General features: G+C 68.9%; 434 protein-coding genes, 4 tRNA genes, 1 other RNA gene, 3 pseudogenes and 1 riboswitch (2 of these 443 only partly in view). Of the genes and pseudogenes, 250 read left to right on the forward strand and 192 right to left on the reverse strand.

The genetic code is table 11. The features are described from left to right. On the forward strand, nt 1-78 hold the 3' end of the coding sequence (locus IE302_RS21900) for a TetR/AcrR family transcriptional regulator (RefSeq protein WP_005168568.1). The gene continues 483 nt to the left of window position 1, outside the view; only the last 78 of its 561 coding nucleotides appear in the window; its start codon lies beyond the left edge, outside the window; its stop codon occupies nt 76-78. A gap of 21 nt (nt 79-99) precedes the next feature. Next, on the forward strand, nt 100-534 hold the full coding sequence (locus IE302_RS21905; protein ID WP_191256376.1) for a GNAT family N-acetyltransferase: 435 nt from the start codon (nt 100-102) through the stop codon (nt 532-534). Between the two features lie 227 nt (nt 535-761). On the opposite strand, the gene IE302_RS21910 is transcribed toward IE302_RS21905, so the two are convergent. Continuing rightward, nucleotides 762-1,301: a YbhB/YbcL family Raf kinase inhibitor-like protein gene (locus tag IE302_RS21910; RefSeq protein ID WP_191256377.1), complete on the reverse strand. Its 540-nt coding sequence runs from the start codon at nt 1,299-1,301 to the stop codon at nt 762-764. A gap of 161 nt (nt 1,302-1,462) precedes the next feature. Between IE302_RS21910 and IE302_RS21915 the strand changes: the two genes are divergently transcribed. From IE302_RS21915 to IE302_RS21950, 8 genes are all read left to right on the forward strand, one after another. After that, on the forward strand, nt 1,463-2,230 hold the full coding sequence (locus IE302_RS21915) for a DUF4097 family beta strand repeat-containing protein (RefSeq protein ID WP_191256378.1): 768 nt from the start codon (nt 1,463-1,465) through the stop codon (nt 2,228-2,230). Nucleotides 2,231-2,257: 27 nt separating this feature from the next. Beyond that, entirely contained in the window at nt 2,258-2,929 is a 672-nt protein-coding gene (locus IE302_RS21920) for a DUF4097 family beta strand repeat-containing protein (RefSeq protein WP_191256379.1), read from the forward strand. After that, nucleotides 2,926-4,332 carry an alpha/beta hydrolase gene (locus tag IE302_RS21925; protein ID WP_191256380.1) on the forward strand — a complete coding sequence of 469 codons (1,407 nt, stop codon included), beginning with the start codon at nt 2,926-2,928 and terminating at the stop codon, nt 4,330-4,332. The genes IE302_RS21920 and IE302_RS21925 overlap by 4 nt, the downstream gene beginning before the upstream one ends. Before the next feature lie 166 nt (nt 4,333-4,498). Next, a complete protein-coding gene (gene dnaK / locus IE302_RS21930; protein WP_191256381.1) occupies nt 4,499-6,376 on the forward strand; it encodes a molecular chaperone DnaK in 1,878 nt (625 codons plus the stop codon). After that, nucleotides 6,373-7,155 carry a nucleotide exchange factor GrpE gene (grpE, locus tag IE302_RS21935; protein WP_191256382.1) on the forward strand — a complete coding sequence of 261 codons (783 nt, stop codon included), beginning with the start codon at nt 6,373-6,375 and terminating at the stop codon, nt 7,153-7,155. The genes dnaK and grpE overlap by 4 nt, the downstream gene beginning before the upstream one ends. A 33-nt stretch (nt 7,156-7,188) precedes the next feature. Next, nucleotides 7,189-8,361, forward strand: a complete 1,173-nt coding sequence (gene dnaJ, locus IE302_RS21940) for a molecular chaperone DnaJ (protein WP_191256383.1) — start codon at nt 7,189-7,191, stop codon at nt 8,359-8,361. 5 nt (nt 8,362-8,366) lie between these two features. Next, nucleotides 8,367-8,795: a heat shock protein transcriptional repressor HspR gene (locus IE302_RS21945; protein ID WP_038524831.1), complete on the forward strand. Its 429-nt coding sequence runs from the start codon at nt 8,367-8,369 to the stop codon at nt 8,793-8,795. Between the two features lie 194 nt (nt 8,796-8,989). Continuing rightward, nucleotides 8,990-11,986: an AfsR/SARP family transcriptional regulator gene (locus tag IE302_RS21950; RefSeq protein WP_229907897.1), complete on the forward strand. Its 2,997-nt coding sequence runs from the start codon at nt 8,990-8,992 to the stop codon at nt 11,984-11,986. A gap of 4 nt (nt 11,987-11,990) precedes the next feature. Here the strand turns inward: IE302_RS21950 and IE302_RS21955 are convergent, their stop codons facing one another. After that, nucleotides 11,991-12,173, reverse strand: a complete 183-nt coding sequence (locus IE302_RS21955) for a hypothetical protein (protein ID WP_191256384.1) — start codon at nt 12,171-12,173, stop codon at nt 11,991-11,993. 173 nt (nt 12,174-12,346) lie between these two features. Between IE302_RS21955 and IE302_RS21960 the strand changes: the two genes are divergently transcribed. From IE302_RS21960 to IE302_RS21990, 7 genes are read left to right on the forward strand one after another with little or no spacing between them, the layout of a single operon-like run. Then, nucleotides 12,347-12,490, forward strand: coding sequence for a hypothetical protein (locus tag IE302_RS21960; protein WP_191256385.1), 144 nt, complete (start codon nt 12,347-12,349; stop codon nt 12,488-12,490). A gap of 59 nt (nt 12,491-12,549) precedes the next feature. After that, nucleotides 12,550-13,302, forward strand: coding sequence for a hypothetical protein (locus tag IE302_RS21965; protein ID WP_191256386.1), 753 nt, complete (start codon nt 12,550-12,552; stop codon nt 13,300-13,302). Beyond that, on the forward strand, nt 13,299-13,994 hold the full coding sequence (locus IE302_RS21970; RefSeq protein WP_191256387.1) for a CYTH domain-containing protein: 696 nt from the start codon (nt 13,299-13,301) through the stop codon (nt 13,992-13,994). Before IE302_RS21965 ends, IE302_RS21970 begins: the two co-directional genes overlap by 4 nt. Then, nucleotides 13,991-15,205 carry an MFS transporter gene (locus tag IE302_RS21975; RefSeq protein WP_191256388.1) on the forward strand — a complete coding sequence of 405 codons (1,215 nt, stop codon included), beginning with the start codon at nt 13,991-13,993 and terminating at the stop codon, nt 15,203-15,205. Before IE302_RS21970 ends, IE302_RS21975 begins: the two co-directional genes overlap by 4 nt. Then, nucleotides 15,202-16,281: an insulinase family protein gene (locus tag IE302_RS21980; RefSeq protein WP_191256389.1), complete on the forward strand. Its 1,080-nt coding sequence runs from the start codon at nt 15,202-15,204 to the stop codon at nt 16,279-16,281. Before IE302_RS21975 ends, IE302_RS21980 begins: the two co-directional genes overlap by 4 nt. Continuing rightward, on the forward strand, nt 16,278-17,417 hold the full coding sequence (locus IE302_RS21985) for an insulinase family protein (protein WP_191256390.1): 1,140 nt from the start codon (nt 16,278-16,280) through the stop codon (nt 17,415-17,417). Before IE302_RS21980 ends, IE302_RS21985 begins: the two co-directional genes overlap by 4 nt. Beyond that, complete coding sequence (locus tag IE302_RS21990; RefSeq protein WP_229907898.1) at nt 17,414-18,610, forward strand: cytochrome P450 family protein; 1,197 nt, start codon at nt 17,414-17,416, stop codon at nt 18,608-18,610. Before IE302_RS21985 ends, IE302_RS21990 begins: the two co-directional genes overlap by 4 nt. A 79-nt stretch (nt 18,611-18,689) precedes the next feature. On the opposite strand, the gene IE302_RS21995 is transcribed toward IE302_RS21990, so the two are convergent. The 4 genes from IE302_RS21995 to IE302_RS22010 all read right to left on the reverse strand — a co-directional run bounded on the left by IE302_RS21995 (nt 18,690) and on the right by IE302_RS22010 (nt 22,981). Further along, nucleotides 18,690-19,289 (reverse strand): DUF305 domain-containing protein, encoded by a 600-nt coding sequence (locus IE302_RS21995; protein ID WP_191256391.1) that lies wholly within the window; start codon nt 19,287-19,289, stop codon nt 18,690-18,692. Nucleotides 19,290-19,302: 13 nt separating this feature from the next. Then, nucleotides 19,303-20,052 (reverse strand): lytic polysaccharide monooxygenase, encoded by a 750-nt coding sequence (locus IE302_RS22000; RefSeq protein ID WP_191256392.1) that lies wholly within the window; start codon nt 20,050-20,052, stop codon nt 19,303-19,305. A gap of 160 nt (nt 20,053-20,212) precedes the next feature. Beyond that, nucleotides 20,213-21,313, reverse strand: a complete 1,101-nt coding sequence (locus IE302_RS22005; RefSeq protein WP_191256904.1) for a globin domain-containing protein — start codon at nt 21,311-21,313, stop codon at nt 20,213-20,215. 462 nt (nt 21,314-21,775) lie between these two features. Next, the gene (locus tag IE302_RS22010) at nt 21,776-22,981 is read right to left on the reverse strand and encodes a globin domain-containing protein (RefSeq protein ID WP_191256393.1); all 1,206 of its coding nucleotides are present in this window, start codon (nt 22,979-22,981) and stop codon (nt 21,776-21,778) included. A gap of 269 nt (nt 22,982-23,250) precedes the next feature. Between IE302_RS22010 and IE302_RS22015 the strand changes: the two genes are divergently transcribed. The 4 genes from IE302_RS22015 (at nt 23,251) to IE302_RS22030 (ending at nt 28,579) form a co-directional block, all read left to right on the forward strand. Further along, entirely contained in the window at nt 23,251-23,715 is a 465-nt protein-coding gene (locus tag IE302_RS22015) for a MarR family winged helix-turn-helix transcriptional regulator (RefSeq protein ID WP_191256394.1), read from the forward strand. A 75-nt stretch (nt 23,716-23,790) separates the two neighbouring features. Next, complete coding sequence (locus IE302_RS22020) at nt 23,791-24,975, forward strand: MFS transporter (protein ID WP_191256395.1); 1,185 nt, start codon at nt 23,791-23,793, stop codon at nt 24,973-24,975. A gap of 89 nt (nt 24,976-25,064) precedes the next feature. Beyond that, entirely contained in the window at nt 25,065-27,662 is a 2,598-nt protein-coding gene (clpB, locus tag IE302_RS22025; RefSeq protein ID WP_191256396.1) for an ATP-dependent chaperone ClpB, read from the forward strand. A 206-nt stretch (nt 27,663-27,868) separates the two neighbouring features. Continuing rightward, nucleotides 27,869-28,579 carry a TtfA family protein gene (locus IE302_RS22030; protein ID WP_191256397.1) on the forward strand — a complete coding sequence of 237 codons (711 nt, stop codon included), beginning with the start codon at nt 27,869-27,871 and terminating at the stop codon, nt 28,577-28,579. Between the two features lie 51 nt (nt 28,580-28,630). Here IE302_RS22030 and IE302_RS22035 read toward each other — a convergent pair whose 3' ends face one another. After that, nucleotides 28,631-29,764, reverse strand: a complete 1,134-nt coding sequence (locus IE302_RS22035; RefSeq protein WP_191256398.1) for a hypothetical protein — start codon at nt 29,762-29,764, stop codon at nt 28,631-28,633. A 119-nt stretch (nt 29,765-29,883) separates the two neighbouring features. Here IE302_RS22035 and IE302_RS22040 point away from each other — a divergent pair, with 119 nt between their 5' ends. Continuing rightward, nucleotides 29,884-30,651: an SDR family NAD(P)-dependent oxidoreductase gene (locus tag IE302_RS22040; RefSeq protein WP_191256399.1), complete on the forward strand. Its 768-nt coding sequence runs from the start codon at nt 29,884-29,886 to the stop codon at nt 30,649-30,651. 64 nt (nt 30,652-30,715) lie between these two features. On the opposite strand, the gene IE302_RS22045 is transcribed toward IE302_RS22040, so the two are convergent. Next, a complete protein-coding gene (locus IE302_RS22045; protein ID WP_191256400.1) occupies nt 30,716-31,393 on the reverse strand; it encodes an MgtC/SapB family protein in 678 nt (225 codons plus the stop codon). A 63-nt stretch (nt 31,394-31,456) separates the two neighbouring features. Here IE302_RS22045 and IE302_RS22050 point away from each other — a divergent pair, with 63 nt between their 5' ends. From IE302_RS22050 to IE302_RS22075, 6 genes are all read left to right on the forward strand, one after another. Beyond that, on the forward strand, nt 31,457-31,951 hold the full coding sequence (locus tag IE302_RS22050; protein ID WP_191256401.1) for a PepSY domain-containing protein: 495 nt from the start codon (nt 31,457-31,459) through the stop codon (nt 31,949-31,951). 71 nt (nt 31,952-32,022) lie between these two features. After that, nucleotides 32,023-32,820: an ABC transporter ATP-binding protein gene (locus tag IE302_RS22055; RefSeq protein ID WP_191256402.1), complete on the forward strand. Its 798-nt coding sequence runs from the start codon at nt 32,023-32,025 to the stop codon at nt 32,818-32,820. Further along, nucleotides 32,820-35,354: an ABC transporter permease gene (locus IE302_RS22060; RefSeq protein WP_191256403.1), complete on the forward strand. Its 2,535-nt coding sequence runs from the start codon at nt 32,820-32,822 to the stop codon at nt 35,352-35,354. The genes IE302_RS22055 and IE302_RS22060 overlap by 1 nt, the downstream gene beginning before the upstream one ends. A gap of 70 nt (nt 35,355-35,424) precedes the next feature. Then, nucleotides 35,425-35,988 (forward strand): orotate phosphoribosyltransferase, encoded by a 564-nt coding sequence (gene pyrE, locus IE302_RS22065; protein ID WP_093932493.1) that lies wholly within the window; start codon nt 35,425-35,427, stop codon nt 35,986-35,988. Between the two features lie 294 nt (nt 35,989-36,282). Continuing rightward, on the forward strand, nt 36,283-36,675 hold the full coding sequence (locus IE302_RS22070; RefSeq protein ID WP_191256404.1) for a DUF2784 domain-containing protein: 393 nt from the start codon (nt 36,283-36,285) through the stop codon (nt 36,673-36,675). A gap of 14 nt (nt 36,676-36,689) precedes the next feature. Beyond that, nucleotides 36,690-37,343, forward strand: coding sequence for a TrmH family RNA methyltransferase (locus IE302_RS22075; protein ID WP_191256405.1), 654 nt, complete (start codon nt 36,690-36,692; stop codon nt 37,341-37,343). Nucleotides 37,344-37,413: 70 nt separating this feature from the next. On the opposite strand, the gene IE302_RS22080 is transcribed toward IE302_RS22075, so the two are convergent. Continuing rightward, nucleotides 37,414-39,549 (reverse strand): molybdopterin-dependent oxidoreductase, encoded by a 2,136-nt coding sequence (locus IE302_RS22080; RefSeq protein ID WP_191256406.1) that lies wholly within the window; start codon nt 39,547-39,549, stop codon nt 37,414-37,416. Nucleotides 39,550-39,622: 73 nt separating this feature from the next. Between IE302_RS22080 and IE302_RS22085 the strand changes: the two genes are divergently transcribed. Both IE302_RS22085 and IE302_RS22090 read left to right on the forward strand, forming a co-directional pair. Then, the gene (locus IE302_RS22085; RefSeq protein ID WP_191256407.1) at nt 39,623-40,639 is read left to right on the forward strand and encodes a glycoside hydrolase family 76 protein; all 1,017 of its coding nucleotides are present in this window, start codon (nt 39,623-39,625) and stop codon (nt 40,637-40,639) included. Between the two features lie 238 nt (nt 40,640-40,877). Continuing rightward, on the forward strand, nt 40,878-41,771 hold the full coding sequence (locus IE302_RS22090) for an endonuclease domain-containing protein (protein ID WP_191256408.1): 894 nt from the start codon (nt 40,878-40,880) through the stop codon (nt 41,769-41,771). Between the two features lie 66 nt (nt 41,772-41,837). Here the strand turns inward: IE302_RS22090 and IE302_RS22095 are convergent, their stop codons facing one another. From IE302_RS22095 to IE302_RS22105, 3 genes are all read right to left on the reverse strand, one after another. Then, entirely contained in the window at nt 41,838-42,371 is a 534-nt protein-coding gene (locus IE302_RS22095; RefSeq protein ID WP_191256409.1) for a GNAT family N-acetyltransferase, read from the reverse strand. Nucleotides 42,372-42,418: 47 nt separating this feature from the next. After that, complete coding sequence (locus IE302_RS22100; RefSeq protein WP_191256410.1) at nt 42,419-43,288, reverse strand: LacI family DNA-binding transcriptional regulator; 870 nt, start codon at nt 43,286-43,288, stop codon at nt 42,419-42,421. An 88-nt stretch (nt 43,289-43,376) separates the two neighbouring features. Continuing rightward, on the reverse strand, nt 43,377-44,411 hold the full coding sequence (locus IE302_RS22105) for a LacI family DNA-binding transcriptional regulator (protein WP_191256411.1): 1,035 nt from the start codon (nt 44,409-44,411) through the stop codon (nt 43,377-43,379). Nucleotides 44,412-44,570: 159 nt separating this feature from the next. On the opposite strand from IE302_RS22105, the gene IE302_RS22110 reads away from it, so the two are divergent. The 7 genes from IE302_RS22110 (at nt 44,571) to IE302_RS22140 (ending at nt 50,207) form a co-directional block, all read left to right on the forward strand. Further along, the gene (locus IE302_RS22110) at nt 44,571-45,554 is read left to right on the forward strand and encodes a substrate-binding domain-containing protein (RefSeq protein ID WP_191256412.1); all 984 of its coding nucleotides are present in this window, start codon (nt 44,571-44,573) and stop codon (nt 45,552-45,554) included. Continuing rightward, nucleotides 45,551-46,540, forward strand: coding sequence for an ABC transporter permease (locus IE302_RS22115; RefSeq protein WP_191256413.1), 990 nt, complete (start codon nt 45,551-45,553; stop codon nt 46,538-46,540). Before IE302_RS22110 ends, IE302_RS22115 begins: the two co-directional genes overlap by 4 nt. After that, the gene (locus tag IE302_RS22120) at nt 46,537-47,343 is read left to right on the forward strand and encodes an ATP-binding cassette domain-containing protein (RefSeq protein WP_191256414.1); all 807 of its coding nucleotides are present in this window, start codon (nt 46,537-46,539) and stop codon (nt 47,341-47,343) included. Before IE302_RS22115 ends, IE302_RS22120 begins: the two co-directional genes overlap by 4 nt. 2 nt (nt 47,344-47,345) lie before the next feature. Continuing rightward, nucleotides 47,346-48,221, forward strand: coding sequence for a PfkB family carbohydrate kinase (locus IE302_RS22125; RefSeq protein WP_191256415.1), 876 nt, complete (start codon nt 47,346-47,348; stop codon nt 48,219-48,221). Then, entirely contained in the window at nt 48,218-48,865 is a 648-nt protein-coding gene (locus IE302_RS22130) for a nucleoside/nucleotide kinase family protein (protein ID WP_093932481.1), read from the forward strand. Before IE302_RS22125 ends, IE302_RS22130 begins: the two co-directional genes overlap by 4 nt. Continuing rightward, the gene (locus IE302_RS22135) at nt 48,862-49,608 is read left to right on the forward strand and encodes an SDR family oxidoreductase (RefSeq protein ID WP_191256416.1); all 747 of its coding nucleotides are present in this window, start codon (nt 48,862-48,864) and stop codon (nt 49,606-49,608) included. The genes IE302_RS22130 and IE302_RS22135 overlap by 4 nt, the downstream gene beginning before the upstream one ends. 185 nt (nt 49,609-49,793) lie before the next feature. Further along, a complete protein-coding gene (locus IE302_RS22140; RefSeq protein WP_005160702.1) occupies nt 49,794-50,207 on the forward strand; it encodes a VOC family protein in 414 nt (137 codons plus the stop codon). On the opposite strand, the gene IE302_RS22145 is transcribed toward IE302_RS22140, so the two are convergent. From IE302_RS22145 to IE302_RS22155, 3 genes are all read right to left on the reverse strand, one after another. Then, a complete protein-coding gene (locus IE302_RS22145) occupies nt 50,204-50,872 on the reverse strand; it encodes a DedA family protein (RefSeq protein WP_191256417.1) in 669 nt (222 codons plus the stop codon). The genes IE302_RS22140 and IE302_RS22145 overlap by 4 nt on opposite strands. Nucleotides 50,873-51,025: 153 nt before the next feature. Further along, nucleotides 51,026-53,305 (reverse strand): MFS transporter, encoded by a 2,280-nt coding sequence (locus tag IE302_RS22150; protein ID WP_191256418.1) that lies wholly within the window; start codon nt 53,303-53,305, stop codon nt 51,026-51,028. A 3-nt stretch (nt 53,306-53,308) separates the two neighbouring features. After that, a complete protein-coding gene (locus tag IE302_RS22155; protein ID WP_026467141.1) occupies nt 53,309-53,827 on the reverse strand; it encodes a MarR family winged helix-turn-helix transcriptional regulator in 519 nt (172 codons plus the stop codon). Between the two features lie 234 nt (nt 53,828-54,061). Between IE302_RS22155 and IE302_RS22160 the strand changes: the two genes are divergently transcribed. After that, nucleotides 54,062-54,484, forward strand: a complete 423-nt coding sequence (locus tag IE302_RS22160) for a PPOX class F420-dependent oxidoreductase (RefSeq protein ID WP_191256419.1) — start codon at nt 54,062-54,064, stop codon at nt 54,482-54,484. Nucleotides 54,485-54,563: 79 nt separating this feature from the next. Here the strand turns inward: IE302_RS22160 and IE302_RS22165 are convergent, their stop codons facing one another. Continuing rightward, nucleotides 54,564-55,091, reverse strand: a complete 528-nt coding sequence (locus IE302_RS22165) for a TetR/AcrR family transcriptional regulator (protein WP_191256420.1) — start codon at nt 55,089-55,091, stop codon at nt 54,564-54,566. An 88-nt stretch (nt 55,092-55,179) separates the two neighbouring features. Between IE302_RS22165 and IE302_RS22170 the strand changes: the two genes are divergently transcribed. After that, nucleotides 55,180-56,664, forward strand: a complete 1,485-nt coding sequence (locus IE302_RS22170) for an MFS transporter (RefSeq protein ID WP_191256421.1) — start codon at nt 55,180-55,182, stop codon at nt 56,662-56,664. Nucleotides 56,665-56,683: 19 nt separating this feature from the next. Next, the gene (locus IE302_RS22175; RefSeq protein ID WP_191256422.1) at nt 56,684-58,069 is read left to right on the forward strand and encodes an FAD-binding oxidoreductase; all 1,386 of its coding nucleotides are present in this window, start codon (nt 56,684-56,686) and stop codon (nt 58,067-58,069) included. 76 nt (nt 58,070-58,145) lie between these two features. Here the strand turns inward: IE302_RS22175 and IE302_RS22180 are convergent, their stop codons facing one another. The 4 genes from IE302_RS22180 to IE302_RS22195 form a co-directional block, all read right to left on the reverse strand. After that, the gene (locus tag IE302_RS22180) at nt 58,146-58,868 is read right to left on the reverse strand and encodes a DedA family protein (protein ID WP_191256423.1); all 723 of its coding nucleotides are present in this window, start codon (nt 58,866-58,868) and stop codon (nt 58,146-58,148) included. 53 nt (nt 58,869-58,921) lie between these two features. Next, nucleotides 58,922-59,350, reverse strand: a complete 429-nt coding sequence (locus tag IE302_RS22185) for a hypothetical protein (RefSeq protein WP_191256424.1) — start codon at nt 59,348-59,350, stop codon at nt 58,922-58,924. Between the two features lie 18 nt (nt 59,351-59,368). Beyond that, nucleotides 59,369-60,571 (reverse strand): N-acetylglucosamine-6-phosphate deacetylase, encoded by a 1,203-nt coding sequence (gene nagA / locus IE302_RS22190; protein ID WP_191256905.1) that lies wholly within the window; start codon nt 60,569-60,571, stop codon nt 59,369-59,371. Nucleotides 60,572-60,662: 91 nt separating this feature from the next. Beyond that, nucleotides 60,663-61,238, reverse strand: coding sequence for a SigE family RNA polymerase sigma factor (locus IE302_RS22195; RefSeq protein ID WP_005152416.1), 576 nt, complete (start codon nt 61,236-61,238; stop codon nt 60,663-60,665). Nucleotides 61,239-61,402: 164 nt separating this feature from the next. Here IE302_RS22195 and IE302_RS22200 point away from each other — a divergent pair, with 164 nt between their 5' ends. Then, a complete protein-coding gene (locus IE302_RS22200) occupies nt 61,403-61,687 on the forward strand; it encodes a YciI family protein (protein WP_191256425.1) in 285 nt (94 codons plus the stop codon). 4 nt (nt 61,688-61,691) lie between these two features. Here the strand turns inward: IE302_RS22200 and IE302_RS22205 are convergent, their stop codons facing one another. From IE302_RS22205 to IE302_RS22230, 6 genes are all read right to left on the reverse strand, one after another. Then, nucleotides 61,692-62,696: a PDR/VanB family oxidoreductase gene (locus IE302_RS22205; RefSeq protein WP_191256426.1), complete on the reverse strand. Its 1,005-nt coding sequence runs from the start codon at nt 62,694-62,696 to the stop codon at nt 61,692-61,694. Then, complete coding sequence (locus IE302_RS22210; RefSeq protein ID WP_191256427.1) at nt 62,693-63,571, reverse strand: metal-dependent hydrolase; 879 nt, start codon at nt 63,569-63,571, stop codon at nt 62,693-62,695. Before IE302_RS22210 ends, IE302_RS22205 begins: the two co-directional genes overlap by 4 nt. Beyond that, entirely contained in the window at nt 63,568-65,037 is a 1,470-nt protein-coding gene (locus IE302_RS22215) for a flavin-containing monooxygenase (RefSeq protein ID WP_191256428.1), read from the reverse strand. The genes IE302_RS22210 and IE302_RS22215 overlap by 4 nt, the downstream gene beginning before the upstream one ends. Before the next feature lie 79 nt (nt 65,038-65,116). Beyond that, a complete protein-coding gene (locus IE302_RS22220) occupies nt 65,117-65,590 on the reverse strand; it encodes a pyridoxamine 5'-phosphate oxidase family protein (RefSeq protein WP_191256429.1) in 474 nt (157 codons plus the stop codon). Between the two features lie 4 nt (nt 65,591-65,594). Then, entirely contained in the window at nt 65,595-66,494 is a 900-nt protein-coding gene (locus IE302_RS22225; protein WP_191256430.1) for an SDR family oxidoreductase, read from the reverse strand. Between the two features lie 149 nt (nt 66,495-66,643). Beyond that, nucleotides 66,644-67,558: an aldo/keto reductase gene (locus IE302_RS22230; protein ID WP_191256431.1), complete on the reverse strand. Its 915-nt coding sequence runs from the start codon at nt 67,556-67,558 to the stop codon at nt 66,644-66,646. A gap of 50 nt (nt 67,559-67,608) precedes the next feature. Between IE302_RS22230 and IE302_RS22235 the strand changes: the two genes are divergently transcribed. Beyond that, nucleotides 67,609-68,430, forward strand: a complete 822-nt coding sequence (locus IE302_RS22235; protein ID WP_191256432.1) for an LLM class F420-dependent oxidoreductase — start codon at nt 67,609-67,611, stop codon at nt 68,428-68,430. Between the two features lie 83 nt (nt 68,431-68,513). After that, the gene (gene fbaA / locus IE302_RS22240; RefSeq protein ID WP_191256433.1) at nt 68,514-69,545 is read left to right on the forward strand and encodes a class II fructose-bisphosphate aldolase; all 1,032 of its coding nucleotides are present in this window, start codon (nt 68,514-68,516) and stop codon (nt 69,543-69,545) included. Nucleotides 69,546-69,648: 103 nt separating this feature from the next. Here fbaA and IE302_RS22245 read toward each other — a convergent pair whose 3' ends face one another. Next, nucleotides 69,649-70,866, reverse strand: a complete 1,218-nt coding sequence (locus IE302_RS22245; RefSeq protein WP_191256434.1) for a hypothetical protein — start codon at nt 70,864-70,866, stop codon at nt 69,649-69,651. Between the two features lie 232 nt (nt 70,867-71,098). Between IE302_RS22245 and IE302_RS22250 the strand changes: the two genes are divergently transcribed. Beyond that, complete coding sequence (locus IE302_RS22250; RefSeq protein ID WP_191256435.1) at nt 71,099-71,506, forward strand: DUF3151 domain-containing protein; 408 nt, start codon at nt 71,099-71,101, stop codon at nt 71,504-71,506. Nucleotides 71,507-71,574: 68 nt separating this feature from the next. Here the strand turns inward: IE302_RS22250 and IE302_RS22255 are convergent. Further along, nucleotides 71,575-72,802 (reverse strand): annotated as a pseudogene (locus IE302_RS22255) (lipase family protein). Between the two features lie 132 nt (nt 72,803-72,934). Here IE302_RS22255 and IE302_RS22260 point away from each other — a divergent pair. Beyond that, complete coding sequence (locus tag IE302_RS22260) at nt 72,935-73,516, forward strand: TetR/AcrR family transcriptional regulator (RefSeq protein ID WP_191256906.1); 582 nt, start codon at nt 72,935-72,937, stop codon at nt 73,514-73,516. Here the strand turns inward: IE302_RS22260 and IE302_RS22265 are convergent. The 3 genes from IE302_RS22265 to IE302_RS22275 all read right to left on the reverse strand — a co-directional run bounded on the left by IE302_RS22265 (nt 73,513) and on the right by IE302_RS22275 (nt 77,856). Further along, nucleotides 73,513-74,832, reverse strand: a complete 1,320-nt coding sequence (locus tag IE302_RS22265; RefSeq protein ID WP_191256436.1) for a sensor domain-containing diguanylate cyclase — start codon at nt 74,830-74,832, stop codon at nt 73,513-73,515. The genes IE302_RS22260 and IE302_RS22265 overlap by 4 nt on opposite strands. Before the next feature lie 202 nt (nt 74,833-75,034). Then, nucleotides 75,035-76,288 (reverse strand): MFS transporter, encoded by a 1,254-nt coding sequence (locus tag IE302_RS22270; RefSeq protein ID WP_191256437.1) that lies wholly within the window; start codon nt 76,286-76,288, stop codon nt 75,035-75,037. Nucleotides 76,289-76,725: 437 nt separating this feature from the next. Then, on the reverse strand, nt 76,726-77,856 hold the full coding sequence (locus IE302_RS22275) for an LLM class flavin-dependent oxidoreductase (protein WP_191256438.1): 1,131 nt from the start codon (nt 77,854-77,856) through the stop codon (nt 76,726-76,728). Nucleotides 77,857-77,979: 123 nt separating this feature from the next. On the opposite strand from IE302_RS22275, the gene IE302_RS22280 reads away from it, so the two are divergent. Next, nucleotides 77,980-79,869 (forward strand): FAD/NAD(P)-binding protein, encoded by a 1,890-nt coding sequence (locus tag IE302_RS22280; RefSeq protein ID WP_229907899.1) that lies wholly within the window; start codon nt 77,980-77,982, stop codon nt 79,867-79,869. Here IE302_RS22280 and IE302_RS22285 read toward each other — a convergent pair. The 8 genes from IE302_RS22285 to IE302_RS22320 form a co-directional block, all read right to left on the reverse strand. After that, complete coding sequence (locus IE302_RS22285) at nt 79,866-80,972, reverse strand: glycosyltransferase (RefSeq protein WP_191256439.1); 1,107 nt, start codon at nt 80,970-80,972, stop codon at nt 79,866-79,868. The two genes, IE302_RS22280 and IE302_RS22285, sit on opposite strands and share 4 nt — an antisense overlap. A gap of 13 nt (nt 80,973-80,985) precedes the next feature. Then, the gene (locus IE302_RS22290; protein WP_191256440.1) at nt 80,986-82,023 is read right to left on the reverse strand and encodes an LLM class flavin-dependent oxidoreductase; all 1,038 of its coding nucleotides are present in this window, start codon (nt 82,021-82,023) and stop codon (nt 80,986-80,988) included. After that, nucleotides 82,020-83,597 (reverse strand): dipeptide ABC transporter ATP-binding protein, encoded by a 1,578-nt coding sequence (locus tag IE302_RS22295; protein ID WP_191256441.1) that lies wholly within the window; start codon nt 83,595-83,597, stop codon nt 82,020-82,022. The genes IE302_RS22290 and IE302_RS22295 overlap by 4 nt, the downstream gene beginning before the upstream one ends. Beyond that, nucleotides 83,594-84,409, reverse strand: coding sequence for an ABC transporter permease (locus IE302_RS22300; RefSeq protein ID WP_191256442.1), 816 nt, complete (start codon nt 84,407-84,409; stop codon nt 83,594-83,596). Before IE302_RS22300 ends, IE302_RS22295 begins: the two co-directional genes overlap by 4 nt. Then, nucleotides 84,402-85,352, reverse strand: coding sequence for an ABC transporter permease (locus IE302_RS22305; RefSeq protein WP_191256443.1), 951 nt, complete (start codon nt 85,350-85,352; stop codon nt 84,402-84,404). The genes IE302_RS22300 and IE302_RS22305 overlap by 8 nt, the downstream gene beginning before the upstream one ends. Next, nucleotides 85,349-86,956, reverse strand: coding sequence for an ABC transporter substrate-binding protein (locus IE302_RS22310; RefSeq protein WP_191256444.1), 1,608 nt, complete (start codon nt 86,954-86,956; stop codon nt 85,349-85,351). The genes IE302_RS22305 and IE302_RS22310 overlap by 4 nt, the downstream gene beginning before the upstream one ends. A 221-nt stretch (nt 86,957-87,177) precedes the next feature. Further along, the gene (locus tag IE302_RS22315; RefSeq protein WP_191256445.1) at nt 87,178-87,816 is read right to left on the reverse strand and encodes an HNH endonuclease family protein; all 639 of its coding nucleotides are present in this window, start codon (nt 87,814-87,816) and stop codon (nt 87,178-87,180) included. 185 nt (nt 87,817-88,001) lie between these two features. After that, nucleotides 88,002-88,682, reverse strand: coding sequence for a hypothetical protein (locus IE302_RS22320; RefSeq protein WP_373308013.1), 681 nt, complete (start codon nt 88,680-88,682; stop codon nt 88,002-88,004). A gap of 55 nt (nt 88,683-88,737) precedes the next feature. Between IE302_RS22320 and IE302_RS22325 the strand changes: the two genes are divergently transcribed. The 3 genes from IE302_RS22325 (at nt 88,738) to IE302_RS22335 (ending at nt 92,491) form a co-directional block, all read left to right on the forward strand. Continuing rightward, a complete protein-coding gene (locus IE302_RS22325) occupies nt 88,738-90,024 on the forward strand; it encodes an adenylosuccinate synthase (protein WP_005152479.1) in 1,287 nt (428 codons plus the stop codon). A 159-nt stretch (nt 90,025-90,183) separates the two neighbouring features. Then, on the forward strand, nt 90,184-91,119 hold the full coding sequence (locus IE302_RS22330; RefSeq protein ID WP_191256446.1) for a TIGR03564 family F420-dependent LLM class oxidoreductase: 936 nt from the start codon (nt 90,184-90,186) through the stop codon (nt 91,117-91,119). A 151-nt stretch (nt 91,120-91,270) separates the two neighbouring features. Then, nucleotides 91,271-92,491, forward strand: a complete 1,221-nt coding sequence (locus IE302_RS22335; protein ID WP_191256447.1) for an MFS transporter — start codon at nt 91,271-91,273, stop codon at nt 92,489-92,491. On the opposite strand, the gene IE302_RS22340 is transcribed toward IE302_RS22335, so the two are convergent. Both IE302_RS22340 and IE302_RS22345 read right to left on the reverse strand, forming a co-directional pair. Then, the gene (locus IE302_RS22340; RefSeq protein ID WP_191256448.1) at nt 92,475-94,010 is read right to left on the reverse strand and encodes an amino acid permease; all 1,536 of its coding nucleotides are present in this window, start codon (nt 94,008-94,010) and stop codon (nt 92,475-92,477) included. The genes IE302_RS22335 and IE302_RS22340 overlap by 17 nt on opposite strands. Before the next feature lie 171 nt (nt 94,011-94,181). Next, nucleotides 94,182-95,300, reverse strand: coding sequence for a glycerophosphodiester phosphodiesterase (locus tag IE302_RS22345; RefSeq protein WP_191256449.1), 1,119 nt, complete (start codon nt 95,298-95,300; stop codon nt 94,182-94,184). A 176-nt stretch (nt 95,301-95,476) separates the two neighbouring features. On the opposite strand from IE302_RS22345, the gene purD reads away from it, so the two are divergent. The 5 genes from purD to IE302_RS22370 all read left to right on the forward strand — a co-directional run bounded on the left by purD (nt 95,477) and on the right by IE302_RS22370 (nt 100,305). After that, nucleotides 95,477-96,739 carry a phosphoribosylamine--glycine ligase gene (gene purD, locus IE302_RS22350; RefSeq protein ID WP_191256450.1) on the forward strand — a complete coding sequence of 421 codons (1,263 nt, stop codon included), beginning with the start codon at nt 95,477-95,479 and terminating at the stop codon, nt 96,737-96,739. A 125-nt stretch (nt 96,740-96,864) separates the two neighbouring features. Beyond that, the gene (locus IE302_RS22355) at nt 96,865-97,251 is read left to right on the forward strand and encodes a type VII secretion target (RefSeq protein ID WP_191256451.1); all 387 of its coding nucleotides are present in this window, start codon (nt 96,865-96,867) and stop codon (nt 97,249-97,251) included. Beyond that, nucleotides 97,202-97,843 (forward strand): DUF3558 domain-containing protein, encoded by a 642-nt coding sequence (locus IE302_RS22360; RefSeq protein ID WP_229907900.1) that lies wholly within the window; start codon nt 97,202-97,204, stop codon nt 97,841-97,843. Before IE302_RS22355 ends, IE302_RS22360 begins: the two co-directional genes overlap by 50 nt. Before the next feature lie 10 nt (nt 97,844-97,853). After that, entirely contained in the window at nt 97,854-99,530 is a 1,677-nt protein-coding gene (locus IE302_RS22365) for a hypothetical protein (protein ID WP_191256452.1), read from the forward strand. A gap of 4 nt (nt 99,531-99,534) precedes the next feature. Then, complete coding sequence (locus IE302_RS22370; RefSeq protein WP_191256453.1) at nt 99,535-100,305, forward strand: ESX secretion-associated protein EspG; 771 nt, start codon at nt 99,535-99,537, stop codon at nt 100,303-100,305. 1 nt (nt 100,306) lies between these two features. Here the strand turns inward: IE302_RS22370 and IE302_RS22375 are convergent, their stop codons facing one another. After that, nucleotides 100,307-102,196: a serine/threonine-protein kinase gene (locus IE302_RS22375; protein WP_191256454.1), complete on the reverse strand. Its 1,890-nt coding sequence runs from the start codon at nt 102,194-102,196 to the stop codon at nt 100,307-100,309. Nucleotides 102,197-102,396: 200 nt separating this feature from the next. Here IE302_RS22375 and IE302_RS22380 point away from each other — a divergent pair, with 200 nt between their 5' ends. Together IE302_RS22380 and IE302_RS22385 are read left to right on the forward strand one after the other, a co-directional pair. Then, complete coding sequence (locus IE302_RS22380; protein ID WP_076156274.1) at nt 102,397-102,714, forward strand: hypothetical protein; 318 nt, start codon at nt 102,397-102,399, stop codon at nt 102,712-102,714. A gap of 45 nt (nt 102,715-102,759) precedes the next feature. Next, complete coding sequence (locus IE302_RS22385) at nt 102,760-103,881, forward strand: transglycosylase SLT domain-containing protein (RefSeq protein WP_191256455.1); 1,122 nt, start codon at nt 102,760-102,762, stop codon at nt 103,879-103,881. 152 nt (nt 103,882-104,033) lie between these two features. On the opposite strand, the gene IE302_RS22390 is transcribed toward IE302_RS22385, so the two are convergent. Next, complete coding sequence (locus tag IE302_RS22390) at nt 104,034-105,218, reverse strand: FAD-dependent monooxygenase (RefSeq protein WP_191256456.1); 1,185 nt, start codon at nt 105,216-105,218, stop codon at nt 104,034-104,036. A gap of 160 nt (nt 105,219-105,378) precedes the next feature. Between IE302_RS22390 and IE302_RS22395 the strand changes: the two genes are divergently transcribed. The 3 genes from IE302_RS22395 (at nt 105,379) to IE302_RS22405 (ending at nt 107,752) form a co-directional block, all read left to right on the forward strand. After that, entirely contained in the window at nt 105,379-106,281 is a 903-nt protein-coding gene (locus tag IE302_RS22395) for a TetR/AcrR family transcriptional regulator C-terminal domain-containing protein (protein ID WP_191256457.1), read from the forward strand. A 10-nt stretch (nt 106,282-106,291) separates the two neighbouring features. Further along, nucleotides 106,292-107,473 (forward strand): pyridoxal phosphate-dependent aminotransferase, encoded by a 1,182-nt coding sequence (locus IE302_RS22400; RefSeq protein ID WP_191256458.1) that lies wholly within the window; start codon nt 106,292-106,294, stop codon nt 107,471-107,473. Nucleotides 107,474-107,566: 93 nt separating this feature from the next. Next, on the forward strand, nt 107,567-107,752 hold the full coding sequence (locus tag IE302_RS22405; protein WP_037320551.1) for a hypothetical protein: 186 nt from the start codon (nt 107,567-107,569) through the stop codon (nt 107,750-107,752). A 38-nt stretch (nt 107,753-107,790) separates the two neighbouring features. Here IE302_RS22405 and IE302_RS22410 read toward each other — a convergent pair whose 3' ends face one another. The 3 genes from IE302_RS22410 to IE302_RS22420 all read right to left on the reverse strand — a co-directional run bounded on the left by IE302_RS22410 (nt 107,791) and on the right by IE302_RS22420 (nt 110,308). Then, the gene (locus tag IE302_RS22410) at nt 107,791-108,612 is read right to left on the reverse strand and encodes an SAM-dependent methyltransferase (protein WP_191256910.1); all 822 of its coding nucleotides are present in this window, start codon (nt 108,610-108,612) and stop codon (nt 107,791-107,793) included. A gap of 86 nt (nt 108,613-108,698) precedes the next feature. Then, entirely contained in the window at nt 108,699-109,289 is a 591-nt protein-coding gene (locus tag IE302_RS22415) for an HAD family hydrolase (RefSeq protein WP_191256459.1), read from the reverse strand. Between the two features lie 2 nt (nt 109,290-109,291). After that, complete coding sequence (locus IE302_RS22420) at nt 109,292-110,308, reverse strand: threonine aldolase family protein (RefSeq protein ID WP_191256460.1); 1,017 nt, start codon at nt 110,306-110,308, stop codon at nt 109,292-109,294. A 135-nt stretch (nt 110,309-110,443) separates the two neighbouring features. Here IE302_RS22420 and IE302_RS22425 point away from each other — a divergent pair, with 135 nt between their 5' ends. The 10 genes from IE302_RS22425 to IE302_RS22470 all read left to right on the forward strand — a co-directional run bounded on the left by IE302_RS22425 (nt 110,444) and on the right by IE302_RS22470 (nt 119,431). After that, nucleotides 110,444-110,962, forward strand: coding sequence for a SigE family RNA polymerase sigma factor (locus tag IE302_RS22425; RefSeq protein WP_020632335.1), 519 nt, complete (start codon nt 110,444-110,446; stop codon nt 110,960-110,962). Beyond that, nucleotides 110,949-111,653: a hypothetical protein gene (locus IE302_RS22430; RefSeq protein ID WP_191256461.1), complete on the forward strand. Its 705-nt coding sequence runs from the start codon at nt 110,949-110,951 to the stop codon at nt 111,651-111,653. Before IE302_RS22425 ends, IE302_RS22430 begins: the two co-directional genes overlap by 14 nt. 24 nt (nt 111,654-111,677) lie before the next feature. Then, complete coding sequence (locus IE302_RS22435) at nt 111,678-112,271, forward strand: TetR/AcrR family transcriptional regulator (protein WP_093932430.1); 594 nt, start codon at nt 111,678-111,680, stop codon at nt 112,269-112,271. Between the two features lie 66 nt (nt 112,272-112,337). Beyond that, complete coding sequence (purB, locus tag IE302_RS22440; protein ID WP_191256462.1) at nt 112,338-113,768, forward strand: adenylosuccinate lyase; 1,431 nt, start codon at nt 112,338-112,340, stop codon at nt 113,766-113,768. A gap of 292 nt (nt 113,769-114,060) precedes the next feature. Next, a complete protein-coding gene (locus tag IE302_RS22445) occupies nt 114,061-114,888 on the forward strand; it encodes a substrate-binding periplasmic protein (RefSeq protein WP_191256463.1) in 828 nt (275 codons plus the stop codon). A gap of 5 nt (nt 114,889-114,893) precedes the next feature. Continuing rightward, on the forward strand, nt 114,894-115,667 hold the full coding sequence (locus IE302_RS22450) for an ABC transporter substrate-binding protein (protein ID WP_191256464.1): 774 nt from the start codon (nt 114,894-114,896) through the stop codon (nt 115,665-115,667). Between the two features lie 8 nt (nt 115,668-115,675). Continuing rightward, the gene (locus tag IE302_RS22455; protein ID WP_191256465.1) at nt 115,676-116,458 is read left to right on the forward strand and encodes an ABC transporter substrate-binding protein; all 783 of its coding nucleotides are present in this window, start codon (nt 115,676-115,678) and stop codon (nt 116,456-116,458) included. Beyond that, on the forward strand, nt 116,459-117,217 hold the full coding sequence (locus IE302_RS22460; RefSeq protein WP_191256466.1) for an amino acid ABC transporter permease: 759 nt from the start codon (nt 116,459-116,461) through the stop codon (nt 117,215-117,217). It abuts the gene before it with no gap. Further along, nucleotides 117,214-117,954, forward strand: coding sequence for an amino acid ABC transporter ATP-binding protein (locus IE302_RS22465; protein WP_191256467.1), 741 nt, complete (start codon nt 117,214-117,216; stop codon nt 117,952-117,954). The genes IE302_RS22460 and IE302_RS22465 overlap by 4 nt, the downstream gene beginning before the upstream one ends. A gap of 589 nt (nt 117,955-118,543) precedes the next feature. Next, nucleotides 118,544-119,431, forward strand: a complete 888-nt coding sequence (locus tag IE302_RS22470; RefSeq protein ID WP_191256468.1) for an MOSC domain-containing protein — start codon at nt 118,544-118,546, stop codon at nt 119,429-119,431. Here IE302_RS22470 and IE302_RS22475 read toward each other — a convergent pair. After that, entirely contained in the window at nt 119,314-120,120 is an 807-nt protein-coding gene (locus IE302_RS22475) for an SAM hydrolase/SAM-dependent halogenase family protein (protein ID WP_191256469.1), read from the reverse strand. The genes IE302_RS22470 and IE302_RS22475 overlap by 118 nt on opposite strands. A gap of 35 nt (nt 120,121-120,155) precedes the next feature. Between IE302_RS22475 and IE302_RS22480 the strand changes: the two genes are divergently transcribed. The 4 genes from IE302_RS22480 (at nt 120,156) to IE302_RS22495 (ending at nt 123,799) form a co-directional block, all read left to right on the forward strand. Beyond that, entirely contained in the window at nt 120,156-121,037 is an 882-nt protein-coding gene (locus IE302_RS22480) for a phosphoribosylaminoimidazolesuccinocarboxamide synthase (protein ID WP_191256470.1), read from the forward strand. A 63-nt stretch (nt 121,038-121,100) separates the two neighbouring features. After that, nucleotides 121,101-121,817, forward strand: coding sequence for a DUF2334 domain-containing protein (locus IE302_RS22485; protein ID WP_191256471.1), 717 nt, complete (start codon nt 121,101-121,103; stop codon nt 121,815-121,817). Nucleotides 121,818-121,821: 4 nt separating this feature from the next. Next, nucleotides 121,822-122,568, forward strand: a complete 747-nt coding sequence (locus IE302_RS22490) for a TetR/AcrR family transcriptional regulator C-terminal domain-containing protein (RefSeq protein ID WP_191256472.1) — start codon at nt 121,822-121,824, stop codon at nt 122,566-122,568. Between the two features lie 79 nt (nt 122,569-122,647). Further along, nucleotides 122,648-123,799 carry a DUF418 domain-containing protein gene (locus IE302_RS22495; protein ID WP_191256473.1) on the forward strand — a complete coding sequence of 384 codons (1,152 nt, stop codon included), beginning with the start codon at nt 122,648-122,650 and terminating at the stop codon, nt 123,797-123,799. Here IE302_RS22495 and IE302_RS22500 read toward each other — a convergent pair. Together IE302_RS22500 and IE302_RS22505 are read right to left on the reverse strand one after the other, a co-directional pair. Then, a complete protein-coding gene (locus IE302_RS22500) occupies nt 123,796-124,431 on the reverse strand; it encodes an MBL fold metallo-hydrolase (RefSeq protein ID WP_191256474.1) in 636 nt (211 codons plus the stop codon). The two genes, IE302_RS22495 and IE302_RS22500, sit on opposite strands and share 4 nt — an antisense overlap. 33 nt (nt 124,432-124,464) lie before the next feature. Beyond that, nucleotides 124,465-125,409 (reverse strand): ArsR/SmtB family transcription factor, encoded by a 945-nt coding sequence (locus IE302_RS22505; protein WP_191256475.1) that lies wholly within the window; start codon nt 125,407-125,409, stop codon nt 124,465-124,467. A 61-nt stretch (nt 125,410-125,470) separates the two neighbouring features. Between IE302_RS22505 and IE302_RS22510 the strand changes: the two genes are divergently transcribed. From IE302_RS22510 to IE302_RS22525, 4 genes are all read left to right on the forward strand, one after another. Beyond that, the gene (locus tag IE302_RS22510) at nt 125,471-126,625 is read left to right on the forward strand and encodes an MFS transporter (protein ID WP_191256476.1); all 1,155 of its coding nucleotides are present in this window, start codon (nt 125,471-125,473) and stop codon (nt 126,623-126,625) included. 27 nt (nt 126,626-126,652) lie between these two features. After that, nucleotides 126,653-127,093, forward strand: coding sequence for a hypothetical protein (locus IE302_RS22515; RefSeq protein WP_191256477.1), 441 nt, complete (start codon nt 126,653-126,655; stop codon nt 127,091-127,093). Nucleotides 127,094-127,154: 61 nt separating this feature from the next. Next, the gene (locus IE302_RS22520) at nt 127,155-127,556 is read left to right on the forward strand and encodes an Imm1 family immunity protein (protein ID WP_191256478.1); all 402 of its coding nucleotides are present in this window, start codon (nt 127,155-127,157) and stop codon (nt 127,554-127,556) included. A gap of 125 nt (nt 127,557-127,681) precedes the next feature. Further along, nucleotides 127,682-129,184: an aldehyde dehydrogenase family protein gene (locus IE302_RS22525; protein ID WP_191256479.1), complete on the forward strand. Its 1,503-nt coding sequence runs from the start codon at nt 127,682-127,684 to the stop codon at nt 129,182-129,184. A gap of 115 nt (nt 129,185-129,299) precedes the next feature. Here the strand turns inward: IE302_RS22525 and IE302_RS22530 are convergent, their stop codons facing one another. Continuing rightward, a complete protein-coding gene (locus tag IE302_RS22530; RefSeq protein WP_191256480.1) occupies nt 129,300-130,883 on the reverse strand; it encodes a GMC family oxidoreductase in 1,584 nt (527 codons plus the stop codon). A 102-nt stretch (nt 130,884-130,985) separates the two neighbouring features. Next, nucleotides 130,986-131,774: a hypothetical protein gene (locus IE302_RS22535; protein ID WP_191256481.1), complete on the reverse strand. Its 789-nt coding sequence runs from the start codon at nt 131,772-131,774 to the stop codon at nt 130,986-130,988. 66 nt (nt 131,775-131,840) lie between these two features. Here IE302_RS22535 and purS point away from each other — a divergent pair, with 66 nt between their 5' ends. Further along, nucleotides 131,841-132,083, forward strand: coding sequence for a phosphoribosylformylglycinamidine synthase subunit PurS (purS, locus tag IE302_RS22540; RefSeq protein WP_191256482.1), 243 nt, complete (start codon nt 131,841-131,843; stop codon nt 132,081-132,083). Continuing rightward, on the forward strand, nt 132,080-132,775 hold the full coding sequence (gene purQ, locus IE302_RS22545) for a phosphoribosylformylglycinamidine synthase subunit PurQ (RefSeq protein ID WP_191256483.1): 696 nt from the start codon (nt 132,080-132,082) through the stop codon (nt 132,773-132,775). Before purS ends, purQ begins: the two co-directional genes overlap by 4 nt. 373 nt (nt 132,776-133,148) lie before the next feature. On the opposite strand, the gene IE302_RS22550 is transcribed toward purQ, so the two are convergent. The 8 genes and pseudogenes from IE302_RS22550 to IE302_RS22585 form a co-directional block, all read right to left on the reverse strand. Then, complete coding sequence (locus IE302_RS22550) at nt 133,149-136,310, reverse strand: type I restriction endonuclease subunit R (protein WP_229907901.1); 3,162 nt, start codon at nt 136,308-136,310, stop codon at nt 133,149-133,151. 11 nt (nt 136,311-136,321) lie between these two features. Further along, complete coding sequence (locus tag IE302_RS22555; protein WP_191256484.1) at nt 136,322-137,503, reverse strand: restriction endonuclease subunit S; 1,182 nt, start codon at nt 137,501-137,503, stop codon at nt 136,322-136,324. Then, nucleotides 137,496-139,163, reverse strand: coding sequence for a class I SAM-dependent DNA methyltransferase (locus IE302_RS22560; RefSeq protein ID WP_229907902.1), 1,668 nt, complete (start codon nt 139,161-139,163; stop codon nt 137,496-137,498). The genes IE302_RS22555 and IE302_RS22560 overlap by 8 nt, the downstream gene beginning before the upstream one ends. A 7-nt stretch (nt 139,164-139,170) precedes the next feature. Beyond that, nucleotides 139,171-141,210, reverse strand: coding sequence for an N-6 DNA methylase (locus IE302_RS22565; protein ID WP_191256485.1), 2,040 nt, complete (start codon nt 141,208-141,210; stop codon nt 139,171-139,173). Next, nucleotides 141,207-141,857 (reverse strand): hypothetical protein, encoded by a 651-nt coding sequence (locus IE302_RS22570; RefSeq protein WP_191256486.1) that lies wholly within the window; start codon nt 141,855-141,857, stop codon nt 141,207-141,209. Before IE302_RS22570 ends, IE302_RS22565 begins: the two co-directional genes overlap by 4 nt. A gap of 296 nt (nt 141,858-142,153) precedes the next feature. Next, nucleotides 142,154-142,373: pseudogene (locus IE302_RS22575) on the reverse strand (hypothetical protein); the annotation flags it as partial. 81 nt (nt 142,374-142,454) lie between these two features. Further along, nucleotides 142,455-144,182, reverse strand: coding sequence for an ABC transporter ATP-binding protein (locus IE302_RS22580; RefSeq protein ID WP_191256487.1), 1,728 nt, complete (start codon nt 144,180-144,182; stop codon nt 142,455-142,457). Then, the gene (locus IE302_RS22585) at nt 144,179-145,804 is read right to left on the reverse strand and encodes an ABC transporter ATP-binding protein (RefSeq protein ID WP_191256488.1); all 1,626 of its coding nucleotides are present in this window, start codon (nt 145,802-145,804) and stop codon (nt 144,179-144,181) included. Before IE302_RS22585 ends, IE302_RS22580 begins: the two co-directional genes overlap by 4 nt. 119 nt (nt 145,805-145,923) lie before the next feature. Between IE302_RS22585 and purL the strand changes: the two genes are divergently transcribed. Beyond that, the gene (purL, locus tag IE302_RS22590; protein ID WP_191256489.1) at nt 145,924-148,206 is read left to right on the forward strand and encodes a phosphoribosylformylglycinamidine synthase subunit PurL; all 2,283 of its coding nucleotides are present in this window, start codon (nt 145,924-145,926) and stop codon (nt 148,204-148,206) included. 77 nt (nt 148,207-148,283) lie between these two features. On the opposite strand, the gene IE302_RS22595 is transcribed toward purL, so the two are convergent. The 6 genes from IE302_RS22595 to IE302_RS22620 all read right to left on the reverse strand — a co-directional run bounded on the left by IE302_RS22595 (nt 148,284) and on the right by IE302_RS22620 (nt 153,818). After that, a complete protein-coding gene (locus tag IE302_RS22595) occupies nt 148,284-149,141 on the reverse strand; it encodes a pentapeptide repeat-containing protein (RefSeq protein ID WP_191256490.1) in 858 nt (285 codons plus the stop codon). Beyond that, the gene (locus tag IE302_RS22600; RefSeq protein ID WP_191256491.1) at nt 149,138-150,247 is read right to left on the reverse strand and encodes a pentapeptide repeat-containing protein; all 1,110 of its coding nucleotides are present in this window, start codon (nt 150,245-150,247) and stop codon (nt 149,138-149,140) included. Before IE302_RS22600 ends, IE302_RS22595 begins: the two co-directional genes overlap by 4 nt. Then, a complete protein-coding gene (locus IE302_RS22605) occupies nt 150,244-151,047 on the reverse strand; it encodes a Twin-arginine translocation protein TatA (protein WP_191256492.1) in 804 nt (267 codons plus the stop codon). The genes IE302_RS22600 and IE302_RS22605 overlap by 4 nt, the downstream gene beginning before the upstream one ends. A gap of 187 nt (nt 151,048-151,234) precedes the next feature. Further along, on the reverse strand, nt 151,235-152,080 hold the full coding sequence (locus IE302_RS22610) for a lysozyme (RefSeq protein WP_191256493.1): 846 nt from the start codon (nt 152,078-152,080) through the stop codon (nt 151,235-151,237). A 191-nt stretch (nt 152,081-152,271) separates the two neighbouring features. After that, nucleotides 152,272-153,087, reverse strand: coding sequence for a lysozyme (locus IE302_RS22615; RefSeq protein ID WP_191256913.1), 816 nt, complete (start codon nt 153,085-153,087; stop codon nt 152,272-152,274). Between the two features lie 104 nt (nt 153,088-153,191). After that, on the reverse strand, nt 153,192-153,818 hold the full coding sequence (locus IE302_RS22620) for a type VII secretion system-associated protein (RefSeq protein ID WP_191256914.1): 627 nt from the start codon (nt 153,816-153,818) through the stop codon (nt 153,192-153,194). Between the two features lie 53 nt (nt 153,819-153,871). On the opposite strand from IE302_RS22620, the gene IE302_RS22625 reads away from it, so the two are divergent. Then, entirely contained in the window at nt 153,872-154,252 is a 381-nt protein-coding gene (locus tag IE302_RS22625; protein ID WP_191256494.1) for a sterol carrier family protein, read from the forward strand. Between the two features lie 93 nt (nt 154,253-154,345). Here IE302_RS22625 and IE302_RS22630 read toward each other — a convergent pair whose 3' ends face one another. Then, a complete protein-coding gene (locus IE302_RS22630) occupies nt 154,346-155,143 on the reverse strand; it encodes an SAM-dependent methyltransferase (RefSeq protein WP_191256495.1) in 798 nt (265 codons plus the stop codon). 203 nt (nt 155,144-155,346) lie between these two features. On the opposite strand from IE302_RS22630, the gene IE302_RS22635 reads away from it, so the two are divergent. The 6 genes from IE302_RS22635 (at nt 155,347) to arfB (ending at nt 160,448) form a co-directional block, all read left to right on the forward strand. Continuing rightward, nucleotides 155,347-156,225 (forward strand): Sco1979 family transcriptional regulator, encoded by an 879-nt coding sequence (locus IE302_RS22635; protein WP_191256496.1) that lies wholly within the window; start codon nt 155,347-155,349, stop codon nt 156,223-156,225. 285 nt (nt 156,226-156,510) lie between these two features. Beyond that, nucleotides 156,511-156,750 carry a DUF397 domain-containing protein gene (locus tag IE302_RS22640; protein ID WP_005152616.1) on the forward strand — a complete coding sequence of 80 codons (240 nt, stop codon included), beginning with the start codon at nt 156,511-156,513 and terminating at the stop codon, nt 156,748-156,750. Further along, on the forward strand, nt 156,734-157,135 hold the full coding sequence (locus IE302_RS22645) for a hypothetical protein (protein WP_191256497.1): 402 nt from the start codon (nt 156,734-156,736) through the stop codon (nt 157,133-157,135). Before IE302_RS22640 ends, IE302_RS22645 begins: the two co-directional genes overlap by 17 nt. A 206-nt stretch (nt 157,136-157,341) precedes the next feature. Next, a complete protein-coding gene (purF, locus tag IE302_RS22650) occupies nt 157,342-158,880 on the forward strand; it encodes an amidophosphoribosyltransferase (RefSeq protein WP_191256498.1) in 1,539 nt (512 codons plus the stop codon). A gap of 30 nt (nt 158,881-158,910) precedes the next feature. Then, the gene (gene purM, locus IE302_RS22655) at nt 158,911-159,981 is read left to right on the forward strand and encodes a phosphoribosylformylglycinamidine cyclo-ligase (protein WP_191256499.1); all 1,071 of its coding nucleotides are present in this window, start codon (nt 158,911-158,913) and stop codon (nt 159,979-159,981) included. 35 nt (nt 159,982-160,016) lie between these two features. Beyond that, a complete protein-coding gene (arfB, locus tag IE302_RS22660; protein WP_229907903.1) occupies nt 160,017-160,448 on the forward strand; it encodes an alternative ribosome rescue aminoacyl-tRNA hydrolase ArfB in 432 nt (143 codons plus the stop codon). Here arfB and IE302_RS22665 read toward each other — a convergent pair. From IE302_RS22665 to IE302_RS22685, 5 genes are all read right to left on the reverse strand, one after another. Next, on the reverse strand, nt 160,437-161,195 hold the full coding sequence (locus IE302_RS22665; RefSeq protein ID WP_191256500.1) for a GNAT family N-acetyltransferase: 759 nt from the start codon (nt 161,193-161,195) through the stop codon (nt 160,437-160,439). The genes arfB and IE302_RS22665 overlap by 12 nt on opposite strands. A gap of 180 nt (nt 161,196-161,375) precedes the next feature. Further along, nucleotides 161,376-162,026, reverse strand: a complete 651-nt coding sequence (locus IE302_RS22670) for a VanZ family protein (protein ID WP_191256501.1) — start codon at nt 162,024-162,026, stop codon at nt 161,376-161,378. A gap of 222 nt (nt 162,027-162,248) precedes the next feature. Then, the gene (locus tag IE302_RS22675) at nt 162,249-163,148 is read right to left on the reverse strand and encodes a Gfo/Idh/MocA family protein (protein ID WP_191256502.1); all 900 of its coding nucleotides are present in this window, start codon (nt 163,146-163,148) and stop codon (nt 162,249-162,251) included. 118 nt (nt 163,149-163,266) lie between these two features. Further along, nucleotides 163,267-164,127 (reverse strand): 3-hydroxybutyryl-CoA dehydrogenase, encoded by an 861-nt coding sequence (locus IE302_RS22680; protein ID WP_191256503.1) that lies wholly within the window; start codon nt 164,125-164,127, stop codon nt 163,267-163,269. A gap of 90 nt (nt 164,128-164,217) precedes the next feature. Continuing rightward, nucleotides 164,218-164,403 (reverse strand): DUF3073 domain-containing protein, encoded by a 186-nt coding sequence (locus IE302_RS22685; RefSeq protein ID WP_007032561.1) that lies wholly within the window; start codon nt 164,401-164,403, stop codon nt 164,218-164,220. A gap of 207 nt (nt 164,404-164,610) precedes the next feature. Here IE302_RS22685 and IE302_RS22690 point away from each other — a divergent pair, with 207 nt between their 5' ends. Next, a complete protein-coding gene (locus tag IE302_RS22690) occupies nt 164,611-165,510 on the forward strand; it encodes a DUF8083 family protein (protein WP_191256504.1) in 900 nt (299 codons plus the stop codon). Here IE302_RS22690 and IE302_RS22695 read toward each other — a convergent pair. The 3 genes from IE302_RS22695 to ygfZ form a co-directional block, all read right to left on the reverse strand. Next, on the reverse strand, nt 165,507-166,454 hold the full coding sequence (locus IE302_RS22695) for an asparaginase (protein WP_191256505.1): 948 nt from the start codon (nt 166,452-166,454) through the stop codon (nt 165,507-165,509). The two genes, IE302_RS22690 and IE302_RS22695, sit on opposite strands and share 4 nt — an antisense overlap. Then, nucleotides 166,451-167,014 carry an RsiG family protein gene (locus IE302_RS22700; RefSeq protein WP_005152640.1) on the reverse strand — a complete coding sequence of 188 codons (564 nt, stop codon included), beginning with the start codon at nt 167,012-167,014 and terminating at the stop codon, nt 166,451-166,453. The genes IE302_RS22695 and IE302_RS22700 overlap by 4 nt, the downstream gene beginning before the upstream one ends. Before the next feature lie 519 nt (nt 167,015-167,533). Continuing rightward, entirely contained in the window at nt 167,534-168,661 is a 1,128-nt protein-coding gene (gene ygfZ, locus IE302_RS22705; RefSeq protein ID WP_191256506.1) for a CAF17-like 4Fe-4S cluster assembly/insertion protein YgfZ, read from the reverse strand. Between the two features lie 30 nt (nt 168,662-168,691). On the opposite strand from ygfZ, the gene IE302_RS22710 reads away from it, so the two are divergent. Next, nucleotides 168,692-169,546, forward strand: coding sequence for an aminodeoxychorismate lyase (locus tag IE302_RS22710; protein WP_191256507.1), 855 nt, complete (start codon nt 168,692-168,694; stop codon nt 169,544-169,546). On the opposite strand, the gene IE302_RS22715 is transcribed toward IE302_RS22710, so the two are convergent. The 9 genes from IE302_RS22715 to IE302_RS22755 all read right to left on the reverse strand — a co-directional run bounded on the left by IE302_RS22715 (nt 169,539) and on the right by IE302_RS22755 (nt 175,463). Continuing rightward, nucleotides 169,539-169,952, reverse strand: a complete 414-nt coding sequence (locus tag IE302_RS22715) for a hypothetical protein (protein WP_191256508.1) — start codon at nt 169,950-169,952, stop codon at nt 169,539-169,541. The genes IE302_RS22710 and IE302_RS22715 overlap by 8 nt on opposite strands. After that, nucleotides 169,940-170,812, reverse strand: coding sequence for a 5-oxoprolinase subunit C family protein (locus IE302_RS22720; protein WP_191256509.1), 873 nt, complete (start codon nt 170,810-170,812; stop codon nt 169,940-169,942). Before IE302_RS22720 ends, IE302_RS22715 begins: the two co-directional genes overlap by 13 nt. Next, nucleotides 170,809-171,420, reverse strand: coding sequence for a 5-oxoprolinase subunit PxpB (pxpB, locus tag IE302_RS22725; protein ID WP_191256510.1), 612 nt, complete (start codon nt 171,418-171,420; stop codon nt 170,809-170,811). Before pxpB ends, IE302_RS22720 begins: the two co-directional genes overlap by 4 nt. A gap of 9 nt (nt 171,421-171,429) precedes the next feature. Beyond that, nucleotides 171,430-172,053: a heme-binding beta-barrel domain-containing protein gene (locus IE302_RS22730; protein WP_191256511.1), complete on the reverse strand. Its 624-nt coding sequence runs from the start codon at nt 172,051-172,053 to the stop codon at nt 171,430-171,432. A gap of 237 nt (nt 172,054-172,290) precedes the next feature. Next, nucleotides 172,291-172,599: a DUF1416 domain-containing protein gene (locus IE302_RS22735; protein ID WP_167406447.1), complete on the reverse strand. Its 309-nt coding sequence runs from the start codon at nt 172,597-172,599 to the stop codon at nt 172,291-172,293. Then, complete coding sequence (locus tag IE302_RS22740) at nt 172,599-173,435, reverse strand: sulfurtransferase (protein ID WP_191256512.1); 837 nt, start codon at nt 173,433-173,435, stop codon at nt 172,599-172,601. The genes IE302_RS22735 and IE302_RS22740 overlap by 1 nt, the downstream gene beginning before the upstream one ends. Before the next feature lie 21 nt (nt 173,436-173,456). Beyond that, nucleotides 173,457-173,891: a DUF4395 domain-containing protein gene (locus tag IE302_RS22745; RefSeq protein ID WP_191256513.1), complete on the reverse strand. Its 435-nt coding sequence runs from the start codon at nt 173,889-173,891 to the stop codon at nt 173,457-173,459. 232 nt (nt 173,892-174,123) lie between these two features. Next, a complete protein-coding gene (locus IE302_RS22750; protein ID WP_191256514.1) occupies nt 174,124-174,546 on the reverse strand; it encodes a TlpA family protein disulfide reductase in 423 nt (140 codons plus the stop codon). Nucleotides 174,547-174,566: 20 nt separating this feature from the next. Continuing rightward, nucleotides 174,567-175,463 carry an LmeA family phospholipid-binding protein gene (locus IE302_RS22755; protein ID WP_191256515.1) on the reverse strand — a complete coding sequence of 299 codons (897 nt, stop codon included), beginning with the start codon at nt 175,461-175,463 and terminating at the stop codon, nt 174,567-174,569. Between the two features lie 143 nt (nt 175,464-175,606). On the opposite strand from IE302_RS22755, the gene IE302_RS22760 reads away from it, so the two are divergent. The 6 genes from IE302_RS22760 (at nt 175,607) to pstB (ending at nt 181,492) form a co-directional block, all read left to right on the forward strand. Next, nucleotides 175,607-176,359 carry a winged helix-turn-helix transcriptional regulator gene (locus tag IE302_RS22760; RefSeq protein ID WP_191256516.1) on the forward strand — a complete coding sequence of 251 codons (753 nt, stop codon included), beginning with the start codon at nt 175,607-175,609 and terminating at the stop codon, nt 176,357-176,359. Between the two features lie 66 nt (nt 176,360-176,425). Then, nucleotides 176,426-177,301, forward strand: a complete 876-nt coding sequence (gene mshD, locus IE302_RS22765) for a mycothiol synthase (protein WP_191256517.1) — start codon at nt 176,426-176,428, stop codon at nt 177,299-177,301. Between the two features lie 229 nt (nt 177,302-177,530). Beyond that, nucleotides 177,531-178,658: a phosphate ABC transporter substrate-binding protein PstS gene (pstS, locus tag IE302_RS22770; protein ID WP_191256518.1), complete on the forward strand. Its 1,128-nt coding sequence runs from the start codon at nt 177,531-177,533 to the stop codon at nt 178,656-178,658. 209 nt (nt 178,659-178,867) lie between these two features. Further along, nucleotides 178,868-179,785: a phosphate ABC transporter permease subunit PstC gene (pstC, locus tag IE302_RS22775; RefSeq protein WP_093939131.1), complete on the forward strand. Its 918-nt coding sequence runs from the start codon at nt 178,868-178,870 to the stop codon at nt 179,783-179,785. Nucleotides 179,786-179,787: 2 nt separating this feature from the next. Next, a complete protein-coding gene (gene pstA / locus IE302_RS22780; protein ID WP_005152680.1) occupies nt 179,788-180,705 on the forward strand; it encodes a phosphate ABC transporter permease PstA in 918 nt (305 codons plus the stop codon). 10 nt (nt 180,706-180,715) lie between these two features. Beyond that, entirely contained in the window at nt 180,716-181,492 is a 777-nt protein-coding gene (gene pstB / locus IE302_RS22785; RefSeq protein WP_005152681.1) for a phosphate ABC transporter ATP-binding protein PstB, read from the forward strand. Between the two features lie 277 nt (nt 181,493-181,769). Here pstB and phoU read toward each other — a convergent pair whose 3' ends face one another. From phoU to IE302_RS22810, 5 genes are all read right to left on the reverse strand, one after another. Continuing rightward, the gene (gene phoU / locus IE302_RS22790) at nt 181,770-182,432 is read right to left on the reverse strand and encodes a phosphate signaling complex protein PhoU (RefSeq protein WP_191256519.1); all 663 of its coding nucleotides are present in this window, start codon (nt 182,430-182,432) and stop codon (nt 181,770-181,772) included. Between the two features lie 92 nt (nt 182,433-182,524). Beyond that, nucleotides 182,525-183,940: an LCP family protein gene (locus IE302_RS22795; RefSeq protein WP_191256916.1), complete on the reverse strand. Its 1,416-nt coding sequence runs from the start codon at nt 183,938-183,940 to the stop codon at nt 182,525-182,527. 804 nt (nt 183,941-184,744) lie between these two features. Then, on the reverse strand, nt 184,745-185,473 hold the full coding sequence (locus IE302_RS22800; protein WP_191256520.1) for a GGDEF domain-containing protein: 729 nt from the start codon (nt 185,471-185,473) through the stop codon (nt 184,745-184,747). Nucleotides 185,474-185,538: 65 nt separating this feature from the next. Next, complete coding sequence (gene idi / locus IE302_RS22805; RefSeq protein WP_191256521.1) at nt 185,539-186,150, reverse strand: isopentenyl-diphosphate Delta-isomerase; 612 nt, start codon at nt 186,148-186,150, stop codon at nt 185,539-185,541. Nucleotides 186,151-186,208: 58 nt separating this feature from the next. Then, nucleotides 186,209-187,042, reverse strand: a complete 834-nt coding sequence (locus tag IE302_RS22810) for an alpha/beta fold hydrolase (RefSeq protein WP_191256522.1) — start codon at nt 187,040-187,042, stop codon at nt 186,209-186,211. A gap of 123 nt (nt 187,043-187,165) precedes the next feature. Here IE302_RS22810 and IE302_RS22815 point away from each other — a divergent pair, with 123 nt between their 5' ends. Beyond that, a complete protein-coding gene (locus IE302_RS22815; protein WP_191256523.1) occupies nt 187,166-187,450 on the forward strand; it encodes a hypothetical protein in 285 nt (94 codons plus the stop codon). Between the two features lie 54 nt (nt 187,451-187,504). Here the strand turns inward: IE302_RS22815 and dusB are convergent, their stop codons facing one another. Beyond that, nucleotides 187,505-188,650: a tRNA dihydrouridine synthase DusB gene (gene dusB, locus IE302_RS22820; RefSeq protein ID WP_191256524.1), complete on the reverse strand. Its 1,146-nt coding sequence runs from the start codon at nt 188,648-188,650 to the stop codon at nt 187,505-187,507. Nucleotides 188,651-188,965: 315 nt separating this feature from the next. On the opposite strand from dusB, the gene IE302_RS22825 reads away from it, so the two are divergent. The 4 genes from IE302_RS22825 (at nt 188,966) to IE302_RS22840 (ending at nt 192,626) form a co-directional block, all read left to right on the forward strand. Beyond that, nucleotides 188,966-189,211 (forward strand): hypothetical protein, encoded by a 246-nt coding sequence (locus tag IE302_RS22825; RefSeq protein ID WP_191256525.1) that lies wholly within the window; start codon nt 188,966-188,968, stop codon nt 189,209-189,211. Between the two features lie 183 nt (nt 189,212-189,394). Further along, the gene (gene uppS, locus IE302_RS22830; protein ID WP_191256526.1) at nt 189,395-190,153 is read left to right on the forward strand and encodes a polyprenyl diphosphate synthase; all 759 of its coding nucleotides are present in this window, start codon (nt 189,395-189,397) and stop codon (nt 190,151-190,153) included. 72 nt (nt 190,154-190,225) lie between these two features. Further along, nucleotides 190,226-192,181, forward strand: coding sequence for a DUF2339 domain-containing protein (locus IE302_RS22835; RefSeq protein WP_191256527.1), 1,956 nt, complete (start codon nt 190,226-190,228; stop codon nt 192,179-192,181). A gap of 43 nt (nt 192,182-192,224) precedes the next feature. Next, a complete protein-coding gene (locus IE302_RS22840; protein WP_191256528.1) occupies nt 192,225-192,626 on the forward strand; it encodes a TIGR03667 family PPOX class F420-dependent oxidoreductase in 402 nt (133 codons plus the stop codon). Nucleotides 192,627-192,633: 7 nt separating this feature from the next. Here the strand turns inward: IE302_RS22840 and IE302_RS22845 are convergent, their stop codons facing one another. Beyond that, a complete protein-coding gene (locus tag IE302_RS22845; RefSeq protein WP_191256529.1) occupies nt 192,634-193,185 on the reverse strand; it encodes a superoxide dismutase family protein in 552 nt (183 codons plus the stop codon). A gap of 124 nt (nt 193,186-193,309) precedes the next feature. Here IE302_RS22845 and IE302_RS22850 point away from each other — a divergent pair, with 124 nt between their 5' ends. Both IE302_RS22850 and IE302_RS22855 read left to right on the forward strand, forming a co-directional pair. Further along, nucleotides 193,310-194,284 (forward strand): DMT family transporter, encoded by a 975-nt coding sequence (locus tag IE302_RS22850; RefSeq protein WP_191256530.1) that lies wholly within the window; start codon nt 193,310-193,312, stop codon nt 194,282-194,284. Beyond that, nucleotides 194,229-194,693 (forward strand): DUF6328 family protein, encoded by a 465-nt coding sequence (locus IE302_RS22855; RefSeq protein WP_191256531.1) that lies wholly within the window; start codon nt 194,229-194,231, stop codon nt 194,691-194,693. The genes IE302_RS22850 and IE302_RS22855 overlap by 56 nt, the downstream gene beginning before the upstream one ends. On the opposite strand, the gene IE302_RS22860 is transcribed toward IE302_RS22855, so the two are convergent. After that, a complete protein-coding gene (locus IE302_RS22860) occupies nt 194,694-195,221 on the reverse strand; it encodes a hypothetical protein (RefSeq protein WP_191256532.1) in 528 nt (175 codons plus the stop codon). Between the two features lie 77 nt (nt 195,222-195,298). Here IE302_RS22860 and IE302_RS22865 point away from each other — a divergent pair, with 77 nt between their 5' ends. Continuing rightward, entirely contained in the window at nt 195,299-197,113 is a 1,815-nt protein-coding gene (locus tag IE302_RS22865) for a LamG-like jellyroll fold domain-containing protein (RefSeq protein WP_191256533.1), read from the forward strand. A gap of 189 nt (nt 197,114-197,302) precedes the next feature. Further along, complete coding sequence (helR, locus tag IE302_RS22870; protein ID WP_268246772.1) at nt 197,303-199,504, forward strand: RNA polymerase recycling motor ATPase HelR; 2,202 nt, start codon at nt 197,303-197,305, stop codon at nt 199,502-199,504. 79 nt (nt 199,505-199,583) lie between these two features. Here helR and IE302_RS22875 read toward each other — a convergent pair whose 3' ends face one another. From IE302_RS22875 to IE302_RS22885, 3 genes are all read right to left on the reverse strand, one after another. Beyond that, nucleotides 199,584-200,078: an Lrp/AsnC family transcriptional regulator gene (locus IE302_RS22875; protein WP_191256534.1), complete on the reverse strand. Its 495-nt coding sequence runs from the start codon at nt 200,076-200,078 to the stop codon at nt 199,584-199,586. 168 nt (nt 200,079-200,246) lie between these two features. Further along, nucleotides 200,247-201,590 carry a diaminopimelate decarboxylase gene (gene lysA / locus IE302_RS22880; protein WP_191256535.1) on the reverse strand — a complete coding sequence of 448 codons (1,344 nt, stop codon included), beginning with the start codon at nt 201,588-201,590 and terminating at the stop codon, nt 200,247-200,249. Nucleotides 201,591-201,702: 112 nt separating this feature from the next. Further along, nucleotides 201,703-202,623 (reverse strand): dihydrodipicolinate synthase family protein, encoded by a 921-nt coding sequence (locus IE302_RS22885; RefSeq protein WP_229907904.1) that lies wholly within the window; start codon nt 202,621-202,623, stop codon nt 201,703-201,705. A gap of 130 nt (nt 202,624-202,753) precedes the next feature. On the opposite strand from IE302_RS22885, the gene IE302_RS22890 reads away from it, so the two are divergent. Then, nucleotides 202,754-203,146 carry a hypothetical protein gene (locus IE302_RS22890; RefSeq protein WP_191256537.1) on the forward strand — a complete coding sequence of 131 codons (393 nt, stop codon included), beginning with the start codon at nt 202,754-202,756 and terminating at the stop codon, nt 203,144-203,146. On the opposite strand, the gene IE302_RS22895 is transcribed toward IE302_RS22890, so the two are convergent. The 3 genes from IE302_RS22895 to IE302_RS22905 form a co-directional block, all read right to left on the reverse strand. Next, the gene (locus IE302_RS22895; protein ID WP_191256538.1) at nt 203,127-204,215 is read right to left on the reverse strand and encodes a chitinase; all 1,089 of its coding nucleotides are present in this window, start codon (nt 204,213-204,215) and stop codon (nt 203,127-203,129) included. The two genes, IE302_RS22890 and IE302_RS22895, sit on opposite strands and share 20 nt — an antisense overlap. 156 nt (nt 204,216-204,371) lie before the next feature. Further along, nucleotides 204,372-204,842, reverse strand: a complete 471-nt coding sequence (locus IE302_RS22900; RefSeq protein WP_191256539.1) for a heme-degrading domain-containing protein — start codon at nt 204,840-204,842, stop codon at nt 204,372-204,374. Between the two features lie 32 nt (nt 204,843-204,874). After that, complete coding sequence (locus IE302_RS22905; protein WP_191256540.1) at nt 204,875-206,104, reverse strand: M20 metallopeptidase family protein; 1,230 nt, start codon at nt 206,102-206,104, stop codon at nt 204,875-204,877. A gap of 76 nt (nt 206,105-206,180) precedes the next feature. On the opposite strand from IE302_RS22905, the gene IE302_RS22910 reads away from it, so the two are divergent. The 3 genes from IE302_RS22910 to IE302_RS22920 all read left to right on the forward strand — a co-directional run bounded on the left by IE302_RS22910 (nt 206,181) and on the right by IE302_RS22920 (nt 207,431). Continuing rightward, entirely contained in the window at nt 206,181-206,663 is a 483-nt protein-coding gene (locus IE302_RS22910; protein WP_229907905.1) for a tRNA adenosine deaminase-associated protein, read from the forward strand. Between the two features lie 74 nt (nt 206,664-206,737). Next, nucleotides 206,738-207,139 (forward strand): nucleoside deaminase, encoded by a 402-nt coding sequence (locus IE302_RS22915; protein WP_229907906.1) that lies wholly within the window; start codon nt 206,738-206,740, stop codon nt 207,137-207,139. An 85-nt stretch (nt 207,140-207,224) separates the two neighbouring features. Then, nucleotides 207,225-207,431: a CsbD family protein gene (locus tag IE302_RS22920; protein WP_007035155.1), complete on the forward strand. Its 207-nt coding sequence runs from the start codon at nt 207,225-207,227 to the stop codon at nt 207,429-207,431. Nucleotides 207,432-207,479: 48 nt separating this feature from the next. On the opposite strand, the gene IE302_RS22925 is transcribed toward IE302_RS22920, so the two are convergent. Both IE302_RS22925 and IE302_RS22930 read right to left on the reverse strand, forming a co-directional pair. Then, nucleotides 207,480-207,567: transfer RNA gene (locus IE302_RS22925), tRNA-Ser, on the reverse strand. A 44-nt stretch (nt 207,568-207,611) separates the two neighbouring features. Further along, nucleotides 207,612-208,163 (reverse strand): DUF305 domain-containing protein, encoded by a 552-nt coding sequence (locus tag IE302_RS22930; protein WP_191256542.1) that lies wholly within the window; start codon nt 208,161-208,163, stop codon nt 207,612-207,614. A 93-nt stretch (nt 208,164-208,256) separates the two neighbouring features. Here IE302_RS22930 and IE302_RS22935 point away from each other — a divergent pair, with 93 nt between their 5' ends. Continuing rightward, nucleotides 208,257-208,703 (forward strand): limonene-1,2-epoxide hydrolase family protein, encoded by a 447-nt coding sequence (locus tag IE302_RS22935; RefSeq protein ID WP_191256543.1) that lies wholly within the window; start codon nt 208,257-208,259, stop codon nt 208,701-208,703. A gap of 249 nt (nt 208,704-208,952) precedes the next feature. On the opposite strand, the gene IE302_RS22940 is transcribed toward IE302_RS22935, so the two are convergent. Both IE302_RS22940 and IE302_RS22945 read right to left on the reverse strand, forming a co-directional pair. Beyond that, nucleotides 208,953-209,135 carry a hypothetical protein gene (locus IE302_RS22940; RefSeq protein WP_191256544.1) on the reverse strand — a complete coding sequence of 61 codons (183 nt, stop codon included), beginning with the start codon at nt 209,133-209,135 and terminating at the stop codon, nt 208,953-208,955. A 125-nt stretch (nt 209,136-209,260) separates the two neighbouring features. Continuing rightward, nucleotides 209,261-210,589: a BNR-4 repeat-containing protein gene (locus tag IE302_RS22945; protein ID WP_191256545.1), complete on the reverse strand. Its 1,329-nt coding sequence runs from the start codon at nt 210,587-210,589 to the stop codon at nt 209,261-209,263. Between the two features lie 237 nt (nt 210,590-210,826). On the opposite strand from IE302_RS22945, the gene IE302_RS22950 reads away from it, so the two are divergent. Continuing rightward, entirely contained in the window at nt 210,827-213,271 is a 2,445-nt protein-coding gene (locus tag IE302_RS22950) for a DUF8508 domain-containing protein (RefSeq protein ID WP_191256546.1), read from the forward strand. Between the two features lie 74 nt (nt 213,272-213,345). On the opposite strand, the gene IE302_RS22955 is transcribed toward IE302_RS22950, so the two are convergent. From IE302_RS22955 to IE302_RS22980, 6 genes are all read right to left on the reverse strand, one after another. Beyond that, complete coding sequence (locus tag IE302_RS22955; RefSeq protein ID WP_191256547.1) at nt 213,346-213,717, reverse strand: hypothetical protein; 372 nt, start codon at nt 213,715-213,717, stop codon at nt 213,346-213,348. Next, on the reverse strand, nt 213,710-216,451 hold the full coding sequence (locus IE302_RS22960) for an FtsK/SpoIIIE domain-containing protein (RefSeq protein WP_191256548.1): 2,742 nt from the start codon (nt 216,449-216,451) through the stop codon (nt 213,710-213,712). The genes IE302_RS22955 and IE302_RS22960 overlap by 8 nt, the downstream gene beginning before the upstream one ends. A gap of 15 nt (nt 216,452-216,466) precedes the next feature. Next, nucleotides 216,467-216,712 carry a hypothetical protein gene (locus tag IE302_RS22965; protein WP_191256549.1) on the reverse strand — a complete coding sequence of 82 codons (246 nt, stop codon included), beginning with the start codon at nt 216,710-216,712 and terminating at the stop codon, nt 216,467-216,469. A 2-nt stretch (nt 216,713-216,714) separates the two neighbouring features. After that, nucleotides 216,715-216,975 carry a hypothetical protein gene (locus IE302_RS22970; protein ID WP_005167132.1) on the reverse strand — a complete coding sequence of 87 codons (261 nt, stop codon included), beginning with the start codon at nt 216,973-216,975 and terminating at the stop codon, nt 216,715-216,717. A gap of 140 nt (nt 216,976-217,115) precedes the next feature. Continuing rightward, nucleotides 217,116-217,200: transfer RNA gene (locus tag IE302_RS22975), tRNA-Ser, on the reverse strand. A gap of 72 nt (nt 217,201-217,272) precedes the next feature. Beyond that, nucleotides 217,273-218,019 (reverse strand): PP2C family protein-serine/threonine phosphatase, encoded by a 747-nt coding sequence (locus tag IE302_RS22980; protein WP_191256550.1) that lies wholly within the window; start codon nt 218,017-218,019, stop codon nt 217,273-217,275. Nucleotides 218,020-218,096: 77 nt separating this feature from the next. Between IE302_RS22980 and IE302_RS22985 the strand changes: the two genes are divergently transcribed. The 5 genes from IE302_RS22985 (at nt 218,097) to IE302_RS23005 (ending at nt 227,348) form a co-directional block, all read left to right on the forward strand. Further along, nucleotides 218,097-219,755 carry an N-6 DNA methylase gene (locus IE302_RS22985; protein WP_191256551.1) on the forward strand — a complete coding sequence of 553 codons (1,659 nt, stop codon included), beginning with the start codon at nt 218,097-218,099 and terminating at the stop codon, nt 219,753-219,755. Further along, nucleotides 219,755-220,639, forward strand: coding sequence for a serine/threonine-protein kinase (locus IE302_RS22990; RefSeq protein WP_191256552.1), 885 nt, complete (start codon nt 219,755-219,757; stop codon nt 220,637-220,639). The genes IE302_RS22985 and IE302_RS22990 overlap by 1 nt, the downstream gene beginning before the upstream one ends. A 95-nt stretch (nt 220,640-220,734) precedes the next feature. Beyond that, entirely contained in the window at nt 220,735-221,388 is a 654-nt protein-coding gene (locus tag IE302_RS22995) for a L,D-transpeptidase (protein ID WP_191256553.1), read from the forward strand. 392 nt (nt 221,389-221,780) lie between these two features. Beyond that, nucleotides 221,781-224,438, forward strand: a complete 2,658-nt coding sequence (locus IE302_RS23000) for a PQQ-dependent sugar dehydrogenase (protein WP_191256554.1) — start codon at nt 221,781-221,783, stop codon at nt 224,436-224,438. A gap of 87 nt (nt 224,439-224,525) precedes the next feature. After that, entirely contained in the window at nt 224,526-227,348 is a 2,823-nt protein-coding gene (locus tag IE302_RS23005; RefSeq protein WP_191256555.1) for a PQQ-dependent sugar dehydrogenase, read from the forward strand. Nucleotides 227,349-227,573: 225 nt separating this feature from the next. Here IE302_RS23005 and IE302_RS23010 read toward each other — a convergent pair whose 3' ends face one another. Further along, on the reverse strand, nt 227,574-229,097 hold the full coding sequence (locus IE302_RS23010; protein WP_191256919.1) for a 3-hydroxyacyl-CoA dehydrogenase: 1,524 nt from the start codon (nt 229,095-229,097) through the stop codon (nt 227,574-227,576). Nucleotides 229,098-229,267: 170 nt separating this feature from the next. Between IE302_RS23010 and IE302_RS23015 the strand changes: the two genes are divergently transcribed. Then, a complete protein-coding gene (locus IE302_RS23015; RefSeq protein WP_191256556.1) occupies nt 229,268-229,462 on the forward strand; it encodes a hypothetical protein in 195 nt (64 codons plus the stop codon). A gap of 9 nt (nt 229,463-229,471) precedes the next feature. Beyond that, nucleotides 229,472-230,095: a TetR/AcrR family transcriptional regulator gene (locus IE302_RS23020; RefSeq protein ID WP_191256557.1), complete on the forward strand. Its 624-nt coding sequence runs from the start codon at nt 229,472-229,474 to the stop codon at nt 230,093-230,095. Here IE302_RS23020 and IE302_RS23025 read toward each other — a convergent pair. Beyond that, nucleotides 230,079-230,768: a TetR/AcrR family transcriptional regulator gene (locus tag IE302_RS23025; protein WP_191256558.1), complete on the reverse strand. Its 690-nt coding sequence runs from the start codon at nt 230,766-230,768 to the stop codon at nt 230,079-230,081. The genes IE302_RS23020 and IE302_RS23025 overlap by 17 nt on opposite strands. Nucleotides 230,769-230,900: 132 nt before the next feature. Here IE302_RS23025 and IE302_RS23030 point away from each other — a divergent pair, with 132 nt between their 5' ends. Then, the gene (locus IE302_RS23030) at nt 230,901-231,362 is read left to right on the forward strand and encodes a nitroreductase/quinone reductase family protein (protein WP_191256559.1); all 462 of its coding nucleotides are present in this window, start codon (nt 230,901-230,903) and stop codon (nt 231,360-231,362) included. Nucleotides 231,363-231,487: 125 nt separating this feature from the next. Here IE302_RS23030 and IE302_RS23035 read toward each other — a convergent pair whose 3' ends face one another. The 3 genes from IE302_RS23035 to IE302_RS23045 form a co-directional block, all read right to left on the reverse strand. Beyond that, entirely contained in the window at nt 231,488-231,712 is a 225-nt protein-coding gene (locus IE302_RS23035) for a hypothetical protein (protein WP_191256560.1), read from the reverse strand. Nucleotides 231,713-231,779: 67 nt separating this feature from the next. Continuing rightward, a complete protein-coding gene (locus IE302_RS23040; protein ID WP_191256561.1) occupies nt 231,780-232,436 on the reverse strand; it encodes a response regulator in 657 nt (218 codons plus the stop codon). After that, nucleotides 232,433-233,599: a sensor histidine kinase gene (locus IE302_RS23045; RefSeq protein WP_229907929.1), complete on the reverse strand. Its 1,167-nt coding sequence runs from the start codon at nt 233,597-233,599 to the stop codon at nt 232,433-232,435. The genes IE302_RS23040 and IE302_RS23045 overlap by 4 nt, the downstream gene beginning before the upstream one ends. Before the next feature lie 61 nt (nt 233,600-233,660). Here IE302_RS23045 and IE302_RS23050 point away from each other — a divergent pair, with 61 nt between their 5' ends. Continuing rightward, nucleotides 233,661-234,734, forward strand: coding sequence for an ATP-binding protein (locus IE302_RS23050; RefSeq protein WP_191256563.1), 1,074 nt, complete (start codon nt 233,661-233,663; stop codon nt 234,732-234,734). 7 nt (nt 234,735-234,741) lie between these two features. Here the strand turns inward: IE302_RS23050 and IE302_RS23055 are convergent, their stop codons facing one another. Beyond that, a complete protein-coding gene (locus IE302_RS23055; RefSeq protein ID WP_191256564.1) occupies nt 234,742-235,350 on the reverse strand; it encodes a hypothetical protein in 609 nt (202 codons plus the stop codon). Nucleotides 235,351-235,519: 169 nt separating this feature from the next. Between IE302_RS23055 and IE302_RS23060 the strand changes: the two genes are divergently transcribed. Together IE302_RS23060 and IE302_RS23065 are read left to right on the forward strand one after the other, a co-directional pair. Beyond that, nucleotides 235,520-236,269: a response regulator transcription factor gene (locus tag IE302_RS23060; RefSeq protein ID WP_308436918.1), complete on the forward strand. Its 750-nt coding sequence runs from the start codon at nt 235,520-235,522 to the stop codon at nt 236,267-236,269. Continuing rightward, nucleotides 236,247-237,719 (forward strand): sensor histidine kinase, encoded by a 1,473-nt coding sequence (locus tag IE302_RS23065; RefSeq protein WP_229907907.1) that lies wholly within the window; start codon nt 236,247-236,249, stop codon nt 237,717-237,719. The genes IE302_RS23060 and IE302_RS23065 overlap by 23 nt, the downstream gene beginning before the upstream one ends. A 1-nt stretch (nt 237,720) precedes the next feature. On the opposite strand, the gene IE302_RS23070 is transcribed toward IE302_RS23065, so the two are convergent. Continuing rightward, nucleotides 237,721-238,611, reverse strand: a complete 891-nt coding sequence (locus IE302_RS23070) for a serine/threonine dehydratase (RefSeq protein ID WP_191256565.1) — start codon at nt 238,609-238,611, stop codon at nt 237,721-237,723. 45 nt (nt 238,612-238,656) lie between these two features. Between IE302_RS23070 and ffs the strand changes: the two genes are divergently transcribed. Beyond that, an RNA gene (gene ffs / locus IE302_RS23075) (signal recognition particle sRNA small type) lies at nt 238,657-238,753 on the forward strand. Between the two features lie 86 nt (nt 238,754-238,839). Here the strand turns inward: ffs and IE302_RS23080 are convergent. Continuing rightward, entirely contained in the window at nt 238,840-239,673 is an 834-nt protein-coding gene (locus IE302_RS23080) for a spermidine synthase (RefSeq protein WP_191256566.1), read from the reverse strand. A 28-nt stretch (nt 239,674-239,701) separates the two neighbouring features. Here IE302_RS23080 and IE302_RS23085 point away from each other — a divergent pair, with 28 nt between their 5' ends. Further along, nucleotides 239,702-241,780: a DNA polymerase III subunit gamma and tau gene (locus tag IE302_RS23085; protein ID WP_191256567.1), complete on the forward strand. Its 2,079-nt coding sequence runs from the start codon at nt 239,702-239,704 to the stop codon at nt 241,778-241,780. 35 nt (nt 241,781-241,815) lie between these two features. Here the strand turns inward: IE302_RS23085 and IE302_RS23090 are convergent, their stop codons facing one another. Next, nucleotides 241,816-242,658, reverse strand: coding sequence for an N-acetylmuramoyl-L-alanine amidase (locus IE302_RS23090; RefSeq protein ID WP_191256922.1), 843 nt, complete (start codon nt 242,656-242,658; stop codon nt 241,816-241,818). 89 nt (nt 242,659-242,747) lie between these two features. Between IE302_RS23090 and IE302_RS23095 the strand changes: the two genes are divergently transcribed. Continuing rightward, on the forward strand, nt 242,748-243,104 hold the full coding sequence (locus tag IE302_RS23095; RefSeq protein WP_005166259.1) for a YbaB/EbfC family nucleoid-associated protein: 357 nt from the start codon (nt 242,748-242,750) through the stop codon (nt 243,102-243,104). A gap of 1 nt (nt 243,105) precedes the next feature. After that, nucleotides 243,106-243,702 (forward strand): recombination mediator RecR, encoded by a 597-nt coding sequence (gene recR / locus IE302_RS23100; protein ID WP_005166260.1) that lies wholly within the window; start codon nt 243,106-243,108, stop codon nt 243,700-243,702. Between the two features lie 200 nt (nt 243,703-243,902). Here recR and IE302_RS23105 read toward each other — a convergent pair whose 3' ends face one another. After that, the gene (locus tag IE302_RS23105; RefSeq protein ID WP_020632204.1) at nt 243,903-245,015 is read right to left on the reverse strand and encodes a UDP-N-acetylglucosamine 2-epimerase; all 1,113 of its coding nucleotides are present in this window, start codon (nt 245,013-245,015) and stop codon (nt 243,903-243,905) included. A 61-nt stretch (nt 245,016-245,076) separates the two neighbouring features. On the opposite strand from IE302_RS23105, the gene IE302_RS23110 reads away from it, so the two are divergent. From IE302_RS23110 to IE302_RS23165, 12 genes are all read left to right on the forward strand, one after another. Next, a complete protein-coding gene (locus IE302_RS23110; protein WP_191256568.1) occupies nt 245,077-246,093 on the forward strand; it encodes a glycosyltransferase family 2 protein in 1,017 nt (338 codons plus the stop codon). Beyond that, nucleotides 246,090-247,388 carry a polysaccharide biosynthesis protein gene (locus IE302_RS23115; protein ID WP_191256569.1) on the forward strand — a complete coding sequence of 433 codons (1,299 nt, stop codon included), beginning with the start codon at nt 246,090-246,092 and terminating at the stop codon, nt 247,386-247,388. The genes IE302_RS23110 and IE302_RS23115 overlap by 4 nt, the downstream gene beginning before the upstream one ends. Before the next feature lie 72 nt (nt 247,389-247,460). Continuing rightward, on the forward strand, nt 247,461-249,440 hold the full coding sequence (locus IE302_RS23120) for a DUF6541 family protein (RefSeq protein WP_191256570.1): 1,980 nt from the start codon (nt 247,461-247,463) through the stop codon (nt 249,438-249,440). Between the two features lie 59 nt (nt 249,441-249,499). Then, on the forward strand, nt 249,500-250,201 hold the full coding sequence (locus tag IE302_RS23125; RefSeq protein WP_093932361.1) for a glycosyltransferase family 2 protein: 702 nt from the start codon (nt 249,500-249,502) through the stop codon (nt 250,199-250,201). A gap of 12 nt (nt 250,202-250,213) precedes the next feature. After that, nucleotides 250,214-250,651 (forward strand): DUF2304 domain-containing protein, encoded by a 438-nt coding sequence (locus tag IE302_RS23130; RefSeq protein WP_020632199.1) that lies wholly within the window; start codon nt 250,214-250,216, stop codon nt 250,649-250,651. Between the two features lie 101 nt (nt 250,652-250,752). Next, a complete protein-coding gene (locus IE302_RS23135; protein ID WP_229907908.1) occupies nt 250,753-251,238 on the forward strand; it encodes a uridine kinase in 486 nt (161 codons plus the stop codon). A gap of 229 nt (nt 251,239-251,467) precedes the next feature. Beyond that, nucleotides 251,468-253,141 (forward strand): ABC transporter substrate-binding protein, encoded by a 1,674-nt coding sequence (locus tag IE302_RS23140; RefSeq protein ID WP_444541945.1) that lies wholly within the window; start codon nt 251,468-251,470, stop codon nt 253,139-253,141. 86 nt (nt 253,142-253,227) lie between these two features. After that, entirely contained in the window at nt 253,228-254,229 is a 1,002-nt protein-coding gene (locus IE302_RS23145; RefSeq protein WP_191256572.1) for an ABC transporter permease, read from the forward strand. Beyond that, the gene (locus tag IE302_RS23150; protein WP_191256573.1) at nt 254,226-255,161 is read left to right on the forward strand and encodes an ABC transporter permease; all 936 of its coding nucleotides are present in this window, start codon (nt 254,226-254,228) and stop codon (nt 255,159-255,161) included. The genes IE302_RS23145 and IE302_RS23150 overlap by 4 nt, the downstream gene beginning before the upstream one ends. A 6-nt stretch (nt 255,162-255,167) precedes the next feature. Continuing rightward, nucleotides 255,168-256,163, forward strand: a complete 996-nt coding sequence (locus tag IE302_RS23155; protein WP_191256574.1) for an ABC transporter ATP-binding protein — start codon at nt 255,168-255,170, stop codon at nt 256,161-256,163. Beyond that, a complete protein-coding gene (locus tag IE302_RS23160; RefSeq protein WP_191256575.1) occupies nt 256,160-257,278 on the forward strand; it encodes an ABC transporter ATP-binding protein in 1,119 nt (372 codons plus the stop codon). Before IE302_RS23155 ends, IE302_RS23160 begins: the two co-directional genes overlap by 4 nt. Before the next feature lie 150 nt (nt 257,279-257,428). Further along, complete coding sequence (locus IE302_RS23165; RefSeq protein WP_191256576.1) at nt 257,429-258,070, forward strand: SDR family oxidoreductase; 642 nt, start codon at nt 257,429-257,431, stop codon at nt 258,068-258,070. On the opposite strand, the gene IE302_RS23170 is transcribed toward IE302_RS23165, so the two are convergent. Further along, a complete protein-coding gene (locus IE302_RS23170) occupies nt 258,063-258,626 on the reverse strand; it encodes a CGNR zinc finger domain-containing protein (protein ID WP_191256577.1) in 564 nt (187 codons plus the stop codon). The genes IE302_RS23165 and IE302_RS23170 overlap by 8 nt on opposite strands. An 87-nt stretch (nt 258,627-258,713) precedes the next feature. Here IE302_RS23170 and IE302_RS23175 point away from each other — a divergent pair, with 87 nt between their 5' ends. Continuing rightward, entirely contained in the window at nt 258,714-259,412 is a 699-nt protein-coding gene (locus IE302_RS23175) for an SDR family oxidoreductase (RefSeq protein ID WP_191256578.1), read from the forward strand. Between the two features lie 183 nt (nt 259,413-259,595). Further along, entirely contained in the window at nt 259,596-260,330 is a 735-nt protein-coding gene (gene erm / locus IE302_RS23180) for a 23S ribosomal RNA methyltransferase Erm (protein WP_191256579.1), read from the forward strand. Here the strand turns inward: erm and IE302_RS23185 are convergent. Continuing rightward, the gene (locus IE302_RS23185) at nt 260,233-261,156 is read right to left on the reverse strand and encodes an EamA family transporter (protein ID WP_191256580.1); all 924 of its coding nucleotides are present in this window, start codon (nt 261,154-261,156) and stop codon (nt 260,233-260,235) included. The genes erm and IE302_RS23185 overlap by 98 nt on opposite strands. A gap of 86 nt (nt 261,157-261,242) precedes the next feature. Here IE302_RS23185 and IE302_RS23190 point away from each other — a divergent pair, with 86 nt between their 5' ends. Then, nucleotides 261,243-262,181 carry a LysR family transcriptional regulator gene (locus IE302_RS23190; RefSeq protein ID WP_191256581.1) on the forward strand — a complete coding sequence of 313 codons (939 nt, stop codon included), beginning with the start codon at nt 261,243-261,245 and terminating at the stop codon, nt 262,179-262,181. On the opposite strand, the gene IE302_RS23195 is transcribed toward IE302_RS23190, so the two are convergent. Further along, nucleotides 262,138-262,743 (reverse strand): TetR/AcrR family transcriptional regulator, encoded by a 606-nt coding sequence (locus IE302_RS23195; RefSeq protein WP_373308014.1) that lies wholly within the window; start codon nt 262,741-262,743, stop codon nt 262,138-262,140. The two genes, IE302_RS23190 and IE302_RS23195, sit on opposite strands and share 44 nt — an antisense overlap. 58 nt (nt 262,744-262,801) lie before the next feature. On the opposite strand from IE302_RS23195, the gene IE302_RS23200 reads away from it, so the two are divergent. Then, nucleotides 262,802-263,428 carry a peroxiredoxin-like family protein gene (locus tag IE302_RS23200; RefSeq protein ID WP_191256582.1) on the forward strand — a complete coding sequence of 209 codons (627 nt, stop codon included), beginning with the start codon at nt 262,802-262,804 and terminating at the stop codon, nt 263,426-263,428. A gap of 67 nt (nt 263,429-263,495) precedes the next feature. On the opposite strand, the gene leuA is transcribed toward IE302_RS23200, so the two are convergent. Then, a complete protein-coding gene (gene leuA / locus IE302_RS23205; RefSeq protein ID WP_191256583.1) occupies nt 263,496-265,253 on the reverse strand; it encodes a 2-isopropylmalate synthase in 1,758 nt (585 codons plus the stop codon). 244 nt (nt 265,254-265,497) lie between these two features. Here leuA and IE302_RS23210 point away from each other — a divergent pair, with 244 nt between their 5' ends. From IE302_RS23210 to IE302_RS23220, 3 genes are read left to right on the forward strand one after another with little or no spacing between them, the layout of a single operon-like run. After that, a complete protein-coding gene (locus IE302_RS23210; RefSeq protein WP_191256584.1) occupies nt 265,498-265,863 on the forward strand; it encodes a hypothetical protein in 366 nt (121 codons plus the stop codon). Between the two features lie 23 nt (nt 265,864-265,886). Next, nucleotides 265,887-266,486 carry a chemotaxis protein CheB gene (locus IE302_RS23215; RefSeq protein ID WP_191256585.1) on the forward strand — a complete coding sequence of 200 codons (600 nt, stop codon included), beginning with the start codon at nt 265,887-265,889 and terminating at the stop codon, nt 266,484-266,486. Beyond that, nucleotides 266,483-268,342, forward strand: a complete 1,860-nt coding sequence (locus IE302_RS23220) for a CheR family methyltransferase (RefSeq protein WP_191256586.1) — start codon at nt 266,483-266,485, stop codon at nt 268,340-268,342. Before IE302_RS23215 ends, IE302_RS23220 begins: the two co-directional genes overlap by 4 nt. A gap of 18 nt (nt 268,343-268,360) precedes the next feature. Here IE302_RS23220 and IE302_RS23225 read toward each other — a convergent pair whose 3' ends face one another. Further along, nucleotides 268,361-269,116, reverse strand: coding sequence for an ANTAR domain-containing protein (locus IE302_RS23225; protein WP_191256587.1), 756 nt, complete (start codon nt 269,114-269,116; stop codon nt 268,361-268,363). Nucleotides 269,117-269,263: 147 nt separating this feature from the next. Between IE302_RS23225 and IE302_RS23230 the strand changes: the two genes are divergently transcribed. Continuing rightward, nucleotides 269,264-270,154, forward strand: a complete 891-nt coding sequence (locus IE302_RS23230; RefSeq protein WP_191256588.1) for an ANTAR domain-containing protein — start codon at nt 269,264-269,266, stop codon at nt 270,152-270,154. Here IE302_RS23230 and IE302_RS23235 read toward each other — a convergent pair. After that, nucleotides 270,147-270,740 carry a hypothetical protein gene (locus IE302_RS23235; RefSeq protein ID WP_229907909.1) on the reverse strand — a complete coding sequence of 198 codons (594 nt, stop codon included), beginning with the start codon at nt 270,738-270,740 and terminating at the stop codon, nt 270,147-270,149. The genes IE302_RS23230 and IE302_RS23235 overlap by 8 nt on opposite strands. A 9-nt stretch (nt 270,741-270,749) precedes the next feature. Then, on the reverse strand, nt 270,750-271,589 hold the full coding sequence (locus IE302_RS23240) for a helix-turn-helix transcriptional regulator (protein WP_191256589.1): 840 nt from the start codon (nt 271,587-271,589) through the stop codon (nt 270,750-270,752). A 103-nt stretch (nt 271,590-271,692) separates the two neighbouring features. On the opposite strand from IE302_RS23240, the gene IE302_RS23245 reads away from it, so the two are divergent. After that, nucleotides 271,693-273,162: an MFS transporter gene (locus tag IE302_RS23245; protein WP_191256590.1), complete on the forward strand. Its 1,470-nt coding sequence runs from the start codon at nt 271,693-271,695 to the stop codon at nt 273,160-273,162. On the opposite strand, the gene IE302_RS23250 is transcribed toward IE302_RS23245, so the two are convergent. Further along, a complete protein-coding gene (locus IE302_RS23250; RefSeq protein WP_191256591.1) occupies nt 273,123-273,719 on the reverse strand; it encodes a nitroreductase family protein in 597 nt (198 codons plus the stop codon). The two genes, IE302_RS23245 and IE302_RS23250, sit on opposite strands and share 40 nt — an antisense overlap. Nucleotides 273,720-273,946: 227 nt before the next feature. Here IE302_RS23250 and IE302_RS23255 point away from each other — a divergent pair, with 227 nt between their 5' ends. Beyond that, nucleotides 273,947-275,212, forward strand: a complete 1,266-nt coding sequence (locus IE302_RS23255; RefSeq protein ID WP_191256592.1) for an aspartate kinase — start codon at nt 273,947-273,949, stop codon at nt 275,210-275,212. Then, nucleotides 275,212-276,252 (forward strand): aspartate-semialdehyde dehydrogenase, encoded by a 1,041-nt coding sequence (locus tag IE302_RS23260; RefSeq protein WP_191256593.1) that lies wholly within the window; start codon nt 275,212-275,214, stop codon nt 276,250-276,252. Before IE302_RS23255 ends, IE302_RS23260 begins: the two co-directional genes overlap by 1 nt. Before the next feature lie 135 nt (nt 276,253-276,387). Here IE302_RS23260 and IE302_RS23265 read toward each other — a convergent pair whose 3' ends face one another. Continuing rightward, nucleotides 276,388-277,494 (reverse strand): DUF4034 domain-containing protein, encoded by a 1,107-nt coding sequence (locus IE302_RS23265; RefSeq protein ID WP_191256594.1) that lies wholly within the window; start codon nt 277,492-277,494, stop codon nt 276,388-276,390. Nucleotides 277,495-277,503: 9 nt separating this feature from the next. Then, a complete protein-coding gene (locus IE302_RS23270) occupies nt 277,504-279,003 on the reverse strand; it encodes a M48 family metallopeptidase (RefSeq protein WP_191256595.1) in 1,500 nt (499 codons plus the stop codon). Between the two features lie 239 nt (nt 279,004-279,242). Here IE302_RS23270 and IE302_RS23275 point away from each other — a divergent pair, with 239 nt between their 5' ends. Beyond that, on the forward strand, nt 279,243-280,433 hold the full coding sequence (locus IE302_RS23275) for an RtcB family protein (RefSeq protein WP_191256596.1): 1,191 nt from the start codon (nt 279,243-279,245) through the stop codon (nt 280,431-280,433). Between the two features lie 73 nt (nt 280,434-280,506). Further along, nucleotides 280,507-280,878: a DUF8711 family protein gene (locus IE302_RS23280; RefSeq protein ID WP_191256597.1), complete on the forward strand. Its 372-nt coding sequence runs from the start codon at nt 280,507-280,509 to the stop codon at nt 280,876-280,878. Nucleotides 280,879-280,949: 71 nt separating this feature from the next. Here the strand turns inward: IE302_RS23280 and IE302_RS23285 are convergent, their stop codons facing one another. Next, nucleotides 280,950-282,095 (reverse strand): MFS transporter, encoded by a 1,146-nt coding sequence (locus IE302_RS23285; protein WP_191256926.1) that lies wholly within the window; start codon nt 282,093-282,095, stop codon nt 280,950-280,952. A gap of 269 nt (nt 282,096-282,364) precedes the next feature. Between IE302_RS23285 and IE302_RS23290 the strand changes: the two genes are divergently transcribed. Further along, on the forward strand, nt 282,365-283,807 hold the full coding sequence (locus tag IE302_RS23290) for a catalase (RefSeq protein ID WP_191256598.1): 1,443 nt from the start codon (nt 282,365-282,367) through the stop codon (nt 283,805-283,807). 447 nt (nt 283,808-284,254) lie between these two features. Continuing rightward, nucleotides 284,255-284,785, forward strand: coding sequence for a hypothetical protein (locus IE302_RS23295; RefSeq protein WP_026467092.1), 531 nt, complete (start codon nt 284,255-284,257; stop codon nt 284,783-284,785). A gap of 102 nt (nt 284,786-284,887) precedes the next feature. Here IE302_RS23295 and IE302_RS23300 read toward each other — a convergent pair whose 3' ends face one another. Then, nucleotides 284,888-285,934, reverse strand: coding sequence for an alpha/beta hydrolase (locus IE302_RS23300; protein ID WP_191256599.1), 1,047 nt, complete (start codon nt 285,932-285,934; stop codon nt 284,888-284,890). A gap of 148 nt (nt 285,935-286,082) precedes the next feature. Between IE302_RS23300 and IE302_RS23305 the strand changes: the two genes are divergently transcribed. The 6 genes from IE302_RS23305 (at nt 286,083) to thmT (ending at nt 290,144) form a co-directional block, all read left to right on the forward strand. Then, nucleotides 286,083-286,661, forward strand: coding sequence for an NADPH-dependent FMN reductase (locus IE302_RS23305; RefSeq protein WP_191256600.1), 579 nt, complete (start codon nt 286,083-286,085; stop codon nt 286,659-286,661). Between the two features lie 135 nt (nt 286,662-286,796). Next, the gene (locus tag IE302_RS23310; protein WP_005166417.1) at nt 286,797-287,219 is read left to right on the forward strand and encodes an organic hydroperoxide resistance protein; all 423 of its coding nucleotides are present in this window, start codon (nt 286,797-286,799) and stop codon (nt 287,217-287,219) included. A 55-nt stretch (nt 287,220-287,274) separates the two neighbouring features. Beyond that, nucleotides 287,275-287,751: a Dps family protein gene (locus IE302_RS23315; RefSeq protein WP_191256601.1), complete on the forward strand. Its 477-nt coding sequence runs from the start codon at nt 287,275-287,277 to the stop codon at nt 287,749-287,751. Nucleotides 287,752-287,885: 134 nt separating this feature from the next. After that, entirely contained in the window at nt 287,886-289,259 is a 1,374-nt protein-coding gene (gad, locus tag IE302_RS23320; protein ID WP_191256602.1) for a glutamate decarboxylase, read from the forward strand. Nucleotides 289,260-289,322: 63 nt separating this feature from the next. Further along, entirely contained in the window at nt 289,323-289,949 is a 627-nt protein-coding gene (locus IE302_RS23325) for a TIGR03085 family metal-binding protein (protein ID WP_191256603.1), read from the forward strand. Nucleotides 289,950-289,958: 9 nt separating this feature from the next. Next, nucleotides 289,959-290,144: a 2-hydroxymuconate tautomerase gene (thmT, locus tag IE302_RS23330; protein ID WP_093932328.1), complete on the forward strand. Its 186-nt coding sequence runs from the start codon at nt 289,959-289,961 to the stop codon at nt 290,142-290,144. 147 nt (nt 290,145-290,291) lie between these two features. Here the strand turns inward: thmT and IE302_RS23335 are convergent, their stop codons facing one another. After that, the gene (locus IE302_RS23335; RefSeq protein ID WP_191256604.1) at nt 290,292-292,136 is read right to left on the reverse strand and encodes a prolyl oligopeptidase family serine peptidase; all 1,845 of its coding nucleotides are present in this window, start codon (nt 292,134-292,136) and stop codon (nt 290,292-290,294) included. A 39-nt stretch (nt 292,137-292,175) separates the two neighbouring features. On the opposite strand from IE302_RS23335, the gene IE302_RS23340 reads away from it, so the two are divergent. Further along, complete coding sequence (locus IE302_RS23340; protein ID WP_191256605.1) at nt 292,176-292,868, forward strand: class I SAM-dependent methyltransferase; 693 nt, start codon at nt 292,176-292,178, stop codon at nt 292,866-292,868. Nucleotides 292,869-293,247: 379 nt separating this feature from the next. Here the strand turns inward: IE302_RS23340 and IE302_RS23345 are convergent. The 3 genes from IE302_RS23345 to IE302_RS23355 form a co-directional block, all read right to left on the reverse strand. After that, a tRNA-Pro gene (locus IE302_RS23345) sits at nt 293,248-293,321 on the reverse strand. A 28-nt stretch (nt 293,322-293,349) separates the two neighbouring features. After that, a complete protein-coding gene (locus IE302_RS23350) occupies nt 293,350-294,294 on the reverse strand; it encodes a metallophosphoesterase (protein WP_191256927.1) in 945 nt (314 codons plus the stop codon). A gap of 424 nt (nt 294,295-294,718) precedes the next feature. Further along, nucleotides 294,719-296,887: a transglycosylase domain-containing protein gene (locus tag IE302_RS23355; protein WP_191256606.1), complete on the reverse strand. Its 2,169-nt coding sequence runs from the start codon at nt 296,885-296,887 to the stop codon at nt 294,719-294,721. Between the two features lie 350 nt (nt 296,888-297,237). On the opposite strand from IE302_RS23355, the gene IE302_RS23360 reads away from it, so the two are divergent. Beyond that, nucleotides 297,238-297,555, forward strand: a complete 318-nt coding sequence (locus IE302_RS23360) for a WhiB family transcriptional regulator (RefSeq protein ID WP_005166974.1) — start codon at nt 297,238-297,240, stop codon at nt 297,553-297,555. Between the two features lie 63 nt (nt 297,556-297,618). Here the strand turns inward: IE302_RS23360 and bagB are convergent, their stop codons facing one another. From bagB to IE302_RS23380, 4 genes are read right to left on the reverse strand one after another with little or no spacing between them, the layout of a single operon-like run. Next, the gene (gene bagB, locus IE302_RS23365) at nt 297,619-298,752 is read right to left on the reverse strand and encodes an ATPase BagB (RefSeq protein WP_191256607.1); all 1,134 of its coding nucleotides are present in this window, start codon (nt 298,750-298,752) and stop codon (nt 297,619-297,621) included. Then, nucleotides 298,752-299,756: an ATPase BagA gene (gene bagA / locus IE302_RS23370; RefSeq protein ID WP_016337892.1), complete on the reverse strand. Its 1,005-nt coding sequence runs from the start codon at nt 299,754-299,756 to the stop codon at nt 298,752-298,754. Before bagA ends, bagB begins: the two co-directional genes overlap by 1 nt. A 22-nt stretch (nt 299,757-299,778) precedes the next feature. Beyond that, on the reverse strand, nt 299,779-300,027 hold the full coding sequence (locus IE302_RS23375) for a hypothetical protein (protein WP_191256608.1): 249 nt from the start codon (nt 300,025-300,027) through the stop codon (nt 299,779-299,781). A gap of 23 nt (nt 300,028-300,050) precedes the next feature. Then, nucleotides 300,051-300,995, reverse strand: a complete 945-nt coding sequence (locus IE302_RS23380; RefSeq protein ID WP_191256609.1) for an esterase/lipase family protein — start codon at nt 300,993-300,995, stop codon at nt 300,051-300,053. A gap of 129 nt (nt 300,996-301,124) precedes the next feature. Between IE302_RS23380 and sp36 the strand changes: the two genes are divergently transcribed. From sp36 to IE302_RS23415, 7 genes are all read left to right on the forward strand, one after another. Next, complete coding sequence (gene sp36 / locus IE302_RS23385) at nt 301,125-301,286, forward strand: Sp36 family protein (protein ID WP_005166970.1); 162 nt, start codon at nt 301,125-301,127, stop codon at nt 301,284-301,286. A 12-nt stretch (nt 301,287-301,298) separates the two neighbouring features. Then, complete coding sequence (locus IE302_RS23390; RefSeq protein ID WP_191256610.1) at nt 301,299-301,754, forward strand: RidA family protein; 456 nt, start codon at nt 301,299-301,301, stop codon at nt 301,752-301,754. Continuing rightward, nucleotides 301,755-302,384, forward strand: a complete 630-nt coding sequence (locus IE302_RS23395; protein WP_191256611.1) for a hypothetical protein — start codon at nt 301,755-301,757, stop codon at nt 302,382-302,384. It begins immediately after the preceding gene. A 38-nt stretch (nt 302,385-302,422) separates the two neighbouring features. Further along, the gene (locus IE302_RS23400; protein WP_191256612.1) at nt 302,423-303,577 is read left to right on the forward strand and encodes a hypothetical protein; all 1,155 of its coding nucleotides are present in this window, start codon (nt 302,423-302,425) and stop codon (nt 303,575-303,577) included. A gap of 255 nt (nt 303,578-303,832) precedes the next feature. Next, on the forward strand, nt 303,833-304,645 hold the full coding sequence (locus IE302_RS23405; RefSeq protein ID WP_191256613.1) for an NUDIX hydrolase: 813 nt from the start codon (nt 303,833-303,835) through the stop codon (nt 304,643-304,645). Continuing rightward, a complete protein-coding gene (locus tag IE302_RS23410; RefSeq protein WP_191256614.1) occupies nt 304,642-305,412 on the forward strand; it encodes an MBL fold metallo-hydrolase in 771 nt (256 codons plus the stop codon). The genes IE302_RS23405 and IE302_RS23410 overlap by 4 nt, the downstream gene beginning before the upstream one ends. Next, nucleotides 305,409-305,660, forward strand: a complete 252-nt coding sequence (locus IE302_RS23415; protein ID WP_191256615.1) for a glutaredoxin family protein — start codon at nt 305,409-305,411, stop codon at nt 305,658-305,660. The genes IE302_RS23410 and IE302_RS23415 overlap by 4 nt, the downstream gene beginning before the upstream one ends. An 88-nt stretch (nt 305,661-305,748) precedes the next feature. Here IE302_RS23415 and dnaN read toward each other — a convergent pair whose 3' ends face one another. The 4 genes from dnaN to IE302_RS23435 form a co-directional block, all read right to left on the reverse strand. Next, nucleotides 305,749-306,813 (reverse strand): DNA polymerase III subunit beta, encoded by a 1,065-nt coding sequence (dnaN, locus tag IE302_RS23420; RefSeq protein ID WP_191256616.1) that lies wholly within the window; start codon nt 306,811-306,813, stop codon nt 305,749-305,751. A 9-nt stretch (nt 306,814-306,822) separates the two neighbouring features. Then, nucleotides 306,823-308,085 carry an MFS transporter gene (locus tag IE302_RS23425; protein WP_191256928.1) on the reverse strand — a complete coding sequence of 421 codons (1,263 nt, stop codon included), beginning with the start codon at nt 308,083-308,085 and terminating at the stop codon, nt 306,823-306,825. Between the two features lie 694 nt (nt 308,086-308,779). Beyond that, a complete protein-coding gene (locus IE302_RS23430; protein WP_003081747.1) occupies nt 308,780-309,454 on the reverse strand; it encodes a Crp/Fnr family transcriptional regulator in 675 nt (224 codons plus the stop codon). A gap of 159 nt (nt 309,455-309,613) precedes the next feature. Continuing rightward, entirely contained in the window at nt 309,614-309,865 is a 252-nt protein-coding gene (locus tag IE302_RS23435; protein WP_005166943.1) for a hypothetical protein, read from the reverse strand. 237 nt (nt 309,866-310,102) lie between these two features. On the opposite strand from IE302_RS23435, the gene nth reads away from it, so the two are divergent. From nth to IE302_RS23455, 4 genes are read left to right on the forward strand one after another with little or no spacing between them, the layout of a single operon-like run. After that, a complete protein-coding gene (gene nth, locus IE302_RS23440; protein ID WP_191256929.1) occupies nt 310,103-310,786 on the forward strand; it encodes an endonuclease III in 684 nt (227 codons plus the stop codon). After that, nucleotides 310,783-311,379, forward strand: coding sequence for a TlpA family protein disulfide reductase (locus tag IE302_RS23445; RefSeq protein WP_191256617.1), 597 nt, complete (start codon nt 310,783-310,785; stop codon nt 311,377-311,379). Before nth ends, IE302_RS23445 begins: the two co-directional genes overlap by 4 nt. After that, nucleotides 311,376-312,083: an NUDIX hydrolase gene (locus IE302_RS23450; RefSeq protein ID WP_191256618.1), complete on the forward strand. Its 708-nt coding sequence runs from the start codon at nt 311,376-311,378 to the stop codon at nt 312,081-312,083. Before IE302_RS23445 ends, IE302_RS23450 begins: the two co-directional genes overlap by 4 nt. 6 nt (nt 312,084-312,089) lie before the next feature. After that, nucleotides 312,090-313,274, forward strand: a complete 1,185-nt coding sequence (locus tag IE302_RS23455) for a MarP family serine protease (RefSeq protein WP_191256619.1) — start codon at nt 312,090-312,092, stop codon at nt 313,272-313,274. Between the two features lie 88 nt (nt 313,275-313,362). Here IE302_RS23455 and IE302_RS23460 read toward each other — a convergent pair whose 3' ends face one another. From IE302_RS23460 to nhaA, 4 genes are read right to left on the reverse strand one after another with little or no spacing between them, the layout of a single operon-like run. Continuing rightward, nucleotides 313,363-313,779, reverse strand: a complete 417-nt coding sequence (locus IE302_RS23460; protein ID WP_191256620.1) for a DnaJ family domain-containing protein — start codon at nt 313,777-313,779, stop codon at nt 313,363-313,365. Further along, a complete protein-coding gene (locus tag IE302_RS23465; RefSeq protein WP_191256621.1) occupies nt 313,776-314,699 on the reverse strand; it encodes an alpha/beta fold hydrolase in 924 nt (307 codons plus the stop codon). The genes IE302_RS23460 and IE302_RS23465 overlap by 4 nt, the downstream gene beginning before the upstream one ends. Before the next feature lie 14 nt (nt 314,700-314,713). Continuing rightward, on the reverse strand, nt 314,714-315,208 hold the full coding sequence (locus tag IE302_RS23470) for a phage holin family protein (RefSeq protein ID WP_191256622.1): 495 nt from the start codon (nt 315,206-315,208) through the stop codon (nt 314,714-314,716). Nucleotides 315,209-315,256: 48 nt separating this feature from the next. After that, nucleotides 315,257-316,459, reverse strand: a complete 1,203-nt coding sequence (nhaA, locus tag IE302_RS23475) for a Na+/H+ antiporter NhaA (protein ID WP_191256623.1) — start codon at nt 316,457-316,459, stop codon at nt 315,257-315,259. A gap of 206 nt (nt 316,460-316,665) precedes the next feature. Between nhaA and IE302_RS23480 the strand changes: the two genes are divergently transcribed. Then, entirely contained in the window at nt 316,666-318,126 is a 1,461-nt protein-coding gene (locus tag IE302_RS23480) for a peptide MFS transporter (protein WP_191256624.1), read from the forward strand. Nucleotides 318,127-318,397: 271 nt separating this feature from the next. Here the strand turns inward: IE302_RS23480 and IE302_RS23485 are convergent, their stop codons facing one another. Next, complete coding sequence (locus tag IE302_RS23485) at nt 318,398-319,117, reverse strand: VIT1/CCC1 transporter family protein (RefSeq protein ID WP_191256625.1); 720 nt, start codon at nt 319,115-319,117, stop codon at nt 318,398-318,400. Between the two features lie 112 nt (nt 319,118-319,229). On the opposite strand from IE302_RS23485, the gene IE302_RS23490 reads away from it, so the two are divergent. After that, nucleotides 319,230-319,697, forward strand: coding sequence for an ATP-binding protein (locus IE302_RS23490; RefSeq protein ID WP_191256626.1), 468 nt, complete (start codon nt 319,230-319,232; stop codon nt 319,695-319,697). After that, nucleotides 319,684-320,439, forward strand: a complete 756-nt coding sequence (locus IE302_RS23495; RefSeq protein ID WP_191256930.1) for a tRNA(His) guanylyltransferase Thg1 family protein — start codon at nt 319,684-319,686, stop codon at nt 320,437-320,439. The genes IE302_RS23490 and IE302_RS23495 overlap by 14 nt, the downstream gene beginning before the upstream one ends. A gap of 3 nt (nt 320,440-320,442) precedes the next feature. On the opposite strand, the gene IE302_RS23500 is transcribed toward IE302_RS23495, so the two are convergent. Continuing rightward, entirely contained in the window at nt 320,443-321,123 is a 681-nt protein-coding gene (locus IE302_RS23500) for a DUF2848 domain-containing protein (RefSeq protein WP_191256627.1), read from the reverse strand. A 107-nt stretch (nt 321,124-321,230) separates the two neighbouring features. Here IE302_RS23500 and IE302_RS23505 point away from each other — a divergent pair, with 107 nt between their 5' ends. Both IE302_RS23505 and IE302_RS23510 read left to right on the forward strand, forming a co-directional pair. Further along, the gene (locus IE302_RS23505) at nt 321,231-322,538 is read left to right on the forward strand and encodes an MFS transporter (RefSeq protein WP_191256628.1); all 1,308 of its coding nucleotides are present in this window, start codon (nt 321,231-321,233) and stop codon (nt 322,536-322,538) included. Further along, entirely contained in the window at nt 322,535-322,870 is a 336-nt protein-coding gene (locus tag IE302_RS23510; protein ID WP_191256629.1) for a cupin domain-containing protein, read from the forward strand. Before IE302_RS23505 ends, IE302_RS23510 begins: the two co-directional genes overlap by 4 nt. 57 nt (nt 322,871-322,927) lie before the next feature. Here IE302_RS23510 and IE302_RS23515 read toward each other — a convergent pair whose 3' ends face one another. Further along, entirely contained in the window at nt 322,928-323,422 is a 495-nt protein-coding gene (locus IE302_RS23515; RefSeq protein WP_191256630.1) for a DUF6319 family protein, read from the reverse strand. Between the two features lie 173 nt (nt 323,423-323,595). Here IE302_RS23515 and IE302_RS23520 point away from each other — a divergent pair, with 173 nt between their 5' ends. Further along, a complete protein-coding gene (locus tag IE302_RS23520) occupies nt 323,596-324,450 on the forward strand; it encodes an AraC family transcriptional regulator (RefSeq protein ID WP_191256631.1) in 855 nt (284 codons plus the stop codon). A 72-nt stretch (nt 324,451-324,522) separates the two neighbouring features. Here the strand turns inward: IE302_RS23520 and acs are convergent, their stop codons facing one another. Both acs and IE302_RS23530 read right to left on the reverse strand, forming a co-directional pair. After that, nucleotides 324,523-326,493 (reverse strand): acetate--CoA ligase, encoded by a 1,971-nt coding sequence (acs, locus tag IE302_RS23525; RefSeq protein WP_191256632.1) that lies wholly within the window; start codon nt 326,491-326,493, stop codon nt 324,523-324,525. Nucleotides 326,494-326,593: 100 nt separating this feature from the next. After that, a complete protein-coding gene (locus IE302_RS23530; RefSeq protein ID WP_191256633.1) occupies nt 326,594-327,172 on the reverse strand; it encodes a GNAT family N-acetyltransferase in 579 nt (192 codons plus the stop codon). A gap of 115 nt (nt 327,173-327,287) precedes the next feature. Between IE302_RS23530 and IE302_RS23535 the strand changes: the two genes are divergently transcribed. The 5 genes from IE302_RS23535 (at nt 327,288) to IE302_RS23555 (ending at nt 332,604) form a co-directional block, all read left to right on the forward strand. Further along, the gene (locus tag IE302_RS23535) at nt 327,288-327,785 is read left to right on the forward strand and encodes a phosphoribosyltransferase (protein ID WP_007028464.1); all 498 of its coding nucleotides are present in this window, start codon (nt 327,288-327,290) and stop codon (nt 327,783-327,785) included. Further along, entirely contained in the window at nt 327,782-328,513 is a 732-nt protein-coding gene (locus tag IE302_RS23540) for a Fic family protein (protein ID WP_191256634.1), read from the forward strand. The genes IE302_RS23535 and IE302_RS23540 overlap by 4 nt, the downstream gene beginning before the upstream one ends. 157 nt (nt 328,514-328,670) lie before the next feature. Continuing rightward, nucleotides 328,671-329,429 carry a 3-hydroxybutyrate dehydrogenase gene (locus IE302_RS23545; RefSeq protein ID WP_191256635.1) on the forward strand — a complete coding sequence of 253 codons (759 nt, stop codon included), beginning with the start codon at nt 328,671-328,673 and terminating at the stop codon, nt 329,427-329,429. A gap of 23 nt (nt 329,430-329,452) precedes the next feature. After that, on the forward strand, nt 329,453-330,772 hold the full coding sequence (locus tag IE302_RS23550; protein WP_191256636.1) for an MFS transporter: 1,320 nt from the start codon (nt 329,453-329,455) through the stop codon (nt 330,770-330,772). Next, nucleotides 330,769-332,604 (forward strand): helix-turn-helix domain-containing protein, encoded by a 1,836-nt coding sequence (locus IE302_RS23555; RefSeq protein WP_191256637.1) that lies wholly within the window; start codon nt 330,769-330,771, stop codon nt 332,602-332,604. The genes IE302_RS23550 and IE302_RS23555 overlap by 4 nt, the downstream gene beginning before the upstream one ends. On the opposite strand, the gene IE302_RS23560 is transcribed toward IE302_RS23555, so the two are convergent. Further along, complete coding sequence (locus tag IE302_RS23560; protein ID WP_191256638.1) at nt 332,582-333,166, reverse strand: nitroreductase family protein; 585 nt, start codon at nt 333,164-333,166, stop codon at nt 332,582-332,584. The two genes, IE302_RS23555 and IE302_RS23560, sit on opposite strands and share 23 nt — an antisense overlap. Before the next feature lie 4 nt (nt 333,167-333,170). Then, nucleotides 333,171-334,442: pseudogene (locus IE302_RS23565) on the reverse strand (tannase/feruloyl esterase family alpha/beta hydrolase). Between the two features lie 119 nt (nt 334,443-334,561). Here IE302_RS23565 and IE302_RS23570 point away from each other — a divergent pair. Then, entirely contained in the window at nt 334,562-335,416 is an 855-nt protein-coding gene (locus IE302_RS23570; protein ID WP_191256639.1) for an extracellular catalytic domain type 1 short-chain-length polyhydroxyalkanoate depolymerase, read from the forward strand. Here the strand turns inward: IE302_RS23570 and IE302_RS23575 are convergent. After that, complete coding sequence (locus tag IE302_RS23575) at nt 335,393-335,698, reverse strand: ArsR/SmtB family transcription factor (protein ID WP_191256640.1); 306 nt, start codon at nt 335,696-335,698, stop codon at nt 335,393-335,395. The genes IE302_RS23570 and IE302_RS23575 overlap by 24 nt on opposite strands. A gap of 52 nt (nt 335,699-335,750) precedes the next feature. On the opposite strand from IE302_RS23575, the gene IE302_RS23580 reads away from it, so the two are divergent. After that, nucleotides 335,751-336,920 (forward strand): MFS transporter, encoded by a 1,170-nt coding sequence (locus IE302_RS23580; protein WP_191256641.1) that lies wholly within the window; start codon nt 335,751-335,753, stop codon nt 336,918-336,920. A gap of 95 nt (nt 336,921-337,015) precedes the next feature. Here the strand turns inward: IE302_RS23580 and nicT are convergent, their stop codons facing one another. The 7 genes from nicT to IE302_RS23615 all read right to left on the reverse strand — a co-directional run bounded on the left by nicT (nt 337,016) and on the right by IE302_RS23615 (nt 346,620). After that, entirely contained in the window at nt 337,016-338,119 is a 1,104-nt protein-coding gene (gene nicT / locus IE302_RS23585; RefSeq protein ID WP_191256642.1) for a Nickel transporter NicT, read from the reverse strand. A gap of 74 nt (nt 338,120-338,193) precedes the next feature. Next, nucleotides 338,194-339,123, reverse strand: coding sequence for an N-acetylmuramic acid 6-phosphate etherase (locus tag IE302_RS23590; RefSeq protein ID WP_191256643.1), 930 nt, complete (start codon nt 339,121-339,123; stop codon nt 338,194-338,196). Nucleotides 339,124-339,140: 17 nt separating this feature from the next. Beyond that, a complete protein-coding gene (locus IE302_RS23595; protein ID WP_026467087.1) occupies nt 339,141-340,139 on the reverse strand; it encodes a MurR/RpiR family transcriptional regulator in 999 nt (332 codons plus the stop codon). A gap of 210 nt (nt 340,140-340,349) precedes the next feature. Further along, complete coding sequence (locus IE302_RS23600) at nt 340,350-342,125, reverse strand: serine hydrolase domain-containing protein (protein WP_191256644.1); 1,776 nt, start codon at nt 342,123-342,125, stop codon at nt 340,350-340,352. Nucleotides 342,126-342,136: 11 nt separating this feature from the next. Further along, nucleotides 342,137-343,405, reverse strand: a complete 1,269-nt coding sequence (locus IE302_RS23605) for an exo-beta-N-acetylmuramidase NamZ family protein (RefSeq protein WP_191256645.1) — start codon at nt 343,403-343,405, stop codon at nt 342,137-342,139. Then, the gene (locus IE302_RS23610) at nt 343,402-345,246 is read right to left on the reverse strand and encodes a glycoside hydrolase family 3 protein (RefSeq protein ID WP_191256646.1); all 1,845 of its coding nucleotides are present in this window, start codon (nt 345,244-345,246) and stop codon (nt 343,402-343,404) included. Before IE302_RS23610 ends, IE302_RS23605 begins: the two co-directional genes overlap by 4 nt. Nucleotides 345,247-345,822: 576 nt before the next feature. After that, on the reverse strand, nt 345,823-346,620 hold the full coding sequence (locus IE302_RS23615) for an HAD family hydrolase (protein WP_191256647.1): 798 nt from the start codon (nt 346,618-346,620) through the stop codon (nt 345,823-345,825). A gap of 597 nt (nt 346,621-347,217) precedes the next feature. Between IE302_RS23615 and ssd the strand changes: the two genes are divergently transcribed. The 8 genes from ssd (at nt 347,218) to IE302_RS23655 (ending at nt 352,655) form a co-directional block, all read left to right on the forward strand. Then, complete coding sequence (gene ssd / locus IE302_RS23620) at nt 347,218-348,291, forward strand: septum site-determining protein Ssd (RefSeq protein ID WP_191256648.1); 1,074 nt, start codon at nt 347,218-347,220, stop codon at nt 348,289-348,291. Continuing rightward, a complete protein-coding gene (locus IE302_RS23625) occupies nt 348,288-349,430 on the forward strand; it encodes a TadA family conjugal transfer-associated ATPase (RefSeq protein WP_191256649.1) in 1,143 nt (380 codons plus the stop codon). The genes ssd and IE302_RS23625 overlap by 4 nt, the downstream gene beginning before the upstream one ends. Next, nucleotides 349,427-350,167, forward strand: coding sequence for a type II secretion system F family protein (locus tag IE302_RS23630; protein WP_191256650.1), 741 nt, complete (start codon nt 349,427-349,429; stop codon nt 350,165-350,167). Before IE302_RS23625 ends, IE302_RS23630 begins: the two co-directional genes overlap by 4 nt. Nucleotides 350,168-350,172: 5 nt before the next feature. Beyond that, nucleotides 350,173-350,736, forward strand: coding sequence for a type II secretion system F family protein (locus IE302_RS23635; protein WP_373308015.1), 564 nt, complete (start codon nt 350,173-350,175; stop codon nt 350,734-350,736). A 16-nt stretch (nt 350,737-350,752) separates the two neighbouring features. Continuing rightward, nucleotides 350,753-350,926, forward strand: coding sequence for a DUF4244 domain-containing protein (locus IE302_RS23640; RefSeq protein WP_191256652.1), 174 nt, complete (start codon nt 350,753-350,755; stop codon nt 350,924-350,926). Next, nucleotides 350,926-351,258 (forward strand): TadE family type IV pilus minor pilin, encoded by a 333-nt coding sequence (locus IE302_RS23645; protein ID WP_191256653.1) that lies wholly within the window; start codon nt 350,926-350,928, stop codon nt 351,256-351,258. Before IE302_RS23640 ends, IE302_RS23645 begins: the two co-directional genes overlap by 1 nt. Beyond that, entirely contained in the window at nt 351,255-351,611 is a 357-nt protein-coding gene (locus IE302_RS23650) for an Rv3654c family TadE-like protein (RefSeq protein ID WP_191256654.1), read from the forward strand. The genes IE302_RS23645 and IE302_RS23650 overlap by 4 nt, the downstream gene beginning before the upstream one ends. Nucleotides 351,612-352,028: 417 nt before the next feature. Beyond that, nucleotides 352,029-352,655, forward strand: coding sequence for a bifunctional DNA primase/polymerase (locus IE302_RS23655; RefSeq protein WP_191256655.1), 627 nt, complete (start codon nt 352,029-352,031; stop codon nt 352,653-352,655). Between the two features lie 43 nt (nt 352,656-352,698). Here IE302_RS23655 and sftH read toward each other — a convergent pair whose 3' ends face one another. Next, a complete protein-coding gene (gene sftH / locus IE302_RS23660; RefSeq protein WP_191256656.1) occupies nt 352,699-355,170 on the reverse strand; it encodes a DEAD/DEAH box helicase in 2,472 nt (823 codons plus the stop codon). Between the two features lie 321 nt (nt 355,171-355,491). Here sftH and IE302_RS23665 point away from each other — a divergent pair, with 321 nt between their 5' ends. The 4 genes from IE302_RS23665 to IE302_RS23680 all read left to right on the forward strand — a co-directional run bounded on the left by IE302_RS23665 (nt 355,492) and on the right by IE302_RS23680 (nt 359,785). Continuing rightward, nucleotides 355,492-357,786, forward strand: coding sequence for a sodium-translocating pyrophosphatase (locus IE302_RS23665; RefSeq protein WP_191256657.1), 2,295 nt, complete (start codon nt 355,492-355,494; stop codon nt 357,784-357,786). Between the two features lie 112 nt (nt 357,787-357,898). Then, nucleotides 357,899-358,450, forward strand: a complete 552-nt coding sequence (locus tag IE302_RS23670; RefSeq protein WP_229907911.1) for a hypothetical protein — start codon at nt 357,899-357,901, stop codon at nt 358,448-358,450. Between the two features lie 104 nt (nt 358,451-358,554). Beyond that, nucleotides 358,555-359,139: a hypothetical protein gene (locus tag IE302_RS23675; RefSeq protein WP_191256658.1), complete on the forward strand. Its 585-nt coding sequence runs from the start codon at nt 358,555-358,557 to the stop codon at nt 359,137-359,139. Between the two features lie 34 nt (nt 359,140-359,173). Next, entirely contained in the window at nt 359,174-359,785 is a 612-nt protein-coding gene (locus IE302_RS23680) for a hypothetical protein (protein ID WP_191256659.1), read from the forward strand. Nucleotides 359,786-359,857: 72 nt separating this feature from the next. Here IE302_RS23680 and IE302_RS23685 read toward each other — a convergent pair whose 3' ends face one another. Beyond that, nucleotides 359,858-360,670, reverse strand: coding sequence for a S1 family peptidase (locus IE302_RS23685; protein ID WP_191256660.1), 813 nt, complete (start codon nt 360,668-360,670; stop codon nt 359,858-359,860). A 268-nt stretch (nt 360,671-360,938) separates the two neighbouring features. Here IE302_RS23685 and topA point away from each other — a divergent pair, with 268 nt between their 5' ends. Further along, nucleotides 360,939-363,836, forward strand: a complete 2,898-nt coding sequence (gene topA, locus IE302_RS23690) for a type I DNA topoisomerase (protein WP_191256661.1) — start codon at nt 360,939-360,941, stop codon at nt 363,834-363,836. Between the two features lie 67 nt (nt 363,837-363,903). Here the strand turns inward: topA and IE302_RS23695 are convergent, their stop codons facing one another. From IE302_RS23695 to IE302_RS23705, 3 genes are read right to left on the reverse strand one after another with little or no spacing between them, the layout of a single operon-like run. Next, nucleotides 363,904-365,418, reverse strand: a complete 1,515-nt coding sequence (locus IE302_RS23695) for a carboxylesterase/lipase family protein (protein WP_191256662.1) — start codon at nt 365,416-365,418, stop codon at nt 363,904-363,906. An 11-nt stretch (nt 365,419-365,429) separates the two neighbouring features. Continuing rightward, on the reverse strand, nt 365,430-366,065 hold the full coding sequence (locus tag IE302_RS23700; RefSeq protein ID WP_191256663.1) for a VC0807 family protein: 636 nt from the start codon (nt 366,063-366,065) through the stop codon (nt 365,430-365,432). Then, complete coding sequence (locus IE302_RS23705; protein ID WP_191256664.1) at nt 366,062-366,604, reverse strand: TetR/AcrR family transcriptional regulator; 543 nt, start codon at nt 366,602-366,604, stop codon at nt 366,062-366,064. Before IE302_RS23705 ends, IE302_RS23700 begins: the two co-directional genes overlap by 4 nt. Before the next feature lie 152 nt (nt 366,605-366,756). On the opposite strand from IE302_RS23705, the gene IE302_RS23710 reads away from it, so the two are divergent. The 6 genes from IE302_RS23710 (at nt 366,757) to IE302_RS23735 (ending at nt 373,592) form a co-directional block, all read left to right on the forward strand. Further along, nucleotides 366,757-367,548, forward strand: coding sequence for an ESX secretion-associated protein EspG (locus IE302_RS23710; protein WP_191256665.1), 792 nt, complete (start codon nt 366,757-366,759; stop codon nt 367,546-367,548). Beyond that, nucleotides 367,541-368,314, forward strand: coding sequence for an ESX secretion-associated protein EspG (locus tag IE302_RS23715; protein WP_191256666.1), 774 nt, complete (start codon nt 367,541-367,543; stop codon nt 368,312-368,314). Before IE302_RS23710 ends, IE302_RS23715 begins: the two co-directional genes overlap by 8 nt. A gap of 21 nt (nt 368,315-368,335) precedes the next feature. Next, complete coding sequence (locus IE302_RS23720; RefSeq protein ID WP_191256667.1) at nt 368,336-369,559, forward strand: hypothetical protein; 1,224 nt, start codon at nt 368,336-368,338, stop codon at nt 369,557-369,559. A 13-nt stretch (nt 369,560-369,572) separates the two neighbouring features. After that, nucleotides 369,573-370,187, forward strand: a complete 615-nt coding sequence (locus IE302_RS23725; protein WP_229907912.1) for a hypothetical protein — start codon at nt 369,573-369,575, stop codon at nt 370,185-370,187. Between the two features lie 145 nt (nt 370,188-370,332). Further along, nucleotides 370,333-372,387: a bifunctional MFS transporter/dTMP kinase gene (locus IE302_RS23730; RefSeq protein WP_191256668.1), complete on the forward strand. Its 2,055-nt coding sequence runs from the start codon at nt 370,333-370,335 to the stop codon at nt 372,385-372,387. Continuing rightward, nucleotides 372,384-373,592: a DNA polymerase III subunit delta' gene (locus IE302_RS23735; protein ID WP_191256669.1), complete on the forward strand. Its 1,209-nt coding sequence runs from the start codon at nt 372,384-372,386 to the stop codon at nt 373,590-373,592. Before IE302_RS23730 ends, IE302_RS23735 begins: the two co-directional genes overlap by 4 nt. Before the next feature lie 396 nt (nt 373,593-373,988). Here the strand turns inward: IE302_RS23735 and IE302_RS23740 are convergent, their stop codons facing one another. Next, nucleotides 373,989-375,671 carry a hypothetical protein gene (locus IE302_RS23740; protein WP_191256670.1) on the reverse strand — a complete coding sequence of 561 codons (1,683 nt, stop codon included), beginning with the start codon at nt 375,669-375,671 and terminating at the stop codon, nt 373,989-373,991. A gap of 141 nt (nt 375,672-375,812) precedes the next feature. Here IE302_RS23740 and IE302_RS23745 point away from each other — a divergent pair. Next, a tRNA-Thr gene (locus IE302_RS23745) sits at nt 375,813-375,886 on the forward strand. 95 nt (nt 375,887-375,981) lie between these two features. Here the strand turns inward: IE302_RS23745 and IE302_RS23750 are convergent. Next, nucleotides 375,982-376,608, reverse strand: a complete 627-nt coding sequence (locus IE302_RS23750) for a TetR/AcrR family transcriptional regulator (RefSeq protein WP_191256671.1) — start codon at nt 376,606-376,608, stop codon at nt 375,982-375,984. A gap of 44 nt (nt 376,609-376,652) precedes the next feature. Between IE302_RS23750 and IE302_RS23755 the strand changes: the two genes are divergently transcribed. From IE302_RS23755 to IE302_RS23780, 6 genes are all read left to right on the forward strand, one after another. Next, nucleotides 376,653-377,579: an alpha/beta hydrolase gene (locus tag IE302_RS23755; RefSeq protein WP_191256672.1), complete on the forward strand. Its 927-nt coding sequence runs from the start codon at nt 376,653-376,655 to the stop codon at nt 377,577-377,579. Beyond that, a complete protein-coding gene (locus tag IE302_RS23760; protein ID WP_191256673.1) occupies nt 377,579-378,394 on the forward strand; it encodes an SDR family NAD(P)-dependent oxidoreductase in 816 nt (271 codons plus the stop codon). The genes IE302_RS23755 and IE302_RS23760 overlap by 1 nt, the downstream gene beginning before the upstream one ends. Next, the gene (locus tag IE302_RS23765) at nt 378,394-379,323 is read left to right on the forward strand and encodes a ferritin-like domain-containing protein (protein ID WP_191256674.1); all 930 of its coding nucleotides are present in this window, start codon (nt 378,394-378,396) and stop codon (nt 379,321-379,323) included. Before IE302_RS23760 ends, IE302_RS23765 begins: the two co-directional genes overlap by 1 nt. Beyond that, on the forward strand, nt 379,320-379,805 hold the full coding sequence (locus IE302_RS23770) for an NAD(P)/FAD-dependent oxidoreductase (RefSeq protein ID WP_191256675.1): 486 nt from the start codon (nt 379,320-379,322) through the stop codon (nt 379,803-379,805). Before IE302_RS23765 ends, IE302_RS23770 begins: the two co-directional genes overlap by 4 nt. Further along, nucleotides 379,802-381,289, forward strand: coding sequence for a flavin-containing monooxygenase (locus IE302_RS23775; protein WP_191256676.1), 1,488 nt, complete (start codon nt 379,802-379,804; stop codon nt 381,287-381,289). Before IE302_RS23770 ends, IE302_RS23775 begins: the two co-directional genes overlap by 4 nt. 72 nt (nt 381,290-381,361) lie before the next feature. Further along, entirely contained in the window at nt 381,362-382,894 is a 1,533-nt protein-coding gene (locus IE302_RS23780) for a PstS family phosphate ABC transporter substrate-binding protein (protein ID WP_191256677.1), read from the forward strand. 102 nt (nt 382,895-382,996) lie between these two features. On the opposite strand, the gene IE302_RS23785 is transcribed toward IE302_RS23780, so the two are convergent. Further along, the gene (locus IE302_RS23785; RefSeq protein WP_191256678.1) at nt 382,997-383,461 is read right to left on the reverse strand and encodes a GreA/GreB family elongation factor; all 465 of its coding nucleotides are present in this window, start codon (nt 383,459-383,461) and stop codon (nt 382,997-382,999) included. Between the two features lie 123 nt (nt 383,462-383,584). On the opposite strand from IE302_RS23785, the gene IE302_RS23790 reads away from it, so the two are divergent. The 4 genes from IE302_RS23790 to glyA all read left to right on the forward strand — a co-directional run bounded on the left by IE302_RS23790 (nt 383,585) and on the right by glyA (nt 387,652). Further along, the gene (locus tag IE302_RS23790; protein WP_191256679.1) at nt 383,585-384,172 is read left to right on the forward strand and encodes a TetR/AcrR family transcriptional regulator; all 588 of its coding nucleotides are present in this window, start codon (nt 383,585-383,587) and stop codon (nt 384,170-384,172) included. Nucleotides 384,173-384,287: 115 nt separating this feature from the next. Continuing rightward, nucleotides 384,288-385,514, forward strand: a complete 1,227-nt coding sequence (locus tag IE302_RS23795; RefSeq protein ID WP_191256933.1) for a M14 family metallopeptidase — start codon at nt 384,288-384,290, stop codon at nt 385,512-385,514. Nucleotides 385,515-385,603: 89 nt separating this feature from the next. Then, complete coding sequence (locus IE302_RS23800; protein WP_191256680.1) at nt 385,604-386,128, forward strand: gamma carbonic anhydrase family protein; 525 nt, start codon at nt 385,604-385,606, stop codon at nt 386,126-386,128. 155 nt (nt 386,129-386,283) lie between these two features. Next, nucleotides 386,284-386,362: riboswitch (ZMP/ZTP riboswitch) on the forward strand. Between the two features lie 21 nt (nt 386,363-386,383). Next, nucleotides 386,384-387,652: a serine hydroxymethyltransferase gene (gene glyA / locus IE302_RS23805; protein ID WP_191256681.1), complete on the forward strand. Its 1,269-nt coding sequence runs from the start codon at nt 386,384-386,386 to the stop codon at nt 387,650-387,652. A gap of 66 nt (nt 387,653-387,718) precedes the next feature. On the opposite strand, the gene IE302_RS23810 is transcribed toward glyA, so the two are convergent. Next, a complete protein-coding gene (locus IE302_RS23810; RefSeq protein WP_191256682.1) occupies nt 387,719-388,234 on the reverse strand; it encodes an inorganic diphosphatase in 516 nt (171 codons plus the stop codon). A 166-nt stretch (nt 388,235-388,400) separates the two neighbouring features. Between IE302_RS23810 and dacB the strand changes: the two genes are divergently transcribed. The 13 genes from dacB (at nt 388,401) to folK (ending at nt 401,910) form a co-directional block, all read left to right on the forward strand. Then, complete coding sequence (gene dacB, locus IE302_RS23815) at nt 388,401-390,497, forward strand: D-alanyl-D-alanine carboxypeptidase/D-alanyl-D-alanine endopeptidase (protein ID WP_191256683.1); 2,097 nt, start codon at nt 388,401-388,403, stop codon at nt 390,495-390,497. A gap of 109 nt (nt 390,498-390,606) precedes the next feature. Then, nucleotides 390,607-391,635: an Rv3626c family coenzyme F420 biosynthesis-associated protein gene (locus tag IE302_RS23820; RefSeq protein WP_191256934.1), complete on the forward strand. Its 1,029-nt coding sequence runs from the start codon at nt 390,607-390,609 to the stop codon at nt 391,633-391,635. Further along, nucleotides 391,632-392,615, forward strand: a complete 984-nt coding sequence (tilS, locus tag IE302_RS23825; protein WP_191256684.1) for a tRNA lysidine(34) synthetase TilS — start codon at nt 391,632-391,634, stop codon at nt 392,613-392,615. The genes IE302_RS23820 and tilS overlap by 4 nt, the downstream gene beginning before the upstream one ends. A 13-nt stretch (nt 392,616-392,628) precedes the next feature. Then, the gene (gene hpt, locus IE302_RS23830; protein ID WP_191256685.1) at nt 392,629-393,192 is read left to right on the forward strand and encodes a hypoxanthine phosphoribosyltransferase; all 564 of its coding nucleotides are present in this window, start codon (nt 392,629-392,631) and stop codon (nt 393,190-393,192) included. Between the two features lie 144 nt (nt 393,193-393,336). After that, nucleotides 393,337-393,702 (forward strand): hypothetical protein, encoded by a 366-nt coding sequence (locus IE302_RS23835; RefSeq protein ID WP_038520899.1) that lies wholly within the window; start codon nt 393,337-393,339, stop codon nt 393,700-393,702. A gap of 17 nt (nt 393,703-393,719) precedes the next feature. Next, the gene (locus IE302_RS23840; protein WP_191256686.1) at nt 393,720-395,126 is read left to right on the forward strand and encodes a WXG100 family type VII secretion target; all 1,407 of its coding nucleotides are present in this window, start codon (nt 393,720-393,722) and stop codon (nt 395,124-395,126) included. Between the two features lie 67 nt (nt 395,127-395,193). Further along, on the forward strand, nt 395,194-395,988 hold the full coding sequence (locus IE302_RS23845; protein WP_191256687.1) for an ESX secretion-associated protein EspG: 795 nt from the start codon (nt 395,194-395,196) through the stop codon (nt 395,986-395,988). A gap of 207 nt (nt 395,989-396,195) precedes the next feature. Next, nucleotides 396,196-397,029 (forward strand): ESX secretion-associated protein EspG, encoded by an 834-nt coding sequence (locus IE302_RS23850; RefSeq protein WP_191256688.1) that lies wholly within the window; start codon nt 396,196-396,198, stop codon nt 397,027-397,029. Between the two features lie 201 nt (nt 397,030-397,230). Further along, nucleotides 397,231-399,648, forward strand: coding sequence for an ATP-dependent zinc metalloprotease FtsH (ftsH, locus tag IE302_RS23855; protein WP_191256689.1), 2,418 nt, complete (start codon nt 397,231-397,233; stop codon nt 399,646-399,648). Next, the gene (folE, locus tag IE302_RS23860; protein WP_191256690.1) at nt 399,617-400,231 is read left to right on the forward strand and encodes a GTP cyclohydrolase I FolE; all 615 of its coding nucleotides are present in this window, start codon (nt 399,617-399,619) and stop codon (nt 400,229-400,231) included. The genes ftsH and folE overlap by 32 nt, the downstream gene beginning before the upstream one ends. Next, nucleotides 400,228-401,070 (forward strand): dihydropteroate synthase, encoded by an 843-nt coding sequence (gene folP, locus IE302_RS23865; RefSeq protein ID WP_191256691.1) that lies wholly within the window; start codon nt 400,228-400,230, stop codon nt 401,068-401,070. The genes folE and folP overlap by 4 nt, the downstream gene beginning before the upstream one ends. Further along, nucleotides 401,063-401,422, forward strand: a complete 360-nt coding sequence (gene folB, locus IE302_RS23870) for a dihydroneopterin aldolase (RefSeq protein ID WP_191256692.1) — start codon at nt 401,063-401,065, stop codon at nt 401,420-401,422. The genes folP and folB overlap by 8 nt, the downstream gene beginning before the upstream one ends. Further along, nucleotides 401,419-401,910 carry a 2-amino-4-hydroxy-6-hydroxymethyldihydropteridine diphosphokinase gene (gene folK, locus IE302_RS23875; protein ID WP_191256693.1) on the forward strand — a complete coding sequence of 164 codons (492 nt, stop codon included), beginning with the start codon at nt 401,419-401,421 and terminating at the stop codon, nt 401,908-401,910. The genes folB and folK overlap by 4 nt, the downstream gene beginning before the upstream one ends. Nucleotides 401,911-402,012: 102 nt before the next feature. Here the strand turns inward: folK and IE302_RS23880 are convergent, their stop codons facing one another. Further along, nucleotides 402,013-402,954, reverse strand: a complete 942-nt coding sequence (locus IE302_RS23880) for a MerR family transcriptional regulator (protein WP_191256694.1) — start codon at nt 402,952-402,954, stop codon at nt 402,013-402,015. A gap of 60 nt (nt 402,955-403,014) precedes the next feature. Between IE302_RS23880 and IE302_RS23885 the strand changes: the two genes are divergently transcribed. The 7 genes from IE302_RS23885 to IE302_RS23915 all read left to right on the forward strand — a co-directional run bounded on the left by IE302_RS23885 (nt 403,015) and on the right by IE302_RS23915 (nt 410,081). Then, entirely contained in the window at nt 403,015-403,476 is a 462-nt protein-coding gene (locus tag IE302_RS23885; protein WP_191256695.1) for a DUF3180 domain-containing protein, read from the forward strand. Between the two features lie 69 nt (nt 403,477-403,545). After that, complete coding sequence (locus IE302_RS23890) at nt 403,546-405,624, forward strand: DUF6779 domain-containing protein (RefSeq protein WP_191256696.1); 2,079 nt, start codon at nt 403,546-403,548, stop codon at nt 405,622-405,624. A 29-nt stretch (nt 405,625-405,653) separates the two neighbouring features. Continuing rightward, nucleotides 405,654-406,823, forward strand: coding sequence for a PrsW family intramembrane metalloprotease (locus IE302_RS23895; protein ID WP_191256697.1), 1,170 nt, complete (start codon nt 405,654-405,656; stop codon nt 406,821-406,823). A gap of 135 nt (nt 406,824-406,958) precedes the next feature. Beyond that, nucleotides 406,959-407,885 (forward strand): Rossmann-like and DUF2520 domain-containing protein, encoded by a 927-nt coding sequence (locus IE302_RS23900; RefSeq protein WP_373308020.1) that lies wholly within the window; start codon nt 406,959-406,961, stop codon nt 407,883-407,885. Beyond that, nucleotides 407,882-408,790 (forward strand): pantoate--beta-alanine ligase, encoded by a 909-nt coding sequence (gene panC / locus IE302_RS23905; protein ID WP_191256699.1) that lies wholly within the window; start codon nt 407,882-407,884, stop codon nt 408,788-408,790. Before IE302_RS23900 ends, panC begins: the two co-directional genes overlap by 4 nt. Nucleotides 408,791-408,802: 12 nt before the next feature. Then, nucleotides 408,803-409,297 (forward strand): aspartate 1-decarboxylase, encoded by a 495-nt coding sequence (gene panD / locus IE302_RS23910; RefSeq protein WP_191256700.1) that lies wholly within the window; start codon nt 408,803-408,805, stop codon nt 409,295-409,297. Between the two features lie 4 nt (nt 409,298-409,301). After that, entirely contained in the window at nt 409,302-410,081 is a 780-nt protein-coding gene (locus IE302_RS23915) for a type III pantothenate kinase (RefSeq protein WP_191256701.1), read from the forward strand. Nucleotides 410,082-410,503: 422 nt separating this feature from the next. Here IE302_RS23915 and IE302_RS23920 read toward each other — a convergent pair whose 3' ends face one another. Further along, a complete protein-coding gene (locus IE302_RS23920) occupies nt 410,504-411,277 on the reverse strand; it encodes a class I SAM-dependent methyltransferase (protein WP_191256702.1) in 774 nt (257 codons plus the stop codon). 95 nt (nt 411,278-411,372) lie between these two features. Here IE302_RS23920 and lysS point away from each other — a divergent pair, with 95 nt between their 5' ends. Both lysS and IE302_RS23930 read left to right on the forward strand, forming a co-directional pair. Further along, a complete protein-coding gene (lysS, locus tag IE302_RS23925) occupies nt 411,373-412,884 on the forward strand; it encodes a lysine--tRNA ligase (protein WP_191256703.1) in 1,512 nt (503 codons plus the stop codon). 151 nt (nt 412,885-413,035) lie between these two features. Next, nucleotides 413,036-413,389 (forward strand): histone-like nucleoid-structuring protein Lsr2, encoded by a 354-nt coding sequence (locus IE302_RS23930; protein ID WP_005165380.1) that lies wholly within the window; start codon nt 413,036-413,038, stop codon nt 413,387-413,389. Between the two features lie 12 nt (nt 413,390-413,401). Here the strand turns inward: IE302_RS23930 and IE302_RS23935 are convergent, their stop codons facing one another. Beyond that, nucleotides 413,402-414,241 (reverse strand): AraC family transcriptional regulator, encoded by an 840-nt coding sequence (locus IE302_RS23935; protein WP_191256704.1) that lies wholly within the window; start codon nt 414,239-414,241, stop codon nt 413,402-413,404. Between the two features lie 66 nt (nt 414,242-414,307). Here IE302_RS23935 and IE302_RS23940 point away from each other — a divergent pair, with 66 nt between their 5' ends. After that, nucleotides 414,308-414,889, forward strand: a complete 582-nt coding sequence (locus IE302_RS23940; RefSeq protein ID WP_191256705.1) for a TIGR03086 family metal-binding protein — start codon at nt 414,308-414,310, stop codon at nt 414,887-414,889. Here IE302_RS23940 and IE302_RS23945 read toward each other — a convergent pair. After that, nucleotides 414,886-415,704 carry a (2Fe-2S)-binding protein gene (locus IE302_RS23945; protein ID WP_191256706.1) on the reverse strand — a complete coding sequence of 273 codons (819 nt, stop codon included), beginning with the start codon at nt 415,702-415,704 and terminating at the stop codon, nt 414,886-414,888. The two genes, IE302_RS23940 and IE302_RS23945, sit on opposite strands and share 4 nt — an antisense overlap. Before the next feature lie 358 nt (nt 415,705-416,062). Here IE302_RS23945 and IE302_RS23950 point away from each other — a divergent pair, with 358 nt between their 5' ends. Together IE302_RS23950 and IE302_RS23955 are read left to right on the forward strand one after the other, a co-directional pair. Further along, a complete protein-coding gene (locus IE302_RS23950) occupies nt 416,063-418,621 on the forward strand; it encodes an ATP-dependent Clp protease ATP-binding subunit (protein ID WP_191256707.1) in 2,559 nt (852 codons plus the stop codon). Between the two features lie 319 nt (nt 418,622-418,940). Further along, nucleotides 418,941-420,731 (forward strand): Hsp70 family protein, encoded by a 1,791-nt coding sequence (locus IE302_RS23955; RefSeq protein ID WP_191256708.1) that lies wholly within the window; start codon nt 418,941-418,943, stop codon nt 420,729-420,731. A gap of 81 nt (nt 420,732-420,812) precedes the next feature. On the opposite strand, the gene pcp is transcribed toward IE302_RS23955, so the two are convergent. Together pcp and IE302_RS23965 are read right to left on the reverse strand one after the other, a co-directional pair. Further along, entirely contained in the window at nt 420,813-421,448 is a 636-nt protein-coding gene (gene pcp, locus IE302_RS23960; protein ID WP_191256709.1) for a pyroglutamyl-peptidase I, read from the reverse strand. A gap of 27 nt (nt 421,449-421,475) precedes the next feature. Further along, on the reverse strand, nt 421,476-422,891 hold the full coding sequence (locus IE302_RS23965; RefSeq protein ID WP_191256710.1) for a M1 family metallopeptidase: 1,416 nt from the start codon (nt 422,889-422,891) through the stop codon (nt 421,476-421,478). Between the two features lie 196 nt (nt 422,892-423,087). Here IE302_RS23965 and IE302_RS23970 point away from each other — a divergent pair, with 196 nt between their 5' ends. Further along, the gene (locus IE302_RS23970) at nt 423,088-426,273 is read left to right on the forward strand and encodes an AfsR/SARP family transcriptional regulator (protein ID WP_191256711.1); all 3,186 of its coding nucleotides are present in this window, start codon (nt 423,088-423,090) and stop codon (nt 426,271-426,273) included. A gap of 62 nt (nt 426,274-426,335) precedes the next feature. On the opposite strand, the gene IE302_RS23975 is transcribed toward IE302_RS23970, so the two are convergent. Together IE302_RS23975 and IE302_RS23980 are read right to left on the reverse strand one after the other, a co-directional pair. Then, a complete protein-coding gene (locus IE302_RS23975) occupies nt 426,336-427,136 on the reverse strand; it encodes an ABC transporter permease (protein ID WP_093935416.1) in 801 nt (266 codons plus the stop codon). Then, nucleotides 427,133-428,110 carry an ATP-binding cassette domain-containing protein gene (locus IE302_RS23980; RefSeq protein WP_191256712.1) on the reverse strand — a complete coding sequence of 326 codons (978 nt, stop codon included), beginning with the start codon at nt 428,108-428,110 and terminating at the stop codon, nt 427,133-427,135. The genes IE302_RS23975 and IE302_RS23980 overlap by 4 nt, the downstream gene beginning before the upstream one ends. Nucleotides 428,111-428,245: 135 nt before the next feature. On the opposite strand from IE302_RS23980, the gene IE302_RS23985 reads away from it, so the two are divergent. Next, on the forward strand, nt 428,246-429,271 hold the full coding sequence (locus tag IE302_RS23985) for an endonuclease/exonuclease/phosphatase family protein (RefSeq protein ID WP_191256713.1): 1,026 nt from the start codon (nt 428,246-428,248) through the stop codon (nt 429,269-429,271). A gap of 60 nt (nt 429,272-429,331) precedes the next feature. Here the strand turns inward: IE302_RS23985 and IE302_RS23990 are convergent, their stop codons facing one another. Together IE302_RS23990 and IE302_RS23995 are read right to left on the reverse strand one after the other, a co-directional pair. Next, on the reverse strand, nt 429,332-430,147 hold the full coding sequence (locus IE302_RS23990) for an SIR2 family NAD-dependent protein deacylase (protein ID WP_191256714.1): 816 nt from the start codon (nt 430,145-430,147) through the stop codon (nt 429,332-429,334). Beyond that, nucleotides 430,140-430,448: an antibiotic biosynthesis monooxygenase family protein gene (locus IE302_RS23995; protein ID WP_005165349.1), complete on the reverse strand. Its 309-nt coding sequence runs from the start codon at nt 430,446-430,448 to the stop codon at nt 430,140-430,142. Before IE302_RS23995 ends, IE302_RS23990 begins: the two co-directional genes overlap by 8 nt. Before the next feature lie 62 nt (nt 430,449-430,510). Here IE302_RS23995 and IE302_RS24000 point away from each other — a divergent pair, with 62 nt between their 5' ends. Continuing rightward, nucleotides 430,511-431,710: an FAD-dependent monooxygenase gene (locus tag IE302_RS24000; RefSeq protein WP_229907913.1), complete on the forward strand. Its 1,200-nt coding sequence runs from the start codon at nt 430,511-430,513 to the stop codon at nt 431,708-431,710. Between the two features lie 397 nt (nt 431,711-432,107). Here the strand turns inward: IE302_RS24000 and IE302_RS24005 are convergent, their stop codons facing one another. Next, nucleotides 432,108-433,550 (reverse strand): M1 family metallopeptidase, encoded by a 1,443-nt coding sequence (locus tag IE302_RS24005; RefSeq protein ID WP_229907914.1) that lies wholly within the window; start codon nt 433,548-433,550, stop codon nt 432,108-432,110. Between IE302_RS24005 and IE302_RS24010 the strand changes: the two genes are divergently transcribed. Next, entirely contained in the window at nt 433,549-434,346 is a 798-nt protein-coding gene (locus IE302_RS24010) for an alpha/beta fold hydrolase (RefSeq protein WP_191256716.1), read from the forward strand. The two genes, IE302_RS24005 and IE302_RS24010, sit on opposite strands and share 2 nt — an antisense overlap. On the opposite strand, the gene IE302_RS24015 is transcribed toward IE302_RS24010, so the two are convergent. The 3 genes from IE302_RS24015 to IE302_RS24025 form a co-directional block, all read right to left on the reverse strand. After that, nucleotides 434,328-434,768, reverse strand: coding sequence for a thioredoxin family protein (locus tag IE302_RS24015; RefSeq protein WP_191256717.1), 441 nt, complete (start codon nt 434,766-434,768; stop codon nt 434,328-434,330). The two genes, IE302_RS24010 and IE302_RS24015, sit on opposite strands and share 19 nt — an antisense overlap. Before the next feature lie 27 nt (nt 434,769-434,795). Then, nucleotides 434,796-435,146 carry a rhodanese-like domain-containing protein gene (locus IE302_RS24020; RefSeq protein ID WP_191256718.1) on the reverse strand — a complete coding sequence of 117 codons (351 nt, stop codon included), beginning with the start codon at nt 435,144-435,146 and terminating at the stop codon, nt 434,796-434,798. Between the two features lie 90 nt (nt 435,147-435,236). Continuing rightward, nucleotides 435,237-436,163 (reverse strand): LysR family transcriptional regulator, encoded by a 927-nt coding sequence (locus IE302_RS24025; RefSeq protein ID WP_229907915.1) that lies wholly within the window; start codon nt 436,161-436,163, stop codon nt 435,237-435,239. A gap of 224 nt (nt 436,164-436,387) precedes the next feature. Here IE302_RS24025 and IE302_RS24030 point away from each other — a divergent pair, with 224 nt between their 5' ends. The 3 genes from IE302_RS24030 to IE302_RS24040 are packed head-to-tail and all read left to right on the forward strand — an operon-like array spanning nt 436,388 to nt 439,382. After that, the gene (locus IE302_RS24030; RefSeq protein ID WP_191256720.1) at nt 436,388-437,089 is read left to right on the forward strand and encodes a tRNA-dependent cyclodipeptide synthase; all 702 of its coding nucleotides are present in this window, start codon (nt 436,388-436,390) and stop codon (nt 437,087-437,089) included. Nucleotides 437,090-437,091: 2 nt separating this feature from the next. Beyond that, nucleotides 437,092-438,405 (forward strand): purine-cytosine permease family protein, encoded by a 1,314-nt coding sequence (locus IE302_RS24035; protein WP_191256721.1) that lies wholly within the window; start codon nt 437,092-437,094, stop codon nt 438,403-438,405. Then, nucleotides 438,402-439,382 carry a LysR family transcriptional regulator gene (locus IE302_RS24040; RefSeq protein WP_191256722.1) on the forward strand — a complete coding sequence of 327 codons (981 nt, stop codon included), beginning with the start codon at nt 438,402-438,404 and terminating at the stop codon, nt 439,380-439,382. Before IE302_RS24035 ends, IE302_RS24040 begins: the two co-directional genes overlap by 4 nt. A gap of 437 nt (nt 439,383-439,819) precedes the next feature. On the opposite strand, the gene IE302_RS24045 is transcribed toward IE302_RS24040, so the two are convergent. After that, nucleotides 439,820-441,277 carry a M1 family metallopeptidase gene (locus IE302_RS24045; RefSeq protein WP_191256723.1) on the reverse strand — a complete coding sequence of 486 codons (1,458 nt, stop codon included), beginning with the start codon at nt 441,275-441,277 and terminating at the stop codon, nt 439,820-439,822. A gap of 166 nt (nt 441,278-441,443) precedes the next feature. Between IE302_RS24045 and IE302_RS24050 the strand changes: the two genes are divergently transcribed. Next, nucleotides 441,444-442,598 carry an MFS transporter gene (locus IE302_RS24050; RefSeq protein WP_191256724.1) on the forward strand — a complete coding sequence of 385 codons (1,155 nt, stop codon included), beginning with the start codon at nt 441,444-441,446 and terminating at the stop codon, nt 442,596-442,598. On the opposite strand, the gene IE302_RS24055 is transcribed toward IE302_RS24050, so the two are convergent. The 4 genes from IE302_RS24055 to IE302_RS24070 form a co-directional block, all read right to left on the reverse strand. Then, the gene (locus tag IE302_RS24055; RefSeq protein ID WP_191256725.1) at nt 442,543-443,508 is read right to left on the reverse strand and encodes a peptidoglycan recognition protein family protein; all 966 of its coding nucleotides are present in this window, start codon (nt 443,506-443,508) and stop codon (nt 442,543-442,545) included. The two genes, IE302_RS24050 and IE302_RS24055, sit on opposite strands and share 56 nt — an antisense overlap. Nucleotides 443,509-443,596: 88 nt before the next feature. Then, entirely contained in the window at nt 443,597-444,472 is an 876-nt protein-coding gene (locus tag IE302_RS24060) for an iron-sulfur binding domain-containing protein (RefSeq protein ID WP_191256726.1), read from the reverse strand. A 76-nt stretch (nt 444,473-444,548) separates the two neighbouring features. After that, on the reverse strand, nt 444,549-445,040 hold the full coding sequence (locus IE302_RS24065) for a beta-class carbonic anhydrase (RefSeq protein ID WP_191256727.1): 492 nt from the start codon (nt 445,038-445,040) through the stop codon (nt 444,549-444,551). A gap of 51 nt (nt 445,041-445,091) precedes the next feature. Then, nucleotides 445,092-446,192 (reverse strand): LacI family DNA-binding transcriptional regulator, encoded by a 1,101-nt coding sequence (locus IE302_RS24070; protein ID WP_005165317.1) that lies wholly within the window; start codon nt 446,190-446,192, stop codon nt 445,092-445,094. Between the two features lie 200 nt (nt 446,193-446,392). On the opposite strand from IE302_RS24070, the gene IE302_RS24075 reads away from it, so the two are divergent. From IE302_RS24075 to IE302_RS24085, 3 genes are read left to right on the forward strand one after another with little or no spacing between them, the layout of a single operon-like run. Further along, nucleotides 446,393-447,322 (forward strand): metal ABC transporter solute-binding protein, Zn/Mn family, encoded by a 930-nt coding sequence (locus IE302_RS24075; protein WP_191256728.1) that lies wholly within the window; start codon nt 446,393-446,395, stop codon nt 447,320-447,322. After that, nucleotides 447,322-448,155, forward strand: a complete 834-nt coding sequence (locus IE302_RS24080) for a metal ABC transporter ATP-binding protein (RefSeq protein WP_191256729.1) — start codon at nt 447,322-447,324, stop codon at nt 448,153-448,155. Before IE302_RS24075 ends, IE302_RS24080 begins: the two co-directional genes overlap by 1 nt. 5 nt (nt 448,156-448,160) lie before the next feature. Beyond that, nucleotides 448,161-449,042, forward strand: a complete 882-nt coding sequence (locus tag IE302_RS24085; RefSeq protein WP_191256730.1) for a metal ABC transporter permease — start codon at nt 448,161-448,163, stop codon at nt 449,040-449,042. Here IE302_RS24085 and IE302_RS24090 read toward each other — a convergent pair. The 4 genes from IE302_RS24090 to IE302_RS24105 all read right to left on the reverse strand — a co-directional run. Continuing rightward, a complete protein-coding gene (locus IE302_RS24090) occupies nt 449,039-450,352 on the reverse strand; it encodes an alginate O-acetyltransferase AlgX-related protein (RefSeq protein WP_191256731.1) in 1,314 nt (437 codons plus the stop codon). The two genes, IE302_RS24085 and IE302_RS24090, sit on opposite strands and share 4 nt — an antisense overlap. 278 nt (nt 450,353-450,630) lie before the next feature. Continuing rightward, on the reverse strand, nt 450,631-451,854 hold the full coding sequence (locus IE302_RS24095) for a DUF445 domain-containing protein (RefSeq protein WP_191256732.1): 1,224 nt from the start codon (nt 451,852-451,854) through the stop codon (nt 450,631-450,633). Between the two features lie 50 nt (nt 451,855-451,904). Then, the gene (locus IE302_RS24100) at nt 451,905-453,131 is read right to left on the reverse strand and encodes a DUF445 domain-containing protein (RefSeq protein WP_373308016.1); all 1,227 of its coding nucleotides are present in this window, start codon (nt 453,129-453,131) and stop codon (nt 451,905-451,907) included. 48 nt (nt 453,132-453,179) lie between these two features. After that, nucleotides 453,180-453,462, reverse strand: the final stretch of a protein-coding gene (locus tag IE302_RS24105) for a DUF445 family protein (protein WP_191256733.1). The gene runs 947 nt beyond the window's last position; the window shows 283 of its 1,230 coding nt (coding positions 948-1,230); its start codon lies off the right edge, out of view — the gene reads right to left on this strand; its stop codon occupies nt 453,180-453,182.

The raw sequence follows: 453,462 nt of genomic DNA on the forward strand, positions 1-453,462 counted from the left end.
CAGGGCCTCATCGACGACGAGCCGCCGTCCGCGGAGGAACTGCGGCCGGTGGTGGACTACCTGCTGAAACCTCGTTGACCCGCTGGGTAGCTTCGGATCATGAGGACTGTCGGCGCATACGAACTGGATGACGACCCGGCACGGGTGGACCTCGACGTGGTGTGGAAGTGCCTGTCCACCGACGTCTACTGGGGCAAATGGCGAGACCGTGAGCAGGTCGAGAAGGTCTTCAGGAACGCTTGGCGCGTCGTGGGCGCGTACGAGACTTCTAGTGGACGTCTCGTCGGCTTCGCGCGGGCGTTCTCGGACACCATCGGCAGTGCGTACCTGGCGGACGTCTTCGTCGTCGACGAGGCGCGCGGCGCGGGGCTCGGCAAGGAGCTCGTCCGGGAGATGATCGACAACGGGCCGGGCGCGGAGTTCCGGTGGATGCTGCACACCGCCGACGCGCACGGGCTGTACCGGCGATTCGGCTTCGGGGATCCGCCCGAGGGGCAGTACATGGAGCGGACGCGGGCGAACGGCCAGGTCTAGCACGGACTGGAACACAGAGCGCGGCGTGCGCAAAGGCGTGAGCCGCGTGATCAGGGACGTGACTCGCGTGATTGGAGGCCGCACTCGGGTGTTCCGCCTCTGATCACGCGAGTTCCGCCTTCGGTCACGCGAGTCACGCCGCTGGTCACGTGAGTGCGGTCTCGCGTCGGTCGTGAGTGGCGATTCGGGTTAGAACCCGAATCGCCACTCACGACCCGCTGTACCGATCAGCCCTTGTTCTCGTGCAGGGCCGTCAGCGTCGCCCGGCCGATGGCGTGGCCGAAGAGGTTGAAGCCCAGCAGCGCCGGGGTGGCGTCCTCGCCGACGTCCAGCTTTTCGACGTCGACGGCGTGCACCGCGAAGATGTACCGGTGCGGCCCGTGCCCGGGAGGCGGGGCGGCGCCGAGGAACTGCTTCACGCCACCGTCACCCTTCAGGGTCACAGCGCCCTTCGGCAGACCGGAGCCCGCTTCGTCGCCCGCGTTCGCGGCCAGCGCGGTCACCGAGACCGGGATGTCGAACACCGCCCAGTGCCAGAACCCGCTCGCCGTCGGGGCGTCGGGGTCGTAGCAGGTCACGGCGAAGCTCTTGGTGCCCTCGGGGAAGCCCTCCCAGGACAGCTGCGGGGAACGGTCTTCGCCGCCCGCGCCGAAGATCCCGGAAAGCTGGGGTGTCGGCAGGAAGCCGCCTTCTTCGATGTCGATGCTGCTCAAGGTGAAGGCAGGCAGATCGGGCAGGAAGTCGTACGGATCGGGTGCCTGCGGCATGCGTCCTCCTGGTCGTGGATCAGATGACGGAGCCAGGTTATGACCCCGAGGACCCCGGTGCGGGTTCAGGGACGAATCCGGGGGTTACCCCTATGTCCAACCCGCCGCGCTGCCCTTAGCGTCGAGTTACACGAAAACCTGCTCTGGAGGGACTCAAGACCATGGCGCGCCCACTCCTCGCCTTCGGCGGCATCGCTTTGATCGGCGTCGGTGTGCTCACCGGTCTCGGCTGGTGGTGGCCGTCCGACGCGGAGGCGACCGCCGAGCTCGCCCAGCAGATCAAGAGCGTCCGCGTCGACAACGACGAGGGCGCCGTCAAGATCCGCACGGGCAGCGGTCCGGTGAGGGTCCACCAGGAGTTCGAGTATCGCTGGAACAAGCCGGGCGACGCGTACCGCGTGGAGGGGGACACCCTGGTTCTCGCCGGCTGCGGCACCAGCTGCGAGGTCGCTTACGACGTGACCGTCCCGGTGGGGATCCCGGTCTCGGGCAAACTGGACTCGGGGTCGCTCCAGATCGCCGGAGCGTCCACTGTGGACGTCACGGTCGACTCCGGCTCCGTCTCCGTGGCGGATGTGCCGGGCACGGTGAAGGTCCGGTCCGACGCCGGTCGCGTCGAGCTGGAGAACATCGGCCAGGCCGTCACCGTGCAGGCGGCTTCCGGTGCCATCAAGGGGGAACGGCTCGGTGGCAACGTCGAGGCCCGCAGCGACAGCGGCCGTATCGAACTCGAACTGGTCAAGGGCGCCGACGTCACGGCGCGGACCGCCAGCGGTTCGGTCGAGGTCACCGTTCCGGCGGGCGACTACAACGTCACCGGCACCACCGACAGCGGCCGCCGCGACATCGACGTGAACCAGTCCGGTTCGGCCCAGCACAAACTCGATCTCAACACCGACAGCGGAAGCGTCAAGGTCAAAGCGGCCTGACGGACTTATCGGGGGAAACACTTTCTCATGGGCATCATCGAAAAGCGCGTCCTCGGCGCGCTCGCACTCGGCGCGCTGACGGCCTTCGGCATCGTCGGCTGCACGACCGAAAGCCGCGAGACGCTGAGCGACGGCACGCCCGTCACCGAGCAGATCACCGCGATCCGGGTGGACGTCCCGGTCGGCGGCGTCACGCTCCGGGTCGAGGACGGCGCACCGGTCTCGCTGCGCCGCGAAGTGACTTACACCGGACGGAATCCCGGCAAGACGCACAGCGTCGAGAACGGCACGCTGGTGCTCGGCGGCTGCAGCCAGTGCGGCGTGGACTACGAGGTCGTGGTCCCGCGTGAGCTGGCGATCACCGGCGGCATCGGCACCGGCAAGATCTCGCTCACCCGCGTGGCCTCGGTCGATCTGCACGGCGACGTCGGGGACCTGAAGGTCGAGCGCTCGTCGGGTCCGGTGCGGCTGACCACTGGCACCGGGGACATCGAGGTCGGGCTCGCGAAGCCCGGCGCCGTCACCGCGAACGCCGACGTCGGCAAGGTCACCGTCGTCGTCCCCGACAGCGCGTACCAGGTCCGCGCGAAGTCGGACGTCGGCACGGTCGAGACCGCCGGTGTGCGCCAGGACCAGGCTTCGGCGAACGTCCTGGACCTCAAGTCCGGCACCGGCTCGATCACGGTCCGGCAGGCATGAAGGCTCTCGCGGTGGTCACCGCGCTGACCCTGCTGCCGCTCACCGCCCTGCCCGCGTCGGCCGCGCCCCGGCTCGACTGGAAGCCCTGCGCGACCGAGTACGCGCCGACGCTGGAATGCGCCGACCTGCGGGTGAACGGGACGGTCTCGATCGCGCTGGCGAAACTGCCCGCGACCGATCCCGCGCACCGGCTCGGCTCGCTGCTGACGAACCCGGGCGGGCCCGGCGGCTCCGGGGTCACCGTGCTCAAGTACGGCGGCCGCGGTTTCGCGCTGGACAAACCGGAAACGGCCGTACTGCGGCAGCGCTTCGACGTCATCGGGTTCGACCCGCGCGGCGTCGGCGACAGCAAGCCCGCGATCACCTGCGGACCGGATCTGCACGATCCCGCGATCAGCCGATTCCCGCGCAGCCGGGCGGAATACGACAAGCTCATCGCGCACAACCGCGCCTCGGGCGACGAATGCCTCAAGCGGACCGGGCCGGAATTGTCCTCTGTGGACACTTGGCACGCCGCGGACGACGTCGAAGCGATCCGGGTCGCCTTGGGCGAGCCGAAGGTGAACTGGCTCGGCGTCTCCTACGGCTCCGAACTCGGCGCCGTGTACGCGGAGAAGTACCCGAAGCGCGTCCGCGCGATGGTGCTCGACGGCGCCATCGACCATTCGCGGCCGACCCGGCAGGCCGTCCTCGACGAGACCATCGCGACCGAAAGCGCGCTCAAGGATTTCGCGAAGTGGTGCACGACGTCGGCGGACTGCGTGCTTCGCGGCAAGGACGTCCTCGCCACCTACGACAAGCTGATGGCCACTCCCGGCGGCGTGCCGTCGAAGCAGCTCGGCCGGAACGTGACCGCCGAGGAGATGGCGTCCGGTTTCTACGGCTCACTCATCCTTCCCGCGTTCTGGCCGGAACTGGCGAAAGCCGTCGAGGCCGCGACGGCGGGGAACGCGGACGGGCTGTTGCCCTATTCGCAGCTGGACCCGTCCTACGGCGCGTACCGCTCGATCGGCTGTCACGACTTCGGCTCGCCGTTCACCTCCTACGCCGACATGCGGGCGATGCAGGGGCTGGTGAAGACCCTCGCGCCGCACAGCTGGCGGTACTCGGAGTTCTGGGACATGGCGAGCGGCTGCGCGGGCTGGTCCGTGCCCTCGGCCTATCTCCCGCGCCCGCAGAAGGTGAAGGGCGCGGCGCCGATCCTCGTGGTCGGCGGCGAACACGATCCGGCGACGCCGCTCGTCTGGGCGAAGGGGCTCGCGCGGAACATCGAGGACTCGGCGCTGCTGGTCGACGCCGGGTACGGGCACACGGGGCTGCTCAACTCGGCCTGCGTGCGCACCGAAGAGGTGAAGTACCTGGTGAGCGGGCTCACACCCGCTCCCGGCACGGTCTGCCGGTAGCCCGGGAACAAGACGCCCGGGTCGCACGTTGAGCCGGGTACAAGGTTGAGCGCAGTCGGCTCAAGTCCGGCTTGACGGAGACCGCATCATCCCGATAGAACTTGCGTTGGACCCACTCAAGGTGGGAGCGAACGTGCAGGTCACGAACTAGCAGGAGGATCACACCATGGCGCGAGCGGTCGGCATCGACCTCGGCACGACCAACTCGGTCGTCGCTGTCCTTGAGGGCGGCGAGCCGACGGTCATCGCCAACTCGGAAGGTTCACGCACCACCCCGTCGATCGTCGCCTTCGCCAAGAACGGTGAAGTGCTGACCGGTCAGCCGGCGAAGAACCAGGCCGTGACGAACGTCGACCGGACCATCCGGTCGGTCAAGCGGCACGTCGGGACCGACTGGAAGACCGAGATCGACGGCAAGGCCTACACCTCGCAGGAGATCAGCGCCCGCGTGCTGATGAAGCTCAAGCGCGACGCCGAGGCGTACCTGGGCGAGACCATCACCGACGCGGTCATCACCGTCCCCGCCTACTTCGAGGACGCGCAGCGGCAGGCCACCAAGGAGGCCGGGCAGATCGCCGGCCTGAACGTGCTCCGCATCGTCAACGAGCCCACCGCGGCCGCGCTGGCGTACGGCCTCGACAAGGGCGAGAAGGAACAGACCATCCTGGTCTTCGACCTCGGTGGCGGTACGTTCGACGTCTCGCTGCTGGAGATCGGCGAGGGCGTCGTCGAGGTCCGCGCGACCTCCGGTGACAACCACCTCGGCGGTGACGACTGGGACGAGCGGATCGTCACCTGGCTGGTCGACAAGTTCAAGGCCTCCAACGGTATCGACCTCACCAAGGACAAGATGGCGCTCCAGCGCATCCGTGAGGCGGCCGAGAAGGCGAAGATCGAGCTGTCCAGCTCGAACTCCGCGGGCATCAACCTGCCGTACATCACCGTGGACTCCGACAAGAACCCGCTGTTCCTCGACGAGCAGCTCTCCCGCGCCGAGTTCCAGAAGATCACCTCGGACCTGCTGGAGCGCACCCGCAAGCCGTTCAACAACGTCATCCGTGACGCGGGTGTCGCCGTCGGCGACATCGACCACGTCGTGCTCGTGGGTGGTTCCACCCGCATGCCCGCCGTGTCGGACCTGGTCAAGGAGCTGACCGGCGGCCGCGAGCCGAACAAGGGCGTGAACCCGGACGAGGTCGTCGCCGTCGGCGCCGCGCTGCAGGCCGGTGTGCTCAAGGGCGAGGTCAAGGACGTCCTGCTGCTCGACGTGACCCCGCTTTCGCTGGGCATCGAGACCAAGGGCGGCGTGTTCACCAAGCTCATCGAGCGCAACACCACGATCCCGACCAAGCGTTCGGAGATCTTCTCCACCGCGGACGACAACCAGCCGTCGGTGCAGATCCAGGTGTTCCAGGGTGAGCGCGAGATCGCCGCGCACAACAAGAAGCTCGGCATGTTCGAGCTGACCGGTCTCCCGCCCGCCCCGCGTGGCGTGCCGCAGATCGAGGTCACCTTCGACATCGACGCCAACGGCATCGTGCACGTCCTCGCGAAGGACCTGGGCACGAACAAGGAGCAGTCGATGACGATCACCGGTGGCTCCGCGCTGCCGAAGGACGACATCGAGCGCATGGTCAAGGACGCCGAGGCGCACGCCGAGGAGGACAAGCAGCGCCGCGAGGAGGCGGAGACCCGCAACCAGGCGGAGACGCTGGTCTACCAGACCGAGAAGTTCGTCAAGGACAACGAGGACAAGCTGCCCGAAGAGCTCAAGGGCAAGGTGAAGACCGCGATCGACGAGGCCAACGAGGCGCTCAAGGGCACCGACTCGGCGAAGATCCGCGAGTCCATCGAGAAGCTGAACACCGCTTCGCAGGAGCTGGGCACCGCGCTCTACGCCAACGCCACCCCGGGCGCCGAAGGTGCCGCCGGTGCCGGTGAAGGCGCGGCCGGTGCGGCCGGTGCGGGTACCGGTTCGCAGGCCAAGGCGGACGACGTCGTCGACGCCGAGATCGTCGAAGAGGACGAGAAGGACAAGAAGTGACCGGACGCTACGACGAAACCGAGGGCCGGGGCCCGGAGGAACCGGTGGTCGTGCGGGACCGGCGGCGGATCGATCCGCTGACCGGTGAGGTCCGCCCGGCCGCCCCGGCCGCCGAAACCCAGGACGGTCCGAAGCACGCCGCCCCGGCCGAAGAACCCGCCGTGCCGACGGAGCCGGCGCCCGCGACCCACGCGGGCCCCGGCCTCGGGGACTCCATCGTGGACGATTCGGTGACGGTGACCTCCGGTCTGGAGAAGGAGCTGGCGGAACGCACCGCCGACCTCCAGCGCCTCCAGGCGGAGTACGCCAACTACCGCAAGCGCGTGGACCGCGACCGCGAACAGGTCGTCACCGGCGCCAAGGCGTCGGTGGTCAACGACCTGCTCCCGCTGCTCGACGACCTCGAGCGCGCGGAGCAGCACGGCGATCTGACCGGTGCGTTCAAGGCGGTCGGCGAGAAGCTGGTCGGCAGCCTGCAGCGGTCGGGGCTGGAGCCGTTCGGCGCCGAGGGCGAGGCCTTCGACCCGAGCGTGCACGAAGCCGTCCAGCACAGCACGTCGCCGGACGTCGCCGGGCCGACGGTCACCACGGTCATGCGCCGCGGTTACCGCTTCGGCGAGCGCGTGCTGCGCGCGGCGCTGGTCGGGGTCACCGACCACGAGCCGGGCGCGGCCCCTGCGGCCGCTCCCGCGCCCGAGGCGCAGGAAGCCCCGGTGGACCCGCCCGTCGGCGGCGAACTGCCGCTCGAGGGCGAACTTTTCGATGAGAACAACCGCTGATCGGCGATACGGCGTGAAAGGAGGAGACGTTCGGTGAGTGCACGGGAATGGATCGGTAAGGACTTCTACCGTGAGCTGGGCGTCTCCTCCGACGCCACCGCGGACGAGATCAAGAAGGCCTATCGCAAGCTGGCCAAGGAGAACCACCCCGACGCCAACGCGGGCAACGCGGAGGCGGAGAAGAAGTTCAAGGCGGTTTCCGAGGCGTACGGCGTTCTCTCCGACGCGTCCAAGCGCAAGGAGTACGACGAGGCCCGCCGCCTCTTCGGCTCCGGCGGTCCGGGTGGCTTCGGCTTCCCGGGCGGTGGCGGAGGCGGCGGCTTCGACGTCGGCGACATCTTCGGCCAGGCGGGCCAGCAGCAGGGCGGTTTCGGCGGTCTCGGCGACATCCTCGGCGGGCTGTTCGGCCGTCGCGGCGCCGCGGCCGGTGCCACGGCGAACCGGCCGCAGCGCGGCGCGGACGTGGAGACCGACGTCCGGATCGACTTCACCGAGGCGGTCAAGGGCGCGACCCTGCCGCTGCGGCTGTCGAGCCCGGCGACCTGTTCCACCTGCGGCGGGAACGGCGCGAAGCCGGGGACCTCCCCGAGGACGTGTTCGACCTGTCAGGGCAGCGGGCTGGTCAGCCGGAGCCAGGGCGCGTTCGCGTTCTCCGAGCCGTGCCGCGACTGCCGCGGCCGCGGCACGATCATCGACGACCCCTGTCCGGAATGCGCGGGTGAGGGCGTCAGCACCCGCACCCGCACGCTGACCGTGCGGATCCCGCCGGGCGTCGCCGACGACCAGCGGATCCGGCTGGCCGGTCAGGGCGAACCGGGCCGGGGTGGCGCGCAGCCGGGCGATCTGTACGTTCGCGTGCACGTCGCGCCGCACAAGGTGTTCGGGCGCCAGGACCTCGACCTGACGATCTCCGTGCCGGTGTCCTTCGCGGAACTCGCCCTGGGCGGCACGATCACCGTGCCGACGCTGGAGGGCAAGGTCTCGCTGAAGGTGCCGCAGGGTACGGCGAGCGGTCGCGTGCTTCGCGTGCGCGGCAAGGGGATCACGAAGCGGGACGGCTCGCAGGGCGACCTGCTGGTCACCCTGCAGGCGGCCATTCCGTCCAAATTGGACGACAAGGCCCGTGAAGCGCTGGAGGCCTACGCGGAGGCCATGTCCGAGCACGACCCGCGACCGGAGATCACCGAACTTCTCGAAGGCAGGTGAGCACGATGTTCGGCGGGCTGCCGCACGGTGCGGACGAGGACACCCCGGTGTTCGTCATTTCGGTGGCGGCGCAGCTGTCCGGTCTGCACGCGCAGACCCTGCGGTCCTACGACCGCCAGGGTCTCGTGTCGCCCGGCCGGACCTCCGGGGGCGGCCGCCGGTACTCCATGCGGGACATCGCGCTGCTCCGCGAGGTGCAGCGGCTGTCCCAGGAGGACGGTGTCAACCTCGCGGGCATCAAGCGGATCATCGAGCTGGAGAACCAGGTCGACGCGCTCCGCGCCCGGATCGCCGAACTGACCGAGGAGCTCACGGCGGCGTACCTCACCGCCGAGCAGACGGCCGCGGCCGTGCACGCCTCCTACCGCAAGGATCTCGTTCCCTTGCGTCAGCAGACGGCGCTGGTCGTCTGGAAGCCCAAAAAACGCAATTAGTCCTCTAGATGCCCTGACCGTGGTCCGGCGCCGAAAGGCGTCCTGGGCATTTAGAGGACTAATTGCGTTTTGGTCGTACCCCGGCCGTTCGTGCACCGAAGCGGAGCCGAAGAGGCAATCCCTCGCTCCCCGGGTTCCGCCGGAGTTAGCATCGGGCGGCGCCGACGGTCGTCGCGCCGGAGGGAGCGACGCGTATGGCGGCAGCGTGGCCTGGGGTGCGTTTCGTGGTGCTGGGCCCGATGCGGCTGTACCGCCCGGACGGGGTGGCGATCTCGGTGGGAACGCCCAAACAGCAGGCGATGCTGGCCACGCTGGCGCTCACGCCCGGCACGGCGGTGTCGCTCGCCAGGCTGACCGACACGTTGTGGGACCACGAACTTCCGGCTCGCGCGGCCTCGACCGTCCGGACCTACGCCTGGAGACTGCGGCGGCTGCTTTCCGGTGCCGGTGCCGGCGACGACGTGCTGGTGTCGGCGGGCGACGGTTACCGGCTCGCCGTGCCGCCCTCGGCGGTGGACGCCTCCCGCGCGGCGGAACTCGGTGCACTGGCACAAGAAGCGCTGGCCTCGGGGGACGCGCCCCAGGCCAGACAGATGTTGTCGGAAGCACTCGCCCTGTGGACAGGCGAACCGCTCGCGGGGGTGCCCGGCCTGTTCGCCGAGCAGAGCCGCGGCTGGCTCGGCGAGTTGCACACCGCGCTCACCGAGCAGTACCTGGAGGCGGAGCTGCGGCTCGGTCACTACTACGAGGCGCTGCCACGGCTGACCGGGATGATCGCCGAGCACCCGATGCGGGAACGGCTCTACGTCCTGCTGATGCGCGCGCTCTTCGGAATGGGCCGCCAGGTCGAGGCGCTGAGGGTCTTCCAGGACGCCCGCCGGGGCCTGGTGGAGGTCCACGGCGTCGAGCCGGGCGCGGAACTGGTCGAACTGCACGCGCGCATCCTCCGGGGAGACGACGTCGCACCCGCCCCGCGCGCCGAGCCGCCGGTGACCCTCTCTTCGCCCGCCGAGCAGGAGGAGCCGCCGGAGAACTGGCGGCCGATCCCGGCGCAGCTTCCGCCCGATCTGCCGGACTTCACCGGCAGGCAGGACCAGCTCTCGGCGCTGCTCGACGTACTGGAGACGGCCGACGGGCGAGCACCGGCGATGCTGGCGATCACCGGGATGAGCGGCGTCGGCAAGACCAGCCTCGCGGTGCATCTGGCGCACGGGCTCCGCGAACGCTATCCGGACGGTCAGCTGCACGTCGATCTCGGCGACCTCGACCAGGTCGGGGAGCCGGTGACCGGGCCCGACCTGCTGGAACTGCTGCTCGCCGGGCTGGGCGTGCCGTCGAACCGGTCGCCGGGGCACCTCGCCGAGCGGCGCGGGCTGTGGCGTTCGCTGGTCGACGGCCGCCGCTTGCTCATCGTGCTCGACAACGTCGTCGACGCCGCGCAGATCCGTGACGCGCTGCCCGGTACGCCGGGGTGCGCGGTCCTGATCACCAGCCGCGCCAGACTCGACGGCCTGCCGCTGCTCACCCAGGTCAACCTCGACGTCTTCACCCCCGCCGAGGCGCTCGACCTGCTGCGGCAGGGTGTCGGCGCGCGACGCCTGGAAGCCGAACCGGACGACGCCGTCGACCTCGTCACCGCCTGCGGCCTGCTTCCCTTGGCGGTGCGGATCGTGGCCTCGCGGCTCGCGGCGCGGCCGCACTGGACCCTGCGGTCCATGGTCGAACGCCTGCGGGACGAGCGTCGCCGGATCGCCGAGCTACGGGCCGGGCCGCTCGCCATCGAAGCGGTGTTCGAAGTGGCGTACCGGCAGCTCGCCGAGCCGCTCGCCAAGGACTTCGTCCTGCTCACCGCGGTCGCCGGGGGCGAGTTCACGCTGCCGGAAGCGGCAGCGGTCCTCGGGGTGGCTCCGGCCGAGGCCGAAGCGCGGCTGGAGGTGCTCGTCGACGCGTCCATTCTGGACGACACGGTCCCCGGCCGGTTCCGCGTCCACGAGCTCCTGGTCTCGTTCGGCCGCGGCCGTGACCGCGACCCGGGAGACGAACTGGCCGCGTTGGACCGGCTGTTGTCGCTGTTGATGGCCACGGCGCGCAACGCGTTCGCGCGCGCGGTCCCCGGCGACCCCACCGGGGACGTGCTCGGCCCCCGCTCGCCCGGTGACGCCGGCCTGCCGATCGCCGATCTGCGGGCGGCGAGGGACTGGGCGTCGGCGGCCGGGGACACCGTGGTGGCGGCCTGCGCGCGGGTCGTCGAAATCGGCACCGTGCCACTCCTGGGCACCGCGATCGACCTGCTCATCGCGATGAGCCCGTTCGCCGCGGAGGCCGGGGCGAGGAGGCTGGACGCGACCGCGGGCACTCTCGCGAGAGCGGCCGCCCGGGTTCCCGAACCGGCGGGGCCGGGAAGACGGGCGCGTCACCGCGTCCTCGGCCGGGCCGAGTTCCTGTGCAGCACCGTCGCGTTGCGCACGGCGACGCACACCGACGTCGAGGCGCACGCCCGGCGCGCGGTGGCCGCCGCGACCGAGGCAGGCGACCCGGTGATCCTCCGGCAGGCGCTCAACAACCTCGGCTTGGCGGCCCAGCTTCGCCACGATTACGGCCTCGCGGTCCGGTGTTTCGACCGCTCCGCCGAACTCGCGCGGCGGCTCGGGCACAGCTCCGGCGCGCTGACCAGCAGCCTGAACTCCGCGCACGCCCTGCTGCGCGGCGGTGACCCGGCGAACGTCCTCGCCGTCTGCGAGTCGGCGCTCGCCCTGGCCCGGGAGATCGGCGACGCGCCGGGAACCGGCTACGCGCTCTACGTGCTCGGGCTCGCGAACCACGCGCTCGAACGCTACGAAGCCGCGGCCGCGCATTTCACCGCGTGCGTCGACAGCTGCCTGGCGGCAGGCATCCGGGATCGCGCGGCGCACGCGCTCTTCCGGCTCGCCGAGACCCTGCTGGCACTGGGGAAGGCCGACGAGGCGGCGGCGGAGGCGCGGGCGGCGTTGCGGCTCTGCGAGGAGCTCGGCACCCGGCGGGACCAGGCCAACGCACTGCTGGTGCTCGGAAAGGCCCTTGCCACGCTGGGAAACCCGCACGAAGCCGAAGCCCGGCTGAACCAGGCCCATACGCATTTCGTCGCGCTCAACCTGCCCGAGGCCGACGACGCGGCCCGGGCGATCGAAGAGCTTTCGAACCACGCGCGGTGACGTCTCAGCCGGCCGCCACCGGCGGTGGCGGAGCCGAAATGGTGTTGTTCCAGTTCACGTCGCCATCGGACGCGCTCGCCTGACCCGGCGCCGCCGCGTATCCGGTCACGGCCAGCAGAGCCGCCGCGGCCAGCAGGAGCACCGTTCCGCGCCGGGGGCGCGTCCGGTCTTCGTCTTCCACGATCACGCCCCCGAGTCTCGCGAAGGCCGATCTACATCGGATCTACGGCCGATGGACGGCGGCTGCGAGCGGACGCAGAACCGTCGTAGATCCACCGTCGTGATCATCGGTGGGGCCAAGGCGTCGTCCCGCCGGACTCCGGTCGGAACGCGCCGCCGGACCAGAGAAGGAGCAAGTGCATGAACGCGAATCTGGTGACCGCCGAGCAGCTGCTGAAGGTCGAGGCCGTCGTGACCGGTCTCCGGGAGCTGGACGCCACCGCCGACGGGCACGAGGCGCTGGCCATGGCGCAGGCGGGCTTCACCCACCCGGACGACCTGTAAGCAGTGGTACGGGACCGGGCCGGGGAGCGATCCCCGGCCCGGGCCGCGAGGAGGCCGGAGTGCTCACCACCGATTCCGTCGCTCTGCTGCTGTGCCGGTTCGCCGAGGTCGGAGCGCAGGTCTCGGACTCCTACGGTCCGCGTTCGCAGGCGAGGGTCTTCGTCCTCTACGAGGAGCTGATCGCGCTGCGGACGGTGCTGACCGCGGCTCCGCACGAGGAGCGCGTCGCCCGCCGGGTCCGCGAGCTGCGGGAGCTGATCGGCGAGGCCTATCTCGCCTCCGCCGGGGGCGCGCCACCGCCGCGCCGGGCGGTGCTGGAGCTGGATCCGCCGTTGCTGGAGTTCGACCGCGCGCTGTTCGAGCGGAACTATCGCCCCGTCGCCGCCGCTGTCCTCGCGGACACGATCGAACTGCGGGATCCGGTGGAACCGTTGCGGCGGTTGAAGCCCGGCGTGTCCCACATGTTCGTCATCGACGACGAAGACCGGCTGTTGGTCTGGACGAGGCCGTTCGAGCTGGCCGATCTGCTCTTCGGCCGCAACCGCGCCACCGTGGACGGTGTCCCCGTGGCGCATCCGATGCTGGTCCCCGACCGGCTGCGCGCCCGCGCGGCGGGCGAGATCGTGCTCATCGGCGGTGACCGGGTCGCGATGGTCGTCGCCAACACGAAGTCCGGGCACTTCCAGCCGCCGCTGCAGTCGGTGGCGGTGGTGCGGGAGACCTTCCGCCGGGTCTTCGGGCTGACCGACGCGGACGTGGACGTCTTCCACCTTTTCCCGCCCGCCTCGCCGGACGAAAGGACGGGCCGATGACCCGGATCGTGGGTGTCGAGCACGAAAGCAAATGGGCACTGGACCACGCCTCGGCCGACGCGGATCCACTGCGGTGGCTCGATTCCCCGCCGGTCCGCGCGAACCTGACCGGGCTCACCGAGACGGTCGTCGCGACCCAGGGCACCGTGTATCTCGACGACGCCGAGCGCCGTCTCACCTCGGCAGGCCATTCGCTGCGCATCGCCGCCAACCAGGGGCGGCTGGCCGGGATCGGCTGGATCGGCGTCAAGCAGACGGTGGACTGGACGGGCCGCCGGGACGCGCTGGAGATCTCCGAACGAATCGATCCCGGGGAGCTGACCGCCGTCCTGACCGCGGGCGAAGTCCTGCCGCTGCGCCATCTCCGGTCGCTCGGCCTGGTGCGGGGGCCGCTGGAAACCGCGGGGGTCACCAGCCAGCGGCGGATCAAACGGTTCGGGAAACTCGACGGCGGCCACCCGTGCGTGTTCAGCGTCGACCTCGTCGAATTCCGCGGGCCGGACGGCGACATCACGCCGATCGGCGAGTACGCCTGCCTGGAGATCGAGGTCAACCAATCCTCGCTCGAGTGCCTGGAGGCGCTGGACGCCTTCTGCGCCGACGTCGACGCGTGGCTCGGTTCGCCGCGGGAATCGCGGACCAAGGCGCAGCTCGCGGTCGCCGCGGCGGACGCGGCGCGGCTCGTGCGATGACCGCCTTCGCCACCGCGGGCGGGGAGCGGCTCGGACGGCCGTTCTGGTGGCTGTGGGCCGGGCAGTCGCTGTCCGGGCTCGGCGGCACGGCGCAGTCGCTCGCCCTGCCGCTGTGGGTATTGCAGGTGACCGGTTCCGCGAGCCTGACCGGAGGCGCGTTCGTCGTCCAGCTGCTGCCCAGGGTGCTGTTCTCGCCGTGGGCGGGGGTGCTCGCCGACCGGTTCGACCGGCGCGGACTGTCCATCGTGCTCAATCTCGTCGCGGGAGCGCTCACCCTCGTGCTGTTGTTGGTGGTGAGCCTGCGGAACATCCCGCTCTACTACCTGCTGACCGTGCTGCTGGGCACGGTCAGCACGCTGAATTCGGCGGTGCTGCCGAGCCTGACACCCGCCCTGGTGCCCGCTTCCCGGCTGGCCGCCGCCGACGCCGCGCAGGAGGTGACGAACGGCGCGATCATTGCGCTCGGTCCGCTGCTGGGCGCGGCCGTCGCGGTCGGCCTCGGCTTCTCCTGCGCGGTGGCGGTCAACGCGGCGAGCTTCGTGCTCGCGGCGCTGCTCACCCTTCCGGTGCCACGGCAGGAAGCCGCCGCGAACGACCGTCGCCGCCCGTTCGCCATGCTGCGCGACGGCCTGCACGCCCTGACCGGAGATCGGCTGCTGCGCACGGCGGTGCTGGCGGAAGCGGCGCTCTTCGCGTTTCTCGGCGCGGTACCGCAGTTCGCGGTGATCCTCGTGGGTGAAGGCGGCAGGACCGGGGAAGCGGGCCTGTTCGCCTCCGCGATGGGAGTCGGCTGGCTGGCGGTGTCGGCGTCGGTGGCCAAGCGGCGGAACGTGCTCAACCCGGCCGTGATGGTGACCGCGGGTGCCGCGCTGGCCGCGCCGGTGATCGGTCTCGTGGTGCTCTGCGCGCACGCCGGCCCGGTCTGGGTGTTCCTCGCCGGGCTGGTGGCCGGGGCACACAATCTGCTGTTCGCCATGCCCAACACCCTCCTGTGCCAGCGGCACGCGGATCCGGCCGCGCTCGGCCGCGTCCTGGCGTTCCGCCGGTCCTTCGTCGTTTCGGCGCAATGCCTTTCCCTCGCCCTGGTCACCTTCCTGACCCCGGTCTGGGGCGTCGGGCCGGTCCTCGCCGCGGCGGGGATCGCCGCGACGGTCACGGCCCTGCCGGTCGCCGTGCTCTCGATGCGCCGGGCCTCGGCGGTGACGGTGTGAGCGGCGCGATCGTCGACCTGCCGTACGGCTACCGCGACGACCCCGAAGGGCTCGCGGGTCTCGCCGCCCTCGCGGCGCGGTGGCTCGCCTCCCCGGCGGGTGGCGCGCCGCCGAAGGAACTGGGCTGGCACACCCGGCACCGGCTCGAAGCCCGCGTCTCCTCGTTCTCGTACTGGACGGCGCTGAGCGATCTGGACCGGGTGACCGGCGATTTCCGCGGCCCGGACAGCGCACAGCTGGACGGGCTCCGGGAGGCGCAGTCGCGGTTGCTGCGCCGTCGCTCCGGCGACCTCTACCTCCGGATGCTCGACGCGATCGACACGGCCGCCTCCGGAATAGTCCACTGTGGACCGTTGGGGGACGGCGAATCGATGGCGCGCGTCTCGGCGGACGATGTCACCGGATACCTGGATCGCTGCCGCGAAACGGGTGTCACCGTGTACCGGACCGGAGACGAGCGGGTCCGTCCGCCCGTGCGGCGGTTCGAAGGCGCGGCGCCGTGGGCGGGTGGCCTGGTGGCCACACCGATGCCGGGCGAGAACCTGGCCAGGGTGGCGGTCCGCGTTCCGCTGCGCGCGGACGCGTTGCCCGACGGCGCGCTCCCGCTCCTGGTGGAACTCCTGGGCACGGGAGCGCGAGGCAGGCTGATCAGCCTGCTGCGGGGATCGCGCGGGCTGGCCTACGGTGTCGCCGCGTTGAGCTGGGACGGCGAGGAAACCGGGCCGAGCGTGGGTGGTTACGCGCTCGTGGATCCCCGGCACGTGGCCGAAGCCGCGACCCTTCTGCTCGACACGCTGCGCGGTTCGTTGTCCGTGCCGCCGTCCGGTGAACTGTCCGACGCGGCGGTGCGCTGCCGCACCCTGCTGCTCGTCCAGGCCGATGAGCCGTTCGGCGCGGTCGGCGACCGGCGACGGCGGGCTCGCGGGGAAATGCCGCTGGACCTCCTCGCCGAAGCGGTCGCGGAACGTGCGCTGGACGGTCTCGCTTCGCGCGTTCCCGACGCCGCCCCGCCCGCCATCGCCGTCGTCGGCGCGCTGCGTGAGGACCAGTTGTCCCGGCTGGAGACCTTGAAGTGACGGAATACGAAGAGGTCCAGGTCGCCGGGCTGCTGGTCCGGTTCGTCCCGGCACCCGGCGCCCACACCGTCGGTGCCTGCCTGCGGGTGTCCGCCGGTTCCGCCGCGGATCCCCCGCGTCCCTGGGGAACGGCCCATCTCACCGAGCATCTCCGGATCGCCGCCGCGCTGGACGACGGCTCGCGGCTGCACCTCACCGGGCGCACGGACAACGCGGAGACCCGGTTCACCGTGGCGGCGTTGCCGGAACAGGAGGACGAGGTCGTCCGGACACTGGCCCGGCTGCTCGGTGACGGGCGTCCGCTCGACGACTCGGTCCTCGCGGCCGAGCGTCAGGCCGTTCTGCTGGAGATGCGTGCGGCGGCCGCCAATCCGTTGCTGCTGCTCGGTCCAGCCGTCGCGGAAGCGACCGTGCCCGGGGGCCGGATGGCCGACACCACCCGCGCCGACCAGGCGAGCGTCGGCGGCATCACCCTCGACGACGTCGAAGGCTTCACCGCGGAGCACTACCGGCCCGAAAACGCCCTCCTCGCCGTCGCCGCGCCCCCGGCGCACCGGAAACGCTTGCTCGACACGGTTTCCGCCGCGCTGAAGCCGTCCGAGACACCGGTGGCGTCCGGCGACGGCGAAGCGGACCGACCGCCGATCACCCTTCCGTCCACTGTGGACGGATTGAGCGTGCTCACCCTGACGGTCGCGCTCGACGACCACGTGGGCCGCTCGGCCGTCCGCGCCTTGGCCTTCGCCGAGGGCCCCATCGGAACGCGCACGGCCCGCGCCGGCCACCCGACAGCGGGCATGACCACCGTCACCGACGGGAAACACGAGGTCACCGTGCTGTGCTGGCGCGACGAAAAGCCGGACGGCGGGCTGCGGGACGCGCTCGCGACAGCCTTCGCGGCGATCCGCCGGGCCGATCCCGACGTCGTCGAGTCCTGGCACTACGCCGCCGTGCGGGAGTTCCAGGAGCTCGCGTTCGCCCGGGTTTCGCCGCTCGGCCTCGCCCAAGCGGCCCTGCTGCCCCCACCGCCGTCGCCCGGTGCGCACACGATGGCAGGCGAACTCCGCCGCGCCATCGGAACGGCGCGGTCGTGGCGGGTCCGTGCCGGAACACCGCACGCCGAGGAGATGCCGTGATCAGCAGCCCTGAAATCGTCGACCTGTCCGACGTCGCCGAAGACCTCTACCGGGATCCGTATGCCGTCCTCGCCGCACTCCGCGCGCGAGGACCGGCGCATTTCGTGCGGCTGCCCAACGGAAGCGAGGTCTGGCTGATCGTCGGCTACGACGAGGCGCTCGCCGCGCTGGGCGATCCCACGCTGATCAAGAACTGGCTGCGGGCCACCGGCCGGATCGGCCCCGGCGCGATCGGCGCGAACATGATCTCCAGCGATCCGCCGGACCACACCCGGCTGCGCAGGCTGGTCTCGCGGGAGTTCACCGCCCGGCGCGTCGCCGCGCTGGTCCCGCGCGTGGAAGCGATCGCCGTCGAGCTGCTGGACCGGATGGATTCCGGCGCCGGTCCGCACGACCTGATCGCCGGATTCGCCTTCCCGCTGCCCGTCGCCGTGATCTCCGAACTGCTCGGCGTCCCGTTCCTGGACCGGACGGAGTTCTCCGGTCTGTGCGGCCGGATCATGGCTTCGGCGGGGGACGCCACGTCGACCGAGAAGGACATCGAGGAGATCAACCGCTACTTCGACGGGCTGATCGAGCGGAAACGGGCCGACCCCGGCGAGGATCTGCTCAGCGCGCTGATCCGGGTCACCGACGAAGACGCCGACCGGCTGAGCCACGCCGAACTGCGGGCGACGACCTTCCTCCTCCTGGTCGCCGGGCACGTCACCAGCACGAACCTGATCGCCAACGGCGTTCTCGCCTTGCTCGACCATCCGGATCAGCTCGCCGCGCTGCGCGCCGACTGGGAGCTGCTGCCCCGCGCGGTGGAGGAGATCCTGCGCTACGACGGGCCCCAGCCGTTCTCCACGCGGCGGTTCACGACCACGCACTGGCCGGTGGGTGATTCGGGCACGGTGATCCCGCCCGGCGAGACCGTCATGATCGCGCTCGCCGCGGCGAGCCACGACCCGGCGCGCTTTCCCCGCGCGGGCGACTTCGACATCCATCGCACCACGCCGGGGCATCTCGCGTTCGGTCACGGCATCCACTACTGCCTCGGCGCGCCGCTGGCCCGCGTCCAGGTGAGCACCGCGCTCCGCGTCCTGCTGAACCGGTTTCCGGCGCTCAGCCTTTCGTGCGGCGCGGACCGTTCCTGGCGCCGCACGCTGATCTCGCGCGGTGTCACCGACTTACCCGTGCTGCTGCGCTGAAAACGCATTTAGTCCTCTAGATGCCCTGACCGTGGTCCGGCGCCGGAAGGCGTCCTGGGCATCCAGAGGACTAAATGCGTTATTGGCCGGGTACCAGGGTCCGGATCTGCTGGACCTCGCCGGTGCGCGAGTCCATGATCCGCTGGGCCAGTGCCTTCGACTCGGCGTTCTTGCCGTCCTTCAGCTCGGTCCTCGCCAGCGCGACCCCGTTGTGCTGGTGCGCGACGAAGATGTCGGCGAAGTCGAGGGTGAACTCCGAACCATCCTTTTTGGACAGTGCGTCGAGCAGTCCCTTGTCCGTGAGCCCGTCGCCACCGTGATGGTGGTGCGCGTTCGGGTCCATGGAGCCGGTCTCGGGTTTGCCCCAGCTCTTCAGCCGGTTCCGCATGTCGGTGCTCTCGGTCAGCTGCGTCGCCTCGATGGCGGCCGCGAGATCCTTGAGCTCCTGTTTCTGCGCCTGCTTGGTCTTCACCAGCTTGACGATCTCCACGCCCTGGTCGTTGTGGGCGAGCATCATCTGCAGGAACATCACGTCGGCGTCGTTGTACTCGGCGGACGCCGGTGCGGCCGATTGGGGGACCGGGGAGATCGGCGCACCGGCGGTAGTGGGTGAGCCATCACCGGCCCCGCAGCCCGCGAGGGCCACGAGACCGGCGACGAGAACGAGGGCCAGCTTCACTGGCGGGTCTCCCTTACTGCCGGGTCCACAGTGCGGGGGTGTTCGGCGGCTCCCAGCCCTGGATCGCCGTGTGCGCCAGCTGGCAGCGATACGTCGCGCCGCCGTAGGTCACCGAGCTGCCGACCGCGTAGGCCGTCCCGGCCGCCCAGGTGCCGCCGGCGGGCGGGTTGGTGGTGCTGCTCGGCGGGTTCGACGTCGTGGGCGGGTTGCTGGTGGTCGGCGGGTTGCTGGTGGGCGGGTTGCCGCCGCCGATCTGCAGGTCGATGCAGCTGTAGAAGGCCATCGGGGTGTCCGCGATGTTCCAGATGGCGAGGACCTTCTGGCGTCCGCTGAAGCCGTTCAGGCTCACCGTGTGGGACGTCGGGTCCTTCGGCGCGGAGTTGTTCCCGCTGATGTCGGCGATCTTGGTGCCGCCGATGTAGTACTCGTAGTTCGTGGTCCGGTGGTACGCGGTGAACTTCCAGTTGAAGGTCACGCTGTTGCCGACCGACGCGGCAGGCCACGGCTTCGACTCGTCGTTGAGTTCGGCGAAGCCCGGAAGGCCGCCGTTGCAGCTGCGGAGCCCCTTGGGGCCCTCGACGCTCTGCGGTTCGTAGACGATGGCGCCACAGCCGGAAACCTTGCCTTGGGCGCAGTTCGCCTGGCGGCTGGGCGGGGACAGCACATAGCCATGGGCACTGGCCACCTGCGGGATGGCCACGATGGCGATCGGGGCGAGGATCGCACCGGCGGCGGCTGCCACGAGCTTGCGTTTGACGGTCATGCCGGCTCCTGGGGGATGGAACGACGGTGTTCCCGTGAGGGGGAGCAATGTGGTCTAGACCATAAATCCGCCGGTGACCGCGGTCAATGATTCGCAGACCTACTGCTGCGTCGAGCCCAGGTAGAACAGCCGATCGGCCTAATACGAACGAAGCATCGGTTCAGTCCAGGGTGAACGGGTCGTACTTGATCCGGGCCAGGTCCGTCCCGGCGGCGAGCAGTTTCGCGATCGTCGCGCGGATCATCGACGGCGACCCGGCGACGTAGACGTCACGCTCCTTCCAGGCCCCGCGCTGCGTGACCGCGGTGGCCAGCGTGCCGCGGTCGCCGCCGGCGATGGTGCCTTCCTCGGTCACCGGGGTCACCGTCAGCCAAGGGCAGGTGACGGTCAGCCCGCGGAGGTGGTCGAGCGCGTAGAGGTCGTCCGGCCGGTGCCCGCCGAAGAACAGGTGGACCGGCGGGTTGTGCTTCCAGCGTGACATCTCGTCGAGCAGGGCGAGCATCGGCGCGACGCCGGTGCCGCCGCCGATCATCAGCAGCGGACGGCTTTCGGTGTGGTGCACCGAAAGCGCGCCGAGCGACGGGCCGAGGCGCCAGACGTCGCCGAACCGGGTGTGGTGGACGATCGTGCGCGAGACCCAGCCGCCGCGGACGGCGTGCACGTGGAACTCCAGCAACCCGTTCTCGTGCGGCGCGGTCGCGGGCGAGAGGTATCGCCACATCCGGGGCCGCTGTGGGACTTCGACACTGACATAACCGCCGGCGCGGTACGGGAGCGGCTGGTCGGTGCGCACCTTGACGACGGCGACGTCGCGGGACACCAGCCGGTGTTCGACGACGGGCGCCTTCCACCACGCGGGCCCGATCTCCTTCTCCGCGGCCTCGCGCATGGTCTTGGAAATGACGCCGTAGGCGGTGACCCAGGCATCTTCGACTTCGGGTGTCCAGGCGTCTTTCAAGAACCTTTTCAGCGTGGCGATCAGCGCGACGCCGACCGCGTCGTAATGACGGCCGAGGACGTCGAACTTCCGGTGATCGCGGCCGAGCTGACTGAGGAAGGTGGTCAGTTCTTCGGGCCGGTCCACCATCTGCACGACGTAGACGAGCGCGCGCAGCAAACGATTTCGTTGGGTGGCCATGTTGATCGGGAACAAGGCCCTGGTGTCCGGCGAAACGGAGAAAAGCGCCCCGTAGAAGTACTGGGACAGCTCGTCGGCCTTCGTTTCGACGGCGGCGAAACTCTCCCTGACGAGCTTGGCCATCTGGACGGTCTTGTCCACCGTCGGCGTTTCGATCAAGGGCGGAACGGGAATCGGTGAAGATCTGGACGGACTGGGTGGATGCTCGTACTTCACTGTTTCGGCAGTCATGGGTGAACGATTTTCTCCAGTTGGACCGGGCATATTCTCCAGACCCGATGTCATCGTGCTTGTTCCCATCGAGGGGTCTCGACTGTAGGCCCGAAAGTCGCAAAAGGATCCACGAATGGTTGTTTCCCGCTCGAACGGAGCAAACGATATACGCGCCGTCAACCCCATCTGGCACTAAGTGAAGGTGATCAAGCAGGACGATTTTTTCCTTGTTCACCAGTGGTTTTCGCCAGTGTCCGGAGAAAGTGTGATCGCCCGATCGGGTGGCTTTTTCTCCGTGATTGCCGTGTCACGTAACAGTATGCGGCCGTCGACTGATCACCATTGCTGATTCGAATTCGGCACGCGAGTGATCTAGTCGATGGTGAACGGGTCGTACGCGATCTGGTCGAGCGCGCTGCCCGCGACCAGCATCCGGGACACCGTCGCCCGGATCATCGCGGGCGAACCGGCGACGAGGATGCGATGCCCGGGCCAGGATCCTTGCTGTGTAACGGCTTCCGCGAGCGTGCCCTGGACGCAGCCGGGAGCTTCGTCACCGTGCTCGACCACCGGGGTGACGGTGAGCCACGGGTTCGTGGCGGCGAGGGCGCGCAACTCGTCGAGGTCGTAAAGGTCCTCACGCGAGGGTCCGCCGTAGAACAACTGGACTTTCGGGTTCTCGCCCCACTGCGCGAGATCGTCCAGAATGGCCCGCAGCGGCGCGACGCCGGTGCCGCCCGCGATCATCAGCACGTCGCGGCCGTCGGTCCGGTCGACGGCGAGCCTGCCCAGCGGCGGCCCCAGCCGCCAGACGTCGCCCGGCTGCGTGTGGCTCACGATGGCGCGGGACACCCAGCCGCCGTCGACCGCGCGCACGTGGAACTCGATGCCGCCGTCCTCGCGCGGCGCGTTCGCGGGGGACAGGTAGCGCCAGAGCCTCGGCCGCTGCGGGACTTCGACGCTCATGTACTGGCCAGGCTGGTACGGCACCGGGAATTCGGGCTGGACGCGGACCAGGGCGAGATCCCAGGTGAGCCGCCGGTGTTCGAGCACGGTGGCCGACCACGACGCCGGGTTGACGTCGGCCGCGGCGGCCTCCTGCATCGCGCGGGCGACGATGGTGAACGCCTCCGCCCAGGCCCGTTCGACCTCCGGTGTCCAGTCCGGACCGAGGTGGTTCTTGAGCGAGGCGAGCAGCGCGGTGCCGACGGCCTCGTAATGCCGCGGGATGACGCCGAACTTGCGGTGGTCGCGGCCGAGCTGGGTCAGGAACGGCACGAGGTCGTCCGGCCGGTCGACCATCTGCACGATGTGGACCAGCGCGCGCACCAGCCTGCCGCGCTGGACCTCCATGTTGATCGGGAAGAAGTCGCGGGTGGCCGGCGCGAGGGTGAACAGCATCCCGTAGAAGAACTGCGAGATCTCCGGGATGAACGGTTCCGACTTCGCCCAGGTGTCACGGATGAGCCGCACCATCGCGGTGACCGCGGGCGGGGCTTCTCGTGGCGCCGACGACCGGGGTACCGGGCTGACCGCGTCGGCCGTCACGGGCTGGGAGTCGCTGATCGGGAAACGCATACCGGAAGAGAGTTTCCCAGGTTCACGAACGAGGGACCACTGGAGAAGAATTCACGGACCATTCACCTCTCCGGTCAGTGGCTGTCGGCCGGTCGGCTGGTTCCGGCTCGTTCGCGAGACTAGCTGCCGAGAGCCCTTTTGCCCGCATCGTTGCTCCGGACGGGTGTACTCGAATCCGCCCGGCAGTGGGCGATCTCACGAGGTAAATAGTTGTCTTACGCAAGTGTCGCCGAATAAAGTTGTACTGTACAAGTAGCCGGGAGGGACCGATGAGCTCCGCCGACGACGCCAGGGTCGAACTGATGCGTGAGCTGAAGGCCGCCTCCCAATTGCAGCACGCCTGGATAATGCAGGCCTGGCAGGACGATCCCGGCCTGCATCCCGCCGCCGCGATGCTGCTGTCCGATCTCGCGAAACACGGCGAGGCGCGCCCTTCGGAACTCGCCAAACGACGCTTTGTGGATCTTTCGGTCGTCAGCCGTCAAATCTCCCAGCTGTCCGCGGCGGGGATGGTCGACCGCCGTCCCGCGCCCGAGGACGGCCGCGCGTCGATCATCAGCATCTCCGAACGCGGCCGCGAGGAACTGGGGCGCCGGCGGGCCGGTTATCTGGAGTTCATGGAGCGCGCGCTCGGTGATTGGGACGACGAAAAGGTCGTCGAGCTGACCACGCGCCTGGCGGAGATGAACACGGACGTCCGCGCGGCCCTCGGCGGGCGCACCTGCCCCGTCTGAGGGGTTTTGTTGCTACCCGCCGGTCTTGACTGAACGGACCTTTCGTAGCGCTGTCACGCCGGTAGCGTCGAAGGCGTGCGGAGCAGGGTCGCGTTGCTGGTCGCGTTGGGAATCGACAACTTCGGCTCGGGACTCTTTCTCCCGCTGGGCCTCGTCTTCGTCATCCGTGTGGTAGGTCTCCCGCTCGCCCAGGCGGGGGCCGCGGTCACGCTCGGTGCACTGGCCGGGCTGCTGGTCCCCGCGTTCGCCGGGCGTCTCGTCGATCTGATCGGTCCGCGGACGGTGATGATCTGCGCCCACGTCCTGCAGGCCGCCGGAGTGAGCGCTTTCTTGCTCGCCGGTGGTTTCACCGGCGTCGTCTGCGCGTCGGTCATGCTCGCGTCCGGACAGCAGCTGTTCTACAGCTCGCAGTTCTCGCTCATCGCCGACGTCGCGGGCGAAGGGCCGAAGGACCGGCCGTTCGCCGAAGCCGCGATGGTCCGCTCCGCGGGCTTCGGGCTCGGCGGGCTCGCGGCGGCCGGGTTGCTGGTGTGGATCGGGCGTGAAGGCCTGTACGTCGCCGTGATGGTCGACGTCGCCACGTTCGTCGTCGCCGCGGCCATCCTTTCGACGCTGGTGACGCCGGTCCAACGGCATCCGAGACGGCTGTCGGGGCCCGCGCGGGTCTGGCGGAACCGCCCGTACCTGGCGCTGATCGTGTTCAGCGGGCTCTTCGCGCTCACGATGGACTTCTTCCTCATCGGGATGCCGGTGTACGTCTTCAACTCCCTGCACGGGCCCCGGTGGCTGCCCGGCGCGATCATCGCGCTGCTCACCGTCGTCACCAGTCTGGGTGGAGTCGTCGGGCTGCGGCTCACCCGGAAGCTGACCCGGATCGCCGCGATGCGCGCGGGCTCGGCGCTGTTCGCGGTGTGGTGCCTGGCGTGCCTCGTGGTGGTGTTCGTGCCGAAGGTCTTCCAGCCGGTCTACCTGCTCGGCGCGACCCTCGTGCTCGCGGCGGGCGATCTCGCGTTCGGGCCGCGGTCCGGGGCGCTGGCCGAAGCCGCGGCGCCGCCGGAGGCGCGAGGCCGCTATCTGGCGGCCTTCCAATACGCGTTCACGCTCGCCGCGGTGATCGCTCCGGCCGTCGTCGCGCTGTTCTCCGTGGCAGTGTGGATCCCGTGGGTGCTCGTGGCCGCGTGCGCCTGCGCGGCCGTCGTCGGGCTCGGCCGGGTGGGCCCGCGCCTGCCCGCGGAGGCCGTCTCGCCGACGGGCGGCTGAACTTTTTCAGACTTGAGCGGAACAGACTCAACTTTTCTGACGTTGTACGAGTCGAGAAGAACTTCGCAGGACCTAGTACGAGGTGAGGGATGGACGCTTTCAACCCGACCACGAAGACCCAGCAGGCGATCTCGTCGGCGGCGCAGGCGGCCACGATGGCGGGCAACCCGCACGTGGCGGCCGCGCACCTGCTCGGCGCACTGCTGGCGCAGGGTGAGGGGCTCACCGCACCGCTGCTGACCGCGGTCGGGGCCGATCCGGAGCAGGTGCACAAGGAGCTGGAGCCGCTGATCGCGGCACTGCCGTCGGCGACCGGGGCCACCGTGTCGAGCCCGCAGTTCGACACGAACGCGGTCAAGGCGCTGACGCACGCGCAGAAGCTCGCGACCGAACTCGGCGACGAGTACGTCTCGACGGAGCACCTCCTCGTCGGCCTCGCCACCGAGGGCGGCCCGGTGGCCGACCTGCTCAAACGGCACGGCGCCACCCCAGATGCGCTGCGCGAGGCGTTCGCCAAGGTGCGCGGCTCCGCGCGGATCACCAGCGCGGATCCGGAAAGCACGTTCAAGGCGTTGGAGAAGTACGGCGTCGACCTGACCGCGCGCGCCCGCGCCGGTGAGCTGGACCCGGTGATCGGCCGCGACACCGAGATCCGTCGCGTGGTGCAGGTGCTCTCGCGCCGCACCAAGAACAACCCGGTGCTCATCGGCGAGCCCGGCGTCGGCAAAACGGCCATCGTCGAAGGGCTCGCCCAGCGGATCATCGCCGGTGACGTGCCGGAATCGCTGCGCGGCAAGCGCGTCGTGGCGCTCGACCTCGGCTCGATGGTCGCGGGCGCCAAGTTCCGCGGCGAGTTCGAAGAGCGGCTGAAGGCCGTGCTCAAGGAGATCACCGACTCCGCGGGCGAGGTCGTCACCTTCATCGACGAGCTGCACACCATCGTCGGCGCGGGCGCGACCGGCGAGGGCGCGATGGACGCGGGCAACATGATCAAGCCGATGCTCGCCCGCGGCGAGCTGCGGATGGTCGGCGCGACCACGCTCGACGAGTACCGCCAGCACATCGAGAAGGACGCCGCGCTGGAGCGGCGCTTCCAGCAGGTGCTGGTCGGCGAACCGTCCACTGAGGACACCATCGGCATCCTGCGCGGGCTCAAGGAGCGGTACGAGGTGCACCACGGCGTGCGCATCACCGATGCCGCGCTGGTCGCCGCCGCGACGCTGTCCGACCGCTACATCACCGCCCGGTTCCTGCCGGACAAGGCGATCGACCTGGTCGACGAGGCCGCGTCGAAGCTCCGCATGGAGATCGACTCCCGGCCGGTCGAGATCGACGAGGTCGAACGCGCCGTGCGGCGCATGGAGATCGAAGAGATGGCGCTGTCCAAAGAGGACGACGCCGCCTCGAAGGAGCGGCTCGCCGCCCTGCGGGCGGAGCTGGCCGAGAAGCGCGAGACGCTGACGGCGTTGACAGCGCGCTGGCAGAACGAGAAGGGCTCGATCGAGCGCGTCCGCGAACTCAAGGAGCAGCTGGAGCAGCTGCGCGGCGAGTCCGAGCGCGCCGAACGCGACGGCGATCTCGGCAAGGCCGCCGAACTCCGCTACGGCCGGATTCCCGCGCTGGAGAAGGAGTTCGAGGCCGCGACGGCCGCCAGCGAGGTCAGCCAGCAGAACGTCATGCTCAAGGAGGAGGTCAGCGCGGACGACGTCGCCGACGTGGTCAGCGCGTGGACCGGCATCCCGGCGGGACGGCTGCTGGAGGGCGAGACGGGCAAGCTGCTCCGGATGGAGGAGGAGCTCGGCAGGCGCGTCATCGGGCAGAAGGAGGCCGTGCAGGTCGTCTCGGACGCGGTGCGCCGCACCCGGGCGGGCGTCGCGGACCCCGACCGCCCGACCGGCTCGTTCCTGTTCCTCGGCCCGACCGGCGTCGGCAAGACCGAGCTGGCGAAGGCGCTGGCCGAGTTCCTGTTCGACGACGAGCGCGCGATGCTGCGGATCGACATGAGCGAGTACGCCGAGAAGCATTCGGTGGCGCGCCTGGTCGGGGCGCCGCCGGGCTACGTCGGCTACGACCAGGGCGGGCAGCTGACCGAGTCGGTGCGCAGGCGTCCGTACTCGGTGGTGCTGCTGGACGAGGTCGAGAAGGCGCACCCGGACGTGTTCGACGTGCTCCTACAGGTGCTCGACGACGGGCGGCTCACCGACGGCCAGGGCCGGACGGTGGACTTCCGCAACACCATCCTGGTGTTGACCTCGAACCTCGGCTCGCAGGCCATCGCCGACCCGGCGCTCGACGAGCGTCAGCGCAACGACGCGGTGATGTCGGTGGTGCAGCGGCAGTTCAAACCGGAGTTCCTGAACCGGCTGGACGACATCGTGGTCTTCCACGCGCTCGGCACCGACGAACTGACGTCCATTGTGGACATCCAGATCGAGCGGCTCGCCTCGCGGCTGTCGCGGCGCCGCCTGACGCTGGAGGTCACCGCCGGGGCTCGCGAGTGGCTCGCGCTGAACGGCTTCGACCCGATCTACGGCGCCCGGCCGCTGCGGCGGCTCGTGCAGTCGGCGATCGGCGACAAGCTGGCGAAACAGCTGCTGGCCGGTGAGATCCGGGACGGCGACACGGTCCGGGTCGACATCCCGGCCCAGGAGGCGTCCGAGGCCCTCACGGTCTCGCGGGTGGACTGACCCGAGTCGGTCACCTGAACGCCATGAAAGGTCCTTTCCTTGCAAATTTCGCAAGGAAAGGACCGTTCATGACGTTGGCGACACAGCGATTTGTCGACGTTTCACCGCGTCTTTCGTGGTCTTTCCCGGGTGCGGCACCGAAAGGAGGGCGCGACACGGCGCCCGGCGATCACATCCGGTGAGGGCAGGGGGATACCCTGACCGTCGTGGGTATTCCGGCGTGGATCTGGTTCGTCATCGCCGCCGTCGCCTTGGTGGCGGGGCTGGCGCTGCTCGCGGCCGACCGGGCGAAGGAGGGCTCGCGCAATCGCGAGCGCATGCGCTGGGCCGAGCTGCGCGGCTGGCAGTTCGTCGAAGAGGACGAACGGTTGCCGCGGCAGTGGTCCAACGGCGCGATCGGGTACTTCGGCGCCCAGATGGCGGTCAACGTCGTGGCCGGGTCCACCTTCACCTCCGACGGGCGCCGCCCCGTCTTCATCTTCGACATCGAGACCGAGGGCCAGATCCCGGCGGTCGTCGTCGCCGTGCGCTGCAACCGCGTGCACGAGACGCCGCTGGAGATGTGGCTGTCCAGCGTGCCGTTCCAGCGCCAGGACATGCCTGAGATGCTCGGCCCGATCGGCCAGCGCTACGCCTTCGCGGACGACTCCGAGGGCGCCCGCAAGGTGATCACGCAGGAACTCGTCGACGCGGCCGACTCGCTCGGTGGCGACGTCGGCGTGGCGTGGCTGGAGAACGAGTGGGTGCTCGCGAGCGTCGCCCCGAACGCCGGGCCGTCGCGGCTCGAGCGGCTGCTGCGCGACCTCGGCGAGATCGCCGACATCGTGGACCCGTTCGACGAGGAGTACGACAACGCCTCGGCTCCCGGCCGTCACTGGCAGGCCGACGCACCCGAGGACATCGAACCCCAGAATTAGTCAGTCAGGCGCAGCCTGCCCGTTGAGGGTGGCGGCGGGGCGGGGTCAGGGCTAGGACTGCTTGATCTCCAGCGGGAGCGCGCCGGCGGTGAAGCCGGTGTGCGACGGCTGACCGAGCAGCGTCAGGTCGAGCGTCCCGGACTGCGTCACCCGTCCCGCCTGCGCGGGATCTGCGGTGGGCAGGACTCCGCGCAGTGACGTCGTCGAGCCGCCGCGGACCGACGCGACCTCGCCGACGCCGAGGTCTCCGCTGATCTTGTTCGAGCCGGAACCGGTGAACCCGGCGCCGTGCTGCGCCAGATCCGCGTCCTGTTCGGTCGCCACCAGCCCGGTCCACGGACCGATCGTGCCGCCGAGCGCGTGCTCCTGGCCGAACCCGGCGCCCGAGCTGGTGTCCACCGGCAGGACACCCTTGAACCGGCCGACGCCGTGCTGTGCCGACGTCGCCCCGATGGCGGCGAAGTCGCCGACGTCGATCCCGTGCCCGGAAGACCGGCCCGCCTCCAGCGCGCCGCCGAGGTCGCCGGCGAATCCGCCGTCGAGCCGCAGGGCCCGGCCGAGGTCCCCGCCGGTGCGCTGCTGGGTCTCGTTGATCACGCCGACCCCGGGAAGCGGGCGAACGGCGTGATAGGTCCCCTCGGCCGCGCGGAACCCGCGGCTGTCCTCGGAGACGAAGGTGGGGACGCCGGTGCGCGGGTCGAGCGCCGCCTCGGTCACCCGGGTGCCGGTCTTCTCGATCTTGGTCTCGTTCCCGGCCACGACACTGCCGTAGCGGGCGAGCTTCACCGTCTCCCGCTGGCCCTGCACGACGGCTTCGGCGCTCTTCGCCGCGGCGAGCACGCCGAGCTTGTCCGGGCGGGCCGTGACGCCGTCGCGGGTCTCGACGGTCTCGCTCACCGAGCGGCGGACGTCCGCGACGACCTTCGCGTTACCTACGTCCTTGCTGTAGACGTTCCGTTCGGTGCTGGTCAGGAAGCCGCGAAGGACAGATGTGTCCCCTTCGCTGGTGAAGCCGGCACCGCGGTCCAGGGTGCCTTCGCGCTGATGGTCGAGCGGGAGCGGGATCGCCGGGTCCGTCTGGGCCGCGAGCGCGGTGGCCGGACCGGCGAGCAGCAACGCCAGTGGCGCCGCGCCGGCCGCGACCTTGGGCAGGTAGCTCGGCTTGCGCCTGCTGTGCTTCCCCATGGGGCCGGACGATACTTCCCGACTTTGGCCATTGCACGTCAAATCCCCACGGTGGGTGACCCCCACACCCGTGCGTCCGGGCACCGCTCCGGGACCCGACCGAGGAGTAGGTTCCCGGCATGACACAAACCGCCCTGATCACCGGCGCCACCGCCGGCATCGGCGCGCAGTTCGCGCGCAGGCTCGCTGCCGAGGCGTACGACCTCGTGCTCGTCGCCCGCGACGTCGACCGGCTGGAAGGCTTCGCCGCGGAACTGGTCGAGGCGCACGGCGTCGACGTCGTCGTCCTGCCCGCCGATCTGTCCGAAGTGGACGGACGCGAACTGGTCGAGAACCGCCTGGCCGAAGCGCCGGTGGACCTCCTCGTGAACAACGCGGGCTTCGGGCTCAACGGCGATTTCTGGACCATCCCGCCGGACGCGCTGCAACGCCAGCTCGACGTCAACGTCACCGCGGTCCTGCGCCTGACCCGCGCCGCGCTGCCGGGGATGATCGACCGAGGCGAGGGCGCGATCATCAACGTCAGCTCGGTCGCGGGATTCTTCAGCGGACGCGGTTCGACGTACACGGCCAGCAAGAACTGGGTCACCTCGTTCACCGAGGGCATCGCCGCCTCGCTGCCGAAGAACATCCGCATGATGGCGCTCTGCCCCGGGTTCACCACCACGGAGTTCCACGAGCGGGCCGGACTGGACAAGCCCGGGCCGAAGGCGTTCTGGCTCGGCGTCGACCAGGTCGTCGACGAGGCGCTCGCGGATCTGCGCCGCGGCAAGGTGATCTCGGTGCCGAGCTTGCAGTACAAGGCGATCGTCGCGGTCGGCGGACTGCTGCCGCGCGCGGTGCTGCGCAAACTCGGCGGCGGGTTCGGCGGCAAGGGCCGCACCTGAGCCGAGGTGGTCGTGAGTGGCAAGTGTCGTTCTAACCCCACTTGCCACTCACGACCACCCCGCGCTAGTCGTCGTCCGCGGTTTCGATCGACCGCACGCCGTCGGTCACGGCGAGCACGGTGGCGGCGTCGGCGTGACCGGGACCGGTGAGGTCGAGGGAGACAGTCACCTCGCCGTCGCGGTCGTCGGTGATCCGCAAGGACGTGATCGACCATCGTCGCTTCGTGCAGAGCTCCAGCAGGTCGCGCAGCACACCCTTGCCGTCCACGTAGCTCACTCGCAGCCTGGTCGTGCCCGTGCCACCCGGAAGGTGCTCGGTCAGCCAGGTGAAACCGAGGACCACCACGAAATGCATCGCCGTCACCACGATCGCCAGCAGCGGCAATCCGGCACCCGCCGCCATGCCGATGGCCGCGGTCTCCCAGACGGCGGCGGCCGTGGTGAGCCCCCGGATCGCGCCCTGCCTGGTGATGATCAGCCCGGCGCCGAGGAACCCGACCCCGGAGACGATCTGCGCGGCGATCCTGGACGGGTCGAGGACCACCTGCCCGGCCGTGAGGATGTCGCCGAAACCGTACTTGCTGACCAAGAGGATGAGCGCGGACGCCGTGCCCACGATGGTCTGGGTGCGCAGTCCGGCGCTTTTGCCCCTTATCTGCCGTTCCAGTCCGATCGCCGCCGACAGCGCGAACGCCGTCGCCAGCTCACCGATCTGGAGCCAGCCCTGTCCGTCGGAAACCATCACCCCACAGTGCCATCCGTCGCACGACGATTCGGGTCGGCACCGGGCGGGTACGTGTGGATCATGAGGTCATCGCTTCTTGTCGCGGCCGGGGTGCTGACGCTGACCTTGGCCGCTTGCTCCACCGAACCGACGGCAGGCCCCGCGGCGCCCGGGCCGGGTGGCAACGAAGCGCAGCCGGTGAAGGCGATCCAAGCCGCTGCGGGCGCCGTCCCCGGCGGCCGGGTGTTCGATGTGGAGTCCGGGACCGACGGCTGGGAGATCAAGGTCGCGTCGCAGGGACAGGAACACAAGGTGCGCGTGAGTCAGGACGGTGGTCAGGTCCTGGGCGACCAGCGGACCGCCAAGCCGAGCGACGACATGACGAAGGTCGAACAGGCCGGTGTCGACGCGGTCAAGGCGCTCCAGAACGCGCAGCGGAGTCAGCCTGGCGAGCTCGACGAGATGGAGATCGACCGAGCCACCGACGGCACCCTCGTCTGGGAGATCGGCCTCCGCGATGGCACCGGGGCCGAGCACGACGTCGCCGTCAACGCCAAGACCGGCCAGGTGAGGTAGGGCCCGCCCTACCCAGGAGACGCACGCTCGCACCAGGGTGCATCCGACCTGGGATTCCTAGGGTTTTCCCCATGAACACTGGGTGGAACGGTGACGCGGTCCGGCTCGACGGCGTCCGCAAGGAATACGGCAAGGGCGTCGTCGCTCTGGACGGGGTGACGCTGGCGTTCCCGCGCGGCGGCTTCACCGCGGTGATGGGCCCCTCGGGCTCGGGCAAAAGCACTTTCCTGCACTGCGCGGCCGGGCTGGACCGGCCGACGTCTGGGTCCGTCGTGCTCGACGGGCAGGAGCTGGCCGGGATGAGCGAGACGAAGCTGACGAAGCTGCGCCGCGACCGGGTCGGCTTCATCTTCCAGGCCTTCAACCTGCTCCCGGCGCTGACCGTCGAGCAGAACGTCACACTCCCGCAGCAGCTCGCCGGTGCCAAGCCGGACCGCCGCGTCGTCGAGGAGATGCTGACCCGCGTCGGGCTCGCCGGCCGTCGCAAGCACCTTCCCGGCGAGCTTTCCGGCGGGCAGGCGCAGCGCGTCGCGATCGCGCGGGCGCTGGTCACCCGGCCCGCGGTGGTCTTCGCCGACGAGCCGACCGGCGCGCTCGACACCCGCACCGCCGCCGAGGTCCTCGGGCTGCTGCGCGAATCCGTCCGCAGCACCGGCCAGACGGTGATCATGGTGACCCACGACCCGATGGCCGCCTCCTACGCCGACCGCGTCATCTTCCTCGCCGACGGCCGGATCGCGGACGAACTGCACGCGCCGACCGCGGACGTCGTCGCCGAGCGCATGACCCACCTGGGTGCCTGGGCCGCCCCGACGTACGCGTCTCAGCGGAGGGGCCAGAACACCGGCCCGGTCAGGGCGGGTGCGTGATGCTGCGACTCGCCTTCCGGACCCTGCGCCTGCGCAAGGGCGGGTTCATCGGAACCTTCATCGCCGTCTTCTTCGGCGCGCTGATCGTCGCCTCCTGCGGTGGCCTGATGGAGACCGGGATCCGCGCCAACGCGGAACCGCAACGGCTCGCGGCCGCCCCGATCGTCGTCACCGGCGGCCAGACCTTCGCCCTGCCCAAGGAAGACCCGGCCACCCTCGACGCCGACGACAAACGCAAGTTCGAGGACGCGCGGCTTCCCGAGCGCGTCCGGCTCGACACCGGGCTGGTCTCCCGGCTGCGGTCCGTCCCCGGCGTCTCGGACGTCGTCGGCGAAGTGAGCTTCCCGCTCGCGACGGGCGGTCAGCCCGCCTTCGGTCACGCCTGGGACTCCGCCGCGCTGACCCCGTACGCGCTGGTCGCGGGCACCGCGCCCGGCGCGGGCGAGATCGTCGTCGAGTCCAAGTCGGGCTTGAAGCCCGGCGACCGGGTCGAAATCGCCGCACACGGCAAGAGCGAAGCGTTCCGTGTCGCCGGCGTGGCCGGTGCGCCGCGCCCGATCACGCAGGCCGCGGTGTTCTTCTCCGCCGCCGACGCCGCCCGGCTCTCCGGGTACCCCGGCAAGGCCGACGCCATCGGTGTCTTCACGAAGCCGGGCGCCGACGTCGAAGCGGTACAGGCGAAGGTCGCCGAGGTCGCGACCGGGGCGAACGTGCTGAGCGGGATCGACCGCGGTGTCGCGGAGTTCCCCGAGGCCGATTCGAGCGGGACCAACCTGATCGTCATCGCCGGCGTGGCGGGCGGGCTTTCGGTGATGGTCGCGATGTTCGTCGTCGCGAGCACGCTGAGCCTGTCCACCCAGCAGCGCTCCCGTGAACTCGCCCTGATGCGGGCGATCGGCACGACCCCTCGCCAGCTCCGGCGCATGGTGCTCGGCGAGGCGCTGGCCGTCGGCCTGCTCGCGACCGCGCTCGCCGCCGTGCTGGGACCGTTCCTCGGCGAATGGCTCTTCGGACAGCTCGTCGAAAACGGTGTCGCCCCCGCGGTTCTGCGGTTCTACCAGGGCTGGCTGCCCGCCGTCGTCGGCGCGGGCGCCGCGATGCTCGCGGTGTTCATCGCCGCTTTCGTGGCGGGCCGCCGCGCCGGGAAGATCCGGCCGACCGAGGCGCTCGCCGAGGCCGCGGTCACCCGCCGCTGGCTGACCCCGACGCGGTTCGTGGTCGCGGCCCTCTGCTTCGGCGGCGGCACCGCGCTGGGCATCGTGACCGTCGCGGTGATGACCGGGCCGATCGCGGCCAGCACCGCCGGGCCCGCGGTGATCCTCTGGGCGCTCGGCGTCGCGATGATCACCCCCGGCGCCGCCAAGATGATGACCGCGATCCTGCAGTGGCCGATGCGCCTGCTCGGCGGCATCGACGCGCGCCTCGCCGTGCTCAACACCCGTGCCGGGATCGTCCGGGCGGCGGGCGCGGTCACCCCGATCATGCTCGCCGTCGGGATCGCGACCGCCAACATCTACCTCCAGACCACCCAGCAGGAGCTGGCGAACCAGGCCTTCACCGAGGACGTCCGCGCCGACGCGGTGATCGGCTCGGCCGCGGGCGGGCTGTCCCCGGACCTCGTCCAGCGGATCCAGGCCGTCCCCGGCGTCGCCGGAGCCTCCGAGTACGTCACCAGCAGCGTGTTCCTCGAAGCGCCGTACGACTCCTCCGACGAGGGACGCCCGGCGATCGGCCTCACCGCGTCCGGCGCGGGCGCGACGATCGACACCAAGGTGACCCAGGGCGACCTGAAGGCGCTGACCGGCAGGACCATCGCGCTCCCCGACGTCTACGCGAAGGACTTCGCCCGCGGCGTCGGCGACACGGTGAGCCTGAGGCTCGGTGACGGCACCCCGGTCGACGTCGAGGTCGTCGCGGTGACCAGTCAGCGCCGCGGCTTCGAGAGCCTGCTGCTCCCGGCCGACCTGCTGGCCCCGCACACCACCGCCGGACTCGCCCCGCAGATGCTGGTCCGCGCCACCCCGGACGTCGAGCCGGCGGCGCTCACCGAACGGCTCCGCGAGGCGACGGCCGGGCTGCCGGTGTCCGTCGGCGACCGGGGCGCGCTCATCGCCGCGCACGACAAGGACCAGGCCGTCGGCGCGTGGGTGAACTACCTGCTGGTCGGGATGATCATCGCCTACACGGTGATCTCGGTCGCCAACACGCTGGTCATGGCGACCGTGCGGCGGCGCCGCGAATTCGGACTCCAGCGGCTCACCGGCTCGACCCGGGCGCAGGTGCTGCGGATGGCCGGTTTCGAAGGCGGGCTCGTCGCGCTGATCGGGATCGTCCTCGGCACCGTCGTCTCGGCGGGCGCGATCGTCCCGTTCTGCCTGGTGGCGGCCGATTCCCTGCTGCCGATGGGCTCCCCGCTGATCTACCTGACCATCATCGGGCTGGCCGCGGCGCTCGCGCTGGTGGCGACCCTGGTCCCGGCCTGGGCGGCGACCCGGGGTCCGGCCGTGGACGCGGCGACGTCCGGCAGTGACTGAGCACACCGGGACCGACCCGGTGGGAAACACCCCGGCGGTGCGCCGCGAGCCGTGTGTAAGACTCTCGGCCGTGGCGTACCCCGGGTTGGATCAAGCGGCGAAACTCGAACTGGCGAGACTGGTCGGCGAACTCGCCGTCGTGCACGGCAAGGTGACCTTGTCTTCCGGCAAGGAAGCCGATTACTACATCGATCTCCGGCGGGCGACGCTGCATCACGCGGCCGCCCCGCTCATCGGGAAGCTGCTCCGCCAGCTCACCCACGACTGGGACTACGTCGCCGCCGGCGGCCTGACCCTCGGCGCGGACCCGGTGGCGCTGGCCATGCTGCACTCCGCGGCGACCGACGGCGTCGTGCTCGACGCCTTCGTGGTCCGCAAGGGCGCCAAGGCGCACGGCATGCAGCGCCGGATCGAAGGGGTCGAGGTGCTCGGCCAGCGGGTGCTGGCCGTCGAGGACACCTCGACCACCGGCGGCAGCGTGCTCACCGCCGTCGAGGCGCTGCGCGAGGCCGGAGCGAACGTGGTCGGTGTCGCGACCGTCGTCGACAGGGACACCGGAGCGCGCGAGGCCATCGAGAAGGAAGGCCTCGAATACCGTTACATCCTGAACAAGGACGACCTCGGTCTGTCCTGATCACCTGGTGGTGAACCCGCGTCCGCGATCGACGTCGGCAGGGCGCTGCCTGGTCGTTGCACCTCTCGACGGCGGATCAGGCGCCCTGCCACCGCGATAGCGGGGCCTTCGGCCGGGCGGGTTCATGCGTTTGGTCCCTTTTCGGGCACATCTTCAGCTCCGCCCTCTGTCCTGACTAAAAGGTCCCAAAGGGGGCATCCTCCGTGTGCGAACGGAGGATGCCCCTTTTTTCGTGAGCGTTTCTCAATACGAGAGGGGTAACGTCGCTGGTAGGGGTGTGAAAGGGGGCTTGAGGTGGCGGGTTTCCTGGCGAACGTGACAGTGGTGGTGCATATTTTCGCGCTGCTGTTCATCGGATTCGGCGGTTTTCTCGCGTGGCGGTGGCCGAAGGTGATCTTCGTGCATGTGTTCTTCGCCGCATGGGGAGTGCTCGTCAACGTCTTCCCGTGGCCGTGCCCGCTGACGGCCGCCGAGAACTACTTCCGGAACCTGCAGGGCCTCGGCGATCTGCCCGGCGGCTTCAACGCCTACTACCTCTACGACACGGTCTTCCCGCGCTCGTCGCTGCCGTTCGTCGTCGTGATCGCGATGGCGACGGTGATCATCTCCTACGTCGGCGCGTACCAGCGCTGGCGTCACCGCCACCACGACGGGGACGCACCGGCGCACCGCGTCAGCATGGGCTGAGTGACAATCTCCGGGTGAACTCGGAAGAGGCCGGCCCCACCGAATGGGTGGCGCGGGAAGAGGTCGGCGTCGGCCCGTGGGAAGGCGAGTGGCCCGCGGACGAGCGCTACGACCCGGAGCTCCTGGCAGGAGGCGACCGCCGCAACGTCGTCGACCCGTACCGCTACTGGCGGCGCGAGGCCATCGTGTCCGATGTGGACGGCCGTCGGCACCCGTTCCACGTGGCGATCGAGAACTTCCAGCACGATCACAACATCGGCACCGTGGTCCGGACGGCGAACGCGTTCGCCGCGGCCGCCGTGCACATCGTCGGACGGCGGCGCTGGAACCGGCGCGGCGCCATGGTGACCGACCGCTACCAGCACCTTCTCCACCACGAGGACGTCAACGGGCTGCTGACCTTCGCCGCCACGGAAGGTCTCGCCGTGGTCGCCGTCGACAACACCCCCGGCTCCCAGCCCGTCGAGACCGCCGAGCTGCCGCGCGAGTGTGTCCTGCTGTTCGGCCAGGAGGGGCCCGGGCTGTCGGCCGAGGCGCAGAAGACCGCGTCGCTCGTCGTCTCGATCGCGCAGTTCGGCACGACGCGCTCGATCAACGCCGGTGTCGCCGCCGGGATCGTCATGCACGCCTGGGTCCGGCAGCACGCCGACCTCGCCAAAGCCTGGTGACCCCACGCGTTTCGTCCTCTGAATGCGGTCCTTGCGCGCGCAACTACCGCATTCAGAGGACGAAACGCGGCTAGACGGGGGCGACCTCGACCGGGATCCCGTTCAGCACGGCGTTCCCGGACGGGACATCGAGCAGGGTCTCGTCGGCGACCAGGTTCGAGTTGACCCCCGCGTGCGCCGACGCGACCTTCGTGCGCGTGCCGTCGAGGTCGTGCCCCCAGCCGTGCGGCATGCTCACCACGCCGGGCCGGACGTCGGCCGTGACCTCCACCGGGGCTTCCAGCTTCCCGGCCCGCGACGTCACCGCCGCGAGCCCGCCGTCGGTCAGCCCGAGCCGGGCGGCGTCGTCCGGATGCACCTGGACGGTGCACCGGTTCCCGCCGCGCACCAGCGGCGTCAGGTTGTGCATCCACGAGTTGTTCGAGCTCAGATGCCGTCGCCCGATCAGCAGCAGGCGGGCGTCGGGCGCCTTGTCCAGCTCCGCCCGCAATCGTGGCACGTCCTTCGTGATCGCGTCCGGGGCCAGCTCGACCTTCCCGCTCGCGGTGGTGAGCACCTCCGGCAGCCGCGGCTTCAGCGCGCCGAGGTCGATGCCGTGCGGGGCGGCTTCGAGATCGGCCAGGCTCAGCCCGTACGGTCCGCCGCGCAGCATCAGGTCGATCATCCGAGCCGGTCCCGTGCGGCCTTCGGCGAGCGACAGGTCGACGCCGGTGCGCCGCGCCGTCTCGCCCGCGGCCATCGTGTCGAAGGCGGCGACGTCGACGTCCGGCCCCTGGCCCGCGGCGATTCCGGCCATCCGCAGCAGGGTGACCCACTCCTGCGGCAGGTCCGTTTCGAGCGTCGGCGGCGTCCAGTTCGCGACGTTCCGCACGGCGAGCCCGTACAACGCGACGTCGTAGTGCGGCCGCTCCAGCGGTGACGGCCCGGGCAGGATGACGTCGGCGTGCCGGGTGGTCTCGTTGAGGTACACGTCGAGGGAGACCATGAAGTCCAGCTGCCGCAGCGCCTCCGTGAGCCGCGCGGAGTTGGGCGTGCTCAGCGCCGGGTTGCCGCTGATGGTCACCAGCGCCCGCACCTGGCCCTCGCCGGGTGTTTCGATCTCGTCCGCGAGCGTGGCCACCGGCAGCTCGCCGAGCACCTCGGGATAGCCGCGCACCCGGCTCGTCCAGCGGCCGCTGGTGAACGGCGAGGACCGCCGTGGCCGCCAGAGGGCGGGCAGCGGGAACATCACGCCGCCTTCGCGGTCGAGGTTGCCGGTGAGCGCGTTGACGACGTCGACCAGCCAGCTCGCGACGGTCCCGTACGACTGCGTCGTGGTCCCCATCCGGCCATAGACCGCGGCCCGTCCGGCGTCCGCGAGGTCGAGCGCGATCCGGCGGATCTCGGCGGCGTCGATCCCGGTCGCGGGCGCGACCGCCTCCGGCGTGAACGGTTCCGCGAGCGCACGGACCTCGTCGACACCGTTGACGTGCTCGCCGGGGCGGACGCGGTTCTCCGCGAACAGCACGTTGACCAGCGCGAACAGGAACAGCGCGTCGGTGCCGGGCCGGATCGCGTGGTGCTCGTCGGCGAGTTGCGCGGTCCGGGTGCGGCGCGGATCGAGGACGACGATCTTGCCGCCGCGCTTCTGGATCCCGCGCAGCCTGCCGCGGGTGTCGGCCGCGGTCATCAGGCTTCCGTTGGACACCAGCGGGTTCGCGCCCAGGATGAGCAGGTGTTCAGTGCGGTCGAGGTCGGCGACGGGGATGGTCTGCGGGTCGCCGAAGAGGTAGCCGGAGGAGAAGTGCTTCGGCATCTGGTCGACCGTGGTCGCGGTGTAGAAGTTCTTGGTGCCCAGTGCTTTGAAGAACACGCGGCCGTAGAGCACCAGTGCCGCGTTGTGCACCGTCGGATTGCCGGAGTAGACGGCGACGGCGTCCTTGCCGTGCTCGTCGATGATCGGCCGGAGGCGCCGGTCGATCTCGGCGAAGGCCTCGTCCCAGGTGACCTCGACGAACTCGCCGTCCCGTTTGACCAGCGGCGCGGTGAGCCTGTCCGGGTCGTGGTGCAGCGCGCCGAGTGAGGCGCCCTTCGGGCAGATGTATCCCCGCGAGAAGACGTCCTCGCGGTCACCCTGGACCCGGGTGACCAGGCTCTTCTCGTCGATCGTCACCTCCAGGCCGCAGGTGGCTTCGCAGAGTGGGCAGGTCACGTGCGCCGTGGTCATGAAGCACCTCGCGAGGTCGGGGGTCGTCTCAACATACTGAGCGGTATGTCAGCGGGCAAGGGATGATGACGCGATGACCGCACTCGCCGACCGGGCCGCGGCCGCCGAACGCGCGGTCCGCGACCGGCATCTGCGCAGGGTGTGGGGACTGCCCGGAACGGTCCTCGGCCGCAGCGGCTGGCCGCCCTCGGCGGGCCAGCGCGTCCACTGGCACTGGAACTACTGGTGGCAGGCGCATCTGCTGGACACCCTCGTCGACGCGCAGCTGCGGGACCCCTCACCGGAACGACTGAAGCTGATCGACCGGTTCGTGGCGTCTTTGCGGCTGCGCAATTTCGGCAAGTGGATCAACGACTACTACGACGACATCGCCTGGCTCGGTCTCGCGCTGCAACGCGTGGGACATCTCGGGCTGGACGTCCGCGGCGGGCTGGAGGCGATCAGTTCCCGGTTGCGCGAAGGCTGGACCGACGACGCGGGCGGCGGGATCTGGTGGCGTGTCGGCGACGACTTCAAGAACGCGCCCGCGAACGGCCCGGCGGCGATCTTCCACGCCCGTGAAGGGGCCGCCGAGCACGCGGCGGGCCTGACCGGCTGGATGACCGAACGGCTCGTCGACCCGGGGTCCGGACTGGTGTGGGACGGCCTGCGCGTCGGCTCCGATGAACTGGTCAAGCACATTTTCACGTACTGCCAAGGGGTCTACCTCGGCGCCTGTCTTGAATTGTCCGAAATGGACAGAGTGGAGCACACGATCCACGCGGTCGCGGAGCACGTCGCGCCGAACGGGGTGATCCGGGGGCAGGGCGGCGGTGACGGCGGCCTGTTCGCCGGGATCCTGGCTCGGTACCTGGCGCTCGCGGCACCGCTGCTGCCGAGCGGGGTGGCGCGCGATCTCGTCCTGCATTCGGCCGAAACGTGCTGGAACGGCGCCACCGAGACGCCGCACGGGCCGCTCTTCAGTGCCGACTGGGCGACTCCGGCGCCTTCGCTCCCTCTCGCCCCGGACGCCCCCGAGCGCGACCTGTCCGTGCAGGTGAGCGCGTGGATGCTGCTCGAAGCCGCCGCGACCCTGGACCACCGCATTTAGTCCTCTGAATGCGGCAGTGCAAAGTGCGTTCACCGGGCGCTGGTAGTGCCGCATTCAGAGGACTAAATGCGGCAGGCATTCAGAGGACTAAATGCGGCAGGCATTCAGAGGACTAAATGCGGCAGGCATTCAGAGGACTAAATGCGGTCATCCACAGGGCTCGGAGCGTTGTGGACAAGTGGGCCGAAGATGATCTTGGATCCAGGGTGCCGTCAGGGCCGGATGCCATCGTCGGAGCGTGTCCAGAAACCAGTACGCGACGCCCTCCGAGTTTTTCGGCCCCTTCGTGGGCAGCCGGGCCGTCAGCGAAGGAGACCTGACCCGTGCCCAGCTCCGCTCGGGGCCGTACAACCGGCTGTTCCAGGATGTCTATGCCCCGATAGGCATTCCTCAAGATCACGAACTGCGCTGCAAGGCCGCGATCCTCGTCGTACCCGACGGTGCGGTGCTGACCGGGTGCTCGGCCGCGACGGTGCGCGGATTCCCGTTCTCGGCCGAGAACGACCCGGTCGAGTTCGTGGTGCCCGAGGTGAAGGGCTTCCACAGTCTGCGCGGAACGCATCTCCGCCGGACCAGGCTTCTCGGTCGGGACTTCGAGCCTTGGCGGGACGGCCTTATCGCCACACCGTTGCGCATGACGATGGACATCCTGACCGATACCCGGCTTCGACGCTCTCTTCCCCGTGTCGTCGGGTTTCTGGATGTGCTGCTCCGCGCCGGATTCATCGACAGTGAGACGCTCGACGCGTACTTGCGGCCCCGGCACGACAATGGGATCGTCCGGGCGCGTCAGGCCCTGGAACTTTCGGACGGGCGAGCGGAGTCCATCCCGGAGTCCGAGGTCAGGGTGCGGTTGAGGCTCCACGGGATCGAGGCGGAGCCTCAGGTCGAGGTGTTCAGCGGGACCCGGTTCCTCGGCCGGCTGGATCTCGCGATCCGCGAAGCCAAGCTCGCCATCGAATATGACGGTGCTTGGCATCTCGAAGGTGAACAGCCACGTCTGGACGCGCGACGGCGAGCGTTGATCGAGGCCGAGGGCTGGGAGTTCATCGTCATTACCAAGGAGGAGCTCTATGCCGACCCTCGTGCGATGGTGCGCCGGGTGGCGGCGGCTCTCAACTCCCGCGTTTAGTCCTCTGAATGCGGAGTTCGAAGACCGGCGCGAGCAGGTGCCCCCGCATTCAGAGGACTAAACGCGTCACCAGACGTCGCCCGAGCGCCAGTCGCAGGTGATCTCCCCGTCCAGATCCAGGGTGACCCCCACCGGCAGCACATGGATCGACCCGTCGTCCTCCTTCGTCGCCTCCAGGCCCGAAGGCGTCATGACCGACGAAGTGCCGCGCCACAGCAGCCAGCCGCGCGACGCGTAGAACTCCAGGGCGTCTTCGGACGCCGAGAGCGCCCCGAGGTCGTACGCCTTCCGCAGGACCCGCTCCAGCGCGTCCATCATCGCGGCGCCGTGCCCGCGCCGCCGGTGATCCGACCGGACGGCGACCGCCTCGACATAACCCGTCCGGAGGGCCCGCCCGTCGTGCACGAGCCGTCGCTGGACCAGTGACGCGTGCCCGATCAGCTCGCCGCTCTCCCACACCAGCGTGTGCATGCCGCCGAGGGCGTTCTCCCAGTCGTGGTCGCTGAAATCGCCGTCGAAAGCGTCGTCCAGCAGAGCACGTGCCGCGGTGAGCACGCCTGCTTCGAGGTCGGCGGTGTGCACGGTCCACAGGTCGGTCATTCCGCCATCTTCACCCGGCGGCGGCGTTCTGACCAGCGGGTTGTGATTCAGCAGCCGCACGACTGACGGTGTATGAAGCGCGGTGCGAGCCGTACGGATTCGGGTCGTCGCTCAGGGTCGGTGATCCGGGCGAGCAGGAGTTCGACGGCCTTGCGCCCGATCTCCTCGATCGGCTGCGCCATCGTGGTCACCGCCGGGGTCACCTGCCCGGCCCACTCCATGTCGCCGTAGCCGACGATCGCGAGGTCGCGCCCGATCCGGATGCCGAGCCGGTGCGCCTCGTACTGGACGCCGATCATCATCGCCTCGCTCGCCACCACGAGCGCCGTCGGCGACGGCCAGCTGTCGAGCAGTTTCGCGGTCGCGGCGGCCGCCCCGCCCGGGGTCGACTGCCCGCACGCGACCAGCTGCGACGTCCACCGGAGGCCGGAACGGCCGAGGCCGAGCCGGTAGCCCAGGGCCCGCTCCTCGTAGGTGGCCATGTCCTCTTCGCCCGAGATGAAGCCGATCTTGCGGTGCCGCAGCCCGGCGAGGTGCCGCACGAGAGCGCACACGGCCTGGATGTTCTCGGAGCCGACCTGGTCGACGTCGTTGCGTCCGGCCATCCGGTCGACGAGCACGGTCGGCACGCCCATCCGGACCAGTCCGTTGATCACCGCTTCGTCGCCGGCCGCCGGGACGAGCAGGACACCGTCGACGCGGTCGGCCCGCAGCGCGCGGATGACCGCGGCTTCCTCGGCGACGCTGTCGCCGGTGTCGGCGAGGGTGATCTCGCAGCCGTGACGGCGCGCGGCGCGGCGGATGGCGCGGACGAGTTCACCCGAATACGGGTTCGCGTGCATCGCCATGGCCACCCCGAACCGGTGGGTGACAGGGGTGTCCTCCCACAGGGGTAACGCCGGGGACAATGCGGTCATCGCTCCATGCCTTCATCCGAGCCTGAACGACGGTAACGGCTGACGGAGCGTCACTCGGCGGCGAGACCGGAAAGTCTCCCAACAATCATCAATGTGAGTGAACGAGAGCGCATCCGCAGGACGCCCGATGGCGGAGAGTAGGCGGAATCCGCATCGTCTGGGCCTTGCGTGCGGGATCGTTGATCCGGGCCAGCAGCAGGCGCACCGCCTGTGTGCCGATCTCGTCGATCGGCTGCGCCATCGTGGTCAGCGGCGGATCGACCAGATCGGCCCACTCGACGTCGTCGTAGACCACCACCGGCAGGTCGATCCCGGCGCGCAGGCCGCGCTTCCGCAACTCGTGCAGGACGCCGACCATCATCGTGTCGTTCGCGACCACCAGCGCCGTCGGCGGAGACGGTAGCGCGAGCAGCGTGCTGAGCGCGAGAGCCCCGCCTGCCTGCGAAGACTGCCCGCACGCGACCAGGTCCTCCGACCAGGTGAGCCCCGAACGGCCGAGGCCGAGCCGGTAGCCGAGGATCCGCTCCTCGCTGGTGCTCAGCCCGGCGGTGCCGCTGATCATGCCGATCCGCTGGTGCCCGAGCGACGCCAGATGCGCCGTCAGCGCGGACGTCGACTGGATGTTCTCCGCGCCCACCTGGTCGACGTCGGTGCGCGTGGACAGCCTGTCGATGAGCACGGTCGGGACGTCGAGCGAGACGAGCTCCCCGATCACCGAACCGTCGCCGGGCGACGGCGTGATCAGCAGCCCGTCGACCCGGCGGGAACGCAGGGTCCGCACGGTCTCACGCTCGGTGTCAACGGTGTCGTGCGTGTCCGCCAGCAGGACCGTGTACCCGGCCAACGCGGCTTCGCGCTCGATGGCCTGGATCAGCAGGGCGAAGTACGGGTTCGCGATCAGGGAGATCGCGACGCCGATCGACCGCGTCCCGCCGGTGACCAGCGAACGGGCGATGGCGTCGCCGGTGTAGCCGGTCTGCTCGATCGCGCGGAGGACCGCCAGCTTCGTCTCCTCGGCCACCGCCCTCGTCCCGTTGACCACATGGGACACCGTGGTGATCGAGACTCCCGCCAGCTCGGCGATGTCGCGTTGGGTGGGGCGGGACGAGCGAGACGGCGGCATCAACGTTCCTCGGTGCAGGCAGGCTGGCAAGCGTTTGCGCAAACGCTTGCGAGTGAGCATAACCCTGTCTACCTTCCGGTCCATCACGGACAGCCTCGATCGGAGGGCATCTCCATGAGACAACGACGTCTTGGGAAACGGAGCCTCGTTGCGCTCGCGATGGTCGCGTTAGCGGTGACCTCGACCGGGTGCACCGTCGAACGCCACTGGGGTGGCGGATCGAAAGCGGGCGGGGGTGGCAAGGCCAAGGTCGGCCTGGTCACCAAGACCGACACCAATCCCTACTTCGTGGAACTGAGGGCGGCCGCCAAGGCCGCCGCCGAGGCGAACGGCGCGGAGTTCAGCGCGCTCGCCGGCCAGTTCGACGGCGACAACGACGGCCAGGTCCGGGCCATCGAGAACCTCATGCAGCAGGGCGCGAACACCATCCTGATCACGCCGAGTTCCTCGACCGGTGTCCTCGACGCCATCGACCGCGCCCGCAAGGCCGGGGTGCTGGTCATCGCGCTCGACACGGCGACCGAACCGGACACCGCCGTCGACGCCACCTTCGCCACGGACAACTTCGAGGCCGGACGTCAGCAGGGCGCGTACGTCAAGGCCGCGCTCGCCGGCAAGCCGCCGAAGCTGTTCATGGTGGACGGCACCGCCGGGTCCACAGTGGACACCCAGCGGCACACCGGGTTCCTCAAGGGCATCGGCCTGACCGACGCGTCGCCGGAGATCAAGGGCAAGACGCCCGCGAACGGCGACCAGAGCCTGGCTCAGCAGGGTGTGGAGAACCTGTTGCAGCGCACCACCGACATCAACGCCGTCTACACGATGAACGAGCCGATGGGCCGCGGCACCTACGCCGCGCTCCAGGCCCGCGGCCTGGTGAACCAGCTCGTGATGGGCTCGATCGACGGCGGCTGCGAAGGCGTCAAGAACGTGCGCGACGGCCAGTACGCCGCCACGGTCATGCAGTTCCCGAAGAAGATGGCCGAGCAGGGCGTCCTCGCCGCCGTCGAGTACGCCAAGACCGGGAAGAAGCCGAGCGGGTTCGTGAACACCGGATCCGCGGTGATCACGGACAAGCCGATCCCGGGCGTGGAGAGCCAGGACACCAAGTGGGGCCTCGAGAACTGCTGGGGGACGAAATGAGTACTGCCACCCTCAAAGGAAACGAGCGGCCGTCGATCGGTGAGTTCTTCCTCCGCGCGCCCGCGGTCGGGCCCGCGCTGGCCCTGCTCGTCGCGATCGTGGTGTTCTCCGCCTCGACGGACACCTTCCTCGACCTCGACAACCTTTCCCTTGTGGTGCAACAGTCCCTGGTGATCGGCACGCTCGCCCTCGGGCAGACGCTGATCATCCTGACCGCGGGCATCGACCTGGCCAACGCGGCCGCGATGGTGCTCGCGACGCTGATCATGGCGAAACTCGTGGCGGGCGGCGTCGCCGGGATCTGGGCGCTGCTGCTGGGAATCGTGGCGACGGTGGCGATCGGGATGGTCACCGGTTCGCTGGTCACCCGGATCAAGCTGCCGCCGTTCATCGTCACGCTCGGTCTGCTGACGGTGCTCACCGCGGCCGCGAAACTGTTCGCGAGCGGCCAGGCCGTCCCGGTCGCCGACGAGCTGCTCAAATGGCTCGGCACCCGCCGGTACCTCTTCGGCGGCATCCCGATCACCTACGGCATGACGCTGGCTTTGCTGATGTACCTGGGACTTTGGTACGCGCTCACGCGCACGCCGTGGGGCAAGCACGTCTACGCGGTCGGCAACGCGCCGGAATCCGCGCGGCTGTCCGGGATCAAGGTCAACCGGACGATACTTTCGGTGTACCTCGTCGCCGGCGTGATCGTCGGGATCGCCGCCTGGCAGGCGCTCGGCCGTGTGCCCAACGCCGACCCGAACGCCTTCCAGCTCGGCAACCTCGACTCCATCACCGCGGTGGTGCTCGGCGGCGCGAGCCTGTTCGGCGGCCGCGGTTCGGTGCTCGGCACGATGATGGGCGCGCTGGTCGTCGCGGTCCTGCGGTCCGGGCTGACCCAGCTCGGCGTGGACGCGCTCTACCAGGACGTCGCCACCGGCGCCCTGCTCATCGGCGCGGTCTGCGTCGACCGGTTCGCGAGGAGGCAGCAGTCATGACGACACCCACGTTGTCCGCTCAGGGGCTGGTCAAACGCTACGGCCGGGTCACCGCCATCGACGGCGCCGACTTCGAACTGTTCCCCGGTGAGGTGCTCGCCGTCGTCGGTGACAACGGCGCCGGGAAGTCGAGCCTCATCAAAGCCCTTTCGGGAGCGGTGATCCCGGACGCCGGTGAGATCAAAGTGGACGGTCAGGCCGTGCACTTCAAGTCCCCTTTGGACGCTCGCCACTACGGGATCGAGACGGTGTACCAGGATCTCGCCGTCGCGCCCGCGCTCGACATCGCATCGAACATGTTCCTGGGTCGGGAAAAGCGGCGAAAGGACCTCTTCGGACAGCTGTTCAGGAAACTGGACACGGCGACCATGAGGTCCGACGCGCAGCGGATCCTGGACGAACTCGGCATCAACATCAAGTCCATCACACAGCCGGTGGAGACACTGTCCGGCGGGCAGCGCCAGGGTGTCGCGGTCGCGCGGGCGGCCGCGTTCGGCACCAAGGCGGTCATCATGGACGAGCCCACCGCCGCGCTCGGCGTCGCCGAATCGGGCAAGGTCCTGGATCTGATCAACCGGATCCGCGAACGCGGCCTGCCGGTGGTGCTGATCAGCCACAACATGCCGCACGTGTTCGACATCGCCGACCGCATCCACGTCCATCGCCTCGGAAAGCGAGTCGCGGTCGTCTCGCCGAAGACGCACACTATGAACCAGGTCGTCGGCCTGCTCACGGGTGCGCTGAAGATCGGTGAGAACGGCGAAGTCGAAGAAGTCGCCTCAGCCGTCCACACTGGACTGTAGTAGTGCGAGTCCTGCTGGCGGGCCTGTGCACCGTCGACCAGATTCAGCGCGTCGCCGAGATACCGGCGCCGGGCGAGAAGGTGCGTTCGCTGTCGATGGACGTCGCCGCCGGGGGGCCGGCGACGAACGCGGCGGTGACCGTGGCCGCGCTCGGCGCCGGGGCGACGTTGCTGACGGTCGCCGGTGCGCATCCGCTGGCGGCACTCGCCCGCGCCGACCTCGGCGCGCACGGCGTCGACCTGGTCGACCTCGATCCCGGACGGCCCGATCCGCCCGCGATCAGCGCCATCACCGTCCGTGACTCCGACGGCGAGCGCACCGTCGTCTCGCGCAACGCCCACGCTTCCTCGCGTTTCGTCCTCTCGATGCGGTCCTTGCACGCGCAACTACCGCATTCAGAGGACGAAATGCCCAGGTGTGTGCTCCTGGATGGGCACCATCCGGAGGTCGCGCTGGCCATCGCGCGCTGGGCTCGGGAGCGCGGGATACCGGTGGTGCTCGACGCCGGGAGCTGGAAGCCGGTCTTCCCCGAACTCCTGCCGCTCGTCGACGTCGCCGCGTGCTCCTCGCTGTACCGCGGGGACGATCCGCGCGAGCACGGCGTGCCGCTGGTCATCACGACCGCGGGCCCCGATCCGGTCCGCTGGTCGACGGCGGACGGATCCGGTGCCGTCCCCGTTCCCGTCACCCGGGCGCGTGACACGCTGGGCGCGGGCGACGTCTGGCACGGGGCTTTCGCGTACGCGGTCGCCAGGGGCGAAGGGGATGTCCCTGGCTGGATCGCGTTCGCCAACGAGGTGGCCGCCGAACGGGTGCGGCATGAAGGACCGAGGTCGTGGACGGCCGCGGTCGCGAAGATGGGAGAAGGACAGTCATGACCGCGATGCCTCCGGTGTTCGAGGACCTGTTGAGCAGGGCCCAGGCCCTGGCGAAGCCGGGACAGCGCAGCGTGCTCGGGATCGTCGGCGCCCCCGCGTCCGGTAAGACCACGCTGGCCTGGGGCCTCGCGAAGGCGCTGGGCACGAGGGCGGCGGTGGTCGGGATGGACGGCTTCCACCTGGCGCAGGTGGAGTTGCAGCGCCTCGGCCGGGTGGAGCGCAAGGGCGCCCCGGACACCTTCGACGCGGCCGGGTACGTGCACCTGCTGCGGAGGCTCGCCGAAGGCCGCGAGACCGTCTACGCGCCCGAGTTCCGCCGGGAGATCGAGGAGCCGATCGCCGGCGCCGTCGCGGTCACGCCGGACGTCCCGCTGGTGATCACCGAGGGTAACTACCTGCTCATGCAGGACGACCCGTGGAGCGGGGTGAAACCGATCCTCGCCGAGTCGTGGTTCCTCGCGCCGGACGAACCCGAGCGCATCGAGCGGCTCGTTTCGCGGCACCGCCGCTACGGCCGTTCGCTGGTCGATGCGCGTCGCCGCGCCCTCGGTTCCGACCAGCGCAACGCCGACCTGATCGCCTCCACCAGCGGCCGGGCCGACTTGGTCCTCGAGAACCTCCCGCTGGTTAACTTCGCCATATGAGTGGTGTTCTCGTCGTGACAGGCGGAAGCAAGGGCATCGGCGCGGCGGTCTGCGAGCTGGCCGCCGCGCGCGGATACGACATCGTCGTCAACTACGCGGGTGACGCCGAAGCGGCCGAAGGCGTCGCTTCGCGCGTTCGCGAGCACGGCGTCCAAGCGATCACCCAGCGCGGGGACGTCGCGTCCGAAGACGACGTGGTGGCCCTGTTCGACGCCGCCGTCGCCCTCGGCCCGCTCGCCGGGCTGGTCGCGAACGCGGCCATCACCGGCAACACCCCCGGCCGCCTCGACGAGTACGAGGCCGAGGTCGTCCGCCGGGTGGTCGACGTCAACGTCACGGGCGTCTTCCTGTGCGTCCGCGAGGGCATCCGCCGGATGTCCACCCGGTACGGCGGCGGGGGCGGCGCGATCGTGACGGTGTCGTCCACCGCCGCGCGGACCGGCTCGCCCGGGGAATGGGTCCATTACGCGGGCACCAAGGCGGCCGTCGAAACGATGACCTACGGCGTGGCGCAAGAAGTCGCCAAAGAATCCGTGCGGGTCAACGCGGTCGCGCCGGGGATGATCCACACCGGACTGCACGCGGCCGCCGGGATGCCCGACCGCATGGACCGGATCGCCCCGACCATCCCGATGGGACGGGCGGGCGAACCCGGCGAAGTCGCGGAAGCCGTGCTGTGGCTTCTTTCCCCGGCCGCGTCGTACACCACCGGGACGGTGCTGACCGTCGGCGGAGGACGTTGACACCCAGGGCCACGAGGCGGTCACGAGGGGATATCGGGTCCGCGTGCGGTTCAGCCACTTTTTAACACCCTTTCCCGGCGGATATCACGATTCATGTGGGAAGTCGGCGGATCACCTCGTGGCCCCAGGCGCCTGTGTCACCCTGGTGGCGCCCCCAAGCTTCTTGATCAGGACGGTCATCCCCGATGTCCAAGCTCATGTCTGTGCACCACCTGGCACTCACCGTGACCGATGTGGACCGGAGCGTGCCCTGGTACGCCCGCGTGCTCGAACTCGAGGAGTTCACGCGTCGCGAGGACCCGGAGACGGGCCTGCGGAAGGTCGTGCTGAGGTCGCCGAGCGAAGGCTTCGCGGTGGTGCTCGTCGAGCATCAGGACACCGAGCGGCCGCGGTTCGACGAACGGCGGACCGGTCTGGACCACGTGGCGTTCAAGGTGTCGTCGCGGTCGGAACTGGCGGAGTGGGAAGCGCGGCTCTCGGAGTACGGCGTCGTCTACTCGCCGTCGAAGGGATCGCGGACCCTGGAAGGCTCGTCGGTCATCGTGTTCCGTGACCCGGATGGCATCCAGCTGGAAATCTGGGCTGACCCCGAGGTTTAGGCCGTGCTCTCTTCGGTCTCTTCGGCGGGGCGCCGCATCTCCTGGCGGTAGCGGATGAAGCCGTAGGCCGTGCCCACCACGAAGAACGCGATACTGATCCACAGGGCCGCCGTCTTGACCCACGGCAGCTGGTCCAGCAGACCGGCGCCGTAGTAGCCGAGCAGCACCAGCGTCGGCACCCAGAGCAGCCCGCCCAGCGCTGTCGCGAGCGCGAACCGGCGCGGATCCATCCGCGCGGCCCCCGCGATGAGCGGCGCCAGCGTGCGGATCCACGGGATCCAGCGCGCGGCGACGATGGCGAAGAAACCCCTGCGATCGAGGAAGTTCCTGGCACGGTCGAGGTTGTGCTTGTTCAGTACCTTGCCGCCGCGTCGCGCGATCAGTTTCGTGCCCGTGCCCCGGCCGATGTAATAACCCACCTGGTTGCCGACGATCGCGACGAGCAGCGCCGCGGCGGAGAGCAGCCACGCGTTCAGGTCGGAGCCATGTTGCGCGAGGACGACCCCGGCCGCGAACAGCAGGGAGTCGCCGGGCAGGAACAGCCCGATGATCAGCGCGCACTCCACGAAGATGAAGCTGAGCACGATCACCCAGACGAGCACGGGCCCGGCGGTGTCGAGCCAGCCCACGCCGATGCTCGCGGCCTCGGTGTACACCTCACTCACGCCGCGAGCCTACGTGTACTCGGCGAACCGCACTTCACCGAACGGTGGAATCGGGGTGTCCTCGCCGTCCCTGTCACGCGTCCCCCAAGCGCAATGAAGGGGCCTTTCATCGCAAAATTTGCAATGAAAGGCCCCTTCATTTCAAGCTCGCGCCTAGTGTTCGACGAGCTCGTCGAGCGCCTGGTCGTAGCTCAGCCGGACGTCGTGCTCGGCCTGGTCGCCGCCCAGCAGCTCCACCCGGCTGGTGGCAGGCGGGTAGCCGCTGGCGATCACCGTGTACGTCCCGGCGGGCAGGTCGCTGACCGTGTAGTTGCCCTCCGCGTCGGTCCTCGCCACGGCGGCGACGCCGCCCGAGGAGTCGAGCACGGTGATCCGCGCGTCCGGGACCACCCGTTCGCCGTCGGTCCGGGCGACCCCGCTCAGCAGGATCGTGCTGACCAGCTCGACGTCGTGGCGCAGCACCCCGGAACCGGTGGCGGTCAGCGTCGCCGCGACCGGCCGGAACCAGCGGCCGCTGGCGACGATGGTGTACCGCCCGCCCACGATGCCGGCGAAGGAGTACACGCCGTTCTCATTCGTGTGCGTCCTGGCCACCTGGTTGCCGTTGTGGTCGATCAGGGTCAGCGCCGCGCCCGGGACGTTGGTCGCGTCGTCCCGGCGGACGTGCCCGCTGATCTGCGCGGATCCCGCCCGGAAGGCCCCGTTGCCGTTCCCGTTGGTGAGCGCGTGCTTGCCGGGCTCGACGGGCGCGGTCACCACCGTCTTCTCGGAAGCCGTCTCGACGGGCTTGGCCTCTTCCTCTTCGAGAAGAGCTTCGCCACCTTCGAGAGCCGAAGCCGCCGAAGGAGCCGAAGGAGCCGAACCGCCGAGCAGCGGGATCTCCTTCATGAACATCAGGACCAGCGTCGCCAGCAGCGCGACCGCGCCCGCCACGTAGAACACCGTGGTGATCGACTCGGTGAAGCCGATCAGCACCGGGGTCTTGATGGCCTCGGGCAGGCTCGCGATACCGCTCGTGTTGGACTGGATGTCGCCCAGCGCCGCCGCGCCCGGCCCGGTCGGCGCGTTGCCGCCGAACGCCTTGGTGATGTTGCCCGGCAGGACGTTGAACAGGATCGTCAGGAACACCGCGACACCCGCGGTACCACCGATCTGGCGGAAGAACGTCGCCGACGCGGTCGAGACGCCCATGTCGCTGCGCGGGCCCGCGTTCTGCACCGCGATGATCAGCGTCTGCATGCAGGCACCGAGGCCGAGGCCGATGATCGCGGCCGCGACCAGCGGGTGCCACAGCGCGCTGTTGTACTCGACCTGCGCGAAGAAGAACGCGCCCGCCGCGATCAGCAGCGTGCCGACCACCGGGAACACCTTGTAGCGACCGGTCTTGCTGGTGATCTGGCCCGAGATGATCGAACCGCTCATGATGCCCGCCATCAGCGGGATCATCAGCAGACCCGACTCGGTCGGCGAGAACTCCTGCACCACCTGCATGTACTGCGGGATCATCATGATCGCGCCGAACATCGCGACACCGACGATGATGCCGCCGATGATCGCGACCGTGAAGGTCGAGTTCTTGAACAGCCGCAGCGGGATCAGTGCCGCGTCCTTCATCAGCTTCTCGATGAAGATGAAGGCCACGACGCCGATGGCGCCGATGACGTAGCAGATGATCGCGTTCTGCGAGCCCCAGCCCCACTTGTTGCCCTGCTCGGCGACGATCAGGAACGGCACCACGGCGACGACGAGCGCGAGCCCGCCCCACCAGTCGATCTTGTGGTCGTGGCGCTGGTGCGGCACGTTGAGCACGCGGGCGACGACGAACAGCGCGACGATCGCGATCGGCACGTTGATCAGGAAGACCCAGCGCCAGCCGGCGATGTCGTAGCCGAAGACGCTGCCGAGCTTGTCGAAGTCGGCGAAGAACCCGCCGAGCACCGGGCCGAGCACGGTGGAGATACCGAACACGGCGAGGAAGTAGCCCTGGTAGCGGGCGCGTTCCCGCGGCGGCACGATGTCGCCCATGATCGTCATCGCCAGCGACATCAGACCGCCGGCGCCGAGGCCCTGGATCGCGCGGAACGCGGCCAGTTCGTACATCGACGTCGCGAACGCCGAAGCGATCGAGCCGACGAGGAAGATCGAAATCGCCGCGATGTAGAACGGCTTGCGCCCGTAGATGTCGGACAGCTTGCCGTAGATCGGGGTGACGATCGTCGAGGTGATCAGGTAGGCCGTGGTGATCCAGGCCTGCAGGTCGAACCCGTTGAGGTCATTCGCGATGCGGACGATCGAGGTGCCCACGATCGTCTGGTCGAGCGCCGCCAGGAACATGCCCGACATCAGGCCGATCAGGATCGTGACGATCTGACGGTGACTGAGCCGGGGCCCCTCTTCGTGAACTGCTGGCGGACTTTCTACTGCGGAACTCATTGTTCAGGCCCCCTTGGCCTTCGACGCCGACGCGGGATCGGCGAACTGTGGAGATGTTTTCTCGATGTCGTTGTTCAGCCGTCGGAACAGCGAGTTGAGGGTTTCCCGGTCGGAGTCGGACCAATCGCCGAGTACCTCGGCGAGCCACTGGTTCCGCTGCTTGCGGTTCTCCTCGAAGACCCGGAGTCCTTCGGCGGTCGGTGCGAGCAGGCATGCCCGGCCGTCTTCGGGGTCGGCCAGGCGCTCGACCAGCCCGTGCTGGACGAGGGAGCTCGACTGCCTGCTGATCGTCGAGATCTCGGAGTGCAGGAACTCGGCGAGTTTGCTGGTCCGCTGGGGTCCGACGTGGATGAGGCAGAAGAGGATCGCGTACGCGGCCCGCTCGATGCCGTCCGGTCCCTGCTTGGACACCTGGGACTTGGCCCGGTTGACCAGGCGGACGAGCCGCACGAGCTCGTGCCCGAGGGTGTCGGCCAGGTCGAGGTCGGCCTTCGACCTGGTGCCGGGTGTCGTGGGTGTCATGATGGTCTCTCTCGCCGGTTGCTTGGTCACTGCAACTAGTTGCCTTGAGCAAGGATGTTCCTCTTGGAGGAGCTTCGCAAGGAGAAAGTGACCGGGTGTGTCTGATGACACTTTAGTTGCCGCATGCAAGCACATTTATTCGTGCATGTTTGTCCGGTTCGCCCGGCTTGGGTCGCTGAGCTGCGCTTTTGCCGGTCGCGGAACAAGCCGGACGGTGCGCGCTTTGAAGGAGTCATGACCGACTCCGCGCTCTACGCGATCCTCGCCGACCGCAACTTCGGCACCCTCGCCACTGTCAAACGTGACGGCAGGCCCCAGCTTTCGACCGTCAACTACCTCTACGACGCGGACGCCGGCGCGATCCTGATCTCGATCACCGAGCCGAGGGCCAAGACCAAGAATCTCCGGCGCGACCCGCGGGCGACGTTCCATGTGTCGACGGAGGGCGGCGACGGTTACGTCGTCGTCGAAGGTCCGGCCGTGCTCACGCCGACCGCCGCTTCGCGTGACGACGCCACCGTCGACGCGCTGGTGGACCACTACCGGCGGGCCCGGGGCGAGCATCCGGACTGGGAGGAGTTCCGGGACGCCATGGTCGCCGACCAGCGCGTCCTGCTGACCATCCCGATCGAGCGCGTCTACGGCCTGCGGATGTAGTGCCTCATGCGTTTCGTCCTCTGAATGCGGTCCTTGCACGCGCAACTACCGCATTCAGAGGACGAAATGCGGGAGGAGGTCAGCGGGTGATGCGGGCCTTGATCTCGTCGATCCGGTCGAGCAGGGGGCTCGCGTCGTCCCGGCCGAGTGCGGCCCGCAGGTAGAGGCCGTCGCCGACCAGGATGACCAGTTCGGCGGTCAGCGGGTCGCCGACGTGCTCGCTGATCAGGTCGTGGACCTTCTGGTTGTAGACCTGCACGACCTCGAAGACCCGTGGCTCGTTGAGCATGATCCGGATCGTCGCCATGGTCGTGCGGACCAGCGGTTTGCGCTCGGTCACGTCGGTGATGGCGGTGCGCAGGTACCACGAAACGACGCCTTCGGGTGCGGACCGCGCCAGTTCGAGGTCCTCTTCGGACAGGCGCGCGAGACGTTCCATCAGGCCTTCGATCAGGGCTTCCTTGGAGCCGAAGTGGTAGAGCAGGCCGCCCTTCGAGACCCCGGCGTGCGCGGCGACGGCGTCGAGGGTGACCCCGCCGGGGCCGTGCTCGATGAGGATCTCCTCGTACGAGTCGAGGATGCGTTCCTTCGCGGTGGGCTTCGCCATATCAGTTGACTATACCGTCTGGACGGTTTACCTTCGAACGAGGCGGTAACTGTACCGTCCAGACGGTTTAGCTTAAGGAGAGTGCGCCATGGCGGGGCGCAAGCAGTGGTGGGCGTTGGCGGTACTGGTGCTTCCGGTGCTGCTGATCAGCGTGGACATGACCGTGCTCGGGTTCGCGCTGCCGTTCCTGTCCGAGGATCTGGCACCCACCGGTGCGGAGCAGTTGTGGATCGTCGACATCTACTCGTTCATGCTGGCGGGCCTGCTGGTCCTGATGGGCACGCTCGGCGACCGCGTCGGCCGTCGCAAGCTGCTGCTCATGGGCGCCGCGGCGTTCGGTGCCGCGTCGGTGCTCGCGGCCTTCTCGACCAGCGCGTTCATGCTGATCATCGCCCGGGCGCTGCTCGGCGTCGGTGGCGCGACGCTGATGCCGTCGACGCTGTCGCTGATCCGCAGCATCTTCACCGACCCGAAGCAGCGCCGGACCGCGATCGCGGTGTGGAGCGCCGGGTTCTCCGGCGGGATGGCGCTCGGGCCGGTGCTCGGCGGCTGGCTGCTGGAGCACTTCTGGTGGGGTTCGGTGTTCCTCATCAACGTCCCGGTGATGCTGGTGCTGCTGATCGTCGGACCGTTCGTGCTGCCGGAGGCGCGTGACCCGAAGCCGGGCCGCTTCGACCCGTTGTCGGCGCTGCTGTCACTGGCCGCGATGCTGCCGGTGGTCTACGGCATCAAGCTGGTCGCCGAACACGGCTTCGGTCTGAAGGCCGCGATCAGCGTCCTGATCGGACTCACGCTCGGCTACCTGTTCGTCCGCAGGCAGAACCGCCTCGACGAGCCGATGCTCGACCTGAAGCTGTTCTCGAACCGGGCCTTCAGCGGCTCCGTCGTGACGAACATGCTCGGCGTGTTCGCCATGGTCGGCCTGTTGTTCCTGGTGCCGCAGTACCTGCAGCTGGTGCTCGGGCTGACCCCGGTCGTCGCCGCGCTGTGGATGCTCCCGGCGACGGCCGCCGGTATCGCCGGCGCGCTCCTCGCGGCCTGGCTCGCGAAGCGGATCCGGGTGTCCTTGCTGGTCAGCGGTGGTCTCCTGGTCGCCGCGGTCGGGTTCCTGGCGTTGACGCAGGTGTCCGCCGGCGGCGGGCTCGCGTACGTCGTCGTGTCGTTCACGCTGCTCGGGGGCGGTGTCGCCTTGTCGGAGACGCTGACGAACGACCTGGTCATCTCGGCCGCCCCGGCCGAGCGGGCGGGTGCCGCTTCGGCGATCTCCGAGACCGGGTTCGAGCTGGGCGGCGCGCTCGGCACCGCGATCCTGGGCAGTGTCGCGACCGCGGTCTACCGGTCCGGCCTGCCGGAGGGCACGGCCGAGTCCGCGCGGGACACGCTCGGCGGCGCCGTCGCGACGGCGCAGCAGCTCGACCCTGTCGCGGGACAGGCGCTCCTGGAGTCGGCTCGTGAGGCCTTCACCCAGGGGGTGCACGTCACCGCATGGGCGGGCGTCGCCGTGCTCGTCTATACAGGTGTACAAGCCTTCGTTCTGCTCGATCGGAAAAAAAGTTCCGCAGTGCGGATCTAATCGAGCTTACGATGAGGGTATGAGCAACCCCCTCGTCACCCGGCTCCGCGAGCATCTCGGCACCGCCGCGGTGCTCACCGACACCGACGTCACGGACGCCTACTCGCGCGACATGATGCCGCTGGCCGACAGCGGCAAGCCTCTCGCGGTGGTGCTGCCGTCCGATGTGGAAGGGGTGCAGGCCGTGGTCAAGGCCTGCGCGGAGTTCGAGGTGCCGATCGTGCCCCGCGGCGCCGGCAGTGGTCTGTCCGGCGCCGCGAACGCGATCGACGGCTGTGTCGTGCTGGTGCTGACGAAACTCGACCAGGTCGTCGAGATCGACGAGGGCAACCGGCTCGCCGTCGTGCAGCCCGGCGTGGTGAACCTCGATTTCCGCAACGCGGTGGAGAAGCACGGCCTGTTCTATCCGCCGGATCCCTCCAGCTACGACTGGTGCACCATCGGCGGGAACCTGTCCACCAACGCCGGTGGACTGTGCTGCGTGAAGTACGGCGTCACCACGGATTCCGTGCTGGGACTGGAAGTCGTGCTTGCCGACGGTTCGGTGCTGAACACCGGGCGCCGCACGGTGAAGGGTGTCGCGGGCTACGACCTCGCGCGGCTGTTCGTCGGCAGCGAGGGCACGCTCGGCGTGATCACACAGGCGACCGTCGCGCTGAAACCGTTGCCACAGCTGCCTTCCACGCTCGTCGCCGCCTTCAACAGCACGGAGGCCGCCGGTGAAGCCGTCGCGCGGGTCGTGCGCGAGGGGCTGGTGCCGTCGCTGATGGAGATCATGGACGCGACGTCCATCAAGGCCGCCGAGGCCTATCTCAAGACCGACCTCGGCACGAGCGCCGACTGCAAGGCCTTGCTGCTCGCGCAATCCGACTCCGGCGGCGAGGTCGCGCGGCGGGAACTCGCGGCGCTGGAACAGATCTGCGTCGACTGCGGCGCGGATCTGGCCTACGCCACCGAAGATCTCGAAGAGGGCAAGATGCTGCTGCAGGCGCGGCGGGTGGTGCTCACCGCGCTGGAGATGTACGGCGTCTGGCTGACCGACGACGTCTGCGTGCCGCGCACCCGGATCGCCGAGCTGATCGCCGGCTGCGAGCGGATCAGCGAGGAGGTCGGGCTGCGGATCGCCGTCGTCGGCCACGCCGGTGACGGGAACATGCACCCGACGATCGTCTACGCGCAGGACTCCGAGGAGGAGTTCGCCCGCGCGCGGAAGGCTTTCGACGCGATCCTCGACGTGGCCCTGTCGCTGGGCGGGACGGTCACCGGCGAGCACGGCATCGGCCGGATCAAACGCGAGTGGCTGGCCAAGGAGATCGGCGAGGTCGGCCTTCGGGTGCATCGCCAGATCAAGCAGGCCCTCGACCCGGGGAACCTCTTCAACCCGGGCTCGATGTTCTCCCTCTAGCTGCAATGAAGGGGCCTTTCATAGCAAAATTTGCTATGAAAGGCCCCTTCATTGCACGGGGGTGAGCCGGAAGGGGTCAGTCGCGCACGCGCGGGATCTGCTGCGTCGCGTCCAGGTCCGCGGCCGGAGCGGCCGAAGCGGTGGCGGCCTCGTGCTTCTTCTCGCGCCGCGCCTTCAGGTACTCGATCACGATCGGCACCACGGACACCAGCACGATCAGGATGAAGATCGCGTCGATGTTCTTCTCGATGAAGGTGACCCCGCCGAGCAGGTGGCCGAGTGCGGTGATCCCGGCGGCCCACAGGATGCCGCCGATGACGGTGTAGGTGAAGTACTTCTTCGGGTCCATCTTGCCGATGCCGGCGATCCAGGTGATGAACGTCCGCACGAACGGCACGAACCGGGCCAGCACGACCGCCTTCGGCCCGTGCTTCTCCAGGAACGCGTGTGTCTGGTCGACGTACTTCTTGTTGAAGAACTTCGAATCCGGCTTGCGGAACAGCCAGGGCCCGATCTTCCAGCCGAGCCCGTAACCGAGCATGTTGCCGATCAGGGCGGCGAGCGTGACCAGCACGCACACCAGCCAGAGCGGGGCTTTGATCGAGCCGTTGGCGATGAGCAGGCCCGCGGTGAACAGCAGCGAGTCGCCGGGCAGCACCGGGAAGATGCTGCTTTCGATGAAGATGATCAGGCAGAGCACGGTGATGACCGGGACGGTCAGCCCGCTCAGCAGGATCTTCGGGTCCAGCCACTCGGGCAGGAGGCCCATCGTCGTCACGGTGTTCTGCGCCAGGATCACACCAAAACGGTACAGGGTGACGCTGAGTGCCTTGATCCGGCGGGACGGGCGGCTCAGATCAGCGTGAGCAGCCCGATCACCGAACCGGCGGCGAGTCCCAGCAGCACGGCCAGCAGCAACACCCAGTACGCGGGCAGCGGGGCACTGCCGGGCGAAGGAGCCGGAGGCGGCGTCGGGCGCTCTGCCAGCCGGGCCGTCTCCGCGTCCTCCAGTGCGACGCGCTCCCGTTCGAGCGAGTCCGCGCCGGCGCCGGAGAGCAGCCCGTACTGCAGCGGCAGCTCGTTCTCCCCGGGAATCGGCCCAGGAGCCTCCGGGGCGTCCGAACTACCCTGCGTGTTCGAATTGCCCTGTGTATCCGAATCGTCCGCTTCAACCGGTTTCTCGGTCGAAGCCTCGGAGATCCGCTCCGCCGAAGGGGCGAAGACGGCCTGAGCGCGCAGAGCGTCGGCTAGGAGTTTTTCCGGGTCCTTGGGCTCGCTCATCCGGGACTCCCTTCGCCGCTACCCGTCGCTGACCGACACACCACCTTCGACCGCGCCGCTGAGCGGGGCCGTGGCGCTCAATGTAGCCGCAGCGTCGTCCTTGACCCATTCGCCCTGGCGAAGCACCTTGGCCGGCCGCAGGTCGCGGTCGAGCACGACGACGTCCGCCGCGAGCCCGGCGCGCAGCGAGCCGGTCCGGTCGGCGATGCCGAGCAGTTCGGCGGGGCGCCCGGAGGTCGCGCGGACGGCGTCGAGCAGGTCGATGCCCGCGCCGCGGACCAGGTTGCGGAAGGCCGCGTCCATGGTCAATGTGCTGCCGGCGAGGGAGCCGTTCCCGGCCAGCGTGGCGACGCCGTCACGGACGTCGACTTCGAGGCGGCCCAGGATGTAGCTGCCGTCGGCGGCGTCGGTGGCCGACATCGCGTCCGTGATGAGCACCGTCCGGCCCTTGCCGGCGTGGTGCGCGGCCAGCCGAAGCACCGTCGGGTGCACGTGGACGAGGTCGCAGATCAGCTCGACGGTGATCCGCTCGTCGTCGAGGAGGGCGCCGATCGGGCCCGGCTCGCGATGGTGGAGGGGCCGCATGGCGTTGAAGAGGTGTGTCGCGACGGAGGCGCCCGCGTCGATCGCGGGGACGATCTGGTCTTCGACGCCGTCGGTGTGCCCGATCGCCGCGATGACGCCCGATTCGGCCAGTTGCCGCACCGCCTTGATCCCGCCGTGCAGTTCCGGGGCGAGGGTGACCATCCGGATGTCGCCGCGGCCCGCGCCGAGCAGCGCGTTGACGGTCGCCGTGTCCGGCTCGATCAGCGTCGCCGGGTCGTGCGCTCCGCAACGGGCTTTCGAGATGAAGGGTCCTTCGAGGTGAATTCCGGCAAGTTCACCCTCTTGGACCAGCTCACGCAGCGCCGCGATCTGGTCTCTGAGCACCGGGATGGGGTCCGAGACCAGACTGCCGAGCATGGTCGTGGTCCCGTGCCGCCGGTGCGCGCGGACCGCGCGGAACAGCTCCTCGGGGTTCCCGCTGGAGAACGAGCCGCCCCCACCGCCATGGCAGTGGGTGTCGACGAACCCGGGTACGACCAGGCACCCGTCGACGTCTACGCGGTTGATGTCCGGGGGTGTCCCGGTACCGACTTGGACGATCTTGCCGCCGGCGATAGCCAGCCAGCCGTCGTCGAGTACACGGTCCGGGGCGACTACCCGGCCGCCCACGATCACGAAATCTCCGGCGCCTCTCACGCCCCCCAGCATATATTGGTCTGGACCAAGCATGGCGGCACAACCCAGCGGTCGAGATGAAGGCCGGGCATCAGTTCGGTGACTGCATCGCTTTCTGCAGCGCCTCGAGTGCCCGGCTGGCGGTTGACTTCACGGTACCTTTCGAAATACCGGCGGCCTCGGAAATCTCGGCCTCACTCAGCCCACCGTAGTAACGGAGCACCAGAACTTCGCGCTGGCGAGGGGGCAGTTTGGACAAAGCGCCCACAACGGCCTGATGTTCACTCGACAGCATGGCGAGGCTTTCGGCCGAACGCGCGTTGACGGCGTGCGGCGCGACGTACTCGCGCGCGGTCTTGCGGCGGCGCAGCACGCTGCGCGACCCGTTGACCACGGCGGTGCGCAGGTAGCCGACGGCCGCGGCGGCGTCCCGCAGCTTCCCCCAGTTGCGGTGCAGCCCGGTGAACGCCTCCTGGACGACGTCCTCGGCCGTGGCCGGTTCGTCCACGAGCAGGATGGCCAGCCGGACGAGCCGCATCCGGTGCTGGCGATAGAGATCTTCAAGGGTCAGCGGTGCCGCAGGCGGCGGTGGCGTGACCGGTCCGTCCATGGTGCGCAGGTGGCCGAGGGTCGCCTCGACACTGCGTTCCGCATTGCCCTCGAACATCTACCCCTACCTGTTCATTTACCCCTTTGAAGCACAACCTGTGCCTGGCGCTCGGTCAGCGTATCGGGTGGGGCGGGACTCCTGCCTGATCGGATCCTGAGAACGCCTTTCCGGTTTGGATAACGTCTACTCCCGACCCGTTCGCAGCGATCTTGGAGACGTCGATGGCCTGGTTCCTGGTGGAGATCCGGTACGTGCAGGAAAAACTGGAGGACGTGCGCCCCCGGCACCGGAAATTCCTCTCCGACCTGGCCGAACAGGGCGTCGTCGCGCTCGGCGGCCCGCTGGGCGACGGCTCCGGCGGCATCTCGCTCTACCAGGCGGCCGACGAGACCGCGCTGCTCGACGTGATCGACCAGGACCCGTACCACCTCGAAGGTGTCGTCGCCGAGCGGACCGTCCGCGAGTTCAAGCCGGTGATCGGCGCCTGGCTGCCGAAAGAAGCCTGACAACTCAGAGATCGAGGGTGACCGGCCCGCGTTCGACGCAGACCCGGACGCGGTCGCCGGCCACCGTCGGCAGCTCGCACGTCCCGCAGAACCCCTGGCGGCACGAATAAGCGATACCGGGCACGGATTCCCGCAGGACATCGAGGGTGGAGCGGTCGGCGGGCACGTCCAGCGTCCGGCCGCTGCGGGCCAGTTCGACGCGGAACGGCTTGCCGCCGACGATCGGCGGCGTCGAGAACCGCTCGAAGAAGACCGGCCCCGAACCGCGCAGCGCCGCGTCCGTCCGGACGCCGGAGATCATCGGAACCGGGCCACAGCAGTAAATCGGGGCACTCTTTCGTGCCCCTTCGAGCAGCTCCGCGCCCGAGGCGGGAATGCCGTAGTCCGTGTCCGGGCGGATCCAGACACGGTCTCCGTATCCGGACAATTCATCCAGGAACGGCATCGAAGCCTCGTCGCGACCGGTGTAGACCAGCCGCCAGTCCACGCCCGCGGCGGCCGCTTGCCGCACCATCGGCAGGATCGGCGTGATCCCGATGCCGCCCGCGACGAACAGGTAGGCCGGGCTCGCGACGAACGGGAACGCGTTGCGCGGGCCGCGCGCGGTGACCCTCGCGCCCTTCTTCAAGGCGTGCACCGCCGTCGATCCCTCGCCGAGCAACCGGACGCCGACGCGGTAGGCCGCGCGGTCGTCCGGGTCGCCGCATAGGGAGTACTGGCGGACCAGCCCCGGCCGCGGCGAGAGGTCGACATGCGCGCCGGGCCGCCACCGGGGCAGCGGTTCGCCGCGTTCGTGCACCAGCTTGAGACTGACGACGCCTTCGGCCTCGGCGCGGACGTCGTCGACGACCAGCGGGAGATCGCGGTCGACGGCGGCCACCGGCGGACGACGGCGCCCGCTCACGCCGCTGAGCCTGCGGTACAGCGCGACGACACCGGTCAGCGACGCCATCGCGCGGTCGGTCCGCCCGCTGCCGTCGAGCCGCAGCGGGCGCGTCGGCGGCGTCACCGTGGTTCGTCGGCGGCCAGCGCGGCCGGGGAGCTCGCGAGGTACGCGACGGCCTGATCGGTGTTGCCGGTTTCGGTGGGGTGATAGGACTTCCGGAAGTACGGCAGGAGTTCGCGCCGCAACTGCTTGCCCGAAGGCAGCAGCCCGAGCTTCGCCACCCGCAGATAGGTCCGGAAACGTGTCTTGCCCGGCCGCGTCGGGTCGTTCTTCATGAGGAACCTGGTGCCCCGCAAGAAGACCCACGCGAGCACCGGCGTCACGACGAGCATGCTGCGCACGCGGCGGCCGTAGCGCCCGTCGAGGTGCATGAACAGATCGAAGGCCACCGAACGGTGCTCGACCTCTTCGGCGCCGTGCCAGCGCAGGAGATCCAGCATCGTCGGGTCGGCGTCGGCCTTGTCGAGCGCTTCGGCGTCGAGGATCCACTGCCCGAGGAAGGCGGTGTAGTGCTCGATCGCGGCGATGACGGCGAGCCGTTCGATGAGCCATTCTTCGCGCCGCTTGGCGGAAAGCTCGCGATCGCCGAGCAGGCGGCGGAACATCCACTCCATCTGCGCGATGTACGGCCGCACGTTCACGCCCGCCGCTTCGAGGTGTTCGGCGGCGCCGTCGTGCGCCTCGGCGTGCATGGCCTCCTGGCCGATGAAGCCGAGGACGTCTTCCTTGAGCCGCTCGTCGCGGATCAGCGGCACGGCCTGCTTGAACACCTCGACGAACCAGCGTTCGCCCTCCGGCAACGCCAGATGCAGCACGTTGATCGTGTGCGTCGCCTGCGGTTCGCCGGGGATCCAGTGCATCGGCAGCGACGCCCAGTCGAACTCGACGTCACGCGCGTGCAGGACGATCTGCTCGTGATCCTCGTGCTGTGCCGTCACGATGCCCTCCCGCTGAGTTCGTAGTCGCTCGGGTCGACCTTGCGGGTCTCCAGCCAGTAGCGCCAGGTGAAGCCCGGCCAGATCGTCCGGTTGACGCCCTTCGCGTCGAGGTACCAGCTCTTGCAGCCGCCCTGGGTCCACACGCCCTTGACGAGCTTGTCCTGGATCTCGCGCTGGAACTTCTCCTGGACGCCGGGGCGGACGTCGAGCGCGGCGGCGCCCCGCGAGTCGGCGAGCTTGATCGCGTCGACGACGTACCGGGCCTGCGATTCGATCATGAACACCACGGAGTTGTGGCCCAGCGCGGTGTTCGGGCCGAGGAGGAAGAACAGGTTGGGGAAGCCGGCGACGCTGATGCCCTTGTGCGTGTGCATCCCCTCGGTGGCCCATTCCTTGGCGAGGTCGCGGCCGTCGATCCCGGTGATGTCCAGGTACTCCAAGGCATCCGTGACCTTGAAGCCGGTGCCGTAGACGATCGCGTCGACCTCGTGCTCGACGCCGTTCCCGTCGACGACGCTGTGCGCCTTGACCTCGCGCACGCCGTCGGTGTTCACGTCCACATTGGACCGAGCGATCGCCGGGTAGTAGTCGTTGGAGATCAGTACACGCTTGCAGCCCATGGTGTAGTCCGGGGTGACCTTCTTGCGCAGCTTCGGATCCTTCACGCCCTTGCCGATGTGGCGCTTCGCGATCACCTCGCCCGCCTTCATGATCGCGGGGTGGCCGTTGAAGCCGACGGCGCGCACTTCGAGGAACCAGTACAGCGCGTTGCGGTAAAGCCGTTGTACGCCGGGGATCCGGCGGAACGCGGTCTTGGCCCAGTTCGGCATGGCGTGGTCGGGTTTCGGCATGATCCACGGCGGCGTGCGCTGGAACAGCGTCAGCTCGGCGACGTCGGGCGCGATCTTCGGGACGAACTGGACCGCGCTGGCGCCGGTGCCGACCACGGCGACCTTCTTGCCGCGCAGGTCGTACTCGTGGTTCCACTGCGCGGAATGCCAGGTCTGGCCCTTGAACTTCTCGATCCCGGGCAGCTTGGGGACCTGCGGGATGTGGAGGCCACCGACACCGGAGACGACGAACTGGGCTTCGAGGTCACCCGACTTCGTCTGCACGTGCCAGCGGCGCGTGGTGTCGTCCCAGGATGCGCCGGTGAGTTCGACGCCGAACCGGATCTTGCGCCGCAGCCGGTACTTGTCGGTGACGTCCTTCAGGTACTGGAAGATCTCCGGGGCGGGTGAGAACGACCGCGACCAGTCCGGGTTCTGCTCGTAGGAGAACGAGTACATGTGGGACTGCACGTCGCAGGCGCAGCCGGGGTACGAGTTGTCCCGCCACGTACCGCCGACTTCGTCCGCCTTCTCCAGGATCACGTAGTCGGTGATCCCGGCCTTTTCCAGCTGGATGGCCTGGCCGAGCCCGGAAAATCCGGTGCCCACGATCACGACCTTGAATCGCTCGGTCATCTGCGCCCTCCGCGTCGAGGCTTTCCTGCGCGGATGACGTTACCTGAAGTAACAGTTACTTTCTAGTACGACTTACCCGTCAGTATGTTCCGCCGAGCTTCGAGTGATCCCAGCTCACGATGTTCGTGGGCGTGAAAATCAGCCCGATCCGCTTCGGGGCCTGCTTGCCGATGAAGCCGGCGAGCTCGTCGGGCACCGGGTCCCCGGGCTTCGCGCCCGCGTACCGCTGCATGAGCTTGATACCCATCTGGGTGACCACGGCGGTGTCGGTGATGACCTCGACGTCGGCTTCGAGGGAGATCCCGCGGAGCTTGTCGTAGCTGTCGCCGTCCTCGATGAGCACCGTGGCGCGCGGGTCGCGCTCCAGGTTCTTCGCCTTCTGGGACGAGCCGTAGGTCCAGGTCGCGATGCCCGATTCGTGCGGGTAGTACCAGAGCGGCGCGAGATGCGGGCGGCCGTTCGGGCCGATCGTCGCGACGTTGATGACCTTCTGCTCGTCGAGGTACGCGGCGAGCTCGTCAGGTGACATGCGGATCTGGTCGCGACGCGACATGCGGTCAGCCCTTCGTGTTGGACGCTGTGGCGGCCCGGCCTGCCTGACCGGTTATCGAAGATTCGTACGCGCCGCGCTGCTCGATGTCCACGAGTGCCGCCGCGTCGGCCTTCTTGATCCGGCCCTTCGCGCCGATCTCGATGATCGGCGGCAGGAACGCGCGGATCAGCTTGAGCCCGCCGACCCAGCGCGGCACGTGCACCGTGCGGGCGCGTTTGTTGACCCCGGCCTGGAGGTGGTCGAGCGCGACGGACAGCGGGTAGGTCTTGCCGAGCAGTCCGGGCATGCCGGTGCGGAGCTTGCCGAAGACCGGGTGCTTGTCGGCGCTTTCGACCAGGTCGGTGCGGATCCAGGTGGGGTGCGCGACGCCGACCTTCACGCCGAGGTGGGCGACCTCGGCGCGGAAGCTGTTGCAGAACGCCTCGACGCCCGCCTTCGCGGCGGCGTAGTTGGCCATGCCGGGCGCGTGGGTGATCGCGGCCAGCGAGGAGATCGCGAGCAGGTAGCCCTTGCGGTCGAGGACATGCGGGAGGGTGACGCGGAAGGTGCGCCAGACGCCCAGGAGGTCGACCTCGATGACCTTCTCGAAGGCGGCCGGGTCCACCGACCGGACGAAGCCGGAGGTCGCGATGCCGGCGTTCGCGATGACGATGTCGATTCCGCCGAAGTGCTCGACGACGCCGGCGGTGGCCCGCTCGAGGTCGTCCCAGCTGGTGACGTCGGCTTCCCAGGCGTGGGCGTTCGCGCCGATCTTGTCGGCGACCTCCTGCTGTTCCTTGGCCTCGATGCCGACCAGGGCGACCTTCGCGCCCTGCGCGGCCAGGCGTTCGGCGAGTCCCGCGCCGATGCCCCTCGCGGCGCCGGTGATCAGGACGACCTTGCCGTTCACGCTGTTCTTGGCCACGTTGCCTCCTCGTCCGAGCCCTAAGGCTTTCGGACGGTACCCCAACCTACCCGGAGTAAGCTACCCGCAAGTAAGTCCGCGTTTCGTCCTCTGGATGCAATGGTTGGTAGTGCGAACTACCGCATCCAGAGGACGAAACGCGACGAGCGTCAGCTTCCGGAGGCGGTGTTGAGGGCGTCGAGCTCGCCGGGGGTGAGCGCGAGGTCGGCCGCGGGCAGGAGGTCGTTCAGCTGCTCGACCGAACGGGCGCTCGCGATGGGCGCGGTGACGGTCGGCTGCGCGAACAGCCAAGCCAGCGAAACGGCCGCGACCGAGACGCCGCGATCGCCCGCGATCCCGTCGAGCGCGGAAAGAACCCGCTCACCTCGTTCGTCCAAATAGGACGAAGCGCGGGCGGCACGCGGGCTGTCGCCGAGGTCGTCCTTCGACCGGTACTTCCCGGCCAGGAAACCCTTCGCCAGCGAGAAATACGGCAGGATGGTCAGTCCCTCCCGCTCGACCGTCGGCGCCAGGTCGCGTTCGTAGTCCCGCTCGACGAGGTTGTAGTGCGGTTGCAGCGCGACGTACTTCGCGAGACCTTCACGGTCCGAAATGGACAGTGACTCGCTCAGTCGTTCCGCCGAGTAGTTCGACGCCGCGATGTAGCGGACCTTGCCCGCGCGCACGAGCGCGTCGAAGGCACGCAGTGTCTCCTCGATCGGGGTCTCGGGATCGTCGATGTGCGAGTAGTAGAGGTCGATGTGGTCGACCTGGAGCCGGCGCAGCGAATCCTCGGCCGCCGCCGCGATGTTCGCCGCCGACAGCCCCTTCCGCTGGTCCCACATACCGGTCTTGGTCGCGATGACGACGTCGTCGCGACGGCCGCGACGGCTCAGCCAGTTGCCGATGATCGTTTCGGAGCCGCCGCCCGAGTAGAGGTCGGCGCTGTCGATGAAGTTGCCGCCGGCCGCCGTGTAGGCGTCGAGGACGGCGAAGGATTGCTGTTCGTCCGCGGTCCAGCCGAAGACGTTCCCGCCGAGGTTGATTCCCCGGACGTCGAGGTCGGTGTTCCCGAGTTTCGCCATGCCTCGAACATAAGGGAAGACATCGGCGGGGCGTGGTGTTAGCTCGGAACATGGGAATCGAACTCGGCAGGATCGGCATCTGGCAGCACGAAAGCGTGTTCACCCCGGAACTCGCGCGTGAACTGGAGGAACTCGGCTACGGCGCCATCTGGCTCGGCGGCTCACCGGCCGGTGACCTCGCGAAGGCGGAGGAACTGCTCGACGCGACGAAGACGATCAAGGTCGCCACCGGCATCGTCAACATCTGGAAGGACGACGCGGCGACGGTCGCCGAGTCCTACAAGCGCATCGAAGCGAAGCACCCGGGCCGCTTCCTGCTCGGCGTCGGCGCGGGGCACCGCGAGCACACCGCGGAGTTCAAGAAGCCGTACACCGCGCTGGTGGAGTACCTCGACGCCCTCGACGAGGCCGGAGTGCCCGTCGAAGGCCGCGCGCTCGCCGCTCTCGGCCCGAAGGTGATCAAACTCGCAGGGGACCGCACAGCGGGAGCTCACCCGTACCTGATGACGCCCGAGCACACGCGCCAGGCGCGCGAGATCCTCGGCGAGGGACCGCTGCTCGCGCCCGAGCAGAAGGTCGTCCTCGAGGCCGATCCGGCGAAGGCCCGTGAGATCGGACGGGGCGGTGTCGGCTTCTACCTCGGCCTCGTCAACTACACGAACTCCCTGCGGAAACTCGGTTTCACCGACGAGGACCTGACGGGGCAGGGCAGTGACAAGCTGATCGACGCGCTGGCCGTCCACGGCGACGCCGAGACGGTCGCCCGCGGCGTCACCGCGCACATCGAAGCCGGTGCGGACCACGTGAACATCCAGGTACTGAACCAGGACCCCTTGCCGGTCTACCGCGCGCTCGCCGCCGTCCTGCTCTGACGCGACGGCTGTAGGCACCTCCCGGCCGACCTCGTACGATGCGGCCGAGAGGTGCACCAGCCTGCTTCGAGGAGGAGTAAACGATGCCCATCGCCACCCCCGAGGTCTACGCGGAGATGCTCGACCGGGCGAAGGCGAACGAATTCGCCTACCCGGCCATCAACGTGACCTCGTCGGAGACCCTGAACGCCGCCATCCGCGGGTTCGCCGAGGCGGAGAGCGACGGGATCATCCAGTTCTCCACCGGCGGCGCGGAGTTCGCCTCCGGCCAGAAGGTCAAGGACATGGTGACCGGTTCGGTCGCGCTCGCCGAGTTCGCCCAGGTCGTCGCCGCCAAGTACGACGTCAACGTCGCGCTGCACACCGACCACTGCCCGAAGGACAAGCTCGACGGCTTCGTCCGCCCGCTGATCGAGATCTCGGCGGAGCGGGTCAAGAACGGCCAGAACCCGCTGTTCCAGAGCCACATGTGGGACGGCTCCGCGATCGACCTCGACGAGAACCTCGAGATCGCGCAGGAGCTGCTCGCCAAGGCCGCGGCCGCGAACATCATCCTCGAGGTCGAGATCGGCGTCGTCGGCGGCGAGGAAGACGGCGTCGAGGCCGAGATCAACGAGAAGCTGTACACCGCCGAGGGCGACTTCCTGAAGACGATCGACGCGCTCGGCTCCGGCGAGAACGGCCGCTACCTGCTGGCCGCGACCTTCGGCAACGTGCACGGCGTCTACAAGCCGGGCAACGTGAAGCTGCGCCCGGACGTGCTCAAGGGCGGCCAGGAGGCGGCGTCGAAGAAGCTCGGCCTCCCGGCCGGTTCGAAGCCGTTCGAGCTGGTCTTCCACGGCGGTTCCGGCTCGCTGCCGGAGGAGATCCGCGAGGCGGTGTCCTACGGCGTCGTGAAGATGAACGTCGACACGGACACGCAGTACGCCTTCACCCGGCCGATCGCGGACCACTTCTTCAAGAACTACGACGGCGTCCTGAAGATCGACGGCGAGGTCGGCAACAAGAAGGTCTACGACCCGCGTAGCTACCTGAAGGCCGCCGAGGCCGGCATGGCCGCGCGTATCGTCGAGGCCGCCCAGTCGCTGGGGTCGGCGGGCAACAAGCTCTCCTGACTAGAACGCATTTAGTCCTCTGAATGCGTTTGGTTTGAGTACGTGATGGCCCCCTTCACTGCGTCTAGCGCAGTGAAGGGGGCCATCACGTACTTGTCGTGGCTCAGGCGGCCGGAAGCTCCGAGCGCCCCCGGCGCTTCTCCAGCAGCGAGTTCACCGCCCGCGTCCCCGGTCCGGCGGCGGCCCACAGCGCGCCGACCCCGACCAGGCAGACCGCGGCCGTCCAGTACGCCACCGGCGGCGCCGACTCCGTATGCGCGTCGCCGAGGATCCACGGCCGGAACTGTGACTGCACCCACAGCATCCCGTAGCCGAACGCCGTCACCAGCAGCGCGCCGGCGCCCGCCGTCAGCACCGGATGACCCCGTCCGATGCGGAACGCCAGGTCGACCGCGAGTCCGACGGCGAGCAGGTAGAACGGCACGACCGAGATCGGGAAGCCCATCCCGAGCAGCAGCGGCCACATCACCAGCCGGTAGGCGAGGTAGGCGGCGGCGACCGTCGTCCCGGCCCAGCGGAAGCCGGTCGTGTACCGCGCCAGCGCGAAGATCAGCGCCATCACGCCGATGCCCCACAGCGGGTAGACCCAGTCGTCGATCGGCATCGTGAAGTACTCGACTGCCACCCGGTCGACCGGATGCCCGATCTGGTCGGCGGCGAAGTTCAGCAGCTCGGGCTCGGCCTCGGGCGTGCCGCGTTCCCAGGCGCGCAGGCCGAGGATGCCGTACTCCTGCTGGCCGTTCGGGAAGAACGTGTTCTCCAGGAAGAACGCCCACAGTCCGATCAGGACACCAGTCCGCGTCCGGCCCGGCTTGGCGTACTTCAGCCAGCCCATGATCACCCCGGCCTGCATGATGCCCGTTCCGATGTAGAGCATCATGTGCGACGGGCTCCACGCGGTCAGGTCGAGACCGTTGACGCGGTGGTTGATGACGTCCAGCGGCGCCGCGATGAGGAACACCACGAGCCCGATCTGCATCAACCGCAGCGAACGCCTGTCGGCGCCCATGCCGGTGTAGCTGTGGATCGCCACCAGCACCATGATGATCACCGTGCCGACGGTGTTGATCAGGTGCGGCGGGGCGAGGTCGTCCCGCAACCACATGAAGTGCCACGACATGTCCCAGGACGAGCCCACCAGTTTGAAGGCGAACGCGGCCAGCCACATCGAGTAGCAGAAGTTCAGCACCCAGTCCGGTGTCGCCTGTCCCGGCGCGCCGCGGTGCCAATGAAGTTTGAAGAACAGCCTCGTCTTCGCGATGGGGCTGCGGGGGATGACACCCGGCGAAAGGTCCCCGGTCACTTCTGTCGCCTTTGTCATGCGGGACATCTTCCCTGCTCCAGGTCACGAGATGGGCATTTGGGGTCGAAAATCGGGGTTCACCCGTAGGGGTGGCGGATTTGCGGTCGGCGTGCGAAGCAGGGCAAGGTGTGCCGCCATGATGCCGAAACGACTCGTCGCGGCGGTGCTCGTCGCCGCTCTGGTACTGGCCGGTGGGGGCATTCTCGGGAGCCTGTTCTTCTAGTCACACGCCGTTGGCAAGATGGGGCGCATGACGAATCTCCTCGGCCCCCAGCCGACGCATCTCCCCGAGCACACCGCCGCGCAGGCGGCGCTGGACGCCGGGAGCGATCCGGCCGCCGTCGCCGCCGAGCACCCCGACTACAGCGAGGCGTGGGCCGCCCTCGCCGAGAAGGCGCTCGAAGCAGGCGAGACCGTCGCTGCCTACGCGTACGCCCGCACCGGTTACCACCGTGGCCTGGACCAGCTTCGCCGCGCGGGCTGGAAGGGACACGGCCCGGTGCCGTGGTCGCACCGGCCGAACCAGGGTTTCCTGCGTTCCCTCGCCGTCCTCGGCAAGGCCGCCGGCAAGATCGGCGAGACCGAGGAGTACGACCGCTGCAGGACCTTCCTGAGCGACTCGGACCCCGCCGCCGCGGAAGCCACCGGCCTCAAGTGAGCCGCTATGAAGGACGCTTTCATGGCAAAATTTGCAATGAAAGCGTCCTTCATAGCGTTCGGTGACCCCTAGAACAGCCCGCAGTTCCCCACGGCCGGCAGTCCCGCGAAGCGACCCTCAAGCCAGGCGAAGGCCTCCGGGAAAGCCCGGATAGCCCCACCCACGTGCGTGGGAACCAGCGAAGTCGAGAACTGCACCTTCGCGCCCTTCGCACACCACGAGCGCGCCATGGTCCGGCCCTGTGCGTAGGGCACGATGTCGTCGAGTGCACTGTGGACGACCAGCGTCGGCGCGCCCGGCTTCCGCGCCCCGATGAGCTGCTCGCCGACCCGCGTCTTGTACGGCTCTTCGCCGAGGTACGCGGTCAGCGGCCTGCCGTCCTTCGTCAGATTCTTCGACTGGGTGAACGCGTGCGCGAAGATCGCGTCCACTGTGCACTCCTGCTTGACCTTTTCGAACGCTTCGGCGCCCTTCGCGTTCAGCACGGCCGGGATGTTCAGCTCCGGGTACGCCGCGTCCATGCTCACCAGCGTGAACCCGAGGAACCCGAAGGCGTAGTGACCGTCGATGTTCTTGCCGACCTCGGCCAGGTCCGCCGGGACGGCGCCCGCGTACGAGCCCTTCAGCTTGAGTTCGGGCGCGTACGACGGCTGCAGTTCGGCCGCCGACGCTGACGCGCCGCCGCCCTGCGAGTAGCCCGCGGTCGCGACCGGACCGTTGTCCGGCAGGTTCGCTTCGGGCAAGCGTTGCGCCGCGCGGATCGAGTCGAGGACGGCGTTGCCTTCCGCGACGCGGTTGACGTACGTGTGGACGCCGGGAGTGCCGAGGCCCTCGTAGTCGGTGACGACGACGCCGTAGCCGCGAAGCAGCAATCCGGCGATGAAGGGGCCTTCGTACTCCATGCCCGCCGAGAGGGCCTTCGACGGCGCGCACTGGTCGCCGACGCCCTGCGTCCCGGCCGCGTAGCCGATGACAGGCCGCTCGCCCGCGCCGGTCCACGCCTTCTTCGGGGTGAGGACGGTGCCGGTGACGGCGTTCGCCTTCCCGTGCGTGTCGGTGCTGCGGTACATGATCCGCTGGACGTCCGCGTCGGCCTTGATGAGTTTCACGGGATCGACGTAGAACGTGGACGGTTCGTGCCGGATGATGTCGCCGGGAACACCCGCGGGCAGTGGCGACGGGGGGGTCGTAGAAGGACGGTTCGGCGATGGCCTGCGGTGCCCCGAAGGTCAGCAGGGCCGCGACGGTGGCCGCCGAGACGGCGGCGGGAACACCGCGCCGGGATCCTGGACGCATGGTTGCTCCTCGTTGAGCACACATTTTCGACAGAGGTGTCGGAAAAGAGAGTCAGTGAGGTGGCGCACAATGTCAAGTCCGGCGCCGAGAGGCAGGCCCCGCAAGCTCCCCATCGGCGAGCAGCGTGCGCGGGTGCTGGGTGCGGCGGAGGGTGTCTTCGCGGTGCACGGCGCGCAGGCCGCGACGATCGAGCAGATCGCCCGGCGCGCGGGGGTGTCCCGCCAAGCCGTCTACGAGCAGTTCGGCGATCGCACGTCGCTGTTCGCCCAGGTCGTGGCCGACATCGAGGAGCGCGCCTTCGAGGCGATCGGCGCGCCCGCTCTCGATCTCTCGCAGCCCGAACTCCGGTCCTGGGCGCGCGCGAACTACGCCAACATGTTCGCCTTCGTCGCGGCGAATCCCGACGCGTTCCCGGTGCTGCGCGAGGCGGAACGCATGGGCGACCCGGCGCTGACCCGGCTCCGTGAACGGCTCGCGGGGGTCTATACCGAGGCGAGCAGGCAGCGCTGGGCCCGCCACGGCGTCGATTCCGGCCGCGCGGACAAGGCCCTGGTCACGCTGTTCTTCGCGATGACCGAGGCACTCGTCCAGGCGAGCTGGGACGGTGAGCCGCCCGACGCGGACGCGCTCATCGACCTGCTCACCGAATTCACCGTCGGCGGCGTGGTCCGTCTCCGGACGGCCGCCGCCGACGTGATGGAAAGACTGCGCTAGGCCGCGACGGCTTCCAGTGACTTTTCAGCCTCTTCGGCGACCGTCGCCAGATCCGGTGATGAGACGACCCTGTTGCGGCCGTTGCGCTTGGCCGCGTAGACGGAGGCGTCCGCCGAGGCCATGACCTCGTCGATCGTCCGGCCGTCGAACGGGAAGGCCGCGACGCCGACCGACGCCGTCCGCTGCTCGATGACCACGGGATTGCCCTCGTTGTCCTGGGTCTTGATGACCATTTCGCTGATCCGCTGCCGGATGCGCTCGGCGACCGCGACGGACTCCTTCTTCGACGACGAGGTCAGGAGCACGACGAACTCTTCGCCGCCGAAACGGCCGGCGAGGTCCTGCGTCCGGGTTTCGGCCTTGACCAGCGCCGCGACCCCCTTGAGCACGTCGTCGCCCGCCAGGTGGCCGTAGGTGTCGTTGATGCTCTTGAAGTGGTCGAGGTCGATCATCAGCGTGCCGAACTGGCCGTTCTCGCGCTCGGCGCGGGCGACCTCGCGCACGGCGCCCTGCTGCCAGGTCGTGGCGTTGAGCAGCTGGGTCTTCTGGTCGGTGGTCGCGAGCTCTTCCAGCTGCTTGATCAGCACCGAACGCTGCAGCAGGTAGAGCGGCAGGAAGACGAGCAGCACCAGCACCGGCTGGTGCGGCAGCACGGCGAGCACGAGCGCGCCGATGCAGACGGTGGAGGCTTCGAGGATGTTGTCGTCCCAAGAGCCGAGGAGCGTCTGCACGGTCGCCTTCTTGGGCGCCGCGAAGTACAGGCCGGTGCCGGTGAAGACGGCGTTCATCAGGAAGAAGGCGAGGCTCGCGACACAGATCGACGTCACCGACGCGATGTCGGTGCCGGCGGCCTGCACGGCCGCCCAGGCGGCGAACGCGGTCAGCGTCATCGATGTGGCGTTCGCCACAGTCCGATGAGGATTGACCGTGCGAAGGCCTGCCCAGCTGCGGTATCCGAGGTGAAGATAGATCACGGTGACGAGAAGCGCGGTCAGCTGCGGCGGGAGCAGAATCGCGCCCGGCAGCACCCAGACCGAGGTCATGTTGATGTGCGGGGTGACGCTCATGCTGCGGCGCTGCCGCTCGATCCGGCGGGTCGCCTCGGTGTGCGCGATGGCGAGCCCGGCGAGCAGAAAACAGAGCAGGACCTGCGAAGACGTGATGGCGATGGATGCGGCGAAGACCCCCGTCAGTGCCAGCATCGTCGCCACGGAAAGCCCGGTGTAGGCGATCCAGTTCTTAGGCCTCTTCCACAGCTCCCACGTCGCTACCGTGAGAGCCGAACGATGTCCAGCGCGTTCCTCCGATGTGATCATCTTTCCCCCTGACTCTTGCGTCATTCTCCGAAACCCCCTACTTACGGACAGCTTCTACCGACTTGCGGGCTGTCGACAAGCTCCCTAGGTGTGTACTTTTCTCTGAGAGGTCGAGGGAAAGGTGCCAGCGATGGCCGGTAGGGATCAGTGAACTGGGGCGCGCGCCGGAAGGCCGCGCGATCGGGCCGGCGCGTGGAACACCTCAATGTTCTGCGCGTGCGGCGTCTTTTTCCTGCCACCGTTCCGGGTCGCCGCTGAGGGTCCGCCACCAGCTCAACGCCAGCGGGACGGTCAGCAGCAATCCCGCAAGCCCGAAGACGCCGACCGTCGACTGCGGACCCATCTGATCCGCCAGGATGCCGCCGATCAGGGGACTCACGCCCATCGTCGTGGTCAGCCCGGTGTTCGACAGGCCCATCACCTGCGCCCGGCTCTCGTCCGGCACGGCCAGCGTCAGTGACGCCGTCGCCTGCATCAGCGCCACCGTGCCGAAGCCGCCGCAGAGCACGAACAGCACGATCGACGACAGCGGACCGGGCTGCAGGAAGCACAGCAGCAGCGGAATCGCCGTCAGCGCGGAAAGCGGCCCGATCAGCTTGGGTCTGACGTGCGCGGGCACCCAGCGCGAGTAGATGAACGCGCCGATCACGCTGCCGATCGGGTCGGCGGCCAGCAGCAGGCCGATGATCTCGGGCCCGCCGCCCGACGAGGCGACGTAGGGCGCCGCGATGCCCTCGTACACCGGCAGCAGTCCCATCAGCCAGGTGAACAGCAGCAGCGAGCGCAGTCCCGCGCTGGCGAAGACGATCTTCCCGCCCGAGCCGATCGACGCGAAGAACGACTTGCGCTTCTCGCCGGACGCCGCGGCCGGGCGCGTGGCCAGCCCGAACCGGACGAACAGCGCCGAGATCACGAAGGTGACCGCGTCCAGCGCGAGGGCGATGTGGGGTTCGAGCGTGGTCAGCAGGAGACCGCCGCCGGCGAACCCGGCCAGCTGCGCCGATTGGACCGTCATGCTGCGGATCGCCATGCCGACGACGAAGCGGTCGCCTTCGAGGATCTGCGGCAGCAGGGCGAGCTGGGCGGCCTTGAACGGCGGGTTCAGCAGCGAGACGGCGCCGACGAGGACGCACAGGACCCAGAACGGCAGCACCGGGACCGCGACGAGCGCGATCAGCAAGGCCCGTAAGAGGTCGACGACCACCATCACGGTCCGGCGGGGGAAGCGGTCCGCGAATCCGGTGAGGAAGATGCCGCCGAGCAGCGACGGGGCGTAGGTCAGCGCGTAGGTGAGACCGGTCAGGGTCGCGGAGCGGGTTTCGGTGAAGACGAGGACCGAGAGGGCGACCCTGGCGAGCTGGTCGCCGAAGATCGAGAACAGCTCGGCGAACCAGAGCGAACGGAACTCGGCTACACCGAACACCTCTCGGTAAGTGACCCGTCCGGCCGAAGCCATGTTGCCCCCAATAGGGTCCTTATTACGCGACAAACTCGTGACCGAGAGTAACGCGGTCACGAGCTCGTCACGAAGCGTCATTCGTTCACGTAAGTGTCTCCTGACTGTTGGTGATTGGCTAGGTTCTTTCGCCGGGTTTCTGGAGTCGGAGATCTTTTTCGCAGATGAGCCACTGTTCGCCGGGATGTTCCGATGACCGGCACGACCGTGCGGACCTGCGACTTTCGGCCGTTTCGGGTGTTTCGCCGGTAAAAGTCGCGCGCGGTCGCCCTGCGCGGCGCCGGAATCCGCCTCGGGGTGACGTGTCGCCGGGAGTCCGGCCCCGCGTCTTCGCGGAGCGTGTCCGAAGCCTCCTTCGACTCCGCTGTGCGACCGCCGGACCATCGGGGCGTTCGGCCGAATGGATTACCGGACCACCATCCGGTGGAGTGAACGGCTCAGCCGTCGACCGCGAGTACTTCCCGGGCCGAAGCCGCTTTCGCGGCGTCGCGTTTGGCGACCTCCTCGCGCACGATCGGGATGACGTGACGGCCGAAGTCGATCGTGTCGCCGAGCATGTCGTACCCGCGCGCCGAGAGGATGTCGACGCCGAGGTCGTAGTAGTCGAGCAGGGCCTGCGCGACGGTCTCGGGCGTGCCGACCAGCGCGTTGGAGTTCCCGGCGCCGCCGGTCGCGGCCGCGGTCGGGGTCCACAGGGCCCGGTCGAACCGCTCGCCCTCGGCGGCGACCGCCAGGAGCCGCTGCGAACCGGTGTTCTCCGGGCTCGTGAGCGAATGCCGCCGGGTCAGCTGCCTGCCCCCGCTCGTACGGGCCTTGATGGCGTCGACCGTGCGGTGCGCCTTCTCCCAGGCGAGGTCTTCGGTCGGCGCGATGATCGGGCGGAACGCGACCTGGATCCGCGGGACGTCGGTGCGGCCGGCGGCCTTCGCCGCGGCCTTGACGGACTCGATCTGCTCGGCCGTCTGCGCGAGAGGCTCGCCCCAAAGGCAGAAGATGTCCGCTTCGGCCCCGCCCGCCGCGTACGCCGCCGGAGACGAGCCTCCGAACGAGACGCCAGGGCGTGGCTGCTGCACCGGACGGACGTCGAGGACGAAGTCGGCGAAGCGGTAGTGCTCGCCTTCGTGGTCGAAAGGCTCTTCGGACGTCCACGCCTGCTTCACGATCTGGATGTACTCGCGCGTGCGTGAGTAGCGCTCGTCCTTCGTGAGGTAGTCACCTTCGCGCTGCTGCTCGTGGTCGCTGCCTCCGGTGATGAAGTGGACCGTGAGCTTCCCGTCCGAGAGCTGGTCCAGCGTGGCGAACGTCTTCGCCGCGAACGTCGGATACGAGACGTTCGGCCGGTGTGCCAACAGGATCTGGAGCTTGTCGAGCTTCGCCGCGACGTACGCGGCCGCCTGCGCCGGGTCCGGTCCGCTGGAACCGTACGCGAACAGCACCCTGTCCCAGCCGAACTCCTCGTGAGCCCGCGCGAGGCGCAGCGTGTAGTCCTTGTCGAAGACGCCGCCCGAACGCGGATGTGTCTCCGAACCGTCGTTGGTGCCTCCGATACCCAGGAATTCGACCGGCATCGTCCGTCCCTCTCGTCAGTGTCCCCCTGCACGACGAGTACGCCCGGGTTCCTCGGCGTGCCAAGGAGTTCCGCTCCTTGAGAACCCGCACGCGCCACGGAATCCCGGCGTAGCTTCGGCTTCGTGAGTACCGCAGACCTTCCCTACGTGCTCGCGGTGGTCGGCGCCGGTCCGCGTGGGGTGGGCGTGCTCGAGCGGCTCGGCGCGAACGCCGCCGAGCTGCTTCGCGGGCGGCGGCTGGTCGTGCATCTGGTCGACCCGTTCCCGGCGGGACCCGGGCGGGTCTGGCGCTACGAGCAGTCGCCGCTGCTGCGGATGAACTCCATGCCCGAGGACGTCACGGTCTTCACCGACGACACCGTGCGGATCGATGGCCCGATCCGCCCCGGGCCATCGCTGATCGAGTGGGCGCGGCAGGTCCGCGAGGGCACGCTCGGCGCCGAGGTCGACGACAGTCTGCGCGCCGAACTCGAAGCGCTGCAAAGCGATCACTTCCCGACACGACGGCTTCAAAGCGCGTATCTCGCGTGGTTCCACCGCAAGGTCCTCGCGGAACTCCCGGCCGGGATCGAGGTCGTCGAGCACCGGGCCCGCGCGGTGCGGCTCGAAGACGGCGAGCCGCAGTCGCTCTGGCTGGAGGACCGCGCCGAACCTCTCGCAGTGGACGCGGTCCTGTTCACTGTCGGGCATCTCGACGCCGAACCGGACGAACGGGAAGCAGAACTCGCCGACTTCGCCGTCCGCCATGAGCTCGCCTATTACCCCGCCGGTTACACCGCCGACGTCGACTATTCGGCGATCGTGCCCGGGGAACCCGTGCTGGTGCGCGGATTCGGTCTCGCGTTCGTCGATCTGATGCTGCTGCTGACCGAAGGGCGCGGCGGCCGTTTCGAAGAGCAGGCTTGCGGCGGACTGAAGTATCACCCCAGCGGAGCAGAGCCGGTGCTGCACATCGGTTCGCGTCGCGGAGTGCCTTATCACGCGAAGATCGGCTACCGGCTGAGAGGGAAACCGGTGCAATTGCCCCGGTTCTTCGACGCGTACGCCATCGAGAAGTTCTGCGAGGTCCCCGGGCAGATCGACTTCCGCCGCGACGTCTGGCCGCTGATCTCGAAGGAAATCGCCTGGGCCTACTACCACGAACTGTTCACCGCGCACCCCGAACGGGTGCGCATGGACTTCGCCGTCTTCGCCGACGCCTTCGCGGACGCGGCACCCGGCGAACTCGAAGCGCTGGTCGCGCGGGCGGTCCCGGCGCCGGACGACCGGCTAGACCTCGGCAGGCTCGATCGGCCGATGGCGGGCGTCGAATTCGGCACGGCCGAGGAGTACGGCAAGGAACTGCGCGAGTACGTCGAAGCGGACTTGAGCCGCCGGGCGGACGCCGAGTACAGCGCGGATCTGGGCGCGTTCACGGCGTTGTTGTCCGTGATGGGCCAGCTGCCCGCGCTGGTGCAGACCGGCAGGCTCGACGCGGCCTCGCAACTGTCCGATTTGGACGGCTGGTTCCTCGGCTTCTTCTCGTACTTCGCCAGCGGACCGCCGCCGCGTCGGCTCGAAGAACTGCTCGCACTCCAGGAAGCCGGGCTCGTTTCCTTCCTGGGCGCCGAAACCCGCGTGTCGGCAGACGAGGAACGCCGGGTGTTCGTCGCTTCCGGCGTGAGTTTCCCCGGCGAGACCGAGGCGCGGACACTCGTCGAAGCGCGACTGCCCGAGCCGAGCATCACCCGGGCGTCCGATGTCCTTTTGCGACAGTTGCGGGACAGCGGCGCGCTCGGCGAGGAGGCCGTGCTCGACGCCGTCACCGGCGAAAAGCTGCTCGCCGGTCGCATCCACACCCGCGTCTCCGACGGCCGGATGCTCGACGGCGAGGGGCGGCCGCATCCGCGCCGGTTCGCCCTGGGGCCGCACACTTCCGCACGGTCGGCCGGGGCGTTCACGCGGCCGCGGACCAACGCGATCTCCTTCCGGCAGAACGATTCAGTGGCGCGGGAGATCCTGAAGCTGGCCTAACCCGCGGCGAACTCCGTCAGCCGCCGGACGACCTCGGAAGGCGCGGGCATGGCGGCGATCTCGTGGCGCGCCTTGGCCGCCACCTCGCGCACGCGCGGGTCTTCGAGCAGGTGTTCCCCCTGTTCGAACACTGCGTCCGCGGTGACCTGATCCCCGAGCAGCGCGCGGCCGGCGTTGGCCGTCTCCAGCATCTCCGCGTTGAAGAACTGGTCCGCGCCCTGCGGCAGCAGTAGTTGCGGCAGACCCGCCGAAAGCGCGCCGAGCACGGTCCCGGTCCCGCCGTGGTGCACCACGAGATCGGCGCGCGGAAGGATTTCGGACTGCGGCACGAAACCGGCGACGTGGACGTTCGGCGGCAGGTCACCGAGTTCGCCCGGATCGCCGGGACCGCGCGCGACCAGGACGTCCACCGGCAGCCGGGCGAGGCCGTCGATCGCCGCGCGCAACGGGCCCGTGGCGCCGAAGGCGACGGTGCCCAGCGTCAGGTAGACGAGCGGCCGGTCGCGTCCGTCGAGCCACGACGGCAGCGTGCCCGGTTCGTTCCACGGAACCGGCCGGAGCCGGAAGACCGTCGGCAATCCGATCAGCGCCGGGTCGCGGAAGCTGTCCGGCCACACGTCGATCCCGGCGTCGCCCAGCATCAGGTCGGCGGGCGGATTCCCGTCCCACAGCGGGGTGAGCCGGGGCGCGGCGACGGCCATCAGCTCGGCCGGTATCGAGCGGCCGATCACGTGGGACACCACCGGGATCCGGGCGCGCCGGGCGGCGGTGGCCGCGCCGACGTCGCTCATCTCGTAGACGATCAGATCCGGCCGGAGCACGGGCAGCAGCGGCGTCAGATCGGCGATCGTGGTGCGCGGCAGGATCTCGGCGAAGATGGTGAGGGTGTGCTCCAGCAGGTCGCCGCCGCCTGCTTCGTCGTCGGCCTCCTGGATCGAGATCCCGACCTTGCGCGCGTCGAAACCGAGTGCGCGGACCTTGTCCAGGAACGCCTCGCCGGTTCCGAAGACGACCTCGTGCCCGGCGTCACGGGCGGCGATCGCGAGCGGCATCAGCGGGTACAGGTGGCCGTAGGCCGGGCGGCACGTGAAGAGGATGCGCACCTCTTCGAAGGTACTAGCTTTCCCACACCCTGGAGGGCAGCTCTTTCCGCACGATGGGGATGACGTCGGAGGCGAAGAGTTCCAGGACGTCCCGCGCTTCCGCGGCCGCGAGGCCGTCGAGTGAGACCGCCTGCACCTCGTGCCCGAACGACGCGTGGTAGTCGCCGATCTTGTCGATCACCTGTTCCGGGCTCCCGACCAGCGCGGACCCGTTGGCGATCTTGTCCTCCAGCGTGGTGAACTCCGACTTGTTGTGCTGATACGCGGGTGTCTTCGTCAGCGCCTCGAAATACGGCCGGTACCCGTCCAGCGCCGCCTGCGAGGTCTTGGCGACGTACAGCCCGCCCGCGCCGGAACCGACGAGCGCGTCCGCCGGGTCGTGGCCGTACTCGGCCCACCGCCGCCGGTAGTGATCGATCAGGTCGGCGTACTTCTTCTTGGGGTGGAAGCCGTTCGCGGTGAACAGCGGGTCGCCGAACTTCGCCGCCAGCTCGGTCGACTCGGTGCTCGACGCGCTCCCGTGCCAGATCCGCGGCCGCGCGTGGAACGGCCGCGGCTGCGTCGTGACGTCCGTCAGCGGCGTGCGGAACTCGCCCTCCCACGTCACGCCCTCCTCCAGATAGAGACGGCGCAGGAGAGCGAACTTCTCCGCCTGGTACTCCCATTGCCGTTCTTCTTCGAGGCCGAACAGCGGGAAATGCCGGGGATCGTTGCCCTTCCCGATCATGAGTTCCAGCCGCCCGCCGGAAAGCTGGTCCAGCGTCGCGTAATCCTCGGCGACGCGGACCGGGTCGAGCACGCTGATCACGGTCAGCGTGGTCAGCAACCGGACGCGTTCCGTGCGTTCCGCCACCGCGGCGAGGATCACGGGCGGCGCCGAGGAGAGGAACGGTTCGCCGTGCCGCTCGCCGACGCCGTACGCGTCGAATCCCAGTTCCTCGGCGAAGATCGCTTCGTCGACGACCCGGCGCAGGCGCTCGTGCTGGGGCGGCGTCGCGCCGGTCACCGGGTCGGGGTTGTTGGCGACGAGGGAAAAGAGCCCGAACTTCATCGTGCCTCCAACGGTTTCCGGCCCGGGATCGCGGCGAGCAGTTCCCGGGTGTAGTCCGCGCTCGGCCGTTCGAGGACGTCCTGAGCCGGACCGAGTTCGACGAGTTCGCCGCCGCGCAGCACCCCGACGGTGTCCGCGATCTGGCGGACGACGGCGAGGTCGTGCGAGATGAACAGGTAAGTGAGCCCGAGCTCGTCCTGCAGATCCGCGAGCAGCCGCAGGATCTGCGCCTGCACCGAGACGTCCAGCGCGGACACGGGTTCGTCGGCGACGATCAGTTCCGGGCGCAGGGCGAGCGCCCGCGCGATGGCGGCCCGTTGCCGTTGCCCGCCGGACAGTTCGGCGGGCTTGCGCTTCAGCACCGAAGAAGGCAAGGCGACCTGGTCGACCAGCTCCGCCGCCCGTGCCCGCCGTTCCGCCTTCGTGCCGACGCCGAACGCGCGCAGAGGCTCGGAAACGACGTCCTCGATGCTGAACTTCGGGTTCAGTGACGCGTACGGATTCTGGTACACCAGCTGGAACCGGCGCCGCAGCCGCCTCAGCTCCTCACCGCGCAGGGACGTGATGTCCTGGCCGTCGAACTCGACGACGCCGTCGGTCGGCGTCTCCAGCCGCAGGATCATCCGCGCGGTGGTCGACTTGCCCGAACCGGATTCACCGACCAGCGCGAGCGTCCGCCCGCGGGCTATGTCGAAGGAAACCCCGCCGACGGCACGGATCGCGCCGAAGGTCTTGCCGAGGTCGCGGACCGAAACCAGGACGTCGGACGACGGCGGTTTCGGCTCCCGCAGCGGGCTGTCGGAAAGGCTCGGTGCGGCGGCGAGCAGGTCCCGCGTGTACTGCCGCGCGGGAGCCGCGAGGATGTCGCCGGTGGCGCCCTCCTCGACCACGGCGCCCTGGGACAGCACCACGATCCGCGACGCCCGGTCGGACGCGACGCCGAGGTCGTGGGTGATCAGCAGGACGGCGGTGCCCGCTTCGGTGGCGAGTTCTTCGAGGTGGTCGAGGATCTGCCGCTGCACGGTGACGTCGAGCGCGCTGGTCGGCTCGTCGGCGATGATGAGTTTCGGCCGTCCGGCGAGCGCCGCGGCGATCAGCGCGCGCTGACGGAGTCCACCGGACAGCTCGTGCGGATACTGCCGTGCCCGGGCCTCCGGATCGCCGATCCCGGCCTTGCGCAGCAGTTTCACCGCCTCCGCGCCGGCCGTGCGCCGGTCCGCGAGGCCATGGATCAGCAGCACCTCGGCGACCTGATCGCCGATCCGGTGCACGGGGTTGAGCGAGACCGTCGGATCCTGGGGGACCAGGGCGATCTCGCGGCCGCGTACCGAACGCCACCCGCGGTCGGAGAGTTTTGCCAGGTCACGGCCGTCGAAGGTGATCTCGCCGCGGTCGATCCGCCCGCCGCGCGGCAGCAGCCCGATCGCCGCGTGCGCCGTCGTGCTCTTGCCGGAACCGGACTCGCCGACCACGGCGACGATTTGTCCCTTGTGGACGGACAGATCGACGCCGTCCACGGCGGGCACGTTCTGGTAGGACACCGCGAGATCGCGGATGGTCAGCAGCGCGCTCACCGCACGTCTCCTTCGATCGCTCGGGACAGCCGGTTCGCGGACAGCACCACGGCCGCGACGGTGAGTCCGGGGAAGGTCGTCATCCACCAGGCGGTGGCGAGGAAACCGCGTCCGCCCGCCACGAGCGAGCCCCATTCCGGGGTCGGCGGCGTGGCGCCGTAGCCGAGGAAACTGAGCGCGGACACCTCCAGCACCGCCGTGCCGAAGGTGAGCGTCGCGAGCGCGAGCACCGGGCCGAGCGCGTTGGGCAGGACGTGCCGTCCGAGCACTCCCGTCCAGCGCACGCCGCCCGCGCGAGCGGCTTCGACGAACACGCCGCTGCGGACACGCAGAACTTCGGCGCGCATCAGCCGGGCGAACTGCGCGAGATTCGCGACGCCGACCGCGATCGCGATGTTGGTCGTCCCGAAGCCGAGCGCGGTGACCAGCGCGAGCGACAGCAGGATGGACGGGATCGCCAGCAGGACGTCGACGCAGCGCATGATCGCCGAGTCGAGGGCGCCGCCCCGGAATCCGGCGAGCAGACCGAGCGCGGAACCGGCCACGAGCGCGACGAGGACGGCGATCACGGTCGCCTGCAACGAGAGCGCGGCGCCGTGGACCACCCGCGCGAAGATGTCCCGCCCGGTCTCGTCGGTGCCGAAGAGATGCGCGAGCGAAGGGCCCCGCATCTTCTCGGCGGGGACACCGGCGAGCGGGTCCTGGCCGGTGAACAGCCCGGGGACGACAGCGGCGAGCAGCGCGAAGGCCAGTACCGCGACCGCGAGGATCAGGCCCGGCCGTTGCCGGGTGCGTACGAGAACGTCAGGCATCGGCCGTCTCCCGGTGCCGGATCCGCGGGTCGAGCAGCGGATAGACGAGGTCCACGAGCAGGTTGATGACGACGAACACCAGCGCGGCGAGCACGATCACCGCCTGCACCACCGGGATGTCCTGCGCGGTGACCGCCGACGACGTCACGCGCCCGAGGCCGTCACGGGAGAACACCGTCTCGGTGATCACCGATCCTGCGATGAGGTTTCCCGCGACCACACCGGCGATGGTCAGCGTGGGCACCGCCGCGTTGCGCAGCAGGTGTCCGAAGTGGACTCTCAACCGGCTCGCCCCCTTTGCCAGCACGATCTCGGCGTAGGGCTCGGCGAGTTGCGTGCGGAGGCTCTTCGCCAGCACCTGCCCGATGATCGCGCCGGTCGGGATGGCGAGCGTGATCGCGGGCAGGATCAGCGACTCGAAGCCGTTCGATCCGAGCGCGGGCACCAGCCTGAGCTGGAAGGAGAAGAACTGGATGAGCAGGAGCCCCACCCAGAACGGCGGCAGCGAGATCCCCAGCGGCGGCAGCGCGAGCAGGACGTTGCTCAGCCAGCGATGCCGGGTGTAGGTCCCGGCGAACGCGATCCCGCCGCCGAACAGGATCGCGAGCACCAGGGCGAACCCGGTGACCGCGAGCGTCGGTGGCAGGGCGGAGACGACCATGTCCGTGGCGTCGTCCCCGGTGGCGATCGAGCGGCCGAAGTCGCCCTGCGCCGCGGCGACCAGGCGTTTCCCGTACTGCAGCGGCAGCGGGTCGTCGAGTCCGTACTCCGCCCTCGCCGCGTCCAGCTGCTCCGGCGTCACCGAAAGCCCTGCCTCACCCCCGCCGAGCTTCGCGCTGACCGCGTCGCCCGGCAGGAGGTAGAGGATCACGAAGGACACGGTGAACGCGGCCCACAGGACGAACACCGCTTGCAGGATCCGGCGGAACAGGTACCGCTTCACGAGCCGGACACCCAGGTGTCGAACAACTGCAGCCGGGACGACGCCTCGAAGCCGATGCCGTGCGCGTTCGGCCCGTGCGCCAGCACCTGGGTCAGCTCGAACACCGGTGCCGAGTAGCCGTGCTCGATGATCGCGCGCTGCGCCGCTTCGGCCGCAGGCTTCCGCTTCGCCGGGTCCACAGTGGACGACTGCACGTCGAGCGGCGCGTCGACGGGATTGTCCGCGGGGAGCTTGCTGCGGTTGTTCGCCTTGGTGGAGAACAGATTGCGCAGGATGTCCGGATCCGCGCGGGTGGTGTTGTACCAGAGGTACTCGTAGTCACCGCTCTGGGTGATCTGCACACTCTCGGCGGTGGTCCGCTGCTCGATCTGGAGATCGAAGCCGATCTTGCGCAACTGCTGCTGCACGAGTTCGAGCACGCTCTTGTTCTGGTTGAACACCAGGGAGAAAACGACCTTCGCGGTCAGGCGCCGGCCGTCCTTCGTGCGGATTCCATCGGGACCGGGCACCCAGCCCGCGCTTTCCAGCAGCGACTTCGCACCGGCCGGATCGTAGGCCAGCAACGGCGACAGGTCGGCGTAGAACGGCGTCGCCGAGCCCAGGATGCTGGTGGCGGGCTTGTAGTTCGGCGTCAGCACGGTGTTCGTGACCTCGGGCCGGTCGATGCCCTTGACCACCGCCTGGCGGACCTTCTCGTCGGTCAGCACACCCCTGGTGACGTTGGCGTGCAGGTTGAACACGACGCCGGGATTCGGGCGGGTGGGCTCGGTGAAACCGTTGCCGGTGAACTGCGGTTCGTCGACCGGCTGGACGTCGGTGATGGCGTCGAGCTGGGCGGAGGCGAGACTTCCGGTGCGCACACCGGGTTCCGGCACGATCTTGTAGGCGATCTTGTCGAGGTACGCCTCGCCCTGGTGCTTGAACAGCGACGAGCCCCAGTGGTAGCCCTTGCGTTTGGCGAGGACGATTTCCTGGTTCTGTTTCAGGCTTTCGAAGACGAACGGGCCCGAGCCGATCAGGCCGTTCCCCTGGCAGCGCTGGTCCGCGGTCTTCTGGTACGCGGCGGGCGCGAGGACGCCGAGCGACATCGTCGAGCTGGCTTGCAGGAACTGGGCGCTGGGAACGGAGAAATCGATCTTCACCGTCTTCGGGTCGACGACCGTCGTGCCCTTGTACACGGCCAGATAGCCGGAGCCGAGCTGGGATTTCGGGCCGAGTGCCTTGATCCCGTCGAAGCTCGTCTTGACCGCGGCGGCGTCGACAGGGCTGCCGTCGGAGAAGGTCGCGCCGTCGCGCAGGTGGAAGGTGAACGAGGTCGAATCCGCGTTGCTCTCCCACTTTTCGGCCAGCCACGGCTTGATCTCGCCGGTGGCGGGATCCTGGTCGGTCAGCGAATCGACCAGCTGACGGCCGACGTTGAGCGAAGCGTTGGTGCCGACCTGTTGCGGGTCAACGCAATCCGGGCTCGACGAGATCCCGAGCCGTAGTGTGCCCCCGGGTTTGGGCGGCCCGGCGTCGGCACCGGTCGCACCGCCGGCGGACGAGCAGGCGGTGAGGACGAGCGCCGTGAGCGCGAGCAAAGAAGTGGCGGCGGTACGGGACACCGGGTGGCCTCCAGCGGGGAACGGGGCGCTTGTCTGGAAAGAGCACTGCTGCTTGCGCCGACCCGATTCACGCTAATCACGACCTTGAGGCCCGCCCACATACTGAGCCCGGCTCCCAGCCCGCGAAACGTCCCACCTTTCCGCTTGACAGCGGTGAACGCGCGTGATGGCCCCCTTCACGCGGCTGAGCCGAGGGAAGGGGGCCTTCACGCGGGAAGGGGTCAGCAGCGGTTGAGCATGTCGGTGAGCGCGGTCTTTTCCGCCGACTTGATGGTGAGCTTGTACTTGTACTTCACCGTGGTCCACATCTTCGCGTAGGTGCACCAATACCCGGTGGACGGCGGCTTCCAGGCGTCCGGCGACTTGTCGCCCTTCTCCTGGTTGACGTTGTCGGTGACGGCGATCAGCTGCGGCGCGCTGAGGTCGTTCGCGAACGCCTGCCGCTGCGCGGTGGTCCACGAAGACGCCCCGGTGCGCCACGCGGCGGCCAGCGGGACGACGTGGTCGATGTCCACATCGGACGCGGCGGTCCAGGTGGCGTCGTCGTACGGGCTGAACCATTTGCCGGAGACGGCGGCGCAGCTGCTGTCCTGCTGGACGTCCGTGCCGTCCCGCTTCAGCACGACCTCACGGGTGTTGCAGCTGTTGCCCTGGTCGGCCCAGTGCGGGAACTTGTCGCGGCTGTACCCGCTCGACGAACCGTCCGCCTTGACGGTCAGCCCGGCCAGCTGGGTCTTGGCGGTCGCGGTCGACGGGATGCCCGGGGGCGTCGCTTCGGCGACGCCGACGATGCCCGCCGAGACGATCGCCGAAACGGCGAGAACGGTGAAGGAGCGACGAACAGCAAGCGCAGTTGGCATATTGCTGCCTCCGTGTCAGGTTTGGGGACTTGGTCACCATGCGACACGGATATGACCCACGCAACACCATCGGATGACACTCTGCTGGCTATTCGTGAACGGAGGGTGTCACGAGCAGGTCGGACGCGGTGTACGCGGCCGAAAAAGTTTCGGAAAGTCCAGCTGAAGGTTCTGGGCCGAACGGACTAGACGAGCCCACGGACCAGCCGGAGGTCTTCGGTATGCCGGTACCAGGTCCAGCGGCTCATCGCGCGCGGATGGGCGACGCCGTCGCTGCTCGGACGGGTCGGGATGCAGCCGAGCTGGAACGCCCGCGCGTACTGCGTCGCCGGCCGTTTGAAGAGCGTCCCCTTGGTCACGCGGACCATCAGCCCCGGCCCGCTCGCGTCCGGCTCGACCTCGATCGAGCGCGCGGGCCCGCGCAGGACGGTGTGCTCGTCGCAGTAGGCGACCCCGCGGATCATGCCGATCGAGCCCCGGCCGACGAGCACGCCGCCGGTGTCGTCGCGGATCAGCGGTACCGGGTCGACCTCGCCGCGCAACGCGAGCGCCAGCGCCCGCAGCGGCTGGGTCGGCAGGCTCCAGATGCGGGCGACGTCGGAGTCCGGCGAGGACGGCACGAAGCCGAGCGACACGCCGGGGAGCTGTTCTTTTCGTAACAGCCGGAGCGCGACGGCGGCGAGATCCGCGTCGGTGCCCGCGACCACCAGGTGATCGTGTTCCCCCAGCAAGGGGTCGATATCCGCCTTGCCGGGACGGCTCGGGACGCGCACCATCGCGACGTCGTCGATCTCCGGGAGTGTGGGCTCGCCCGCAGGACAGACCACCACTATTCCGCGCACCCGAAGGCCCTCCGTTACGCTCATGCACCGGCATTTACCAGCGCCAAAACCATCAGTCGCCGAACACCTGGAGTGTCACATGCCGGCCATCGTGCTGATCGGGGCCCAATGGGGGGACGAGGGCAAGGGCAAGGCCACCGACCTGCTCGGCGACCGCGTCCAGTGGATCGTGCGTTACCAAGGCGGTAACAACGCGGGCCACACCGTAGTCCTTCCCGACGGGCAGAACTTCGCCCTCCACCTCATCCCGTCCGGGATCCTCACGCCGGGCGTCACCAACGTCATCGGCAACGGCGTCGTCATCGACCCGGGCGTGCTGCTCGACGAACTCGCCGGGCTGGAAGAACGCGACGTCGACACCAGCAAGCTGCTGATCTCCGCCGACGCGCATCTGATCATGCCGTACCACGTGGCGATCGATAAGGTCACCGAGCGTTACCTCGGCAGCCGCAAGATCGGCACCACCGGCCGCGGCATCGGCCCCTGCTACCAGGACAAGATCGCCCGCGTCGGCGTCCGCGTGCAGGACCTGCTCGACGAGAAGATCTTCCGGCAGAAGGTCGAATCGGCCCTGGAGTTCAAGAACCAGGTGCTGGTCAAGGTCTACAACCGCAAGGCCCTCGACGCCGACCAGGTCGCCGACGAGGTGCTGGCCGCGGGCGAGAAGTTCGCGCACCGCATCGCCGACACGCGCCTGCAGCTCAACCAGGCCCTCGAACGCGGCGAGACCGTGCTGCTCGAAGGCTCGCAGGGCACGCTGCTCGACGTCGACCACGGCACCTACCCGTTCGTGACGTCGTCGAACCCGACGTCCGGCGGCGCGAGCGCGGGTTCGGGCATCGGCCCCGGCAAGATCACCACCGTGCTGGGCATCCTCAAGGCCTACACCACCCGCGTCGGCTCCGGCCCGTTCCCGACCGAACTGGACGACGAGTCCGGCGAGTACCTGCGCAAGCAGGGCGGCGAGTTCGGCGTCACCACCGGCCGCTCGCGGCGCACCGGCTGGTTCGACGCGGTCATCGCGCGCTACGCGGTGCGGGTCAACGGCATCACCGACTACTTCCTCACCAAGCTGGACGTGCTGTCCGGGCTGGAGAAGGTGCCGGTGTGCGTCGGCTACGAGGTCGACGGGTCCCGCACCTACGACATGCCGATGACGCAGACCGACGTGCACCACGCGCTGCCGATCTACGAAGAGCTGCCGGGCTGGTTCGAGGACATCTCGGGCTGCCGCACCTTCGAGGAGCTGCCGGCGAACGCGCGGGCGTACGTCGAGCGGCTCGAAGAGCTTTCGGGCGCGCGGATCTCGGCGATCGGCGTCGGCCCGGGCCGGGAGCAGACGATCGTGCGGCACGAGTTCGTCTGATCCCCATACGCGCGCTATGAAAGGTCCTTTCCTTGCAAATTTCGCAAGGAAAGGACCTTTCATTGCATCCGGGGTGAGCGTCCCGAGGGCTCGCACAGGCACGTGATCCCAGCCGGTGAACGCCGAAATATCCCGTCGACGGCGCGGTTAGCGTTGAACATGACCATCGGAGTGGCACTCCCGTCCGGCGACACCGCGAACGCCGTCAACATCGTCGACGAACTCATCACGCAGACCCGGCAGGCCGCCGACGCGGGCCTGACGTCGGCCTGGTTCTCCCAGCAGATGGAGCACGACGCGATCACCGTCGCCGCCCTCGCCGGCCGCGCCGTCCCGGGGATCACCGTCGGGACCAGCGTCGTCCCGGTCTACCCCCGGCATCCGCTGCTGATCACCGGCCTCGCCCAGACCGCGCAGGCCGCCACCGGCGGCCGGTTCGTCCTCGGCCTCGGAACCGGCGCCAAGAACTGGCTCGAACCGGCGTACGGCATCGAGTACCCGTCGCCGATCAAGCATCTCCGCGAGTACCTCACGATCCTCCGGCAGGTGTTCGACGGCCACGAAGTCGACTTCCAGGGCGAGACGGTCAGCGCGCACGCCAAGGGTTTCGCGGCTTCGCTCAGCGTCGCGGGCGCTTCGGACATCCCGCTGATCATCGCCGCGATGGGACGGCAGGCGCTGCGCGTCACCGGCGAACTCGCCGACGGCACGATCCCGTTCCTCGCCGGGCCGAAGGCGCTTTCGGACCTGATCGTCCCGGAGATCACCAAGGCCGCCGCCGGCCGTCCGGCGCCGCGGATCATCGCGATGGTCCCGGTCGTCGTGACCGACGATCCCGACGACGTCCGCGCGACGGTCGACAGGCAGTACGCCTTCTTCCGCGACATCCCCTCCTATCGCGCGGTGTTCGACGCCCAAGGCGTGGATTCCGCGGGTGAGCTGGTGATCGCCGGGGACGAGAAGACCGTCGCCGCCGAGATCCGGCGGTACTTCGACGCCGGGGCGACCGAGGTGATCGCGACCCAGACCGGGATCCGGAACAGCGAAGAGCGGCTTCGCACCTGGCACGTCCTGGGAGACCTCGTGAAGGGCTAGCCCGCTCCTCCCCGCGTATGTCAGGAAAGGGGCGTTCAAGACGGTTTTCGTCTTGAACGCCCCTTTCCTGACATCCAGGGACCCAGTGGCCTTGCTCACAGCGTTCGTATTGTGCATACTCGTGCGCATTGCGAACACAGCTGGAGGTCCCATGTCCCCTGCCGCGGCTCGTTCGTGGGTGGTCCCGCTCGCCTGGACGGCGGTACTGCTCGACGGATTCGACCTGGTCGTCCTGGGCACGGTGCTGCCCGCGCTGCTCCGTGACCACGTCTGGGGCCTGACGCCCGGCACGGCGTCGGTGATCTCGACGTTCGGCCTGATCGGCATGACGATCGGCGCGCTGGCGATCGGCACGATCACCGACCTCATCGGCCGCCGGAAGGCGCTGATCATCGCGGTCACCGCCTTCTCGGCGTTCACCGCGCTCTGCGCCCTCTCGCCGTCGGCGTTCGTCTTCGGCCTGCTGCGCTTCCTGGCCGGGCTGGGCCTCGGCGGCTGTCTCCCGACGGCCATCGCGCTGGTCACCGAGTACGCCCGCAAGGGGAAGGGCGGCAGCGCGACCACCACGGTGATGACCGGCTACCACGTCGGCGCGGTGCTCACCGCCCTGCTCGGCATCTGGCTGATCCAGCCGCTCGGCTGGCGGGCGATGTTCGTCGCGGGCGCGCTGCCCGCGCTCGTCCTGGTGCCGCTGATGATCAAGTACCTGCCCGAATCCGAATCCTTCGAGCGGGCGCGGGAGACGCAGGCGAACTCGGCGGCGGACGTCGTCGGCGGGCTGTTCCGCGGCGGGCTCCTGCGCGCCACCATCGCGTTCTGGGTGACGTCGTTCATGGGCCTGCTGCTGGTCTACGGGCTCAACACCTGGCTGCCGGAGATCATGCGCCAGGCCGGGTACCCGCTCGGCGCCGCGCTCGGGCTGCTGCTCACACTGAACCTCGGCGGTGTCGTCGGCCTGCTCGTCGCGGGGCGCGTGGCGGACAAGGCCGGTGTGCGGCCGGCGGTGATCTTCTGGTTCCTCGGGGCGGCGGTGTTCCTGGCCCTGCTGAGCGTCAAACTGCCCGCCGTCGGCCTGTACGCGGCCGTGTTCCTCACCGGCGGGTTCGTGTTCAGCGCGCAGGTCCTCGTGTACGCCTACATCGGCAAGACGTACCCGGACGCGATGCGCGCCACCGGGATCGGCTGGGCGGCGGGTGTCGGCCGGGTCGGCGCGATCTGCGGGCCGATCCTCGGCGGCGCGCTGCTGAGCGCCGGAATCGCGTACCCGTGGGGTTTCTACGCGTTCGCCGCGGTCGGGGCGGTGGGCGCGGCCGCCGTGACCGGAGTCCGCGCCGGCCGCGCCCGGGAGGACGCCGCTACCCCAGTTCCTTGAGTTCCTTTTCCACGGCGGCGAGTTCCGCCTCGGAACCCTGCACCTTCGGACCCGTGAACCACTTGCGTGCCGAGGCGAACCACCACACCGCCGCCCCACCGAGGACGACGAGGAAGGCGATCGGCGTGTAGTTGAAACTGTCGATGGTGACCGGCGATCCCTGCGGGAGCATGAACAGCACGAAGATGAAGCACACCCAGACGGTCGCGACGGTCCCGACGAGCTTGCCCCAGCGGCCGAGGTTCCACGGTCCGGGTTCGAAGTCGTCGCCCTTGCGCACCCGCAGGAACACCGGGATCACGTAAGCCACGTAAAGGCCGACGACCGCGATCGAGGTCACCGCCGCGTAGGCGGTCGCGCTCCACAGGTACGGCAGGGCGAGCAGGAGCGCGCCGCCCGCGGCCAGCCACACCGCGTTGGTCGGCGTCTGGGTGCGCTTGTTGATGCGGTGCCAGAACTTCGAACCAGGGATCGCGCCGTCGCGGGCGAAGGCGTAGATCATCCGCGAGTTCGCGGTCACCGACGCCATCCCGCAGAACAACTGCGCGCCGATGCAGATCAGCAAGAGGAACTTGCCGGTCGTCTCGCCGGTCGCGTCGATGAAGATCTGCGCGGGCGGCACCCCGGTCTCGGAGCCCACCGCGCCGTCGTAGTCCTGGATGGCGAAAGTGAGGCCGATCAGCAGGATCCACCCGGCGACCAGGGAGACGAGGATCGAGTTGATGATGCCGCGAGGCCCGGCCTTCGCCGCGTTCTTGGTCTCCTCGGTCATGTGGGCCGAGGCGTCGTAGCCGGTCAGCGTGTACTGCGCGACGAGGAGCCCCAGCAAGAAGACGTAGACCGGTGACGCCCAGCCCGTCTTGTTCACGAACTCGCCGAAGACGAACGAGGCGTCCTGGTGCTTGTCGGGCACGACGATCAGCACCCCGACGATGACCAGCACGCCCACCAGATGCCACCACACGCTGATGCTGTTCAGCAGCGCCACGATCTTCACGCCGAAGGTGTTCAGCAGGCCGTGGATCACCAGGATGATGCCCAGCAGCAGGATCGTGTGCCCCGGCGTCGCCTCGAAGCCGAACTGCAGGTCGAGGAAGGCGTTGAGGAACAGCGCCGCGCCGAAGTCGATGCCCGCGGTGACGGCGATCTGCCCGATGAGGTTGAACCAGCCGGTGAACCACGACCACGCCGCGCCGTTGCGCGGCGCGAGCTTCGCGGCCCAGTAGTAGAGGCCGCCCGCGGTCGGATAGCTGGAGCAGACCTCGGCCATGCCCAGTCCGACCAGGATGACGAACAGGCCGACCAGCGGCCAGCCCCAGATCATCGCGGCGGGCCCGCCGGTCTTCATGCCGAACCCGTAGAGGGTCAGGCAGCCGGAGAGGATCGAGATGATCGTGAACGAGACGGCGAAGTTGGAGAAGGTCGACATCGTGCGCCGGAGTTCCTGCGCGTAGCCGAGCTGGTGGAGCCGGGCACTGTCTTCGTCGGCGGGTTCGGCCTGCTTGTCTGAGACATCCATCGGGCACCCACTTAAAAGGTATGCGGACAGACCATTGAGATCCGCCGAAATTAGGCCCGCCCACCTGCGGATGTCAAGGTCCCGTCAAGAAACCCCTCCCGCCGGATGCCATGAAAGGCCCCTTCATCGCAAAATTTGCGATGAAGGGGCCTTTCATTGCGCTTGGGAGACTCAGCGCCCCCGGAAGGCCTTCACGGCCTCCAGCGCGGTGTCCGGGTGGTCGGCGAAGTACCCGTCGACACCCGCCTTGAGGAACGCCTCCTGCTCGGCGAACGCGTCGCCGTACTCGGCGAGGTTCGCCGAGGAGCGCAGGTTCTGCGGCAGGAAGTTGTTCTCGTTGCGGAACGTGTACGGCCCGACCTTCAGCCCTGCCTTGTGCGCGTCGGCCACGAGCGCGGTCGGCTTGCCCAGCGCGCCGTTCACCACCGGGATGACCTGCGCCTTCTCCGGGCCCAGGTAGTCGGCGTACTTCGAGATCTCCTTCAGGCCCGCCGGCGTGACGAGGTCCGCGTACGTACGCGGGTCGCCCTTCGCGACGAAGTCGGCCGGAGCGCCGGTCGCCGAGGTCAGCTGCAGCAGCGGCACCCGCACCTGGCGCGAGAGCTCGATCAGGTTCGAGACCTCGAACGACTGGATGATCACCGGCGCCTTCGGGTGGTTGAGCCCGTTGCGTTTGAGCAGCTCGACCAGCTTCGGCTCGGTCGGGTTCTTGATCGAGGAGAAGTAGGTCGAGTGCTTGATCTCCGGGTAGGTCCCCAGCTCACGGCGCAGTTCGCGGCCCAGCCGGCGCGTCAGGTCGAGCACCTCCTGGTAGGTGGCGATCTGATAGCGGCCGTCGTAGATCTTGTTGTTCGGCCGCAGCTGCGGGATCCGCTCGGTCGCGCGCAGGGTCTTCAGCTCGGCGAGCGTGAAGTCCTCGGTGAACCAGCCGGTGAACGACGTGCCGTCGATGACCTTCGTCGTCTTCCGGTTCGCGAACTCGGGGTGCTTCGCGACGTCGGTGGTCCCGCCGATCTCGTTCTCGTGCCGGGCGACCAGCTGCCCGTCCTTGGTGGGCACCAGATCGACGTCGACCCAGTCGACGCCCTGGCGGTAGGCGAGCTCATACGAGGCGAGCGTGTGCTCCGGGCGGTAGCCGGGGGCGCCGCGGTGTCCGACGATCACCGGCCCATCGTGGCCCTTCGCCAGCGCCGACACATCTCGGGCACCCGGCTCGGTGGCGCCCGCCAACCCTGTCACGCTGAGTACGGCGAGTCCGGACAGGGCGAGCACGCCCAGGCGCTTTCGCATGGTGGGTAACCTCTTTCGGTTGAACGCGGGGTACCGCGCCACCCTTGACGCAGGAGGCGTCCGGACGGCGAAGTCGGACCGGCGGAGCGCTGACCGCCGGGTGAACGCCGGATGGAACCACCCGCTCCAGGATGGCGACGTGTTCGTGGCTCACCGGCCCGGTTACCCTGTGCTTCGTGCGCGTACTGGTAATCGGGTCCGGCGCCCGTGAGCATGCACTCGTCCTCGCGGTCGCGGAAGACCCCTCCGTCACCGCGCTGGCCTGTGCCCCGGGCAACGCCGGCACCTCTTCGGTGGCCGAGCAGCTCGGCGTGGACGCGGCCGACCCCGAATCGGTCTCCGCCCTCGCCAAGCAGTGGCAGGCGGACCTGGTCGTGGTCGGTCCCGAGGTCCCGCTGGTGGCGGGCGTCGCCGACGCGGTCCGGAAGGCGGGCATCGCCTGCTTCGGCCCGTCCGCGTCCGCGGCCCGGATCGAGGGCTCGAAGGCGTTCGCGAAGGACGTCATGGCGGCCGCGAAGGTGCCGACGGCGCACTGTGAGGTCGTCGACAACCCGGCCCGGCTCGACGCCGCCCTCGGCCGCTTCGGCCCCACCTGGGTGGTCAAGGACGACGGTCTCGCCGCGGGCAAGGGTGTCGTGGTCACCACGGACGTCGACGTCGCGCGCAAGCACGCGCTGATGCTGCTCGACGGCGGTCACCCGGTGCTGCTGGAGTCCTTCCTCGACGGCCCCGAGGCCTCTCTCTTCTGCTTCGTCGACGGCCGCACGGTCGTCCCGCTGCTGCCCGCGCAGGACTTCAAGCGCGTCGGCGACGGCGACGCGGGCCCGAACACCGGCGGCATGGGGGCGTACGCGCCGTTGCCGTGGGCGCCGAAGGACCTGGTCGACGACGTCGTCGAGCGGATCGTCCAGCCCGTGGTCGACGAACTCGACGAACGCGGCGCCACCTTCTCCGGCCTGCTCTACGCCGGTCTCGCGCTGACTTCCGAGGGCCCGCAGGTCATCGAGTTCAACTGCCGCTTCGGCGACCCGGAGACCCAGGTCGTCCTGGCGCTGCTGCGCAGCCCGCTCGGCAAGGTCCTGCACGCGACGGCGACCGGCAAACTCGCCGATCTGCCGCCGCTGGACTGGGATTCCGGCGCGGCGGTCACCGTCGTGCTGGCCGCGGACGGCTACCCCGGCAAACCGAGGACCGGCGACGTCATCACCGGCGGCGAGTTCGAAGGCGTGCTCCACGCGGGCACCCGCCGCCGCGACGACGGCGCGGTGGTCTCCTCCGGCGGCCGCGTGCTTTCGGTCGTCGGCACCGGCAAGAACCTGAAGGCCGCCCGCAAGGACGCCTACGCGAAGGTCGAGAAGGTCCACCTGGCAGGCTCGCACCATCGCACCGACATCGCCCTGCTCGCCGCCAAGGGAGAGATCGCCACCCCGGTCTCGTGAATTCCGGACGGAACCATCCCGGTCCCGGTTGCGTCTAACCCGGTATTTCCTGCGAAGCTTAGGCGCTCGATACATCGGCGTTGGTAGCCTCGACGGGGCGGTTCGAGCGGCGCAAGGGGTGGGGAATGGCAGCATCGGGCAAGGTCCAGGACCTCACGTCGGCGGTTCCGACGCCGCCGTCGGTGGCCGACATCAGAGTGGATCCGTCGAAACTGCTCGAAGTGGCGAAGATCGTCGAAGAGCAGGTCGACGCGCTCCAGGACAAGCTTTTGACGCGGCTCGACCAGCTGCGCATCGACACTCCGGCCAACGACACCGTGAGCGTGCACTCGACCAACGTCTGGAACGAGCTCGTCGCCGACGGCGACCAGTCGTACGCCGCGCAGGTCAAGGCGTACGTGGCCGGTCTGCGGGGACTGGTCAACCAGCTCCGCACGGCGGCCAAGGAGTACAAGACCAGTGATGCGGACAAGGCCGCCGCGTTCGGGGACCGTGGTGTTCACCGGGCGTAGGCCTCGTGCACTGGTCTCCGGCGGGATGCTCACCCTCGTACTGGCCGGATGCACCACGGACACGGGTGGGCAGGCGTTTCCCGACGAACCGGCGCTGGCTTCGGCCACGCAGGGCGCCAAAGCGTCGGCGCTGCCGGCCAGGCCTGCCGAGCTGAACCTTCAAGGGGTCGATCCGTGCGCCTTGCTCACCGAGCCGCAACTCGACCAGCTCAAGATCAACAGCAAGCCACGCGCCGCCGCGGAGCCGATCGACGGCCCGACCTGTGTCTTCGACGCGGACGCCGCGGAGCCGTTCCACACCTATTACGTCCGCACGATCACCGCGGACGTCGAAGAGTGGTTCACGGGCAAGCGCCGCAAGAACAGCATGACGACGGAACCGAAGGCGGTCGGCGGGTTTCCCGCCGTCACGAACTACCGCGACGCCGGGAAACCGAGCGATTGCGAAACGCTCGTCGGTGTCGCGAAAGGGCAGACACTGGCGGTGCGAGCCGTCGCCGTCACCGCCGGCGCGCTCACCATGCCGCAGCTGTGCGGGATGTCCGCGCAGGCGGCCGATTCGGCTTTGCAGACCTTGAAAGCACGCAACTAGGGAGGGCGGCGTGAACGTTTCCGACCTCGCGGGCAGGCTCCGCGATCTTCGGTTCGACGGCTACACCGACACCGGGATCGCGACCGAGATCGAGCACTTCCGCAACGGCGACGGCACCGGCAGCATCGGCATCGCGGTCGAGGCGCTGAAGTCCGTCGCGGGCGCGCTCGCCGACACCGACAAGACGCTGCGTGACGAGCTGGGCAAACTCGGCGTGGAATGGCAGAGCGAAGCGGGTGGCGCCGCCGGTCAGGTGTTCACCGAGCAAGCGGGCTTCTCCCAGGACGCGAACTCGAAGGTCTCGCATTCCGCGGAGATGATCTTCGCGCAGGGTGAGGCCTTCAACCGGACACTGCACAAGCTGCCGGACCCGGAAGTGGTCCGGAAGGGCGCGGGCGGGTTGACCCTCGGCGACTTCGTGCTGAGCCTCGTCGGGTTCGAGACCGACCACGCCAAGAGCGTCAGCGCCGCGAACAACGCGCGGGCGCAGGCGCAAGAGGCGCTGAACGACTACGCCAAGACGAGCGGCGAGAACCTGCTGACGACCGACACGCTGGCCGATCCGCAGGCGATGAACCTGACCCAGACCACGACCACCGCCGGGGCGGGCGGTGGCTCCGGCCCGCTCAACCTCGCGGGCACGGCCACCGACCTGACCCCGGACGGCAGCGTGCTTCCCGCGTCCACCGCCGTCGAGTCGAAGTACGTGCCGCCGCCCGTGCAGCACGTCAGCAACCCGAAGTCGCCGTCCTACGACGCGCCGACCCCGGCCTACGGCGTCGCCATGGGCGGCGGGGTGTCCCGGAAGACCGGCGCGTCGGCGCCGAACGCCGGTGCCACGGTTCCCGCGGCCTCCGCGCCGACCACGCCGTCCGGCACTTCGCGCCCGGCACCGGCGCCGGGCAGCGGCTGGGTGACGCCGAACCGGCCCGCCCCGCAGCCCGAGACGGGCAGGCCGTCGTACCCGGTCACGGGTTCGCCCACCACCCCGCCGTTCGTCCCGCCGGGCGCGCCGAACCTGCCTCCGGGCTCCACGAACGTCCCACCGGGGCAGTCCACCGGGAGCCTGCCGCCGAGCAGCACCACGTCGGCGCAGCCCGTCGGCAAGTCGTTCGGCCCCGGCCCGGGCGCCGAAAGCGCACTGGGCAAGGGCCCCGGCTCCACCTCGGGCCCCGGCGTCTTCGGCGGCGGCGTCGGCGGGGGCACCGGTGGCGGCGACCAGGCGCTCGGCAAGGGCCGCTCGGTCGGCTCCGGACCGCAGGCGCCGATGGTCTCCGGCAACGAGTCCGGACGTGGCTTCCCGGCCATCCCGAAGGTCACCGGTCCGGCCGCGGGCGACCTCGGCGCGGGCGCGGCCGCGCTCGGCGCCGGTGTCGCGGGCGGTGCGCTGAGCGGCGACAAGGAACGCGACCGCCGTCCCCGCCAGGAAGGCGGCGCCGTCAAGCCGACCCGTCAGCTGCCGATCGGCGAGCTTCCCGAAGAGGAGGCCATGCGGCGCTCGGAGAAGATCGGCGCGAAGCAGCCGAAGGCCGAGTCGAAGTTCATGGAGCGCGCGGCGACCCAGGACGTCGATGAGGACGCGGAGCACATCAGGCGTTACGGCGTCGACGACAAGGACCTGTTCACCGACGAGCGCATGGTGTCGCCCGACGTGATCGGTGACCACGGCAACTCCGAAGCGCGCTGAACCTGTGCCGAACGACAACGGCAGCCTGGTGCTGTCCGCACTCGAGTTCGAAATGCTCTGGGAAGCCGAACGGCTGCCCCGCCGCCATGTCGCACTCGACGTGCCGAGCCCCGGAACGACCCATACGGAGCGGGCGGCACTGGTCGAAGAGGCCTGGGAATCCCTGCGCGCGCGAGGTCTCGCGCGGGGACACCAGGCGTCGGGCGAGCTGGTCGACATGCTGAACCTGTTCGCGCGCCCCCGGTTCGCGATCGACGTCTGGGTGTGGACTGACCGCGAGATCAAGGGCCAGGCGGTCAGCGTCGGCAACCAGGCGCTGCTCGGCGTGATCGACGAGGGCCAGGTGTGGCTGATCCCGGCCCGCGAAAGCTCCCTCGCCGAGGCCGCCGTCTCGGTCGCGGGTGACCTCGGCCCCGGTGTCGGCCAGTCGATCAGCATCCCGCACGACGTCCTCGTCCAGGCCGACGCCGCCGCCCGCGGCGACGCGAAAGCGCTGGTCGTCGCCCTGGAAGACCTGGACGTGCCGCTTTGGCAGGCCCAGGAGGTGGCGGGCATGCTGCTCGGCCAGGAGGCACGCGGCCAGTTCGGCATCGAACGCGCGGGCCGCGACGGCCGCCCCCGGCGCGCGGACCACGTCGTCGCCTTCTACGACACGGACTCGGGCCGGTACCTGTTCCAGGTCGCGCGGAACCGGGACGGGCGGGACTGGGCGACCATCACCCCGGCGGACAACCAGCTGCTGGCGACGCGGATCCGGGAAGTCGCCGACTTTTGACTCAGGGCTTGGGGAGCTTGGCGGCCACGAGTTCGGCGAACTCCTCGGCTGTGCGGCACATCGGACCGGGATCGGCGACCTCCTCTTGCGGCACGACGCGCGCTTCGAGTTCTTCCGTGGTGAATTCGTCGATCTTGCGATGGGTCCAGGTGATCGTGCAGTCGTCCATCACTTTGGGGCCGTTGCGAGAGGCTTCATAGGCCGGCTTGCCCGCGATCTCGATCGGCTTCTGGCCGCTAGCGCGATAGTCCTCTCCCACGCCCCTGTTCAGTTTGAGATAGAAGCTGTTCTTCTTGCCGATCCAGCCGCATGCCTGGAAGTTGTCGCCGAAAATCTCGACAGGTTCTCGAGCGATCGACGTTACGTCCGTAACGGGCATGGTCGTGCAGAAGTCGACGGTCGAAGCGGAATCCGGGGATGCCTGGCGGAGCGGGGCCGAGCCGGAACGAATCTGGTCGAGGATCACCCCCAGGGCTTCGAGCGGAGTCTCACAGCTGTCCCCGGAGTTCCGGGCAGCCGTGGTCGCGATTCCGAATCCGGGCATCGATGCGTTCGCGGCGACGACCTTGCAACTCTTGCCGTCGAGGTGCTTGATGACCTCGGTTCCGGACAGCTTCACCCGTTCGCCCTCTTCGTAGAGGGAAAGTTTTACGGCGAGGTCGATTTCGATCCTGCTGCTCTTGGACTTGTCCGCCGTTTCGCCAATCGAGTGAGTGCAATGGTAGAGCCTGACCCCGGCTTCTGGTTCCTTCACCGGGCCGCTGTTGGGTAGCGAGTTGCTCTTCAGCAGTTTGCAGGGGTCGACTCGCCCGATCTGTTCGGGACTGAACGGCGCCGGGGCGGGCGGCTGCCCGGCCGATTCCTGAGCCGGTTGAGCCTTCGCTGTGCCGTCATCCCGGTTGGCCACGATAAGGCCGGTCGCTACAGCGATCGCGACGACCGCTGTAGCCGCTCCCGCGATCAGCAGCGGAGCCCGGCGTTTCCGCGGCCGCGGCATGTCGGCCGGAAGGGACAGCGCCGTGTTGACCTCTGCCTTCTGCCCGGCGATCGAGGCGTGCACCGCTGGAGGCCAGGGTGTCGCGCTCGGTGTGACCGGCCCCAAGAAGTCCAGGATCTGCGCGGGCGTCGGTCGTACCGCCGGATCCTTGGCCAAGCAGGGCTCGGCGAGCCGTCGCACGTCCGGATGCACCATCCGCAGGTCGGGATGGCTGTGCACGACGTTGTAGAGGGTCTGCGGTGTGGAAGCGCCGGCGAACGGGCTTCGTCCGGTCGCGGCCATCACCAGCAGGGCGCCGAGCGAGAAGACATCACTCGCCGGGGTGATCGGGTATCCGTTTGCCTGCTCAGGTGACATGAACCCGGGCGAGCCGATGATCGACCCGGTGTGCGTGATGTCCGTTTCGCCCTCGGCGGCACGGGCGATCCCGAAGTCGATCACCCGTGGGCCGTCGTCGGTGAGGATGACGTTGCTCGGTTTCAGATCCCGGTGGATCAGTCCGGCCCGGTGGATCTCCATGAGCGCGGACGCGAGGCCGACGGCCAGGAATCGCAGCGAGTCCAACGGCAAGGGGCCAGTGGCGTCCACGGCCTCCTTCAGCGAAGGTCCGGCCACGAAGACGGAGGCGAGCCAGGGTGTCGCCGCGTCGGCATCGGCGTCCATCACGGCCGCCGTGTAGGCGCCCGAAACCATTCGCGACGTTTGGACCTCACGCCGGAATCGCGAACGGAAACCTTCGTCGTGGGCGAATCCTGGATGGACCTGCTTCAGTGCGACAAGGCGTCCGTCTTGCGACACCCCCAGCAGTACTCGGCCCATGCCACCTTCGCCCAGCGAAGCGACAAGGCGATAACGCCCGACTTGCCGGGGTTCACCCGGATTCAGCGGTTTCATGAAGTCTTACCTCCCCGGTGGCATGCTACAAAGCGTGTCCGGGTGGTCGCATGGTCATCGGCGGGGTGGAAGTTGGCGTGGAAGCCCACACGGCCCGCTGTCGAGGTCTTAAAGTATGCGCGGGAACCGTCCTGATCGGCCGCGCGTCTGATCGGGCGGACGCAAAGTTTTCCGTGTTGCGGTGAAGGGGATGACGAACCGTGCCTGTGTACGACCCGGAGTCGATGGGGATCGCCGCCGGTCAGGTGGAGAAGCTCAAGGACGAGTTCGAGAAGTCCAAGAAGCAGGTCACCGGCGTCGATGACGAGAAGGAAAGCCCGTTCGGCACGATGGGCGGCTCGGGTGACGTCCACGGCGCGGTGGGCTCCTTCAAGGACGGTGTCCACAACGAGTTCGATTCCGCCGGAAAGCTGATGGAGGCCACGGCCTTCGTGTTGCGCAAGGCCGCGGGCCTGATCCAGGAGACCGAAGCCGTGCATGTCGACAATCTGAAGCTGCACGAGCACGGCAAGCAGTGAGCACGCGAAAGCCGGCCCCGGTGGGCCTGATTTCTAGGGGGCGTTGTGGGCGATATTGATTTCCCACCGAACTGGTCGCAGGTCACGGAAAAGGCCAAGCAGGTCGAGGGCATCAAGCCTGAAGCCATTCAGAAGGCCGCGGATCAGTTCCATGCCGCCGCGTCGCAGGCCGGTGACCACAGTGCTTCGCTGAAGTCGTCGACCGACGCGTTGAACGGCGGTGTCTGGAAAGGCCCCGCCGCCGACGCCTTCTTCGATTACGTCAAGCAGATCACCTCCGCGGGTGACCGCGTCAAGGGGCACTTGGAGGAGATCAGCAAGGACCTGGGTGAACTCCAGGTTCAGCTGAGCGACATCAAGGGCAAGATCGATGACGCCGCCAAGACTGCGCAGACCACCATCCAGACGTGCATCGACACGGAGACGCCCAAGGTCGCGGCCGCTCGTAAGCAAGCGGCCGACGCGGCGGATCCGGACAAAAAGGTTCAGCCGCCGAACCCGACCGCGGAACAGATCATCACCGCGGCGAACACCGCGAACCAGAAGACCGCCGGCTCGGCCGTGGAAACCATGACCGGGTTGCTGACCCAGGCCGACGGTCTGATCAGCAAGTCGCAGCAGCTGATGAAGAAGGACATCGAGGGCGGCGGCTACGCCCAGGTCCCGATGCCCGGCAAGGACGGCACCGTCCCCAAGCGCACCGGCGGTCTCCACACCGGAGGCGGCGGCGGTGGAGGGGGCGGCGGAGGTGGTGGCGGTGGGGGCGGCGGCCTCGGGCCGAGCGGCGGCCCGCCGTCGACGACGCCGCCGGGCAACGTCCAGCAGTGGATCCAGGAGGCCATCAAGATCCTCCAGGCCAACGGGATCCCGGTGACCGAAGCGGACATCCAGAAGATCTGGACGATCATCGAGAAGGAGTCCGGCGGTAACCCCAACGCCATCAACAACTGGGACTCCAACGCGGCCAAGGGGACTCCGTCCAAGGGGCTGATGCAGTGCATCGACCCCACCTTCAACGCGCACAAGCTCCCCGGGCACGACAACATCTACAACCCGGTCGACAACATCATCGCGGGCGTCCGGTACACGTTCTCGCGGTACGGCGGGTTCGAAGGGCACCCCGGTCTGAAGTCCATGGCCGGTGGCGGCGGATACCAGGGCTACTAGCGGCCTCGTGAGTGGCTATTGACCCGTAAGTCAACGTTGTCTTGCTGGATGCGTTGTCCGTGAAGGCCTCCTTGAGGGACCCTGGGTCCCTCAAGGAGGCCTTCACGGACTGGTGTTCGGGAGACGTCGCGAAAGTGACTTTCGCGGTACCCTCAATAGTCCTTCAGTACCAGGCCGTTCGCCGCTTCCGTCAGCGGCCGCATCGCCGCTTTCAGTGCCCGGTCCCGGAACGGCAGATACGGCAGCACCCGCAACGACTGGATCTGCTTCCATTGCCGAAACCTGGTCTGCTTCTTCTGATTCAGTGAAGCCAGCGCCTGGTTCTGCCGTACGAACGGTCGCATTTCCTTTTCGTACAAAGCGAAAGCGGCGCGATGATCCGGTGAAGAAGTCAGGGAGCCGGCGAGCACATAGGCCCCGACGAGCGCCAAACTGGTGCCCTGTCCCGAAAGCGGCGACGGCCCATAGCCCGCGTCGCCGACCAGGGCGACCCGCCCTTCGGTGAACCGGTCCATCCGGATCTGGGTCATGGAATCGAAGTACAGCTCGCTCGACGTCATTTCCCGCAGCAGTCGCGGCACTTCCCAGCCCTGGCCCGGGAATCGGTCGGCGATCAGTTTTCGTTGCTGATCGAGGTCGTGCCGGTCGAAGTCGAGTTCCGGCGACTGGAAGCCGAGCATCGCCCGCGCTTCGGTGTTGTTCCGCGCGCTGTACAGGCCCGCCAGCTTCCCCGGTGTCATGTGGAAGGTCTGCCAGCGGTCCAGATCGAGGAAGTTCGGCACGGTGAACACCGCGAGATAGGTGTCCAGGTGGTGCGAAAACTGTTTCTCCGCACCGAAAACGAGCGACCTCACCGCCGAGTGCTGGCCGTCCGCGCCGACGACGAGGTCGAAGTCCCGCGCCTCCCCTCGGGCGAAGGTGACCCGGACGCCGTCGGTCCGCTGCGCGATCCCGGTGACCCAGTCGCCGTAGACGTACTCGACGCCGTCCCGGGCGACCGACGCCAGCGTCTCCGTCAGGTCGTCCCGCAGGATCTCGACGTCCTCGCTGTCGGTCAGCCCGCCGGTCAGCGTGTGGTCGGTGACCTTCGCCAGCGTCTTGCCCGCGCCGTTCACGAACGACATACCGCGCATGTCCGTCCGTAGCTCCCGGAGGCGTCCGAGCGCGCCCATCCGGTCGACGACGCCGAGCGCCGTGCCGCGGATGTCGACCGCGTGCCCGCCGACCCGGGGTGCTGGAGCCCGCTCGACGACCGTCGGCGCGAAACCGTGCCGGCGCAGCCAGTACGCCAGCGTCGTACCGGCGATTCCCGCGCCCGAAATCAGGACCTTCCGCATCCGAACTCCCTGTGTACGGTGTTGTGAAGCACTGCGTACAACGTAGGAGCGCATCGGAAGAAGCCCAGGAAATCGACTTGATTTACTCCAGTGCACTAGTGCGATTAAGGTAGTGCGGCAGCCGGAACAAGGCCAGGTGCACTACCTTGAGGAGGCGACGATGGCCGAGCCGCCCTACCTGCGGATCGCCGCCGAGATCCGCCACCGGATCGTCGCCGGTGAGCTGCGTGAAGGCGACAAGGTCCCTTCGACGCGGCAGATCATCGCGGAGTGGGGTGTCGCGATGGCGACCGCGACGAAGGTGCTCGCCACGCTCAAACGGGACGGCCTGGTCGTCGCGAGACCCGGCGCGGGCACGGTGGTCACGAGCCGCACCCGGAAAGCCACGCCGAAGCCCGAGACGGAGCTGTCACGCGAGCGGGTGGTGAAGGCCGCCATCCGGATCGCCGACGCCGAGGGCATCCGAGCGCTGTCGATGCGGCGCGTCGCGTCCGGCCTCGGCGTCGCGACGATGGCGCTTTATCGCCATGTCACCGCGAAGGAGGAGCTGGTTCTCGAGATGGCCGACACGGCACTCGGCGAGATCCGCCTCCCGCCCGAACCGCCGCCGGGCTGGCGGGCGCAGCTGGAGCTGATGGCGAGGGCCCAGTGGGCCTTGTTCCGGCGGCATCCCTGGCTCGCGCAGGCACTCTCGATCACCCGCCCGCAGCCGCTGCCGAACCTGCTCAGCCACGCGGACTGGGCCACCCGCGCGCTCGACGGTCACGGCCTCCCGGCGTCGACGATCATGTACGCGCACATCACGATCTTCAACCACGTCCGCGGCATCGCCCTCAACTTCGAGGCCGAGGCCGAGAGCGAATCCGGGACGGCGGTCTCGGCCGACGCCTGGCTCGCCGTCCACGAACCGATCCTCTGGGACCTGGTCTCCGAAGGCCGCTTCCCGAACTTCGCCGGTGTCGTCTCGCGTGCCCCGTTCGACTACGACCTCGACACGCTCTTCGAGTTCGGCCTCCAGCGGCTCCTCGACGGCTACGCGGTTCTCCTGGCGAAGGCGAGTTAGCCTCACTCACATGTCCTTCCCCGGTCCCGCCGCGCGCTCCGACGTCCCGCCGTTCCACGTCATGGACGTCCTTTCGGCGGCACAGGCGCGACAGCGCAGCCACGGCGATCTCGTCCCCCTGCTCGCGGGGCAGCCGTCCGCGCCGGCGCCGCGGCCGGTGCTCGAAGCCGCCCAGCGGGCGCTCAAGGACCACCACCTCGGCTACACCGAACAACTCGGCATCCCCGAACTGCGCGAGGCGATCGCGGCGCACTACAACCGCACGTACCCGGTCGACGTGAGCCCGCAGGACGTCATCGTGACGACCGGTTCGTCCGGCGGTTTCCTGCTCTCGTTCCTCAGCGCCTTCGAAGCGGGCGACAGGGTCGCGATGGCGCGCCCCGGCTACCCGGCCTACCGCAACCTGCTGAAGGTGCTCGGCTGCGAGGTCGTCGAGTTCGCCACCGGGCCGGAGACGAACTTCCAGCCGACCGTCGCGCTGCTCGACGAACTGGGCCCGATCAAGGGACTCATCGTGGCCAGCCCGAGCAATCCCACCGGCACCGTCCTGCCTCCGGGTGAACTCGCCGCGATCAGCGGCTGGTGCGCGTCACGCGGTGTGCAGCTGATCAGCGACGAGATCTACCACGGCATCTCCTACGGCAGCGAGCTCGACTGCGCCTGGCAGTACGGCGACGAGGCGCTCGTGCTCGGCTCGTTCTCCAAGTACTTCGCGATGACCGGCTGGCGGCTCGGCTGGATGCTCGCGCCCCAGCGGCTGCACCGCGCGATCGACGTCCTGACCGGCAACTTCACCATCTGCCCGCCCGCGGTCTCGCAGCACGCCGCGACCGCCGCGTTCACCGAGGAGTCGTACGCGGAGGCCAACGGCCACGTCGAGCGCTACCGCGCCAACCGCGACGTGCTCTTCGACGGCCTCAAGGGCATCGGCATCGACAAGCTCGCACCGGCCGAAGGCGCCTTCTACGCTTACGCCGACGTCTCGGAGTACACGAACGACAGCCTCAGCTGGTGCCAGCGCCTCCTCGCCGAAACCGGCGTCGCGATCGCCCCCGGCATCGACTTCGACCCCGTCGACGGCGGCAGGTTCGTGAGGTTCTCCTTCGCGGGCTCGCGCGAGGACATCGACGAGGGAGTCCGCAGGCTGGGAGACTGGCTCACACGGTCAGGGGGAACCCCGAATTCACCCTGAACGTTGAGCAGAACGAAGGCGCTCGCGAGTTCCGCCTGACAACCTGGACTCACCGGGCCCGCTCGGGCGACGGTGAGGCAATCGGAGGATGCCATGTTCTGGAAGATCGTCGGCGGGCTGCTGCTGGCTTGGGTGGCCTTCATGGTGCTCGGGTCCGTGCTCGGTTTCCTCGTGAAGGCCGTCTTTTGGATCGCCGTCATCGGCGGTGCGGTCTTCCTCGGCACGGCCGCCTATGGCGCCATCAAGGGCAAGGGCACCCCGAAGCAGCTCCGCCGCTGAGCTGCTGAAACCGAGCTGCCGAAACCGGCCGCTGAACGCTAGGGTTTGCGCGCCACCCCGCCGAGCGACGTGAGGTTCACGGGCGAAAGCGGGGTGAAGCGCGGCCCGTCCGGCCACCACAGATGCGGGTAGGTCAGCCCGGGTTCCATGAGTTCGAGTCCCTCGAACAAGGACTCGATCTCCTCACGAGTGCGGTACAGCGTGTCCAGCCCCGTGCCGTTGAAGCGCTTCTCCAGAGACGTCGCGAGGTCGGCGGCTTCCGAGCCGTCGGCGGGGTTGTGCTGGTGCAGCAGCACGACGTACGAGCCCGGGGCGAGCGCGTCGACGTAGGCGCGGACGACCTTCCGGGCCTCGTCGAGGTCCTGGATGTGGTGCACGATGGCGCACAGGATCAGCCCGGCGGGCCGGTCGAAATCCAGCCGGTGGGTGCGGACGAGCTCCTCGATGACCTCGGCGGGCTGCGTCAGGTCGGCGCCCAGCATGTGCGCGAAGTCGTTCGCCGCGAGGATCGCCCGTCCGTGCGCCTGGACCACCGGATCGTGGTCGACGTAGACGACCTGCGCCTCGGGGTTGTACCGCTGCGCGACCTGGTGCGTGTTCTCCACGGCGGGGAAGCCGGACCCGAGGTCGAGGAACTGGTCGATGCCTTCCCGGTCGGTCAGGTAGCGCACCGTCCGGACGAGCCAGTGCCGGACCTCCTTGGCCATGACCTGGGATTCCGGCGCGAGCTCCAGGATCTGGCGCAGCACCGCCCTGTCGGCCGCGTAGTTGTCCTGGCCGCCCAAGAGCGCGTCGAAGACCCGCGCGATGCTCGGGCGGTCGAAGTCGACCGGCACGAACGGGCGCTGATCCGCTGACATGGGCACCTACCGGATGATCGGTTTGGACGTGTCCAGCGTAGGTCATCCGCTTCACCGCAGGTAAGCGGATGAACGACGAGGGTGATTTATTCCTCCGAAGAGCCGAAGGCGGATTGCGCTGTTGTCACGCCGACCCAGCGTTCGGCCTTCATCCCGATCGCCCGCGCTCCGTCCACATTGGACTGACGGTCGTCGAAGAACAGGCAGTCGGCCGGTTCGGCGCCGAGTTCGGCGAGCAGGATCCGGAAGATCTTCTCGTCCGGTTTCATGCAGCCGAGGTCGCCCGAAAAGAGCTTCACGCGGAACAGGCCCGCCCACTCCTGCTCGCGCACCCAGCGGCCGAAGGTCGACGACGCGTTGGAGAGCAGCGCGAGCGCCGCGCCCGCCTCGTGCAGTCCTTCCAGCAGTTCGAGCACGTCCGGTTCGAGATGCGTCCAGCCGGTGACGTCGATGCGGGTCAGTTCGTCGGCGAAGGCCTTGTCGACCGGGACGTCCAGCGCGCGGCCGACGCTCTGCCAGTACTCGAGGTCCGAGCCGCCGGAGTCGTACCTGTCCCGTTCGGCCCAGTAGTGCGGCTCGAAGTCGGCGAGTTCGAGGCCGAAGGCCTTGGCCAGGGTGGGCAGCGCGTCGGTGTGCTCGCTGATGACGTCGCCGTAGTCGAAGACGATCCAGTTCATGTTCAGCCCCCGGTGGTGATGCGGTGAAGGGTTTCTTCGATGTCCGCCGCCGAGAGGTCCCGGTGCGTCACGAACCGGATCCTGCCCGAGCTGGGCAGCGTCCGGATCCCGAGCCCCTCCAGCCACTCCAGCCTGCCTTGGAGGTCGGGAGCGGTGACCTGCACGATGTTGGTCTCGGGGGTGTTGACCTCCCAGCCGTGCTCGGCGAAGCCGGCCGCGAGCCGCGTCGCGTTCTCGTGCGCCTCGGCCAGGTCGCCGATGCGGTCCAGCGCGACCAGTCCCGCCGCGGCCAGCACGCCTGCCTGGCGGACGCCGCCGCCGAGCATCTGGCGCATCCGCCGCGCCTTCTCGACGAACTCGTGACTGCCCGCCACCACCGAGCCGACGGGTGCGCCGAGTCCCTTGGAGAAGCAGGCGGAAACGGTGTCGGCGCCGACCGTGAGCGCCGCGGGGGGAAGTCCCAGCGCGACCGACGCGTGCCAGATGCGGGCGCCGTCGAGGTGCACGGTCAGCCCGGCCTCTTTCGCCACCGCGACCAGCCGGGCGTGCTCGTCCGGCGGGGTGATCGCGCCGCCCGCCGAGTTGTGCGTGTTCTCCAGGCACAGCAACGGGGTGCGCAGCGCGTAGTAGGGCCCGCGCGGGACGCCGATCGCGGCCGAAAGCGTTTCCGGCGTCGGCCGTCCGGGGCCGGCGTCGTGTTCCAGCGGCTCCGGCATGCCGCCCGCGAGCCAGGCGGCGGAACCGAGTTCGTCGGTGATCACGTGCGAGCCGCGCGGCGCGAGGAACCGGTCGCCGCGCTGGAGGTGGAGGCTCAGCGCGATGAGGTTCGCCATGGTGCCGGTCGGTGTCCAGAGCGCGGCGGGCATGCCGAGGAGCTTCGCGGCGCGCTGTTCGAGGGCGCCGATGGTCGGGTCGCCGTCGAGGACGTTGTCGCCGACCTCGGCGTTCGCCATGGCCTGGCGCATGACGTCGTCCGGTCGGGTCACGGTGTCGGAGCGGAAATCGATCGTCGAGGTCACGGTACGATCACATCACATCGACGGGCCCGCCATGAATCTCCTCCCCGGCTGGTCCGTCGCGCCCGCTCATGCAACCGTGGACGCCCCCGGTTCCGTCCTACCCACCGACGAGGCAAGAGCGGAGACACAAACCGCGTGAACCAGCGCGACGAACAAGAGTTCGCGGAGTACTTCGCCGCGAAGCGGGACTCCGTGCGCAGGACCGCGTACATGCTCTGCGGTGACTGGCATCGCGCGGACGACCTCGCGCAAACGGCGTTCGTCGCGTTGCACCGGAGGTGGAAGAAGATCAGAGAACGGGCGGCGACCGACGCCTACGTGCGGAAGACGCTGGTCAGGGCGGCCATCGACGAGTCGAGGCGGCCGTGGCGGCGGGAGTGGCAGACCGAAGAGCTGCCCGAACCGCCGCAGGACGGCTTCGACCTCGGCGAACAGGTCGTCACCAGGGAAGACCTGCTGGCCGCGCTGCGTGAGGTGCCGCCGAAGCAGCGGGCCGTGCTGGTACTCCGGTTCTTCGAAGGGCTGGACGTCGGCGCGGCGGCGAAAGTGCTCGGCTGCAGCGAAGGGAACGTGAAGAGCCAGACCGCGCGCGGGCTGGCGAACCTCAGGCAGGTCATGGAGAAGGAGGAGGTGGCACGGGATGGACGAGAATGAGCTGAAGGCGTTGTTCCGTGACGCCCCCGGCGACTCGCCGTCGCCGACCTTCGACACCGCCGACGTCGTCCGCGCCTCGAAACGCGCCACTGCTCGACGCCGAAACGGTATCGCGGTGGCCTGTAGTGTGGTGGTTTTGGTCTTGGCCGGAGTGGGCATGTTCGGCGTGCTCGGCGGAACCGAGCTCCAGATGGGGACCGCGGCCAACTCCGGTGACGAAGCCGCTTCCGCGGGGCAACCCGGGGCGGCGTCCGCACGTCCTCTTGACAGCGGGGAGTCCTCGAACTTCTCGAACCCGCCGCCTCAGCAGGGGGGCGACGGGCCAGAGAAGACCGGCCGCATGTCGGCCGAAGGCACCTACGGGTGCGACCAGGTGGACCGGGAGCTCGCCACCGCCCTCGCTGGCGAGCTCCCGGTCCCCGTGGATGTCGCCAAGTCGACGCCCGGCGACATCTGTTCGACGGGAGCCAGGTCCGCGGGGTTCCAGGTGCCGGGCGGCGCGGTTTCCGCCGCGGTCTATCCGGCGGGCGCGTCCGTCCCGGCCATGCCCGCGGGCGCGGCCGAGGCACGGCGGACCACCGCCAAGGGATCGCTGGTGATCGTGGTGAGCCTCGGCGACGGTTCGGGCAAGCCCGCTTTCTCCCAGACCGACGTCGATGGCTTCGTCGGCGTGCTCGCGACCCGCTACTGACAGCGCCTGGCAAAATGGCCCGTCATGACCGCCGCCGCGACCACGCCGAAGGGTGAGCGACGCCGTGCCGAACTCATCGAGGCCGCCGCGTCGCTGCTGGCCGAGGGCGGTTTCGATGCCGTGCGGCACCGTGCGGTCGCCGAACGCGCCGGACTGCCGCTGGCTTCGACGACGTACTACTTCGATTCGCTCGAAGAACTCGTCACCGCCGCGGTCGAGCACCACGCGAACCAGGAACTGGAGACCGGACGGCACCGCCTCGAAGAGCTGGCGACCCGCAACCGCGGTGTCGAGGCCACCGTCGACCTGGTGCTGGACATGCTCCTCGGGCCGCTCCGCCCGGATCGCGAGGCCGACGCCGAAGCCGTCCTCCTGCGGTACGAACGCCTCGTCGGCACCGGTCGCCGTCCGTACCTTCGGCCGCTGATGCGGACGCTGTCCGCGCAGCTGTACGAACTGCTCCACGAGATCTTCGCGCGCTCCGGCACCCCGGTGGACGCCGCCGAACTGGAGCGGCTGGTCGCCCTCGTCGACGGCGCCGTGGTCAACGCGCTGATCGAGGTCGACCCGGAACCGAGGGCCGCCGCCGCGCGGATGCTGCAGGCCGCCCTCGCCTGACCGCTTTTCTTCCTTCGCGTTTCAGGCGCACTTAGAGGACGAAATGCGGCGGGTTAGTCTGGCCGCGTGACGGACAAGCCCCGCATCCCCAACGTGCTCGCCGGCCGCTACGCCTCGCCTGAGCTGGTCGGACTCTGGTCCCCGGAACGCAAGGTCGTGCTGGAGCGTGAGCTCTGGCTCGCCGTGCTCCGGGCGCAGGCCGACCTCGGCGTCGACGTACCGGACGGTGTCGTCGCCGACTACGAGCGCGTGCTGGAGCAGGTCGACCTCGACTCGATCGCCGCGCGCGAGCGGGTCACCCGCCACGACGTGAAGGCCCGGATCGAGGAGTTCAACGCGCTCGCCGGGCACGAGCACGTCCACAAGGGCATGACGTCGCGTGACCTCACCGAGAACGTCGAGCAGCTGCAGGTGCTGCGCTCGCTGGAGCTGGTGCGCGGCCGCGTCGGCGCGGTATTGGCCCGGCTCGCCTCGATCGCGGTCGAGCACTCCGACACGGTGATGGCGGGCCGTTCGCACAACGTCGCCGCGCAGGCGACGACCCTGGGCAAGCGGTTCGCCACCGCCGCCGACGAACTGCTGGTCGCCTTCGACCGGCTCGAAAACCTGATCGCCCGGTACCCGCTGCGCGGGATCAAGGGCCCGGTCGGCACCGCGCAGGACATGCTCGACCTGCTCGGCGACGAGTCCACTTTGGACGAACTGGAGTCGCGGGTCGCGACCCACCTCGGGTTCGAGAACGTGTTCACCAGCGTCGGCCAGGTGTACCCGCGTTCGCTCGACTTCGACGTGCTGTCCACCGTGGTCCAGCTCGCGGCCGCGCCGTCGAGCCTGGCGAAGACGATCCGGCTGATGGCGGGCCACGAGCTGGTCACCGAGGGCTTCAAGCCGGGTCAGGTCGGCTCGTCGGCCATGCCGCACAAGATGAACACGCGTTCGTGCGAGCGGGTCAACGGGCTCGCCGTCGTGCTGCGCGGCTACCTGTCGATGATCGGCGAGCTCGCCGGCGACCAGTGGAACGAAGGCGACGTGTCCGACTCCGTCGTCCGCCGGGTCGCGCTGCCCGACGCGTTCTTCGCGCTCGACGGCCTGCTGGAGACCTTCCTCACGGTGCTGGCCGAGTTCGGGGCCTTCCCCGCGGTCATCGGACGTGAGCTCGATCGCTATCTGCCGTTCCTCGCGACCACCAAGGTGCTCATGGCCTCGGTCCGGGCGGGTGTCGGGCGTGAAACCGCTCACGAGGCCATCAAGGAGAACGCCGTCGGCGTCGCGCTCGCGATGCGGGAGCAGGGGCTGGCGGAGAACGACCTCCTCGACCGTCTCGCCGCCGACGAGCGCATCCCGCTCGACCGCGGTGAGCTGGACAAACTCCTCGCCGACCGGATCTCGTTCACCGGTGTCGCGCCGCGCCAGGTGGCCGCGATCGCGTCCCGGGTCTCGGACATCCTGGAGCGTTTCCCGGAGGCCGCGGGCTACTCGCCGGCACCGATTCTCTGAAGGGTCGCTCTAGGTGACCAAGGTCTCTTGATCCCTTGAAGTCGCGCGTTTTGGCCGTTAGGCCCCGGGATCGCGATGGCAGGGCGCCCTGATGACCCTCGTGAGCTGCGAGTTCTTCAGGCCGGCGCCCTGGCAGCGTGATCCCGGTCGCGCGATATCAAATACTGAGACGAAATTACTCGATCGGGCGAAATGCCTAATCTCGATCGCTGAACCCGGAGCGCCAGGCCGCCCATGAGGCGGCCTGGCGTGTTTGTATCGCGCCTTGCGCGCCGAACCCACGGAAGAAGCGATGAGATCCACGCTGTCGAAAATCGTCGCCGTCGTCACGGCCGGAGCGGCCACCCTCGCCCTCGCCGCCTGTGGCTCGGGTGACGCGAGCACGAGCGGCCAGAAGCTCCGGGTCGGCACCCTGACCGACGCGCCCCCGTCCATCTACCTGGAGAACGGCAACTTCACCGGGTACGACAACGAACTGCTGCGCGACATCGCCAAGCGCGAGGGCTTCGAGGTCGAGTTCGTCGGCACCGAGTTCGCCGGTCTGCTGGCCGCCGTCGCCACCAACAAGTTCGACATCGGCAGCTCCACGATCTCCACCACCGAGGCCCGCAAGAAGACCGTCGCGTTCAGCAATGGCTACAGCACCGGGTTCACCTCGATCGTCACCAAGAAGGGCGCGGGCCTCAAGGACGTCGGCGCTTACAACGGCAAGCGGCTCGGCGTGGTGCAGGCGTCGGTGCAGGACGACTTCGCGAGCGGCAAGGTGCCTGGCGCCAACGTAGTCCGGTTCCCCGATTACAACGCCGGTTTCGCGCAGCTGAAGGGCGGCAGCCTCGACGGCTGGGTCGTGCCGAAGGACATCGGGCAGAAGTACATCGACCAGAACCCGGACCTGCAGCTGGAGTTCGGCTACACCGTCGAGACCAAGGACACGCCGTCCGCGTTCGCCGTCCGCAAGGACAACAAGGACCTGCTGAAGAAGCTCAACGACGGTCTCGCGAAGGCCGTGGCGGACGGCACCGTCGCCCGCCTGCACGCTCGGTTCTTCAAGACCGAGCCGCTGCCCAAGGAACTCGAGCAGGGCGGCCCCGGCCTGCCCGTGCAGAACTCGGGGGTCTGAACGTCATGAAGAAAACCTTGCTCGCCGCACTGGCCGCCGGTCTCGTCGCCGTGCTCGCCGCCTGCGGTGGCGGCGAATCCGCCACCGAGAAGACCCTGCGCGTCGGCACCCTGAGCGACGCCCCGCCGAACATCTACGTCGAGAACGGCAACTACACCGGCTTCGACAACGAGCTGCTGAAGGCCATCGCCGCCAAGCAGAACCTGAAGCTGGAGTTCGCGTCGACCGACTTCTCCTCGCTGCTGGGCCAGGTCGCGAACAACCAGTTCGACATCGGCAGCTCGGCCATCGCGCAGACCGAAGAGCGCAAGAAGAACGTCGACTTCTCCAGCCCGTACAACTTCGAAGTGATGAGCATCCAGACCAAGGACGGCTCGCCGATCACCGACGAGAAGGCCTTGTCGGGCAAGCGGGTCGCGGTCATCCAGGCGACCGTCGGCGACAAGTGGCTCACCTCGACGGTGCCCGACGCGCAGGCCGTGCGCTTCCCGGGATACGCCCCGGCGCTGGCCGCGCTGAAGAGCGGCGCCGTCGACGCCTACATCCTCGACCAGGCGATCGCCGAGACGAACGTCAAGGAGAGCACCGACACGAAGCTCAAGGTCGTCAAGTCCTTCACCACCGACGTGCCCCACGGCTTCGCGGTGAAGAAGGGCAACAGCGAGCTGCTCACCAAGATCAACGAGGGCCTCAAGCAGGTCATCGCCGACGGCACCTGGGTCAAGCTGCACGAGAAGTTCCTGCCCACGGCGCCGGTGCCGGATCAATTCAAGGCGTGAGGATCACGATGAAGAAGTCACTCGCCGCCGCCGTCAGCGCTGCTCTCCTGGCAGTGCTGGCGGCGTGCGGCGGCGGTGAAGACGCCGGCGCGGGCACTTTGCGCGTCGGCACTCTCAGCGACTCGAAGCCCAACGCCTATCAGGAAAACGGCGTGTTCACCGGCTTCGACAACGAGCTGCTGAAGGCCGTCGCCGCGCACCAGAACCTGAAACTCGAGTTCGTCTCCACGGAGTTCTCGACACTGCTGAGCCAGGTCGCGAACGGCAAGTTCGACATCGGCAGCTCGGGGATCTCGCAGACCGACGAACGCCGCAAGACCGTCGACTTCTCGGCGCCGTACAACTACCAGTCGCTCGGCATCGAGACTCGCGAGGGCGTCGCGATCACCGACGAGAACTCCTTGGCGGGCAAGCGGATCGGCGTCGTCCAGGGCACGGTGTCGGACAGCTGGCTGGCGGCCAACGCGCCCACCGCGCAGGCGGTGAGGTTCCCGCAGGACGCCGCCGCCCTCGCCGCGCTGAAGTCGGGCGCGATCGACGGCGCGATCTTCGACCAGGCGACCGCCGAGGACTACGCGGCGAAGAACCCGGACGCGAAACTCAAGGTGGTCAAGGCGATCACCACGACCATCCCACACGGCTTCGCGGTCAAGAAGGGCAACACCGAGTTGGCGGGCAAGATCAACGCCGGGCTCAAGGCGGTCATCGCCGACGGGACCTGGGAAAGGGTGCACCAGCGGTTCGAGCCGAACGCGCCGGTGCCCGCGGAGTTCAAGGCCGGGCAGAAGTAAGTGGACGATTTCCTCAACACCTTCCTGAACTGGGAGTACATCTGGGAGGTCTTCCCCGACCTCCTGGGGACCGGCCTGCTGAACACGCTGATCCTGTCGGTGTTTTCGGCACTGATCGGCACCGTGCTCGGCATGCTGCTGGCCACGATGGGCCTGTCCAGCAAGGCGTGGCTGCGCTGGCCCGCCAGGGTGTACACCGACATCTTCCGCGGCCTGCCCGCGATCCTGACCATCCTGGTGATCGGGCAGGGCGGCGGGATCCTCATCCCCTCGCTGTCGCGGAATCCTTACCCGCTGGGCATCCTGGCGCTGAGCCTGATCGCCGCCGCGTACATCGGCGAGATCTTCCGCGCCGGTATCCAGAGCGTCGAAAAAGGACAGATGGAGGCCAGCCGCGCGCTGGGCATGAGCTACACCAAGGCGATGGCGCTCGTCGTCATCCCGCAGGGGGTGCGGCGGGTACTGCCCGCGCTGGTGAACCAGTTCATCGCGCTGGTCAAGGACTCCAGCCTGGTGTACTTCCTCGGCTTCCTCGCCGAGCAGCGCGACCTGTTCCGCATCGGACAGGACCTCGCGGCGAACACCGGGAACCTGTCGCCACTGGTCGCGGCCGGTGTCGTCTACCTGGTGATCACCGTGCCGCTGACGCATCTGGTGAACTTCATCGACAAGAAGCTGCGCACCGGCAAGAAGGTCCGGGCCGACGACGACGGCGGGGAACTGGAACTGCTGAACACCGGAAAGGTGCCGATGTCATGACCGCCGCCATCCGTTCGTCCAGCGTCGAACTCCGCGACATCCACGTCTCCTTCGGCACCCTCGAAGTGCTCAAGGGCGTGAACCTCAAGGTCGAAAAAGGCCGCACGACCTGCATCGTCGGGCCGTCGGGCTCCGGCAAGTCGACGCTGCTGCGCTGCGTGAACCGGCTGCAGGAACCCGACTCGGGCGACCTGCTGCTCGGCGGCGAGAGCGTCATCTCCTCCGACCCGGACGCGCTGCGCCAGCGGGTCGGGATGGTGTTCCAGCACTTCAACCTGTTCGGGCATCGCAGCGTGCTGGACAACATCACACTGCCGCTGCGCAGCGTGCGGAAACTCGGCAAGGAGGAGGCGGCCGAGATCGCGCACGCTCGCCTCGCCGAGGTCGGCCTCGCCGACAAGGCGCCGTACCGGCCGAGCGCGCTCTCCGGCGGGCAGCAGCAGCGGGTCGCGATCGCGCGGGCGCTCGCGATGGAGCCCGAGGTCATGCTGTTCGACGAGGCGACCAGCGCGCTGGACCCGGAGCTGGTCAAGGGCGTCCTCAACCTCATGGCCGGGCTGGCCGAGCGCGGCCTGACGCTGCTCGTGGTCACCCACGAGATGGGCTTCGCGCGCAGTGTTGCCGACGAGGTCGCGTTCATGGACGCCGGGAAGATCGTCGAACACGACGCTCCGGAGGCGATCTTCGACGCTCCGCAGAGCGAGCGGCTGCAGCGGTTCCTGTCGCAGGTGCTCTGACGCCGGCCCGGTCCGGGACCAGCCGCGTTTAGTCCTCTGAATGCGGTGAGCGGGAAGCGCGCCACCGCACCGGGCCCACCTCGATCCGAGGCGATCCGGTGAGAAGCGGTGTTGTGAAAGCCACCTTCGCAACGTTGATGGTTGCAGAAGTGGCTTTCACAACGCCTTCGGCAGGCCGCGCACCTGGCGAGCCGTGGTTCGGGGTGGTCGCATTTCGTCCCCTAAATGCGCCAATGCGCGTGAAGGCCCCCTTCACGCGGCTGAGCCGAGGGAAGGGGGCCTTCACTACCTTCAGGGTAGGGAAGGAGGCCTTCGCTACATCACCGATGTGTCCGCGGCGATACCGAGGTCGGGCGTGTTGTGAAAGCCACCTTCGCAACGTTGATGGTTGCGAAAGTGGCTTTCACAACACCGGAACTGGACGACCGCGAGCAGTCTCGCGATTCATGAGTGGCCCCGTCACCCACGCGCGGCTGCGGTGAGCTGGTGTCTCTGGGGCGAACGTGGCGACCTACACGGACCGGATCCGAGATCGACCATGGCCGGAATGCCGTAGGTGCCGACGCCGGTGACTCGCTAATCTGCGGCCATGGCGAGAGTGGCGAAGCTGGTCTATTACCCGGTCAAGGGCTGCGCGGGGACATCGGTCGAAACGGCCGAAGTCACCCCGGCGGGCCTGCGGTTCGACCGTGCCTGGATGGTCGTGTCGCCCGAGGGCGAGTTCCGCAGCCAGCGGAAGCATCCGGTGATGGCCTCGATCGGGGCGGAGGTGACCGACGGCGGCGCCCGCCTGCGGCTCACCGCCCCCGGCACGGAAGACCTGCTGGTCGAAACGGTCACGGAGGGGCCGCGGCATCCCGCGGCGACGTTCACCTGGCAGGGCAAGGGCGTCCACCAGGGTGACGAGGCCGCGGAGTGGTTCTCCGACGTCCTGGGCCTGCCGTCGGTGTTCGTCGGGCTCGCGCCGGAGCACGAGCGCGTCACCAACGGCGAGGTCCCGGGCACCGCGGCCTTCGCCGACGCGCACGCGATCCTGCTCACTTCCGAGTCCTCTTTGGACGGTCTGAACGAGCGCATCGCGTCACGCGGCGCCGAGGCCGTGCCGATGGACCGGTTCCGGCCCAACATCGTCGTTGCTGGCTGGCCGGAGCCGCATCGCGAGGACGACGTCCGTGCGCTCACCGTCGGCGGCCTGGACCTGGGGTACGCGAAGGTCTGCATCCGCTGCACGGTGCCGATGGTCGATCAGGAGACCGGCAAGAAGGCCGGTCCCGAGCCGATCCGGTCGCTCGCCGACTACCGGCGCGAACCCGAGGGCGGGGTCTCGTTCGGGATCAAGATGGCGGTGACCGGGCCGGGTCAGCTGGCCGTCGGCGACGAGGTGATCGTGCACTCCTGGGCGGGGCCCAGCCCGAGCACGGCGGACGCCGAGCCACCGTTCACGGCGACCGCGAGCCGCCCCGCGGAATCGGTGTAGAGCACGTTCCAGCCCGGCGGCACCGTGCCGAAGGTGTCGCCGACCAGCGCTTTCACCAGGACGTGTTCGCTGCTGACCGAGACCGTGCCGGACAGCCCGGCCAGTTCGAGGTCGGCGGGGCTCGCGGCCAGCTGGACGTTGCCGAAGTGGTCGACCGTGAGCACTTCGGCCACCAGTTTGCCGGGGAACACCGCGACGAAAGGGTCCGGCAGGCGTACGAGGTCGTCGACCCGCGGCCCGAATTCCGCGGGGTCGGCGCCGAGCGCGAGATGCGCCGCGGCGGGGGCGAAGACGTCGCGACCGTGGAACGTCGACGACGTCACCGGAAGGCGGTACTGCGGGGCCGCGAGTTCGTACGCCGCTATCACCCCGCTGAGTGTTTCGGCGGCGGGAATGAGGAGCCCGTTGTCCGGGCCGACGAGCGTTCCGCGTTCGGTGACCACCACGACGCCGCGCCGCGACGTGCCGACGCCGGGGTCGACGACGGCGAGATGGACGCCTTCCGGCAGATACGGCACGGTCTGGGCGAGCACCTCGGCGCCGGTCCTGACCTGCTGCGGAGGGATCCCGTGGCTCACGTCGATCACCCGGACGGACGGCGCGATCCGCGCGATCACCCCGTGGCACGCGGCCACGAATCCGTCGCACAGCCCGTAGTCGGTCGTGAACGAAACGCAGTGGATCGGCATGATCAGCCATCATCCTTGATCGCTAGGGTGCAGCCGTGACGACGCTCGAATACCCGAAGATCGCCGCCGGCAAGGTCCGCGAGCTCTACGCCGTCGATGACGAGCATCTGCTGCTCGTCACTTCGGACAGGATCTCCGCCTACGACGTCATCTTCAACACCCCCATCCCGGACAAGGGGCGGGTGCTCACCGCGATGAGCGTGTTCTGGTTCTCCCTGCTCTCCGATGTCCTCCCCAACCACCTGGTCTCCTACGACGACGAACGCATCCCCGCCGAGGTCCGCGGCCGTGCGCTGCTGGTGCGGCGGCTGGCGATGCTGCCCCTCGAAGCCGTCGCCCGCGGCTATCTCACCGGCACCGGCTACGCCGACTACCGCGCCACCGGCACGGTCTGCGGCGTCGAACTTCCGCCCGGCCTGACCGAGTCCTCCCGGCTCCCCGAACCGATCTTCACCCCCGCGACCAAGGCCGATCGCGGTTCGCACGATCAGAACATCGCGTTCTCCGACGTCGTCGGGCAGCTCGGCCGCGAGCGGGCGGAAGAGGTCCGCGAGGCGACGCTGGCGGTGTACCGCCGCGGCGCGGAGTTCGCCGCCGAACGCGGCATCCTGCTCGCGGACACGAAACTCGAGTTCGGCGTCGATCCCGACGGGAACCTCGTGCTCGCCGACGAGGTCCTGACCCCGGATTCTTCGCGTTACTGGCCGGCGGCCGGGCGCACCCCGGACAGCCCGCTCCCGTCGTTCGACAAGCAGCCGCTGCGCGACTGGCTGACCGGTCCCGCGTCGGGCTGGCACCGGCTGGAGAGACCGGAGCCACCACCGCTGCCCGACGAGATCGTCGCCGCCACCAGGGCGAGGTACATCGACGCCTACGAACGCATTACCGGCTGTTCACTCGACGACTGGCCCACCTGATTCGCCCGGCTGACCTGCGGCGTTCACTCCGTCGTCAGTCCGGCGCAAGGCCGATCTGTCCCAATGGGGAACGTGGACGCACGTTTGCTGGTTTCCCTGTCCGGCGTGACCACCCGGACGTTGCACCGCTGTGCCGACCTCGCGGCCGAGCTCGACCGGCGCAAGGTCCCGTTGTCCGTGCTCTACGCCGCCCGGACCGGCGAGGGACCGGTGACCGAGTGGGTCCGGACCCGCCGCGCGCACGGCGACTCCGTCCTCCTGCACGGTTACGACCACCGGATCACCCCCACCCACCGCGCCGTCCAGCTGGGCAAACGCGCGGAGTTCGCGGCTCTCCCCGCGCACGAGGCGCGGCTGCGGCTGATCGCGGCGAAGGCGGCGCTCGACGCCAACGGCATGGCCGTCGACGGCTTCGCGCCGCCGCGCTGGATCGCGTCGGAGGGCACCGTGCAGGCCCTGCGCGAGCACGGGTTCAGGCTGTGCGCGGACCTGGTCTCGGTGCGGGACCTGGTGTCCGGCGAGGTTCAGCGCGCCAGGGTGCAGGAGTTCGGCGGCCCGTCGCACCGGACGGAGACCGTCCGGTGCTTCGCGCTGGTGCTGGCCGCCGCCAGGGCCGCGCGCCGCGGCGGGCTCGTGCGGCTCGGCATCGACGCCGCCGACCTCGCCCGGCCGGGGCTGCGGCAGGCGTTCCTCGACGCCGTCGACGTTTCGCTGGAGAACCGCGCCTTCGGGACCACCTACGGCTCGCTCTCCCGGCCGAAGTCGCTGCAACTAGATTGACGGGATGACCGACGACGCCGACCGGGGTGACGCACAGGCGACGTTGCTGCGGCTCTGGCGCCGGTCGGAACGCGCGACGCGCGGCAGGCCGTCGGTGCTCGACATCGACAGCGTCGTGGCGGCCGCGGTGGCCCTCGCCGATCGCGAAGGCGTCGCGAACGTGACGCTGGCGAACGTGGCGAAGGACCTGGGCGTCACGAAGATGTCGCTGTACCGCCACATCGGTTCCAAACCGGAACTGCTGGAGCTGATGGCCGACTTCGCCGTCGGCGATCCGCCCGAGGTGGAGTCCACGGGCGACTGGCGGGCCGAGCTGACCACGTTGGCCGAGGCCAACCGCGCGGTGCTGATGAGCCATCCGTGGCTGGTCGAGCTGCCGTTGTCCGGTCCGCCCGCCGGCCCGCACGCGGTCGCCTGGATGGACGCGATCCTGCGCACGCTGCGCGAAACCGGTCTCGACTGGGGCACCAAGGGCGGGGTCCTGGTGCTGGTCAGCGGCTATGTCCGCCTCGCGTGCGCGCAGGCCATCCAGCTCGCCGAAGGCAGGAAGGGCAGCGGGCTGAGCCAGGCGCAGGCCGAAAAAGCCTATGGCCAGGGGCTCGCGGAGCTGATCGACCCGGAGCGCTTCCCCGACGCGGTGGGCTTCCTGACCTCCGGGCTGGGCGCGCCCGACCAGGCCGAAGACCCCGACTTCGGCTTCGGCCTCGACGTCGTCCTCAACGGCGTCGCCGCCCTCATCGACGCGAACTGACGACCCTCGTCCCGTCTTTAATATCCTTCGGACACTAATTAGTGTACGTTGGATACTAAAGGTGTTCGAAGGGGGAACAATGAAGTCGTTGCCGACCAGCGAGCGGGTGCTCGCACCGGATCTGGCCAGGGGTTTCGCGCTGTTGCTGGTCGCGCTGGCGCATACCGCGAGCATCTTCCTGGGGAACTCGCCGGGAGTCGATCAGACGCCGCACGGCCTGGAACGGCCGTACTTCGTGCTGCTGTTCGTCTTCGTGCACGCGTGCGCGCTGCCGCTGTTCGGCATGATGCTCGGCTACGGCATGGTGCAGTTCGCGGACCGCCAGCAGGCGTTGGGAGAGTCGTGGCCCCGGACGCGAGGTGTCCTGCTTCGGCGGCACGCGTGGCTGCTGGTCTTCGGCGCCGTCGATGGAGTGCTGTTCTTCTCCGGTGACGTGCTCGGCGCGTATGGCGTCATCGGTGTCGTGGTCACCCTGCTGCTCCTGCGACGCGGCAAGGGCTTCTACCGGCTCCCGGGCCTTTATCTGATTTTCGCCCTCTGCTACCTCGCCGTGCTGATGTACCTGGTGCTCAGCGGGAACGCCGGGAGCGCCCCGGTCCCGTCTCCCGAGGACGCGTCCTCGCTGGCACCGACGTACATCGACGCCCTGCAGGGGCGCCTCGTGGAATGGCCGTCCATCACGCTGGTCCTGCTGCCGTCGATCCTCTTCGTCTGGGTGGGTGCCTGGGCCGCGAAGAAGCGCCTGCTGGAGGAGTCGAACCGGAAGGTCCTCCTCGTCGGCGTGTTCGGCGGATTCGGTGTCGCGATCGCGGGCGCCCTGCCGATGGGCCTCTTCGCCGGCGACTACCTCGGGTTCGACGCCGAGACCGCCGGGTTCGCCAAGACGCTGTACGAGGGAGCGGGCGTGTTCGGCGCGATCGGCTACCTCAGCCTGTTCGGCCTCATCGGCATGGCCGTCGGCAAGAAGCGCCGTGGCCTCGTCGTCACCGCGATCTCCGCCCTCGGGCAGCGCACGCTGAGCGCGTACCTGTTCCAGTCGGTGGCGTGGCTGATCCTGGCGCCGCCGTTCATGCTGGGCCTGGGCGGCCAGGCGAAGGACCCGACGTTCGTGGCGGCCGCCTGCGGACTCGGCGTGTGGCTGCTTTCGGTCGTCGTCGCGTACTGGATGCACCGGAAGGGTTACCGGGGCCCCGCGGAGATCCTGGTGCGGAAACTCGCCTATCGGAGCTAAAGCTTCACCGGCTCCCCGACATCGAGCACCTTCACCTCGGTGCCTTCCGGCGCGAGGTTGGCGAACAGGCCGTAGTGCATCTGCGGCCGCGCGAGGACGGCTTCGTGGATCGGGACGGCGAGGCGCGGCGAAACGGCGCGCAGGTAGTCGACGGCTTCGCCCGCCTTGAGCCACGGGGCGCCGGTGGGCAGGCCGAGGACGTCGATCTTCTGTTCCGGCACGAAGAACGAGTCGCCCGGGTGGTAGAAGGCGCCGTGGTCGACGATGTAGCCGACGTTCGGGATGGCCGGGATGTCCTCGTGGATCACGGCGTGCTCGCCGCCGACGACGTTGACGCCGCTGGAGCCGATGTCGAAGGCGTCGCCGGGGTTCGCGACCTGGAACTCGGCGCCGATCTTCCGCACGGCTTCGGCGGAACCCGGGTCGACGATCAGCCGGGCGCCCGGGTTCGCCTCCAGCAACGTGGGCAGCCTGTCCGCGTCGAGGTGGTCGAAATGCTGGTGGGTGATCAGGATGGCGTCCAGCTCGCGTTCGGCTTCGAACCCCACCGAGAAGGTGCCGGGGTCGATCAGGATCCGCGCGCCCTCGGTCTCCAGAAGTGTGCAAGCGTGTCCAAAATGGACAATACGCATCGGTGTTCTCCTTCGCGGTAGGTCGTTTCCACACTATGCCCGGAGCAGGGCGTCGCCAAGTTCGGTGCGCAGGTACCGCACTTCGCGGCCGCGTCGCCGCGTGTCGAGCAGGCCCGCCGCGCGCATCGCGGTCAGATGCTGTGAGACCGTCGGCGCGGAGAAGCCCAGCCTGCGGGCCAGTTCGGTGGTGCTCGCGGGCTCATTGAGCGTCGCGAGCAGCGCGGCTTTCGTCCGGCCGAGCACTCCCGCGAGCGCGCCGGGCGGGCGTTCGGGATCCGACCAGAGTTCGGCGACCCCGCGGGCCGGGTAGAGCAGCGAAGGCTGCCACGGCTCCATCGTGATCACCCCGACCGACGGCCAGGCGAAGACCCCGGGGATCAACAGCAGCCCGCGGCGATCGAGGTGGACGCGTCCGCGCTCCTTCATTTCGATCACCAGGACGTCGTCGACGAGCCGCACACGCGGGTGGATGTCCTCCAGCACCAGCGCGATGCCGCCCGCGGCCAGGCGGCGTGAGCGTTCCTCGATGTCGGCGACGAGGAAGCGGCGCATCCGCGGCCAGTGCGGTTCGACCAGCTCGGTCCAGGCGATCTCCATCTGCTCGGCGAGCAGATCCCGCGCCACGGCCGGGTCTTCGGGCAGTCCGCTCAGGTCCGCGTCCACTTTGGACAATTCGCGGGCGACCTGGTCCGCAGGCGTGCGGCGGATTTCGGCGAGCTGGGCGGACGCGGTGGTCTCCGGTCCGCTCGGCGGCGGGCTGAGGAAGTCGGTGATGTAGTGCCGCGCGCTCATCACCCTGGCGAAATCGCCGATGGGGAGGCCCGGCAGTTTCGCGGCGGCCTCGCGCAGCCACGGCAGATGACTCGGATGCCCGCGCCGTCCGAGCAGGGTCTGCAGCGCGCCCATGGTCTCGTCGAGCGGCGAGATGCCGAAGCGCACGCGGTGGGCGCTCTCGGCGGTCAGGACCAGTTCGAGCATCCGATTAGGCTATTCCCTAATCAATGGTCCGGCCAGGGTCCCTACGGCAGCGTCCACCGGTATGACGTTGCTCCGAAATACCGGGTATTGGCGCTGGTCGGCGGGGGTCCAGCTAAACCGCCTGCCCGCCACGATGGCGCCGCTGGCCTTCACCGTGCTGACCACCGCGACGACCGGTTCGTACCGGCTCGGCGGCATCATGATGGCCGTCTTCGTCGCCGCCGAGATGGTCGGCGCCGTGCCGACCGGGCGGCTGCTCGACCGCGTCGGCCCCGCCCGCGGGCTGGTCGTACTGCTGCCACTGGTCGCCGCGGGACTGTTCCTGCTGGCCGCGGTCGCTTCCGCCGGCGCCCCGGACTTCGTGCTGCTCGCGCTGGCGATCCCGCCGGGGCTGGTCGCGGGCGGGCTGAACGGCGGCTTCCGGACACTGCTCGCCGCGACGGTGACCGAAGACGAACTGCCCCGCGCCGTTTCGGTCGACGCGATGATCATGGAAGGGGTCATCGTCGGCGGACCGCTGCTGGTGGCGCTCCTGGCGACGTCCGGCCCGGCCGTCCCGGTACTCGCGATGGCCGTCGTCGCCCTGCTCGCGGCCCTGCTCGTGCCGAGGCGAACGGTGCTGCGTGATACACAAAGGACAGTCGAACGCCAGGCGATCCCCGTCGCCGCTTGCGTTCCCTGGCTGGCGGGGTTGTTCACCGTCGGGCTGCTGCTGTCGACCATCGAGGTCGGCCTGCTGCCGCTCGTCCAGCGTCTCGGCGCCCCCGACTCGGCGACGGCGATCGTCATCGTCGTGCTGTGCGCCGCCAGCATCACCGGGAGCGCGCTCTACGCGGCGCGGGGGAAGGTCGGCGACCCGCGGCTGTTCCTGGCGGGCTTCGTACTCGGCGGGATCGTGGTGTCGGCCGGATTCGGCTGGGCCGGGCTGCTCGGCGGGGTCGCGCTGATCGGGCTCTGCACCGGCCCGCTGATGGCGGTTTCGTCGGTCAACCTGCAGAAACTGCTGCCGGAACGCCGCCGGTCGGAAGGGTTCTCGCTGGCCTTCACCGTGCAGGCTTCGGGATTCGGGCTGGGGTCGCTGGCGATCGGTGTGCTGCCGGTCTGGCTGGCCCCGCTGCTCGGAGTGGGGGCCGCGGTGGTGGCGGTGGGTTTGCAGATCCGCACGAGGGTCACAACGAGCGACATATCTGGTGTTCCCGTGGAGCAGGGGCCATGATCGTCAGGGCGTCCGGGGAGGTGGGCGGTGGCCGGTGTCGACGGCTTGGCCGCTCGCGTTCACGCCGCGAGCACCGCCGTTGCCAGGGCCATCGCCGCTTTGCGGCGAAGCCGCGGTCTGCTGATCGAGGCCCTGGCGGAGTACCGCGTGGCCTTGGCCGGTGTGCGAGACCTGGACACGGCCGCGGTGCCAGGCGCGGGAGAACCTTCGGAGCGCATCGCTCGGCTTCGTGCTCGATTGCCGCCGCCGGTGAAGCCGGCTTCCGGCCAAAAGACCCACGGGCTGTGGTTCGCGCGAGGGCGGGGTGAGGCCGAATCGCGACACCTCGTGAGTGGGAAGAAGAAAAGTGTCGATGGTGATCCCGCCGAAGCGACTCACGCCGAGGTGCAAACGTATCTGAAGGAGATCGGTCTGAAGCCGTTGGCGATCGCTTGCTCGCACGCATTCTTCCCGAGGGCGCGACCCTGACCGTTTACGGCGTGACAGAGGACGGCACGCGAACCGTCGACTACTACAGGGGAGAACCCGGATGACTCTCGAGGCGTGCTACCACGGTCACACGGATCAGCCCGTGATCGTCACTGGTGAGGCGGAGCTGGACGCCGTGCTCGATTCCGTGGCCGCGTTGGAAGGCCCGCAGGTCGTCCAGCTCTTCGTCGACGGCGACATCATGAAACCGGATCTCACCGTGGGCCTGCACGGGGATCGGGGAACTCTGCGCTACGCGGACGAGGATCAGGAGTACTACAGCAAGAGCGGTGCCTTCCCGTTACCGGAGCACGGTGAGGTCATCTACTACTTGGGACGCGCGGAGTTCGAGTATCCGGACGACGCTGAGATACCCGCGGCGGACGCACGTAATGCCGCGCAGGAGTTCCTGAGCACCGGAGGTGCGCGTCCGGCTTGTGTGGAATGGGCAGCGGAGGCTTGACCGGCTTCGACGGCCTTGCGGCTCTCGTCTCCTGTGTAATGCTGGTGGCCCGCCCCAGGCGAGCTATTGGCACGCCGTCAGTAACGTCGTAGCCTGGGCTTTGAGCCGAGACACGGGAGAAGTCGATGACCGCAGTCCAGCCGAAGCCGACCGCGCACAGCGTGGGGGAGACCTTCGATTCCCTCAGCCCGGCGACCGACGAGGTCGTCGGCACGTACCCCGTGCACACCACGGAGGACGTCCGGGCCGCCGTCGCGCGTGCGGAGGACGCCGCCGAATGGTGGGCCGGGCTCGGTTACGACGGTCGCGCCGAACGGCTGCGCCGCTGGAAGGGCGTCATCACCCGCAGGCTGCCGCAGCTGTGCCAGGTCGTCCGGGACGAAACCGGCAAGCCGATCGCCGATGCGCAGCTGGAGAGCGTCCTCGCCATCGAGCACATCGCGTGGGCGGGCAAGAACGCGCGCAAGATCCTCGGCAAGCAGCGCCGCGCGGCCGGGCTGATGATGTCGAACCAGGCGGCGACGGTCGAGTACCAGCCGCTCGGCGTCGTCGGCGTGATCGGCCCCTGGAACTACCCCGTGTTCACCCCGCTCGGCTCCATCGCCTACGCCCTCGCCGCCGGCAACACCGTCGTCTTCAAGCCGAGCGAGTACACGCCCGGCGTCGGGAAATGGCTGGTCGACGCCTTCAACGAGGTCGTCCCCGAGTGGCCGGTGCTCCAGCTGATCACCGGGTTCGGCGAGACCGGCGCGGCTCTCGTCGGCGCCAACGTCGACAAGATCGCCTTCACCGGTTCGACCGGCACGGGCAAGAAGATCATGGCCGCGGCCGCCGAGACGCTGACGCCGGTGATCATCGAGGCGGGCGGCAAGGACGCGGTCCTGGTCGACGCCGACGCCGACCTCGAAGCCGCCGCCGACGCGACCGTGTGGGGCGCCTTCTCCAACTCGGGCCAGACCTGCATCGGCGTCGAGCGCGTGTACGTCCACGAACGCGTGCACGACGAGTTCGTCGCGAAGGTCGTCGAGAAGTCGAAGGACGTACGGGCCGGTTCGGACGAGGCCGCGCAGTACGGCCCGGTGACGATGCCTTCGCAGCTCGCGGTGATCAAGCGTCACATCGCGGACGCCATCGAACGCGGCGGCAAGGCGCTGGTCGGCGGCGTCGACGCGGTCGGCGACCGCTACGTCCAGCCGACGGTCCTGGTCGACGTGCCGGAGGACTCCAGCGCGGTCAAGGAAGAGACGTTCGGCCCGACCGTCACCATCGCCAAGGTCCGCGACATGGACGAGGCCGTCGAGAAGGCCAACGACACGAAGTACGGCCTCGGTTCGACGGTGTTCTCGAAGTCGCGCGGCCTCGAACTGGCCGCCCGCCTGCGCACCGGCATGACGTCGATCAACGCGCCGCTTTCCTTCGCCGGTATCGCTTCGCTGCCCTTCGGCGGCGTCGGCGATTCGGGCTTCGGCCGGATCCACGGCCCGGAAGGCCTGCGCGAGTTCGCCCGCCCGAAGGCCGTCGCGCGCCAGCGGTTCACCGCGCCGATCGTGCTGACCTCGTTCTCGCGCAAGGAAAAGACCGACGCGCTGGTGGCGAAGCTGATCACCGTCCTGCACGGGAAGCGCTGACCCGAACTCGCGTGATCAGACCCGGGACTCACGTGCTTGAAGGCGGAACTCGCGTGATCACGTGAGTTTCGCCTTCAAGCACGAGTGATCGCCGTCTGATCACGCGAGTTCGGCGTTAACGCACGCCCCTGATGAGATCAGCTGCCCTTTCGGCGACCATGATCGTCGGCGCGTTCGTGTTCCCCCGCGGCACCACGGGCATCACCGACGCGTCCACCACCCGCAGACCGTCCACCCCGCGCACCTTCAGCGACGGGTCGACGACGGCGTTCTCGCCCGTCCCCATCGAGCAGGTCCCCACCGGGTGGTACAGCGTCTGCGTCTTCTCGCGCACGTAATCGGCCAGTTCGCTGTCGGTCAGGTCGTGGCGCTCCGGCAGGAACGGCTTGTCCAGGTACCGCGCCAGCGGACCGGACTTCCCGATCTCCATCAGGGCGCGCAACCCGGCCAGCATCTTCTCCATGTCGACGGACTCCGCGTAATACGCCGGGTCGATTTCGGGCTTCCACAAGGGATTCCCCGACTTCAGCCGCAGCCGTCCCCGGCTCGCGACGTCCACCAGTGTCGCCGCGGAGGTGAAGCCCGGCACCGTCGGCTCGCGCATCCCGTTGTCGTAGAACAACGTCGGCGCGACGTGGATCTGCATGTCCGGCGGGGAAACCCCGTCCGCGGCGGGGAAGAACGCGCCCGCCTCGCCGATGTTCGAGGCCAGCGGACCGCGTTTGGTGAGCTGGTAGCGCACCAGGCCGCCCGGCGTCGCCGCGTCCACCAGGTCGGTGCTGCCACGGGTCGACCAGATGATCGGGGCGGCCGGGTGATCGTGCAGGTTCTCGCCGACGCCGGGAAGCGCGGCCACGACGTCGATCCCGTGTTCCCGCAAGTGTTCCGCCGGGCCGACGCCGGACAGCATCAGCAGTTGCGGCGAGTTCACCGCACCGCCGCTCAGCAGGACTTCGGTCGAAGCGCGGACCGTCGTTTCCGTGCCTTTGTCCAAATAGGACACACCGACCGCGCGGGTGCCTTCGAAGACGACGCGGGTGGCCTGCGCGTGGGTCCGCACGGTGAGGTTCGGCCGCGACAACGCCGGCCGCAGGTACGCGTCGGCCGTCGACCAGCGGCGGCCCTTCTTGCACGTCACCTGGTAGACGCCCGCGCCTTCCTGCGCCTCGCCGTTGAAGTCGTCGGTGCGCTTGAGGCCCCAGGCGACGGCGGAATCCACCCAGGCGTGCGAAAGCTCGTGGGTGAAGCGACGGTCCTCGACGTTCAGTGGCCCGTCGGTGCCGTGCAGCGGCCCGCCGAGCCGCTGGTTGCCCTCGGCTCGCTTGAAGTACGGCAGGACGTCGTCGAAACCCCAGCCCTCGGCGCCGTGCCCGTCGCGCCAGCCGTCGTAGTCGGCGCGGTTGCCGCGGATGTAGATCATCGCGTTGATCGAGGAACAGCCGCCGAGCGTCTTCCCGCGCGGCCAGTACAGGGTGTTGCCGGTGTGCTTCTGCTCGACCGTCTCGTAGTTCCAGTCGTACTTCGTCTTGAACAGACCGGGGAACGCGGCGGGGATGTGGATCTCGTCGGCGTCGTCCTCGCCACCGGCTTCGAGCAGGAGCACTCGCGCCGACGGATCCTCGCTCAGCCGGTTCGCCAGTACGCATCCCGCGCTGCCCGCGCCGACGATCACGTAGTCGAAGGAGTCCTGATCGGCCACGGTGCCTCCTGCTGCTCGCCCGGTGTTGACGCCCCGCCAATGGGCTCATCTTGGCCCAACGCCGCGCTCCGAGCATCCCCGAGTCGAAGGATCGGTGCGAGCTCAGTCGGAGTCGGGGGCGAACGAGGAAACGCAGGGACCGCCGTCGCCGTCGTCCGAGGTCTCCACCCGGCCCGGCGCCTGTACGCCGTCGATCAGGCCGTCGAGGTGTAGGATCGTCTGCTTCGCGGTGGTCAGCACGTCGGTCTTCGCGACCGTGTACCGAGCCTCGCCGTGGATGATCTGCTGGACGCCGTCGCGGGTCGTGTCGGGCACCTTTTCGCACAGCACGGACAACGCCGCCGGGATGTCGCGCTCGTTGATCGCGTCGACGAACTTGGTGCCCGCCTCTTCCCCGGTCTTGACGTCGGGGCGCGGAGCCGGTCGCGTTTCGACGCTCGGAAGCGGCTCGGGCTCACCGCCGACCTTGGCGTCCCGCACGCACCAGCCGCCTTCGCCGGGGATCATCGCGATCCCGACGGTCTGGCCACCGGTGGTGAACGCGGCCGAGTACTCCTGCGCCGCACGCTGGTGCGCGGGCGTGCTGAGCTGTGCGCCCTCGGAGGCGCCCATGAGCTGCTCGAACGCGTAGGACCGCTTCGAGCGGATCGCGCACCAGAGCTGACTCGCGCGGTTTTCGGCGACGCCGTTCACGAACGACTGGCTGAGCTGCTCCGGCGTCGCGCGCGAAGTGGTGTCCGCCTTGGTCTTGAAGAACCCCGGCGTCACGAAGCCGGTGAACGCGACACTGCCCGCGATCAGGACCAGGACCAGCGTCAGCGTGATCCACAACCAGGTCTTCGACTTCTTAGCGCGCGCTTCGTACCCGTAGTGCGGTTGCCCGTAGGTCATGCGGCAACCGTAGTGAAGTAGGCTCGGGCGGTACCCACGACCTGCGTGAATAAGGAGCAGCCTGCCGTGGCCCGAGTCGTCGTCGACGTCATGCCCAAGCCCGAAATCCTCGACCCGCAGGGCCAAGCCGCGCTCGGCGCGGCCGGTCGTCTCGGCTTCACCGGGATCACCGGCATCCGTCAGGGCAAGCACTTCGAGATCGAGGTCGACGACTCCGTCGACGACGCGACGCTCGAAAAGATCGCCGAAGGGTTCCTCGCGAACCCCGTCATCGAGCAGTGGACCATCAAGCGGGTGGCTGGGGCATGAGCAACAACACTCGCGCCCGGATCGGGGTCATCACCTTCCCCGGCACCCTCGACGACGGTGACGCGGCCCGCGCGGTCCGCTACGCCGACGCCGAAGCCGTCCCGCTGTGGCACGCCGACGAGGACCTCAAGGGCGTCGACGCCGTCGTCGTCCCCGGCGGCTTCTCCTACGGCGACTACCTGCGCGCCGGCGTCATCGCCCGGTTCGCGCCGGTGATGACCTCGGTGATCGAGGCCGCCCACAAGGGCATGCCGGTGCTGGGCATCTGCAACGGCTTCCAGATCCTGTGCGAGGCCGGGCTGCTGCCGGGCGCGATGATCCGCAACGCGGGCCTGCACTTCATCTGCCGCGACCAGTGGCTGCGCGTCGAGAACAACGACACCGCGTGGACCACCCGGTACGACAAGGGCGCCGAGATCCTCATCCCGATGAAGAACATCGACGGGTGCTTCGTCGCCGAGCAGGCCACGCTCGACGAGCTGGAGGGCGAGGGCCGCGTGGTGTTCCGCTACGTCGGCGGCAACCCGAACGGCTCGCGCAACGACATCGCCGGGATCCGCAGCGAGAACGGCCGCGTCGTCGGGCTCATGCCGCACCCGGAGCACGCCATCGACGCCCTCACCGGACCTTCCGATGACGGCCTCGGCATGTTCTACAGCGCCGTGGACGCGTTGTCTTTGATCGCGCGCTGACGTAAACGCGCCGAAGGGGCGCCGCTCCGTACACAACTCACGTTGACTGCGGAGGGCGCCCCTTCATCGCGTTTACGTGGGCCTTCGGCCCGAAAGAGGGCGCGCGATGTGAAGTCTCCATCGGGCGCTGGGCGCCCTCTGGGAGACGGCGTACAGCACCAGGATCGCCGCGAAGACCAGCCCGACCCAGCAGCCGACGCTCGCCAGTATCCCCGCCGCGCGTCCGCTCCCGGCCCGTCAGTCGACCTTGCGCCGGGTCTCCTGATCAGCTGTTAACTCGAAAGCCGCCCGTTGAGACCTACGAAGACTCGACGCCAGGCTCTGACCAGCACTTTATTGCCAAAGTGCGGCGTCTAAGCACCACCACTTCAGGTTACTTGGTCAAATTGGTGTCGTCATCGACAAAGGTTTCAGCTTGCTGAAGAACTAGTTCAACCGCTGCCATCGCGGCGTCGGGCGGGTAGCCGTGCACGGCGAGGAGTCGCTTGATTTTGCTACGTAACCGGGCTTGCACCTGCTCCCGTTTGGACCAGTCAACCGCTCGATCCTTATGAACCGCCGCGACCAGACCCTTCGCGATCTCAGCGAGCTTGTTCGAACCCATCTGACGGACTGCCGACTCGTTGGCCGCTACCGCGTCGTAGAAGGCCAGCTCGTCACCCGACAACCCCAGCTCCGCAGCTCGGCCGCGGTCCGCTGAAACCTCGCGGGCCATCGAAACCAGTTCGTTGATGATCTCAGCCGAGGTGAGCGCGCCATTGGTGTAGCGACGCATCGTCGCCAGCAACCGCTCGGTGAACGTACGTTGCCGGACCAGGTTGTGCGGATTCACCGACCTGATCTCCCGCTCGATGGCGCGCCGCAACGCCTCCAAGGCCAGCTCAGGATGCCTGCTCTGACGAATCCTGCGCACGAAATTCTCATCGAGGTGGGACAGATCCGGCCTCTCCAGCCCGGCTGCCTGGTAGATATCGATGACCTCGTCCGCGGCGACGACCCCGGCGGTCAGCTGCCTGATCAAGAAGTCGACATCTGCCGCGCTCGTTTCCCCACGCTCAAGGCGAGCCTCGGCATCCCACTTGACCAGCCTGATTCGCACTCGCTCGAAGAAGCGGATGTCATCAATCAAAGGCTTCAGCGCCTGCGCCCTGGGCTGCAGGGCAAAGGCGCGCTGCAGGTCACGTACAGATTTGAGGAACCGTTGTTCGGCGTTGGGCTTTCCTTCGTCCAGATCTGGTTCCGGCCGTTTGAGATAGGCAGCGGCCGAGGTGACCGCGTCCTCGTACGAACGTGGCGAGCCAGTGGAAAGTGTTTCCCGCCAGGGGCTACCACCAATCTGCGCCGCGACCACCGAATGGAGTTCCATGACCATGTCCACCGCGCTCTCCGCCGGCCGTCCGACGGGTCTCCCCTGCTGGTCGTCCACGGTATATTCGGCGAGAGCAGCGGTGAGATCACTCGCCACGCCGATGTAGTCAACCACCAGCCCGTGCGGTTTGTCCCGGAATCGGCGGTTCACCCTCGCCAGGGCCTGCATGAGCGAAGCACCCCTCATCAGCTTGTCCAAATAAAGGGTGTGAAGCGGTGGCGCGTCGAAGCCGGTCAGCCACAAGGACTGCACGATGACGAGTTCGAGCGGATCGCTCTCGTTCTTCATCCGGCGCTGAATCGCCTTGAGTCGGGCTGCCGTGCGGACATGTGCCCCGACGGGTAGATCCTCGCCAGGGACACCCGTGTAAACGGCCTTGATGACGCCGCGATCGTCATCGGGGTCGTCCCATGACTCCTCCCTCGGCAGAGGCAGATTTACGATCTCCTCGTAGAGGCGCGCGCAGATGTACCGCGATTGGCAAACGATCATGGCCTTACCCGCGACCCCAGTGGTCTTGCGCATCTCCGCGCGGCGAGCCACCCAGTGCGCGACGATGTCTTCGGCAAGCTCGCGCAAGCGCTCCGGCGCGCCCAGCACATGCTCGATCTTGGCGAAGGCACGATCGGCACGCCTGCGTTCCTCGTCACCGAGTTCAGCGGTGACGTCCTGCGCGCGGTCGTCCAGGTCATCCGTGTCGACGTCACCGGGGAGATTTACCGGGATATGCCGGTTCTCATAGAAAACCGGCACCGTCGCGCCATCGTCCACGGCACGAGTGAGGTCGTAGACGTCGATATCCGGACCGAAGACTGCCCTTGTGTCAGCATCAGCTCGCGAGATAGGAGTTCCGGTGAATGCGATGAACGTGGCGTTCGGCAAGGCATCATGAAGATTGCGTGCCAGCCCATCCTCGAAGTCGTAATGGCTTCGGTGCGCCTCGTCTACGATGACAATCACGTTTCTCCGGGGCGAGACGACTGGATGCCGAATACCGCGTTTGACGTCCTCCGCTGGAAGTCCGAACTTCTGCAGCGTCGAGAAGACGATTCCACCACTCGGCCGGTCGAGAGTCTCGCGGAGGTCATCACGAGTACTCGCTTGAACGGGCGCCTCGGGTAGCAATTCACTTGCCGAAAAGGTTCGATAAAGCTGATCATCCAGATCGAGCCGGTCGGTGAGCACGAGAACCGTCGGATTGCCCAGCGCGGGATGCTTGAGGACCTTCGAGGCGTAGAACTCCATCTCCTTGCTTTTACCGGATCCCTGCGTATGCCAGACTACCCCGGCTCGCCCGTCGGTCGCGACCGCTCGAATGGTCGCTTCAATCGCCTTGTTCACCGCGTGGAACTGGTGCGGCTTGGCAAGCAGCACGGTATCCACTGAGCCGCCACGCTCAGCCGAGTAGGAGAGGAAGTTGCCGATCAGATCAAGGAATCGTCCTGGCTCGAAAGCACCTGCGACGAGAACATCCAAGGCATCATCTGCTTGAAGGTTGGTCCGGTTTCCCTGCTCATCCAGGTTCCATGGAGCCATATGCTCCCATTTGGTGAACGGCGTTCCGATAAGAGCCGTAACACCATCCGAAGCCACCGCAATCTGAGGAATTGCAAATAACGTCGCACCAAACTCTCTCAGATAGGTTCTCAGTTGAAAATACGCGGTCTGACTACTGTCCTCGGATCCAGCAGCCTTAAGCTCAAAAACGGCGAGCGGAAGCCCGTTGACGTAACACACCGCATCAAGGCGCCGGTTGTTCCGCCCATCTGAGATAGTGACCTGATTGGCCACCAGGAACTCGTTGGCAAGTGGATCGGCGAAGTTGAGAACCCATACCGTCGGCGTGCGCTCTCGACCGTCTTGGCCGGTGTAGGTCACCTTGACGCCACGGGTAAGAAGCTTGTGGACGAGAGCATTCTCATGGAACGCGTCCTGCGAGGTACGCCGCCTGATCTGGACGACGGCTTCATCAACGACCTCATCGGGCAGCCCAGGGTTGATGCCGTGAATGGCGCTCCGCAGGCGGGGTTCGATGATCAGATCGTCCCAACCGGAGCGTTCGCCGGTCCGCGGCGCAAGGTCACGTCCCTTGACCGGGTCCCAGCCCCATTCTGCGAGCTGGTCGAGCAGGTGGTGCTCCCAGTCAGCCTCCGTCATCCCCGCCATGCGCTCCCCCTCTAAGTGGCGTCCTCTACTTTTCGCTCGGCGTCCTTGATCCGCAACTCACCCGACATGAGCTTGGGCAAGAGCGTGTCCCTGAGCTCCACCAACTTGCGACTTTCTCGCTGCCGCGCGGCAGCGAGTTCACTGAGCAAGCTCAGCTTTGCGACCAACTCACCTTGGACTGGCTCCGCCAGGAGCGGGATTTCGAGTTTCTCAAGGCGGTCCGTAACTAGCCGTCCGGTGCCATGCCCCGCCTCGTCTACGAGCGTGAGTATATGCTCCGCTTTGCTGCGAATCGAGTAGAACAAGTAGTACGGGTCGATTCCATCGCGAGCAACCAGAGCTTTACAGTCCTGACCGAAGGCAACTTCCCGCTGAGACATCCCGACCCGGAATTCAGTCTTCAAGCTCATGCCACGAACAACAAAGAGTACAGCATTTCGCTGTACCAGTTTCGTGCCGTTATCCACGCCTTCGCGCGTGACATTACGGTCACTGTGATCCACCCAGGAAGATTTTAGGCTTGCGGCAGAAATCCACGGTATATCTCCGCCCCAGTAACCTGATTCACTTGTTTTGGGTGTGCCACCAGAATGCCAATGCGCCGCGTCGCGGAGCAAAACCGTGCGCGAGACGCGTAAAGATTGCGCCGATAAGTAGTTTGCGTCAGCCAGGCACAAGGAAATCTTCGATATGTGATCATTGGCCGCTACCTTATCGTCCAAAGCTTTTAAGGCGGATGATATTCGCCTTTGCTCGACTAACGACAGGTTGGGCACTTCCAACTCGCGCGCGGCGCCGATATTGAAGTGTTGCTGCACTGCGCCAACCAGTCGCGATGATATGAATCCTCGAGCCACGCCGTTTATGAAGTAGGAGAGGAAATGCGGATCAAGATCTGCATTCGGACGAATGATTACCAAATCCGAACAATTCAACTTGCCAATACCCGCCGGAACTACAGCGGCATCGCCCGGCTTTCCAGTTCGGACAACTACGACGTCGCCTGGCATCAAAGCGGACTTCTTCAATCGATCATGAAAGTCCGCGTCAATGTACTTCACGCCACTCAGATCGATCCGGTGAGGCTTTACGTTCTGCGATCTCAAAAAGGGAATTCCACTAGGCCGATACTCGGCCGCCATCGAGCCGACGTGACCTACCGTCAACGATGCCAGCGTTTCAAGCTTAGGCATGGCAGCAACGTCCTAGCTGAGCACGAACCTCGCGCTCCAGACGCGCTGACTCCTCAAAATGACCGTAGAGCTCTTTCGTCAGCCGCTCGATCTTCACATCGATGGGCTCGACCTCTTCCTCTGCGGCGACGGAACCAACATACCGGCTGGGAGTGAGTACGTAATCGTGGTGCTTTACCTCATCCAAAGACGCTGAGTAGCAGAGGCCGGGAACATCCTCGTACTTCAGCCGCCAGTCGGTCCCACGCCAGGCGTGGTAGATGTCGGCGACCTTCTTGATCTCTTCATTCGACCACTCTTTGAATGTCCGGTCACTCAGCGAACCGAGCTCGCGGGTGTCGATGAAAAGGAACTGTTTCCGCCGATCGGTCAGTTTCTTCGCACCCTGAGACGATTTGTCCTTCGCCAGGAACCACAAACAAGCCGGAATAGTGGTAGACCTGAACATCTGCCCCGGCAACGCGATTAGGCAGGCGACCAAGTCCCGCTCGACCATCATCCGCCGGATGTCGCCTTCACCGGACTGCTTTGACGACATCGAACCGTTCGCCAGAACGATGCCCGCACGGCCCTTCGGCTTGAGCTTGTACGCCATGTGCTGCAGCCAGGCGTAGTTCGCGTTGCCGCGCGGGGGAATTCCATATACCCAGCGAGGGTCGTCGGCGAGTCGATCGCCGCCCCAGTCGGAGATGTTGAACGGCGGGTTGGCAAGCACGACGTCGGCTCGCAGGTCCGGATGGCGATCCTCGAAGAACGTGTCGCCCCACCGGTGCCCCAGATCCGCGCTGATACCGTGAATGGCGAGGTTCATCTTCGCCAGACGCCAAGTGTTCTCATTCAACTCCTGGCCGTAAACGGCGATGTCGATGGCCCTGCCGCCATGTGACTCGATGAACTTCTCTGCCTGGACGAACATGCCGCCGGACCCGCAGCACGGGTCGTAGACGCGCTCCCCCTTGACCGGCTCCAACGTCTCTACCAGCAGTTTAACCACACTTGGTGGCGTGAAGTACTCACCGCCTCGGCGTCCTTCAGCCAGTGCGAATTTGCCAAGGAAGTACTCGTATACCTCACCCAATACATCCCGGGGAGTTTTACGTTCGCCGTTCAGATCCAGCTGGCCGCCGAAGCCGATCCGGCCGATCAGGTCGACCAGCTCAGCCAGCCGCCGTTCGTCGACGCTGCGCCGGTTGAACAAGCCCCGCGGCAGGGCTTCGCGTAGATCCGGGTTGACCTTGCCGAGTGCTTCCATCGCGTTGTCGATGACCTCGCCGACGGTTCGCTCGCCAGGCCGTGGTTTCGCCTGGGCGGACAACGTCTCCCATCGCGCGCTCTCGGGTACCCAGAACACACCCGCGCCGGTGTACTCATCACGGTCCTCCAGCAAACGCGCGGCCGCCTCGCCGGTGATTCCCTCGTCGGCTAGCTCGGCTTCGATGTGTTCGCGGCGGTCGTAGTAGGCGTCCGAGACGTACTTGAGAAAGACCAGGCCCAGGACAAAGTGTTTGTAGTCCGCAGCGTCCATGCTACCGCGAAGCTTGTCCGCGGCCTTCCACAGGATATCCTTCATGTCCTTGGCGTCCGACCGTTTCGCCGGTGCGGCTCGTCGCGCCACCTGCTGCTCCTCGTAATAGTCATCAACTGCCTGGCGGTTCATCATCGCGCGCCTACTCACTGGGTATAGGCGCGACCCGCAGCGCTCCGTCCGCGACCCCAGCGGAAACCACCCTGTCCAGCGTTTCGAGCGCGTCGAGCTTCGCGCGCAACTTCGCCTGACGTTCATCCAGCTCGGCCAGGTAGTTCTCCAGCTCGAGCATCTCGACCGGTGTGAGCACCGGCACGACCATCGCGGACAACGAGACCCGTCGCACCGTCGACCCTGTTTCGCGGCTGGCATTGCGCGGTGCGGACAGCAACCTGGACAGCAAACGAGGTGGGACTCGCTTCTCGAGCGGACCTGCCACGTCCGGCATCGGCCTGACGATCTGGGCAGGAGAAAGCACTACGCCTCCGCCGTGACGGTCCACATAGGTTCGCACGCCGTTCTCGGCGAGGACCACAATATCTCCCGCCTCCGTCCGCTTGTAGTCATTGTCGGCCACCACCAGGAGGTCGACGCCACGAGACCCGTACGGCCGGTCACCGCGCAGCTCGTCAGGGCCGATGATCGGCGCCAGCCCGATCTCGTCCCGGCGTTCAGCGATCTGTTCGGCAGGCAAACGATGGCCGGCCAGGATTTCGGCCACCTCACGTAGCCGCCGTTGGTCGCGATCCGACGGAGCGGCCACGCCATCGAGCGGGAACCGCGCCTCGACTACACCAAGCGCCCTGACCCAGGACTCGTCCCCTAGCAGTTCGTAGACGGATTGCTGTGCCTCCACGGCCCGGACGCTGTGTTCTCTCACCTCGGCGACCGGGGCAAGTTTGTGTGCGGGCAGCCAGCTCTGCGCCAACTTCAACTCGTCCGCGGAGACGAGTCGACATTCATCGCGCGCCACCCTGGCCGGTTCGCGAACGGCCAGGGCTGCACGTTCAGACCAAGTATCACCATGTCGTCGCGCGAGTTTGTCCGCATCGCAGAGCACCACACCGGTTGCAGTGCCCGGCACACCCAGCACCAAGAGCGCAAGCTCGGTGCCGGTACGGAATCGCTGGACCCGGCGAGGCAGCTGTATCACCGCGGTGAGCGCCGCGTTCTGGACAAGCCATCGGCGGTCCTCTATCGCGTCCTGCTGACTGAGCACCCATGTAGGTACCACCACATAGGCCTGCCCACCGTCGACGAGATTGCCGAGCGCAAGCCGCACCCAATCGAGCGGCCCGGCGCCCTGTTGCTTCTTGGAGCGCGTCGTGTACTCGCCTGAAACGAAAGGCGGGTCGAGCACGATCACCTCAGCTGGACTGCCTGGCCACTCATCAAAGCTGTCTTCCGCGAAGACAGTAAGGGCGACTCCGTGACAGAGGGCTCGATGCCGAAGCATCCGGCAGCTGGCTTCGCGGATGTCGGCGGCGGCGATATTGCCTGTAGCACCGGGACTCACCACGCCAAGCAGTAAGCCGCCAGTGCCGGCTGCCGGATCGCAAACGGAACGGGCACCCGGTTTACCCACGAGGTGGGCAACCAGATCGATCACCGCCTGCGGAGTCTGGAAGGTCCGAAGCGTCGCCCCCAGCTGATCGGCGGAGCTGATGAACAGTTCGACGGTCTTGGCCGGCCCGATCGTGCGGCACAGCAGGTCGACCGCTGGAATCAGCCGCACCGCCGGTTCGGGCAGGTCCGCCAGAAGCGGCGTGAAAGCACCGGCAAGGTCCGGGCGCGTGGTTTCGACCCGTGCCGCTTGAAGCGATATCTCCTGCGCGGACGTTGCTAGAGAGCGTTTCAAGGTCCACAGCGCCGCCAATGCGACAGCCAACCGGATGATGGTGTCGCCGTCCAGCGCACCCCGGAGCACTCCGAGCACGCGCAGTTCGAGTCTGGTTCGGAAGACATCACCGTATGTCTGATGCTCACTTTCACCACGGTCGAGCAAGGGACGGTTGTCCAACCACTCGGCGACCTCCAACGCGTGAAACTCCGGCTGCGTCGACGAGCCACCAACGGCCTGTGGAAAATTCTCGTGACGACGGCGCCAGTTACTCACCGTCGGACGTTTGACCTGGGCAAGGTCCGCGATATCGGCCAGTGTGACCAGCTGCGCGGGCTTCATCGCCCACGCCGTTTCGTCACAGGTGGACGCCGCGCCAGCACGTCCCCGACCCCGGGATGGGCTCGTACGTAGGCCGCCATCTCGCCGGAGACGAAACCGATCACGTCACAGATCTGCTCGAACTCCGCGGGAAGGTCGAACTTGTGTATCGGTTCTTGGTGCGAAATCTTGTTGCGCAGCTTGCGCAATGAGTCAAGGGCGCCGTGCAGAGGAGCCGGCTTGCCGTGATAACCGGGAAACGCCCGATGCAGGCAGGGACGCCAGAGGACCATCTCATAATCGTTCCGTTTGGCGAGGAGGCCGACCCAGAATCCCAAGGTGAGGTTCGAAACGACGCCGTCCGGCGTGGCACAGCCGTACTCCCGCATACGTGTCCGCTTAACCTTGGCTATCTCTTCGCGGTCTTGATCCCGCAACTTCTTGCCGAGGACGTCCCACCACCTCGCATCCCCGAAATGCTGGGTGAGCTCGTCGTGGACCGCGTTCCGGACGACGATCTCGAGATAGTGCAGCGGGTAGGAGAAGGCTGCCGCCACCTCTAGGTTCCACTCGTAGAGTGCGAGGGCGAGCACTGGGTCGCCTCCGCAGACCGCAAGGTACTTCTCGCACCGCGGCCCGGAGACTCGGCGCAACCACTCGCCCTCCATGAACTTTCCCCCTGCTGTTTCGTCGTGTACAGTTGCACCTGTAGGTTCCGGTGTTGCCTTCTGCTCAGCATGCGACCCGGGGCATAGCTTGCGAGAAGGGCACCCGGTTCTGTCGGGTGCCCTTCTCCTTTTCCCGACCTGATACAAACTACACCATACTTCTTGCTGCCGCGCAAGACTGATAAGGGGGGTTATCAGCCTTCTTTAAGTTGATGATTGGTGAGGGGATTGTGTGCGCGCTGCTGGCGTAGCCGTGTAAGGCGACTTTGCAAGTCACCCGAGGTGCTATAGCCCGACTAGTTCGCGCCCCCCGCACGGCGGATGATCTTCGCGAGAATTCCGGATAGCACCATCCAGAAGATCGCGGCGATGCTGTAGTTGTCCAGTACGCGGAGTTTGGCGTCTTCGGGCATGAAGAGGTCCTTGAAGGCCGGCAGGAGCCCGTCGGCCCAGCCGCGGACGAACGACATGATGCCCGTTGTCGGGAATCGCTTCGCCGATCACGAAGACGGCGTTTCCGCCTGACGCCCCACGTAATTCGGCACCTGCTTTGCGGTAGTTGCACGCGCAACCACCGCAACCAGGTGCCGAATCGCGTCAGGAGGCGGCGGCCACCAGGGCCGAGTAGGGGCCGCCAGCCGCCAGCAGTTCGGCGTGCGAACCCAGCTCGGTCACCCGGCCGCCCTCGATGACGGCGACCCGGTCCGCCGCGGCCGCGGTGTGCAGCCGGTGCGCGATCGCGATCACCGTCCGCCCTTCGAGCACCGCGCTCAGCGACCGCTCCAGCTCCCGTGCCGAACCCGTGTCCAGCAGTGACGTCGCCTCGTCCAGTACCAGCGTGTGCGGATCGGCCAGCACCACCCGCGCCAGCGCCAGTTGCTGAGCCATCGCCGCGGGGACGGCGACCGCCCCGACCCCGACCTTCGTGTCCAGCCCGTCCGGCAGGCTCGCCACCCACTCCGAAGCCCCGACCGACGCCAGCGCGGCCAGCAGCCGCTCGTCGGTCCAGTCCCCGGAGGGGAGCGTGAGGTTGTCCCGCAGCGTCCCCGCGAACACGTGCTGCTCCTGGGTGAGCAGGAGGACCTCGCCGCGCAGGACGTCGTCCGGCAGCGTCGACACCTCGGCCCCGCCGATCCGCACCGATCCCGACGTCGGCGCGGACATCCCGGCCAGCAGCCGTCCCAGCGTCGACTTGCCCGCCCCGGACGGGCCGACGATCGCCAGTCGTTCCCCGGCGGGCACCCGCAGGTCGATCCCGTGCAGCACCTCGCGGTCCGCGTTGTAGCCGAAGCGCACGTCGCGGACCTCGATGTCCTGACCGCGCGGAGCCTCCGAAACCGAACCCGCCGAGGGAGACGGCCGCACCCCCAGCAGCCGTCGCAGCGAGGCCCCGGCGACCTGCATGTCCGCGAGCCAGAACAGTGCCTCGTTCAGCGGACCGGTCATGACCTGCGAATACAGCAGCATCGCGGTGATCGTGCCGAGCCCTTCCCAGCCGTTCGAGTAGGCGAGCAGGCCCAGCCCGAGCATCACCGGCACCGGCAGCACGTAGCTGATCTCCAGCGACGGGATCCACCGCATCTGCAGCGCCCGGATCTTGCGTTCGCCCAGCATCGCCTCGTCGAGACCGTCGTCCCCGGCGCGGACGCGGCGGCCGGTCAGGTTCAGCGCCTCGGCCGTCCGCGCGCCCTCCGCGGTCTCGTGCGTGGTGGACTGCAACTCGGCCCACCGGTCCAGCATCCGCCGCATCACGTCCGGGATCCGCCGCTGGTACCAGATGTTCACCGGCACCAGCAGCGGCAGCGCGACCAGCAGGCCCAGCGCCAGGAACGGCGACGTGATCACCATCGCCACCACCGTGAACACCACCGTGACGGCGGCGATCAGGATCTCCGGCGCGCCGAACCGCACCGCGTGGTCGATGCGGCTGACGTCGGTGGTGGCCCGGCTGAGCAGGTCACCGGTACCCGCGGCCTCGACCGTCCCGAGCGGCAGGTTCAGCGCGTTCCCGACGAACTCCTCGCGGTTGTTCGCCAGGATCCGTTCGCCGAACACCCGCGCGCGCAGCCGCGCCAGGCCCTTGAACCAGGCCTGCGCGCCCAGTACGACCACGAACCCGATCGCCAGGAGCGTGATCGTGGCGGTCGTCGTACCTTCGACGACCTCGTCCACCAGCGCGCCCAGCAGCCGCGGCCCGGCCAGCCCGATCGCGGTCGCGACGCAGAACAGCCCGAGCATCACGGAGAACTCGCGCTTGTTGTCGCGCGCGGTCTCCCTTATCCATCGTCGAACGTCTTTCCTGTCTGCCAAAGGCAGCTTTTTCATGCCGGTACTTTCGTACTCACGACCACATCGGCCACATGTGTCCACAGTGGACTCTGACTGAACACGACGGTGGTCTTGCCGCGCCGCAGCTTCGCGACGCGTTCGGTTATGCGGGCTTCGGTATGCGCGTCGACGGCCGAGGTCGGCTCGTCGAGCAGCAGGACGTCGGCGTCGGTCGCCAGCGCGCGGGCCAGGTTCAGCCGCTGCCGCTGGCCACCGGAGACCTCACGTCCGCGTTCGCCGATCACCTCGTCGACGCCCTTGGGCAGCGCGTCCACGATGTCCTCGGCGTCCGCCGCGTACAGCGCTTCGGTGATCTCGACGTCGCCGGGCTCGGCGGGGGCGACCTGTTCGCGCAGCACCCCGGAGAACCAGATGTCCTGGTTGTGCGCGTAGACCACCCGCCGCCGCAGCTCGCCGAGGGCGACCCGGTCCACCGGGACCCCGCTGACCAGGGCAGGTTCACCCGGATCGGTGAACCGCGCCATCCGCGAGGCCACCGCTTCGGCGTCCGCCCCGACGTCGATGACGGTCAGTTTCCCGGCCTCGGCCTTGATCCCGGACGTCTCGTCGAACAGGTCCAGCGGGCCTTCCGGCAGCGGCACCGGGTTCTCCGGTTCGGCGAGCGTGCGTTCGGTGGACAGCAGTTTGCACACCTTCCGCGCCGAAACCAGCGCGGCGCTCAGCACGCCGGCGAACTCGGTCGCCGTCGTCACCGGGATCACCAGGAACACCGAGACGCCGTAGAACGTGATCAGCTCGCCGACGCCGATGGTGCCGTTGATCGCCAGCTGCGCGCCCAGCCAAGTGATGACCACCGTGACCAGGCCCGGCAGCGCGACCTCCGCCGCCGAAAGCCACGCCTCGCTGCGTCCGACCTGCACACCGGCCGACCGGACCCGCTGGCTGGAGCGGCGGAAGCGGTCGAGGAACTGCTTCTCGCCGCCGACGCCGCGGAGGATCCGCAGGCCGGAGACGATGTCCGCGGCCAGCGCGTTGACCGCGGTCTTCTCCTCGCGCTGCTTCGTCTGGCGTTTCTCCAGCGGCTTCAGCAGCGGGCCGATGCCGACCACCGCCAGCGGGACGCCGACCAGCGCGACCACGCCGAGCAGCGGGGACGTCGTCAGCAGCGCCGTCGCGCACACGATGAACGCGATCAGCGAACCGAAGGCCCGCCCGAGCACCTCGAAGGAGTCACCGATCGGATTGATGTCGCTGGTGGTGATGGCGACGACGTCACCGGTGGTGGTCGTGTCCCGCAGGTTCGCGCCCAGTTTCGCGGCGTGCTCGGTGGCCAGGCGCTGAGTGACCCCGGCGCCGTGGATCCAGCAGCCGTAGGACGCGAAGTGCTGCACCGTGCCCGCGAGCGTCTGCGCGATCCCGAGCCCGGCGGCCGTGAGACCCCACAGCCAGACCGAGTCGCCGTCGCCGCGGCCGATCGCGTCGATGCCCCGGCCGATCGCGACCGGCAGCAGGGCGATCGGCAGCGACCACAGCGCGCCGCTGATCGCCGACACGGCGAGCAGCCCCGGGCGCGCGAGCATCATCGTGACCAGGTATCGCCAGGCGGTCGGCTTGGCGGGCAGCCGCAGTCGCGGAAGGGGATATGTGGCGGAAAGCACGATTGTCGACGGTAAGCGGATCACCGTCGCCGGCGCGACCGATTTATCCGTGGGCGACCGAGAGGTGAACAACCCTCTCCCTTATTCTGGCGGCCGTGGCGAACCCTGAGGTTGACACCGTGACCAGCATTGTTGACACCATTGAACGCGCCGAAGCGACCCCGGAACAGACCCAGCCCTACGTCGAACTCGGCCTGGCCGACGACGAGTACGCCCGGATCCGGGAGATCCTCGGCCGCCGTCCGACCGACGCCGAACTGGCGATGTACTCGGTGATGTGGAGCGAGCACTGCTCGTACAAGTCCTCGAAGAAGCACCTGCGCTACTTCGGCGAGACGGCCACTCCCGAGATGAAGGAGAAGATGCTCGCGGGCATCGGCGAAAACGCGGGCGTCGTCGACATCGGCGAGGGCTGGGCGGTCACCTTCAAGGTCGAGAGCCACAACCACCCGTCCTACGTGGAGCCGTACCAGGGCGCCGCGACCGGCGTCGGCGGCATCGTGCGCGACATCATGGCGATGGGCGCGCGCCCGCTCGCGGTGGCGGACGCGCTGCGCTTCGGCCCGGCCGACGCGGCCGATACCCGCCGCGTGTTGCCCGGGGTGGTCGCCGGTGTCGGCGGCTACGGCAACTGTCTCGGCCTGCCCAACATCGGCGGCGAGCTCGTGTTCGACCCGAGCTACTCCGGCAACCCGCTGGTCAACGCCCTGTGCGTCGGCGCGATGCGCGTCGAGGACCTGCACCTGGCCTTCGCCTCCGGCAAGGGCAACAAGATCATCCTGTTCGGCGCGCGCACCGGCCTCGACGGCATCGGCGGCGTGTCCGTGCTCGCGAGTGACACCTTCTCCGGCGACGAATCCTCGGGCGGCCGCAAGAAGCTGCCCAGCGTCCAGGTCGGCGACCCGTTCACCGAGAAGGTGCTCATCGAGTGCTGTCTCGAACTGTTCGCGCAGAAGCTCGTCGTCGGCATCCAGGACCTCGGCGGCGCCGGGCTCTCCTGCGCGACGTCGGAGCTCGCGGCCGCCGGTGACGGCGGCATGCACATCTACCTCGACCGGGTTCCGTTGCGCGCCACCGGGATGACCCCGGCGGAGGTGCTCTCCAGCGAGTCGCAGGAACGCATGTGCGCGGTCGTCTCGCCGGAGAACGTCGAGGCGTTCATGAAGGTCTGCGAGAAGTGGGACGTCATCGCCACCGACATCGGCGAGGTCACCGACGGCGAGCACCTGGTCATCACCTGGAACGACGAGGTCGTCGTCGACGTTCCGGCGCACACCGTGGCGCACCAGGGCCCGGTGTACGACCGCCCGATCCAGCGTCCGTCCACACAGGACGCCCTGCAGGCCGACACCTCGGCGAAGCTGCCACGTCCGTCCACTTCGGACGAACTGCGCGCCGACGTGCTCAAGCTGATCTCGTCGCCGAACCAGGCGTCGAAGGAATGGGTGACCTCCCAGTACGACCGCTACGTGCGCGGCAACACCGTGTCCGCGCAGCCGTCGGACTCCGGGGTCATCCGGATCGACGAGTCGACCGGCCGCGGTGTCGCCGTCTCGACCGACTGCAACAGCAAGTTCGTCTTCCTCGACCCGTACGAGGGCGCGAAGCTCGCGCTGGCCGAGGCGTACCGCAACGTCGCCACCAGCGGCGCGAAGCCGGTCGCGGTGTCGGACTGCCTGAACTTCGGCGCGCCGACCGACCCGGGCGTGATGTGGCAGTTCGAGCAGGCCGTGCACGGGCTGGCCGACGGCTGTGTCGAGCTCGGCATCCCGGTCACCGGCGGCAACGTCAGCTTCTTCAACCAGACCGGTGACGTGGCCATCCTGCCGACGCCGGTGGTCGGCGTGCTCGGCGTGATCGACGACGTCACCCGCCGCATCCCGACCGGTATCGGTGCCGAGGCCGGGGAAACCCTGCTGCTGCTGGGCGAGACCCACGACGAACTGGACGGTTCCGCCTGGGCGCGCGAACTGCACGGCCACCTCGGCGGCCGTCCGCCTCGCGTGGACCTGGCGCGCGAGAAGCTGCTCGCCGACATCCTCATCGCCGGTTCGCGCGACGGCATGATCTCCGCCGCGCACGACATCTCCGACGGCGGCCTGATCCAGACGCTCGTCGAGACCGTCCTCATCGGACAGTGCGGTGCCCGGGTCTTCCTCGACTCGGAGCAGGACCCGTTCGTGCAGCTGTTCTCCGAGTCCGCGGGCCGGGTGCTGGTCGCCGTGCCGCGCACCGAGGAACTGCGGTTCACCGAGATGCTGACCGCGCGCGGCCTGCCGTGGCGCAAGACCGGTGTGGTGGACCCGGAGTCGGGTTCGCTCGAACTCCAGGGCATCACGGAGTTCACGCTGGACGAGCTCCGGGAGACCTGGGAGAAGACCCTCCCGGCCCTGTTCGACTGAGCGGCTGAAGGACGCTTTCCCCGCATAAGACGCGGCGAAGGACGCTTTCCTCCCATCACATGCGGGGAAAGCGTCCTTCAGCCGTCTTTGGGCAGCACCGAACCCGCCGGGAACTTCGCGCCTTCCAGCGACGGAGGCTCCGCGAAAGTAGCTTCACTGAAGTCGACAGGTTTCTCGACGACCGTGCCGGCCAGTGACACCTTCCGCTCGAACCTCGCCCGCGTGAGCTCGAATTCGCCGTGGATCGTCACGTTCTCCAGCAGGAATTTCCCGGAGAGCTGGGCGTCGGTGAGGTCGAGATACGTCAGCACCTCGCAGCGATCCGCGCCGAACCAGCCGACCCGCCTGCCGAGCAGCCCCAGTTTGTCGAGCCGGGCGTCGCTGAGGTTGAGCGAAAGCGTCGGCCCGGTGGTCCCGGCGTGGGGAAGGATGTCCCGGATCAGCCGTTCTGCCGCGCGGCGGACCAGCCGCTCGCGTTCCGCGGCCGCTTCGTCTTCCGGATCCCACTTGTCGGTCTTGCCCGCCGCCAAATCGAACTTCGGATGCTCGAACGGCCGCCGAAGGTAGGCGCACAGCACGTCGAGCACCGTCTGCCGGTACTCCGGACGCGTCCTGGCCAGCCCGGCGAGTGAATGCATCGCCCCGACCCGGACCTGGTCGGCCTCGTTGCCCAGCAGTTCGATCGACTTGGCGAAGCGTTCGTCGGAGATCCGGCTGCGCTCGATCTCGTGCCGGTCTTCTTCCGTGCGCCGCCGCCGGTCGTTGAGCCAGAGCCCGTAGAGCGCGGCGATCGCGCCGCCGGCGAGGGCGCCGGTCTTGAGCGCGTCGCCGCGGCTCGTCGCGCGATCGGTGAGCAGCCAGGCGGTGACCCCGACGAGCACCGCGACCGAGGACAGCAACGTCCACAGCAGCGGTGACTTGAACAGTCTTCTCATGCTCCCGGCACCCTGATCCGCGCCCGCCCGTCGGAGAACGGTTCGACGATCCAGCCCTCCGGGAGGTCGTGGTCCCGGCCTGGTTCCACCATCGTGTTGTACAACGACACCGTCTTCGGCGGCTCGCGGAACTTCAGGTCCGCGAAGCCTTCGAACCGGGCACGGTCCAGATCCAAGGTCAGCTCGAACTCCGCGTCGGTGAAGACCACGCTCTTCTTGAACGAACTGTCCTTGAAGGACGTCTCACTGCCGAACTTCGTACCGGTGAACTCGGCGTCCTCGGAGAATTGCACCCCGCTGAACCACGCCCGCTGCGTGAACTTGGCCTGATTGCACCGGAAATAGCCGATCCGCTTGTCCGTGGCGGTACCGGCGCCGGTCAGGTAGACCGGCCCGAGGAACACGCAGCCGGACAGGTTCGTGCTGCTGTACAGCCCGCCGTAGCGGAGCAGCAGCTTGCCGACCTTCCGGTGTGACAGGTCGAAGTACTCCAGTACCGCGCCGGTCAGGTCGAGGTCGTAGCCGGGAGTCCCTTCGGAGTCCGCGGCGGGGAGCAGGTCCCCGATGAGCCGCTGCGCGGTCTGCCGCACCTGGAGCTCTTGCTCCTGCTCCGGGGTCCCGGCCTCCGGCCGCGTGTTCCCCGGCCGTTTCGCGTCGTCGGAGTACCGCGGATGCTCGAACGGCCGCCGCAGGTACGAGCACAGGATGTCCAGCACCGTCTGCGTGTAGATCTTCCGCCCGCGCGCGAGACCGGCCAGCGCGTGCAGGGCCCCCACCCGAACCTGGTCGGCGTCGTGCCCGAGCAGTTCGACGGCCTTCGCGAACCGTTCGTCCGAGATCCGGTCGCGGTCCTGGTCGGCCCGCCGCAGTTCGAGTTCCTGCCGCTGCCGCTCGACCTCCTGCCGCCGCTCCTCGACCCGGCGCCGCCTGTCGTTGAGCCACAACGCGTACAGCGCGACGATGGCGCCCCCGGCGATGCCGCCGGTTTTCAACGCCTCGCTGCGGCTGGTCGCCGGATCGGTCAGCAACCAGCCGCCGACGGCGAGCAGCAGCACGAGCGAGACGAAAAACGTCCAGAGCAGCGGGGAACGGAGGAACTTCTTCATCGGCCCTTGGAAACGAGCAGCGAACCGATGCAGTAGGAACCATCCGGCTGACCCTGCGAGAACACCGTCCCCTTGGCGTCCGAGCCCTCGACCGTGCCGGTGATCTCGGCCATCACCAGGTTGCTGGTCCCGGTGGTCTTCTTGATCTGGGCCTGCGAACCGGCCGGCAGGAAGACGTCGATCACCGCGTCCATGTTCGCCCGCCGGTTCTCACAGGCCAGGGCGATCGCGCCGGGCTTGTCACTCGCGGCGATCTTGTCGAGGAAGTCCTGAATGACCTGAACGCCCTTGGGGTCACCGGAACTGCCACCGCTCTCGGTGCTCCTCGGGCTGCTCTTGGGAGCGCTCGACTTCGGGCTGCTCTTCGGCGCGGAGGTCGGCGCCTGCTCGGACGACGCGGGCGGCGGCGCGGCCGTGTTGTTGCCTTCGTCCTTGCTGAGCAGGAAGCCCGGCGCGACGAAACCGGTGACACCGAAGGCGATCAGCACGACGACGCCGATCACGATCCCGATGATCAGCCCGGTCTTGCTCTTCTTCGGCGGCGCGGGCGGGCCGCCGTAACCCTGCGGGTAGCCCGGGTTGTTCGGGTCCCAGCCCTGCTGCGGTTGCTGCTGCTGCGGATACTGCTGGGTCTGGTCCCAGCCCTGCTGCTGGTACTGCTGGGTCTGGTCCCAACCCTGCTGCGGCTGCTGGCCGTACTGCTGAGGCTGACCGTACTGCTGGGTCTGGTCCCAGCCACCGGGCTGCTGTCCCTGGGGGTCCTGGCCGTAGGGCTGGCCTGGCTGGGGTGGGTAGGTCATCGGTCTCGCCTTCCGTACTGGGGCCTGAGGCTTCAGATCAGACGACCGGCGGTCAGCGCTGGTTCCGGATCCGCTCGTGCCAGGGATTTCGTGGGCATTCTGCCCGGAAGGTACCTTGCGTCGAAAGCGGCGCGCGAAAACGGCTCCCGGCCGAGGCCGGGAGCCGTTTCTTCACGGAATGCGCAGCTCAGCCGTTGGCCAGTGCCTGCAGACGGTCGTAGGCGCCGTTGAAGGTGTTCTGGTCGAGCGGGCTGGAGGTGTACTGCCACACGGTGTAGAAGCCCCAGCCGTAGGGCAGCGTGCCCACGGACGAGGCGTATCGCGCGATCCACAGCGGGACCGTGCCGCCGAAGTTCTGCGACGAGCCGACACAGGTGCTCCACCAGCTCGTCGAGGTGTAGATGACGGGCCAGCGGCCGGTGCGCTGCTGGTAGCGGTCGTGGAACGCCCGGATCCACGCCCCCATGGCCGACTGGCTCAGGCCGTAACAGGTGGCGCCGTACGGGTTGTACTCCATGTCCAGCGCGCCCGGCAGCGTCTTGCCGTCCTTGGACCAGCCGCCGCCGTTGTTGACGAAGTAGTCCGCCTGCGCCGCGCCGCCGGAGACGTTGGGCAGGGCGAAGTGGTAGGCGCCGCGGATGAAGCCCTGGTTGTACGAACCGTTGTACTGCTGCGCGAAGTACGGGTTCTTGTAGCTCGTGCCTTCGGTGGCCTTCGTCCACACGAAACGCTTGCCCTGACCCCACCAGTAGGCCCAGTCGACGTTCTGCTGGTAGCTGGCGACGTCCATGCCGGCGACCGTCGCGAGCACGCCGGCCTCAGGCTGCGGACGGGCGGCCTTCTCCTTGGATTCCGGGGTGGAGGTGTCGCCCTCCACACGCCGGATCTGCGATCCGATCGTGTGGTCGTTCTTCTGGAGGTCCTGTTCGATCGACATGACCTCGGGGGACGGGGCGGCCGACGCCTGGACCGCGCTGCTGAGCAGGAGCAGCGCGGAGCCGACGGCGATGGCGATTCTTCGGGAAGTGCGCATACGACAATCCCTTCACGGATAACCCTCGCTGAGGACGGCTAACTTGCAGGTGGTAGCCGTCCGGGCACGATTGTTGACGACGGGCGCCGGGTTTGTCACTAACTTCCGTGAAATTCGTACTACACGTGGGTGATTTTCATTTCCATGTTGACGGTGTTTTGTGATCTTGTAACACCCGGTCGGGGGATCCCTCAGCCGATCGACAGCGCCCGCACGCGATCTTCCGCGCCGTTGAACCAGTTCTGGTCGCCGGGCAGGCTGCCCTTGTTCGAGAACTGCCAGATGGTGTGGGTCTTCCAGCTCGCCGGCAGCTCACCGATCTCCGTGTTGTAGCGCGCGATCCACAACGGGTTCTGCCAGAACACGTTGCTGTTGCCGGTACAGCGCTTCCACCAGCTCGTCGACGTGTAGATCGCCGGATGCCGCCCGGTGCGGTGCAGATAGGCCGTGGCGAACGACGCCATCCACGCCACCATCTGCGCGGGTGTCTTGCCGTAACACGTTTCGCCGTACGGGTTGTATTCGACGTCGAGCGCGCCCGGCAGCGTCTTGCCGTCGCCGGACCAGCCGCCGCCGTGGTCGACGAAGTAGTGCGCCTGCGCGGCGCCGTCCGAGACGTCGGGGCGCGCGAAGTGGTACGAGCCGCGGATCATGCCGACACCGTAGGAACCGTTGTACTGCTGGGGAAAACGCGGATTGACGAAGCCGGTGCCCTCGGTCGCCTTCACGTAGACGAACTTCGCGCCGGTCCTCGACGCGGCGGGCCAGTCGACGTCGCCCTGATGACCGCTGACGTCATGGCCGAGCGTCTGCGCTTCGCCGCCGTACAGCGGCCCCACCGACACCTCGACACCCTCGTGCAGCGCGATCTGTGAACCGGCGTAGTGCTCCTCGGCCCCGTCGTATCTGGGCCCGCCTTCACGCGCGACGGCGGGGGTCTGCGCGAGCAGCAGAACCCCCGCCGCGAGGACGGCCCCCCAGCCTTTCGAACACACTCTGCGACTCATCACGTCGCCACGATCCCCCGGGAAAAGGGAATCAGCGACTCGAACATCACCCGAAAGAGTTGCTTTCGGCCCGAAAAAATTGGGCCGAGTGGGTTAATCGAGCCCTAACGACGCTCGTCCGAAAGGGCTTTGTCGAGGTGCTCCGAGGGGATGATCGCGGTGAGCCGATCGTGGGGATTGAGCGTCACGGGGTGCCCGGCGAGCAGCGGGACCATGTCCCGGCCCAGCACCGCGCGGGCGTGCGGCCATTCGCGCGGGACCAGCGCCTTGGCCGTGTACGCCGGCACCAGCACCTGGCCGTCGACGTTGTGGAAGCCGATCACCGTGCGCTGGACCGGAGAAAGGGCGTAGACGAACAGCGTCGAGTCGAGGAAGACCCGCGGCAGGTCGGCGGCCGGGCGGTGGTTCGTGCGCACCAGCTGGAGCAGCTGCTCGAGCTCGTTGCGCGGCTCCGGGAAGCCGAGCGCCTTGGGCGAGGGCCGGTACCGGTCGTTGGGGTGGAAGTCCTCGACGATCTCGCCGCCGCCGTTCACCGGGTACGCGCCGACGACCGCCCAGGACGGCACCGGGCCGTCGGGGTCGAAGGCCTCGTCGATGACATAAAGCCAGCTGTTGGGGTTGGCCTTGGCGTTGGCGCGCATCTCTTCGGTGATCTTCGGCTTGCCCTGTTTCCGCTTGCCCGCCGGGCTCGACGCCAACCGATCCGCCTCGTCCCGCTGCGCCATCGCCATCCCCACGTTCCGGGTGCCTGAAGGTTTGTTCGCGCTCACTCTACTGTTCTCCCATGGCCTCTTCGCGTTCGGTCGACCCCGCTGAGTTACGTGCCGTGATCACGGCGATTTCCCCCTGGTTGAGCGGATCCGGTCCGGAACCGGCCCGTCCCGAGCTGGCCGCGGCGGTGCGGCTGAGCCTGCGGACGCTGGCCTCGGACGCCCCGGGGAAGAGTGTCGAAGTGCGGGTGCCGCCGTTCGCGGCTGTGCAGTGTGTCGAAGGATTGCGCCATACGCGCGGAACTCCGCCGAACGTCGTCGAAACGGATCCGCGCACTTGGCTGGAACTGGCGACCGGGCTGCTCGGCTGGGCCGACGCCGTCGAGTCGGGGCGGGTCACCGCCTCCGGGACGCGCGCCGATCTGACCCACTGGCTGCCGCTGGTGCGCCTCTGAAGGTGGGCCCAACGCCTGCGATGAAAGGCCCCTTCATCGCAAATTTTGCAATGAAGGGGCCTTTCATTGCAGGCCCGAGGGCCGCGAAAGGTACTACTTCTTGCGCCCGATGCCGCCCGAGATGGTCCGCTGAGCGGCGTTGAGCTCCTTGATCCGCGGGCCGTCCGGCCACCAGTCGACGCACAGCTCGACGCCGGGCTCGACCATCTCGAGGTCGTGGAACAGCTCCTCGATCTCGGCCTTGGTGCGGAAGGTGCCCGAGCCCATCGGGCTGTGGATGAAGAAGTCCTCCATCTTGCGGGCGACCTCGGACAACTCGTCCTCCGGATCGGAGAAGTGCGAGATCGCCACGTACGAACCCGACGGCAGCGCGTCGATGTACTTCTTCATGATCTTGGCGGGCTGGTCCTTGGGCCCGCTGTAGTGGTGCAGGGTTCCCAGCTGCAGCAACGCGATCGGCTGGGTGAAGTCGATGTGCCGGCGGATGTCCGGATTCTCGAGGATCCGCTCCGGCTCGAAGATGTCGTCCGAGACGAAGTGGGTGTTCTCGTTCTCCTCGAGCAGGGCGCGCCCGTGCGCGAGCACGACCGGGTCGTTGTCGACGTAGACGACCTTGATCTCCGGGTTGATCCGCTGGACCACCTGGTGCGTGTTCTCGGCCGTCGGCAGGCCGGATCCCAGGTCGAGGAACTGGGTGATGCCCGTCTGGCTGGCGATGAACCGGCACGCGCGGATCAGGAAGCCGCGGTTCTCGGTGGCCAGGTCCTGCGCTTCCGGTGCGGCCTGCTGGACCTTGTGCAGCACCTCCCGGTCGATCTCGTAGTTGTCCTTGCCGAGCAGGAAGGCGTCGTACACCCGGGCGATGCTGGCCCGGGTCGGGTCGACACCCACTGGCACTCGTTCCGTCCGCGGCGGGGCGTCGGGCATCTTGAACCTCACAAAACTGTGTCGGAAGTCTCGGGCTCTACGTAGAGTAGAACCACGTACGCGACGGGTAAACCGAGCCGTCCCTGTCGTGTCGAGGCCCAAACGTGTACTTTCAGTAATCGGCTAGTTCCCTCGGTGAGTGTTGTCGTACGAAAGGTCCCCGGTCGATGAACGCGGTCACCCCGTCCGGCGGTGAGCAGTCCCTGGGTCCCACCGCGCGGCGGATGATCCTGGGCTCTCAGCTTCGCCGGATGCGCGAGGACGCGGGCATCACTCGCCAGGAGGCCGGGTACAGCATCCGCGGCTCCGAGTCGAAGATCAGCCGTCTCGAACTCGGCCGCGTCGGCTTCAAGGAACGCGACGTCGCCGATCTGCTGACCATGTACGGGATGACCGATCCCGCCGAGCGGCAGCAGTTCCTCGACATGGTCAAGGAGTCGAACGAGCCGGGCTGGTGGCGCCGCTACGGCGACCTGATGCCGAGCTGGTTCAACGACCTCGTCGGGCTCGAAGAGGCCGCGGCCCGGATCCAGGTCTGGGAGCCGCTGTACGTCACGGGTCTCCTGCAGACCGAGGACTACGCGCGGGCGATCATGAGCCACGGCCGCAAGGACATGGTCAACGAGCAGATCGACCGCCGGGTCGCGCTGCGGATGCGGCGGCAGAAGATGCTTTCGCGCCCGGACGCCCCGCGGTTGTGGCTGGTGCTCGACGAATCGGTGCTCCACCGGCCGATCGGCGACCGCGAGGTCCTCAAGGGCCAGATCGACTACCTGCTGGAGATGATCCAGCAGCCGAACATCTCGGTGCAGATCCTCCCGTTCGACCGGAGCGGCTACTCCGCCGACAGCGCGTTCTCGCTGCTCAGGTTCGCGGAAGAGGAATTGCCGAACATCGCCTACACCGAGTACCTGACCGGCGCGCACTACATCGACAAGCGCGACGAGATCGAGCGGTACAGCCGGGCGCTGGACATGCTCGCGGTCGACGCGGAGACGCCGGACCGCAGCCGCCAGATGCTGATGAAGCGCCGCGCGGAAATCTGAGTCACTCACCGTTGTGGGGTTACCCGCCGTCCTGGTGACGGGCGGGTTTTTCTTGTGTGCGCCCGAAAATATGATCACGAGCAGTAGTTGGTCACTCGATGGTGGCTGTGGCGATCACGCTTTGGTGGTACGAAAGAGAGCCTGAGTCATCACTGCACGCGAATTCTGCAGAAACTTCTGCACGTGCATTTACCGTTGCAGTCACACGTGCTAACTTTGGGATCACAGGCAAATGCACATGCAGATGCATCGCCCGAAGATCTCTCGTCGGGGAAGGTGGGGACCATGGCTGAACAGTTCGACAACGGCATCCCGGCCGATCGTCTTACCGGTGCGCAGTGGCGCAAAGCGAGCTACAGCAACGCGATCGGCAACTGCGTCGAGGTGGCACCGCTCGCGTCCGGCGAGATCGCGATGCGCAACTCGCGCTTCCCGACCGGGCCGGCCCTGATCTACACGCAGGCCGAGATGGCCGCGTTCCTCGCGGGTGCCAAGGATGGCGAATTCGATGACGTTCTCGGGTGACACCATCACCGCGGAAATCACCGATATCGAAAGCGGCCTGCAGGAACTGATCCACCGCGGATACCAGTTCGTGCACCCGTGCGACGCGAACGGCGAGGTCCTGGCCGTGGTCGGCGTGCGAGTCCACGACAACGTGGTCGACGTGGTCCGGCTCAACGCCGAGGACGACGTCGTCGCGACCCGCATGCCGGGTACCGAGGAAGACATCCTCGAACCCGAGGTCTGGCTGTGGCGGACCTCCGGCGACGCGGTGTCCGTGCTGACGGAACTGCTCGACCTGCCGGACGAGCGGACGCCCGGCTCGCTGTACCTCCCGGAGACCGCGTCCAAGGGATGCTGGGTTCCCGGTCGCGGCGGTACGTCGAAGTGGCTTGCCGCGGGTTAGTCACCTCCTAAGCACAGTCGACCGCCTCTGTCGAGGGGGAGCGGTCGGCTGGTCGGGGGTCGTGAGTGCCGGGCCTTGACACCCGCCCGTCACTCACGGTCATCACACGAAGCGTGTCCAGTGCCACGTCGCGCGGCGCGTTGATCTCCGGCTCACCGTTTACACTGGTGGCGGCCTGCCCTCTTTCCTCCCCTGGGAGCACCTCGGTGGTTTCCGACCCGTCCCCTGCCGGACAGCCCGTGACCGACCAGCCCGATCCGGAACCCCGCGAGGAATGCGGTGTCTTCGGTGTCTGGGCGCCCGGAGAAGAGGTCGCGAAGCTGACCTACTACGGGCTCTACGCACTTCAGCACCGCGGCCAGGAAGCGGCCGGCATCTCGGTCTCCGACGGTTCGCAGATCGTCGTCTTCAAGGATCTCGGCCTGGTCAGCCAGGTGTTCGACGAGCAGGTCCTGCAGTCGCTGCAGGGACACATCGCCGTCGGGCACTGCCGCTACTCGACCACCGGCGCGACCATCTGGGAGAACGCCCAGCCGATCTTCCGCACCACCGCCACCGGCAGCGGACTGTCCTTCGCGCACAACGGGAACCTCGTCAACACCGCGGAACTGCGCGATCGCACGGTCGAAGCCGGCCTCAAGCCGCACGCGGGCCTGACCGGTTCTTCCAGCGACTCCGACCTGGTGTGCGGGCTGCTCGCGGCCAACGCCGCCGACAAGGGCATCGAGGCCGCCGCGCTGGAACTGCTGCCCACCCTCAAGGGCGCGTTCTGCCTGGTCTTCGCCGACGAGTCCACCTTGTACGCCGCGCGCGACCCGCACGGGGTGCACCCGCTGGTACTCGGCAGGCTCGAACGGGGCTGGGTGGTCGCGAGCGAGACGGCCGCGCTGGACATCTGCGGCGCGTCGTTCGTCCGCGAGGTCGAGCCCGGTGAGCTCATCGCGATCGACGCCGAGGGCCTGCGTTCCTCGCGGTTCGCGAACCCCGAGCCCAAGGGCTGTGTCTTCGAGTACGTCTACCTCGCGCGTCCCGACACCTCGATCGCCGGGCGCAGCGTGCACGCCACCCGCGTCGAGATCGGCCGCAAGCTCGCCGCCGAACATCCGGCCGACGCCGACCTGGTCATGCCGGTGCCCGAATCCGGCACCCCGGCCGCCATCGGCTACGCGCAGGGTTCCGGCATCCCGTACGGCACCGGCCTGGTGAAGAATGCCTACGTCGGCCGCACCTTCATCCAGCCGTCGCAGACGATCCGCCAGCTGGGCATCCGGCTGAAGCTGAACCCGCTCCGCGACGTCATCCGCGGCAAGCGGCTGGTCGTGGTCGACGACTCCATCGTCCGCGGCAACACCCAGCGCGCGCTGGTCCGCATGCTGCGGGAGGCGGGCGCGCTCGAGGTGCACGTCCGGATCGCCTCGCCGCCCGTGCGCTGGCCGTGTTTCTACGGAATCGACTTCGCGTCCCGCGCCGAACTGGTGGCCAACGGCGTCGACCTCGACGGCATCCGCCGTTCCATCGGCGCGGACACCCTGGGCTACATCTCCCTGGACGGACTGGTCGCGGCTTCGGAACAGCCGAAGTCGCGCTTGTGCACCGCCTGCTTCTCCGGCGAGTACCCGATCGCGCTCCCCGAGGACGCGCTGATCGGGAAGCACCTGCTGGAAAGCCTGGACTCGGTCAATGGCGCGGCGAAGCCCGTCAGCCCTGCCGGGTACGGTGCTGAAGACGCCATCCGGCGTCCCTAGTCCTTTCTTCCAGAGTTGGAGTCCGCTTCCGTGAGCGAGTCCACGAGCGCCACGTACGCCGCCGCCGGCGTCAGCATCGACGCCGGTGACAAAGCCGTCGAGCTGCTCAAACCACACGCCGAGAGGGCCACGAGGCCCGAGGTGATGGGTGGGGTCGGCGGTTTCGCCGGGCTGTTCTCCCTGAAGCTGGACAAGTGGAAAGAGCCGGTGCTGGCCTCGTCGACCGACGGGGTCGGCACCAAGATCGCCGTCGCGCAGGCGCTCGACAAGCACGACACCGTCGGCATCGACCTGGTCGCGATGGTCGTCGACGACCTGGTCGTCACCGGCGCCGAGCCGCTGTTCATGCAGGACTACATCGCGGTCGGCAAGGTCGTGCCGGAGAAGATCGCGGCACTGGTCGGCGGCATCGCCGAAGGCTGTGTCCAGGCGGGTTGCGCGCTGCTCGGCGGCGAGACCGCGGAGCACCCCGGCCTGATGGGCGAGCACGACTACGACCTCTCGGGCACCGGCATCGGTGTCGTCGAGGCGTCGAAGGTGCTCGGCCCGGAGCGGGTCCGCCCCGGCGACGTCGTCCTCGCGCTCGGTTCGTCCGGCCTGCACTCCAACGGCTACTCGCTCGCCCGGCACGTGCTGCTGGACATCGCGCGCATGCCGCTCGACGGGCACGTCGAGGAGTTCGGCCGCTCGCTGGGCGAGGAGATGCTGGAGCCGACGAAGATCTACGCGAAGGACTGCCTCGCGCTGGTGGCCGAGGCCGACGTCCGCACGTTCGCGCACGTCACGGGCGGCGGGCTGGAGCAGAACCTCGCCCGCGTCATGCCGCGTGGCCTGGTCGCGCGGCTCGAACGCGGCACCTGGACCCCGGCGCCGGTGTTCGCGCTGATCGGCCACCGCGGCAAGGTCGAGCGCGCCGAACTGGAGAAGACGTTCAACATGGGCGTCGGCATGGTCGCGATCGTCGGCCCAGACGACGTCGACCGCGCGCTCGCGATGCTGACCGCGCGGCACGTGCCGGCGTGGATCCTCGGCGACGTGCAGCCCGCGGAGGACCCGGACGGCCCGCGCGCCGTGCTCTCCGGTGACCACCCTCGCTTCTGATTTAACGATTTGGGCCCTGGTGTCACACTGGTTCCGTGGCTGATGACGTGGTGGTCGGCACCCGGTTCGTGATCCCGGGTGCCGAATTGAGCGAACGGTTCTCCCGGTCTTCGGGTCCGGGTGGGCAGGGCGTGAACACCACGGACTCGCGGGTCGAGCTGTCCTTCGACGTGGCCGGTTCGGCGTCCGTCCCGGAACATCTCCGGGCCCGGATGCTGGACCGGCTTTCGTCGCGCCTGGTCGAAGGCGTCGTCACGATCGCCGCGTCCGAACACCGCTCCCAGCTGATGAACCGGGAAGCGGCGCGGGCGCGGCTGGTGATGTTGCTGCTGGACGCGGCGGCGCCCCCGGCCGCCAAGCGGCGTCCCACCAAACCTTCACGCGGTTCGAAGGAACGCCGCCTGGCCTCGAAGAAGCGCCGCGGCGAGGTCAAGAAGTCACGCCGCGGCGGCTATTCAGACGACTGACAGGTGCACGCATTCGGCCGCGATCTCAAAGCCGACCCGGCCGTAGACGCGTTCCGCCTGCCCGGCGCCCGGTGTCAGGAACACCGACCGGCCGCCGCGAGCGTGGGCTTCCCGCGTCAGGTACTCCGTCATCGCCGCGGCGATCCCGCGGCTCCGGTACCGCTCCAGCACCCCGATGCCCGCGACCTCCGTCGCGCCGTCGAGGATCGGGGTCGCGACCCCGCCGCCGACGACCTCGCCACTTTCGTCGACCGCCATCACCGACAGGGTCGCGCCGCTCAGCTGATCCGGCGACGGGTCGAGGTGCTGATCGGGATCGGTCTCCCCGAACGCCAGGTTCTGCGCCCGGATCATCCGCCGGAGCTCGTCGGCGGTCTTCGGGGTGACCAGGCTGATCCCGGCCGGTTTCGGCTGTTCGACGACCTGCTCCGGAGTGCAGATCATCAACGGGACCCGCCGTTCCAGTGTGTAGCCGCACTCGACGAGCACGGCTTCGGCGGCCGGAACGGCCTCGGTCAGGAACTCCAGACGCGGCATGAGACCGCGGTCGCGGAACGCTTTGGTGAGCGCGGCGACGTCGTCGTGAGTGGGGACGGCGCCGTCGTCGGGGATCGCGTAGTTGAGGAACGGGCTGGTGGCCTCGAGGTAGTACGTGGCCAGGAAGGGCCCGATCCGCTCGGTTTCGCGGAACTTCGCCGCGGTGATGCGGATGTAAGACTGCAAAGCACGAATATTCTCGGAACGCACTGGTGAAAAGCCTTTCAGGCAAGAGAAAGAGACGCACGGGAGGATCCGCGTGCGTGGTGGAGCTGGCGTTGGGCGCCGGCTAGCTCGTGCCGACCCCGCTGAAGGCGTCAGGCATGAGGCATCCCTCTTCTCTGGTCAGGAAGGGCTTACGCGCTTACTTTCGCACGAGGGGCAAGCGATTTACCTGCGCTGCGGATGCGCGATGCTCGAATACCGCTCGTCCCACACCGACCTCGGGACCCGCAGCCGGACCGGGGCGTCGCATACCCGCCGGACCTGCGCCGGGATCTTCACCGGCGGCCGGACGTCCAGGAGACTCCAGAGACGTTTGCTCAGCAAGGAACCCGCCACCGCGCCCAGCGTGTTCAGCAGGACGTCGTCGGCCGAAGTCACCCTGCCCGCTTGTATCAGATATTGCGTACCCTCCACCAGCACCGAGACGGCCAGCGCGCCCAGCGCGATCCGGCCCAGTGACCGAAGACGGCGGGACCGCAACGGGAGCAGCGCGCCGAGCGGGCTCAGCATGAGGAAGTTGCCCAGCGCCTGCCAGAGATTGGCGCCGTCGCTCAGCGCGAGACGCAGGTCGGTGCCGGGTTCGAGGTTCAGCCTGCTGCCTTCCGCGCCGGTCACCGGCATCGTGACCAGGCACAACACCAGGAAGCAGGTCAAGGCGAGTGTCATGTCCACGGCGGCTGTCGCCGACGCGGTGAAGCGGTCGGCTTGTCTTCGCCGTCGGTGCGCCGCGAGCAGCGGCCATCCGAGCAACGCGTATGGAACCGCGGTGATCACCAGCGGGATCATCGCGCCGAAAGCGCGGAGCAGCTCACCCATGGCCTTCCTTTCCGGAGCGCCCAAGATCACCTTCGCATCACAAGATCGACTCGGCATGACGGAGCGACCGCTCTAAGAGGTGATCTTTTCCGGTGGCGGAAAAGGGTTTCCCATGCTCGTTACCGTCCACAAAGGAACCTGTGGACAAACCTGTGGATGGCCGTGAAGTAACCGGAAGAAGGCGTTATCGCACAAGGAAAAGCCTTGTGAGTGACCTGTGTACTACTTGCCGTGTCCGACGAGCTCGCGCGCGCGTTCGATCAGCTTCTGGAGGTGAAGACCCCGGCGCACGTCACAGGGGTGGGACGTCGTCCCGCTCGCCGCCATCGCGGCGAAATCGTCCAGGAGCGCGGTGTACGACTCGCCGGCCGACCCCGGTTTCCGGCCCAAGGTGCGGTAGCCGTGCTCGCCGTAAACGGCCACTTCGACGACCGTCGGCTGGATCGGCAGCCGCAGCGACAGAGTCGCCGTACTGGTGGCGCCACCCGCGTGGGCGAACAGGAACTGCCACAGATCGTCATCGGTCCGGTCGGCGGCGAGCACCTCGGTGATCTCGCCGAGCGCCGCGTCCAGCAGATCGAAGGCGTGCGGGCCGATGTCGGCGAGCGCTCCGGAGTCGTGCCGCCACGCGGACGACTGGTACTGCCCGCCGAGCAACGCGCCCGAAAGCCACCGCGCCCCGCCGCCGCGCCAGCCGCCCGCCTCCTTGATGCCGTCGAGCCACTCGCGGGTCATCGGGGAGAAACGCAAGGTCAGGACCACGAGAGCGGCCACCCCCGCGGCGTCCACGGCGTCCGCGAGCCGCTTCGCGCCGTCGAGATCCGCGGCGATCGGCTTCTCCAGGATGAGATGCTTGCCCGCTTCGGCCGCCTTGACCGCCAGCTCCGCCTGAACGGCAGGCGGCACCGCGAACGCGACCGCGTCGACCTGGTCGAGCAGTTCCTCGAAGCTGTCGACGGCCTGGGCACCGTGCGCGTCGGCCAGCTCTTTCGCGGCTTCGGGACGCCTGGTCCAGACCGCGCTCAACGTGGTGCCGGGGTGATCGGCGAGGCCCGGCGCGTGCACCGTCTTCGCCCACGGACCCGCCCCGACCAGACCCGCGCGCAGCTGTCCCTGTCCCACGACGCCAAGTCTAGGTGTGCCGCCTGCCTGCCCGGCTTCGACCACCCGCATTTAGTCCTCTGGATGCGGTCCTTGCTTGCGCAACTACCGCATCCAGAGGACTAAATGCGTAGGTGGGTCAGGAGTAGCTGTAGAACCCGCGGCCGGTCTTCTTGCCGAGCAGGCCGGCGTCGACCATGCGCAGCAGCAGCGGCGGCGAGGAGTACAGCGGCTCCTTGAACTCGGCGTACATCGAGTCCGCGATCGCCTTGATGGTGTCCAGGCCGATCAGGTCCGACAGCCGCAGCGGCCCCATCGGGTGCGCGGTGCCCAGCTCCATGCCGCGGTCGATGTCCTCGGCCGACGCGAAGCCCGACTCGATCATCCGGATCGCCGAAAGCAGGTACGGCACGAGCAGCGAGTTCACGATGAACCCGGCGCGGTCCTGCGACCGGATCACCGTCTTGTTCAGCGCCGTCGTCGCGTGCTCCTCCGCGCGGCGGGCGGTGTCGTCGCTGGTCAGCAGCGAGGGCACCAGCTCGACGAGCGGCAGCACCGGGACCGGGTTGAAGAAGTGGATGCCGATCACCTGCTGCGGGCGGTTGGTCGCCATCCCGAGCTTCATGATCGGGATCGACGAGGTGTTGGACGCGAACACCGCGTCCTCCCGCTCGACGATCTTGTCCAGCGACCGGAACACCTCTACCTTGGCCTGCTCCTGTTCCAGGATGGCCTCGATCACGAGGTCACGATCGGCGAACTCGCCCATCTCGGTGGTGAAGCGGAGCCGTCCGAGCGCCGCGTCGGCGTCTTCCTGTGAGAGCTTCCCGTTCTTGACGCCGCGTTGCAGCGACTTCTCGATCCGCGCCCGCCCGGAGTCCAGCGCCGGCTGGTTCACCTCGGTGACGATCACGTCCAGACCGGCCCGCGCGTGCACCTCGGCGATGCCCGAGCCCATCAGCCCGGCTCCGATGACACCTACTCGCGCTACGTCAGACATGGCACCTCTCTCCATATTTTGGGCAGCACGCGACACGCGAGGGTGGTCACCGGGACAAGCCCGGATCCACCCTCGCGTGTCACGCGTTGCTCAGCGGCGGTATTCGTCGTACCCGTCGTACGGGTCGTCGTCGTACCGCTTGTCGTCCTCGTGCCTGTCTTCCGAGGAACTACTGGACAGCTCGCGCTGCAAAGCATCGAAGTCGGTTTCGTGCGAGCTGTACTTGAGCTCGCGCGCCACCTTCGTCTGCTTGGCCTTAGCCCGGCCGCGCCCCATGGCTCGACCCCCTCGCACAGGGGCGGGGCGGCCGGGGGAATCGGCGGCCCCGCATCGTCTCGACAATTATTTCCTGCTGACACCGTACCGTGTCTGGGGGGTTGGATGCGACGTGGCACGGTGTGCCGGTGGCGACAGTGTTCACGGAACGCCGGTTACCGGCCGGTCGGTGGCGATAGTCGCAGGTCGGCGTGCCACGATGCTCCTGTGCCCCGTCCGTTCGCGGCTTATCTCCGCGTCTATGAGCCCCTGCTCGCGCTGGGTGATCCACCGGACGAACGCCTGCTCGAGGCCGTCGAAGCGGCCCGGCTCGATCGTTCGGCCGCGGGCGAGCGCGAACAGGCATTGTGGCTCAAGTCACAGCATGTCGGACGGCTGCTGCCCGCCGAACTCGCGGACGGCCGTGCCGCGCCCAGCCTCGTCACCGACATCCTCGTCCTGGACCCCGAAGACGTGCCGGAGGGTGAGCACGGCGACGCCGGTCCGGGGCCGCTGATCTGCCCGATGGAGATCCGCGCCCGCTCGGCGGCGGCGCTGGTGACCTTTCTCGGCGACGCGCATCCCGCGCTGAAGAACGCGGTGCTCGACGCCGGCGGCGCGTCGCTCGACATGATCCGCTCCCGGGCGAAGTCCGCCATCGGCGATCTGTCCGCTTCGGCGTCGCACACGCTCTCGACGACGTGGACCGTCCCGCTGCCGTGGTTCGTGCTGTTCGACCCCGGGATGCGCCGGGTCAAACTGGGCAAGGGCCGCGACGACCCCGAGCGCGAGGTGTCGTGGCGGGTGTCCATCGCCGACGCGCGGTACCGCGCGCGCGAGGTCGGTGACCTGCTCGAAGCCACTTTCGGTGACTCAGGGCCTGGTCGGGTGCTGCTTGAGACGCGACGCTGGCTCGACAGCTTCCACCCCGGCTCTGCGGTCGAGCTCGATTACGGCGGTCTCGTGCAGCTCTTCGCCGACTCGATCCTGCAGGCCGACACGACCGCCGAAGAGGTGCACGACATCCTCGACGCGCTCCGCACCGGCAACGTCGACGAACTGGCGGAACTGTTCGCCGACCTGCGGGACTTCTGGGGAGACCTGGCCGCGCGGGAACGCGCGAACTAGCCGAAGAGGCCGGCGGTGACCCTCAGCTCGCCGACCGGTTTCCCGCCGCCCAAGACCGCGTTGCGGGCGAGGTCGTTCGCTTCGTCGCCCGGGTCGATGCCGAGGTGACGCAGGGTCGCGAGCAGTAGCGGGATCCGTGCCCGCGCGCTGCCGTCGTCGATCTTCAGTGCCAGCGCGGTGCCGTCCGGCAGGGCGAACGCGTGCACTCCCTCGGCGCCACCCTTCGAGAGCAGGCCTTCGACGCCGCGCATCAGCACGGTGTCCTCGCGGCCGGTGCCCGCGACCTGCCACGGATACGCGCGGATGGCGTCCGCGACCCGGCGGTCCGGTCCGCCCATCGCGGTGACCAGCCTGCCGAAGGACCGGGCGAGGCCGGTGAGGGAGAACGCGAAGAGCGGGGCGCCGCAGCCGTCGACGCCGACGGTCTCGATCGTCTCGCTGGTGAGGTCGCCGATGGTGTCCTGGATGACCTTCTGCAGCGGATGGGCCGCGGCCGCGTAATCCTCGGTGGACCAGCCGAGTTGCGTGCAGGTCGTGAGCATCGCGGCGTGCTTGCCGGAGCAGTTCATGGCGGCGCGGCGTTTCCCCGCCACGGCCACGGCCAGCATGCTCGGCTCGTGCAGCGGGAACGCGGGCGGGCAGGCCAGCGCGTCCTCGGTCAGCCCCGCGCGGGAAAGCATCGACAAGGCGCCTTCGACGTGGCCGGGCTCGCCGTTGTGCGATCCGCAGCCCAGCGCGAGGTCCTCGTCGCCGATCGTGAGGCCGGCGCGCAGCATCCCGACGGCCTGGAGCGGTTTGTTGGACGAGCGGGGGTAGACCGGGCGCTCGATGTCGCCCGCGGAGAACCGCACCGACCCGTCCGGAGCGGTGATCACGAGCGCGCCGCGGTGCGTGCTCTCCACGAAACCGGATCGGACGACCTCGACCAGGACGGGATTCGTCACTCGGACCCGCCGCGTTCGGTGTCGAGCAGATCGTCGACCGACGCCGTGCCCTTGCGGTAGCGAGTCGCGATCTCGGCGTTGATCGTGTCCATCACGCCCTGCACCTCGCGGCGGTACGAGGAGACGGAGACCTCTTCGTCGGCGTACCGGTTGAGGGCGTTGAGCAGCTTCTCGTCCGAGAGCGTGCTGACGTCGGAAAGGTCCGTGTCGCCGATGAGCGCCTCGGCGAACCGCCGGTGCTCGCCCGCGCGGGACGGCTCCAGCCGCTGATGCCTGCCCGACCCCGTGGCCGGGCCGATCGCGTTGTCCGCCAGGATCGCGGCCAGCCGCTCGACGACACTGCTTTCGCCGCCCGAACTCCGGCGCTCCTGCTCGGCCCGGACGATGTCGATCCGCGCGTGCAGCAGACGCCGCAGGTACGACAGGTCGGTCTCCTCCTGCGCGGCCTCGTCACGGCGCTCGCGCAGCACGGAGAGAGTCAGCTCGCCGAGGTCGCTGAGATACCCAGGGCCGAGCACGCGGTCGATACGACGGCGACCACCGGGCCGGACTTCGATCACGCGCGTAGCTTATCGCGCTCACGCCGAAATGTTCCGCAGGGAGCGATACCACAAGGATCTCTGCCCCTCCCGACACCCTCCTCTGCGCTGCCGCTCCTTCGGTCCCTTCCAGAGCGCGCCCCCCACCCGTCCCGGGGGCGGCCCCACGTCCAGTCTACCGGGGGTGGAGGGGGAAAAGTGCTGGTCGGCGGGGTTGTCCACAGGTGGGCGGGGTTGTGGACAGCTTGGGGAGTGGGTGAAGGGGTCTTTCGCCGCAGTGACGTGGGGAAGGCGCCCTTCGCGGCGTGAGATGTGGGGAAAGGCCCCTTCGGCCCCCGTCGGAAGGTAGGGCGGGCGAGCGGCGGGGTGCGGCAGTACATGAAGGCCCCCTTGCTTGCGCCAGGCGCAAGCAAGGGGGCCTTCATGTACTTGGTCGTGAGTGAAGGTCGAGTTTCCTGCGCTCAGCCGAGGCAAGGGGGCCTTCACGGACCGAACCGAGACCGAGACCCAAGATCGAGAACCCGAGCAAAAAAAGCAGGCTCAGCCCCGCAGCCGCTGAGCGGCCTCCCGGCCCGGAGCGGGAGCCTCACCCGGCACCGAGTCCGGATCGATGGCCGCCTGCACGACGCGGTCCTCGGCGCCGACCAGCAGTTCGGCACCCGGTCGCGTCGAGCGTTTGACCAGCGCCAGCGCGATCGGTCCCAGCTCGTGGTGCTGCACCACGCTGCCCACGCGCCCGACCGTCCGCTCGCCGAGGACCACCGGGTCACCGGTTTCCGGCGTGATCTCCGGCGAACCGTCCAGGTGCAGCAGCGCCATGTACCGCGGCGGCCGCCCGACGTTGTGGACCTTCGCGACGGTCTCTTGCCCGCGGTAGCAGCCCTTCGCCACGTGCGCGGCGGAGTCGACCCAGTTCACCTCGTGCGGGATCGTGCGCTCGTCGGTGTCGATCCCCAGCCGCGGCCGTAGCGACTCGACCCGCAGCGCGTCGAAAGCCCAGCTGCCGGCCGGGCGCGCACCCGCGTCGGTCAGGCGGCGCCACCAGTCGGCGAGTTCGGCGCGGGGCACGGCGAGGTCGACGCTGTGCCGCCCCGGCCACGGCATCCGCCGCGCGAACCCACCGGGGATCGGCGCGACGGAGTACGCCTCGGCCCCCAGCGAGACCCCCACGGAGTCCAGGACCCGGTCCGCGTCGGGGCCGAGGACGCTCAGCAGCGCCAGTTCCCCCGACACGTCGTGGATGTCCACTTTGGACCAGAACTTCATCGCTTCGAGGTATTCGCGCAACGTCTGCTTGCCGCCGGAAGGCAGCGCGCTGGAGGCCATCGCGCCCCTGTCGCTGTCCAGCCACACCGTGCCGCCGGAATGCGCGACGACCATGTGGGTGTCGACGCGGCCCTGGCTGTCCAGCACGAGCGCCTCGGTTCCGGTGCCGTCGGCGAGCCCGGTGACGTGCTGCGAGATCACCAAATGCAGCCAGGACAACCGTTCTTCCCCGGTCACGGCCAGGATCTCGCGGTGCGAACGGTCGATCACGACCGCGCCGCGCGCCGCCGTCCGTTGCTCGGCGAAGGGGTCTCCCCAATGCCACGGGACACCCTCTTCAGGATGCCCGTCGGGTGCCGCGATCGGTCCGGGAAGGTCGAGCAAGGGGGAGCGGTAGGGCATGAAACCCATGCTAGTGAGTACCGTGTCCGCATGCGCGTGCTTGCCTTCCTCGACGGGACCCTGGCCGACCCCGAAGCCGCTCACCTGCGGGTGGACGATCTCGGGTTGCTTCGCGGTGACGGCGTGTTCGAGACGATCCTCGTCGTCGACGGACGCCCCCGTGAGCTCCGCCCGCACCTCGAGCGGCTGGCCCGTTCCGCGGCCATGCTCGACCTGCCCGAGCCGGTCCTGGCGGACTGGGAGCGCGCCGCGCAGGTCGTCATCGACAACTGGTCCGGCCCCGCCGAGATCGCGCTGAAACTGGTGTACACCAGGGGAATCGACGGCGATCCGGAAGCGAAGCCGTTCGGGTTCGCGCTCGGCGTGGAGATCGACGAGAAGGTCCTGCGGGCCCGCGTCGAAGGCGTCGCGGCGGTGACCCTCGAACGCGGTATCGAGCCCGATGTCGCCGAGCGCGCGCCGTGGCTGCTGCTGGGCGCGAAGTCGATTTCCTACGGCGTCAACATGGCCGCGCTGCGGGAAGCGGGCCGCCGCGGCGCGAGCGATGTGATTTTCACCGCCGCCGACGGTTCGGTCTTCGAAGGGCCGACTTCGACGGTCGTCCTCGCGAAGGACAAGACCCTCTACACGCCGCCGGCGACCATCGGCATCCTGCCGGGGACGACGCAGGCGGCGCTGTTCCGGGGTGCCGAGCGGGCGGGCTGGTCGGTCAAGGTCGAGCCGCTGAAGGTCTCGGACCTCACCGCGGGCGAAGGGCTGTTCCTCGCCTCGTCGGTCCGCAAGCTGACCAGGGTGCACACGCTCGACGGCGTCGCGCTCGGCGACTCCAGCGCGATCCACGCCGAGCTGGCCGCCGCGTACGAGAGCGAATACGCGATCAGTTGAGCGGGCTGATGATCAGCAGGTGCGGCAGGATCGCTTCTTCGCGGTAGGCCGCGATCTTGTGGTGCCCGTCGAGGATCACCGCGGCGTCGGCGGTCTCCAGCACGACAGCGACCGGACGGTGCCCGCTCTTGATCGCCGTCCGGTAGTAGCCGACGCGGGAGACGTCGGCGGGCGGCCAGTCGGCGCTCGGGGTCAGGTAGCGGTCCTCGGCCAGCCGCTCGGGCCCCGTGACCTGGTAGTCGCCGTCGGCGAAGAGATCGAGAAGCGGGCGGAGCGTGTCGCCGAGCGGACGCCGCATCTGGCCGGTGGCCAGCGCGATCCGCAGCGACTGCGGGAGTTCGGGCTGCGAAGGGACCGAATTCGTGTCGATGACACCCGTGCCACCGTCGACCTTTACCTGTTCCACACCCTCGTGGACGAGTGAAAGCGGAGAAGGGTTCCGGGACGGGCCTGCGCGAGTGCCGGGAGTGACGCCCGTCTCACCACCGCCGCCACCGGATAACCGCCGGTAGTTGGATGATCCGCCAAGAACACGACCGGCAGCCCGTTCGGCGGCACCTGGACGGCACCGGTCAGCAGGCCTTCGCTCGGCAGCTCCTGTTCGGCGTATTCCGCCTCGCGAGTCAACGCCGGCCCGTCGAGCCGGAGGCCGACGCGGTTGGATTCCGCGGTCACCGTCCACGTCTTCGCGAGCCCGGCCGCCGGGTCCTCGAACCAATGCGCACGCGGGCCCGGCTCGATCGGCACGACCAGCGACGCCGGCGCGACCGTGGGCAGCACGACGTCGGCGCCGCCGGGCAAGGACGGTGTGCCGAGCGGGAGGACGTCGCCCGCCTTCAGCGGAGCGGGTCCGATCTCGGAAAGGACGTCCCGCGACCGGCTGCCGAGTTCCGGGTCCACCGCGATGCCGCCGGAAACCGCCAGGTAGCAGCGCAAACCGGTGGCGGGCGCGCCGATCGTCACGACCTGACCCGGCGCCACCCACACCGGCGCGTGCGAGCCTGCCGCGCGCCCGTCGACTTCGACGTCGACGGCGGGGCCGGTCACGGCGATCGTGCAGGACGTCTTCGCACGCAAACTCAGCCCGCCGAACAGGCACTCGACACCCGCGGCGTCTTCGTCGTTGCCGACGAGCCGGTTGGCCAGCCGCAGCGCCGGGACGTCCAGCGCGCCGGACGGCGGGACGCCGAGATGCGCGTAGCCGGGCCTGCCGAGGTCCTGGACCAGCGCGAGCGGACCCGGCCGGACCACTTCGAGTGCCCTCATCCGGCGCTCCGGAACCGCACCCGGTCACCGGGCGAGAGCAGCGCGGGCGGGTCGGCGCGCGGATCGAACAGGACGGCCCGGGTGTGGCCGATCAGCCGCCAGCCACCGGGCGAGACACGCGGGTACACGCCGGTGAACTCGCCTGCGATCCCGACCGAACCCGGCGGCACCCGAGTGCGCGGGGACGGCAGTCTCGGCTGCCGGAGTGGTTCGGGAAGTCCTGTCAGGTAACCGAAACCGGGCGCGAACCCGGTGAAAGCCACGGTGTAGACGGCGCCGGTGTGCAGCCGGACGACGTCCTCAATGGACACTCCGGCGTCCCGTGCGACGAGTTCGAGGTCTTCGCCGTCGTAGGTGACGTCGAGAGTGATCTCGCGGGATTCGCCCTCAGGCGGATGTTCGAGGTCCGCTTGCTCCAGCAGGTCACGGACGGCGGCGAGGGCGTCCGAACCCGGGGTCTCCACCACGAGCAGACTGCGGGCGCCGGGGACCAACTCGGCGATCCCGGCCGGACGCGAAGACGAGACCGCGGCGTGCGCGGCGATCGTCTGCGTCAGGGAATCACAGTCGAGCAGGGCGGCGTGCTCGCCGTAGGCACGCCACCGCACGGGAGACGGTCAGCCCACCACGCGACGCAGCAGCGCCGACGTGTGCGGCTGCAGTTCCTGGCCCATCATGGCGCGCTCCTCGACGTAGCCGAGTTCGCCGTTGACGATGCCGTAGAGCCGCTGCGAGGCCGTGACGTCCTTGGCCGTCGAAGTCCGGACGACGGCGTCGGTGCCCAGCTCCCAGGCCGGGACCGAGGCCTTGCCGCGAGGCTTGCCGTAGAAGAGTTCCACGATGCCGGTGTTGTGGGTCAGCAGCAGCTCGATCGTGTCGTCGGCCTGCGGGCGCCAGAACCCGGATTCGCGCGCGGCGGGACGGATGACCTTGCCGTCTTCGTCGAGCAGCCAGGCGCGCGCCTCGTGCGTGAGGAAGGGACGGCCGTCGTGCGCGATGGTCAGCTGCATGCCGAACCGGTACGGGCCGTCGATGGTCGGGTAGTCGACCTCGCCTTCGCCGCGCCACACGCCGACGAGCGGCAGCAACGCCAGGCAGGCGTCATTGAGGTTCGGACCCTCGCGCAGGTTCGCCGTGTCGCCCGGAACGGGCATGTCGTCGAACTGCGGAAGGTTCCGGTCGCGCGTGCTCTCCGCGCGCTTTTCCGCGGCCTGGATGGCCTCGTCGCCACTAGCCGTCATGGGTCAGCGCTGGTCCGCGTAAAGCCGGTAGACGACGTACACGGCGAACCACGTGATCGCGACGCCCGCGAGCACCAGCAGGGTCGTAAACAGGATCTCCACGACACGCACTTTAGTCGCTGCCTGCCCGGACGGGCCTGCTGAGGGTCCGTGGCAGTGCCCACAACCTGCCCGACGCGCGTGAAGGCCCCCTTCCCTCGGCTCAGCCGAGGGAAGGGGGCCTTCACGCGCGAAACGTCAGGCGACCGAAATCGCGAGCTGGTGGACGCCGGGGCCCTGAGCGGTGACCGAAGCTTCACCGTTGCCGGAGCGGTGCAACGCGCGCACCGTCCAGTCGCCGGGAGCCGCGTAGAAGCGGAAGTCGCCGTCCGCCGACGAGACGACCTCGCCGGTGAAGTCGCCGCCGCCGTCCAGCAACCGGACGAAGGCGCCGCCGACGGGTCCTTCCGCGCCGGTCACCTTGCCTGCCAGCACGACCTGGCCGCGGGTGTCGTAGTCGGCGGGCGTGGCCTCCTGGACCGGCGCGCCGCAGCTGTCGTCTGCCATCACTTAGCTCCCAACTCGACCGGCACGCCGACGAGCGAGCCGTATTCCGTCCATGAACCGTCGTAGTTCTTCACGGCGTCGTAGCCGAGGAGCTCGTGCAGCGCGAACCACGCGATGGACGAACGCTCCCCGATCCGGCAGTACGCGATCGTGGACTTCGACTCGTCGAGGCCCTCGTCGGAGTACAGCTCCTTGATCTCGTCCTCGGTCTTGAAGGTGCCGTCCTCGTTGGCGACCTTCGCCCACGGGACGTTCAGCGCGCCGGGGATGTGGCCCGGGACCTGCGACTGCTCCTGCGGCAGGTGCGCCGGGGCGAGCAGCTTGCCGGAGAACTCGTCGGGCGAACGCACGTCGACGAAGTTGCTGCCGCCGATGGCCTGGACGACCTCGTCGCGGAACGCGCGGATCGACAGGTCCTGCTCCTTGGCCTTGTACGTGGTGGCCTCGCGCTTGACCTCTTCCGAGTTCAGCTCGCGCCCGTCGAGCTCCCACTTCTTGCGGCCGCCGTCGAGCAGCTGCACGTTCTCGTGGCCGTAGAGCTTGAAGTACCAGTACGCGTACGCGGCGAACCAGTTGTTGTTGCCGCCGTAGAGGACGACGCGGTCGTCATTGGAGACGCCCTTCTCCGAGAGCAGCTTCTCGAAGCCCTCCTTGTCGACGAAGTCGCGGCGGACCCCGTCCTGCAGGTCCTTGCGCCAGTCGAACTTCACCGCACCGCGGATGTGTCCGTTGTCGTACGCGGTCGTGTCCTCGTCGACCTCGATGAACACGACACCCGGGGTGTCCAGGTTCTCCTCGGCCCACTGGGTGGTGACCAGGACGTCTTCACGGCTCATGGAGCTGACTCTCTTTCTGGGTTAGGACGCGCGAGGGCTGGGGCTGAAACGCTTGATGAGCAGGTACATCTCGCAACCGAGACAGAAGTTGAACGCCGCGTTGAGGAAGGCCGCGAACAGCGCGAACGCCGTCGCGACGTACCCCAGCACGGTCAGATCGGCGGCGAAGCCGACGGTGCCGATGACGGCGAACACGAAGCCGACGGCCTGCGCGAACCGCAGCGGGGCGGCGTCCTCGCGTTCGGTCGTCGGGCCGAGCCGGGGCGCGACCAGGGCGCGATAGACGATCGAGTACGGCGCCGGCTTCAGTCCGACGAAGGCACCGATCGCGAACACCACCGCCTGCGCCGCGAGCAGTGGCCACCACTGGGTGATGAGCACGATCGCGAGCACGACCGTCGTCAGGATGGCGGCGAAACGCGGACCACGGGGGTCGACGGCCGGTCCTGCGGACATGGTTCCTCCTGCGAACGAGAGGGAAAGAGGTGCGTGCCGGTCAGAGCACGCGGCGACGGCTTCGAAGGCGCGATCAGCAGGCCGGACACAGGCTGCTGCGAACGCGGCACAGATCCACTGCGCGGCGCTGGGTCAGCAAGATTCGGGGCCTGTTCACGGGCACGAGGGTACGCAGAGCTCCCTCAGGTTGGGAACCGTGTTCACACCTTGGGACGCTTCCCAGAATTCGGGATCAGGCGTTCGTCAGATGGGGCTTCAGGGCTTCGAGAAGTTCCTGACCTCGGGGAACGCCGCCGACGCGGAAGACCTCCCGGCCGTCCGGGGTCAAGGCCAGCGTCGTCGGAGTCCGCAATACCGAAAGCGCCTGGGCGACTTCGGGGGTCTCGGTGACGTCCAGATCGACGTGCGTGAGGCCGTCGGTCTTCTCCGCGAGCGCCGACAGGATCACGCGGGTGTGGCGGCACGGCGCGCAGAACGTGGTGGAGATCTGGACCAGGGTGACGCCTTCGGGAGCGAGGCGGGCGGAGACGCGCTCCGGCAGTTCGGTCACGTCAGAAGCCTTCGCGGCCCTGATGCGGCCGTTGCGCGCCTGAAGCAGCGCGCCCGCCACCCCGCCGAGCACCAAGACACCCAGCAGCACCCACACCCCGGTCATTCGCGATCACCTCTGTGTCGTCAACCCTGCGGCTGCGCTCCGCTGAAGGCGACGTTCTTGCCTTCGCCCTTGATGGTCACCGAACCGCTGTTCACGCGCACCGACGTCGGGGTCACCGAGAACGGCATCGCGCCGGTGTCGATGGTCGCGTTGAAGTTCGGCAGCAGCGCGTCCTGCACCGCCTGGGGAACGACGGTGGTCTCCTTGTCATTCCCGAACTGGAGCCGCTTCGGTTCGAGACGGATCTTCTGCCCGTCCAGTTCGATCATCGCGAAGCAGAAGATCTCCACCTTCTGCCCGGCGATCTGCACGTTGCCCGAAACCCGGATCCCGGCGCTGGCGGTGTCCACCGGCTCGCCGTTCTCGTTGGTCGTGGTCGTGGGCTTCGTCTCGCCCTGACCGCTGTCGCCGTTGCGGACGTAGTCCTCGGTGACCGGCTCGATCTTCAGGTTCTCGATCTTGTTCAGCGGCGCCTGCCGCGCGATGTCGGCGGCCTTGATGATCACCTCGCCCTTGAGCGTGCCGATGGTGATCGCCTTGGTGTTGCCGGACGTCAGGTCCGACAGCGGCGCCGTGACGTCGCTCATGTCGGCGTTGAAGTCGACGTCCTTCAGCTTCGGCGGAACGGCGACGCCTTGGGCGTTGATGGTGATGTGACTGTAGTCACCGGAGAGGGCCTGGGTGAGGAACGGGAAACCGTGCACCGTGACCGCCGGATCGTTCGCCAGCTTCAGCTGTTCGCGGGTCTTCTGAGAGATCGTGTGCTCGGCGAACGCCGCCGCCCCGAAATCGGCTCCGACCAGCAGCACCAGCAGCACCGCGAGGGCGATCAGCCAGCCCCGGCCACGCCGCTTCGGTCGCTTGGCGGACCGGCCGGGAGACGGTCGGTCGTCACGCGCCACGGGCCTGCTCACCATCGCTTCGAATCTCCTTCGTAAACCTCTTTGGCCAGGTGTGATCGATCCAGCACGGGGTAGGTCCTCGGCTGTTCACCCGCTATTCTCACTAAGCACCGGCTGTAGCCACGTATACGGCGACTACGAGTTAGGGCGGTGCGGCGATGAGCCTGGACCTTCTGGTGTTGACTGCGGAACCCGACGCGACCGCGGTGCTGCCCGCCCTCGATCTGCTGCCCCACACCGTACGCGTACGCGCTCCGGAAGTGACCGCGCTCCTCGACGCCGGCCACCGCGACGTCATCGTCCTCGACGCCCGCGCCGATCTCGCCTCCGCGAAGAGCCTCTGCCGCCTGCTCAAGGGCGCCGGTGAGGACGAGGCCTCCACGCCGGTCATCGCCGTCGTCGGCGAAGGCGGGCTGGTCGCGGTCAGCGCGGAATGGCGCACCGACGACATCCTGCTCCCGACCGCCGGTCCCGCCGAGGTCGACGCCCGGCTGCGGCTGGTCACCACCCGCGACGGCGGCGCCGCGCAGGTCGACGCCGAACTCCGGGTCGGCGAGCTGGTCATCGACGAGGCGACCTACACCGCGAAGCTCCGCAAGCGCACCCTCGAACTCACCTACAAGGAGTTCGAGCTCCTCAAGTACCTCGCGCAGCACGCCGGCCGGGTGTTCACCCGCGCCCAGCTGCTCCAGGAGGTCTGGGGTTACGACTTCTTCGGCGGCACGCGCACGGTCGACGTCCACGTCCGGCGCCTGCGCGCCAAGCTGGGACCGGAGCACGAGCAGATGATCGGGACCGTGCGCAACGTCGGCTACAAGTTCGAGCGGCCGTCCAAGGGCGCGGCGGCCAAGCAGCAGGCCATCGCCCCGGACGCGAGCGTCTACGAGCCGAACGAACTTTCCGCGCACTGAATCCCTTCCCTTCCTGTCTGACAAGACGTCCGGGCGCCCTCCTGGTTCCCCGGTAGGGTCGGTTTCATGCTTGATCTGGCTTGGACCGGTGAACCGGAAACGGAAGAGATCCACGACTTCCTCCTCGCCGTGCGCGAGGCCGACGGACGCCCGGAGGACACCGGTTTCGCCGGTGGACAGCACCTTCTGGGGCACGTCGACGGTGAACTGGTCGTGTACGCCCACCTGGACACCGAAGGCGACTCGCACGGCAACCAGGTCGCCGAACTGTTCGTCCATCCCGCGCACCGCCGGTCCGGTCACGGCCGGGCGGCCACCAGAGCGCTCGTCGAGCACGTCGCCGGGAAGCCGCTGCGCGTCTGGGCGCACGGCGACCACCCCGCCGCCGTCCACATCGCCGGGACCGAGGGCTTCAAGCGCGCCCGCGAACTGCTGATCCTGCACGCCGACGCGGAAGCCGCGGACTGGCCGGAACCGGTGACGCGCGAAGGCGTCACGCTGCGCACGTTCGTCCCCGGTCAGGACGAGGAGGCGATGATCCGCGTCAACGCGCGCGCCTTCGACTGGCACCCCGAGCAGGGCGCACTGACCGCCGACGAGGTCCGGGCGACCGAGAAAGAAGCCTGGTTCGACCCCGAGGGCTTCTTCCTCGCGGAAGAGGACGGGAAGGTCATCGGCTTCCACTGGACGAAGGTCCACGAGGCGGTCCCCGGCCGCTTCGGCGGCGAGCCCGCCGGTGAGGTCTACGTCGTCGGAATCGACCCGGACGCGCAGGGCGGCGGCCTCGGGAAGGCGCTCACCCTCGCCGGTCTTCGGTACCTCCGCGACCGCGGGCTGGGGCAAGTGATCTTGTACGTCGAAGGCGACAACGCCCCGGCGCTCGCGGTCTATTCGAAGCTGGGCTTCACCCGATACGAGGTCGACGTCCAATACGCTCGGTAACCGCGTTCACACGTGCGGCACTTGACCGGTCACGGAGAGCAGACGCGCAGGTCACGGCCGGGACACGGCCCACTTTCGGAGTAGTCGCGCTGCTCACATCGGCCGCCTTGTTCACTTGCCGTTCACCCTTAGACGGTCGCCTGTCCACTGTCGGTGCTTAATGTCCGGGTCCGGAAGGAACGCTCCCGTTCCACCGATCCGGCGAAAGTCTCCCAGTGGAGGAAATGCAGTGAAGATCATGCGGCCCGCGGGCGCGATCGGCATCGTGGCCACCGCCGCCCTCGTGCTCGGCGCCTGTGGATCCGACCCGGCGGCGACCAAGCCCGGCAGCACGGGCGCCGCTTCCGCGCCCAGCGGCACGGCCGGCGTCGAATGCGGCGGCAAGAACCCGCTTTCGGCCGAGGGCTCGTCCGCGCAGAAGACCGCGGTCGACATCTTCGTGCAGCAGTACGCCGCCAAGTGCTCCGGCCAGAAGGTGAACTACAACCCGAGCGGTTCCGGCGCGGGCATCAAGCAGTTCAACGCGAACCAGGTCGACTTCGCCGGTTCGGACTCGCCCCTCAAGGACGGCGAGGAGGCCGACAAGGCCAAGGCCCGGTGCGCCTCGGACGCGTGGAACCTGCCGCTCGTCATCGGCCCGGTCGCCGTCGCGTACAAGGTCTCCGGTGTCGACAAGCTGACCCTGACCCCCGAGGTCACCGCCAAGATCTTCAACGGTGGCATCACCAAGTGGAACGACCCGGCCATCAAGGCGGTCAAGGGCAACGAGAGCGTGAACCTGCCGGACAAGCCGATCCAGGTCATCTCGCGCTCTGACGAGTCGGGCACCACCGACAACTTCCAGAAGTACCTGAAGGCCGCTTCGAAGGGCGCCTGGACCCAGGGCGACGGCAAGAAGTTCGCCGGTGGCGTCGGTAACGGTGCCGAGAAGTCCAACGGTGTGGCCAGCGCGGTCAAGGCCACCGACGGCGCGATCACCTACGTCGAGTCCGCGTTCGCGAAGGACGGCATCAACGCCGCCCTGATCGACAGCGGCTCCGGCGGTGTCGAGCTCACCGCGGCGAACGTCGCCAAGGCCCTCGACGCGGCGAAGTTCAAGAAGGAAGGCACCAACGACCTCGCGCTGGACCTGAACGCGATCTACTCCAGCAACGTCGCCGGTACCTACCCGATCATCCTCGCCACCTACGAGATCGTCTGCTCCAAGTACGCCGACGCCGAGGTCGCCAAGGCCGTCAAGGCGTTCCTGAACGTCGCCGCCACCGACGGTCAGAAGCCGCTCTCGGACAAGGGCTACGTGCCGATCCCGCAGAGCCTGCAGGACAAGGTCCTGACCGCCGTCAAGGCCATCGCCTGACCCTGTTGCCGATCTTCAGCTCGATCAGTAAACAGGCTGGACAGAAGTAGTCGATGAGCGATTCGTCTTCGCCCAGAACGCCCACCGGCGACCCCGGTGGGCGTTCTGGCGTCCGCGAGACCTTCACGGAGGACCCGATTTCGGAGCAACCTGCCGCGTCACCGCCCGAGAAGTCCTCGGTGCCACTCGCGAGCCCCCAATCCCGGACGGTGCGGCCCGGTGACCGCATCTTCCAGTTCCTGACCACCGGAGCCGGCGTCTTCGTCGTCTCGCTGATCGGCCTGATCGGGCTGTTCCTGCTGGTGCAGGCCATTCCGGCGCTCCAGGCCGACAACGTGAACTTCCTGACCAGCCAGGTCTGGCAGACCGATCCGAACGACATGAAGTTCGGCATCATGGGCCTGCTGCTGGTCACCGTCTACTCCGCGCTGCTGGCGCTGATCATCGCGATGCCGATCTCGCTCGGGATCGCCCTCTTCCTCACCCAGTACGCGCCCAAGCGGCTGGCGCGGCCGTTCGCCTACGTGATCGACCTGCTCGCCGCGGTGCCCTCGATCATCTACGGCCTGTGGGGCCTGATGGTCTTCGCGCCGACGATCGAGCCGTTCTCCCAATGGGTCAACGACACCTTCTCGTGGATCCCGCTCTTCGCGGCGGGCAACGTCTCGCCGGACCTGCGCGGCACGATCTTCACCGCGGGCATCGTGCTCGCCGTGATGATCCTGCCGATCATCACCTCGCTGTCGCGCGAGGTGTTCGAGCGGACACCGACCCCGCACATCGAAGGCGCGCTGGCGCTGGGCGCCACCCGCTGGGAGGTCATCCGCACCACGGTCCTGCCGTTCGGCAAGGCCGGCTACATCGGCGCCTCGATGCTCGGTCTCGGCCGCGCGCTCGGCGAGACGATCGCGCTCGCGATCATCCTGACCGGCGCGGTGGGCCGCGAGTTCACCTGGAGTCTCTTCGACGGTGGCGCCACCTTCGCCTCGAAGATCGCGGCGGACTACGCGGAACTCAACAACGAGATCTCGGCGGGCGCGTACATCGCGGCCGGCCTCGTGCTGTTCCTGCTGACGTTCATCGTCAACTTCGCCGCGCGATCCATCATCGCCAAGAAGGGGGACTGAGCATGTCCACCACGCTCGAAAAGACCCCCGCCACCACCCCCGCCTTCCAGCAGGTCAGCCTGGCGCGGAAGGCCAAGAACGGCATCGCCACCGTCCTGATCTGGCTGTCGTTCCTGATCGCAGTCGTGCCGCTGGTGTGGCTGCTCGCCACGGTGGTCATCAACGGCGTCAAGCGGATCCCCTACAGCAACTGGTGGACCGAGGACTTCGGCTCGGTGCTGTCGGACGAGGTCGGCGGCGGCGTGCTGCACGCCGTCATCGGTTCGGTGCTGCAGGGCCTGGTCTGCGCGATCATCGCGGTCCCGATCGGCATGCTGGTCGCGATCTACCTGGTCGAATACGGCCGCGGCAAGCTCGCGAAGGTCACGACGTTCATGGTGGACATCCTCTCCGGCGTCCCCTCGATCGTCGCGGCGCTGTTCATCTACGCGCTGTGGATCACGACCTTCGGCCTCCCGCGCAGCGGTTTCGCCGTGTCGCTCGCGCTGGTGCTGCTGATGATCCCGGTGGTCGTGCGCTCCTCGGAGGAGATGCTGCGGATCGTCCCGGACGACCTGCGCGAAGCCTCCTACGCGCTCGGCGTGCCGAAGTGGAAGACGATCATGAAGATCGTCCTGCCGACCGCGCTGTCCGGCATCATCGGCGGCATCATGATGGCGCTCGCCCGGGTCATGGGCGAGACCGCGCCGCTGCTGGTCCTCGTGGGTTACTCCGCCTACGTGAACTGGGACATCTTCGGTGGCGAACAGGCCGCGCTGCCGCTTCTGATGAACAACGAACGGGTCAGCAACCCGTTCGACGAAGGTACCGTCGCGTTCGACCGGATCTGGGGTGCGGCACTCACCCTGGTGCTGATCATCGCGATCGTGAACCTCCTCGCCATGCTCTTTGCCCGTCTTGTCGCCCCGAAGAAGAAGTGAGCTGTTTGAGATGGCCAAACGAATCGACGTCAAAGACGTGGACATCTACTACGGCAAATTCCACGCCGTGGACGGCGTCACCCTCTCGGTGCCGCCGCGGAACGTCACCGCGTTCATCGGCCCGTCGGGCTGCGGCAAGTCGACGGTGCTGCGCACGCTGAACCGCATGCACGAGGTCATCCCCGGCGCCCGCGTCGAGGGTGAGGTGCTGCTCGACGGCGAGGACATCTACGGCGCCGGGGTCGACCCGGTGCAGGTCCGCCGCACGATCGGCATGGTGTTCCAGCGGCCCAACCCGTTCCCGACGATGTCGATCCGCGACAACGTCGTGGCCGGCCTGCGGCTCGGCGGCACCAAGGGCAAGAAGGAGCTCGACGAGGTCGCCGAGCGGGCCCTGCGCGGTGCGAATCTGTGGAACGAGGTCAAGGACCGGCTGAACAAGCCCGGCGGTGGCCTCTCCGGTGGTCAGCAGCAGCGGCTCTGCATCGCGCGGGCGATCGCCGTGCGGCCGGACGTGCTGCTGATGGACGAACCGTGCTCCGCGCTCGACCCGATCTCGACCCTCGCCATCGAGGACCTGATCGGTGAGCTCAAGAAGGAGTACACGATCGTCATCGTGACGCACAACATGCAGCAGGCGGCGCGCGTCTCGGACCAGACCGCGTTCTTCAACCTGGCGGGCGTCGGCCAGCCGGGTCGCCTGGTGGAGCTGAACGACACCGAGAAGATCTTCTCGAACCCGGACGAAAAGGCCACGGAGGACTACATCTCCGGCCGGTTCGGATAGTCCCTATCGCGCGTGAAGGCCCCCTTCCCTCGGCTGATCATCTAGAACGAGAGCCGGGGGAAGGGGGCCTTCGCGGGCAAAAAACGGTGCGGGGCCTTCGCGGCAAAAACCGGTGCGGGGCCTTCGCGGCAAAAACCAGTGCGGAGCCTGCGCGGCAAAAACCGGTGTGGGGCCTTCGCGCGCTCGGCCCCTGAACGCAATTAGTCCTCTGGATGCGGTAGTTGCACGCGCAAGTACCGCATTCAGAGGACTGAATGCGAGAAGTTACAGCGCTCGATTAAACGTCTTCAGTTCCGTAGCCGGGCATCTTGCCGGTCACCACGAAGATCATCCGGCGCGCGACCGAGACGGCGTGGTCGGCGAAGCGCTCGTAGAAGCGGCCCAGCAGGGTGACGTCCACGGCCGCGGCGACGCCGTGGTCCCAGTCCCGGTCCATGATGACCGTGAACAGGTGCTTGTGGATCTCGTCGACCTCGTCGTCGTCCGACTCGATCGTGCGAGCGGCCTCGACGTCCTTGGACTTGATGACCTGCTCGGCCTGCCGGGCCAGTTTGACGGCCACCTCGCCCATCTTGGCGAAGTCGCCCCGCACGGCCTCGGGGAGCACGGGGTCGGGGTGACGGCGGCGCGCGGCCTTGGCCACGTGCAGCGCCAGATCGCCCATCCGCTCCAGGCTTTCCGCCGCGTGGATCGCGGCGAGGACGGTCCGCAGGTCGGTCGCGACGGGTGCCTGCAGGGCCAGCAGCGCGTACGCCTGCTCCTCGCATTCGGCGCGCGCGTCGTCGACCTTCGCGTCGTCGCTGATGACCTGCTCGGCGAGTCCGAGATCGACCTCGAGCAACGCCCGGGTCGCCCGCTCCATCGCGTCGGCGACCTGGAGCGACATGCTCGCTAGGTTCTCGGCGAGCTGTTCGAGTTCGACATGGTAAGCCTCACGCATGGCCCAACCCTACGGGGAAGAGGGGCCAAAAGCCGCATCCCAGAGTGAACCTGACGTGAACCCGGACTAACGAATGATCTCTCGGCGGATCTTCAGCCTGAGCTGCTGCTCTTCTTGGCGCCGCCGGACTTGGCGGAGCTGGTCGGAGTGGCCGCCGTGTCGCTCGCCGGAGGCGCCGGTGCCTTCTCTTCCAGCGGAGTGTTGTTGATCAGCGCCTGGAAGAGCGTCTTCGACTTGCTCTGCAACAGCACCTCGTTGCCGCGCTTGTTCGCCTCTTCGGTGGTGGGCACGGTGAGGAACTTGACCTTCTCCGAGCCCATCCCCTTCATCGACTTCGCCAGCGTCATCATCTGCTTGATGCCGAGGTTCTCGCCGAAGGTCGCCTTGGCGAACGCGTCGATGAAACCGCTGAGCTTGCCGGTGTCCAGGATGACGTCCTTCGACATCACCGTCTTCAGCAGCGCGCCGAGGAAGGCCTGCTGCCGCTTGATCCGGCCGTAGTCCGAGGTCGGGTCGCCCTTGACGTGCCGCGCCCGGACGTAGTTCAGCGCCTGGTCGCCGGAGATCCGCACCTCGCCCGCCTGCGGGATGACCATGCCGAGCGTGGTGTCGTCGATCGGCGTCTCGTTGTACACGGTGACGCCCTGCACGGCGTCGACCATGGATTTGAAGCCGTTGAAGTCGATCCCGACGAAGTGGTTCATCTTCATGCCGGTGATCTGCTGGATGACCTTCGTGACGCACTGCGGGCCACCGACCGCGTAGGCGGTGTTCAGCTTCGCGATCTTCTGCGCCGGCGAGACCTGGTCCGAGTACGACGACGTCGCCGGGTCCCACCGCTTGCACTCGGGGCGGCTGATTTCGAGGTCGCGGGGGAAGGACACCATGACGACGCGCTGCCGGTCGGCGGGGACGTGCGCGATCATGACGGTGTCCGAACGGGCGCCCGGGGTGCCGTCCGCGTCGCCGACGCCGTCCTCGGCGGACGCACCGTCACGGGTGTCGGAGCCGACCATCAGGAAGTTCTCGTCGCCGGTCTGGCCCGCGGCGTCCTGGATGTCGGCCGAGTCCTCGTCGAGCGAGGCGACGGTGTTGAACTTCGCGTCGAACCAGGTCTGGGCACCCCACGCCGTGCCGATGGAGAGGAACACGAGGACGGCGACCACGGCGGCCGCGATCCGGCCCGCCTTCGCCGCCTGCCTGGTCTTGCGTTCCTTCTTCTCCTGCAGGCGAGTCTGCGGGGAGGCTTCCCCGTCCGCTTCCTGCGACTGCGGGGAAGGCTCGGAATCGGTGGTGGTGACCACCCGCTGCAGCGCCGTGCGGGTCTGCTCCAGCAACGCGGCGGGCCGGGAGGCGAGCCGTTCGCGGCGCTCGCGCTTCTTGGCCTCTTCGGCTTCGAGTTCGTCGTGCGCGGCGGAGAACCGGGCGAGCGTGTGGTCGATCTTGCGCTTGGTGATCGTCGCGTCGTCGATCGCTTCGAGCTCGTCGGTCATCGTCAGCCGGTCCATCTCGGACCGCGGCGGGACACCGGGCGACAGCGAGGGCGACGGCGGGACCGGGGACTGCTGGACCGGCCGCTGAGCGGGGCGGCGGGGACGGCGCGGCGGCGCCGGGGCCGCGGGCTGCTGCTGCGCGCCCGGATTCACCACCGGCGGGCGGCGTTGCGTCGGGGCCTCGGGGGTGGGCGCGGCCTGCACCGAGCGGCGCGGCTGGCGTGCGCGAGGCGGACGCGGGGCGTCGGCCGGCGGCGGGACCGGAGCCTGCGGCGCGGCGGGACCGGCCGCACGGGGCGCGGGCGGCGGGTTGTCGGCGGGGGCGGGCGGACGAGCCCGGCGAGGGGCCGGCGGCTCCGTCCGGTTCGCGCGCGGGCCGGGTCTCGGAGGCTCGGGCGTCGGCTCACCCTGCCGGAGGCGGCGTGGAGCGGGCGCCTCCGCGGCGGGGTCGAAGACCGGGCGCTCGCCCGTATGACGTGCGACGACGTCGGAAACGCTGATCCCGCCGTGCGTGTCCATGGAGCGGCGCCGGCTCCGGCGGCCGCGCTCACCGGCACTTCTGTCGGTGTGGCTGTGGCGACCGGTCCCCGGGGTGTGGTGCTCGTCGGGCACTCGGTCTCCTTTCACAACTGGCGTCGAAGCTCTTTCGTTATCGTACGGACACCTCAGGTTCGTGACGACAACCATCCCGGAATTTTCTTCACCCAAGGTACCGACAAGCGCCGAACGGTCCATGCGATCGGGTGAGCGGTCCCGGTTAAGGCTGCGTTAAAAGGTGAGAAACCGTCACGCAGAGTGTGACGTCGACCGAGTGAGTGGCTATGTGCCCGTGGACTCGGCGGCGTTCATCGACTGAGGAATCATCCGTGATGATTCTTTATCCTGATATGCCACTTTGTTCCGGCCCGCCCGTTTCGCCATATACAACAAAGCGTCGGCATGGCGCAACTGCCGTTCCGGTTCCACTGTGTGACCCGGTTCCGTACGGCCCTCGTGCGCGAGTCCTACGCTGATCGTCACCGAAAGGCCGGGCCGGATCCGAGGCCACGGATGGCGGGCCACCCGGATGCGGGCGGTGTCGGCGATCCGCACCGCGCGGGCGGCGTCGACGTCCGGGATGACCAGCGCGAACTCCTCGCCGCCGTAGCGGGCGCAGAACGCTTCCGGCGGAAGTCCTTGCTGCAGCAGGTCGGCCACTTCGCGCAGCACCCGATCCCCGACCAGATGCCCGAAAGTGTCGTTGACGTCCTTGAACAGGTCGAGGTCGACCAGCGCGATCGCGATCCCGGGCGGGCCGCGGTGGTCGACGGCCGGGCCGTGCAGCCACTGGTCGAGGTAGCGGCGGTTGTAGCTGGACGTCAGCGTGTCCCGCAGGCTGCCGGCGCGGACGAGGTCGAAGGCGGATTTGAGGTGGTGGTAGGCGCGCCGCCAGTCACCTTGGGTGGCGAGCACCCCGGCGATCGACTCGTGCAGGCTGAGCAGATCGGTGGCCGGCGCGCTCGGTGGGAGCGCGGCCTCGTCGTCGGCTACCACGCTCACCTCCGCCACGAATTGGTTTTCGTCGTATAGGAGGCGCGTCTTGAGGTATCGGTACGGGCCAAAGTGAATATCGCTCAAGTGGACGACGGTTCCGCGCCATTGTCACGGACCGAAGTGCCGTTCTGTAAGGACGAAAACGGCTCGAAGTCTTTGAGCTGCGAAAACTGATCCTTCGCCCAGTAACTCACGTCAGTCACATCGTCATTCAGCAACAGTGCGTAATCATTCCAGCTCACCCATCGCCAGTCGCCGACCTCGTCCGGATGCGGGGCCGGATCGTCGTCGACCCAGGCGACGAAGACCGGGCAGAACTCGTTCTCGATCACGCCTTCGAACGGCGGCGTGCTGTACCGGTACGCCGGGAGGACGCAGCGGAGGCCGTCCAACCGGGGTAAGCCGAGTTCGAAGGCGGCCCGGCGCCGGACGGCCTCCTCGATCGGTTCATCCGGTGCGGGGTGCCCGCAGACACTGTTGGTCCAGACCCGGGGCCACACCTTCTTCGACGCGGCGCGGCTGGTGATCAGCAGGGCCTGGTCGCTGCTGCGCAACAGATAGCAGGAGAACGCCAGGTGCAGGCGGGTGTTCTCGTGGTGCGCGGCCAGTTTGGGCGCGGTTTCGCCGGTCGGCTCGCCGTCTTCGGTCACGTAGACGATGCGTTCGGTGTCGAGTGCGGTCGTGTCGTTCACCGGACCCACTGAACCAGCAGGCTGTCTGTAACCGGTACCGCGACCAGAGTTACCCCTGTTAGTGGGACGAAAGGTGCTCCACGAGCAAAGAAGTGACGGCCTCGGGAGCCTCTTCCACCACCCAGTGGGAGACGTCCTCGATCATCTCGAAGCGGTACGGGCCGGTGACGCGGTTCGCGGTGTCGAGCGCGGCCGTCGAACCGAAGGCGGCGTCCTCGGTGCTCCAGATGTAGAGCGTCGGGACCTCGATCTGTCCGATCTTCCCGCCGGGACGGCCGGCGCGGTACCAGTTGAGCGCGGCGGTCAGCGCGCCCGGTTCGGACAGGCGCTGGACGTACTCCTCGACCTTGCTCGGCGGCACCTTCCAGTCGAAGATGCGGCGCAGCGCGTCGGCGTCGTTCTCGAGCATCCGCCGTTCGGTGACGCGGGTCTGGCGCCATTCGGTCATGTACGCCGAGCGGAGGTGCTGGTCCTCGTCGGTCTTCATGGCTTCGGCCAGCGCGGCCGGGTGCGGCGTCGAAACGACGGCGAGACTGCGGAGCCTGCCGGGATGCGCGTCGGCCGTCCACCACGCGACGGCGCCGCCCCAATCGTGGCCGACGAGGTCGAATTCGTTCCACCCCAAACGATCCGCGATCGCGAGGACGTCGCCGACGAGGTCGTCGATCCCGTACTCGGACGCCTGTTCCGGCCGGACGCCCGGCGAGTAGCCGCGCTGATCCGGTGCCACCGCGCGATATCCGAGCACGCCGAGCGTCGCGACCTGGTGCTCCCATTCCACCGCGGCCTCGGGAAACCCGTGCAGCAGCAGGACGGGACGGCCGTCTTCGGGACCCGCCGCGATGGCGTCGAAGGAACCGGCCGCGGTGGGGATGCTCAGCTGCTCGATCACGACGCCGACTCTACGGGCAGCCGGGTTCGGCCGGACGGCAAGGGATTGACGGCGAGTGTCCGATTCGCATCTAATGAGCGCCGCGGCCGATCTTCGGCCGCACTGGGGAAACTGGGGTAATACATGTCGAACAGCTGGAAGCGCCGGCTCGCCGCCGGCGCCGCTTCCGTCGCGCTCGCGGGCGGAATCGCCGTCACGGCCGCGAATGTCGCGGCGGCCGAAGAGACTCCGGTCTCGGTCGCCGGGGTCTGTGACGGCAACCCGGGGTGTCAGCTCGGGCCGTTCCCGACGCTGGCCAGTTGCCAGATCGAGCAGAGCAACATGGCCCGGTACTACACGATCACCATGCGGTGTTTCGAGGTCGACCACGACCAGTGGAAGTTCGCCTACAAGACCAGGGGCACCTGAGTCGTGAACTGAAAACGCTCCCGCCGGTCCGGACCGGCGGGAGCGTTTTTCGTTTCAGCCCCCCGAGTGCATGTCCTCGGTTTCGGGGACGCAGTCGTCGTCCGGATCGTCGAGCCAGCCGTGCGGCAGTGTGACCTTGCCCGGCGAACCCTGGCGCCCGCGCGGGCCGGTGGCCGCGCTGGGGAACGGGGCGTCGTGGTCGAGCTGGGCGATGAGGTCGTCGAGCTGGTCCATGCTCGACAGCATCGCGAAGCCGCGACGCAGTTCGGAGCCGACCGGGAAACCCATGAAGTACCAGGCCATGTGCTTGCGGATGTCGCGCATGGCCTTGTCGTGACCGTCGTGCTCGACGAGCAGTTCGGTGTGGCGGCGCAGCACCTTCGCGACCTCGCCGAGGTTCGGCGGGATGGGCTGCGGGCGCCCGGCGAAAGCGGCCTCCAGCTCGCCGAACAGCCACGGCCTGCCCAGGCAGCCACGTCCGACCACGACCCCGTCGCAGCCTGTCTCGTCGACCATGCGCAGCGCGTCCTCGGCGGAGAAGATGTCGCCGTTGCCGAGCACCGGGATGGCGGTGACGGCTTCCTTGAGGGCCGCGATCTTCGTCCAGTCGGCCTGGCCGGAGTAGCGCTGCGCGGCGGTGCGCGCGTGCAGGCTGACCGCCGCCGCGCCCTCGGCCTCGGCGATGCGCCCGGCGTCGAGGTACGTCAGGTGGTCGTCGTCGATGCCCACGCGGAACTTGACCGTGAACGGCACCCCCGCCTCGGCCGCGGCCTTCGCCGACTCGCGCACGATGTCGGCGAACAGCTTGCGCTTGAACGGCAGCGCCGCGCCGCCGCCCTTGCGCGTCACCTTCGCCACCGGGCAGCCGAAGTTGCTGTCGATGTGGTCGGCGAGCCCCTCGCCGGTGATGATGCGGACGGCCTCGGCCATCGTCTTCGGGTCGACCCCGTAAAGCTGCATGGACCTGGGCTTTTCGTTCTCGCCGAAGGTCATCATGTGCATCGTGCCGGGGTGCCGCTCGACCACCGCGCGGGCGGTGATCATCTCGCAGACGTAGATGCCCGCGCCGTACTCCTGGCACAGCTGCCGGAAGGCGACGTTGGTGATGCCCGCCATCGGAGCGAGCACGACCGGGGGATCGACCTCGTAGGGGCCGATCTTCAGGCTGGGCTTGCTCAGGGTGGCAGTCACGTCCTCCATTGTCGCCTGTGGTGTCTGTCACTCGCAGGTGGGCCGGTCTCCGTTGCCCGTGACGGGATCGCGAGGGGCGGTGCCCACCGTTTGATCGATGGAGAGACTCGTGATGCCCGGGCCTTCGCTTCGCGGCGTGACCGTGTGGATTTTGGTGCGTTGGACGCACCGAAATCCACACAGTGGCCACGGTTCATTCGATCCATCGCCGTATTGCGGCGATGGATCGCCGATTTCACTCGACGAGAGGGTCGGAACCGCGATGTTGCGAAGGGGGTTCGGACCGTACCGATCGGGTAGGGACTGGATGCTTAGGCTCGGCGGATGTCCGTGCTGCAGGCCTTCGCAGACGAGTCGTTCAGAGAGGACGACCACGGTGGCTTCTACGTGCTCGCAGCCGCGATCCTCCCCGTCGAGCGACATGCCGAACTACGTGAGGATGACGAGCCGCTGTTGTGGATTCCCGACATCGTCGCTGGGGCCGTCCGCGCTCGACGTCAGGGATTCCGCGACTACACCGACCATCTGGCCGAATGTGTGATTGAGCTACAGGTCGACACCCGTGCCTGATCACGGAGACGCGTAAGGCCAGGGTCCCGGTATTCCCCGGGTGCACCGGGCCTTGCGACTCGTGAGGCACCCACGGCGCCGCACTCTGTGTCATCGAAATCGCTTTCGGCGACGGGTCGAGGATAGCTCATGAGCGCATATGAGCGCACATCGTCCGTCCCCGATTTCGGTAGCTTCGCTTCCATGAGCGTCCGGACCAGACTCGACGACCTCTACGCGCGACGCCTCCGCGCGGGCCTCCGCCGAGGCCCGTTGCCGAGGCATATCGGCGTGATCATCGACGGTAATCGCCGCTGGGCCCGGCAGATGGGGTTCGAGGACGTCCGCGAGGGGCATCGGCACGGCGCACAGCACATCGCGCGGTTGATGTCGTGGTGCGAGGGCCTCGGCATCGGGCACGTGACGGTGTACCTCGCTTCGGTCGACAACCTGACGAAGCGCGCGTCGCCGGAGATGGCCTTCTTGATGCGGGTGATCGAGGACGTCGTCCGCGATCGGCTCACCGCGCCGGGCGCGAACTGGCGCGTCGCGCCGGTGGGGCGGCTCGACATGCTGCCGTCGTCCACGGCGGAGGTGCTGAAACGGGCCGAAGAAGACACTCGCGGTGCGACGGGGCCTGAGCTGACCCTCGCCATCGGGTACGGGAGCCGCGAGGAGATCGTCGACGCCGTCCGCGATCTCGTGCTCGAAGGCGCGGCGGACGGCAAGTCCCTCGCCGAGATCGCCGAAACGGTTTCCGTGGACGCTCTCGCCTCGCAGCTGTACACGGCGGGCACTCCCGAGCCGGAGCTGATCATCCGGACCAGTGGCGAGGTCCGGCTGTCCGGCTTCCTGCTGTGGCAGGCCAAGGATTCCCAGCTGTACTTCTGTGACGCCAACTGGCCGGGTTTCCGCTACGTCGACCTCTTGCGGGCGCTCCGGGTGTGGGCTCGATCGCGATGATCTTGCAGGTCGCGACCACATCGTCACCTCGATTGAGTAGTGCTACGGATCCATCCGCGGGCCTCTAGCCGCATGCTGGTCGCCATGACCACCGATGGGGATGTGCTCCTCAGGCTCGCCGGGGAGATCGACGACCTTGGGGCCCGCCTCGCGCGGGTCGGTACCGAGCTGCGGACCGTCCGGTCCGAAGCGGAGCCGAAGCCCGAAGAGGCGCCTGAGCAGGCGCCGCAGGAGCAGCCCGCCGCACAGCAGACGGAGCCGCCCGCCGCGCGGCAGGCAGAACAGCCTCAGGAGCCACACCAGGCCCCGCCGCAGCAGCCTCAGCCGGCGCCGCAACCGCAGGTCCCGCCCCAGCAGCAGCCGCGGTACTTCACGCATCCGCAGCAGGCCCAGTACCAGCAAGCCCAGTACCAGCAGGCCCAGTACGCGCAGTGGCAGCAGCAATACCGTCAGCAGTACCAGCAGCAGCCGTATCGCCAGCACTACCAGCCTGCCCCGAAGGTCACGCTCGCCGAGAAGCTGAGCAAGGAAGGCGCCGGAAGCCGGTTGCTGGCCTGGGTCGGCGGAGCGGTGACGCTGCTCGGCGTCGTGCTGTTCCTGGTGCTCGCCATCCAGCGCGGCTGGTTCGGCCCGCTGCCCCGGGTGATCGGCGGCGCCGTCCTCGGGGCCGCCCTGGTCGGGATCGGCCTGAGGCTGCACCGCAACCCGGCGGGCCGCACGGGCGCGTTCGCGCTCGCCGCGACCGGGATCGGGGCGCTGTACCTCGACGCCATCGCGGCGACGACGATGTACGAGTACCTCCCGGCCTACGCCGGTCTCGCGCTCGGTCTCCTGATCGCGGTCGGCGGGTTGCTGCTGGCCGTGCGGTGGAAGTCGTCGCTGCTCGCGGCGGCCGTCGTGCTCGGCTGCGTGGTCTGCGCGCCGATCATCACGCAGGGTTTCACCCCCGAACTGGTCGCGTTCCTGCTGGTGGTCCAGCTCGCTTCGACGCCGGTGCAGCTGCGCCAGTCGTGGCCGTCGGTCGCGGTCGCGGCCGGGATCCCGCCGCTGGTCGCGTCGGTCTTCAGCACGGCGTTCACCGGTTTCGGCGGCAGCCCGGCCAACACCGCCGCCGCGCTGGCCGCGGGTGGCGCCGGGCTCGTGCTCGCCCTGATCGTCACCCTCAAACGGTCCGGTGACGCCGCCGCGCTCGCCCTGCTCGCCGTCGCCCCGGCGCCGTCGTTGCTCGCCGCGCTGTTCCTGCCGAAGACCCCGGCCGTGCTGGTCACCGCGTCGGTCGCGCTGGTGCTGCTCGGGGTGTGGGCGGCCGGGCAGTGGCTCGACGGCTGGACGGGCGACCTCGCGGGCGCCGCGGGTCTCCTCGCGGCCCTGCAGACGACGATGACGCTCTTCGACGGCAGTGCCCGTTCGGCGATCCTGATCGGCGAAGGTGTCTTGCTCGCCCTGGTCGCGCTGTGGACGAAGAAGCACGTGGCGCTCGCCGGCGGGGTGGTCTTCGCCGTGATCGGCGGCCTGATCGCGCTGGCCTTCGACGTCCCGCCGACGCTCTTCTTCCTGATCCGGAACCGGCCGGACGCCGACCTCGCCGCCGCGTTGCTGGTGGCCGTCGCGATCCTGGCCGTCGCGATCACGCTTCCGTGGGTCGCGCACCGGCTCGGGATGTTCAAGGCCCCGTCGGAGAACGTGGTGCCGTGGCTCTTCGCCGGGGTCGTCGCGCTCTACGGCGCCGGCGCGATGGTCCTGTGCGGCGCGCTGCTCGCCGTCCCCGGCCGCTCGGGCTTCCTGCTCGGCCACGTGGTGATCACGGTGTCGTGGACGGTCGCCGCGCTGGTGCTGCTCATCCGCGGCATCTCGGTGGTCGGCCTGCGGGTGATCGGCCTGGTGCTGGTCGGCGCGGCGGTGCTGAAGCTGGTCCTGTTCGACCTCTCCGCGCTCGACGGCCTGGCCAGGGTCGCCGCGTTCCTCCTCGCCGGCCTGGTGCTGCTCGGCGCCGGGACCCGCTACGCGAAACTCGTCGCGTCTCGCTGAGCGGACACGGAAGAAAAGCCGCCGGGTCGTGGTTGGTCGGTTCATGACCTACCAACCCGACCCGCGGCTCGCCGACCGGGCGAAGGAGAACGTCGCCTGGCTGACCACGATCAGCCCGAAGGGCCGTCCTTCGCCCCGTCCGGTGTGGTTCGTGCTCGACGGCGAGGATTTCATCATCTTCAGCCAGCCGGACACGGCGAAGACGCGGCACATCGAAGCCAACCCCGAGGTCAGCCTCCACTTCAACAGCGACGAGCACGGCGGCTCGATCCTGGTGATCGGCGGCAAGGCCGAGATCCTGCCGGACGGTCTCGCGTCGGAGCAGCCGGGCTTCCTCGCCAAGTACGAGAAGCATTACCCGGCGATCGATTACGACGTCCCGAAATTCGACAGCGAGTACCGCGTCCGGATCAGGATCCGGCCCGAACGCACCTGGGGCTTCTAGGAAACGGCTAGAAGCCGACCGTCACGCAGGCCAGCCGGGCCCCCGCGGTCCCGGCGTGGCCGGGGTCGGTGTGCGTATGCGTTTCGTGGATCACGATCGAATTCGCCCGCCGCTCGCCGAACGTCCAGTCCACTTTGGACACAGCGGCGCCGCGTCCGGTGGCGTCGGTGGTGAGGTCGAGCCAGATCTCGTTCCGGGGATTGGCGTAGGCCGGGTCCACCGACGGCTTCACCGGGTCTTCGACGTTCTGGTAGTGCGGGCCGGCGAGATCACCGGTGGCACCACACGGTTTCGTGTGCGCGTGGGCGCCGTATTCGCGGTTCGGCAGCAGACCGGTCACGAGAACCGCGGTCGACGTGCCGAAAGCCTTGGAGGTCAAGCCGAACACGTGCGCGCGGGAGCCGGGCGGGGCCAGATCCGGCCGGTAGATGGTGAGACCGCTCTTGGCGGTGATGACGTGAACCCGGGAGCCGGGGGTGGCGGTGGCCGCGGTGGCGCCGGAGGTGAGCGCCAGAGCGGCGGCGGACAGGGCAAGGACGACTACGGGGACGGGGCGCATGCCCCTTGCCTAGTCCGCACGAAACGGACACGCCAGACAGGTCACTCGGTCGGGCGATCATTCTCAAACTATGAGCAGCATGCGCGCGCCAGCGCGTCCGTTGAGGGCGGTGGCGGGGGCATGGATGGAAGGACAAGTGAGTAGCAACCCTCCGGATCGTACTTGGCTGGTCGCGGTCGCAGCCGCACTTTGGGGCACAGACGGGCTTTTGCGGCTCCCGCTCGCCGAGGCGCTCCCGGCCGCCACGGTCGTCTTCTGGGAGCACTTGCTCGTGGTGCTCGTGCTGAGTCCCTTCATTCCCCGCGCTTTCCGCGCGTTGAGCCGGTGCGGACCGCGGGAATGGCTGGCCGTGCTCGCCATCGGCGGCGGTTCTTCCGCGCTCGCGACGGCGATGTTCACCGCCGCCTTCAAACTGGGCGACCCCGTGACGCCGTTGGTGCTGCAAAAGCTCCAGCCGGTGTTCGCTGTTCTGGCGGCATATTTCGTACTCCGTGAGCGAGTCCGTCCCGGATACGCGTTCTTCGCGATCCCGGCGTTGCTCGGCGCCTGGCTGCTGGCGTTCAAGGATCCGCTGAACATCCAGCTCGCCGCGGCGAAGGCGGCGCTGCTGGCGATCGGCGCGGCCGCCTTGTGGGCGGCGGGCACGGTGCTCGGCCGTCTGCTCTCCACCGAACTGGAGCCGCGGGAGGTCACCACCCTGCGCTTCACCGTCGGGCTCCCGGTCGCGGCGGGCATCGTGGCCTTCCAGGGCGGTCAGTTCGCGGTCGGCTGGGACAACGCGCTCGGCCTCGGCCTGCTCGCACTGGTCCCCGGCCTGCTGGCGCTGAGCCTGTACTACCTGGGCCTTCGCTCGACACCGGCCGCCAGGGCGACCCTGGCGGAGCTCGCGTTCCCGGTCACGGCGGCCATTATCGGCGTATTGTGCTTGAACGCCGATTTGTCGGGTACTCAGTGGCTGGGCCTCGCCGTGGTGGTCGTGTCAGTGACTTCGCTCGGCTGGCATGAAAAGGTCAGGCGTCAACCGATGGTCCTGGAGCCGCCGCATGGTCGAGCACACCGGCGAGACGAAGAACGAACGCCTGACCCGCAACGTCAGTGAGCTCCTGCAGGAGCTGCGGGTCGCGCAGGCCGGTGTCCAGATCCTCTTCGGTTTCCTGCTCACGGTGGTGTTCACCGACGAGTTCCACGAGGCGAGCGGGTTCGAGAAAGCCGTCCACCTGACGGCGGTCCTGCTCACGGTCTGCTCGACGGTGCTGCTGACGGCGCCCGCCGCGTGGCACCGGCTGCTGTTTCGCACCGGCAACCGCGAGCGGATCCTGACTTACGGCAACCGTTCCGTCCTGATCGGCCTCGGCTGTCTCGCGGCCGCGATCACCACGACCGTCGCGCTCATCGCCAAGGTCGTCTTCGGCCCGATCGCGATGGCGATCCTGGGCGTGGTGTCGGCCGCGCTGTTCGTCGGCCTGTGGTTCGTCGTGCCGAGGCTGATCGACGGTAACGGCGGCTGATCAGTGCCAGGCCCGGACCGGGGTGCCTTCGGGCAGGCCGAACGCGGCGGGTGTCACGCTCCGCGGGTCGTCCGGGCCCGCGCCGTCGATCACCCGGCGGGCGCCGACCCACGAGAACATCGCCTTGACCGAACGTGAGTAGCCCGCGCCGTCCTCCGCGACCTTCCGGTCGAGCACGCGGTACCCGCCGGGAACGCGTTCGACGCGGTAGACCATCGGCTGACGGCGGAATCCGCCGCGGGTGACGAGCCCGTCGCCCTCCTTCGCGACCTCGTCGCAGTTCGCGACCAGGCCGATCTTGACCTGATCGCGGTCCGGGCGGGTCTCGATCACCTTCTGCGTGCACACCCAGCGGATCTCCGCGCCGCCGGAACCGGCGAGCGCGCGCAGATGCTCGTCGATCGGAGGCAGCGCCGCCCGCGCGACGGCGTCGTCCACGGTCGGCATCTCGTCGACGATCCACCAGCCTGCCGCGGCCACCACCACACCGACCCCGGCGAGCACGGGCCAGCGTTTGACGTTCCCCATGGGACGAAGCTACCGAGCGGGGCAAGTGTTCACCCGCGGTTCGGGACGCGTTGCCTGGGCGACCGTAGGTTTCGGCCGTGAACGACTCCTCCAGACGGACCTTCCTGCGCGGCGCGGGCCTGCTCGGCGCCGGTGCGGCGGTGTCCGCGTTGCCCGCACTCGGGGCCCCGGCGGCTTCGGCGACCTTCGGCCACCACGGCCCGGACGCCGAAGACGGCCGCTTCACCCTCGCGGTCCTGCCCGACACCCAGTACCTGTTCGACGCCGACCGCGGCGACCCCGCGCCACTGGACGCCACGCTGCGGTACGTCACCGGCGGCGACGAGAACGTCGTCTTCCTGGCACATCTCGGCGACCTCACCGAGAACGGGCAGCCGGGCGAGTTCGACCAGATCAGCCGGTCGTTTCAGCACCTCGACCGGCGCCGGTTCCCGTACAGCACCCTCGCGGGCAACCACGACATCAAGTCCTCGACCGACGACCAGCGCGGCCGCACGCCGTACCTCGACGCGTTCGGCCCGCAGCGGCAACGGGGCTCGAAGACCTTCCGCGGCGCGAGCCCGGACGGCTACAACAGCCACCACGTCTTCCGCGCGGGCGGGCGGGAATGGCTGCTGCTCGCGCTCGACTGGCGGCCGTCCGCGGGCGGGCTGGAGTGGGCGCGTTCGGTGCTCGCGCGGAATCCGCGGCTCCCGGCGATCCTGACCATCCATGAATTGGTATGGGCCGACGACGCCGGTCAGGCCCAGCTCTCCGAGTTCGGGCAGAAGGTGTGGGACGAGCTGATCGCCGGGAACGACCAGATCTTCCTGACGCTCAACGGGCACTACTGGCCGCCGGGCCGCGCGGTGAAGCGGAACAAGGCGGGCAACGACGTCCACCTGCACATCACCAACTACCAGGACCGCTACTACGGCGGCAGCGCGATGATCCGGCTCTACCGGTTCGACCTCGCGCGGAACGTGATCGACGTCCGCACGTTCTCGCCGTGGCTGGCGGAGCAGGCGCCGCGGCTGAACGAGTTGCAGCGGCAGGAGATCGAGCGCACCGGCCCGTCGGACTACTTCAGCCTGGAGATCGACTTCGGCGCGCGGTTCGCCGGGTTCGCGCCGGTCCCGGTCCCGCCGGCGCGGCCCGCCGAACGTCAGCTGATCCGCGGGACCGTGGCCTATTGGCGGTTCGAGGGCCGGGACGGCGCGCCTGTGGACGGGGTCCGTGACCTTTCCGGCCGGGGCAACGACCTGGTCCGGGTGACCCTGCCCGGCAGTGCTCCCGAAACGCTGAGGTTCTCCGGTGAGTTCTCCGGGCGGCAGCCGTCGAGGTCGAGCCTCCGGTTCGAAGGCGGCAAGAAACCGGCTCGCGGCGCGTATCTGCGCACGGCGGACTCCGCGCCGATGAACGCGGAGACGTTCGCGCGCGGCTACACCGTCGAGGCGTTCGTGAAGCTGCCCGAGGATTTCAAGGACGGCAAGCATTCCTGGGCCGCGATCTTCGGCAGGCAGGGTTCCGGCGCCCACGCGGGCAAGACCGGTGACGATCCCGGCGAGCCGTCGGCCACCCTGTCCCTTTCGGACGGTGCGGCGTTCCAGTGGGCGGTGTTCCCGGTGAACCAGAACGGGATCTCGACCGCGTGGGGCCACGAACTGGCGTTGAAGGAATGGATCCACGTCGCGGCCGTCAACGACGGAAGGCGGACGACGCTCTACGTCGACGGCTGCCCGGTGCTGCGGAATCCGAAGACGGCCGCGGCGGGGATCGCGAATCCCGGTGGCTCCTGGCTGATCGGCGCCTACGCCTACGACTCGATCGTCGAGCAGGCGTTCCACGGCTGGCTCGGTGACGTCCGGGTGGTGGGGAGGGCGCTGGATCCCCGCGAGTTCATGCTCGGCTGAGGGCGGCGAAGGCGTCGCGGATCGTGCGCGGTAATGGTGGATGTCCGTCCCCATTATCGCGCACGATCGTTTCCCGGGTGATAGCGGGTTCCTCTTGACAAGGGGTGGACAATAAAAAATCGGCGTCCGATCGAGAATGCTCGATCAGTACGCCGAATGTGCAGTCAGTCTAACCGCTGTGAGGGGAACTTGTCAAATCAGGGGTACGACGAGGAATTGCGGTCCGAACGGGAGTACGTCGCGTCGCTCTACGGGCGGCTGGACACGGAACGCTTGCGGGTGCGCGAAGCGTACGCCGGCGCGCTGCGGGGAGAAGGGTTCGCGCTGTCCGATCGCGAAGTCTCCGTCGGCGCGAAAGCCCGCGAGATGGCGAGGCTGAAGATCGCCGACGAAGGCCTTTGTTTCGGTCGATTGGACGCCCTTTCGGGCGACCGGTCCTACGTCGGCCGGATCGGCCTTTTCGACGAGGAGAACGACTACGAACCCTTGGTGCTGGATTGGCGGGCGCCGGCGTCGCGCGCGTTTTACTGCGCGACGGGCGCGTCGCCGGAAGGAATGTCCCGGCGACGGCAATTCCGCACCCTCGGGCGCCAGGTCCTCGACTTCACCGACGAGGTCTTCGGCCGTCCGGAATCGGGGGAACGGGGCGACGTCGCGCTGCTGGCCGCGGTCAACGCCCCGCGCGGCGAGGGGATGCGGGACATCGTCGCGACGATCCAGGCCGAGCAGGACGAGATCATCCGCCTGGACCACGCCGGGGTCGTCGTCGTGGAGGGCGGCCCCGGCACCGGGAAGACGGCGGTGGCGCTGCATCGGGTGGCGTACCTGCTGTACACGAAACGGGAGCGGATGGAACGCCGCGGCGTGCTCGTGGTCGGGCCGAGCAGCGGCTTCCTCGACCACATCGGCCGTGTCCTGCCGTCGCTCGGCGAGACCTCCGCAGTCTTCGCGACGCCTGGCGGCCTCGTCGCCGGGCTGAGCACCGAGCGCGAGGATCCGCCGGAGGTGCAGCGGCTCAAGGGTTCGCTGGCGATCCTGGACGTGCTCGCGGCGGCGGTGGCGGACCGGCAGGAGCTGCCTTCCGCGCCGGAGCCGATCGAGCTCGACGACGTCACCGTGGTGCTGGACGCCGAGGTCGTGGCGGCCGCGCGCGAGGTGGCCCGGGACAGCGGCCTGCTGCACAACGAGGCGAAGTCCGTCTTCGAACGCGAGGTGATCGCCGCGCTCGCCGAACGCGGTACCGACCGGCTCGGGGCGGGCTGGCTGCCGCGGGACGACGAGCACACCCGCCCGGAGATGCTCAAGAACCTCAGGCGCGATCTGGAGGGCAGCGTGGCGCTCGGCACTGTCCTCGACCGCCTCTGGCCGGTGCTGACGCCCCAGCGGCTCCTCGCCGGTCTCTACGCCTCGCCGGAGCGGTTGCGGGCTGCAGGGGCCGATCCGGCGCTGTTCCGCGAGGACGCCGCCGGGTGGACGGTGTCCGACGTGCCGCTGCTGGACGAGGCCGTCGAACTCCTCGGCTCCGACCGCGCGGCCGAACGGCGGGCGGCGGAACGGCGGCGGCTGGAGCAGCGGGAGTACGCCGAGCGCGTCCTGGAAATCGTCGAGGTCGAAGAAGACCACGACGACTACGAATTCGCGCTTCGCCCGACGGACGTGCTGAAGGCGGAGGACCTGGCGGAGCGATTCGCCGAACGGGACGAACGGGATCTGGCCGAACGCGCCGCCGCCGACCGGGAATGGACCTACGGCCACGTCGTCGTCGACGAGGCGCAGGAACTGTCCGAAATGGACTGGCGAGTGCTGATGCGGCGCTGTCCCAGCCGGTCCTTCACCGTGGTCGGGGATCTCGCGCAGCGCCGGTCGCCGTCCGGTGCGCGGTCGTGGGACACGATGCTGTCCCGGTACGTCGCCGATCGGTGGCTGTACCGGAAGCTGACCGTCAACTACCGGACGCCGTCGGAGATCATGACGGTGGCGGCCGCGGTGCTGGCGGGATTCGCCCCGGACGTCGTCCCGCCGGAATCGGTGCGCTCGTGCGGCGTACGGCCGTGGGCCCGCCCACTGTCCGAAATGGACATCGAAGACGCCGTCGCCGAATTCGTCCGTGAGGAATCGGGGCGCGAGGGGACGGCGGTCGTCATCGGGCCGCCGGGAGTGCCGGGCGCGATCACGCCGTCCGCGGCCAAAGGGCTGGAGTACGACGCCGTCCTGGTGGTGGAACCGGAGCGGATCCTCGCCGAAGGCCCGAACGGTGAGGCGGAACTGTACGTCGCGCTGACGCGGGCGACGCAGCGGCTCGGGGTCCTCTACAGCGGGCGGCTGCCGAAAGTCCTCCGCGGTCTTGATTCCGGGCGGCGGACTCCCGACGCGTTCCTGCGGTGTGTCTGATCCTCACGCGAGCGCCATGAACGGTCCGTTCCTTGCAGAATTCGCAAGGAACGGACCGTTCATGGCGCGGACCGGGCGGTCATCGGGTCAGATTGCCCCAGGCATATGTCTGTTTTGCCAGTTTCAAGTAGACGAGCGTTTCGGTGCTGACGACACCCGGGATGGGCCGGATGTCGTCGTTCAGCACACTCAAGAGGTGTTCGTCGTCCCGGCAGGCCACCTCGGCGAGCAGGTCGTAGCCTCCCGCGGTGAGCACGACGTAATGGACGTCCGGCAATCCGGAGAGCTGGTCGGAGACAGCCCTCGGATCGCCTTGTACCCGGATCCCGACCATCGCCTGACGGCCGAGCCCGACATTCGCCGGATCCGTGACCGCGACGATCTGCATCGTCTCGTCCCGCAGCAGCCGCTGGACGCGCTGCCGCACGGCGCCCTCGGACAGGCCCACGGCCTTGGCCAGTGCCGTGAACGAGGCTCGCCCGTCGTGTTGCAACAGGGCGATCAGAGTGCGATCGGTATTGTCCAAACCTCTAGGTGTGCGCTGCTCCATCTGCGCGCGTGGTTCGTCACCCATGCCGTCCCTCCCTTTGTTTCGGCATGCGATTCTTGTCGCGCAGCGTATCGATCAATGTCCAGAATGCTACCGCCGTTAAGTTGTTTGTCGCGATTCTCTTTCTCAACGTCGCGGCGCGAAGGAATCTGTCGTTCGACAGGGAGAGTGCCGAGGTTTTCGGAACCGGAGTCAGCCGAGGTCGCGTTTCAGCAGGTCTTCCTCGGTTTCCCGCCGGACGAGCAGGGTCGCCGTGCCGCGGGAAACACCGACGAGCGGCGGCCTGCCGACGAGATTGTAATTCGACGCGAGCGAGTGGTGGTATGCCCCGGTGCACGGGACGGCGAGCAGATCGCCGGGGTGGACGTCGTCGGGGAGCGCGAGCCCGTCGGCGAGGACGTCGCCCGATTCGCAGTGCCGTCCGACCACCGTCACCGGCCGCCGGGCCGCGCGGCTGCGCCTGCCGATCAGGCGCGCGGTGTACGCCGCCCCGTAGAGCGCGGGCCGCGCGTTGTCGCTCATCCCGCCGTCGACGGCGACGAACGTGCGCGAACCGCGTTTCACCGCGCACACCCGGTACACGGTGATCCCCGCCGGTCCGACTATCGCGCGGCCCGGTTCGATCGTCAGTTCGGGCGACGGGAAGCCGTGCGACGCGCATTCGTAAGCGAGCGCGACCCGCAGGCGGCGCACATATCCGTCGATGTCGAAACCCGTGTCACCGGGCAGATAGCGGACGGCGTGCCCGCCGCCGAGGTCCAGTTCCCGCAAAGTGACGCCGTGGCTCTCGCGGAGCCCGGCGAGTACCCCGATCATCTTGCGGGCGGCCGTTTCGTAGAAATCCACCCGGGACACCTGCGAACCGATGTGGCAATGCAGCCCGGTCAGGCGGAGGCCCGGTTGCGCGAGCACGGCGGAGACGGCCCGGCCGAGGTTGTCGCGGACCTCCTCGCGCAACGAGAAGCCGAATTTCTGTCCTTCGGTGCCGGTGGTGATCGCCGCGTGCGTGCCCGCCGAGACGTCCGGTGTGACGCGGATGAGCACCTGCTGCGCGCCGGTGGCCAGCGCGCCGAGCTGCTCGATCTCGTCGAGCGAGTCCACCACGATCCGGCGGACGCCGTAGGACAGCGCGGCCTTGAGGTCTTCGGGGGTCTTCGCGTTGCCGTGCAGCAGGATCCGCTCGGCGGGGAAGCCGACCGACCGCGCCACCGCGATCTCGCCCGCGGAACAGGTGTCGAGGGAGAGCCCCTCTTCGGCGACCCAGCGCAGCACCGCGCGGGTGCACAGCGCCTTGCTCGCGTACGCCACCTCGGCGTCCGGCAGCGCCCGGCGGTACGCGCGGGCGTTCTCCCGGATCTCGTCCTCGTCGAGCAGATACGCCGGGGTCCCGAACCTCGCGGCGAGATGGGACACCGGCGCGCCGGCGAACAGCAGTTCCCCGCCGGGCCCGAGCCGGGTGCTCCGCGGCCAGACCCCGGGTTCGAGGTGGTCGGCGGCCTCGCAACCGAGGCTGGGCAGGAGCTCGCTGAGCGTCACGGTTACCTCCGCGTCGATCGGTCAGTGCCCTGCCAGCACAACTCCGATCGAACCGGCCCGGCCGCTCCGCCAACGTCTCCCTGACGTGTTCCGCGGGCTCGCTGACGCCTTGTTAACGCGCGAGTAACCCCGGCCACAGCGCGCCGGTGACCCGATCGCGTTCGCCCGCGGTCAGCGGACGGCTCGGCGGGCGGACGTCGCGGCGGCACAAGCCCAGCTGCGCCAACGCTTCCTTCACCACGCTCACGTTGTGGGCGTTCCCGTCCGCGGCCCGCAGCTCCTCGAACGGCCGGACGCGCTCCCAGCAGGCCATCGCGGCGCCGGAATCGCCGTCCCGCAGCGCCCGGAACATCTCCAGCGAGAGCGACGGCGCGACGTTCACCAGTCCCGAGGTGAACCCGGTCGCGCCGACGGCGAAATAGCCCGGAGCCGACAGCTCCGCCAGCCCGGCGAGCCACGTGAACCGAGCGAGCCCCGCGTCCCGCGCCACCGAGGCGAACCGCACCGGATCCGGCACCGCGTACTTCACCCCGATGACGTTCTCCGCGGCCTCGCCGAGCCTGGCCAGCTGCTCGCCTTCGATCCGCGCGTCGCGCACGTAGAGCACGACACCCAGCTCCGGGACCGCCGCCGCGATGGCGCGGTGGTACTCGACCCAGCCGTCTGCCGAGACGTACGGATGCACCGGCTGGTGGATCATGAGCAGATCCGCGCCCGCCTCCCGCGCGTGCCGCGCCGCGCCGACCGCGGTCCGGAGGTCGTGCCCGACCCCGGCGGCCACGCTCGCCCGCCCGGCCGCCGCCTCGACCGTCAGTTCGAGACAGTGCCGCGCCTCGGCCTCGTCCAGCGCGTAGAACTCGCCGGTGTTGCCGTTCGGCGTCACGACCTCGACGCCGGCGGTGATCACGCGGTCCACCAGCTTCGCGTAGATCTCCGGATCCACCGCGCCGTCGGCGTCGAACGGGGTCACCGGGATGGCCACCACCCCGGAAAGCCGCCGTTTCCGGTCCTCGAACCGTGCAGAAGAGGGCACTGGCATGTCCGATCTGATATATGATGTGACGTCCAACGGTAGCACGGCGTAACCGATGGACCGCTTGTCCCGAAGATCGGGACAAGCGGTCCGATGCAACCTGGTCGGCCCGTCGGCGCGTCTCCGCGGTATGCGAAGACGGTGGCTCTGGGGGACCCCGGCGAAACTGGTCCTGTTCGGTCTGGTGCTCGTGTTCCTGAACGCCTCGTGCGGCCCGCCGGCGCTGGGTGACGCGTTCACGGTCCGCCTCGGTGCCTGGACCGTGCTCCCGGACGAAGACCTGCGACTCGCCTACCTGGAGGTGGTGGACGAGCGGTGCGCGCACGGTGCCATGTGCGCTTCGGCGGGGCGCGCGATCGTGACGATGACCTACGCCCGGCCGTCGACCGGTCCGGCGGTGCCGTTCGCGATGGACGTCGTCGATCCCCGGCCGACGGCGTTCGGCGGCTATCAGGTCGACTACGCGGATCTCTCGCCGAGTGCCGAGTTCCTCACGCTGCGCCTCAGCCGAAGTAGGAGTTGAAGTTCTTCGAGAACTCCCAGCCGTTGAACTTGTCCCAGTTGATCGACCACGTCATCAGCCCGCGCAGCGCCGGGAAGGTGCCGTGCGGTTCGTAGGAGCCGCAGCCGCTGCCCTTGGTCAGGCAGTCCAGCGACGCGCGCACGTCCGCGGGGGTCGTGTGCCCGTTGCCCGCCGACGGCGCCGCGGGCAGGCCGACCGCGACCTGTTCCGGCTTCAGCGCGGGGAAGACGTTCGCGGCGTCGCCCGCGACGGGGAAGCCGGCGAGCACCATGTCGGTCATCGCCGTGTGGAAGTCCGCGGTCCCCATGGTGTGGTACTGGCCGTCGAGTCCCATGATCGGCCCGGAGTTGTAGTCCTGGACGTGCAGCACGGTCAGTGAGTCCCGCAGCGCGTGGATCACCGGGAGGTACGCCCCGGATCGCGGGTCGGCGCTCCCGTTCGGACCCGGGCCGTAGAACTGGTGCCCGAGTTGGACGAAGAAGGTCTCGGGCGCCATCGTCAGCACGAAGTCGTTGCCGTACTTGGCTTTCAGCGTCTTCAGTGCGGAGATCAGGTTGACCACCACGGGAGTCTTCGGGTTCTTGAAGTCGGAGTCGCCCGCGTCCAGGGACAGCGAGTGGCCCTCGAAGTCGATGTCGATCCCGTCCAGGCCGTACTTGTCGATGATCGCGCTCGCCGAGCTGACGAAGGCGTCCCGCGCGGCGGTGGTGGTCAGCTGTACCTGGCCGTTCTGGCCGCCGACCGAGACGACCACCTTCTTGCCCTTCTCCCGCTGCGCCTTGATCCCGGCGATGAACTCCGCCTCGGATTCGACGTTCGGGCATTCCGCCGCCGGGCAGAGGCTGAACCGGAGTTCGCCCGAGGTCACCGAAGTCGGTTCGGCGAAGGCGAGGTCGATGATGTCCCAGTCTTCGGGGACGTCGGCGATCCGCGTGTAGCCGGAACCGTTCGCGAAGCTCGCGTGCAGGTAGCCGACCAGGGCGTGGGCCGGGATCGCGGCCTGGGCCGTGGCGGGCAGCAGCAGGCCCAGCAAGAGGAAAACGATGCCGACGACGGCTTTCCGGCGCATGGTGACTCCCTCGGGTGTGGTTCACGTCACGTCAAGGATTGGACTAGACCACTAGGGAGTTTGTCAAGAAATAACCGGAACTCGTCCGGTTTTGTCGCCGCCGAACGGAGTTGTCCACACGTGAACAACCTGTGGACAACTCCGTGGATTGTCTACTTAGGACAGTTTGGCGAGGAAGATTTCCAGCTGCTCGACGACGAACGCGTGATCGTCGGCCTGGGGCAGCCCCGAAACGCCCACGGTGCCGACCGGGCCGACGCCGTCGACGATCACCGGGAACACGCCGCCGTGCGCGGCGTACAGATCCGGGTCGAGGCGCGAGTCGGCCTCGAATGTCGTGTCCTTCGCGCGGAATCGCTCGCCGACGAGGAACGAGCTGTGTCCGTACCGGTCGACGACGCGGCTCTTGCGGTCGATCCACGCGTCGTTGTCGGCCGAAGTGCCCGGCAACGCCGCGTGGAACAGCCGCTGGCCGCCGCGGCGCACGGAGACCGTCACCGGGAGGGCGCGGTCCCGTGCCGCCGCGACCAGGTGGGCGCCCAGCTTCAGCGCGGTCTCGTTGTCGAACCGGCGGAAGACCAGGCGCTCCTCCTGTGCGGTCAGGACGGCCAGGGTGTCATCGCTCATGACCCCATTAAATCAACACTGTTGTGTAATGGCTACCGAAGCGCGTCCAAGGCGAACGCCGCGTACATCGCCACGCCGTTGGCCATGGCGTCCTCGTCGAAGACCACGCGGTTCGAGTGGTTCGCCTCGACCGTGGCCGGGTCGGAGCCGGGCGGAGCGGCGCCGAGGAAGGCGAAAGCGCCCGGAACGCGTTGCAGGACATACGAGAAGTCCTCCGCGCCCATCACCGGGTTCTCCATGAACTCGGAGTTCTCCGCCCCGAGGACCTCGGCCGCCAGCTCCAGCACCCGCGCCGCGGCCTGCGGATCGTTCACCGTGACCGGGTAGCCGGGGAGGACCTCGGCGCTCACCTTGACGCCGTGGGCCGCGCCGACCGCCTCGCACACCCTCGGCAGCTCCTCGCGTACGAACGCCTGCGTCCGCTCCGACAGCGTGCGGATCGTGCCCTCCAGGAACGCCGTTTCCGGGATGATGTTCGTCGTCGTCCCCGTCTCGATGCGGGTCACCGACACCACCGCGGGCTCGAACACGCTGACCTTGCGGGTCACCATCGTCTGCAGCGCGCTCACCATCGCGGCCGCCGCCGGCACCGGGTCGATCGCCTGGTGGGGCGCCGAGCCGTGCCCGCCCCGGCCGGTGACGGTGACGTGGAAGCTGTTCGCCGACGCCATGATCGGGCCCGGCCGCGTCTGCACGATGCCGGACGCGGCCGAGGTGAAGATGTGCAGGCCGAACGCCTTCGCGACGCGTTCGCCCGCGGCGTCGAGCACGCCTTCGTGGATCATGTGGCGCGCGCCGTGCTCACCCTCCTCGCCGGGCTGGAACATGAACACCACCGACCCGGCCAGCTCGTCGACGTGGTCGCCGAGCAGCCGCGCGGCCGACGCCAGCATGGCGACGTGGGTGTCGTGCCCGCAGGCGTGCATCGCGTCGTCGTCTTCGGAGGCGAAGCCGAGGCCGGTGTCCTCGTGCAGCGGCAGCGCGTCCATGTCGCCGCGGAGCAGGATCGCCGGGCCCGGCTTCCCGCCCCGCAGGATGGCGGTCAGCGAAGTGGTCGATTTGCCTTCGAGGATCTCCAGCGGCAGCCCTTCGAGCGCCGCTTTGATCGAGGCCTGGGTCTTCGGCAGCTGGAGGCCGATCTCCGGATTCCGATGGATCTCCCGGCGGAGTTCCACGGTTTTCGTTTGAAGGGCGCGGGCCTCGCCCAGCAAACCGGCGAAGCGCGCGTCGGGGAGAGTGGGAAGGTCGGTGGGTCCGGTCATGTCTCGATAGTGGCGCATGTGGCGCTTAGGGCGCACCGTACGTGCGTTCCGAATCCGGGCGGAATACGGTGTGCGCATGGCGGTGCAAGAGCCGATCACGGGGTTCGCGGTGGCCGTGGTGCGGGAGGACGGTCGGTGGCGGTGCAGCTCCCTGGATCAGGGGGCGCTCGCCGAACTCGACGCGGCGATCACCGAGCTGGGAAAACTGCGTTCGACCGGTGCCGCGTTCGGCCTGCTGGCGATCGACGACGAGTTCTTCGTGATCGTCCGGCCGAGTCCCAGAGGTCCCTCGCTGCTGCTGTCCGACGCCGCCGCGGCGCTCGACTACGACATCGCCGCCGACGTGCTCGACGTGCTGAGAGTCGATCCCCCGGACGAGGACGACGACGCGGTCTGGCCGGAAGGCGACCTGGAGATCCTGTCCGATCTCGGACTGCCGGGGGCCGAACTCCAGGTGATCGTCGGCGAGGTCGATCTCTATCCGGACGAACAACTCCAGATGGTCGCGCAGCGGTGTGGATTCGCCGCCGAGTTCGCCAAGATCCTGGACGAGATCTGAGCCCCGCCGCCTCCGCCGCCGACATCGCCGCCGTCCGGGCGGCGATCGGTGCGGCGCGAGGTGCGGGCGAAGACGTGCCGATCGGCGCCGTCGTCCTGGCACCCGACGGGACCCCGCTCGCTTCCGCGCGCAACGCCCGCGAAGAACTCGGAGACCCGACGGCGCACGCCGAGATCCTCGCGCTGCGGGCCGCGTCCGAGATCTACGGCGACGGCTGGCGCCTCGAAGGCTGCACGCTCGCGGTGACGCTGGAGCCGTGCACGATGTGTGCCGGGGCGCTCGTGATGGCCAGGGTCGCGAAGCTCGTCTTCGGCGCCTGGGAGCCCAAGACCGGGGCCGTGGGCTCGCTGTGGGACGTCGTCCGCGACCGGCGGCTCAGCCACCGCGCGGAAGTCGTCGGCGGCGTGCTGGAGTCCGAATGCGCGGCCCTGCTCGAAGACTTCTTCCACGGGCAGCGGGGTAACCGCACCGGGTGACGGATGTGTCGATCCCGCCTTCCCGGGCAACCCTCCGGACAGGCGGCCACAAACGGGGGTCGCGGTCGAAGGAGGAACATCCGCCATGAGCGTGTTCGACAAGGCGAAGGACAAGGCCGAGCAGGCCATCGGCGCCGCCAAGGAGAAGCTCGGCGAAAAGACCGACAACCAGGACCTCGCGAACTCCGGCCGGGCCGACCAGACCGAAGGTCAGGTCAAGGAGGCCGGGCACGACCTGCGCGATCGAGCGGAAGGCGGCGTGCAGGACCTCAAGGACAAGTTCAACAAGTAGCCCTCACGCGGAAGAGCCCGGTCTCCGTGGAGACCGGGCTCTTCGCTGCGGTGGCGGTGGGATTTGAACCCACGGACGGGTATTAACCGTCACACGATTTCGAGTCGTGCTCCTTCGGCCGCTCGGACACGCCACCGCCGAGAACAATAGCGGACCCTGTGCTCCCGGCGTCGCAGGGGGTCAAGGAAGCTGCGCGGTGATCTCGTCGATCGCCGCCGACTGGTTCTCCACGATCTCCTGCGCGAGGGCCTTGGTCTCGGCGTGCTCGCCCGAAGACAGCACGGTCTTGGCCATCGTGACGCCGTTGCGCAGGTGTTCGGCCATCAGCGGGAGCCACGTCTTGTCGAACTCGGCCCCGGTCAGGTTCTGCAGCGAGGCGACCTGTCCTTCGGTGATCATCCCCGGCATCGCGTGCCCCGCGTGACCCGCCGCGGGGAGCACGGCCGCGTTCCACGACTGCAGCCAGGCGGTCATCGTCTGGACCTCGGCCGACTCGGCCTTGACGATCTTGGCCGCGGTGGCCTTCACGTACTCGGAAGCCGACCGTTCCGCGGCCAGGTTCGCCACCTGGATCGACTGCTGGTGGTGCGGCACCATCTGCTGGGAGAACGTGATGTCGGCCTGGTTGGCGCCGGGAGCACTCGCCGTCGGCGCCGCGCCCGTGGCCGTCGAACAGCCCACGAGCACCCAGACGACCAGCGCGGACAGTGCCATCGGCAGTCGCCGTCGCATCGATACCTCCGTAGTCAGGGGAAACCGGCCCCTCCGTTCTGTGATACGGCTGTGACCTTCCGGTGGTTCAAAACCGGATTAGCCTTGGTCGGCATGACGGATCCGAAGACCGTGGTGACCGGTTTCCTTCAGGCCCTCGAAGAACTCGACATCGACCGCGCGCTGGGCTTCGTGGCGATCGACATCGTCTATCAGAACGTCCCGCTTCCCGCGGCCCGCGGGCTTTCCGCGGTGGAGAAGCAATTGCGCACCATGGCCCGCTACGGAAGCGGGTTCGAAGCGCGCACTCACCACATCGCCGCCGACGGCCCGATCGTGCTCACCGAGCGCACCGACGTCCTCCGGCGTGGTTCGTGGGAGGCCGAGTTCTGGGTGTGCGGCACGTTCGAAGTGCGCGACGGCCGGATCGTGCTGTGGCGCGACTACTTCGACTGGACGACGTTCCTGGCCGCGAGCGCGAAGGGTGCGGGCAAGGCGGCGGTCGCCGGGGCGAAGTCGCTCATCGGGAAGTACAAGGCGCGGCAGGAACTCGAGCGCTGACTCGCGCGGTCGCGCGGGCCTCGCGTGATCGGACACGTGACTCGCGTGCTTGGAACCGTGCCTCGCGTGCTTGGAGACGGATCTCGGGTGTGCGGCGTTGGATCACGCGAGATCCGGCTTCAGTCACGCGAGTCACGGCTCTGATCACGCGAGTGCGGCGAGGCGTGAAATGACACACCGCCGGTGTACGGGCTCCGTCCTCCCCCGACGGGTCCCGTGCACCGGCGGTGCGCCCCCAGTTCCCCCCGCTCACCCTCCCCGGTGAGCGTCGGAAAATCGTTCGCCCAGGTCGGCCTCGCGCAGCACGGCGTCGAGCCGCGCTCCACCGAAGTGGGCCACCGGACGTCCTCCGCGCTTCCGATCGCGCAGGTCGGTGGCCAGCGCGATGCCCAGCAGCAGAACCAGTGCCGTACCGGCGATCAGCCAGCCCATCGGACACCTCCTCCGGCGACGTGAGGGAGGATTTGTGTCCTCGCTCACGTCGCCAAAGGTAACTCCGGAAAAGCCGGGTTGAACCCGGACTTGAGGTTCATTTAAGGCAGCGGAACACCAATGGGCTATTTCCGCGGCGCCCCCGCGACATAAATGTCACCGTCGGCCACTGAGACGTCACGCGCACTGGACGCGCCGGTCGCCAGAATGCGGGCAGGGTCCCGGAAACCGGCGATCACTTCGACGCGCTGGACCGGTTTCGCCGTGGTGATCAAGGTTTCCGGCTTCCAGGTGCGTCCGTTCTCGAGCAGGAACGTCTCGATGCCCGGCTTCCCGTCCCGGGTTCCGTAAACGCGCCAAGTGCCGCCATTGAGTTGTTCGATCTCGCGCAATCGGAGTCCGTTCGCGACTTCGCGCACTTCCCACTCCCGGCCGTTCCACGCGCCCGCGAAATCGCGCGGCGAGCCCGCGGCGTCGAACTGGAACCAGGTGACGAACGGTTTGCCGTCGCGCTGGGTGCCGGTCTGCAGGATGTAGTCCGGCGACTTGAGCCCGCCGGGGAGTTCGAGCGGGGTTTCGGCGACCTTGAGGTACCGCTCCTGTTCGGCGTCGTCGACCTGCGTGCCGAGGTCGTGGCCCGCCGCGGAGAAGAAGCGCAGCGTACGGACGTCGAAGGACAGGTAGTAGACGTTCCGGTGGTAGACGTCGTGCTTGTGCTGCTCCGGCCCGCCGCCGGCGAGCGTGTAGACGAACTGGATCCGCCCGGACGACGGCAGGTACCGCAGCTGCCCGACGTAGATCTCGTCCATGTGGTCGGCCCGCCCCAGCGAACCGAACGCCCACTGCTTCCCGGTCAGCCGCACGGAGTTCTTCCACGTCTTCCCGTGATCGCGGGAGACGATGTACTTCATCGGGCGGAAGTCGGTGTTCGCGTTCGGATCGAGTTCGTTGGTCGTCTCGCGATAGAACATGAACAGCGTGCCGTCGACGGTCTTGACCGGCATCGGGTAACTCGCCGAGTCGCCCTCGGGAACCTCGGTGTCGGTCCAGGTGCCGTCGAGGGAATGGGCCAGCGGCGCGCGGCTGATCACGGTCCGCGTGTTGTGCATGCCGCGGAAGATCAGCAGGTGGCCGTCGCCCGCCAGCAGCATCGTCGGGTAGTTGTGCGGATCGGACTCGCCGTCGGCGATCTTCTTCGGCGCGGTCCAGGCGCCGGTCCGGTGGTCGTAGGCCTGGACGTAGGTGTCCGCGGCCTTGCCGGACCACGAGATGAAGGTCTTGCGCGCGACCGGATCGAAGACCCCGCCCGCGTTCGGCCGCCGGTCGGTGCGGGACGCGACCGCGCTCGCCGGGGTCATCACCTCGAAAGCGGCCTTTCCGGGCGGCTTGGCGGCCGCCTGGGGAACCGGGATCACGAGACCTGCCATGACGAGCGCGCAAAGAAGTTTGCGCATGAAGACGCCTCCTGGTGCTTCGCAGGCGGCGGACCTTGATCCTCTCACGTAAGAACACGGCAAAACCAGCCCCGAAACCTGCGAAAGCAGGGGTCCGAACGGGCTAGTGGTGACGAATCGTTGTCTTGACGTCTTCCTCATTTCACTTGTTCGGGGGAGTATTCCTCGACCGATCTTGCGAAAAGGGGACTCAGCGTGACCACATCCCGACGTGCTGCCCGGAGAAGGGCCCTGACCGTGGCCGTCACCTCCGGGCTGGTCGTGAGCGGTACTGCCATCGCAGCCGCTCCGGCCGCGCTCGCCGCGCCCAGCGCCGACGCCGTGATCGCCGAGGTCTACGGCGGTGGCGGGAATTCGGGCGCCACGTTGACCAGCGACTTCATCGAACTCGCGAACCGCGGCGCGGCCGCCGTGAGCCTCGACGGCTTCAGCGTCCAGTACGCGCCCGCGTCGGGGAACAGCTGGCAGGTCACGCCGCTGACCGGCAGCGTCGCGGCGGGTGCGCGGTACCTCGTCGCGCAGGCGAAGGGCGCGGGCGGCACCGTCGCGCTCCCGGCGCCGGACGCCACCGGCTCGCTGGCCCTGTCCGCGACCGCCGGCACCGTCGCGCTCGTTCAGGGCACCACGGCGCTGACCTGCAAGACCGCCGCCGACTGCGCGGCCGACACCCGGATCAAGGACCTGGTCGGCTTCGGCCCGGCCGCCGTCATCCGCGAGGGAAGCGCGGCGCCCGCGCCGTCCAACACCGCCTCCGTCGCCAGGGGGACGACGCTCGCGGACACCGACGACAACGCCGCCGACTTCACCTCCGGCGCGCCCACGCCGACCAACGGCAAGGGTGAGACGCCGGGCGAGACCGGCCCGCCCGCGGTGACCGCCAAGATCCACGAAATCCAGGGCACCACCCGGATCTCGCCGCTGAAGGACCGGAAGGTCGCCGGGGTCACCGGCGTCGTGACCGCGATCCGGGGCTTCGGTTCGGCCCGCGGGTTCTGGATCACCGACCCCGCGCCCGACGCCGACCCGCGGACCAGCGAGGGCCTGTTCGTCTTCACCGGTTCGACCACGCCCGCCGTGGCCGTCGGCGACGCGGTGACCGCCACCGGCTCCGTCCGCGAGTTCTATCCGGACGCGCCGGCGACCTCGCCGTACCAGTCGCTCACCGAGCTGACGAGTGCACAGTGGACGGTCGATTCGAGCGGGAACGCCGTCCCCGCGCCGACCGTCGTCACGCCGGACTCGGTCCCGGACACCGTCGCCCCCGCGCCGGGCGGCAGCATCGAGCCGCTGCCGCTGGAGCCCGCGAAGTACTCGCTGGACTTCTGGGAGTCGCACGAAAGCGAGAGCGTCAGCGTCTCCGACGCGCGCGTCGTCGGCCCGACGTCGTCGTTCAACGAGCTCTACGTGACCACCAAGCCGAAGCAGAACCCGAGCGTCCGCGGCGGCGCGGTGTACCTGGACTACGACCGGCTCAACACCGGCGTGCTCAAGGTCGCGTCGCTGATCCCGTTCGCCGAACAGCCGTTCCCGAAGGTCAACACCGGCGACGTGCTCACCGGCGAGACGTCCGGTCCGGTGGAGTACAGCAACTTCGGTGGCTACACGCTGTTCGCGACGAAGCTGGGCGCCGCCAAGGACAACGGATTGCAGCGCGAAAGCACCCGCGCGCAGCGCAGCGGTGAGCTTTCGGTGGCCACCTACAACGTCGAGAACCTGTCCGCTTTGGACAGTGACGAGAAGTTCGGCGAGCTGGCGAAGGCCATCGCGACCAACCTCGCGAAGCCGGACATCCTGAACCTGGAAGAGATCCAGGACAACAACGGGCCCACGAACGACGGCACCGTCGTCGCGGACCAGACGCTGAAGAAGTTCGTCGACGCGATCGTCGCCGCCGGTGGCCCGCGCTACGAGTGGCGTCAGATCGACCCGGAGAACGGCAAGGACGGCGGCCAGCCGGGCGGCAACATCCGCGTCGGCTTCCTGTTCAACCCGGCCCGGGTGTCCTTTGTGGACCGCAAGGGCGGCGACGCGACCACCCCGGTCGACGTGGTCAAGGAGCGCGGCAAGACCCACCTGACCGCCTCCCCCGGCCGTGTCGACCCGCTGAACGAAGCGTGGGAAGCCAGCCGCAAGCCGCTCGTCGGCGAGTTCGTCTTCCAGGGCCGCACCGTGTTCGTCGTCGCGAACCACTTCAACTCCAAGGGCGGCGACCAGCCGACCCACGGCCGCAACCAGCCGCCGGTCCGGAGTTCCGAGGTGCAGCGGGCCAAGCAGGCGACAGTGCTGCGCGGTTTCGTCGACAAGCTGCTCGCGTCGGACAAGAACGCCAACATCGTCGTCGCCGGTGACCTGAACGACTACCCGTTCTCGCCCGCCGTGAAGACGCTGACCGCCGGTGGCGCGCTGAAGGACCTCATCGCGTCGCTGCCCGAGAACGAGCGGTACAGCTACGTTTTCGAGGGCCAGTCGCAGGTGCTGGACCACATCCTGGCGTCGAAGGCGCCGCGCGGGGCCGACTACGACGTCGTCCACCTGAACGCCGAGTTCGCGAAGCAGGCGAGCGACCACGACCCGCAGGTGCTGCGGTTCCGGCCGAGCGCGGGCAACCCGGTCCAGGACGCGTTCTACGACCTGGCGGACTACCTGGAGAAGGTGCTCGGCCCTTACCTGCCGAAGCCGTAACCCCCGCGATCAGTCCTCTGGATGCGGTAGTTGCACGCGCAAGTACCGCATCCAGAGGACGAAATGCATCAGGGTCAGGAGCGTTTCGCTCGCCAGCCCAGGGAAAGCACGGCCTGCACGAGTTCCTGGTAGCTCGGCTTGACCTCTTCCAGGTACTTCTCCAGGTACCCGGCCCGCGCGGTCGGCACCGGCCGCGGTTCTTCGTCCTCCGGCAGCCAGGTCAGGCCTTCGACGTTGTGCTGCGCCATCTTCCACCACCGGGAAGCCCTGTCGACGGCGCGCTGCTCACGCTCGGCCGCGTCCGCGACTGCTTGGTGCGCCTCGGCGAGCCGGGCCTCCAGTTCGTCCGCGCGGGCGACCTCCCAGCTCCGCAGGTTCTCCGCCGAAGCGCGGGCGAGGCCGACGATCTCCTTGTACCGCATGGCCGCGGTGATGCCGTCATCCATCGAGGAGCCCTTCCGGACGCTGGAACGGGATGATCACCTCAGGTGCGCCGTGGGTGGTGCGGTCGAAGAACAGGGCGCGCCCCGGCCGCGGCGACCAGTGCACGACCTGCCCGGCCGCGAACGGCGACAGTTCGTTGCCCTGGACGTCCAGCGCGGCCCAAGTGCCGATGTCGTCGGTGCCCGCGAAGCCGAGCGTGTCCTTCAGCCGCGCGATGCTGCGCCACCAGCCGATGGTGTGGACGCCGTGCGCCGGGCCCTGCTTCAGTAGCACCCGCAGCTGGTCCAAGCCGCTCTTGAGCTGCCCTGGCGCCTTGGCTTCCAGTGCGGGTATCGAGGCGTCGACACCGTACAGGAGCAGCACCTGGGCTCTGTCCAAAGAGGACAGATTCTCCGCGATATCGATTACCCGGCCGGGCAAATCGTCGACCAGCTCCGCGCGGTGTCCGTCCGCCCGCAGTCGCTCGGCCAGTTCCAGCACCGCCGGGATCGACGCCTCGATGGGGCACGAGAGCACGAACTCCACGGCCCCTTCAGCGTGCTGCCTCGCCAGGGACCGCGCGGCGGAGTCCATGATGGACAGTGCTTCGGCCGTGGCCGCGCCGAGGACGGCGATGTTCCGTCCCGGTGCCTTCGGCAGGTCGACCCCGCAGGCGGCCTCGTCGACGTCGATGGACTGACCGAGCAGCGCGCGCGGCTTGTCCGTCGGCTTCAGGTCGGTGAACGCGGGGAACTGTTCCAGTACGGGGGAATGCGCGCCGTCGAACAGCCGGGGCCGTTTGAACGACTCCGAGTACCGCTCCCACAACCGGTGCTGCAGCTTGTTGAAGACGTCCTTGCTGCTCGCGTCCGGCACATGGGCCAGCTGATTCCCGTGCGCCACCCCGGAATCGTGGTTGATCACCGCGTGCCACTTCGGCGCCGAGACCGCCGCGTTGTTGGTCTCGGACAGCACCCGCCGCGCCTTCGGCATCGCGATCCGCAGCGTGCACTGCTCGAACACGGCCGGCTTGCCCCAGAACGCCTCGATCCCGGCGACGTCCTGGCTCGCCAGCACCAGGTGGATGCCCTGCGACCGGCCTCGCCGCGCGATGTCCTCCAGCAGCTGGGTCGCCGTCGACGTGACGGCGTCGCGTCCGGCGAACAGGTACTGGAACTCGTCGATCACCGCGACGATCCGCGGCCAGTGTCCGCCCGGGTCCTGTTCGCGCAGGTCCGCGAGGTTGGTGACCTCGTGCAGTTTCGCGGCGGCGGACCGTCGGCGCAGCTCGTCGGCGAGATACCGCAGCAGCGCCAGCCCGAACTCGCGGTCGGTGTTGACGTTGACCCCGATGAGTTTGGCGTGCGGCAGCCAGCTGGCGTCCCGCCGTCCCGGCGCGAGCCCGGCGAACGACACGCCCTCCTTGAAGTCCAGCAGGTACAGCGCGAGCTCGTCCGGCGAGTACCGCGCCGCGAAGCTGCCGAGCAGCGAGTACAGGAAGTTCGTCTTCCCCGAACCGCTCGGCCCGCCGATGAGCACGTGCGGGCTGGCGTCGCCGATGACGACCTCCACCGCCTCGCCCTCGAAGAACCCGACCGGCGCCCGCAGTTCCCGCGCCGAGCTCTCCTTGCCCAGTTCGGTGGGCAGGAGGTCGGCGAACGCGCGGGGCCCGCCCTGTTTGGCGATCAGGGCCTCGGCGATCCGTCCGGCGGCCCGGATGACCTGTCCGGACGGCATCGGCGGCTCGAGGTCGACGATCAGGTCGGGCCCGGTCATGCTGCTGACCGCGTGCCGGTCGTCGTGCAGGCTCAGCGATTCGACCGACGTCGACAGCATGGTCGGCACGTCGATCAGGATCAGGCAGATCCCGGCGGCCAGCGCCCCGGTGGCGACCCGTTTCAGCTCGCGGGCGCGTTCCGGTTCGAGGGTCTCCCCGTTGCCGTAGAGCACCGCGACGCGGAACGGTTCGACCCGCTGGCCGCTCGCCTGCCGGATCTCCCGCAGCGACGTGTGCCCCGCCTGCATCCCGGTCGCGTGGATGCGGCGGATGTGCCCGGCCAGTTCGTCGAGGAGGTCTTCGAGCCGTCCCGGGTCGTACAGGGTGAGCGCGCTCGTGCGGCTCAGCGGGTAGAGGTCGGGCAGGATCGCGGTCAGCTGCCCGACGTCCCACAGGTGGACGCGGACCGCGCCGGGTTCGAACGTGCTCAAGATCCGCATCAGCAGGTTCTGCACGATGCCGTCCACGGTGGCCCGGGTCTTCGGTGCCGACTGGATGGACAGATGCGACTCGTCGAGCAGGGGGGTCGCGACGTCGAACGTGCGCGGGACGTCCTGACCCGGCACGGTCGCCGAACCGATGCGCCACAGTCCCGGCGCGGTGATACCGGGGTTGGTGCCGACCCGGCCGAGCCAGTTGCCGGGCTGCTGGCTCGCCGGCCCCGGCGCGTTGTTCGCGACGAGTTCGCGCAACGCGTTCGGGCCCGCTTCCCATTCCGCGTAGAACTGGCCCCGCACACTGCCGAGCAGGCCGAACACCTCGTTCGCGGCGGGATGCCGCGACCATTCGGCGTACTGCTCCGAGGTGGAGTGGTTCATCCCCACCCGGACGATGTGCTGTTCGAGTTCCAGTTTGGCCAGTTCCGCCTCGGCGGCTTGGCGGGCGCCGGCGGCGGCGCCGAGGACGAGCCCGATCTGGTGGCGGACCCGCTCCAGCGCCGTGGCGACGCGATTGCGCTGTTCACTCGCTTTGCTGCCCATACCGGCTCGCCGATCTCAGAGACGGGATTGGTAGCCGCTGACCAGGTCGTCAGCGGCTGAAAGACGCGTCAGCAGGCTTTCCATTCCCTCGTCGGCCTGCGCCAGCTGCGACGGGACCCATGGCACCGCTTGGGCCTGGGGTTCCACGATGGCGCGTCTGGACTCTTCGAGCAGGCTCCTGGCTCGCTCGGCATGGGCGCGTCCGTCGGCGAGACCGGTTTGGACGGCCGTCAGCAGCTGATGCAGTTCCTCGAGATACATGTCTAGAGACGGGTCGAGTACGACTCGGCCGACGAGATGCCTGCCTGGATGGTGCTCTGCATCCCGGTGATGCCCTGCAGGGCTTCGGCGAGCAGCCCGTGCGCCTGGCTCACCTCGTGCTGGGTGCTGCCCTGAGTGGCCTGCGACAGGGAAAGCTGGGCTTCTTCGAGAGACTGCGCTGCCTGCTGAAGAGCGGCGATACTCGCGGATGCCTTCTCGTTCGCGAGCGCGATACCAGCGCGGATCTCTTCGACTCCGGCCATTTTGGCGGACTCCTTGGGACGTCGGGGGCTGGAACGACCACACTTAAACTTAGCGTGATCATCTGACTCTGTTAAGTGAAGGGCCTGCGAAGTAATCAACAAGGCCCCGGACGTCGAGACGTCCGGGGCCTTGCTGACGGCGGAGGATACAGGATTCGAACCTGCGAGGGCGTGAACCCAACACGCTTTCCAAGCGTGCGCCTTAGGCCGCTCGGCCAATCCTCCGTGGGGAACTTTACCGGATGCCCTTTCACCCCTTCGAAGGCGGGTCTGACCTGGCTTTCCGGCTGTAGGGCTTCAGGCGTGCGCGGGGGCGAGGACGTCCGCGACGACGCAGGTGATGTTGTCCGGACCGCCACCCTCGTTGGCCAGATCGATCAGCCTCGGGACGGTCTCGGCGGGGTCCTGGAAGGCGCCCAGGACGTCCTTGATAACGGTTTCGACAACCGTTGCCGTTAACCCGTCCGAGCACAGCAGGAGACGGTCTCCAGGGGCGGCGTCGAAGGTCCAGACGTCCGCTTCGCCGCTTCCGGTGCTCAGAAGCGCCTTCATCAGCAGCGAGCCGCGAGGGTGCCCCTCGACCTCCGACGGGTCGATGCGCCCGTCGTCCGCGAGCGCCTGCGCGAGGGTGTGGTCGCGGGTGAAGCGCTGAAGCGCGCCGTCGCGGAGGAGGTATCCCTTCGAGTCGCCGATGTGGACGGCCGTGAAGAGCGCGCCGTCGAACAGCAGTGCCGTCAGGGTGGTGCCCATGCCGCGCGTCTCGGGCTGCTCCTCGGCCGTCGCGGCCAGCCGGTCGTCGATGGCGCGCAGGCCGCCCGAGAGCACCTCGAACAGGTCGACCTCCGCGAGGTCGAAACCACGGAGATCCTCGTCGAGCCGGGACAGGACGCCCACCGCCTCGGCGCTGGCGACCTCGCCGTGCGGCTGGCCGCCGATACCGTCGGCGACGGCCAGCATCCTCTCGCTGGCGTAGACCGAGTCCTGGTTGACCTGGCGACGCTGCCCGATGTCCGAGCCCGCGGCGTACCGAAGGGTGTACCTCATGGATCCCAGTAAAGCAGTTGTGTACTGAGTTCACAAACATAGAGCTGGAATGGTCAGCTGTCGGTTACGATGCCGTGATGGAGGAGCAAGCCACCGTCAGCGCGGCGGACATCGCGCGGATCGCCGGCGTCGGCCGCGCCGCGGTGAGCAACTGGCGTCGACGGTACGGAGATTTTCCGCCGCCCGTCGGCGGGACGGCGTCGAGCCCCCTCTTTTCCCTGGTCGCCGTCGAAAACTGGCTGCGTGAGCGTGGGAAGCCGTTCGAAATGTCGCTCGGGGACCGGGCCTGGCAGCGGCTGCGGAACCTCGGCGACGACCTGTCCTTGGGCGACCGGGTCGGCCGGGTGGGCGCGTTCCTGTCGCGCCGGGGATCCGAGGAGTGGGCCTTCTCGTCCCGCTACGACGACGCCGAACTGCTCGACCTGCTGGACCGCTTCGCCGAGGAGCGGGGCGCGCGCGAGGCCTTCGAGTTCCTGCTGGAGCGCTACGTCGAGGCGCACTCCCGCCAGCTGTCCGTCACCGCCGAGCCGGTGGCCGCCCTGATGTCCCGGCTCATCGGTCCCGAGCCGGGCGTCGTGCTCGACCCCGCGTGCGGGCTCGGGACGCTGCTCCTCGCCTCCGGCGGCAGCCGCCTGCTCGGCCAGGTCGACGATCCGGCGACCTCGTGCATCGCCGCGCACCGGCTGCTGCTCGCGGGCGCGGACATGGAGATGTACGGCGCGGACGCCCTGTCGATGGACTCCTACGAAGGACTCCTCGCGGACGCCGTCGTCTGCGATCCGCCGTTCAACGAACGGGAATGGGGGTACGACGACCTCGTCGGCGACCCGCGCTGGGAGTACGGCCAGCCGCCGCGTGGCGAACCGGAACTGGCGTGGGTGCAGCACTGTCTCGCGCACGTGAAACCCGGCGGGCTGGTCGCGATCCGCATGCCGCCCGCCGCCGCCGGACGGCGCACCGGGCGGCGGATCCGCGGGAATCTGTTGCGGGCCGGGGCCTTGCGCGCGGTGGTGACGGTCGGCGGTGCGGATCTCTGGCTGCTGCGACGGCCGGAGAGCGGGGAGCGCCCGCCGTCCCGGCTGCTCCTGCTGGCCGATCCGTCCACTGTGGAGGAACAGTGGCGGGAACACCTGCGCGGCAACGAGGTTCCGGGCGCGGTCCGGATCATCGACCTGCTCGACGAGGAGATCGACCTTTCCCCCGCCCGGTACCAGGAGCGGGACGAACACGCGGGCGAGGCCTTTCTCGAAGTGCGCCGGCATTTCGAGCGGATCCGGCCGGATCTGCCGTCGCTGGTGGTGTCCGGGGAGAAACCCTCGTTCACCACGATCGGCGAGCTGCTGAAGTCCGGCGTCCTCACCGTGCCGGAAACGGTGGAAGCGGGAGACGTCCTCGCGTCGCCCGCCGTGCCCGCGTATGTCCACAATGGAGCTTCGTTCGCCGCGGAGCCGACGATGTCGAAGTACCGCACCGATCCCGAACGGCTGGACGCCGCGTTCCTCGCCGGCTGCCTGCGCGCGGCCGGTCAGCTCGCGCCGTCCTCGTCGACCAGGATCGACCTCAAGCGCACCCGGATCCCGCGCCTCCCGATCGAAGCGCAGCGCGCCCACGGGGAGGCGTTCACCCGGCTCGCCGCCTTCGAGGACGCCCTCCGCGAGGCGGCGGAATCGGGCCTGGAGCTGGTGAGGCTAGGCTTGACGGGACTCACCGAAGGACAGCTCAAGCCGGAGAACTAGTGCTTATCTCGGACCGCTACGAACTCGACGAGCTGCCGCTCGGCCGGGGTGGGATGGGCGCGGTCTACGCGGGCCACGACCGGCATCTCGGCCGTCGCGTCGCGGTGAAGTTCCTCGGGCTTCCCGGTGGTCCGGACGCCGAACTCGAACAGCGCTTCATCCGCGAGGCGCGGATCCTCGCCACCCTCGAACACGCGGGAGCGCCGACACTGTACGACTTCGGCACCTACGACGAGCGGTTGTACCAGGTCATGCAGTTCATCGAGGGCGTGACCGTCGCCGATCTCGCCGCCGAACACGGGCCGCTGCCGGTGCCGTGGGCGGCCGCGATCGCGGCACAGGCCTGCGCGGTGCTGTCCGCCGCGCACGCGCTGTCCATCTGTCACCGGGATCTCAAGCCCACCAACCTGATGCTGTGCCCCGACGGCAGTGTGAAGGTCCTCGACTTCGGGCTCGCGATGCTGCGCGAGACCGACGTCGCCCAGTTCACCCGCGCCGGGCAGATCCTGGGCACCCCCGCGTACATGGCGCCCGAGCAGATCCAGCGCGGCGCCGCCGGGCCGCGCAGCGATCTCTACGCGCTGGGCTGTGTCCTGCACGAAATGCTGACCGGCAGGCAGCTGTTCACCGGTCCGACGGCGTACGCGGTGTTCGAGAAGCAGGTCAAGGACAGTCCGGCCGAAGTGGACGGTGTCCCCGCCGGACTGAACGCGCTGCTCGCGGATCTGCTGGAAAAGGACCCGGAACGACGTCCCGCCGACGCGGACGAACTGTTCGGGCGGCTGGCCGTGTTCGCGCGGGACCTGCCGCCGCTGCCCGGATATCTGGACGAAGGCGCCAATCCGGGCCGGATGTACGCGCGGGTCGTCGGCCGCGTGCCCTGAGACGTGATCGTGACCTTCCGATCAACAACCCCGAGCCGGTGACCTCCGTCTTTACCCATGTCAGGACGGACCACGGACAATCGGGGGTAAGGGTTGTGAAGAAGTTCCTGGTGGGGGTGACCGCACTGGCCACGGCGCTGGTGCTGACCGCGTGTTCCGGCAACTCCGGCGGCGGTGCGCCCGGTGGTGGCGCCGTCGCGCAAGGCGACCCGGCCGGCGGGGCCACGACGTCGGCTCCGTCCACGTCCACGCCCTCTACGTCTTCCGCCGCGCCGACCACGTCGTCCCAGCCGCCGAGCAGCAGCTCGACGCCGAAGCCGACGTCCTCGAAGCCCAAGCCGAAACCCACCCCGAAGCCCGAGGTCAAGCCCGCGGCGAACGTCGCCGACGTGCCGTGCAAGGCCGCGCTGGCCTCGCCGGGGGTGAGCGCCTGCGTCGACCTCTCCGCGCTGAAGACGTGGCTGCTGCAGGACGGCAAGGTCATCTACGGCCCGGTCAAGCAGCTTCCCGGCAAGAAGGGGCACGCGACGCCGACCGGGGTCTTCCACGTCACGCACAAGGTCAAGAACTACCACTCGAAGGCCTTCGACGCGCCGATGCCGAACTCGGTGTTCTTCCTGCCGGGGATCGCCTTCCACACCGGCAGCCTTTCGGTGTACTCGCACGGCTGCATCCACCTGGCCGCGGCGGCTTCGCAGAAGTACTTCACAACTTTGCAGAGCGGCAACGTGGTGCAGGTCGTGGCCTGACGCGCCACCGCCACACTCAGCTACTTAAGCGCGTGAAGGCCCCCTTCCCTCGGCTCAGCCGAGGGAAGGGGGCCTTCACTACCTTCAGGGTAGGGAAGGAGGCCTTCACGGACCGGCCAGTGACCAACCGCGTTTCGTCCTCTGAATGCGGTGAGCGGGAAGCGCGCCACCGCACCGGGCCGACCCCGCACCCGTCGCATTTCGTCCTCTGAATGCGCCGGCCAAGACACCTGCCCCGCTAACCCGAATCGCCGCTCGCGAACACCGTGAGCCACGTTCTCGTGCCGATCATTGCGGTTCGGTCGCTTTGAGATAAATGAAAGCTTCCGGCGGCAATGACCTCCCCGTTTTCGGCGACGTGCCCAGGACACGCCGGAAGTGGGGAAACGCCGATGATCAGGAGCCGGGCACGCACTCGTACCTTCGTCGCACTGTCGGTTTCGATCCTGCTTTTCCCGGGATGGGTGGGCGCTCCGGAAGCGACCGGGGCGCCCACTCTGCCATCCGGCTTCGTCCTGCGTGACCAGCCGAGCGGTCAGGCCGCGTTCGACCTGACCGATTTCGCTTATCTGCCGGACGGTTCGGTGCTCAGCACCGGCAAGAGCGGCAAGGTCGCCTGGGTTCCCGTCACCGGTCCGGCGCGGACGCTCGCGACCCTTCCCGTCCACGACGACGGGGATCTCGGCCTCGTCGGCCTCGCCGTCGCCCCGGATTTCGCCACTTCGCGCCAGATCTATCTCGCGCGGTCGTTCGACACGAGCGGCGGCCCGTTCACCATGCGGGTGGCGCGCTGGACGGTGACCGGCACCGACGTCCCGACCGGACTCGCGAACGAACGCGTGCTCGTCGACCTTCCCGGTTTCTACGACGTCCACGGCATCACCGGACTCGTCACGGCGGCCGACGGGACTTTGTGGATCTCCATCGGCGACGCCGCCGACTTCACCAGGATGGATCCCGGCGCCTTGCGCGCGCTCGACCTCGATCAGCTCTACGGCAAGATCCTGCACGTCACCCCGGACGGCGCCGGTGTCCCCGGCAATCCGTACTACTCGGCCGCGGCGCCGGACGCGAATCGCTCCAAGGTCTTCTCCAGCGGCTACCGCAGCCCGTTCCGGTTCTCCCTCGACCCGCGCCTCGGCCTGCCGGTCGTCGGCGACGTCGGCTGGAACACCTGGGAAGAGGTGAACGTCGTGCGGCCGGGGGCGAACCACGCCTGGCCCTGCTGGGAAGGGAACGCCCCGACACCGGGGTACGCCGGTCTCGCGGGCTGCGCGGGTGTCGTCAACACCCCGCCGATCACCGCCTATCACCACGGTTCCGGCACCGACGAAGGCAACAGCGTCACCGCCGGGATCGTCTACAGTGGATCGTCCTATCCGGACGAATACCGGGGCGCGTTCTTCTTCGGCGACTACGTCACGCAGAAGATCTGGACGATGACGTACGACAGCCAGGGCAGGCTCGTCCAGGCACCGCAACGGCCGCCGAGGTTCACCGGGGTCGGCGGTCCGGTCAAATTCGCGGCCGCGGCCAACGGCGACATCGTGTACGCCGACATCCACACCGGGAACCTGCGGCGGCTCAGCTATCCGGGGACGAACGCGGAACCGGTCGCGGTGGCGACGTCGAGCACCGACCCGTCGACGAGGACGGTGACCTTCGACGGCTCCGGTTCCTCCGACTTCGACGGCGATCCTTTGACCTATCACTGGGATTTCGGTGACGGCACGAGCCAGGACGGTGTCCGGGTGACGCACGCCTACGACGCCGGATTCACCAGGGTGACGGCGCGGCTCACCGTCACCGACCGGCTCGGCGCCACCGGCGGCACGGACGTCGTCGTCGTGCCGGGAAACCATTCGCCGGACCTGACGATGACGGATCCCGGCGCGCGGACCTTCGCGGTCGGGGAACCGGTCGTCGCCGGAGCGACGGCGGTCGACGCCGAGGACGGCCCGCTGCCGGTCGGCTGGACCACGCTGATCCGGCATTGCCCGGAAGAGGCGACCTGTCACGCGCATCCCGGGTCGCCGGGCAGCGGTCCGGTCTTCTCCCTGCCCTTCACCGGCCATCAGGACTCGCGGGTCGAGATCACCGCGTCCGTGACCGACAGCGCCGGGGTGACGGCGAGCAGGACCTACGTCGCCCTGCCGCGCGAGCACCGGCTGACCTTGACCTCAACCGTCCCCGCGGCCTTGAGCATCCCGGCGGAAGGCGGGGTCAACACCGCGATGGTGACCGAGGGGGCGACGTTCGAGGTCGTGGCGGAAGCGATCGCCGCGGACGGCGTTTCGACGTTCACGAGCTGGTCCGACGGGCGGACCTCGCGCACGGTGACCGTCACCGTCCCGGCGCGGGACCTGACCATGACGGCGAACTACCTCACCCCGATCGACCGGCGCTACCAGGCGGAACCCGCGCTGCGGCAACGGCTCGGGGCGCCGGTCGGCCCGGAGGTCACCGACGGGACCGTGCGCTACCGGCCGTACGCGGGCGGCAGGCTCTATTGGAGCGCCGAGACCGGTGTGAAGCAGATGGAGGGCGAGATCCTCAAGAAGTACCTCGCGCTGGGCGGGCACCGGAAGTTCGGTCCACCCACGACCGACGAGACCTCCACACCGGACGGCGTCGGCCGGTACAACCACTTCCCGGACTGGCCGGGCACCCAGCGGTCCTCGATCTACTGGACGCCGTCCACCGGCGCGCATCCGGTGTACGGGCGGATCCGGGTCCGCTGGGAGGCACTCGGCTGGGAGCGGGGCCCGCTCGGCTACCCCACGACGGACGAGACCTCTACTCCGGACGGTGTCGGCCGCTACAACCACTTCACGAAAGGGGGCTCGATCTACTGGACGATGGCCACCGACTCGCACGCGGTCTACGGGGCGATCCGGCAGCGCTGGGCCGCGCTCGGCTGGGAGCGGTCGTACCTGCGCTACCCGACCACCGACGAGTTCACCATCCCCATCGGACGGCAGAGCAGCTTCCAGAGCGGCTACGTCACGTGGAACCGGAGCACCGGGCAGGTGCTCGACAGACGGTGGTGATCACAGTTCGATAAAGCCACTCGAAAGTGTGAAATGTCCACCTGGACCCCGTCGATGAGACGTTCGACTGGGGAAAGGGGCCCTTGCATGCCTTCGAGATTCCGTGCGCTCTGTCACGCCCTCGTGACGCTGCTGATAGTGACCTTGCTGGTGCCGCTGACGTCCACTTCGGCGTCCGCGGCACCCGTTCTGCCGCCCGGCTTCGTCCTGCGTGACCAGCAGAGCGGCCAGGCTCCGTACGACCTGACCGACTTCGCCTACCTTCCCGACGGCTCGATGCTGACCACCGGCAAGCAGGGCAATGTCGCCTGGGTGTCCACCACCGGCCAGACGCAGAACATCGCCAGCCTCGCCGTCCGCAGCACCGGTGACCTCGGCCTGGTCGGGATCGCCATCGCGCCCGACTACGCCACTTCCCGTGTGGTCTACACCGCCCGCGCGATCGACGTCGCCGGCGGCGGCATCGCGCTGCGCGCCTCGCGCTGGACGGTGTCCGGCACCGACCGGCCGACCGGGCTGACCGGGGAGAAGGTGCTCATCGAGGGACCCGCGAACACCGACATCCACGGCATCACCGGTGTCGTGGCCGCCCCCGACGGCACGGTGTGGGTCTCCACCGGGGACAGCTCGCGCTTCCAGGGCGCGGCGGACCCGTTCGCGCTCAACGTGTACGACCTCGACAAGATCTACGGCAAGATCTTCCACCTCACCGCGGACGGGGCCGGCGTGCCGGACAACCCCTTCTACACCGCGGCGAACCCGAACTCGTTGCGCTCCAAGGTGTTCGCGAGCGGCTTCCGCAGCCCGTTCCGGTTCCATCTCGACACGAGCACCGGTCTCCCGGTGGTCGGCGACGTCGGCTGGGGCACCTGGGAAGAGATCAACTTCGTCCAGAAGGGCGCGAACCACGGCTGGCCGTGCTTCGAGGGCAACCAGCCTTCCGACGGCTTCTCCGCGATGCCGCAGTGCGCTTCGGCCGTGAACACCCCGCCGATGCTGGCGGTCCGCCACGGCCAGGGCGCCGACAACGGCAACAGCATCACCGCGGGCATTGTCTACAATGGAGAGTCGTACCCGGAGGAATACCGGGGCGCGTACTTCTTCGGTGACTACGCCACGCAAAAGCTGTGGACGGCCAAGTACGACACGCAGGGCCGGGTCGTCCGCCAGCAGGAGTCCCCGCCGAAGTTCACCGGTATCGGCGGTCCGGTCAAGTTCCTGGCCGCGGCCAACGGCGACATCGTCTACGCCGACATCTACACCGGCTTGCTGCGGAGGCTCAGCTACACCACCGGGAACAAGGCGCCGGTCGCGGTCGCCACTTCCGAGACGAACCCCGAAACCCGCACGGTCTCCTTCGACGGCAGCGGGTCTTACGACTTCGACGGCGACCCGCTGACCTACGAGTGGGACTTCGGCGACGGCACCACCGGCACCGGGGCGAAGGTCAGCCACGCCTACGCGGCGGGCACCGAGAAGTTCACCGCCAAGCTGACCGTGAAGGACGGCCTGCAGGCCGCCGGGACCACGGAAATCGCCGTGGCGCCGGGGAACCACTCGCCGAAGCTGACCATGACCGACCCCGGCGGCCACCTGTTCGCGGTCGGCGAGGAGGTCAAGGTCGGCGCGACCGTCACCGACACCGAGGACGGGAACCTGCCGGTCAGCTGGACCACGCTGGTCCGGCACTGCCCGGAGAACGCGGTCTGCCACGCGCATCCGGACCACAGCGGCACCGGTCCCGAGTTCGCCATGCCGTTCACCGACCACACGGACTCCAACCTGGAGTTCACCGCGTCGGCGACCGACAGCGCCGGTGTCACGGTCTCGAAGACCTACGTCGCGAAGCCGAGGGAACACCGCCTCACGCTGACCAGCAACGTCGCCGCGGCACTCGGCATCACGCCGGAAGGCGGGGCCGCTTCGGCGATGGTGGTCGAGGGCGCGACCGTGGAGATCCAGGCGGCCGAGGTCGCTTCGGACGGCTCGTCGACCTTCACCGGCTGGTCCAACGGGGCCACCGGACGGCTGACGAACATCACCATGGGCGCGAGCGACCAGACGATCACGGCGAACTACATCACGCCGATCGACAAGCGCTACCGCGACGAACCCGCGCTGGCGCAACGACTCGGCGCGCCGACGGCACCCGAAGCCGTCGACGGCACGGTCCGTTTCCGCACCTACGAGCGCGGACGGCTGTACTGGTCGAAGGACACGGGCGTCAAGCAGATCGAGGGCGAGATCCTCAAGAAGTACCTCGCCGCCGGCGGGCACGTGAAGTTCGGTCCGCCCGCGACCGACGAACAGTCCACTCCGGACGGTGTCGGCCGGTACAACCACTTCCCGGTCTGGCCCGGCGTCCTGCAGACGTCGATCTACTACACCGTGAACACCGGGGCGCACCCGATCTACGGCAGGATCCGGCAGAAGTGGGCGTCGATGGACTGGGAGCGGGGGCCGCTGGGTTACCCGAGCACCGACGAAGCCGGTACCCCGGACGGTGTCGGGCGCTACAACCACTTCAGCAACGCCGCGTCGATCTACTACACCGCCCAGACGGACGCGAGGGCGATCTACGGGCGGATCCGCGTCCGGTGGGAGGCGCTCGGCTGGGAAGCCGGGCCCATGGGGTACCCGACCATGGACGAGGCGGCGACGCCGGACGGTGTCGGCCGGTACACCCACTTCACCAAGGCCGGTTCCATCTACTGGTCGATGGCGACCGACGCGCGCGGCGTGTGGGGCGAGATCCGGAAGCGCTGGGCCGCGCTCGGCTGGGAGCGGTCGTACCTGCGCTACCCGACCACCGACGAGATGGCCGTCACCGGCGGGAGGCAGAACAACTTCCAGGGCGGTTATGTGTTCTGGAACGCCTCCAACGGGAGTGTGACCGACGGCCGCTGGTAAGCGGATGAACGCGTGAAGGCCCCCTTCCCTCTGCAGTGGTTTTAGGACACAGCCGAGGGAAGGGGGCCTTCACGCGCTTTGGCGCATTTAGAGGACGAAACGCGATGGGTGCGCGGCCTGCCGCTTCTCATCGGATCGCCTCGGATCGAGGTGGGCGCGGTGCGGTGGTGCGCTTCCCGCTCAGCGCATTCAGAGGACTAAACGCGGTTGGTCCCTGACCGCGTTTCAGCGGAGCAGGTCGGCCGGGGTGGTGCCCGCCGCAGTGAGCGGCAGGCCGAGCGCGACCCGTTCGGTGAGCCAGCCGCTCGGCCGGTAGCGCTGGTCCCCGGTGCTCGCGACGAGTCCGCGCAGGACCCGCAGCACGAAGTCCGCGCCCGCTTCCTCGCCGAGGGCCAGCGGTCCGCGCGGGTAGCCGAGGCCGAGCCGGACGGCGGTGTCGATGTCCTCCGGCGTCGCGAGCCGCTGCCCGGCGATGAAACAGGCGGTGTTGACGATCGACGCCAGCAGCCGCTGCGCGATCGGCGCGGGGCCGTCGCGGACCACGGTCACCGGCAGCCCGGTCGCGGCGAGCGCGCCCCAGGCGGTGCGGCCCGCTGCGGGGTCGAGCGCGGGATGGACCGTGAGCGTCAGGCGTTTCGCATAGCCGCCGAGGGGGTCGACCCCGACGACCCGTTCCGCCGGCAACCCCGCGGCGAGCGCGGTGTCCACAGTGGACGAACCGACCGGGCTGACGATCAGGACCGTGTCCGGGTAGGCGGAGTGCACGACCTGGATCCCCGCCGCCGACAGCAGCGTGCCGAGCCGCTCGTCGTCGACCCACACCGGAGTGGCCGGGGCTTCCGGCGCGGCCGGCTCCGGCTCCACCTGCTGCTGCCCGTCGACGTAGCCGTAGAAGCCCTCGCCGTTCTTGCGCCCGAACAGCCCGGCGGCGACGCGGGGCCGCGTCAGCCACGACGGCCGCAGCCGCGGTTCGCCGTGGAACCCGCTCCAGATGCTTTCCAGCACGGCGTGCGAGACGTCGAGACCGGTGAGGTCGAGCAGTTCGAACGGGCCGAGTTTCAGGCCGAGCACGTCCCGCGCGACGCGGTCCACCTCGGCCGGGCTCGCGATCCCCTCGGCGAGGATCTGCAGCGCCTCGGTGCCCAGTCCGCGTCCGGCGTGGTTGACCAGGAACCCCGGGGCGTCACGGGCGAGGACGGGTTCGTGTCCCCAGCCGCGGACGAGTTCGGTCACGGCGGGCGGAAGCCATGCCGCGGTCCGCGCGCCGGGTACGACCTCGACCAGCCGCATCAGCGGGACCGGGTTGAAGAAATGGAGACCGAGCAGCCTGCCGGGATCGGTCAGCGCGGCCCCGATCTCGGTGACCGAAAGCGAGCTGGTGTTGGTGGCGAACACGGTGTCCGGGCCGCAGACGCGTTCCAGTTCGGCGAACAGCGCGCGTTTGATCTCCAGGTCCTCGCGGACCGCCTCGACGACGAGGTCGACACCGTCGGCGGGGGCCAGCGGGCCGTCGGCCGCGATCAGCCTCCCTTTCGCGGCCGCGGCGGCCTCCTCGGTGATCTTGCCCTTCGAAGCGAGCTTGCCGAGCATCGCGCCGACGTGATCGATGGCCTCGCCGACGGCCTCGGGCCGGGCGTCGGCGAGTTCGACCTCGAGCCCCGCCGTCACGGCGAGCTGGACGATGCCCCGGCCCATCACCCCGGTTCCGATGACCCGGATCCTGCCGACCTGCTCCGCCCACTTCTCCACCGCGAGCCGCCTTTCCCTCGATGCCGTCTCCGGCGTGACGCTAGCCGCCACGCCGGTATCTCGCCCGGAAGGGTGATCCCCGTCCCGTCCGGCGTAAGGCCACCGAACCGACGAGGTCCCTTCCGCGAAAACCGAGTGTTCCGCGCACCACCCCCGAAGGGAAACCTCCCATGGCCACCGTCCCCGCCGCCGCAGCCGTCCGGACCACGCCGTTGCTCCTCGTCGCCGTTCTCTTCGGCGCCGTCGCCGCGTTCTTCGCGAGCCAGGCGCTGTGGCCGCTCACCGCGCTGGCCGTCGTGATCGCCGCCGCCGTCCTCGCGGGCGGGGTGTGGATGATCGGCCGCAGGGGAAGCCGCGAACTCTAGGATCGCCGTGTGACGGCGAGACGTTTGACGCGCGAGGAAAGCCGTGAGCAGACCAGGCAGCGTCTGCTCGCGGCGGCCGCCGAGCTGTTCTCCGAACGCGGGGTCAACGGCACCTCCGTCGAGCAGATCGCCGAACGGGCCGGGTTCACGCGCGGCGCCTTCTACGGCAACTTCGACGGCAAACACGAGCTGGTCGTCGAACTGCTGCGCCGCCGGACCCAGCGGGAGGCCGAGGAGGTCACCGCGTTGGGCGAGGGCGTCGGCTCCTTCGCCGAGATGATGGACAGGCTGCGCGCGTGGAACGTCGAGCGCGCGGAACATCTCGACGGCTGGCTGACCCTGCGCACCGAGCTGGCCCTTTACGCGCTGCGCAATCCCGAGGCGCGTCCGCTCGTCGGCGAAGGCGAGAAGTCGACAAGGGCACTGCTGGAGACGTCCGTCCGGACCGAACTCGCCGCGCGCGGCGCGGAACCGCCCGCCGACCCGGCCTTCCTCGCGCTGATCCTGCACGCGCTCGAAGACGGTCTCCTGCTGCAGCGATTCCTCAGTCCCGAGGGGACCGGCGACGAGGACGTCGTGGACGCCGTCCAGCTGCTGATGCGGTCGTGGACCGCGCTCAGCCGGTCATCCTGATCCCGGTGAACTCGGCCATCTGACGGATCCCGTGCGCGAAGAAGGCGTCCGACGGGTCCACCGAGCCGACGTACTGGCCGAACAGCTCGAAATTGATCATCCCGAACAGCTGGGTCCACGCCATGATCAGCCGTGAGGCCGTCTCGGGGGCCAGGGTGATCTTGAGGATCTCGATGACTGCGCCGAGCTGCCGCTGGAGCTCGGCGGGCATCTCGCCGACCTCGGTCTCGACGCGGAGATCCGCGTCGCGCAGGACCGCGACCAGCGCGAACGCCACCCGGCTCGCGGGGGTGACGGTGTCCTGCGGGGCCTGGTAGCCGGGGATCGGCGAGCCGTAGATCAGCGCGTACTCGTGCGGATGCGCCTTCGCCCAGGCGCGGACGGCGAGCCAGATCGACTCCCAGCGTTCCAGGGAAGCCTTCTTGGGATCGTCAGCGGTCTCCGCGGCCTCGCCGACGGCGTTGTAGGCGTCGACGATGAGGGCCGTCAGCAGGTCCTCGCGGCTGGAGAAGTAGCGGTAGAGCGCGGACGAGACCATGCCCAGCTCTCGCGCGACGGCGCGGAGCGAGAGCCCGAGCGCGCCGACTTCGGCGAGCTGGCGGCGGGCTTCGTCCTTGATCTCACGGGTGAGCTCGGCGCGGGCGCGTTCACGCGCGGTCTGAGTGGCGGGCATGCACTCACCATAGAGCATCGCACCTAAATGAGAGCAGTGCTCTTGACGCGACGCACCGCTCTAGTGTTCACTGCTCTTAACAGAGAGCACTGCTCTCGCAGACTTCGCACTCACAGACCTTGAGGAGACAAGATGACCACCGCCACCGCCACCTACGACGCCACCCGCTACCTCAAGCCCGCCAAGGCGACCAGCGCGTTCAACGAATTCGTGCTCAAGCTGACGAGGTCCGGCGTCAGCGTCCTGGGCAGCCGGGTGCTTTCGGTCCGCGGCCGCAAGAGCGGCGAACTGCGCTCGGTCCCGGTCAACCTGCTGAAGCTGGGCGGCGAGCGCTACCTGGTCGCGCCGCGCGGTGTCACGCAGTGGGTGCGCAACCTGCGGGTCGCGGGCGAGGGGCAGCTCAGCGTCGGGCGCCGCACCGAGACGTTCACCTACACCGAACTCGCCGACGACGAGAAGCCCGAGATCCTGCGCGCCTACCTCAAGCGCTGGAAGTTCGAGGTCGGCGTGTTCTTCGACGGTGTCGACGCGAAGGCGTCCGATGAGAAGCTCCGCGAGATCGCCCCCGGCTACCCGATCTTCAAGATCGTCTAGCCGGTCGGTCCGGAATCGGGGCAGGTCAGGGAAGGCGTCGGTCCGGGTGGTCGTGAGTGGTAAGTGTCGTTCTAACGACACTTACCACTCACGACCACCTCGACCCAGCGCGGTCCGGCGGCGCCCTAGTCGGCCTCGCTCGCCTGGTCCTCGGCAGGAGCACGCCGGGTGCGGCGGGCGGTGGCCGCCACCAGCACCACCCCGACCAGGAACGCGACGAGCCCGATCAGGAACCAGAGTTTCTGCCCGGTCATGAAGCTGCCGGTCAGCACGCCGGCGCCCTGGAGCACCCAGACCCCGCCGACCAGCAGGAAGACCAGCCCGATCGTGAGCGTGACCCAGCGCTTCATTCCCAGCTCCCCGCCTCGACGTACCTTGCGGCGATTCTGACAGGAGAAGCCCGGTCGGGCGAACCGATCACCGGCCGCCGACGAGACCGTTCCGGTAGGCGTAGACGACGGCGTGCACCCGGTCCCGCAGCCCCAGTTTCGCGAGGATCCGGGAAACGTGGGTCTTCACCGTCTCCTCGCCCACGTGCAGCCGTTCGGCGATCTCGGCGTTGCTCGACGCGTCGGCGACCAGCATGAGGACTTCGCGTTCGCGTGAGGTGAGCCGTTCCAGTTCCGCCGGTTCGGCGGCCACGGGTTCGATGCTGGTGGCGAAGGTCGACACGAGCCGCCGGGTCACCGTCGGATCGATCAGCGCGTCGCCGCGGGCGGCCACCCGCATGGCCGAGACGAGTTCTTCGGGGGCGAGGCTCTTCAACAGGAACCCGCTCGCCCCGGCCCGTAGCGCGCGGTAGACGTACTCGTCGGAGTCGTAGGTCGTCAGCACGAGGACGCGGGTGTCGTTGCCGGGCGCGGACATGATCGCTTCGGTCGCGGCCAGACCGTCCAATTTGGGCATCCGGACGTCGAGCACGGCGACGTCCGGGCGCAGCGCGGCCGCCTGCGCGACGGCTTCGCGCCCGTCCGCGGCCTCGCCGACGCAGGCGAAATCCGCCTGGGTGTCCAGCACCGCGCGCATCCCGGACCGGAACATCGCGTGGTCGTCCGCCAGCAGAACCCGGATCACTCCGCCTCCAAAGGAAATCCGACTCGAACCCGCCAGTGCCGCCCGTCGTCGAGCGGTCCGCATTCCGCCTGGCCGCCGAACAACGCGACCCGCTGCCTGATCCCGGCGAGGCCGCGTTTCGTCGACTCGGCGGTCGAAGCCCGGACCGGGCGGCCGATCTCGTTCGTGATCGCGAGGACGATCTCCGTCTGCCGGTAGGCGAGGTCGATCTGGACCGTCCCGCCGGAGCCGTGCCGGAGCGCGTTCGTCAGCGCTTCCTGCGCGATGCGGTACAGCGCGACGTCCACCGAGCCCGGGAGTGCCCGCGGCCCGCCGTGACTGGTCAGCCGCGCGGGGAGCCCCGCGGCGCGGAGGTTGTCGAGCAACTCGTCGAGGTTGTCCAGCCCCGGTTGCCGTTGCGCGTCCCCGTTCTCCTTGCCGTGCAACAGATCCAGCAGACGCCGGAGATCGGCCATCGCGGCCCGGCTCGACGATTCGACGGCCGAGAGCGAACGCCGCGCGGCCGGTTCGCCCTCCGGCAGTCCGAGCCGCGCGGCACCGGCGTGCACGCCGATCGCGCTGACGTGGTGGGAGATCACGTCGTGCAGGTCGCGGGCGATCGTCGTGCGTTCTTCGGCGACGGCGCGACGCACCGCTTCGGCTTCGTGCTGCTGCCGTTGTTCCTCCGCGCGCTGGAGGTCGGCGATGTACGCGCGTCGCGCGGTCGTGTAGCGGCCGACCATCCACGGCAGAAGCCCGCTTATGCCGACGTCGATGAGCACCAGCCGCCAGTCCCGGTCGCCCCGGTCGACCGGGATGAGGATGCACGCGAAGAGCCCGGTGAGCATCGCCGCCAGCGCCGCCAGCGCCGGTTTGGTCGAAAGCCAGGCGCCCGCGCGGTATCCCGCGATCAGCACGCCCGCGTTGGTGGCCTGGAGGTAATGGTCGAACGGGTACAGCAGGAGCGGCGCGGCGACGAGCAGCGCGCCGTGCGCGGCCGAGACCCAGCCGGAATAGCGCGAAGGCCCGGCGAGCGCGGCGTTGGCGAGTATCCCGCCGATCAGGATCACCCACGCCTGCCAGCCCAGCGAAAGCGGTGGTCCCTCGATGAGGAACAGCCCGGCGTCGGCGACCAGGCAGACGGCCGCGACCGCGCACGCCTGCCTCGCCAGCGACCCACTCATGTCCCGCACGCGCCCAACTCTGCCCTATTTCGCTGGACAGGGGTTCCTAAGCTGAGAAGCCATGGGGATCGAGAAGACGCCCGTGCTCTGGACGACCGGCGCACCGGGCACGGGGAAATCGACCACCGCCTGGGGTTTGTACAGCCGCGTCGTCGAGGCGGGCGGCAGCGTCGCGTACGTCGACATCGACCAGCTCGGACTGATCGGCCCGCCTCCGGGCGGCGGGGAGGCCTCGCACGCGATCAAGGCGGCCAATCTGGTGCGGGTGCTGGAAGTCCTGCGCGCGTGGGGTGCGCGGCAGCTCGTCGTGTCCGGGGTGGTGGACCCGGAAAACGGGATCGAGCTGTACTTCGAGGGCCGGGACTTCGACGTCACGCTCGTCCGGCTGACGTGCGATCGCGACGAACTCCGGAGCCGCTTCCTCGGCCGCGGTTCGCCTGCCGGGGCGCTGCCCGACCTCTTCGAGCTGGCGGACATCTACGAACGCGCCGCTTTCGGTGAAGTGCTGGACACGACCGGGCAGCGTCCCGAGGAGACCGTCGACGCGCTGTTCCGCCGCTGCGTCGTCGAAAACGGGCAGGTCTCGCCGCTGGACGCCGTCGAGCCGCAGCCTGGACCGGTGACCGTGGTGACGGGTCCGACGGCGGTCGGCAAATCGACGGCCGCGTTCGCTGCCCTGCGGGAACTCTGGGACGAGGGGAAGCCGGTCGCCTACGCCGACCTCGCGCAGTTCGGGTTCGCGCACCCGGGCCCGGATCCGGTCGCGGAGGCGGCGATCCTCGCGGCCGTCTGGCGCGGCTACCGCGAGGCCGGAGCCGGGCACTTGCTCGTGGTGGCCCGAGAATTCCTTCCCGAACACCGGCAGGTCTTCAAGGAGGTCACCGTCGTCCACCTCGACGCGGACGACGCGACGCTCACCGAACGCGTCCGGCGCCGGGCCGAGGGCGAATCCGCGCTGCTGGCCGGTGACGAACTCCGCGGCGCGCCACCCGGTGTGCGGGACCGGGTGGCCGCCCGCGCGATCGCCGAGGCGGGCGGGACACGGGACTCCGGCGGCGACCGCGTCGTCCTCGACACCTCCGGACAGGAAGCCGCCGAGACGGCCGCCGCTCTGCTGGCCCTCCTACGCCGGTAGCCGTTTGTCAGTTACCGGGCGGCGGTCCGCCCGGCCCGTCCTGACCCGGTTGGCCCTGCTGACCCTGACGCCGCTGGCCGCCGTTCTGGCCACGCTGGTTCTGCCCGGGATTGCCGATGCTCGTCGCCGTCGCCTTGTCACCGGTGACGTTGGCGTTCACCGTCACCGTCTGGCCGGTCTTGGGATCGCCGGTCTTCTTGGTCGACGCGTCGATCGTGTAGACCTGCTTGTAGCCGTCCTTGCTGGTCAGGCTGATGGACGTCGCGCTGATCTCGGTGACCTCGCCGGTCTGCATCCGCTCGGTGCGGTAGCCGCCGTTGCCGTCGGAGACGACGAAATCGCCGTGCAGCGCTTCACGCGGCATGCCGCCGCCGGGGCCGAAGACCATCCGGCCGCCGCCGGGGCCGCCCATCATCTGGCCTTGTTCGGAGCCGTTAGCGGCGGTCCCGGCCCAGATCGCGGCCCCGCCGCCGGCGGCGATCACCACCGCCACCCCGGCCGCGATCGCGGTCTTGCGGCCCGACCAGGCCTTCTTCGGTTCACCCGCCGGGGCGGGCGCGCCCCACGCGGCGGTCTCACCCGCCGGGGGTTCGGCGGGTTTGGTCGGTTCGGTCATCTGGTCGCCTCCGTGTACTCGGTTGCGGCCATGCTCGGCGCCGTCGCTGTGCGGAAGCTGTGCCGCCGGTGGGCACCCGCTGTGATTCCCGCCCGGCCGGGTGATCGTTCACAGGAAACGCACAGCCGGGACACAGAGAAGGCTCATCGGCGCCGCGCAGGATGGCACCATGACCAGTGTGAACGTCCCGTCGTCCGGTTCCGCGAAGGCAGGCCTGCGCCGTGCCGACGGCAGTCCTGTGCGGGTGCTGGTCGTCGACGACGAAGCGACCTTGTCCGAGCTCGTGTCGATGGCCCTGCGCATGGAGGGCTGGGACATCCGCACCGCCGGTGACGGGACCGAGGCCGTCCGCGTCGCCAGGGAATTCCGGCCGGACGCGGTGGTCCTCGACGTCATGCTGCCGGACATGAGCGGCCTGGACGTCCTGCGCCGCCTGCGTGCGGAGGTGCCCAACCTGCCGGTGCTGTTCCTGACCGCGAAGGACGCGGTGGAGGACCGGATCGCCGGGCTCACCGCGGGCGGCGACGACTACGTCACCAAGCCGTTCAGCCTGGAGGAGGTCGCGCTGAGACTGCGCGCGCTGCTCCGCCGCGCGGGCGGGGTCGCCGGGCCGAGCGGGTCGGCGCTGGTCGTCGGCGACCTGACCCTGGACGAGGACAGCCGCGAAGTGCATCGCGGCGGCGATCTGGTGCCGTTGACCGCGACCGAGTTCGAACTGCTGCGCTACCTCATGCGCAATCCGAAGCGCGTGCTGTCGAAGGCGCAGATCCTGGACCGGGTGTGGAGCTACGACTTCGGCGGCCAGGCCAACATCGTCGAGCTGTACATTTCCTACCTTCGCAAGAAGATCGACGCCGACAGGGAACCGATGATCCACACGATGCGCGGCGCCGGGTATGTCCTCAAGCCCGCGGGGTAAGCGGCCTTGGTCCCTGCGGCGGCGGCTGATCGCGCAGGTCGCGGGGCTGCTCGCGCTCGTCTGCCTGGTGGTGGGCGTGGTGACCGAACTGGCGTTGCGGGACTTCCTGATCGGCCAGCTCGACTCCCGGCTCCACGAGACCAGTGAACGCGCGAGCCGTCCGCCGCCACCGGGCCGTCCCGGCGGGGAAAGGGTTCCGGAAGGCCTGCGCGCTTACGGTCAGAGCACCGGTTCGCTGTTCGTGAACGTGTTCCCGGACGGCCGCGTGCTCGCCGCCGTGCTCCGGTCCAGCTACGACGCGAAGGTCACCGACCCGTTCCCGCACGACGAGATCAGCCCGTCCCAGGTCGCCACCCTGGTGCGGTCGGTGTCGGGCAACGAGCCCACCGACGTGGATCTCGGGTCGCTCGGGGAGTACCGCGTGGTGGCGAAACAGACTTCCAGCGGCGGGGTCGCGATCACCGGCCTGCCCACAAAGGACGTCACGGACACGTTGTGGAACCTGGGTTTCATCTTCGGCGGGGTGGCCGTCGGCGGCATCCTGCTGGCGGGCGCGCTCGGCGCGGTGACCGTGCGGCGGACCATGAAACCCCTCGACCGGCTGGCCGCCACCGCGACCAGGGTCTCGGAACTCCCGCTCGACCGCGGCGAGGTCGCGCTGTCCGAACGAGTGTCCGAAGTGGACACCGACCCGCGCACCGAGGTCGGCAAGGTCGGTTTCGCGCTCAACCGCATGCTCGGCCACATCTCGAACGCGCTTTCCGCCCGGCAGGCCAGCGAAAGCCGGGTGCGCCGGTTCGTCGCGGACGCCAGCCACGAACTGCGGACCCCGCTCGCGGCCATCCGCGGCTACGCGGAACTCACCCGGCGGTCTGGTTCCGAGGTACCGCCGGACATCGCGTTCGCGATGGGCCGGGTGGAGTCGGAATCGACGCGGATGACCGGCCTTGTCGAGGATCTGCTGCTGCTCGCGCGGCTCGATTCCGGGCGCCCGGTGGTGCATCAGCCGGTCGATCTCTCCCGCCTGGTCGCGGACGCCGTCGCCGACGCGCACGTCGCCGGGCCGGAGCACGAATGGCGGCTGGAAGTCCCGCCGGAACCGATCACCGTCCTCGGTGACGCGGACCAGCTGCACCAGGTGGTGATCAACCTGCTGGGCAACGCGCGCACGCACACCCCGTCCGGCACCGAGGTCACCGTCTCATTGTCCATAGTGGACTCGGCGGTGGCACTGTCCATTGTCGACGGTGGGCCGGGGATCCCGCCGGAGATCCTCCCCGAGGTCTTCGAACGCTTCGCCCGCGGCGACGATTCGCGGTCGCGGGCGGCGGGCAGCACCGGGCTCGGCCTGGCCATCGTCGCGGCCGTCGTCGCCGCGCACGGCGGGCAGGTCGGGGTCACCAGCCGCCCGGGACGGACGGAGTTCCGGGTCGTGCTGCGCGCGGGCTGAGTCAGGGCGCCCACTCGCTGTTCGCGCCGCACAGGATGACGCACGGCAGCTCGCCACCGGTCCGCCCGGCCAGCCACGCGGCGAACGGGACCGCGGCGGCCGGTTCGACGGCGAGGCGGAACTCCTCCCAGAGCCGGTCTCGCGCGGCGAGCAGTTCGGCGTCGCTGACCAGCACGGACGTCGCCCGATCCCGGAGCACGGCGAACGGGACGCTCCCGACCCTGGTCGCGCCCAGCGCGGACGCCGCCACCGAGTCGATCTCGACGTCCACCGGCTCACCCGCCTCCAGCGCGGCGCCGAGCGCGCGGCATCGCTCCGGTTCGACGGCGAACGTCGGCAGCCCGGCCAGCGAGGTCCCCGCGACCAGCCCGCCTCCGCCGACCGCGACCAGGAACGCGTCGACGTCCGGCGCGTCCTGGACCACTTCGGCCGCGACGGTGCCCTGACCGGCGACGACGGCGGGGTCGTCGTACGCGTGCAGATACCGCGTACCCGGCTCAGAGGCGGCTTCGAGCGCCTTCGCGGCCGCCTCGGCGTACGTCGCGCCGTGCCGGACGAGCTTCGCGCCCGCGGCCTCGATGCGGTCCGTCTTCGCCTGCGGAGCCGACTCCGGCACGTACACCGTCGCGGGCAGATGCAGCAGGGAAGCCGCCGTCGCCACCCCCAGCCCGTGGTTGCCGCCGGACGCCGTCAGCACCCGCTCCGGCAACGGCCCGCTCACCAGCGCGTTCACCGCGCCCCGCAGTTTGAACGACCCGCTCCGCTGCAGCTGCTCCAGCTTGAGGACCAGCGGCCGCCCGTCGACCTCGGCGCGCAACACCGGCGTGCGTCGCACGAACGGGTGGACGGCTTCGGCGGCCTTGAGGACATCTTCCCAGGTCGGAGTACTCATACCCCCCACTGTCCTCCATGCCTGGACGGGAGTGTCTACACTGGTACCCGGATCCCGCGCGGCGTCCATCTTGTGAACCTCCCCAGGGCCGGAAGGCAGCAAGGATAAGCAAGCTCTGACGGGTGCGCGGGATCCGCCTTATTTTTTGGGGTGCGACCCCAAGCCCGCCCGGCGGGGCTTCGCCCCCCGGACCCCCACGGTTGGTCGCTTGGGTGACCGGGTTCGGGTTTAGAAGATCCCGAAGACATCCTTGGGCGGTACCGGGGACGGCAGGGCTTCGGCGTCCGTGATGGGTTTTGCCTTGCCTTGCAGGTCGCGGAGGTCTTGGCCCGCGACGCAGCGGGCTGGATAGGCCGAGGAAGCGGCTCGGCGGGTCAGATCCGTGACGGGCAGTTCGACCCGGGAAGCGGCGACCACGATGTTCCCGAAGCGGCGGCCCCGGAGCACGCCCGGTTCCGCGAGCAGCGCGAGATGCGGGAACGACGTCGCCACCGTCGCCAGGAACCGGCGGAGGAACGGCAGGTTCGGGCCGTCCGAGACGTTGGCGACGTAGGTGCCCGCCGGGCGGAGGACACGCGCGATCTCGTTCGTGAACTCCACGGTCGCGAGGCCGCCGGCCAGGACTCCACGCTCGAAGGCGTCCACGATGACGAGGTCGGCCGAAGCGTCGTACCTGCCGGAGACGCCTTCGCGACCGTCGCCGACACGCACCTTCAGCCCCTTCAGGCCCAGTTGCTCGCGGACGAGCGCGACGAGTTCGCCGTCGGCGTCGAACACCAGCTGACGCGAGCGCGGCCGTGCCGCGGCGACGTAGCGGGGAAGCGTGCAGGCCGCCCCGCCGACGTGCAGCACGTCGAGCGGCCCTTCACCGAGGCAGTCGACGACGTCGGCGATGCGGCGGATGTAGTCGAATTCGAGATCCAAGGGATCGTCGAGGTTGACGTGCGACTGGGCGACGCCGTCGACCGAGATCATCCAGGCGTTGGCGCGGTCCGCGTCACGGAGCAGTTCGGCGGTGCCGAAGCGGACGGGATACGTGCCTGGGGTCGGTGCTGGTCTCACCGTCGGACCTTCCCGGTAGTCTCGCCGCGTGGCTCTAGCTCTATACCGAAAGTACCGTCCGGCTACCTTCGCCGAGGTCGTCGGGCAGGAGCATGTGACCGATCCGCTGCGCACCGCGCTGGCCGCCGGTCGCATCAACCACGCCTACCTCTTCTCCGGCCCCCGCGGCTGCGGCAAGACGTCGAGCGCGCGCATCATGGCGCGGTCGCTGAACTGCGCCAAAGGCCCGACGCCGGATCCGTGCGGCGAGTGCAACTCGTGCCGGAACCTCGCGCCCGAAGGCCCCGGCAGCGTCGACGTCACCGAACTCGACGCCGCCAGCCACGGTGGTGTCGACGACGCCCGCGAACTGCGGGACAGGGCCTTCTACGCCCCGGCGGACTCGCGCTACCGCGTCTTCATCATCGACGAGGCGCACATGGTCACCACGCAGGGCTTCAACGCCCTGCTGAAGATCGTGGAGGAGCCGCCGGAGCACCTGATCTTCATCTTCGCGACCACCGAACCGGACAAGGTGCTGCCCACCATCCGGTCGCGGACGCACCACTACCCCTTCCGGCTGATCCCGCCGAGTTCCATGCGCGAGCTGCTCGAACGCAACGTCGCCGCCGAGGGCGCGAAGGTCGAGCCCGCCGTGTACCCGCTGGTCATCCGCGCGGGCGGCGGTTCGGCGCGGGACACGCAATCGGTGCTGGACCAGCTGCTGGCGGGAGCCGGGCCGGACGGCGTCGACTACTCGCGCGCGGTGTCCCTGCTGGGCGTCACCGACGTCGCGCTCATCGACGGCATGGTCGACGCGCTGGCCGCGGACGACGCGTCCGGGGTCTTCGGCACCGTCGAGAGCCTCGCCGAGGCCGGGCACGACCCGCGCCGTTTCGCCACCGACCTGCTCGACCGCCTGCGCGACCTGGTGATGCTGCGTTCGGTGCCAGACGCGGGTGAGCGCGGACTGGTCTCCGCGCCGGACGACGAGCTCAAGAAGATGAAGGAGCAGGCGGGAAAGCTGGAACCCGCCACGCTCTCGCGGTACGCCGACATCGTCCACAATGGACTCTTGGAGATGCGGGGCGCGACCTCGCCCCGGTTGGTGCTGGAGCTGCTGACGGCGCGGATGCTGCTGCCGTCGGTCGCCGAGGGCACTGAAGCGCTGCTCGCCCGTCTCGAACGGCTGGAGCGCCGGGCCGCTTCGGCTCCGGCGCCCGTCGCCGCTGTCGCGGTCCAAGCCGGTCAGGCCGCTCCCGCCGGTCAGGCCGCCCCGGTCGCTCAGGTCGCGCCCGCGCCTGTCGCCCCCTCGGGTGAGCCCGTCCGCGAGTTCCAGCGGCCGTCGCAGCGAGCCGCCGCTCCCGCTCAGCCACCCGCGCCGGCTCCTCAGGCCGCTCCTCAACCCGCCGCGCAGCCTGCCGCTCAGCCGGTCGCGCGGCCCGAGCCGGTCGCCGAACGGCCCGCTCCTCAACGTCCTTCCGTGCCCACCCCGCCTCCGGCCGCGCCCGCTCCGGCGCCCGCGGCGGCTTCGGCAGGCGGGACTGACGTGGAAGGCATCCGCGGTCGCTGGCCGCACGTGCTGGCCGCGATCCGCAAGGTCCCCGGCGGCCGCAGCACCGAAGCGATGCTCACGCAGGCGAGCGTGGTGACCGTCGAGGGCAACGCCGTCACGCTCACGCACAGCGCGGAACCGCTGGCGCGCAGGCTTTCCGAGCCGCACAACGCGGAACGCGTCGCGGCCGCGTTCAAAGAGGTCTTCGGCGGCGACTGGCAGGTGCGGTGCGTCCACGGTGCCGCGCAGGCCCGGCAGGCCGCCGCGCCCAAGGCCGCGCCGCCACCGCCCGCGCCCGAGCGGTCCTTCACCCGCCGGTCCGTCGAAACGCCCAGCGCCCCTCCGGCACCGCCCGCGCCGAAGCCGGAGCCCGAGCGGCCGAAGGTGACGACCAGCGAACCGGACATCCCGCTCCCGCCCGAGCCGGTCGAGGACGACGAGGATCTCTACAACGAGGACGCGAGCCCCGCGCCGCCGCCTCCGCCGCTCCCGCCGGAGAAGGATCCGGAAGAGATCGCGCGGAAGCTGCTCGCCGACCACCTCAACGCCCGCCCCCTGGACGAACGCAAGTAGTCAAGGACCGCATCCAGAGGACGAAACGCGGGACGTCAGCGAGCGAGGTAGTCCTCGATGGCCTTCGCGATGACGGCGGCGTACTGCTGACGTCCTTCTTCGCTCGACATCGCCGCGGCCTCGTCGGAGTTGCGCATGTTCCCGCATTCGACGAGCGCGGACGGGCGGGTCGAGAGGTTGAGCCCGCCGAGGTCGGCGCGCGGCGCGAGCCCGTTCGAGCCGAGGTAGTTCGACGTCGGGAAGCCGCCCGCGCGGATGCCGTCCCGCAACGCCGTCGCGAGTTTCACCGACGGCTCGCCTTGCTGCGGGTTCAGCGGCGGGGCCGGGTAGGCGACGTGGAATCCGTGCGCCCCGGCGGAATTCGAGCCGTCCGCGTGGATCGACACGACCGCGTCCGCCTGCGCGTCGTTCCCGATCGCCGCGCGTTCGTTGACGCACGGCCCGACGCCGGTGTCGTTCTGCCGGGTCAGGACGACCCGGATTCCCTTGGCGGTCAAGGCTTGCGAGATCCGCTGCGAGACGTCCCAGGTGAACGCGTGCTCGGAATAGCCGGAATTCGTCGAGGTTCCGGTGGTGTTGCACGGTTTCGTCTTGCCGCGCCCCGCCGGGACCTGCTTGTTGATCTCGCCGGGCTTGCTCGCGTTGCCGCCGTTGTGGCCGGGATCCAGCACGACGACCTTGCCGGTCTTCGGCTGCTGGGTGGCCGGAGGCGGCGGGGGCGCGCTCGGCGGCGGCGTGCTCGACGACGGACTCGGCTGCGGAAGGGTGGTGAAGACCGTGGTGGTGCCCGGCGCGGACGGGTTTCCCGGCGGTGGCGCGGCGCTGTCCACGCCGCACGCCGCGAACAGCGTCAATCCGATCGCCACCACAAGGCCCAGCTGTCGTCGCACGGCGCCAACGGTGCCATACGCGTGACGGCTAGTCTGGTAGGCGGCACAGGATTTTCCAGGAGAGGACCGATCGGATCATGGTGCAACCCGGTGGCGGCTTCGACCTGTCGCAGATCATGCAGCAGGCCCAGCAGATGCAGCAGAAGCTGGTCGAAGCCCAGGAAGAGCTGGCCAACACGGAGGTGACCGGCACCTCCGGCGGCGGTCTCGTCACCGCGACCGTGTCCGGCGACAGCCAGCTGAAGTCGCTGGCCATCGACCCCAAGGTGGTCGACCCCGACGACGTCGAGACCCTGTCCGACCTGGTCGTCGCGGCCGTGCGGGACGCTTCGGCCAACGCGCAGAAGCTCACCGAACAGAAGCTCGGCCCGCTCGCCGGCGGCCTCGGCGGCGGGATGCCGGACCTCGGCGGCTTCCCCGGGCTCGGCGGCTAGCTTGTACGAGGGTGTCGTCCAGGATCTGATCGACGAACTCGGGCGGCTGCCCGGCGTCGGTCCCAAGAGCGCGCAGCGGATCGCCTTCCACCTGCTGGCGGCCGATCCCGCGGACATCGCGCGTTTGCAGGAAGTGCTCGGCAAGGTCAAGGAAGGCGTGCAGTTCTGCGAGGTCTGCGGCAACGTCTCGGAACAGGAGACCTGCCGGATCTGCCGCGACACCCGCCGCGACCTCACGGTCATCTGCGTGGTCGAGGAGCCCAAGGACGTGCTCGCCGTCGAACGGACGCGCGAGTTCAAGGGCCGCTACCACGTGCTCGGCGGCGCGCTGGACCCGTTGTCCGGCATCGGCCCGGAGCAGCTGCGCATGCGTGAGCTGCTCGCGCGGATCGGTGGCGCCGAGATCAGCGAGATCATCATCGCGACCGACCCGAACACCGAAGGCGAGGCGACAGCGACGTATCTCGTGCGGATGCTTCGCGACTTCCCCGGCTTGACGGTGACGCGGCTGGCGTCCGGTCTGCCGATGGGCGGTGACCTGGAGTTCGCGGACGAGCTGACGCTGGGCCGCGCCCTCTCCGGCCGCCGGGCTCTCTAGCCCGGAGCGACAGCCGAGGTGACCGGCGGAGGTCTCCCCGGGCAGCGCGTCAGCGCGACGGGGAGACTTCACCAGTCGCGCGCCCTCTTTTGGGCCGAAGGCCCCCGGAAACGCGATGAAGGGGCGCCCTTCACACTCACCGTGAGGTGAATGCGGAACGGGCGCCCCTTCGGCGCGTTTGCGGCAGCGCGCGATTAGAACTAGCAGTAGCCGAGGCGGGCCAGGGTGTCGACGATGATCTCCGACGGGTGGAACTTCTCGACCCACGACTCGCCGCGGCGGTTCTGGTAGGTGTCGAGGAAGTTCTGCAGCTTGTCCCCGCGCATCTCGGTCAGCACGACGGTCTCGCCCAGGTGCTGCGGCGTCTCGGTGCGCTCGCGGTGCACGGCGCACGGCAGGCCGAGGTAGTAGCACTCGGCCGAAAGGCCGCCGGAGTCGGTGACGACGTACTCCGCGCGCGCGACCAGCGGCAGGAACTTCAGGTACCGCATCTTCGGCTGGATGATGAAGTTCTTCTCGTCGAAGAGGTTCGCCAGGCCCAGCGCGCGGATCTTCTCGCGCTCCGGCGCGCCCGCCATGTAGAGGATCGGCATCTGCTTGCTCTGTTCGCGCAGGATCTCTAGCGCCTCGCGGTACTTGTCCGCGCGCGAGACCAGCTCGAAGCGGTGCAGGGTGGCGAGGCCGAACTTCTCCGGCAGCCCCTCGATGTCGAGCGGCCCGTTGATGGCCAGCCGCATCGCGTCGATCGCGGTGTTCGCCTCGGTGTCGACGACGACGCCGCGCGCGTTGCGGAGGTTGTTCACCTCACGCGCGCTCGGCGCGAAGTGCATGTCGACGATCTTCGCGGCGATCTTCCGGTTCAGCTCCTCCGGCAGCGGCGACATGATGCTGCCCGAGCGCGCGCCCGCCTCGACGTGCCCGACCCGCGACTTGAGGATCCGCTTCCCGATGAGCGAGCCGTACGGCGTGGTGAAGGTGTCGCCGTGCACCAGCACCAGCGGCGGGCGCCCGTCCTCGACCAGCGCGGCCTTCAGCTCGGCGCGGCGGCTCCACGCGGTCCGCAGCACCTGAGCGGCCCAGCCGGGCACCTGCGCGGGCGACTCCAGGTTGTGCGCCTTCTCCTTCGGGACGAGCCAGACGTCGGGCTCCGGGAGGTTCAGGTCGGCGAGCACGTCCGAGACCTCGTCGACGTGCTGGGCGGTGAACCAGATCTTCGGCCGGACCCCGCGTTCGAGGATGCCGTGGTAGACCGGCGCGATTTTGATCAGTTCCGCCGTGGTGCCGAGAATGAAGGAAATCACCGGAAGAGCCATTCTGTCGGGGTCTGCGGTGCCCGAAGGATACTGGTGGGCCGCGCAAGGTAGCCTCGCCGGGGTGAGTGCGAATTCGCTCCTCCCGGCCCTGTCCGTCGTGATCCCGGTCTACAACGAGCAGAACTGGATCGACCGCAGTGTGGGCGCGCTGATCGCGTCGGCACAGGCGGCGAACTGGCCGGTCGAGGTGGTCGTGGTCGACGACGGCAGCACCGACGGCACCGGCGACAAGCTCACCAAGCTGCAGGAGCTCTACGGCATCACCGTGCTCTCCCAGCCGAACAGCGGCCGGTTCGAGGCCCGCCGGGCGGGGATCGCGAAGGCGTCCGGGCGGCAGATCCTGCTGCTCGACAGCCGCGTGATCGTGGACTCCGGTTCGCTCACCTTCCTGCGCGACCAGCTCGTCGACCATCCCGAGCGCACGGTGTGGAACGGTCACATCAACGTCGCTTCCGAACACAATCCGTACGCGGGATTCATGGCGGGGCTGGTCAAGATCCCGTGGCGCCGTTATTGCGCGAACCCGCGGTTGATGTCGTTCGGTCTCGAAGAGTTCGACGTCTTCCCCAAAGGCACCGGATTCTTTTCCGCGCCGAAGGACGTTCTCGAGGATTCTTCGAACGCGTTCGAGTCGCTCTTCGAAGACGTCCGTTTCGCCAGTGACGACACGGGTGTTCTGCGCTGGATCGCGGAACGGCACCGTATCTTCCTCGCGCCGGAGTTCTCCGCGACCTACCACGGCCGGGATTCGTTCAAGAAGTTCATCGGGCAGTCGTATTTCCGCGGCACCACGTTCGTCGATTCGTATCTCGCGTCGCCCGGCCCCGCGCGCAACGGCCTGTTCGCCGCGATGGCCGTCGGCGTGCTCGGGCTCGGTGTTGCCGCGAAGCGCCCGAAGACCGCGGTGACGCTGGCCGCCGCGGGTTCCGCCGCCGCCGGGTTCGCGGTGACGAAGTTCGGCGCGACCAAGGCCGAGGCCAAGGCGGTCGCCCAGCTCACGCCGGTGTTCGCCGCCGGATTCGGGGCCGGGGCGATCCGCGGCCTCTTCATGGCGCTGCGGTCCCGGCGCAAACGATGAGCAACGCGGTGAGCGACGAAAAACTGGCCAAGAGCACCGGGAAATCCGCCGGCCGCATCGGCGTCTACCTGCTGATCGCGATCGCGCTGGGCTACGTGCTCACCGTGGTCTGGGGCCGGACGCTGTCCAAGGCCGACAACGCTGTCTTGCTCTCCTTCTGGGGAATGCTGATGGGGCTGGGCGCCGCCCTGTCCCCGCTGGAGCAGGAGATCTCGCGCCAGTCCGCGCACGCCGCGCTCGAAGGCCGCAAGGCCGGGCGACCGGCCGTGGTCGCCTTCGTCACCAGCCTGATCGCGGTCGCCGTCGCGGCCCTGTTCACGCTGATCCCGCCGGTGACCGACAAGGTCTATGGCGGCCAGTTCGCGCTCGCCGTGATCGTGCTGGCAGGCGGTGTCTCGTTCGCCTTCCAGTTCGCCGCGCGCGGGCTGCTCATCGGCCAGGACCACGTCCGGTCCTACTCGTGGCTGATCCTGGTCGAGGCGGCCGTGCGGATCCTCGCGGTCGCCGCGCTGGTGGTCGCCGGGCTCACCCAGGTGTACTGGTTCGCCATCGCCGCCGCGACCGGCTCGTTCGCGTGGCTGCTGTTCGCCCGCGGTGCCGCCCGCCTGGTCGACCCCAAGCTGGACGCCGACGAGCCCGCGAAGCCGATCGTCAAGAACATGCTGATGCTCCTCGCGGGCGCGGGGCTCACGGCGAGTGTCATCACCGGCTATCCGGCCCTGGTCGGCCTGCTCACGCCCGGCGGGAACAAGGACAAGCTCGGCGTGCTCTTCCTCGCCCTGTTCGTGGCCAGGACACCGCTCACCCTGATGGCGCCGGTCCAGGCCCTCGCGGTCCCGACCGTGGTGCGCCTGTCCAGCACCGAGGAGGGCAAGCACCGGCTGCGCAGGCTGCTCGCCCTCGGCTCGATGGGCGCGCTGGCGCTCGGGGCCCTCGGCGCGCTGGTCGGCTGGCTGATCGGCCCGTGGGCGGTCCGGCTGGTCTACGGCGCCGACAAGAACCCCGAGGCCTGGTGGATGGCCGGGCTGGTCTGGTCGTCGGTGCTGCTGGCCGCGATGCAGCTGCTCGCCGCCGTCCTCGTCGCGCAGGCCAAGGCCACGAAGGTGCTCATCACCTGGGCCGCGGTCGTCGCCGCGACCGCGCTGGTCCTGCTGTTCTTCCCCGGCGACACCGTCGTGCGCGCCGTGGTCGGGCTCGCCGCCGGTCCGACGGTCGGGCTGCTGGTGGTGATGGGTTTCGTGGTGAGAGGCACGCCGGAGACGGGCAACGCGAAGCCGTCCGAAACGTCTCGATAGTGTGGCCGCGCCATCGCGCGCCGCGAACGGGGTGGCGTTATTAACGCCGAATAGGGTTGGACAGCGAATTCGATGAACGTTCTTTTGGTCTTGCTGGCGTTCTGGCTGCCGGGTCTGGTCTTCGGCGCCGCGATCAGGCTGCGCGGCTGGACCCTCGCCGCCGCGGCCCCGCTGCTGACCTTCGGCCTCGTCGCCATCGGCATCCCGATCCTCGGCCGGTTCGGCATCCGCTGGACCATGCTGAACGTGGGCCTGTGGGTCCTGCTGCTGTCCGTGCTCGGCTTCGCCCTCTCGTTCCTCGTCCTCCGCTTCACCGCGAAACGTCACGCGGACTGGGCCGAGGACGAAGACGACGACGAGACGAAGCGTTCCCTTCGCGACCACCTGCTGATCGGCGCCGGTGTCGTGGTCGGCCTCGGCGTCGGCACGGTGACCTTCCTGCGCGGCTCGCACACCCTGGAGAACGTCCAGCAGGGCTGGGACGCCCCGTTCCACGGCAACCTGGTCCGCTGGATCGCCGAGCACGGCGACGCGCGCGCGTCGACGGTCGGCACCATCGCGAACCTGCCGAACCAGACCGACTACTTCTACCCGGACACCTACCACGCGCTGCTCGCCCTGGTCTTCGGCAAGGGCGGCCTGACGATGATGCCGACGCTGAACCTGGCGGCGCTCATGGTCGTGCTGACCGTCCCGGTCGGCGTCGCGGCGATGTGCCGCGCCTGGCGCATGCCGGTCCTCGCGACCGCCGCCGCCGCGGCCGTGTCCACCTGGTTCACCGCGTTCCCGTACGACTCGCTGTGGCGCGGCCCGCTGTGGCCGTACGTCGCCGGTGTGGCGCTCGTGCCCGCGATGCTCGCGCTCGCCCGCCTGCTGCTCAAGCCGAACGGCGTCGCCGGTCCGATCGCGATCGGGGTCGGCGTCGCCGGGCTGGCCGGCCTGCACACCAGCCTGATCTTCGTGATCATGGTCTATTTCCTGCTGATCCTGCTCGCGGTGCTGTTCCGCTTGGAGAAGATCGACTGGCGCCGGAGCGCCGCCTCGCTGGTGGCCACGGTCGTGATGGCGGCGGTGCTCGGCGTGCCGCAGGTCCTGCCGGCGCTCTACAACGCGGGCGGCGTGACCAGCGCGTACTGGGCGTCGGAGACCAGCGTGTCCGGCGCGCTCGGGCAGACCATCACGTTCTCGCCGATGGCGTCGTTCCCGCAGTGGTGGATCGGCATCCCGGCGATCATCGGGGTGTTCTTCCTGGTCAAGCACCGGCGGATGCTCTGGATGGTCGGCGCGTACGTCGTCCTCGGTGGCCTGTTCGCCGCGACGATCTCGCTGGAGACCCCGCTCATCCACACCCTGACCGGGCCGTTCTACAACGACCACTGGCGGCTCGGCGCGCTCGTGCCGCTGGCGGGCGCCGTCGCGTTCGGCGAGTTCGTGCACACCGCGTCGGGCAGGTTCGCCGAGAAGCTCGGCGAGCGCAGGCCGAACCTGAACCCGTTCACCGCGGCCATCGCGGGCGCGCTGGTGATCGGCCTGGTGGTCACGTTGCTGAGCCGCGGCGGCTACATCGGCCGCAACTCCGCGCGGCTCGCGATGAACTACGGCGCGGACGGCCCCTCGGTCAGCAAGGGCGAGGAAGAGGCCTACGACTGGCTCGGCAAGCACGTCGTGCCGGGCGAGCGCGTCATGAACGACAAGGCCGACGGCTCGGTGTGGATGTACGCCCTCGCGGGGGTCCAGCCGGTCGAATGGACGAACTACGGCGCCGAGTTCACCACCAAGGCGGGCTGGCTCAGCGTCTTCCTGAACGACATCAACCGCGAGCCGCGCGTGCGCGAGGCGCTCACCGACCTCAAGGTGCGCTACGTGCTCGTCGGCAAGGGCAAGGTGGCCCCCAACGCGCAGTCCGCGGTGGGTCTCCAGCGCCTCGACATCACTCCGGGTTTCAAGCGCGTTTTCCACAACCTCGACGCGTCCGTCTACGAAATCGAAGGTCAGCAAGGTGTGGTCGCCGCCGGCGCCACCACCGGGTCCGACACCGCTCACGGCCAGTAAGAAGATAGAGTGATCCAGTGTCCAGTACGTCCGTGACCACCCGTCGCGTGCTCATCGTGATGCCTGCCCTCAACGAGCAGGCCAGTGTCGGCGCGGTCATTTCCCAGGTCAAGCAGTCCTTGCCGGGCATGGACGTGCTGGTGGTCGACGACGGCTCGTCCGACGACACGGCCAAGCTCGCCCGCGCGGCGGGCGCGGAGGTGGCCCGCCTGTCGGTGAACCTCGGCGTCGGCGGGGCGATGCGCACCGGCTTCCGGTACGCGGCCGCCCGCGGCTACGACGTCGTCGTCCAGGTGGACGCGGACGGCCAGCACGACCCCGACGAGGTCGCCGCCCTGCTGGACGCGCTCGACGACGCCGACATCGCGATCGGCTCGCGGTTCGCGGGCAAGGGCGCGTACAAGGCGAGCGGCCCGCGGAAATACGCGATGGTCGTGCTCTCGTTCGTTTTCTCCCGGCTCGGGAAGACCAAGCTCACCGACGTGACCTCCGGGTTCAAGGCGATGGGCCCGCGCGCGATCAAAATGTTCGCCGCGTACTACCCGGCCGAATACCTCGGCGACACGGTCGAATCGCTGGTGATGGCGATCCGCGCCGAACTGAAGATCAAGGAAATCCCGGTGATCATGCGGGAACGGGCCGGTGGCACACCGAGCCATTCCCCGGTGAAATCGGCCGTCTACCTCGGCCGCGCCGGACTCGCCCTGCTGCTGGCGCTGGTGCGCCGCCGCCCCGCCGTCGACTCGTCGGATTCGGCGTAAAAGGAGCTGATTATGGCTGGCTGGCGCATTCTCAGCATCGTCGTCGCCTGTCTGGTGCTGTTCGTCGTCCTCGAGATGATGCGACGGCGGAAACTGCGGGAAAAGTACGCGGGTGTTTGGCTCGTCCTCGCCATCGGCGTGGTCGTGCTCGCCCTCGTGCCGCAGGCCGCGGACTTCTTGGCGCGCGTTACCGGCGTCCAGACGCCGTCGAACTTCGTATTCCTCTTGGCCGGTGTGGTTCTCGCGCTGGTCGCGTTGCATCTTTCGACCGAGGTCGGGCATCTCGAAGAAGAGGTCCGGACTTCCGTCGAGGAGATCGCGCTGCTTCGCTGCGAACTCGCCGACGCCCAGCGTGACCTGGAGGAACGCGTCGCCGCGCTCGAAGCGCGGACGGCGACTCCCGACAACGTCAAAGGGCTCCCCGAAGTGAGCCCCGCACGCGCCCGCTGATAGCCGCGCTTCTCGCGGCCCCGCCGAGGCTGGGGGCCGTCCGCGTACTCGCCGTCGACGGTCCTTCCGGCTCCGGGAAATCCACCCTGGCCGGGAAGATCGTGGCGGAACTCGCCGGTCGCGACGTCCGGGTCGCGCTGGTCAGCACGGACGAGTTCGCGACCTGGGACGAACCCGTTTCCTGGTGGCCCCGGCTGGAAACCGGTGTCCTGGCACCGCTGCGCGCGGGCAGGTCCGGCCGTTACCGGCGCGTGGATTGGTCTTCCGGCGTCCCGTCGCCCGGTGAAGCGGTCGAAGTCCCGGTACCCGAAGTCCTGGTGCTGGAGGGCGTTTCCAGTGGCAGGGCGCGGATGCGGCCGTCGTTGTCCCTGCTGACCTGGTTGGACGGCGGGAGCGAGGCCGAACGCCTCGACCGTGCCGCCGGGCGGGACGGCGAGGAATCGCGGGCGGATCTGCGCCGCTGGCAACTGTTCGAACGAGGCTGGTTCACCGTGGACGGAACCCGGTCCGCGGCGGATTTCGTGGTCTCACTGTCCACTTCTGTCAGTGATCCAATGAGCCTAGTGGTGGACACCCATTTGAGTTAGTGGACCGGCACTCTGCGCGTTAGTGACCCGGAATTGATTACACTAAGTGCGGAATTGCGGACACTTTGCGGTCGTATTGGCCTTCGTGTAGCGCGATCGTAACCTCGCGTGCTTAAGTGCGGGCTGAGTTCCCGCTAGTGTCGGCGAGCACACCGATCGTCCGCGGAGTTCGAGTTTCCGACCGACCGGACGGTGCCTAAACACCGAAATTCTCCTCAAGGGGTGCCAGATGCAGCAACTGCGGGTGACCCGAGCACGCCGTGTGGCCCTGATCGGGCTTGCCGGCGCACTCGCGGTCTCCATTTCCGCCTGTGCCGATTCGAAGCGTGAAGAAGGCGCAGGGGGTGGCTCGGGAGGCAGCATGGTCTTCGGCGCCGCCGGTAACCCGAAGACTTTCGACCCGCTCTTCAACGACGACGGTGAGACCTTCCGCATCATCCGCCAGATGATGGACACCCTGATCATGAACAAGCCGGGGACCGCGGACCTCGAGCCCGGCTTGGCCGAGAAGTGGGAAGGCAGCAACGAAGGCAAGACCTGGACCTTCACCCTCAAGAAGGGCGTGAAGTTCCACGACGGCACCCCGTTCAACGCCGAAGCGGTCTGCTTCAACTTCAACCGCATGTTCAACATGAAGGGCGCCGCGGCCCAGAGCCAGATGATCTACTACGGCGACGTCTTCGAGGGCTTCGCCAAGAACGAGGGCGACGCCGCCGGCGCCCCGGTCTTCAAGGACTGCCAGGCCAAGGACGAGTCGACCGCGATCCTGAACCTGAACAAGGCCAAGGGCGCCTTCCCGGCCGCGTTCACGCTGCCGTCGTTCTCGATCCAGAGCCCGGACGCGCTGAAGAAGTACAACGCGGACAACGTCACCCAGAGTGGTGACTCGTTCTCCTACCCGGAGTACGCGCTGAAGCACCCGACCGGCACCGGCCCGTTCAAGTTCGAGAGCTGGGACCAGGCCAAGGGTGAGATCACCCTCTCCAAGGCGACCGACTCGCCGACCCAGACGGCCAAGCTCGACAAGCTGGTCTTCAAGGTCATCCCGGACGAGAACGCCCGCAAGCAGGCGCTGAAGGCCGGCGACATCCAGGGCTACGACTACCCGTCGCCCGCGGACTACGGCCTGCTGCGCAACGACGGCGAGCAGGTGCTCATCCGCCCGTCGTTCAACATCCTGTACCTGGGCATCAACCAGGCGAACAACCCGAAGCTGAAGGACCCCAAGGTCCGCCAGGCGCTGGCCTACGGTCTCAACCGCGACCAGTTCGTGAAGTCGAAGCTCCCCGAGGGCGCCGAGACCGCGACCCAGTTCGTGCCGAAGGCGATCGACGGCTACAACGAGAACGTCACCAAGTACCCGTACGACCTCAACCGTGCCAAGCAGCTTCTGAAGGAAGCCGGCGCCGAGGGCATGACGCTGAAGTTCTACTACCCGACCGAGGTCACCCGGCCGTACATGCCGAACCCGGCGGACATCTTCACCTCGCTGTCCGAGGACATGAAGGCCATGGGCATCAAGGTCGAGCCGATCGCCAAGCCGTGGAACGGTGGCTACAAGGACGACGTGCAGAAGGCCGGCAAGCAGGACGTCCACCTGCTCGGCTGGACCGGTGACTACAACGACGCCGGCAACTTCGTCGGCACCTTCTTCGGTCGCGAAAAGGCGGAGTTCGGCTTCAACAACCCGGAGCTGTTCGCCGCTCTCGCCGCCGCGGACGCCGCGCCCGCCGGTGAGGCGCACACCAAGGCCTACCAGGAAGCCAACCAGAAGATCATGGAGTACCTGCCCGCCATCCCGATCTCCTACGGCCCCCCGGCGATCGTCGTCGGCCCGAAGGTGAAGGGCCTGGTGGCCAGCCCGCTGACCGACGAGCGCTTCTACACCGTCACGGTCAACTGATCCACCACCACTAAGCCACCAGGGGGTGGGCGCTACCGCGCCCGCCCCCTGTGGCCCATTCCCGGGCTGGCAACAAAGGAACGCACGTGCTCCGTTTTCTCGTGCGTCGGCTGCTACAAGCGATACCGACGCTCTTGATCCTGTCCATTTTGATCTTCGCCTGGCTCCGGTCCTTGCCCGGTGGCCCCGCCGGCGCCCTCCTGGGTGACAAGGCGACCCCGGAGAAGATCGCCGACCTGAACCGGATCCTCGGCCTCGACGATCCGATCTTCGTCCAGTACTTCAAGTTCCTCGGCCGGGCCATCACCGGCGACTTCGGCAACTCGCTGGTCTCCGCCCAGCCGGTCATGTCGGAGATCGGGAACTTCCTTCCCGCCACCATCGAGCTCGGCCTCTGCGCGATGATCATCGCGGTGGGGCTCGGCATCCCGTTCGGCTACCTGTCCGCCCGCTTCCGCGGCGGGGCGGTCGACAACGTCATCATCGTGCTTTCGCTGGTCGGCGTCGCCGTGCCGGTGTTCTTCCTCGGCTACATGATGCAGGACCTGCTGGCCGCTCCGCTGGGACTTCCCTCGCAGGGCCGTCAGATGGCCGGTCTCGACGCCACCACGGTCACCGGCTTCGCGGTCCTCGACGGCATCATCACCCAGGAATGGGACGCCGCCTGGGACGCGATCCTCCACCTGATCCTCCCGGCGTTCGCGCTGGCCACCATCCCGCTCGCGGTGATCGTCCGGATCACCCGCGCGTCGGTGCTGGACGTGCTGAACGAGGACTTCATCCGCACGGCCAACTCGAAGGGCCTGACCCAGCCGATCGTCCGGCGCCGTCACGTGCTCCGCAACGGCCTGCTCCCGGTGGTCACCACCATCGGCCTGCAGACCGGCGCGCTGCTCGGTGGCGCCGTGCTGACCGAGCGGGTGTTCAACTTCCGCGGCCTCGGCTTCCTGCTCGCCGAAGGCATCGAACGGCGTGACTATCCGCGCCTGCAAGCGCTGCTGCTGTTCGGCGCGCTGGTGTACGTGCTGGTGAACATGCTGGTCGACGTCTCGTACGGGCTCATCGACCCGAGGGTGCGTGTCCGATGAACACATTGCTGAACAAGAAGAAGGAGCCGATCGACAAGCTCGCCGCGTCGTCGGCGAAGGGGCACAGCCTCGGCGGCGAGGCGCTGCGCCGGATGCTGCGGAGCCCGGTGGCCATCACCGGCGGTGTGATCACCGGCCTGTTCCTGCTGGTGGCGATCTTCGCGCCGCTTCTCGCGCCGAAGGACCCTTACGAGCGGTATCTGCAGGACAAGGTCGCTCTCGGCCAGGGCATCATCCCGGGCGCGCAGCCCGGTTTCCCGCTCGGTGTCGACGACTTCGGCCGCGACTACCTTTCGCGGCTGCTCGTCGGCGCCCAGAACACGCTGCTGGTCGGTGTGCTCGCGACGATCATCGGGGTCGCGGTCGGCATGCTCATCGGCGGTCTCGCCGGTGCCTTCGGCGGCTGGGTCGACACGGTGCTGATGCGCCTGGTCGACGTCATGCTGTCGGTGCCTTCGCTGCTGCTGGCGATCTCGGTCGCCGCGCTGTTCCAGAAGCCGAGCCAGTGGACCGTGATCGTGGCCGTGTCGATGGTCGGCGTGCCGATCTTCGCGCGCTTGCTGCGCGGTTCGATGCTCGCGCAGAGAAACAGCGACCATGTGCTCGCGGCGACGTCACTCGGCGTCAAACGCGGGACGATCGTGCTGCGGCACATGCTGCCCAACTCGCTCGGCCCAGTCATCGTGCAGGCCACGCTGACCCTGGCGACGGCGATCCTCGAGGCGGCGGCGCTGTCGTTCCTCGGTCTCGGCGACCCGGACCCGAACCGGGCGGAATGGGGCATCATGCTGAGCCGCAGCGCCCGGCAGTTCCTCGACATCCGCCCCGAGCTGGCGTACTACCCGGCCATCGCGATCATCATCGTCGCGCTCGGCTTCACGCTGCTCGGCGAGTCCTTGCGGGAAGCCCTCGATCCGAAGAACAGGCGGTGATCTTTCATGGCTCTCCTTGAAGTACGCGACCTCAAGGTCGTTTTCCAGCGACGCGGCGAGAAGCCGTTCACCGCGGTGGACGAGGTCAGTTTCGACGTCGAACCCGGCCAGACGGTCGGTCTCGTCGGCGAGTCCGGTTGCGGCAAGTCCGTGACCTCGCTGGCGATCATGCGGCTGCTCGCGAAGCGCGGCAACCAGGTCAGCGGTTCGGTGTCGTTCGAAGGCACGGATCTGCTTCGCCTGTCGGACAAGGAAATGCGGGACCGCCGGGGCCGTGACCTCGGCATGGTCTTCCAGGACCCGCTGTCCTCGCTGAACCCGGTCATCCCGATCGGGCTGCAGATCACCGAGGTGCTGGAGCGGCACCGCGGGATGTCGCGCAAGGTGGCGTCGGTCGAAGCGGTCGAGCTGCTGGACAAGGTCGGCATCCCCGACCCGTCGCGGCGGCTTTCCGAGTACCCGCACCAGCTTTCCGGCGGGATGCGGCAGCGCGCGCTGATCGCGATCGCGCTGGCGTGCCGTCCGCGGCTGCTCATCGCCGACGAGCCGACCACCGCGCTCGACGTGACGATCCAGGCGCAGATCCTCGCGTTGCTGCGCGAACTGGTGCAGGACACCGGGACCGCGCTGATCATGATCACGCACGACCTCGGTGTGGTCGCCGGTCTCTGCGACGAGGTCAACGTGCTCTACGGCGGCAAGATCGTCGAGCGCGCGGAGCGGCACTCGTTGTTCGCCGAGCCGCGGCATCCGTACACCCACGGCCTGCTCGCCTCGATCCCGCGTCTCGACGCGGGCCGCGGCGAGAAACTGATCCCCATCAAGGGATCCGTCGCCGACAACATCCCGTGGGACGGCGGTTGCGCGTTCGCGCCCCGCTGCCCGAACGCTCTCGGCGTATGCCGTGAGGTTTCACCGCAGCTGACCCCCGATCGCGGTGGGCTGCTGCGCTGCCACAACCCGGTGATCCCGGCCGTGGCCGCACGAGGAGGGGCCCGATGACGCACGCGGTACCGGCGCAGGAAGTGCTCCTGGAGGTCGAAGACCTCAAGGTTCACTTCCCGATCAAGCGCGGCATTGTGGTCGACAAGACGGTCGGGCACGTGTTCGCCGTCGACGGTGTCGATCTGGCCATCCGCAAGGGTGAGACCTACGGCCTGGTCGGGGAATCCGGCTGCGGTAAGTCCACTTTGGGCAGGGCGATCCTCCGGCTGACCGAGTTGACGGCGGGCAAGGTCGTCTTCGACGGCACCGACGTCGCCGGGCTCAAGGGCGAGGAACTGCGCAAGGCGCGCCGCCGGATGCAGATGGTCTTCCAAGACCCGATGTCCTCTTTGGACCCTCGGCAGTCGGTGGAATCCATTCTGACGGAAGGGATGAAGGCGCACGGCCTCGACAAGGACAAGGAAGCGACCGCCGAGCGGTTGCGTGAACTCCTCGCCGCGGTCGGTCTTCCGGAGTCCTCGCTGCGGAAGTACCCGCACGAGTTCTCGGGCGGCCAGCGTCAGCGCATCGGCATCGCGCGGGCGCTCGCGGTCCAGCCGGACCTGATCGTCGCCGACGAGCCGGTGTCCGCGCTGGACGTCTCGGTGCAGGCGCAGGTCGTCAACCTCCTGGAGGACCTGCAGGAGAAGCTCGGGCTCACGTACCTGGTGATCGCGCACGACCTCGCGGTGGTGCGGCACATCTCCGACCGCATCGGCGTGATGTACCTCGGCTCGCTGGTCGAGGAGGCCGACGCCGACACGCTGTACGAGAACCCGCTGCACCCGTACACGCGGGCGCTGCTTTCGGCGATCCCCGTGCCGGACCCGACGGTGGAGGACAGCCGGGAGCAGATCCTGCTCGCCGGTGACCTGCCCTCGCCGGCGCGGCCGCCGTCCGGCTGCCGCTTCCACACGCGGTGCCCGTGGAAGCAGCAGAGCCTGTGCGACACCGACCGCCCGCAGCTGCGGGAGATCGGCGCCGGGCACCGGGTCGCGTGCCACTACGCGGAGGACATCCGCGACGGGCGGATCAAGCCGCACGCGGTCGAGGCGGAACTCGTCGGAGCCGGGGACCTGAACCCCGACGTCGGCGGGCTGCCGGACGTCGGCTCGGCGGCGGAGATCCTCTAGCTCCGCTCCTGCAATGCGCGTGAAGGCCCCCTTCCCTCGGCTCAGCCGCGTGAAGGGGGCCTTCACGCGCTTTGGCGCATTTAGAGGACGAAACGCGGTGGGGCCGGCGTGACCGGCGCGCGAGGCCGCGATCGGGCAGACTCTCCTGTCATGCGGGTCACAGTGCTGGGTGCGTCGGGGCGGACGGGGATTCACGTGGTCCGGCTGCTGCGGGGGCGGGGACATCAGGTGCGGGCCGGGCTGCGCAGCCGCCGCCGCGCCGAGGAGGTCGCCGGGCTCGGCGCCGAAACCGTGGTCGCGGACGTCACCGCCGACGCGGACGACCTCGTCGAAGCGCTCGCCGGTTCCGAGGTCGTGATCAGCGCGATCGGCGCGCCCGATCCGGATCAGGCCTCGGTCGACCTCGTCGACCGCGACGGCGTGATCACCGCCGTCCGCGCCGCGGAGAAGGCCGGTGTCGCGCGGTTCGTGCAGCTTTCCGCGCAGTTCGCGGACTCGCCGGATCAGGGCGATCGCCTGGTGCGGTCCATCCTGATGGCGAAGCAGATCTCCGACAGCGTCCTGCGCCGGTCGAGCCTGAACTGGACGATCGTCCGCCCCGGCACCCTCACCGACGACCAGCCCGCCGGCCGCGTCAAGCTCGGCGGTCACCTCGAACCCGGGCACGTCTCCCGCGCCGACGTCGCCGCGGTGCTGGTCGCCACCCTCGACGAGCCGCTCACCGAGAACCAGGGGTTCGACGTCATCGGCGGGGAGATCCCGATCCCGTCGGCCCTCGCCGCTCTTAGCTGAGCGCCTTCTTCCGCTCCCGCGAAGCCCGCAGGTTCGCGACGTTCCCGCAGGTCCGCACGTCGTGCCAGACTCCGCTGTTGTTGCGCGAGACGTCGTAGAACGCCGAACGGCAGCCGTCGAGACGGCACAGTTTCAGCCGCTGCCAGATCCCGGCCTGCTGCGCGAGCAGCGTCTCCGTCCACAGCGCCGAAGCGAGCCACTGCCGTCCGGTGCCGGACGGGAACAGCCGGACGACGCCGTCGCGTACGGCGAGATCCGCCTTGATCGGTTTCTCGACGGCCGCGTCGTCGCCGTCCAAGAGCGAAACGAACGACTCCCGCAGATCGCGAAGCGCGCGGAGGTCGCCCGGGCCCAGCGTGAGCTCGGGCACGTCGGAGTCCCGGGTCTTCGACCATTCCTTCAGTGCCTCGGCGGCCCAGGGCCGGGCCAGGTCGACGTCACTCAGCAGGTCGAGGCCGTGCGTCTTGATCGCCTTCGTGTTGAGGAAGTCCTGAACGAGCGCCAGCCCCGAGGGGGCGGTGCGTAACCGGTAGCGGTCGGTCGCGGTCCATGACATAGGTCAAGCGTACTTGACTCTGTCTGCGTGCGCAGTCATCCTGACGACATAGGCAAAAGCAGAACACTTCTGTCAAGGGAGCAAGTTATGACCTCCATCGAAGGCGCGGTCGTCCTGGTCACCGGCGGGCAGCGCGGACTGGGCAGGGCGTTCGTCGCCGAGCTGCTCGCCCGCGGCGCCGCCAAGGTCTACGCGACGGCCAGGTCGCCGCGCGAGGAGACCGATCCGCGGATCGTCCCGCTCCCGCTCGACGTCACCGACCCGGAGTCCGTCCGCGCGCTGGCCGCCGCGGCGAGCGACGCGACGATCGTCTTCAACAACGCCGGGGTCCTCGGCCTCGGCTCGCTGCTCGGCGAAGACGTCGAAGCGCACCGGCCGGTCTTCGAGACGAACGTCTTCGGGGCACTGCGGATCGCGCAAGCGTTTGCGCCGCAACTCAAGGACGGCGGAGCGCTGGTCAACGTCCACTCCGTCCTGTCGTGGGCGGCCGGCTCGGGGTCCTACGGCGCGTCGAAGGCGGCCTTCTGGTCGCTCACCAACTCGCTCCGGATCGAGTTCGCCGGGCAGGGCACCCAGGTCGTGGGCGTCCACCTCGGCTACACCGACACCGACATGACCCAGGGGCTCGACATCCCCAAGAACGACCCGCGCGACGTCGCCCGCCAGGTCGTCGACGGGCTGGAGAAAGGTGAGACCGAGGTGCTCACCGACGACCTCACCCGCCGGGTCAAGGCCGCGCTGTCCGGTCCGGTCGAACACCTCGGCACCACCCGGATCGCCGGATAGAAAACCGTTGGCGGAAGCATCCGGACCCGGGGTAGCTTCGCCGCCATGTGTGCATCCGCGTTCACCAGGACCCGCCGCGCCTAGCGGCGGATCCCACGCGTCCAGCAAGGAACCGCCGCCCTAGCGAGTCATCGCCGGGCAGGCTTCGTGCTGCCCGGCTCACCTCGAAGCCGCGGAGATCCCTTGCGCACACATCGTCCTGGCCGTCATGAACTCGGCCAGAACTTCCTCATCGACCGGAACACCATCGAAACCGTCGTGAAGCTCGTCGACGGCACGGCCGGGCCGATCATCGAATTCGGCACGGGCGACGGCGCCCTGACCCTGCCGTTGGAACGGCTCGGCAGGCCACTGACCGGCGTCGAGATCGACGACCGCCGCACCGCTCGGCTGGTGAGCCGCGTCCAGCCGCCGACGAAGATCGTCACCGCGGACTTCCTGCGGTTCCCGTTGCCGAAGACACCCCATGTGCTGGTCGGGAACCTGCCGTTCCACCTGACCACCGCGACCCTGCGCCACGTCCTCGCCGCTCCCGGGTGGACGGACGCCGTCCTGCTCATGCAGTGGGAGGTGGCGCGCCGCCGGGCCGGGGTCGGTGGCGCGACCATGATGACCGCGCAGTGGTGGCCGTGGTTCGACTTCCGGCTGGCGGGCCGGGTGCCCGCGGAGGCGTTCCGCCCGAGGCCCGGCGTCAACGGTGGTCTGCTCACCATGACCCGGCGTGGGCGGCCGCTCGTCGACGACGCGGATCGTGAGCGCTACCAGGACTTCGTGCGGCAGGTGTTCACCAGCCCAGGCAGGGACGTCGTGCCCAAACGGCTCACCGCACGCCAGTGGGCTGAGGCGTTTCGGCTTCGGCGAGGAAGTCCGGCTCGCGGGCGCGGCGCTTCGTCGAACCGAACAGGACGCCGCCGATGACGACGGCCGCGGCGACGATCTCCACCAGGGAGGGCCGCTCGTCGAGGACCAGGAACGCCATCGACAGCCCGACCACCGGCACCAGCAGGGAGAACGGCGCGACCACACCCGCCGGGTTGCGGCGCATCAGCGACGTCCAGATCCCGGAGCCGACGATCGTGCCGAACAGCACGACGTAGGCGAGCCCGCCGAGGCCGATCAGCCCGGTGGTCGTGCCGAGGGTGCTCAGCGAGCGCCCGATCTCGCCGGGGCCCTCCATCGCCAGTGACAGCGCGAACATCGGCAGCGGCGGCACCACGGACATCCAGAGGACGAAGTTCAGCGGGTTGTCCGGTGCCGCCTGTCGCGTGCTCAGGTTGCCGAAAGCCCAGCTCAGCGCGCCGAGCAGGGTCAGGATCACCGGCAGCAGGGCGGCGTTCCCGGCCTGTTGCCAGGCGATCGTCGCCATCCCGGCGACGGCGAGCAGGATCCCGGCGAGCTGCCGTCCGGACACTCGTTCCCGCAGGAAGACGGCGCCGAGCAGGACGGTGAACGGGGCCGAGGCCTGCAGCACCAGAGACGCGAGGCCGGTCGGCATGCCGGTGTCCATCGCGATGAAGAGGAAGGCGAACTGCCCGGTGCCGAAGCCCAGCCCGTAGCCGAGCAGGTGGCGGATCTTCACCTTCGGCCACCGTACGAACAGGACGGTCGGGATCGCGATGATCGCGAAGCGCAGCCCGCCGGCGAAGACGGGCGGGAACTGTCCGAGGGTGGCGTGGATGGCGAGGAAGTTGCAGCCCCAGAGGACGACGACGAGCAGGGCGAGCAAACGGTCGCGGGCGGGCATGTCTTCACTCTGACGTGGATGACCATTTAGGACCAGCGAGAATATTTGCAGCGACCGTTCAGTTTCGCTTCACATATGCTGGTGCCATGGACATCGGCCGGTTGCGGACCCTGCGGGAGTTCGCCGACCGCGGCAGCGTGACGGCGGCCGCGAAAGCGTTGCACTGCACCCCGTCCGCGGTTTCCCAGCAGCTGCGCGCCTTGCAGGGTGACGTCGGTCTCGCGCTGACGGAGCCGGCCGGACGCGGGCTGCGGCTGACCGACGCGGGCCGCGCGCTCGTCGCCCGCGCGGACGACGTGCTCGCCGCGCTCGATCGCGCGGAGTCCGAATTGGACACTTACCGCAGTGCCCCGCGCGGCCGGGTCCGGGTGGCGATCTTCCAGTCGGCCGGGCTGATGCTGCTGCCCGGCCTGCTGCACCGGGTGGCGGAATTCGACGGGCTGGACGTCATCGTGCGCGACGTCGACATGACGCCACCCGAGGTGCCGGGGCTCGTCGCGGACTACGACATCGTGGTGGCGCACCGGGACGAGCACGCGGAGCCGCTCGGATCGGAACGGCTGGAGTCGCGGCATCTGCTGCGCGAACCGCTCGACGTGGCGCTCCCGGCGGGGCATCGGCTCGCGAAGCGGCGCCGGATCGAGCTCGCCGAGCTGGCCGACGAACGCTGGATCAGCGTCAACGCCGGGTTCCCGGTGGACGACATCCTCCAGTCGCTGATCATCCGCACCGGCGTGCGGCCGCGGGTGGTGCAGCGCATCAACGACTTCCGGATCATCGAACGGCTGGTGGCCGCGGGGCACGGGATCGCGCTGCTGCCCCGGTACACAGTGGACACCCGGCGCGGCAGCGGCCTGGTCTGCCGTCCGCTCGCCGGGATCAAGGCGGCGCGGCACGTCGAGGCGGTCTGCCGGCTCGGTGCGTCCTCGCGGCCGGCGGTGGCGAAGGTGCTCGACGCGCTCGCCGACGAGGTCGCGGCGCTCACGGGCGAGCGTGACTCTTCAGGTGGTCCAGCGCGATCTTGAGCGCGTCGGCGATCGGCGTGATGTCGTGCCGCAGGTGGGCCATCAGCAGACCACCCTGGAGGCAGGTCATCGCGGCCTGCGCGAGCCGGGCCGGGTCGGCGTCCTCAGCGAGCTTTCCCTTCTCCCGCAAAGACTTCAGGCCACGTTCGAGATGGGACTCCCATTCGCGGTAGGCCTTGTCCAGCAGCGGGGCCGCCTTCGGGTCGTCGCCGAGTTCGCCGGTGAGGTTGCCGAGCGGGCAGGCGACCGGGCCCTTCGGGGTGCTCTGGATGGCGAGGATCTCCTGGGCCCACTGGTCGAAGTCCGCCCATTCGCGGAGTTCGAAGATCGTGGGCTGGTTGCCGAGGATCAGTTCGAGGCAGCGGTCGATGACCGCCCCGACGAGTTCGTCCTTGTTCTTGAAGTAGTGGTACATCTGCGATTTTCCGGCCCCGCTGGCCGCGAGCACCTTGTCGACGCTTGTCGCGGCGACGCCGTTGACGTACATCAGCTCGGCCGCCGCGTCGACGATCGCGTCCCTCGTCATCCGCCCCCGCGGGGTCTTCGCCGGTTGACCACTCATGTACTGAATAGTACAGTCGGCCGCACTGTACCGATCAGTACAACCAAAGGAGCTGACGATGGGGGATCTCAACACCGACCTCGCCGACCTGCGTGCCGCCGTCGCGGAACAGGTGCCGGAGGAGGTGGCGCCGGTGCTCAAGGCCGACCGGGAGAAGTTCGTCGGACTGGTCGTCGAGGCGGCGGTGAAGCCGGGCACGGCGATGCCGGACTTCACGCTGCCGGACGCCGGCGGCGCGCGGGTCCGGGTCGCGGAGGGGCCCGCGGTCGTGGTGTTCTACCGCGGCGCGTGGTGCCCGTACTGCAACCTCGCCCTGCGCGCCTATCGGCGGGAACTACTGCCCGAGCTGGAGAATCTGGGCGTGAAGCTGGTCGCGGTCAGCCCGCAGCTGCCGGACGACTCGCTGTCCACAAAGGATCTTGAGTTCACCGTTCTGTCCGATGTGGACAACAAGCTCGGGCGCGAGCTCGGCATCACGTTCCGCCAGGACCCGGAGATCAAGCCGACCTTCGACGCGCTCATCGGCGACGTCGAGAAGATCAACGGCGCGCGGGAGTGGGAGCTGCCGTACCCGACCGTCCTGGTCGTGGACGGCGAGGGTGTCATCCGCTACATCGATGTCCACCCGGACTACACCACCCGCACCGACCCGGCCGACATCCTGGCCGCCGTGAAGGCCCTGTAGAAGCGCGTGAAGGCCCCCTTCCCTCGGCTCAGCCGAGGGAAGGGGGCCTTCACGCGCGAAGCGAAAGCTACCGGTTCGCCCGGTTCACCGCCGAGACGACGGCCCGCAGCGAGGCGGTCACGATCGACGGGTCGATCCCGATGCCCCAGTAGACCCGGTCCGAGATCGCGCACTCGATGTACGACGCCGCCCGCGCGTCGTCGCCCGGCGAGAGCGTGTGCTCGCTGTAGTCCAGCAGCCGCAGGTCGAACCCGACGGTCGACAGCGCGTCGAAGAAGGCCGCGATCGGGCCGTTCCCGGTCCCGGTGACCTCGTGCTCGTCGCCCTCGACCCGCACGGTGGCGGTGATGTCGTACTCGCCGTCACCGTTGTCCCGTACGTGCTGGCGGACCAGCTCCAGCGGTGTCTTCAGCTCCAGGTACTCGGCCGAGAACGCGTTCCACATCGTGGCCGGGTCGACCTCGCCGCCCTCGGTGTCGGTGTGCCGCTGGACGACCTTCGAGAACTCGATCTGCAGGCGCCGCGGCAGGTCGAGCTGGTGCTCGGCCTTCATGATGTAGGCGACGCCGCCCTTGCCGGACTGCGAGTTCACCCGGATCACGGCCTCGTAGTTGCGGCCGATGTCCTTCGGGTCGATCGGCAGGTACGGGACCTCCCACGGGTGCTCGTCGACCGGTGTCCCCGCCTTGTCGGCGGCGGCCTTCAGCGCGTCGAGACCCTTGTTGATCGCGTCCTGGTGGCTGCCGGAGAACGCGGTGAACACCAGGTCGCCCGCCCACGGGCTGCGTTCGTGCACCGGCAGCTGGTTGCAGTATTCGACGGTCCGCTTGATCTCGTCCATGTCGGAGAAGTCGATCTGCGGGTCGACACCCTGGCTGTAGAGGTTCATGCCCAGCGCGACCAGGTCGACGTTGCCGGTGCGCTCGCCGTTGCCGAACAGGCAGCCTTCGATCCGGTCCGCGCCGGCCTGGAAGCCCAGTTCGGCGGCGGCGATGCCGGTGCCGCGGTCGTTGTGCGGGTGCAGCGACAGGATCACCGAGTCGCGGCGCTCCAGGTTCCGGTGCATCCACTCGATCGAGTCGGCGTAGACGTTCGGCGACGCCATCTCGACGGTGGCAGGCAGGTTCAGGATGACCGGCTTCTCCGGCGTCGGCTGCCAGATCTCGGTGATCGTGTTGCAGACCTCGAGCGCGTAGGACAGCTCGGTGCCGGTGTAGGACTCCGGGGAGTACTGGAAGCGGAAGTCGGTGTCCGGCTGCTTCGCCGCGTAGTCGACGACCAGCTCGGCCGCCTGCGAAGCGATCTTCGTGATGCCGATGCGCTCTTCACGGAATACGACACGACGCTGCAGGATCGACGTCGAGTTGTAGATGTGGACGATCGCGCGCGGCGCGCCTTCGAGGGCCTTGAAGGTGCGCTCGATCAGCTCCGGACGGCACTGGGTCAGCACCTGGATGCTGACGTCGTCCGGGATGGCGCCTTCGTCGATGATCTCGCGGACGAAGTCGAAGTCCGTCTGCGACGCCGCCGGGAAACCGACCTCGATCTCCTTGTAGCCCATGCGGACCAGCAGGTCGAAGAACTTGCGCTTGCGCGCGGGCGACATCGGGTCGATCAGGGCCTGGTTTCCGTCGCGCAGGTCGACCGCGCACCACAGCGGGGCGGTGTCGATGCGCTTGTCCGGCCAGGTGCGGTCGGGCAGTGCGATGTCCTCGACCAGGTCGTACCAGGGGCGATAGCGGTGTACGGGCATCGAAGTGCCGCGCTGGGTGTTCCACGAAGCCTGCTCGGAAGGGGCAGGACGAGTGGGTTTACGGATGCTCATGAGGGGACGGTTCTCCTGAAGAATCGGGTGCGACGACCGGCACCACGAAGCCCCGCGACGGGGAGCCGGTCCGATCAGGCCCCGTCGCGGCAGCGAAGCAGGAGAGCTCGAGCCACGACGCCACCTTAACCGCGAGATCGCCCGGAAGGAAACCCGGGCCGCGATCGAACCGTGACTCAAGTGGCGCCCATTCGGGTTACTCACGGGTAGCAATCGGACCAGGGAGCGTGCCACACTGCCCGGCATGGGCGAGCACGCTGAAGAGAAGGAAACCGCTGATCAGGCGACCCGGCGCAAGGTCGACTGGCGGGCCGGGAGCGGCCGCGCGGCGGGGATACTGGCGAGCGTCGTCCGCTGGGTCGGACTGATCTTCGCGGCGATCCTGGTGCTGCACGTCGTCTTCGTGATCGGTGAGGCGAACTCCGACAACGGCATCGTCTCGTTCGTCCGCGGCTGGGCCGACGGGCTCCTGCTGGGCTTCAAGGATCTCTTCATGCCCGAGGACGCCAAACTCCGCGTGCTGATCAACTACGGCATCGCCGCGGTCTTCTGGATGGTGGTCACGGGGATTCTCGCGAAGATCATCCGCCGCGTCGGCGGTTCCGCTTAGCCTCTGAGCACTACCCTTGGACCATGCCCGGCCGCCTTGAGTCGACGGCCTACCAGATCGTCGCCATCGGGACCTCGGCGGGCGGAGTCAAGGCACTCGTCAGGGTGCTGGGGGACTTGCCCGCCGATTTTCCCGTGCCCGTGGTCATCGTCCAGCACCTCGATCCCCACCACGACACGATTCTCGCCGAGCTCCTCGACCGGCGGTCACGGTTGCGGGTGAAGCTGGCCGAGGACGGCGAGCTGGCCGAGCCGGGTGCCGCCTATCTCGCGCCGCCGGACCGGCATCTCCTGGTCGAGACCGGCGGCAGGCTCGTCCTGTCGAAGAGCGACAAGGTCAGATTCGTCCGGCCATCGGCCGATCTGCTGTTCGAGTCCGTCGCGGAGGTTTACGGGCCGGCGGCCCTGTTCTGCGTGCTGACCGGTACCGGTTTCGACGGCTCGAAGGGTGCGAAGGCGGCGACGTCCCGTGAAGGTACCGTGGTCGCCGAAGATCCGAGCACCGCAGAATTCAAAGGTATGCCACAAGCCGTGGTGAATGCCGTGGCGGTCGACCTGGTGCTGCCGCTGAACGACATCGCGGGTGCGCTGGTGGCCTTGATAGAAGGAACTAGATCACTGTGACCGCGCAAGACGGCGAAGTCGAAGACGAGCAAGACCTCGAATCCTTGCTGACCTTCATCAGGGACTCACGAGGTTTCGATTTCACCGGTTACAAACGAACCTCTCTCGCGCGTCGGATCCGCAAACGGATGCAGACCGTGAACTTCGAGCGATACCCGGATTACCGGGATTTCCTGGAGATCAACGCGGAAGAGTTCCAGGAACTCTTCAACACCATTTTGATCAATGTCACCAGTTTCTTCCGGGATCCCGCGGCCTGGCATTACCTCCAGACGGTCGTCGTCCCCGAACTGATCGAGCGGGCCGGTCCCGGCGAAGAGATCCGGATCTGGAGCGCCGGATGTTCGAGTGGCGAGGAGGCGTACACCCTCGCGATCCTTTTCGCCGAGCAACTCGGCATCGAGGCGTGCACCAAACAGGTCAAGATCTACGGCACCGATGTCGACGAAGAAGCCCTGCGCGAGGCCAGGGCGGGGGTGTACCCCCTCAAGGCGCTGGAGAAGCTCCCCGACGAGTTGAAGACGAAGTACTTCGAACCGAACGGGGCCATGTTCGCCTTCCGCCGGGATCTCCGCCGCCGGGTGATCTTCGGCAGGCACGACATCACCCGTGACGCGCCGATCTCCCGGGTCGACCTGCTGGTCTGCCGCAACACCCTGATGTACTTCAACGTCGAGGCGCAGGCGAAGATCATCGAACGGTTCCACTTCGCGCTCAACGAGGGTGGCTACCTGTTCCTCGGCAAGGCCGAGATGCTGCTCGCCGACGGTTCCCGGTTCGAGGTGACCGACATGCGCAACCGGGTGTTCAAGGTCCAGACGAGCCCGGGTATGGGCCTGGGGCTGACGCCGAGGGCGACGCGGTTCGATCCCCGGACGGCCGCCGGGACGGAGAAGATCAACCGGCGCCAGGTGGTCGAGCTGGCGCTGGCGGCCTCTCCCGACGCGGTGCTGGGCATCGACCGCGACGGCATGGTCGTGTTGATAAACGGAGCGGCGAGACTGCAGTTCGGGCTCTCCTCCCACAAGGTGGGCACGCCCTTCCGCGATCTGGAGATCTCCTACCAGCCGATCGAGCTCAGATCCCTGATCGACAAGGCGCACCGGGAACGCCGGAGCGTCCGGGTCAACGCCGTGCGGCGGGAGAAGACCGAGGGCGAGACGCAGTACTTCGACATCGTCATCAGGCCACTCCTGACCAGCGAGGGCGAGGACCTCGGTGTGTCGATCACGTTCATCGACACCACCGAAGCCACCCGGCTCCAGCAGGAGGTCAAGCGGGTACAGGAGGACCTCGCGACGGCCTACGCGGAACTCCAGTCCACCAACGCGGAACTGGAGACCGTCAACGAGGAACTCCAGTCGAGCATCGAGGAACTGGAAACCACCAACGAGGAACTCCAGTCCACCAACGAGGAGCTCGAGACCACGAACGAGGAACTCCAGTCGGGCAACGAGGAACTCGAAACGATGAACGAGGAGATGCGGATCCGCACGGCGGAACTGGGCGAGGCCCGCACTTTCCTCGAAGGAGTGCTTTCCAGCGTCGCCGCCGGCGTGGTCGTCCTCGACAGCGATCTCCTGGTGCGCAGCTGGAACCGGGGCGCGGAGGACCTGTGGGGAATGCGCGCCGACGAGGTCTACGGCGTGGAGTTCTTCACCCTCGACTTCGGCCTGCCGACCGAAGAGCTTCGCGAGATGGTCGAGCTCTGCAACGAGACCGGGCACCGTGCCGTGCCCGCTCAGACCGACGCGGTGGACCGGAAGGGGAGGGCGTTCGCCGCCACGGTCAGCTGCTCGCCGTTGAGCGGACCGGGCAGCGGCGTCGTACTGCTCATGGAGAAGCGACGGGAATGAGTTCCGTGCCGCGCGGGATCACCGACGGCGGCCCGCTTTGACGGGCCTCGGAAGGGGTGCGGTGAGTTCGTCGACCGTGAGGTGGCGGCGCATCAGCGACGCGCACAGCTCACCGATCTTCATGTTGTGGCTGCGGGCGTACCGGCGCAGCAACAGGAAAGCCGCCTCCGGGCTGATCTCCAGCCGGGCGGACACCAGGCCCTTGGCCTGTTCGATGATCACCCGGCTGGTCAGCGCCCCTTGAAGCTGCTCTGAGGTCGTGGTCAGCCCGGTGATCGCGCGGTGGTTGAGCATGCCGATCGTCGCGACGTCGGCGAGCGCGTGCGCGACCCGCAGATCCGTCGTCGGCAGCATCGCGGTCTCCGTGGTCAGGATCGTCACCGTGCCGAGGAAGTCCTCGCGACGGCTGAGCGGGAACGCGTGGACCGACCGGTAGCCGAGGGAAAGCGCGGCCGGGGACAGCCGGGGCCATCGGGTCGTCGCTTCGTCGAAAAGCACGTTGACCGATTCCCCGCCGTCCCGGCTGTCGACGCCGGGGCCCTCCTCGGCGAGGATCCGGTCGAGCGGTGATCTTCCGAGCCTTTCGTCGGTGTTCACCACCACCGGGTGGGTGGCGCGGTCACCGGCAGCTGAGAGGTGGACCGACGACGAGGCGACGAGCTGGGTGTACCGATCCGCCACACAGAGCCAGTAGCTCGCCGGATCGAGTGAGGGGACGAGGGTGTCCGCCAGCTCCACCAAGGTGTCGGTGACCCATCTTTCGCGATTCTGCATCAAAGATCGGCCTTCCTGCGTTCGCAGTATCGAGAGGCGTTTTCAAATGGGCAACCAACGCTAGTCCTCTCGGTAAGACCGGGGAACCCGCGCCACTCAGCCATCCGGGTCACATCCTGGAAAGGGCGGCGAGCGTACCCTCGGCCCATGGGTGACGGCACAGGCGGCCGATACGACCAAGCGACCCTGCGGAAACTTGTCGAGACCGAACGACGACGTGCGGATCGCGTGGCGAGCGTGGCCCGGCGTCACGAAACCCTGATGGAAACGGCCCCCGAGAGCATGCGCCCGTTCCACCGGCGGATGGCGGCGCTCCACCGCGCCACCGAGAGCAGGCACCGGGCCGCGGCCGAGCTGCACGCGGGTTACGTCGACGCGGTGAAAAGCTGGGCCGCGGGGGACGGGCACGCGGGACTTCCCCCGGCGTTCATGACGGCGGTGGCCGAGGCGTCCGGTATCCCCAGCCTCGCGGTCACCTTGTTCACCAAGGACGAGAGCGGGACGGCGGTCGTCGTCTCCGACACCGTCGCCGCCAGGGCGAACGATCTGGAGTACCTCTTCGGCGAAGGGCCTTCCCGGGGTACCCCCTTCCAACTGGGGGTCTGCGGCGAGCGGGAACTGATGAGCCGGTGGCCCCGGTTCGGCCCCGCCGCGCGGGAACTCGGGGTCCGGGCGGTGGTGTCGGCCCGGCTGGGGCTGCCGGAATCACCGCTGGGAAGCCTCATCGCGTATCGGCCCGAACCCGAACCGGACGCCGCGATCGCCCGTTCGGCGAAGGTGGTGGCCGACGTCCTCACCGACACCGCGTTGCATCCGGGGACGCGGCTCGACGTCGAGGACGGGCTCCCCGTGCATCCGCTGTTCGGTGACAGCGATCTGCGGGTCGTGGTGCATCAGGCCACGGGAATGGTCATGAACACCCACCAGTGCACCGCCTCGGACGCGCTGGCCCTCATCCGCGCGCACGCCTATTCGCTGGACGAGAGCGTCGTCGAGGTCGCCCGCATGATCGTGGACCGGACCACGTCTCTCAACTGACGCCGAGCCGTTCGTAAGCCTCGACGGCGGCCTTCGGGTCGTCGGCCTGGAACTTCACCACGCGGACGGTCTCGGTCGCGCCGAGCGGGCGGGTCACGGTGACCGGCTCGCGCAGTTCGGCGATCAGGTTCGTCTCGTAGAAATTGTCGTGACTCAACCAGGTTTCGTCGCGGAACTTCTGCGCCTTGAGCGGGTCGTGGCTCTCCTGCAGATGCCGCAGCGCGGCGACGTTCTCCCGCGGGATCCGCACGTCGTAGAACGAGCTCCAGCGCACCCGCACCTCACGCGAGGAGACCACGTGCGGCCGGACGACGGTGCCGGCGTAGATCCCGAACACCAGCAGCACCGAGTACACGCCCAGGACGAGCAGCGCCACGTCGACGACGATGCCGAAGTCGATCAACCAAAAGAGACCCGCTTCGACGGCGCTCACCACCGCCATGACGATGAAGATCGCTTTACCGCTGGAGCCGTACGGCACCGCGACGGCGTCCCCGTCGATGCCGTCCTTGCGGCCTCTCACATACAGCCAAAGCCCGGCCATCGTGCGGGATTCGTTGCGGACGAGATTGCGCAAAGCCCCCATGACCCCAGGTTAGCGATCAAACCGGTTCAGGATCTTGAGCGCGTCGGCGGAGCCCGGGTCCTTCGGCGTGTAGATCTCCAGCCGGTGGCCGGGGCTGTCGGGCTGGAGCCACACCTGATAGTCGACGTCGACCGCGCCGACCGTCGGATGCCGCAGGAGCATGGCGCCGACGGTGCAGTCGGCGACGTCGCCGGTGGCCCAGAGCGTCGCGAACTCGTCGCTGCGCATGGTCAGTTCGCCGATGAGCCCGGCGAGGCGGGCGTCGGTGGGATACCGGCCCGCGGTCAGCCGCAGGTAGGCGACGTGGACGCGGGCGAGTTCGGCCCAGTTGCCGAACAGGTTCCTGGTGAGCGGGTCGAGGAAGAACATCCGCGGCACGGACGGCCGTCGCCCGGGATCCGCCGGTGAAGCGAAGTCGACGTGTTCGGCGGTGAGCGCGTGCCCCGCGCGGTTCCACGCGAGGACGTCGCCGCGCCTGCCGAGCACGACGGCGGGCACGGATTCGGCGAGGTTCTCCAGCAGCGCGAGGACGCGGGGATGCGGGTCCTCCGGGCCGGGGTCGGACAGTTCCGGGAGCGAGGACCGCCGGGCGAGGTTGTGCAGGTGCACGGTTTCGACGTCGTCGAGCCGGAGGACGCGGGCGAGCGCGTCGAGCACTTGCTGTGAAGCGGTTTCGGCCAGCCCCTGCTCCAGCCGCGTGTAATACCCGGCGCTCACCCCGGCGAGCTGGGCGAGTTCCTCGCGGCGCAGGCCGGGCACGCGGCGGGAGGTGCCGTAGGTGCGCAGGCCGATCTCGGCGGGGGTCACCCGGTCACGACGGCTCTTGAGGTACACGCCGAGGCTTTCCATGACTCCGAGCGTAGGTTCGTTCGGGGTCGCGTGGGTGTACCCGCTGGGTGTACCCACGGCGCGGGGCTGGTTGCTCTCGACGGGCCGGCCCACCGTCGAGGGCATGACAAGACAGCACAACCGGGCCTGGTTCGGCCTGCTGGTGATCCTCTGCCCGGTCTTCCTGGTCTCGATGGACGGCTCGATCCTGTTCCTCGCGATGCCCAGGATCAGCCAGGCGCTCACCCCGACGGCCGATCAGGCGCTGTGGATCCTGGACGTCTACGGCTTCGCGGTCGGCTCGCTGCTCATCGCGTTCGGCAACATCGGCGACCGCTACGGCCGCCGGAAGCTGCTGATGATCGGTGCGGCGGTGTTCGGCGCGGCCTCCACCGCGGCGGCGTTCGCCCCGAGCCCGGAACTGCTCATCGCGTTCCGCGCGCTCATGGGGCTGGCGGGCGCGACGCTGCTGCCGTCGGCGCTGGCCGTGCTGAGCGAGCTCTTCCCCGACCCCCGGCTGAGGGCGCGGGCCATCGGTGTCTTCGCGGCCGCGTTCGCCGCCGGTTTCGCGATCGGCCCGGTCGTCGGCGGTGTCCTGCTGGAGCGGTTCCCCTGGGGTTCGGTCTTCCTGGTCAACCTGCCGGTGATCGTGGTGTTCCTGGCGCTCGCGCCGGTGCTGCTCCGGGAGGTGCGGGCCACGCGGCCCGGACGCGTGGACGCGCTGAGCGTCGTGCTCTCGGCCGCCGGTCTGCTGCTCGCGATTTACGGGATCAAGCACGCCGCCGCCGACGGGCTGTCCGTCCTCGCGGTCTCCGCGGGGATCGCCGGGGCCGGGCTGCTGACGTGGTTCGTCCGGCGCCAGCGTGGTCTCGACCACCCGCTGATCGAGTTCTCCCTGTTCCGCGACCGCGTCTTCACGATCGCGGTCGTCACCGGGCTGCTGCCCCTCGCCGCGTGGTCGGCGGCCGCGTACCTGTCGGGGGTCCACCTCCAGTCCGTGCTCGGCCTGCCCGTGCTGCACGCGGCGCTGCTGGCGCTGCCCGGCGCGGCCGTGCTCACCACGATGTGCGTCGTCACCCCGGCGCTGGTCGACCGGATCGGCAAGCGCGCGGCCCTGGTCACCTGCCACTTCTCCATAGCCCTCGGGCTGGCGTTGCTGCTCATGACCGGCGTCACGGGCGGGGCGGGCTGGTACGTCGCCTCGACCGTGGTCGCCGGGGTCGGCTACGGCATCTCGTTCAGCGTGGTGGCCGACACGGCCGTCGCCGCGGTGCCCGCCGAACGGGCGGGAGCGGCCGGCGCGATCGCCGAGACCAGCAACGAGATCGGCAACGCGCTGGGGATCGCGCTCATGGGGTCGCTCGCGGCGCTGGTGTTCCGCCTGGCCGGTCCGGGCCTCGCGCCCACGCTCGGCGAAACCCTTCAGCATCCGGGTATCGCGCCCACGGCCGCCGTTGACGCGAAGGAGGCCTTCGTCGCGGGTCTGCACACCGCCGTCGCGGTGCTGAGCCTGCTGCATGTCGGGCTCGGCGTCCTCGCCCTGCGTTGGCTCCCTCAGTCGGAGAAGGCGCTCGTGCCCCAGCCGTCGGTGTAGGCGAAATCGGCCAGCGGGACCCGCTCGCGTGGCGCCTTCTCGCGCTCGATCCGCCAGTCCTCTTCCAGTACCGAAGGATCCGCGGGGTGGCCGACGGCGATGGCGACCTTGGGGACGACGTCGTCGGGCAGGCCGAAGAAGTCCGATGCCGCTTCGGCGGAGAAGCCGGCCATCTGATGCGCGATCAGGCCGAGTTCGACGGCCTGGAGCACGAGGTTCTCGCTCGCCAGGCCCAGTCCGTACTCGGCGTAGGGGACTTCGCCCTTCTCGTTGGTGGTCACCATCACGCCGATCAGCAGCAGCCCGGCGCGATGAGCCCACGCGCGGTTGCCCGAGTTGAGCGTCGAGAGGACGCGGTCGAACGACGGCGTGCCCCGGAGGCCGACCAGGTAACGGGCGGGCTGGGTGTTGCCGAACGACGGCGCCCAGCGGGCCGCTTCGAGCAGCGCGCGGACCTGGTCGTCGGTGACGGTGGCGGCCTCGTCGTAGGCGCGAGGGCTCCACCTGGCGGCCAGGATCGACGCGATCGGGGTACTCGTTTGGGCGGGCTTGTGCATTGGCGGACCATAACAAGGCGTGCTCTCCGTCACTAAAGTGAAAGCCCTCCGACTATTTCGTTGGTGTTAAGGAAGATTTACTTCCAGAAGTCCCCGAAGTGGTGGTCAGGCCCACTTACGAGGGTGGCGGGCATGCGTGTCCCCGGTAGGCTTTCGCCCAAATAAGGGACGCGGGGGCTCCTCGGTGCCCACCAGGAGCACGCCCGGCCCGTCGAGGAGGTTCGGGCGTGGCCCTCGTGGTCCAGAAGTACGGCGGTTCGTCGCTGGAAAGTGCCGACCGGATCAAACGCGTCGCGGAACGCATCGTCGCCACCAAGAAGGCGGGCAACGACGTCGTCGTCGTCTGCTCCGCCATGGGAGACACGACGGACGAGCTGCTCGACCTGGCTCAGCAGGTCAACCCGGCGCCGCCGGAACGCGAGATGGACATGCTGCTCACCGCGGGTGAGCGCATTTCCAACTCGCTGGTGGCGATGGCGATTTCGGCGCAGGGCGCGGAGGCCTGGTCGTTCACCGGTTCGCAGGCCGGTGTGGTGACGACGTCCGTGCACGGCAACGCGCGGATCATCGACGTCAGCCCCAGCCGGGTGACCGAAGCCCTCGACCAGGGCTACATCGCCCTGGTGGCGGGGTTCCAGGGGGTGTCCCAGGACACCAAGGACATCACCACCCTCGGCCGCGGCGGCTCGGACACCACCGCCGTCGCGCTGGCCGCGGCGCTGAACGCCGACGTGTGCGAGATCTATTCCGATGTGGACGGTGTGTACACCGCCGATCCCCGGGTCGTCCCCGACGCCCGCAAGCTCGACACCATCGCCTACGAGGAGATGCTGGAGCTGGCCGCGAGCGGGTCGAAGATCCTGCACCTGCGCTCGGTGGAGTACGCGCGCCGCTACGGCGTCCCGATCCGAGTCCGTTCTTCCTACAGTGACAAGCCGGGCACCACGGTGACCGGTTCTATCGAGGAGATCCCCGTGGAACAAGCGTTGATCACCGGTGTGGCGCACGACCGCTCCGAAGCCAAGATCACGGTGACCGGGGTGCCCGACACCGCCGGTGCCGCCGCCAAGATCTTCCGGGTGATCGCCGACAACGAGATCGACATCGACATGGTGCTGCAGAACGTGTCCAGCACCGTCTCCGGCCGCACCGACATCACCTTCACGCTGTCGAAGGCCAACGGGGCCAAGGCCGTGCAGTCGCTGGAGAAGATCAAGGGCGAGATCGGCTTCGAGTCGGTCCTGTACGACGACCATGTCGGCAAGGTGTCGCTCGTCGGCGCGGGGATGCGTTCGCACCCCGGTGTCACGGCGACGTTCTGCGAGGCGCTCGCGCAGTCGGGTGTCAACATCGAAATCATCAATACCTCGGAAATCCGGATCTCGGTCCTGATCCGGGACGCGCAGCTCGACGACGCGGTGCGCGCGATCCACGAAGCATTCGAACTCGGCGGCGACGAAGAAGCCGTCGTCTACGCGGGGAGTGGTCGCTGATGGCTGAAGGTCTGCGAGTAGGAGTGGTAGGGGCGACCGGTCAGGTCGGCGGTGTGATGCGCCGTCTGCTGGCCGAACGGGGTTTCCCGGTCGCCGAAATGCGGTACTTCGCTTCGGCGCGGTCCGCTGGCTCGAAACTTCCTTGGCGTGACGGGGAAATCGTCATCGAGGACGCGACGACGGCGGATCCGTCCGGTTTGGACATCGCGCTGTTCTCCGCCGGTGGCTCGACCTCCAAGGCACAGGCGGAGCGGTTCGCCGCCGCCGGTGCCACGGTGATCGACAACTCGTCGGCCTGGCGCATGGACCCCGAGGTCCCGCTGGTCGTCAGCGAGGTCAACCCGGAGGCGGTCAAGGAAGCGCGCAAGGGGATCATCGCGAACCCCAACTGCACCACCATGGCCGCGATGCCGGTGCTCAAGCCGCTGCACGCGGAAGCGGGTCTGGTGCGGCTGGTCGCCAGCACGTATCAGGCGGTGTCCGGCAGCGGGCTCGCCGGCGTCGAGGAGCTGGAAGGCCAGCTGGCCGCGGCGGCGCCGAACGCGGGCGCGCTGACCCACGACGGCGCGGCGGTGACGTTCCCCGAGCCGAAGAAGTACGCGCGGACCATCGCGCACAACGTCCTCCCGCTGGCCGGGTCCATTGTGGACGACGGTGAATTCGAGACGGACGAAGAGAAGAAGTTCCGCAACGAGAGCCGCAAGATCCTGAGCATCCCGGAGCTGCGCGTCTCCTGCACCTGTGTGCGGGTGCCGGTGTTCTCGGGACACTCGATCTCGATCAACGCGGAGTTCTCGCAGGCGCTTTCGGTCGCCCGCGCGACCGAACTGCTGACCGGCGCGCCCGGCGTGGAGCTGTCGGACATCCCGACGCCGCTGCAGGCCGCGGGCCAGGACCCGTCCTACGTCGGGCGCCTGCGCACGGACCCGGGCGTCGACGGCGGCCGCGGTCTCGTGCTGTTCCTGTCGAACGACAACCTGCGGAAGGGCGCGGCGCTCAACGCCGTGCAGATCGCGGAACTGGTCGCCGCGAACTCCTGACCCCTCGCCACGCGTTTAGTCCTCTGAATGCGGCAAGCGCGTGAAGGCCCCCTTCCCTCGGCTCAGCCGAGGGAAGGGGGCCTTCACGCGGGGGCCCGGAGAACCACCGCATTCAGAGGACGAAATGCGCCAGGGTCAGGGCTTCGTGGCCCCGAAGCAGGCCGCGTACCGCGTCGCCAGGAACTCGCCCCGAGCGTCACCGCTGTAGGCCCAGATCCCGGCGTCGGCCCGCGTCCCCAGGTGCCGGAACTGCTCGACGGCCTCGTCGAAGCGCCCGTTCTCCACGAGCGCCTTCGCCGCGTACGCCCGGTCCGAGCGCGTCGACGGGTGATCCCGCCCTTCGCCGTCGAGCCACGCCACGATCCCGTCGAGCGCACCGGCGACCCGCGGGTCACGCCACGCGGAAACGTCCTGGAACTCGGATTCGTGCGCGGCGATCAGCAGGAGCGGAGCCAGCTTCGGAGACTTCGCCGCGGCGGTCTCGGCGAACTCCCACATCTTCTCGTTCGAGCCGAACCACTTGGCGCACCAGTACTGCAGTGCCCGCGTGTGCGCCCCGCGGTGCTGCGGGTCGCGCTCCGTGAGCTCCGCCCAAACCTCCAGGTACTGGTCGTTCTCGGCCTGCTGCCCCATCGCGATCGCGAGCGCTGTCACCCAAGGCGTCGGATCCGCGGGAGCGAGCTCGGACGCCTCGTGCACGGCCTCCTCGGCCTGCGCCAGCACCCGGAAGAACGCGGCGAACTGCTCCTCCGTGACGTGTTTCGCCTGCAGCCCGCTGCGCACCTCCCACGCCACGTGCACCAGCGATTCCGCGTTGACCAGCGCCGCACCTGGGTCACCGGGGCGGGCCTCGCGCCACGCGCGCAGCCACCCGTCGTCCGTCGCGGCGGCCTCGCCGAGCGCGCCGGTCACCAGATTGCGACGGTCCCAGTCACCCCAGGTCGACGCCAGCAGCGCGGCGGCGCCCGTCCATTCACCGCGAGCGGTCGACTCCTGGACGGCGAGGACCTCTTCGTCGGTCCAGTACTGCTTCGTCGACACCTCGTTGTCCGGCGGGAGACCCCAGCGCGTGACGTCCGGGACCTTGCCCTTGAACTTGGGCTTCTCCGGCGGCAGCAGGGCGACGAACTCCTCCGGCGTCATCACGTTCTTGAGTTCGTCGATCTCGACGCCGCGTCGTTTCGCCTCCTTCATCATGGCGAAGACGGCCTTGCGTTCACGGGATTTGAGCAGCCAAAGCATTGAAACTCCTTAGGAACGAACAAGAGTGGGTGACGGCCGGTAGCCGGCGGACACCCCGGCGGCCGTCAGCAGCGCGCGCAGTGGCGCGGTGTCGGATTCGGCCGCGGTGGCCTTGTCGAGCGCGGGTGCCAGCCGGTCTTCCAGCGGTTCGTCCAAGACGAACGGGGCCGGACCGGACCACGACAGCGACCAGCGCCCCGCGCCGACGTCGGTGAGGGCCGCGTGCACCACGACCGCCAGCCGCCTCCGGACGGAGACGGCGGCGAACTCCCGCCGGGCTCGCGACCCGATCCCGGCGGGCGGCCGCTCGTCGGGATCGGCGAGTTCTTCGTGCCTGCCCGCGTCGAGCAGGTCCAGCGCCATGTCCAGGGTGCGTTCGCCGAGGACCTCGGCGGCCGCTTCGGCGGCGGCGTGACGACGGCCGATCGCGACCAGCGACTGCCAGTCCGTCCGCCGCTTCGTGTGCGCCTCGTCGGAGAAGACGGTGAACAGCGCCTCGTCGAGCATCTTCTCGGCACCGGTCAGCAGCTCGTCCGCGGGCCGCTCGCCGCCGGGGCGGACCGGGAACCGGACGCCCGCTTCGAGCGTCGCGACGCGGTCGCGGGTGGCCGGGTGCGTGTCCCATCGCGAGGTCTTCTCCTCCGACGGGTTCCGGCGCATCTCCTCCATCTGCTCCGCCCTGGTCGGGTCGGTGAGCAGCGCGCGGTAGCCCTCGCCGAACCGGTCCGGGAGATAGCCCGCGTCCCAGCCGATCGCGGCGTAGTTGTTCATGAAGAACCGCCAGGTGACGGCCAGCGCTTCGATCTCGCGCAGGGCCGAAGCCGCCGCGTCGGTCCCGGCGAGCCGCGCGGAGACGGCGTCGGCGGCGAGTTCCTGGTTCCGGCAGACGCTCATCGAGACCATGAAATACAGCTTCGCGTACTGCTTGAACAGCCAGCCGACGAAGCGCTCGAAGTAGCCTTCGCGACCCAGGCCGTTGACCACCCGCGCGATCGACTTGCGCCCGCGATAGGTCAGCGCGGAGAACCGGGTGTCCTTGTTGCTGTAGTGGCCCAGCTCGTGCGCGAGCACCGCGCGGAACTGGTCCTGGCGCAGGCCCATGACCAGCGGGACGCCGATGATCATCCGGCGGCGAAGCACCCGCAGCCCGAGCCACGAGGTGCGCTCGGTCACCGCCGCGTTGACGTCGGCGTCGAGATAGATCTCGTCCGGCGGCCGGGTGCCCGCCTCGTCCGCCAGCTCCCGGACCAGCGCCCACAGCGCGGGTTGTGACTCCGGCGTCACCGCGACGCCGGGAACGTCGTCGTCGGTCGCCCGCTCGACCGTGAGCAGGGTCTTGAGCAGGATCCAGCCGACCGGGACGGTGACGATGCCGAGCTTTACCGCCGTGAACACGTTGTGCCGCAGCGCCAGCACTTCGAGCGTCACGATCCCGCCCACGAACGCCAGCACGAGCAGCGGGAACGCCGCCAGCAGGACGGCAGCGAGCAGCCCACGTAAAGACTTCACTGTGAAACGGACCTTCCCCAGAGTTGGTGTACCCCCGACACCGAGCGCTCATTGTGCCCGAAGCACCTCCCCGGACCGATCACTTTTCGAATACGATCGAAGACTTCGCGATGAACATCACCTCACGCGTGGTAGTCGCTTGTGGACTGTCCATTGTGGAATTCGGTAAATGCGTTGTCCGGTTCGTCCGGCCCGTGCATGCTCAGGGGCGACAAAACGTTTTCCACGAAAGGAAAGTCATGTACACGGCGGTCGAAGGCTCGCGGGTTCCGATCCGGATGTGGGCCGACCCCACGTCGGTCGAGGACCAAGCCATGCGGCAGCTGCACAACGTCGCCAACCTGCCGTGGGTGCACGGCGTCGCGGTCATGCCCGACGTCCACTACGGCAAGGGCGCGACCGTCGGCAGCGTGATCGCGATGCGCGACGCCGTGTCCCCGGCCGCCGTCGGCGTGGACATCGGCTGTGGGATGAGCGCGGTGCGGACCTCGCTCACCGCCGCCGATCTGCCCGACGACCTGCTGAAGCTCCGCCGCCGGATCGAATCGGCCGTCCCGGTCGGTTTCGGCCTGCACAAGACGCCGGTGAACCCGGCGAAGGTGCACGGTGTCGGTGGCTGGGACGCGTTCTGGAAGTCCTTCGGCGACCTGCATCACGGCGTCCAGGACCTGCACGACCGCGCGTCGCGGCAGATCGGGAGCCTCGGTGGCGGCAACCACTTCATCGAGGTCTGCCTCGAACAGGGCGGCGACGACGAAGGCCGCGTGTGGCTGATGCTGCACTCGGGTTCGCGCAACATCGGCAAGGAACTCGCGGAACGGCACATGGCCGTCGCGCGGAAGCTGCCGCACAACGCGGACCTGCCGGACCCGGATCTCGCGGTGTTCGTCGCGGGCACGCCGGAGATGCAGGCGTACCGGCGCGACCTGTTCTGGGCGCAGGACTACGCGGCGCGCAACCGCGCCACCATGGTCGCGCTCGTGAAGCAGGCGCTGAAGGACGTCGTGCCGCAGACGACGTTCGACGACGCGATCAGCTGCCATCACAATTACGTCGCCGAGGAGACCTACGACGGCGTCGACCTCCTGGTGACCCGCAAGGGCGCGATCCGCGCGGGTTCGGGCGACCTCGGGATCATCCCGGGCAGCATGGGCACCGGTTCGTACATCGTGCGCGGCCTCGGGAACGCGTCGTCCTTCCAGTCCGCGTCGCACGGGGCGGGCCGGCGGATGTCGCGGAACAAGGCCAAGAAGCTGTACACCGCCGAGGACCTCGCCGCGCAGACCGCCGGCGTGGAATGCCGCAAGGACTCCGGTGTGGTGGACGAGATCCCGGCCGCGTACAAGGACATCGAAACGGTGATCAAGGCGCAGACGGACCTCGTCGAGGTGGTCGCGCATCTCAAGCAGGTCGTCTGCGTGAAGGGCTGAATTACCGGGCGATTCGTGGGTGGTGGTCAGGGGAACCCGACATACCACCCACGAAATCGCTACGCTGGATGCCATGAAGAGGTTGGGATTCGCGGCGCTCCTGGCGGCCGCCGGACTGTCGCTGGCGGGCTGCAGCGAGGTCACGAACGCGGTCGATCAGACGAACAGGGCCGCGACGAAGGTCAGCGCCTGCGCCGAGGCACTCAGCCTCGTCGACCTCAACCCGGACCCGGCGACGCTCAAGGAGCGGGCCGCGGACAAGGAGAAGCGCCTGCGCGAGCTGGCGAACAACGTCGGCGAGAAGGACGTGGCCGGCGCGCTCACCGGCATGGCCGACTCGTACCTGCAGGCCCAGAAGGAGAACATCCAGGACGCGGGCAAGGTCGCGGACTGGACCAAGCGCAACCTCGACCGGATCGACGCGCTCCGCAAGGTCTGCGCCTGACCCTCTCGCGTTTCGTCCTCTGAATGCGGTAGTCGGCGACACGAACTACCGCATTCAGAGGACGAATTGCGTCAGGAGGAAGTGAGCGCGGGCACCGGGGCGGCGGGGGTGCGGGACCGCCGCCAGAACAGGCCGACCGAGGCGATCGCCAGCGCTCCCAGCGCCGACGCCGCGAACCCCCAGCCGGGGCTGGAGTGGTCGATCACGAACCCGATGATCGGGCTCCCGACCGCCAGCCCGATCCGGCTGGCCGCGTCCAGCAGGCCCATCGCCTCGCCGCGCACCCGCGCCGGCGCCGCCGCGCTGACCGTCTCCGTGCTCGCCGCGAGCGTCGGCGCGCACAGCACGTTGCTCGGGAAGAGCACGATCGCCAGCAGCCACCACGGGTGGTCGACCAGCCCGACCGGCAGCGTGAGCACCGCCAGCAGCAGCATCAGCGTGCCCTGTGAGAGCGACCGCCGGACCGCGCCGTGGATCGCCCCGCCGAGGACGGACGCGACGCACATCAGCGTGATCAGCAGTCCTGACCAGGCGATGTCGCCGCTCGCGCGCAGCGTCGCCAGTGCGGCGAGTTCCATGCCGACCAGGCAGAACAGCGCGCCGGCGGCGATGAACATCGCCATCACGAGCCGTCCGGTGAGCCAGCTCCGGACGGTCGGCCGCTCCCCGGTGACCACCTCGGTGTCGGCCTCGGCGCGGATCGGCGGGTTCATCCGGTAGATCAGCGTCGCCGAAATCGCGAAGCAGACCCCGATACCGGTGAGCGCGTAGACCGCGGGCAGCTGCGTGATCGCCATGATCCCGGCCGACGGCCCGATCATGAACGACGCCTCCACGAAGATCGTGTCCAGCGAGTAGGCCGCCCGCCGCTGCTCCAGCGGCACGAGCGCGGTGAGCACCAGCCGCGCGAGCGTCCCGGCGGGCACCGACAGCACGCCCGCGGGGAGCGCGACCGCCAGCAGCACCTGATACGGCAGATGCGGTGCGCTGATCCAGAACGTCGTCGAGGCCAGCCCGCAGATCGCGACCACCGGCCGTAGCCCGTAGCGGTCGACGTACCGGCCGACGAGCGGCGCCCCGAAGGCGCTGCCGAGCGTGGTCGCCGCGCCGATCAGCCCGGCCGCCCCGTACCCGCGGCCGAGGTCGTTGACCACGTACAGCGTCATCGTCACGCCCATCGCGGTCATCGGGAGCCGCGCCAGGAACATCAGCAGCATCGAGCTGGGAACACCGGGCACGGCCAACACGCGACGGTACGGAGCCAGGGCCATGATCCGATGAGAGCGTAACTTGGTACGCGCGTGCAAGTTTTTTTCGCGCCTGGCGGACGTCACGCCGGTCACCCGGACCGAGGTCTTTTCTTGACTGATTCCAGATTACGCGAGAGGGTGGGTGAACCAGGTCGTCCACGACGTGCTGAGCGCGCGCACTCGGGCGAAGCTGGTGTGGCTGACCGCTTCACCACCACGAACCAGGAGGCACCGGCGTGACCTTGCCGACCACGAACAACGTGGGCATCCCCGTCGCCAGCGACAACGATTCGCTGACGGTGGGTGCCAACGGCCCGATCCTGCTCCAGGACCACTACCTGATCGAGAAGAACGCCCAGTTCAACCGTGAGCGCGTGCCGGAGCGTGTCGTGCACGCCAAGGGCGGCGGCGCGCACGGCTTCCTCGAGGTCACCGAGGACGTCAGCCAGTTCACGAAGGCCGCGCTGTTCCAGCCGGGTGTGCGCACCGAGAGCCTGGTCCGCTTCTCGTCGGTCGCGGGTGAGAACGGATCGCCCGACACGTGGCGCGACCCGCGTGGTTTCGCGGTGAAGTTCTACACCTCCGAGGGCAACTACGACCTCGTCGGCAACAACACCCCGGTGTTCTTCATCCGCGACCCGATCAAGTTCCCGGACTTCATCCACTCGCAGAAGCGCCGCGCCGACAACCACCTGCGCGACCACGACATCCAGTGGGACTTCTGGACGCTGCGGCCCGAGTCCGCGCACCAGGTCACCTGGCTGATGGGCGACCGCGGCATCCCGTCGAACTGGCGCGAGATGGACGGTTTCGGCTCGCACACCTACCTGTGGGAGAACGCCGGCGGCGAGAAGTTCTGGGTCAAGTACCACTTCAAGACCGACCAAGGCATCGGCTACCTGCCGCAGGCCGACGCGGACCGCATCGCGGGCGAGGACTCGGACTACTACATCCGCGACCTGTTCAAGAACATCGAGAAGGGCAACCACCCCAGCTGGACGCTGTACGTCCAGGTGATGCCCTACGCCGAGGCCGCGGACTACCGCTTCAACCCGTTCGACCTGACCAAGGTGTGGCCGAAGGGCGACTACCCGCTGATCAAGGTCGGCCGCTGGGTGCTCGACCGCAACCCGGCGAACTACTTCGCCGAGATCGAGCAGGCCGCGTTCGAGCCGTCCAACCTGGTGCCGGGCATCGGCCCGTCGCCGGACAAGATGCTGCAGGGCCGCCTGTTCGCGTACCCGGACGCGCATCGCTACCGGATCGGCGCGAACTACACGCAGCTGCCGGTCAACGCGCCGAAGTCCCCGGTGAACAGCTACTCGCGCGACGGCGCGATGCGCTACAACAACCCGGGCGACCCGGTCTACGCGCCGAACTCCAAGGGTGGTCCGCACGCGAACGCGGAGATCGCCGCCGAGACCTCGTCGGGCTACGGCGTCGAGGACGAGGTCATCCGGTCGGCCTACAAGCTCCACGCCGAGGACGACGACTTCGGCCAGCCGGGCACGCTCGTGCGCGACGTGATGGACGACGCGCAGCGTGAGCGGCTCGCGGGCAACATCATCGGCCACGCCTCGAACGACGTCTCACGGCCGGTTCTGGAGCGCGTCTTCGAGTACTGGCGGAACGTCGACAAGGACCTCGGCGACAAGGTCGCGGACGCCTTCCGCGAGTAGAACGACCTCTGCCCAGAGGCTGCTCCCACCACCGGAACGCACCCGGTGCGCGTCATCCCCCGCGCACCGGGTGCGTTTCCATGTCCCCACTCGCATGTGAAACCAGAAGGTGGCGGGACGTGCGTGGGGGACACCCCGAGTGGAGCAGTGCGACACGCCTGTCCGACGGAGTGATGAAGCCAAACGATCACCGTTTACACCGCTGTGGGTGAACGAAACGTGCAGCCGTGTCGCCCGGTCACGGGTAGTCATAAAAAAGCGGGAAAAGGATGATCTTCAGGGGGAGGCACAAGATTTCGACGTTAATCAATTGCGGGGGTCTTACCCGGGAACGAATCCGGCACGTAAGGGTTAGAAAACGGTTCAAACCGGTGATCGGGTGGTGTCAGGCCGATACGGCGGGTATCGATTTACCTCGTCAGGTCCCAGAGGCCAGGAGGTAAGGGAATGAAAGGCAACATTGCCCGGACGATTGCCGCGGTAGCCGCGGGCAGTCTGTTGGCGGTGGCCTCAGCCGGCGCCGCGACGGCTAGTACCGATGGTGGAAAGGGTTCGTCGAATACGCAGGCGCTCGCCGCGCAGGTGCTGCAGATGCGAGACGGCCTCACCAAGGTGGCCTACGGCGGTGACGTCGCCAAGACGCGGGCGGACTTGGACAAGCTGAGCCCCGTCCTCGGTGACATCGCGGCGGGCAAGCGCTACCAGATCCAGACCGAGACGCAGAAGCTCGGCGACCTCGCCAAGGGTCGCTCCGACGAGTCCAGCAGGCTGCTGGCCGACCCGACGGCCAAGGCACGCCAGCTGCCGCCGCTGCCGGTGCCGATCCCGTCGCTGCCGGACCTTCCCGGACCGCTGAAGATCGTCAGCGACCTGGTGAAAGCCCTGTTGACGGCCGTGACCGGCATCCTCGCCGGACTGCTCGGCGGACTCCCTGTCCCGCCGCTGCCCGTCCCGCCAGTGCCCCTCCCCACGCCCTAGGAGACCACGGGAGTCATCCGGTTCCGCCGTGCAGGGCGGCGGGCCACGATATGGGGGCCGGAGCCCGGGTGGGGACATTTCTCCCCACTCGGGCTCTGGCCGTCACTTCGGGGCGAGGCCCAGCCGCAGGGCGCCCGCCGCTTCGGCCGTCGCCTCGCGGAACCGGCGGCCGACGCCGAGGAAATTGATGTACCCGTGGATCAGGTCCGGCTGGCGGCTGAGCGCCACCGGGACGCCGGCCTTCCGCAATTTCTCCGCGTAAGCCTCGCCTTCGTCGCGCAGCGGATCGAAACCGGCCGTCGCGATATACGCGGGCGGCAATCCGGAAACGTCGCCGTGCAGCGGGGAAAGCCTCGGGTTGTACAGATCGGTGCCCTTTGGCACGTAATGTCCTTCGAACCAGGTCATATCCGAATCGGTGAGGAACAGGTCCTCGGCGAACAATTCCCGGGAACGGCGGCGCACGGTGAAATCCGTCGCCGGATAGAATAGCAGCTGGAACGCCGGGATCCCGCCGCCGCGTTTCACCGCCTGCTGCGCGGTCACCGCCGCGAGGTTCCCGCCCGCGCTGTCGCCGCCGACGGCGATCCGGGCCGGGTCGGCACCCAGGTCCCGCGCCTTCGCGAAGGCGTACTCGAACGCCGCGATCGCGTCCTCGGTCGCGCCGGGGAACCGCGTCTCGGGCGCGAGCCGGTACTCCACCGAAAGGACCCGGACCCCGGCCTGCTTCGCGAGGTAGCGGACGGTGTTGTCGTGGGAGGCGCGGCTGCCGACCACCCAGCCGCCGCCGTGGAAGAACACCAGCAGCCCGGACGGGTCCGGGAGGCCGTCGGGTGTGTAGAGCGTCGCGGGCACGTCGCCGTCGCCCGTCGGGATCCGCAGCTCCCTGGTGGCGACCGGTTCGATCGTCGGTCCGCTGACCAGATGCCTGCTCGCCAGGAGCATGCTGCGCGATTGTTCGACACTTCCCCGCACCAGCGAGGCTTTCGCGAGCTTTTGCAGGCGGAGCAGGAGCTGGGCGTCGAGGGCGAGTTCCTGTCCGTCCAGGCGGAGCGGCGGTCCGGCGAAGGCCCTTCTGACCGGCCTCGGGAGCCAGAACGCCAGCTGCGAGAACGCGGCCTCGGCACGGATCTGGAGCGGTATCGCCATGCTTCCTCCTGGGGGGCTTCACCTCAGGTTACTTGCGAGTAGGTAGACCGTCCAGCGGGACCGGGATCGTTGCGGCGAACGGGTGTGACACAGGACTCCGTTCCAAATCCTGGTCCTCCACTTAAGTAGAGGAGCTAGCCTCGAAAGCGTGACTTCGACGAACGCGGTTCATGTCCTCGGTATCGGCGGCTCCCTCCGGGAAGGTTCCCAATCCGAGCGCGCGCTGCGCATCGCACTGGGTGGCGCGGCGGAGGCCGGGGTCACCACCGAACTGATCCCCGGGCCCGAGCTGGTGTTGCCGTTCTACGACACCGCCCTGGCGGAGCGGCACGAACGTGCGGTACGTCTGGTCGAGGCGATCCGCCGCGCCGACGGGATCATCGTGGTCTCGCCCGGCTACCACGGCGCGTTGTCCGGTCTGGTCAAGAACGCCCTGGACTACGTCGAGGATCTGCGGGACGACGATCGTCCGTACCTCGACGGCCGCGCGGTCGGCCTGGCCGCCGTCGCGTTCGGCTGGCAGGCCGCCGTCACCACGCTGGATCAATTGCGCACGATCACGCACGCGCTGCGCGGCTGGGCCACCCCTTTGGGTGGTTCGATCAACTCCGCGGAGACCAAGTTCGACGAAGCCGGCGGCGCCTCGGACGAGAAGAGCGTCCGCACACTTCGCCTGATCGGGAGCCAGGTCGCCGAGTTCGCGCTGAGTCGCGCCGGTCACCAATAGTTTGTCTCGGCCCACGTCCGGGTAATTCCCGGACGTGATGCCTGCCATGGGGTGGCAAGGTTTCGCGGTTGCGGGACGTTGGCACCACAGAGACGCTCAACGGGGCGTGTCTTGAACCAGGAGGTAGGCGAAGAAATGGCTGAGGCTCTGTACACCGCTGTTGCCACCGCTCGCGGCGACGGCCGCAACGGTGAGGTCACATCCTCCGACGGCGTCATCGACGAGTCGCTGGCGATCCCGAAGGAGATGGGCGGACCGGGCGGGGACAAGACCAACCCCGAGCAGCTGTTCGCCGCCGGCTATTCCGCCTGTTTCCACTCCGCGCTCCAGGTCGTCGCGCGTGCGGCCAAGGTGAAGCTGGAAGGTTCCACCGTTTCCGCCGAGGTCAGCGTGCTCAAGCAGGGCGAGGGTTTCGGTCTCGCCGTGGCGCTCAAGGTTTCGCTGCCCGGTCTGGAGCAGGCGCAGGCCGATCAGCTCGTCGAGCAGGCGCACCAGGTGTGCCCGTACTCGAACGCGACCCGAGGGAACATCGAGGTCGCGCTGTCCGCGACGGTCTGATCCCGTCAGCGACAGGTCCACTTCCGAACCGACTGATTCCGAAAGGATGACCGTAATGGGCAAGTCCCCGATCCAGAGCCCGCTGAGCGACGCCGACAAGGAGATCACCGGTAACGCCTTGCAGGCCACGCTGGTCGATCTGGTGGATCTGTCGCTGATCGCGAAGCAGGCCCACTGGAACGTCGTCGGCGCGAACTTCCGCAGCGTGCACCTTCAGCTCGACGAACTGGTCGACACCGCGCGCCAGTACGTCGACGAGGTGGCCGAGCGCGCCAACGCCATCGGCGTCTCGCCGAACGGCCAGGCTAAGGCCGTCGTGGAGAGTTCCGGGCTGCCGGACTATCCCGACAACTGGCAGTCCGTGGAGTCCACGGTCGGCGCGATCGTCGGGATCCTCGCGGCGCTGATCGAGCGCCTGCGCAAGCGCATCGACGAGACCGACAAGAGCGACCTGGTCACCCAGGACCTGCTGATCGCGATCACGCAGGAGCTCGAAAAGGCGCACTGGATGTGGCAGGCGCAGCAGGCCTGACCGTCCCTCTCACGCGGCGCCCGAGCGCAATGAAGGGGCCTTTCATCGCAAAATTTGCGATGAAAGGCCCCTTCATTGCACGTCAGAGAGCTGATCGAGGTGCCCTCGGAGGCTCTCGCGGATAGGTTCGGTCCATGGTGCTGCACAAGGGGAAAGCGACTGATCCGGACCGCAAGAGCGGGGCCAATCCGCTGTATGCCGGCGCGTATCCCGCGCTCGCCGCGAACATCCGTCTCCCGCACGACAGCCTCGCCGAGGATCCGCTGCCGCCCGACACCGCGCTCCAGCTGGTGCGCGACGAGTTGATGCTCGACGGCAACGCCCGGCTCAACCTCGCCACGTTCGTCACCACGTGGATGGAGCCGCAGGCGCGCGAGCTGATGGCCGAATGCGTCGACAAGAACATGATCGACAAGGACGAGTACCCGCAGACCGCGGAGCTCGAGCGGCGGTGCGTGAACATCCTCGCCGATCTGTGGCACGCGCCCGATCCCGCGGCGATCATGGGCTGTTCCACCACCGGGTCCTCCGAGGCGTGCATGCTCGCCGGGATGGCGTTGAAGCGCCGCTGGTCGAAGCTGGGGCGCGCCGGGAAGCCGAATCTCGTGATGGGCGCGAACGTCCAGGTGTGCTGGGAGAAGTTCTGCGAGTACTGGGAGGTCGAGCCGCGGCTGGTGCCGATGGACGGTGACCGGTTCCATCTCACCGCGGACGAGGCGATCGCCCGGTGCGACGAGAACACCATCGGTGTGGTCGCGATCCTCGGGTCCACGTTCGACGGCAGCTACGAGCCGGTCGCCGAGATCGCGGCGGCGCTCGACGGGCTGCACGAGCGGTCCGGGTGGGACATCCCGGTGCATGTGGACGGCGCTTCGGGCGCGATGATCGCACCGTTCCTGGACCAGGAGCTGGTCTGGGACTTCCGGCTGCCGCGGGTCGCGTCGATCAACACGTCCGGGCACAAGTACGGGCTGGTCTATCCCGGTGTCGGCTGGGTGCTGTGGCGGGACAAGGCGGCGTTGCCGGAGGAGCTCGTCTTCGACGTCAATTATCTCGGTGGCGACATGCCGACTTTCGCGCTGAACTTCTCGCGTCCCGGTGCCGAGGTGGCCGCGCAGTACTACACGTTCGTCCGGCTCGGACGGGAAGGTTTCCGTGCGGTGCAACAGGCTTCGCGTGACGTGGCGACCCAGCTGGCGGACGGGATCGCCGGGCTGGGCCCGTTCAAGCTGCTGACTCGAGGCGATCAGCTTCCCGTGTTCGCCTTCACGACGAAGGCGGACGTCGAGGGCTTCGACGTCTTCGACGTGTCGCGGCGGCTTCGGGAGCGTGGATGGCTTGTTCCGGCGTACACGTTCCCGGAGAACCGGACGGATCTCGCGGTGCTGAGGATCGTGGTGCGCAACGGTTTCACGCACGACCTCGCGGAGCTGCTGCTCGACGATCTCCGGCGCCTGCTGCCGGAGCTCGATCACCGGCCGCGACGGCGGACGGCGTTCCATCACTGAGCCGGGTGCCCTGCGTCACGCCCGGATATCGCCGGGCCTTACCGGCGCGTAACGTCGGGGGGTATGGGAGTCGCCGGAGACGAACGTCGTGCGTTGAGCGAGCTTTTCGAAGAGGTCGGCCCGGACGCGCCGACTTTGTGCGCGGGCTGGAAGACGCGGGATCTGGCGGCTCATCTGCTGGTCCGTGAGCGGCGGCCGGACGCGATGCCCGGGATCCTGGTACCGGCGCTCGCCTCCTACACGCAGAAGGTGCAGGACTCCTATGCCGCGCGGCCGTGGACGGAGGTCGTCGGGAAGGTGCGGTCGGGTCCGGCCTGGTACTGGCCGACGTCGATCGGGGCGCTCGACGAGCTGACGAACAGCGCGGAGTTCCTGGTGCACCACGAGGACGTCCGCCGGGGGCAGCCCGGCTGGGAGCCGCGTCCGGCCGAGTCCGCGCGGGACGCGGCGGCGTGGAAGTCGGCGAAGCAGGCGTCGAAGCTGAACCTGCGGAAATCACCGGTCGGGGTGGTCCTGAAGACTCCCGAAGGCCGCGAAGCGCGGGTGAAGGAAGGACCGGACACGGTGACCGTGGTCGGTGCGCCGATCGAACTGCTGCTGTTCGTCTTCGGCCGCGACGCCGCCCGGATCACCTTCGAGGGTGACGCCTACGCCGTGGACAGGCTCCGGAAGCACGACCGCGGCCTCTAAGGTGCGCTCATGCCGATGATCAGTGTTTCGATGTTCCCCGGCCGCACGGCCGAACAGAAGCAGGCCCTCGTGCGCGAGGTGACCGACGCCTTCGTCCGCACCTGCGGCGGCAACCCCGACGGCGTCTGGGTGACCATCAACGAGATCCCCGCCGAACACTGGGCCGCCGGCGGCACCCTCTTCTCGGACCGCTGACCCCACCCCAGCCCCCCGCCCTCCCTGGGGGACGGCCCCGCACCCAGCGTATCGCGGGGGTAGGACGTTTCCGGCCGATCGCGGGCTGGGCGGGGCCGGTTGTCCACAACGCGTTTCCGCTGTGGACAACCGGCCCGAAACCCGGGGTCAGCGAAGCCCGACCGCCCGCTGTGCGAAGTGCACCTCGATCGCCGTCTGCTTGATCGTCTCGGCGATCACCAGCGACCCGTGGCCCGCGTCGAACCGGTAGAACTCGAACGGGACCTCGCGCTTCGCGAGCCTGTCGAGGTAGTTCTCGACCTGCCGGATCGGGCAGCGCGGGTCGTTGTCCCCGGCGAGCACCAGCACCGGCGCCGTCACGGCCTCGACGTAGGTGATCGGCGAACATTCCCGGTACACCGCGGGCACCGTCTCCGGCGAACCGCCGAACAGCGCCCTGTCGAACGAGCGCAGCTGCTCCATCTCGTCCTCGTACGCGGCGATGTAGTCCGCGACGGGCACTCCAGCGATCCCCGCCGCCCACCGCGCGGGCTGGGTGCCCAGCGCCAGCAGGCTCAGGTAGCCGCCCCACGAAGCGCCGTTCACCACGCATTTCGCTGGATCCGAAAGTCCACTTTGGACTGCCCAGTCGTGCACCGCGGCGACGTCTTCGAGTTCGGTCAGGCCGGGACGCCCTTCGATGGCGTCGCGCCAGGCCGAGCCGTAGCCGGTCGAGCCGCGGTAGTTGACCTCGACGACGGCGAATCCGGCGTCGAGCCAGACCGCGCGGTACGCGGAGAACCGGTCCTCGTCGGCCGCGTGCGGCCCGCCGTGCAAGGAGAAGACCGTCGGCAGCGGGCCTTCTGGCGCGTCGGCCGGACGCGAGACCAGCGCGTGGATCTGCCCGCCGATCCCGTCGACGAACGCGTCCGTGACGGGCGCGGATCCCGGCGCCCGCTCACCCGGCGGTTCGAGGAGGACCGAGTCGGTGCCGTCCGAGGTCCGCGCGCGCACCGCCGTCGGCTGCGCGGCACTGGACCACGAGTACTCGACGGTGCCGTCGGGCCGCACCCCGGCGCCGCCGATCCGGCCGGGTGGGGTGTCCAAAGAGGACAATTCGCCGCTCGTGAGGTCGTACCGGTGCAGGGAACTGCGACCCTGATGGAAGTGGACGACCAGCAGCGCCCGCGCGTCCGGGTACCAGCCCGCGACCACTTCGCCGGGGAGGTCGAGCTCGATCTCCCGCTCGGTGTCCTCGGCGGTGTCCCAGATCAGTAGTTCCTCGCGGCCCCGCCGCTCGTGCAGCACCAGCAGGCGCTGGTCACCCGCGACCGGGGAGAACTCCAGTGCGCCGAGGCCCTTGCCTTCGCCATCCCACTTGTCGGCAACCGTGGCGAAGCCGTCGGTCGACAGGACGCGCAGCGCGGGGTGTCGTGAATCACCGTGCTCGGAATGGGAGATCGCGAGCCGCGACTCGTCGCGGGACAGCGACGCGATCCCGGCGTCGTCCTCGTGCCGGTAGAAGCTCGTGGTCTCGCCGCCGATGTGGGCGAAGAGTTCGCTGCCGTCGTCGGTCGAGACGCCGACGGCGATCACGCGGGTGCCGATCTCGAGTCCGGCGGGGTAGCCGTCGTGGACGTCCGGCACCGCGCGCTCGGCGGCGGCTCCCGGTGCGAACGGTTCGCGGACCCAGGAACCGAACTCGTCGCCGTCGGTGTCGTCGAACCACCAGATCCAGCGCCCGTCAGGGGACGGAGTCGCGTGCATGGTGCCGTTCGGCCGGTCGGTGACGCGGCGGTGCTCGCCGGTCGAGCGGTCCCAGGAGTAGACCTCCCAGACGCCGCTGGAGTTGGAGACGTAGATGTTCGCGTCAGGGGCGTCGATGGCCCACTCGGGGACCGAGATGCGCGGCGCGTGGAAGCGGGCCCGCCACCTGGCCTCGGCTTCGGCGTCGTCGAACAGACGGTCCGGGACCGCCGCGGGCGGATATTCATTGCCTGGCTGCGTGCTCACCCCTCGATCCTGCCACTCCGGAGCCGTACTGTGTGCGGGGTGCTGGAGGGAAACGCGCCGCGCGCCGCGGTGTCCGCGCGGTCAGCGCGCCAGGCGGTCGAACGGGCCGTGTTCGCGCAACCGCTGTTCGGGCCGGGGATGGGGTTCGTCGACGTCGGCTGCGGGCCGGGTTCGATCACCCTCGGTATCGACAACGGGCACAGAAAGTCCACAGTGGACTTTCTGGTGGCGGACGCGTGCGCGCTGCCGTTCGCCGAGGCTTCGGTGGACGTGCTCTTCGCGCACGCCGTCTTCGAGCATCTGAAGGAACCGGGCGCCGCGCTGGCGGAGCTGTGGCGGGTGCTCAAACCGGGCGGCACGCTCGCACTGTCCACATCGGACTGGAGTCGGGCGCGTTTGCGGCCGAAGACGGCGAATGTCGATGCCGCCCTTCGCGGACACTATCTGCTGTGCCGTCGCGCGGGTGGCGATCCGTTCGCCGGGCGCTCGATCTCCGCCGCGGTCACGGCGGCCGGTTTCACCGACGTGCGAACGAAAACCCGCTACCGCACGGACGCGACGTACCGGGCGCTGGCGGCGTATGTGGAGGAGCGTCTGGTGACGGCGCTGGAAACCGCGACGACCCCGGACCGGGATCAGCTCGCTTCGGCCGCCCGCTCGGCGTGGTCTTGGGCGCGTTCGGGGGACGGGGATTTCGCGCAATGCTGGACCGAGCTTCTCGCCACCCGCTGACCCCTTTTCCTCACTTGCCGCCTCGCTGCCGTGCCCTCGCTGCCGTGCCCCCAATGTGGCATTGGGGACCCTCAGCGTCCCCAATGCCACATTGGGCGCAGGGGACCCCGGTTGTCAGGGGACCCCGGTTGTCCACAGTCACCCGCCGTTGTGGACAACCAGCCCCGTCGCCCCCGCTTTCCCCGGGCCCCGACACCCCCTGCCGATACGCTGGATCCGGGGTCGCCCCCCTGGGAGTGGCGGGGGCTGCTCGGGGGCGAGCGAAGGGGGGCTTTCCCGTATGCGGCGCGGGCGAAAGCGTCGTTCGGCCGCGGCGCTGAACGCAACGCAAGAAGGCCCCCGTCACATTTCTGCGAGCGGGGGCCTTCTTGATCTAGCGTCGGGGTGGCGGGATTCGAACCCACGACCTCCTCGACCCGAACGAGGCACGCTACCAAGCTGCGCCACACCCCGGATACTTCTTAGCGGGTCGAGGAGAAGTTTAGCGGACGGTGTTTCGGGCTTTGCGGGGGGCTGCTTTCCGGTGGTTCTCGCTGGTCGTACCCCGTGGGACGAGGGTCAGCAGGCTGGCCTCGGGCGGGCACGCGAAGCGGGCCGGGGCGTACGGCGACGTGCCCAGACCGGCGGAGACGTGCAGCCACATCTGGGCGCCCCAGCGGGACGCGCCGCGGGCGCGGGTGCGGTCGAGTTCGCAGTTGGTGACGAGGGCGCCGTAGCCGGGGACGCGGAGCTGCCCGCCGTGGGTGTGGCCCGCGAGGACGAGGTCGTAGCCGTCGCCGGCGAACTCGTCGAGGACGCGGGGCTCCGGGGAGTGGGTGACACCGATCCGGACGGCGGCGCCGGTGTCGGCGGGGCCCGCGATGTCGGCGTAGCGGTCGCGGCGGAGGTGGGCGTCGTCGACACCGGCGGTGAACACGTACTGGTCGGCGACCTCGATGGTGCGGCGGACGTGCGTGAGGTCGTCCCAGCCGTGCTCCACGAAGGCCGCGCGCAGGTCGCGCCAGGGCAGGTGCTCGCCGTGGATCCGCTTCTTCTTGCCCTTCGGCATGAGGTAGCGCGCGGGGTTCTTCGGCTTCGGTGCGTAGTAGTCGTTGCTGCCGAAGATGAACACGCCGGGCCGGTTCAGCAGGGGGCCGAGCGCGCGCAGCACGGACGGCACGGCCTGATGATGTGACAGGTTGTCACCGGTGTTGACGACGAGGTCCGGGTCGAGTTCGTCGAGCGCGGCTACCCAGCGTTGCTTGCTCACGTGACCAGGGAGCATGTGCAGATCCGAGATATGAAGGATCGTGAAGGGTTTCGCCCCTGCGGCGAGGACCGGAAGCTCCGCGGTCCGAAGCGTCCACCGGCGCCTTTCGATACCGACTGCGTAACCGAGGGTCGCGGCTCCCAGAGCGACGGTTCCCACGGCCAAGCGCCGTACCATCGCCCCCGACGTACTGTTGTTACTCAGCGTGCTCACAATGTCCAGTTTACGTGCTCATCGGTGGTGATCGTCCGCCCCCATTCCGGCGATGCCGAAGAATCGCTTGAATGGCCTCTTTCGCTCGCTGTGTGTAGTCGGCGTCGGGTGTCGCACTCGCTGGCTGCGAACGCGCCAACCAGTGTTCCCCTCAACGCCGCCTGGTAGTTACACAATGCGAGATGCTGTTAACTCTAGGTGGTCGTCGCTGGTGGGTAAGGCCTTGGTGGCCGAAGGACACGTTTTGGTGTCGGAGCGGCTTCCGAATGGCCGATTCAATTTCGTCCCGCCGCCTTGTCGGTAGGAAAAGACTTCCGGCTTGATCGACGGTTTTCGTAGTCGGCTTCGCCATTCTCCGGCATTCGCGAAGCCGACTACGAAAGTGACGTCAGCGTCCGCCGCCCAGATACTTCGGGTCCGGTGCGGGCAGCGGGAGTGCTTCCTGGCCTTCGAGGATCTTCGACATCGCCCCGAACCAGGTCTGCGCCGGCGTCTTGCCGCCGAACATGTTTTCGCAGCCGCGAGTGGTCACGTTGCCCGGACCGAGGTAGCACAGACCGCCGTTCCCGCCCTTCGGGCGGAACACCATCGCCGCGCCCGCGAGCTGCGGGGTGGCCCCGAGGTACGTCCCCGAACCGTTGCTCTGCGTCGTTCCGGTCTTGCCCATCACCGGCCGGTTCCACCGGGCGTTGCCCGCCGCGGTGGCGGACGTCCCGCCGGGCGCGCTGTCCCGGCTCAGACCGACCGCGAGGGTGTTGGCGAGCCCTTCGGGCACCACCTGTTCGCACGCGGCTTCCTTGACCGGCACCGGCTTTCCGTCCCGATCGGTGACGCCGGCGAGCGGGGTCGGCGGGCACCAGACGCCGCCGCTCATGATCGTGGCACCGACGTTCGCCAGTTCCAGGCCGCTCAACGGCGCCGGGCCGAGGGTGAACGAGGCGTTCCCGGGCCAGCCGGGCCTCGGGCCGAAGGCCTGGAGCTGACTGGCGTTGGCACCGGGGTTGTCGGATTTCGGATCGACGGCGCCACCGCCGAGGTTGCTGGCCATGGTGTCGCGCATGCCGAGCTTGCGCGCCATCTCGACGACCGGCCCAGTGCTCCCGATCTTCTCCTCGAGGGCCACGAACGCGGTGTTCGGCGAAGTCGCCAGCGCCTGCTGCATCGACATCGCCCCGCCGGCGGGGTTGTAGTCACCCGCGTTGCCGAGGCAGTACCAGCGAGAGCGCATCGGAGGCCCGGTCGGGGCGCATTTGCTGCCACCGCCGCCGAACACGCTGGAGGTGTAGAAGTCGGGCACCGGGAGCGGGCTGTTGATCCCGGCCACGCCCGCTTCCAAGGCCGCGGCGGCGGTGAAGACCTTGTACGCCGAGCCGGCACCACCGGTGTTGTAGACGCCGGAAGGCAGTGCGAACGTCGTCTGGCCCTGGTCTTCGTGCAGCCCGTAGTCACGGTTCGCCGCGAGCGCCACGACTTCGTGCCGATCCTTGCCCGGCTTCACCAGCGAGAGCGTGTTCGCGACGTTGTCCTGGGTCTTCTTCACCTGGGCTTCGGCCGACATCTTGGCCTCGTGGTTCGCCCGTTCGTCCAAAGTGGTCTTGATCCGGTAGCCGCCGGTGTAGAGGTCGTCCTTCGTCATGCCGTTCTTGAGGAGATAGTCCTCGACGTACTGGCAGAAGAAGCCGTTCTCCGGACCGGCCCCGGTGCAGTTCGACGCGGGTTTCTGCGGGCCGCCTTCGACGACGCCGAGCGGCTCGGCCTTGAAGCGTTCGGCGTCCACCTTCGCGAGCTTCTGGTTGTCGACCATGCGGTCCAGCACCAGGTTGCGCCGCTCGGTCGCCTTCGCCGGGTTCTTCCACGGGTCGTTGACGATCGGGTTGTTCACCAGACCGGCCAGCAACGCCGCCTGCGGCACCGTGAGCTTCTCGACGGGCGTGTTGAAGTACGCGTTCGCGGCCGCGCCGACGCCGTAGATCTCACGCGAGAACTCGACGACGTTCAGGTAGCCGGTCAGGATCTGCATCTTGTTCAGCTTGGTTTCCAGCTGGATCGCGATCCGGGCTTCCTTCAGCTTCCGGGCGACCGACTGCTCCTGTGCGCGCTTCTGGCCCGGCTTGTCGTCCCGGTAGACGACGTTGATCAGGTAGTTCTTGACGTACTGCTGGGTCAGCGTCGACGCGCCCTGCGTGTCCCCGCCGGTGCTGTTGCTGACCGCCGCGCGCAGCGTGCCCTTCCAGTCCACCCCGTTGTGCTCGTAGAAGCGCTTGTCCTCGACCGAGATCAGCGCCCACTTCATGGCGTCGTTGATCTGTGTCTCGACGGTGGGGATGCGGAACTGCTTGTACAGCGTCGCGATCTGCTTGCCGGTGTTGTCGGTGATAGTCGTCACCAGGGGCGGCGGGATGTCCGCGAGATCCGACGATGTCTTGTCGACGGTCTCACTCGCCTGGTTGGAAAGGACCCCCGCGGCGCCCGCCACCGGGAACAACATCCCCGCGACCAGCACCCCCGCGAGCACACACAGGCCAATGAGCTTCAGCAGACCGTCCGTTTTGCGCACGCGGACCAGGGTACGCGGATCCCGTTAGCCCACCGTGACGTCACCTCGCTGTGGGTGGGTATTCGGTCACGAAACCGACCCCATGAGGTGACGGCTGGTAGTCGGAGGCATTCTAGGGCTTGGCGGAGGGAACCGAGGGCCCTTACAGTCCGTCAACGTCTCACGTATGAAAAAGCCGACAGACGGGTGAGTGCGAGCGGCAGTCGCATTCGACCGAACGGAGGCACCCGGCACCGGGGAGGTGCCGGCTCAACCGACGTGAGCACAAGGGAGACACGCTCATGGGGGCAGGAGCGCAGGCTTTTCGTCCTCCCGTGGTGTGTCGAACACCAGGGTAGGGAGCTGGGGGTATGGAAACCAACCAGTCGAGCTGGCGAGTCAATGCGTCGTGCCGCGACACCGATCCGGACGGCTTGTTCGTCCGGGGGGCGGAACAGAACCGGGCCAAGGCGGTCTGCCTCGGTTGCCCGGTCAGGACGGAATGCCTCGCCGAAGCGCTCGATGGCCGGATCAACTTCGGCATCTGGGGAGGTATGACCGAACGGGAACGGCGGGCGCTGCTGAGGCGGCGGCCGGACGTTTCCAGCTGGGCGGACCTGCTAGAAGCGGCGAAGCGCAGTTTTACCGGGATCGACGAAGAGGAAGACGTACGCGTCCGAGTCTCGTGATCATCATTCCGTGAAGGACCCCTTCCCTGAGTCCAAGGTAGGGAAGAGGTCCTTCACGGAAGCTCAGGACTGTGTCGCGAGCCGCGTGCCGATGTCGCGCAGGCCTTCGAGATCGTGCACGTCACTGGGGAGCGCGGGCACCCGCACCAGCGGGACCTCGGGATGCGCCCGCGTGAACCTGGCGAGCAGCCGCGTCTCTCGATCGGCCAGCGCGACCCGGTCCGCGTGCAGGCGGAGGACGGCTTCGGCCAGCGGTGCGCTGGTCTCGCCCTTCGCCAGCTGCTCGGCGGCCGCGACGGCCTCCGCACCGGACAGCGGGGCGAGTACCGGATGCGTCCGGTTCGCGACCAGTCCGGCCAGCGGCATGCTCTCTTCCGAAAGCCGCTCCACGAAGTAGGACGCCTCGCGCAGCGCGTCCGGCTCCGGCGCGGCGACCACGAGGAACGACGTCCCGCCGGACCGCAGCAGTTCGGACGTCTTGCGCGCGCGTTCCCGGAAGCCGCCGAACATGCTGTCGAAGGCCTGCATGAACGCCGAAGCGTCGGTCAGCAGCTGGCCGCCGATGATCGTCGAGACGGCCTTCGCGAACATCGAGAAACCGGCGTTGACGACCTTGCGCAGGCCCCAGCCGCCCGCCTTGGCCGGGCCGGTGAGCAGCCGTATCATCCGGCCGTCGAGCGCGCTGGAAAGCCGCGTCGGCGCGTCGAGGAAGTCCAGCGCGGACCGGCTCGGCGGCGTGTCGACGATGATCAGATCCCATTCGTCGGTGGCCGCGAGCTGCCCCAGCTTCTCCATCGCCATGTACTCCTGCGTGCCGGAGAACGACGTGGAAATGGTCTGGTAGAAGGGGTTCTGCAGAAGCTGTTCGGCGCGTTCCGGGCCGGCGTGCACCCGCACCATGTCGTCGAAGGTGCGGCGCATGTCGAGCATCATCGCCCAGAGCTCGCCCTTGGGCTCGAAGCCTTCGACCTGCACCTGCTTCGGGTGATTGCCCAGTTCGCGCAGGCCGAGCGCCTGCGCCAGCCGCCGGGCCGGGTCGATGGTGAGCACCACCGTCTGCCGTCCGCGTTCGGCCGCCCGCAGCGCCAGCGCCGCCGCGGTGGTCGTCTTGCCGACGCCGCCGGACCCGCAGCAGACGATGACCCGGCTCTCCGGATCGTCGATCAGCTTGTCGATCTCCAGGATGTCGTCCGGCATCAGCGCACCCCCTGCTCGGTCAGCGCTTCGGCGAGGTCGTAGAGCGCCGCGACGTCGACCCCGTCGGTCAGATCCGGCAGTTCGAGACCCGGAAGGTCCGCTTCGGACAGTTGTTCGCGGGCGCGCTGCTCGGCCGCGACCCGGACGGCGTGCTCGACGGTCTCCTCGACCAGCGCGTCGAGGGTGCTTTCGGGCAGGTCCAGCCCTGCCGACGCGAGTCCGGCGCGGACGCGCGAGGCGTCGACGCGGCCGTCGGCGGCGGCCGTCACCGAGCGGGCGGGCAGCCGCGGCGGGCGGACCCGGTTGACCAGCACCGCGCCGGGGCGCAGATCCGCGCCGTCGAGTTCGGCGACCGCTTCGACGGTCTCCCTCACCGGCATCTCTTCCAGCAGCGTCACCAGGTGGACGGCGGTCTCGCCGGAATGCAGCAGCCGGACGACGCCGTCGGCCTGGCCGCGGATCGGGCCGGTCTTGGCGAGATCGGTCAGCGCCTTGGTGACGTCGAGGAACTTCACGACCCGGCCGGTGGGTGGCGAGTCGACGACGACGGCGTCATAGGTGTGGCGGCCGTCGGATTCGGTGCGGCCGACGCATTCCTTGATCTTCCCGGTGAGCAGGACGTCGCGCAGACCCGGCGCGAGCGTGGTGGCGAACTCGATCGCGCCCATCCGCCGCAGCGTCCGCCCCGCGAAGCCGAGGTTGTAGAACATCTCGAAGTATTCGAGGAGCGCGGCCTCGACGTCGATGTGCAGCGCGCGCAGCTCACCGCCGCCGGGGACGGCCGCGATGCGCTGCTCGGCGTACGGCAGCGGCTCGGTGTCGAAGAGCTGGGCGATGCCCTGGCGGCCTTCGACCTCGATCAGCAGCACGCGTCGCCCGCCCTTGGCGAGCGCGAGGCCCAGGGAGGCGGCGAGCGTGGTCTTGCCCGTCCCGCCCTTACCGGTGACGAAATGCAGCCTGGCTCTCGCGAGTTCGTCGGTCCAGCCGGCAAGGGGAGTGCTCACCGGTCCCACCCTAATTGAGTGGTCAGCTCGCCAGCATCATGACGCCGAGCGCAGCCGCGACCACGGCGACGATGACCCAGGTCAGGACGCCGGGCAACACAGTGAGCATCACCACACCGAGCAGCAGGAGGACCACGAAGGCCACCGCGCCGGTGATCGCGACCGCTCCCGAGCTGTCCCGGCGGTCCCTGGCCTTGGCCATCAGGACCAGCACCAGCGGCAGCCCGGCCGCGGCGAGCAGGACGGTCGCGACCACACGCCAGGTCTCCACGGGACCTCACGTTAGCGGAGCGGTCAGCTCCCGATCGGGGTCGCGGGCACGCACGGCACCGGCTTCGCGTGCGCCGGGTCCAGCGCGTTGAGGACGTGCCCGGCCGCGTTGCGGTCGGCGGCCACCCCGGCGTGCTCGGCCAGGTCCAGCAGGCAGCGGTCCTGCAGGACGACGTTCTTCACGTTCGGTCCCTTCCCGAGCCCGCTCGTGTACGGGACGACGGCTTCGTCGTAGCGGGTGAGGATGTTCGTGTAGGTCACGCCCGGCTGGAAGATCCCGTTGCCGGAGCGCAGGTTCGTGAGGAATTCCGAACCACGCAGGAACTGGCGGCACGAGCCGCAGACCGGGTCGAGGATCCCGTTGATCCCGGGCGCCAGGCCGAGCGCGCTCGCGAGCGCGTACAGGTGCGAAGCGCCGAACAACGTCGTGCCGTCCCACAGCGGGGTCAGGCTGACGTACTTGTCCACTTTGGACGCGCCGCCGAGGAACTTCACGTAATAGGAAGGCATCAGTGTTCCCTCGGAATGCCCGAGGATGTCCACCTCGGACGCCCCGGTCGCGCCGAGCACCTTGTCGACGAACGCCGAGAGTTCCTTCGCGCTCTGCTCCATCGGGAGGAGCCCGCCCGGCTGGTAGATCGGCAGCGGCTTCCCAGGGACCCCGTAGGTCAAGGAGAAGACGCAGTACCCCTCGTTCTTCAACAGCGGGCCGAACGTCTGCCAGTTCACCGTCTGGTTGGCGCCGAGGCCGTGGGTGAGCACGACCGGGTTCCGATGGGCGGCACTGGGACGGCAGCCGAAATCGTTCGCGCCGGGCGGTGGGCCGCCGGGATCGGCCGCCTGCGCGGGCAGCGCCGCGGCGAGGGTCCACGGAACGGGAAGTTTCTCGTCGGCGTTCGCCGGTGAAGCGCAGATCAGGGCAAGGGCCGCGGCCAGGCAGGCGACGGCGAGGGACTTCGTTGTCCGCATGTCAACGTCCTATCTACTCCCGAGTAGGTGTGAAGTGAAACACATCGGCGGGAAATCGGCGAGCCGGTCGCGAGAGGGTTTCGCGCATGTGTGTGGGGCGCTCTTGCCGGTTTGGCTACGCTCCCGGGCATGAGCGCCACCAAGTGGGAGTACGCGACCGTCCCCCTGTTGATCCACGCCACCAAGCAGATCCTCGACCAGTGGGGCGAGGACGGCTGGGAGCTCGTCACCGTGCTCCCGAACCCGACCGGCGAGCAGCACGTCGCCTACCTCAAACGAGCCAAGAACTGAGGGATTGAAGCCATGACCTGGAGCGATCGACTCGCCGAGCTCGGTATCGAACTGCCCGGCGTCGCCGCCCCGCTGGCGGCCTACGTGCCCGCCGTCCGCACCGGTTCGTACGTCTACACGTCCGGGCAGCTGCCCATCGTGAAGGGCGAGCTCGAAGCGACCGGCAAGGTCGGCGCCGAGGTCAGCCCCGAAGAGGCGAAGCAGTACGCGCGGACGTCGATCCTCAACGCCCTCGCCGCGGTCGACTCGGTCGCCGGGCTCGACAACATCGCGCGCGTGGTCAAGGTCGTCGGTTTCGTGGCGTCCGCGGAGGGCTTCACCGGGCAGCCCGCGGTGATCAACGGCGCGTCCGAGCTGCTCGGCGAGATCTTCGGCGAGGCGGGCATCCACGCCCGGTCGGCCGTCGGGGTCGCCGAGCTGCCGATCGGGGCGCCGGTCGAGATCGAACTGATCGTGGAGGTGAAGTAGATGGACCCGGACATCGAGAAGTCGTCGCACGAGCTCCTGCTCCGGCTGGCGGGACGCCTGCCGGACCAGCTCCTGTGGCGGTTCCGCGACTGGCTGGGCGAGGGCGCGATGGGCACGCTCGCGCGGACCCTGCCCCGGTCTTTGCTTAAGCACAGGATCGACCTGGACCAAACCGAGTATCGCCTGCTAGTCGCCGGGCTCATTCCGCACGGGGCCGACTGGCACCAGGTGAGTTCGACCCTGGGGGTAGACGACGTCACCGAGACCAGGTACACATTCACGCAGAGTGCGCCCGAATGGGTGAACTCCGTCGACTCTGTGTCCGTATTGATCCACGCAACGTTGCGGGGACGGCCGGATGTGGGTGAAGTGCGGCAAAGCTGGCGACACCTCGGTGTGGTCGGCGAGGGTGGGGCGAAACGAGTCCTCCTGGTCACGGCGACGAACGGTCTGCCGAGGCTGACCGGCGAACTGCAGCGCGTCCTGCGCGTGCTGGGTGACGAGGAGCCCGGCGTCGAGGTTCTCCCGCCGAGCATCGACCTCACCGGCTATCACCGCACCGCGCTCGCCAACTCCGAGCTGGTCTGTGTGGGCGCGGTGGACACCGGAAGTCGGCTGGTCGCCGCTTAACGCTCGCACCACCAGGCGAGCCGGGAGGGAGCAGAGCAATGGTGGAGGTCCACGACGGCCCGCCCATGGACGGGTTCTCGGTGCCCCTGCGCCTGCACAACCTGTTACTGGCCCTGGCGGGTCGAATCGACGACAGTGCTTTGACCGAAGCGCGTGAGCTGATCGCGCGTGCGCACATCGACGAAGCGGTGGAGCTCACCACCGGAACCCTGATCGCGGGGAAGATCCCGGTGAGCTCGTCCGAACAGCGTGAACTCGCGCTCGTCCTGGAGATGAGCCGGTCCGACGCCACCCTGGCGAACGACCTGCTCGTCGAGGAGGACGAGTCGGTGCTCACGCACCGGTTCACCGGCGAGAACCAGCCCGAATTCGGCCTCGCCGAGGCGCTCGACCGCACCCTGCAGGTGCTGCCGGACGTCCGGTCGGTGCACGCGGTGTGGCGGAACACACCCGCCGGCAGTGTGCCCGGCGCGCTGCCGCAGCGGGTGGTCCTGGTCGAGATCGGCCCGGAGGGCAACCCGCCCGCGGTCGCGTTCCGGGTGGACACCGCGCTTCGCCGCGCGGGTATCCGCTCGGTCGTCGAGGTCGCGGGGCCCGGTGTCGCGCGGTCCGCGTACCACCAGGCCGCGTCTTCGGCCGCGAGCCCGGTCTGGGTCACCGGGAGCAGTCACACCAGTGACTACCGGTCCGAGCCGATGACCCCGCCGCCCGCTCCCGCCCCGGCTCCCGAGCCTGCCAAGGAGCAGCCGAGCAGGCACGGGCTGCGGCCGGTCGGCGGCGGTGGCCACGAACCGGTCGAGCCGATCGCGCCGGTGGTGCCGATCGTGCAGGCACCCGCGACGGCCACGTCGTCGCCGTCTTCGGTGGTGCCTCCGGCGGAGGCGCCGCCGCGCAAGTCGCGGGCGGAGACCCGTGCCGAGCGCACGGCCGACCTGACCCCGGCCGAAGTGGCACAGCTGCGCCAGGCGCTCAAGGAGGACCCCGAAAAGGGCCGCGAGATCGCCTCGGGCAAGCCGAGCATGCACGAGGTCGTCGAGCTGCCCGCTCTCGACCTCGACGACCCCAGCCTGAGCGAGCGCGACCGTGCGCTCCTGCGCGAGCTGCACGCCGAGCTCGCGGAACGGGAGCGCGCCGAAGCGGCGAAGATCCGGCTGAACGGTGCTTCGCGCTCTAGCGGCTCTAGCTGGTCTTAACGAGTCCCACGCAATTCGTCCTCTGGATGCGGTGGTTGCACGCGCAACTATCGCAACTAGAGGACGAATTGCCGTCTCCCCAAGGGCGCTCAGCGCCCGACGGAGACTTCGTCGAGCGCCCTCTTTTGGGCCGGAGGCCCCCGGAAACTCGATGAAAGGGCGCATCCACACGCGACTCCGGTTGCCTGCGGAGGGTGCCCTTTCGGCGTGTTTGCGGCAGCGCTCGACAGACAGACACAGTGTTAGGTTGCGGGTGTGGCTGAAGAACTGACATTCGACATCCCGGTGGGGGCCGGGGTGGGCACCCGCGCCAACGCCGACGGCGAGCCGGTGACGCCCAAGGACGCGGCGACCGTGATCCTCCTCCGTGACGGCGCGCGCGGCGTCGAGGTCTTCCTGCAGCACCGGGTGAAGGGCATGCCGTTCGCGGGCGGGATGACCGTCTTCCCCGGCGGCGGCGTGGACTCCCGCGATGTCGACGCTTCGGTGAGCTGGGCGGGCCCGGAGCCCGCTTGGTGGGCGGAACGCTTCGGCTGCGAGGAATCGCTCGCCCGCGCCCTGGTGTGCGCGGCCGTGCGGGAGACCTTCGAAGAGTCGGGCGTACTGCTCGCGAGCATCGGGGACGCCGTCGTCACCGATACGACGCCGTATCAGGAAGCCCGCGAAAAGCTGGTCTCCCGCGAACTCTCCCTCGCCGCGTTCCTCGAAGCGAACGGCCTGACGCTGCGCGCGGATCTCCTGTGGCCGTGGGCGAACTGGCTCACCCCGCCCCAGGAACCGCGCCGGTACGACACCTGCTTCTTCGTCGCCGTCCTGCCCGAGGGGCAGGAGGCGGACAGCGCCACCTCCGAGGCCGTCAGCACCGGCTGGCAGCGGCCGGAAGAGGCCATCGCCGACGCCAAGGAAGGGCGCCGCATGCTCATGCCACCGACCTGGATCACGCTCTCGGAACTGGGCGGGTTCGACTCGGCCGCCGCGGCGAGGGCCGTCGAACGCGAGATCGTGAAGATCATGCCGACGCTGGTCCGCGAGGGCGACAAGGTCCGCGTCGTCATGGACCGCGCATGAGCGCCCCCGCGTACGGCGTGCTGCGCCGGGTGACGCCGACGGCGTCCGTGCTGCTGGAGAACAACCCGTCGTCGATGACGCTGGAGGGCACCAATTCCTGGGTGCTGCGCGGGGCGGGCGCGTCCGGTTCCGTGGTCGTCGACCCCGGTCACGAGGACGTCGAGCACCTGACCCTGCTGGCGGAAACCGGCGACGTCGATCTGATCATCCTGACCCACCATCATCCGGACCACGCCGAGGGCGCACCTTGGTTCGCCGAGCGTGTCGGCGCTCCGGTGCGGGCCTTCGACGAGGCGCTCTGTATCGGCGGGAAGTCCCTTGTGGACGGCGATGTGATCGAGGCGGCCGGTCTGCGGCTCTCGGTGCTGCACACACCGGGGCACACCGGCGACTCGATCTGCCTGGTGTCCGACGGCCAGATCCTGACCGGTGACACCATCCTCGGCCGCGGCACCACCGTGCTGCACGATCTCGGCGACTACCTGCGCTCGCTGCGTAAACTCATCGAACTGCCCGAGGGCACCACCGGGCTGCCCGGGCACGGCCCGGAACTGCCCGACCTCGCCGCGACCGCGCGCGAATACCTGGCGCACCGGGAAGAACGGCTGGACCAGGTGCGTTCGGCACTGAAGGAACTCGGTGCGGACGCCACACCGCGCCAGGTCGTCGAGGTCGTCTACGCCGACGTCGACAAGGCTTTGTGGGCGCCCGCCGAGTGGAGCGTGCGGGCACAGTTGGACTACCTGAGGTCGGAGGACGGCGAATGAGTGACGTCGAGGTCGAGTTCTACTGGCGCCCCGGATGCGGGTTCTGCGCCGCACTGGAGCGGCCGCTGTCGAAGAGCGGTTTCAAGGTGAAGCGGGTCAACATCTGGGAGGACCCGGACGCCGCCGCGCGGGTGCGCTCGGTGGCCGACGGGAACGAGGTCGTGCCGACGGTTTTCGTGGGCTCGACGGCGATGGTGAACCCTTCGTTCGGTGAGATCGAGGCCGCCGTGAAGGCCGCTTCGGTCTGATCTGCCGCTTCGCGCTCGCGAGAGTGCAATGAAAGGCCCCTTCATTGCAAAATTTGCAATGAAGGGGCCTTTCATTGCACTGGGTGCGTCAGCGCGGGAGCATCGGCATCACGTAGTAGGTGAGCTCCACCTCGCCCGGTTCCGCGGAGCGGATGACGCACGCCCGCATCCCGGGCTGGATGTCGAGCCGCACCCGTTCCCCGGCGAAACCCTGCAGCGCGTCCAGCAGATAGCGCGCCTGGAACGAGGGCGAAGTCCGGCCGCCGGAGACCTCGGCCTTCAGCGTCTCCTCGGCCTCCCCGGTGTCCTGCTTCGAACTGGCCAGCCGCAGGTGCGAGTCGCCGACCTCCAGCGTCAGCACCCGCCGGTCGTCCGCGTAGACGCCCACCCGGCGCACGGCGGCGGCCAGCGCGTCGGCGGCGACCTCGACGGTCGTGTCCACAGTGGACGACTCGATCAGCTTCTCGGACAGGAATCCCGCGTCGAGCACGGCGGTGGTGACGGTGACGCCCGCCCAGCTCAGGCCGAACCTGGTCCCGTCGCCGTGCAGGCCGACGACGCCGCGCGCCTGCTTCGCCGTCTCGGCGAGCAGGCCGGCCGGGACGAGCGCGTCGACGGGCTCGCCTTCGGCGCGCAGCGGGAGCGTGGCGACGGCCATCCGGTACCGGTCGGACGCCGTCAGCCGCAGCTCGCGGCTGAAGCTCTGCACGCGGACACCGGTGAACATCGGCAGCGCGTCGTCCTTGGCCGCCGTGCCCGCGACGGTCCGCAACGCCGTCGCCAGCGCGGCACCGTCCACTTCGGACACCTTGGGCGGCATCTCCTGGAGCCGCAGCTCGCGGCTCAGCAACGGCATCGCGAACCGGCCGCCTTCCACCCGCACGGCCAGCCGCGATCCCTCGACGACCAGGCGCACCATGTCGTCTTCGAGCATGCGCAACGTCTCCGCGAGCGGCCCGGCCGGGACGAGGACCTCGCCGTCGGTGTGGACGACGGCGTCACAGGTCAGGCGGACCGCCCGTTCGCTGTCGTTGCCGCCGACGGTCAGCCCGTCCCGCCCGGCCCGCAGGAGCAGGCCGGAGCGAGCCGAGAGCAGCCGTGCGGCGGCGGAAACGGCGGACGAGAGGGAGCGGGTGGCGGCAGTCAGGTCCATGCCCGCAAGCTAGCGGGCGGCACCGACAAGTTCGGGGGCTTCGGCGACGGTTCCGGACGGCTGGGGGCGGAAGGTGCCGCGCAGCAGCCACACCACCGCGGCGAGCGCGAACCCGACGCCGCCGGCGGCGAGGAACGCCGCTTCGTGCCCCGCGTGCTCGACGAGGTACCCGCTGATCGACTGCCCGAACGCGAGGCCCAGGGTCACCGCGGTGAGCACCCAGCCGAACGCCTCCGCCGCCGTGCCCTTCGGCGCGGCGATCTCGATGGCCGCCGAATGCGTCGTCGACTGCGGGGTGATGAGCGCACCCGCGGCGAGCATGGCGAGCGCGAGGCCCCAGAGCGAACCCGGCAGCGCGAGCAGCGCCACCAGCGCGCCGAACCCGGCCAGCAGGACCGGCAGCCGCAGGCCCATCTGACGCGGCCACGGCCGCAGGCTGTACGCGACACCGAACGCGACCGAGCTGACCGACCAGGCCGAGAGCAGCAGCCCGCCGATCGAGGTGTTCCCCGCCTCGGTGGCGGCCGCCGGGACGGCGACCTCGACGAAGCCGATCACGGCGCCGAAGCCCAGCGCGGCGAGCGCGAGCGTGCGCATCCCGGGGCTGGCCAGCGCGCCGAGCAGCTTCCCGCCCGACGACGGCGCCGGTCCCCAGGCCCGCACCGTCGGGCTCAGCGCGAACAGCACCGCGCCCGCGATCATCGTCAGCGACCCGGTCACGATGCCGGTGCCCGCCCACGGCGCGGCGATCAGCAACCCGGCGAAACCGGGACCGAGGATGAAGAAGACCTCCATGCTGATCGCCTCGTAGGAGAACGCGGCGTTCCGCGTCGGACCGGCGGGCAGCAGGCGGGTCCACAGCGCCCGCGAGGCCGAACCGACCATCGGCTCGGTGATCCCGGTGCCGAAGGCGAGCGGGACCAGCACCAGCGTCGGCGCGTGCGCCTCGATCGCGAACACCAGCGCGGTCATCGCCAGCGCGAAGAACGTCGTGGTGACCAGCAGCGGCCTCGTCGGGCCGAAGCGGTCGATGAGCCGCCCCTGCACGACCGCTCCGACGGAGACACCCACCAACGACCCGGCCGACACCAGTCCGGCCGAAGCGAAGGAGCCTGTCTCACGCTGGACGTAGAGCAGCGCGGAGATGCCGATCATCGCGATCGGCAGGCGGGCGAGCAGCGACGCGATCACCGCCCCGCGGGATCCGGGCGCGGTCAGCGCGGCCCGGTAGTCGGCGAGGGAGGTGCGGTGGCTCTCGGCGGAAGCGGACACAGACTGGGACACGCGTACCAGTATGAACACTTTGGTACGCGAGTACCAGATCTGTGGCGGTAAGGTTTGTCACCCCCGCTTTCGGGGTACTACGGACGTTGAAGTGGCCAAGTTCGTCACGATCGGGTAACAGTCGGCCTATTTTGGGTCATTCGGGGCAACAAATCGACGCAGATGGCGTCCTTGAGAGTGAAAGAACTTGTATCCGCGGCCGACGGCCGTGGATGGTTGTACGACATAACACAAAGTCTCCAGCTCCCTCCGGCGTACGGGTCGGGGCCTTGTTCCGGAGGGCGGGGAGCGCGGATCGTCGGGGGATGGTCCGCGCACAGCGAAGAGCCGGTGCGCCACGTCGGGGGTGGCGCCCGGCTCTTCGTTGTTTTTGCCGCGCGCTGACGGAAAAATTTCGCGGGGCGCGGCTACGCGTGATGCTTCCGTCAGCGTGAAGGGCGCCCCGCAAAATGTTTCCGTGGGCCTTCGGCCCGAAAAGAGGCGCGCGGGGTGAAGTCTTCCCGTCGCGCTGGCGCGCTTCCGGGAAGACAGTCCGCCGGTCACCTTCTAGGGCGGGGAGCGTTCGGTCACCGGCCACGCGGGTTTGGGTGCCGGGGTGGGGGCGTTTCGTCCTCTGGATGCGGTACTTGAACGCACAACTGCCGCAAGTAGTCGACTACTTGCGGCAGTTGCGGGGAAAGATCTAGCGGGCGCGGCGCGCCAGGCGCTCCGGGTCCAGGATCAGGACGCTCTTGCCTTCGAGCCGCAGCCAGCCACGGTGCGCGAAGTCGGCGAGAGCCTTGTTGACGGTCTCGCGCGAAGCGCCGACGTACTGGGCGATCTCTTCCTGCGTCAGGTCGTGCGTGACCCGCAGCAGACCGGCTTCCTGGCTGCCGAAACGCTGCGCGAGCTGCAGCAGCGCACGTGCCACCCGGCCGGGGACGTCGGTGAAGATCAGCTCGGCGACCATGTTGTTCGTCCGGCGCAGCCTACGGGCGACCACGCGCAGTAACTGCTCCGCGATCTCCGGGCGGGTGGAGATCCACTGCCGCAGCGCCGGGCGGTCCATCGTCACCGCGCGGACCTCGGTCACGGTCGTCGCGCTGGACGTCCGCGGGCCGGGGTCGAAAATGGACAGTTCGCCGAACATGTCGGACGGTCCGAAGATGCCGAGCAGGTTCTCGCGGCCGTCGGGTGACTTGCGGCCGATCTTCACCTTGCCGGACTGGATGATGTAAAGCTTGTCGCCGGGTTCACCCTCGTTGAAGATGACATGCCCGCGAGGGAACTCCACGGATTCCAAGGTCTGTGCCAGCGCCTCGGCGGCTGCCGGCTCAACACCCTGGAAAATGCCCGCTCGGGCCAGGGTTTCGTCCACCTCGGGTGCCTCCTCATCGAGATACGACGTCGATCCTCATCGGCCGAGGACCGTGTCGTCGATCACTTTTCGCGTCAGTCTAGGTCGTGCGCGCGAGTTCGCTCGTCGGCACGCCGCAGGCGCGCGCGGGCCGTGAACGATCTCGCTCGAACGTGGAGCCTAACTCCGCACGCGTCGCGCGCGAAGCCTGGCCGCCTTCCCGCCCAGCCTGCGCAGCCGGAACAGCTCGAGCGCGCGCCCGATACCGTGCCCGTAAAGGGCCCTGACCTCGTTGGGCTGCGCCTGCTCGAGGAACTCCTCGACTTCGTTCTCCTGCACCGCGACGTGCTTGAGCCTGGTCTCCACGCGTTCCATGAACAGCGCGAAGAACATGATCACCAAGGGGACGAGGATGACGAACCAGACTGTCATGAGCCCTGCCCTGGGAATTCCGAAAGTTTGTGCATTACTCCAGATCCTCGCTCATGGCGTCCTCGATCGAAGCGCCGAGGTGGTGCTCTGGCGTGTCGGCCGTCGACCGGCGGGTGCTCCCACTGGCTCGTCCGATGGCGCCCGTAGGCTATCGGGGTGCCTCCTGCCCTCACCAATGCCCCCCGTGCGGGGGGTACGGGTGAAAGCCGGCTCGCATTGGTGAGACGCGCCAGGCGGATGAAGCGTTGCCTCGACGACGAGTTCCCGGACGCGCACTGTGAGCTTGACTTCACCACCCCGCTCGAATTGCTGGTCGCGGTCGTGCTTTCGGCACAGACCACCGACGTCCGCGTGAATCAGGTCACGCCCGCGCTTTTCGCGCGCTATCGGACCGCCGCCGACTACGCCGGCGCGGACCGCGCCGAACTCGAGGAGTACCTCCGGCCGACGGGATTCTTCCGCGCCAAGGCGAACTCCGTCCTCGGGCTGGGCGCGGCGCTGGTGGAGCGCTACGACGGCGAAGTGCCCGGCAAGCTGAAGGACCTCGTCACGCTGCCCGGTGTCGGCCGCAAGACCGCCAACGTCGTGCTCGGCGACGCCTTCGGGGTCCCCGGGATCACCGTCGACACCCATTTCGGCCGCCTGGTCCGCCGCTGGGGCTGGACCGAGGAGGAGGACCCGGTCAAGGTCGAGCACGCCGTCGGCGAGCTGATCCCGCGCAAGGAGTGGACGCTCCTGTCGCACCGGACGATCTTCCACGGCCGTCGCGTCTGCCACGCCCGCAAACCCGCCTGTGGCGCCTGTCCGCTGGCCAAGATGTGCCCCTCGTACGGAACGGGCCCGACAGGGTTCGAAGAGGCCGCGAAGCTGGTCAAGGGCGAGGAGCGCGACCACATCCTCGAGCTGGCGGCGGGCCGGTGACGAGGGTCACCAAGTTCGCCCTCGCCGCCGCCGTGCTGGTGGTGGCCCTGATCGTCGCTTTGCTCACCACGCGTGACGGCCAGGCGCCGGTCAAGACGTCGGGGGATCTCACGGCCGCCCGCGCGAAGGCCGCGCTCGCGCCTTGCCCGCCGCCCGGGCCGGGCGAGGTGGCGAAGCTGCGCGGGGTCGACGTCGAATGCCTCGGCGACGGCTCCCGGGTCGACCTCGCCAAGGTGCTTTCGGGCGGTCCCGTGCTGGTCAACCTGTGGGCGTCGTGGTGCGGGCCGTGCCGCGCCGAACTGCCGCTGCTCCAGGAGTACGCGGCGCTGCCGGGCGCCGCGCGGGTGCTCCTCGTCCAAGTCGCGAGCTCCGGGGCCGACGGATTGGCGCTGCTGTCCGAACTGGGGGTCCGGCTGCCGTCCGTGTTCGACGGTGACGGGCAGTCAGGGCCGGCGCGGACGGCACTAAAGGTCCCTTCCTCTCTTCCGGCGACGTACCTGGTCACGGCGGCGGGCGACGTCCGGCTCATCGAGAACCCACGCGTCTTCCTGAACACTGACCAGGTGCGCGCAGCTGTGGAAGGGACCCCATGACCGGCCCTCTCGTGGATCCGGAGGACGTGCCCGCCTGGCTGCGATCGCTGGTCAAGATCAGCGGCGACGTCGGCGCGGACACCTTCAGCCGGTTCAGCGTGCCGCCGGACGCCAGCTACCGGCCCGCGTCCGTCCTGATGCTCTTCGGCGAGGGCCCGCAGGGGCCGGACGTCCTTCTCCAGCGCCGCGCCGACACCCTCGGCTCGCACGCCGGCCAGGTCGCGTTCCCCGGCGGGGGCGCCGAGCCCGGCGACGACGGGCCGGTCGGGACGGCGTTGCGCGAGGCGGAGGAGGAGACCGGTGTCGTGCCCTCGGGCGTGCAGCCGGTGGCGGTCTTCCCCGAGCTGTTCGTGCCGGTGTCCGGATTCGCCGTGACGCCGGTGCTCGCCTACTGGCGGACGCCGTCGCCGGTGCACGCCGTCGACCCCGGCGAGACGGCCGCGGTGGCCAGGGTGCCGGTCGCCGAACTCGCCGACCCGGCCAACCGGTTCCAGGTCGTGCGCAAGGGTTTCGGCTGGAAGGGCCCCGCGTTCGACGTGAGCGGGATGTTCGTCTGGGGCTTCACGGGCGGCCTGCTGGCGATGACGCTGTCGCTCGGCGGCTGGGAACGGGACTGGGACCACGGCGATGTCCGGGAGCTTGACGTAGCGTTGGCCGAACATCAGGCGCGGGTCGACGGGCGGCAAGTGCCGGAGAAGGAGTAGGCGCCGGTGAACTGGGTCGACGTACTGGTGATCCTGCTCGCGCTGCTGGCGGGCGTGTCCGGCGCGTTCCAGGGGGTGATCATCGCCCTGCCGTCACTGGTCGGGGTGGTGCTGGGCGCGCTCGCGGGGATCAAGATCGCGCCGCTGGTCGTCGAGCTCTTCGAGCATCCGGCGGCGAAGGTCGCCTTCGCGGTGGCGACCGTGGTGTTCCTGGTGGCGCTCGGCGAGACCCTCGGCGTGTGGGCCGGGCGGAAACTGCGCCAGAAGATCAACCCGGACAAGCTTTCCGGTGTCGACAAGACGCTCGGCGCGGTGGTGCAGGCGGCTGTCGTGTTCGTGGTCGCGTGGCTGATCGCGACGCCGCTCACGGCCGTCTCGGGGGTTCCGGGGCTGGCGAAGTCGATCAACAGCTCGGTGGTGCTCGGCGGCGTCAACGACGTCATGCCGGAAGCGGCGCAGGGCTTCCCCAGCGAACTGCGCAAACTGCTGGACAAGTCGGGCTTCCCGTCCATTGTGGACCCGTTCCAGAAGCCAAACGTGCAGGACACGAGCCCGCCGGACACCGCGCTGCAGGCGAGCGCGATCGTCAAACAGGTGCACGGCAGCGTCGTGAAGATCCGCGGCAACGCGACTTCGTGCTCGCGGGCGCTGGAGGGCAGCGGATTCGTCATCGCGCCGCAGCGCGTGATGACGAACGCGCACGTCGTCGCGGGGACCGACGAGGTCGCCATCGAGTCGACCTCGGGCAAGTTCCCGGCCCGGGTCGTCTACTTCGACCCCGAGGCCGACGTCGCCGTGCTCGCGGTGCCGCGGCTGCAGGCGCCGGTGCTCCCGTTCACGCCGCGGGTCGCGCGGGCGGGCGACAACGCGATCGTGCTCGGCTACCCGCTCGACGGCCCGTACACCGCGTCGCCCGCCAGAGTGCGCGGCCGGATCAACCTGCGCGGACCGGACATCTACGAGTCCAACACCGTGCAGCGCGACGTGTTCACCGTGCGCGGGCAGGTCCGCAGCGGCAACTCGGGCGGGCCGATGATCAACCCCGACGGCGAGGTCATCGGGGTCGTCTTCGGCGCGGCCGTCGAGGATCCGGAGACCGGCTTCACGCTGACCTCCGAACAGGTGCGGCCGGTGGTGGACACGGCTCCGTCGCTGAGCGCGAACACTTCGACCGGTCCCTGCGCGAACTGAGCTCCGCTGGCCCGCGCGTGCAATGAAGGGGCCTTTCATAGCAAAATTTGCTATGAAAGGCCCCTTCATTGCACGTGAGGAGTGTGGGTCAGGAGTCTGACGGGAGGCTTTCGCGCCACGAAGCCACGGTCTCCTCCACGTCCAGCGGCCGCGCCCGCAGCACCGGTCCGCCCGCCGGCCGCCGGTGCTCGGCGCGGATCCGTTCGTTCAGGTCCTCGACAATCTCCCGCACCCGCGCTTCCCGGCGCACGCGGGCCAGCGTGTCCGGCAGGTCTTCGAGTTCCTTCGCGATCGCCAGCGAAGGCGGCAGCAGCGCCGAAACGTCGTGCCCCTCCGCGCGGACCTTGTTCACCACCCAGGCCAGGGCCGTGTCCTTGCCGTCGGTCTTCGGCAGCGGCTTCCCCGCGCCGGGAAGGTCGTCGAACTCGCCCTTCGCCTGCGCGGCGCTGACCTGCCGGTCCACCCAGGACTCGAACGACACGCCCGTCGGTTTGCGCTCGGTCATGCCTCCAGGGTACGGAGAAACTCCAGCAGGGCGGCCGACGTGCGGTCCGGGGCCTCCAGATGCGGGAAGTGCCCGATGCCGGGCCAGCGCTCGAGCCGGGCGTCCGGGGCCCAGCGCCGCGACGCCGCCGCGGTCTCGGGCAGGACGCACCGGTCCTCTTCGCCGTGCAGTTGCAGCACTCGCGGAGCGAAGCGGCCTCGCAGCGCGTCGCTGAATCGGCGGCCTTCGCCGCGGAACTGCGCGCGGAACGCCCAGCGGTAGTACTCCAGCGCGCTGTGCGGCACTCCCGGCACGAGCATCGCCTGCCGGAACGCCCGGACGGCTTCGGTGAAGTCCGGAGTGTCCGTCCATTGTGGACCGGACCAGTCGCGGAACAGCTCCTCGACGGCGAGCGCGTCGTTCTTGACCAGCCATTTCTCCGGTGCCATCGGCACCTGGAAGCGGAACAGATGTCCCGACGCCCGGAGCTGTCCCGGCCGTTTGACGGCCCGGCGCAACGCCAGCGGATGCGCTCCTCCCAGCACGGTCACCGAGGAGACCAGCCGGGGGTGCAGCGCGCCGACCGTCCACGCGAGCATGCCGCCCCAGGCATGCCCGACGAGATGGGCCTTGCGCGCGCCGAGTGACTTGATCAGCCCGCCGACATCGCCCGCGAGCGTCCAGGCGTCGTAGCCGCGCGGGGGTTTGTCCGAGTCCCCGTAGCCGCGCAGATCCACCGCCACCGCGCGGAAACCGGCGTCGGCGAGCGCGGTCAGTTGGTGATGCCAGGTCCACCAGAACTCGGCGAACCCGTGCAGCAGCACGACCAGCGGTCCGTCGCCGAGTTCGGCGACGTGCAACCGGATGCCGTTCGCCGAGACGTCACGATGGGTCCACGGACCGTCGATCCGGACGATCGACGGATCCGGAGTCGCCCGCACCTACTCGAAAACCGTCAGTCGCGGTCCGCGGGCGCGTCTTCGTGCCGCGGTTTGAACGCGGCGGCGGTGTCCTTGAAGCTGTTGATCGTGCGCTCCGGCGCCTTGATCTTCTTCACCTTGCGGTACCCGAGGAAGCCCGCGACCGCCGTCGTGGCGAGCATCAGCCCGAACACGATCGCGAACGCCGCCCAGCGCATCAGCCACTCGGACAGCAGTTCGCCGAGGAAGAAAAAGAAGAAGAACGAGCTGTACAGCCCGACGACCAGCGCGACCAGGAAGAAGATGGCGCCCTTGAGGCCCTTCTTCGCCTCCGCGACAACCTCGGACTTGGCCAGCTCGACCTCGGCGCGGATCAGCGTCGAGACGTGCTGTGTGGCATCGCCGACGAGTTTCCCGAGGGACTGCTCGCTCGCTACCACGTCGTCATCGCTCGACAGGGGGAGGTAGGGCACGGCCCCCACGCCGTCGGGGCCGGTACGTTCGTGCTTGGGGCTGCTCACACCGGTCATCGTGCCACGTGCCCCGATCCCGGGCGCGGCGGACCGGGGAGTGTCGCGTCAGAGATCCTCTCGCGCGTGCACACGGCTCCGGTGCAGCAGCATCGCGGCGGCCGTCAGCGACGCGATGCCCGAGGCGATCAGCACCGCCGCCTTCGCCAGTTCGACGGCTTCCCCGTCGAGCGCGAGGTCGGCGATCAGCAGGCTCACCGTGAACCCGACGCCGCCGAGCATCGACAACGCGCCGATGTCCCGCCAGCCCATGCCCCGGGGTTTCTCCGCGAGCTTGAACTTCACCGCGATCAGGCTGGCGCCGAAGATCCCGATCAGCTTCCCGCCGACCAGCCCGATCAGCACGGCCAGCGGCAACGCCGTGGTGAACACCGCGCCGAGCGACTCGCCGTCCACGGTGATCCCGGCGGCGAACAGCGCGAACAACGGCACGGCGACCGCGGCCGACCACGGCTGCAGCCGGTGTTCGAGCCGGATCGCGGGCGAGTGCTCCTCGCCCTCGTCGGCGCGGACCCGGGTGAGCAGGCCGAGCGCGACGCCGGCGATGGTGGCGTGGATGCCCGCCGAGTGCACCGCGATCCAGGTGATCAGGGCCAGCGGCACGTAGATCCAGGCGCTGCGGACGCGGCGATGCTGCAGGTAGGCGTACAGCGCGAGCGCGACGACCGCGACCCCCGCGGCGACGAGGTCGAACTTCGCGGTGAACAGGATCGCGATGACGAGGATCGCGCCGAGGTCGTCGACCACCGCCAGCGAGAGCAGGAAGACCCGGGCGCTGCTCGGCAGGTTCGACGCGGTCAGCGCGAGGACCCCGAGCGCGAACGCGATGTCCGTCGCGACCGGGATCGCCCAGGCGCGCTCGATGCCCGGCGTTCCCCAGCCGACGGACAGCGCGACCAGCGCCGGGACGATCATGCCGCCGATCGCGGCGACCACCGGCAGGATCGCCTGCTTGAACCGGGACAGTTCGCCGACCACGAGTTCGCGTTTGAGCTCGAGCCCCGCGACGAAGAAGAACAGCGCGAGCAGGCCGTCCTTCGCCCAGTCGCCGATCGTCAGATTCAGGTGCAGGAATTCGGGGCCGAGCCGGAAATCGCGGATCGCGCGGTAAACGTCGTCGATGGGCGAATTCGCCCACAGCAGGGCGACCGCGGTGGCGCCGAGCAGGATCAGCCCGCCGGTGGTCTCGGTGCGGAGATAGCGGGCGAAGTCGGCGACGACGGCTTTCGCGGGACGGTTGGGGCCGGACACGGCATCCTCCGGTTTTCGGCAACACGAATACTGTTGCCGACCAGGCTTCCCGGCGCACCTTGACGTTATTTTAGCGGCTGGAGCTGCGGATTTCTCCCACTCATGACGGCGGCCACAAGATCCATCCGGACGTCGGTGTCAGTTCCACATGCTGGACTCTTAGCATGTGAACGGAAAACGACAACGATGTCTTCGATAAGGACGGCATGGTGAGTACCTCTACCGAGGTCCAGCAAGACACGAGGTTCTTCGGGCACCCACGAGGGCTGGCGAACCTCTTCGGCGTCGAGATGTGGGAGCGGTTCTCGTACTACGGGATGCTCGGCATCCTCCCGATCTACCTCTACTACGAAGTCAGTCAGGGCGGCCTCGCGCTGCCGAAGGCCTCCGCGCTCGGCATCGTCGGCGCGTACGGCGGCATGGTCTACCTGTCGGCGGTGATCGGAGCCTGGGTCGCGGACCGCGTGCTCGGCTCCGAACGGACGCTGTTCTACAGCGCGATCCTGATCATGATCGGGCACATCAGCCTCGCCGTGCTCCCGGGGCTGGCGGGCATCGGCGTCGGCCTCGTCTGCGTCGCCGTCGGCAGTGGCGGGCTGAAATCCAACGCCACGGCCATCGTCGGGACGCTGTACGCGCCCGGCGACGAGCGCCGCGACGGCGGTTTCACGATCTTCTACATGGGCGTGAACGTCGGTGGTTTCGTCGGGCCGCTGCTGACCGGGCTCGCGCAGAGCGAGATCGGCTTCCACGTCGGCTTCGGGCTCGCCGCGTTCGGTATGGCGCTCGGCCTGATCCAGTACACGATCGGCCGCAAGAACCTCGGCGAGAAGGCGAGCGAGATCCCGAACCCGTTGCCCGCGTCGTACCGCCCGCTGGTCTTCGGCGGCACCGCGGTGGGTGTCGCGGCGATCGTGCTGCTCGTGGTCTTCGGCGTGATCAACCCGGCGAATCTGGTCGACGTCGTCGTCTGGGCCGTCGCGATCATCTCGGTGATCTACTTCGTGGTGATCATCACCAGCAAGAAGATCACCTCCGAAGAGCGCAGCCGGGTGTACTCGTTCATCCCGATGTTCATCGCGAGCGCCGCGTTCTTCTCGCTGTACCAGCAGCAGTTCACCGTCGTCGCGGCCTACACCGACGAGCGGCTGAACCGGACGATCTTCGGCTGGGAGATGCCGGTCGCCTGGGTCAACTCGATCAACCCGGTGTTCATCATCCTGTTCGCGCCGGTCATCGCGGCGATCTGGACGAAACTCGGTTCGCGGCAGCCGTCCTCGCCGATCAAGTTCGTGCTCGGCACGGTCACCATGGGCGTGGCGTTCCTGCTGTTCCTCCCGATGGTGGGCAGCGGCAAGAACGCCAGCCCGCTGCTCGCGCTGGCAGGCATCCTGTTCGTGTTCACCATGGCGGAGCTGATGCTTTCGCCGGTCGGCCTCTCGCTGTCGACCAAACTCGCGCCGGAGGCCTTCCGGACGCAGATGGTGGCGCTGAACTTCCTGTCCATCTCGCTCGGCACGGCGATGTCCGGGAAGCTCGCCGAGTACTACACAGTCGAGGACGAAGCGCCGTACTTCAGCATCGTCGGCGGCGTTGCCATCGTCGTCGGTGTCGCTCTTCTGCTCGCGACGCCGATGATCCGCAAGCTGATGAAGGGCGTTCACTGACGCTCTTCTTCCCGCGCTGACGAGCGACCCTCGGAAGTGCTGAAAGGGCCCTTCACCGCATAGGAAGCGGTGAAGGGCCCTTTCGCTGCGTCGTACCCGCGCCGGGGGCCGCGACCGGCCCGTGAGCGAAGGCGTGACACGCGTGCTTGAACCCGGAACTCGCGTGCTTGAACGCCGATGTCGGTGTGCGGCGTCTGATCACGCGAGTTCCGTCTCCAAGCACGCGAGTTCGCCGTCCGATCACGTGAGATCGCCACTCGAGACCCGGGGCTCAGCCGACGCTGACGCCGAACAGCACGCCGACGTAGTACGTCACCAGCATCGTCAGCGCGCCGACACCGACGTTCCGCGCGATCGCGCGGCCGACGCGGGCGTCGCCGAGTTTCGCGCTGATGAACCCGGTCAGCGTCAGCCCGACCACGACCGCCGAAGCGCACGCCCAGACCCGCGCCGAGGTCGACGTCCACACGATCGACAGCAGCGGCAGCAGCGCGCCGACGGTGAACGCCACCAGCGACGCCCAGGCCGCCTGCCACGGGCTGGTCAGATTGTCCGGATCGATGCCGAGTTCGGCCTCGGCGTGCGCCTGCAGCGCGTCCTTGTCGGTCAGTTCGCGGGCGACCTGCGCGGCGAGTTCCGGGGAAAGTCCCTTCGCCTCGTAGATTTCCGCCAGTTCCCGTTCTTCGGCTTCGGGCATCTCTTTCAGTTCGCGCTTTTCCAGTCGCAACTGCGCGCGTTCGGTGTCGCGCTGCGTGCTCACCGAGACGTATTCACCGCCCGCCATGGAAAGCGCGCCGGCGACCAGGCCCGCGATTCCCGCGGTGGCGATCGCGGTCGAGTCGGTGGTCGCGCCGGCGACGCCGACCACGATGCCCGCCACCGACACGATCCCGTCGTTGGCACCGAGGACGCCGGCGCGCAGCCAGTTCAGCTTGCCGCTCAGATCCGCGTGCGGTTCATGGGGATGTTCGGTCGACACGGTTTCGGTCACCGTTTCAGTGAAACACGAAGAACGGGAATCGGCGAGAGGAAACCTTTTCGGTCAATGCAGGCAATCCTTATTGACTATTGCCTTACCTAAGTCCTCGGATAGGTTGTCGGACATGGCCGAGGTGGTGATCTTGATCGGGCTCCAGGCGTCCGGGAAGACGACGTTCTTCCGGCGGGAGTTCGCGGGCACCCACGTCCACCTCAGCAAGGACCACTTCCCGAACGCCAAGCAGCGGCAACGCCGCCAGCTGCGGATGCTGGCCGAGGCGCTCGAAGACGGCCGCCCGGTGGTCGTGGACAACACCAACCCGTCGCCCGAGGAGTGGGCGCCGCTGATCGAGGTCGCGAGGCGGCACGGCGCGCGCGTCGTCGGGTACTGGTTCCCGCCGGATCTCGAAGGTTCGCGAGAGCGAAACGCGCGCCGGGGCGTGAAAACCCGGGTGCCCGACGTCGGTCTGTATGCGACTCTCAAGCGGCTGCGGCGACCGGCCGCGGAAGACGGTTTCGACGAGCTGTACACCGTCGGTTTCGACGGTGAAGGCGGGTTCGCGGTGGAGCGGGGTGACCATGGACGCCGGTGATTTCGAGGCGCGGCAACGGGAACGTGAGTGGTTCCACGGCCTGACCGTGCCCCCGGGCTCCTGGACGGTGCTCCGCGTCGACGGCCGGGGTTTCTCCAAGTTCACCGAAGCCCGGTTCGAGAAGCCTTTCGATCTTCGCTTCGCGGAGTGCATGGCCGAGGCGGCGAGCGCCCTGCTGGCGGAGTTCGCTTCGCCGTACGTGTACACGGAAAGCGACGAGATCTCCCTCTTGCTCCCGCCGTCGGCCGAGTTGTTCGGCCGGGGTGTGGAGAAGCTCGTGTCGATCTCGGCCGGGGTCGCGTCGGCCGCGTTCACCCACGCGGCCGGAGTGCCCGCGCACTTCGACGGCCGGATCTGGCTCGGCACGACGGCGGACGACGTCGTCGACTATTTCTCCTGGCGTCAGGCGGACGCGACCCGCTGCGCGCTCAACGGCTGGTGCTACTGGATCCTGCGCAAGGCGGGGAAGTCGGCGAGCGAGGCCGGGGCGGCTCTCGAAGGCGCGGGCGTCTCCGAGAAGAATGAGCTGCTTTTCGCGCACGGCGTCAACTTCGCCGAAGTCCCCGCCTGGCAGCGGCGCGGCGTCGGGCTGTACTGGGAGTCCTTCGAGCGCACCGGTTTCGACCCGGTGCGGGAGATCGAGGTCTCCGCGACCCGCCGCCGCGTCCGCGTCGACCGGGAACTGCCGATGAAGGGCGAGTACCGCGCCTTCCTCGGCGAACTGCTTCAGTCGGTCCGGTAGCGCCTAGCCGATCGGTTCCGGCAGCCGCCGCACGGCGTAGGCGAGGTCGATCGTCTCGCCGGTCGCCGGGTCGCCCAGTTCCACGCGCCAGGAGTCGGCGAACTGGTCGACGCCGTGCACCATCGGGATCGTGCCCGAGATCAGCACGGTGCCCGGGGCGTAGAGGTCGCGTTCACGCAGCACGTCCAGCCAGTACGACGGCGGCAGCAGCTCCGCGAGTTTCCCTTGCTGGATCAGGGTTTCCCCGGCCCAGGCGGACAGCGTGAGCTCGTCGAGCCGGTCCTGGACGTCGACGAGGCGCCAGGCCTTGGCGGCGAGGACGTCGGGGCCGGCGTTCTTGCTCCACGCGACGCCGTGCGCTTCGAGCGCGCGGTCGGTGTGGTCGCAGGCGGCGGTGAGGAGGACGTCCTCGGGCGCGGGGCCGGTGATGACGATGGCCCACTCGGCCTCGCCGGAGGTCTTCTCGTGCTGCACCGGGACCTCTTCGGTCTGGCTCGCCAGGTACGGCGCGACCGGGTAGAGCGCCGGGATCACCGAAGGCGCGGGGACGCCGAGTTCGGCCAGTTCGGCCACGTGGGCGGCGACGTCCTCCTGGCTGCGACCGGCGTATCCGGCGTTCAGCAGCGTGTGGACCTCGGTCCGCCGCTCCTGGCCGTCGGGAAGGGTGAAACGCAGCTCAGGCATCTGTCCTCCGAGATTGGGGGTTGCGCATACAGCTTGTATACAAGGAGTATATCCGCAATTCAACCCCTCCCGGCGGGGTTGCGGACCTACTGCGGACGGATGTGGACATGACCTCACCAGCCGGTGACCGGCGCTCGTTGCACAAGGCCTTCGCGGCCAGCCTCTCGGGAACCGCGCTCGAGTGGTACGACTTCGCGGCCTACTCGGTGGCAGCCGCGACGATCTTCGGGCATCTCTTCTTCCCGTCGGAAGACCAGCTCGCGAGCACGATGGCGGCGTTCTCCACCTACGCCGTCGGCTACCTCGCCCGGCCGCTCGGCGGGTTCCTCTTCGGCCGCCTCGGCGACGTGCTCGGCCGCAAGCGCATCCTGGTCATGACCCTCGTGCTCACCGGTGTCGCGACGTTCCTCATCGGTGTCGTGCCGACGTACGAGAACATCGGCGGCTTCGCGGCCGTCCTGCTCGTGGCGCTGCGGTTCGCGCAGGGTGTCGGCATCGGCGGCGAATGGGGTGGCGCCGTCCTGCTGTCGAGCGAGTTCGGGGATCCGGGCAAACGCGGGTTCTGGGCGTCGGCCGCACAGATCGGCCCGCCCGCGGGCAACCTGCTCGCCAACGGTGTCCTCGCCGTGCTGGCCGCGCTGCTCACCGAGGACCAGTTCAACAGCTGGGGCTGGCGGATCGCGTTCCTGCTGTCCGGCGCGCTGGTCGGATTCGGCCTGTGGATCCGGCTCAAACTGGAGGAGACGCCGGTCTTCAAGAAGATCCAGGAGCGTGGCGAGCGTTCGTCGGCGCCGATCTCCGAGGTCTTCCGCACCGAACGCCGCGCGCTCGTCGCGGCCGTGCTCATCCGGGTCTGCCCGGACGTGCTCTACGCGCTGTTCACCGTCTTCGTCCTCACCTACGTCACCACGCACACCGGCCTCTCGCGCGGCGCCGGGCTGGCCGCGGTGATGATCGGTTCGGCGTTCCAGCTGGTGCTGATGCCGCTGTTCGGCGCGCTCTCGGACCGGGTCTCGCGGCGCAAGATGTACCTGTTCGCGACCATCGCCGCCGGGATCTGGCCGTTCGTGTTCTTCCCGATGATCAGCGGTGGTTCGTTCGCGATGCTGGCGATCGGGATCGTGCTCGCGCTGGTCATCCACGCCGCGCTCTACGGGCCGCAGGCCGCGCTCGTCACCGAGCAGTTCTCGCCGCGCCTGCGCTACACCGGCAGCTCGCTGGCGTACACCCTCGCCGGGGTCATCGGCGGGGCGCCCGCGCCGTTGCTGTTCACGGCGCTGCTCGCCGGCTTCGACACCTGGCTCGCGATCGGGGTCTACTTGCTCGCGACCGCGGTGGTGACCATCATCGGTGTCGTGCTCGCCCGTGACCCGGACCGCGAAGAGGAGGCGGCTGCCATGGAGACCGCGCGATGACCTGGCTTTCCATGTCCACTGTGGAGGGTCTGCCGCTGATCGGCGGACAGGGCCGGTTCCGGACGCTCGCGACGGCGGAAGGCGGCCTGGCGTACGAGATCTTCTATCCGGCGGGTGTCGCTTCTCCCGTGCACAGCCACGATCACGACAGCATCGTGTACCTGCACACGGGTTCGCTGCGCGGCACGCTCGACGGCCGGGAAGTGACGCTGGAGGCGGGCGGCACGATCGTCCACCCGCGCGGGGTCCCGCACAGCGTCGAGGCCATTGTGGACAGTCAGTGGGTCGAGTTCAAGACACCGCTGCCCGCGCGGCCACCGATCGCGGAATGAAAGAAACCGGGGCGGACACCGAAATCTCCAGCGTCCGCCCCGGTCGGGAGGAAAGTCTCAGGCGTCGAGCTCGGCCAGCGCCAGCTTCGCCTTCTCCAGCTCCGCTTCGAGCTGGGCCACCTTCGCGGCCTGCAGCTCGCGGGCGGCGTTGATGACCTCGTCGATCGGGCCCGACAGGTCCGCGTGCAGTTCCTTGGCGGCGCGGGACACGGCCGCGGCCGGGATCTCCAGGCCCTTCGCGACCCACTTGGTGCCGTTCTTGAGCTCGGCCTGCCACTCGCCGTCGGCGGTGCCGGTGACGGTGAGGGTCAGCTCGACGGTGCGGGTCTTCTTCGCGGTGGTGGCGACCTTCGGGCGGCCACGCTTGGGCTTGGGGGACTCCGCCGTGTTCTCTTCGGCGGGGGCCTCCGGGGTCGCCGAAGCCTCGGGGGCCTCGGTCTTGGCCTCGGGGGTCTCCGAGGTGGTCTCCGCCTGCGGCGTCGAGTCGACGGGCGCTTCGGTAGCCGCTTCTTCGGACACGGCGTCAGTGCGTGTCAAGGCATCCACGGTCATCGTCGGTGTCGTCTCCTTGCCCGGGTATGGGGTGGTACCCGGCACATCCTAGAACAGGCGTTCGACTGTCGCGCGGCAGGGTGTGCTAAGCGTGTCGCATGATCGCATCGGTCCGCGACGATCGGGCGCGGTCCGGTCGCGCTCCGTCAGAGTCGACGGCGAAGGGAGGCCTCGTGATCTCGGCACTCAATCGGCTCGTCGATCTGGTCGAAGAGCACCTCACGGACGACATGGACGTCACAGGGCTGGCCGGCGCGTTCGGCACGACCGAGTACCACCTGCGCCGGATGTTCTCGTCGCTGGCGGGAATGTCGCTGTCGGAATACGTCCGCCGTCGCCGCATGACCGCCGCCGTCGCCGACGTCGTCCGCGGCGAGGGCGATCTGCTGACCATCGCCGTCCGGTACGGCTACGGCTCGGCCGAGGCGTTCGGCAGGGCGTTCCGGGCGGTCCACGGCGCCGGTCCCGGTGAGGTCCGCCGCGACGGTGGCCCCCTTCGCACACAACCGCGGCTCAGGTTCCGCCTGAGCGTCGAAGGGAGCATCCCCATGGAAACCCGTATCGTCGACCGTCCCGCTTTCCGGCTCGCCGGGCACGCGACCCGCGTCCCGCTCGTCCACGAAGGCGTCAACCCGCACATCCAGCGGCACATCGCCGCGCTGCCGCCGGAGGCGCACGTCCGGCTGAAAGCGCTCAGCGACACCGAACCGCCGGGCCTGCTGCAGGTCAGCGACGCCCTTGACCCGGACGGTGCCGAGCTGACCTACCTGCACGGGGTCGCCGTCACCGGTGACATCCCCGGCGATCTCGACGTCATCGAGGTGCCTGCCGGGCGGTGGGCGGTCTTCCGTACCGACGGCGCGCATCCGGAGGCACTGCAGAAGGTGTGGGCGGCGACGGCGACCGAATGGTTCCCGTCCAATCCGTGGCGTCTGCGGCCGGGACCGTCGATCGTCACGATCCTGGCGCACTCGGACGACTTCGGGACCGCCACTTGTGAGCTGTGGCTGCCCGTCGAGCCCGCCTGACCGATGTCATGAAAGGGCCGTTCCTGACGAAATTCGTCAGGAACGGCCCTTTCATGACACTTTGGCGAGGGGTTACTCCTCGGACTTGCCGGACTTCAGGCCCGAAGAGATCAGGTCCATCACCGACGAGTCGGCCAGCGTGGTGACGTCGCCGACCTGGCGGTTCTCGGCGACGTCGCGCAGCAGGCGGCGCATGATCTTGCCGGACCGCGTCTTCGGCAGCTCCTGCACGACCAGGATCTGCCGCGGCTTCGCGATCGGCCCGATCTCCTTCGCGACGTGGTTGCGCAGCTCCTGCACGGCCGCGTCTCCACCGTCGACGGCGTTGCCGCGCAGGATGACGAACGCGACGATGCCCTGCCCGGTGGTCGGGTCGGTCGCGCCGACGACGGCGGCCTCGGCGACCGTCGGGTGCGAGACCAGCGCGGATTCGACCTCGGTGGTCGAGATGCGGTGCCCGGACACGTTCATCACGTCGTCGACCCGGCCCAGCAGCCAGATGTCGCCGTCGGCGTCGTACTTCGCGCCGTCACCGGCGAAGTAGTAGCCCTGGTCGGCGAACCGCGACCAGTAGGTGTCGCGGAACCGCTCCTCGTCGCCCCAGATGCCGCGCAGCATGCCCGGCCACGGCTTGTCGAGGACCAGGTAGCCGCCGCCACCCTTGCCGACCTCGACGCCCTGGTCGTCGACGACCTTCGCCGAGATTCCCGGCAGCGCCTTCTGCGCGGAGCCCGGCTTCGTGGCGGTGACGCCCGGCAGCGGCGAGATCATGATCCCGCCGGTCTCGGTCTGCCACCAGGTGTCGACGATCGGCGCCGAGTTCGCGCCGACGTTCTCGCGGTACCAGATCCACGCCTCGGGGTTGATCGGCTCGCCGACGCTGCCGAGCACGCGCAGCGAGGAGAGGTCGTACTTCTCCGGGATCTCGTTGCCCCACTTCATGAACGTGCGGATCAACGTCGGCGCGGTGTAGTAGATGGAGACCTTGTGCTGCTGGACGATCTCCCAGTGGCGGCCCTCGTGCGGGGTGTTCGGCGTGCCTTCGTAGACGACCTGCGTCGTCCGGTTCGCCAGCGGCCCGTACACGATGTACGTGTGCCCGGTGATCCAGCCGATGTCGGCGGTGCACCAGTAGACGTCTTCGCCGGCCTTGTGGTCGAAGACGTTGTGGTGTGTGTACGCCGCCTGGGTCAGGTACCCGCCGGAGGTGTGCAGGATGCCCTTCGGCTTACCGGTGGTGCCGGAGGTGTAGAGGATGAAGAGCGGGTGCTCGGAGTCGAACGCCTGCGGCGCGTGCTCCGCGGACTGGCCGTCGACCAGTTCGTGCCACCAGAGGTCGCGGCCTTCGGTGATCGGCACCTCTTCGCCGGTGCGGCGGACGACGATGACCTTCTCGACCGATTCGGCGCCTTCGAGCGCTTCGTCGACATTGACCTTCATCGGCGCGGCCTTGCCGCGGCGGTACTGGCCGTCGGTGGTGATGACGATCCGCGCCGCCTGGTCGTCCACCCGGGATCGCAGCGCGGTCGGGGAAAAACCACCGAAGACGACACTGTGCAGAACACCGATGCGGGCGCACGCGAGCATCGCGAAGATCGCCTCGGGCACCATCGGCATCTGGATGGCGACGCGGTCGCCCGCGGTGAGGCCGAGGGACTCGAAGGCGTTCGCCGCCTTGGAAACCTCGTCCTTCAGCTGGGCGTAGGTGATGTCACGGTTGTCGCCGGGCTCGCCGACCCAGTGGATGGCGACCTGGTCGCCGTGCCCGCCGTCGACGTGGCGGTCGACGCAGTTGTACGCGACGTTCAGCTTCCCGCCCACGAACCACTTCGCGACCGGCGCAGTGGTCCAGTCCAGTACCTGGGACCACTTCGTTTCCCAGTGGAGGCGCTCGGCCTGCTTGGCCCAGAACGCTTCCCGGTCCGCGTCGGCTTCGGCGTAGAAGTCGGCGGTGGCATTCGCTTGCGCGCTGAAAGCCTCACTCGGGGGGAAGGTCCTGCTCTCCGTGAGCAAATTGTCCAGCGCCGGCGACTGCTCGGTCATGGTGCGATGCCTCCTGTGTTTCGCGTGTCTTCACGCCCGTTGGCACGCTATCGACGTTACGACGCGAAGTAAAAGGTTGCATCGCGGTTGCGGACCGCATTCACACGCTTGAGGACAAAGCGGTACGGACCGCGGGCCATTCTGGTCCGGTGAGGGAGTAGACAACGGTGTCACGGATGGTTCCGTCGGGCCGGACGCGATGCGCGCGCAGCACGCCTTCCCGTTGCGCGCCGAGGCGTTCGATCGCCTTCTGCGACTTCAGGTTGCGGATGTCGGTCTCCCACGAGACACGGTTCGCGCCGAGGTCGTCGAAAGCGTGGCGCAGCAACAGGAGTTTCGACTCGCGGTTGAGCCCGGTGCGCTGCCACGCGGAACCGATCCAGGTGTAGCCAAGGGAAATGATCTTGTGCCGCGCGTTCATCGCGTAGAACGACGTCGTGCCGGCGACCTCGCCGGTGCTCGCGTCGATCTGCGCCCAGGCGCGGCGGTCCGGGTCGGCGAGGATCGCGTCGACCATGGCTTCGGCCGCGGCGAGGTCCCGCGGCTGCCGGAGGCTGAGCCAGGTCCAGATCGCCGGGTCCGATCCGGCTTCGAAGAGGCCTTTGGCGTGGTCACGGGCGAGCGGTTCGAGGCGGACGCGTTCGCCGGTCAGGGTCGCGTGGTCGGTCCAGTCGGTCACGATCTTGACGGTACGACCGGCAATGGCCTTGCTGGATAGCCAGTTCCGAAGCATTCGAGAAGGCCACTGGGGCGTTGCCTATGCTCGCGGGAACGATCGACGAAGGCGAGGCGGCATGGCCGAAGAGCGGGAAGAGCTCACCTGGGAGTTGTTCGGGACGGCCAGCAGGGATCTGGCACAGGCCGTCGCCGACGACGGCTTCGAGCCGGATCTGATCCTGTCGATCGCGCGCGGCGGGCTGTTCGTCGCCGGCGCCCTCGGCTACGCGCTGGACGTCAAGAACCTGCACGTGATGAACGTCGAGTTCTACACCGGCGTCGATCAGCGCCTCGACCTGCCGGTGATGCTGCCCCCGGTGCCGAACGTCGTCGACCTGACGAAGAAGAAGGTGCTCGTCGCCGACGACGTCGCGGACACCGGCGCGACCCTGAAGCTGGTCCGCGACTTCTGTGCCGACCACGTCGCCGAGGTGCGCTGCGCGGTCGTCTACGAGAAGCCGCGCTCCGAGGTCAAATGCGAGTACGTCTGGAAGCACACGGACCGGTGGATCAACTTCCCCTGGTCGGTGCAGGCGCCGGTGGTGCGGCGCGCGGGCCAGGTGCTGGACGCGTGACGGATCCGCTGAAGCCGCTGCTGGACCTCGAAGGGGTCGCGGCGGCCGCGAAATCGGCTCAGGACGCGGTGTTCGCCGTCCACCGGCTGCCCGCCAACCTGCGCGGCGGCGCGGCGACGGCCGCCGAGGCGTCCGTGCGGTCGGCGCGGGCGTCGGCCGGGATCGAGGGCGCCGCGCCCGAACTGCCGGAATCCGGCGAGGTGACCGATCCGGTGCTGGCGGGCGCGCTGCGCGTCGCGGAGGCGCTGGAAGGCCTGCTCCCGACCTGGCGGCGCGCGCCACTGCAGGCGTTGGCGCGTTTGCACGTTCTCGCCGCGTCGGACCTGGTGAAGGACCTCGACGCGCTCGGGCGGCCGCGGTCGTCCGGCGACGTCGGGCCGCGGCTGGAGCTGCTGGCGCAACTGGTCACCGGCGCGACGTCGGTGCCGGGACTGGTGCTGACCGCCGTCGTGCACGGGGAACTGTTGGCGCTGAAGCCTTTCGGCTCCGCGGACGGTGTCGTCGCGCGGGCGGCGGCCCGGCTTTCGGCGGTGGCGACGGGGCTCGACCCGAAGGCGCTGACGGTGCCGGAGGTCGCGTACTTCCGGCGGGTGCCGAAGTACATCGAGGCCTCCGAAAGCTTCTCCGGCGGGACCGCCGAGGGCGTCCGGGCCTGGCTGCTCTTCTCCTGCGAAGCGTTCGAGGCCGGTGCCCGCGAGGCGAAGTCCATCTCGGACGCCGCCGGCTGACTTCCGCATTTCGTCCTCTGGATGCGGTCCTTGTGTGTGCAACTACCGCATTCAGAGGACGAAATGCGAAGGTGTGGGGAGCCCACACGGGATCTTGAGTAGGTGTGGCGCGTGACCACATGGCTTAAGTGCCGGGCGCGACCTAACGTCGTCCGGCATGAGTGGTGCGTATCACAGCGATCTGGCCGGTAAATCCGCGCTGGTCACGGGCGCGGCGAGCGGTATCGGCCTGGCCTGCGCCGAAGCGCTGGCGCGAGCCGGGGCCAAGGTCCACCTCGCCGACATCGACGACGCCGTCGAGAAGGCGGCGGCCGACGTCAACGGCATCGCGCACGTCGCCGACCTCACCGACGCCCGGGCCATCGAGACCCTTCCGGCCGAGATCGACATCCTCGTCAACAACGCCGGCTTCCAGCACATCGCGCCGATCCACGAGTTCCCGCCGGAGACCTTCGCCCGGATCCAGGCGCTCATGGTCACCGCGCCGTTCCTGCTGATCCGCCGCGTGCTGCCGTGGATGTACGACCGCGGGCGCGGCCGCGTGATCAACATGTCCAGCGTCCACGGGCTCCGCGCGAGCCCGTTCAAATCCGCGTACGTCACCGCGAAGCACGCGCTCGAAGGCCTATCCAAGGTCACCGCGCTCGAAGGCGCCGAGCACGGCGTGACCAGCAACTGCGTCAACCCCGGCTACGTCCGGACCCCGCTGGTCACCGGTCAGCTCCAGGCGCAGGCCGAAGAACACGGACTCGAACGCGACGCCGTCATCGAACAGGTCCTGCTGCGCCGGTCGGCGATCAAACGGCTCATCGAACCCGAAGACGTCGCCGCGTGCGTGCTCTGGCTGTCCGGCGACCACACCGCCCATGTCACCGGTACCTCGATCCCCCTCGACGGCGGCTGGACCGCCGCGTGAACCCCCAGGAAAGGAAGTCCCCGGTGACCGCGCAGAACCGTGGCTCGATCGCGAAAGTCGTCAGTGCCAGCCTGATCGGAACGACGATCGAGTGGTACGACTTCTTCCTGTACACCTCCGCCGCGGCGCTGGTGTTCGGCAAATTGTTCTTCCCCACCAACGATCCGCTGACCGGCACGCTGCTCGCGTTCCTGACCTACGCCGTCGGTTTCCTCGCGCGGCCGATCGGCGGGCTGGTGTTCGGGCACTTCGGGGATCGCGTCGGCCGCAAGAAGCTGCTGGTGCTGAGCCTGCTGCTGATGGGCGGTTCGACCTGCGCGATGGGTGTCCTCCCGACCTACGCGACCGTCGGTGTCCTGGCGCCGATCCTGCTCACGCTGCTGCGGCTGGTGCAGGGTTTCGCGCTCGGCGGCGAATGGGGCGGCGCGGTGCTGATCGTCTCCGAACACGGCGACGACAAGCGGCGCGGTTTCTGGGCGTCGTGGCCGCAATGCGGTGCCCCCGGCGGGAACCTGCTCGCGACGGCGGTGCTGGCGATCCTCGCCGCGACGCAGTCGGACGAGGCGTTCCTCGGCTGGGGCTGGCGGATCCCGTTCCTGCTTTCCGGTGTGCTCGTGGTGATCGGGCTGTGGATCCGGCTCGCGGTCAGTGAATCCCCGGTCTTCCTCGCCGCGCAGCGGAAGAACGACACGGCCACGCACGCCCCGGTCGTCGAGGTGTTCCGCAAGAGCTGGCGCGCGGTGCTGATCACGATCGGTTCGCGAATGGCCGAAAACGTTTCCTACTACGTGATCACCGCGTTCATTCTCGTTTACGTCACCACCGGGCTGAGTCTGCCGAAATCGGTGGGACTCAACGCGGTGCTCATCGGTTCGGCCGTGCATTTCGTGACGATTCCCTTGTGGGGCATTCTTTCCGACCGGCTCGGCCGTCGTCCGGTTTATCTGTTCGGCGCGATCGGCATGGCGGTGTGGAGTTTCGCGTTCTTCGCGATGCTCGACACGAAGAACGCGAGCGTCATCATTCTCGCGGCGACCGTCGGGCTGGTGCTGCACGGCGCGATGTACGGACCGCAGGCCGCGTTCTTCTCCGAACAGTTCCCGACACGGGTGCGCTACACCGGTCTTTCGGTCGGCGGGCAGCTGTCGTCGATCGCGGCGGGCGCGGTGGCGCCGCTCATCGCGGTCGCGCTGTTCAAGGAGTTCGGCAGCACGGTCCCGGTCTCGCTCTACGTCGTCGCGATGTGCGCGCTGACCGTGATCGCGCTGCTCGCCGCCCGGGAGACCAAGGGCGAGTCCCTGCACTCCGAAGTTCTCGCGGAGCGCGGTCACGTGTCAGCATGACCGTTGTGGACAGTTCCGCACAGTTGCGCCGGCTGCTCGAACTGCTCGCCTCCGGGGCGGGCAGCGAGCAGCTGGCGCACGTCCCCGTCGACCCGAAGGCCACCGAGCTGGCGCTGCGGATCCGGGACACCGTCGCCGAGCACCGGCGGCGGGAGGCGGAGCTGGCCGCGCTGTTCGACACCGCCAGCGACCTGGCCCGGCTGGACGATCCGGACGCGGTCCTCCGGTCGATCGTGCGCCGGGCACGGGCGCTGCTCGGCGTCGACGTCTCGTACCTCAGCCTGAAGAACGAGGCCGAGGGCAACACCTACGTCCGGGTCACCGACGGTTCGGTTTCCGCGCTGTTCCAGGACATCGTGCTGGGTATGGGCGAGGGGCTCGGCGGGCTGGTCGCGCAGACCGCGCGGCCGTACGCGACGGCGGACTACTTCAACGACGAGCGGTTCCATCACACCTCGTCGATCGACACCGGGGTGCTCGACGAGGGACTGACCGCGATCCTCGGGGTGCCGCTGGCGATCGGCAGCAAGGTCATCGGGGTGCTGTTCGCCTCGGACCGGACGACGCGGGAGTTCAGCGCGGAGGAGGTCGCGCTGCTGTCGTCACTGGCCGACCACGCGGCGATCGCGCTGGACAACGCGCATCTGCTCGACGAGACGCGCCGCGCGGTCGCCGAGCTGAACGACGCCAACGCGACGATCAGCGCGCACAACGACGCGATGCGCCGCGCCGAGGACGCGCACGACCGGCTGATGGATCTCGTGCTGCGCGGTGGTGACCTGGCCGAGGTCGCCGCCGCGGTCGCGGACGTGCTCGGCGGCGCCATCGCCGTCTACGACGCCGAAGGTGTCGTCCTGGCCAGGACCGGCGGGGAACTGAGTCTCTCGCGCGCCGCGGTGTCGGCGTCCCGGACGAGCGGCCGGGCGGTGTCCACTGAGGACGGTTGGCTGTGCGCGGTCCAGGCTGGGCAGGAGTTCCTCGGCAGCCTGGTGCTGGGCGGTGGCGGGTCGCTCGGCGAGGCGGACCGCCGGCTGTTCGAGCGGGCAGGCGTGGTCACCGCCGTGCTGCTGATGCAACGGCGTTCCGTCGCGCGGGCCGAGGACGAGGTGCGCGGGGAGCTGCTGTCGGATCTGCTCACCGCGCCGGGCCGCAATCCCGCCGCGCTGCTGGCACGAGGTCGTCGGCTAGGGGTCGATTTGTCGACATCGCATGCGGTGCTGATCGCGCATTCGGACGACGTCTCCCGGCGACGGCTGGCCGCGGCGGCCGCCCGGCACGCGGCCTTGGTGGGGGTCCACGCGGACGAGGTCGTCCTGCTTGTCCGCGGCGCGGACGCCGGCGCGCTGGCCAGATCCGTCGCCGCCGAACTCGCGTCCACAATGGACTGTCCGGTGACGGTGGGCGCCGCGGGCCCGGCCACCTCGCCGCGGGAACTGGCCGTGGCGCACGCGGAAGCCGCGCGGTGTGTCGCGTCGTTGCTGGCGCTGGGCCGGGCGGGGGAAGGCGCGAGCATGGCCGACCTCGGTTTCGTGGGGCTGCTCCTCGGCGAACACGCCGATCTCGGCGCGTACGTGACGGCGACGATCGGCCCGGTACTCGACTACGACGAACGCCGCGGCACCGATCTGATCGGCACCCTCCGGGCGTATTTCGCCTGCGGCGGCAACCTGACGCGGGCGAAGGACCAGCTTCACGTGCACGTCAACACCGTCGTTCAGCGGCTGGACCGCATCGCGTCATTGCTGGGAGACGAGTGGCAGTCGCCCGAGCGCGCGCTGGAACTCCAGCTCGCGCTCAGGCTGCACCGCCTCACCAACGACCGAAACGGATGACGTCCTCGAATTCACGGCGAGCGATCTTGGTCGCCGAAGAACCGGGCGACGGTCCGGCTTCGGCGCCGTGCCCGAGCGCGACGACGCCGATCGGGTCGTGATCCTGGGGGACCCCGAACTCGCTGTGGAGGCGCTCCACGCTTTCCGGCGCGAGCCCGAAGAACACCGCGCCGAGATCCTCGTCGACGGCCGTCTGGAGGATCAGCAGCGCCGCCATCCCGGTGTCGACGTCCCAATACGGCACGCGCCACCACGAGTCGTCACCCTCGGCGAAACCCTTGTCCGGCTTAGCGTAGCGGTCGAGGTAGGCGTTCTTGACCGAAAGCGGCACGATCGCGACCGGTGCCGTGGTCACGGTTTCCGGTGCCCAGCTCGCCCCGAACTCCCAGAACTTCGCGAGTTCTTCGCCGGTGAGGACGAGAAATCCTTGCCCTTGTGAGAAACCGGCCGAGGGACCCTTCAGCGCGTTGCGCAGGATGCGCTGAAGGCTCGCCTCGGCGACCGGCTCGTCGGTGAACTTCCGGACCATGCGACGGCGTCGTACGACGTCCTGGAATTCCATCCGATCAGGATAGTGCGCAACTACTCGCCAGGTCGCCGTCTCCGCGGGGGATGGTCGCGGAGACGGGCGGCCGGACGCCGTCGAGCCAGCCTTCGAGAGCGGTGAAAGCGGTCCGGAAACACGGGCCGATCGGGCGCAATTCGCCGGGGAAGACGTCGTACAGGCCGTCGACGTGGTTGCCGCCGACGATCCGGTAGTAGCGCTGGAGTCCGGCGCGGCCCTGGTCGGCGATCATCCGCTGGTAGACGTCGGAATCGCGGGTGATCGGCAGGAGGGTGTCGAGAGTGCCGTGCAGGGTGATCAGCGGTTTGCCGATCCGGCCGGTCAGCGAGATCCGTTCCACCGCACGGTGCACCGACGGCGGGCGAGTGGCGTAGTCGTAGTCGGTCCCGGTGAACGACGGATCGAATTCGGCCTGGTAGATCCGTTGCGTCAGGCCCCAGTAGACGTCGTTGTGGTACTGCCAGAGGAATTCCGAGCCCGGCGCGAACCCGGCGTCGAGAATCCGCTGATGGGCCTGCGCGGAACCGGCGACGTAGTCGGGGTAGGCCTTGATCGCGGGCGGCAGGAAGGTGAACAGGTTCGGGCCGTCCTCGTGCCAGAGCGTGCCCTCCCAGTCGATGCCGCCGTCGTAGAGCCACGGCCGGTTCTCGAGCTGCCAGCGGACGAGGTAGCCGCCGTTCGACATCCCGGCCGCGAGGGTGCGGCTCGGCAGGCGTCCGTAGCGCTGCGCCACGGCGGCCTTCGCGGCGATGGTCAGCTGCGTGACCCGCGAATTCCACTCGGCGAGCGCGTCGCCGGGCCGCCGTCCGTCGGTGTGGAAGTCAGCACCGGTGTTGCCCTTGTCGGTGGCGGCGAACGCTTAGCCGGCGGCGAGGACCTGGTCGCCGATCGCGCGGTCGTTCGCGTACTGGCGGCGCACGCCGGGGGATCCCGAGACCACGAGGCCGCCGTTCCAGCGAGCGGGCAGCCGCAGCACGAACTGCGCGTCGTGGTTCCAGCCGTGCGTGGTGTTGGCCGTCGACGTGTCCGGGAAATAGCCGTCGATCTGGATGCCGGGGACGCCCTGGGGCGCGGGGAAGCCCGCCGAGGTCAGCCCGGCCCAGTCTGCCTGGACCGTATGCCCGGTGACCAGGGTTCCGGTGGTCGTCAGATCGTCCAAACAGGACAGCTGTTGTTTCGCGGCGCCGGGAACGCGCACGTTCCCGCAGCCGCTCGCCGCCTGGGCGGGCGTGGCCAGGGCCACCATCATCGCGAGGACCAGAATGAGCCGCATCGGCCGACGGTAAGCGCGGTTCTCGTGCGCTGGTACCCGGCACGGCCACATAAAACGGACCGCCGCTGTGGTGGTCGTCCACGTGGGAACTCCGGCGTCGGCGGTTCTAGCCTGAGGTGATGCGAAAACTCCTCATCGGCGCGGTGGTTTCGGCATTGGTCCTCTTCCTCTCTGCTCCGGCGCAGGCGGCGACGATCCGCCCGGTGACCGGGTTCGGGAGCAATCCCGGTGCTTTGCAGATGTACGAATACGTTCCCGACGGGCTCCCGTCCGGACGTCCGGCGGTGGTCGTGCTGCACGGCTGCACCCAGGACGCGGCCGGCTACGCGCGTGGCTCCGGCTGGGTCGGGCTCGCGGATAAGCTGCGGTTCAAACTCGTTCTGCCGCAACAGGTTTCGGCGAACAATTTCTCCAAGTGCTTCAACTGGTTCCAGGCGGGCGACAGCAAACGCGGTTCTGGGGAAGCCGAATCGATCGCGCAGATGGCGCGGTATTCGGCCGGGAGCCGCACGTACGTGACCGGGCTGTCCGCGGGTGGCGCGATGACCTCGGTGATGCTGGCGGCGTATCCGGAACTGTTCTCGGGCGGCGGTGTCGTGGCGGGACTGCCCTACGCCTGCGCGACCTCGATGGTCGACGCGTACTCCTGCATGAATCCCGGCAAGGATCTGACCCCGAAGCAGTGGGGTGACAAGGTGCGGGCCGCGAGTACGGGTGCGCGGTCGCCGGTCAGCGTCTGGCACGGGACCGCGGACTACACGGTCGCCCCGATGAACCTGCGTGAGCTTTCCGAGCAGTGGACGGACGTCGGCGCCGCCGTCGACACGCACTCCGTCGACGGGATGGGGCACGGCCAGCCGATCGCGCCGGGGGCCGGTTGCGGGCAGGCGGGGCCGTACCTGCTCGATGTCGGCGTCTGCGCCGCGGCGGAACTCGCGGTGCAGTGGCGGTTAGCTGAGGACGGCGTCCAGTAGACCTGGGAACCGCTTGTGGACGTCCTCGGTCCTTAGTTCGACCCAGCGGGTCCGGCCCTCGACGAACGTCGTCGTGAGGCCGGCCTCGCGCAGGACCTTCCAATGATGGGAAAGCGTCGGCGCGCTGATCTCGACGTCGTACTCGGTGACGGCGCAGCTTCGCGGCGAAGGGTTGCTTCGCAGGGCGCGGATGAGCTCCAGGCGCACGGGATCCGCCAGCGCCTGGAGGACCGGCACGATCTCGATCTCCTCGGTCGCCGGTTGCGGCAGCGTCGTGCTCACTTCACTCCAAACTGTTTGACAGTCATCGAATAGTCCGGTCACTATACCTCCCATGACGATTCGACGATCATCAAATGATCGGCTCGCCTTGGGGGCTCTGCTGGTACTCGCCGTCGGGACGTTCACCGTCGGCACCGACGGGTTCGTCCTGAACGGGCTGCTGCCCACCATCGCCGCCGACCTGCGCGTTTCCGAAGCCGTCGCGGGCCAGCTGACCACGGTCTTCGCGGTGACCTACGCGATTTCTTCGCCGCTCATCGCGGCCTTCACCGGACGGCTGGACCGGCGCTGGGTGCTCGGCGCGGGGATGGTGCTGTTCACGATCGGCATGGCCGGTCAGGCGATCGGCGAGTCCTTCGCCGTGGTCGCCGTCGCTCGCGTGCTGGCCGCCCTGGGCGCCGCCGCGTTCCAGTCCAACGCCTATGTCCTCGCCGGCGCGCTGGCTTCCGACGAGCGCCGCGGCCGCGCGCTGGCCACGGTCTCCCTCGGGATGAGCGTGTCGATGGTGCTCGGCGTGCCGATCGGCGTGCTGGCGGGCACCTGGTTCGGCTGGCGCGCGGTGATGTGGGGGATCGGCGCGGTGGCGGTGGTCGTCGCGCTGCTCGTGCCGCTGCTGCCCGGGGTCACGATGGCGACGGTCTCCCTGCGCGACAGGCTCGCCGTCGTCGCGCGGCCGCCGATCGCGCGCGTGCTCGGCGTCAGCGTCCTCGGCACCGCCGCGGGCTTCGCGGCCTTCGTGTACCTGCCGGTGCTCGTGGCGCCGGTGGCGGCGGGCGCGATGATCTCGTGGCTGCTCGTCGGTTTCGGGATCGGGCAGATCGCGGGCAATTCCTTCGCGGGCCGGGCGACCGACTCGCTCGGCCCCGCGCGCGTCCGGTCGATCTCGCTCATCGGCACGGTCGCGACACTGGCGCTGCTGGACGTCGCCGTGCTGAGCCTGCCCGGCGCGGTGGTCCTCGCACTGGCTTCGGGGGTGTTCGGCGGGATGCTGATGGTGCCGCAGCAGCACCGGCTGTTCTCGCTGGCGCCTGACGCGCCGACGGTCGCCCTGGGGCTCAACGGATCCGCGATCTACGCCGGTGGTGCCCTCGGCGCCGCGCTGGGCGGCGTCGTCCTGTCGTCGGCGGGGGTCTGGTGGGTTGGTCCCGTTGCCGCCTTCGTCGCTCTGCTCGCCTTCGCGCTTTCGGTCCCTTCGCGGACGCGCGGGCCCCAACCCGCCTGACCGAAAGCGGTAGCAAGGGACCTTTGCTATCGCCTATCTCAACGTCGAGAGAAGCGATAGCAAAGGTCCCTTGCTCTCTTTCTGCAGGTCAGGGGCTACTTCGTGGGCAGCCGGGCCGACCAGCGCTCCTCGATGCGCGCGAAGCGCCATACGAGGAGCGCGAAGATCCACGTGAGCGCGAAGAGCGCTACGACCGCGTAGCCGACGTAGTCCAGGCTCAGCGACCCGATCACCGCGAGCGGACCGGTCGTGATGCCGAACCGTTCGGTGATGATCGAGATGACCTCGATCGTCCCGATGAGCAGCGCGACCGCGACGGAAAGCGCCGTCACCGTCAGGTTGTAGTAGACCTTCCGCACCGGCTTCGCGAAGGCCCAGCCGTACGCGTAGTTCATGAAGCAGCCGTCGGCGGTGTCGAACAGCGTCATCCCCGCGGCGAACAGGATCGGCAGCACCAGGATCGCGTACCAGGGCAGGGAGAACGCGGCCGCGCCACCGGCGAGCACCAGCAGGCTGATCTCGGTCGCGGTGTCGAAGCCGAGGCCGAACAGCACGCCGATCGGGTAGATGTGCCAAGGCTTCCGCACCGCCTTGGTGGCGCCGCGCAGCAGACGGTTCATGAAGCCGCGATCGTCGAGTTGCCGCTCCAGCGCCGCTTCGTCGAACTCGCCCCGCCGCATGCGCCGGAACACCCGCACGATGCCCACCAGCACCACGAGGTTCATGATCCCGATGAGGTACAGGAACACCGCCGAAACGGACGTCCCGATCAGCCCGGTCGCCTCGTGCAACGCCGACGTGTCGTCTTCGACGGCGCCGGCGAGCGTGCGCACGCCGAACGACAGCAGCAGGCACAGCAGGAACACGATCGTCGAATGGCCGAGGGAGAACCAGAAACCGACCGAAAGCGGCCGTTGCCCGTCGGCCATCAGCTTGCGGGTGGTGTTGTCGATCGCGGCGATGTGGTCCGCGTCGAACGCGTGCCGCGCCCCGAGCACGAAAGCCGTGACGCCGAGGCCGATCCCGAACACACCCGTGGCGCCGAGCTCGTACTGGCGCGGCGCCACGAAAAGCGTCAGGACCCCCCAGCCCACGACGTTGAGCAGCAGGATGAATCCGGCCATCCCGGCGACGGACACCCGTTCGCGTCGCGTGAGCGCGAGGCGCCGGGATGAACGGGGTCGTCCGCCGATGCTCATGACCACCCAGTCTCTCGTTCGCGAATATCCGGGAGCCTAGGGAGACGAGCAGGTGATGGGCAATAAGTGATCTTTCAGCTCGCGCGCACCCGCAGGGAGTCGAGAGCCTTCCGTACATGGCCATCGCTGGCCGTCAGCGCCTTCGCCGCGCTCCCGACGTCCTCGCCGGACAACAGATGCACCAGCGCCACCTTGAGGTCGCCGTCGGCCTCGGTGAGCGCGTCGGAGCAGTCCGCCATGCTCATCCCCGTGGCCTCACGCAGGATCCGGATGGTCCGCCCGCGCAGCTTCGCGTTGGTCGCGCGCATGCTGACCATCAGATTCGAGTACGTGCGGCCGAGTTTGATCATCGTCGCGGTGGAGAACGCGGTGAGGATGATCTTCTGCGCCGTGCCCGCCTTCATCCGCGTCGACCCGGCGATCGCCTCGGGGCCGGTGTCCACCGCGATGAGGACATCGACACCCGGCGGCGTCACCGCGGCCGGATTGCCCGAGACCAGCGCGGTCCGGGCACCCCGGCGGCTGGCCGCGGCCAGCGCGCCGAGCACGTAGGGCGTCCGGCCGGAAGCCGTCAGCCCGAGCACGAAGTCACCGGGCGAGACCGAGTCCGCCACTTCGGCGGCTCCGGCCTTCGCGTTGTCCTCGGCATCTTCGACGGCTTGCCGCAGAGCGCGCGCGCCGCCGGCGTGATGCGCGATGAACCAGTCGGAGGGCACGTTGAACGTCGGCACGAGCTCCGCCGCGTCCAACGTCGCCAGCCTGCCGGAGGTACCGGCGCCGAAGTAGTGCACGCGGTGTCCCGACCGCAGCGCTTCCACGGCGAAGTCGACCGCCCGGGCCACCTGCGGCAGCACCGCGGCGACGGCTTCGGGGACCCGGCGGTCCTCGGCGTTGATCGCGCCAAGGATGCCCATGGTCGACATCAGATCGATGTCGGTCGTCCGCGGATTTCGCTGTTCGGTTGGCGAATCGACGTGCACCACCTGGCGTGGGACGGTCATCATGCGCCTCACTTTTTCGCTCATTTGCCGGTTTCCCGCGGCCGCCGCCTGCCGTCGGGCCGTACGCCCAGCCGGTGCGAGCCAACCGCGTCCCTGGTCGCGTCGAGTGCGTTGACCGACGCGTCCATGTGCCGCTGCGCGACACCGATGAACAGGCAGTCGATGACGGTCAGCTGCGCGATGCGACTGGCGGTCGCACCGGAACGGAACGTCGTCTCCCGCGCGGCCGTGGTCAGCACGTGGTCGGCGACCTCGGTGATCGGCGAACGCGGGAAGTTCGTCACGGCGACGGTGATCGCGCCGTGCTCACGGGCCACACGCAGCGCCTCGACGGTGTCCGTGGTCGCGCCCGTGTGGGAGATGCCGATCGCGACGTCACCGGGGCTGAGCACGGCGGCCGAGGTCAGCATGATGTGCGTGTCCGACCAGGCGAAGCTGACCCGCCCGATGCGGTGCAGCTTCTGCTGCAGGTCCGCGGCGACGAACGCGCTCGCGCCCACGCCGTAGACGTCCACCCGGCCCGCGCCGGCCACGATGTCGATCACGCGCTGTAGCGACGGGACGTCGAGCTGGTCGGCGGTCTCCTCCACAGCACGCGCGTCCGCGAAGCTGACCTTGCCGATGACCGCGGCCAGGTCGTCCTCCGGCCCGATCTCGCCACCGAGGTTGCGGCTCGACCGCGCCTCGGACCGGGCGGTGTCGGCCGCCAGGGCGATCCTGAGCTGCGGATACCCGCCGACGCCGACCGCCTTGCAGAACCGCGTGACGGTGGTTTCGCTGGTGTTGGCCGCGAGCGCGACCTCGGTGATGCTGCGTCGCGCGACCTGCGCGGGGTCGTCGAGGACGACCTTCGCGACGCGCTGCTCGGCCCGGGCGAGCCCGGGCAGGAGGGAGCGGATCCGGACCAGCGGGCTCGCGTCAGCGTCCCGTGTCGGCTGCGCCGGCACGGCCTCGGACGGTGCGGCCGCGATTACGGATTCGGTATCGCCCACCGTGGGAAAGTTACTAACCGTTGGCATCTGCGACAAGGCTACCCACACCCTTCGGGAAGATCGCAACCTATCCGTGTCTGCGGATTCGATTTGCGATTAATCGTTGACCAGAAAGTCGCTAACCAGGTCGAGGCTGTTAACGAGGTCGAGCTAACGACTTGGCAACTTAGTGTCGCGACGCAAGGGGCTGTGTCCCGGTCAACGGGCCTGTTCTGTCAGCGCAATGGAGCTGCCCGGTTACCTAGTGCTCAACTTCCATCCGGTAGCGACGAAAGGAGGGGGATTATGCTCACTGTCCAGCAGTATGCGGCCGCGTTCAGTGACTTTCACACTGTCCAAGGAAATTCCGCGTCCCGTGTAACGAGCGTCGGTCGTGTAACGCCAACGCAGGGCGATTTGTGAGCTTTGTGACACCTCGCCGGAGACCCGCCACCAAGCCCGGTGGCCGTGTCCGCCGAGGCCATTCTGGTCGCCAACGGGTGCGCCCGGTCCGCTTGCACGCAGAGTAATCGTTTTCCAGGTGGCGCCGCCGTCGGTACTTGTTTCCAAGAAGAGCGAATCGGAGGGGCCTTCGGTGTCCACGAAGGTGTCGAAGGAGACCTTCAGCGGGCCGCCGCGGGCCGGCAACGGCGGCGTCGTGAGCGTGGCCGTGGAGACGTCCCCGGCACCGCTGAACCACGCGTCGCGGCCGTGGGCCGGACGGACGGCCATCGCCTTCGCGAGCGAGCTCGCCCACGTCTCCCTGGCGAGGTTGATCGAGCCCCAGTTCCGCGTCGGGTGCACGCGGTTGGTGAGCAGGATCGCGAACGACCTCGACAGCGGGTCGATCACCAGCGAGGTCCCGGTGAACCCGGTGTGCCCGGCGGTCGACGTCGCGGACAGCGCGCCCATGTACCAGGGCTGGTCGAGCTCGAAACCGAGGCCGTGGGCGTTGTCGGGGAACTTCTGGTTGTAGTTCGTCAGCATCGCCCGCACGGTCTCCTGGCGAAGGATCCGCTGGCCGCGGTACGCGCCGCCGTTGAGGATCGTCTGAGCCAGCACGGCCATGTCGGGGGCCGTGGAGAACACGCCCGCGTGCCCGGCGACGCCGCCCAGCGACCAGGCGTTCTCGTCGTGGACTTCGCCGCGTACGAGACCTCGTGGCGGCTTCACGGCGTACTCGGTCGCCGCGACCCTGGCGAGTTTCGACGCCGGCGGGTTGTACCCGGTGTCGGCCAGGCCGAGCGGACCGGCGATGCGGTCCTGGACGACCTTGTCCAGCGGCGCTCCGGCCACCTTCTCGACCAGGAAGCCGAGCGTCAGCAGGTTGATGTCGGAGTAGAGGTACGTGCTGCCCGGCGGGTTCTTCAGCGGGCTGTCGAGGACGGCCTTCCGGCGCGACGGGATGTCCGGGTAGCCCTCCCACAGGGACGGGAGCGGTGTCGGGGCGAAGCCCGAGACGTGGGTGAGCAGCTGCTGGACGGTGACGGCCTCCTTGCCGTTCACCCCGAACTCCGGCAGGTACCGCACCACCGGCGCCGAGATGTCCAGCGCGCCCTTCTCGGCCAGCTGCATCACCGCGATGGAGGTGAACAGCTTCGAGATCGAGGCCATGTCGAAGATGGTGTCCGCGCGCATCGGCACCTGCTGCTCCGGCGGCAGTTCGGTGCCGTTCGCGTCGGCGTAGCGGACGGCACCGCCGACGGCCTGGCGCTCGACGATCACGCCGTCGTGCGCGAGCAGGCCGACCGCTCCGGAGAAGTGCGGATGCCCGGTGGCGTCCGGTTTCGTCCAGCTCTCGACGAACCGTTCGGCCGCCTTGATCGGCTCCGGGTCGAGACCGACCTCGGAGGGCGCGCCGTCACGCAGGACGGTGGACGCGGGCGCGAAGCCTCCGCGCGGCTTGTCGAACCGGCCCGCCGCGCGGTCTTCCTGTTGTCCGGTACCCGGAATCGCCTGTGCTCCCGCCGTCGACAGCGTGGTCGCCGCGACCAGCACGGAGACGGCCGCGATCACGATCTTCCTAGCACGCAAGGTCGTTCCCCTCAGTGATAGATGAGATGGCGACGGCGTTTCCGGTCGAATTCGGCCAGTTCGGCCTGCCAGGACCCGACGATCTCGTCCGCCCCGGCGCCCTTGTCGATCATCGTGCGCAGCCTGGCGGAACCCGAGAGCTTGTCGAGGAAGTTGTCGGGCCGCCACTTGAACTTGTCCGGATGCACCTGTTTCGCGGTGACGAACATGGTGACCGCGGTGCGGATGGCGTCGAACGCCCGCGCGTCCGTGATCGTCACCTGCACGCCGCCGCAGGGCTCGTTGACGAACTTGCCGAACGTCGGCACGAAGTACGCCTCGCGGAACTTCACGCCCGGAAGCCGGAGTTCGCCGAGCTTCTCGCGCCAGCGCCAGTCGAGACCCGGCGCGCCGATGATCTCGAACGGCCTGGTGGTGCCACGGCCTTCGGAGAACACGGTGCCTTCGAACATCCCGGTGCCGGGGTAGACGAGCGCGGTGTCCGGCGTCGGCATGTTCGGGCTCGGCGGGACCCAGGTCAGCCCGGTGCGGTCGAAGAGCTGATCGCGTCGCCAGTCGCGCACCTCGACGATTTCGAGCTTGCCCGGCGTGACCCCTTCGGCGGGCAGGAACTCGGCCGCGAAGAATCGCGCGAGTTCACCGACGGTCATGCCGTGCTGCTGCACGATCGGCTTCCGGCCGACACCCGAGGCGTACGCCGGGTCCAGCAGCGGCCCGGCCGCCTTGCCGCCCAGCGGGTTCGGCCGGTCCAGCACGACGACCGCCGTGCCGGTCTTCGCCGCCGCGACCATCGCCGTGTACAGCGACCAGATGTAGGTGTAGAACCGCGCGCCCACGTCGGCGATGTCGAAGACGATGGTGTCGACGCCCGCCTTCGTGAACATCCCGGCGAGCTTCGTCGCGTCGGCGCCGTACGCGTCGTACACCGGTACGCCGGTGCGCGGGTCGGTGTAGTCGCCCTCGGACCCGCCCGCTTGCGCGCTGCCTCGGAAGCCGTGTTCCGGCCCGAACGCGGCGAGCGGCCGGACCCCGGCGGCGACCATCGAATCGACGATGTGGTCGCCGCTCGCCAGCACGCCGGTCGGATTCGACAGCACGCCGAGCTTGCGCCCGGCCAGCGCGGCCCAGCCGCGGGCGGCGAGCACGTCGGCTCCGGTGCGGGTGAGCGGGGGACCTTTGCTCTCGCTGACCGGCTGGGCCCCCGCGACCGAGGAGCCGGCCGTCAGCGCGGGGACCGCGAGCGCGCCGGTGGCGAGGAAATGGCGGCGGTTGAGGTTCACCAGGTCAGTCCGTGGCCGAACGGGTACTTCACCGTGCCCACGTCCTTGCCGGCGGGGACGTCCACCGGCAGCTTGCCCTGCGGCTTCACCTTGCCGAGGATCACCTTCGCCAGCGCTTCGAGCGACGGCGTGATGTAGCCGTACGTCGCGAGCCAGGTCTTGACCGGGTTCTCGTAACCGGCGTCGTAGGGGATCTGGGCGGCGACCGCGACCACCGGCTTCCCGGTGTCGTTCAGCGCCTGCAACAGCTTGCCCTGCAACGGATACGTGCCGACGTTGTTGGTCAGCACCACGACCAGGTCGACGTTCTTCGCCGCCGCGACGGCCTGCGCGATCTGCGCGTCGGTCGGGGTCTGACCGGTCTGCAGCGCGGTCGCCTGCGTTCCGTGCGCGGTGAGCTTCGAGGCCAGCGCCGTCGTCGTGCTGACGCCCCAGCCGGTCACGAGGGTCTTCGCGGGCTGCTGCGCGAGCGGCAGGACGCCGCCGTCGTTGCGGATCGCGGTGACCGACCGGTCGGCGATGCCCTGCGCGGTCGCGAGGTTGGCCGGGACGCCGACCTTCGACATCACCTTGGCCGGGTCGACGAACGGCGAGGTCAGGATGCCGCGCTTCAGCTTCAGCTTGAGCACCCGCAGGACGCTCTCGTCGATCCGCTTCTCGGTCAGCTCGCCCTTGCGGACCGCGTCGAGCACCGAGTTGATCGCCAGGTCGAGGTTCACCGGCATGAGCAGCTGGTCGATGCCCGCCTTGAGCGCCAGCACCGGGATCTCCGCGTCGGTGTGCAGCTCGCGGACGGCGTCCATGGAGAGCGAGTCCGTGACGACGACGCCGCGGTAACCCAGCTCGCCGCGCAGTTTGCCGGTGAGGATCGGCTTCGACAGCGTGGCGGGCTCACCCGACGGGTCGAGGCTGGGGAACTGGATGTGCGCGCTCATGATCGAGTCGATGCCGGCGGCGATGGCGGCCTTGAACGGCGGGACGTCGGTCTCGCGCCAGCTGGCTTCGCTCCGGTCGATCCGGGGCAGCTCGTGATGACTGTCCGTGGCCGCGTCGCCGTGGCCGGGGAAGTGCTTCGCGGCGGCGGACACCGTCTCCGAGCGCCGGCCCCAGCCCGAAGTGCTCTTTCCCGCTGAGGGCTCGTCGGCAGAGTCCTGGAAGCCCTTGACCTGGGCCCCGACGTACTGGCTCGCCAGCTCCGGGCGGCCGGAGAAGGAACGGACGCCGATCACCGGGTTCGCCGGGTTCGAGTTCACGTCCGCGTCGGGGGCGAAGTCCTGGTTGATGCCGACGGCGCGCAGTTCGTGCCCGAGGATCCGGGCGGCCTCCTGCGCGGCCTTGGTGTCCCGGCCCGCCGAGATCGCCATCGCGTTCGGCAGTTCGGTGGCGGGGGCACCCATGCGGGTGACCGTGCCGCCTTCCTGGTCGGTCGCGATCTGCAACGGGATGTGGGCGCCGCTGCGGATCGCGGCCCGCTGGAGCCCGTTCGACAGCTTGGCGACCTGGACCGGGTCGTCGAAGTTGTCGCGGCTGTCGTTGTTGAAGTAGATGACGCCGCCCAAGTGGTACTTCTCGATCACCTGCGCGGGGGTGTCCACTCCGAAGTCGGCCTTGTTCTTGGCGTTCACCTCGTCGGCGGACTTCCCGTTCACCCACGTGACGAACAGCTGGCCGACCTTCTGCTCCAGGGTGAGCCCGCGCAGCGTCCGCTGCGCCTCCGCGTCCGCGGTCACCGGCTGCGCGGTCGCCGGGACGCCCGCGACGGCGAGGGTGAGCAGACCCGCGAGGGGCAAGGCGAGCGCATGGATCCTCCGATGACGGGCGTGCGCGGTTCGGGTCGTCACCTCAAGCCTCCCAGATTCGTGCCTGACTCTCAGATGGAAAGAAGTCCACCTGGAAGCACTGATATCCGGAAGCTACCCACGAGCACTTTGCTTGTCCATCGGCCACCCGCACGAACGGTCCGTTCATACACAAAGGGACGCGAAGGGGCCTGTCACGCTTGAAAACAGGGGCAAAACACTGGCGGCGCCCGTCGGCAAGAAGCCGGCGGGCGCCGCCAGTCAGTGCGGACCACTCGGGCGACCAAGCGTGCAACTCTGGTCGTACCTTCATGGACTCGGCGTCCGGCGTCCCGGTACGCAGTCCCTAGACGACGAGCCTCCCGCGGCGCGCTGCGCGTGGGTACCCGGTGTCCGCACACGGAGATTCGCCGGGGTGGAACAGGCTTCTCTTCTACCTGTTCCCTGGCCGACCGAACGTCCGCACCTACTTTCTACGCCGTGAGCCGGGTCACTTCAAGTGCGCAGACGGGTGCACCGGTACAGAGGCTCGATCTAGTGACACGGGCACGCTGGGCGACGGACAATTCGCCGCCCTGGCTGCGAAAACCGGCTCCGTACCGCCGACCGGGTGCGCGTTCAGCGGGTGCGCTTGCGCCGGCTGTAGCCGTACCAGGTGGCCCCCGCGGCGACGGCACCGAGCGCGACCAGTCCCGCCGACCGGGCCGGGATCCGGGTTCGCAGTGACATCGGGTGCTCGAACGCGAGGATCTCCCAGCCCTGTTCGGTCGCGTGCCTGCGCAGGACACGGTCGGGGTTGACCGCGTGCGGCCGTCCGACGACTTCGAGGAGCGGGATGTCGGTGCTCGAGTCGGTGTAGGCGTGGCACTGGGTGAGGTCGTAGCCGTACGTGGCCGCGAGTTCCTTCGCGGCGATGGCCTTGTTCTCGCCGTAGCAATAGAAATCGACTTCGCCCGAGTAGCGTCCGTCCACTATCTGCATCCGCGTGGCCACGCTGCGCGTCGCGCCGAGCATCTCGGCGACCGGGGCGACGACCTCTTCGCCGGTCGCCGACAGCACCACGACGTCGTGGCCGTCCGCGCGGTGCGAGGAGATCAGCTCCGCCGCCTCCGCGTAGACGAGCGGGTCGACGACGTCGTGCAGTGTTTCGCGGACGATCGCGGACACCTGGGCGACGTCCCATCCGGCGCACAGCGCGGAAACCTCGGCCCGCATCCGCTCGGTTTTCGCCGCGTCCGCGCCCGCGAGCGAGAAGACGAGCTGTGCGTACGCGCTGCGAAGCGCGGCTCGGCGGTTGATCAGGCCTTCGCGCAAAAGAGGCTTGCTGAAGGCCAGTGCGCTCGAGGACGCGATGATCGTCTTGTCGAGATCGAAGAACGCCGCGACCGGGCTCGGTGTCGTGCTGGGTCGGTCCACCCGCCAAGGATAGGAGAGCCGGAGGCGGGCCCGCCGGTTGGTCGACCACGATCGGGATACGGCGGTGGAAAATTCACGACCGCGCGGCCGATCCGGCGCGTCGTGCCGTTATCGAATTGTGGGTACCGGCGTCGCCCGCAACGGGCCGGTATCGGAGTTACAGTGAGATTGTCCGGTGTAGCACCGGGCCCTGGTTCAGTCCGACCCCCCGGGGCTGAACCCCAGGCGGCCCTCGTCCCTCCCCCCTGGCGAGGGCCGCCCTCAGACTTCCCGCTCTGTCAATGGTTCAGACCTTGCCGGTCGCGAAAACCCCTTCGGGGCAAGGCTGAAACCGACCGAGGTTCGTAAACTTTCTTTTCTCTCAACGCTTTTCGTGCCCTTCTGTTCCGAAAACGGAATGGCCGTGTCCCGTGCGGAAAAGCCGGGAAGTGTGCCGGAAAGGTCCGACGGAAACGGCGGGAAACCGGTTTCCGGGGGCTGAGTTGTCCACAACACCCCGGTTGTCCACAGGCGGGGCGGAATGGCGTTGTGCGCGGACGGGATCCGGCGCGACCGTGGAGTCACATCCCGAGTCCGACCGAATCCCCGGGGGAAGTCATGACCGAAGAACACCCGCTCGTCGTCGCCGGAGACGACATCCTGCTCGACGAGATCCTGCGCGTGGCGGCGGCCGCGGGCTGCGAGGTCGAACGCGCACCCGATCTGGACGCCGCCCGCGGGAGATGGGCCCGCGCGCCGCTCGTCGTCCTCGACGAGGAGGCCGCGAGCGCGCCGAACCGCCTGCTGCGGCGGAGCAAGGTCCTGCTGGTCTGCAAGGGCGCTCCCACCCCGGTGACCTGGGAGCGCGCGTTCAACACCGGCTCGGAGAAGGTCCTTTCCCTGCCGGACGAGGAAGGCGACCTCATCGGCGAGTTCGCCGACGTCGTCGACGGGCCCGCACGTGACGACGGCGTCGTCATCGGGGTCATCGGCGGGCGGGGAGGGGCCGGGGCCTCCGTACTGGCGGCCGCCGTCGCGTACCGGGCGGAGAAGACCGGGAGCGGCGGGCTGCTCGTCGACTGCGATCCGCTCGGCGGCGGGGTCGACGTCCTCCTCGCCGCCGAACGCGATCGCGGGCCGCGCTGGCCGGAACTCGACCTCGGCGGCAGGGTGTCCATGACGGCGTTGAGCGAAGCCCTGCCGCGGAAGCGATACGCGACCGGCTCACTGTCCTTTGTGTCCTACGGACGGGAAGGGCGCGGTCCCGGGCCGGACGCGATCGAGGGCGTGCTGTGCGCCGGGCGGCGGGCCGGGCGGACGGTCGTCTGCGATCTGCCGAGGCATTTCGGCGTCGAGACGTCCACCGTGATCGGGCTGGCCGATCTGGTCGTGGTCGTCGTCCCCGCGGAACTCCGTGCCTGCGCGGCGGCGAAACAGGTCCTCTCCCGGCTCGAACCCCACGCGGCCCGGATCGGTGTCGCGGTCCGGGGGCCGTCGCCCGCCGGGCTGATCCCGCGGGAGATCGCCGACGCCGTGGGCGCCCCGCTCATCACGTCGATGGGCCGCGAACGGTCCTTGTCCGCGTCCCTCGACCGCGGCGAGTTCGTCCCGCGGCAGCGCGGGCATCTGGCCACCGCCGCCGCCGAAGTCCTCGCCGCCGCGCGGGGGGATCTGGCCGGTGCCACGCGATGACCGACGAACTGTTCGAGCGGGTCCGGCGGCGGCTGGCCTCTTCGGACACCCCGGCGGATCCGGTGAGCGTGGCGCGAGCGGTCCGGGCCGAAGCCGGCGGCGCGCTCGGTCAGGACGCGGTCCTCGGAGCGGTCCGGCTGGCCCGCGAAGAGTTCGTCGGCGCCGGTCCGCTCGCGCCGCTTCTCGGCAAGCCCGGCGTCACCGACGTTTTCGTCACGGCTCCGGACAAGGTCTTGGTCGACACCGGTACGGGTCCTCAAGAGACAAAAGTCCGTTTCGCCGACGAGGAGGCCGTCCGGAGGCTGGCCCAGCGCCTCGCCCTCGCCGGCGGGCGGCGGCTGGACGACGCGCAACCGTTCGCCGACTGCTGGCTGCCGGGGGTGGGACCGCAGGGCCGGGTCCGGATGCACGCGGTCCTCCCGCCGATCGCGCCCGCCGGGACCATCCTCTCGTTCCGCGTTCTCCGGCCCGCCACCCACGATCTCGCCGAACTCCGGCTGCGCGGCGTTTTCGGCACCAGCGGCGCGGAACTGCTCGACGCCGTCATCCGGCACCGGCTCGCGTTCCTGGTGTCCGGTGGGACCGGGGCGGGCAAGACGACCTTGCTCTCCGCGTTGCTGGGCGCGGTGCCCCCGGGCGAACGCATCGTCTGCGTCGAGGACGCCGGTGAACTGCAGCCGGACCATCCGCGGTTCGTCAGCCTGCTCACCCGCCCGGCCAACGTCGAGGGCGCGGGTGAGATCGGGCTCGGCGAACTGGTGCGGCAGGCGTTGCGCATGCGGCCGGACCGCCTGGTCGTCGGCGAAGCGCGCGGCGGCGAGGTCATCGCGTTGCTCAACGCCATGAACACCGGGCACGAGGGCGGAGGCTGCACCCTGCACGCCAATTCGGCCGCGGAGGTACCGGCACGGATGGAGGCGCTGGCCTCGCTCGGCGGCCTCAAACGGGACGCGCTGCACAGCCAGCTGACGGCTGCGGTGCGGGTGGTCCTGCACATGCGCCGCCTGCCGAACGGGATCCGGCGGCTGGACGAGGTCGGCGTCCTCCGGTCGTTCCGGGGCGAGGCCAAGGTCGTCCCGGTCTGGAGCAAGGGCGACTGGATCGGCGACGAGACGTCCTTCGAGGAGATGGCGGCATGAACCCCTGGGTCCTCCTCTCCTGCGGCGCCGGGCTCGCCTGCTGGCCCAGGGCGGCGATGCGCGTCCCGTTCGCCTGGCGTCCGCCTCAGGCGGTTCGCGCGGCCTGGTGGGCGCTGCCCGCGCCGCTCGTCTTGCCCTTCCTCGGGATCGGCTGGGCCTTGGCGACGCTGGTGCTCACCTGGACGGTCCGGCAGGAACATCGGTGGCGGGCACGCGCGAAGGCGGAGCTGGCCGAAGCCGAACTCACCGCGTCCGTGCTGCGGACGATGATCGGCGAACTCCGGGCGGGCGCTCATCCGGTGGCGGCGGCCGAGGCCGTGGCGGAAGCGGTGCCCGCCGCGTCCGGACGGCTGCGCGGGCTCATCGCGGCCGCCCGGCTCGGTGGCGGGACGGCCGATCCGGACGCGCCACCGGCGCTGGTGAACGCGTGGGCGCTCGCGGGCCGGTTCGGGCTTCCGATGGCGGGCGTGCTCGACGCCGCGCGACGGGACGCCGAGGCGGAGATCGGCTTCCGGCGCCGGCTCAAGGCGAAGCTGGCCGGTCCGCGAGCGAGCGCCGCCGTGCTCGCCGTCCTCCCGCTGGTGTGCCTGCCGCTCGGCGAGGCGATGGGGGCGAGCCCGCTCGGCGTCCTCACCGGGACGGGCGCCGGGCAGCTGCTGCTCGTCGTGGGCAGCGGGCTGATCTGGGCGGGAACGGCCTGGTGCCGGGCACTCACCGGGCGGACAGCGCGGTGTTGACGGGAGTGGCGTTGCTCCTCCTGGGCGGTGCGGTCTTCTGCTGGCCTTGTGTCGGTGGAGCCGTCGCACGGCCGGGGCGTCTCCTCACCTGGCTTCGGGAACGGACGGCCCGGGAGAAAGGCGTCCCCGAACTCCTCCGGTCCGCGGCCACCCTCGACCTGCTGGCCGCTTGCCTGGCGGGCGGGCTGCCCGTGTCCGTCGCGCTCGAAGCGGTCGTCCCGACGGCGTCACCGGAGACCGCGGTGGCTCTGCGGTCCGTGTCGTCGCATCTCGCCGTCGGCGTGGGACCGGCCGAAGCCTGGGCGCCGGTCCGGGACCGGCCGGGCCTGACCGAACTGGCGGTCGCCGCCGTCCGCACGGCGAGGGCGGGCACCGCGCTCGCGGCCCACGCGCAAGACCTCGCGCGAAGACTGCGCGAGTCGCTCTCCGCCGAAGCCGAAGAACGTGCCGAACGGGTCGGAGTGCTGCTGGCGGCGCCGATCGGCCTGTGTTTTCTCCCCGCGTTCCTCTGCCTCGGTGTCCTGCCCGTCGTGCTCGGCCTCGCCGGTCGTCTCGGCGGAATCCTCTGATCGAAAGGCGATCCTCATGCGCAAGCTCCCCACCTTCCGCGAAGACGACGGCATGGCGACCGTCGAATACGCCATCGCCACCCTGGCCGCCGCGGCGCTGGCCGGTCTCCTCTACCTGATCGTCACCAGCGACGCCGTCGTCGCCGGGCTCACCGCGCTCGTCGAGCGGGCCTTGGCGGTGAAGTTCTGATGCCCCGCGGTGATCGTGGATCCGTCACCGTGGAGGCCGCGCTCGGCATCGGCGCGCTGACCTTCGTCTCGGCCCTGCTGCTCGCCGGGATCGGGGTCGCCGCCGATCAGCTCCGCTGCACCGACGCGGCCCGCGAGGCGGCGCGGCTCCTCGCCCGGGGCCAGCCCGCCCGCGCCGAACAGGCGGTCCGGGAGATCGCGCCGCCCGGCGCGCGGCTGGACGTCGTCCGCGAAGGCGACGCCATCACCGCCGGCGTCGAGGCCGAACCGGTGGCCGGACTGCTGCCGGGCATCCGATTGCGTTCGCACGCCTTCGCGGTGGCCGAGCCGTGAGCGGTGACGATCGCGGCGTCGCGACCGCGTGGACCGCCTCGATCGTCGCGGTCCTGATCTGCGCGGCGGCGTTCACCTTCTGGATCGGGGCCGCCGCGACGACCCGGCACCGCACCGAGGCCGCCGCCGATCTGGCGGCGCTCGCCGCGGCGTCGCACGCGGCCGACGGACCCGGCGCGGCCTGCGACCGGGCGCGGCAGGTCGCCGTCCGGATGGCGGTCACCCTGCTGACTTGTCGGTGGGAGCGAGGCGACGCCCTGGTCGAGGTGCGGTCGGAGCCGTCGGGACGGCCGGCGGTCACCGGACGGGCGGAGGCGCGGGCCCGGGCGGGCCCGGTCAGCCGCCCACCGTGACGGGCGTCGCACGGTGAACGGTCGTCCAGCGGTGACCGGCCGGTTGTACGCGTGAGTAACCGCCGGGCGCGAGCAGCGGTCGTTGACGCGCGGCGAGCGGTCGAAGTCATGATCAGCGCTCCGCCGAACGGTCGGGTACCGCCGGCCGTGAGCACGGTCACAGGGGCATGGATGCCCAGCTCGGCTGCGACGAACGGCTTCGAAGCGGTCGGGCACGCCCGTTAATCGGACGTCCGGCATTCGGTCCGTCCTGTCGGACTACCGCGCGTTCATCGCTAAGTAACGGCCGGTTGTCGCGTGAGGTCTTCTCCCGATGTGCAACTTGCCGTTTATTGAGATGTGCGCCACCTCGAGAAGGTCGCCGGGTGGCGGCGCAGGACACACACAGGACAGAGTTGACCTGAGGCAGGGACAGTAATGTTGGACGCGAATTGGCCGGACAGCTGGCGGGGCGCCTTCCGCATCGAGATGCGGGCGGAGGCGATCGGCCTCGCGTGGCGTGGCTGGCCGGTGCTCCCGGGTGCGGAGCCCGCCGCGATCACCGCGGAAGGTGACGACCTTACCTGGCGGCGTCCCGTCCCTGCCCAGGACAACTGGCGTGAACTGACCGAGGCCCACCCGCACGACGTCGCCACCTGGTTCGGCGACGACACGCACAGCCTCCTCGTGGCCACCGGCACCGTGCTGGACGCCATCGAGGTCGACGACGAACTCGGCAAGGCCGCCGCCCGGCTGCTGCGCGCCACCGGCCACCCGGCCCCGATCGTCGCGATGCCGAACGGCCGCTGGCTGTTCCTCACCACCGTCGCCACGAGCATCCCGCGTGAACTGGCCGACCAGGCCTCGATCCAGTGGCACGGCGCGAACGACTACATCCCGTTGCCCCCGTCGCCGTTCCAGCACGGTGTCGTGCACTGGCGGGTCAAGCCCGAGGTTTGGGGCTGGCAGCTGCCCGAGGCCGCCGAGGTGCACGACGTGCTCGTCCGTGCGCTGGCCGGTGACCAGGCCGTCGCCCCCGTGGCGAGCCTGACCACCGCCGCCTGATCGGACCCACGAGCTCAACCCACAATTTCATGCCACATCGGTTTCAAACCACCAAGTGGCCTGACTGGGACCCGTGTTGACGCAACGCCCCGAGCACGGTGTCCAGAACGGCCACTGCCCCCGCCTTGTCCAGCGGATCGTTGCCGTTCCCGCACTTCGGCGACTGGACGCAGGACGGGCAGCCGGCCGGGCACTCGCAGGAAACGATCGCCTCCCGCGTTGCGGCCAGCCAAGGGACAATTGCGGCAAACCCGCGATCGGCGAATCCCGCACCCCCGGGATGGCCATCGTGCACGAACACCGTCGCCTCCCCGGTGTCCTCGTGCCACGCGGTAGACACCCCGCCAATGTCCCAGCGGTCGCAAGTAGCGAACAGCGGTAGCAGGCCGATCGCCGCGTGCTCGGCGGCATGCAGGGCACCGGGGACGCGCGCCGGATCCAATCCGGCGCCCGTCCCCGGTGCTCCGCCAAGATCCTCGGTCCCCACCTTGGAGCCTCCGGTCCCCACCGGCTCCAGAACCCCGGTCCCCGACCGATGGCCCCCGGTCCCCACCACGCCATCGCCCTCGGAAGAACAGAGCAAGTCCGCCGAGATCGTGTACCAGACAGCGCGGGTGTGCAGGCTCTGCTCCGGAAGGTCCAGCGGCGTCTGGTCCAGCACCTCGCCCGACGGCCGTCTCCGCAAGTAGCCGACCACTTGCGAACTCACCGACACCTCGCCGAGGTTCACCGAGATCCCGCCGTGCGTCCTGGTCTCTTCGGTGCGCAGCACGCTGATGTCGACGATCTCGCGCGGTGACGTGCTCCAGTCCGGATCCTCGGCGTGCACCAGGGCCAGCCCTGTCTCCAGATCGAGTTCGTCGACCACATAAGACGAGCCCTGGTGCAGGTACACCGCGCCGGGATGCACCGCGTAGCAGGCGGAACCCGGGTCGACCGTGCCGAGCATCCGCCCGGAATCGGCCTCCACCACGGCGATCTGCTCGCCGCCGGACCCGCGGATGCCCACCTCGGCGTGCGGCCGGTCGCGCGAAGTCCAGTACCAGCCGCTCGTGCGGCGGCGGATGATCTTCTCCTTGACCAGATCCGCGAGCACGGCACGCGCCGCGTCACCACCGAAGGCCGCGACCTCCGGTTCGGTCAGCGGGAGTTCGGCGATGGCGCAGGCCAGCTGCGGGCCCAGCACATACGGGTTCGACGGGTCGAGGACGGCGGCTTCCACCGGCCTGTCCAGGATCGCGGCCGGATGGTGCACGAGATAGGTGTCCAGCGGATCGTCGCGGGCCACGAACACGACCAGTGCCGCGTCTCCCGCGCGCCCGGCCCGGCCCGCCTGCTGCCAGAACGACGCGAGCGTTCCCGGATAACCTGCCAGCACCACCGCGTCCAGCCCGGCGATGTCGACGCCGAGTTCGAGCGCGTTCGTCGTCGCCACGCCGAGCAGCCGCCCGGAAAGCAGCGCCGCTTCGAGGGCGCGGCGCTCCTCCGGCAGGTACCCGGAGCGGTACGCGGCCACCGATTCCGCCAGCGAACCGTCCACTTCGGACAGAATGCGTCGCGCGCCGAGCGCAGTCAGCTCCGCGCCCCGCCGGGAACGGACGAACGCCAGCGAGCGAGCGCCCTCGATGACCAGTTCGGCGAGGATCCGGGAAGCCTCGGCACCCGCCGAACGCCGTACCGGTGCCCCGTTCTCGCCCGAAAGTTCCGACAGCAGCGGGGGCTCCCACAGCGCGACCGTGCGGGCGCCGCGCGGCGAACCGTCCTCGGTGACCGGGACGCACTCCTGCCCGGAGAGTTTCGACGCGAACGCCGCCGGGTCCGCGGTCGTCGCCGACGCGAGAACGAAGACCGGCGAAGCGCCGTAGTACGCCGCGACCCTCCGCAGCCTGCGCAGCAATAGCGCCACGTGGGAACCGAAGACGCCGCGATAGCTGTGGCATTCGTCGACCACGACGAACGAGAGCCGGCGGAAGAAGCGGGACCAGCGCGCGTGCGACGAGAGGATCCCGCGGTGCAGCATGTCCGGGTTCGTGAACACCCAGTTCGCGTGCGCGCGGACCCAGTCCCGCTCCTCCAGCGGGGTGTCGCCGTCGAACGACGCCGCACGCGCCTTCTTAATGTCCAAAGAGGACACGGAGCGCAACTGGTCGGCGCCGAGCGCCTTGGTCGGCGACAGGTACAGCGCCGAAGCCCGCTCGTCCTCGACCAGAGCCGACAGCACCGGCAGCTGGTACGCGAGCGACTTGCCCGACGCTGTCCCGGTGGAGATCACGACGTGCTCGCCCTCGCGCGCCAGCGACGCGGCTTCGGCCTGATGCCGCCACGGCGCCTTGACGCCGCTCGCCTTCAGCGCCTCGACCACTCCGTCCGCCGCCCACTCCGGCCACTCCACCGAATCCGCCTGCCGCGCGGGCAGCTCGGCCACATGGGTGACCGGGTACAGCGAAGCCGGGATTCCCGCCGTCGCGCGATCGAGAAGCCGCCGCCCCTTACCGGATTCCGCCGTGCCGTTCACCTTCGGAAGCTTCGCACAGCGCACCGACAAGAACGGGCCGTCGCGCGAGGAGAACGAACGCCGGAACGGCCCCCGGGATGATCGATACAGTGATCAGACTCACAAGGTTACGGAACGTGCGGTGGCAGGGACGGCTTGCCGCCCGCCATCCCACTACCAATACACTCCCGCAATCCACACCGTCTGTGGCGAGCGTCATGTGAGACGTACCTTGCAGTGCGACTAGCGTGACATTCGGTTCAGATCCCCATGCCAGCGTCGGCACGCCGGTTCCATCGGCGGATCGTTCGCTGGCCAACGGCGACGTCTCCAGGAGGACGAATGTCCCGGCAGTTCCTCGCGGCGGGCGAACTCACGCTCACCGGAGGTGGTTACACCATTGTCGGTGTAATCGCCGTGGTCGCCCTTGCCGCACTGGTCATCGGCTACGTTCTGCTCAAGGAGGTGCTGGCCGCCGGCCAGGGCACCACCAAGATGCAGGACATCGCGAAGGCAGTGCAGGAAGGCGCGGCTGCCTATCTGAAACGGCAGCGCAACACCCTCGTGATCTTCGGGGGAATCGTGTTCGTGCTGCTCTTCGCTTTGCCGGCCGATGACTGGAACGAAAAGATCGGCAGGTCGATCTTCTTCCTGGTCGGCGCGGCGTTCTCCTTCGCGATCGGCTACCTCGGCATGTGGCTGGCGACGCAGGCGAACCTGCGTGTCGCGGCCGCTTCGCGGGAGGAAGGCGGTCGCGAAAAGGCGATGCGCGTGGCCTTCCGTACCGGTGGCGTGGTCGGCATGATCACCGTCGGTCTCGGTCTCTTCGGTGCCGCGGTGGTCGTCCTCGTCTACACGGGACAGGCCCCGAAGGTGTTGGAGGGCTTCGGGTTCGGCGCGGCGCTGATCGCGATGTTCATGCGTGTCGGCGGCGGTATCTTCACGAAGGCCGCCGACGTCGGCGCGGACCTGGTCGGCAAGGTCGAGCAGGGTATCCCCGAGGACGACCCGCGCAACGCGGCCACCATCGCCGACAACGTCGGTGACAACGTGGGCGACTGCGCCGGGATGGCGGCGGACCTCTTCGAGTCGTACGCGGTCATGCTCGTGGCGGCGCTGATCCTGGGCAGCACCGCCTTCGGCGTGCACGGCCTGATCTTCCCGCTCATCGTTCCCGCCATCGGCGTGATCACCGCGGTCATCGGTGTCTACATCACCAAGGCCAAGGCGGGCGAAGGCGGTCTGGTCACGATCAACCGCTCCTTCTACATCAGCGCGGCGATTTCCGCGGTGCTCTCGACGATCGCGGCGTTCGTCTACCTGCCGGGTTCGTTCTCCGAGCTGACCGGTGGCGCCACGGCCGAGTCCGGCAACCCGGCGCTCATCGCGACCATCTCGGTCATCATCGGCATCGTGCTCGCCGCGGTCATCCTCAAGATCACCGGCTACTACACCGGCACCGAGCACAAGCCGGTCAAGGAGGTCGGCAAGTCTTCGGAAACCGGTGCGGCCACGGTGATCCTGGCCGGTATCTCGGTCGGTTTCGAGTCCGCCGTCTACACCGCGCTGGTCATCGGCGCGGCGGTGTTCGGCGCGTACCTGCTGGGCGGCGGCGTCGCGCTGTTCGCCGTCGCGCTGGCCGGTACCGGCCTGCTGACCACCGTCGGTGTCATCGTCGCGATGGACACCTTCGGCCCGGTTTCGGACAACGCGCAGGGCATCGCGGAGATGTCGGGTGACGTCGACGAAGACGCGGCGCAGATCCTCACCGAGCTCGACGCGGTCGGCAACACCACCAAGGCCATCACCAAGGGCATCGCGATCGCCACGGCGGTCCTCGCGGCGACGGCGTTGTTCGGGTCCTACCAGGACGCGATCAGCAAGGCGCTGAAGTCGATCCCGGAAGCGGCCGAAGCCAGCATGTCGACGCTGAACTTCTTCGTGAACACGGTGGTCAGCCCGAACACCCTCGTCGGCGTGATCGTCGGCGCGGCGGTCGTGTTCCTGTTCTCCGGTCTCGCGGTCAACGCGGTGTCCCGTGCCGCCGGCGCGGTCGTCTACGAAGTGCGCCGCCAGTTCCGCGACATCCCGGGGATCATGGAGGGCACCACTCGTCCCGAGTACGGCCGGGTCGTCGACATCGTCACGCGCGACTCGCTGCGTGAGCTGACCACTCCCGGTCTGCTCGCGGTCTTCGCCCCCATCGCGGTCGGCTTCGGCCTCGGCACCGGCGCGCTCGCCGGCTACCTGGCGGGCGCGATCGCGACCGGCACCCTGATGGCGATCTTCCTCGCCAACTCCGGTGGCGCCTGGGACAACGCGAAGAAGCTCGTGGAGGACGGCAGCCACGGCGGCAAGGGTTCGGACGCGCACGAGGCCACCATCATCGGTGACACCGTGGGTGACCCGTTCAAGGACACCGCCGGTCCCGCGATCAACCCGCTGATCAAGGTGATGAACCTGGTGTCGGTGCTGATCGCCCCGGCGATCGTGCAGTTCTCGATCGGCGCGGACGCCAACGTCGGCGTCCGGATCGCGATCTCGCTGGTCGCGGTCGCGATCATCGTCGCCGCGATCGTCGTTTCCAAGCGCCGCGAGTCGGTTCTTTCCGACACGCCCGCGGAAGCGAAGGCATGACGCGGTAAAAGCACCACCCCACTGGGCCCGCCACGTTTCCCGTGGCGGGCCCAGTGCCGTGCGGAGGCTAATCTCTGCGCGTCACACCGATCCTGATCCGGGGAGTCCCGCCATGAGGCGTCCGATCATCCTGTTCGCCGCCGCGTTCCTGCTGGCGGGTTGTGCCGGCGCCGAGCCGGTGGCCGTCGCCCCTTCTTCGTCTCCGGCTCCCGCGGCCGGAGGCTCATGGATGGACGGGTTCTGCGGTTCGCTGATCGACTTCGCCAAGATCGGCGACTTCAAGATGCCCGACGTCGAGCAGGGTGACGTCGCCAGCGCGCGGAAGGCGATGGACGAGGCCTTCGGGGTGTTCGCGCCCGGTTTCGACAACGCCGTCACCGGCCTGAAAGGACTCGGGCAGGCGCCGAGCGCGGAAGCCGAAAACGCGCGCAAAAGCATCGTCGACGCGTTGACGCCGATCCGGGACCAGGTCGTCGCCGCGAAGACGAAACTGGACGCCGCGCCGAAGGACGACAAGACGGCCGCGGCGGAAGCGGCGGTCAGTTTCCGGCGGATCGGGTCCGACATCAACGACATGCCCGACCCGTTCCAGCAGCTGGAAACGAACGCTTCGCTGAAGGCGTTGGCCGAGCAGGCCCCGAACTGCAAGAAGCTGCCCTCCTGACCATTCTTTTCGCCACGGTGATCGCCCGGCGATTTGCATTGCCTCCCGGTATCGGTACCGTCGGGGGCCAGCTGGGAAGTCGTGGAGTTGCGGGAGGTGTTTTCGTGCGGCCGCGGTTCACCGTCCTTGCCGCGCTAGCAACAGGTATCGGGCTCGGCCTCGCCGGGTGCGGGCAGCAGCCCGCGGTGACTTCCCACGCCAGACAAGAAGGTCTCGCGACGGTCAGCGCGTCGGAGGCCGACCCGACCTCCGCCTGGGCGGAGGGGTACTGCGACGCGGCCGGCGGCCTCGTGCGGACGCTGGCGGCGTTGCCCAGCGTCGACCCGAGCACGCCGCAGCAGGCGTCGCGGACCTCCAATGACCTGATGGCTTCGGTCTCCGAAGGGCTGAAGCGCACCTCCGCCGCGCTAGCGAGCCTCGGCCCGGCCCCGGTCGACGGCGGGGACGCCTCGCGGACGGCCGCCGTCGCCCAGCTCGACGGCATCCGGGCCCGCGCCGACGACGTCCGCCGCCGTCTCGAGTCCTCAGCCGACCCCGAGGCGACGAAAACGGCGCTTCGCGACGCGAGGACCTCCCTCGACGAACTCGACCGCCTCGACCTTCTCAGGGGCCTTAACGACGTGCCTCAGCTCGCTTCGGCGAGCAGCCGGATCCCGATCTGCCAGGATTTGGTCAAGCAACCGCGCTGAGTCATCGTGCCGTCACTGGCCATGACTCGAACTTGTGTTCTATTGTGTCCGGGTGGACGGGACGATCTCGCTCTTCTCGGCGGAGGCGAGCGGGCCGGGGCTCGCCGACCTCGCCGGGGTGCTGTGCGGGCCCGGGCGGATGACGGGCTTCGGGCGGACGGCCGCGCGGCTGTCCGCCGTGGTCGACGAGCCTTGGCGGGCGGGTGCCCTCGCCAGGGAATGCCGTCGGCGCGGTGTCCAGGCGCAGGTCTCGGCCGCCGAATGCGGGCGGCCGCTCGTGCGGACGCCGTTCCGGGTCGATCTGCTGCCGCTGGAGCAGCGCTGGGCCCGAGGTGAAGACAAGGTCCTGCCGGACGGGTTCCGGCTCGACGGGGCGATGCTGAGGATGTGGGCGCTGGCGGCGGGCAGCCCGCTGGGCAACGGCTACCTGCTCGCGCTCGATCCGGAGGTGCCGGAGACGCATGAACCGCTGATCACGGCACTGGCCCGGCTGGGCGTGCCGGCGAAGGTCCAGAAGGGTGAGGACGCGCTGCTCCGGGTCACCGGACGGCGGCGGCTCGCGCACGTCCTGGAGCTGATCGGGGACGCGCCCGCCGGTGCGGAGCCGGCTTGGCCGAGTCTGGTGCCGGTGGTGCGCGCCGTCTGATCTCACGCAAGTGCGATGAAAGGCCCCTTCATTGCAAATTTCGCCATGAAGGGGCCTTTCATCGCACGAGGGTCAGGGCTTCGGCGCCTTGCAGTCCGGGTTCGCGAGGTTCAGCTCACTGTGGGAGAGGCAGGAGGTCAGCTGATAGGTCTGTTCCCCGTAGTTGATGCCCTTCCGCACGGTCACCTTCCCGGCGGCGTCGACCTCGCACGGGTTGTTCATCGTGCACCGCTGGCCGCTTTCGTTGCCGGTGTTGTTGACGCCGACGACCTTGCCGGTCGAGGTCTCGATGATCGGCGACCCCGAGGTCCCGCCGATCGTCTTGCACGCCGGGGTGTACCGGATCGAGTCCTTCCAGACCCAGTTCGCCTCGCGCAGCTCGTGGACGAAGCCGTCGATGTTGCAGGAGTAGATCTTCTTCCAGTACCCGGACACCACGTCCATCGCGACACCCGCCGACGGACGGGTCGGCGAGAGCGTCAAGGGGGCGATACCGTAGGTCGACTGGATCTTGGAGTAGCTCGTGTTGAGCTGGTACAGCGAGACGTCCGTGTCGGTCATCGTCGCGTAGAGCAGCTTCTTCGCCTTGAGCGTGCCCAGCGACGAACGGCCGTCCTTGGACAGCAGGCTGAAGGTCCGTGACGAAGGCTGATTGACGATTACTTCTCCCGGGTCCGGGAAGCCTTCTTGCAGGCAATGCCCGTTGGACAGGACGAGGGCGGGGTCGTCGAGGCTCGCCTCGGGCGGCTTGACCACCGATCCGGAGCAGTTCGACAACGCCACGGTGCCGGCGAAGGTGGTCGTCGCCGCCTCCGCCGGGGTGGCGCCGACCAGGGCGGATGCGGTCAGCATGGCGAACAGCGTGCCGAGGAGTCGTCGGGTCACGTGGAGTCCTTTCGGGTCGGCGTGGACATCAAGTGAAGCGTTGGCAGAAGGGAGCCACCACCGTCGAACGGAGGGTGTTCACCCCGTCACGCGGTACCCCAGGCGGACGTGTCCGACATCACGTGCTAGGTGTTGAAAGGAAACATCGACGAGGTCAGCGGCGATGCGCTGGACACACGATCGGCGGCGTGTTGCGCCACCTAGCCGGGGTCCGGGCGGTGCGAGCGTGCACACTGACGGGTCGAGAGGCGGCGCGAAGGCGCCGAAGATGAGCGGAGAGCAGGACAGCGTGGCAGGAGCACGGACGAAGAAGACCGCGGCGTCGGACGACGGCGCCGGCCGTCGTCGGCTGGTGATCGTCGAGTCGCCGACCAAGGCCCGCAAGATCGCCCCGTACCTCGGCGGTAACTACGTCGTGGAGTCCTCCGTCGGACACATCCGCGACCTTCCCCGCGGCGCGGCCGACGTACCCGCCCAGTACAAGGGTGAGTCTTGGGCGCGGCTGGGTGTCGACGTCGACAACGACTTCAAGGCGCTTTACGTCGTCACACCGGACAAGAAGTCCAAGGTCACCGAGCTGAAGGGCCTGCTGAAGGACGTCGACGAGCTCTACCTCGCCACGGACCCCGACCGCGAGGGCGAGGCCATCGCGTGGCATCTGCTGGAGACCCTCAAACCGAAGGTCCCGGTGCGCCGGATGGTCTTCCACGAGGTCACCGAGCAGGCGATCCGCGCCGCGGCCGACAGCACCCGTGAGCTCGACGGCGACCTGGTCGACGCGCAGGAGACCCGCCGCATCCTGGACCGGCTCTACGGCTACGAGGTCTCGCCCGTGCTGTGGAAGAAGGTCATGCCGAAGCTCTCGGCGGGCCGCGTGCAGTCCGTGGCGACCCGGATCGTGGTCGAGCGGGAGCGCGAGCGCATGCGCTTCACCTCGGCGTCGTACTGGGACATCTCGGCGACGATGGACGCGGGCGCCGAGGCCTCGCCGCGTAACTTCCCGGCCAGGATGATCGCTGTCGACGGCGCCCGCCTGGCCACCGGCCGTGACTTCGGTTCGGACGGGCGGCTCAAGGCCTCGAACAACGAGATCCGCGTGCTGGCCGAGGCCGACGCGGTCCGGCTGGCCGAGGCGCTGAAGAACCGTGACTTCAAGGTCGCGAGCGTCGAAGAGAAGCCGTACACGCGCAAGCCGTACGCGCCCTTCATGACCTCGACCCTGCAGCAGGAGGCGGGCCGCAAGCTGCGGTTCACCTCCGAGCGCACCATGCGGATCGCGCAGAAGCTGTACGAGAACGGTTACATCACTTATATGCGTACCGACTCCACGACGCTGTCGGAGTCGGCGATCTCGGCGGCGCGCAGCCAGGCGACGCAGCTGTACGGCAAGGAGTACGTCTCGCCGTCGCCGCGCCAGTACACCCGCAAGGTGAAGAACGCGCAGGAAGCCCACGAGGCGATCCGTCCCTCGGGCGAGGTCTTCCGCACGCCGGGCCAGGTCGCGAAGGATCTGGACACCGACGAGTACCGCCTTTACGAGATGATCTGGCAGCGCACGATCGCGTCGCAGATGGCGGACGCGAAGGGCACCACGATGTCGGTGCGCATCGTCGGCACCGCCACCAGCGGCGAAGAGGTCACCTTCGCCTCCTCGGGCCGCACGATCACCTTCGCCGGGTTCCTCAAGGCGTACGTCGAGGCCGTCGACACCGAGAGCGGTGGCGAAGCGGACGACAAGCAGAGCCGGCTGCCGCAGCTGGTCAAGGACCAGGCGCTCACCGCGACCGACCTGAGCCCGGACGGGCACACCACGTCGCCGCCGGCGCGCTACTCGGAGCCGAGCCTGGTCAGCAAGCTCGAAGAGCTGGGCATCGGCCGCCCGTCGACGTACGCGTCGATCATCAAGACCATCCAGGACCGCGGCTACGTGTGGAAGAAGGGTTCCGCGCTGGTGCCCTCCTGGGTCGCGTTCGCCGTGATCGGCCTGATGGAGCGGCACTTCGAGCGGCTGGTCGACTACGACTTCACCGCCGGCATGGAGGACGAGCTCGACCGCATCGCCGCCGGTGACGAGCACCGGACGCAGTGGCTGTCGAAGTTCTACTTCGGCGGCGACATGGGCGTCGACGGTTCCGTCGGCCGCCTCGGCGGGCTGAAGAAGCTGGTCGGCTCGGGCGTCGAGGACATCGACGCCCGCGAGATCAACTCGATCCCGCTGTTCAGCGACGCCGACGGCCACACCGTCGTCGTGCGCGTCGGCCGTTACGGCCCGTATCTCGAGCGAGAGGTCGACGGGACGTCGCAGCGGGCGAACCTGCCCGAGGACCTGCCGCCGGACGAGCTGACCCCGGCCATCGCGGAGAAGCTGTTCGCGACGCCGCAGGAAGGCCGCGTGCTCGGCAAGGACCCGGTCAGCGGGCACGAGATCGTGGCGAAGGAAGGCCGCTTCGGCCCGTACGTCACCGAGCTGCTGCCCGAGCCGGAGCCGTTGCCCGAAGGCGCGACAGCCGCGCAGAAGAAGGCCGCCAAGGCGAAGCAGCCGAAGCCGCGGACGGGTTCGCTGTTCAAGTCGATGTCGATCGAGACGATGAACCTCGAAGACGCGCTGAAGCTGCTTTCGCTTCCGCGCGTGGTCGGCAAGGACCCGGAATCCGGCGACGAGATCACCGCGCAGAACGGGCGCTACGGGCCGTACCTGAAGAAGGGCACGGACTCGCGTTCGCTCACGACCGAGGACCAGCTGTTCTCGATCACGCTCGAAGAGGCGCTGAAGATCTACTCGGAGCCGAAGCAGCGTGGCCGGTCCGCGACCGCGAAGCCGCCGCTCAAGGAACTGGGCGACGACCCGGTGTCGGGTAAGCCGATGGTGGTCAAGGACGGCCGCTTCGGTCCGTACGTGACCGATGGCGAGTACAACGCGACGCTGCGGAAGTCGGACAGCATCGAGGAGCTGACCGCCGAACGCGGTGCCGAACTCCTGGCGGAGAAGCGTGCGAAGGGCCCCGCGCCCAAGCGCAAGGCTCCGGCGCGGAAGCCGGCGGCGTCGAAGACGGCGGCCACCAAGACGACCGCGGCCAAGAAGACCGCCGCGACCAAGACGACGGCCGCGAAGACTACGGCGGCGAAGAAGCCCTCGACGCGCTCGACGGCCACGAAGACGAAGTAGCTCCCCTCAAGTGCAATGAAGGGGCCTTTCATAGCAAATTTTGCTATGAAAGGCCCCTTCATTGCAGTCAGGAAGCCAGGCCCGCCCAGAAGCCGCACCGGTGATCGACGTCGTGCCCGACCGGCCGGACAGCGTCCGGAGCGAGTGACAGCACGACCCCGGAATCCCACCGAGGTGAACCGGCCGCGTTCGGATCACCTGTGTGCATGAAGGTGGTCCAGTACGCGATCATCTGTTCCGACAGGCGTTTCTGCTCCGGAAGCAGCGGCAGTTCCTGGCCGTGGAGTTCGAAGAGATAAGCCAGGTCGAGCGCGTGCGCAGCGCCGTGCGGCAGGCCCGGTGCCTCGATCTGGTTGACGTTCGGCGCGTTCTTGTCGTCGAACTCGTAGGCGTATACGGGAGTCCGCTTCGAAAGCAGCCGGTTCCCCTCGGCGGTCGGGCACGCCCAGGAGCGGTCGGTGGTGACCGTCGCCCAGGCCATGGCGGGCGATTCGTAGTCCCGCGACGGATACTTCGCGCCGACCTCGTCCGCGTGCTCGCCGAAGGTCGCGCGCAGGAATCCCTGGTAGCGCTCCTCGGTGATCGGCTTGTATAGGGCGACGCCCGCGATGAACGACCGCATCTCGTCGTGCGTGCCGCCTGAAATCACCGGCACCCGGTGAAAAGCGCCCAGCCGCACGGCTTTCGCGGGATCGAGCGGCAGCAGCGGGGTGCCGTAGGTCAGATGGTTGGAGAACGTCTGCGTGTGTTTCATCAGGTCGGCGGCGGGAAGACGGCGGAGGCAGCCGATCGCGCCCGGGCCCGTGCAGCCGTGGCTCGCGGCCGCCGCGGCGCCGTCCGCTTCGGTCTTGGACAGCGAGGAGTACGGCGTCTGCGCGGGCAGGTCCGGCACCAGGCCGCCGTTCGGCCAGTCCAGCAGGCACGAGCCGGACATGATCGCGGCCTTGTCGAAGAGCCCGGCCGACGCGGGTGACGTGAGCAGCGCGCAGGCGCTCATCCCGCCCGCGGACTGCCCGGCCACGGTCACGTTCCGCGGGTCGCCGCCGAACGCCGCGACGTTGCGCTGGGTCCAGCGCAGCGCGGAGATCTGGTCCGCCAGGCCGAAATCGCCGGATCCGGCGAGTCCCGGGAGTCCGAAGTAGCCGAAGACGCCGAGGCGGTAGTTCACCGTCACGACGACGACGTCGCCTTGGTCCGCCAGGCGTTGCGCGCCGTAGTGGCTGCCAGCGTCCATGGTGTACCCGCCGCCGTGCAGCCAGACCATCACGGGCAGCTTGCGGTTCCCCGTGTCGCGCGGCGCGGTGACGTTGAGGAAGAGACAGTCTTCGTCGCCGCCGGTGGCCTGAGGACAGACGTTCCCGGGTTTCGTCGCGTCGGCGACGCCCTTCCACGGTTCCGGCGGCCGCGGCGGCTTCCAGCGATCCTCGCCGACGGGCGGTGCGGCGTACCGGATGCCGCCGAACGTTCTGGTCTGCCCGGATTCCGCGCCGCGGACGGCGCCCGCGTCGGTGCGCACGACTAGCGGATCCGCGGGCGCGACGAGGGTGAGAAGACCGGTGATGAGCGCCAGCAGGAGATGCATGAGCTGTCCTTTCAGTGATCTGCGAGACGGCGCCACAGTCCGACGTGGCGGAAATAGAGGTGTTGAAGCACCTGGACGGCGACGAACGTGACGCCGTACAGCGCGGTGCCGAGCACGGGAACGGCGTCGACAGGGAGGGCGTACGCCATCAGGACCCGTCCGGCGGCGTCGGCGAGCAAGGCGACTCCCCAGAGGACGGTCGCGACCCGCCAGGTGCGCCGGAACCACCCGTGCCGCGGCCAGAGGTCGTTCCATTCGGTGACGCGCAGGGTGTCCGCGAACCGGCTCTTCGCGACCATGGAGCGAGCCATGCCGAACGCGAGTGGCCTGGTGAACAGCAGCGAGATCAGGAAACCGGCGCCGATCACCCCGGTGACCCAGCCGGCCTTCGCCAGCATGAACCGGGGGCTGCCGGTCACGAACGAGACGCCGACGCTCACCGCGAAGATCGCCAGCACGAAGATCGCCAACGTGTCGATCGAACGCCGCCGGATCGCCCGGTACAGCACGAAGGCCACGGTCGGCAGCGCGCAGAGGACGAGTGCGGGCAGCGCTTCGACGCCGAAGCCCCGCAGCACGTAGTAACCCGCGAGGGGCACCACGATTTCGAGGAGCACCACACCCCACTGGCGGATCGCGGGAGTCACGTCGGCCGCCGGGTCGCGAGGTCGAAGAGGGTCACCAGTTCCTCGGCGTAGGCGGTCAAGTCCATCGTCGGCTCGCCGGCGAGCAGGAACACCGGCCCCTCCACCGAGCGGCGGACGGTCGTCGCCATCACCCGGACGTCGAACTCGCGGAACTCGCCGCTTTCCTGGCCCCAGCGCAGGATGCGTTCCACCGGTTCGAGCGCCGCCCGCTCGGTCGACGCGTCGAAGTCGAGCGCGCCGCCGAGGAAGATGTTCAGCAGGGCCCGCATCCGGGTCGGTTGCGCGGCGGCGAACTCGAGGTTCGCCTCGATGTAGGTCCGCAGCGCCGCGCCCGCGGAAGACGGTTCGCTCATCCGCTCCGCCATGAACGCGCCGATCTCGCGGAAGACGTCTTCGAGGACCGTGCGGACCAGTTCCTCCTTGTTCGCGAAGTGGTACGAGATCAGCCCTGTGCTCGACAACTTCGCCTCCTTCGCGATCTGGGCGAACGACGCTTTGGCGTAGCCGAGGCTCGCGATCGTCTCGATGGCCGCGGCCACGATCTGTGCGCGTCGCGCACTCTCGGTTAACGTCTTCGCTTTTGCTTGCATGAGCGAAAAATAGCTCAGTCAAGCAAATCTGTCGACCGACGACCGCTCACCGACCCGCCTCGCCCGTTCGAACAAAAGTTCTAAAAATTGTCGGTACCAGGGTGTTCAATGGTCAGGTGAGCATTTCAACGACCGCTGTCTTCGACGTCATCGACGAGGTCATCGCCCCGCTGGCCGCCGAGGTTCCGGAGCGTCCCTCGGTGATGGAGTTCTACGACCCGGAACTCGACGTGCCGCCGGTGCTGGCCGACGAGGAGCCGACTCCGGGGCTCACCCTGGCCGAGGAGGTGGAGCAGTACACCCGGTTCGTGAGCGGGATGGCGACCATCGGGCTGGCCCCCGGCGGCGAGGTCACGCCCGAGGCCGTCGGGCTGTATCGCGCGCTGCGCGGCGGGTTCATCCGCGGCGTGGTGACCGGGGTCTTCCCGGCACGCCAAGAGCCCTGGGAGGTCCGGTTCTTCGGCGACGAGGACTACACCACGGTGCTGAACAAGCTCGGCAAACGAGCGCGGCTGCGGTCCGGTTTCCTCAGCGCGCTGCCGGGCTGGGTGTTCGACGGCCTGCCCGACCATCCGCCGGGGCCCGGCGAGACGGTGCGCATCGAGACGGACGCGGACGGCTTGATCCCACTGAAGGCCCGGGAGGCCGTCGAAGTGATCCGTGAGGGCGCTTCGCGGCCGCGTCACGGCACGGTCCTCGTCGATCTCGCCGTGCGGGACTCCATCCTCGCCGAGTACCCGCACGGCGCCTTCGGCCTGGTGGACAACGACCTCGGCCGGTACCAGTTCAGCGCGGCGACGAACGCCGACGGCCGCTGGACGCTCACCTGGGGCCCGGCCACCCGGTCGATGGCCGAGCAATGGATCGTGAAGGCGGTGCAGAACCATGCGTGAACCGACCACGGTGAAGGAACTGATGAGGCGCGCCGCCGAGCCGGTGCTGCGCGCGGTGCCCGAGCGCCGGAGCGTGTACCTGGGCTACGACCCGGAGATCACCGACGACGAGATCCGCCGCCTGTGCCCGTCCTACGACGAGCCGGCGGATCTCGTCACCCAGGCCGAGCGGTACGCGGCCAAGGCGGCGATGCTCGAAGAGGCCGGGCTGATGGAGGACGGCGAGATCCATCCCGCCGCGGTCCGGATGCACGGCGTGATGCTGCGGGGTTCGGTGCGAGGCGTCCTCACCGGCGTCTTCGCGTCCGCGCCCCGCTCGGTGCGGGTCGACTGCTACGGCGACGGGCAGCAGGCGGTCGTCTGGCGGATGCGGTCGGGGCGGCGGACCACGTTCAGCCTGAGCGACTTCGAGGAACTGGGCGCCCGCGTGTTCGGCGGGCTCCCGCACGTCCCCGCCGGTGAGACGGAGCCGATGCGCATCAGGATCGACGGGCACGGCGTGCCGCTGCCCGGTCAGGACGAAGAGGTCGGCCTGGTCGCGGACACGCTCGGCCGTCCCCGCACCGGGACGGCGATCCTCGACCTGGTCGCCTTCGGCGGGCTGAACGCCGAGTACCCGGACTACGGCTTCGTCATCGTCGACAACGATTTGGGGAGGTTCGTGTTGTACGCGGCCCCTTCCGAAGGGTGGCTGATGTTCGGTGGAATGGACCGCCGGGCATTGGCGGGCTGGCTGCACGAGGCGGTGGATCTGAGCCGGACGTAGCCGCTGGGACGAGGGGGCGGAATGGATCTGGATCGGCGGGCGGCCGACGCGTGGTTCCGGCGGCGCGGGTTGCCCATGGTCATCCACCGGCGGAGACGTGGAGCGGGCATGTTGCGCCGTTCCACGCCCGGCCTGGTGTTCCTGTGCCTGCTCGACCTGTTGCTGGCCGGGCTGCTGAAACTGCTCGACGTCCCCCAGGACGTGCTCGACGCCCGGATGCGCGAAAGCGGTCTGGCGTACGTCCTCGGGGTGCTGGCGTTGACGTTCGCCGTGATCGTGGTCCCGGTGATCGCCGGCCGCCTGATGGCGAAGCTGCTCCGGGCGTTGAGCCGCACCCGGGTCCGGCTGGCCGTCATGGCGGCGACGATCGGTTTCTGGGTGCTGGTGCTGCCGCTCGGCGAGCGGCTCACCGGGCTGGTGTCGTGGGACAACCCGTTGTGGGTCGCCGTGCTCACCAACCTCGTCGCGCTGGCGGTGCTGATGCTGCTGGTGCGGATCGGCGTCGGCTCGATCCTGACCTGGGCGGCCCGCAGCGCGGTCGCGCAGGTCAGGGCCATCGGCACCCTGGCGTCGAGGGCGTTGCCGCTGCTTCTGCTGGTGGTGATGTTCAGCTTCTTCACCGCCGAGCTGTGGCAGGCCGTCGAAGGGCTCGCCCCGGGACGCTTGTGGCTGGTGGTCGGCTTCCTCGTGCTGATCGGCGCGGTGTTCCTGGCGTCGATGCTGTCCGACGAGATGAAGGAGCTGAAGTCCTGGACCGTGGAGCCGGGAGCGACTGTCCTGCGCGGCACGCCGTTCGACGACGACACCGGTCCCGTACAGCGGCGGCGCGCACTGGCGAAGACGGAACGGCTGAACATCGCCTTGGTGCTGTTCTTCGCTCAGGCGGTGCAGATCGTCGCGTTCGGCGTGCTGGTGTTCGCCTTCTTCATCGTGTTCGGGGTGCTGATCCTCCGGCCGGAGGTGGTGACGGAATTCGCCGGCAGGCAATCGGCGCCCGGGACACTGCTGGGCGTCCCCCTTCCGGTGAGTTCCGCACTCGTCAACGTCTCCCTTTTCCTTGCCGTTTTCTCCGGTTTGTACTTCGCCGCGTCAACGGCGACAGATGTTCGTTACCGGCGTTCTTTCTTCGAGCCCTTGCTGGAAGATGTGAAGATCAGCCTCGCGGCGCGTGACATTTATCTGGCCCATTGGGCGGATGTGCGGCGGGCCGAGGTGGTTACCCTTGAAGCAGAAGACATTCCGTAGTGAGGTGGTCACCATGAGCGGGAAGGGCGAAACTCCCTTCTTCGATGCCCCCGACTTCGTGAAAGGTGATGGCACTCAGGCAGAGCCTCCGGGCGCCACATTCGCCGACCCCCTGTCCGGGCTGGTCACGACGGGCACGCCGGCCCCGGCGAACCCGTCGGCGGGCGCGGACGAGGTCCGCGTACAGGTGCCGGGACCGGTCCAGCACGACCCCGAAGTGGTGAGCAAGATGGTCAACGCGGCCATGCTCGCGGACGATCAGCCCGCCGAAAGCCCGGGCCCCGAGCAGACCGCGGGCCAGCCGCCCGCCAAGGTCGTCAGCACGGTGGGTGAGCAAGGCGTTGCGCCGATCGGGATCCTGCCCCAGCAGCGCACCTGGCCGTCGAGGCCGTCTCAGCTGATCCGTCAGCCCCGCCGGGTGAAGCAGGAAGAGCCGGTCGAGGTCGACGAAGAGGCCGAGGCCGAAGTGCAGCGCGCCAAGCGATCTATGCAGATGCCGCGGATCGGCAAACCGTCGTCGAACACCGCCGGGGTGATGATCGCGATCGCCCTCATGATCGTCTTCGCGGTCCTCGCCATCCAGCTGCTGGCCAGCCTGTTCAGTAGCATCGCGGGGATCTTCGGGTAACCCGTCCGGCGGTAGCGCCGGACGGGGCCGTCCGCCCTCACCTCACCCATCGGGATACCCTGGCCATACGGTCGGGGGACTCGGTGTTGACCCGGGTCGCTCCCGGCAGCCGCGTGACTAGTGGGGTGGGCGTATCAGCGAGGGCGTGCAGTCGGTGCCCGAAGCGGGCACGGATGGTTCGGCGGGTCGTGACGCTTCCACCATGCACCGCGTGCGGCGGGTGCTGGCGATCAAGCCGTTCCGCCGGATCTGGGGTGTCTCCTACCTGTGCAGCGTCGCGGACTGGCTGAACCTGCTGACGCTGACCGGCCTGGTCACCAAACTGACCGACAACTACGCCGCGCAGAACTTCGCGTTCGTCGGTGTCGTGCTGACCTCGCTGCTGCCGGGGCTGCTGTTCGCCCCGCTCGGCGGGCTGCTCGCCGACCGGTTCGACCGGCGCAAGGTGATGGTGCTCTGCGACCTCGGCCGGTGCGGGTTCCTGCTGTCGATCGCGTTCGTCGGCACCCCGTGGTGGGTGTTCGTCGGCAACTTCCTGGTCGGCTGCTGCTCGATGATGTGGATCCCGTCGAAGGACGCGGCGGTGCCGAACCTGCTGCGCCGTCCGGACCAGGTCGAGACGGCCAACCAGCTCGGCATGGTGATGACCTACGGCCTCGCGGTGATCACCGCGGCCGGGGCGAACGCCGTGCTCACCGGCAGCAACACCACGTTCCACTTCTTCCAGGGCGACGCCCAGCTCGGCATCGCGAAGGTCGCCGTCGTCATCACCGGCCTGCTGTACCTGACCAGCGCGATCGTGATCGCCACCCGGATCCCCGAGCTCTCGCTGCGCAATGTCCACGCGGTGGAGAAACCCAAGGTCAAGGCCGCGGACGAAGAGAAGTTCGGCTTCCGGCAGATGATCGCCGACGGCGCCCGCTTCGTGCGGACGACGCCGCTGGTGCGCGGGCTGATGATCGGCGCGTTCGGCGCTTTCGCCGCCGGTGGCGCGGTGATCGGTTCGGCCAAGCCGTACTCGTCCAGCCTGCTCGCCGGTGACGCGGCGTTCAACCTGCTCGTGCTCGCCGTCTTCCTCGGGCTCGCCACCGGGATGGCGGTGGCCCCGAAGCTCGCGCGGCGGCTCGCGCACGACCGGCTGTTCGGCCTCTCGATCGTCGCGGCGGGCCTGTGTCTCGTCGTCGTCGCGCTGTCGCCGCACCTCGCCGTTTCGCTGGTCGCGGTCGCCGCGGTCGGTGTCTGGGCGGGGACGGCGTTCCTGACCGGTGTCACGATCATCGGTTCGCGGATCGAGGACTCCATCCGCGGCCGGATCAACGCGATCTACCAGTCGCTGATGAAGATCGTGCTGTTCGGCTCGACGGTGCTGGTGCCGGTGCTGATCAGCGCGGTCCAGACGACCGAGGTCGAGCTGTGGGGCGGCACGATCACGATCGACGGCACGCGGCCGGTGATGATCGGCGGCGGCATTCTCGCGCTGCTCTCCGGCATCTTCGCGTACCGGCAGATGGACGACCGGCGGGCGGAGCCGATCCTCGCCGACCTCCGCAACGCCCTGCGCCGCAGCCCGCGCCGGGTGAACGGGCTGCTGATCGCGCTCGAAGGCACGCGGGCGATCAACACCGAGAAGCAGGCCGAGCGGCTGGCCGAATGGCTGCGCGGGGGTACGCGCCCGATCGTCCTCGCGGCGGACCCGGCGCTGGACGATCAGCGGCTCGCGAAGCTCGTCTCCGGCGCTTCGCTGTCCGGTGCGCGGGCGCAGGCGCTGGCCGCCGCCGCGGTGCGGGCGGACATCGTCGAGCGGGACATCCAGCCCGCGCTCGACGCCGGTTCCGTCGTGGTGATGGAGCGGTTCGTGGACTCGCCGCTGGCTCACCTGTCCGCGGTCGCGGGGCTGGACAGCCAGGAACTCGAAGGGCTCGCGGACTGGGCGACCGGCAGGTTGCGGCCCGACATCACCGTGCTGCTCGACGCCGATCCCGGCACGGTGATGCGGAAGTCGGAGTCGCTGGACGCGCAGTGGCGGGTGCAGCATCTGCTGACGGAGATGGCCGCCGCCGACCCTGAGCGGTACGTGGTGGTCGACGCGGAAGGCACCGAAGAAGAAGTGAGCGACCGGGTGCGGACCGCGGTCCGAGCGGTGCTCGTCGGCAGGCTCGCCGGGCTCGCGCCGGCGGAGGAGAAGGTCGAAGCGAGATGACGGAAGCCCCTGTGCTGATCGGTGTCTGGAAGCAGCTCGTCGGCCAGGAGCCCGCCGCGCGCACGCTTTCTTCGGCGTCGGCGGCGGCCGCGCGGATCATCGAGAACCAGCCTGTCGCGCCCGGGGCGATGACCCACGCCTGGCTGGTCACCGGCCCGCCCGGGTCGGGGCGCTCGACAGCGGCGCGGGTCTTCGCGGCGGCGTTGCAGTGCAGCACCGGGACCGGCTGCGGGGAATGTCCCGGCTGTCGGACCGTGGTCGCCGGCACGCACGCCGACGTCAAGCTCGTCGCGCCGGAAGGCCTTTCGATCTCCGTCGCCGAAATGCGTTCGCTGGTCCAGGCCGCCGCGCGCCGCCCGACCACCGGGCGGTGGCAGGTGGTGATCATCGAGGACGCCGACAGGCTGACCGAAGGCGCGTCGAACGCGCTGCTGAAGGCCGTCGAGGAGCCGCCGGACCGCACGGTGTTCCTGTTGTGCGCGCCTTCCGATCACCCGGACGACGTCTCGGTGACGATCCGCTCGCGGTGCCGTCTGGTCACGTTGCGGACGCCGCCCGCCGAGGCGATCGCGCAGGTGCTCGTGGAACGGGACGGCATCGATCCCGAGCGCGCGCAGTGGGCCGCGTCGGTCTCCAGTGGACATGTCGGCCGCGCGCGGCGGCTCGCCACCGATGAGGCGGCTCGGCAGCGGCGGGCGACGGTGCTGCGGATCCCGCTGGGCCTGCGACGTCCGTCCGATGTGTTCACCTGTGCCGATCAGCTGATCAGCGCGGCCGAGGCGGACGCGGGCGAGGAAAGCAAGGTCCGCGACGAGGCCGAGCGGTCCGAACTCCGCACCGCGATGGGCGGTGACGGCACCGGTAAGGGCGTCGCCGGGGCGAAACGGGCCGCCGAAGCCGCCGTGAAGCAGCTTGAGAAGCGCCAGAAGTCACGCGCGACCCGGACGCAGCGGGACACGCTCGATCTCGCGCTGGTGGATCTGGCCGCGTTCTACCGGGACGTGCTGGTGACCAAGAGCGGCGCGGGCGCGACGCTGAACCACCCGGATCACGCCTCGGAAATCTCACAGGCCGCCTCCGCCTGGGCGCCGGACTCGATCCTGCGGCGTCTGGAAGCCGTCCTGGAATGCCGCGAGGCCATCGACCTGAACGTGAAGCCGAGGATCGCCGTCGAAGCCATGGTCACCACCCTCCGCCAAGGCTGACCCACCCCCACCAGCCCCCTAAACCGCCCTACCCCAGCCCCCCGCCCGTCCCAGGGGGGCGACCCCGAGTCCAGTTTACCGGGGTTGGGGGTGGAAAAGTGCTGGTCGGGGGAGTTGTCCACAGGTGGGGGTGGTTGTGGACAAGTGCTGTGGGTAAGTGAAGCGGATTCGGGTGTGCTGCAGGGGCCCTTCGCCTCATGCGACGCAGCGAAGGGTCCCTTCACCGCGTCGCACGAGGGGTAAGGCCCCTTCAGCCCCCAGTGACCCAGGAAAGCGAAGGGGACCTCCACCGCGAAGCGGCGAAGGTCCCCATAAGCCAGGCGATCAAGGTACGAACGGGCCTCCCACACAGGGGCCAGGCGTGAAAGGACCGTTCATCACCCTCCTCGCCCCGTCTCAGTCCTCCGAACGCGGCCGCGGCGAAGGCTTGAAGGGCTTCTTCTCGTCAAGAGGAACGGGAACGACCGAGAGACGGCGCCGTCCCGGCATGGCCGCCACGAGGACCACACCGATCAGCAGCATCGCGGTCCCCGACCAGAACATCGGCACCGTGTCGTAAGCGGCGTTGGTGTAAGCCAGGTTCTTGACCGGCCCCTTCGGCGCCGCGCCACCGTTGTTGCCCGCGGGCGGCGGAGTCGTCGTGCCGCACTCGACACCACCGGCCGGCGCGTACGCCCGGGCGATCTGCTCACCGAGCGAGACCTGGGCCAGCGACGACGGCAGCTTCTTCGCGACGTCCGGCGGCAGCGCCTTCTGCAGCGCCGCCGTCGGCAGGATCTGCAGGTCCAGCAGCCGTGCCGAGGCGCCCATCTGGAAGCCCTTGAACGGCGACGTCATGTCGCTCGACTTCTGGTTCAGCCCGGCGATCGACAGCTTCAGCACGCCCAGGTCGAGCGTGAGCCCGTTCCCGGCCTCACCGCCCGGGAGCTGCTTGGTGGCGCCGTCCAGCATCTCGGCGAGCCCGCCGATGACCGGCACGTTCTTCAGCTGCTCGAAGCCCGGCACCTGCTTGAGCGACGGCAGCGGGATGCCGATCGGGATGTCCTTGGTCGGGTTGTTCGCGTCGAGGGTGAACAACACCTTGTCGCCGCGGACGATCTGCAGCACCGGTGCGCTGTACTCGACCTTCGACGTCTTCTTCTCGCCGGTCGAGGTGACCCGCAGCGTCGGCTGGCTGGCGACCTTGATCGTCAGGCCGAGCGGCGTGCCCTTCAGCAGTTCGATGCTGGCCGCCTGCAGGGTCGACGTCGACTCGACGGCCTTGTTCTTGGAGCCGGGGATGTCGACCAGCCGCACGACCGAACGCGACGACAGCGTGTTCGGCAGGCTCAGCACCGCGCCCTTGCCGTCGGCGCTGGTGCTGTTCCCGGAGAGCAGCCCGCCCAGGTTCGCCAGCGGGCCGAGGGCCGACAGACCCGCCTTGAGCTGGTCCGACGCCTGGGTCAGCTGGTCGGCGCCCGGGATGTTCGGGATGGTCGGCAGCAGCGCGAGGTTCGCGATCGACGTGCTCGAATCGGCGATCGTGCCGACGCACGGCCCGAGCGTCGGGCTCCAGCGCGCGTGCGCCTCACCGTTCAGCAGGCCGAGATTGAACAGCGGGTTCTTCGGCGCGTTGAGGCCGCCGCTGATCGGCTTCGGGTTGTCCGGCAACGCCGTCTGCACGAGGCTGCCCGGCGTCTGCGGCGCGTTGCCCGCGGCGGACAGGCCGAACGGCGACGACTGCGCGATCGACTTCTCGTAGTTCAGGTAGGCCTCGGAGTTGGCCTGCGCGCTGGAAAGTCCCATCCCGGCTTCGAGCGCGGACTGCTTCGGCAGCAACTCGCCGGCTCCGGGCAGGATCGCGCTGGTCGGCACGGCGTTCGGCAGCAGCCGCAGCACACCAAGGGCCGCCCCCGCGTCACCGACGGCCTTGCCCAGCGGCTGCGGTCCGATCGGCGCCGACATCGGCGGCTGTCCCGGATTCGCCGGATCGGGGATCGGCGTGGTCGGGATCGTCTGGGCGGTCGCCGGAGCCGCGGTGAGGAGAAGCAGGGCCGCGGCGGCCGGAAGCGCCAGCACACGGGGCAGTCGTTGCCGCATGAACAGGTCCTCCAGTGGGGATGGGCCGATCTTGGGGGACTGAGACCGGCGTCATAGGACCCTAACGACGGTGGCCGGAGAAGGTGACGTTCAACCCCTCCGCTACACTGGTCCTCGTCGCCGGGTGAGAGCCCGGCGTCTGCCGCCTTAGCTCAGTCGGCCAGAGCGATTCACTCGTAATGAATAGGTCAGGGGTTCGATTCCCCTAGGCGGCTCCGCAGGTCAGGGCCTCATTCGGAACACTCCGGATGAGGCCCTGATTCGTTTCCGGGCAGGCGACGAACACACCGCGAAAGTTCACCCGTTGGTGTCACGCCTTGAGGAACATCCGCGACAGTGAGGTGCCCACTCCCGTGAGGTGATCGACGAGCGTGTCCGCGTCCGCGTCGAGCAGGCCGGAGCGCCACGCGAGCATGATCTCCACGAAGCCGCCGATGCCCAGCAGGACGTTGACCCGGAATTCCAGCCCGTCCACGTCCGGCTTCAGATGCGGCCGCGCCAGTTCGATCAGCAGGCCGGTGGTCTCCTGGACGGTCTGCCGCCGCAACTGCTCCAGGACGGCGCTGCCCGCGTGGTCGCCGAACAGGATCTGCGCCCGTGCCGGCTCTTCCTGGACGTGGTGCACGACGACGTCGACGGCGGCGCGGAGCTGGTCCAGAGCCGGTTGCTCGATCCGGGAGGCGACGGCGTCGAGGACCATCCGCAGGGTCTCGTCGCGGACCTGTTCCCAGGCGGTGGCCAGCAGCGCGTCGCGGTTGGCGAAGCTCTCGTAGAAGTAGCGGTCGGTCAGGTTCGCCCGCGCGCAGACGCCCCGCATGGTGACCGCCGCCCAGCCCTGCTCCTGCCAGATGTCGAGGGCGGCGCCGAGCAGGGCGAGCCGTCGTTCGGCTCGGCGTTCGTCGGCGGTCTTGCCGCTGTAGCGGCGGGACGCGGTCACCTGTCCATCTTGACAGCAGGTGCCCTCAGATTCATTCTGAGGGCATGCGACCGCAGAATGGCCTGCGACCCGGTTTGGCCGCCGCGCTGACGTCCGCGTTCGTGCGGCCGATCGCCAACGCGATCCCGGCGAACCGGGCCGGGATCGCGTTTTCCCGCGCTTTCATCGCGAGCAGCCTGTGGCTGGCTTCGCCGCCGTTGAAGGGAAGCCGCGTCGAGCCGGGCATCCGCGGCGAGTGGGTCCGCGGTCCCGAAGTGACCGAAGGCAATGCCGTGGTCCTCTACATCCACGGCAGCGGGTACGCGCTCTGCTCGGCGCGCACGCATCGCGGGCTGACCACGCGGGTCTCCGGCGGCACCGGCCTGCCGGTCTTCGCCTGCGAGTACCGGCTCGCGCCCCGGCATCGCTTCCCGAACGCCGCAGACGACGTCCGCGCGGCCTACGAAAGGCTCCTCGACCAGGGATATCGGCGGATCCTCGTCGCGGGCGACTCGGCGGGCGGGCATCTCGCGGTCGACCTCGCCGCGCAGCTGATCCGCGAGCGCCGCGAACCACCCGCCGCGCTCGCCTTGTTCTCGCCGCTGTTCGACGTGACGTTTTCGCTGGCCGCCCAAAGGGAACGCATGAGCCCGGACCCGATGATCTCCGCCGCCGCGGCCGCGCGGCTGGTCGGTCTGTACACGGTGGACGCCGACCTCGCGTCCGAGCGGCTGCGGTTCGCCTTCGACGACATCGAGGGCTTCCCGCCGACGATCATCCAGGCGGGCGGTCTCGAAATGCTGGCCGCGGACGCCATCGAGCTGGCCAGGGCCCTGCGCCGCACGGGAGCGCACTGCGAACTGGACGTGGTCCCCGGCCAGATGCACGTCTTCCAGGCACTGACCCGCTTCATCCCCGAAGCGGGACCGGCGATGGAGCGGGCTTGCCGCTTCCTCACCGGGAACCTTCCGGCGATCGTGAGGGCGGCCTGATGACGAAACGGACTCACGGAGCGCACGCCGTCGTCACCGGCGCGGGCAGCGGGATCGGGAGGGCGATCGCGACCGAACTCGTCCGGCGCGGCGGTCGTGTCGTCTGCGCCGACATCGACCTCGAAGCCGCCGAAGAAACCGCAAAGACGCTCGAGAACGCCGTCGCCATCGCCTGTGACGTGTCCACTGTGGACGAGGTCGCCGAGCTCGCAGGCCAGGCGCGGTCCTGGCTCGGCCGCGAGCCGGACCTCGTGGTCAACAACGCCGGGATCGGCGCCGGCGGCAAAGCCGTCGGGGAGAGCCCGCTGTCCGATTGGCACCGGACCCTCGGCGTGAACCTCTGGGGCGTGATCCACGGCTGCCACACCTTCGTCCCCGCCCTGCGGGCGGCGCGGGCGGGCGGCGTCATCAACGTCGCCTCGGCCGCCGGTTTCACCGCCGCGCCGAGGATGGCCGCCTACAACGTGAGCAAGGCCGGGGTCGTCAGCCTTTCCGAGACCTTGGCCGCCGAGCTGTCCGGCACCGGCGTCGCGGTCACCGTGCTGTGCCCGACCTTCGTCCGCACCAACATCTTCGACGGCGAACTCATCGAAGACGAGGCACGCGGTCTCGCGCGGAAGGTGTCCGATCTGGTCGGGTTCTCCGCCGAGAAGGTCGCGAAGCTGACGCTCGACGCCCACGATCGCGGGCGCCTCTACGTGGTGCCGCAGCCGGACGCCCAGCTTCTGTGGCACGCCAAGCGGTTCGTGCCCGTCCCGTACACGCGGATCGCCGGTCTGCTCGGCCGGTTCCTGCCCGCCGACAAGGAGAAGTGATGGCCTACGACTTCGCCGCGATGCTCCAGACCATCAAGGACAAACAGTGGTCGCTGGCCGACATCGACTGGGACGCGCCCGGCGCCGAGACCATGACCGACGAGCTCCGCGCCAAGATGCGGCCGTTCATGGCCGATCTCGTGTGGATCGAGCACGTCGGCGCCCGCGGGTTCGCTTCCCTCGCGAAGAAGGCGCCGACACCGGAGATCCAGGAGATCTACCGGTACTTCCACGCCGAGGAACAGAAGCACGCCAACGCGGAACTAGCGCTGATGAAACGCTGGGGCATGCTCGACGAGCACGGTTCGATGCCCGAGCCGAACATCAACGTCAAGCTCGCCATCAAGGTCCTCGACGACTACGGCGACACGCTGCCGCTGACGGCGCTGGCCACGCTCATCCCGCTGCTCGAATGCGCGCTGGACGGCGCGCTGGTGAAGTTCCTGCTGGACGAGGTCTCCGATCCGGTGTGCCACCAGGTGTTCCGGCACATCAACTCCGACGAGGCCCGGCACATCACGGCCGATTTCGAGGTCCTCGAACTGATCGGCGCCGGCTCCACGACCAAGCTGATCACCGAATCCGTCGGCTCGCTCAAACCGCAGATCGTGCTCGGCCTGATCGTGGTGTTCGTGCCGCTGATCAACAAGATGCGGGACAACATCGTCGCGATGGGCCTGCCGGAGAAGAAGCTGTACAACGCGGTGAAACGGTTCTCCACCATCGGCGGCCGCGGCGAGTTCACCAAACGCATCCCCGCGTATCACGTGCTCAAGGCGCAGGCCGCGATGATCGTCGACCGGTCGCACGTCTACCACCGGCTCCTCGCCGACCCGATGGTGAAGGTGACCCGCCTGATCCCCGCGCGGCTGCTGGGAAAGCCGCAGTCGTGGACCGAGGAGATCACCCACGAACCGGTCGCGTCATGAAGCTGGGTGATTTCCAGGGCGAGGTGCTTCGCGGCACTGAATGGTTCGGCCACGACTTCGCCGGTCAGCGCGTCGCCGTCGTCGCGCCCGGCCGTGAGGCGGCACAGATCGTGCCGGAGGTGGCCGCCACCGCGCGCTCGGTGAAGGTGTTCCAGGAGGAACCCGACTGGGTGGTGCCGATGCCGGTACCCGGGCCGAACGTCCTCGGCATCGCCGTCGCCCGCGTTTTCCTGCGCTGGCAGGTGAAAGACCCCTGGATCCGCAGGCTGCTGACGCCGGACCGCCGGTTCGGCTCGCGGCGGACGGCGTCCGGGCTCGGCTACTACGGCGCGCTGCGGCGGCCGGGCTGCAAGCTCATCACCTGGCCTGTCTACGCCTTCGCACCCCACGGAATCCGCACCGCCGAGGGGATCGAGCATCAGGCCGACGTCGTCGTGCTCGGTGCCAGTTCGCTTTTCGCCACGGAAGGACTTCCCACATGACGCCGGACCACGAGATCGCGATCATCGGCGGGGGCTTTTCCGGCATCGGGGCCGCGATCCTGCTCGACAAAGCCGGTTTCGGCGATTTCCTCATGCTGGAGGAGGGGGACGGCGTCGGCGGGGCCTGGCACTGGAACACCTATCCCGGCGTCGCCGTCGACATCCCTTCGTTCAGCTACCAGTTCTCGTTCGAGCAGATCTCCGGCTGGTCGCGGGTCTACGCGCCCGGCCGCGAACTGAAGGCCTACGCCGACTACTGCGTCGACAAATACGACGTCCGCCGCCGTACGCGCCTCGGCAGCAAGGTCGTCTCGGCGACCTTCGACGACGAAACGCACTTGTGGCGCCTCGAAACCGCCGACGGCTGGTCGATGACGGCGCGGTTCGTCGTCGGCGCCACCGGCGTGCTCACCCAGCCGAAGCCGCCGGACATCGACGGGCTCGCCGGCTTCCGCGGCACCGTCATGCACACCGCGCGCTGGGACCACGACGTCGACCTGCGCGGTAAACGCGTCGCCGTCGTCGGGACCGGGGCCTCGGCCGTACAGGTGATCCCGTCCGTCGCACCGGAAGCAGGCCATCTCACGGTTTTCCAGCGCACGCCGATCTGGTGCCTGCCCAAACCGGACGCCGCCCTGCCCCGGCCGGCGCGGCTCGCGCTGCGACGGCTGCCGGGCGCGAAGCTGGTGTCCCGGTTGGCCAGTCAGGCGCTCGTCGAACTGACCTTCCCGCTGGCCGCGCATTTCCACGACCTCCTGCCGACCGCGGGCGCGGGCGAGCGGATCGGGCTCGCGCATCTGCGCCGCGCGGTCAAGAATCCCGAAATCCGCGAAAAGCTCACCCCGCGTTACGCGCTGGGCTGTAAGCGGCCGAGTTTCTCCAACGAATACCTGCAGACGTTCAATCGTGAAAACGTCACGCTGGAGACCACGGGCATCGACACGATCACCGAGTCCGGTGTGCGCACCGCCGACGGCACCGAGCATCCGGTCGACGTCCTAGTGCTCGCGACCGGGTTCAAGGTGTTCGAAAAGGGCAACATGCCCGCGTTCACCGTCCGCGGGGCGGACGGCGCCGATCTGGAGAAATTCTGGGAGGAGAACCGGTTCCAGGCCTATCAGGGCGTCAGCGTCCCCGGTTTCCCGAACCTGTTCACCATTCTCGGGCCCTACGGCTACAACGGTTCCTCGTATTTCAACCTGATCGAGACGCAGACCGCGCACATCGTCCGCTGCCTGCGCAACGCGCGCAAGATCGGCGCGACGCGGGTGGAGGTCACGAACGAGGCGAACGACCGGTACTTCCGGAGCATGCTGGACCGGCGCAAGCACCAGGTGTTCTTCCAGGACAGCTGTTCGCTGGCCAACAGCTACTACTTCGACGCGAACGGGGACGTGCCGTTCCGGGCGTCGCCGACACTGGAAACGATGGTGACGAGCCGGTTCTTCGACCTCGACGACTACGCCTTCGCGGACGCCCGATGAACACTGGCTGAAGTCCGCCGTCCCGGACCGGGATGAGCCTTAGGTTCGATTCCCCGAACCTGGAGGCTGGTCTTGGAAGGCTTTCCCTGGGACGTCCTGCTCGCGGTGGTCGGGATCACCGTCCCGGCCGTCGCGTTCCTGTGGGAGTTCGTGCTCGTCGGCCGCAAACGGCTCGGCTACCGCGTGCAGATGGACACTCCGACGGCGTCCGGGCGCGGGTTCGCGCCGACGGCCGACGCGCTGGCGCAACTGCAGCACGAGAACGGCGAGCGGCTCGTCGACCCGTCGTTCGTGTTGCTGCGCATCGAAAACAGCGGTACCACCGACATCGACACCGACGATTACGCGGTCAACGAGAACGACCGCGTCGGTATCCGCGTGAAGTTCCCCGGCCGCACCGTGGCCGGGATGGTGGTGACCGAGCTCAGCTCGCCGCATCTGCACGAATGTTTCGGCGACGACTCCGGGTTCGGCGCGCGGGACGAGAATCCCGAGCGGCCCGCCGGGGTGATCGACCTGCCGCGGGTGCCGCTGAACCGCGGCGCGCACTACAAGATCCTCGCCGTACTCGACAGGATCCCCAACGGCACGCCAGACGATTTCGACGATCCTCAGGTCATCGGCGAGATCAAGGGCGGCAGCCTCCGCGAGACCAAGAGCCGCACCGGGCCGACGACCTCGGTGCTCGCGCTGATCTGCTTCCTTGTGGTGATCAGCATCTTCCAGCTGACCCGGTCGCTGGTCTTCGACGACAAGCCGCCGCCGCTGGACTGCGCGGCCGGGAAGCTCACGATCACCGGATCGACGGCGTTCGCGCCGGTGCTGAAGGAAGCGACGGCTTCGTACGCGAAGACGTGCCCGGGCGCGTCGTTCACCTTCGACAGCCGGGGGAGCGCGGAGGGGCTCGGCAGCCTGAACCAGGCCGCGAACGACGGCGTGCTGGCGTTCTCCGACGGCGCCAAAGGCGAGGGCTTCCCGCAGCTGTTGCCGCGGCCGGTCGCGTTCTCGCTGTTCACGCTCGTGGTCAACAAGGAAGCCGGCGTGCAGGATCTGTCGCTCGCGCAGATCCGGGACGTCTACGACGGCAAGGTCGCGAACTGGAAGGAGATCGGCGGCAAGGACCAGCCGGTCCGGCTCGTCGACCGGCATTCCGATTCCGGGACACGGCGGACGTTCGAAGGCCAGATCCTGGCAGGCAAGCGGGAACCCGGCGACAACTCCGACGACTGCCTCAAACCGGCGCCGGGTGCCCAGCCGGGTGTGGTGCGCTGCGCGAAGCCGTCCACGAACGACGTCCTCGAAGCCGTCTCGCGCGTACCGGGGGCGCTGGGCTACAGCGAACTGGGCGCCGCCACGAAACGCGAGGACGTGCTGCCGGTCCGGATCGACGGCCACCAGGCGACCCTGGAGGGCGCGATCCACGCGGCGTACCCGTTCTGGGAGACCGAGTACGCGTACACGTTCGGCGAGCCGAAGGCCGACTCGCTCGTCGCGAGTTTCCTGCGGTACCTGACCAACCAGGTCGGCAAGGACGTCGTGCGGTCCCATGGGCACCGGCCGTGCGCCGAACTGGTGAATCCGGTCCTCTGCCGCCCGGGTACGTGAGGTACGTGGGGGTCGCCTAAGCGGATGTCATGAAAGGGTCGTTCAGGACATTTTTCGTCCTGAACGACCCTTTCATGACATTCCAGCGGGGATAAGTGAAGGTCAGGCAGGCGGCTTCAGGGTGACGACGGTGGCGCTGGTCTCGCCGCGCGGCGTCCGGTACGTGATCTCGTCGCCCTCCTTGGCACCCACGAGGGCGAGGCCGAGCGGGCTGTCCGAGGTGACCGTGAACGCGTCGGCGTCCTCGCCCGGGATCGTGACGATGTGGAGCTCCTCCTCGTCACCGTCGGCGTACCTGATGGTGACGGTGGTGCCGTCGGGGAGCAGGCCCTTGCTGTCGCGCCCGCCGTGCTCCAGTTTCGCCGCGACGTCGGCGATGCGCCGGTCGAGGTAGGCGGCCGACTCCGCGCGGTCCAGCACCTCCGCCTGGTCGGCGGCGTCGCCGGTTCGTTCCTGCTCGCCGATCCGCGGCGCCATCGCGTCGCGCTGCGCTCGCAGATCGGCGAGTTCCTTCTCCAACTGCCGTCGTGCGGCCGGGCTGAACCCGTTGTCCCCTGTGGTCACCATGCCGCGCATTGTCCGCTACGGATCGATCGCTAGCCACCTCGATTTTTCACCCGCTGTGATCGGCCAGGACGATTGCCCTAAGCTTCAGGGCTACTGTCCTGACTACTTGGTGTAAGGAACTTCGTGACCGCCGTTCCCGGCCGCAGCGCGCGGCTCTCCCCCAATCAGCTGCAGAAACAGGAGCAGATCGTCGAAGCAGCGCGTGTCGTGCTCGCCAGGGACGGGCTCGCGGGTTGCACCGTGCGCGCGATCGCGGACGCCGGACCGCTCACGAAGAGTGCGATTCATTACTACTTCGCCGACATCGACGTCCTGATCGACCGCGCGATGGCGGCACACATCACAACGTTCACGGCGGATTTGCGCAAAATTTCGGAGAAACACGATCACCCGGACGAGCGGCTGTTCGCGGCACTGGATGCCTTCCTCGCCGAGTTCTCCGGCCGTCCGAACGCGGCCTTCCTGTGGTTCGAGTACTGGATCGCCGCGGGCCGCGCGCAGCACCCGCAGGCCATCGACGTCATGCTGACGTCGATCACCGAACTGCTCGCGGAACTGCTCGCCCCGCTCGACGTGGAAGACCCCCGCGCGCGGGCTCGCGCGCTGCTGTCGTACCTGCTCGGCGCGATCGTCCAGCAGCGTGTCCGGCGGCGGCCGTTCGCCGCGCTGCGCGGCGACATCGAAGCGCTCTGCCTCGCGAACTACGGCTAGAAATACGCATTAGATCCGTACCGTTACGGATTGTTCGGTCTCCGGGCTCCGGTCATGGTGGGGTTCCCCTTCCCTGCCTCAGAGCTAGGAGACGACGATGCGCATAAGACGGTGCATGGCCGTGGCGATCGCGGCCGTCGCGGCGTTCACCATCCCGGTCGCCGCGAGTCCGGCGACCGCCGACCAGCAGGCCGAGGACGCGCAGGTCCAGATCTACGAGGTCTTCGGTACCAGCACCTCACAGCAGCGCACCCAGATCTCCCGGCTGGGCGTCGACATCTTCGGCACGTCCGGCTCCACGACCACGGTGATCGGCGAGGCGCGCGACGCGGCGAAGATCCGCTCGCTCGGCTTCCGCGTCGAGCAGCGCGGCGTCGTCGACAGGTCGGAGAAGCCCGGCACGAACGCGATCAACGACTTCCCGCCGTCGGACTCCGGCTACCACAACTACGCCGAGGTCACCACCGAACTGCGCAACGCGCAGGCGAACTACGGCTCGATCGCGAAGCTGAGCAGCGTCGGCAACTCCTACCAGAACCGCGCGCTGAACATGCTCAAGATCAGCGACAACGTCGGGACCGACGAGAACGAGCCCGAGGTCCTCTTCACCTGCAACCAGCACGCGCGCGAGCACCTCACCACCGAGATGTGCCTGCGGATCGTGAACCGGTTCACCCAGGGCTACGCCTCCGACCCGGCGATCAAGCGGTTCGTCGACAGCACCGAGATCTACGTGATCCCGAACGTCAACCCCGACGGCTCGGAGTACGACATCTCCGGCGGCAGCTACAAGTACTGGCGCAAGAACCGCCAGGGCAACGGCACCGACCCCAACCGCAACTGGGGCTACAACTGGGGCTGCTGCGGCGGTTCCTCGGGCTCGACGAGCAGTGAGACCTACCGCGGCCCGTCGGCGTTCTCCGCCCCGGAGACCAGGGCCGTGTCCAACTTCGTGAACTCGCGCAAGATCGGCGGCGTCCAGCAGATCAAGGCGAGCATCGACTTCCACACCTATTCGGAGCTCGTCCTGTGGCCGTTCGGCTTCACGTACAACGACACCGCTCCGGGCATGACGCAGGCCGAAGCGCAGCGTTTCCAGACGCTGGGCCGACAGCTGGCGGCGACCAACGGCTACACGCCGCAGCAGTCGAGCGACCTGTACATCACGGACGGGACGATCGACGACTGGATGTGGGGCACCCACAAGATCCTGAGCTTCACCTTCGAGATGTACCCGCGGGGCTCCAACCCCGGTTTCTACCCGCCCGACGAGGTGATCGTCCGGGAGACCACGCGTAACGACAAGGCCGTGGACCTCCTGCTGAACACCGCCATCGGCTGACCCCCTTCGAAAGCGCGTGAAGGCCCCCTTCCCTCGGCTCAGCCGAGGGAAGGGGGCCTTCACGCGCTCGGACGCATAGGGTGCGGGGCATGCCGATGTTCGAATTCGAGGGGCACCGCCCCCAGGTGGATCCCGAAGCGTGGATCGCCCCCACCGCCACCCTGATCGGCGACGTCGTCGTCGAGAAGGGCGCTTCCGTCTGGTACGGCGCCGTGCTGCGCGCCGACTTCGGGAAGATCCTCATCCGCGAGGGCGCCAACATCCAGGACAACTCGGTCATCCACGTCAACGGCGGCGTGACCGAGGTCGGCAAGAACGTCACCGTCGGGCACCAGTGCCTCGTGCACGACTGCACGATCGGCGAGCAGGCGCTCATCGGGAACGGCTCGACCGTGCTCGACAAGGCCCAGATCGGCGAGAAGGCCCTGGTCGCGGCCGGCGCCACGGTGACGCCCGGAATGGTCATCCCGCCGGAGACCGTCGCCATGGGCAGCCCGGCGAAGAAGCACGTCCCGCTCGACGGCACCGCCCGCGGCTGGGTCGAGCACAACGCGGCGATCTACCAGGAACTGGCGCGACGGCACGCGGAAAGCGTCAAGCCGATCGAGTCGTGAGTGGCGATTCGTGTTCCCGGCCTCGGACGTTGCGAAGGTGGCTTTCACAACGTTGAAGGTTGTGAAAGCCACCTTCGCAACACCGCCCGGACCCGAACCGTTGTGCCGTCCGCACGCCGGTTCCCGCCCCACCGGGGTGCACTAGGCTCTGAGGGCACCAGCGACTGGCGCATTTGAGGTGGAGCACCACCGGGAAGCGAATTCGGGCCGGCACCGCGCGCCTGGGTGAAGGCCTCTCCTGAGCGGGAGTACGCCATGACACACCAGCCAGCACTTTCCGCGCTCGCCGCCGCCGATCCGAAGATCGCGGGGCTCGTCGAGGACGAGGCGAAGCGGCAGCACGACAAGATCCGCTTGATCGCGTCCGAGAACTACGTCTCCCAGGCCGTCCTGGAGGCGACCGGCACCGTCCTCACCAACAAGTACTCCGAGGGTTACGCCGGCAAGCGGTACTACGAGGGCCAGCAGCTCATCGACCAGGTCGAGAACCTGGCCATCGAGCGGGCGAAGGACGTCTTCGGTGCCGACCACGCCAACGTCCAGCCGTACTCCGGTTCCCCGGCGAACCTGGCGGTATATCTCGCTTTCGCGCAGCCGGGCGACACCGTCCTCGGCATGGCGCTGCCGGACGGCGGGCATCTGACGCACGGCTGGAGCGTGTCCGCGACCGGCAAATGGTTCACCCCGGTCCGCTACGGCGTCCGCAAGGAGACCGGCCGCGTCGACCTCGACCAGGTCCGCGAACTCGCCCTGAAGCACCGGCCGAAGCTGATCTTCGCGGGCGGCACCGCGATCCCGCGCACCATCGACTTCCCGGCGTTCGCGGAGATCGCCCGTGAGGTCGACGCGGTCCTGGTCGCCGACATCGCGCACATCGCGGGCCTGGTCGCCGGTGGCGCGCACCCGTCGCCGGTCGGGCACGCGCAGGTCATCACCACGACCACGCACAAGACCCTGCGCGGTCCGCGTGGCGCGATGATCCTGTCCGACGCCGACCACGCGAAGGCCGTCGACAAGGCGGTCTTCCCCGGTCTGCAGGGCGGTCCGCACAACCACACGACCGCCGCGATCGCCGTCGCGCTGGGCGAGGCGCAGAAGCCGGAGTTCGCCGAGTACGCGCACACGATCGTCGCCAACGCGCGCGCCTTGGCCGAAGCACTGGTCGAGCGCGGCTACGACCTGGTGTCCGGCGGTACGGACAACCATCTGCTGCTGATCGACCTGACGAACAAGAACGTGCCGGGCAAACCCGCCGCGCAGGCGCTGGACCGCGCGGGCATCGAACTGAACTACAACACCGTGCCGTTCGACCCGCGCAAGCCGTTCGACCCGTCCGGCATCCGGCTCGGCACCTCCGCGATCACCACCCGCGGCCTCAAGCCGGAGCACCAGGTGCGGGTGGCGGAGTGGATCGACCGCACGATCACCGCGGCGGCGGGCGAGGAACAGTCCGCTTTGGACACCATCGCCGCCGAGATCCGCGAGTTCCTGGCGCCGTTCCCGATCCCGGGCTACTCGGCGTAGAAGTACATGAAGGCCCCCTTCCTTGCGCCAGGCGCAAGGAAGGGGGCCTTCATGTACTTGGGAGAACTAGTGCGACGGACCGTCGATGGCTTCCTTGGCCAGCCGGTCGGTCTCGCGGTCGAGCGAACGCTTGATCTCGGCCTCGGCGTCGGAACGCCCGACCCAGCTCGAACCCTCGACGCTCTTGCCCGGCTCCAGGTCCTTGTACACCTCGAAGAAGTGCTGGATCTCGAGCTTGTGGAACTCGTTCAGGTGGTGGATGTCGCGCAGGTGCTCGAGGCGCGGGTCGTTCGTCGGGACCGCGAGGACCTTGTCGTCCGGGCCCTTCTCGTCGGTCATCCGGAACATGCCGATCGCGCGGCAGCGGATCAGGCAGCCCGGGAAGGTCGGCTCCTGGACGAGCACCAGCACGTCCAGCGGGTCGCCGTCCTGGCCGAGGGTGTCGTCGATGAAGCCGTAGTCGGCGGGGTACTGGGTGGCCGTGAACAGGGTCCGGTCGAGTTTGATCCGACCGGTCTTGTGGTCCACCTCGTACTTGTTGCGCTCCCCCTTGGGGATTTCGATAGTGACGTCGAATTCCACGCCGGCCTCGCTGCTCTCGTCTTTGGTACGCCCCGCCTCGCGGACGGCTCACCGAAATCATCGTCTTGTCTTCACTAGTGTGGACCACGGGGGCTAGGGCGGTCGCATCGATGTGGTCGTATGTGAGCTTGGCCCCTTCCCCGGACGGTGGATGAAGGAGCGTTACGTGCCGGAAAACGATGTCCCGACGTGGCCGTCGGACGACAGGGACACCTCATCCGCCGAGCCCAAGGGCACCAAGGGGGCGAGCGAGGCCACCGTCTGGCTGCCCATGTCGGGACTGGCGAACGGCAAGACCGAAGAGCTGGCAGTGCCGAAGGTCACACCCGAAAGTGGTTCGTGGTTCCAGCCCGTCGTCGAAGTCGAGGAAGAACCGGACGTCCCGGACACCCCCACGCCGAAGTGGTCCGCCTTCGAACCGGCGACACCGGTCGAGTCCGCCGAGCCGGAGCCCGAAGCGCCGAAGACCGTCTTCGTCCAGCCCGTCCAGCCGAAGCAAACGGACGAACCGGATTGGGATCAGTTCGACCGCGGCGCCGCCACGCCGACGCGTGAGCACGAACTGGCCAGACCCGAGCCATCGCCCGAACCACCGGCGCCCGAACCACCGGCGTCCGAACCACAGTGGCCGGAACCGCAGCTTCAGGAACCGCCGCGGGAGCAGCCGCGCCGTCCCGAGCAGAACCGGGTCGAGCCGCCGCCTCCCGCGCAGGTCCCGTCCGCGACCATGCACGCGCGCCCGGTCCGCATCGAGCCCGCCGAAGAGCGCTTCGATTCCGAAGCCACCGTCGGCATCCAGCGGCCCGAGCCGCCGTCCCAGGAACCCCCGGCCGCCGAGGCCCCGGCAGCGCCCGCGCCGAAACCGAAGGGCAAGCGCAAGGCCCTGCTGATCACGACCCTGGTCGTCGTCCTGCTGCTGGCCGGGATGGGCGGCGCCGCCGCGATGCCGAAGGTGTCGAACCGGCTCGGCCTGCCCTGGGCGCCGAACGCGCCGAAGGGTGAGATCCCCAAGCCCGCCGGTGTCACCCGCGTCCTGCACGGGCCGGACATCAACGGCGCCGGGCCGACGAAGGAGGGTCTCGCGGCCGCCCTGTCCGGCCCCGCCAGCGCCCCGGACCTCGGCACGCTCACCGGCACCGTGGTGGACGCGTCGACCGGTGACGTCCTCTGGGACAAGAACTCCGGCACCCCGCTGACCCCGGCCTCGACCACGAAGATCCTCGTCGTGGCGGCCGCGCTGCTGTCCATGGACCACGGGACGCAGTTCTCCACGAAGGTCGTCCAGGGCGCCGATCCCGGCACGGCCATCCTCGTCGCGGGCGGCGACCCCTCGCTGACCTCGCTGCCGCTGGGCACCGACTCGCCGCTGTACCCGGGAGCCGCCCACGTCGACGACCTCGTCGCCCAGGTCAAGAAGGCGAGCGGCGGCAAGATCACCAAGGTCCAGCTGGACATCAGCCTGTTCAAGGGCCCGACGTCCGCGAAGGGCTGGGACCCGGAGGACACCGCCGCCGGGAACACCTACATGGCGCCGGTCCTCCCGGTGATGGCCGACGGCGGCCGCAACGACCCGAAGAACGACCACGCGCCCCGCGTCGCGAACCCCGCCGCGGCGCTGACCCAGAAGATCGCCGGGAAGCTCGAAGCCCAGGCAGGCGGGACGACGACGGCGCCGAAGGGCGCGAAGGTGCTCGGCGAGGTCAAGTCGCAGCCGCTCACCGAGTTCGCCAACTCGCTGCTGCAGCTTTCGGACAACCTGATGGCCGACGTCCTCGCCCGCCAGCTCGCGCTCGCGAAGGGTGCCGAAGCGTCCTTCGTCGGCGGCGCGACCGCGACGATGAACGTGCTCAAGGAGGCCGGGTTCGACCTGACCGGCGTCCAGATCAACGACGGCAGCGGGCTGTCCGACCAGAACAAGATCCCGGCCAAGGTGCTCAGCGAGATCCTCGCGGTCGCGGCGGCGCCGGACGGCAAGGATCCGCGGACGGCCAAACTGCGGCCCCTGCTGGCGGGTCTTCCCGTCGCGGGCGGCAGCGGAACGCTCGAAAAGCGCTACGGCGACCCGGCTTCGTCGGCGGGCCGCGGCTGGGTGCGCGGCAAGACCGGCACGCTGTCGGGCGTGAACACCCTGGCGGGCGTGGTGCTGGACACCGACGGCCGGATGCTGGTGTTCGCGCTGATGTCGTCCGGTTCGGACCAGAACAAGGGCAGGGCCGCGCTCGACGTCGTCGCGGCGACCCTGCACAAGTGCGGCTGTCGCTGATTCCGGTGAGCGACCGGAACCGGAGCGTGAGGAAGTCAGGGCGGAATCCGGCCTTCCAGCGGGTAGCGTCATAAGAGTGACTGAGGAAACGCCGACCAAGACACGTTCGATGGTCGACTGGTCCCTGGCCGCCTCGACGGGCGCGCTCCTGGTGCGCGGCGGTCCGGTCGTCGACCGCGGAGAGGCCGATGAAGCCGTCGCCGAATTACGCGAACTGACCAGCGAGGCCGAGGGGCACGTCCGCGAGCTGACCGGGCTCGGCCTCGACCTGCCGATGCTGCCCGCCGAAGTCGTCGACAGGCCCGGCTGGGTCCGCTCGGCCGCCGCGGGACTCGACGCGCTCACCGGCCGCGCGCTGCCCGAGGCCCAAGGCGGCCCGCTGGCGCCCGTGCTGGCCGGCGGCGCCGGTGTCCAGACCGGTCTGGTGCTCGCTTTCCTGGCTTCCCGCGTCCTCGGCCAGTACGACCCGTTCGGTGGGCCGGAACGCCAAGGGCAGCTCGTGCTCGTCGCGCCGAACGTGGTCGCCGCCGAGCGTGCGATGGACGTGCCGGGGCACGACTTCCGGCTGTGGGTCTGCCTGCACGAATGCACCCACCGGCTGCAGTTCACCGCGGTCACCTGGCTGCGCGACTACTTCGCCGACGAGGTCGAGCGCCTGATCGGCGGCCTCGCCGGCCGGGACGCGGACGGGCTGAGCGATCTGGTCGGCCGCCTCCCGGACACCATCAAGCAGATCGGCAAGGGCAAGGCGGGCGGCGCCGGTCTCGCCGAACTCCTCCAGTCGCCGGGCGAACGCGCGGTGTTCGACCGGCTGCTCGCCCTCTCCACACTGCTGGAGGGGCACGCGGACTTCGTGATGGACGCCGTCGGGCCGCGGGTCGTGCCGAGTGTCGAGCTGATCCGGTCGCGGTTCACCGCCCGGCGCAAGGGCGGCGGGCTGATCGACCGCGTGCTGCGCAGCCTGCTCGGCGTCGACGCGAAGATGCGCCAGTACGAGCAGGGCGCGAAGTTCACCAAGCACGTCGTCGAGGCCGTCGGCATGGACGGTTTCAACGCCGTCTGGACGTCGCCGAACACGCTGCCGACCCGCGCCGAGATCACCGATCCGGCGGCCTGGGTGCGGCGCCTGCACGGGTGAGCGGACCGGATCCGGCGATCGCGGCCGTGCGGACGGCCGTGCGGGACTTCCTGACGTCGGCGGGTGCCGTCGAAGAACTGTGCGTCGCCGTCTCCGGCGGCGCGGATTCGCTCGCGCTGGCCGAAGCGGCCGCGTTCACCGGCACCCGCGCGGGACTGACGGTGCGGGCGCTCGTCGTCGACCACGGTCTCCAGGACGGTTCCGCCGAAACCGCCGCCCGGGCCGCGGACACGGCACGAGAGCTCGGCGTCCACACCGCCGAAGTCCTCAAAGTGCGGGTCGAGGGCGCGGGCGGACCGGAAGCCGCGGCCCGCCGGGCCCGGTACGGCGCCTTGCGTTCGGCGCTCGACATGGGGCCCGGCGGGCACGGCCTCGTCCTGCTCGGCCACACCCTCGACGACCAGGCCGAAACCGTCCTGCTCGGCCTCGGCCGGGGTTCGGGACCGCGTTCGCTGGCCGGGATGCGGCCGCACGACCCGCCGTGGGGACGGCCGCTGCTCGGCGTCACCCGCGCCACCACCCGGCAGGCCTGCCGGGCGCTCGGCGTCGACCCGTGGCAGGACCCGCACAACGAGGACCCGCGGTTCACCCGTGTCCGGTTAAGAACGGAAGTACTGCCCCTTCTGGAGGACGTGCTGGCCGGCGGTGTCGCGGCTTCGCTCGCCCGCACGGCCGCGCAACTGCGCGAGGACAGCGAGGCGTTGGACACACTCGCGGGCGAGGTCTACCTGCGCGCCTTCACCGAGGAAGGGCTCGACGTCGCGGTGCTCGCCACCGAACCGCCCGCGCTGCGGCGGCGTGTCCTCCGCAGGTGGCTGCTGGACTCCGGGGCCCGCGAACTCACCGACGCCCACCTGCGTTCGGTCGACGCGCTGGTGGGCAACTGGCGCGGTCAGGGGGGCGTCTGGCTACCCGGCGACTTGGTGGCCGCGCGGGCGCATGGCAGGCTCTTCCTCGAAGCACCCCAGTCCACCACCTAGAGGGGAACGTCCCGTGTACGAAGGCGAGATCGCCTCCGTGCTCGTCACCGAGCAGCAGATCAACGAAAAGATCGCCGAGCTGGCCGCCAAGGTCGCCGCGGACTACCCGGCCGACGGCCCCGGCTCCGGGCAGGGGGATCTCCTGCTCGTCGGCGTGCTCAAGGGCGCGGTGATGTTCATGACGGACTTCGCCAGGGCGCTCCCTCTCCCGTCCCAGCTCGAGTTCATGGCGGTCTCGTCCTACGGCTCGGCGACGTCGTCGTCCGGCGTGGTGCGGATCCTCAAGGACCTCGACCGTGACATCGCCGGCCGCGACGTCCTGATCGTCGAGGACATCGTCGACTCCGGGCTCACGCTGTCCTGGCTGCTGAAGAACCTGGCGAGCCGGAACCCGGCCTCGCTCGAGGTCGTCTCGCTCCTGCGCAAGCCGGAGGCGGTCAAGGTCGATGTACCGGTCAAGTACATCGGGTTCGACATTCCCAACGAATTCGTAGTCGGATACGGCCTGGACTACGCGGAGCGTTACCGGGACCTGCCTTACATCGGCACCCTGGACCCGCACGTCTACACGTCCTGAGAACCGCTTGCCCGATCCTGGCGGAATGCGGAACCCTGAGCGCGGTGAACGCGTCATAGGCTGCGATCAGGTGCGTTAACCTATGCGAAGACCTTTGCCACGAATCCGTCGTGGCCTGGCCCGGGGGAAACGGAGAGAGCTCAGATGGGGAACAGCAGCTTGGCGGACGCGAACGCGTTCAAGAACGCCGCGGCCCAGGGCCAGGTCGGGATCGACCCGGACGCGGCCCAGACCGCACTGAACAAGATCCGGACCGGCAAGGACGCCGTCGAGGCGCTGCTCCACAGTGCCGGTGACCTCGGGCAGGCGCCGAAGCTGGGCAACAACCCGGTCGGCAACGCCATCGCCGCGAAGGTCGCGAACCGCGCCGACGGCGGTGGTGACTCGTACACCGCCGCCCTCCAGAACCTTTACCAGCAGTACGAGGCGGCCGAGTCCGGCATCGTCACCGCGATGGCCCGGTACCACGAGATCGACCAGGCCGCGGCCGAGCCGTTCCGGAACGTCTGAGGGGGAGTCAGAAAGCCATGCCACCGAAGCACAGCGCCGACTCTTACGGCGAGAGCAACACCAGCAGCACGCCGGGGCAGAGCAGCGGCGGCGCCCCGGTCCAGCTCGGCGACAACTCGCAGGCCGCGAGCATCGTTTCGAGCGCCCGCGGACGTTCGGACGGCTTCGACATCGGCGCCGACCGCGCCATCACGAACCCGCCGAACTGGGAGAGCGCGCCGAGCAGCCAGGACCTGTGGAACCAGGCCAACATCGGCAACGACCCCAGCACCGCGACGGCGATCGGCCAGTCGTGGACCTCGCACAGCAGCAAGCTGAGCCACGCGTCGAACGACCTCTACAACGCGATCTCCGAACTGGGCGCCGCCTGGATCGGCCAGGGCGCGGCGAGCGCCCAGGGTTCGCTGGTGGCCATCGCGAACTCGGGTTCGCAGGCCTCCGAGGCCGCGAGCACGATGGCGGACAGGCTGCAGAAGCAGGCCGACGCGGCCACCAAGGTCAAGCTGATGCCGAAGCCGACCAACTACACCCCTGAAGGCGCGATGGGCCAGGCCCTCGCCGCTGGCCCGGTCGGCATGATCACCGACCAGAAGCCCCTCGCCGACCAGGACAAGGAAGTGCGGGCGGAGCAGGCCAGGTTCCTGGAGGCCTACACCAAGGAGATGAGCGAGGTCGACAGCTCGACCCCGAGCTTCGGCCCCGAATCCCTCGGCATGAAGCCGACGGCCACGCACAACAGCGTCGGCTTCAGCGGCGTCGGCAACGTCGGCGGCGGAGGCATCAACTCCGGCGCGGTCTCCGGCACCCCGGTCCTCGCCGGCACGCACGGCTACGGCGGCGCGCAGGGCAGCCCCACGGGCGCTCCGATCCACGCCGGTCCGGACTCGGGCGTGTTCTCGCAGGCCGGCTACAACCCCGCCACCGGGAACGTCCCGGCTTCGGGTGTCGCGCCGGGTGCCGGTGTCGCGTCCGGCGCCGGTGCCCCGATCGCCCCGCAGGCCCCGGCGGCAGGCGGCGGCAACGGGCTCGGCCAGGCCCTCACCGCGGCCGGTCTCGGCGGCGGCCTCGGCTACGCCGGTGCCAAGGCGCTCGGCGCGGGCAACAAGTCCGGCGCCAAGGACACCGACAGCACCGACGCCGCGGCGACGGACAACGCCGCGCCCGCGCAGAGCGCCGCGTCCCAGGCCGTGCCGCAGCAGGGCATCGTGTCCTCCAGCGGCACCATCGGCGGCGGCCCCACCCCGCCGATGCAGGGCATGGGCGGCGGCATGGGCATGGGTGCCCACGGCGCGCAGGCCGAGCAGGAAGAGGAGCACACGCACGCGTCGTTCCTCATCGAGCCGGACCCGGACGACGCCTTCGGCGCCAACGAGGCGACCCCGCCGCCGGTCATCGGTGCCTGGACCGAAGACGACGATCGCTAGAGCGGTTTTCACCGGGCGCGCGGCCGAACACCGGCCGCGCGCCCGCTGACTTGTTTGGGGGGTTTGTATGGCGAACGGTGAGCTGCTCACCGCGGTCGAGCTGGACTTCCTGTGGGAGAGCGCGAACGCCGGCGAGCTGCCGTATCCGCTGCGGCTCCGCTCGCACGGGGCGACCATGGACGAGCGCGGCGCGCTGCGCACGCAGACGCTCCAGTCGCTGAACCAGCGTCGTCTCGCCGACGAACGCGGGCGCCCCGAACCCCATATCGAGGACTACTTCGGCGTTCTCGCGCTGCCGGAGCTGAGCCTGGACTGCGTCCAGCTCAACAACCCCAACACCGAACCGCTGCTCGCGGTCGCGTCGCTGCTCGGCGGCCAAGGCCTCCTGACGGTGCAGGACCAGCGCGGTTTCCACTTCCACCCGATCGCCCCGGACGGCCTCGCGAGCGCGATCGTCTCCCTCCTGCCGCCGGGTTCGCGCGGCACGGAGAAGTCGATCACCCTCCCGCTGGACGGGCTCGTCGGCGCCTCGGGCGCGGACTTCCTCCAGCGTCGCCAGCCGCAGGTCGACGGCTCGGCGACGTCCGACGAGGACCGCAAAGCCCTTTCGCGGCTCCAGGCGCAGCCGCGGCTTCGTGGTGGCCAGTTCGGCGCCAACGCGCGCAGCAAGCACGGCACGCGGAGCCGGTCTTCGGTGCTGAGCTGGTTCGACACGCAGTCCGGCCGGTACTTCACCCAGGCCACCCGCGGCTCCGACGGCCGGGACTGGATCACCATCGCGCCCGCCGATCCGGCGACGCTACGGCACCGGCTCACGGAGATGCTGGGGAAGATCGCCTCCGAGGCCTCGCTCGCACGCTGATCTCCTCCCGTACGCCCCGCGCACGCGTGCAATGAAGGGGCCTTTCATCGCAAAATTTGCGATGAAAGGCCCCTTCATTGCGTTTTCGCCCGAGGCTGAAACGGACACTTACCGCATCCGGCCGACGACTGTCGTACCCCTTCGCTATCGTGAACCACCTGGGCGTCCCGAGGTCCAGAAGCCAAGGTGCCGGGAGGGCACGAAGCAATGCACCAGGAACATTTCACGCCGCTGGCGTTCGACTTCCTCTGGGAGTCCGCCGAGCTCGGCGACCTGCCGTACCCGCTGCGCGTGCGCTCGCACGGCGCGACCGAACTCGAGCGCCGGGCGCTGCGCCAGCGCGTCGACGGCGAACTCCAGGCCCGCGGCCTCCGCGACGGCAGGGGAAGGCTGGAGCGGAGGATCGAGGACTGGCTGTATCTCCTCGCCCGCGGCTCACTGACCATCGACGCGCTGCACATCCCCGAGTTCCAGGCCCCGACCATCGCCGTGCTCGGCGCCACCGACGGCCGCGACGGGGTGATCGCCATCCAGGACCAGTCCGGGATCTGGCTGCGCGAGGCACCCGCCGACGGGCTCCCGACGGCGGTCGTCGACCTGCTGCCCCCGGGGCAGCGCGGCTCGGAGGCGTCCATCACGCTGCCGATCGACGACGCCCGCCGCACCGAGCCGATCCGCGGCGCGATCAACCCGACGAAGCAGGCCGAGGAGCCCGAAGCGGCGAAGACGCGTCGCAAGGAGAAGTCCCGCGTCTCACTCAGTGAACGCATCACCGCGGACCCGCGCGAGGCGTTCGGCAAGCTCACCGGCCAGCCGCGGCTGCGTGGCGGTCAGCTCGCCGCGAACAGCCGCTCCCACGTGGGCGCCAAGCAGCGGTCCCGTGTCCTCGGCTGGTTCGACACCGCCAGCGGCCGCTACCTCAGCACGTCACAGGCCGGTCCGGACGGACGCGAATGGGTCACCGTCTCACCCGCCGACGTCAAGACACTCCGCATGCGCCTGGGCGAAATGGCCGCCGGTGTGGCGGTCGACACACGTTAGGGTGGCCGTCGCGTTCACGCTCCGGGAACCCTCGCACGGCGTCCGCCGTTGACGTCCGAGAGGCTCACCACCCTCGTCCGTCCAGGCGGGCGGTATCCTGAGGGGCGGGTGTCGGAGCACCATGGGTCGTCAAGATCGTGATGGCGGGTATCACAGGAGCCGCCCAACCAGGAAGGGTCGAGGCCACCAGGGCCGAGTCGTATGAACCGGAAGAGCGTGCTCAGGAACCCAGTGCTCTGGATTCTCGCGGCGGTACTGGCGTTTCTCGCATACAACACGATCTTCGACAGTGATCGTGGCTATACCCAGGTGCCGATCTCGGTCGCGAACCAGCAGATCACCGCGAACAACGTCAAGGAAGCCTCGCAAGAGGACAAGGAACAGCAGATCAAGCTGCTGCTCAACAAGAAGATCGAGGTCGACGGCCAGCAGGTCGACCAGGTCATCGCGCAGTACCCGGCGAACGTCGCGGGCACCATCTACAACCAGCTCATCGGCCTCAAGAGCGGTGACAACCCGGTCAAGTTCACCACCAAGGTCACCCAGCAGAACGTCCTCACCCAGATCCTGATCTTCGCCATTCCGCTGGCGCTGGTGCTGGGCCTGCTGATGTGGATGATGAACAACGCCCAGGGCGGCGGGAACCGGGTCCTCAACTTCGGCAAGTCGAAGGCCAAGCAGCTCAACAAGGACATGCCCAAGACGACCTTCGGGGACGTCGCGGGCGCCGACGAGGCCGTCGAAGAGCTGTACGAGATCAAGGACTTCCTGCAGAACCCGGCGCGCTACCAGGCACTCGGCGCGAAGATCCCCAAGGGCGTGCTGCTCTACGGGCCGCCCGGTACCGGTAAGACGCTGCTCGCGCGAGCCGTCGCAGGCGAGGCGGGCGTGCCGTTCTACACGATCTCCGGTTCCGACTTCGTCGAGATGTTCGTCGGTGTCGGCGCCTCGCGAGTCCGCGACCTGTTCGAGCAGGCCAAGCAGAACGCGCCCTGCATCATCTTCGTCGACGAGATCGACGCGGTCGGCCGCCAGCGCGGCGCCGGCCTCGGCGGCGGCCACGACGAACGTGAGCAGACGCTGAACCAGCTCCTCGTCGAGATGGACGGCTTCGACGCGCGCGGCGGCATCATCCTGATCGCCGCGACCAACCGTCCCGACATCCTCGACCCGGCGCTCCTGCGCCCCGGCCGGTTCGACCGCCAGATCCCGGTGTCCGCACCGGACATGCGCGGCCGCAAGGCGATCCTCGAGGTGCACGCCAAGGGCAAGCCGATCGCGCAGGGCACCGACCTGAGCAGCCTCGCCAAGCGGACCGTCGGCATGTCCGGCGCCGACCTGGCGAACGTGCTCAACGAGGCCGCGCTGCTCACCGCCCGCCAGAACGGGCACGTCATCACCGACGCCGCGCTGGAGGAGTCGGTCGACCGCGTCGTCGGCGGCCCCGCCCGCAAGAGCCGGATCATCTCCGAGAAGGAGAAGAAGATCACGGCCTACCACGAGGGCGGGCACGCGCTCGCCGCGTGGGCGATGCCGGACATCGAACCGGTCTACAAGCTGACGATCCTGCCGCGCGGGCGCACCGGCGGTCACGCCCTGCTCGTCCCGGAGGACGACAAGGAGTTGATGACCCGCTCGGAGATGATCGGGCGCCTGGTCTTCGCGATGGGCGGCCGCACCGCTGAGGAGCTCGTCTTCCACGAGCCCACCACCGGTGCCTCCTCCGACATCGAGCAGGCGACCAAGATCGCCCGCGCGATGGTCACCGAATACGGCATGAGCGCCCGGCTCGGCGCGGTCAAGTACGGCCAGGAGCAGGGCGACCCGTTCCTCGGCCGCTCGGCCGGCCGCCAGGCGGACTACTCGCTGGAAGTCGCGCACGAGATCGACGAGGAGGTGCGCAAGCTCATCGAGACCGCGCACACCGAGGCGTGGCACGTGCTGAGCACCTACCGCGACGTGCTGGACGAGCTGGTCATCGAGCTCCTCGAAAAGGAGACGCTGACCCGCAAGGACCTCGAACGGATCTTCGCGACCGTCGAGAAGCGCCCGCACATCACCATCTTCAACGAGTTCGGTGACCGGAAGCCGTCCGACAAGCCGCCGATCAAGACCCCCGGCGAGCTGGCGATGGAGCGCGGCGAGCCGTGGCCGCCGCCGGAGGAGAAGAAGGAGCAGCCGGTCCTGCAGCCGGCGCCGACCCCGGTCGGCACCGCGCAGGGTGGCGGCGACCTTCCCGGTGGCCCGCCGTACGCGGCCCCGGTCCCGCCGCCGGACCCGAACGCGAACCCGTACGCTCCGCCGCAGCCGGGCGCCTACCCCAACGGTGGCCGCCCGAACGGTGGGCCGAACGGCACCGGCCACTGGCCCCAGGCATATGGTGGGCAGCAGCCGGGTGGTCCGGCAGGTGGTTACCAGGGTGGGCCCGTCGGCGGCCCGCCGAACTACGGGGCTCCTCCCGGATGGACCCCGGCGACGCAGCCGGGCGGCCAGCCGAACCAGCCCTGGCGTCCCGCCGAAGACCGCCCGCGTGACGGCTGGTTCCCTGACCAGCCCGGCGGTCAGCAGGACGAAGGACAGCAACGGCGTGACGACGGACAGGACGACACCAAGCGTTAACGGCGAAAGCCCGGTCTTCGACCAGGATCGGGCCGAGAAAGCCGTACGCGAACTCCTGCTCGCCTGTGGTGAGGACCCGGACCGGGACGGTCTCTTGGAGACCCCGGCCCGGGTCGCTCGCGCTTACCGGGAAATGTTCGCCGGGCTCTACACCGAACCGGACCACGTCCTGGACCGCACGTTCGACGAGGCGCACGAAGAACTCGTCCTCGTGACGGACATCCCGATGTTCAGCACCTGTGAACACCATTTGCTCTCATTCCACGGCGTCGCTCACATCGGCTACATCCCCAATGAGCACGGCAAGGTCACCGGCCTGTCCAAACTGGCCCGCCTCGTCGACCTCTACGCCAAGCGCCCGCAGGTCCAGGAGCGCCTCACCTCCCAGGTCGCCGACGCGCTCATGCGCAAGCTCGCGCCCCGCGGCGCGATCGTCGTGGTCGAGGCCGAGCATCTCTGCATGGCCATGCGCGGCATCCGCAAACCCGGCGCCCGGACGACGACGTCGGCCGTGCGCGGGCTGTTGCAGTCTTCGGCGTCCTCGCGGGCGGAGGCGCTGGACCTGATCAAGGGGCGCCGATGACCGCCCTGCCCCGGCCCGGCCGGTGCGCGGTAATGGGCATCCTCAACGTCACGCCCGATTCCTTTTCGGACGGTGGCCGCTACCTGGGCGTCGAGCAGGCGCTGGAGCACGCGCACGAGATGTGGGCGCGTGGCGCGGACCTGATCGACGTCGGCGGGGAGTCGACGCGGCCGGGAGCGTCCCGGGTGGACGCCGAAACCGAGAATTCCCGGATCATGCCGGTGATCCGCTCGCTCGCCGCCGACGGTGTCGCGATGTCGGTGGACACCACACGGGCCGAGGTCGCGCTCGCGGCGGTCGAGGCGGGCGCGTCCGTGATCAACGACGTCTCCGGTGGGCTGGCCGATCCGAACATGGCGAAGGTCGCCGCCGAGACCGGGGTGCCGTATGTGCTGATGCACTGGCGCGGGCACAGCAAGGACATGAACGCGCTGGCGTCCTATGAGGACGTCGTCGCCGACGTGCGCGCCGAGCTGCTGTCCCGAGTGGACGAGGCGATCGCCGCCGGTGTCGACGCCGGTGCGATCGTGCTCGACCCCGGGCTCGGGTTCGCGAAGAACGCCGAGCATGACTGGGCGCTGCTGAACGGTCTGGATTCCTTTCTGTCACTGGGTTTCCCGGTTCTCGTCGGCGCCTCGCGCAAACGGTTCCTCGGGCGCCTCCTGTCCGGAAAGGACGGAAAACCCGCCCCGCCGGACGGTCGTGAGAACGCGACCGCGGCCGTGTCCGCGCTCGCCGCCGCGGCAGGCGCCTGGGGTGTGCGGGTGCACGAGGTCGGCGCGAGTATCGACGCCGTGACCGTCGCGGCGGCATGGCGGAAGGGGAGTCCCGTTGTCTGACCGGATCACGTTGACCGGCTTGAGGGTCTTCGGCAGGCACGGGGTCTTCGACCACGAGAAGCGCGACGGGCAGGAGTTCGTCGTCGACATCGTGGTGTGGCTGGACCTCGGTCCGGCCGCCGCGTCCGACGACCTGACCAAGACGCTGCACTACGGCGAACTCGCCGAACTCGCCGCCGGGATCGTGGCGGGCGAGCCGTACGACCTCATCGAGAGTGTCGCCGGGAAGATCGCCGACGAGGTGCTGCACGACGAGCGGCTGACCGCCGTCGAGGTGACGGTGCACAAACCGTCCGCGCCGATCCCGCTGACCTTCGACGACGTCGCCGTGAGTGTGCGGCGGGAGCGATGAGCCGCGCGCTGCTTTCGCTCGGGTCGAACCTGGGGGACCGGCTCGCGTTCCTGCGCTCCGCCGTCGACGCCGTGCGCCCGGCGGTCGTCGCGGTGTCTTCGGTGTACGAGACGAAGGCGTGGGGTGTCGAGGATCAGCCGGACTTCCTCAACGCCGTCGTCCTGGTCGACGACCCGGCGCGCGACCACTGGGACTGGCTGCGCACCGGGCAGGCGGCCGAGCGGGCCGCGGAACGCGTGCGCGAGGTCCGCTGGGGGCCGCGCACGCTGGATGTCGACATAGTGACCGTGGCCGGGGTCCGCTCCGACGACCCCCAGTTGCTGCTTCCCCATCCCGGCACGCCGGAGCGCGCGAGCGTGCTGATCCCCTGGCTGGAGATCGAACCCGCAGCGGTGCTCCCCGGCCACGGTCCTGTCGCCGGCCTTCTCGCCGCCCGCCCCGACTCGGACCGCGACTCCGTCCGGCTGACGTCCCTCCCCCTCGCCTGACCCCTCGCAATTCGTCCTCTGGATGCGGTGGTTCGCGCCACGAACTACCGCATCCAGAGGACGAAACGCGGTAGCCCCCGAGGCGATAGCAAAGGTCCCTTGCTACGCCAGCGCGAAGCGCAGGGCGGCGACCACCCACTCGGCCTGCGGCATCTGCGAGGGGAACGACGGCCAGCCGTTCATCTTCCCCAGCAGCATCCAGTACCGCTCGGCGCGCGGGTCGTAGCTGATCGCCATCCCGTCGGCCAGCCGCTTCCGCCAGGCCGGGTCGGCCGGGTCCCGCCCGTTCCGCGAAGACTGCGTGAAGATCGTCTCCGCCAGTTCCCGGCCTTCGGGCGACTCCGGCGGGATACCGGCTTCGAGCGCTTCGGCCGCCTTCGCGCTCCACGCACACCACAGCTCTTGCTGCTTCTCGCCGAAGTCCGCCCCGTCCTGCTCCCGCAGCTGCGAGTGCCACTCGCTCATCCGGCGGATCGACGCGCGGAACTCGTCGTCCTGCACGAGTTCGGCGAACTCGATCCACGCCTCCAGCTGTTCGGGCGTCGGGTCGTCGGGCAGCTCCGGTTTCGCCGAGATCATCCGCTCGTAGAACTGCGGATCCAGTTCGAGCCCTTCGACCATGTCCGCCCAGAACTCGTCGAGCAAGCGTTTGCGGTCCTCGTCCGACATCGACGCGAGTTTGTTCATCAGTTCGACCTCCTCCAGTGGTGAGTCCCGTTTGGCCACCGCGCGCAGGACCGCGCGGCGCAGCTCCAGCCGCCGGATCTGCTCGTCCAGGGCGGCGACGTGCTGGACCGCGAGGTCCCCGATGGTCGCTTCCCTGGTCAGCGCCCGTTCCACGTCCGCGAGTCCCAGCCCGAGCTCGCGCAGCGTCCGGACCAGCTCCAGACGCGCCATCGCGGTGGCGTCGTAGAGGCGGTAGCCGGATTCGGTGCGGTCGGTCGGCGGCAGGAGCCCTTCGTCGGAGTAGAAGCGGATGGTCTTCACCGGCAGGCCGGTTCTTTTGGCCAGCTCCCCGATGGTGAAGACCGCTGCGGTGCCCATGTGCTTCATCGTCGACTCTCCAGTTGGTGGAGAGTCAAGCCTGCCAGGTAGCGTTGGACCATGCACTTCACCCGGCCCCGTGAGCTGGCGGTGGCCGGCCTCCTGGGATTGGTCCTGGCCTATCTCGTCTTCCAGGTCGCTTACGGATCCATCCCCGCGCTCCCGCTCTTCGCCGGGATCACGCTGCTCGTCCTCGCGCTCTGCGAGGTCGTGCTCGCCTTCATCATTCGTGCGCGGATCAAGGAGGGGCGGGTGCTGTCCGCGATCTCCGTCGCCCGATCGGTGGCCCTCGCGAAGGCCTCTTCTCTCGCCGGATCCGCCATGACGGGGGTCTGGCTGGCGGCTTTCGCGTATCTTTTTCCGCGACGTGACGAACTCCTCGCGGCGAGCGGTGATCTCCGTTCGGCGACGGTGGGGATCGTCAGCTCGGTGGCGCTGGTAGCTGCGGCTTTGTGGCTCGAACACTGCTGCCGGACCCCCGAAGGCAGTGATCGGGACCGCGATCCCGAGCCGACCGGTTAACGCTCGAGAGGCACCGCTCGAAGTACCGACTAGGTCTCGTTCGGATTACTAGAAGGTACGGTGTTGGGCATGACCGGGGTGGGTGACGACTCGCGCGGCCGCCTTGCGGGTAGGCCGTGGCTTGTCGTCGGCTTGGTTCTCGCCGTCGGCGCGACTCTCGCATTGGTGCTTTCCGACGACCTCCGCTACTTGCGGCTGGGGATCGTCGCGGCGCTGTGGGCCGCCTTGATCGGTGCGTTCCTGGCCGTCCGCTACCGGAAGCACGTGTCCCACAGCGAGGACGCCGTCGCCGAGGCACAGGCCGTCTACGAGCTGGAACTGGAACGCGAGATCGCCGCCCGCCGCGAGTTCGAGCTGGAGATGGAAGCGGAGAACCGGCAAGCCGCCGAGACCCGCTCCCACGACGAACTCGAAGCGCTCAGAGCCGAGGTGAGCGCCCTGCGTGAAAGCCTCCAGTCGCTCTTCGGCGGCGAAGTCCTTCTCGAACGCGTCGCGCTCACCGCGCAGGCCACCCGCATGCGGTCCCTCGACAACAAGCAGCTGATGAGCGCGGGGGCCGAGAACGGCAACGGCAAACCCCAGCTGATGGCGGCCAAGAGCCCCACGATCGACGTCGACGAGCGTGAACCCGAGCGCGAGCGCCCGACCGAGATGATCGACCGCGTCCTCGAACCCGCGTCCGCGCGGGCCGGGACCCCGCCCGCCGCCCGCCGCAAACCGGCCAACGGCCAGGTCAACGGCACCAACGGGGCCAACGGCTACGGCCAGAGCAATCAGGTCCAGCGGCCGAAACCGGCCGACGAATCGACTCGCCGCAGCATGCGCAAGGCGGACGCCCGCGCCTCGAAGGCGGCCGAGGCCCTCGCCGCCGAAGCCGCCCGTCGCGAGCGGCTCGAAATGTCCAACCCCGGTATGTCGCCCGCCGAGATCTCCCGGCCGATGCCGAGGGTCGACGCCAAACGCAAGACCCCGCCGCCGGTGACCCCGGCCGAGGTGTCCCGCCCGTCCATGCCGGGTGTCTCGCGCGCCGAGGTCTCGCAGCCGTCGATGCCCACCATCGCCCGGCAGCCCCAGCGCTCCGAAGCCCAGCGCCCCGAGCCGCAGCGTCCGGAGCCCCAGCGCGCCGAACCGCCTCGCCGCCCGCAGCAGCAGTCGCTGCAGCAGCGCCTCGACGCGGGCACCGTGCAGCGCCCGCCCGCCGCGCGGCCGGAGGAGCCGACTCGCACGCAGACGCCGCCGGTGAAGCCCGCCGCGCAGGCGAAGCCGGTCAAGAAGGTCGAACCGGACCGTCCCCGGCCGAATCGCGAGCTCGGCCTGACCAGGCCCGGCATGAAGCCGGTCGAGCGGTCCCGTCCGGCCGGTGGCACGCCGGCGCCCGCGAACAAGCCCGCCGCGCAGGAGCCGATGGAGGCCACCGGCGAGTGGAAGCCGTCGTGGACGCAGGAGCGCCCGGTCTCCGACCTGAGCGCCGCGTTCCCCAGGAAGGACGACTTCCAGGACCGGCTGCGCCCCACGCCGCCGCCCCAGCCCAAGCCTCAGCCCCAGCAGTCGGCTTCCTTGCCGAGGCCGGAGCCGCGCCCCGAACCACGTCCCGAACCACGCCCCGAGCCGCGTCGCGACCCGGAGCCGCCGACCCCACCGTCGATCCCGGTCGTGTCCGAGCCCGTCCGCCGGGCCGAGCCCGTGCGGCGGCCGGAGCCCGAACCGGTGCGCCGTCCGACCGCCGAGGCGCCGTCGCGGCACAGCTCGCCCGTGGAGGAGCCGCCCGCGGTCAACCCGACGCTGCCCGAAGAGATCCGCATGACGCAGAACGGCGGCGGACGCCGTCGACGGGCGTCGGAGGACTCCTCGGTCTCGCTCACCCCGGCCCCGAGCGTCCCCGAGCCCACCGGAGGCGGCCGTCGTCGTCGCCCGGACGGCGAGCCCCCGGCTTGGCAGAACGGTGCCGAGTCGTCCGGAGGCCGCCACGGCGGCAGGCGGGCGAAGCCGGAAGAGGACGAGGCGCCTGCCCGCAACGGGTCTTCGCACAGCCGTCCGGAGACCCCCGCGGCGGGTTCGCACGCGTCCGGCCGCTCGGTGATGGACCTGCTCGCCGCCAACGGCGCGAACGAGTCCACCCCGCGGCGCAGGCGGCGTGCGGAGGATTGACGCTGTGTCCGACGGTAGGGTGACCCGCTGTGAGCGAGCCTTCCTCCCCGGCGCCCGGCCCCGACCGGGCCCGCCGGTCCCGGTCGATCACCGTGCTGCTGCCGGTGCTCGGGCTGATCGCCGTCGCGCTCTGCGGGCTGTTCGTCTTCGGCACGGTGACCGAGAAGGTCGGCCTGCCCGCGGTGACGATCGGCGTGCTCGCGGCGCTCGTCCCGGTCGCCGTGGTGGTCACCGCGTTCCTGTGGGTCGACCGCTGGGAACCGGAACCGCCGAAGCTCCTGCTGCTGTCCTTCGTCTGGGGCGCGTGCGTCGCGACGATCATCGCGCTGCTGCTCAACAGCGGCGCCGAGGCCGTCGGTGACCTGCTGCTCGGCAGCGGCGGAGGCGGCAAGATCAGTGGCCTCGTCTCCGCGCCGCTGGTCGAGGAGGCCGCGAAGGCCGCTTTCATCCTGTTGCTGTGGTGGCGCCGCCCGAGCGAGTTCGACGGCGTCGTGGACGGCATCGTCTACGCCGGGTTCACCGCGGCGGGTTTCGCCTTCACCGAGAACATCTATTACTTCGGCCGCGCCTTCGCCGAGCACGGTTTCGGCGACGGCACGAGCGCGGGCGTGCTCGCGGCCTTCTTCCTCCGCGGCGTGCTCTCGCCGTTCACGCATCCGCTGTTCGCCGTGATGACCGGGATCGGGCTCGGGGTCGCCGCGAGCACCAAGGTCCGCTCGCTGCGGATCCTGGCGCCGATCGGCGGCTACGTCGTCGCCGTGCTGCTGCACGCGCTGTGGAACGGCGCCGCGCTGCTCGGCGGCGCCAAGACCTTCCTGAACGTCTACTTCCTGATCATGGTGCCGCTGTTCATCGGGGTCTTCTCGGTGGTGGTCATGCAGCGGCGCCGCGAGCAGCGGATCGTCGCGGCGGCGCTGCCGATGATGGTCGACGCGCGCTGGATCGCCCCCTCCGAGGTCGCGCTGCTGGCCAGCCTGTCCGGACGGCGGTCGTGGCGGAAACAGGCGCGGAAGCAGTCGGGCCGGGAAGCGGCGAAGGCCGTCGGCCGGTACCAGGCCAGCGTGACCGAGCTCGCGTTCCTGCGGCGCGGCCGGAAGCTCACCGACGAGGCGAAACAGCGGCAGCGTGAACTGCTCCAGGTGCTCAAGACGTCGCGGGCCGAGGCCGTGCGGCTGGCCGACGGTGCGCCACGCGGGTGACCACTGTCAGGTGAAGCTGGTCACGAGGGCCGTTTCAGACGCGTGCCGGAGGGTTACCCTCGCGCCGTCGTCTGGTACCCGCGACAGCCGAGCGGGACTGGAACGAGTTGAGGAGTTTTCGACCATGAGCGTCCACTGGCGCACGCCATGATGAGGCCCGCTCGCCTGGCCATCGGCGTCGTTTCCGCCGGCCGGGTCGGCAGCGTCGTCGGCGCCGCCCTCGCCAGGGCCGGGCACACCGTCGTCGCCGCTTCGGGCCTTTCCAGCGCTTCGGTGCGCCGGGCGGAGCAGCTGCTTCCCGACGTCCCCCTCCTGCCGCCCGACGAGGTCGCCCGCCGCGCGGATCTGGTCCTGCTGGCCCTGCCCGACGACGCGCTCGCCGGGATGGTGCGCGGGCTCGTCGCCACCGGTTCGCTGCGCCCGGGACAGATCGTCGTGCACACCTCCGGGGCGCACGGCATCGACGTCCTCGCGCCCGCCGCCGAGGCCGGGGCGCTGCCGCTGGCCCTGCACCCCGTGATGACCTTCACCGGCCGCGCCGAGGACCTCGACAGGCTGGCCGCGTGCAGCGTCGGCGTCACCGCGACAGCGGATGACGAAGCGGCGTGGAACGTCGGTGAGGCCCTGACCGTGGAGATGGGCGCGGAGCCCGTCCGGGTCCCTGACGAAGCGCGAGCGCTCTATCACGCGGCGTTGGCGCATGGCGCGAACCACCTGATGACACTGGTCGCCGACTGCGCGGAACTGTTGCGGGAGGCGGGAATCGCCCAGCCCGAACGCCTGGTGGCTCCGTTGTTGTCGGCGGCGTTGGATAATGTTCTGCGGCACGGGGACCGGGCGCTGACCGGGCCGGTGGCCCGTGGTGATCTCGGCACCGTGCGCAAGCATCTCGCGGTGCTGGCCGAACGGGGCCCCGACATCGCCCCGAGCTATCGCGCGCTGGCCAAGCGCACGCTGGCGCGCGGCGGCGCCGCCGGGCTCTTGGACGCCTCGGCCGCCGCCGAACTCACCGAACTCCTCAGTGATCCCGCAGATCCCGCCGAAGGGCAGCAAAACCAGTGACCACACCGAAATTCGCCCGAGGCACGCTGCACACCTTCCAGCCGCCGGAGCAGGTCAGCCAGGTGACGCGCGCCCTGCACGGGGTCGGCCGCAAGGTCGCGCTGGTGCCCACGATGGGCGCCCTGCACGCGGGACACCGTGAGCTGATCCGCCGCGCGAAGCGGCTGCCGAACACCGTCGTCGCGACGTCGATCTTCGTGAATCCCTTGCAGTTCGGGGAAGGCGAGGACTTCGAGGCGTACCCGCGTCCGCTGGACAAGGACCTCGAAGTGCTGAAGGAGGACGGCGTCGAACTGGGCTTCCTGCCCAAGGCGTCGGATCTGTATCCCGAGGGCGCCACCGTCACGGTGCACCCGGGCGAGCTCGGCGACGAGCTCGAAGGGGTGGTGCGGCCGGGGCATTTCGCCGGCGTGCTCACCGTGGTGGCGAAACTGTTCAACATCGTGCGGCCGGACTACGCCTTCTTCGGGGAGAAGGACTACCAGCAGCTGGTGCTGATCAAGAAGATGGTGCGCGACCTGAACTTCGAAACCCGGGTCATCGGGGTGCCGACGGTCAGGGAGCGCGACGGGCTGGCGTTGTCCTCGCGCAACGTCTACCTGACCCCCGAGCAGCGCGAGGACGCGATCGTGTTGTCGGCGGCACTCACCGCGGGTGCCTTCGTCGGGCGCGACGGCGCGGAAGCCGTGCTGGCGACCGCCAGGCAGACCCTCGCCGCGCGGCCCGCGGTCGAGGTCGATTATCTGGAACTGAGGGGAACCGACCTCGGGCCCGCGCCCGTCGACGGTGAGGCGCGGTTGCTGATCGCGGCCAGGGTGGGGAGTACCCGGCTGATCGACAACGTCCCGGTGGTGCTCGGCGCCGCCGCGGACCATCCGGAACACGCGCTGGACGCAGGGGAATAGGGAGAGTCCACGATGTACCGCACCATGCTGAAATCGAAGATCCACAGGGCGACGGTCACCCAGGCCGATCTCCACTACGTCGGTTCGGTGACCGTCGACGAGGACCTGATGGACGCGGCGGATCTGCTGCCGGGTGAACAGGTGTCCATTGTGGACGTCACCAACGGCGCGCGGCTGGAGACCTACGTGATCGCGGGCGAACGCGGCAGCGGGGTGCTCGGCATCAACGGCGCCGCCGCGCATCTGGTGCACCCGGGTGACCTGGTGATCCTGATTTCGTACGCGCAGATGGAGAACACCGAGGCGGCCGCGTTCCGGCCGCGGGTCGTCTTCGTCGACGCGGACAACCGGATCGTCGAGAAGGGCGCCAACCCCGGGCACGCGCCGGAGGGCTCCGGGCTGATGAGCGGCACCGTGACGCTGGCCGACGACGACACGATGACCTTCCCGGTCGCCGAAACCGCCGACGCCCGCCGTCTCGACGCGCTGCTGCACGCCGAAAGCTGAGTCCTTGCTGCTCACGGTCGACGTCGGCAACACCAACATCGTTCTGGGGCTGTACTCCGGCCGAGACCTGGTCGGTGACTGGCGTATGCGCACCGACGCGCGGATCACCGCCGACGAGCTCGCGCTCACCATGCGCGGGCTCCTCGGCCCGCACGCCGACGCGATCACCGGGATCAGCGCTCTGTCGACGGTTCCCGCCGTGCTGCGGGAGCTTCGCGTCATGCTTTCGCGGTACTACGGCAGGCTGCCGAAGATCGTCGTCGAGCCGGGGGTGCGCACCGGTGTGCCGCTCCTGGTCGACAACCCCAAGGAAGTGGGCGCGGACCGGCTGGTGAACACCCTGGCCGCGCACCATCTGCACCCTGCCACCGCCTGCGTGGTGGTGGATTTCGGCACTTCGACCAATGTGGACGCCATCTCCGCCAAGGGCGAGTTCCTCGGCGGCGCGTTCGCGCCCGGCATCGAGATCTCGGTCGACGCCCTGGCCGCGCGGGCCGCGGCCCTGCGCAAGGTGGAACTGGTGCCGCCGCGGTCGGTGATCGGGAAGAACACCGTGGAATGCCTGCAATCCGGCATCCTCTACGGATTCGCCGGCCAGGTCGACGGCCTGGTGAAGCGGATCGAACGCGAGCTCTCCCCGGGCGGGGCGGCTCCGGTCGCCGTGATCGCGACCGGTGGCCTGGCGCCGCTGGTGCTGGAGGAGTCGGAGACCATCACCGAGCACGTGCCGGAGCTGACGTTGCTGGGCCTGCGGCTGGTCTACGAACGCAACCACCGCAATTAGTCCTCTGGATGCTGTTCTTGCGCGTGTAGAACCGCATCCAGAGGACTAATTGCGCCGGTCTCGGCGATGTCAGCGGCGTGAAGCGACCATCAGCACCCGCCGCTCACCGGCCTCTGGGCAGGGCCTCGCAAGCCCGACGGGCATCGAGCGCCTCGCCCCGGCGCTCACGTAGTCCTTGTGCAGGGGCAGGCAGGTTGTGAAAGCCACTTTCACAACCTTCAACGTTGCGAAAGTGGCTTTCACAACGCGGCTCCCGCGCGAGGTCATCCGCTCGCCCGAGCACCGGCTTCGGACGTCGCGAAAGCCACCAGCCCCAAGGCGTCACCAGACGCCTGCTTACGGGGAAGGGCGGAAGCGTCAGCGGCGCGAAGCGCGCCGGAGCCACCCAAGGCAAGGTCCACCGGACCCGGCCTTCCAGTCGGTCATCGTTTACCCGCGCGGAAGACCGTGGTGGTGATCGGCAGGTCGAATTCCCCCGACGCGGTTTCCGGGTTCCGGTCGAGGAATTCCCGCGCCGTGCGAAGTTTGGCTTCGCGTTCCTCCGCCGTGGCCACCAGCATGTGCGAATGGGTGGCGAGAGTCGCCACCAGGGTTTCCGCGGTCCTGGGTTGTTTGTGGCCGAAAGTCTTCTTCTCGAACGGCTCGAAGGCCTGGTGTTCCGGCAGCGATTCGTAGTCGCTCAGCCAGCGCCTGCTCATCGAGGTCTTGATCAGCTTGTTCAACTCGGCCAGCCAGCCCGCCGACTCGTCGTCGTGATTCCACAGCGCGGCAACGACTCCGCCCGGTTTCAGCACCCTGGCCATCTCCGGATAGGCCCGGTCGAGATCGAACCAGTGGACGGCCTGGCCCACGACCACGGCGTCCACCGACCCGTCCGGCAGCGGGATTTGTTCGGCCGTCCCGATGAGCGGGGTCACGGCGGGCAGCTTCTTGGTGAGTTCTTCCAGCATTTTGGCGTCCGGTTCCACCGCGGTGACCGTGACGTCCAAGGCGAGCAGGCCCTCGCTGACCTTGCCGGTGCCCGCGGCGAGGTCGAGGACCCGTTCCGGTGTTCCCTTCGCGCCGGCCAGTGCCCAGGCCAGTGCCTTTTCCGGATAGTCGGGCCGGTGCGCGGCATAGGCGGCGGCCTCCGCGCCGAACGAGGCGGCGCGGCGTGCGTGCAGTTCGGGTTCGATGCCGGGAGTGGATGAGTTCACGCGATCCAGGTTAATGGAGAGAAAACCCACCGGCCCGGACCCGGAAAAGGTAATCCGGTTGGCGTAGGGAACCGGCGGGTTCGTACGCTGTGCGCATGACTGAAATCCCCGCATCCGAGGGCGTGAGCCCCGACGAAGACCTGCCGGAACAGATGCGGGTGCGCCGGGACAAGCGCGACCGGATAATCGCGGAGGGTATCGATCCGTATCCGGTCGAGGTGCCTCGGACGCACTCGCTGGCCGAAGTGCGCGAGAAGCATTCCGGCCTTCCTGTCGACACGGCCACCGGCGAGACCGTCGGCATCACCGGCCGGGTCATGTACATGCGCAATACCGGCAAACTGTGTTTCGCCAGTCTCCGTGAAGGCGACGGCACCGAGTTGCAGGCGATGCTCAGCCTCGCGAAGGTCGGCGAGGACGCGCTCGCGGCCTGGAAGTCCGATGTCGATCTCGGTGATCACGTATTCGTCGAGGGCGAGGTCATCACCTCCAAGCGCGGTGAGCTTTCCGTGATGGCCGACTCCTGGCGGATCACGTCGAAAGCATTGCGTCCGTTGCCCGTGGCGCACAAAGACCTGGCCGAGGAAACGCGGATCCGGCAGCGTTATGTCGATCTGATCGTGCGTCCCAAGGCGCGGGACGTGGTCCGTACCCGCGCCGGTGTGCTGCGTTCCCTCCGTGACTCGTTTCACGGCCGGGGATTCCTCGAGGTCGAGACCCCGATGCTGCAAACGCTGCACGGCGGCGCCGCGGCGCGGCCATTCGTCACACATTCGAATGCCTTCGACCTCGATCTGTACTTGAGGATCGCTCCAGAGCTCTACCTCAAGCGTTGCGTGGTCGGCGGTATCGAGAAGGTCTTCGAGATCAACCGGAACTTCCGGAACGAGGGCAGCGACTCGTCCCACTCGCCCGAGTTCGCCATGCTCGAGTACTACGAAGCGTATGCGACCTATGACTCCAACGCGGTGATGACGCGGCAGCTCATCCAGGAGGCGGCGCAGAACGTTCTCGGTACTCAGGTGGTCACTCTCGCCGACGGTTCGGAGTACGACCTCTCCGGCGAGTGGACCACACTCGGAATGTACGAGTCGTTGTCCGAGGCGTTGTCGGAAGAGGTCACTCCCGAGACATCGGCGGACAAGCTCCGTTCCTATGCCGAAGCGCGAGAGCTGGAGCTCGACCCAAAGTTAGGCCACGGCAAAATCATCGAAGAACTTTGGGAACACCTCGTCGGCGATCATCTCCACGAACCTACTTTTGTCCGTGATTTTCCGGTCGAGACATCCCCGCTGACCAGGCAACATCGCAGCAAGCCGGGGGTGGCCGAGAAGTGGGATCTGTACGTGCGCGGATTCGAACTGGCCACCGGATACTCCGAGCTGGTCGATCCCGTGGTAGAGCGTCAGCGTCTGGTGGAACAGGCTCGGCTGGGTGCGCAGGGTGATAGTGAGGCCATGAACCTCGATGAGGATTTCCTCCGTGCCCTGGAGTACGGAATGCCGCCGAGCGGTGGTGTCGGAATGGGGATCGACCGGTTGCTGATGGCGCTGACCGGCCTTGGTATCCGGGAGACCATCCTGTTCCCGCTCGTACGCCCTGAATAACCCGTCCGCGTGACAGATACCTCGATCGTTCTCGTAAACGAGATTTGCGTTATGTCTCGGTAGCGGGTATTAATGTCGCTAGACAAAGTCTTCTGTCCGGGGCATGCCCCGTACCAGATCATTCGTGTAAGCCCCCAGCAGGAGGAAACAGATGGCACAGAAGGTGCTCGTCTCGCTCGTTGATGACCTCGACGGCACTGAGGCGGAAGAGACCGTCGAGTTCGGTTTGGACGGTGTGAGCTACCAGATCGACCTTTCCGCGGAAAACGCGGAAGAGCTTCGCGACGCGCTGGCCCAGTATGTGGAGCACGCCCGTCGCGCGGGTGGCCGTAAGCGCACCGCCATTCGTCCGGTCGCCGGTGTGAAGGCCGCCGCCCGCCCCGCGACCGTGGACCGCGAGCAGAACCAGGCCATTCGCGCCTGGGCCCGCAAGAACGGCTTCCAGGTTTCCGACCGCGGACGTATCCCGTCCGAGGTCGTGGAGGCCTACCACAAGAAGAACTGAGGTCTTTCGGACTCAGGGGCCGCCGGGAAACTGTTCCCGGCGGCTTTCTTGTTCTTGTACACGGTTCAAGCGGGCGTACTCCGTGGGCGCCCATCCGGTCACGGAGCGGAAATCCCGGATGAAGTGTGCTTGGTCGCTATAGCCCAGCGTGAACGCCAGTTCCGCGTAGTCCGGCCGTTCCTCGGCGGCGATCCGTGCCGCCGCTTCGTTCAATCGGTATACCTGAATCGCCCATTTGGGGGCGGCGCCGACGTGTTCGGCGAACAGGCGTTGCAGGCTCCGCCGAGACAGGCCCGTTCGGCTTGACAGCTCGCCGACCCGGGTAATGGCCGGTTCGGCGGCGATTGTTTCCACCGCTTCGACGGCCGTCCTGGCCGCGGCGGTGAGCACGGGGCGTTTCGCGAGGAGCAGTTCCTCGCACCGGCGGACCATTTCGAAGTCGTCCGTCGCATTCCGTACCGATTCCGTCACGGGTCCGGCGCCGGGGAAGAGATCGGTGAGCGGAACGGAACCGCCGGAGATCATCGTGACCGGACCGGTGAGGAATGCCCGGAATGCCCCCGGCCGGAATCGCACGCCGATACCGTGGCCCGCCCCCGCGACGACGTAGCGGAAAGGCCGTTTCCCCGGGCCGAACGCCCCCGCCGCGTCCGGGAAGAACGTGACGTTGACCGCGAGATTGGGCAGGACCACCTGTTCATGGGGCGGCCGGCCGGTCAGATCCCAGCGCAGCACCCAGTGATGGTCGACGAACGGCCGCAGCTCCGGCGCGGGCCGATGGCGGACGAGACCGAAGGCCGCGCTCGCCTGCCGCGCGTTGACGATCCCGGCCGGGATCCGGTGCCCGCTCACCGGATCAACCTAACCCTGTCGCCTTTCTTCAAGACAGCACGCCGGTTCCCGTGAACTGATGCCCCTATGTCCGAACACGCTGCCCTGATCGCCCCCGCCGCCGCGGCATTCTCCACAATCCTGCGCGGGATCGGCGATACCGAGCTCACCGCCCGCACCCCATGCGCCGAGTACGACGTCCGCGCGCTGCTGAACCACCTCCTCTACTGGGGTCCTTGGCTCGAAGCCGCCGGGCGCAAGGCACCGCCGCCCGAAGTGGCCACCGGTGAGGCGAAGGCGGCCCTCGTCGGCGCCGATTGGCTCGACGCGGCCGAACGTCAGACCGCCCGGCTGGTGGACGTCTTCGGGACGCCCGAAGCGTGGCAGGGCATGACGGCGCTCGGCACGACGGAGATGCCCGCCTCGATCGTCGGCGACATGGTGCTCGGTGAGTTCGTCTTCCATGGCTGGGATCTCGCTCGCGCGATCGGCCGCACAGTCGACGTCGCGCCCGAAGCGGCCGAAGCCGTCTACGCGTCAGCTGCCGCGATGGGTGAGCAGGCACGCTCCATGAAGGTGTACGGCGAAGAAGTCGTCGTTGCGGAAGGCGCAACGACGTTCGAGCGCGCATTGGGCGCGACGGGACGGAATCCCGCCTGGACCGCTTAACGGATTCGCGGACAGCCGTCGCATTCCGATTCCGCGGGCAGCAGATAGGAGTAACAGCAGCTTTCGCGGTTTCTCGTCCACTCGCGACGTCCGCCGGCTCCCGGGGCCAGCCTCAGCTTCGACGCGGAAGTGAGCGGCGGGAACCGCGATTCGAGGACCAGCGCGGCGTCCGCGACCCCGGCGCCCTCGGCCTCCGCGGTCCCGCCCAGCCGTCCCGCCGACCACAGCGCGTTGTCGAGCGCGTCCGTGGCCGCCGCCCACAGCTGCCGTCGTCCGAGCCGCGTCAGCGGTCCGTAGAGGTCGATGAACCGGCTCGCGTGCGCGACGAACCCGTCCCGCAGCACGGTCGCCAGCGCTCGCTCGTCAGCGACGACGACGGCTTCCGGACGTGCGGAGCCCGGGTCGGTCGGCAAGCAGTGGAAGCCGCCGCCGAGGACGGCGACCGAGTCGGGATGCGGACGGCCGTCGCCGATCCGGAACGCCAGCGCGGACGGCGCCAGCGACGGGACGCGGCGTTCGTGATGCAGCAGCGTCGCGCCGGCGAACGCCGGGACGTGCAGGTACCAGGACAGGATCCAGCTCGCCGGGGTCCGCTCGGGGACGACGGGCGCCTCCGGGTACTCCGCGGCCAGCCAGCGGCCGAGGCGCTCCCGCCAGCGCACGAGGCGGCCCGGCTCGCCGAGCAGGTCGTCGCAGCGGACCCAGTCCGGCTCGCCCACCGGGACGTCCCCGCGGATCCGGGCGTCCCCGGGCAGCCGCGAGAGGGAGGCTCGGAGCCCGTCCTCGGGCGACGCGAGCACACGCCGATACGACAAGCCGTCCTCCCGTCCTTAGGTACGCCTAACCTTACATACGATCCGTGACTACTCCGGACGGGTGTCCATCCACTGGGCGGACTCCGCCCGCGGGCCGTGTTCGCGCTCAGCGGACAACGCGCGTCCGGTGGAATCCGGACCCGTGTTCGCACGTTGTGCTTGACGTAAAGGTGCAGGGCAACCGGAAGATGAAAGAGCGCACGGCCGGAGAACGGCCAGGGCGCGAACGGGCCGCAATCAGCCGTAGTGGTACGCCAGCGCGACCGCATGGCTACTAGAGTGGTCTCACGGTGCTGAATCCATCGCGGTGAAAGCACGATGGAAACGGGCCGCCGTCGCAGCAGTCGAGGGAGTGCACATGTTTGAGAGGTTCACCGACCGCGCGAGGCGGGTGGTCGTCCTGGCCCAAGAAGAGGCCAGGATGCTCAACCACAACTACATCGGCACCGAGCACATCCTCCTGGGTCTGATCCACGAGGGTGAAGGTGTCGCCGCCAAGGCGCTGGAATCGCTGGGCATCGCGCTGGAGGGCGTCCGCCAGCAGGTCGAGGAGATCATCGGCCAGGGGCAGCAGGCCCCGAGCGGGCACATCCCCTTCACCCCGCGGGCCAAGAAGGTGCTGGAGCTGTCGCTGCGCGAAGCGCTGCAGCTCGGCCACAACTACATCGGCACCGAGCACATCCTGCTCGGGCTGATCCGCGAAGGAGAAGGCGTCGCCGCGCAGGTGCTCGTCAAGCTCGGCGCGGACCTCAACCGGGTGCGTCAGCAGGTCCTGCAGCTGCTGTCGGGCTACCAGGGTGGCAAGGAGTCGACCGAGACCGGCTCCGGACGCGGTGAAGGCACCCCGTCGTCGTCGCTGGTGCTCGACCAGTTCGGCCGCAACCTGACCGTCCAGGCCCGCGAAGGCAAGCTCGACCCGGTCATCGGCCGCGGCAAGGAGATCGAGCGGGTCATGCAGGTGCTGTCGCGGCGCACCAAGAACAACCCGGTCCTGATCGGTGAGCCCGGCGTCGGCAAGACCGCCGTCGTCGAGGGGCTCGCGCAGAACATCGTCAAGGGCGAGGTCCCGGAGACGCTGAAGGACAAGCAGCTCTACACCCTCGACCTCGGCTCCCTGGTCGCCGGTTCCCGGTACCGCGGTGACTTCGAAGAGCGCCTCAAGAAGGTGCTCAAGGAGATCAAGACCCGCGGCGACATCATCCTGTTCATCGACGAGCTGCACACGCTCGTCGGCGCGGGTGCCGCCGAGGGCGCGATCGACGCCGCGTCGATCCTGAAGCCGATGCTGGCCCGTGGCGAGCTGCAGACGATCGGTGCGACCACTCTCGAGGAGTACCGCAAGTACATCGAGAAGGACGCCGCGCTGGAGCGCCGCTTCCAGCCGATCCAGGTCGGCGAGCCGTCGCTCGAGCACACGATCGAGATCCTGAAGGGTCTTCGCGACCGGTACGAGGCGCACCACCGCGTCTCGATCACCGACGGCGCGCTGGTGCAGGCGGCCACCCTGGCGGACCGCTACATCAACGACCGGTTCCTCCCGGACAAGGCGATCGACCTGATCGACGAGGCCGGCGCCCGGATGCGCATCCGCCGCATGACCGCGCCGCCGGACCTGCGCGAGTTCGACGAGAAGATCGCCGACGTGCGCCGGGACAAGGAGTCCGCGATAGACGCGCAGGACTTCGAGCGCGCCGCCCGCCTCCGTGACGAGGAGAAGACCCTCCTCGGCCAGAAGGGCGAGCGGGAGAAGCAGTGGAAGGACGGCGACCTCGACGTCGTCGCCGAGGTCGACGAGGAGCAGATCGCCGAGGTCCTCGCCAACTGGACCGGCATCCCGGTGTTCAAGCTCACCGAGGAGGAGACCACGCGTCTGCTCCGCATGGAGGACGAGCTGCACAAGCGGATCATCGGCCAGGAGGACGCGGTCAAGGCCGTCTCCCAGGCGATCCGCCGTACCCGCGCCGGCCTGAAGGACCCGAAGCGCCCCTCCGGTTCGTTCATCTTCGCCGGTCCGTCCGGTGTCGGTAAGACCGAGCTGTCCAAGGCGCTGGCGGCGTTCCTCTTCGGCGAGGACGACGCGCTCATCCAGATCGACATGGGCGAGTTCCACGACCGCTACACCGCTTCGCGGCTCTTCGGTGCCCCTCCGGGCTACGTCGGCTACGAAGAGGGCGGCCAGCTGACCGAGAAGGTGCGGCGCAAGCCGTTCTCGGTGGTGCTGTTCGACGAGATCGAGAAGGCTCACCAGGAGATCTACAACACGCTCCTGCAGGTCCTCGAAGACGGCCGTCTCACCGACGGCCAGGGTCGTACGGTCGACTTCAAGAACACCGTGCTCATCTTCACCTCGAACCTGGGTACCTCGGACATCTCCAAGTCCGTCTCGCTCGGGTTCTCGTCGGGCGGTGACAGCACCAACCGGTACGAGAAGATGAAGCAAAAGGTCAACGAGGAAATGAAGAAGCATTTCCGGCCCGAGTTCCTGAACCGGATCGACGACATCATCGTCTTCCACCAGCTGACCAAGGAACAGATCATCGAGATGGTCGATCTGATGATCGCCCGGGTCGAGACGCAGCTCAAGGCCAAGGACATGGAGCTTGAGCTCACGCCCAAGGCCAAGTCGCTGCTCGCCAAGCGCGGCTTCGACCCGGTGCTGGGCGCGCGGCCGCTGCGTCGCACGATCCAGCGCGAGATCGAGGACCAGCTGTCGGAGAAGATCCTGTTCGGCGAGGTCCAGCCCGGCCAGATCATCCTGGTCGACGTCGAAGGCTGGAACGACGAAGAGGGCGAGAAGGACGACAAGGCGCACTTCGTCTTCCGCGGCGAAGCCCGTCCCTCGTCGGTCCCGGACGCCCCGCCGGTCAGCATCGGCGCCGGCTCGACCGAAGAGAACGGTGAAGCCGAGGGCGAGTAAGGCTCTCTGGTGCTGAAAGTGCCCGTCGCGGGTTTGCCGCGGCGGGCACTTTCGCGTCCGGGCCGGGGTGGTCGTGAGTGGCGATTCGGGTTCTAACCCTCATTGCCACTCACGACCACCCCGAACCACGGCTCGCCAGGCGCGGGGCCTGCCGGAACGCGTTGTGAAAGCCACCTTCGCAACCTTCAACGTTGTGAAAGTGGCTTTCACAACGTCACCTTTGAGGTTGGCATCCGGGGAGCGTTCCACCGCCGTCTGACCCGTCCCGGCCGCCTGATCATCGCGTGAGACGATGCCCTCGGGTCCGGGAGGGGGTCAGGTGGACGTTCTGGCGATCGATTTCGGTACCTCCAGCACGGTGGGGGTGCTGTCGATCCACGGCAGAGGGACACAGGTCGTCGAGATCGACGGGTCGGTGACGATGTCGTCCGCGATCTACGTCGACAAGGACGGCACCGTCTTCGTCGGCCGCGACGCCGAACGCCGGGCCAGACTCGATCCGAGCCGGTTCGAGGCGAATCCGAAGCGGCGCATCGACGAGGGCGCGCTCCAGCTCGGTGACGTCACGCTCCCCATCGCCGACGCCTTCGCCGCGGTACTGCGCCGGGTCGGCGAGGAGGCCGAGCTGCTCCTGCAGCGTCCGCCCGCGCAGGTGCGCATCTCCCATCCCGCCGGCTGGGGCCCCGATCGCAAGCAGATCCTCCACGAGGCCGCGCTCAAGGCCGGATTCGGCACGACGGTGCTCATCCCCGAGCCGGTCGCCGCCGCCGCGCATTACGCCTCCCTGAACCACGGCCACCGGCCGCCCGGCCCGATCGCGGTCTACGACCTCGGGGCGGGCACCTTCGACTGCGCTGTCGTCGGCGTCAGCGCCCAAGGGTTCGCCGTGCTCGCCGAGGACGGCCTGCCCGATCTCGGCAGCCTCGACATCGACCAGGCGCTGCTGGTGCACATCGGCCGCGAGGTGTCGCATTCCGAACCCGCGCGCTGGCAACGGATCCTGCGCCCGCAGTCGGTCAGCGACCGCCGGACGCGCCGGTCGTTGCTGCAGGATGTCCGTGACGCCAAGGAAAGCCTGTCCCGGCACCAGCAGACCGAGATCCCGATGCCGGAGCCGTTCGGCGACGTGCGGGTGACGCGGATGGAGCTGGAGGCGCTCGTCCGGCCGAGTTTCCTGCGCAGCGGCGAGCTCCTCGCCGCCACGATCCACCGCGCCGGACTGTCCCCGGACCGGCTCGGCGGCGTCTACCTCGTCGGCGGGCCCAGCCGGATGCCGCTGCTGGCTAGCCTGCTGGCGAACCAGCTCAGGATCGCGCCGACGACGCAGGACCAGCCGGAGACGGCGGTCGCGTTCGGGCTGCATCACGTGCCCGCGGGCGGCGAGGATTCCCAGCTGACCGTGCCCGCTTTCGCGCCGGTCGCGCCGCCGGTGCGGCAGCCCCCAGTCCACCAGCCACCAGTCCACCAGCAGCAGCCGCCACCACCGCAGCAGCCTCCTCGGCGCCCGCAACCACCGCGCTGGACGCCCCCACCTGGCCGGAACTGGCAGAAGCCCACGACGTACGGCGTCATCGTGCTCGCCCTCGCGGCGATCGTGACGACGATCGTCCTGCTCAGCGGCGGCAAGGACGAGCCCGTCGCCGCGCAGGCCCCAGCAACGCCGAAGCCGACTTGCGATCAGCCCGGCCCGAAGGACGAGCAGGGGTTCACGGACTGTCTCCGCCGGATCGCCGCCGTCATCCCGCAGCGGGGTGACTGCCGCGACGCGCCGGACGCGGCGACCACGGTGGGTGCGGCGTCCGCGGTCACCTGTGTGTTCAAGGACGACGAGGTGTCGAACGCGATCAACTACTACCAAGGCATCGCGATGACCGGTCTGGAGGACGGCGTCCGGGCGCAGATGACCAAGGGCAAGCCCGTGGAGGGCACCTGGGCGGCCGACGGGCTGCGAGGACGCTACTTGGCGGGCGTCGGCAAGCGAAGCGGCATCGTGCTTTTCGGGACCGAAGACGCGCCCTTGACCGGGATGCTCGTCTCGACTCGCAGCGACGGTACGCCGCGGACGACCGCGGAGATGGTCGAGTTCTTCACCGCGCAGCTCAAGCCTTGACCGGATGTCATGAAAGGGTCGTTCAGGACGAAAAACGTCTTGAACGGCCCTTTCATGACACTCTCGACGGCCGGAACTTGATCAGTGCAGGGTGCCCGCCGGTGTCGAGAGATCCTCGGCCACCGTGAGCGCGGTGTCCACGATGATCTCCAGCGCCTCCGCCGCGCGGTGCGTGGCCAGGCTCGGCGCGGTCGTCCTCGCCGCCTGCTCCGGCGTGTAGGGAATGTGCACGAAACCGCCGCGCACACCGGGAAAATCGTTGTCCAGCAAGTGCATCAGCCCGTAGAAGACCTGGTTGCACACGTACGTCCCGGCGGTGTGCGAGACCGACGCGGGCAGCCCCGCGTTCTTGATGCCCGCGACGCTCGCCTTCACCGGCAGGGTCGTGAAGTAGGCGTTGGGCCCGCCGGGGATCACCGGGACGTCGACGGGCTGCGAGCCCGCGTTGTCCGGGATGCGGGCGTCGATCAGGTTGATCGCGACCCGTTCCGGGGTGACGTCGGCGCGGCCGCCCGCCTGTCCGACGCAGATCACCAGGTCCGGCCGGTATTCGTCGATCGCGTCGCGCAAGGTGACCAGCGAACGCGAGAACACGCACGGCAGTTCGACGGCCACCGTGTCGTGCCGCCGGCCGGTGAGCAGGGAAACCGCCTGCCACGACGGGTTCACCCGCTCACCGCCGAACGGTTCGAAGCCGGTGAGGAGCACTGACGTCATACCCCTCACCCTAACGTGTGACGCCCGTCAGGAAGTCGGCTTGAGGTCCCCGGGGTAGAGGAACTCGGGCGCCGGCTTGGTGTTGCCGTAGAACCACGCGTCGAAGAAGCCCTGGAGGTTCTTGTGCGCGACGCGCTCGGCGAACTTCTGGAACTCCGGCAGGCTCGCGTTACCGTCGCGGTGCAGGGCGGGCCACGTCTTCAGGATGCGATCGAACGGCGCCGCGCCGATGTAGTTCTTCAGCGCGTGCAGCGCCGTCGGGCCCTTCGAGTACACGTAGGTGAACTCGTTGCCGGGGCCCATGTCGTAGAGCTTCCCGGCCCAGAACCGGTCCGTCGCCTTCTGCACGGAGTTCAGGTAGCGCGCCTTCAGGTCCTGGCCCGACTTCGCCTCGGACCACATCCACTCCGCGTACGAGGCGAAGCATTCGTTGAGGCAGACGTCCTTCCACTTGTCGACGGCGACCGAGTCGCCCCACCACTGGTGGGCGTTCTCGTGCACGATCGTCGGGACGTTGCCCGCCGCGCCCGAGTAGATCGGCCTGCTCAGCGTCTCCAGCGAGAACCCGATCGGCTCGGCGAGGAAGATGCCGCCCGCCGCGTCCACCGGGTACCGCCCGAACTTCGACGCCAGGAAGTCGATGATCTCCGGCAGCCGCGCCTCGGCCTGCTTGGTCGAGGCGGGGGTTCCGGGGGCGTAGGCGTTGACGACCGGGGTGCCGTCGGACAGCTTCGTCCGCTCGAACTCCCATTTGTCGATCGCGACCGTCGTCATGTACGGCACGGCGGGAGTCTCTTCGGCCCAGGAGTACGTGGTGTTCTTGCCGTTCTTGACCTGACCGCGCTCGACGCCGTTCGAGATCACGCTCCATTCGGAGGGAACGGTGATCGCGAGGTGGAAGGTCGCCTTGTCGCGCGGGGTGTCGTTGACCGGGTACCAGGTCGTCGCGGACTTCGGCTCGCCCGCGGCGAAAGCGCCGCCGGATTTCGCGTACTGCCAGCCGTTCGCGCCCAGCGCCGGATCCTGGATCGGCTGCGGGACGCCGTGGTAGGCGACCTCGGCGGTGAACCGCTCGTGGTTCCGCAGCGGGCGGGCCGGGGTGATCACCAGCTCGTGGTCGCCGGTCCGGGTGAAGGTCGCCTTCCGCCCGTTGACCTTGACCGAGTCGACGGTGAGCCCGTGCAGGTCGAGGTTGAACGAGCTCAGCGACTGCGTGGTCCGGCCGGTGATCGTCTGCAGGCCGGTGAGCTGCTTGGTGGCGGGCTCGTAGCCGACTTTCAGGTTGTAGTCGGCGACGTCGTAACCGCCGTTGCCGTCCTGCGGGTAGTAGCTGTCCCCGGCGCCGTCCGCGCCGGGTTTGCCGGTGTCGGCGAGGGCGGTCCCGCCGCCGAGGACACTCGCGGCCAGGACGGCGGCGACGACCGCCGCGCTCCGGTACCTCATTCACGCTCCCAGTCGATCGGCTGTCATTCGGCCCCGAACCTAACGCCGTGACCTCGGCCGTCCGCCCGGAAAGCTCCTTCGTGCCCGGATAATCCCCACTTCCGTCGCCTGGACGGGGTACGGGAACCCGGCGGCGAACCTCGGGACACGCGGCCTGGCCGGGATATCGAGTGGCGCCTTCTGGAAAGCTGGGGGCGTGCGTGTGACGCTGCTGGGCCCGGTCGGTGCGGAGGCCGGTGACGGCACCCCGGTCGACATCGGCGGTGTCCGCCTCCGCATGCTCCTGGCCAGGCTCGCGCTGGAGCCCGGCCGCGCCGTCCCCGCGCCGGCCCTCATCGACGGTCTGTGGGGCGCGGAACCGCCCGCCGACGCCGCGAACGCGCTGCAATCCCTGGTCTCGCGGTTGCGCAAGGTCCTGCGTGCCGACGACGTCGCCCTCGACTCGGGGCCGGGCGGCTACCGGCTGGACGTCGCCCGCGAGGACGTCGACGCGTGCCGCTTCGAGCGCCTCGCCGCCGAGGGCCGCGCGGAACTCGCGGCAGGCAGGGACGCCGGTGCGGCCGCGATCCTCGCCGAGGCGCTCGGCCTCTGGCGTGGTCAAGCGCTGTCCGACGTCCTCGACGCCCCTTTCGCGCAGGCACCCGCGACCCGCCTGGAGGATCTGCGGCTCGAAGCCGCCGAAGACCGTTTCGAGGCCGAGATCCGGCTCGGCGGGCACGACCGGGTCCTGGCCGATCTCAAGGAGGCGGCCGCGCGGAACCCGCTGCGCGAGCGGCTCGCCGGGCTGTGGATCCGGGCGTTGTGCGCGGCGGACCGGCAGTCCGACGCCCTCGCCTTCTACGAAGAGGTCCGGACGGCGCTGGCCGACGAGCTGGGCGTCGACCCTTCTGCCGAACTCCAGGAGATCCACGTCGCCGCGCTGCGCGGCGAACTCGGCCCGCCACCCGCGGCCGCCGATCACCTCCCGGTGCGGCTGACCAGTTTCGTCGGCCGTGACGACGAGCTGAAGCTGGTCGCCGAACTCCTCGCGGGCGCGCGGCTGGTGACGCTCGTCGGGCCCGGCGGCGCCGGGAAGACACGCCTGGCCACCGAGGTCGCGACGCGGCATCCGGCGCATACGCGCGGACGCGTCTGGTTCGTGCCGCTCGCCGGTGTCCGCGACCCGGGAGACCTGCCCGGCGCGGTCTTCGCCGCGCTGGAACTGTGGGACCTCGGTCTCGCGCACAGCGGTGACCCGATGCGGCGGCCGGTGGAGGCGCTGGTCCGGGTCGTGGAAACGCTCGGTGCCGGGGAATCGGTACTGGTGCTGGACAACTGCGAGCATCTGGTCGACGCGGCCGCGGAGCTGGCGAACACCCTGTTGCGCCGCGTGCCGACGCTGCGGATCCTCGCGACGAGCCGTGAAGCGCTGGCCATCGACGGCGAGACGCTGTGCCCGCTCGGCCCGCTGGCCGTCCCGGAAGGGACGCCGACCGTCCCGCAGGCCGCCGAGGCGGGCGCGATCCGGCTGTTCGTCGACAGGGCGGCCGCCGTGCGGCCGGACTTCGTGCTCGACGAGTCCACTGTGGACGACGTCGCGCAGATCTGCCGTCGGCTGGACGGGATGCCGCTGGCGCTGGAGCTGGCCGCCGCGCGGCTGAGGTCGATGACCGTCGCGCAGATCTCGCGGCGCCTCGACGACCGCTTCCGCCTGCTGACCTCCGGCAGCCGGACGGCTTTGCCGAGGCAGCGCACGCTGCGCGCGGTCGTCGAGTGGAGCTGGGACCTGCTCGACGACGCCGAACGCGTGCTCGCGAGGCGGCTTTCGGTCTTCGGGGCCGGTGCCGAGGTCGAAGCGGTCGAAAGCGTCTGTGCCGGGGACGGGCTGGCCGCCGAAGACGTCATGTACGTCCTCGGCTCGCTCGTCGAGAAGTCCATTGTGGACGCGATAGCCGGCGATCAGGGCGAGCCGCGTTACCGCATGCTGGAGACGATCCGGGCGTACGGAGCGGAGCGTCTCGACGAGGCCGAAGAACGGGAACAGCTGACGAAGGCGTATCACCGCTACTACGCCGAGCTCGCCGAGCGGCTGGAGCCGTTGCTGCGGACCAGGGACCAGCTCACCGCCATTTCGCGCTACGACGCCGAGCACGGCAACATCGTGACGGCCCTCCGTCAGGCCATCGACGCCGACGACGTCGAAATGGCGACGCACCTGTTCGGCAGCGCTTTCTGGTACTGGCTGATCAAAGGGGACAGCAACCGGGTCGAGTCGTTCGTCGCCGAAGTGCTCGCTTTCGGCGATCGTCTCGACGAGGACTTCGCGGCCGCGTTCCGGGCGATGCGCGAGATCACCACGATGGTTCCCGGCGTCGGCGATCCGGAAGCCGTGCGAATCCTCATCGACGAATGCGTGCGGACGAACGCGCACATCCGGTTCGCCGGGCTGGCCATCGGCCTGCCCATGCTGGCCTTCTTCAGTCAGGACAAGGACCTCGCGCGCCGCGAAGTGAAGAGGGCGCTGTCGAGCCAGGACCCGTGGGCCAGGGCGGCGGGATCGTGGGCGCACAGCTTCGTCCTCACCGACGACGGCGACCCCGACGGCGCGGAACAGGCCAGGGACTGCGCCTACGAAGGATTCTCGGCCCTGGGTGATCGGTGGGGCATCGCGATGGCGGTGGGCATGAAGGCGAGCGACATCTCGATGTCGGGCGATCACGAGGCCGCTCTCGCGCTGTACCGGCAAGGCCTCGCCCTCGCCCTCGAACTGGGCTCGCAGGACGACGTGATCCAGCAGCGCTGGCGGCTCGCGACGGAGTACGCGCGGGCCGGTGACCTGGACACGGCGATGCGCGAGATACTCGACGCCGAGCGCTACGCGGCCGAAACGGGTAATACCCAGCTCTCGGTGATGGTGCTGGTGGGCAAGGCCGATCTGCTCTGTCGTGCCGGACGCTTGGACGAGGCACGCGAGGTCGCCGCCCGATTCCGGGAAAAGATGGCTACGGTCGCGTCGCCGGGCGTGTTCGGCGAGGAGTTCGGGGGGTACATCGACACCGAGGTCGCGCTGGCCGCCGGGGATCTGGACGCGGCCGGCCGCGGGGCCGCGGTCGTCGTGAAGTCCACCGCGGACCGCGGCGACATCGCCGACCTCGGGCGGATCGTCGAGGTCTGTGGACTGATCCGGTTCCGGCAGGGACGACCTGAGCTCGCGGTTCGCCTGCTCGGAGCGGCGAAGCTCCTGCGCGGCAGGCTGGATCTCGGTGAGCCCGGTATCCGGGACCTGATCGACAGCCTCCGCGCGCACTTCGGCGAGGAGCGCTACGAAGCGTTGCTCGTCCAGGACGCCGCGCTCACCCGCGCCGGTCTGATGTCCTGGATTCTCCAGGAAGTGACCGGGTGAAGAAGGGCTCCTCGCCTCGGCTGAGGCAAGGAGCCCTTCACGCGCGTTCCCCCTGACCCCCGTCAGACGCGCTTCCGGTAAGCCCACGTGGCGAGCGGGAAGAAGACCGCGATCGCGGCCGCCATCCAGATCAGCGAGCCGGTCAGCGGTCCGGCGATGGCGCCGCCGTTCATCAACCCGCGCAGCACGTCGGACATCTGCGTAACCGGGCTGATGTCGGCCCACGCCTTCAGCCAGCCGGGCATGGTGCCGGTCGGGACGAAGACGTTGCTGCCGAAGGTCAGCGGCATGAGCACCACGAACATCAGGCCCTGCACCGCGCCGGGGCTCTTCACCAGCATCCCGACGAACACCGAGGCCCAGCAGAACGACAGGGCGAACGCGATCGCCAGCACGACGGCCAGGACGAACTCCGCCGGACCGGTCTGGATCCGGTAACCCATGATCGTCGCGACGATCATCAGCACGGTGATGCACACCAGGTAGCGCACGATGTCGGCCAGCACGGCGCCGATCAGCGGCGCGGACCGCGCGATCGGCATCGCGCGGAACCGGTCGAACACGCCCTTGGTGACGTCGGTGTTCAGCTGGACGCCGACGGTCATGCTGGCCTGCAGGATGTTGAACACCATGATGCCGGGCACGATCATCTGGAGGTAACCCTCGGTGCTGCCCATGATCGCGCCACCGAACAGGTAGACGAACATGACCAGGAAGATGATCGGCGCGATGGTGACGTCGGCGAGCTGCTCCGGGTTCTTGCGGATCTTGAGAATCCCGCGCCAGGCGAGGGAGAACCCGTGCCTGGCACTGCCGGCCAGTGAAACGCGCCGTGGTGGTGCGGGTGCGGCGATGGTCGTCATACCAGGCTCCCTTCCGGAGTCGTGTCCTTTGTGGACTCATCGGTCTTCTTGCCGGTCAGAGCGAGGAACACCTCGTCGAGACTGGGCAGCCGCAGCGCCAGCTCGTCCGCGGTGATCCCGGCTTCGTCCAGCTTGCGGACCAAGGTGGACAGCAGGACCGGGTCCGCCACCGGCGCGGTGAGCAGCCCGGTGTCGTCGTCCCGGTTCGGCCGGGCCCCGGTGAGGCTTGTCAGGATGCGCTCGACGGCGTCGAGATCGGCGAGCGCGGTCGGCCGGACCTGCAGCGTCTGGCCGCCGGTCCGCCGCTTGAGCTCGTCGGCCCGCCCGTTCGCCACGACGTGCCCGTGGTCGAACACGGTGATCGTGTCGGCCAGCTGGTCGGCCTCCTCCAGATACTGCGTGGTGAGCAGCACCGTGGTGCCGTCCGCGACCAGCGTCCGGACCACGGCCCAGACCTCGTTGCGGGCGTGCGGGTCGAGGCCGGTGGTCGGCTCGTCCAGGTACAGCACCTTGGGACGGCCGACGAGGCTCGCGGCGAGGTCGAGCCGCCGCCGCATGCCGCCCGAGTAGGTCTTGATCGCGCGTCCGGCGGCGTCGGTCAGCTCGAACCGCTCCAGCAGATCGGCCGCGCGCTTCTTCGCGTCCGCCCTGGAGAACTCCAGCAGCCTGCCGATCAGGACCAGGTTCTCCGTACCGGAGAGGTCCTCGTCGACCGACGCGTACTGCCCGGTCAGCCCGATCATGCCGCGGACGGCCATCGGGTTCTTGACGACGTCGTACCCGAAGACGCTCGCGTGGCCGCGGTCCGGCCGGATCAAGGTGGCCAGGATCCGGACGGCGGTCGTCTTCCCCGCGCCGTTCGGCCCCAGCACCCCGACCACCTTGCCCGCCGGGACCTCCAGATCGACCCCGTCGAGCGCCTTCGTCTCCCCATAGTGTTTGACCAGGCCCTCGGCCCTGATCGCGTGAGTCATCGATTCCTCCTGTGGTCTCGCCCCGCGGACAAAGGTGCACCCCGTGCCTGACAGACCGCGCACAGCGCGCTGGCAGCGGCTGGCAGAACCTGATACGCGCTGGTAGACGCGGTGTGAGGAGGTTGTGAAGGTCTTGTGGAGAGCGCCGTCACGGCGCTCATGATCGGCATACTCGACGTCATGGTGATCGAAGAGCGGCCGGTCCGGCCGGTGGTGGCGCGCCGGGGTGCCGGGCGGAAGCTGGTCAGCGGGCTGCTCGTCGCGGCGGTCGTGCCGTTCGCGGTGCTGACGGCGATGCGGCTGGTGGGGTACGACGGCAACACGTACACGATCGCCGCGCTCGCGCTGACGCCGTACGCGGGGATCGCGACCCTGGTGCTCGGCGTCCTCGCGCTGGGCCTGCGCCGCTGGTGGACCGCGGCCGTCGCACTGGTGCTGACCTGCACGGTCGCCGCGCTCGTGCTGCCCCGCGCGTTCGCCAACGAGCAGAAGGCGCTCGGCGGCAAGCATGTCCGCGTGCTCGCGTCGAACATGCTCGGCGGGCAGGCTGATCCGGCCAGGATCGTCGGCTACGTGAAGGAACACCAGGTCGACGTCCTGAGCCTGACCGAGATGACGCCCGAGGCGATCGCCGCGCTCGACCGGGCCGGGCTGTTCCAGCTCCTGCCGTACCACGTGCTGCACCCGGCGGAATGGGCGTCGGGCTCCGGGCTGGTGTCGAAGTACCCGCTCACGCCGCTGAAGCTCAGCGGCGACTCGGATCGGAAACAGCCGAGCGCGAGCGTCGACCTCGGCGACGGCGTCCGGATCGAGGTCGTCGCGGTCCATCCGGCGGCGCCGATGTGGGACAGGCACGTGTGGGTCGACGAGGCCAAGGACCTGCCCTACGCCGACGCCGAGCACGACATCCGGATCCTGGCGGGCGACTTCAACGCGAGCCTCGACCACTCGCTCTTCCGTGAGCTGCTGACCAGGGGATACGTGGACGCCGCCGATCAGCTGGGGAAGGCGCTGCAGGGCACCTGGACGAACGGGATGGTGCCGCCGGTGCCGATCGACCACGTGCTGGCGGACAAGCGGACGGCGATCGCGGACTTCAAGGTGCTGGAGACGCCCGGCAGCGATCACGACGCGGTGTACGCGGAAATCGTCCTGCCCTGAACCGTCGTTCCGAGCGTGTCGTCCGTCCGATCACGCGAGTTCGCCGCCTGATCACGCCACTCACGAGGCGAGCAAGGAGTCCAGGGCCTTGAGCGTTGCGAGGCCGTCGCTCGCGAGCGAGACGCCGCGTCCGTGCCGGATCCGCGGCTCGCGCGGGTTGATCCGGACCAGCGCGCCGGTCGCGGCGCTGGCCAGCTCCGAGTAGCGCCGCACCGTCGGCACGGCCTGCCCGGCGCCGAGTTCCACCACCACGAGGTCGCGATACGCGCGGCGCCACGCGGTCAGCTCGTCGAGCTGGGCCTGGCTGCGCTGCCCGAGCCAGTCGTAGTCGCCGAACATCAGGATGTTGGGCCGGGCGAGGCCGCCGCAGCGCGGGCACGACGGCAGCGGCGCGAGGGCGCGCATCGTGTCCTCGTCGATCGGGACCTCGACGTCGCCGGCGGGCCAGATCTCGCCGGTGCACCGGTCGAGGCACTGGAGATGGTGGATGGACCCGTGCGCTTCGGCGACGTGCGGATACCCCGCCTTCTGGAACTGTCCGTCCACATTGGACGTGAATGCCCGGACGCCGCCGGGTTTGCGGGCTCCCCAGGACAGCAGGAGACGGAACCCTTCGTGCGGGACGGTCGCGCGGTACAGCGCGAGCCGGTGTCCGTAGAAACCCCAGGCGAGCTCGGGATCTTCGGCGAAATGCCGCGGATCGGCGAGCTCGACGAAGCTGATGCCCAGCCGCTCGTACGGCGGATACGCCTTCCAGAAACCCTCGTCACCCCGGAAATCGGGCAGGCCGGAGTCGACGCCCATCCCGGCGCCGGCGCAGACGAGCAGCGCGCCGGCGCCGTCGATCAGTTCCGCGGCTCGTTCGAGCTCACTCACCCGGCTTCGAAGCCTGGACGACCTCGAATTCCAGCAGGTTCGCGCCACTGGAGACCGGCTTCGCGCGCTCACCCGCGTGCGCCTCGCGCGCCGGACCGGACGCCCACGCCTGATAGGCCTCTTCGGACTCCCACTTCGTGTAGACGAAGTAGCGGCTTTCACCGGAGACCGGGCGGAGCAGTTCGAAGCCGAGGAAGCCGGGCTGGTTGTCGACGGCGTGCAGCCGCGCGGCGAACCGCTTCTCCAGCTCGGGGCCTGCGCCTTCGGGGACCTCGATCGCGTTGATCTTCACGACAGCCATGCCGTCCACCCTACGGTGAAACTCTTTTGCGCCGCGATGTGATGCGTGGGACCTTCCAGGAGATGGCTGACACGAAGATCCTCATCTCCGGCGCGAGCGTCGCCGGCCCGGCGCTGGCCTTCTGGCTCACCCGGTACGGCTTCGAAGTGACCGTCGTGGAGCGCGCGCCTTCGCTGCGCCCCGGCGGCCAGGCCGTCGACCTGCGCGGAACGGCCAGGGAGGTCGTCCGCCGGATGGGGCTGGACGAACGTGTCCGCGAGGCGTGCACGGACACGAAGGGCGAGACCCTCGTCGACCGGAAGAACCGCGCGAAGGCCACCATCCGCGCCGACGACTTCGACGGCGACGGCGTCGTCGCCGAGATCGAGATCCTCCGCGGCGACCTGACCGAGGTGCTGTACGAGGCGACCAGGGAGCGGACGGAGTACGTCTTCGGCGACCGGATCACCGCGCTGGACGAGCGGGCCGACGGCGTCGACGTCACCTTCGCGAGCGGGTCGCGGAGGACGTTCGACCTGGTCATCGGGGCGGACGGGCTGCACTCGGGAGTGCGCGCGCTGGCGTTCGGCGACGAGTCCCGCTACGTCCGGCACCTGGGCTCGTACCTGGCGTTCTTCACCGTGCCGAACCGGCTCGGCCTGCGGAACTGGGCGATCGGCTTCGACGACGTCGGCCGGTCCGCCGGGATTCGCGGAATCCGTGACGGCGACGAGGCGATGGCCTATTTCGGGTTCGCTTCGGAGAAGGTCGACTACGACTATCGCGACGTCGAAGCGCAGAAAGAGCTGGTGCGGGGCTTCGCCGCCGGGATGGAGTGGGAGGCGCCCTGGCTGCTGGAACGGCTGGCCGACGCCCCCGACTTCTATTTCGACTCGTGCGCGCAGGTGATCATGGAGTCGTGGTCGCGCGGCCGGATCGGGTTGCTGGGCGACGCGGCTTTCTGTCCTTCGCCGCTTTCGGGGCAGGGGACGAGCCTGGCGTTCGTCGGCGCGTACGTCCTCGCCGGGGAACTCGCGGCCGGTCTCGACACGGGGCTCAAGCGGTACGAAGCGGTCATGCGTGAGTTCGTCGAGAAGACCCAGGAGATGGGGCGGGAGAACGCGGAGTCGATCTTCGCGAAGTCGCGGGCGGCGTTGCGGACGCGGTACCTGATGCTGCGCCTGATGCGGCTGAAGCCGGTCGCCGCGCTGGCGTCGCGGAAGATGCGGGACGTGGTGAACGGCATCGACCTGCCGGACTACCCCGCCCCACCCCGCATCTAGAGGACGAAACGCGGCGGTCCGGGTCTCGCCACCCGCAGCATCCAGAGGACGAAATGCGACGGGTACCCCGCATCCAGAGGACGAAATGCGGCAATCTCGGTAGCCCTTTCCGCGCGCTCACCCTCGCGCCGTCGCGGAAGGGGTGAAGGTCGAGTTTCCTCGGCTCAGCCGCGTGAAGGAGGCCTTCACGCGCTTTGGTGGTGGCGCGTGTGGTCACTGAGGCGCTTGTGGCGGTCGGGTGTTCCGTGAAGGCCTCCTTCACTACCTTGAGGGTAGGCAAGTAGGCCTTCACGGACAGCCCAGCTCGCCTCCAAGCGCATTTAGAGGACGAAATGCGATGGTCGCGGCCCCGGACCGGCCTGTCGCCCCCGCGTTTCGTCCTCTGAGTGCGCCGGTCTCAGCCGCGGAGGGTGCCCGGCAGGAGTTCGGCGTCCGGCGGGATCGTCGTGCCGTGGAACCACGCGTCGAAGAACGGCCGCAGGTCCTGCTCCGAGAGCTTGATCGTGAACGCCTCGAAATCCGCCCAGGACACGTTGCCGTTCCGATGCGCCGCCGGCCATTCCTTCAGCAGCCGCGCGAACGCGCCTTCGCCGATCTTCCGCCGCAGTGCGTGGATCGCCAGGATCCCCTTGTCGTAGACGCCGTGGAATTCCTTCCCGGCCCCCATGTCGACCAGTTTCGGCGTCCAGAAGTCTGGGCTGCCCCGCATGATTTCGAGCGCGGCGCGATAGCGGTCGTCCAGGTTCTCGTTGTCCCGCGACTCCTGCCACAGCCATTGCGCGTACGACGCGAGACATTCGTTGAGGCAGATGTCGGACCACGAATTCAGCGTCACCGAATCGCCGAACCACTGGTGTGCGGTTTCGTGCACGACGGTGATCAGCTCGGCCCATTTCGCGTACGTCGGCCTGGTCTGGGTCTCCAGTGAGAAGTGGATGTCCTCGTCGAGGTAGATCCCGCCCGCCGCGTCCACCGGGTACGGGCCGAACTTCGAGCTCAGGAAGCCGATGATCTCCGGCAGCCGCCTGCCGGTGTCGCGCCGGTCCTCCGCGCCCGGCGCGTACGCGTTGACCAGCGGCGTTCCGTCCGGGAGCGCCATCCGGTCGACGGTGAACTTGTCGATCGCCACCGTGGTCAGGTACGGCGCCACGGGCGTGCGCTCCTGCCAGGACGTCGTGGACCAGCCGTTCGCCGAGGTCTTCTGGATCTCGCGTCCGTTCGAGATGACGGTCCAGCCGTCCGGCACGCGGGCGGTGAGGGTGAACATCGCCTTGTCGCGCGGGGTTTCGTTGACGGGATACCAGAACGACGCCGAATGCGGCTCGCCGACGACGAACGCGCCGCCGTCCTTCGATTTCTGCCAGCCGTTCTCGCTGCCGCCTGCCTTGGGCGTCGTGGACGGGTCGCCGCCGTAGACGACCTTCGTGTGGAACGTGCTCCCGTTCCGGATCGGCTCGGCGGGCGTCACCACCAGCTCGAAGTCGCTCTCGCGGGCGAACTTGGCCGGCTTCCCCTCCACTTCGACGGATTGGACGGTCAAGCCGCGTAAGTCCAAGTTGTACCGATCGAGGTCCTGGGTCGCTTTCGCGATCACCGTGGTGTCGCCGTCGAGACGCCCTTTCGCGGGGTCGTAAGTGATCCCGACCTGGTATTCGACGGCGTCGTAGCCGCCGTTTCCGTCCATCGGGTAGTACGGGTCGCCCGCGCCCGAAGCCCCCGGCGCCGGACGCATCGGCGGCAGTGGAGGGGGCGCCGCCGGAGGAGGATCGGCACTGCAACCGATAATCAGGGCGCAGACGACCCCCAGGACCAGACCGGCGGCGGGGACACGGCTGCGCATGGAGGGGAGCTTAGTGGTGATTCAGCGCGACGGGTTGATCACTTTCGGCGGTGATGGACCGCCGATCGTCCTCCTGCACGGGTTGATGGGCAGGGCGACGACGTGGTGGCGGGTCGCGCGAAGGCTCGAACCGTACGGGCGTGTCCACGGCCTCGACGCGCGCGGTCACGGCCGCGGGCCACGCGGCGGACCTTGGCGCACCGAACGGTTCGCCGACGACGTCGCCGCGGTGCTGCGGACGTTCGGCGAACCCGCCGTCTTGATCGGACATTCCATGGGCGGCCTGCACGCGTGGGTCACCGCGGCCACGCATCCCGAACTCGTCCGCGCCGTGGTCTGCGAGGATTTCGCGCCGGATCAGCGCGGCCGGACCGTGGACGCCTGGCGCGGCTACTTCGAGTCCTGGCCGGTCCCGTTCCGGTCCTTGGCCCATGTGCGCGAATTCTTCGGCGAAACCGGCGACTATTTCCTCGAATGCGTCGAGGAACGGGAAGACGGTTATCACCTGATCGCGTCGCTGCCCGATCTGTACGAGATCGCGGCGGAATGGGGGCGGCGGGATTTCTGGGAGTTCGTCGAACGCGTCGAATGCCCGCTGCTCGCGATCGAAGGCGAGCGGACGGCGATGCCGCACGGCCAGCAGGCCGAACTGGCCGCGCGCGTGCCCGGCGGCCTCGGACGGCACATCGTCGTCCAAGGCGCCGGGCACGTGGTGCACGACGAAGCTCCGGAAACCTACCTAGGCGCCGTCGACGCGTTTCTCTCCGACGTCCTGGGTCAGCGCTTGGCGAGCTGAGCGTCGATCCAGGCGCGCAGCTTCGCCTCGCCCGGGTAGCCGATGTTCCGCGAGGACGGCAGTTCGGCCGCGTTGCGGACACCGACCAGCGTCGGGAGGTAGCGGATGTTGTACTTGCTGGACAGGTCCCGGCTCTGGTCGACGTCGACCTCGCCGAGCAGGAACTTGCCGCCGTACTCGCCGGCGAGCCGTTCGATCACCGGTTTCATCTGACGGCACGGCGGGCACCAGGTCGCGCCGAAGTCCATGATGACCAGCTTCTGCTTCGAGATGTTCATGACTTCGGCGTAGTTGCCCGAGGTCACCGTCATCACGTTCTCGGCCGCCGGTGACGGTGCGGCGGACGCCGCGCCGTTGCCGAAACCGGTGATGAGCGCCAGCACACCGGCCAGCACGCAGACGAACCTTTTGGTCTTGGACAAGACGATCTCCTTCGCGGGGAAGTCCACTCAGGACGAAGACCCGGTCGGCAATCCGTTCGCGACCCAGTCTTCGATTCCTTCGCGGTACTTGCGGACGTTCTCGTAGCCGAGCTCCAGCAGCCGCCGTCCGACGAATTCACTGTTGCGGCACGGCGTGTTCGCGCAATAGACGACGATCTCGGCGGTCTTGTCCGGAAGCACCGTCGGTGCCAGGTGATCGGTGAATTCGGCGGCCTGTTCGTACGGGAACCCCGGAATGTTGAGCGCTTCCGGCAGATGTTCCTTTTCGAAATAGGCGACCGGCATCGTGTCGACCACGACCACCGTTCCGGCCTCCATTCGGGAGAGCAGTTCCGTACGAGTGATCAACGGCAGCATGATGCCCCTTCTCAGACGACCTCGATTGACGATTCCCATCGTCGGCCGTTTCCGGGACACGCTCTAGTGCCGCCCCCGCATGCCGAAGGGTTATCCAGCCGCCAGCCTGCCGTGGCGGTGCAGCCAGGCGCGGTACGGCGCCGTCTGTTCGGCGAGCCGCCAGTAGCCCGCCGTCGCCTCGCCGGCGAGTTCTTCGACCCTGGGCGCGCACGGGCCGTCCGCCCGCCAGGCGAGCACGTGCCGCACGCACATCGGCGCGCCTGACAGCGGCCGGATGGACAGGCCGTCCGACGGCGGCCGGGTCGGCTGGACCAGGCCGACGCCGTGCCCGCCGCTGACCAGGTCCTCCCGCGCGGTGTCGATGTCGACGTCGTGGGTGATCCGGGGGTCGAAACCGTGCGCGAGACACATTTCGCGGAACACCACCCGGCAGCCGTCGCCGCCGCTCGACACGATCCAGTCCTCCCCGGCCAGTTCGGCGAGTTCGATCTCTTCCGCCTCGGCGAGCGGATGTTCCGCGGGAACCGCGACGAACGACGGTTCCTCGACCAGGGTCAGGGTCCGCACCTCCGGCGGCACCGGGAGGCCGCGCCCGCCGCAGATCATGATCAGCGCGAGGTCGATGCCCCGGTTCGCGACCTGGGCGAGCAGTCGTGTGCGTGAAGTGTCGGCGCGGGTGCGAAACGGTTCCCCGGGTCTCAGGTCGCGCAGCCCGGCGAGCAGCGAACCCGTGATGGCGCTGTCGTTCCAGCCGATCCTGATCGATTCGCCGACCTCGGGCTCCTGCCGGTGGAAGTCGTGCTCCAGTTCGTCGAAGGTGAGCACGATCGCCTTGGCCCGCCGCAGGATCAGGGCGCCGAGTTCGGTGGGCCGCACCCCGTGCTGGTCGCGATGGAACAGGGAACCACCGACCATCCGCTCGATCCGGCGCAACTGGTGGCTGAGCGCGGGCTGCCCGAGCCCCAGCCCGGCGGCGGCACGGTTGAGGCTTCCGGAGGCAGCGATCTCACAAATCACGCGAAGATGCCGAACCTGAATCTCCATGACTTCGTATACCGCGCTCCGCGCGTGTCCGGCACCTCCGAAGGTCGCGCCGATTTCACCGTTGTCGCGTGCATACGAAAAATTCTCAAATTCCTATAACGCGATGACAACCACAGTCGGCAATAGCAGGGGTCACTCAGCGTGGCTACCGTCGGTCGACGCCTCTTCTCCCCGCATATCGCTAATCAGGAGCCGTCTTGCTACGACCACTGCCGCTCACGGAGCATTGCGCCGACCCGCTGGCGCGAGCCGAGCACGTCTGCATCGGTATCAGCCCGTTCAACAGCTATTTCACGGTGGAACGGATCGCCGATCTCGCCCGCTGGGCCATGTCCGCTTTCCAAGGCTTTCATTTCTTCGTCCCGGACGGGCCGTCCGCTTTCACCATGGAGGCCCTCGGCTACGACCCGGCACGCGCCGCGCAGAAGGCGCAGCGTCAGGGCAACTACACGCGCAACAAGATAGTCCGGGCGTTGCAGCAGGTCTGCCCTTCGGATCCGAACACGCTGATCCTCGACGCCGCGGTGCTCGAAACCGATCCCGCGTATCTCGGCCTGCTTTCCGAGGCACACCAACGCTTCGCCCTGGACCCGGAGTTCGCCGAGCAGTGCCTCGGAGCCACGAACTGGGTGCTGGACCGGCGGCTGCCCGAAGGCGAACACCCCACCCGTGACCAGCTGCGCAGCGCGGTCCGGTACTTCCTGGCCGAGTTGCCGATGTTCGTCGGCACCGTCGCCGTGGCGGGTGTCAGCAGCTCCGTGTTCGCCTATCACCAGCGGGTCGCGTTCCTCGAACGGCTCTACCGCGGTGAACTCTCGTGGCGGCCGCTGCCGGGACAGGGCTTCGTCGTCCTCGAACAGGCCATCCCGGAACAGGCCGTCCCGGAACGGGTGGAGTGATCGTGGAACACGACGACTTCTCCTTGCGCCGGGTACCCGCCGAACGCCGCTATTCCTGGGTTTCCGTCGCGCTGCAACGGTTCGGGCAGGTGTCCTCGTTCCACCAGTTCCTGCTCGGCGCCGTCCTCGGCTTCGGCATGACCTTCTGGGACGCGGTACTGGCCATCACGATCGGTTCGGTACTGCTGGAGATCATCACCATCCTGATGGGTGTCGCCGGTACCCGGGAAGGCCTGTCGACGTCGGTGCTCGCGCGCTGGACCGGGTTCGGCACCGGCGGGTCTTCGCTGGTCGGGCTCCTCATGACGCTGAGCCTGGCCGGCTGGTTCGGGGTGCAGAACGACGTGTTCGCCCACGGCCTCCACGCCCTGATGGGCGGCCCGCCGGTGTGGGTGTGGGCGCTCGCTGGTGGCGCGCTGGTCACCGCGATCGTCGTGTTCGGTTTCCACGCGATGGCCTGGACGGCGTACGTCACGGTGCCCGCCTTCCTCGCGCTGGCGGGATACTCGATCATCGACGCGCTGAAAGGCCATTCGCTTTCCGTGTTGACGGCCGAACCGCCGCCGGGACCGTCGATGTCGCTGGCGCAGGGCACCACGCTGGTGGCAGGCGCGTTCATCATGGGCGCGATCATGACCCCGGACATGACGCGGTTCAACCGCACCGCGGCCGACGTGGTGAAGCAGACCCTGGTCAGCGTCACCCTCGGCCAGTACCTGATCGGCCTGATCGGCGTGCTGCTCGCGCACGCGGCGAAAAGCGCCGACGTGGTCGGGATCATCACGTCGTCGTCCGGGGTGCTCGGCACGCTGATCCTGGTCACCGCGATCCTGAAGATCAACGACTGGAACCTCTACTCGTCCTCGCTCGGGCTGGTGAACACCGTGCAGGTGCTGCTGTCCCGGCGGCTGGACCGCACCACCGCGACCCTGCTGCTCGGCGGTCTCGGCACGGTGCTCTCCGCGATCGGCATCCTCGATCACTTCACCACCTTCCTGACCTGGGTCGGGGTGCTCACACCGCCGGTGGCGGGGGTAGTGATCGCCGAGTACTACGTCGTGCGGCGCTGGAAACCGGACTTGGAGAGCACGCGAGCGTCCGGGGAATTGCCGTCGAATTGCCCGACCTGGGTTCCCAGTGCGCTGATCTGCTGGGCCGCCGGTGCCGCGGTGGGGATCTGGCTGCCGTGGGGAATCGCCACGGTGAACTCCGTTTTCGGTGCTTTCCTGCTGTATATTCTTCTCGGCAGACGGACCACGGCCGCGGCGGTTCCCGCGGTGATGACTTCTTCCGACGGGTCGAAAACCCGTTCGTGACAAAGGAGTTCGACGTCGTACAGCTGGATGTCCACCACCTGCGGGTGATCCGGGCGATCGCGGACACGGGGAGCCTTTCCCGTGCCGCGATCGCTCTCGGCGTCACCCAGCCCGCGGTGTCCGCACAACTCAAACGGCTGGAGAACATGCTGGGCTACCAGTTGTTCGACCGGAGCGAGGGCAGTGCGAAACCGACGCCGATGGGCGAATTGTTGCTGCGCCGGACCGCCGCTTTGCTGCCACAGCTGGACAAACTGCTCGAAGACATCGAGCAGCGCGTCTGCCCCAGCGGCCCGCCCGACGTCGTCCGCGTGGCGGCGGTCGCCAGTGCGCTTGTCGGGCATCTCCCCGAGCTGGTGACCCGGATCTGGCCGGAGATCTCCGAAGTGCAGGTCGTGCACGACGACCATCCCGAGCGGCTGCTGCCGCTGCTCGCCCAGCGGCGCGCGGAAGTGGGGCTGGTCAAGGACTATCCGGGCTACGAACTCGAAGTCCCCGCCACCGTGGACACCGCGGTGGTGGCGACCGAGCCGACGTTCGTCCTGCTGCCGGAAGCCCATCCGCTGGCGAGCCGGGAAAGCATCGACCTGCGTGAGCTGCGGGACGAATCGTGGGTGATGGTGTCCGATTCCTCGGCGGCCACGTTCACCAAGTACTTCGCCGACACCTGCGCGCGGCACGGCTTCAGCCCGACGGTCACCCATCAGGTGACTTCGCAGCAGGTGGCGTTGCTGGTGGTCCGGGCGGGCGCGATCGGCCTGTCGCAGCCGATCTGCCATCCGGTGAACGCCGGTATCGTGACCCGGCCGCTGAGCGGTGATGTGTTGCCGCGCAGGCATATTCTCGCCTGGAACCGGGAGACGTTCGTGGCGGGACGGCGGGAGGAGCTGATCTCGGCCGTCGTCGAGGCGTACTGGGCCGAGGCGAGGACGGCGCCGGTCTACGCCGCGTACCTGGACAGAACTCGTGAGCGGTAAGGACGGTTCCTTTGGGGGTAAGGCAAAGGTGTCGGTTCGGTACAGGTGGTCGTGAGTGGTAAGTGTCGTTAGAACGACACTTACCACTCACGACCACCTGGACCGAGGCCCCAGCCGCCGCCCTTCGCCTGGACGTTGTTAAAGCCACGTTCGCAACGTTGAAGGTTGCGAAGGTGGCTTTCACAACGCCCCCGTACCGGGGCCGTGTGCCTGTGGAAGGTGATGGCCTTCACGGACTTGCCGCCCGACCCGGCACCTTCGGATTTCGGCTCTGTAGCCGCATTCGCCACTCGCGAGCATTCCGGCCGACAACTCACTCGCGCGTCCGCCGGCGCCGCGACACCCGTTCCCGACACCGTGGCAAGCTGAAACCCACGCCACAGTCGAGGCCCGCCCGGACAGCGGATGATCGGGTCACGCCGTCCGGGCGGGGGTTCTCAGCGCGATGGTCGCGAAGGTCCGGGGTAGAGGAGCGCGTCCGGCGGCCGGACGGTGCCGTCCAGCCAGGCGGCGTTGAATTCGCCGAGATCGCGCTGCGTCATCGCGGAGACGTAGAGCTCGAAGTCGTGCCAGTTCTGGTTCCCCTGCGGGTTGATCGCCGGGAAGCCCGCCATGATCTGGAAGAACGCGTCGTCGCCGATCAGCCGCCGCAGCGCGTGCGTCATCAGCACCGCCTTGGTGGTGGGCGCGAATTCGGCGCCCTTGCCCGGATCGGTGAGCTTGGGCGCCCAGAAGGTCGCGTCGTTACCCACCTTGGTCACCATGTCGCGGTACCGGCGGTCCAGGTCGACGCCGTTCTTCGCCTCGTCCCACAGCCACACCGCGTACTGCGCGACGGACTCCGTCATCAGCGTGTCGCGCCACATCTTGCCGGTCACTCCGGCGCCCCACCACTGGTACGCGGTGGCGTACACCAGATCGGCGATGGTCGCCGTGCGGCCGTACACCGGCCGGGTCTGGGCGCCGTGCGTGTAGCCGAGGGAGCGGTCGAGGAACAGTCCGCCCGCCGCCGACTGCGGGTAGTCGCCGAACTTCCCGGTGAGGAACTCCAGCACCTCGGGCAGCTTCCCGCCGATCTTCCGCTTGTCGACGGCGCACGGGTGATAGGCGTTGATCGCGGTCCGGCCACCGGGAAGAGTGATCCGCTCGACGTCCCAGCGCCCGATGCCGAGCATCGCCGTACTCGGCGCGAGGGCGGTCTCCTCCGACCAGGTGACGGTGTGCCGCCCGGCGCCCGCCGGCCCATCGGAGACTTGGAAACCGTTGCCCATCACGGAGAACTCGTTCGGGACGGTGACGGAGACGCGCAGGGTCGCCTTGTCGACTTCGGTGCCGTTGACGGGGAACCAGGTCATCGCCGATCGCGGCTGGCCGGTGGCCACGGCGGAATCGCCGTAAGCGGCCAGCCAGCCGACCCGGCCCCGCGCCGTGGTGAGCGGCTCCGGCCGCCCGTCGTAACCGACCACCACGGTGAACCGCTGACCCGCGGCCAACGGGGTCTTCGGGGTGATCACCAGCTCGTGTTCGCCCGTCCGCCGGAACGTCGCGGCCACGCCGTCGACGGAGACCGAGCGCACGGTGAGACCGCGCAGGTCGAGGTCGAACCGGCTCAGGTCCTGGGTGGCCGTCGCGGTGATCGTCGCCTTGCCGCTCAACAGCATCGAGTACGGCGAGTAGTCCAGCGCGAGCGAGTACTTGTCGACGTCGTAGCCGCCGTTGCCGTCCTTGGGGTAGTAAGGATCGGGGCCGAGGACGGTGCCGTCGGGCGAGACGTGCACGTACCCGTCGCTGCCGGGTGCCGGCTGTGCCGCCGCCGGGGCCTGGCAAGTGCCGATCATCGTGGTGGCGAGCAACGCGGTGCACAGTGGCTCCTGCCACCGAATCCGCACGGTCATGAACGGGCCTTCTCTCTAGGGGGGAGGGTGCCCGGCCATCGTGCGTATGACCGCGTCGCGCGCGGCACTGCCAGCCGGTGATGCCGCAGGGTTATCCCGGCCGATAACGCGGCGGCATGACCGCCGGGGACTATCCACGCCTTGCCGGGGAGGAGATCGTCGAGGCATGCTGCCCTTCCCGGCGCTGTTCGCGCTGACGACGACGGTCTTCCTCGGTTGCCTCACCGAAGTGCTGCCCGCCGGGCTGCTGCTGGGCATGTCCGCGGATCTGGGCGTTTCCCCGTCGGCCACGGGGCAGCTGGTGACGGTCTACGCGATCACGACCGCGCTCACCGCCATCCCGCTCACCAGCGCGACCCTGCGGGTGCCGCGCAAACGCTTGCTCCTCGCGCTGATCGCCGGTTTCCTGGTCACCAACCTGGTGATCGCGGTGTCTTCGTCGTACCCGCTGATCCTGGCGACTCGGGTCGTTTCCGGGGCGCTGACCGGGGTGATGTGGTCGCTCGTCGCCGGATACGCGATGCGCCTCGCGCCGCCGGGACTCACCGGGCGCGCGCTGGCCATCGCCATGTCCGGCACCCCGATCGGCTTCGCGCTCGGCGTCCCCGCCGGGACCGCGCTCGGCGAACTGGCGGGCTGGCGCTGGGCGTTCGCCGTGATGGCGCTGATCACCGTGCCGCTGCTGGTCTGGGTGCTCGTCGCGGTGCCCGCCGTACCGGCGGACCCGGCGGGGCACACCCGGCCGCTCGCCGCGTCACGGTTGCCCGGGATGCGGCCCGTGCTGGCGACGGTGGCCCTGTTCTCGTTGGGGCACAACGTGGCCTACACCTACATCGGCCCGGTCCTCGCAGGGCTGGACGCGGCGACGATGCTGGGCGCGGCGCTGCTGGTGTTCGGCTGCGCCGCCGTCGGCGGGCTGGTGGCGGTCGGCTCCGCGCTCGACCGGCATCCTCGCGCGGTCCTGGTGTCCTGCACCGCCATGACGGCCGCCGCGATCGTCATGATCGGACTCAGTGACGGCATCCACGGTCTGGTGCTGGCCGCCGCCGCGTCGTGGGGCCTGGCGTTCGGCGGCGCGCCCACCGCGTTCCAGGCCGTCACCGCGCTGATCGCGGGCCCCACCGCCGACGCCGCCCAGTCGCTCACGATCGCGGCCTGGAACGGCGCCGTCGCCGGTGGCGCCCTCCTCGGCGGCTTGCTGCTGCCGCTGGGAACTTCCCTGCTCCCTTGGTGCGCCGCCCTTGTGGTCCTCTCGCCGTTGCTGTTCAGCCGGCGAGTCGTGCTTTCAGCGCCCGCGGATCAGTGCCCGACCGGACGATGAGCGGCCAGACGTCGGAGCCGAGGAACCCGGTCTCGTCGGTCGCCATGGTCGCGCCGCAGGCGTCGCGCTCCAGCCCGTTCCGGGCCGCCAGCGCGGCGACGGCGTCCTTTGTGGACTGCCCGAACACGCCGTCGACGGGGACGGCGAAACCGCGTCCCCGCAGGAGTTCCTGGGCCACTCGCACTCGCGGCCCGGCGTCGCCGGGCTTGAGCAGCGGCCACTCCGGCAGATCGGCCTTCGGGGACGCGGAGCCCAGCAGCTTCCCGACCGCGGTGCGCAGTTCCGGAAGCCGGTCGTACAGCACGGTTCCCGGGCATTCGGTCGAGTTGAAGTCCCGGTGTCCCTTGATGAACTCCGGCGAGATCCCGTACTGCGAAGCGATGTACGCGACCATCTTCACCAGCGAGTCCCAGAGCGCGGGCGTGACGTCTTCCTTGCTGTAGAGGCCCTCGTTCTCGATCCCGATGCAGGTGCTGTTGTTGTTGCCCACGTTGGCGCCCAGCACGTGCTGGGTCCCGCCACGCAGGATCTCCAGGCTGCGATGCCGCCCTTCGGTGATGTGCCCGCCGCGGCTGTTCGTGAACTGCTGGCCGCTGTCCACCCAGCCCCGGGTGTCCATGTGGAAATTCTGGATCGAGCGCGACGCCCAGTAGGCGTGTTCGAGCGTGTAGTCGGTGACGTTGCCGGGATCCACCGTGTGGTGCACGACGATGTACGTCGGTTTGTGGTTCTGTACCTCGATCGCCCCGTTCGGCGGCCGGGCACCCCAGGCCGCCGTGTCGTGGATCGTCGGTTCCTGTACTGCCCCAGTCGCCGCGGCTGCGGCGGAAATTGTCGTCGTCCCCAGTAGCCCGACGGCGCTTACCGTCAGGCCGCCCTTGAGCGCGGTACGTCGGTCGAAGTCGGCCACGGGCGTAACTCCCATCATGCGCGTTGGCCGGAAAACTAACCCGCCATCGCGCCGATGACAACCATTGACCAACTTTTGTCGTAATGCGTTAGTGTTCGCCAGGGAGTGCGAACAGGCCGTCCCGGGTCTGTTCGAGCAAGCCGTCGACCAGCAGGGAGTCGAGGCACCGGTCGCGCTGCCCGGATTCGTGCCAGACGAGGTCGAGCCGCGCCTTCTCGACGGGGCCTTCGCTGCCGCGCAGGACGTCGAGCAGCAGCCCGCGCACCTGGCGATCGGTCCCGGCGAACTTCTGGACCTGTTTCGCGGGACCGGCGTAGGCGGGTTTGCCCGCGTGCTGCCAGGCGCAGTCTTCGTAGATCGGGCAATCCGCGCAGCGCGGCGAGCGGGCGGTGCAGACGAGCGCGCCGAGTTCCATCAGCGCGGCCGAGAGTTTCGCGGCGGGGGCGTCCTCGGGCGGCAGCAGCGCCTCGACGTCGGCCATGTCGCGGGTGTTCGACGGCGGCCCGGCGTCACCCGCGCCGTGCACCGCCCTGGCGACCACGCGCCGGACGTTCGTGTCCACCACCGGCGCCCGCTTGCCGTAGGCGAAGGCCGCGACCGCCCGCGCGGTGTACGCGCCGATCCCCGGCAGCGCGAGCAGAGTGTCCACATCGGACGGTACGACGTCGTCGTGCTTCTCGGCGATGACGGCCGCCGCGGCGTGCAGCCGCAACGCGCGTCGCGGATAGCCGAGCTTGCCCCAGGCGCGCACGACCTCGCCCTGCGAGGACGCCGCCAGCGCCGACGGCACCGGCCAGCGCGCCATCCATTCCAGCCAGATCGGCTGGACACGCGCGACCGGCGTCTGCTGCAACATGATCTCGCTGACCAGCACGCCCCAGGCGGTGCACTCCGGCTCACGCCAGGGCAGGTCGCGCCCGACTTCGTCGAACCATCCGGTCAGCACATCCGCGTCGACGCCCACCCGTCACACTCTAAAAGGCCTGGCTTTCCCAGCCCTCAACGCGTCTCCCCAAGGGCGCTCGCGCCCGACGGAGACTTCACCCGACCTCAGACAACTGCCCCGTCTTCACGTCGTAGACGAAGCCGCGCACGTTGTCGGTGTGCGGCAGGAAATCACTGCGGCGGACCCGCTGCACCGACCGGCGCACGCTGTCCTCGACCTCGCGGAAAGCCTCGACGGCCCACGTCGGACGCAGTCCGGTGGCCTCTTCGAGTTCGTCCTTGAAGTCGTCCTCGGTCACCATCGAGAGCCCGCATTCGGTGTGCTGGACGATCAGCACCTCACGCGTGCCCAGTTTCCGCTGGCTCAGCGCGAGCGAGCGGATCATGTCGTCGGTGACGACGCCGCCGGCGTTGCGCAGGACATGGGACTCGCCCTGCAGCAGGCCGAAGATCTCGAACACCCGGATCCGAGCGTCCATGCAGGTCAGAACCGCCACCTGGAGTGATGGCCTCGGGGACGAACGGTCACCAGGAGTGACGTCGCCGAGCTCCTGGTTTCGCTTGAGAAGTACGTCTATTGAGGTCACTCGACCATTTGAACGGACCCACCCCGGGAGAGCAACGCTTTACGGGGCACGTCACGGCCCGAACCAGCGCTCCTCGGCCGTCCGGGGCGGGGCGGAGGTGCGGCCGACCCGCAGTTCCGTCTGCAGGGTGATGACCTTCGGCCCGACCCGGTCGGCGGAGCTGAGCAGCAGCTTGCCCGCCGCCTTGCCCTTTTCGAGCACCGGCTGGTGGACCGTGGTGAGCCCGGAGCGTTCGGCCTCGGTGATGCCGTCGAATCCGGTGACCGTCAGATCCTGCGGCACCCGCAGGCCGCGGCGTTCCGCTTCGGCCAGCGCGCCGAGCGCCAGGATGTCCGAAGTGCAGATCACGGCCGTGACCTGCGGATACGCGTCGAGCAGCTGGCGTGCGGCGGACGCGCCGTCGTCCACGGTGTGGTCGAAGCGTTCGACCACCGGCACCGTCGCCCAGTCGACCCCGGCCGCCGAGAAAGCAGCGGCCAGCGCTTCCAGGCGGATCCGCTGGACGTGGAAGTGCGCGGCGCTCTGCCGCTGGATGGAGACGAAGTCGTCGTTGCGCTCGCGGGCCAGCCGCATGCACAGCACGCCGATCTGCCGGTGGCCCAGCGAGATGAGGTGCTCGGCCATGGCGGTGACCGCGGCCGCGTCGTCCGGGCCGACCCGGTCGACACCGTCCACCCGCGGCTGGTCGACGATCACCGTCGGCACCGGGCGTTCCAGGACGGCGCCGAGATGCGGGTCGTCGTCTGGAACCGAGTAGACGACGAAACCGTCGACACCGGCGCGGTGCACGGCCGCGACGTCCTCGCGGCCCGGGCTCGCCGGCACCAGGTGCAGGCCGACGCCCGCGTCCTCGCACGCCAGCGCGAGCCCTTCGAGCACGCCGACGGCGGCCGGGTCGCGGAAAGCGTAGGAGAGGTTTTCGGTGAGCAAAAGACCGACAGCGCCGGCCTTGCGCGTCCGCAGTGATCGCGCCACCGGATCCGGACCCGGGTAACCGAGGCGCCGCGCGGTCTCGAGAACACGGCGGCGCAGCTCAGGGGACAGCTGGTCGGGTCGGTTGTAGGCGTTGGAGACGGTGGTCCTCGACACACCGAGCTCTGCGGCCAACGACGCCAGTGTCGCCTGCCTCCTGGTGCGGATAGGACGGCCCATCCGCAAACCGTAACGGTTCAGAACGTTTTGCAGAAGCATCACCCGACGTGTGGCAGGTCTCGATTCAGAGTGACCCTGGGTACAGCTCGGACCTGGACAGCGGGTTCTGTCAGCCGGATGGGGTACAGTTGAATCTGACAACGGTTTCCATTACCCGGCATCTGGGACACCTGGCCTGGGCATCCGCAGGAGTGCAGTAAATGAATTCCCGCCGTACTAAGAGTGTTTTCGCGGCCGTGTCGGCCCTGGCCGTCCTCGCGCTCGGCGCGACGGCTTGCGCGTCGAGTGATAAGGCGTCCGCGGGCTCCGGTTCGCAGAACGCGTCCGCCGCGGACCCGGGCGGCGAGAAGATCAAGGTCGTCGCCTCGACCGACGTCTGGGGCAGCGTCGTGACCGCGGTCGGCGGCGACAAGGTCGAGGTCACCTCGATCATCCACGACCCCTCGGCCGACCCGCACTCCTACGAGACCACCGCGAGCGACGCCATCGCCGCGAAGAACGCGAAGCTGACGCTGTCCAACGGCGGCGGCTACGACGAGTTCTTCTCGAAGCTCGCCGACCAGGCCACCGGCGCGCAGAAACTGGTCGCCGTCGACATCGCCGCGACCGGCAACGAGAACGAGCACGTCTGGTACAGCCTCCCCGGTGTCGAGAAGATCGCCGACCAGGTCGCCGCGAAGCTCGGCGAGATCCAGCCCGCGTCGAAGGACGCCTTCACCGCCAACGCGACCGCGTTCAAGGGCAAGACCCAGGAACTGCTGACCAAGGTCTCCGGGCTGGGCGCCTCGGGCGGCAAGGTCGTCGCGACCGAGCCCGTCGCGCACTACCTGCTCGAAAGCGCCAAGGTCACCGACGCGACCCCGCCCGCCTTCGCTTCGGCCGTCGAAGCCGAGCAGGACGTGCCCGCCGCCGCGCTCAACCAGGTCAAGCAGCTGATCACCGGCAAGCAGGTCAAGGCGCTGGTCAACAACGCGCAGACCACCACCCCGGTCACCCAGCAGGTCGTCGGCGACGCCAAGACCGCCGGGATCGCCGTCGTCGATGTCACCGAAACACTTCCCCAGGGTGTGACCGACTACATTGCATGGATGACGAAGGCAGTCGACGCGCTGGCGGGAGCGTTGAAGTAGTGAGCTCCGTACCTGCCGAGGCGCGCCCCGCGGTCCGTGTCCGCGGGGCGAGCCTCGCGTTCGGCACCAGGACCCTCTGGTCCGGGCTCGACCTCGACGTCGAGCCCGGTGAGTTCCTCGCGATCCTCGGACCGAACGGCTCCGGGAAGAGCAGCCTGCTCAAGGTGCTGCTCGGCCAGCTTGGACTGCCGGAGGGCACGGTCGAGATCGCGGGGCGGCGCCCCGGCGGGCAGAACCGGCGGATCGGCTACATCCCGCAGCAGCGCGCCCTCGACGAGGGCCTGACGATGCGCGGGGTGGACCTGGTCGGCCTCGGCCTGGACGGGCACCGGTGGGGCACCGGGCTCTTCGGGATCTCGAAACGACGTCAGCTGGTGGCGCGGGCGATCGAGGCCGTCGGCGCCCAGGCGTACGCGAAACAGCCGGTGGGGCGGCTTTCCGGTGGCGAGCAGCAGCGGCTCCGCGTCGCGCAGTCGCTGGTCGGCGACCCCGAGGTGCTGCTCTGCGACGAGCCGCTGCTCTCCCTCGACCTCGCCCACCAGCGCGCGGTCAGCGAGCTGATCGACGAGCGGCGGCGGTCCGCCGACACCGCCGTCCTGTTCGTCACCCACGAGATCAACCCGATCCTGTCCTATGTGGACAGGGTGCTGTATCTGGTGAACGGCCAGTTCCGGATCGGCAAGCCGGACGAGGTGATGAACTCGGAGACGCTGTCCGAGCTCTACGGCACGCGGATCGAGGTGCTCAAGGTCGGCGGGCAGATCCACGTCGCCGGGGCGCAGAGCGCGCTGTGCGAGGACGAACCCCACCACATCGACGAACAGGCCGGATAAACGCCGTGGACAAGATGTTCGACTTCGCCCTGACCGGCGAACTCCTCGGCCTCGACTTCGTCCAGACCGCGCTGCTCGCGGCCGCCGTCCTCGGCCTGGTCGCGGGCGTCCTCGGCCCGCTGGTGGTCATGCGGCGGATGTCGTTCGCCGTGCACGGCACCGCCGAACTGGCCTTCACCGGCGCGGCGGGCGCGCTGCTGCTCGGCGTCGGCGTCGAACTCGGCGGTCTCGCGGGCGCGGTCATCGCCGCCCTGCTGATCGGGATCCTCGGCGGCCGGGAGTCCGAACGCGACTCCGTCATCGGCGTGATCCTCGCCTTCGGGCTCGGCATGGGCGTCCTGCTGCTGTCGTTCTACGAGGGCCGCAGCGCCAACAAGTTCGGCATCCTCGTCGGGCAGATCATCACCATCGACTCGACCAACCTGAACCTGCTCGTCGGCGCCTCGGTCGTCGTCCTGGTGGTGCTCGCGGTGATCTACCGGCCGCTGCTGTTCGCCACGGTCGACCCCTCGGTCGCGGCGGCGCGCGGTGTCCCGGTGCGGCTGCTTTCGCTGATCTTCGCGGTGCTGGTCGGGATTTCGAGCGCGCTCGGCGTGCAGATCGTCGGCGCGCTGCTGGTGGTCTCGCTGATGGTGACCCCGGCCGCGGCGGCCGCGCGGGTCACCGCGAGCCCGTGGAAGGCGACCGTGCTGTCGATCGTGTTCGCGGAGATCGCGGCACTCGGCGGGATCATCCTGTCGCTCGCGCCCGGGAAGCCGGTGAGCGCGTTCGTCACGACGATCTCGTTCGTGATCTACCTGGTCTGCCGTCTCATCGCGTGGCTGCGCGGCCGGAGTTCGCGGGTCCGCGTCGAGCCGACGGCGACCGCGCGGCCCGCCCTGCGCTAGCGGATCGGGTGCTCGGCGAGCGCCTTCTTGACCGCTGCGAGGAAACCGGGGTCGATGAACGCGAGCTGACCGCCCGCCACACTGCGCTCCACGGCTTCGAGGATCACGACGTTCGCGTTCACGAAAGCGTCGACGGCCTCGGCTTGCGACGTCTTCTGGGTGAAGTGCGCCAGCATCGTCAGGTTCGTGAACGCGCCCGAGAGATACCGCGAAGACGCCTTCGTGAACGAGTCGCCGTAGATCAGGACCTTCTCGTCCACGGTCCCGATCAGCGGGCTCGCCGTGCGGTACACCGGCCGGTCGATGTCGCCGTTGGTTTCACCGGCGCGATCGACGATGCCGTCCGGGCGGAGGCTGTAGAGCGTGTTCGTCTTCGTGCCCTGCTTGCTGATCAGCGGAGGCAGGTCGGCGACCGCGTCGTACTGGCCCATGGGCACGCTCACCCAGGTCTGCGTGACACCCGGTTTGATCGCGTTCGCGATGGCGCGCGTCATCACCAGCGCGCCCTCGTCGGACCAGTGCGTGTCGTTCGACGGGTAGATCGGCCGCTGCACCCGGCCCTCGGACGCGCGCAGCTCGGGCCGCAGGTCGATCGCGCGGGCGTCCTTGAGCATCCAGTGCCAGGTGCCCGACTCGGCCGAACGTGAGCAGTCCTTGCCGGGGTAGGTGTCGGGCAGGAACTGCGGGACCATCGTCGACTTGTCCGGCGCGACGACGAACTCGAACCGCCGCCCGGACTGCTCGACCGCTTGTCGCAGCTCGTTGATCTTGTCGATCGTCTCGGGCAGCGGACGGGACGGATCGCATTTCGCGTCGGCGTCGTAGCCGTAGTACAGCCAGCCGTCGCGACCCTGGACGACGCGGCGGTAGCCGGACGCGGCGTTCGGCGTCGGGCCCTGGGTCGGCGCGGTCTTGGACGGCGTGGGCGCCGGCGGCGCGGGGATCGGGCCCGCCTGCTGCTGCGGTGGCGGCTGGTCGAGCGGGGCGCCCTCGCCGAAGACGCCGCGGCTGATCGCGTCGGCGGCGGCGATCGCGCCGGGCCGGAACGACAGCTGGTCGATGGCCCAGGCGGGCATGTCGGTGAAGAAGCCCCAGCCCTTGTCCAGGCCGGGGAAGCTCGCGAGCTTGTGGTTCTCGATCTCGCCCGGCCGCACGCCGAACACCCACAGGAGCGCGGGGGTGGTGAAGAACAGCAGCGCGCTGATCAGCGCGGTCAGCTGCCTGCCACCGTGACGGGGACGGTGCAACGCGTGCTCACGCGGAAGCCACGCCTCGTGGACGGCTGGCAGCTGCTGGGGTTCGGACGCCACCCCTCCACCGTAATCACCCCGTGTCTCCCGCATGTGAGAACGCCTCACTTCCGCGCCCCCGGATCGCGATTAGGGGGCGAAACGCAGGTCCGCGGTCCCGCCCGCCAGATCGCGATTAGGGGGCGAAACGCAGGTCGGCGATCCCGCCGGCCGGATCGCGATTAGGGGGCTAAACGCAGGTCGGCGGTCCGGGTGCGCCCGCCGGCCCGGATCGCGATTAGCCCGCGAAACGCAGGTCGGCGCGCACTTGCGTTTAGCCCCCTAATCGCGATCCGGGGTCAGTGCAGCATGAGGAGGACCTGGAGTTCCCCGACCAGGAAGCCGATGAGCCCGCCGACCGCGATGAGCTTCCACTCGTCCTGCCGGAACGCGGGCCGCAGCAGTCCCTCGAACTCCAGCGGCGTCAGCCCGAGCATCCGCCGCTCGACGATCTTCGCGACGTCCATCGCCTCGGTCAGGTAGCCCTCGGCGTGCCGGATCGTCGGCGGCAGCCGTTCCAGGGCCTTCCGCGCGGCCGCCTGCTTGATCTCCTGCAGCCGCTGCCCGCCGACGGCCATCACGACCATCGGTTTCGCGACGCTCGCCTGCTCGTCGACGGCCTGCGCGACGAGCCGTTCGACCATCGCGTACAGCCGATCCGACCGCGGTCCGCGCAGGACGGCGTCGAGCAGGTTCGGCACGGTCAGGATCTCGTTCGCGATCATCTCGCCGTACTGCCGCGCGACCTCGGCCCGCCGCCGCTGGAACTTGCCCTGCAGGATCACCCGGCCGACCCGCACCGGCTCGCGCGGCACGAAGATCAGCTTGATCGCGAGCCAGTCGGTGAACAGCCCGATGCAGCCGCCGAAGATCGGCAGCACCCACGGCTCCTTCGTCATCGCCCAGACGATCGCCTGCACGACGCCGAGCCCGAAGCCGAAGTAGATCCCCGTGCGCGCGATGAACGCCATCTCCGGCCGCGACGTCTCCCGGATCAGCCGGACGAGCAGCTTCTTGTCCCTGGTGAGCCGCTGCACGGTCATGTGCTGGAAGTCGAGCACCTCGTCGAGGTTCTCGGTCATCTCCGCCATGAACTCGCGCACCAGCCGCGGCGTCGACGCCTGGACCTGCTTGATCAGCAGCTCCTGCGCCATCGTCGGCATGACCTCCCAGAGCCTGGGATGATGCTTTTCGAGCACTTCGCGGGCGACCTCGTCCACGGCCCGCAGCAGCGGCTGCTCGATCTCGCGCGTGATGATCGCCGGGTCGACCCGGCGGAAGACCTCTTTGACGTCCAGCAGGTTCGACGTCAGCAACTCGGTCGCGACGGCGGCCATCCGCCCGCCGTGTTTGGGCACCACGCCCTGCCACCCGAGGAACGGTTTGATCCCGGTGAACTCCAGCGGTTTGAACATCATCTCGATGGCGACGCGTTTGGTGACGTAGCCGATCAGCGCGGCGATGAACGGGATCGCGGCGTACAGCCACCAGTGCCGCGCGAGGTCGTCGAGGACAGCGTCCACACGACCTCCTCGCTCGAACCCCGGGGATGGGAAACCGTATCGGTTGACCGTCAGTGAAGCAGCAGAAGCACCTGAAGTTCACCGACGAGGCCGCCGATCACCGCGCCGACGGCGATCAGCTTCCACTCGTCCTGCCGGAACGCCGGACGCAGCAACTGCTCGAATTCGAGCGGGTTCAGCCGTCGCATTCTGTCCACAATGGTGTTCCGGACGTCGAGCGCGTTGACCGCGTAACCCTCGGCGTGCCGGATCGTCTCCGGGATCCGGGCCGCCGCCTTCGCCGCCGCGGTCTGTTTCATCTCCTGGAACTTCCTGCTCCCGACGGCCAGCGCGACGAACGGCTTCACGACGCTCGCCTGCGCGTCGATGGTCCGCTGCACCTCGCGGGTGATCATCGTGAACAGCTTGTCCGATTTCGGCCCGCTCAACACGGCCTCTAGGAGGTTCGGGATGGTGATGATCTCGCGCGCGATCATGTCGCCGTAGTCGGCGGCGACCTGGTCCTTGCGTTTCTGGAACACGCCTTGCCAGGTGTAGAAGCCGAAGAACCGTTTCGGCTCGCGCGGCAGGAAGATCATCTTCAGGGCGATCCAGTCGGTGAACCAGCCGATGCCGATACCGAACAGCGGCAGCACGATCGGTGACTTCGTCAGCGCCCACACGAGCAGCTGCACGCAGCCGAGCGAGAATCCGAACACGATTCCCGACCGCGCGATGAACCGCATCTCCGGTCGCGAGATGTCGCGGATCAGCCGGTTCAGCAAGGCTTTGTCGCGTACGAGGTTCGTCACGACCATGTGCTTGAGGTCGAGGACGTCCTCGATGTTCTCCGCGATCTCGCCCATGATCTTCGTGATCGCACGCGGCGCCTCGGCCTGCACTCGTTTGAGCAGCAGCTGCTGGGCGGTGTTCGGCAGCACTTCCCACAACCGGGGCTGGTACTGCTCCATCACCTCGCGGGTGACGTCCTCGACGATCCGCAGCAGCGGCTGCTCGATCTCCTTCGCGACCTGCGCCGGGTCGAGCCTGGCGAAGATCTCTTTCGGGTCGACGAGGTTGTTCGTCAGCATTTCGGTGGCGGTGGCCGCCATCCGCTCGGCGTTCGCCGGCAGCACTCCCTGCCAGCCGAGGAACGGTTTGATCCCGACGAATTCCACCGGTTTGAACATCATCTCGATGGCGACGCGTTTGGTGACGTAGCCGATCAGCGCGGCGATGAACGGCATGGTGACGTACACCGGCCAGTGCTCGCCGAGGTCGGCGATGACGGCGTCCACTCGCAGCCCCTCCCGCGTCTCGCTTGAGGGGAACCTAGTCGGCCGTCCTCAATGGAGGAGGAGCAGGACCTGAAGTTCACCCACGAGCCCGCCGATCACCGCGCCGACCGCGATCAGCTTCCATTCGTCCTGCTGGAAGGCGGGACGCAGGATCCCCTCGAACTCGAGCGGGGTCAGTTGCTGCATCTTCGTGACGATGGTGTTGCGGACGTCGAGCGCGTCAGTGGCGTAGCTCTCCACGTGTTTCACCGTTTCGGGGAGGTAGGCGATCGCCTTCTCCGCCGCGGCCTTCTTCATCTCCTGGTACTGCACGCCGCCGACGGTCAGCGCC

The organism is Amycolatopsis oliviviridis, assembly GCF_014654365.1.
GTDB classification, from domain to species: Bacteria; Actinomycetota; Actinomycetes; order Mycobacteriales; family Pseudonocardiaceae; genus Amycolatopsis; species Amycolatopsis oliviviridis.

What these genes read in the sequence shown, in the direction of transcription:
- phoU (WP_191256519.1), bottom strand. Translation starts at nt 182,432, where the DNA reads ATGCGTGAGGCTTACCATGTCGAACTCGAACAGCTCGCCGAGAACCTA.
- IE302_RS22455 (WP_191256465.1), top strand. Translation starts at nt 115,676, where the DNA reads ATGAAGAAGTCACTCGCCGCCGCCGTCAGCGCTGCTCTCCTGGCAGTG.
- IE302_RS23165 (WP_191256576.1), top strand. Translation starts at nt 257,429, where the DNA reads ATGCGGGTCACAGTGCTGGGTGCGTCGGGGCGGACGGGGATTCACGTG.
- IE302_RS22450 (WP_191256464.1), top strand. Translation starts at nt 114,894, where the DNA reads ATGAAGAAAACCTTGCTCGCCGCACTGGCCGCCGGTCTCGTCGCCGTG.
- IE302_RS22160 (WP_191256419.1), top strand. Translation starts at nt 54,062, where the DNA reads ATGACCGACTCCGCGCTCTACGCGATCCTCGCCGACCGCAACTTCGGC.
- IE302_RS21905 (WP_191256376.1), top strand. Translation starts at nt 100, where the DNA reads ATGAGGACTGTCGGCGCATACGAACTGGATGACGACCCGGCACGGGTG.
- IE302_RS23240 (WP_191256589.1), bottom strand. Translation starts at nt 271,589, where the DNA reads ATGGAAAGCCTCGGCGTGTACCTCAAGAGCCGTCGTGACCGGGTGACC.
- IE302_RS22105 (WP_191256411.1), bottom strand. Translation starts at nt 44,411, where the DNA reads ATGCCGCCGTCTCGCTCGTCCCGCCCCACCCAACGCGACATCGCCGAG.
- IE302_RS22755 (WP_191256515.1), bottom strand. Translation starts at nt 175,463, where the DNA reads ATGGTGAGCAGGCCCGTGGCGCGTGACGACCGACCGTCTCCCGGCCGG.
- IE302_RS22525 (WP_191256479.1), top strand. Translation starts at nt 127,682, where the DNA reads ATGACCGCAGTCCAGCCGAAGCCGACCGCGCACAGCGTGGGGGAGACC.
- IE302_RS23840 (WP_191256686.1), top strand. Translation starts at nt 393,720, where the DNA reads ATGCCACCGAAGCACAGCGCCGACTCTTACGGCGAGAGCAACACCAGC.
- IE302_RS23890 (WP_191256696.1), top strand. Translation starts at nt 403,546, where the DNA reads ATGACCGGGGTGGGTGACGACTCGCGCGGCCGCCTTGCGGGTAGGCCG.
- nicT (WP_191256642.1), bottom strand. Translation starts at nt 338,119, where the DNA reads ATGAGCATCGGCGGACGACCCCGTTCATCCCGGCGCCTCGCGCTCACG.
- IE302_RS22835 (WP_191256527.1), top strand. Translation starts at nt 190,226, where the DNA reads ATGCTGGTCGCCATGACCACCGATGGGGATGTGCTCCTCAGGCTCGCC.
- IE302_RS22135 (WP_191256416.1), top strand. Translation starts at nt 48,862, where the DNA reads ATGAGTGGTGTTCTCGTCGTGACAGGCGGAAGCAAGGGCATCGGCGCG.
- IE302_RS23315 (WP_191256601.1), top strand. Translation starts at nt 287,275, where the DNA reads ATGGGCAAGTCCCCGATCCAGAGCCCGCTGAGCGACGCCGACAAGGAG.
- IE302_RS22980 (WP_191256550.1), bottom strand. Translation starts at nt 218,019, where the DNA reads ATGAGGTACACCCTTCGGTACGCCGCGGGCTCGGACATCGGGCAGCGT.
- IE302_RS23770 (WP_191256675.1), top strand. Translation starts at nt 379,320, where the DNA reads ATGAAGCTGGGTGATTTCCAGGGCGAGGTGCTTCGCGGCACTGAATGG.
- acs (WP_191256632.1), bottom strand. Translation starts at nt 326,493, where the DNA reads ATGACCGAGCAGTCGCCGGCGCTGGACAATTTGCTCACGGAGAGCAGG.
- IE302_RS22215 (WP_191256428.1), bottom strand. Translation starts at nt 65,037, where the DNA reads ATGACCGAGCGATTCAAGGTCGTGATCGTGGGCACCGGATTTTCCGGG.
- IE302_RS24075 (WP_191256728.1), top strand. Translation starts at nt 446,393, where the DNA reads ATGAATTCCCGCCGTACTAAGAGTGTTTTCGCGGCCGTGTCGGCCCTG.
- IE302_RS23125 (WP_093932361.1), top strand. Translation starts at nt 249,500, where the DNA reads ATGCCTGCCCTCAACGAGCAGGCCAGTGTCGGCGCGGTCATTTCCCAG.
- IE302_RS23250 (WP_191256591.1), bottom strand. Translation starts at nt 273,719, where the DNA reads ATGCACAAGCCCGCCCAAACGAGTACCCCGATCGCGTCGATCCTGGCC.
- IE302_RS23545 (WP_191256635.1), top strand. Translation starts at nt 328,671, where the DNA reads ATGAGTGGTGCGTATCACAGCGATCTGGCCGGTAAATCCGCGCTGGTC.
- IE302_RS22895 (WP_191256538.1), bottom strand. Translation starts at nt 204,215, where the DNA reads ATGCGCCGGAAAGCCGTCGTCGGCATCGTTTTCCTCTTGCTGGGCCTG.
- IE302_RS23140 (WP_444541945.1), top strand. Translation starts at nt 251,468, where the DNA reads ATGCAGCAACTGCGGGTGACCCGAGCACGCCGTGTGGCCCTGATCGGG.
- IE302_RS22605 (WP_191256492.1), bottom strand. Translation starts at nt 151,047, where the DNA reads ATGACCTACCCACCCCAGCCAGGCCAGCCCTACGGCCAGGACCCCCAG.
- IE302_RS22100 (WP_191256410.1), bottom strand. Translation starts at nt 43,288, where the DNA reads ATGACCGCATTGTCCCCGGCGTTACCCCTGTGGGAGGACACCCCTGTC.
- IE302_RS23035 (WP_191256560.1), bottom strand. Translation starts at nt 231,712, where the DNA reads ATGAAGCGCTGGGTCACGCTCACGATCGGGCTGGTCTTCCTGCTGGTC.
- IE302_RS22060 (WP_191256403.1), top strand. Translation starts at nt 32,820, where the DNA reads ATGCTGCGACTCGCCTTCCGGACCCTGCGCCTGCGCAAGGGCGGGTTC.
- topA (WP_191256661.1), top strand. Translation starts at nt 360,939, where the DNA reads ATGAGCGGAGAGCAGGACAGCGTGGCAGGAGCACGGACGAAGAAGACC.
- IE302_RS22325 (WP_005152479.1), top strand. Translation starts at nt 88,738, where the DNA reads ATGCCGGCCATCGTGCTGATCGGGGCCCAATGGGGGGACGAGGGCAAG.
- IE302_RS23025 (WP_191256558.1), bottom strand. Translation starts at nt 230,768, where the DNA reads ATGCCCGCCACTCAGACCGCGCGTGAACGCGCCCGCGCCGAGCTCACC.
- IE302_RS23670 (WP_229907911.1), top strand. Translation starts at nt 357,899, where the DNA reads ATGAGGCGTCCGATCATCCTGTTCGCCGCCGCGTTCCTGCTGGCGGGT.
- panD (WP_191256700.1), top strand. Translation starts at nt 408,803, where the DNA reads ATGTACCGCACCATGCTGAAATCGAAGATCCACAGGGCGACGGTCACC.
- IE302_RS24070 (WP_005165317.1), bottom strand. Translation starts at nt 446,192, where the DNA reads ATGGGCCGTCCTATCCGCACCAGGAGGCAGGCGACACTGGCGTCGTTG.
- IE302_RS23735 (WP_191256669.1), top strand. Translation starts at nt 372,384, where the DNA reads ATGACGGAAGCCCCTGTGCTGATCGGTGTCTGGAAGCAGCTCGTCGGC.
- IE302_RS22570 (WP_191256486.1), bottom strand. Translation starts at nt 141,857, where the DNA reads ATGGAGGGCGAGTGGTTGCGCCGAGTCTCCGGGCCGCGGTGCGAGAAG.
- IE302_RS22330 (WP_191256446.1), top strand. Translation starts at nt 90,184, where the DNA reads ATGACCATCGGAGTGGCACTCCCGTCCGGCGACACCGCGAACGCCGTC.
- IE302_RS23760 (WP_191256673.1), top strand. Translation starts at nt 377,579, where the DNA reads ATGACGAAACGGACTCACGGAGCGCACGCCGTCGTCACCGGCGCGGGC.
- IE302_RS22625 (WP_191256494.1), top strand. Translation starts at nt 153,872, where the DNA reads ATGGCCTCTTCGCGTTCGGTCGACCCCGCTGAGTTACGTGCCGTGATC.
- IE302_RS23415 (WP_191256615.1), top strand. Translation starts at nt 305,409, where the DNA reads ATGAGTGACGTCGAGGTCGAGTTCTACTGGCGCCCCGGATGCGGGTTC.
- IE302_RS22430 (WP_191256461.1), top strand. Translation starts at nt 110,949, where the DNA reads ATGGACGAGAATGAGCTGAAGGCGTTGTTCCGTGACGCCCCCGGCGAC.
- IE302_RS23510 (WP_191256629.1), top strand. Translation starts at nt 322,535, where the DNA reads ATGACCTGGCTTTCCATGTCCACTGTGGAGGGTCTGCCGCTGATCGGC.
- IE302_RS22910 (WP_229907905.1), top strand. Translation starts at nt 206,181, where the DNA reads ATGGCGGTGCAAGAGCCGATCACGGGGTTCGCGGTGGCCGTGGTGCGG.
- IE302_RS23200 (WP_191256582.1), top strand. Translation starts at nt 262,802, where the DNA reads ATGGGGGATCTCAACACCGACCTCGCCGACCTGCGTGCCGCCGTCGCG.
- IE302_RS23190 (WP_191256581.1), top strand. Translation starts at nt 261,243, where the DNA reads ATGGACATCGGCCGGTTGCGGACCCTGCGGGAGTTCGCCGACCGCGGC.
- IE302_RS23535 (WP_007028464.1), top strand. Translation starts at nt 327,288, where the DNA reads ATGGCCGAAGAGCGGGAAGAGCTCACCTGGGAGTTGTTCGGGACGGCC.
- IE302_RS23130 (WP_020632199.1), top strand. Translation starts at nt 250,214, where the DNA reads ATGGCTGGCTGGCGCATTCTCAGCATCGTCGTCGCCTGTCTGGTGCTG.
- IE302_RS22845 (WP_191256529.1), bottom strand. Translation starts at nt 193,185, where the DNA reads ATGCGCCCCGTCCCCGTAGTCGTCCTTGCCCTGTCCGCCGCCGCTCTG.
- IE302_RS23095 (WP_005166259.1), top strand. Translation starts at nt 242,748, where the DNA reads ATGGTGCAACCCGGTGGCGGCTTCGACCTGTCGCAGATCATGCAGCAG.
- IE302_RS22175 (WP_191256422.1), top strand. Translation starts at nt 56,684, where the DNA reads ATGAGCAACCCCCTCGTCACCCGGCTCCGCGAGCATCTCGGCACCGCC.
- IE302_RS22900 (WP_191256539.1), bottom strand. Translation starts at nt 204,842, where the DNA reads ATGAGCGATGACACCCTGGCCGTCCTGACCGCACAGGAGGAGCGCCTG.
- IE302_RS22595 (WP_191256490.1), bottom strand. Translation starts at nt 149,141, where the DNA reads ATGAGAAGACTGTTCAAGTCACCGCTGCTGTGGACGTTGCTGTCCTCG.
- uppS (WP_191256526.1), top strand. Translation starts at nt 189,395, where the DNA reads ATGAGCGTCCGGACCAGACTCGACGACCTCTACGCGCGACGCCTCCGC.
- IE302_RS23245 (WP_191256590.1), top strand. Translation starts at nt 271,693, where the DNA reads ATGACAAGACAGCACAACCGGGCCTGGTTCGGCCTGCTGGTGATCCTC.
- IE302_RS21945 (WP_038524831.1), top strand. Translation starts at nt 8,367, where the DNA reads ATGTTCGGCGGGCTGCCGCACGGTGCGGACGAGGACACCCCGGTGTTC.
- IE302_RS22965 (WP_191256549.1), bottom strand. Translation starts at nt 216,712, where the DNA reads ATGTATCTCGAGGAACTGCATCAGCTGCTGACGGCCGTCCAAACCGGT.
- IE302_RS21915 (WP_191256378.1), top strand. Translation starts at nt 1,463, where the DNA reads ATGGCGCGCCCACTCCTCGCCTTCGGCGGCATCGCTTTGATCGGCGTC.
- IE302_RS24050 (WP_191256724.1), top strand. Translation starts at nt 441,444, where the DNA reads ATGCTGCCCTTCCCGGCGCTGTTCGCGCTGACGACGACGGTCTTCCTC.
- IE302_RS23395 (WP_191256611.1), top strand. Translation starts at nt 301,755, where the DNA reads ATGGACCCGGACATCGAGAAGTCGTCGCACGAGCTCCTGCTCCGGCTG.
- IE302_RS24010 (WP_191256716.1), top strand. Translation starts at nt 433,549, where the DNA reads ATGGAGGGGAGCTTAGTGGTGATTCAGCGCGACGGGTTGATCACTTTC.
- IE302_RS22490 (WP_191256472.1), top strand. Translation starts at nt 121,822, where the DNA reads ATGACCGACGACGCCGACCGGGGTGACGCACAGGCGACGTTGCTGCGG.
- IE302_RS22435 (WP_093932430.1), top strand. Translation starts at nt 111,678, where the DNA reads ATGACCGCCGCCGCGACCACGCCGAAGGGTGAGCGACGCCGTGCCGAA.
- IE302_RS22170 (WP_191256421.1), top strand. Translation starts at nt 55,180, where the DNA reads ATGGCGGGGCGCAAGCAGTGGTGGGCGTTGGCGGTACTGGTGCTTCCG.
- IE302_RS22565 (WP_191256485.1), bottom strand. Translation starts at nt 141,210, where the DNA reads ATGAAGCCCGCGCAGCTGGTCACACTGGCCGATATCGCGGACCTTGCC.
- IE302_RS23210 (WP_191256584.1), top strand. Translation starts at nt 265,498, where the DNA reads ATGGGCGAGCACGCTGAAGAGAAGGAAACCGCTGATCAGGCGACCCGG.
- IE302_RS21975 (WP_191256388.1), top strand. Translation starts at nt 13,991, where the DNA reads ATGACCGCCTTCGCCACCGCGGGCGGGGAGCGGCTCGGACGGCCGTTC.
- IE302_RS22080 (WP_191256406.1), bottom strand. Translation starts at nt 39,549, where the DNA reads ATGACCACGGCGCACGTGACCTGCCCACTCTGCGAAGCCACCTGCGGC.
- IE302_RS22470 (WP_191256468.1), top strand. Translation starts at nt 118,544, where the DNA reads ATGGCGAGAGTGGCGAAGCTGGTCTATTACCCGGTCAAGGGCTGCGCG.
- IE302_RS22400 (WP_191256458.1), top strand. Translation starts at nt 106,292, where the DNA reads ATGTCCTTCCCCGGTCCCGCCGCGCGCTCCGACGTCCCGCCGTTCCAC.
- IE302_RS22610 (WP_191256493.1), bottom strand. Translation starts at nt 152,080, where the DNA reads ATGCGCACTTCCCGAAGAATCGCCATCGCCGTCGGCTCCGCGCTGCTC.
- IE302_RS22970 (WP_005167132.1), bottom strand. Translation starts at nt 216,975, where the DNA reads ATGGCCGGAGTCGAAGAGATCCGCGCTGGTATCGCGCTCGCGAACGAG.
- IE302_RS22335 (WP_191256447.1), top strand. Translation starts at nt 91,271, where the DNA reads ATGTCCCCTGCCGCGGCTCGTTCGTGGGTGGTCCCGCTCGCCTGGACG.
- IE302_RS22005 (WP_191256904.1), bottom strand. Translation starts at nt 21,313, where the DNA reads ATGGCCAAGCTCGTCAGGGAGAGTTTCGCCGCCGTCGAAACGAAGGCC.
- IE302_RS22510 (WP_191256476.1), top strand. Translation starts at nt 125,471, where the DNA reads ATGACGTTGCTCCGAAATACCGGGTATTGGCGCTGGTCGGCGGGGGTC.
- IE302_RS23880 (WP_191256694.1), bottom strand. Translation starts at nt 402,954, where the DNA reads ATGGGCACCGCAGCGGTCTTCACCATCGGGGAGCTGGCCAAAAGAACC.
- IE302_RS23850 (WP_191256688.1), top strand. Translation starts at nt 396,196, where the DNA reads ATGCACCAGGAACATTTCACGCCGCTGGCGTTCGACTTCCTCTGGGAG.
- IE302_RS22375 (WP_191256454.1), bottom strand. Translation starts at nt 102,196, where the DNA reads ATGAAACCGCTGAATCCGGGTGAACCCCGGCAAGTCGGGCGTTATCGC.
- IE302_RS22195 (WP_005152416.1), bottom strand. Translation starts at nt 61,238, where the DNA reads ATGTTCGAGGGCAATGCGGAACGCAGTGTCGAGGCGACCCTCGGCCAC.
- IE302_RS22955 (WP_191256547.1), bottom strand. Translation starts at nt 213,717, where the DNA reads ATGGATGACGGCATCACCGCGGCCATGCGGTACAAGGAGATCGTCGGC.
- ftsH (WP_191256689.1), top strand. Translation starts at nt 397,231, where the DNA reads ATGAACCGGAAGAGCGTGCTCAGGAACCCAGTGCTCTGGATTCTCGCG.
- IE302_RS23835 (WP_038520899.1), top strand. Translation starts at nt 393,337, where the DNA reads ATGGGGAACAGCAGCTTGGCGGACGCGAACGCGTTCAAGAACGCCGCG.
- IE302_RS23325 (WP_191256603.1), top strand. Translation starts at nt 289,323, where the DNA reads ATGGGAGTCGCCGGAGACGAACGTCGTGCGTTGAGCGAGCTTTTCGAA.
- IE302_RS23500 (WP_191256627.1), bottom strand. Translation starts at nt 321,123, where the DNA reads ATGCCTGAGCTGCGTTTCACCCTTCCCGACGGCCAGGAGCGGCGGACC.
- IE302_RS22600 (WP_191256491.1), bottom strand. Translation starts at nt 150,247, where the DNA reads ATGAAGAAGTTCCTCCGTTCCCCGCTGCTCTGGACGTTTTTCGTCTCG.
- IE302_RS22740 (WP_191256512.1), bottom strand. Translation starts at nt 173,435, where the DNA reads ATGAGCCGTGAAGACGTCCTGGTCACCACCCAGTGGGCCGAGGAGAAC.
- IE302_RS22680 (WP_191256503.1), bottom strand. Translation starts at nt 164,127, where the DNA reads ATGTCTGACGTAGCGCGAGTAGGTGTCATCGGAGCCGGGCTGATGGGC.
- IE302_RS23590 (WP_191256643.1), bottom strand. Translation starts at nt 339,123, where the DNA reads ATGATGACCGTCCCACGCCAGGTGGTGCACGTCGATTCGCCAACCGAA.
- IE302_RS22735 (WP_167406447.1), bottom strand. Translation starts at nt 172,599, where the DNA reads ATGGCAGACGACAGCTGCGGCGCGCCGGTCCAGGAGGCCACGCCCGCC.
- IE302_RS22185 (WP_191256424.1), bottom strand. Translation starts at nt 59,350, where the DNA reads ATGAGCGAGCCCAAGGACCCGGAAAAACTCCTAGCCGACGCTCTGCGC.
- IE302_RS23980 (WP_191256712.1), bottom strand. Translation starts at nt 428,110, where the DNA reads ATGACTCACGCGATCAGGGCCGAGGGCCTGGTCAAACACTATGGGGAG.
- IE302_RS22055 (WP_191256402.1), top strand. Translation starts at nt 32,023, where the DNA reads ATGAACACTGGGTGGAACGGTGACGCGGTCCGGCTCGACGGCGTCCGC.
- nth (WP_191256929.1), top strand. Translation starts at nt 310,103, where the DNA reads ATGAAGCGTTGCCTCGACGACGAGTTCCCGGACGCGCACTGTGAGCTT.
- IE302_RS21925 (WP_191256380.1), top strand. Translation starts at nt 2,926, where the DNA reads ATGAAGGCTCTCGCGGTGGTCACCGCGCTGACCCTGCTGCCGCTCACC.
- IE302_RS22850 (WP_191256530.1), top strand. Translation starts at nt 193,310, where the DNA reads ATGGAAGGACAAGTGAGTAGCAACCCTCCGGATCGTACTTGGCTGGTC.
- gad (WP_191256602.1), top strand. Translation starts at nt 287,886, where the DNA reads ATGGTGCTGCACAAGGGGAAAGCGACTGATCCGGACCGCAAGAGCGGG.
- IE302_RS22935 (WP_191256543.1), top strand. Translation starts at nt 208,257, where the DNA reads ATGACGGATCCGAAGACCGTGGTGACCGGTTTCCTTCAGGCCCTCGAA.
- IE302_RS22640 (WP_005152616.1), top strand. Translation starts at nt 156,511, where the DNA reads ATGGCTGAACAGTTCGACAACGGCATCCCGGCCGATCGTCTTACCGGT.
- IE302_RS22235 (WP_191256432.1), top strand. Translation starts at nt 67,609, where the DNA reads ATGGGAATCGAACTCGGCAGGATCGGCATCTGGCAGCACGAAAGCGTG.
- IE302_RS24005 (WP_229907914.1), bottom strand. Translation starts at nt 433,550, where the DNA reads ATGCGCAGCCGTGTCCCCGCCGCCGGTCTGGTCCTGGGGGTCGTCTGC.
- IE302_RS22485 (WP_191256471.1), top strand. Translation starts at nt 121,101, where the DNA reads ATGGGGAACGTGGACGCACGTTTGCTGGTTTCCCTGTCCGGCGTGACC.
- IE302_RS22320 (WP_373308013.1), bottom strand. Translation starts at nt 88,682, where the DNA reads ATGAGCGTAACGGAGGGCCTTCGGGTGCGCGGAATAGTGGTGGTCTGT.
- IE302_RS22300 (WP_191256442.1), bottom strand. Translation starts at nt 84,409, where the DNA reads ATGCCTGACGTTCTCGTACGCACCCGGCAACGGCCGGGCCTGATCCTC.
- IE302_RS23725 (WP_229907912.1), top strand. Translation starts at nt 369,573, where the DNA reads ATGAGCGGGAAGGGCGAAACTCCCTTCTTCGATGCCCCCGACTTCGTG.
- IE302_RS21960 (WP_191256385.1), top strand. Translation starts at nt 12,347, where the DNA reads ATGAACGCGAATCTGGTGACCGCCGAGCAGCTGCTGAAGGTCGAGGCC.
- IE302_RS22395 (WP_191256457.1), top strand. Translation starts at nt 105,379, where the DNA reads ATGGCCGAGCCGCCCTACCTGCGGATCGCCGCCGAGATCCGCCACCGG.
- IE302_RS24045 (WP_191256723.1), bottom strand. Translation starts at nt 441,277, where the DNA reads ATGACCGTGCGGATTCGGTGGCAGGAGCCACTGTGCACCGCGTTGCTC.
- IE302_RS23720 (WP_191256667.1), top strand. Translation starts at nt 368,336, where the DNA reads ATGGATCTGGATCGGCGGGCGGCCGACGCGTGGTTCCGGCGGCGCGGG.
- IE302_RS23065 (WP_229907907.1), top strand. Translation starts at nt 236,247, where the DNA reads ATGTCCTCAAGCCCGCGGGGTAAGCGGCCTTGGTCCCTGCGGCGGCGG.
- IE302_RS22010 (WP_191256393.1), bottom strand. Translation starts at nt 22,981, where the DNA reads ATGCGTTTCCCGATCAGCGACTCCCAGCCCGTGACGGCCGACGCGGTC.
- IE302_RS24000 (WP_229907913.1), top strand. Translation starts at nt 430,511, where the DNA reads ATGGCTGACACGAAGATCCTCATCTCCGGCGCGAGCGTCGCCGGCCCG.
- IE302_RS23150 (WP_191256573.1), top strand. Translation starts at nt 254,226, where the DNA reads ATGAACACATTGCTGAACAAGAAGAAGGAGCCGATCGACAAGCTCGCC.
- IE302_RS22095 (WP_191256409.1), bottom strand. Translation starts at nt 42,371, where the DNA reads ATGACCGACCTGTGGACCGTGCACACCGCCGACCTCGAAGCAGGCGTG.
- IE302_RS23050 (WP_191256563.1), top strand. Translation starts at nt 233,661, where the DNA reads ATGGGGATCGAGAAGACGCCCGTGCTCTGGACGACCGGCGCACCGGGC.
- IE302_RS23170 (WP_191256577.1), bottom strand. Translation starts at nt 258,626, where the DNA reads ATGTCATGGACCGCGACCGACCGCTACCGGTTACGCACCGCCCCCTCG.
- IE302_RS23175 (WP_191256578.1), top strand. Translation starts at nt 258,714, where the DNA reads ATGACCTCCATCGAAGGCGCGGTCGTCCTGGTCACCGGCGGGCAGCGC.
- IE302_RS22265 (WP_191256436.1), bottom strand. Translation starts at nt 74,832, where the DNA reads ATGATCACATCGGAGGAACGCGCTGGACATCGTTCGGCTCTCACGGTA.
- IE302_RS22745 (WP_191256513.1), bottom strand. Translation starts at nt 173,891, where the DNA reads ATGTCCGCAGGACCGGCCGTCGACCCCCGTGGTCCGCGTTTCGCCGCC.
- IE302_RS22355 (WP_191256451.1), top strand. Translation starts at nt 96,865, where the DNA reads ATGGCAGCATCGGGCAAGGTCCAGGACCTCACGTCGGCGGTTCCGACG.
- dnaN (WP_191256616.1), bottom strand. Translation starts at nt 306,813, where the DNA reads ATGGACCTGACTGCCGCCACCCGCTCCCTCTCGTCCGCCGTTTCCGCC.
- IE302_RS23350 (WP_191256927.1), bottom strand. Translation starts at nt 294,294, where the DNA reads ATGGTACGGCGCTTGGCCGTGGGAACCGTCGCTCTGGGAGCCGCGACC.
- IE302_RS22615 (WP_191256913.1), bottom strand. Translation starts at nt 153,087, where the DNA reads ATGAGTCGCAGAGTGTGTTCGAAAGGCTGGGGGGCCGTCCTCGCGGCG.
- IE302_RS22555 (WP_191256484.1), bottom strand. Translation starts at nt 137,503, where the DNA reads ATGCCTAAGCTTGAAACGCTGGCATCGTTGACGGTAGGTCACGTCGGC.
- IE302_RS22855 (WP_191256531.1), top strand. Translation starts at nt 194,229, where the DNA reads ATGGTCGAGCACACCGGCGAGACGAAGAACGAACGCCTGACCCGCAAC.
- IE302_RS22890 (WP_191256537.1), top strand. Translation starts at nt 202,754, where the DNA reads ATGCGAAGACGGTGGCTCTGGGGGACCCCGGCGAAACTGGTCCTGTTC.
- IE302_RS23450 (WP_191256618.1), top strand. Translation starts at nt 311,376, where the DNA reads ATGACCGGCCCTCTCGTGGATCCGGAGGACGTGCCCGCCTGGCTGCGA.
- IE302_RS23640 (WP_191256652.1), top strand. Translation starts at nt 350,753, where the DNA reads ATGCGCAAGCTCCCCACCTTCCGCGAAGACGACGGCATGGCGACCGTC.
- IE302_RS23995 (WP_005165349.1), bottom strand. Translation starts at nt 430,448, where the DNA reads ATGGCTGTCGTGAAGATCAACGCGATCGAGGTCCCCGAAGGCGCAGGC.
- IE302_RS22560 (WP_229907902.1), bottom strand. Translation starts at nt 139,163, where the DNA reads ATGATGAACCGCCAGGCAGTTGATGACTATTACGAGGAGCAGCAGGTG.
- IE302_RS22750 (WP_191256514.1), bottom strand. Translation starts at nt 174,546, where the DNA reads ATGACCGGGGTGTGGGTGCTGCTGGGTGTCTTGGTGCTCGGCGGGGTG.
- pcp (WP_191256709.1), bottom strand. Translation starts at nt 421,448, where the DNA reads ATGACGTCAGTGCTCCTCACCGGCTTCGAACCGTTCGGCGGTGAGCGG.
- IE302_RS22875 (WP_191256534.1), bottom strand. Translation starts at nt 200,078, where the DNA reads ATGGGTGACGAACCACGCGCGCAGATGGAGCAGCGCACACCTAGAGGT.
- IE302_RS21970 (WP_191256387.1), top strand. Translation starts at nt 13,299, where the DNA reads ATGACCCGGATCGTGGGTGTCGAGCACGAAAGCAAATGGGCACTGGAC.
- IE302_RS23555 (WP_191256637.1), top strand. Translation starts at nt 330,769, where the DNA reads ATGACCGTTGTGGACAGTTCCGCACAGTTGCGCCGGCTGCTCGAACTG.
- IE302_RS23105 (WP_020632204.1), bottom strand. Translation starts at nt 245,015, where the DNA reads ATGGCTCTTCCGGTGATTTCCTTCATTCTCGGCACCACGGCGGAACTG.
- IE302_RS23885 (WP_191256695.1), top strand. Translation starts at nt 403,015, where the DNA reads ATGCACTTCACCCGGCCCCGTGAGCTGGCGGTGGCCGGCCTCCTGGGA.
- IE302_RS23715 (WP_191256666.1), top strand. Translation starts at nt 367,541, where the DNA reads ATGCGTGAACCGACCACGGTGAAGGAACTGATGAGGCGCGCCGCCGAG.
- IE302_RS23380 (WP_191256609.1), bottom strand. Translation starts at nt 300,995, where the DNA reads ATGCGGACAACGAAGTCCCTCGCCGTCGCCTGCCTGGCCGCGGCCCTT.
- pstB (WP_005152681.1), top strand. Translation starts at nt 180,716, where the DNA reads ATGGCCAAACGAATCGACGTCAAAGACGTGGACATCTACTACGGCAAA.
- IE302_RS22945 (WP_191256545.1), bottom strand. Translation starts at nt 210,589, where the DNA reads ATGCGCAAACTTCTTTGCGCGCTCGTCATGGCAGGTCTCGTGATCCCG.
- IE302_RS21910 (WP_191256377.1), bottom strand. Translation starts at nt 1,301, where the DNA reads ATGCCGCAGGCACCCGATCCGTACGACTTCCTGCCCGATCTGCCTGCC.
- IE302_RS23495 (WP_191256930.1), top strand. Translation starts at nt 319,684, where the DNA reads ATGGACGCCGGTGATTTCGAGGCGCGGCAACGGGAACGTGAGTGGTTC.
- IE302_RS23560 (WP_191256638.1), bottom strand. Translation starts at nt 333,166, where the DNA reads ATGGAATTCCAGGACGTCGTACGACGCCGTCGCATGGTCCGGAAGTTC.
- lysS (WP_191256703.1), top strand. Translation starts at nt 411,373, where the DNA reads ATGACTGAAATCCCCGCATCCGAGGGCGTGAGCCCCGACGAAGACCTG.
- IE302_RS23930 (WP_005165380.1), top strand. Translation starts at nt 413,036, where the DNA reads ATGGCACAGAAGGTGCTCGTCTCGCTCGTTGATGACCTCGACGGCACT.
- IE302_RS23160 (WP_191256575.1), top strand. Translation starts at nt 256,160, where the DNA reads ATGACGCACGCGGTACCGGCGCAGGAAGTGCTCCTGGAGGTCGAAGAC.
- IE302_RS23480 (WP_191256624.1), top strand. Translation starts at nt 316,666, where the DNA reads ATGGTGAGTACCTCTACCGAGGTCCAGCAAGACACGAGGTTCTTCGGG.
- IE302_RS23800 (WP_191256680.1), top strand. Translation starts at nt 385,604, where the DNA reads ATGCCGATGTTCGAATTCGAGGGGCACCGCCCCCAGGTGGATCCCGAA.
- IE302_RS22275 (WP_191256438.1), bottom strand. Translation starts at nt 77,856, where the DNA reads ATGCCGGTCGAATTCCTGGGTATCGGAGGCACCAACGACGGTTCGGAG.
- IE302_RS22130 (WP_093932481.1), top strand. Translation starts at nt 48,218, where the DNA reads ATGACCGCGATGCCTCCGGTGTTCGAGGACCTGTTGAGCAGGGCCCAG.
- IE302_RS23665 (WP_191256657.1), top strand. Translation starts at nt 355,492, where the DNA reads ATGTCCCGGCAGTTCCTCGCGGCGGGCGAACTCACGCTCACCGGAGGT.
- bagB (WP_191256607.1), bottom strand. Translation starts at nt 298,752, where the DNA reads ATGCCGGACGACATCCTGGAGATCGACAAGCTGATCGACGATCCGGAG.
- IE302_RS22165 (WP_191256420.1), bottom strand. Translation starts at nt 55,091, where the DNA reads ATGGCGAAGCCCACCGCGAAGGAACGCATCCTCGACTCGTACGAGGAG.
- IE302_RS22465 (WP_191256467.1), top strand. Translation starts at nt 117,214, where the DNA reads ATGACCGCCGCCATCCGTTCGTCCAGCGTCGAACTCCGCGACATCCAC.
- IE302_RS22535 (WP_191256481.1), bottom strand. Translation starts at nt 131,774, where the DNA reads ATGACCTACGGGCAACCGCACTACGGGTACGAAGCGCGCGCTAAGAAG.
- IE302_RS23410 (WP_191256614.1), top strand. Translation starts at nt 304,642, where the DNA reads ATGAGCGCCCCCGCGTACGGCGTGCTGCGCCGGGTGACGCCGACGGCG.
- IE302_RS22550 (WP_229907901.1), bottom strand. Translation starts at nt 136,310, where the DNA reads ATGGCGGGGATGACGGAGGCTGACTGGGAGCACCACCTGCTCGACCAG.
- IE302_RS23965 (WP_191256710.1), bottom strand. Translation starts at nt 422,891, where the DNA reads ATGAGGTACCGGAGCGCGGCGGTCGTCGCCGCCGTCCTGGCCGCGAGT.
- IE302_RS23015 (WP_191256556.1), top strand. Translation starts at nt 229,268, where the DNA reads ATGGCCACCGTCCCCGCCGCCGCAGCCGTCCGGACCACGCCGTTGCTC.
- IE302_RS23460 (WP_191256620.1), bottom strand. Translation starts at nt 313,779, where the DNA reads ATGACCGAGCGCAAACCGACGGGCGTGTCGTTCGAGTCCTGGGTGGAC.
- purQ (WP_191256483.1), top strand. Translation starts at nt 132,080, where the DNA reads ATGAGCAACAACACTCGCGCCCGGATCGGGGTCATCACCTTCCCCGGC.
- IE302_RS22445 (WP_191256463.1), top strand. Translation starts at nt 114,061, where the DNA reads ATGAGATCCACGCTGTCGAAAATCGTCGCCGTCGTCACGGCCGGAGCG.
- sp36 (WP_005166970.1), top strand. Translation starts at nt 301,125, where the DNA reads ATGAGCGCCACCAAGTGGGAGTACGCGACCGTCCCCCTGTTGATCCAC.
- IE302_RS22495 (WP_191256473.1), top strand. Translation starts at nt 122,648, where the DNA reads ATGAAGTCGTTGCCGACCAGCGAGCGGGTGCTCGCACCGGATCTGGCC.
- IE302_RS22815 (WP_191256523.1), top strand. Translation starts at nt 187,166, where the DNA reads ATGTCGAACAGCTGGAAGCGCCGGCTCGCCGCCGGCGCCGCTTCCGTC.
- IE302_RS23975 (WP_093935416.1), bottom strand. Translation starts at nt 427,136, where the DNA reads ATGACGACCATCGCCGCACCCGCACCACCACGGCGCGTTTCACTGGCC.
- IE302_RS23055 (WP_191256564.1), bottom strand. Translation starts at nt 235,350, where the DNA reads ATGACCGAACCGACCAAACCCGCCGAACCCCCGGCGGGTGAGACCGCC.
- IE302_RS22115 (WP_191256413.1), top strand. Translation starts at nt 45,551, where the DNA reads ATGAGTACTGCCACCCTCAAAGGAAACGAGCGGCCGTCGATCGGTGAG.
- IE302_RS23060 (WP_308436918.1), top strand. Translation starts at nt 235,520, where the DNA reads ATGACCAGTGTGAACGTCCCGTCGTCCGGTTCCGCGAAGGCAGGCCTG.
- IE302_RS22040 (WP_191256399.1), top strand. Translation starts at nt 29,884, where the DNA reads ATGACACAAACCGCCCTGATCACCGGCGCCACCGCCGGCATCGGCGCG.
- IE302_RS23515 (WP_191256630.1), bottom strand. Translation starts at nt 323,422, where the DNA reads ATGACCGTGGATGCCTTGACACGCACTGACGCCGTGTCCGAAGAAGCG.
- IE302_RS22110 (WP_191256412.1), top strand. Translation starts at nt 44,571, where the DNA reads ATGGTCGCGTTAGCGGTGACCTCGACCGGGTGCACCGTCGAACGCCAC.
- IE302_RS23655 (WP_191256655.1), top strand. Translation starts at nt 352,029, where the DNA reads ATGTTGGACGCGAATTGGCCGGACAGCTGGCGGGGCGCCTTCCGCATC.
- IE302_RS22345 (WP_191256449.1), bottom strand. Translation starts at nt 95,300, where the DNA reads ATGCGAAAGCGCCTGGGCGTGCTCGCCCTGTCCGGACTCGCCGTACTC.
- IE302_RS22720 (WP_191256509.1), bottom strand. Translation starts at nt 170,812, where the DNA reads ATGAGGGCACTCGAAGTGGTCCGGCCGGGTCCGCTCGCGCTGGTCCAG.
- IE302_RS23695 (WP_191256662.1), bottom strand. Translation starts at nt 365,418, where the DNA reads ATGCATCTCCTGCTGGCGCTCATCACCGGTCTTCTCACCCTCGTCGCG.
- IE302_RS22905 (WP_191256540.1), bottom strand. Translation starts at nt 206,104, where the DNA reads ATGACCGGACCCACCGACCTTCCCACTCTCCCCGACGCGCGCTTCGCC.
- IE302_RS23435 (WP_005166943.1), bottom strand. Translation starts at nt 309,865, where the DNA reads ATGACAGTCTGGTTCGTCATCCTCGTCCCCTTGGTGATCATGTTCTTC.
- IE302_RS23275 (WP_191256596.1), top strand. Translation starts at nt 279,243, where the DNA reads ATGTACACGGCGGTCGAAGGCTCGCGGGTTCCGATCCGGATGTGGGCC.
- IE302_RS23300 (WP_191256599.1), bottom strand. Translation starts at nt 285,934, where the DNA reads ATGGCGATACCGCTCCAGATCCGTGCCGAGGCCGCGTTCTCGCAGCTG.
- IE302_RS23740 (WP_191256670.1), bottom strand. Translation starts at nt 375,671, where the DNA reads ATGCGGCAACGACTGCCCCGTGTGCTGGCGCTTCCGGCCGCCGCGGCC.
- IE302_RS22410 (WP_191256910.1), bottom strand. Translation starts at nt 108,612, where the DNA reads ATGTCAGCGGATCAGCGCCCGTTCGTGCCGGTCGACTTCGACCGCCCG.
- IE302_RS23470 (WP_191256622.1), bottom strand. Translation starts at nt 315,208, where the DNA reads ATGACCGGTGTGAGCAGCCCCAAGCACGAACGTACCGGCCCCGACGGC.
- IE302_RS22685 (WP_007032561.1), bottom strand. Translation starts at nt 164,403, where the DNA reads ATGGGGCGCGGCCGGGCTAAGGCCAAGCAGACGAAGGTGGCGCGCGAG.
- IE302_RS22290 (WP_191256440.1), bottom strand. Translation starts at nt 82,023, where the DNA reads ATGAAGTTCGGGCTCTTTTCCCTCGTCGCCAACAACCCCGACCCGGTG.
- IE302_RS22930 (WP_191256542.1), bottom strand. Translation starts at nt 208,163, where the DNA reads ATGCGACGGCGACTGCCGATGGCACTGTCCGCGCTGGTCGTCTGGGTG.
- IE302_RS22840 (WP_191256528.1), top strand. Translation starts at nt 192,225, where the DNA reads ATGACCTACCAACCCGACCCGCGGCTCGCCGACCGGGCGAAGGAGAAC.
- IE302_RS22045 (WP_191256400.1), bottom strand. Translation starts at nt 31,393, where the DNA reads ATGGTTTCCGACGGACAGGGCTGGCTCCAGATCGGTGAGCTGGCGACG.
- IE302_RS22120 (WP_191256414.1), top strand. Translation starts at nt 46,537, where the DNA reads ATGACGACACCCACGTTGTCCGCTCAGGGGCTGGTCAAACGCTACGGC.
- IE302_RS23155 (WP_191256574.1), top strand. Translation starts at nt 255,168, where the DNA reads ATGGCTCTCCTTGAAGTACGCGACCTCAAGGTCGTTTTCCAGCGACGC.
- IE302_RS22620 (WP_191256914.1), bottom strand. Translation starts at nt 153,818, where the DNA reads ATGGCGATGGCGCAGCGGGACGAGGCGGATCGGTTGGCGTCGAGCCCG.
- IE302_RS23490 (WP_191256626.1), top strand. Translation starts at nt 319,230, where the DNA reads ATGGCCGAGGTGGTGATCTTGATCGGGCTCCAGGCGTCCGGGAAGACG.
- IE302_RS22035 (WP_191256398.1), bottom strand. Translation starts at nt 29,764, where the DNA reads ATGGGGAAGCACAGCAGGCGCAAGCCGAGCTACCTGCCCAAGGTCGCG.
- IE302_RS21920 (WP_191256379.1), top strand. Translation starts at nt 2,258, where the DNA reads ATGGGCATCATCGAAAAGCGCGTCCTCGGCGCGCTCGCACTCGGCGCG.
- IE302_RS23260 (WP_191256593.1), top strand. Translation starts at nt 275,212, where the DNA reads ATGGCTGAAGGTCTGCGAGTAGGAGTGGTAGGGGCGACCGGTCAGGTC.
- IE302_RS23400 (WP_191256612.1), top strand. Translation starts at nt 302,423, where the DNA reads ATGGTGGAGGTCCACGACGGCCCGCCCATGGACGGGTTCTCGGTGCCC.
- IE302_RS23185 (WP_191256580.1), bottom strand. Translation starts at nt 261,156, where the DNA reads ATGCCCGCCCGCGACCGTTTGCTCGCCCTGCTCGTCGTCGTCCTCTGG.
- IE302_RS23785 (WP_191256678.1), bottom strand. Translation starts at nt 383,461, where the DNA reads ATGGTGACCACAGGGGACAACGGGTTCAGCCCGGCCGCACGACGGCAG.
- IE302_RS22360 (WP_229907900.1), top strand. Translation starts at nt 97,202, where the DNA reads ATGCGGACAAGGCCGCCGCGTTCGGGGACCGTGGTGTTCACCGGGCGT.
- IE302_RS22940 (WP_191256544.1), bottom strand. Translation starts at nt 209,135, where the DNA reads ATGGGCTGGCTGATCGCCGGTACGGCACTGGTTCTGCTGCTGGGCATC.
- IE302_RS22825 (WP_191256525.1), top strand. Translation starts at nt 188,966, where the DNA reads ATGTCCGTGCTGCAGGCCTTCGCAGACGAGTCGTTCAGAGAGGACGAC.
- clpB (WP_191256396.1), top strand. Translation starts at nt 25,065, where the DNA reads ATGGACGCTTTCAACCCGACCACGAAGACCCAGCAGGCGATCTCGTCG.
- IE302_RS23225 (WP_191256587.1), bottom strand. Translation starts at nt 269,116, where the DNA reads ATGCAGAATCGCGAAAGATGGGTCACCGACACCTTGGTGGAGCTGGCG.
- IE302_RS23215 (WP_191256585.1), top strand. Translation starts at nt 265,887, where the DNA reads ATGCCCGGCCGCCTTGAGTCGACGGCCTACCAGATCGTCGCCATCGGG.
- IE302_RS23580 (WP_191256641.1), top strand. Translation starts at nt 335,751, where the DNA reads ATGACGATTCGACGATCATCAAATGATCGGCTCGCCTTGGGGGCTCTG.
- IE302_RS22155 (WP_026467141.1), bottom strand. Translation starts at nt 53,827, where the DNA reads ATGACACCCACGACACCCGGCACCAGGTCGAAGGCCGACCTCGACCTG.
- IE302_RS23195 (WP_373308014.1), bottom strand. Translation starts at nt 262,743, where the DNA reads ATGAGTGGTCAACCGGCGAAGACCCCGCGGGGGCGGATGACGAGGGAC.
- IE302_RS23820 (WP_191256934.1), top strand. Translation starts at nt 390,607, where the DNA reads ATGGTCGACTGGTCCCTGGCCGCCTCGACGGGCGCGCTCCTGGTGCGC.
- IE302_RS22015 (WP_191256394.1), top strand. Translation starts at nt 23,251, where the DNA reads ATGAGCTCCGCCGACGACGCCAGGGTCGAACTGATGCGTGAGCTGAAG.
- IE302_RS22475 (WP_191256469.1), bottom strand. Translation starts at nt 120,120, where the DNA reads ATGCCGATCCACTGCGTTTCGTTCACGACCGACTACGGGCTGTGCGAC.
- leuA (WP_191256583.1), bottom strand. Translation starts at nt 265,253, where the DNA reads ATGAGCATCCGTAAACCCACTCGTCCTGCCCCTTCCGAGCAGGCTTCG.
- IE302_RS23045 (WP_229907929.1), bottom strand. Translation starts at nt 233,599, where the DNA reads ATGAGTGGGTCGCTGGCGAGGCAGGCGTGCGCGGTCGCGGCCGTCTGC.
- IE302_RS23070 (WP_191256565.1), bottom strand. Translation starts at nt 238,611, where the DNA reads ATGAGTACTCCGACCTGGGAAGATGTCCTCAAGGCCGCCGAAGCCGTC.
- IE302_RS23845 (WP_191256687.1), top strand. Translation starts at nt 395,194, where the DNA reads ATGGCGAACGGTGAGCTGCTCACCGCGGTCGAGCTGGACTTCCTGTGG.
- IE302_RS22220 (WP_191256429.1), bottom strand. Translation starts at nt 65,590, where the DNA reads ATGTCGCGTCGCGACCAGATCCGCATGTCACCTGACGAGCTCGCCGCG.
- IE302_RS22245 (WP_191256434.1), bottom strand. Translation starts at nt 70,866, where the DNA reads ATGACAAAGGCGACAGAAGTGACCGGGGACCTTTCGCCGGGTGTCATC.
- IE302_RS23795 (WP_191256933.1), top strand. Translation starts at nt 384,288, where the DNA reads ATGGCCGTGGCGATCGCGGCCGTCGCGGCGTTCACCATCCCGGTCGCC.
- IE302_RS22230 (WP_191256431.1), bottom strand. Translation starts at nt 67,558, where the DNA reads ATGGCGAAACTCGGGAACACCGACCTCGACGTCCGGGGAATCAACCTC.
- IE302_RS23630 (WP_191256650.1), top strand. Translation starts at nt 349,427, where the DNA reads ATGAACCCCTGGGTCCTCCTCTCCTGCGGCGCCGGGCTCGCCTGCTGG.
- mshD (WP_191256517.1), top strand. Translation starts at nt 176,426, where the DNA reads ATGCTTGATCTGGCTTGGACCGGTGAACCGGAAACGGAAGAGATCCAC.
- IE302_RS23295 (WP_026467092.1), top strand. Translation starts at nt 284,255, where the DNA reads ATGAAAGGCAACATTGCCCGGACGATTGCCGCGGTAGCCGCGGGCAGT.
- IE302_RS21950 (WP_229907897.1), top strand. Translation starts at nt 8,990, where the DNA reads ATGGCGGCAGCGTGGCCTGGGGTGCGTTTCGTGGTGCTGGGCCCGATG.
- IE302_RS22390 (WP_191256456.1), bottom strand. Translation starts at nt 105,218, where the DNA reads ATGCGGAAGGTCCTGATTTCGGGCGCGGGAATCGCCGGTACGACGCTG.
- IE302_RS23505 (WP_191256628.1), top strand. Translation starts at nt 321,231, where the DNA reads ATGACCTCACCAGCCGGTGACCGGCGCTCGTTGCACAAGGCCTTCGCG.
- IE302_RS23765 (WP_191256674.1), top strand. Translation starts at nt 378,394, where the DNA reads ATGGCCTACGACTTCGCCGCGATGCTCCAGACCATCAAGGACAAACAG.
- IE302_RS24020 (WP_191256718.1), bottom strand. Translation starts at nt 435,146, where the DNA reads ATGCTGCCGTTGATCACTCGTACGGAACTGCTCTCCCGAATGGAGGCC.
- IE302_RS22415 (WP_191256459.1), bottom strand. Translation starts at nt 109,289, where the DNA reads ATGAACTGGATCGTCTTCGACTACGGCGACGTCATCAGCGAGCACACC.
- IE302_RS23005 (WP_191256555.1), top strand. Translation starts at nt 224,526, where the DNA reads ATGCCTTCGAGATTCCGTGCGCTCTGTCACGCCCTCGTGACGCTGCTG.
- IE302_RS23625 (WP_191256649.1), top strand. Translation starts at nt 348,288, where the DNA reads ATGACCGACGAACTGTTCGAGCGGGTCCGGCGGCGGCTGGCCTCTTCG.
- IE302_RS22150 (WP_191256418.1), bottom strand. Translation starts at nt 53,305, where the DNA reads ATGAGTTCCGCAGTAGAAAGTCCGCCAGCAGTTCACGAAGAGGGGCCC.
- IE302_RS22050 (WP_191256401.1), top strand. Translation starts at nt 31,457, where the DNA reads ATGAGGTCATCGCTTCTTGTCGCGGCCGGGGTGCTGACGCTGACCTTG.
- IE302_RS23755 (WP_191256672.1), top strand. Translation starts at nt 376,653, where the DNA reads ATGCGACCGCAGAATGGCCTGCGACCCGGTTTGGCCGCCGCGCTGACG.
- IE302_RS23940 (WP_191256705.1), top strand. Translation starts at nt 414,308, where the DNA reads ATGTCCGAACACGCTGCCCTGATCGCCCCCGCCGCCGCGGCATTCTCC.
- IE302_RS22340 (WP_191256448.1), bottom strand. Translation starts at nt 94,010, where the DNA reads ATGGATGTCTCAGACAAGCAGGCCGAACCCGCCGACGAAGACAGTGCC.
- IE302_RS23775 (WP_191256676.1), top strand. Translation starts at nt 379,802, where the DNA reads ATGACGCCGGACCACGAGATCGCGATCATCGGCGGGGGCTTTTCCGGC.
- IE302_RS23235 (WP_229907909.1), bottom strand. Translation starts at nt 270,740, where the DNA reads ATGGGGGCTTTGCGCAATCTCGTCCGCAACGAATCCCGCACGATGGCC.
- IE302_RS22140 (WP_005160702.1), top strand. Translation starts at nt 49,794, where the DNA reads ATGTCCAAGCTCATGTCTGTGCACCACCTGGCACTCACCGTGACCGAT.
- dusB (WP_191256524.1), bottom strand. Translation starts at nt 188,650, where the DNA reads ATGGAGGACGTGACTGCCACCCTGAGCAAGCCCAGCCTGAAGATCGGC.
- IE302_RS22250 (WP_191256435.1), top strand. Translation starts at nt 71,099, where the DNA reads ATGACGAATCTCCTCGGCCCCCAGCCGACGCATCTCCCCGAGCACACC.
- glyA (WP_191256681.1), top strand. Translation starts at nt 386,384, where the DNA reads ATGACACACCAGCCAGCACTTTCCGCGCTCGCCGCCGCCGATCCGAAG.
- IE302_RS22645 (WP_191256497.1), top strand. Translation starts at nt 156,734, where the DNA reads ATGACGTTCTCGGGTGACACCATCACCGCGGAAATCACCGATATCGAA.
- IE302_RS22760 (WP_191256516.1), top strand. Translation starts at nt 175,607, where the DNA reads ATGAGCCTGGACCTTCTGGTGTTGACTGCGGAACCCGACGCGACCGCG.
- IE302_RS22920 (WP_007035155.1), top strand. Translation starts at nt 207,225, where the DNA reads ATGAGCGTGTTCGACAAGGCGAAGGACAAGGCCGAGCAGGCCATCGGC.
- IE302_RS23285 (WP_191256926.1), bottom strand. Translation starts at nt 282,095, where the DNA reads ATGCTGCTGATGTTCCTGGCGCGGCTCCCGATGACCGCGATGGGCGTG.
- ssd (WP_191256648.1), top strand. Translation starts at nt 347,218, where the DNA reads ATGACCGAAGAACACCCGCTCGTCGTCGCCGGAGACGACATCCTGCTC.
- dnaK (WP_191256381.1), top strand. Translation starts at nt 4,499, where the DNA reads ATGGCGCGAGCGGTCGGCATCGACCTCGGCACGACCAACTCGGTCGTC.
- IE302_RS23115 (WP_191256569.1), top strand. Translation starts at nt 246,090, where the DNA reads ATGAGCAACGCGGTGAGCGACGAAAAACTGGCCAAGAGCACCGGGAAA.
- IE302_RS22085 (WP_191256407.1), top strand. Translation starts at nt 39,623, where the DNA reads ATGACCGCACTCGCCGACCGGGCCGCGGCCGCCGAACGCGCGGTCCGC.
- IE302_RS22960 (WP_191256548.1), bottom strand. Translation starts at nt 216,451, where the DNA reads ATGGGCAGCAAAGCGAGTGAACAGCGCAATCGCGTCGCCACGGCGCTG.
- IE302_RS23000 (WP_191256554.1), top strand. Translation starts at nt 221,781, where the DNA reads ATGATCAGGAGCCGGGCACGCACTCGTACCTTCGTCGCACTGTCGGTT.
- IE302_RS22200 (WP_191256425.1), top strand. Translation starts at nt 61,403, where the DNA reads ATGGCCTGGTTCCTGGTGGAGATCCGGTACGTGCAGGAAAAACTGGAG.
- IE302_RS23390 (WP_191256610.1), top strand. Translation starts at nt 301,299, where the DNA reads ATGACCTGGAGCGATCGACTCGCCGAGCTCGGTATCGAACTGCCCGGC.
- IE302_RS23360 (WP_005166974.1), top strand. Translation starts at nt 297,238, where the DNA reads ATGGAAACCAACCAGTCGAGCTGGCGAGTCAATGCGTCGTGCCGCGAC.
- ygfZ (WP_191256506.1), bottom strand. Translation starts at nt 168,661, where the DNA reads ATGCCCTACCGCTCCCCCTTGCTCGACCTTCCCGGACCGATCGCGGCA.
- IE302_RS23570 (WP_191256639.1), top strand. Translation starts at nt 334,562, where the DNA reads ATGCGAAAACTCCTCATCGGCGCGGTGGTTTCGGCATTGGTCCTCTTC.
- IE302_RS23645 (WP_191256653.1), top strand. Translation starts at nt 350,926, where the DNA reads ATGCCCCGCGGTGATCGTGGATCCGTCACCGTGGAGGCCGCGCTCGGC.
- IE302_RS22860 (WP_191256532.1), bottom strand. Translation starts at nt 195,221, where the DNA reads ATGGGGAACGTCAAACGCTGGCCCGTGCTCGCCGGGGTCGGTGTGGTG.
- IE302_RS22670 (WP_191256501.1), bottom strand. Translation starts at nt 162,026, where the DNA reads ATGGGTGAGCTGCTCCGCGCTTTCGGCGCGATGATCCCGCTGGTGATC.
- IE302_RS22505 (WP_191256475.1), bottom strand. Translation starts at nt 125,409, where the DNA reads ATGCTCGAACTGGTCCTGACCGCCGAGAGCGCCCACCGCGTGCGCTTC.
- IE302_RS23030 (WP_191256559.1), top strand. Translation starts at nt 230,901, where the DNA reads ATGACCACCGCCACCGCCACCTACGACGCCACCCGCTACCTCAAGCCC.
- IE302_RS22315 (WP_191256445.1), bottom strand. Translation starts at nt 87,816, where the DNA reads ATGCCAACTGCGCTTGCTGTTCGTCGCTCCTTCACCGTTCTCGCCGTT.
- IE302_RS22985 (WP_191256551.1), top strand. Translation starts at nt 218,097, where the DNA reads ATGGAGGAGCAAGCCACCGTCAGCGCGGCGGACATCGCGCGGATCGCC.
- IE302_RS22635 (WP_191256496.1), top strand. Translation starts at nt 155,347, where the DNA reads ATGAACGCGGTCACCCCGTCCGGCGGTGAGCAGTCCCTGGGTCCCACC.
- IE302_RS22500 (WP_191256474.1), bottom strand. Translation starts at nt 124,431, where the DNA reads ATGCGTATTGTCCATTTTGGACACGCTTGCACACTTCTGGAGACCGAG.
- IE302_RS22730 (WP_191256511.1), bottom strand. Translation starts at nt 172,053, where the DNA reads ATGACGGCTAGTGGCGACGAGGCCATCCAGGCCGCGGAAAAGCGCGCG.
- IE302_RS23595 (WP_026467087.1), bottom strand. Translation starts at nt 340,139, where the DNA reads ATGCCAACGGTTAGTAACTTTCCCACGGTGGGCGATACCGAATCCGTA.
- IE302_RS22795 (WP_191256916.1), bottom strand. Translation starts at nt 183,940, where the DNA reads ATGGACCGGCTGACGATGACCGACGAGCTCGAAGCGATCGACGACGCG.
- IE302_RS22710 (WP_191256507.1), top strand. Translation starts at nt 168,692, where the DNA reads ATGCGCGTGCTTGCCTTCCTCGACGGGACCCTGGCCGACCCCGAAGCC.
- folP (WP_191256691.1), top strand. Translation starts at nt 400,228, where the DNA reads ATGACCGCCCTGCCCCGGCCCGGCCGGTGCGCGGTAATGGGCATCCTC.
- IE302_RS22405 (WP_037320551.1), top strand. Translation starts at nt 107,567, where the DNA reads ATGTTCTGGAAGATCGTCGGCGGGCTGCTGCTGGCTTGGGTGGCCTTC.
- IE302_RS22520 (WP_191256478.1), top strand. Translation starts at nt 127,155, where the DNA reads ATGACTCTCGAGGCGTGCTACCACGGTCACACGGATCAGCCCGTGATC.
- thmT (WP_093932328.1), top strand. Translation starts at nt 289,959, where the DNA reads ATGCCGATGATCAGTGTTTCGATGTTCCCCGGCCGCACGGCCGAACAG.
- IE302_RS22580 (WP_191256487.1), bottom strand. Translation starts at nt 144,182, where the DNA reads ATGAAAAAGCTGCCTTTGGCAGACAGGAAAGACGTTCGACGATGGATA.
- folK (WP_191256693.1), top strand. Translation starts at nt 401,419, where the DNA reads ATGAGCCGCGCGCTGCTTTCGCTCGGGTCGAACCTGGGGGACCGGCTC.
- IE302_RS23230 (WP_191256588.1), top strand. Translation starts at nt 269,264, where the DNA reads ATGGGTGACGGCACAGGCGGCCGATACGACCAAGCGACCCTGCGGAAA.
- IE302_RS23950 (WP_191256707.1), top strand. Translation starts at nt 416,063, where the DNA reads ATGTTTGAGAGGTTCACCGACCGCGCGAGGCGGGTGGTCGTCCTGGCC.
- IE302_RS23265 (WP_191256594.1), bottom strand. Translation starts at nt 277,494, where the DNA reads ATGCTTTGGCTGCTCAAATCCCGTGAACGCAAGGCCGTCTTCGCCATG.
- pstA (WP_005152680.1), top strand. Translation starts at nt 179,788, where the DNA reads ATGTCCACCACGCTCGAAAAGACCCCCGCCACCACCCCCGCCTTCCAG.
- IE302_RS23120 (WP_191256570.1), top strand. Translation starts at nt 247,461, where the DNA reads ATGAACGTTCTTTTGGTCTTGCTGGCGTTCTGGCTGCCGGGTCTGGTC.
- IE302_RS23310 (WP_005166417.1), top strand. Translation starts at nt 286,797, where the DNA reads ATGGCTGAGGCTCTGTACACCGCTGTTGCCACCGCTCGCGGCGACGGC.
- IE302_RS23280 (WP_191256597.1), top strand. Translation starts at nt 280,507, where the DNA reads ATGAAGAGGTTGGGATTCGCGGCGCTCCTGGCGGCCGCCGGACTGTCG.
- fbaA (WP_191256433.1), top strand. Translation starts at nt 68,514, where the DNA reads ATGCCCATCGCCACCCCCGAGGTCTACGCGGAGATGCTCGACCGGGCG.
- IE302_RS22000 (WP_191256392.1), bottom strand. Translation starts at nt 20,052, where the DNA reads ATGACCGTCAAACGCAAGCTCGTGGCAGCCGCCGCCGGTGCGATCCTC.
- IE302_RS22270 (WP_191256437.1), bottom strand. Translation starts at nt 76,288, where the DNA reads ATGGCTTCGGCCGGACGGGTCACTTACCGAGAGGTGTTCGGTGTAGCC.